Source organism: Streptomyces sp. NPDC001903 (genome assembly GCF_042891345.1).
Classification (GTDB): domain Bacteria; phylum Actinomycetota; class Actinomycetes; order Streptomycetales; family Streptomycetaceae; genus Streptomyces.
On the sequence record NZ_JBIASZ010000003.1, the window covers coordinates 1 to 454,715 of the forward strand.

Consider the following 454,715-nt stretch of genomic DNA (forward strand, 5'->3'; position numbering starts at 1 on the left):
CCGGAACAGCATCCACAACTCGTCCGGCACCAGCCGCTCAACGAGACCCGTCATGCACGGCTCAACGAACGATCACGCCATAAGAAACGACGTCTTAGTCCTCGTCGGCGCCCTCGCGGACCACGACCACCGTGCTCGCCGCGTACTGGACCACCTGCTGGCTCACCGAGCCGAGTAGGGCGCCCTTGAAGCCGCCGTAGCCCCGGGTGCCGACGACCGTCAGGTCCGCCTCCTTGGAGGCGTCCACGAGCACCTGGGCCGGGGAGCCCTGCTCGACCCGGCGGAAGACGGGGACGCCGGGGGAGGTGCCGACGGTCGCGGCCACGGTGTCCGCGAGGCGCTGACGGGCCGTCTCCTCGGCGCCGACCAGCTCCTCCGGGGTGCCGGTGCCCACGGCGAACGGGTTGGTGTTCCACTCCCAGCTCATGACGGCGTGCACGCGGCCGCCGATGGCCTTGGCCTGGGCGACGGCCCAGCGCAGGGCTTCCTTGGAGTGGTTCGAACCGTCGACGCCGACGACGATCAGAGGCTCGATGGTCTCACTCACGGTGGGTTCCTCTCGGTTCGTCCGGATGGTTCGCATCGTTCTGTCTTTCTCCTCTTGTATACACGGATGAGGGGGTTCGACCGCGAACGGCGACGATCGTTGCGGGCGCCGAAGACTTTGGAGGACAGCGCGCGGTGCCGGTGGCTTGCGAAGGTCTGGGTGTCAGCGAGATCGGCACGGCACGGCAAGGTACGGAGGAACGGACGTGGCACAGCGCAAGGGCTGTCTCATCGGCTGCGGGGTGGCGTTGGTGCTCGGCATCGCGGCTGTCGGGGCGCTCGTCTTCGGAGTCGGGAAGGTCGTGGACGCCGCGGGCAAGACCATGCTCGAACCCGGCGTCTACCAGTCCCTGAACGTCGGCGACCCGGAGGACGCGGTCCGCGCCAAGATGCCGTCGGGGGACAGCTTCATCAAGAACGCCCTGAAGGCGGGCGGCCCGGCCGAACCCGAGGGCAGCGTCTGCTCCTGGTACATGTCCGCCGAGGACAGTGGCGGGGAGACGGTGTACCGCTTCTGCTTCAAGGACGGAAAACTCGCCGAAAAGGTCGAGTACCGCATGAAGTAGGGGGAGCGACGGCCGCCCGGAGCCGCGCGAGCGCGGGGGAGAGCCGGACGGTGAGGCGGCCCGCCCGCAGCTCCGTCCCGGCCCGCGCGGCCCGGCTTCCGGGGGCGGTGCTCCGGCTGCCGGGCCACGCGCCGTGTGTCGTGCACCCGGCCGTCCGCGGCCGCGTACGCGACGCGTTTTGGCCGCGTGCCAGGTAAAGCGCATTAGTGCGCGGCCGCTTGTACCGCCGATAAGAAGTCAACGTCCGGCGCCCGACGGGCGTTGTTATGGAATCGATATCACCTTGGAGTCGCTTGCAACTAAAGCGCATTAGCGCTGGTCGCTGCGGTGTTGACCGGGACGCTTTCATCTGCCTGTGCGTCTGCCGTCGCCATTCGGGACCCACCGGTACCCGCCCATCCCGACTTCGGCCGCATTGACGCGATCTGGATTTGGGTTCAGCGTGGGCTGCGCGCTCCGGCAGTGAGGCCGGAACTCCCCCCGAAGGTGGCGACGATGACCCGTTCGAACGCGACCCGTACAGCCGTCGCCACGCTCGTGGCCGGTACCTTCCTCTCGGTCTCCGCCTGCGGAGTCGGCGGCGCCGCGGACGTGCCGGAGGGCAGGAGGACCGGCAAGGTCGCCGGCGAGATCACCTTCCGCACCCTCCAGCTCAAGCCCAAGTTCACGGCCTACGTACAGGGCGTCATCGACGCCTTCGAGGAGAAGTACCCCGAGGCGAAGGTCAGATGGGAGGACGTCCCCGGCGACGGCTACAACGAGAAGCTCGTCGCCGACGCCCAGGCGGGAGCCCTGCCCGACGTGGTCAACCTCTCCACCGACTCCTTCCAGCTCCTCGGCGACCGCGGCCTGCTCGCCGACGTCGCCGGGCTCGACCCCGAGGTCGCCCGGGAGTACGTCCCCGGGGCGTGGGAGCAGTTCAAGCTCCCGGGCAAGGGCGACGGGGTGTACGCCTACCCCTGGTACGTGACCCCGGAGATCCTCACGTACAACAAGGAGCTCTTCGAGAGGTCCGGCCTCGACCCGGCGCAGCCGCCGACCAGCGTCGAGCAGTTCTTCGACTACGCCGACAAGATCGCCGCCGCGTCCGGGGGCCGGTACTCCGCCTTCATGGCCGACCCCAAGGGCCGACTGCCCGGGGACTGGCAGAAGATGGGCGTACCGATCCTGAACGAGACGCAGGATCGTTTCGTCTTCGACACCCCCAAGGCCGTCGAGTGGGTCGGGCGGATGAAGGACCTGTACGCCAAGGGCGCGATGCCCAAGGAGTCCCTCCTCAAGTCCGACGACATCAACCAGCTCTACGGCGGCGGCAAACTCGTCTTCGGTCCCGGCTCCCCGGGCTTCGTCAAGGACATCAAGCAGAACGCCCCGCAGGTCTACGCCGGCACCCGGGTCGCCGGCGCCGTCACCGGCAGGCTCGGCCACATCGGCATCTACGCCCAGTCGCTCGGCATCAAGAAGGACACCAAGCACCTCGACGCGGCCGCCGAGTTCGCCAAGTGGGTCACCAACGGCCCCAACCAGGTGGAGTTCTCGAAGAACGCGACCATCTACCCGTCCAACGCCCGGGGCCTGGCCGATCCGCGCTTCGCCGACCGCGGTGACGGCAAGGACGCCGAGACGGTCGCCCGCGCGGTCGGCGCCGAACAGCTGAAGAGCGCCGCCCTCGACGCCAACACCCCGGTCCAGTGGACCAACCAGGTCGGCGACGCGGTCGTCCGCGAGATGCAGAAGGCGATCCAGGGCGAGCAGGACCCGCAGACGGCCGTACGCAAGGCCCAGGAGGAGGCGAACCAGCTGCTCGCCAAGTCGGCGCGGAAATGACCGCCGACGCCAGACGGCGCCGCAAGGCCCTCGCGGCCATGGAGGCCGAGACCGGGCTGGTCCACCGCCGGTGGTGGACCCCCTACCTCTTCCTCGCCCCCGGCCTGGTGATGGTGGCCCTCTTCAGCCTCTGGCCGTTCGTCAACACCGTCATCCTGTCCCTCACCGACGCCCGGATCCTGCGCGGCGGCACCTTCGTCGGCTTCGACAACTACACCCGGGCCTTCGCCGACCCCGACTTCTGGACCGCCGCGGGCAACAGCGTGCTCTACCTCGTGGTGGTCGTCCCCTGCCTGGTCCTGCTGCCGCTCGCCCTCGCCGTGCTCGTCCAGGCGAAGATCCCCGGCATCGGGTTCTTCCGCTCCGCCTTCTACACCCCGGTGATCGCCTCCGCCGTGGTCGTCGGCCTGATCTGGCAGTGGGTGCTGCGCAGCGACGGGCTCGTCAACACCGTGTTCCTGAGGCTGCGCATCGTGTCGGAGCCGGTCCCGTTCCTGACGGACAGCACCATGCTGCTGGTCTCCGCCATGATCGTGACCGTGTGGAAGGGCCTCGGCTACTACATGGTGTTCTACCTCGCCGCGCTCGGGAACGTGTCCCCCTCGCTCCACGAAGCGGCCGCGCTCGACGGCGCCGGCTCCGTACGCCGCTTCTTCAGCATCACCATCCCCCAGGTGAAGCCGATGATGCTGCTGGTGGGTACCCTGTCGGCCATTTCCGCGCTGCGCGTCTTCACCGAGATCTACATCCTGGGCGGCGAGAGCGGCGGCCCCGGCGGCGGCGCCCGTACGCTGCCCTTCCTCATCCGGCAGGTCGGCCTCGGCTTCTCCGGCGAGACCGGCTACGCCTCCGCCCTCTCGATCCTCCTGTTCCTGCTGACCCTGGTCTTCAGCCTGCTGGGCCGCCGCCTGTCGAAGGGGGACGAGAGTTGACCGCCCTCGCGCCCCGCGGGCGACTCGGGCGCGTCGTCCGGTACGCCACGCTGGTCCTGATGCTCGTCGTGATGCTCGGGCCGATCGTCTGGCAGTTCCTGACCTCGATCCGCGGCCGCACGGAGAACGTGTACGACGGCGTGCTGCCCGCGCGGCCCACCCTCGACAACTACCTGCTCGTCGCCGACTCGTTCCCGCTGCTCCAGTACGTGGGCAACACGCTGATCGTGGCCGCCCTCGCGATCACCTCGAACACGCTGTTCGCGGCGATGGGCGGATACGCGCTCTCCCGGGCCGGGTGGAAGGGCCGCAAGTCCGTCTTCACGGTGCTGGTGGCCACCCTCATGTTCCCCTTCGAGTCGGTGATGATCTCGATGTTCCTGACCGTCCGCGAGATGGGCCTGGTCGACACCCTCATCGGGGTGTGGCTGCCCGGCGCGGTCTCCGTCCTCAACATCATGGTCATGCGCTCGGCCTTCCTCGCCGTGCCCAAGGAGGTGGAGGAGTCCGCCGTCCTGGACGGCGCCGACGAGTGGACCCGGTTCACCCGGCTCTTCCTCCCCGCCGCCAAGGGCGCCCTGGCCGTCGTCTGCATCACCAGCTTCATGGGTGCCTGGGACGATTTCCTCTGGCCGCTCCTGGTCCTCACCAACAGCGACCACTACACCCTCCAGCTCGGCCTGAAGACCCTGGCGGGCGCCACCACCACCAACGACCAGCGGATCATCGCCGCCGGTGCGATGGCGGCGCTCCTGCCGATGATGCTGCTCTTCTTCGCCCTCCAGCGTTTCTTCTTCAAGGGAGTGGGCGAGGGAGCCGTCAAGACCTGAGCCCCGCCGCCGCACGACCTGCCGTCATACGAACCCTCCCTCCCTTGGAGCAGCCGTCATGCACGACGACCGCAGCATCACCGAACACCGCCTGCGCCGGGTCCTCAAGGAGCGCATCAAGCCGGCCGTCCACTCCCGCGCGGTCCCCCTGGCGATCGAGCGCTGGGAGGCACCGGGCGAGCCCGTGCCGGTCGCCGAGGGCCTGGCCGCTCCGTACGGACCCTGCGCGATCGGCGAGACGTGGGGCCCGGCCTGGGGCACCACCTGGTTCAAGGTCACGGGCACCGTCCCGGCCGCGTGGGCGGGCCGTACGGTCGAGGCCGTCCTCGACCTCGGCTTCGACCGGATGATGCCCGGATTCCAGTGCGAGGGACTCGTCCACCGGGCCGACGGCGGCGAGGTCAAGGCGCTGAACCCGTACAACGACTGGGTGCGCGTCGCCGACTCGGCGGCCGGCGGCGAGCAGGTCGAGTGGTACGTGGAGGCCGCCTCGAACCCCGTCCTGGTCGACCACAGCGCGACGTACGAGGGGGACCGGCAGACCAGCGGGGACCAGCCCCTCTACCGGCTCGCCCGGATGGACCTCGCCGTCTTCGAGACCGAGGTCTGGGAGCTCGTACAGGACCTGGAGGTCCTCCACGACCTGATGACGCAGCTCGGCGAGGCCGACGCGCGCCGGTACGAGATCCTGCGCGCGATCGACTCCGCCCTCGACGCGGTGGACCTCGGCGACGTCCCCGGGACGGCCGGCGCCGCCCGCGCGCGCCTGACCGGGGTGCTGGCGGCCCCCGCCCGCGCCTCCGCCCACCGGATCAGCGCGGTCGGCCACGCCCACATCGACTCCGCCTGGCTGTGGCCGCTGCGCGAGACCGTCCGCAAGGTCTCCCGGACCGCGTCCAACGTGGTCGGGCTGATGGACACGCACCCCGAGTTCGTCTTCGCCATGTCGCAGGCCCAGCAGCTGGACTGGATCAAGACCCACCGGCCCGAGCTCTTCGAGCGGATCAAGAAGAAGATCGCGGACGGGCAGTTCGTGCCCGTCGGCGGGATGTGGGTGGAGTCCGACACCAACATGGTGGGCGGCGAGGCGATGGCCCGTCAGTTCCTTTACGGGAAGAAGTTCTTCCTGGACGAGTTCGGCATCGAGACCCACAACGTCTGGCTGCCCGACTCCTTCGGGTACACCGCCGCGATGCCGCAGATCGTGAAGCTCTCCGGCTCGAAGTGGTTCCTCACCCAGAAGATCTGCTGGTCGCAGGTGAACGCGTTCCCCCACCACACCTTCTGGTGGGAGGGCATCGACGGCACCCGCGTCTTCACCCACTTCCCGCCCGTGGACACCTACAACAGCGACCTGGGCGGCGCGCAGTTGGCGCACGCCGCATCCAACTACCGGGAGAAGGGGCGGGGTTCCCGCTCGCTGGTGCCCTTCGGCTGGGGAGACGGCGGCGGCGGTCCCACCCGCGAGCACCTGGCCCGCGCCCGGCGCCAGCGCGACCTCGAAGGCTCCCCGCGCGTGGAGATCGAGCGGCCCGACGCCTTCTTCGAGAAGGCGCACGCCGAGTACGCGGACGCGCCCGTCTGGGCCGGAGAGCTGTACCTGGAGCTGCACCGCGGCACGTACACCTCGCAGGCCAAGACCAAGCAGGGCAACCGGCACAGTGAATCGCTGCTGCGCGAGGCCGAGTTGTGGGCGGCGAGCGCCGCGGTCCGGGTGCCGGGGTACGGGTATCCGTACGAGGACCTGGAGCGGATCTGGAAGACCGTGCTGCTCCACCAGTTCCACGACATCCTCCCCGGATCGTCCATCGCCTGGGTGCACCGCGAGGCGCGCGCGACGTACGCGCGGGTACGGGAGGAACTGCGCGGGATCACGCTGGCCGCCCAGACCGCCCTGGCCGGGGAGGGCGCCGAGGAGCTGGTCTTCAACTGCGCCCCGCACGCCCGGCGGGGCATCCCGGCGGGCGGCGCGGGGCTGCCGCGGGCGGCTGCCGGGCAGCAGCGGGTCACGGTGGAGGAGCGGCACGGCGGCGGACACGTCCTCGCCAACGGGCGGCTGCTGGTGGAGATCGACGGGCGCGGGCTGATCGTGTCGGCGTACGACCTGGAGGCGCGGCGGGAGGCGCTGGCCCCTGGGCAGGCGGCGAACCTGCTCCAGATCCACCCCGACTTCCCGAACATGTGGGACGCGTGGGACATCGACGCGTTCTACCGCAACAGCGTGACCGACCTGGTGGAGCTGGACGGGCTGGAGGTGGCGGAGGCCGGCCCGGACGCGGTGACGGTCCGGGTCTCCCGCTCCTTCGGCCGCTCGGCGGCGGTCCAGTCGATCACGCTGCGGGCGGGGGCCAAGACGGTGGACATGACCACGGAGGTGGACTGGCACGAGACGGAGAAGTTCCTGAAGGCCGCCTTCCCGCTCGACGTGAAGGCCGAACGGTCCGCCTCGGAGACCCAGTTCGGGCACGTGTACCGGGCGACCCACACCAACACCTCGTGGGAGGCGGCCAAGTTCGAGATCTGCGCGCACCGGTGGATCCACGTGGAGGAGCCGGGCTGGGGCACGGCGATCCTCAACGACTCCACGTACGGCCACGACGTGACCCGCGACGTGCGGCCGGACGGGGGCCAGACCACCACGGTCCGCCTCTCGCTCCTGCGGGCCCCGCGCTATCCGGACCCGGAGACCGACCAGGGCGGCCACGTCCTGCGGTTCTCCCTCGCACCGGGCGCGGAGATCGCGGACGCGGTCCGCGAGGGCCACGCGCTGAACCTCCCGGAGCGGGTGGTCCGCGGGGCGGCCCCGGTGGCCCCGCTGCTGGCCGTGGACAACGACGCGGTGGTGGTCGAGGCGGTCAAACTGGCCGAGGACCGCAGCGGCGACGTGATCGTCCGCCTCTACGAGTCCCGCGGCGGCCGCGCCGCGGCCCGCCTGACGGCGGATTTCCGGATCGCCGAGGCGACGGAGACCGACCTCCTGGAACGGCCCCTGCCGGGACCCGCGGTCTCCGCTCCCGCGGCGGACGGCGCGGTCGCCCTCACCCTGCGCCCCTTCCAGATCGTCACGGTCCGGCTTCGTCGGGCCTGACCGGTCGCGGGTGGCGGAATCCGGCCTGCGCGGGCCCGGGCTCCGCCGCCCGGTCCTCCGCGAGGAAGTCCGTCACCGTCCGCGTGAACTCCCCGGGCGCCGCGGCGTGGATCAGGTGGCCGTACGGGAGGGTGATCAGGCGGGCGTCCGGGATGCGGGCGGCGATCTCGTCGAAGGAAGCCGCCGCGAGGTGGCTCGCGGGGCCGCCGTGGATGACGAGGGTGCGGGCGGTGATCCGTCCCAGGGCGGTCAGCCACGCCGGATCCGGGCGGTCCAGCTCCGGCCTGACGGCGAGCACCATCGCCCAGTCGAAGTCCGTCTCCCCCTCGGGCCGTACGGGGGCGGCGGCCGCGCGGGGGAGCGGCGCGGGGGCGTCCTCCAGGACGAGCCGGCCGATCCGGTGCGGCTGCTCCGCCGCGACCAGGTACGCGACCACGCCGCCCAGCGAGTGACCGACCAGGTCGACGCGGCGCAGCCCCAGGGCGTCGAGGAAGCCGAGGACGTCGTCCCGCATCAGCTCCACCGAGTAACGGGCCGGCCGCCCGCTCAGACCGTGCCCGCGCAGGTCGAGGGCGTACACCCGCCGGTCGCGCGCGAGTGCGTCCCGTACGAGGGCCCAGTCCTCGGCGCGCTCGCCCAGTGCGTGCAGCAGCACCACCGGCGGGGCGTCGCCCGAGGTGCCCGCCACTTGGTACGCCAGCCGGAATCCGTCCACGGTCACGGTGAGGTGTTCTGCCATCCGGCCGAGCGTACGCGCCGGCGCACGGGGCGACGTGAACGAGGTCCTGACGGTGGCGTATGTTCCTGGCGGCCCGCCCGCGTCGGCGGGCCTTTTCCTGGCCCTCGACGGCACCCGGGACACGGATCCGTGGGGGCGGCTGCTCGCGATGGCCACCAGCCTGACGCTGCTGGCGACGCTCCCCACGGCCGTGGTGTTCGTCGTCTGGTTCCACCGGGTCCGGGTGAACGCGGGAGTCTTCGCCCCCAGCTCTTCCGCCGGGGCCCGGGCTGGGCGATCGGGATCTGGTTCATCCCCTTCGTGGGCTGGACCTTCCTCGCGTACGGGATCGCCACCGGCGTGTGGGCGGCCGGCGCGCCGAAGTCCTCTCGCGCCGCCGCGCCCCTCTCGGCGGCCCCCGTCACCGCCTGGTCCGTCTCCTTCGGCGCGGCGATGCTCGCCTCGCTGGTCTCCGGCCGGATGGGCGCCGCCGCCGAGACGCAGGCCGGGCTGCCCGCCGCCGAGCTGGTCGCCATGGCCTCCGACCTGCTCTTCGTCGTGGCGGCGGGCTTCGCCGTCGTCTTCGTACGGAAGGTCTCGGCCATGCAGGCGCGGGCGTGAACTCCGCCACTTGGTTATGCACCTAGTTGCACAATCGGGCCCTCCTCGCCTAGAACAGGTTCATCACCCCCGCGCGAGGAGGCGCCCCACATGAGTTCCCAGAGCCGGTACCCGCACCTGCTGAGCCCCCTGGACCTCGGCTTCACCACGCTGCCGAACCGCGTGATCATGGGGTCGATGCACACCGGCCTCGAAGAGCACCAGGGCGGCTTCGAGCGGCTCGCCGCCTTCTACGCCGAGCGCGCCCGAGGCGGCGCCGGCCTGATCGTCACCGGCGGCATCGCCCCGAACGACGCCGGCCGCCCCTTCGAGGGCGGATCCCGCCTCACCACCGAGGACGAGGCCGCCGAGCACCGGGTGATCACCGAGGCCGTGCACGCCGAGGGCGGGAAGATCGCGATGCAGATCCTCCACTTCGGCCGCTACGCCTACCACAAGGACCTGGTCGCCCCCACGGCCCTCCAGGCCCCCATCAGCCCCTTCGTCCCCAACGAGCTCAGCGACATCGAGGTCGAGCGCACCGTCGAGGACTTCGTCCGCGCCGCCCGCCTCGCCAAGCTCGCCGGCTACGACGGCGTCGAGATCATGGGCTCCGAGGGCTACCTGATCAACGAGTTCATCGCCGCCGCCACCAACAAGCGCACCGACCGCTGGGGCGGGGCGTACGAGAACCGCATGCGCTTCCCGCTGGAGATCGTCCGGCGCACCCGCGCGGCCGTGGGCGAGGACTTCATCCTCATCTACCGCCTCTCCATGCTCGACCTGATCCCCGGCGGCTCCACCCTCGACGAGGTCGTCCGCCTCGCCAAGGAGATCGAGGCGGCCGGCGCCACCATCATCAACACCGGCATCGGCTGGCACGAGGCCCGCATCCCCACCATCGCCACCTCCGTCCCGCGCGGCGCCTACACCTGGGTCACCAAGCGGCTGATGGGCGCGGTCTCCGTTCCCCTCGTCACCAGCAACCGCATCAACACCCCCGAGATCGCCGAGGAACTGCTCGCCGACGGCCGCGCCGACCTCGTCTCGCTGGCCCGCCCCTTCCTCGCCGACGCCGACTTCGTCGCCAAGGCCGCGGCCGGCCGCTCCGAGACCATCAACACCTGCATCGGCTGCAACCAGGCCTGCCTCGACCACACCTTCAGCGGCAAGATCACCAGCTGCCTCGTCAACCCGCGGGCCTGCCACGAGACCGAACTCGTCCTCTCGCCCACGCAGTTGAAGAAGCGCGTCGCCGTCGTAGGCGCCGGCCCGGCCGGCCTCGCCTGCGCCGTCTCCGCCGCCGAACGCGGCCACGCCGTCACCCTCTTCGAGGCCTCCGGCCACATCGGCGGACAGCTCGACATCGCCCGCCGCATCCCGGGCAAGGAGGAGTTCGAGGAGACCATCCGCTACTTCGGCACCCAGCTCGCGGCCCGCGCCGTCGACGTCCGGCTCAACACCCGCGCCGACGTCTCGACCCTCGAGGGCTACGACGAGGTCGTCATCGCCACCGGCGTCACCCCCCGCACCCCCGACATCGAGGGCGTCGACCACGCCAACGTCGTCAGCTACCTCGACGTCCTGCGCGACGGCGCCCCGGTCGGCGAGCGCGTGGCCGTCGTCGGCGCCGGCGGCATCGGCTTCGACGTCGCCGAGTTCCTCACCGACAGCGGCGAGGGCGCCTCGCAGGACCCCGAGACGTACTTCCGCCACTGGGGTGTCGACACCGCCTACGCCGGCCCCGGCGGGCTCACCGCCCCCGAGCGGCCCGTGCCCCCGCGCCGGGTCCACCTCCTCCAGCGCAAGACCACCAAGGTCGGCGCAAACCTCGGCACCACCACCGGCTGGATCCACCGCGCGGAGCTCAAGCACCGCGGTGTCGTCTCGGTCGCGGGCGCGACGTACGACCGGATCGACGACGAGGGCCTGCACATCACGGTCGGCGGCGAGCAGCGGCTCGTCCCCGCCGACACGGTGGTGCTCTGCACCGGCCAGGAGCCGCGCCGCGACCTGTACGAGGCCCTGCTCGCGGCGGGCGCCCGGCCGCACCTGATCGGTGGCGCGGATGTGGCCGCCGAGCTGGACGCCAAGCGGGCGATCCGCCAGGGTACGGAACTGGCGGCAACCCTCTGACCGGTCCGGGAGTCACGATGTTCACGTTCGACAGCAGCGACGGCACCACCGTGACCGTGCACACGTGGCTCCCCGGCCCCCGTCCCGGCGACGGATCGGCCGGCCCCGAGCCGCGGGCGATCGTCCTGATCGCCCACGGCATGGGCGAACACGCCCTGCGGTACGCCCCGTTGGCAGGTGAGCTGGCGTCCCGCGGCTACGCCGTCTACGCGCCCGACCACCGGGGCCACGGTCTGACGATGAACGCCGGGCCCGGCGTGCTCGGCGAGAACGGCTGGCAGCTGCTGGTCGACGACCTCGCCGCGCTCTCCGAGACGGTCCGCGGACTGCACCCCGGCATGCCGCTGGTGCTGCTCGGCCACAGCCTCGGCTCCTTCGCCGCGCAGCACTACCTGCTCGACTGGCCCGAGCACGCCGACGCCGTCGCGCTGTACGGCACCACCGCCGTGGACCGGATGTTCCTGCGCGTCGCGGAGGCCGGCGCGGATCCGCTCGCCGCCTTCAACGCGCCGTTCGAGCCCGCCCGTACGCCCGCGGACTGGCTCAGCCGGGACGAGGCGCAGGTCGACGCCTACCTCGCCGATCCACTCTGCGGCTTCGCCATCGACGACCGGGCCATGGGGGAGCTGTACGAGGCCGCCTCGACCAGGTTCCACGATCCGGCCGGCGCCCCGCCCGCCGTCCCGCTGTACGTGGCGGTCGGCTCGGCGGATCCCCTCAACTACGGGCTGGAGCTCAGCGATCTGGTGGTCGAGCGCTACCGCGCGGCCGGCCATCCCGACGTCGAGTACCGCACCTACGAGGACGCCCGCCACGAGCTGTTCAACGAGACGGACCGGGACCGGGTCGTCGCCGACCTGCTCGGCTGGCTGGAACGCGTGGTGGGCTGAAGGGTGTTGTGGCGGCCGGGGCCGGGGCGCCACAATCTGCGGGTGACCTTGACACCCGCAGACGCAGACAAGATCCTCGCCGACAACTTCGCCCCCTGGGTGCTCGCCCTCGGGCTGACCGTCCAGGAGACGGGCGAGCGGCACGCCGTCCTGCGGCTGCCCTGGTCCGAGGCGCTGGCCCGGGACGGCGGCGGCCTGTCCGGCCAGGCCCTGATGGCGGCCGCCGACACCGCGACCGTCATCGCGATCTCCGCGGCGCGCGGGGCGTACGGACCGATGACCACCGTCCAGCAGTCGACCAGCTTCCAGCGGCCGGTGGTCGGTGCGGACGTGCTGATCGGCGTCCGGGTGACCAAGCTCGGCAAGCGCATGGCCTTCGCCGACATCACGATGACCCCCGAGGGCGCCGAGGAGCCGTCCGCGACGGCGTCGACGGTCTACGCCCTCCTGGGCTGAGCCGGGTGCCGGTGCCCCTCGACCAGCCCTCGCTCTGGCGCAACCGCGACTTCAACGTCTTCTGGCTCGGCCAGGCGCTCTCCGTCCTCGGCGGGTCGATCTCGCTGCTCGCCCTGCCCCTGCTGGTCCTCGAAGCCACCGGTTCCGTGGTCCAGATGGGCCTGATCACGGTGATCTCGGGGGTCGGCACCATCGTGACCGGCCTGCTCGCCGGGTACGTGGTGGACCGGACGGACCGGCGCCGCCTGATGATCGCCTGCGATCTCGCACGGGCTCTGCTGATGGGCGCGGTCCCGTTCGTCTGGCTGGTGGCCGGGCCGCGGATCTGGCTGCTGTACCTGGTGACGGCGCTGGTCACCGTCCTGAAGACGCTCTTCGACGTGGCCTACGTGACGGCGGTGCCGAACCTGGTGCCCGCCGAGCACCTGACGGCCGCCAACGGACGGCTGACGGCGGCCTTCGCCTTCGGGACGCTGTGCGGGCCGGCGGCGGCCGGGTTCATCGCCGCCGGGGTCGGCGCGGACTGGGCCCTGGGCGTGGACGGGGCGACCTTCCTGGTCTCGGCCGCGAGCCTGCGGTGGGTGGCCTTCGGGCGGGACGGGGCCGGCGACTCACGGGAGCCTCGGCCGCAGTCCGGGAAGCTGCGCGAGGTGTTCGTCGAGATGTTCGTCGACGGGGTCCGCTTCCTGTGGGCCCACCCCGTGCTCCGCGCGCTGACCGTGCTGCTCACCCTGCTGACCTTCGTCACCATGGGCGCCACCGACCTGCTGGTCTTCCGGATCCAGGAGGAGCTCGGGCACGGCAAGGCCACCGTCGGCCTCGTCATCGCCCTGAGCGGGCTGGGCGTGGTCGGCGCGGCCCTCGCCGCCGCGCCGCTGCGCCGGACGCTGGGCTTCGGCGTCTGCTGGCTGGGCTCGGTCGCACTGATCGGCTGCGCGGTGGTGGTGACCGGCGTGAGCCGGAGCCTGCCGGTGATCGCCGTGGCGGCCGCCGTGTTCATGTTCGGACTGACCCTCGGCGCCGTCTGCTCCCTGACCTTGCGCCAGGAGGTGACCCCGGATGCGCTGCTCGGACGGGTCACCTCCGCCTTCTGGACCGTGCACGGCGCCTCCGGCCCGGTGGGCGCGGCCGTCCTCACCCTGCTGGCCGGCCGGCACGGGGTACCCGCGGTCAGTGTGGGAGCCGGGGTGTTCTGCCTGCTCATCGTCGGGGCGGGGCTGCTGACGCCGCTGCGCGGGAGCCGGATCGGGGCCTCGGCCCCGGACGGGGCCGGGGCGCGGGACGCGCCCGGCAGACCCAGGCGCCCCTCGCGCCGGTGAGCGCGCGCACAGGGTGCCGGTCTGCGATCGTGGATCGTGGATCGTGGGGGAGCGTACGGAGGAGCAGGGATGTCCGGACAGTTCGAGTCGACCGTCGAGATCGACCGGCCCGTCTCAGAGGTCTTCGCCTACCTGGCCGACGGCCGCAACGACCCGCAGTTCAGTCCGAGGGTCCAGGAGATCAGCAAGACGCCCGACGGCCCGACCGGTGTGGGCACGGTCTTCCGCAGCACGGTGAAGGACGCCGGGATGAAGACCGGCCGCGAGTTCCGCATCACCGGGTTCGAGCCGGAGAAGCTGATCCGCTGGACGGAGCAGAGCAAGAACCTGGTCACGGCCGAGGGCGGGTACGACTTCGAAGCCCTCCCCGGCGGGCACACCCGGGTCCGCATCTTCAACACCCTCGAAGGGCACGGACTGGGGAAGCTGCTGGTGGGCCTCGCGCTGAGCGCGGCCCGCAAGGACGCGCCCGACTTCGGCCGCCGGATCAAGGCCGCCGCGGAGGCGGCCTGACCGGCGGCCGAAGCCTGCGGGGTCAGAACCTCCCGTCGCTCAGGACCGGGAAGCGCTGCGGGGACTGCGGGGCGATCTCGGAGCGGCGCTCCTGCACGCCCGGGGCGGTGCGGCAGGTCACGTCCTCGGCGGGCAGCCTGCCCGTCGCCAGGTAGGAGTTGACCGAGGCGTTGGCGCAGGAGTTCGGGTCGGCGAGGTACACGCCGTGGCCCTCACCGCCCAGCGCGAGCACCATCCGCGAGCCCTTCAGCGCCTTGTGCAGGCCCTGGCCGCTGACCAGCGGGGTCTGGGAGTCCCACTCGTTCTGCACGGTCAGCACGTTCGTCTTCGTCTTCATGGCCGTCGGCGGCTCGATCGGCCGCTGCCAGTAGGCGCACGGCTTGATGTTGGACGCGAAGTCCCCGTACAGCGGGTACTTCGCCTTGTCCTTGGCGGCCTCCCGCGCGTACTGCTCCGGGTAGCGGGGCCATTCCGTGTCCCCGCACACCACGGACCAGAAGACGGCCGTGCCGTTGTCCGAGGCCGGCTCGGCGGTCGGCTTCAGCAGCCTGCGCTGGGGCTCGGTCGGCTGGACGGGCTTGCCGTCGGCCGCGTCCTTCAGCAGCTTGACCAGGGGAGCCGCCTGCGAGGGGTAGAAGAACAGGCCCCGCGCGGTGCGGATGTCGTCGCCCGTGAGCTTCGTACCCTCGAACTCGATCGGCTCCTTGTCGGCCCGGGCCACCAGGTCCCAGAAGGTCTTGGAGACCGCGTCCGGGGTGTCGCCGAGCCCGTAGTCGGCCGAGCGCTCGGCCGTCCACTGCGTCCACCGCTTGAAGGCGGGCTCCGCCTCGGTCGCCCACACCTGGATCATGCCCCGCCAGATGCGCTGCGGGTCCACTCCGCTGTCCAGCACGAAGCGGTCGCTGCGGTCCGGGAACATCTGCGTGTACACCGCGCCGAGGTACGTCCCGTAGGAGTAGCCGACGTACGAGATCTTCTTCTCGCCCAGCGCGGCGCGGATCGCGTCCATGTCGCGCGCGGTGTTGCGGGTGGTGACGAACGGCAGGATCGAGCCGGACTTCTCCCGGCACTTGTCCGCGACCGAACGCGCCCAGTCCACGTCCGCCGGGAACGTCTCCTCCTTGTACGGCCGGTCGATGCTCTGCTCGGCGTCGGTCAGCCCGCAGGTGATGGGTGTGGACGCGCCGACGCCGCGGGGGTCGAAACCGATCAGGTCGTACTGGTCGCGCACGTCCTTCGGCATCAACTCGTTCATCATCAGAGGCAGATCGAGCCCCCCGCCGCCCGGGCCGCCCGGGTTGAGCAGCATGGCGCCGTGCCGCTTGGCCGGGTTCTCGCTCTTGATCCGCGATATCGCGAGGTCGATCGTGCGCCCCTGCGGGCGCCGGTAGTCGAGCGGGACCTTGATGGTCGCGCACTCGTACGACGCGGGCTGATCGGCGCTGCAGCGCTGCCACGCCGGCTTCTGCGGGGTGTACTCCGCGGCCGGGGCGGCCGAGGCCTGCGTCGCGGAGAGCAGCGGGATGGTGGTCGCGATGAGACCGGCGGTGGCGAGCATGGGTGCGAGGCGTTTCATGTTCACGAAGAGCCGTTTCCTTCCGTGAATGCGATGGCCTCACCACCCTGTTGTACGGAGGCACCCGGGCGAATCATCCCGAAGGGCCGGTCCGTATGCGTCTCACGAACGAGCTCAAATCCGGACAAGTGGCCGACACGCCACAGGAATTGACGTCACGGCGGATACGGGGCCGGAAGGGTCAGGCCCCGCCGGTGACGCGCTCGATGGCGACCATCGCCGCGTCGTCGCCCAGGCTGCCGCCCGGGGAGTGCGCCAGCAGATCCGCGCACAGGTGGCGCAGCAGCGCGTCGGGGCCGTCCCCCGGCCAGTCGGCGGCCCGCTCCGGCAGCGGGTAGAAGGCGCCCGAGGCATCGCGGGCCTCGATCACGCCGTCCGTGTAGAGCAGGATCACGTCGCCCGGCTCGAAGGAGAAGGTCTGCGGGGCGAAGCCGGTGTCCACGTACCGCGTCAGGCCCAGCGGCGGCGCCGGGTGGTCCACCTCAAGGGGGATGGCCCGTCCTCCTCGCAGCAGCAGCGGTGGCGGGTGTCCGCAGCTGACGAGCCGAAGGGTCATCTCCCGATCGGGGATGTCCAGCACCGCCGCGGTGGTGAACGCCTCGCCGGGTTCGCCGGCCGGCTCGCCCGTGCCGTCCGGGTCCGCGGCCACGGCGGCCTCCAGGTAGGCGACGAGCGCCGGCAGGTCCGCCTCCTGGTGGGCGGCGGCCCGGAAGGCGCCGAGCACCAGGGCGGCGTCCCCGACCGCCTCCAAGCCCTTGCCGCGGACGTCGCCGATGATCAGCCGGGTGCCGTGCGGGGTGCGGGTCGCGGCGTACAGGTCCCCGCCGATCTGGGCCTCGGCCTCCGCGGCCAGGTAGACGGAGGCCAGGAGCAGCGGGCCCATCCGGTCGCGCAGCGGCCGCAGGACCACCTCCTGGGCGGCCTCGGCGACCGAGCGCAGCTGGATCAGCTGTTTCTCGTGGACCTCGCGCAGATGCGCGAAGAGGGTGACGAAGATCGAGATCAGGACCAGCGCGATGATCTGGAAGGTGTGGTTCAGGTCGGTGGCGGTGGTGCGCATCAAGGCCACCGACACCTGGGCCGCGACCGCCACCGCCCCGACGAAGCCCGTCATCCGGGGCCCGGCGAAGGAGGCGGTGAGGGCCGGGGCCGCGACCAGGAACGGACCCAGGTGGACATCGGGCGGCGCCAGGACGTCGACCACCGTGACGGCCGCGATCAGCGCGAAGGGGACCGCCAGCAGGGGCAGGCGCGGTTCGCCGACGTGGCGGTGGCTCGGATGCGGCGGCCGGTGGTCCATGACTCCTGAATACACCGCGCGTATTGTTCGCGCGCACCGGCCGCGCTCCGTCGTACGGCCGTATCGGGGGGCGGCTGCGCTGCCGGTCCGGGGGAGTGGGGGGAGGATGGGAGCACCCCGGGCGCGGGCCCGGGGCGCGGAGACCGAGCGGGCCGATGCACCGCCCCTGCGGCAGCGGACGGGAAGGAGCGGCCGGCATGACCACGGCGGACGCCTCCCCGGCCGAACCGGACCACCCGGGGCCGGGCCACCCGGGCCACCCGGGGCCGGACCACCCGGGCCACCCGGGGCCGGACCACCCGGGCCACCCGCGCCCGGAGCGCCCGGACCCGGAGCGCCCACGCCCGCCCGCCGAGCAGGGCGGCCCGGAGTCCTCCGGCGGCCTCTCCGTCGACCCCGCCACCGGGCCCGGCATCCTGGACGTGCTCGGCGTCGCGGGGGTGGTCCTGGACGCGCAGGGGCGGATCGCGCTGTGGAGCCCGCAGGCCGAGGAGCTGTTCGGCTACACCGCGAGCGACGCGCTCGGCCGGTTCGCGGCGCAGCTGCTCGTCGACGAACAGAACCTGGCCACGGTCCTGTCCCTCTTCGAAGAGGTGATGGCCGGCACGGGCTCCTGGGCCGGGGCGTTCCCGGTACGGCACAAGGACGGCACCACCCGCCTGGCGGAATTCCGCAACATGCGGCTGGAGGACATCGAGGGGCGGCGCTACGCCCTCGGCATCGTCTCGGACCAGGCCACCCTGCGCCGCGTGGAACGCGACCTGGCCCTGTCGATGCGGCTGGTCGCGCAGTCCCCGATCGGTCTGGCCGTCCTGGACACCGAGCTGCGCTACGTCCTCGTCAACCCGGCCCTGGAGCGGATCAACGGGCTGCCCGCCGCCGGGCACATGGGCCGCCACGTCCACGAGGCCCTGCCGCATGTGGACACCGCGTCCATCGAGTCGGCCATGCGCGAGGTCCTGACCACCGGCCGCCCGCAGCTGAACCGGTTCACCACCGGCCGCACGGCCGCGGACCCCGACGAGGACCACGCCTGGTCGCTCTCCCTCTACCGGCTCGAGGACCCGGCCGGGCGGCCGCTCGGGGTCGCCGCCTCCATCGTCGACGTCACCGAACAGCACAAGACCTCGACGGCCGTCTCCCTCGCCCGCCAGCGGCTCGCCCTGATCGCCGACGCCTCCGTACGCATCGGCACCACCCTCGACCTCTGGGTCACCGCGCGCGAGCTCGGGGACATCGCCGTGCCGCAGCTCGCCGACCTCGCCACGGTCGACGTCCTCGACGCCGTCCTGACGGGCGAGCACCCGCCCGGGGCCCCGACGGACGAGACGGTCCAGTTCCGCGCCCTCGCCGTCAAGGCGGCCCGACCGACCCCCGCCACCCTCGCGGCCGACCCGGTCGGCTCGATCGCCCGGTACGACACCACCCGGGTGGTCACCCAGTGCGTACGGGCCGCCCGCCCCGTGCTCGTGGCGGAGGTCACCGAGGCCGAGCTGCCCAGTGTCGCGCGCGATGCCGATGCCGCCTCCCTGCTCGCCGCGGCCGGGCTCCACTCGTACCTGGCGGTGCCGCTGATCGCCCGCGGCGAGGTCATCGGCGCCCTCGGCCTCCAGCGCACCGACAATCCGCTGCCGTTCGACCACGACGACGTCCTGCTCGCCAGCGAACTCGCGGCCCGCGCCGCCGTCTGCATCGACAACGCCCGCTGGTACCAGAACCAGCGGCGCGCCGCCCTCGCCCTGCAGCGCCACCTGCTGCCCCACCACCCCACCCCGACCCCGGGCCTGGAGATCGCCTACCGCTACCAGCCCGCCGAGGCGGCCGGCGAGGTCGGCGGGGACTGGTTCGACGTCATCCCGCTGCCCGACGACAAGACCGCCCTGGTCGTCGGGGACGTCATGGGCAGCGGCATCAACGCCGCCGCGACCATGGGCCAACTGCGCACCGCGGCCCGCACCCTGGCGGAGCTCGACCTCGACCCCGCCACCGTCCTGACCCGGCTCGACCACACCGCCACCGGGCTCGGGCACACCATGGCCACCTGCGTGATCGCCGTCTACGACCCGCACCGGGGCCGCTGCCGCATCGCGACGGCCGGTCACCTGCCGCCCGTACGGACGAGTCCGGGGAAGTCGCCCGAGCTCCTCGACCTGCCGACCGGCGCGCCCCTGGGGGTCGGCGGGGTGCCCTTCGAGGCCACCGCGCTGGATCTGGACGTGGGCGACCAGCTCGTCCTCTACACCGACGGGCTCGTCGAAACCCGCGACGAGGACATCGACATCCGGCTGCAGGCGCTCACGGCCCTGCTCCACGACCCCGCCCGTCCCCTCGAGGAGACCTGCGACCTGCTGCTGGCCGAACTGCGCCAGCCGGAAGGCCGTGACGACGTGGCCCTGCTCGTGGCTCGCACCCGGCCCGTGTCCGAGACGCCCCAGAGCTAGGGCTCGCGAACGGTACCAGCCTTTCGGGGCGTTGCCCGGATGTTTGTCCATTCGTGATGGTCCTTCCAAACAGGCACCACAACTGGCACTAGCGTCCCGTGGCACCCGGGGAGCGCGGGTGCATTGGACACGGGCAACTGCCGGAGCCCGAGCCGGCGCACCCCCTCCCGGTCCACGCAGCAAGGAGGCACAGTGCCGTCTTTCCGTCGGTCGTCCGTCGGCAGCATGTCGGTGGCATCGAGACACGTGATGGCAACCGGCGTCGTCATCGGCGCCCTCGCCTTCACCCTGATCGCGTTGCTGATCCCCGTGCAGAAGTTCGGCGGGGGGAACGCCTCGGCCACCACCACCTTGGCGGCCGACGACGACGGCGCCGGGATCCTGAGCACGGCCTTCGGTCCGCTCACCCCGCAGGACCGGGACTTCGTCCGCAAGGTGCGGCTCGCCGGCCTGTGGGAGCTGCCCGCGGGGCGGCAGGCCATGCAGCGCAGCCAGCGGCCCGCGATCCGCACCGCGGGCATGCACCTCGTCGAAGGCCACACCGAACTGGACCGAAGGGTCCTGGAGGTGGGGCAGGCCCTCGGCATGGAGCTTCCCAGCCAGCCCAGCGCGCAGCAGCAGGGCTGGCTCGACCAGCTGGACAAGGCCCAAGGCCCCCAGTACGAGCAGCTGTTCATCCAGCTGCTGCGCAGGGCGCACGGCAAGGTGTTCCAGCTGGTGGCACAAATCCGCGCGCAGACCCGCAACTCCCAGGTCCGGGCTCTGGCCACGGACGCCAACAGCACCGTCCTGGACCACATCTCGGTCCTCGAGGCCAGCGGGCTGGTCGACTTCGACGGCCTCGCGGACACCCCGCCCGGCACCCCCTCCGGGCCCGCCCCCGCCCCCGCCTCCTCAACCCTTTCCCGACCGAAGAAGTGAAGTGATCGCATGAGCCAAAAGGGCCACAAACGCCGGCTGCGGCCGAAGCACAAGATCCTCGCCGCGATGTCCGCCCTCGTCCTGGGCGGCGGCGGGGTCGTGATCGTCGCCCAGGGCGCCTTCGCGGGGCAGGACTCCCGTACGGCCCCCGTGACCGCCACCATCGACTGCCCGGACGTCGGCGACAAGCTCGAGAACGTCCCCGACCAGGTCCGCGGCGAGGTGGACGCGAACCTCGCGAAGCTCGACACCCAGGTCGCCGACGCCTATCAGCAGCTCTCCTCGGGCCGGGCCAAGGGCAAGGCCCTGCTGGGCGGACTGAAGCAGCAGCGCGACACGACCATCGGCAACCTCTCCGACACGCTCGGGAAGGCGGGCCAGAAGCCCGCCGGACTGCAGGGGCTCAGTGCGTGCGTGATGAAGGAGGCGGCGGCCGCCGACCCGGCGGACGAGCCGGCCCCGGCGAACGCCGCCGACGGCGCGGCGAAGCAGGGCGCGCCCCAGCAACAGCAGCAACAGCAGCAGCAACAACAGCAGCAGGCCAAGGGTGGTCCGGCGCGCAGCGACTTCGTCGCCATCAACACCGTGAAGCCCAACGTGCGCAAGCCCGCGGCCCGCGGCGGCGCCTCCACCGGATCGTTCGCCGTGCAGTGCGGGCGCAACGAGAACGGCCACTTCAACCCCGACAACGTCATCGTCGCGCCCGGTGTGAGCAACGGCGCCCACCACATGCACGACTACGTCGGCAACAAGACCACCGACGCCTTCTCCACCAACAACAGCCTCGCCCAGTCCGGGACCACCTGCACCAACGGCGACCAGTCCACCTACTACTGGCCCGTGCTGCGACTGCGCGACGGCAAGGCGGAGAAGGACGCCAAGGCGCCCGGCGGCGGCCAGGACGCCAACGTCGGCACGATCCTGAAGCCGAAGCAGGTGACCATCGAGTTCAAGGGCAGCCCCGTGAGCAAGGTCGCGGCGATGCCCCGCTTCATGCGGATCATCACCGGCGACGCCAAGGCCCTCACCAACGGCAACGCCAACGCCAACGCGTCGTGGAGCTGCACCGGCTTCGAGAACCGGCAGCTGAAGGACAAGTACCCGGTGTGCCCCAAGGGCAGTGACGTCGTACGGACGTTCAACTTCCAGAGCTGCTGGGACGGCAAGAACATCGACAGCGCCAACCACCGCACCCACGTGGCCTTCGCCGACAACAACGGCAACTGCAAGAAGGGCTTCAAGGCCATCCCGCAGCTGGTCCAGCGGATCGTCTACAGCGTGCCCCCCGGCTCCCGGTTCGCGGTGGACAGCTTCCCCGAGCAGCTCCACAAGCCGGTGACCGACCACGGAGACTTCATCAACGTCATGTCGAACGGCCTGATGGCCGGCGCGGTGCGCTGCATCAACGACGGGCGCGCCTGCCGCTGAGGACTTCGGGGCGACGCCCCCCTCCCACCTCCCCCCGCGTCGCCCCGAGAGCGGTGCCGGTCCGAAGCCGACTTCGGGCCGGCACCGCGTACGCGTTTGTGCCACCGCCCGAAGGGGCCCGCGTCCGGGCCCTGAGACCCATACGAGGAGTGCCATGTCCGGCTCTCGTCACACCACCCCTCCCGAAACCGAAACCCGAGCCGCAACCCGAGCGGAGCCCGAGCCCGAGCCCGAACCCGAGCCCCCTTCGGGTCCCGAGCCCCCGTCCGGTCCCGAGCCCTCGGACGCGGACCTCATCCGGCGGCTCAGGGCGGCCTACGCGGCCGGCGACGGCGGTCCGGCCGTCTGTGAACTTCTCTACCGGCGGCACAGTGCCGCCGCTTTCGCATGTGCGCGCCGTTGTTCCCGGGCCCCGCAGGATGCCGAGGACCTCGTCTCCGAGGCGTTCATCCGCACCCTCCAGGCCGTCCGCTCCGGAGCCGGGCCGCGGGACCACTGGCGCCCGTACCTCCTGTCGGTGGTCCGCCGCACCGCGGTCGAGTGGCGGGACTGCGCCGGCCGGACCGTCCTGACGTCCGACATCGAGGCCTGGTGCCGGCCCGGTCCCGACGGGGACGACCCCCAGCGCAGGCTGCTGGACAGCGAGGACCGCCGGCTCGTCGCCCGCTCCTTCCAGACCCTGCCCGAACGCTGGAAGGCCGTCCTCTGGCACACCCTCGTCGAGGACGACTGCCCGCACCCCGTGCCCCTGCTGCTCGGCATCACACCGAGCGCGGTGACCTCGCTGGCCTTCCGGGCCCGCGAGGGCCTGCGCGAGGCGTACCTGCGGGCCCATCTGGACACGGCCGCCGACGCCCGGTGCCGCCACTACGGCAGCCTGCTCGGGGCGGTGATCCGGCGCCGCGGGAACACGCCGCGCGGCCGCGGTCTCGCCCGGCACCTGGCGGCCTGCCGGTCCTGCTCCCGTGCGTACGCCGAACTGCTGGACCTCAACGCCGCGCTGCGGGCCGGGGCGGCGTCCGCGGTACCCGCGGGGCTCCAGCCGGTGTAGGCCGGCGGATCCGTGCCACCCGCCAGACCCGCGGCACACGGCGGACCCGCGGCACACGGCGGCCCCGGTCCCTCTGCTCCGCGGGGGCGGGAGGGGACCGGGGCCGAATCCGTGTGTACGGGGGGAGGGTTGGGGGTCGGGGGGTTCGAGGGTTCGAGGGGCAGGGGGTGAAAGCAGGGTGGACCGGAGGTCAGAGGCCGTTGACGCGGGCCATGCGCCCGACGCCGCCGAGAGGCCGGAAGTCGGTGGTGGCGACGCGCACCTTGCGGCCGATCCGCGAGTTCTGGCGGCGTACCTGAGCCATCAGACGCCGGCTGCGCAGGGCCATTTCGAGCTCGAACCGGGTCCGCGGATCGCGCAGGCCGGGGCCGAAGAGCTTTTCCAGCTGCCGCATGCGGTAGCGCACGGTCTGGGGGTGGACGCTCAGCGCCTTCGCGGCCTCGGGGGCGCCGCCGCCCTCCAGCCAGGCCAGCAGGGTCACTTCGAGCCGCTCGCTCTGGCGCGGGGTCAGATTGGCCAGCGGGCGCAGCCAGCGTGCGGCCAGCGCGTGCGCCAAGGGCTCGTCCTGGAGCAGCAGGAGGGTGGAGAGGTGGTCGTCGACGAAGAGGGCCCGTGCCTCCAGACCGGGGCGGTTGGGGGTCAGGGACAGCAGTCGCAGGGCCCACCGCAGGGAGGAAGCGGTGTCGCGGGGGGCGACGGGGTGGCCCACCGCGGCGAACCGGCCGCGCAGCAGGGCCTCCAGCGAGGCCCGGGTCTCCGGGTCCGGGCTCGGGACGAGCAGGCAGGGCTGGCCGCCGACCATTCCGGCGAGCCCGTCGTCGAGGGCGGCCGCCAGCTGCTGGGTCTCGCCGGGGGTGGCGAGGGCGATGGCGCGGATCTCGGCCGGGAGCGGCCAGTCGGCCGCGGCGGCCAGTTCGGAGAGGGCAATTTCAGCCATGGGCATGTCACTCGTGAGCGCGGAGAACAGCTCGCGCCTGGCCCGTTCGGAGCGGGTCCCCAGTCCCTCGCGGGGGACGACGGTCAGGGGGGACAACTGCCCTCGCTGGCGGGGGACCCGGATGCCGGCCGGCGGACCGCGGTGTTCCTCATCCTCTTCCTCCTCCTCTTCTTCCTGGTCCGGGTGGTCGTGCTCGGCCGCGTAGTCCTCCTCTTCCTCATCCTCGTCGGGGTGGGCGTGCTCCGCGGCCTTGTTCTTTTGCTGCGGCGCGGGTTCGCGGTACCCGAGGGCGGTGAGCAGGGCCACTTCGAGCCGCTGTCTGACCACCTCCTCGTCGAGCTCGTCGACGAGGGCGGAGAACCCGGGGAGCTCCTCCCTCAGCTCCTCCACCATCCCCGCGGTCAGCGCGGGGAGTTCCCTTCGCAGGACCCGGGTCCATTCGCCTCGGGGACGGGCCCAGATGCGGTTCAGAAGTTCGCACATTGTTACCTCGTTCATGCCGGGGTACGGCCTGCCCCGTGGGAGGGTGACAAGCCTGTCGAGGTCGCCTTCCTCCCCCCTCTGCGCCAGTGCGGACGGGGGAGTCGAGCACCTCGTACACCCTCCAGGAGAGTGCCATCCACTTGCAGTCCCGCGGCTTTGCCTGAGCTTTGCCGTCGGGGAGGTGTGGTGGCGGACAAGGCGTAACTCCTGTTGCCACCGCACCGTTGGAAGGGAATCTTCCGGGGCTGTTCGGTGCGACGATGCCACGCGCGCCAGAACTTGTCACGATTAGATAAATACTGTGGAGGCGTTGCGAAGGTCCACGATGCTTCTGCACTCCGGCCCCCGCTCCCGGCCGGTGGGACCTCATCTCCCGCCCGCCGCGGAGCAGTTCCGTCGACTACCCCGGGCGCCGAGTGCGCGGTGGAGTGCCTCGGGCCTGGGCGTATGGGAGAACTACATGCCCCTGTCCCCAGTCCGTACGCCCCGCCCACACCGGGCCCGCCGCACCAGACGCCATGCCGGCGTGGCCGCGGCCGCGGCCGCAGGCAGGCGGGCCGTCCGGAGGCCGCCCCTGCTGTCCCCCGCCGGCGGCGTGCGTCCCGCCACACTGGTCGTCGCCGCCCTCACGGGTCTGCTCGCCCTGTCCGTGGCGGCCCGGGCGGGCGCCCTGAGCCACCTGTGGGACTTCCTCGACTTCGGGGCGGGCGTCCTGTCCCTCGTCTCGCTCACCTCGGCCGTCCTGTGGGGCCTCGCGGCCACCGACCGTACGGTGCTCACCTCCGGGCACCGGCTCGTCGCCCAGGCGGCGCACCGCGGCCTCGCCGTCGCGGGGCTGGGCTTCCTGCTCCTGCACATCTGGGTCAAGGTCGCCGAGGCGCAGACGGGGATCGCCTCCGCGTTCGTGCCGTTCACGGACCAGGACCAGCCGTTCCTCATAGGCCTCGGCACCCTGGCCGGATACGTATTCGTCTCCACGGCGGTTTCCGGCGCGGTCCGCAGCGCCTTCGCCACCAAGGGCCGCTCCCTGTGGTGGCGGGCCCTGCACTTCGGCGCCTACCCGGCGTGGGGCGCGTCCCTGGTGCACGGGCTCAAGGCCGGCCGCCCCGCCAGCGCCTGGGTGACCGTGGCGTACGCCCTCGGCCTGATCGGGGTCGCGGGCGTGCTCGCGATACGGCTCCGGGCCAGGCTGCGCGCCGCGCCCGTACGCCCGGTGGCCGTGTCGGCGGCCACCCCCCAGGGTGCGCCGCCCCGGCCGAAGAGGCCGCCGCAGCGGTTCGTCCGGCAGCCCGCGGAGTGGGCCGCCGAACGGCTGACGGCGCGGCTGGCCCGGCAGTCGGACCGGCGCTCCGTCGCGCAGCAGCCCGGCCCGGCCGCCGCGCCGGCGGGCACCGCCTTCGTACCCTCGCCCCGGCAGGCCCTGGAGCCCACGACCGAGATCCTGCCGCCGTACGGCACGACCGCGTACGCGCCGTCGTACGGCGCGGACGCCTATGGAGCGGACGCGTACGGCGGCGATGCGTACGGCACCGGCGCGTACGACACCGTGGTCATCCCCAGCGGCATCGGGGCCGCGCCGGGAACGGACCGGTCCGGCGGGTCGTTCGACGGGATGCGGGGCCGTCAGTGACCTCGATCGTCGACCCCGCCCTCGGGTGCGTCGGCCAGCCCAGGCTGCTGGCCGGACTCGATGTGCTGCCGCGGCTCGACCGGGCCAACCACTCCGTGGTGCACGGCCCGCTGCCGCAGTACACCTCGGGCGATCTCGTGGAGCTCGCCGAGGGCATCGACCTGCGGGGCCGCGGGGGAGCGGGATTTCCGTTCGCCCGCAAGCTCAAAGCGGTCATCCGGTCCGCCCGGACCAAGGAGGGGCGGACCGCCGTCGTGGTGAACGGCACCGAGGGGGAGCCGAGCTGCCTCAAGGACGCCGCCATGCTGCTGCACTCCCCGCACCTGGTGCTCGACGGGGCCCTGTTGGCGGCCGACGCCATCGGCGCCGAGGAGGTCGCCATCGGGGTGACCCGCGACGACGTGGAGCTGTCCCTGCGGGCCGCCGTCGCCGAGCGCGGCGTGGCAGGCGGCCGCGTCCGGGTCGGCAGGCTTCCCGAGCGCTTCGTGTCCGGAGAGGGCACCTCCCTCGTGAACGGCCTCAACGGAGGGGCCGCGGTCCCGAACGGGCAGAAGGTCCGGACCAGCGAACGGGGCCTGAGCGGACTGCCGACCCTGCTGTCCAACACCGAGACGTACGCCCAACTCGCCGTCGCGGCCAGGCTCGGGGTGCCGGGCTTCCGCTCGGTCGGCCTGGACACCGAGCCGGGCACCGTCATGCTGACGATCAGCGGTTCGACGGTCGTCGAGGCCCCGCTCGGGACGTCCCTGGCGTACGTCCTGGAACTGTGCGGCTCGTCCCCGGGCCAGGGCGTCCTGGTCGGCGGGTACCACGGCAAATGGCTGACGGCCGCGGCGGCGCGGACCGCCCTGCTCTCCCGGGAGTCGCTTTCCTCGCTCAAGGCCACGCTGGGGGCGGGCGCGGTCCTGCCGCTGCCCGAGGACACCTGTCCGGCCGGCGAAGTGGCCCGCGTGATGCGCTGGATGGCGGACGAGACCGCCGGCCAGTGCGGCCCGTGCGTCAGAGGCCTGCCCTCGCTCGCCGATGCCGTGGACGCTCTGGTGGCCGGGGGCGGCAGGCCCGCCCTGGAGGCGGTCGAGGCGCGGATGCGGGGCGTGCTGCGCCGCGGTGCGTGCAGCCATCCCGACGGCACCTCGGCCTTCATGGCCTCCGCGCTCGCCGTCTTCCCCGACGAGATGCGCGACCACGCCCTGGGCAGCGGATGCGGACGCCGTGTGCTCGGGGCGCTGCCCCTGCCCGAGGACGAGAACCCCGAACGGCTCGTCGTGGACTGGACGCTGTGCAAGGGCCACGGGCTCTGCGTGGACGTGCTGCCCGACGTGGTGCGACTGGACCGGGACGGCTATCCGGCCGAGGCCGTCATGTCGGTCCCCGGAAGGCTGCGTCCGATGGCGCTCCGCGCGGTGCGGCGATGTCCCGCGCTCGCGCTGCGCATTCAGGAATGAGCCTGCGGTAAACGGCTGCCGGAGACGGCAGTTCAAGGGTTAGCGCGATCTGATAAATTCCCGCTCATTCGAATTCGGTGAACCCGTCAGGCCTTATGAATAAGGCAGTAGACGAACCCCCCGGGTTCAACCCGAAGGAGTGATCGTGAACAAGATGCGTCGTATTTCAACAGCCGGATCGGTGGCCGCGGTTCTGCTGCTGGCGGCAGGATGCGGAAGCAGCGACAACGGCGCCGCGCGCAACACGAATTCCGTACAGCCGGCGGGTGCCGGCAAGGCGCTCGGAGGCGCGTACGACACGGGCTACGGAGCGGGCGGCTACGGGGCGGGCGCCGCCGGATCCGGGTCGGGCTCGGACGTCGGATCGGGCTCCGGTTCCGGCAAGGCCGGGTCGGCCGGGCAGCTGTCCGTACGGGACATCGCGAGCGTGGGCAGCGTGGTCACCGACAGCGCCGGCATGGCCCTCTACCGCTTCGACAAGGACACGCCCCAGCCCCCGAAGTCCAACTGCGACGGGGACTGCGCCACGACCTGGCCCGCGGTCCCGGCGGACGACGCCACCGCGGCCGCGGGCATCGACGCCGCCCTCCTCGGCTCGGTCGACCGGACCGACGGCAGCAAGCAGCTGACCCTCGGCGGCTGGCCCGTGTACCGCTACGCGAAGGACACGAAGGCGGGGGAGGCGAAGGGCGAGGGCGTCGGCGGCACCTGGCACGCACTGGCGCCGGACGGCAAGAAGGCCGTCGACAAGAAACAGAAGGCGGGCGGCGATACCGGAACGGGAATGGAAATGGGGGCGGGAATGGGAGGCATGGACATGAAGAAGGGGGCGGAACTTTCCGTCGCCGACAACGAGAAACTCGGCAAGATCCTGGTGGACGGGCAGTGGCGCACGCTCTACCGGTTCGACAAGGACAGCGCCTGGCCCATGAAGTTCGGCTGCCTCGGGGCCTGCCTGGACACCTGGAAGCCCGCCGCGGCGATCGACAAGGCGAAGGCCGAGGGAATTTCCGGCAAGCTGGTCGGATCGGTGAAGCGGCCCGACGGAAGCGAGCAGCTGACGATCGACTGCTGGCCGGTCTACACCTTCACAGGGGACACCGAGCCGGGCCAGGTGAACGGGCACAACAAGCAGGGGCTCTGGTTCGCGGTCACCGCCGAGGGCAAGAAGGTCCCGCCGACCGCGTAGCGCGACCGCCGGCCCCCTCGATCCCGCCCCCGCACCGAACCCTGTGAGGCAGTCAGCCATGCCCCGTTCACCCCGTACCGCCGCCTCCGCCACGGCCGCCGCCGCACTCCTCGCGACGCTGCTGTGCGGCGGCTGCGCCGCCCGGGTGGCGGCCGGTCCGCAGGCTCCGACCGACCCGAGCTCGTCCGCGGCCCCCGCCCCGGCCGCCGCCCGCCCCGCCCCGCTCCAGACGATCGCCGACGCCCTCGGCTGTACGCCCGAGACGACGGTCGACGCGGAGGAGCTGCGCGAAGGGGCGTGCGGCTCGGGCCAGGAGGGCTTCCGGATGGCCACCTTCACCAGCGAGCAGGGCCGGCAGACCTGGCTGACCGAGGCCCAGATGTACGGCGGCACGTACCTCGTCGGCCCCACCTGGGTCATCACGGGGGCCTCCGCCGAGGCCCTTGCCGGCGCCCACACCCGCCTCGGCGGAACGATCGAAACCGTCTCCGGCCACGGCTCCTCCCCCCACGAGATGCCGCACGAGATGCCCCACGACCCCTCGAACGAGCCCACGCACGACGCCTCCGCCCCTGCCTCCCACGCCGGCGGGCACGACTCCCCCAGTCCCGCCGCGTCCTGAGGAGGCGTCCGGCCCGGCCCGCGGTTAAATGCGGTGCCGGGCCGCTGCCGTGTCCCTAGACTCGCTCCCATGCCGCCACGGGACGTGGCGCGCACTTCGTCGACGAGAGGGGAGCCGGGCCGTGTGTCACCGCATCGCCGTCTTCGTTCCCCGGTCCCGGTACGACGTGATCCTGGTGTCTCCGTCTTCCCGATGACGGCTGCGCGGCCGCCATCGGACGCCCGCGACGACTGACACGACCCCCTGCCCGGTGCCTGCTTCCACGCCCGGGGCGGGCCCGGGTACGCCCTCGTGCCCCTCGGCACCTCCTTCGTCCGGGAATCGCGCCGCCCTCTTCTCGACCTTCAGGAAAGACCTCGGGCCATGCGCACCCACCTGCACACCTCGACCACCGTCCGCAATCTCGGCATCCTCGCGCACGTCGACGCCGGGAAGACCACCGTCACCGAGCGGATCCTCTATGCCACCGGGGCCACCCACAAACGCGGCGAGGTCCACAACGGCACGACCGTCACCGACTACGACCCCCAGGAGCGCGACCGCGGCATCACCATCTTCGCCGCCGCCGTCAGCTGCACCTGGGACGACCACCACGTCAACCTGATCGACACACCCGGACACGTCGACTTCTCCGACGAGGTCGAGCGCTCCCTGCGCGTACTCGACGGAGCGGTCGCGGTGTTCGACGCCGTCGCGGGCGTCGAACCGCAGAGCGAGTCGGTGTGGCGACAGGCCGACCGCCACGGCGTGCCGCGCCTCGTGTTCGTCAACAAGATGGACCGCGTGGGCGCCGACCTCGACCGGGCGGTCGCGTCCGTACACGAGCGGCTCCACGTCGTCCCGCTGGTCGTCCAGCTGCCCATCGGGCAGGAGGACGGATTCCGCGGCGCCGTGGACCTCGTGCACATGCGCGCGCTGGTCTGGGGAGACGCTCCTGACTCGTTCACGGCGGGTCCCGTACCCGATGCCCTGTACGAGGAGGCGCGCGGCCGCCGCCGGCTGCTGGAGGAGCGGGTGGCGGAACTCCACCCGGCCGCCCTGGAGGAGTACTGCGCCACCTCGGCGCTCTCCGCCGCCACCCTGACCGCCGCGCTGCGCGACCTGACGCGCAGCGGCGAGGGCGTCGTCGTGCTCTGCGGCTCGGCCTACCGCAACCGCGGTGTCGAACCGCTGCTGGACGCCGTCGTGTCGTACCTCCCCTCCCCGGCGGACATGCCGCCCGTACGGGGAACGCACGGCGCGGCGGTGGAGGAACGGGCCGCGGACCCGGCGGCGCCGTTCGCCGCGCTCGCCTTCAAGGTGAACGCGACGGCGACCGGACGGCTGACCTGCCTGCGGATCTACTCGGGAACGATGAGGAAGGGGGACGCCGTGCTGGACGCGGGCACCGGACGGACCGAGCGGATCGGACGGATCCTGCGCGTCCAGGCCGACCGCCACGCCGAGGTGGACGAGGCCGTGGCCGGGGACATCGTCGCCGTGGTCGGGCTCAAGGGCACCCGCGCCGGCTCCACGCTGTGCGCCCCGCAGGCACCGCTCGTCCTGGAGCCGCCGAAGGCCGCCGCCCCCGTGGTGTCCGTGGCGGTCGAGGCCGGCAGCAGCACCGAGACGGGCCGGCTGTCCGCGGCACTGGCCAGGCTGGTCGAGGAGGACCCGTCGCTGGTGGTGCGGACGGATCCCGAGACGGGCCAGACGGTCCTGTCGGGGATGGGCGAACTGCACCTGGAGGTCGCGGTGGAGAAGATCCGCCGCAGCCACGGGCTGCGGATCGGTGTGGGCCGCCCGCGGGTGGCGTACCGGGAGACCGTCGTGCGCGGGGTGTCGGGGCTGGTGTACCGGCACGTCAAGCAGGACGGAGGCGCGGGGCAGTTCGCCCACGTGGTCATCGACGTCGAGCCCCTGGACGACTCGGCCGGCGGCGGCGACGGCGCGGGCCGCGCCGGCGGCGAGGGCGCGTTCGAGTTCCGGTCGACCGTCGTCGGCGGGCGGGTGCCGCAGGAGTACGCCCGCGCGGTGGAGGCGGGCTGCCGGGACGCGCTCGCCGAGGGCCCCCTCGGCGGCCATCCGGTGACCGGGCTCCGCGTCACCCTGACCGACGGGGCCACGCACTCCAAGGACTCCTCGGAGACGGCCTTCCGGGCGGCGGGCAGGTTCGCGCTGCGCGAGGCCCTGCGCGCCGCCGCGATGGAGGTGCTGGAACCGGTGGCCGAGGTCGTGGTGACCGTGCCCGACGACGCCGTCGGCGGGGTGCTGGGCGATCTGGCCGCCCGGCGCGGACGGGTCTCGGGCTCGGCCGCGCGGGCGGGGACCACGGCGGTCACCGCCACCGTGCCGCTGGCCGAGCTGTTCGGCTACGCGTCCCGGCTGCGCAGCCGCACCCAGGGCCGGGGCACGTTCACCACCCGGCCCGCGGGCTACGCCCCCGTCCCGGTGGCGGCCTACCGGTCGGCCCTGGCCGGTTAGTGCGCGGCGCTCACCCCTTCCTGGAGGAGGCCTCGGCCTCCTCCAGGAACCCTTCGGGGAAGGGCTGTTCGGCCCAGATGGTCTTGCCGCGGGCGTGGTAGCGGGTGCCCCACAGCTGGGCCAGCTGCGCCACCATGAACAGCCCGCGCCCTCCCTCGTCGGTCTCCTCCGCACGCCGTACGTGCGGGGAGGTGCTGCTGCCGTCCGAGACCTCGCAGATCAGCTCGCGGTCGCGGATCATCCGCAGCTGGATCGGCTCGCTGCCGTACCGGATGGCGTTGGTGACCAGTTCGCTGACCACCAGTTCCGTGGTGAACTCCAGCCCCTCCAGGCCCCATACGGCCAGCTGCCGCGTCGCGAGCGTCCGGGCGCGGGCCACGACCTCGGGGTCGGCCGGAAGATCCCATGTGACGTGGTGCTCGGCCGGCAGCTCGTGCAGGCGCACCATCAGCACCGCCACGTCGTTCTGCGGCAGCACCGGGAGCAGCCGGCCGATCACCGCGTCGCAGGCCTGGTCGAGCCCGTGCGGCGGGGTGAGCGCGACGCCCGAGAGCGCCTCCGGGAGCCGTTCGAGGCCGAGGTCCACCTCCCGGTCGGGGGCCGCGACCAGGCCGTGGCTGAACAGGACCAGTACGTCCCCGTCGTTCAGCGTCATCTCCGCGCTCTCGAACGGAGATCCGCCCAGTCCCAGGGGCGGACCGCCGGGCAGGGCCACGATGGCCGGCTCCCCGCCCACCGGGGCCAGTACGGGCGGCGGATGGCCCGCGCACGCCACCGCCAGCTGCCGCGTGATCGGGTCGAAGACGGCGTACGCGCAGGTCGTCCCGGCGGCGCCGCCGGGACGCGGCCCGCTGGCCTCGTCGTCGCCGTGCTCGTCCACGAACCGGTGGATCTGGTCGTCCATGTACGAGAGCAGCTCGTCGGGGGAGAGGTCGAGGTCCGCGAGGGTCCGTACGGCGGTCCGCAGCCGGCCCATCGTCACCGCGGCGTTCAGGCCGTGCCCCTGCGCGTCGCCCACCACGAGCGCCACCCGCGCGCCCGACAGCGGGATCACGTCGTACCAGGCCCCGCCCAGCTCCGCCTGGCCGTGCGCGGGCAGGTAGCGGGTCACCGCCTCCAACGCGCCGAGCACGGGCAGCCGTTGGGGCAGCAGACCGCGCCGCAGGGCCAGGGCGGCCTTCCGCTCGCGCGTGTAGCGGCTCGCGTTGTCGATGCAGACCGCCGCGCGCGCCGAGATCTCCTCGGCCAGCAGGACGTCGTCCGGCTCGAACCCGTGGGCGCGCACGTGGCGTACGAAGACGGCGGCACCGAGCACCGCCCCGCGGGCCGACATCGGCACGAGCAGCCAGGAGTGGACCCCGTACGCACGGACCCGCGCGGCCTGCCCCGGGTCGACCGGGGCGAGCTCCGCGATCAGCTCCTCGCCCGTCAGCAGCAGCGGTTCGCCGCCCGCCATGGCCCGGGTGAACAGGGAGCCCGGTCCGGTGGTGAAAGGGTCGGGATCGCCCGTCGCGACCGCCGCCTTCACCAGGGTCCCGGGCGCGGAGGAAGTCGCCGCGCGCAGCAGGGTCACGCTCTCGCCCACCGTGCCGAGCAGGGGCTCCTCGCCGCCGAAGACCAGGGCGGGCAGGTCGACGTAGGCGTGGTCGGCGAACTCCGGCACGGCCACCTCGACCAGCTCCTGCGCGGTGCGCAGCACGTCCAGCGTGGTGCCGATGCGCGTGCTCGCGTCATTGACCAGGGCCAACCGCTCCCGGGCCCGGGCCCGTTCGGTCACGTCGGCCACGGTGTGGGCGAGGGCGATCAGCTCGCCGGAGCTGCTGCGCAGCGGGAGGATGGTCTCGGACCAGACGTGCTCCCGGTCGGGATCGCCGCGCAGCAGGCCCCGTACCTCGGTCTGGATCAAGGCCTCACCGGTCTCCAGGACATGGCGCTGGCGCGCTTCGAGGGCCGCCATGTCCAGCAGGTCGGGCGGCGCCACCTCGGACATGGTGCGCCCGACGAACTCCTCGTTCGCGAAGCCGGCGCCGCGGCGCAGGGCGTCGTTCTGCGCGATGAAGCGCAGCTGCGTGTCGAAGACGTCGATGAGGAAAGGGGACTCGGTGAACAGCCCCCTGATCAGGGCCTCGCTGAGCTCGCGCCGCCGCGTCGCGTCGATGTCGGTCGCCTGGATCAGCCACTGCCGCTCCCCGGCCGTGGAGGTCATGGGCCGCGCGTGGAGCGCGACCTCCACCGCGCGCCCGCTCCGGTGCCGCAGCACCGCGTGCCCGGGCTCGGAGCGGTCGAGCAGCAGATCGGCCCCGCGCAACCCGTGCACCTCCCGGGCGGCGTACCCGAGCAGCCGCTCCGCCCCCGGCCCCCACCCGATGACCACCCCGCGCGCGTCCAGCAGGGCGTACGTCTCGTCGCCCGGTTCCGCAACCACGCCGGAGGCATCGTGGAACACCGGGTCGTGCATCGCTGCGCCCCACTTCCGGATCCGCGGAAGGACTCTCTGCGTACTGCTCCGATTATCGCTCTGCGTCACCACTTGTGCAGCCTGGGTCGAGCCCCGCTACAGCCGCCCCGCACCCGTCTGAAAGCGGGCCGCCCGGAAGGCCGGGGGACCTGACCCGGCCCCGCGAACCGTTGTAGGCTCCGAGGAACGCCCTTGACCTGCACAACGCGGGCAGGGAGCAGACAAAACAGGAGCTTCCTCGTGCTTCGTACCATGTTCAAGTCCAAGATCCACCGGGCCACGGTCACCCAGGCCGATCTGCACTATGTCGGTTCCGTGACCGTCGACGCCGATCTGCTCGACGCGGCGGACCTGCTGCCCGGAGAGCTCGTCCACATCGTGGACATCACCAACGGCGCCCGGCTGGAGACGTACGTCATCGAGGGCGAGCGCGGTTCCGGGGTCATCGGGATCAACGGCGCCGCCGCACACCTCGTGCACCCCGGAGACCTCGTCATCCTCATCAGTTACGCACAGGTCGAGGACGCCGAGGCACGGGCGCTGAAGCCGCGCGTCGTGCACGTCGACGCGGACAACCGCATCGTCGAACTGGGCGCGGATCCGTCCGCCCCGGTGCCGGGAACGGACCAGGAGCGCAGCCCCCACGCGGTGGCTGTCTGAGGGGAGTCGGGGACCATGTCGCAGACCGAGGCCGGGGCCATCGAGTTCAAGGACGACCGCAAGGCCGGACGGCTGCTCGCCGTCGAGGACGGTGAGGTGGTCGGCCTCATCGCGTACTTCGTACTCGACGCGGCGCCCCACGCCCTCGTGGCGGTGCACACCGTCGTCGAGCCGGGGCACGAGGGGCGGGGCATCGCCGGGGACCTGGTGAAGACGTTCTACGGGATCGCCGCCGCCGAAGCGGTACCGATGGTTCCGCTGTGTCCGTACGCGGCCGCCTGGGCCGGCCGGCACCCCGACCAGGCGCCCGAGGCGCCGGCCGAGGTCGTCGCGGCGGCGAAGGCGCAGCTGGACGCGAGCCCCGACCTCTGGTGACGCCCCTGACCCTGCTGCACACGTCGCCGGTCCACGTGCCGGTCTTCGACGCCCTGCGGGACAGCGACCACCCCGGCGCCGTACTGCGCCACCTCGTGGCTCCGGAGCTGCTGGACCGCGCCCGTACGGAGGGCCCGGACGCGGTGGCTCCGGCCCTGCGGGCCCTGCTGGCCGGCTCCGCCGGACCGGTCCTCGTGACCTGCTCGACCATCGGCGCCGTCGCGGAGTCCCTGGCGCCGGAGCTCGGCGTCCCGGTGCTGCGGGTCGACCGCCCGATGGCCGCGGAGGCCGTCCGCAGGGGCCCGCGCATCGCGGTCCTGGCCACCGTGGAGTCGACGCTGGCCCCGACGGTCGCCCTGCTGGAGGAGGAGGCCGGGCGGGCCGGCCGCCCGGTGTCGATCACCACGCACCTGGTCGCGCGGGCCTGGTCCCGCTTCGAGGCCGGCGACACCGCCGGCTACCTGGACCTGGTGGCCCGGGCGGCCGACGCGCTCACGGAGGCGGACGCCGTGGTCCTGGCCCAGGCCTCGATGGCCGACGCGGCCGCCCTCACCACCACCCCCGCCCCGATCCTGTGCAGCCCGGCCCCCGGCCTCGCGGCGGCCCTGGCCCCCTGACAAGCGCAACGGCCCGCCGGACGTACCGGCGGGCCGTTGTGTTCCATCGGGAATCACCTGGTCGCGAGCGCCTCAGGGGGGAGCGGGAGCTCGTCCTCGAAATCGCAGACGGGCACCGCACGGATGCTGCGGCTCCACAGGCCCCGCAGGACATCGCTCACGGCCGAGACGATCTCCTGCGCGGACGCCCCCGGTACGGCCTCGCATTCGAGCACCGTGGGCCACCGGAGGAATTCCACGGCGGCGGGCGGACCGTCCGCGTACTCGTTGTGGGCGGCGACCACCGACAGCGCGGGGCCGCCGGCGGGAGCGAGCTCCGAGGCCGACGACACGAACGGATACTTCACGTAGACGGTGCAGTATTCGTACGCGCTGACGTCATCACTTGACGTTGATGAACGGTCCATTGTCGAATGCCCCTCCGATCTTGATGATGGAGACGTCGACGTGATCCACGTCGTCTCCGAGGATCTTGGATACCTGATCCCTGATGGGGCTCAACTTCGGCCGGGCGTCGCCGGCCGTGATCTTGCCCGTCTTGATCGCATGGTCCCGGGTGGCCTCGTTCTGGGAGCCGGGATTGGGGTTCTTCCAGCGCGCCGCGATCAACCGGTCGAACGTCTCCGGCGTCACCCGTACCGCGAAGTCGATATCGGATCCGCCGGTGATGTTCCCGGTCACCCGGCTGCCCTGGACGACCACGTTCCCCTCGGTCTTCAGCTGTGACTTGAAGACGCCTTCCACCTCCGAGAACTGGGCCTTGGTCAGTCCCTCGGGCACGCGCATCAGCTGGTTCCAACGGGTGCCCGGGCGAAGGGCGAACATGCCCAGGGAACCGCCGGTCATGCCCGTCATCAGGCCGAACTTGAACATCTCGCTCCGGGCGCGGCACACCCATGGGGAGTCGCCCTCGGGGCAGGGCAGATCGGGGACGCTCTCGGTCGTCGGCGGCGCCTCGTAGGGGGCGCAGCTGCTGGCGGCGGCCCACACGCACACGCCGTTGGGGGCCTCGTACTGGTACTTGCGGGGCCGCGGCATCTCCTTGAGGTAGACGGTGGTCTTCGACTTCAGCGTCTTGTACACCGGAAACTTGGATTCCCAGGTCTCACCCGAGATGAAGTTGGGCGACACGTGGGACTCGATGAAGTCCCACTGCTCGCCGCACCCGTCCGAACAGTCCACGGAGATCATGGACGCGCGGCCCGTGGGGTCCGACGTCGTCGTCGGATTGTTCTCCGCGTAGCTGTATCCGCTGAGCGACTGCCCCTTCTCGAATTCGAGGAGCGGGTCCACGGATATGAAGCGGCCGAGGAGGGGGTCGTATTCACGGGCACCGAGGTGGGTGAGCTTGCTGTCGGCGTCCTTCGTGCCGCCGACGAACCCCTTGTTGCCCGTCCAGCCCCCGGAGGACGCACCCCGGACGGCGCCGAAGACCGTGCTCTTGCGCCGACTCACCGTCTGCGCGGCATCGGCGGTGATCTGGGTGGTTCCGGTGCCGTTGCGGTCGTTGAACTGGAAGACCAGCTTCGACTGGGTCCGGACCGCCACGGCGGTGGTGCCGGGACCGTAGTAGCGCGTACCGACCACGTTCCCCGTCTTGTCCAGGCGCAGCTCGTTGCCGGCCGGCAGGTAGAGCGTGGTGCCCGTGGAATCGCGGCTCACCAGACGCTGGCCCGCCGGGTCGTACAGGTACTCGGAGGTGTTCGCCCCCTCCTTGACCGACTTCAGCCGTCCCTCCTCGTCCCAGGACAGGTCCTGGACGCTGGAGCCGATGGTACGGCTGCGGGTGTTGCCGACCTGGTCGTACGCGAAGGACTCGTCGTGTGCGTCCGTGCCGGTCTGCTTGACGCCCGGCAGCTGGTGCGTCCCCGCCTTGGGGGCCTGGTACGTCCGGACGGTGTCGGCCGCGGGCCCGGAGGCCGTCGTGTGCCGGGTCTCCGTCTTGCGGTTGCCGACGGCGTCGTACGTGTAGCTGGTCCAGTACGCGTCGGATCCGCCGACCACACCGGCCGAGGGAGCGGCGCTGCACTGCGGTGCGGTGCTGGTCCACGCATCGGTGATGCGCCGGAGCGGATCGAGGCGGAAGCACTGGGTGTCGGTGGTCCGGCTCGTGCCCTGCCCGGTGGAGGTGGAGATGGCCGTCACGTTGCCGGCCGGGTCCTGCGTGTAGTGGGTGTCCTCGACGCGCTGCGGGGCCGTCTCCTTGTCGAGGTAGGTGTCCGTCAGCGCCCCGGTGTGTTCGTCGTAGGTGTTCGAGAGGCTCACCGTCTGCCCGAAGGCGCCGTAGGACTCGACGAGGCTCCGGCCGTAGTGGTCGTACGTGACGTCGGAGATGATGGAATCAGTGCCGGCGCCCATGGAGGCCGTCAGCCCGCTGCCGTGGGTGTAGCCCGTCGTGACGGTCTCCTGCGGCAGGCCCCCGATGGCGGGGTGCTTCGTCCACACCGGCTGCCCGGTGTTGGCGTTGTACGAGGTGGTCCACTTGTAGGTGTTGGCCAGCGCGCCCTCGGAGTCGGGAATCGTGACCTGGGTGTTCACGGGCTGGTAGAGCCCGTTGTAGGTGGTGATGGCGGTCTCGTAGGCCTTGCCGCCCACGTAGCGCGTGGACTTGGAGAGCTGGCCCTTGGCGACCGTGTCGTAGACCCAGGCCGACAGCGTCGTGCCGTCCTTCTTCAGCGCGGTGCGCCGGCCCAGCTCGTCGTACTCGGTGCGGAGCGTGATGCCGCGCGCGTCCGTGGTGTCGACGGGACGGTCCGCCACGTCGTACGTGGTGGTCGACGCCCCCTTGTCGGGGTCCTCGACCCGGGTCTGGCGGCCCCGGACGTCGTAGCGGTAGGTCCACTTGGCCCCGGACGGGTCCGTGACGTTGTCGAGCCGGCCCAGCCGGTCGAAAGCGAAGAGCGTCGGCGCCCCGGCCGTCAGATCCTCCTTCGTGTACTCGGTCCGCGCCGTCGTCCGGCCCAGTGCGTCCACCACGGTGCTCACCGCGGTCCCGCCCTTCGGCGGGATGACGGTCGTGGTGTCACCCGTGTAGCTCGTCGACGTGCGCTTGGTCTCGTCGCCGAACTTCCGGGAGATGACGGCGGTGGCACGGCCCGCGCCGTCGTACTCGGTGTCCGTGGAGGCCGGGTACTTGAGCTCCTGGCCCTTGACCAGCACCGGCTCCGGCGCCCCGGTCGCGTAGTAGCCGTTGGACGTACGCCACTGGAGGCCGCGCGTGTCGAAGAAGTTCTCCGACACCAGCCGGCCGGCGAGGTCGGGCGAGGTCTCCTGGGTCTGGCGGGGGCGCAGAAGGCCGTCGTAGAAGGTGTAGCTGGTCCGGTACTCCGACTCGTGGTTGAGGCTCTTGGTCGTGATGACGTTCGGACCGTCGTTGCGGATCAGGTAGTCGAACATGAAGTTCGGGCTGTCGGGGTACGTGACGGCCGAACGCGTCGGCAGCCACACCTTGGTCACCCGGCCGAGCGGGTCGTACGCCGTGGCGGTCACCTTGCCGTTGGCGTCGGTGGCCTGCACCGGCTGGGCGCGAAGGGGTTCCAGCACCGTGGTCACCGCGTGCCCGAGCGAGTTGGTGACCACCGTCTTCGTGGGCACCTCACCGGACGCGGGGGTGAACGCGGTCTGCGTGACCTTGCCCAGGGCGTCGGCCCCGGCGCTCGGCCGGCCGTATTCGTCGTAGCAGAGCTGGTTCTTGGCCGGTCCGCACGTGCTCGGGACCGAGTTGACCGGGCTGTAGCCGACGCCGTCGCCGTTGATCTTCTCCGTCTGCGTCACCAGGCCCTTGGTGGGCGCGGCGCCGAAGGCGGCGTTGTCGTACAGCGTCCTGCTGTCCTCGATCACGTCGGCGGGCCGGTTCACCGGCTCACCGCAGGCGACGGCCACCGTCTCCGAACGCGCGGTCAGACTCAGCAGCCAGTTCGCCGTGTTGCGGGCGTAGGCCGTCGTCGTGCACCGCTCGTCGCCCGTCTTCGACGTGTCACCGGACTCCGAGACCGAGTCCACCATCCCGTACTCGTCGAAGTGCCGTGTCAGCTCGGTCTTGCGGTCTCCTCCGGTGACGCGGGTACGGGTGGCTTCCTTCTCGGTGCCGGTGCGGTAGGCCTCGAGGGCGGGCAGCCCGGCCCGGGCCCGGGTCGCCGTCACGGACGAGCGCCAGGGCGTCGTCGACGTGGCGGTGACCAGTTTCGCGGTGTCGTCCCCGTTGTAGGTGGCCACTTCCCGCTTCATGCCGGCGAACTGCTCCCGGTCGGTGACCGCGACGCCCTCGGAGTCCTTGACCGCCGCGCCGTCGATGCCGCGGAAGTAGCGCGCCTCCGAAAGGGTCTTGGGGTCGTTCGCGGCACCGGTGCGGGTCTGCACCCGTCCGTAGCCGCGGGCGATGGAGTGGACGCGGTCCTCGGGCTTGGTGAACTCGTCGGTGTTCTTGGCCCAGGCGGCCCCGTCCAGGTAGGAGTACGAGGTCACCTTGTCCGGAGTCTCGGCGAGGTTGTCGCCCTCGATCACCCGGGTGGTCACGTACGAGTTGAACCAGTCCTCCTTGGCGGTGGAGCCTTCGAAGGCCCACTTCACCGGGTAGCAACGCGTGGTGTTCGTCGCGTCCGGCTTGGGGAGGGTGGAGGTGGTGCACTCGGGGTCCGAGTAGTCGACTCCGATGGTCCCGCCGGTCTCCGTCGTGATCTGGTAGAGGCGCAGGCGGATGAACGGGGCCAGGCCGTCACCGGTCTTGTCCACCCGGTTGGCCTTCTGGACGCCCGCGAACCTCACCGGCGCGGTGGAGGTCGATCCGCCGACCTTGCCGGTGCGCTGCACGGATTCGAGCCACATGGGGGTCGATATGCCGTCGCCGGCGGCCGGGAAGCCCTGGGTCAGGGTCCAGGTGTCGACGTCCTTGTAGGCGCCGGCGGTCAGCAGCTTCGTCGTGACGGACGTCAGACGCTTGCGGGACCAGAAGGACGGCGAGTGCTGGTCCTTGCACTCGGTGGAGCCGTCCTTGCAGAACATGTCGAACGGCGTGTCCGGCCAGTTCTTGGCGTTCGTCTCGTCGAAGGTGCCGCAATTGCCCAGGCAGCGCTCGGAGACGTCGAACTTGACCTGCCCCATGGCCTTGGCGCTGTAGACGGCGTCGGAGCGCAGGCCGTAGTCGATGTGGTCGAGCCAGCCGCCGCGGATGTACTGCGTGGGCGTGGACTTGGCCGTCTCGGAGACGTTGCGCCCGTAGTTGTTGGTCTCGGCGTTCCAGTAGTACGCCATCGCGTTGCCGCGGACGTCGACGACGTAGTCGAGCTGCCAGCGCCAGGCCTGCTGGCACCAGGCCTTGGCGAAGGAGGCGTTGTAGCAGGGCTCGCCCGCCTGGTTGCCGAAGACCGGGACGGTCCAGGCGGAGTTGGTGGTCGGGGTCGAGGCGTCCTTCCAACCGGGAAGGCGGTTCAGGCCGAAGAAGTACTGGGTGCCGTCGGCCGTGGTGACCTTCCAGTGCTCACCGTCGTTGTCGCCGTTGGTGGCGCCGGTGAGCTTCTCGACTTTCTCGCCCGAGTCCCTGGCCGGGTGCCAGCCCTTGCCCTGCTCGAACACCAGCTCGCTGGTCTTGCCGCCCAGGTTCAGCGTGGCGTTGTCGTTGAACCAGCAGAGGTCGCCGATCTTGGTCGTGTTGGTTCCGCCGGTCTTGTCGTCATTGCACGACTTGTAGCGGCGTTCCACGAAACCGGGCTGCCAGTCCCACCCGTCGCCGATCCAGCCGGGCTGGTTGTTCGACGCGGATGTCTTGCCGTCCACCGCCTGCGAGGAGTAGTCGAGCGACAGCTCGGGCTGCAGGCCGCCGGGTACGGACGGCACGCCCATGGGGTAGGACCAGTTGAAGGCTCCGGTCGATCCGCCCGCGCTCCAGGAGCCCGAGGCTTGGAGGGGCGTGGCCTTGTAGTCGCCGGTCGGGCCGGCGGCGCCGGCGGTCGCGGCGAGGACCATGGCGCCGCCGGATGCCGCGGCCGCGGCGGACATCGCCTTCTGGCCGGACTTGGCTGCGGTGCCCGTGGTGGCGGGGGTGCTGACCCGGGTGGACAGTTTGCCGGTGCGGGTGTCGTTCTTGGTCTGCAGCGGCTTCTGGGTCCGGCACTCCGCGCGTTCGGGAGTGGTCAGGGCGCAGGCCGGGAGTTCCACCAGGTGGAGGCGGGCGGCGTAGTCGCCGCCGTAGGCCTGGCGGAAGGAGTTGTAGTCCACCTCGACCTTGGCCGGGACGGGGTTCGCGATGCCGTCCGAGCGGCCGAGCGAGAGCAGGACGCCGTCGACGCCGGCCTTGCGGGCGGCCGCCTTGTCGGCCACCGCGACCTTGACCCGGCCGGGGTTGGTGACACCGGCGGCCGGGCTGCTCTGCAGCAGGGCGGACTTCGCCAGCCCCGTGTCGGCCGGGGAGACCGTCACCGGCAGTTTGCCGGCGCGGCCGCCCGTGGCCAGGGAAACCTCGGCGGAGCCGGCCGCGGGCCAGCTCGCCTTCGGCTTCTGCTTCTTCCATGCATTGTCGGCCGCCGCGTCCGGGCGCTTGGCGCCCCCAACGGAAGCCTTGCTCACCGGAACTGCCTTCGGCTGGTTCGGCTTTGGCCGTGCCGGATTACTATCCGCGGCCATTGCCGCGCCGGGCAGCACGCCGGCGAGAACTGCGGCGGCCACGGCAGCCGAAAGTCCTCGCATGCGAATTAGTTTCACACCCCACCCCAACATTATCGAACTTATCGGGCGCAGACTAACAGCCTCTTTATCGACCCATCCGGGCGCGCTGTCGGATCACACCTAATTGCCGCTGATCATTGCCAACTGATGCCAACTTGATCTTGTTGCTACAAAACGGGCAAATGTGTCGCGCTCTCCGCGGAAGGCCAGGTCGGAGCATGTGTGGATCGTCACTCGCCCGGTAGGCTCGCGCCGAGTATCAGTCAGGCGTGAAGCGATGTGGAGTGTGCATGGGCGGCAAGAGACCCTTTCGGGGGCTGCGGGATAGGCGGGCCATTTCGGCGGCCGTTTCCCTCGCTCTCGTAGGTGGAATAACTGCTTCCGGATTGTTCGCACTGGGGCCTTCGGTTGCCGTGGCGGCGACTTCGGATCCGGTTGCCGACGGTTCGCTGAGCGAAGAGGATTTCGCTCTGCAGAAGGCGAAGGAGACGGGGCAGCCGTACGAGCTGGTTTCGGCGCGGACCGAATCCTCGGACACCTGGGCGACCCCGGCCGGAACGTGGTCGGTGAAGCGGTACGGAACTCCCGTACGGGTGCTGCGCGGTGGCGTCTGGGTGGCGACCGATCCGACGCTGCAGTTCGCGGCGGACGGGAAGGTCGTCTCGAAGGCGGCCACGGTGTCGGTGTCCTTCTCCGGCGGTGGTACGGGTCCGCTGCTGACGGGTGTGAAGGACGGGCGGACGCTGTCGCTGTCCTGGCCGAAGGCGCTGCCGAAGCCGACGCTGGCGGCGAACGTGGCGACGTACGCGAACGTGCTGCCGGACGTGGACCTCCAGGTGAAGGCCGAGGTCGAGGGCTTCTCGCAGCTGCTCGTGGTGAAGACGGCGGCCGCGGCCGCCAACCCCGAGCTCGCCTCGCTGAAGTTCAAGCTCGACACGGTGGGACTCAACGTGTCCACCGACGCGGCGACGCAGGCCATCACCGCGGTCAACCCGGCGGGGCAGACGGTCTTCACCAGCCCGTCCCCGCTGATGTGGGACTCCACCAAGGCGACGGCCCCCGCCGCCCCCGCCGCCCCGGCCGCCCCGGCCGCGAAGATGCTGCTGCGGTCGGCGGCCGCGATGAGCGCGGCGGGCGCGGCGGGCGCGGGGGAGGCGCCCGCCGACGTGTTCACTCCGCCCGCCGGTGCGCAGGACGCGCACATGCCGGCGACGGTGGCGAACGGCACGCTCGAGATCAAGCCGGACCAGGCGCTGCTGACCGGCGCGCAGACCAAGTACCCCGTCTTCATCGACCCCTCGTGGGCCTGGGGTGCTCGGCAGAACTGGACGCGGGTCTACAAGAAGTACCCGTCCAACTCGTACTGGAACAGCAAGGACGACGTCCGCGTCGGCTACGAGAACGAGACGAACGGGCTCTCCCGGTCCTTCTTCCAGCTGGACACGTCGAACATCAAGGGCACGCAGGTCAACAAGTCGACCCTGCGGGTGCGCAACACCTGGTCCTGGTCCTGTGAGGACCGGCCGGTGGAGCTGTGGCACGTCGGGGCGATCTCGTCGAAGACCACCTGGTACAACCAGCCCGGCAAGATCTCCAAGGTCGCCACGGTCAACGACTCCAAGGGCTGGAGCAGCGACTGCGCGGCCGGCAACCTCGAGTTCGACGCCACCGGTCTGGCGCGAGCGGCCGCGGCCGGCAGCTGGTCCAACGTCACCATCGGCCTCTTCGCCTCCAACGAGTCGGACACCTTCGGCTGGAAGCGTTTCGACCCGAAGACGCTGACGCTGGAGACCGAGTACAACAACCCGCCGGCGACCCCCGCCGCCCTGGGCACCAGCCCGTCCACTTCGTGCACCGACGGCGGTCTCGTCGGTGACACCCACGTCGGGCTGTACGCGACGATCGACGACCCGGACGGCGGCAACCTCCAGGCCGAGTTCCAGATCTTCAAGGCAGGTCAGTCGAACCCGGCCGCGACCCAGTCCATCCCGGCGAACAGGGGCCGGGTGGCCACCTGGAGCGTCCCCGACGCGAGCCTGCCGACCGGCGACTACACGTGGAAGGTCCGCGCCAAGGACCAGGACAACGCGTACTCCGGCTGGTCGGCCACCTGCAAGTTCTCCGTGGACCGCAGCCGGCCCAGCAAGCCGCCGGTGATCAGCTCGGCCCAGTTCCCGGACGGCAAGGACGGCTGGCCCGCCACCACCGGCAAGGCCCGTACCCCGGGCAGCTTCACCTTCGGCGCCAACGGCGTGACCGACGCCAAGGAGATCCTCTACTACACGGACTCCGACCCCGGCCCGCGCGCGGTCGCCCCCGGCGCGGCCGTGACCCTGACGCCCCCCGGCTCCGGTCCCCGCTTCGTCTACGCCTACACGGTCGACAAGGCCGGCAACCGCTCCGACACCGCCACCTACCTCTACTACGCGGCCCGCACCCAGGAACGCGACGGCCCGGGTGACCTGAACGGCGACGGCAACCGCGACATCTGGACCGTCGACACCCAGGGCGCGCTGCTGACGTACGCCGGGCAGGGCAACGGCAAGTTCTCCGCCGCCACCAACGGCGGGCGCAACTTCCAAGGTGCGCAGATCCAGCCCAGCGGCGACTGGGGCACGGACGGGTACAACGACCTCGTCTCGCTCCAGTACAACGAGGCGGAGAAGAAGAACAAGCTGTGGACGTACCCGAACAGCGGGCAGGGTGTGATCGCCAACCGGCCGATCGAGCTGCAGGTCTCCTGCCCCGTCAAGAACCCCGACCTCGGGTGTGACTTCGGTGACGACTGGAGCGGAGACGACCACTGGTACAACGCCGAGCAGATCGTCGCCGCCGGTGACCTCAACGGCGACAACGTCCCCGACCTGCTGGTCAAGCAGGGCAAGCAGCTGTGGGCGTACTACGGCAACCGTGCGCAGAAGACCCTGGACAACGACGGCGGGCCGGTCCTGGTCGGCAACGGCGACTGGGACAAGTTCACCGTCATCGCCCCCGGCGACCTCAACGGCGACGCCATCCCCGACCTGTGGCTGCGTGACAACGCCACGGGCGATCTCTTCCGTACGTACGGGAGCAAGGGCGTCAACGGCCGGCTCGACCCGACCACCTGGGGCAACTCCGCGGGCCGGGTGAAGATCGCCTCCGGACTCACCCAGGTGGCCTACCCGTCCATCGGCTCCGTCGGTGACGTGACCGGCGACAAGCTGCCCGACCTGTGGGTCTCGGACACCAACCGCCAGCTCGCGACGTTCACCGGCACCGGCACCGCCTCGCCCCTGAGCGTCACCGGCATCAGCCAGACCCCCGCCTTCTTCGGCAACCTGAACTCGCCGACGGCCCAGTGGAAGCTGACCGGCCAGAGCGGCAACACGACCCCGAGCGCGGTGGGCGACTATCCCGCGACCACGAGCGGGGTCACCTGGCCCACCGCGACCATCGGCGGCCGCAGCACCCCGTACGCGGCGTTCGGCGGCGGTCAGGCGACCCTCACGACCAACAAGTGGGTGATCGACACCCGCAAGAGCTTCACCATCAGTACGTGGGCCAAGTTCTCCGGCACCGGCGCCCTCGTCCTCAGCCAGGACAACACCCGCAACAGCGCCTTCACCCTCTTCGCCGACCCGGCCACCAAGCAATGGCGCTTCGCCCTGGCCAGGGGCGATGTCGACGGCTGGCAGTACGACTGGTCGGACGCTGGGGTCAACAGTTCGGCCAACTACGCCCCGGACTCCTGGACGCAGCTGACCGCGGTCTACAACGCCGACACCGGCCTGATGAGCCTCTACGTCAACGGCAGCCTGGCCGGGACGGGTCACCACGTGGCTTCCACCAGCCCCGCCCCCAGCGGTTCGCTCGTGTCCGGCCGCTACAAGGTCAACGGCGCTCCCGACTACTTCGGGGGCTTCACCGGCGGTATCAGCAACCTCGCCGTCTACCCGTACGCGGCGCCCCTGACCTCCCCGGGCGCCATGGGCCCGATGTCCTTCTCGGCCAAGTCGAGCCACTGCATGGACAACGACAACGGGCGTACCACGGACGGGAACAAGATCCAGGCCTGGGACTGCAACATGATCAACGGTGGTGAGGCCCAGAAGTTCGAGATCCGGGCCGACGGCACCATCCGCATCGCGGGCAAGTGCATCGACCCCGCCTACGCCGGCACCACCAACGGCACGCTCATCTGGCTCTACCCCTGCAACGGCAGCTACGGCCAGCAGTTCCTGCCCCACGCCGACGGCACGATCTACCACCCCAAGTCGGGCCGCTGCCTGGACGCCAGCAACATGAACACCGGCACGCAGCTCTACCTCTGGGACTGCAACGCCACCAACCCCCAGCGGTGGACCATCCCGACGCTGAGCACCGCCCCGCTGCCCGTGCCCCTGTGGTGACGCGCGGCACCGACTGACTGCACGCGGGTGCCCCGGCACCCCGCTGCACGACCGCCCCGGCGCGCGAAGCGCCGGGGCGGTCACTCGTATGGGCCCCGTCCGCCGGGCGTGGCGGGGCGGATCCGGGGAAGGTGGGGCTCATGGTGCGAAACGTAGAGATGACGGAGCCGCCCGTCCCCGGACCCGGTCCGGTGCCGCCCGGGCCCGGACCGGGTCCCTTCCCGGATCCCGAGCCGATGCCGCAGCCCGTGCCGCCCGTGCCCGCTCCGGTGCCGGAGCCCGATCCGATCCCGCCGCCGCCCGGGCCCGCGCCGATCCCGCAGCCCGGTCCGCTGAGCGGGGAGTCCTAGGGGGTGTCGTCAAAGTCCCTTCTGGCCGGCGGGGTCCGGCACCCCCTAGGCCGTACGGACCTCGGAGCGGTCGCCGCTCCAGAGGGTGTGGAACGAGCCCTCGCGGTCGGTGCGCCGGTAGGTGTGCGCCCCGAAGAAGTCCCGCTGGCCCTGGGTGAGGGCCGCGGGGAGCCGCTCCGCGCGCAGCGCGTCGTAGTACGCGAGGGAGGCGGCGAAGGCGGGCACCGGGATGCCCTGTGACACGGCGGCCACCAGGACGGCCCGCCAGTCCTCCTGGGCCTCGCCGATCTCCTGGGCGAAGCCCGGGTCCGCCAGCAGGCTCGGGAGGTCCGGCTGCGCGTCGTAGGCCGCGCGGATCCGGTCCAGGAACGCCGCCCGGATGATGCAGCCGCCCCGCCACAGCGAGGAGACGGCGCCCGGGTCCACGCCCCAGCCGTACTCCTCGCTGCCCGCCTGGATCTGGTGGAAGCCCTGCGTGTAGGAGACGATCTTCGAGGCGTACAGGGCCTGCTCGACCTGGGCGGCGAAGGCGTCCGCGGCCTCCGCCGACAGCGGCGAGGCCGTCGGGCCCGCGAGCCCCCGGGCGGCCGTACGCAGGTCCGCGTGGCCCGAGACCGCGCGGGCGAAGACCGCCTCCGCGATCCCCGACACCGGCACGCCCAGGTCCAGCGCGATCTGCACGGTCCAGCGGCCGGTGCCCTTCTGCTCGGCCGCGTCGGCCACCACGTCGACGAACGCCTTCCCGGTCTCGGCGTCCGTGTGGGCGAGCACCTCCGCCGTGATCTCGATCAGGTACGAGTCGAGCCGGCCCCGGTTCCACTCCCGGAAGGTCTCCGCGATCCGAGCGGGGGAGTAGCCGGCGACCTCGCGCAGCAGGTGGTAGGCCTCGGCGATGAGCTGCATGTCGGCGTACTCGATGCCGTTGTGCACCATCTTGACGAAGTGTCCGGCGCCGTCGGGGCCGACGTGCGAGACGCACGGCGTACCGTCCTTCGCCTTCGCCGAGATCTTCTCCAGCATCGGGCCGAGCGAGCGGTACGACTCGGCGGAGCCGCCCGGCATGATGCTCGGGCCGAGCAGCGCACCCTCCTCGCCGCCCGAGATGCCCGCGCCCACGAAGTGGATGCCCTGCTCGCGCAGTTCCTTCTCGCGCCGCCGCGTGTCCTCGAAGTGGGCGTTGCCGCCGTCGATGATGACGTCGCCCGGCTCCAGCAGCGGGGCGAACTCGTGGATCACGGCATCGGTCGGCTCACCGGCCTTCACCATGATGATCAGACGGCGCGGCCGCTCCAGGGCGTCCACGAACTCCTTCGCCGACCCGGCGGCGATGAAGGCCCCCTCGTGCCCGAACTCCTCCACCAGGGCGGTGGTCTTCGCGGCCGTGCGGTTGTGGACCGCGACCGTGTAGCCGTTGCGGGCGAAGTTCCGGGCGAGGTTGCTCCCCATCACCGCGAGCCCGGTGACGCCGATCTGGGCGGTGCTGCTCATGCATGCGCTCCTGAGTGCTTCGATGTGCGGGTGGGAGCGACGCTACATGGGCAGAGATGCCACAAGCCGTCCCGCCATGCGAATCAATGTCAACTTCCCCCGTCGTGCGCCCTGTTGCGCCCCTTGTCATGCTCTGATCGCGCCGTTAGGTTGTGCGGTTCCTGATGTCTTCAATGGGGGCTCCCATGGGTGTACGGGGTCGGCACCGCCGGTACCAGCCGAGCAGCATCAACCGCGCCTCGCTCGCCGTCACCGCCGGTGGCGCGGGACTCGCACTCCCTCTGATCGGCGCCGGAACCGCCCACGCCGCCTCGGTGGACACCTGGAACAAGGTCGCGGACTGCGAGTCCACCAACAACTGGCACGTCAACACCGGCAACGGCTACTACGGCGGGCTCCAGTTCAGCCAGAGCACGTGGCGCGCCTTCGGGGGCACCGAGTACGCCGCCCGCGCGGACCTGGCCACCAAGGACCAGCAGATCGCGGTCGCCGAGAAGGTCCTGCGGGGCCAGGGCCCGCAGGCCTGGCCCGTGTGCGGGAAGCAGGCCGGACTCTCGCGCAGCGGCCCCGCGCCCGCCGCCTCCCCGCAGGGCCAGGGCCAGGGCGTGAAGGTCCAGGTCCAGGTCAAGGAGGCGAAGCCCGCCGCCCCGCCGGCCACCACACCCCGCCCGACCGGCACCTCGGTCCTGCCCAACCCGTACGTGGTCGCGCCCGGCGACTCCCTCTCGCAGATCGCCACCCGCCAGCACGTCGAGGGCGGCTGGCAGGCCCTGTACGAGACCAACCGGGCCACCGTGGGCAGCGATCCGAACCTGATCTTCCCCGGCCAGCGGCTCACCCTGCGCGTCACCGCCGCGCCCGCCCCGCCGGCCGCACCGCCCGCGCAGAACCCCGAGAAGCCGCCGCGGACCGCCGAGCCGGTCAAGCCGGTGGAGCCGAACGCGCAGAAGCCGGCGCCGAAGCCCGCCGAGAAGCCGGCCGAGAAGCCCGCCGCCAAACCCGCGGAGAAGCCCGCCGCCGCTCCCGCCTCAGCGCAGCAGCAGCCGGCCCCGAGCGGCTTCGTCGCCCCCGTGGACGCCTCCATCGGCACCGCGTACCACGTGGCCGGGTCGTCCTGGTCCAGCGGCTACCACACGGGAGTCGACTTCCCCGTCGCCACCGGAACCACCGTCAAGGCCGTCGGTCCCGGCTCCGTCGTCTCCGCCGGCTGGGCCGGTGCGTACGGCTACCAGGTCGTCATCCGGCACTCCGACGGCCGGTACTCCCAGTACGCCCACCTCTCGGCCCTCGGGGTCAAGGCCGGGCAGCAGGTCTCCGGCGGGCAGCGGATCGGCCGCTCCGGATCCACCGGCAACACCAGCGGGCCCCACCTCCACTTCGAGATGCGCACGTCCCCCGGCTACGGCTCCGACATCGACCCGCTGAAGTACCTCCGGGGCCGCGGCGTCAGCATCTGACCCCCGTGCGTGCGGCGGCACGACCGCGAGCAGGATCAGGCCGGCCGCCGCCAGTACGGCGCTGGCCAGTGCCGCCGCCGTGCCCGCCGCCCCGAACCGGAAGCCCTCGTCGAAGAGCGAGATGCCGACCGCCGCGGCGACCACCGGGTTGACCACGGTCAGCGTGGCCAGCGGCGCGGCCAGCCCCGCGCCCCGGTAGGCGGCCTGGGAGAGCAGCAGCCCGCCCGCGGCCAGGACGGCGATCGCCGCCAGATCGGGCCACGTGGAGCCGAGCGAGGCCGGGGCGAAGTCCGCGAACCTGAAGTCCTGGGCCACCGACTTCGTGAACACGGAGGCCATGCCGAAGGCGGTGCCGGCCGCGACCGCCAGCAGCACACTGCGCAGCACCGGCCGGTGCGTCCGGTGCGCCGCCAGGACCAGCGCCGCCACCCCGGCCCCGGTGGCGATCAGCAGCAGGCCGCGCTCCCCACCCGCCAGCGGCCGGTCCGCATCCCCGTCCCCGCCCGTGAGCGCCAGCAGCCCCGCCAGCCCCACCGTGGCCAGCACCGCACCGCGCCAGGCCGCCGCACCCGCCCGGCGGTGTACGAAGAGGGCCGCCATCGGCAGCGCGAACACGATGGTCAGCGCGCCGAGCGGCTGGACCAGGCTCAGCGGCCCGTACGCCAGGGCCACCACGTGCAGCAGGGCGCCCAGGCCGTTCAGCGCGACCGCACACCACCAGCCGGCGCGGCGCAGCGGCGCGTACGGGCGGTCGGGGGTGCTCGCCGCGACCTGCTCCTGGACGATCGCGCCGCCCGCGTACGCGACGGCGGACACGAGACAGAGCAGGACCGACAGCGCAAGGGCACTCATGATTTCCACAATGCCCGACCCCAGCGGCCTATTCCTCCCCCTACAGGTGGTCACGAGCGGTACCCCAGGCATACTCCGGAAGGAGTACGGGGCCCGCGGCGGCCCGCCGACCCCTGCCCCACGGTGACGTTCCCGTCGCGGTGCGTGAGGTGTCTGGCGACGGGTTTGGTTCCGGGCGCGTGGGATCCGTACAGTGGCGGTTTTGGGACTTCCGCAGCAGGCGGATGCGGACGAGTGAGCAAGGAACGGCAGCGGCCATGACGGTGACCGAAGACAACCACGTGAGCGCGGACGACCACGCCTACGGGCCGGGCATCGACCCCGAGCGGCTGGCGCTCTGCCTCAGCGTCCTCGAGGAGCTCGACAAGATCGACGTCGACCACCCGGACGCCATCACCGTACGCCGCGCCACCGCCGGCCTCTACCGCACGGTCAAGCAGCGCCGCCGCCAGGAGCGCCGCGCCGCCAAGACCGCCAACGACAAGGCCGTCACCGAGGCGACCGCGACCGGCTCCGCCGAGCGCATCGACGACGAGACCGAGGGCATCCTGCCGTCCTCGGTCACGGAGGCCGGCCGGATCGCCGGGATACTCCAGCGTCCGCGCTCCTGCTACATCTGCAAGACGCGGTACGTCGAGGTCGACTACTTCTACCACCAGCTCTGCCAGCCGTGCGCCGGCCACAACCGCGCCAAGCGCGACGCCCGCGCCGATCTCGCCGGCAAGCGCGCGCTGCTCACCGGCGGCCGGGCCAAGATCGGCATGTACATCGCGCTGCGGCTGCTGCGCGACGGCGCCCACACGACGATCACCACCCGCTTCCCCAAGGACGCCATCCGCCGCTTCAAGGCGATGGACGACTCCGCGGACTGGATGCACCGCCTGGAGGTCGTCGGAATCGACCTGCGCGACCCGGCCCAGTCCGTGGCCCTCGCCGACCAGGTGGCCGCGGCCGGTCCGCTCGACATCCTGATCAACAACGCGACGCAGACCGTGCGCCGCCTGCCCAGCGCCTACGCCGCGCTGGTCGAGGGGGAGAGCGCCCCACTGCCGGCCGGCGAGCTCCCCGCCCACCACGTCATCGGCGCGTTCAACTCCGGCGCGGTCGACGGCCTGGCGGCGCTGCCCGTCGGGGTCAGCGGGCTCGACGCGCAGAAGGTCGCCGACCTCGCGCTGGTCGCGGGCAACGCGAGCATCGAGCGGCACCTCGACGGCACCGCCATCGACGCGGGCGGCCTGCTGCCGGACGTCGTCGAGACCAACACCTGGGTGCAGACCATCGACCAGATCTCCCCGGTGGAGCTGCTGGAAACCCAGCTGTGCAACTACACGTCGCCGTTCATCCTGATCAGCGCGCTCCGGCCGGCGATGGCCGAGGCCGCCCGCAGGGCGTCCAGCGGGCGCGCGTACGTGGTCAACGTCTCCGCGATGGAGGGCGTGTTCAGCCGCGGCTACAAGGGTGCGGGGCACCCGAACACCAACGCCGCCAAGGCCGCGATGAACATGGTGACGCGGACCAGCGGCCAGGAGATGTTCCAGGCCGACCGCATCCTCATGACCTCGGTCGACACCGGCTGGATCACCGACGAGCGCCCGCACTTCGACAAGCTGCGCCTGGCCGAGGAGGGCTTCCACGCTCCGCTCGACCTGGTCGACGGCGCCGCCCGGGTCTACGACCCCGTCGTCCGCGGCGAGGCCGGCGAGGACCTGTACGGCGTCTTCCTCAAGGACTACGCGCCCGCCAACTGGTAGGCGCCCCCTCCGGTCGCCCTCCTCCGGTCGGCCACCTCCGGTCGGCCCGCCGCCTCGGCCCCGTGCCCCGGCCCCCTCGACGGGGGCCGGGGCACGGCCGTCTCAGGGCGTGCGCTCGTACGCCCGCGCCGCCACCAGCTCCAGGACCGGACGCCAGTCCTCCATCACGCCCGCGTCGAGCCCGACGACCTTGCCCGCGTCATCCGCTTGGCGCAATGTCACCGCCGCTTCCGCGTCCGGATCGGCCGCGAAGGCCCGGACCTCCGCCTCGTCCATGAGCCCGCCCTGCGCCCGCAGGGTCAGCGCGCTCTGCGGGGACAGCGCCCGGCCGGGTTCCACGGCCGCCAGGTAGCGCTTGGCCGGCACGTGCAGCCGCACCAGCCGGGCCACCCGCTCGCCGAGCAGCGGACGGATCGCCTCCGCCGCGTGGTCGGCGTGGCCCGCGTCGTCCCCGGGGAAGAGCAGGTGGCCCAGGTCGTGCACGAGGCCAGCGACTTGGAGCTCCTTGTCGAACGGATGCGAACGGCGCAGCAGTGCCGCAGTCTGTAGCCCATGATCGTGCAGATCGACCGGGTCTCCGCTGCGGTCGGGCGTGTCCCACGCCCCGCGGCACGCGAGCAGCAGCTCCATCAGCTCCTCGATGCTGTCGACCCTCGGTACCCCCGGCACTCCGGACCTCGCCGCCACGATCGCTCCCTCCGCTGCCTGTACTCCAGTCGTGCCACCGGCGTCGAGCAGACCACCCGGCGCTGTCACGTCGGCGTACGACTTCCTGAACTCGCGGCGAAATCAAGCCGTCGAGCGGATTTTGCCAATCCATCGAGCGGGGGCGCGCTCATATGTGTACTCTGAGTGGCACAGACCGGCCGTATCCAGGCCACGCTCCACCAAGGCGCCACCGCGTCCGGAAACCCTTTATCCCTTGTGCCCGGCGCGCGGCTCGCCCGCCGGGTTACGCGACACAAAGGAGTGCGCGGTGACAGACACGACGACGAAGTCCGACGAGATGCCGAGGACGTACCAGGCAGGGCGGCTGCGTGCCCACGCCGAAGAACTCGGAAGCCTCGAAGTCTGGGCCCGGTCCGCCCCGATCCGACTGGCCGGCTACGAAGACGACCTGGCGGAGCCCCACATCCTGCCCGGCATCGACTAGCACGTCCGACTCGCAGCGCCCCCGAGCCGACCGGCGACGGGGGCGCGGTGCTGCGCCGGCCGTGCCCGCCCGCCGTCCGCCTGCGCCCGCCGACCGTCTGTGCTCCCGGCAGGGTTCCCGCAGGCCGTACGCCGTCAGCGTCATCGCTGTGGGCGATCAAGCCTTCCGGCAGGGCCCCCGGCCCCGGCAGGCTGGGCCGCATGAAGCTACTCATGCTGGGCGGTACCGAATTCGTCGGACGCGCGATCACCGAAGACGCCCTGGCCCGGGGCTGGGACGTCACCGTCTTCCACCGCGGGAACCACGCGCCGCCGCCGGGCACCTCCGCCCTGCACGGCGACCGCACCGCGCCCGGGGGCCTGGAGGCCCTCACCGCGGGGGAGTGGGACCTCGTCGTCGACACCTGGAGCGGCGCCCCGACCGTCGTACGCGACAGCGCCCGGCTGCTGGCCGGCCGCGCCGGGCGGTACGTCTACATCTCCAGCCGCTCGGTGTACGCCTACCCCGCCCCGGCCGGCCTGGCCGAGGACGGCCCGCTCGTCGAGGGCTCGGCAGACGCCGGGTCCACGGCCTACGCCGAGGACAAGCGCGGCGGTGAGCTCGCCGCGCTCGACGCCTTCGGGGACCGGGCGCTGCTGGTGCGCGCCGGGCTGATCATCGGCCCGTACGAGAACGTCGGCCGGCTGCCCTGGTGGCTGAACCGGACCGCCCGCGGCGGCCCCACCCTGGCCCCCGGCCGGCCCGCGCTCCCGCTCCAGTACATCGACGTGCGCGACCTCGCGCACTGGACCCTCGACGCGGCCGAGGCCGGGCGGGGTGGCCCGTACGACCTGGTCTCCCCGGCCGGGCACGCCACGATGGGCGCACTCCTCGAGGCCTGCGCGGCCGTGACCGGCGGCGGCGCCGAGTTCCACTGGATCGACCAGGAGCGGATCGCGGAGGCCGGGGTGGAGCCCTGGACCGAGCTGCCGATCTGGCTCCCCGAGGGTGAACTGCACGACTACATGTTCGGCGGGGACGTCTCCAAGGCGCTGGCGGCGGGCCTCAAGTGCCGCCCGGTCGAGGAGACCGTGGCCGACACCTGGGCCTGGCTCCAGTCCATCGGCGGCACCGCTCCGCACCGCCCCGACCGCCCGGACAAGGGCATTTCGGCCGAGCGCGAGGCCGCGCTACTCGGGCTCTGACCAGGAGGCCTCGGCGAGGCGGGTCGGCGGGAGGTACTCGCGCAGCAGCGTGCGGTGCCACCACGCGCCCGTCTCGCGCAGCTCCCGCCACGTGGTGAACCGGTAGCGGTACAGCCGCGCCCGTACGTACAGCGGCGGGGCGTCCGGGAAGGGGTTGTGGCGCAGCAGCCGCAGCGTGTCCCGGTCGCCCGCCAGCAACCGCTCCACGAACGGCCCGAACCAGTCCCGCGCATAGTCGGGGGAGAGCGCGGCGAACCACATCAGCCAGTCCAGCCGCAGGTGGTAGGGGGCGAACTGGCGCGGAATCCGGCGCAGGTCACCCGGTTTGCCCTTGAACCCGTACTCCCGCCACTCCCCGTCCTCCCGCGGCATCCGGTCGGCGGTCCCCTCGACCACCACCTCGTCCCGGATCCGGCCCACCGTGCCGAAGGCCCCGTACGTGTTGACCAGGTGCAGGGAGTCGAAGGAGCGGTTCATCACCTGGCGCCGCGAGATCATGTTGAGCACCGGATGCCGGCTCAGCACCAGCACCAGCACGGTCACCGCCCACACCAGGACCGCGAACCACGGCGGCGCCGCGCGCGAGGCGGCGGCCGGCGGGGCCCCGGCGAGCCCCGTGAAGTCGACCGCCGACAGGGCCACCGTGATGGTGATCCAGTTCAGCCAGGCGAAATTGCCCGACAGCACCAGCCACAGCTGCGTCGCCACGATGATCCCGGCCGCGTACGAGGCCACCGGCTGCGGTGTGAACAGCAGCACCGGGACCACCAGTTGGGTCACGTGGTTGGCGGCGCACTCCACCCGGTGCAGCGGCTTCGGCAGCCGGTGGAAGAACCAGCTCAGCGGCCCCGGCATCGGCTGCGTCTCGTGGTGGTAATAGAGGCAGGTCAGCTTGCGCCAGCAGGAGTCCCCGCGCATCTTGATCAGCCCGGCGCCGAACTCCACCCGGAAGACCACCCAGCGCAGCAGCCACAGCACCAGCACCGGTGGTCCCACCCGCGCATTGCCCAGGAAGACCGCGAGGAAGCCCACCTCCAGCAGCAGCGACTCCCAGCCGAAGGAGTACCAGGTCTGCCCGACGTTCACGATCGACAGGTACAGCAGCCACAGCAGCGCCCACATCCCCATGGCCGCGCCCAGCGGGACGACGTCCCCCGCCCCCGCGGCGAGGGCCGCGGCCACCGCCGCCCCCGCCCAGGCGCAGCAGGCGAAGAGCCGGTCCGAGTAGCGCAGTTGGAACAGGCTCGGGGCGCGCCGGAAGGGCACGTACCGCACGTAGCGCGGCACGGGCAGCATGCCGTGCGCCCCGATCAGGGCCCGGAACTGAAGGGCGGCCGCGACGAAGGCGAAGAGGTAGACGCCGGCGAGGGCCCGCTGGAAGACCAGCCGGCCGAGCCAGTAGCCGGGCGCCGTGAACCAGTCCATCCCCTCCAGTATCGGGCGGATCAGGCCCCGGCGGCCAGCTTGCGCACCGTGCGGCCCAGCCATCGGGCGTAGCGCAGCTGCAGGAAGGGGATCACGGGGCCCGCGAGCCGGGTGTACCAGGCGGCCGGGCGGCTGAAGGCGGTCACCTCGAACCACACCGTGCCGTCCGGGTCCCGGACCACCATGAAGGACTCCTCCCCGCACTCCGGGTGGCCGGCCAGCGTCCCGTACGCGAAACCGATGCGCGCGGGCTCGTACGCCGTCCAGATCACCTCGCACGGAGCGCTGATCCGCAGCGGCCCGAAGCCGATCCCGACCACCACCCGGCTGCCCGGGCGGACCGCGCCGTGGCCGGCCCGGACCAGCATGCCCGAGGCCCGGTGGGCGCCGAAGGTGGTGACGGCGGTTCCGGCGGCCTCGAAGGCGGCCTGCCCGTGGCCGACCCGGGTGCGGTGGTGCAGGTGGTGGTATCCGGCGGGCAGCGGCCGCCGCCCCGTCGCACCCCGGTCGGGGTAGTTGACGGTGTCACGGCCGGCGCTGATGAGGCGGGTCATGGCGTGGTCTCCATGGGGTCGAGGGTCAGCCGGCGCCAGGCCAGCAGCGAGCACAGGGCGAAGCCGAGGGCGTTGTCGAGACCATGGGTCGCGGCCATCCAGGTCAAGGTGGGGTGGACGACTCCGGTGGCCTCGCCCAGGGCCCACCACAGGGCGAGCAGCATGGTGGCCACCAGCACCGCGGCGGAGGTCGCCAGCAGCGCCCCGGTGGTGCGGTCGCGGGCGCCGGGGCGGATCTCCCGCCAGGTCAGCAGTGCCACCGCCCACATCCCGCCGGTCAGCACCACCGCTCCCGCGAGCTCCGCCCAGTCGTCGACGAAGTAGCCGAGGAGGACGAGCAGGGTGCCGCCGGGGACGCTGTACGCGGCCCAGCGCGCCAGGGCCGTGCCGCCGGGCGCGGCCGCGGTGGCACGGCAGACCAGCCCGGCGACCAGGGCGGCGGTGAACCCCGCGAAGTGGAAGTGCGGCACGGTCAGCGCCAGGATGTCCAGGTCGAAGCCGAACAGCCGGTACCCCGCGCGCTCGGCGACGAGGGCGGTTCCGGCGACCGACGGCGAGACGAGCGCGGTGAGCACGGCGATCTCGGCCGGCGCGAGGGGGCCGGCTGCGCCGCCCGGTGTCCGCCGCGTCCGCAGCAGCCGTGCCGGGGCCCGGGCCGCGAGGGCCAGGGTGGCCGCGGCGTACAGCGCGGCGAGCACGGTGGCGGTCGCGCCGCGCGGCAGCCAGAGGCAGACGGCCCCGGGGGCGGCGAGCAGCGGCCAGACGCGGGCGGTTCCGCGCAGCCCGGCCGGGTCGATCAGGCGCAGGCCGGCGGGGATCACGTAGAGCATGCCCAGGGTGACGATCAGATGCACCAGTACCGTCACCGTGGATTCCCCTCCGCGCGCGGCCGAACGCTTTGAACGCGTTCAACTCACGGTCGTGACCTTACGAGGTTCCTTGAACATGTTCAAGACGCGATCCGGATTTTGGCCCGGCTCCGCCCCCGCGCCGCGCCCGCCCTGTCGCGCCGCTCCGGTTGCGGCCCTCTCGCGGATGCGGCAGACAGGAGGGAGCAACCGGGGCGAAAGGGAGATTCACGTGCACGTACCGACACCTCGTCAGGCTCCACGCCGTCATACACCGGTCCGCGCCGCCCTCTTCACGCTCCTCGGTCTGCTCGCAGCAGCCTGCGGCGCCCCCGAGGAACCGAAGAGCGCGGCCGGCCCGGAGAGTCAGGAGGTCCTGCTCCAGCCCGTGGGGACGGCCGGCCCCGACCCCTTCACCGGCACCTCGGCCACCGGCGAGTCCGCCCCCGCGCAGCCGCCGCTGCCCAACCCGACCGGCCAGGGCATCCGGACCGTCAACGCGGCCACCCCCGGCCTCTACGCCGGAACCAAGCGGCTCGGCAGCTGTGACGTGGAACAGCAACTCCGGGCCCTCACGGAGGACGAACCCAAGGCCAAGGCCTTCGCCGAGGCCGTCTCCGTCGACAGGGCGAAGCTCCCCGAATTCCTGCGCGGACTGACCCCGGTCGTGCTCCGAGCCGACACCCGGGTCACCAACCACGCCTTCCGCGGCGGCCGCGGGGACGCCTTCCAGTCCGTCCTGCAGGCCGGCACCGCCGTCCTCGTCGACGACCACGGCATGCCCCGGGTCCGCTGCGCCTGCGGAAATCCGCTCCAGGCGCCGCGCGCCCCCAAGGGCTCGCCGGCGCTCAAGGGCGACCAGTGGAGCGGCTACCAGCCCCACCAGGTCATCGTCATCGAACCCACCCCGCACCCGATCAAGAGCCTGGTCATCGTCAACATCGCCGACAACACCTGGCTGGAGCGCAAGACCGGCGACGACGGCGCACAGGACGGCGCCCCGCAGCCGGTCCCCGCGTACGACCCGGCGGACGGCATCCCCGCCGGTCCCGTCACCCCGCCCGCGGCGGCCCCGGCCGAGCCCTGTGCCCCGCCCGAGACGGGCAACGACGCCGGTGCCGGGACGAACAGCCTGGCCAGGACGGCCCCGCCGGCCCCGCCCAAGCCGCCGGCCGGTCCCGGTGCCGCCCCGGCCCCCGAGGCCACGGACTGCGTGCCGGCCCAGAGCGAGCAGGCCGGTCCCGACCAGCAGGCGCGCCCCGACCAGCAGGCGCGACCGGACCGACCCGGCCAGGCCCCGCCGCAGACCCCGCAGAAGCAGCGCCCCGGGCAGCCCCCGGCCGCTCCGCGCTCCGACACGCCCCCGAACCGGCCGGGCGACGCACCCCAGGACGGCTTCGCGGATCCGGGGCTCCCGCCGGAGGCCGACGGCTCGGCGCCGCGCCGTCCCGACCCGGGGGACCCGTTCGCCCAGGGTGACCCCTTCGGCCGGAGCGACGACCCGTTCGGCCGGAGCGACGACCCCTTCGCCCCGCCCGGCCAGGACGCCCCGTACGACCCCTTCGGCGTCCCGGACCAGCAACAACCGCTCGCGAACCCGGCCGGCTCCCTGGAGAGCGCCTGACCGGCCCGTGTGTCATGGTGGATCGGTGCCGACCACCGTATCGCTGCCGGACGACTGGCCCGCACACCCGGACCGGTCGCTCTCGCTGAACCGCATGGGCAGTTTCGACTGGGACCTGGAGACCGGTCTCCTGCACATGGACGCAGCGGCCCTCGAGGTGTACGACATGACGCCCGGGGAATACGACGGCCGGCCCGAATCCCTCGGCCCGCGGGTCCCGCCCGCCGAGGCGACGCGGCTGGACGCGCTCGTCTCCAGCGTCCTCAAGAGCGGTGACGACAGCTACGGCGCGTACTTCCGGATCCGCACCCAGGACGGGCGGCTGCGCTGGACCCACACCCAGGGCCGCGTCATGCGCGGCTCCGACGGCCGCCCGTTCCGGATCATCGGCATCGTCCGCGACGCCACCGAGGAGCTCAGCCACTCGGCGGAGCGCCTCGGCCTCGACGAGGAGCGGCGCCGCCAGACCTCGGTGGTCGAGAGCACCACCGCCGCCCTCGCGCACGCCCGGACCGTACGGGACGTCATCGACGTCATCGGCGACGCACACGGCCTGGAGCGGCTCGGCTCGATGGGCATGGTGATGGGCCTGGTCGAGGCCGGGCGGATCCACCTCGTGGCCGAGGGGCCGGAGGACAGTTTCGTCCCCGGCACCCGGTACACGCGGATCGACGAGCAGTACCCGATGAGCGAGGTCGTCCGCTCGCTGCAGCCGCGGTTCCTCGACACCGCGGAGGAGTTCGCCGAGGGCTACCCGGAGCTCTGGGCGAAGATCTCGTACATGAACATCTCGGCGGCCGCCTACCTGCCGCTGATCGCCCAGGCCCGTCCGATCGGCGCGATCGGACTGCTCTACCAGGACAAGGACGGCTTCACCCAGGACGAGCGGAACCTGCTGATCGCACTGGGCAGCAGCATCGCGCAGAGCCTCCAGCGGGCGATGCTGCTGGAGCAGGAGCACGATCTGGCGGAAGGTCTCCAGCAGGCGATGCTCCCGCGCCGGATCCCGTCGATACCGGGCGCGGAGATCGCCGTACGGTACCGCTCCGCCCGGATGGGCCAGGACATCGGCGGCGACTGGTACGACGTCATCCCGCTGCCCGGCGGCCGGGTCGGTGCCGTCATCGGCGACGTCCAGGGCCACGACACGCATGCGGCGGCGGTCATGGGCCAGCTGCGGATCGTATTGCGCGCGTACGCCGCCGAAGGACACGCGCCGGGCACGGTCATGGCCCGGGCCTCCGTCTTCCTGCACGAGCTGGACACCGACCGCTTCGCGACCTGCACGTACGTCGAGGCGGACCTCTCGACGGGCGTCCTGCAAGTGGTCCGCGCCGGGCACATCGACCCGCTGCTGCGCACCCGGGACGGGGACTGCCGGCGCCTGCCGGTGGAGGGCGGGATGCCGCTGAGCCTGTCGACCGAGTTCGGCCGCCCGGAGTACCCGGTGACCACCGTGGAACTGGATCCGGGGGAAACGCTCGTCCTGTGCACCGACGGCCTCGTGGAACACCCGGGCGCGGACCTCGACGACGGGATCGAGCTGCTGGGCGCGCTGATCCGCAGCGGGCCCGCGGACCTCGCGCGGCTGGCCGACCGGCTCTGCGGGGTGATCGACGAGCGCGGCGGCGACGACGACATGGCGCTGCTCCTGCTGCGCCGCCAGGTGCAGGACGCCCCGCAGGGCGGCGGCCGCCTGCAGCAGCACGTGGCCCCGGGGGACCCGGAAGCCCTGGTCGCGGCCCGCCACATGATCGGCGCGGCGGTGCGCGCGTGGGGCGCGCGGGAACGGGCCGACGAGATGGAACTCGTCGCGGACGAGCTCATCGTGAACGCCCTGATGCACACGGACGGCCCGGCCATCGTGACCCTCCGGGTGCTGACGAGCCCGCAGCGGCGCCTGCGCATCGAGGTCGAGGACCGCTCCAGCGCCCTCCCGCGCCGCCGCGAAGCGGGCGCCTCCGGCGTCTCGGGCCGCGGCCTGATGCTGGTGGACCGGCTGGCGGACGTCTGGGGAGTGGAACCGCGGGGCGGCGGCAAATGCGTCTGGTGCGAGTTCGAGATGTCCTGAGCCCGCGTCCGGGTAGCCGGGGCGGGGCGTGCGGGGGAGGGTGGGGGTATGCCCGAGTTGCCGGAGGTCGAGGCCCTGCGGGAGTTCCTCGACGAGCACCTGGCCGGGCGGGTGGTGGAGCGCGTCCTCCCGCTCGCCGTCAGCGTGCTCAAGACGTACGACCCGCCGCTCGCGGCCCTCGAGGGGCAGCCGGCCGGTGCCACCGCCCGCCACGGGAAGTTCCTGGCGATCCGGATCGGCGAACTCCACCTCGTCACCCATCTGGCCCGGGCCGGCTGGCTCCGCTGGCAGGACGCCCTGCCCGACAAGCCGCCGCGCCCCGGCAAGGGGCCGCTCGCGCTCCGCGTCGCCCTGGAGGGCGGCGGCGGCTTCGACCTCACCGAGGCCGGTACGCAAAAGCGCCTCGCCGTGTACGTCGTGCGCGACCCCCAGGAGGTGCCCGGCATCGCCCGGCTCGGCCCCGACCCGCTCGCCGAGGGGTTCGACCGGGACGCGTTCGCCGCGCTCCTGGCGGGGGAGCGGCGGCAGATCAAGGGGGTGCTGCGCGACCAGGGCGTCATCGCGGGCATCGGCAACGCGTACAGCGACGAGATCCTGCACGCCGCGAAGGTCTCGCCCTTCAAGCTGGCCGCCTCCTTCGACGAGGAGCAGGTCACCCACCTGTACGAGGCCGTCCGGCGGACCCTGCGCGAGGCCGTGCTGCGCGCGCACGGCGTGGCCGCCGGGAACCTGAAGGCCGAGAAGAAGAGCGGGCTGCGGGTACACGGCCGGGACGGCGAGCCGTGCCCGGTGTGCGGGGACACCGTGCGCTCGGTGTCGTTCGCCGACTCCTCCCTCCAGTACTGCCCCACCTGCCAGACGGGCGGCAAGCCGCTCGCCGACCGCAGGCTCTCCCGCCTCCTCAAATGACCTCCGCCTGCGTAGACTCCGGCCCCATGGCCGACCAGCAGCAGCCGCACGCGCGCCCGCAGCCGCCGCCGCCCCGCCGCGAGGTCGTCACGGGGGTGCCCCGGGGCACCCGGCGCCGTCCCCCCGCGCACACCCCGGCCCGCTCCGAGATCTCCGAGCAGACCACCCTGGGCGCCACGTACGTCCGGGCCCTGATGCGCAGCCAGCTCCGGGCCGGACTCGGTGCGCTGGGCGTCCTCGCGCTGCTCGTGGGGACGCTGCCGGTGCTGTTCACGCTGTCGCGTTCGGCGTCGGGGCCGCTGGTCTGGGTGGCGCTCGGACTGGTGGCGTATCCGGTGATGTGGCTGATCGCCCGGTGGTACGTCACCCGGGCGGAGCGCAACGAGGCCGATTTCACCGGCCTGGTGATGGATCCGGCCGAGGCGCCGGGCGTCCACCGACAGTCCGGTTGACCCCGGTCCGCGGCCCGCGGAACCGGCCTCCGCCCGCCGGTCCGCGGCGCCGCGGTCAGAACAGGTGCATCGCCAAGTGGCCCAGCGGCAGGCCGAGCTGCCATGCCGGGGTCCACACCCGCGCGTTCTCGTCCAGCCCCGGCGGGGTCTCGGCCTGCTCGGGCCGGCCCGGGTCCAGGTTGGTGGCGAACAGTTCGGTGCGGTCCAGCCAGCGCCAGGCCGCCCGGGCCAGCTCCAGATCCGGGTCCTCGCCGCTGCCGCGCTCCCTGGCCTCTTCGCCCAGCGCGAGGAACCGGGTGTCCACCCAGTCGCGCCAGGGGTGCCCGTACGCCGTCAGCGACAGCCACTCGTCGAGCTGCGAGACCACCCGGATCCCGGAGAGCTCCCCGGCCGCGTCGGAGAGGTAGATCGTCAGCGCGAGCGTGTCCCGCCCGGCGCGGAACTCCAGGGTACTGACCGGGATCAGCCGGCCCGTGCGCAGCAGTTCGTCGGCGATGTACTCCGCGTAGAGCCATGCCATGGGCACCGCGAGCCCGCCGTCACTGGTGCCGTTCATACCCTCGGGCTGCACCGTTCCACCTTCTCCCGCGCGTCGAGCTTCCCGTCGTCAGCCATGAGCCTTCACCGAGCGACTCGCGGAACGGGGGATGTTTACCCAACTTGAACGCTCTGAGGCCGATTTCGATGCGTTTTGTGTCCGATCCGCGTGCATTCGGTTCGTTCAGGCGCCGAGGCCGTACCCGTATCCCTGGAGGCCCTTCCTCAGGGCGCGCAGGGCGTAGTACGTACGGGACTTGACCGTTCCGGCCGGAATGCCGAGCTCCGCAGCCGCCTCGGCCACCGAGCGGTCCTGGAAGTAGACCTGCATCAGCACCTCGCGGTGTTCCGGCCCGAGCGAGCCCACGGCCCGCCGCACGTCGATCGCCGTGACCGAGCCGGCCACCGCGTCCTCGGGCGCGGGCGCCTGCTCCAGGCCTTCCGGGTCCACCTCCAGCGGGCGGGACAGCCGCGCCCGCCGGGCGTCGATCGCGAGCCGCCGCGCCACCGTGAACAGCCAGGGCCGCATGGAGTCGTGGGCGCTCTCCAGCACCTCGGGGTGCTGCCACGCCCGCACCAGCGTCTCCTGTACGAGGTCCTCGGCGCGCTGCGAGTCCCCGGCCGTGAGCCCGAGCAGGAACCCGAACAGGGCCCGCCCGTGGTCGCGCTGGAGTTCGGCCAGCGCCTCGGGGTCCGTGCGCAGGAGGGTGGGGGAGAGGGGCACGAGTGGCTCCTTCCTGGGTCCGTTCGGCTCCGACGAACCCACCCTCACCTGCGCGGAGCGCCCCGGGAACCGTCCGGTCCCGCCGTTGCGCCCAAGCGCCCGGGTCGTCCGCCGGGCGGCCGCGCCCGGCGGTGAACGGTCGAACGGCGCGGCGAACGGCCACCCGGGTGAGGGCGGGCGCCGCACGGGCTCCCGCGCCGCCGTCGGCCGACTGGTGGCGTCTCCCCCCATGGATTACAGATGGTCAGATAGTCCTACTAATGAGAGCTGGCTCAGATGACCAAGCACGCCCGGCGGGCCCTCGCGCTCCTGTCGGCTGTCCTGCTGGCCGCGCCCGCCGCCGGCTGTTCCTCGGGGAGGGAACCCGCGCCGGCCCGCCTCGGCAACTCCCGCGCCCCGTCCCCGCCCACCGGCTCCGGGGCGAACTCGGCACCGGCCGCGGGCACCGCGAAGGGCTTCACCCTGGTCGCGTCCGGCGACGTACTGCCGCACGACTCGGTCATCAAGCGGGCGGCGGCCGACGCGGACGGCGACGGCCACGACTTCAGGCTGATGTTCTCCCTGGTCAAGCCGGTGGTCTCGGCGGCCGACCTGGCGCTGTGCCACATGGAGACCGTGTACGGGGAGGACGGCGGGCCGTTCACCGGCTATCCGGCCTTCCAGTCCCCGCCGGAGGTGGCCGACGGGCTGGCGGACGCCGGGTACGACGGCTGCTCGACGGCCTCGAACCACACCCTGGACGCCGGGGCCGAGGGGCTCGAGCGCACCCTCGACAAGTTCGACAAGGCCGGGCTGAAGCACGCCGGTTCGGCCCGCACGGCGGCCGAGGCGGCCACCCCCACCCTGTACACGGCGGGCTCCGCGAAGGTCGCCCACCTCGCGTACACCTACGACACGAACGGCTATCCGCTGCCGGAGGGCCGGCCGTGGGCCGTCAACCTGATGGAGAAGGACAAGATCATCGCGGACGCGCGGGCCGCTCGCAAGGCCGGTGCGGACGTGGTCCTGGTCAGCGTGCACTGGGGGACCGAATGGCAGACCGAGCCGGATGAGAAGCAACTGTCGCTCGGCAGGGAGCTGACGGCCTCGCAGAGCGGCGGGCGCCCCGACATCGACATGATCCTCGGCACGCACGCGCACATCCCGCAGGCGTACGAGAAGGTCAACGGGACGTGGGTCGTCTACGGCATGGGCGACCAGGTCGCCGGGGAGATGTTCAACTACTCCGGGGCGCGGGACATGCGCGGCAACTACGGATCGATCGGCCGCTTCACCTTCGCCCCGCCGGCCGCCGCGGGACAGCGCTGGCAGGTCACCAAGGCCGAGTTCATCCCGCAGATGATGGACCTGTCCGCCGGGAAGGTGGTCAACCTGCCCGCCGCCCTCGCCAAGGACCCCGGCGACGAGGAGTACGAGACCGCGCAGGACGCCGTCAGCGAGGCCGTCCTCAGCCGCGGCGCGGCCAAGGACGGCCTGACGATGGCGAAGTAGTCCGCCCGTCCGCCGGCCCGTCCGCCGGCCCGCCCGTCCGCCGGCAGGTCAGCGGCGGCCGCCGCCGGTCACGGGACCACCGTGACCGGCCAGCGGCCCGCCTTGACCAGGCGGACCGCCACGGAGCCGACGATCCGGTGCCCGGCCTGCTCCGAGGCGCCGACCACCACCGCGTCCGCCTTCAGCTCGTCCGCCGCGCTCACCAGGCCCGCGTACGGGTCACCGCGGAAGGTGTGGAACTGCCAGCGCACGTCGTAGACGCCCTTGACCCGCTCCGCCGCCTCCCGGATCTCGGCCACCAGCCCCTGCGCGATCTCCCCGGTGGTGTCGGCCACCGGCGCGCCCAGCGAGGCCCCGGCGGGCATCACCGGCTGGACGTACACCAGCGCCAGCAGCGCGTGCTGGCGCCGGGCCAGCCCCGCCGCGTACGCCGCCGCCCGCAGGGAGGACTCCGAGCCGTCCACTCCGGCGAGGATCACCTTGGGGCCGTCCGTGCCACGTTCGAATCCCGTATTCACGTGCTCAGTCACCCTCCCGAGGTTATGCGCTTCGCCGCGCGCCGCGGCGCGGGCCTCCCTACAGTGCGAACCATGAGTGCCACCGTGGAGGAGACCCGGGGCACCCGGAACCGCTTCCTGAACCGGGTGCCCGACGCGTTCGCGGCGTTCTTCGGAACCCTCGGACTCCTGTGCGCCCTCCTGGCGCTCTCCCCCACGCTGCGGCAGCTGCTGCGGCACGTCGTGCGCTTCCTCGACGAGATCGTGGTGCCGGTCAGCGCCAACCTGGCCTACGCGGTCTTCCTCTTCCTGCTCGCGGCCGCCCTCGGCACCCGCAAGAAGGTCGCCTGGTGGATCGTCGTCACCTATCTGGCCCTGCTCATCCTGGTCGACGTCCTGATCATCGCCGACGAGTACTACTGGATCGGCGGGCCCTCGATGGCCATCGCCGTGGCCGCCCTCGGGATCCTGATCGCCGCCCGCAAGGAGTTCTACGCGGCCTCCCGGCCCGGCGCCTTCTGGCGCGCCATGCTCGTCCTGGGCCTCGGGCTGCTCGTCGCCGTGCTCGTCGGCTGGGGGCTGGTCGCCCTGTTCCCCGGCACCCTGCCCAAGGGGCAGTGGCTGGACTGGGCGGCCCGGCAGGTCTTCGGCGGTCTGGTCTCGCCCCGCCAGTTCGACGGCCACCCGCCCCGCCCGCTGTACTTCTTCCTCGGCCTGTTCGGCGCCCTCGCCCTGCTGAACGCCGCCTCGACCCTGTTCCGCTCGCAGCGGCTGACCGCCGCCCTGCACGGGGACGAGGAGCCCCGTATCCGCGCCCTCCTCGGCGCCTACGGCCGGGGCGACTCCCTCGGCTACTTCGCCACCCGTCGCGACAAGGCCGTCGTGTTCGCCCCCAACGGCAGGGCCGGCGTCACCTACCGCGTGGAGGCCGGCGTCTGCCTGGCCAGCGGCGACCCCGTCGGCGATCCCGCCGCCTGGAGCGCCGCCGTCGACGCCTGGCTCACCGTCGCCCGCCGCCACGGCTGGCAGCCGGCCGTCATGGGCGCCTCCGAGGAGGGGGCCACCGCGTACGCCCGCTCCGGGCTCAGCGCCCTCCAGCTCGGCGACGAGGCCATCCTGCAGGTCGCCCACTTCGATCTCGACGGCCGCGACATGCGCGTCACCCGCCAGGCCGTCAACCGCGTCAAGCGCACCGGAGCCACCACCCTCATCCGCCGCCACTCCGTCCTCAGCGAGGAGGAGATGCAGCGGATCATCGAGCGCGCCGACACCTGGCGCGACACCGAGACCGAGCGCGGGTTCTCCATGGCCCTGGACCGCCTCGGTGATCCCGCCGACGGGGACTGCCTGCTCGTCGAGGCCTTCGACGCACAGGGCGAGCTGATCGCCCTGCTCTCCTTCGTCCCCTGGGGCAAGGACGGCATCTCCCTGGACCTGATGCGCCGCGACCGCGGCGCCCCCAACGGGGTCATGGAGTTCATGGTCGCCGAGCTGTGCGCCGCCGCCCCCGGCCTGGGCGTGCGCCGGATCTCCCTGAACTTCGCCGTCTTCCGCTCCGCCTTCGAGGAGGGCGGCCGGATCGGCGCCGGGCCCGTGCTCAAGCTGTGGCGCAAGCTGCTGCTGTTCTTCTCCCGCTGGTGGCAGCTGGAGGCCCTGTACCGCTCGAACGTGAAGTACGGGCCCGAGTGGTACCCGCGGTTCCTCTGCTACCAGGACGCCGGCTCGCTCGCCCGGGTCAGCCTCGCCTCCGGCATCGCCGAGGGCTTCGTCTCCGTGCCCAGCCTGCGCAAACTGTGGGGCAACGGGCACGCCAAGGGGCTCATCGCCCCCACCAGCACCGAGGGGCTGCCCTCCATCGAATCCCTCGCCCTCGACCTCGTGGGCGAGGAGGCCGGGGCCGCCGCGCGGGCCGAGCGGCTGCCCGACCAGGTCCGCGTCCGCCACGACAAGATGGAGCGGATCCGCGCGGGCGGCACCGACCCGTATCCCGTGGGCATCCGGCAGCGCACCCACACCGCGGCCGAGCTGCGGGCCGCCCTCCCCGGCCACGCGCCGGGCACCCGCCCCGGGCCGGCGCCGGGCGCCCGCTCCGGAGAGCAGGCCACGCTCGCCGGCCGGGTGATGCTCGTACGGGACCTCGGCGGTGTGGTCTTCGCCGTCCTGCGCGACTGGTCCGGGGACATGCAGCTGATGTTCACCCGCGACGAGAGCGGCGCCGTGGTCCTGGACTCCTTCACCTCCCAGGTCGACTTCGGAGACCACGTGGTCGCGAGCGGCGAGATCGGCACCAGCCGCAGCGGCGAGCCCTCGCTCGTGGTCTCCTCCTGGCAGCTCACCGGCAAGTGCCTGCGCCCGCTGCCGGACAAGCGCAAGGGTCTCGCCGACCCCGAGGCGCGCGTGCGGCGCCGCTACCTCGACCTGGTCGCGAGCCCCGAGGCCCGGGACGTGGTGCGGGCCCGCTCCGCGGCCGTGCAGGCGCTGCGCCAGGGGCTGCTGGACCGCGGCTACCTGGAGGTCGAGACCCCGATGCTCCAGCAGATCCACGGCGGGGCCAACGCCCGGCCCTTCCGCACCCACATCAACGCCTACGACCTCGACCTCTACCTGCGCATCGCGCCCGAGCTGTACCTCAAGCGGCTGTGCGTCGGCGGCCTGGAGAAGGTCTTCGAGATGGGCCGCACCTTCCGCAACGAGGGCGTCTCCTACAAGCACAACCCCGAGTTCACGATGCTGGAGGCCTACCAGGCCTTCGCCGACTACGACGTGATGCTCGACCTCACGCGCGAGCTCATCCAGGGCGCCGCCACCGCCGCCTTCGGCTCGCCCGTCGCCCACAAGGCGGGCCCGGACGGCAAACTCGCCGTCCACGACATCTCCGGCGTCTGGCCCGTCAAGACGATGTACGGGGCGATCAGCGAGGCGCTGGGCGAGGAGGTCGACGCCGACACCGAGGAGCAGGTGCTGAGGCGGCTCTGCGACCGGGCGGCCGTCCCGCACACGCCCGAGAACACCCGCGGCGACGTGGTCCTGGAGATGTACGAGCGGCTGGTGGAGGAGAGGACCAAGCTGCCCACCTTCTACAAGGACTTCCCCACCGACGTCTCCCCGCTGACCCGCCAGCACCGCAAGGACCCGCGCCTGGCCGAGCGCTGGGACCTCGTCGCCTTCGGGACCGAGCTGGGCACCGCCTACTCGGAGCTGACCGACCCGGTGGAGCAGCGGCTCCGGCTCACCGCCCAGTCGCTGCTCGCCGCGGGCGGCGATCCGGAGGCGATGGAGCTCGACAACGACTTCCTGGACGCCCTGGAGTACGCGATGCCGCCGACCGGGGGCCTGGGCATCGGCGTCGACCGGCTGGTCATGTTCCTCACGGGCCTCACGATCCGCGAGACGCTGCCGTTCCCGCTGGTGCGGCGCGGCTGATCGGGTGAGGAGAACCGCGCGCGTACGCGCCTCTCGACATCTGCCGGGATGTCGTTGATACGTAGTAATAATGAAAAATGACGAGCCGACAGTAGGGCGACGCGTGCTCCTGCGCACCGCCGTCTTCCTCGGAGTCGCCGCGGCCTCCGGACTGCTCACCGGCGGCGAGACCGGAGCGCCCGGCCAGAACACCGCGGGCGGCGCACCCGGAGCCGGCCTCGGCGCCGCCCCCGGCGGCGGCCCGGCGGCCGGACAGCCCGGACCCGGCGGAGCCGCCGGACCGGGCGGGGTCCGCGCCCTGCGACCGCAGGCGCCCGGGCAGGCGGCGTACCGGCTGAGCCCCATGACCGCCGAGACCCCGCTGCGCCCGCCCGCTGCGCGGCCCGCCGTACGGACCCGGCCCATCCTCGAACTGCCGCCCGACGCGCGCACGGCGAGCGCCATGGTGCTCACCTTCGACGACGGACCCGACCCGCGCTACACGCCCGCCATCCTCGACACCCTCGCCCGGTACGGGGTCCGCGCCATGTTCTTCGTCTGCGGGGAGATGGCCACCGACAACCGGGACCTGCTGCGCCGGATGGCCGCCGAGGGCCACGTCATCGGCAACCACACCTGGACCCACCCGCTCATCCCCACGCTGAGCCGGCCCGCCCTCGCCTCCGAGATCGCCCGGACGAGCGAGGTCGTACAGCAGGCGGTGGGGGAGGCCCCGCAGTGGTTCCGGGCGCCGTACGGGGCGTGGAACCGGGCGGCGTTCGAGATCGGGGCCGAGCTGGGCATGGAGCCGCTCGCCTGGACGGTGGACACCCTGGACTGGAAGGAGCCGGGCACCACCACGATCGTCTCGAACGTCCTCAAGGGCGCGGCGCCCGGCGTGATCGTGCTCAACCACGACGCGGGCGGCGACCGCTCGCAGAGCGTGCAGGCGGTGAGCACGTACCTGCCCCAACTGCTGGCCCGGGGGTACCGGATGACGCTTCCCGCGCTGCCGCCCCGCTGAGGACCTCTTCCTCGGCGGGGCGGGGCGGTGTTCGGGCGGGTCCGCGCGGCGGCGGGCCCGCCTCAGCGGGCCTCCACCATCCGGGCGAAGACGACGACGTTGCCGTCGTAGCCCCGGGCCTTGGAGTAGCCGCCGCCACAGGTGATCACCCGCAGCTCCGCGTGCCCGTTGTCCCCGTACACCCGGGCTCCGGGGAACGTCTCCTTCGAGAAGACCTCCACCCCGTACACCTCGAACACCGCCGTGCGTCCGTCGTACCGCTCCACCTCGATGTGGTTGCCCTTGCGCAGCGAGCCCAGCCCGTAGAAGACCGCCGGGCCGCTCGCGTTGTCCACGTGGCCCACGATCACCGCCGAACCGCGCTGGCCCGGCGAGATGCCGTTGAGGTACCAGCCGGCCAGATTCGGGTCCTGCGGCGGCGGGGCCTCGATCCAGCCCTGCGCGTCCAGTCCGACCGTCATCACCGGCGCGTCCACCTTGATGTTGGGGATGCGGATGCGCTGCACCGACGAGTGCTCCAGCGGTGCCACCCCCGGGCGCGGCTGGGCCTGCTGCATCGGCTGCTCACCCTGCACCGGCGGATTCGCCGGCAGCTGCTCGGCCGGCACCCCGACCGCCGCCGCGGCCGTCGGCTGCGGCGGCCCGTCGCCGATGTCCGCTCCGTTGCGCATCATGGCGAGGCCGCTGAGCATGACCAGTGCGAGCACGCCCCAGGGGGATCGTCTTCTCGGTGGCTGCTCGCTCTCGTCCTCGGTCATGGCTCTCCCTTCCCGACGCGGGGGTCCCGACCCGCGTTCTTGTCCCACCCCTGTACGCCCTTCCTCACGCACGCTAAGGCTGCGTGCGCAAGACGGCGATCGGTGAAGGGCGAACGGGTGGCGGCGCGGCCGTAAGGGGTGCGCCCATCCAGGTATTCGTCACATAAATGCCTGACGGGTCGTGACCTGCGGATCCGTCAGCCGAGCCGCGCGCGCCTCGGCGTGTCGCTCAACCTTGCGGCCCAAAGCCGGAAATGCGCTGGTTGCGAGCCGCCCTGAGGGTTCGTCGTGGGAGGCGTTCTCGTCGATCTTCCCGGGCGACCGCTCCGGGGCGCTTCCCGCTGGAGGTTCCACCATGCGTGTTCTCCGCGCCCTCACCGTGGCCGCGGCGGCCGTCGTCGCCGTCGGGCTCAGTACCCCGTTCGCCGCCGCGAACCCGTCGGACCCACTGGGCGGAGCCCCGTTGGGCGGGTCCCCGTCGGGCCAGGGAGGCAACGGGGGCAACGGCGGCAATGGCGGCAACGGGCCGAGCAATGTCACCGTCAATCCGTACTCCGTGCACCAGGGCTCGACGATGCAGGTCAGCGCGGCCGGCTGCCGCCACGGCGGAACGGTCTGGTCGGCCGGCAACTTTCCCCAGACGAACCTGTCGGCCGGCTCCATCGGGTTCGCCACCGTCCGGATCTTCAACCACGCCTCGCCGGGCAACCACACGCTGTCCGTCAAGTGCCACGACAACAGCCTGGTCGCCACGCACCGGTTCACCATCCTCCGGGGCAACGGCGCACAGGGCGGTATCGGCGGCTCGTTCGGCCCGTCCACCGCCGAGACCGCCATCGGGTCGGGCCTGGTCGGCGCCGCGGCCCTGGGCGCGGGCGTCCACGTGATGCGCCGGCGCCGTCCGCTGCGCGGGCGGGCCTGACGGCCGGGCCTCCCCGGTCGGGCCCTTCGCGGTCCGCAGTGGCCCGGGAACCGCCGGTCGCCCCGAATCCCTGCCGGGATCCGGGGCGACCGGCGGTCGGTGCTCCGGGTGTGGGAGCGGGGTGCGGCGCGTCGCCGTACGGACATCCCCCGGGTGCGCTAGTGGCCGCGGGTGGAGGCGCGGCGGCGCAGGGCGTACGCCGTACCGCCGGCGGCCGCGAGGAAGAGCGCGGCGCCTGCGCCGAGCTCCCGGGGATCCATCCCCGCCACACTGCCGCCCAGACCGCCGCGGACGCCGAGGGAGGCACCCCGGCTGGCCGCGGCGGCGGCCGTCGACGTGGCGGTGGAGCTGGTGGTGGGCTTGGTGGTGCCACCGGTGATGGTGAGGTCCGCCGAGCCGTTCTCCCCGTTGCAGGTGAAGGTGACGGAGTACACGGCTCCGCGCCGGGCGTCGCGGTCCACGGTCACTCGGGCGGTCTGGCCGCGCGCGATGCTCACGGTGTCGAAGACCCCGGAGGAGACGGTGGCGTAGGCGGCGTTGCAGCCGGTGACGGAGAGCACCGTCTGGCCGCCCGGGGCGACCGTCGACGGGGTGATGGCGAAGCCGAACGAGGTGATGGGCTGAGCCTCGGCCGCGGTCGCGGAGGGCGCGCCGAGGGCGCCGAGCGCGAGTACGGCGCTCGTGGCGCCGGCGCTCAGCAGGGCGGTGGCGTTGCTGCGTATCGCACCCATGGTTGATCTCCGGATCCCCGAGGAGCAGCCGCGGAACGGTTTCCGCACGTGGGGGGTCGTGCGCCTCGATGTCCGACACGCTAGGTCCGGGCGCGGTGACCCGCGATCAGGAACGGGCGAATGGGGCATGGGGGTGGGCCGAACCGGGGACGGGAGGCCCGTCCCCGGTTTGCCGGGCGGTCAGTCGCCGAGCGGAAGATGCGGGAACTGCGCGAGGAACGGTTCCGCGGTCGCCGCGATCCCCCGGCCGAACGGGGCGTCGAAGTCCCAGATCAGGAACAGCAGGAACGCGATCAGCGCACTGAACAGGCCCGCCAGCAGCAGTTCCCGGAACGAGCGGCGGATCTGCAGGGTGAAGACCAGGCCCACCGTCACCAGCGCCCCGGCGATCAGCCCGAACCACACCACCCCCGGCATCGTCGCCCCGGCGCTCTGGCCGCGGGCGCTGCGCGCGTCGTCCACCTGTGCGACCTGGTCCACCAGCGGCTGGTACGCCTGCCCCTCGTGGTCCGTCTGGGGTTCGTAGTCCGTGACGTCGCGGCGGATACGTTCCAGCAGCTCACCGCTGCGGTCGGTGAGATCGCCGTGGTCGGCCATCTCCTTCCATTCGGTGTCCACCACGTACGTCACGTACGCGTCGACGTCGGAGCGGATCTTCTTGCGCACGTCCGCCGGGTAGACCTCCGAGCGGACGCTGATCTCGTGCAGGGCCTGCGCCTCCTGGCGCACGTACTCCTGGGCGGCCCCTCGGCCCTCCCAGACACCGGCGATCGCCAGGCCCAGCACGATCGCGTAGATCACGCCGATCATCATCGTCATGTACTCGATGACGTCCGGGGTCTCGTTGGGATCGTCGTCGTCGCCGATCCGCCGGTGGTTGAAGAAGGCGATGGACAGCACCACGGCGCAGGCCGCCGCCATCGCGAGGGTCAGGACGAGCCATTCCGACAAGATGACTCCCAATCGGGTCACAAAGGTGGTGTGCGGGGCGGCGGGTCTAGCGCGGGCGCAGCGCGACGATCGCGAGCACCGCGGGAGCCGCGGTCATCAAGGTGAAGGTCACCGGTGAGATGTGGTGCTCGGGCCGCTTGGCGGCCGCCGCGCGGTAGGCCGGCCTCGCCACCGGCTTCCTGGGGGGCGGGGGCGGCGGTGTCACCACGGGGGTGGGCGCCTTCACTTGGAGCGGGGGCGGCGGCACCGGCTTCGGCGGGGCCGGCACCGGCGGCTTCGGCTTCGCCTGCGGCCGGGGCGGGGGCGGCGGCGTGGGCTTCGGGGCGGGCGGGGGCGGCGGAGTCGGCTTCGGGGGCGGCTTGGGCGTCGGGGACGGCGGTGGCGGCGTCGGGGTGGGCGTCGGCGTCGGGGTGGGCGTCGGCGTCGGCGGGCACGGCGGGGGAGGCGGCGGCGGGCAGTGGTGTCCGCCGTGTCCGTGGTGGCCTCCGTGGCCGTGGCCGTGCCCGTGTCCCGGGCCGTGGTCGCTTCCGCGGCCGTCGCCGTGATGTCCGCCACCTCGGCCGCTCGCGGACGGGCCGCTCGCGGCGGTCGCGACCAGCGCGAGGGCGCTCGCGCCGTCCCCGGCGTCGATCGTCGCGTAGGCGCTGCTATCAGCCACGGCCGGCGTGGCGGACAGGGCCGCCCACAGCAGGACCGGGACCACCAGCAGGCGTCTGGTAGAGGCTCTGTTCACCCGGGGAGCATGGGCTCACGTGCGCCCGCGCACGCGGAGCTCGGCTGCGGTTCGCCTGAACGGGTGGTGCGAAGACCCTAGAGGTTTGAGCCACGGAACGAAGAATTCCGATCACTTGCCTGCGCATTCCCAAAAGCGACTTGTCGGTTTCGGTCATTCGCTGCGGGAGGGGCCGTGGAGGCCTTTGGTGTGTGATGAAGAACGGATCACCAATTTCCGCTTTTACTCGCTCCGTTGGGCAATGATCAGTACATTCGGCTCGGACAGGCGTCCGACCCCGGACGACCGCGCAGGACTACGGCTTGGAGACCGCGATGGAGCGCCCCGCCTGGGCCCCGCCAGGTATCGACATATCGGTGCCGAGCGTGTCCCGCATCTACGACTACTACCTGGGCGGCTCCCACAACTTCGAGGTCGACCGCCAGGCCGCCCGCCGCGCCATGGAGTTCCTGCCGGGCCTGCCCAAGATCATGCAGGCCAACCGGGCCTTCATGCGCCGCGCCGTCCGCTACGCCGTGGCCCGGGGCGTCACCCAGTTCCTCGACATCGGTTCCGGCATCCCGACCTTCGGCAACGTCCACGAGATCGCCCAGGCCGCCAGCCCCGAGGCCCGCGTGGTCTACGTGGACCACGACCCGGTCGCCGTCGCGCACAGCCGGGCCGTCCTCGCCGGCGACGAGCGCACCGGCATCGTCGCCGCCGACCTGCGCAAGCCGCAGGACATCCTCGCCGCCCCCGAGGTCTCGCAGCTGCTCGACTTCGAACGCCCGGTCGCCCTGCTGCTCGTCGCCGTCCTGCACTTCCTGGAGGACTCGGACGACCCGTACGCCGCCGTCGCCGAGCTGCGCGACGCGCTGGCCCCCGGCAGCCTCCTGGTGCTCACGCACGCCTCCTACGAGGGGATCCCGCTCTCCCCGGAGGTCGCGAGCGGGACCGTCGGCGTCTACCGGGACATCCGCAACCCGCTCGTCATGCGCAGCGGCGAGCAGATCGGCCGCTTCTTCGACGGCTTCGAGCTCGTCGAACCGGGGGTCGTGTCCATGCCGCTGTGGCAGCCCGAGGGCACCGAGGACCCGGAGGACGGCGAGACGCCCGAGGATCCCTACGCGTTCTCGGGCTTCGGCGGAGTGGGACGCAAGGCGTGAGATCCACGGCCGCGGTGCCCTCCGGCACACCGACCCCGAAGAACGAGGGGCCCGCGCAGGCGGCGGAGCCCACCGCGCCGCCCACAGGCCCGCCGGCTCCGGCGGGCCTGTGGGCGGGCGCGGGCCCGGCCGCGCTGAGGAGCGGGCTGGAGGACCGGATCGGGCGCTTCGCGACCATCTGGGGACGGGCGATCTTCCCCGTCACCGCGACCTCGCTGACCCGCGTCGAATTCGAACAGCACCTCATACCGCTGGCCCGGACCCTCGCCGAGGCCCTGCACGCCCGGCCCTTCGACGCGGGCGTCGCCCAGCGGGTGGGCGCCGAACTCGTCGCCGTGCACTGCACCGACCCGGAGGCACTGGCCGGCACGCTCGGCGTGGTCGAGTCCTACCTCGTGCTCTACTGCGGCCCCGACGGGGTCGGCGTCGAGGGCACCGAGGAGTACCGCTCCCGCTGCGCCCGGCTCCAGCACGGGATCGCGGCGGGATTCGCCCGCGCGCTGCGCGAACGCACCCTCAAGGAGCAGGAGGCCATCGCCCGCTCCGCGCTGACCGCCAGGATCGACGCCCAGCAGGCCCTGCACGCCAGCGAGGAGCGCTTCAAGGCGGTCTTCGAGGGCGCGGCCGTCGGCATCGGCATCGCCGACCTCGAAGGCAACATCCTCGAGGTCAACGACGCGCTGCTGCAGATGTTCGGCGGGATGAACGGGCACATGCGGGGCCGCAACGTCAGCGAGTGGGGCCACCCGGACGACGCCCCGCACGTCTGGCGGATGTACGGCGAACTCGTGCGCGGCGAGCGCGAGAGCTACCGCGTGGAGAAGCCGTACTACCGCCACGACGGAACCGTGCTCTGGACCAATCTGACGGTGTCGCTGCTGCGCGACGCCGAGGGCGTTCCCCAGTACCAGCTGGCGCTGATGGAGGACACCACCGAACGCCGGCTGCTGAACCTGCGCCTGCGCTACGAGGCCACCCACGACGCGCTGACCGGGCTGCCGAACCGGACGCTGTTCTTCGAACGCCTGGAGAAGGCCCTGAGCGGGGCCGGCGGCAGCCGCTTCGGCCTCTGCTACCTGGACCTCGACGGGTTCAAGGCCGTCAACGACAGCCTCGGCCACTCGGCGGGCGACCGGCTCCTGGTGGAGGTCGCCGACCGGCTGCAGAGCTGTGCGACGGGCCCCGGCGAGGTCGTCGCACGCCTGGGCGGCGACGAGTTCGTGGCGCTGACCACCGGCTCGGACACCGAGGAGAAGGTGACCGAACTCGCCGTGCGCATCCTGTCCGCCCTGTCGGTGCCCATCCGGATCGAGGGCCGCGAGCTGTCGGTCCGCGGCAGCATCGGCATCGTGGAGGGTCCGGCGCGTGAGCGCACCCCGGCGGAGGTGCTGCGCAGCGCGGACATCACCATGTACCGGGCCAAGGCGGCCGGCGGCAACCGCTTCGAGTTCGCCGACGCCGAGGCCGACGCACGCGCCATCACCCGGCACGGCCTGACCAACGCCCTGCCGGCCGCGCTGGAACGCGGCGAGTTCTTCATCGAGTACCAGCCGCTGGTCCACCTGCACGACGGCAGTGTCCACGGCGCCGAGGCCCTCGTCCGCTGGTCGCACCCGCAGTACGGGGTGCTCGGCCCGGACCGCTTCATCCCGCTCGCCGAACGGACCGGGCTGATCGTGCCGCTCGGCCGCTGGGTCCTGGAGGAGGCCGTCCGCCAGGCCCGCAACTGGCAGCGCCAGCACGGCGGCTCGGCCCTGCGGATCAACGTCAACCTCTCGCCGACCCAGCTGCACCACCCCGGCCTGGTCGCCGACACCGTCGCGGTGCTGGAGAACTCCGGGCTCGCCCCGGGCGCCCTGTGCCTGGAGGTCACCGAATCGGCCCTGATCGGCGCCGACGACGAACTCCTGGAACCGCTGCGCCGACTCGCGGCCCTCGGCGTGGACATCGCGCTCGACGACTTCGGCACGGGCTACTCGAACCTGGCGAACCTGCGCCGCCTCCCGGTCAGCGTGCTGAAGCTGGACCGCTCCTTCACCAAGGGGATGCAGCAGCAGCCCGCCAACCCGGTCGACGTCAAAATCGTGGAGGGCATCGTGGCCCTGGCCCACAGCCTCGAACTCGCGGTCACGGTCGAGGGAGTGGAGACCGGGGCCCAGGCCGCCCAGCTGCGCGACCTCGGCTGCGACACCGCCCAGGGCTGGTACTACGCCCGCCCCGGCGCCCCCGACCGCATCCACACCCTCTCGCTGTCGGACGCCGTGCCCACGCCCTCCTGACGCCCGCCCGCCACCGGCCCGGCGGGCCCGGCGGGCCTGGTCAGTCCAAGCCTGCCTCCGTCCCCACACCGGGGGTCCGGACGGCCGCCACGACCCGCTCGTACCGCCGCGCCGTATCGGCCACGACCTCGGCGGCAACCGGCAGCCGCTCCGCCTCGTACACGTCGAGCACCTCCTCCCCGCCCGGCCCGGTGAGGGCGGCGGCCAGGGTCCGGCCCAGGGCGGCCGCGTCGGCGATGCCGGTGTTCATGCCCAGTCCGCCGGCTATGGGGTGGACGTGCGCGGCGTCCCCGGCGAGGAAGACCCGGCCCTCGCGCATCCGGGCGACCACGCGGACGCTGACCCGCCAGGCGGAGAGCCAGGTGGGATCCGCGAGCCGGATCCCCGGTATCCGGGCGTGCCGGTCGAACAGGCGCTGGAAGCTCTCCAACGAGGGCGGCACCGGTTCTCCGTGCTCGTCCTGCTCGGGTGAGGCCTGCAGTTGGAAGGTGTCCGTCCCCGGCATCGGACAGAGCATGATCCCGCTGCCGTCCGAGCTGAACCACTGGTGCCAGAAGTCCCGGCTGAGCCCCGGGGCCCGGACGTCCCCGATGACCATCGCCGGCTCCTCCTGCGAGCTCCCTTCGAAGGGGATGCCGAGGAGCTTGCGGGTGGCGCTGCGCCCGCCGTCGCACCCGGCGAGATAGCGGGCCGCGATGACGGTGCCGTCCGCCAGCTCCGCGCGGACCCCGGACGCGTCCTGGCCGATGCCGATGAGCCGGGCCCCGTACTCGACCGTCACCCCCAGTCCGGCGAGCCGCTCGCGCAGCGCCTCCTCGATCTGCCACTGCCCCAGCAGCAGCCCGCCGCCGGAGACGGGCGTGTCCTTGACGTGCGCTCCGTCGAAGTACTTGCGCAGGACCACCTCCGCCGTGCCGATGGCGGTCAGGGACCCGGCCACGCCGAGCCCTTCGAAGATCTCCACACTGCTCGGACGGAGCCCCTTGCCGCGGGACTCCCGGTGGGGCTCCGAACGCTGGTCGACGACGCGGACGGCGGCTCCCCGCAGGGCGAGGGTGCAGGCCAGGGTCAGCCCCGTGGGGCCGGAGCCCACGATCAGTACGTCAGTCATCGGATGTCCTCTCGGGTCGATCCCTGTCTCGTCGATGTCTCAAGGAAAGCGGCTTCCGCCAGAAAATGCAACCCGGTCAAGAAATTAACCGGGTCATGATCCCGTGCTATCCTGGCGGTATGGAGAAGACGACGGGCCTGCGCGAGAACAAGAAGCTCCGTACGCGTCGCCAGCTGGCGGCCACGGCGCTGGAACTCTTCCTGGAACGGGGCTTCGACGCCGTGTCGGTGGCCGATGTCGCCGCCGCGGCCGAGGTCTCCAAGCCCACCCTGTTCCGGTACTTCCCGAGCAAGGAGGACCTGGTCCTCGACCGGTTCGCCGACCATCAGGACGAGGCGGCGCGCATCGTGCGCGACCGGCCCGCCGGCCAGGCGCCGGTGGCCGCGGTGCGCGCCCACTTCCTGGCGGCCCTCGCCGACCGGGACCCGATCACGGGGCTCTGCGACCACCCCGGCGTGCTCGCGTTCCAGCGGCTGCTCTACTCCACCGCCAGCCTGGAGAGCCGGATGTCCCACTACACCGACCGCGAGGTGGAGCTGCTCGCCGCCGTGCTCGAAGCGGAGTCGGTCCGGCCGCTCGCCGCGCGGCTGGCGGCGATGCACCTGGTGGCGGTCCGCCACGAGCTGGGCCGGGAGAACTACCGCCGCATGGCTGCGGGGCAGAGCGCCGACGAGGCCCATCCGGCCGCCGTGGCCGATGCCGAGCAGGCCTTCGCGATGCTGTCCGACGGGCTCGACAGAGCCCTCCCCGCGGCCGGGGCCTGACGGCCGGGCGGCCCGCCCCGTCGCCCCGCCCCGCCTCGCCCCGTCGCCCCGCCCCGTACGAAGCGCGGCGGGTTCAGCCCAGCAGGACGCGCTTCAGCTCGCGGGCGGCGCGCGGGGGAGCGACGTCCGTGCGGTGCGCCAGCGCGATGGTGCGGCGCAGCGGAGAACCCGCAAGCGGGGTGGCGCGCAGCCCCGGGCCGCCGTGGCCGACGACCATCGCCGGGACCACCGCCACGCCGAGTCCCGCGCGCACGAAGCCCAGTACCGCGTCCATCTCCCCGCCCTCCACCGTGAACACCGGCTCGAAGCCCTCCGCCCGGCACGCGGCCACCGTCAGGTCCCGCAGGTCGTAGCCGTGGCGGAACATCACCATCGGCTCGTCCCGCAGCGCGGACACCGTGAGCGGCCCGCCGCCCGCCGGCGGCGGCAGCTCCGCCGACGAGACCACCACCAGGTCCTCCGTCAGCAGCTCCACCGTGGTGAGCGCCGGAGCCGAGGGCGGCAGCGGCAGTGCGATGAGCGCCAGGTCCAGGGCCCCGCGCGCGAGTTCCCGTACGAGGTCCAGCGAGCCGCTCTCCTCGATCAGCAGCTCGATCCCCGGATGCGCGGCGTGGAAGGCGCGCAGCACGCCGGGCAGCAGACCCGTGCAGACGCTCGGCGTCGCCCCCAGCCGGACCCGCCCCCGCCGCAGCTGCGCGAGTTCCTGAACCTCCAGCCGCGCGGTGTCGGCGTCCGCCAGGATCCGCCGGGCCAGCGGCAGCAGCGCCTCGCCCGCGTCGGTCAGCGCGATGTTCCCCCGCGCCCGGCTGAACAGCTCCGCCCCCAGCTCCCGTTCCAGCGACTTGATCTGCTGTGACAGCGACGGCTGTGCGACGTGCACCCGCTCCGCGGCCCGGCTGAAGTGACGGGTTTCGGCGACGGCCACGAAGTACAGGAGCTGCTGGAACTGCATCGCCCCAGGATACGCCGCCCATAGGCAGTCCCTATTGACATAAGCGCCATCATGTCTTGGACCTCTGAGGACTTTGGTCCTTACCGTCGGTGGCATGGCTCTGGCAACGCGGACGGGCCGACGGCCGTCCACCACGCGCACGCTCTGGGACTCCACCGTCGGCAAGAAGTCCGTCATGGCGGTGTCCGGGCTGATCATGCTCGGATACCTGGTCGTCCACATGCTCGGCAACCTCAAGATCTTCTTCGGGTCGGGCGAGTTCAACGGCTACGCCCACTGGCTGCGCACCCTCGGCTCGCCCTTCCTCCACCACGAGTGGGCCCTGTGGATCGTGCGCGTGGTGCTCCTCGCCGCGGTCGTCGGCCACGCCGTGTCCGCGTACCAGCTCAGCCGCCGGGACATCAAGGCCCGCCCGGTCAAGTACGCCCACAAGCGCCGCCGCGCGAGCTACGCCACCCGCACCATGCGCTGGGGCGGCGTCATCCTCGCCCTGTTCATCGTCTGGCACCTGCTCGACCTCACCACGCTCACCGTCAACGAGCGCGCGTGGGCCGGCCACCCCTATGAGAACGTCCTCGCCACCTTCTCCACCTGGTACGGGAACGCGATCTACATCGTGGCGATGTCAGCCCTCGCCCTGCACGTCCGGCACGGCTTCTGGAGCGCCGCCCAGACCCTCGGCGCGGGCAACGCCCGCCGCGACCGGGCCCTGAAGGTCCTCGCCGACGCCCTCGCCCTCGTCCTCTTCGCGGGCTTCGTCTCCGTCCCCGTCGCCGTCATGACCGGAGTGGTGAGCTGACATGAGCAACGACTACGCCCCCACCGACTACACCCACTACGGCACCGGCGAGCCGATCGCCGACACCAAGGCCCCCGAAGGCCCCATCGCCGAACGCTGGGACCGCCGCCGCTTCGAGGCCAAGCTCGTCAACCCGGCCAACCGCCGCAAACACACCGTCATCGTCGTCGGCACCGGCCTGGCCGGCGGAGCGGCCGGCGCCACCCTCGCCGAGCAGGGCTACCACGTCGTCCAGTTCTGCTTCTCCGACTCCCCGCGCCGGGCCCACTCCATCGCCGCACAGGGCGGCATCAACGCCGCCAAGAACTACCGCAACGACGGCGATTCGGTGCACCGCCTCTTCTACGACACCGTCAAGGGCGGCGATTTCCGCGCCCGCGAGTCCAACGTCCACCGCCTCGCCCAGATATCCGTCGAGATCATCGACCAGTGCGTGGCCCAGGGCGTCCCCTTCGCCCGCGAGTACGGCGGCCTCCTCGACACCCGCTCCTTCGGCGGCGTCCAGGTCTCCCGCACCTTCTACGCCCGCGGCCAGACGGGCCAGCAGCTCCTCCTCGGCGCCTACCAGGCGCTGTCCCGGCAGATCGCCGCCGGCAACGTGGAGATGCACGCCCGCACCGAGATGCTCGACCTGATCACCGTGGACGGCGTGGCCCGCGGCATCGTCGCCCGCGACCTGATCACCGGCAGGATCTCCACCCACTACGCCGACGCCGTCGTCCTCGCCTCCGGCGGGTACGGCAACGTCTTCTACCTCTCCACCAACGCCATGAACTCCAACGCGACCGCCGTCTGGCGGGCGCACCGGCGCGGCGCGTACTTCGCCAACCCGTGCTTCACCCAGATCCACCCCACCTGCATCCCGCGCACCGGCGACCACCAGTCCAAGCTCACCCTGATGAGCGAGTCGCTGCGCAACGACGGCCGCATCTGGGTCCCCAAGGCCCAGGGCGACACCCGCCCCGCCGCCGAGATCCCCGAGGCGGAGCGCGACTACTACCTGGAGCGGATCTACCCCTCCTTCGGCAACCTCGTGCCCCGCGACATCGCCTCCCGCGCGGCCAAGAACGTCTGCGACGAGGGCCGCGGCGTCGGCCCCGGCGGCCAGGGCGTCTACCTCGACTTCGCCGACGCCATCCGCCGCATGGGCCGGGACAAGGTCGCCGAGAAGTACGGGAACCTCTTCGACATGTACGAGCGGATCACCGCGGAGAACCCGTACGAGGTCCCCATGCGGATCTACCCCGCCGTGCACTACACGATGGGCGGCCTGTGGGTCGACTACGACCTCCAGACCACCGTCCCCGGCCTCTTCGCGATCGGCGAGGCCAACTTCTCCGACCACGGGGCCAACCGCCTCGGCGCCTCCGCCCTCATGCAGGGCCTCGGCGACGGCTACTTCGTGCTCCCCTCCACCATCAACGACTACCTGGCCCGCCACCCGCACCGGGACGCCGTCGACGACACCCACCCCGAGGCCGCCGCCGCCGTACGGGAGGTCCGCGACTGCCTCGCCAAGCTGCTCGCCGTCGACGGGGACCGCACCCCGGACTCCTTCCACCGCGAGATCGGCGAGCTGATGTGGGAGTACTGCGGCATGTCCCGCACCGAGGAAGGGCTGCGCAAGGCCCTCGCCCGGATCCCGGAGATCCGCGAGGAGTTCTGGCGGCGGATCAAGGTCCCCGGCAGCGGAGAGGAGTTCAACCAGTCGCTGGAGAAGGCCAACCGCATCGTCGACTACCTGGAGCTCGCCGAGCTGATGTGCCTCGACGCCCTCCACCGCGCCGAGTCCTGCGGCGGCCACTTCCGCGAGGAGTCCCAGACCCCGGACGGCGAGGCCGCCCGCCGCGACGAGGAGTTCGGCTACGCCGCCGCCTGGGAGTACCAGGGCACCGGGGCGGCCCCCGTCCTGCACAAGGAAGACCTCGTCTTCGAGTACGTCCACCCCACCCAGCGGAGCTACGCATGAGGCTCAACCTGCGCGTCTGGCGCCAGCAGAACCCCGACGCCCCCGGCGCCATGGTCACGTACGAGGTCGACGGCATCTCCCGCGACATGTCGTTCCTGGAGATGCTCGACACCCTCAACGAGGACCTCATCCTGCGCGGCGAGGACCCGGTCGCCTTCGACCACGACTGCCGCGAGGGCATCTGCGGCGCGTGCAGCCTCGTCATCAACGGCGACGCCCACGGCCCCGAGCGCACCACCACCTGCCAGCTGCACATGCGGTCCTTCGCCGACGGCGACACCATCGACGTCGAGCCCTGGCGGGCCGCCGCCTTCCCGGTGGTCAAGGACCTCGTCGTGGACCGCGGAGCCTTCGACCGGATCATCCAGGCCGGCGGCTACATCACCGCCCCGACCGGCTCCGCCCCCGAGGCGCACGCCACCGCCGTGCCCAAGGCCGACGCCGACTCCGCCTTCGAGCACGCCGAGTGCATCGGCTGCGGGGCCTGTGTGGCGGCCTGCCCCAACGGCTCGGCGATGCTCTTCACCTCCGCCAAGGTCAACCACCTGAACGTGCTGCCGCAGGGCTCGCCGGAGCGGGAGACCCGCGTCCTCGACATGGTGGCCCGGATGGACGACGAGGGCTTCGGCGGCTGCACCCTCACCGGCGAATGCGCCACGGCCTGCCCCAAGGGCATCCCGCTGCCGTCCATCGCCGCCATGAACCGCGAATGGCTGCGGGCGGTCCGCCGGCACGGAGGAAGCTGAGAAGTGCCTGTGAGACGGGGTTAACGGACCTCAGGCCCTTGCGTGAAAAATGAACGAAGGGAAAGGTGGAGGTGAACGAGGCATCCGCCCCTGCCTGCCGGACGGCACCGCACCCCCTCACGCCGGGTGCCGCCCGCATCCTCGGGTGCCGCACACCGGCGCCGTCTCGCGAGGTCGTATATGCAGGGCCTGTCCCGCCTCCCCCTTCCTCTTCCCGCAGGCCTGCGCCGGATCGTACGGACCCTGCGCCGGCCCGGCGGCGTACCGAAACAGCCGGACGCCGCCCAGCGGGAGCGCACCGGGAGCGGGAGCCGGGTGCCGCCCCCGCCCGGCCGGGCCCGTGAGGACGAGCTGCTGGGGAAAGTGCCGGGCCTGGTCCGCCACCGCGGCCGGCTCTCCCGGGTCCGCGACGACCTGCTGCCCGCCGGAGCCCGGGACGCCAACCTGGACGCGGTCGCCGACGCACTCGAATCGGCCGCCGTCCCCTACGGGCTGGTCCCCGACGGCGAGCTCCGGCACCGGGTGGCCATCGCCCCGGGGGAGCGCGCGGCCGCCCTGAAGGCATGCGCCGCGGCCTTCGCCGGGCTCCCGGTGTACGCCCGGCTCCTCGGCGACGGCGACGGCGGCGGCGGAGCCGGGGACGGCACCGAGGTCCTCGCCGAAACGCTCCCCAAAGCGGTCGCGGCCCAAGAGGGCCCGCCCGCCGACTCCCCGCACCCGAGGATCAAGGGCATCCGGCTCTTCCAGCCGGTCGTGACCTCCGGCCGGACCGTGGCCTACGGCCCCGAAACCGGCTGCGACCTGGAGTTCTGGGAAGCCGCCGAGTCGGGCATCGGCGCGATCGCCGGGCTGCGCGAGACACCGTACGGCTGGTGGGTGCCCACCCTCGAAGCCACGTCCACCACCCGCGTCGGCGACCGCGACCACCCCGTGGTCGACGCCTTCGCAGGCCGCTTCCCCGACGACATCGACTTCCCCGTCGACGCAGTGATCACCTGGGTCGACGCCGCCGACCCCGCCTGGCGCCGCCGGCGGGACCGAGCCGCCGCAGGGGTCGAGGCCGGGCCCGCCCCCGTCGACCACGCCGAGAACCGCTACCGCGACCGCGGGGAGCTGCGCTACTGCCTGCGCTCCATCGCCGCCCACGCGCCCTGGATCCGCCGCGTCTTCATCGTCACCGACGACCAGACCCCGCCCTGGCTGGCCACCGACCACCCCCGGGTCACCGTCGTCGACCACCGTCAGCTGTTCGCCGACCCCGCCGCTCTCCCCGTCTTCAACTCCCACGCCATCGAGAGCCAGCTCCACCGCGTCCCCGGCCTCGCCGAGCACTTCCTCTACTTCAACGACGACATCTTCCTTGGCCGCCCGCAGCGCCCCCAGAACTACTTCCTCTCCTCCGGACTGCCCAAGGTCTTCCACGACCAGCGGGCCGTCGCCCCCAGCGCCCCCGGCGCCGACGACGACGTCTTCACCGCCTCCCAGAAGGCCACCCGCCACGCGGTGGAACAGGCCGCGGGCCGCACCTATCCGCACATCCTGGCCCACACCCCGTACCCGCTCAGCCGCTCCCTCTTCGCCCGCGTCGAGGAGCGGCTGCCCGGCCGGCTGGCCACCGTCAGCCGCTCGGTCTTCCGCAGCGCCGACGACCTCGCCCCCGTCACCCTCGCCTGCCACCTGGCCCTCGCCGACGGCCGTGCCGTGGAGGGCGAACTGCACCACGCCTACGTCAGCACCGGCCGTGCCGAGGAGATCGACCGGCTGCCCGGCCTGGCCGCCGACCGCCGGTCCGACGCGTTCTGCCTCGCCGACGACGACACCGCCCCCGGACTGTCGCCCGAGGAGCAGCAGCGCGCGGTCACCGCCTTCCTGGAGGCGTACTTCCCGGTGCCCTCTCCGTACGAGAGGTGAGGCCGGTACGAGGGCCTGGGCCGATCGGCTGACCCGATCGGCCGACCGGGCGCTCGTGGCGGCCGTACGACGCGCCGCGCCGCCCGGGCGTCCGGCCCGTGGGGGACAGTGGGCCCCATGCCAGAAGCCCCCGCCGGGTCCGGACCGCGCCGCCGCACCCTCCTGGCGGCCGCCGCCCTCGCCCCGCTCGCGCTGGCCGGCTGCTCCGCGCAGGACCCGTCCGGGACCGCCGCCCACGGCCCGGAGTCCGCGCCGAAGGACGCCCTGGTCATGCTGATGCGGCACGCGGAGAAGCCGTACGCCGGGGACTTGGGCGAGGACGAGGACGGCAACGAGGACCCCGGATCCCTCGCCGGGCGCGGCCGGCGCCGGGCCGAGGAACTCCACCGCCTCTTCCCGCCCGCCGGTGGTTCCACGCTGCCGCGCCCTGCCGTCGTCTTCGCGGCCGGCGGCCCGGCCGGCGCCGGGGGCCGGCCCCCCGCCCGCTCCCTTCAGACGGTCCAGCCGCTGACCGCCGCCCTGCGTACACCCCTGCGCTCCGAATTCGGCCTCGGCGCCGAAGAGGCCCTGGCGCGCGCCGTGCTGGCCGCCCCGATGCCCGTGCTCGTCTGCTGGGAGCACACCGGCATCCCCCGCCTGATCCACGCCCTCGGCGCCCACCGGGTCCTCGGCGTGCCCGCCGCCTGGCCCGACCGCCACGACCTGGTGTGGCTCCTCACCCGGCAGCAGGGGAAGTGGAGCTTCCGCGAACTCGCGCAGCACCTCCTCCCGGGCGACGCGTAGGCCGCCCGCCGCCGGGCCGCCCTCACCTCCGCCAGGACTGGCCGGTGTCGTTTCCGCAGGGGTTGAGCACGAGGTAGAGGTTCAGGGCCGGAGGGCCGTTCGTGTCCAGGCACAGGCCGCTCGCCGGGTTGACGAACCGGCCGGCTCCGGCGTCGTACCGCCATTGCTGGCCGCTGTAGTAGCCGCACGGATTGAGCACGGCCATGACGCCGGTCGCCGGGGGGCCGTTCGTGTCCAGGCACAGGCCGCTGGGCGGGTTCGTGAGGTGCAGGCTCGTCTCGTCGTGGCCCCAGATCTGGCCGCTGTAGTTCCCGCACGCGCGGAGCACGACTTCCAGTCCGGGCCGCTGCGGTCCGTTGGTGTCGATGCACAGCCCGCTGTGGGTGTTGGTGAGCGGGCCCGTGGACGCGGGGGGCGAGGACGGGGGCGGGGGTGAGGGGACCGAGGCCGGGGTGGCCGGAGCCGTCGTCCGGGGGCCGGTCTGCCGGGGAGCCGGTCCGGTCGGATCGGGGGCCGTGCGCGGCGCCGAGGCCGTCACGGACGAGGAGGGCGCCGTGCCCCCCGGCCGACCCGCGGGCGCGGTCGTGCCGGAGGCCGACGGCTCCGCGCGACCGGGCAGCACCCCCCAGACGATCGCGGCGGCCGAGAGCAGGAGCACCGCCGCCGCGGCGGCGACCGGCGCGGCGCGCCGTCTCGCCGCGGAGGCCGACGGCGCCCCGGCCGCCGGCATCCGCCACGCGGTGGCGAGCAGCGTGCCGACGGCCTCGGCGTCGGCGACCGTCCCGGGATCCGTGGCACCGGTCAGTCCGGCGAGCAGGTGCCGGGCGGTGGGACGCCGCTCGGGCGCCCTGTCCAGGGCCGGCGCCAGCAGGGTCCTGAGGCGCGCGGGAACACCGTCGAGATCGGGTTCCTCGTGCAGGACCCGGTACAGCAGCGCCTCGGACGGTCCGCTGCCGAACGGGTGGCGCCCGGTGGCGGCGTAGGCGACGGTCAGCGCCCACGCGAACACGTCGGCCGGGGGCCCCGCCTGCCCGCGCGCCTGTTCCGGCGCCATGTAGCCCATGGTCCCGACCACCACACCGGGGCGGGTCAGCGCCGTGGCGTCGGCGGCCTGCGCGATGCCGAAATCGATGACCTTCGGGCCCTGGTTCGACAGCAGCACGTTGCCCGGCTTGAGATCGCGGTGGACGAGGCCGGCCCCGTGGATCGCCACGAGCGCCTCGGCGAGCCCGACGGCGAAGCCGTGCGCCATGTCGCCGCGCAGCGGCCCGTGTTCGCCGACGTGCTCCGCGAGCGTCGGGCCCTGTACGTACTCCATGACGACGAACGGGCTGCTCGCCTCCGTCTCGACCGCCAGTACCCGGGCCGTGCAGGCGCCCTGGACGCGCAGCAGCGCCGCGGCCTCACGCCGGAACCGCGCCCGGAACTCGGAGTCCGAGGCGAACTCCTCGCGCAGCCGCTTGAGGGCGACGAGCCGGCCGTCGGAACCCTGTGCCAGGTAGACGACACCCATGCCGCCCGCGCCCAACCGGCCGACGAGCGTGAAGCCGCCGATCCGCTCCGGGTCCCCCGCCCGCAGCCCACCCAAACCCACTGGCTCCTCCTGAGACGCAGGGTCTTCGCGGACCGCGGGGCCCGAGGCCCCCCCTGGCCCTGGCAGGACCGCCCCCTCGATCCGGCTCAGGCTCAGCATGCCAGTACGCCAACTCACTTGGCAGCGAACCGCGTTGAAACCTACGGCCGGTCCAGGGCCCGCGCGAGGTGGCGCGCCGTGCGGCCCCCGCCCGCGGCGGCGACCTCCGCCGGCGTGCCGGTCGCGACGATCCGGCCGCCGTCCGCACCGCCGCCCGGACCCAGGTCGACCACCCAGTCCGCGCCCGCCACCACCTCCATGTCGTGCTCCACGACCACCACCGAGTGCCCGGCGTCCACCAGCCCGTGCAGCTGCCGCAGCAGCACCCGCACGTCCGCCGGATGCAGCCCGGTCGTCGGCTCGTCCAGCACGTACAGGGTGTGGTCGCGGCGCCGGCGCTGGAGCTCCGTCGCCAGCTTGATCCGCTGCGCCTCGCCGCCCGACAGCTCGGTCGCGGGCTGCCCCAGCCGCAGATAGCCCAGGCCGATGTCCTCCAACGCCCGCAGGCTGCGCGCCGCCGCCGGGACCTGCGCGAAGAAGGCCGCCGCGGACTCCACCGTCAGGCCCAGCACCTCCGCGATGTTCAGCCCCTCGTACCGCACGTCCAGGGTCTCGGTGTTGTACCGGGCTCCGCCGCAGTGCGGGCACGGGGCGTACGTGCTCGGCAGGAACAGCAGCTCCACCGAGACGAACCCCTCGCCCTGGCAGGTCTCACACCGGCCGCCCGGCACGTTGAAGGAGAAGCGGCCCGCCTTCCAGCCGCGCGCCCGCGCCTGCGGAGCCGCCGTGAACAGCTTGCGCACCACGTCGAACAGCCCCGTGTACGTGGCCAGGTTGGACCGCGGGGTCCGGCCGATCGGCTTCTGGTCCACCTCGACCAGCCGCCGCACCGGGAACAGCGGATCCGCGATCCGCTCCCCGACCTCCCGGGCGAGCACCTGGCCCACCAGCGTGGACTTCCCCGAGCCCGACACGCCGGTGACCGCCGTGAACACCCCGAGGGGGAACTCGGCGTCCACGCCGCGCAGATTGTGCCGCTCGACCCCCGTGAGCCGCACCGACCCGCTCGCCGTCCGCACCGGCCGCGGCCCCGGCTCCGACCCGCTCGCCGCGAACAGGTGGCGCGCCGTCGCCGACTCGGCGACCTCGGCCAGCCCCTGCGGCGGCCCGCTGTACAGCACCCGCCCGCCGTGCTCCCCGGCCAGCGGACCCACGTCCACCAGCCAGTCCGCATGCCGCACCACGTCCAGGTGGTGCTCGACCACGAACACCGTGTTCCCCGCCGCCTTCAGCCGGTCCAGTACGCCGAGCAGCGCCTCGGTGTCGGCCGGATGCAGCCCGGCCGACGGCTCGTCCAGTACGTACACCACCCCGAACAGCCCGGACCGCAGCTGCGTCGCCAACCTCAGCCGCTGCAGCTCGCCGGCCGACAGGGTCGGCGCGGTCCGGTCCAGGCTCAGATAGCCGAGCCCGAGCTCCACGACAGGCCCGATCCGGCCCCGCAGGTCCTCGGCGAGCACCCGCGCGGCCTCCCCGTCCGCGGGCGCGGCGGCCGGCGCGGCGGCCAGTACGGCGTCCAGGGCGGTCAGCGGCAGCGCCGCCAGCTCCGCGATCGTACGGCCCGCGAAGGTCACGGCCAGTGCCTCCGGTCGCAGCCGCCGCCCCTCGCACACCGGACACGGGGAATCGGTCAGGAACCGCTCTGCTCGGGCCCGCAGCGTGGCGCTCTTGCTGTCCGAGAAGGTCCGCATCACATAGCGGTGGGCGCTCATGTACGTGCCCTGGTAGGGCCGTTGGATCCGGTCCGCGTCCCGCACCGGATGCACCGTGACCACCGGCTGCTCCTCGGTGAACAGGATCCACTCGCGGTCCTTCGCCGCCAACTCCCGCCAGGGTGCGTCCACGTCGTACCCGAGCGCCTCCAGCACGTCCCGCAGGTTCTTGCCCTGCCAAGCGCCGGGCCAGGCGGCGATCGCGCCCTGACGGATCGACAGCCCCCGGTCCGGGACGAGGAGTTCCTCGCTCGTGCGGTGGATGCTGCCGAGCCCGTGGCAGGAGGGGCAGGCCCCGGCCGCGGTGTTGGGGGAGAAGGCGTCGGAGTCGAGCCGCTCCGCGCCGGGCGGGTAGGTCCCGGCGCGCGAGTACAGCATCCGCAGGGAGTTGGACAGCAGGGTCACCGTCCCGACCGAGGAGCGCGAGCCGGGGGAGGAGCGCCGCTGCTCCAGGGAGACGGCGGGAGGCAGTCCGGTGACGGAGTCCACCTTCGGGGCGCCGATCTGGTGGATGAGGCGGCGCGCGTACGGGGCCACCGACTCGAAGTACCGGCGCTGGGCCTCGGTGTAGAGCGTGCCGAAGGCCAGGGAGCTCTTCCCGGATCCGGAGACCCCCGTGAACACGGTCAGGGCGTCGCGCGGGATGTCCACGTCGACGCCGCGGAGGTTGTGTTCCCGGGCGCCCCTTACCCGTACGAAGGAGTCGTGGTGGGCCTCGGGCGCGGTGGAGTGGTGCATTCGCCCCAGTTTACGGGCCGCGCGCGGTCAGAGCCCGGCCGACCCCGCCGGTCCCGTCAGCCCTGCCAGCCGGGCCAGCCGCTCGAAGGAGTCCAGCAGCGCCGTGCGGTCGTACGTGGACGTGGTGACCAGCAGTTCGTCCGCGCCCGTCTGCTCGGCCACCTCGGCCAGCTGCTTCGCGACCTGCTCCTGCGTGCCGTGGACGTGCCCCGCGAGCCCGCCCTCGTACAGCTCCCGCTCCTTCGGGGTCATGGCCAGTGCCTCGACCTCCTCCGCCGGGCGCAGCGGCGGGAAGCTGCCCCTGGTGCGGGAGTGGGCGAGGGACCAGGCCTCGGGGATCAGGATGCGCCGGGCGGCCTCCGGGGTGTCCGCCACGGCCACCGTCCCCGAGACCACCACGTACGGCTCCGAGCCGGCGGCCGAGGGGCGGAACTCGGCGCGGTAGCGCCGGGCGGCCTGCGCGACCCGCTCCCGGGCCCGCAGGTCGCCCACCACCAGCGGCAGCCCGGCCCGGGCCGCGATCCCCGCGCCCTCGCCGGTCGCCAGCACGTACGCCGGTATCCGCAGCCCCTCCGCGGGGCGGGCGTGCACCTCGGGGTGCGCCCGCTGGGTGCCGTCCAGCCAGCCCAGGAGCTCCGCCAGCTGCTCCTCGAAGCGGTCGGCGTCGCCGGTGTCCCGGCCCAGGGCGCGCCGGATCCCGCCGGTGAAGCCGACCGAGCGGCCGAGCCCCATGTCGATCCGGCCGGGGAAGAGCGACTCCAGCACCCCGAACTGCTCGGCGACCACCAGCGGTTGGTGGTTGGGCAGCATCACCCCGCCCGTGCCGACCCGGATCCGCCGGGTGGCCCCGGCGACGGCCGCGGCCAGGACGGTGGGCGCGGAGCCCGCGACGCCGGGGACGCTGTGGTGTTCGGACACCCAGAAGCGGTGGTAGCCGAGCCGCTCCGCGGCCCGGGCGAGCTCCACGGTGTCGCGCAGGGCCTGCGGGGCCGGGTGCCCCTCACGGGTCCGGGACCGGTCGAGGATGGAGATTCTGCGGATCACACAAGGCTGTAACGCACACGCGCCGAAAGGATTCCCTGCCTAGTCTGACCCGCATGAGTGACAGCAACGACCGTCGGCCGCTGGCCGTCTTCGACATCGACAACACCCTGGCCGACACCGACCACCGCCAGCACTTCCTGGAGGGCCGGCCGCGGGACTGGGACGGCTTCTTCGGCGCGGCCCCGGCCGATCCGCCGCTGGCGCGCGGGGTGGCCCTGGCGGTGGAGCAGGCGGCCGACTGCGAGGTCGTGTACCTGACCGGGCGCCCGGAGCGGTGCCGGGCGGACACGCAGGAGTGGCTGACCCGGCACGGGCTGCCCGAGGGCCGGCTGTGGATGCGCGGGAACCAGGACCGCAGGCCGGCCCGGACCACCAAGCTGGAGGTGCTGCGGCGGATCGCCCGGGGCCGGGAGGTGCGGATGCTGGTGGACGACGACGAGCTCGTCTGCCAGGCGGCGCGCGCCGCGGGCTTCAGGGCGGTCCTGGCGGACTGGGCGGCGGACGCGCCGGAGCTCAAGTCCGCCCAGGAGGGCGAAGGCCGCACCTAGGGGGCGTCTCGCCGATCATGCCGGGCTCGCGGCGGTGGGCACCGCGCCTCGCCGCGTTGTCCTCGGTCGCCGACGTCCCCCAGCTACCGCTGGGAGGTGCCCCCACCGCGTCGCCTCCCTCGTCCGCCTTGCGATCCACGGCGCCCACCGCCGCTCCCTGATCCGGCCCGATCGACAAGACACCCCCTAGGGGGTGGCGTCAAAGTCCCTTCTGGCCGGCGGGGTCTGGCACGCGCGGTGCGGCGGGCCGCGCGCCATCGCGCCCGGCCCGCGCGTCCGTCCGTGGCGGCTGCGGCCCCGCGGTCAGTCCTCGCCGTCGAGGCGGAACCCGAGCTTGAGTCCCACCTGGTAGTGCGCCACCGTGCCGTTCTCGATGTGCCCGCGCACCTGCGTGACCTCGAACCAGTCCAGGTTGCGCAGCGTCTGGCCGGCCCGGGTGATGCCGTTGCGGATGGCCTGATCGATGCCCTCGGGGGAGGTGCCGACGATCTCGGTCACCCGGTAGGTGTGGTTCGACATGGGTTCTCCCGACGGTGGGGGGGCTTTTGCCTCGTTCCACGGTGCCCCAGTAAGTCCGTCTCCGCGAACTTTGTGTGAACAGTCCCGAGTGAAAGGCCCTTGACCCACCCATTGGTCTATGCCAATTTCAAGCCATCTCCGAGACCGGACTCCAGAAGGTGACCTTCGTGAAGATGCGCTTCCTCGCCGTGTGCGCGGCCCTCGCGGCCGCGACAGCCCTCACCGGCTGCAGTCAGCTGGCGGGATCGGCCGGAGGGACGCAGAAGGTGACCCTCTGGCTGATGAAGGGCAGCGCCTCGGAGGACTTCATCGCGAAGTTCACCGCCTCCTTCGAGAAGGAGCACCCCGGCGTCGACCTGGACGTCAAGATCCAGGAGTGGACGGGCATCGGCGACAAGGTCAACGCCGTGCTCGCGGGCAAGAGCGCCGAGAGCGCCGACGTCATCGAGGTCGGCAACACCCAGGTCGCCCAGTACATCGAGACCGGCGGCCTGTCCGAGCTCACTCTCGAGGGCCTGCGCGAATGGGGCAGCAAGGACTGGCTCAAGGGGCTCTCCGACCCGGCGAGCATCGACGGGGCCCAGTACGGCGTCCCCTGGTACGCCGCCAACCGAGTGGTGATCTACAACAAGGACCTCTTCGCGAACGCCGGCGTCAAGACCCCGCCCAAGAACCGCCAGGAGTGGATCCAGGCCACCCAGAAGCTCGACAAGGGCGACCGGCAGGGCATCTACCTGCCCGGCCAGAACTGGTACGTCCTCGCCGGGTTCATCTGGGACGAGGGCGGCGACCTCGCCGTCGAAACCGGCGGGGAGTGGGTCGGCACCCTCGACGACGACAAGGCCCTGGCCGGCATGGAGTTCTACAAGCAGCTCCAAGCCCTCGGCGAGGGTCCCAGGAACGCCGACGAGGAGACGCCCCCGCAGTCCGAGGTCTTCGCCCGCGGGGATGTCGCCCAGATCATCGCCCCGCCCGGCCAGGCCGCCGCCATCGAGGCCGCCAACCCGGCCCTCAAGGGCAAGCTCGGCTTCTTCCCGGTCCCCGGCAAGACCTCCGACAAGCCCGGAGCCGTCTTCACCGGCGGCTCCGACCTGATCATCCCGGAGCGGACGAAGCACCGGCGCCAGGCCGTGGACGTGATCACCGCGCTGGTCAGCGAGACCTGGCAGACCGAACTCGCCCGCACGATGAGCTACGTACCGAACAAGGCCACCCTCGCGCACGTGGTCGACGGCAACGAGGGCGCGGCGAGCATGGCCCCCGGAGCCGCCCAGGGGCGCGCCACCCCGAAGTCCGCCCGCTGGGCCGAGGTCGAGGGGAAGAACCCGATCAAGCCCTACATGACGGCCGTACTCACCGGGCAGGACCCGAAGCAGGCCGCCAAGACGGCCTCTGACATGATCAGCAAGGTCCTCAGCTCCGACCGCTGATCGTGCTTCGGGCGCCTTTCGAGCGCATGCCGAGCCCCCCGCGAGCGCACACCCAGCCCCCGTCGAGCCGTCGTCGAGCCTCCGCCGAGCGGATGCCGAGCCTCCGCCGAGCGGATGCCGAGCCTCCGCCGAGCGGATGCCGAGCCTCCGCCGAGCGGATGCCGAGCCGCGCCGCGCCCGCCGAGTTCAGCGTTCGCACATCCAAGTGCCGCTGAGCGGTCATGTCGAATCCAGCCGGTCACGGAAGAAGTAAAGGAGCCAGGCCACACCACCTGCCGGCCTGGCTCCCGTGCCCGGATCAGGAGCCGCCATGACCATCGCCCCCCTGTCCCCGTCCACCCTTCCCCCCACTGCGACCCCGGCCCTCACCCCCCTCCCCACCACCGCTGCCGTCCCCGCGGCCGCACCCGTCACGGCAGCCGCGGCCCTCCCCGCGACCCCCCACTACACCGTCCGCCTCGCCCGCGACGAGGACGAGGTGCGCGCCGCCCAGCGCCTGCGCCACATGGTCTTCGCCGGCGAGCTCGGCGCCCGCCTCGACGGACCCGAGCCGGGCCTCGACTCCGACGCCTTCGACGCGTACTGCGACCACCTCCTCGTCGTGGAGGAGGAGACCGAGCAGGTCGTCGGCACCTACCGGCTGCTGCCGCCGGAGCGCGCCGCCGTCGCCGGCCGCCTCTACTCGGAGGGCGAGTTCGACCTCTCCGCCCTCGCCCCGATCCGCCCGGACCTCGTCGAGGTCGGCCGCTCCTGCGTCCACCCCGACCACCGCAACGGCGCCGTCATCGCGCTGATCTGGGCCGGCCTCGCCCGCTACATGGACCGCTCCGGCCACAACTGGCTCGCCGGCTGCTGCTCGATACCGCTCGCCGACGGCGGGGTCCTGGCCGCCGCCACCCGCGAGAGCGTCCTGACGCGCAACCTCGCCCCCGAGGAGTACCGGGTCACCCCGCACCTCCCCTGGAACCCCGAGGGCATCACCTTCCCGCCCCGTGTGGAGCTGCCCCCGCTGCTCCGCGGCTACCTGCGCCTGGGCGCATGGGTCTGCGGCGAGCCCGCCCTCGACGCCGAGTTCGGCTGCGCCGACCTGTACGTCCTGCTCTCCCTGCGGCGGACCAACCCGCGCTACCTCAAGCACTTCCTCTCGCTCGTCCCGGCCGCATGAGCGTCTGGCTGCCCACCTCGCCCTGCACCCCCGAGGCCTGCGCCGGCCACGAGGGGGAGCGGGCGAGCCTCGCCCGCGCGGTGCTGCGCCTCACCGCCGCCGTCGCCCTGATCCTCCTCGGGATCCTGGGCCACCAGCCGCTCCGGCTGCTCCCCGCCCGCGCCCGCCACGTCCTGGTGCGGGCGTGGGCGACCGCCCTGGTCCGGTCCTTCGGCATACGGATCACCGTGCACGGGAGCCCCGGGCCGGCCGGCGGACGCCTGGTCGTCGCCAACCACATCTCCTGGCTGGACATCCCGCTCGTCGCCGCCGCCATGCCCTGCCGGATGCTGGCCAAGAGCGACATCGGCAGCTGGCCGGTGCTCGGCCCGCTCTCCCGGCAGAACGGGACCCTGTTCATCGAACGGGAGCGCATCCGCGCCCTCCCCGCCACCGTCGAGACCATCACCCGCGCCCTGCTGGCCGGCGACCGCGTCACCGTCTTCCCCGAGGGCAGCACCTGGTGCGGGCGCGCCCAGGGGCCCTTCCGGCGGGCCGCCTTCCAGTCCGCCCTGGACGCCCGGGTGCCCGTACAGCCCGTGCGGCTCGCGTACCGGCTGCCGGACGGCGGCCTCGCCGCGGCGCCCGCCTTCGTCGGGGACGATCCGCTGACCACCTCCCTGTGGCGGATCGCCCGGGCCCGCGGCGTACGGGCCGAGGTCCGGCTGCTGCCGCGGATCCCGCCGGGCCGGTACGCGGACCGGCGGGAGCTCGCGGCCGCGGCTCAGGCGGCCGTCGCCGCCGAATCCGTGCCCGTCGTGCCCGTCACCTCAGTACCCGCTTCCTCCCTGCTCGCGGGCGTGCCGGCCCAGCCGACCTCACCGTCGGCCACCGACAGGGACAGCGCGAAGCGGCCCTCCGTGTCCGTCCACCACTGAGTCATCTCCAGCCCGGCTTCCGCGAGTTCCTTGCGCACGCCCTCCTGGCGGAACTTCGCGGAGACCTCCGTCAGGATCTCCTCGCCCGCCGCGAACGGCACCACCAGATCCAGTGCCCGGACCTTCACCACCAGCTCGGACCGGGCCCGCAGCCGCATCTCGATCCACTCCTGCTCCCGGTTCCACACCGCCACGTGCTCGAAGTCCTCGGTGCGGAAGTCCGCTCCCAGCTCCCGGTTGACCACGGCCAGTACGTTCTTGTCGAACTCGGCCGTCACCCCCTGCGCGTCGTCGTACGCGGCCACCAGCACGGCCTCGTCCTTCACCAGGTCCGTCCCCATCAGCAGGGCGTCCCCGGGCGACAGCATCGCCCGTACGGAGGCCAGGAACACGGCGCGCTCCGGCGGCAGCAGATTGCCGACCGTGCCGCCGAGGAACACCACCAGCCGGGGCCCGGGCGCGTCCGGCAGCCGCAACGGCTTCGTGAAGTCGGCCACCAGCGCGTGCACCCGCAGCCCCGGGTGCTCCGCCAGCAGCGTCCGCGCCGCCCCCTCCAGGGCGCTCCCGCTCACGTCCACCGGGATGTACGTGTCCAGTGCGGGCATCGCCTCGATCAGGTGCCGGGTCTTCTCCGAGGAGCCGGAACCCAGCTCCACCAGCGTGCGCGCCCCGCTCGCCGAGGCGATCTCCCCGGCCCGCGCCAGCAGGATCTCCCGCTCGGCGCGCGTCGGGTAGTACTCGGGCAACCGGGTGATCTCCTCAAAGAGTTCACTGCCCCGCGCGTCGTAGAACCACTTGGGCGGCAGCACCTTGGGGGACACCGTCAGCCCGTGCAGCACGTCCGCGCGCAGCGCGGTGTCGGCGGAGTGCTCGTCGAGGGTGCGGGTCAACTGGAAGTCGCTCACTGGGAGATCTCCTTCAGCGGTATCAGGTCGACCCGTGTGCCACGGGCGGTCAGCAGGGTCCGGTCGGGTACTTCGCACCAGCGGGAGTCGTCGTCGTACGGCTCCGACGCCACCACCGTGCGCCCGGCCGCCGCGTCGGCCAGGTACCAGAGCGAATCGCCCCAGGCCGTCGCCGCGATGGAGGCGCCGTCGGTCAGCAGCAGGTTGAGCCGGGAGCCGGGCGCGGCCGCCGCGAGCTCCCGCACCGGCTCGGCGAGCGCCGAGCCGAGGTCGTCCCCCCGCTGCAGCCGGTGCAGCACCAGCGCCCACACCAGCGCCGAGTCGGTGCTCGCGGCCAGGGAGAGCAGCTCCGCGGGCGGCAGGGCCGCCGCGAGCGGCGCCGCCGCGTCCGGCCAGTCCCGTACCGCGCCGTTGTGGCTGAACAGCCACGGCCCGGCCGCGAACGGCGCGGCCGCGGCCTCCCCGTCCGCCCCGAACACGGTGGCGTCCCGTACGGCGGCCAGCGCGGCCCGCGTACGGACGACCCGGGCCAGGTCGGCGAAGTTGGGGTCCCCCCAGACGGGCCCGGCCCGCCGGTAGCGCGCGGGGGCCGGGTCGCCCTCGGCGTACCAGCCGACGCCGAAGCCGTCGGCGTTGACCGTGCCGTGGCGCTGCCGGCGCGGCTCCCAGGACTGCCGTACGAGGGAGTGCTCGGGCTCGGTCAGCAGCCGGGCCAGGGGTATCTCGGGCCCCACGAAGGCGATGTGGCGGCACATCAGGCGTCCCTCGCGGTCCGGAAGCCGGAGAAGATCTGCCGGCGCACCGGCAGGTCCCAGTTGCGGAAGGTGCCCCGGCAGGCCACCGGGTCCACGGCGAACGAGCCGCCGCGCAGCACCTTGTGCTCCGGGCCGAAGAACACCTCCGAGTACTCGCGGTACGGGAAGGCCCGGAACCCCGGGTACGGCAGGAAGTCGGAGGAGGTCCACTCCCACACGTCGCCGATCAGCTGGCGCACCCCGAGCGGGGACGCCCCGGCCGGGTAGCTGCCGGCCGGCGCCGGACGCAGATGGCGCTGGCCGAGGTTGGCGCGGGCCGGGGTCGGGTCCTCGTCGCCCCAGGGGTAGCGGGTGGAGCGGCCGGTGGCCGGGTCGTGCCGGGCGGCCTTCTCCCACTCCGCCTCCGTGGGCAGCCGGCGCCCCGCCCAGCGGGCGTACGCGTCCGCCTCGTACCAGCTGACGTGCAGTACGGGCTCGTCGGCGGGCACCGGCTCGGTCACGCCGAAGCGGCGGCGCAGCCACTGGCCGGCCTCGCGGTGCCAGAACAGCGGCGCCTCGATCCCGTGCCGGTGGATCTGGTCCCAGCCCTCCGGGGCCCACCAGCGCTCGTCCCGGTAGCCGCCGTCCGCGATGAACGCCTGGTACGCGGAGTTCGTCACCGGCACCGTGTCGATCCAGAACGCCGCGGTGTCCCGGGTGTGCGCGGGCCGCTCGTTGTCCAGCGACCACGGCTCGGCCGAGGTGCCCATGGTGAACGGACCGCCGGGGACCGGCACTTCGGCGGCCGCGGGCGGCGGGCCCTGCGGGGGCTCCGGGTCGGGGGCCGTGAGCACCGGCTCGCCGTGGCGCAGTTGATGGGTGATCAGCATGGTCTCGTCGTGCTGCTGTTCGTGCTGGGCGATCATCCCGAAGGCGAAGCCGTCGTCCAGCAGCGCCGAGCCCTCCAGCGCGGTGCGCTCCAGCAGGTCGAAGACCCGGCCGCGCACCTCGGCCGTGTAGCGGCGGGCCTCCACCGGCCCCAGCAGGGGCAGCTTCGGCCGGTCGGCGCGGGGATGCCGGAACGCGTCGTAGAGCGGGTCGATCTCGGGGTGGAGGGAGTCGTGGCCGGCGACGTTGCGCAGCAGCCACAGCTCCTCCTGGTTCCCGATGTGGGCCAGGTCCCAGACCAGCGGGGACATCAGCGGAGAGTGCTGGGCGACGAGGTCGCGGTCGCTCACGGCATCGGTGAGCAGGGCCGTACGGGCGCGGGCCGCGGTCAGGGCGGTGAAGGCTCGCTCGCGCAGATCGGAGCGGTCGGCGCGGCCGGCGGGTGTCCGGTGGGTGGAGTCGGCTGAAGGCGATGCGGTCATGAGCGGGCCCCCGTCCCGGTGAGCTGCAGGTATCCGTCATCGGCCGGACATCGGCCGCGCAGGGTGAAGCGTTCGGTGAAGGCGCCGACCACGTCCTGGACGTGCCGGCTCGCGCCGAGCCGCGGCAGCGCCTCGGCGGCGGCCCGGAAGCAGGCGGCCGCGGCCGTGCGCAGCTCCGGATCGGCAAGGCCGTGCCGGGCGGCGGAGCGCCACAGGGGATTGCGCGGCGCGGGCCGCGGCCCGTGGGTGTCGGCCAGTGCCTTCGCCGCCCGGTATGCGCTCTCGGCGGCCTCCGGGTCGTCGAAGAGCGCGTGCACGACGGCCACCGGAACCAGCCAGCCGTCGTCGCCGGGCTGGGCGTCGATCATCCGGAACTCCAGGTGCCCGCGCGGGCGCACCGGCGGGAACAGCGTGGTCAGGTGGTATTCCAGGTCCTCGGCGGTGGGCGGCCGCAGGCCCTCCGGGCCCGGGGCGGCGCCGCTGCCGCCGTCGGTGGCCGCGCCGGCGCGGACCCAGTCGCGGAAGGTCATGCCGTACGGGACCGGCCACGGCCCGTCGCCGGCCGACCGTACGCACATCACCTCGGTGTCCAGCGCGTGCCGGGTCCAGCCGCTGCGCGGTTCGGCGTCCGGCGGCGGGGCCAGCGAGCGCCGGGCGTCGATGTCGTGCCAGATCCCCTGCCGGGAGCACCGCCAGCCGGCGTACGGTCCCTCGTGCGCGGGGGAGTTGGCGAACGCCGCCACGAACACGGCGCCCAGCAGGTGCGCGAGCCGCCAGCGCCGGCCGTGGCCGAGGGGGCCCGGTTCCTCGTACCCGGCGTCCACGCAGACCTGTACGGAGGCGGAGGCGCGCATCATGGCGCGTCCGGCCGGGCCGGTTCGGTCGAAGTAGCTCTCCATCGCGTCGTAGCGCGGGCTGTACAGCATGCGGCGCAGCGGCCGGCGGGGATCGCGGCCGGTGCCGTGCAGGACGAGGCCCTGGGACCGCAGCGCGGCCCGCACGGCGGTGAGATCGGCCTGCAGGCCGTCCACGCAGCCGGAGAGGGAGGGGGCGGGCGCGGAGCTGAGCTCCAGCTGGCCGCCGGGCTCGCTGGTGAGCCGGGAGTGCAGGGGCAGGGCGCGGGCCGCGTCGTGCGCGGCGGTCAGCCGGTCGGGCGGCACTATCCGGCCGGGCCGCTCGGCGTCCAGTACGAGCCATTCGAGCTCGGCGCCGAGGGTGCGGGGCGGGCCCGTCTTGAAACAGATGCCGTGGACCAGGTCCTCGGCCGCGGTTTCACTGAGTGCGGGTGAGCCGTCCTGACGGGCCTGTGGGTCTGGTGGTGCGTACGAGTCCTGTGGCATGGCAGGGTCTCCTGTCCACGGGTGTGACCTGACCATGCCTACCTACCCGTCCTTGTCGGCCCGAAAAGGGGGGGCGCCGGCCACCGCGCGGAAAATCTCTGGCCGCGGGTGGTTCCTGCTGCCGATGATGGTGGCGTGAGCAGCAGATTGCGCGAGATCGCGCGGGAGAACGCGACCATCGTGGCGGCCGGCGGGTACCGGACGCGGTCGGGGCGGCAGGTCTCCCTCGCCGCCGCCCTGGCGGAGTCCAGGGCCGGAACCAGGATATATGGGCCAAACCAGGTCATTCCAGACGAAAGACTGCCCGTCGAGCGGGGTGGGACGGCCGTCGAGGTCACGGGGGAGAGCAGCACGGTCGCGGCCCGCAGGCTCGCCGCGGACGGCCCGGGGCCGGTGTCGGGGGCCTCGGTGGCCGTCCTGAACTTCGCCTCGGCCCGAAATCCCGGGGGCGGGTACGTCCGCGGGGCCAAGGCCCAGGAGGAGGCGCTGTGCCGCGCCTCGGCCCTGTACGAGACCCTGCTGGAGGCCCCGGAGTACTACGAGGTGCACCGCGCGGGACGCAGCACGTTCTACACCGACCGGGTGATTCACTCGCCCGGGGTGCCCGTCTTCCGCGACGACCGGGGCGAGCTGCTGGACACCCCCTTCCGGGCCGGATTCCTGACCTCGCCGGCTCCGAACGCGGGCACCATCCGCCGCCAGGAGCCGGAGCGCGCCGGCGAGATCCCGGCTGCCCTGGCGCGGCGCGCGGAGCGCGTCCTGGAGACGGCGGCGCTGCACGGGTACCCGCGGCTGGTGCTGGGGGCGTGGGGGTGCGGGGTGTTCCGCAACGACCCGGCGGAGGTCGCGGAGGCCTTCCGGGCCCTGCTGGCCGGGCGCTTCGCGGGGGTCTTCGAGCGGGTGGTCTTCGCGGTGCTGGACCGCGATCCGGGCCCGCGGGAGACGTTCGAACGGGCTTTCGCCGGCTTCGGGGGCCTCCCGGGCTCCGCGGCGTAGGGGCCCGCGCCGGGGGCCCCTACGCGACGTGCGCGAGCGGCTAGGGGGCGCCGCGGGGCAGGCGGGACTTTGCGGACACGCCCTACCGCCAGCCGTAGCGCTCGCGGAGCCGGTTCACGACCAGCTGGAACCGACCCCGGTCCAGGGCGCACGCCTCGCGGCGCATGCCCTCCTCGTGCACCCGCAGCACCCGGTCCACGTCCACCCAGGACTCCCGCCCGGCGCCGTCCCAAGGCCCGGTCCCGATCGGCACCCACTCCCGGTCGTTGTCGTGCCGCTTGCTGGACAGCTGTACGGCGAGCAGCGTCCGCCCGCCCGCCTCCCGGGCCACGACCAGCACCGGCCGGTCCTTGCCGCGGCCGTCGTTCTCCTCGTACGGGACCCAGGTCCACACGATCTCGCCGGGGTCCGGATCGCCGTCCTTGTCGGGTGCGTACTCGGTGCGCACCGGCCCGATGGCATGCGGGTCGGCCTCGGTGGTGGCCGTGGCCCCGCCGCGGCCGGGCTGCTCGATGGGGTCGGAGCTGTGGTGGGAAAGTGCCGTCATGCGGCAGAGGCTAGTGGTTCGGGCCGCCGCCGTGGTGCGGGTCAGCCGGTGACGAGGGCCATGACGAGGCCGTCGTAGCCCTTGCTGCCGACGGTCTGGAGGGCGGTCGCGGTCAACCTCGGGTGCTCGGCGATGAGTTCGGTGAACCGGCGGACGCCCTGGACGCGGGGGTCGGTGCTGTCGGGGTCGGCCACGGCGCCGTCGCGGACGACGTTGTCGCCGATGATGACGCTGCCGGGCCGGGTCAGTTCGAGGGCCCACTTCAGGTAGTCCGGGTTGGACGGCTTGTCCGCGTCGATGAAGACGAGGTCGAACGGGGCGAGATCCGTGAGCCCGGGCAGGAGGTCGAGGGCCCGGCCGCGCCGGATGTCGACGACGTCCGCCAGCCCGGCCCGGGCGACGTTCGCGGCGGCGACATCGGCGCACCGCGGGTCGACCTCCAGCGTGACCAGCCGCCCGCCGGCCGGCAGGGCCCGGGCGAGCCAGATGGTGCTGTAACCGCCCAGGGTGCCGATCTCCAGGATGGTGCGCGCACCGCGGATCCGGGCGAGGAGGTGCAGCAGCTTCCCCTGGTTCGGAGCCACCTGGTGCGCGGGCAGCCCGGCGGCCCCGGCATCCGCGTTGGCGGCGACCAGCGCCTCGTCCTCCTCGACGAGCAGTCCGTCGAAGTAGTCCTCGACGGCGGTCCACGTCTGCTGCCCCATGAGCACTCCCGATCCCCTGCGCGAGCTTGTGAGTTCCTAAAGAAAACTTACATGAAGCGCGGATCTTTCAACAGACTGTGAGGCGGTGCGGACATACGGGCGAAAGCGGGCCCGGTGGCGGTTTCCGTGCGGGTGGCCGGTCGTTACGGGGACAGGAAGGGAGGTCCGCCATGCCGGCACAGGGACCCGCGAAGCAGCCCACGACCGAACTCGACACCCGTTACAGCTCCGCCCTCAACCCCCGCCCGGGGGCGGCCGACGTGACCGCCACCGACTGGGCCGAGGCCCGGCGGCAGTTGGACGCCGCCGAGATCTTCTGGGTGTCCACGGTGCGGTCCGACGGCCGACTCCACGTCACTCCCGTGATCGCCGCCTGGCACGACGGGGCGCTGTACTTCTCGACCGGGCCGGGCGAGCAGAAGGCCAAGAACCTCGCCCACGACGGCCACTGCGCGCTGACCACCGGGGGCAACTCCCTCACCGAAGGCCTCGACCTCGTGGTCGAGGGCGCGGCCGAACAGGTCACCGATCCGGCGCTGCTGGAGGAGGTGATCACGGCGTACGAGACGAAGTACGGCGCCCACATCACCTCCCCCGAGGGCACTTTCCACGGCATCGGGGACGCGTTCCGCAAGGGCGGCGCGGTGGTCTTCGCGGTGGCCCCGGCCACCGCCTACGGCTTCGGCCGCGACGAGGGGGTCTACACCCACACCCGCTGGGCCTTCTGAGCGGTACGCCCGGCCGCGTCGCGACCGGGCGCCCTCAGGCCCGGAGCTCGGGCGGAAAGCCGGTCCAGCGCAGCTCTTCGGGAAGGTGCGCCATGTCGTTGGAGAAGAGCACGGAGGCCGGCCGGTCGGGTGGGTACCGGATGACGGTCAGCGCGGCGTTGGCCTGGTTGAGGCCGATCCAGCGCCACTTCGGAGCGTCGAGCGCGGCCCGGACGAGCCACCCGATGAGGAAGTTGTGGGTGATGATCAGCTCGTGGCGGGGCTCGTCGCCGTCGACGGGCCGTGCGAAACGGGCCAGAGCCGCCCGGGCCAGTTCCGGACCGCCCTCGCGCTCCTCGGCCGGGAACCGCGACAGGTGGGCCAGCGTGGCGTCGGCCGAGACCGCCGGCAGTTCCTCCCTGCGCGGCACGTACGGGATGTAGTCCCCGGCCAGCTCCGATTCCTCCAGGGGGACTCCGTCGAGGTGGTCGTGGACCAGCCGTGCGGTCTGGGCCGCTCGGGGAAGCGGGCCGTGGTGGACGGCGGACAGCGGGCTGTGCGCGAGGCGTTCGCCCAGGAGGGCGGCTTGCCGGCGCCCGTTCTCCGTGAGCTCGCTCTCGTCGGCCGAAGCCTCACCGTGCCGGGCGAGGTAGAGGTAGCGGGCTGCTGTTCCCGTCATGGGCGAGTCCTCCGTCAGCGTTTGTGATCTTGCAGACGTGGGGAGGGACGCCGAGTTCGGTCGTGCGGTTTCACGGGGAAGAGCGGGGGCGGACGGGGGGGACGGGGAGGACGGCGGAGGGCGGGGGAGGACGGGGGAGAGCCGTCGCCGGGTCTCGTGGCGACGGCTCTCCGGTAAGGGGGCGGGGGTCAGGGGCAGCTGATGCGCGTGTCGCCCGGGTCGGTGGTGCAGGTGTCGGTGCCGGGGCCGCCGTTGGCGCTGTCGTTGCCGGAGACGGCGTCCGTCGTCGTCAGGCGGTCGTTGCCGTAGTCACCGGTCAGGGTGTCGTTGCCCGGGCCGCCGTTCACGGTGTCGTCGCCGAAGCCGCCGTCGAGGTTGTCGTTGCCGTAGCCGCCGTAGACGGTGTCGTTCCCGTAGCTCGCGCGGATGGTGTCGTTGCCGCCGAGGCCGCAGATCACGTCGGTGGAGTAGCCGCCGGTCAGCGTGTCGGCGCCGGTGGTGCCGATGAGGGTGCAGCCGCGGGCGTTGTTCGCCGAGGTCGTCGCCGTCGCCGTGTTGTCGGAGGTCACGGGATCCGGCTGCGCCGCGCTCGCCGAGGCCGTGTTCGTGACGGTGCCGGTGGCCCGTGGCTCGCCCGTCACCGTGACCGTCGCGCTCGCGCCCGGGGCCAGGGAGCCGAGGGCGCAGCTGGCGCCCGTCGCCGTGGTGGTGCACGTGCCCTGCGAGGCGGCGGCCGATGTGAGGCCCACGCCGGCGCCGGAGAGCGTGTCCGACAGCGTGACGCCGGTCGCGGTGGCGGTGGAGGCCGCGGAGTTGGAGACCGTCACCGTGTACGAGGCGCGGTCGCCGATGCTCACCGTGGCCGTACCGGTCTGCGTCACCGACAGGTTCGCGCTCGGCGGCGGGGGCGGGGGCGTGCCGTCGCCGCCCTGGTAGCGGGCCAGGGCGAAGGCGAAGCCCGCCCCGAAGCCCGCGGCGACGATCTTGCCGTCCGGCTGTACCAGCACCCCGCGGGCCTCGTCCCAGTCGAGGAAGCCCGTGACCACGAACCCGTCCCCGCCGAAGCCGGTGTCCACCGTGCCGTTGGTGTTGAAGCGGGCCAGGCCGAAGTCGTTGGCCTCCTGGCTGTTCGGGTCGTCGGCCTGCCCCGCGATGACGATCTTGCCGTTCGGCTGGAGCGCCATCGCGTTCGCGCCGCCGCCGTCGCCCGGGAAGTGGACCGAGGTGCGCCCACCGGTGCCGAAGCCGCCGTCGGGGCTGCCGTCGGCGTTGTAGCGCAGCAGGGCGACGCCGACACCGCCGGAGCCCGCGGCGACGATCTTGCCGTCCGGCTGCACCGCCACGGCGTTGCCGAACTCGGTGCCGCCGAAGTTCGCGGTCACCATGCCGTCACCGCTGAACGTGGGGTCGAGACTGCCGTTCGGCAGGTAGCGGGCCACGCCGATGTCGAAGTTCGTGTTGCCCACGTACCCGACCGAGACGATCTTGCCGTCCGGCTGGAGGGCCATGCGGCGGGCGATGCCGCCGGCGTCCTGGGGCGAGGCGGGGGTGAAGCCGGCGACGACCGCGCCGTCGCCGCCGAGGCTCGGGTCCAGGTTCCCGGCGGTGTCGAGGCGTACGAGGGCGAAGCCCCCGCCGCCGCCCTTGCCCGCGGCGATGATCTTGCCGTCGGACTGCACCGCCACGTCCGCGCCGTCCGCCGATCCGCCGAACTCCTCGACCCGTACGAGGCCGCCGTCGCCGAAGGCCGCGTCCAGGCTGCCGTCCGTGTTGTAGCGGGCCACGGAGAAGAAGCAGCAGCCGCCGCCCTCCTCCGCGATCACCTCGGTGGTGCCCGCCACGACGATCTTCCCGTCCGAGGGCTGGACCGCCACCGCGTTGGCCGTATGCGCGCCGCCGCCGAAGGCGCTGGTCACCGTGCCGTCTCCGGCGAAGCCGGAGTCGAGGCTGCCGTCGGTGTTGTACCGGGCGAGCGCGAAGCCGCCCTCGCTCAGCCCCACCACGACCAGCTTGCCGTCGGCCTGCCGCGCGATGTCGTGGCCTTCCGCGTATCCGGGGAACTGGGTGACCACCCGGCCGTCGGGCCCGAAGGACGGATCCGGATCGCCGGGAGCGGCCAGCGCGGAGCCGGGCAGCGCCAGTACGAGCGCCAGGCCGAGCGCGGCGGCCAATACGCCGGTCGCCCCGCCGGGCCCGCGGCGGCGCCGCCGCGGCCGTCTCAGGTGTGTGTGGGTCATGGGCGTACGGACCTCCGGGCTCGCGGGGTGCAGGGAGCAGCGCACAGCTTCGTACGGAAGCCCGCCCGCGCCCCGCGAGCCGTGCCGCACCCCTACCCCGCCCGGCCCCGGGAACCACCCCGGCGGGGGAGCGCGCGGGGGTGATCACGGGGTCGGCCGGGTGCGGCCCCGTCCCGGGCCGCGTGCTCAGCCCGCGGCGGCGCCGAACCACTTGGGCAGGTGGCCGAGCAGATCCCGCTGGTCGTCACCGGCCCACGCCACGTGGCCGTCCGGCCGCAGCAGCACCGCGGGCACGTCCAGTTCCTCGCTGACGTCGACGACGTGGTCGACCCGGTCCGCCCAGCCCGCCACCGAGAGCCGGCCGGTCTGGTCGAGCAGCAGGCCGCGGCCGCCGTGCATCAGCTCGTAGAGGCGGCCGCCCTTCAGCGCCAGGTCCCGCATCCGCCGGCCGAGCAGCTCGTAGCCTCCCCGGCCCGCCTCGTGCGCATCGCCCGCTTCGCCCTCGCCGAAGTCGTAGCGGACGGAGATCGCGGTGATCTTCTCGATCAGGTGGCGGTTCACCTCCTCGAAGGCCATCAGTTCCGCCAGCAGCCGGCGCACCGCCTGCGGACCCGGCTCGCTCGACATCAGCTGCATCTGCGCCCGGGTGTTGTCCAGTACGGCGGCTGCCACCGGGTGGCGTTCCGCGTGGTAGCTGTCCAGCAGTCCTTCCGGTGCCCAGCCGGCGATCTCGCCGGCCAGCTTCCAGCCGAGGTTGAACGCGTCCTGGATGCCGAGGTTGAGCCCCTGCCCGCCGGTCGGCGGGTGGATGTGCGCCGCGTCGCCAGCCAGCAGCACACGGTCGACCCGGTAGCGCTCGGCCAGCCGGGTCGCGTCTCCGAAGCGGGACAGCCAGCGCGGCGAATGCGCCCCGAAGTCGGTGCCGGCGAAGGCGCGCAGCTGCTGCTTGAACTCGTCGAGCGTCGGCGGCGTGGCACGGTCCTCGGCCACGCCCTCGGCGGGCGCGATGACGCGGTAGACCCCGTCCCCCAGGGGCATGGCGCCGAACCGCATCTGCGTCTTGCGGACTTCGGCCCCCACGGCGGCGATCGTCTCCGGAGCTTCGGTCAGCTCCATCATGCCCAGCAGCGTCTCGACCCTGGAGGGCTCGCCGGGGAAGTCGACGCCCAGCAGTTTGCGCACCGTACTGCGGCCCCCGTCGCAGCCGACGACGTAGCGGGCGCGCAGCCGTGTGCCGTCGGCCAGCTCGACGTCCACGCCGTCGTCGTCCTGGCTCAGGCCGACCAGCTCGCAGCCGCGCCGGATCTCGACGCCGACCTCGGCGGCGTGCTCGGCCAGCAGCCGCTCGGTGATCTCCTGCGGGATGTGCAGGACGTACGAGTGCGACGTGTCCAGCCGCTCCGGCCAGGAGGTGCCCAGTCCGGCGAAGAAGCCGCCGACCGTGAACTGCCGGCCGAGCGGCAGGAACCGCTCCAGCAGGCCGCGCTGGTCCATCACCTCGATGCTGCGTGCGTGCAGCCCCTGGGCGCGGGACTCGCGGGTCGGCTCCGCCTCCTTGTCCAGCACGAGCACCCGCACGCCGTGCAGCCGCAGTTCGCCGGCCAGCATCAGGCCGGTCGGCCCGCCGCCGACCACGATCACGTCCATCATGAAAACCCCCAGGTACGTCGACAACGGCACATGTACTGCGCGAATCGCTTATTTCGGCAGGTTGTGGCCTCGGCCGACGATTGTGCGGGATGACGGGGGCCTTGCCGCAAGCCCCCCAGTGCGCTATATGTTGAGAGTGGCAAGGAGTGCGTGACTTCCTTGCCTTTCCTTGTGTCCTGCCGGGAACCTTCCGTCGAGCCGTCTCGTTGCTCCGGGGTCCGCTGCTCTGAACCGCGAACCGCAGGAGTGCCGTGCCCGTTCCCGAAACCTCGCCCAGCCCCTCCGTGCCCGCTCTGCCGCCGCCCGCCCTGCCGCCGCTCGCCGCCCAGGCCGAGCGCCTGATGGAGCTCGGGGTGCACGAGCTCGCGGGGATCCCCGCCGATGAGCTGCGCGCGTTCGCCTCCGCGGGGGAGAGCGGCGGCCTGCTCGCCGTCCATCCCGACCGCGTCCCCGCCTCCGCGCTGGCGCCGCTGCTGCGCCGCGACGGCAAGCCCGGCTTCGTCGTCACGGACATGTCCGATGTCGACGGCTTCGCCCCGCTCGACGTCATCGAGCTGCCCGACGCCCCGCTCTACGTCGTCACCGGCCTCGACCGCGGCGACCACATGGCCAACTGGAGCCCGGAGGAGGCACTGCCGGCCCTCACGCGGCAGGAGCGCACTCCGCTGCTGCTCAGCGAGGGCGTGCACTGGGTGCTCCAGCAGCCGGCGGTTCTGGAGCGCAACCGCTGCTTCATGACCATCGGCTCCCGGCTGCGCAAGCCGAACGGCACCCTGGACGCCCGTACCCCGGCGATCTGGATCAGCAACGGCACGGGACGCGACGGCCGCGAGCGGCGCGACGCCCCGAAGGTCGGCTGGTGCTGGTGGGGCAACCGCCACACCTGGCTCGGCTTCGCCTCCGCGGCGGGCCGCACCCGGTGAACCCCGGTGCGGCGGGGCGCTCGCGGTGCTCCGCCGCACCGGCCGCCCGCCCCGGCCCCGAAGCCGTGCCCGGACGGCTCGCGCGCCGGGTCGGCCGACCCCGTGGAGGGCTCCGCCGCGGCGTTGGCTACCGTCGGGGCGACTACCAGACGGGGGAGACACGTACATGGACGAGCGGCTCGAAGCCGAGGGCGAGGTCGCGGTGGCGCGGCTCGCCATGGACGGCGGCGACCTGCGGCACGCGGCGGCGCACCTCGGCAGCGCGCTGACCGCCGCCCCCCAACTCCCCGACGCGTACGAGGCCCTCGCCGAGCTGGCCGTGGCCGCCGGCGGCCACGCCGCCGCGTTGGAGCTGTTCTCCCTGGACGAGCCCCACATCGGCACGGTCGCCTGCGTCGCACAGCTCCACGCCGCCGCCGGCCAATGGGACTCCGCCCTCCCGGCGCTCGCCTCCGTCATCGGCGCGGACCCCGAGCGCCCCTGGGCCGACGTCGCATGGCTGGCCGATCCCGCCCTGCCCGGCCGGGTGCCGCCCGACGCCGTCACACAGGCCATCGCCGTACTCGTGGGCAGCCTGCCCGATCCGCTGCCGCCTCGCCTCCGAGAAGGCGTCGGGCCCTTCTACGCCCTGGTCCGCGCCTGCGTGCGCACCCACCCGGAGCACTCGCTGCTGCACACCATGGGCTCCACACTGGCCCGCCGCTTCGAGGACACCGCCGAGGCCGTCGCATGGGCCGAACACGCCCGCGACCTCGACCCCGGCCACTGGCAGGCCGTCGTCCTCGGCGGCGCACTGCGCGCCGCCGGACGCCCGGACGAGGCCTTGGCCGTCTGGGAGGCGGAGATCGCCCGCGACCCCTCCGACGTGGACCTGTACGTGGACGTGGCCGAGCTCCACCGCACCGTCGGGCGCCCCGCCGAGGGCCTCGCCTGGCTCGACCGCGGCCTCGCCGTGGAACCGCACCACCCCAAGGCCCTGCCCGCGTCCTTCGCCCTGCGCCACGCCGTCGACGGCGGTACGGAGCACCTGCTGGGCCTCTCCGACCATCTGCGCTCCCACCCCGAACACGGCTACGCCGCCGCCCTCCTGGCCGAGCTGTGCGGGGACGCGCCGTGGCTCGGACACGTGCACCCCGCGTCCGAGGCGAGCGTCAACGTGCTGCACCGGATGCTCGCCGACCCCGAGGCCGCCCGCGACCACGAGATCGAGCTGCTCGGCTCCGCCCTGGAGGCCCCCAGCACACGGCTCGCGGTGCGCATGGGCTTCCCGAACTCGAAGATCGACTACCAGGGGGTGGCCGAGCCCGATCCCCGGGTTCCGCAGTACCGGCCCGCCACGCCCCTGTGGCGGTTCGAGGGCCCGGAAGGGCTCGACGCCCGGCCCGCCCTCGACCAGCCCTCCGCCGAGGCGGCGGAACTCGTACGCGACGTCGCCGTGCCGGCCTGGCCGGCGCCGGTCGCCGCGTACGACCACGCCGTGCGGCTCTCCGGCCTGGACCCCGAGGACCTGCTCGCCGTATGCGTACACCCGCCGCTTCCCCGGGAGGACGAGCAGGGGGCGTACCTGCTGGGCCGACAGCCCGAGGTGTGGGTGCGCGCCGTACAGACCTTCGCCTGCCTGGGGTTGGCGCACCACCGCGCGGACGAGCCGTGGGAGGAGTCCCGCCGCAGGGCCCTGCTCCTCGACCTGCTCTTCGGGCCCGAGGACTGGACCAACGAAGCCGCCGGCTTCGCCCTCCTCGCCACGGCCTGGGCGGACCCGGCCGCCCGCGAGGACATCGGGATACGGCTCGTCGAGCGCATGATGGCGGTCGGCAAGGCCTGGCGGGAGCGCGACGCCACGAGCCTGGCCTCGCTGTGCCGCCTCGTGCTCGCCTGCCCCTGGCTGGAGGAGACCTTCCTCGAGGTGGCGCAGACGATGCTCTCGGCGGCAGTGGAGTTCGACGCCCGGACCCCGGACGACGACGAGGAACGCCGCGCCGGCATCACGGCCGAACTGGAGGCGCGGCGATCGGGGGCGGGTGCGCCGCCGGCGCGGGACGCGAAGCCCCGGTCCCTCCTGAACCGGCTCTTCGGCCGCACCCGCTGAGCCGGGGGCCCGACGGCGGGCCCCGGAGCGGTGCGCAGGGCTCCGGGTCAGGCTGGGCGACCGGTCCCGCTCAGCCCCCCGCCGGCCAGTGGGCGCTCCACCCTTCCGCCGCCTCCGCCTGCGCGGCCAGGGAGAGGAGCAGGGGTTCCGAATCGGCCGGGCCCAGGAGCTGGGCCCCCAGGGGGAGGCCCCCGGTGGTGAAGCCCGCGGGGATGTTCACCCCCGGCCAGCCGAGGACGTTCCACGTCCAGGCGTACGGGCAGGCCGCGATCATCGCCCGGTCCGTGGCCATCGCGCCGAGGCCCGCCAAGGCCCCGATCCGCAGCGGGGGAGCGGCCGTCGTCGGGGTCAGGACCACGTCGAAACGGCCGAAGATCTCCCCGACCCGCCGCCGCAGCAGGGCTTCCGCCCTGCGGGACGCCCGCAGCGGCAGGCCGCCCAGGACACGGCCCGTGCGCATCGCCTCGTGGGTGCGCGGATCCAGCAGCCCGGGTTCCGGCACCCGGGACGCCCAGTCCCGTACGCCACCGGTCGCGCGGGGGACGAAGGCCAGGCCTATCCGCCCGTAGCGCGGGTCCTCCGGGACCACCTCGTGGCCCAGCGACTCCAGGCGCCCGGCCAGCCGCTCCACCGCCGAACGGACCTCCGGGTCAAGGGACTTCGGCGTCGCCGTGAAGGCCATCCCGAAGGACAGGGCGATGCGCAGCCGTCTCGGGGTGCGGCCGGCCGCCTCGACCGCCGAGACGGGAGCCGGGCGGTGCCGGTCCCCGGCGTGCGGGCCGCTCGCCGCGTCGAGCAGGAGCGCCGCGTCGGCGACGCTGCGGGCCAGTACGCCGTTGACGGTCAGCCCGTGGAACGATTCCGGCTCCGGCCAGGTGGAGATGCGCCCGCGCTGCGGCTTGACGCCCACCAGATGGGTCCAGGCCGCGGGGATCCGTACGGAACCCGCCCCGTCGGAGCCGAGCGCCGCCGGGACCAGCCCCGCGGCCACGGCGGCCGCCGAGCCGCCGGAGGAACCACCGGGCGTGTAGGCCGGGTTCCACGGATTGCGGGTCTCGCCGAAGGCCGGCCCCTCGGTGAACGGCCACTGCCCCAGCTCCGGCGTCTGGGTCTTGCCGATGACGATCGCGCCGGCCGCGCGCAGCCTGCGTACGGCCTCGCTGTCGGCGGTCTTCGGCGGGAACCGTCCGGCGCAGCCGAACGCGGTCGGCTCCCCGGCCACGTCCATGTCGTCCTTGACGGCGACCGGCACACCCAGCAGCGGGAGCCGCTCACCGGCGGCCAGGCGCCGGTCGGCCGCCTCCGCCTCGGCGAGCGCGGCCTCGGTGCGCACGATCCGGAAGGCGTTGAGCAAGGGCTGCGCGGCGGCCGTCCGCTCCAGCGCCTCCTCCGTCAACCGGCGCGCGGAAACGGCTCCTTCGGCCAGCGCCCGCGCCGTTTCCACCAGCCCGCAGGACACCTGCGAAGCCTTCGTACCTGACGACGTCACCGACATCGGACCTCCCCGTTACCGCTCGGTAGGTCCGAAGGTAACGGGGAGGGCCCGAGGGCGGCTAGAGCGGTTGGACCCAACCCTCCAGCGAGGCCATGAACCCGTCGAAGTCGTCCCGGTGGATGGTGTGTCCGGCGCCGGCCACGGACCGCACCTCGAAGCCGCGCTCCTCCAGCAGTGCGGCCCGCTCCGGGGAGATGAGGAAGCTCGGGTCCGCGAGCTGGACGAGCGAGGGGACCACCGGCGCCGCCGGCAGCAGGTCCGTGCCGAGCAGCGGGGCCAGACCGAGCGCCGTCCCCTCGTCCCACAGGGCCAGGGTCTCCAGCTCGACGTCGACGTCCGCCTCGTCCCAGCGCGGGTTCATCGCCCGGATCCGCTCCTTGGACGCGGACTTGAACTGCGCGAACACCTCCGGGCCCATCCCGTCGGCCGGGCCGGCCAGGTGCCAGGCCGGATCGGAGTACACCGCCCGCTTCGGCTTCAGCCGGTCCACGGCCAGCGAGAGGGTCAGCCCGCCCAGCGAGTGGCCGATCGCGAGGTCGGCGCCGGCCGGCAGGGTCTCGACCACGTCCTGCGCGAACAGCTCCGGGGTGTACTCTCCCCGACCGCTGACGCCGTGACCCCGCAGGTCCACGGCGATGGCGCGGTAGCCGCGCCCGGCGAGCGCGGGACCCACCCGGCGCCAGGTCCGGTGGTCGGCCATCATGCCGTGGATCAGGAGCGCGACGCGGTCGCCCTCGCCCCAGGTGTGGGTGTGCAACTGCACGGTGATGCCTTTCTCGAAGGTCTCGAAGGTCTCGAAGTTCTCGGAGATATCGGAGGGCTTGGAATCTCGGGGACTCGGAGGCTCGCGGAAGTCCTGGGCGGTGCCCGGTGGTTCAGCGCACGCTGCGGATCGGCTTCACGGCCAGCGCGCCCGCCACGGCCAGGGCCGCCGCGGCGATGAACAGCGCGGTGTAGCCGCCGCTCAGCGAGACGATCACCGAGGCGATGAACGGCGCGATGATCTGCGGCCCCGCGTTCGCGATGTTGAGCACGCCCATGTCGCGGGCCGCGTCCTCCGCCTTCGGGAGCACCATCGTCACGAGTGCCGTGTCCACGGCCATGTACGAGCCGAAAGCGAGCCCGTTGACGGCCGCGAAGGCCAGCATCGCCGTCCAGCTGTCCGACACGGCCGGGATCACGAGCGCGACGGCCGACAGCAGGGCGGAGGCGCCGACGAAGAGCTTGCGGCGGTCGAGCCGGTCGGAGAGGTACCCGCCGAGGACCGTCGAGACGACCATCGCGACGCTGGTCAGCGGCATCAGCACCGCCACCGCCTCCTCCGGCTCCATGCCGGCGGGCAGCACGGTGTGGTCCTGGAGGATGTACAGCTGGTACCCGCTGACCGCGAAGTACCCGAGCACGAGCAGCGCCCGGCCGATGAAGGCCCACCGGAAGTCGTGATCGCGCAGGGCGCCGGTGAACGCGGCCAGCTGCTCCCTGACCGGCAGCGGCGCGCGCGCAGGGAGCCGCTCCTCGCGGGTGCAGGCGGTGAACAGGACCGCGGCGACGGCCACCATCGCGCCGAAGACCAGGTATCCGGTGCGGTAGTCCTCCGAGAACGCGGCGCCGACCAGCGCGCCGAGGGTGGAGCCGAAGGGCAGGCCGAGCCCGACGGCCGCGGAGGCCTTGCCGCGGGCGGACACCGGGACCCGGTCGGGGACCACGGAGGTGATGGCGGCCTGGTAGACGTTCATGACGGCCTGGCCGAGGCACCAGGCGATCGTGATCAGCAGGATCGTGTCGGCGCCGCCGAGCAGGAACATCGCCGGTACGGCGGCGATCCCGCCGCCCAGGATCCAGGGATTGCGCCGGCCGCTGCGGTCGGACAGGGCGCCGGCGACCGGGTTGAAGACCGTGGCGAAGATCGCCGAGACCCCTGCGATCAGGCCGAAGTTGGCGACCTTGTCCGCCGGGTCGATGTCCTCGACCTGGAGGGCGAGCAGGACGCCGCCGACGCCGATGTAGAGCGCGTACATCGCGCTGTTCCCGAGGAGCAGCAGGGGGAACAGGCCGCGTCCGGGAGCGCGCGGGGCGCCGGTGGCGGCCGGTGCGCGGGACGGGTCGTCGGGGGTGGCTCCGGTGGTGCCGGTGCCGGAGGAGGAAAGGGCCACGGTGCCCTCCTGGGCGGGTTCTTCGTGCGGATGAGGGTGGTGGTGCTGCTGAGCCGAGGGGTACGGGAGGGGGTGTCGGGAGGTGTGGGGAAGGCGTGCGGGGGCGAGGTGCGGGGAGGGTGCGCGCCGCCCTTCCGTGACGGCGGGGGTGCGTCGGAACACGGCAGGACGGCGGCACGACGGGACACGGTCGGACACGTGCAGCGCGGCCCGGGGAGTGGGATGTGACGCCCGGGTTACACGTGTCAATGAATCGTGTAACCACTGTGTAGCATTCGTTTCCGGCCATCCGCTAGCCCCCGGGTGCAATCGGTCTGGAAAGATGCCACGGCAATGTCACAGTCATCGAAACCGCCGAAGCCGGCCCCGGTGCCGACCAGCGCCGACGTGGCCCGTCTCGCCGGCGTGTCGCGCGCGACCGTCAGCTACGTCCTCAACAACGCGGAAGCCGTACGGATCAGCGAGCCGACGCGCCGCAAGGTCCGCAGGGCCGCCGAGGAGCTCGGGTACGTCCCGCACGCCGCCGCCCGCAGCCTGCGCGCCGGGCACACCCGCATCGTGCTGCTGCCGACCTCGCACGTGCCGATCGGACCGCTCTACAGCGCCTTCCTCAACGACCTCCAGTGGTCGCTGCGCCGCCTCGACTACACCGTGGTCCAGTACGGCAGCCTCGGCCTCAGCGGTGACGAGGCGGCGCGCGCCTGGGCCGAGCTGCGGCCGGTCGCGGTGATCTCGCTCGGCGAGATCACCCTGTCCGCGCACAACGTGGCCACGCTGAAGCGCGCGGGCGCCCGCGCGGTGATAACCATGGGCCCGGTCGGGGTCCCCGGGGCCCACGCCCTGGTCATGGACCAGAGCGAGGTCGGCGCCCGGGCCGCCGCCCACCTCGTCGAGCGGGGCCACCGGCGGATCGGCGTGGTCGTACCGCAGGAGGAGGGGATGGAGCTCTTCTCCACCCCCCGGCTGGAGGGCGCCCGCTCGGTCGCGGGCGCCGGGATCGAACCGCTGCCGATGGCCTACTCGGAGGAGTCGGCGGCCGCGCTGGCCGCCCGCTGGCGCACCCTCGGCCTGGACGCGGTGTTCGCGTACAACGACGAGTACGCGATGCTGCTGATGCGCGCCCTGCTGGACGAGGGGCTGCGGGTCCCGGAGGACGTCGCGGTCATCGGCGCCGACGACCTGCTCATCGGCCGGCTGCTGCGGCCCCGGCTGAGCACGGTGCAGATCGAGCTGCCGACCGGGGACCACCTGGCCGAGCTGGTGGACCGGGCGGTGCGCGAGCCGGGCGAGATCACGCAGCGGCACGACCTGATCTCCGCCGTGGCCATCCGGCGGGAGTCGAGCTGAGCGCGGGCGCGTGAGGGCGGGGCCGTGACTGCGGGCCCCTGACGGCGGGGCTGTGACGGCGGGGCCGTGACGGCGGGTGCGCGCCGGCCTGCCCGAGCCGACGGGCGGAAGGCGACCGACCCCTGGCGGCCGGCTCCCGGCGGCCGCCCGCGGCAGCCGCTGCGGGGCGGCCGGTCCCCGGCCGGAAGCGGGCCGTTGACAGCCGGTGACCTGCGGACGGAGACTGCGGGCGCGCCCCACCGGGCGTGCCCGGCACCGCACCGGGTGCCGACCCCGGCACCACCCCGGCGCCGCCCGTACGGATCCGCCCAGGAGAGCCCCCATGAGCATCCGCACCGCCCGCGACGGACGCAGCGTCCGCGACGTCTACGTCGTCGACGCCGTCCGCACCCCGATCGGCAAGTTCGGCGGAGCCTACGCCGGGGTCCGCCCCGACGACCTCGCCGCGCACGTCGTCCGCGCGCTGGTGGACCGTACGCCCGACCTCGACCCCGCCCGCATCGACGACGTGGTCTTCGGCGACGCCAACGGCGCGGGCGAGGACAACCGGGACGTGGCCCGGATGGCCGTCCTGCTCGCCGGGCTCCCGGTGTCCGTCCCCGGGGTCACGGTCAACCGGCTCTGCGGTTCGGGCCTCGAAGCGGTGATCCAGGCCGCCCGGGCCATCGCGCTGGGCGACGCCTCCGTCGCCATCGCGGGCGGGGTGGAGTCGATGAGCCGCGCCCCCTGGGTGGTGCAGAAGCCCGAGCGGTCCTTCCCGGCCGGCCACCAGCAGATGTGGTCCACCACCCTCGGCTGGCGGATGACCAACCCGCGCATGCCGGCGGAGTGGACGGGCTCGCTCGGCGAGGGCGCCGAGCTCATCGCGGAGAAGCACGGGATCACCCGCGAGGCCCAGGACCTCTTCGCCCTGGAGAGCCACCGCAAGGCCGCGGCCGCCTGGGCCGCCGGGCAGTACGGCGACGAGGTCGTGGCGTACCCGGGTGTGGACCTCGTACGCGACGAATGCATCCGGGAGGGCTCCACGCCCGAGTCGCTGGCCCGTCTGAAGCCCGCCTTCCGTACGGACGGCACGGGTACGGTCACGGCCGCGAACGCCTCCCCGCTCAACGACGGCGCCGCGGCGCTGCTGCTGACCGACGAGGAGGGGCTGGCCGCCACCGGCCGGGAGCCGCTCGCCCGGATCAGCGCCTCCGCGGTCACCGGCATCGAGCCGCAGCTCTTCGGCCTGGGCCCGGTCGACGCGGTGCAGCGCGCGCTCGCCAAGGCGGGCCGGAGCCTGGCCGATCTGACGACGCTGGAGCTCAACGAGGCTTTCGCGGCCCAGGCGCTGGGCTGCGTCGCGGCTTGGCCGGAGCTGGACCCGGCCGTGCTCAACCCGCGCGGCGGCGCCATCGCGATCGGCCACCCGCTCGGCGCCTCCGGGGCCCGCCTCGCCGGTTCGGTGGCGCACCAGCTGGCCGCGGCCGGGTCGGGTACGGGCATGGCGACGCTGTGCATCGGGGTCGGGCAGGGCATCGCGCTCGTCCTGGAGCGCTGAGCCGCCGCTCCGAACTCCCCTTACACGGCGCGGCCGTCGATCATTTCCGGACACGACGGCGTGTCAACTGCCCAATAACTGAACAGATGTGGTGCCTCCGGTCTGGCACGATGGCGCGTGCTGCCGCCCCCCGCCCCGCCCATCCCCACCGGAGGCCCCGCGCCATGCCGCTCCTCGATCCGACGCTCTGGCAGGACGGACCGACCCTCACCGGAGGCGCCGCCCCGGTCGTCGAACCCGCCACCGGCCGCACCCTGGCCACCCTCGCCCTGGCCGCGCCCGCCGATGTGGCCGAGTCCGCCCTGCGGGCCCGGGCGGCCCAGCAGGAATGGGCGCGAGCCGGCCACATGGAGCGGGCCGCCGTCCTGCGCCGCGCCGGGGACCTGTTCGCCGCCCATGCCGAGGAGCTGCGGGACTGGCTGGTGCGGGAGTCCGGCTCCATACCCGGCAAGGCCGACTTCGAGCTGCACGTCGCCGCCCAGGAGTGCTACGAGGCGGCCGCGCTCGCCTCCCGCCCGGCCGGGCAGGTGCTGCCGAGCGAGGCGCCGCGGCTCTCCTTCACCCGCCGGGTCCCGGCCGGGGTGGTGGGCGTGGTGGCCCCGTTCAACGCGCCGCTGATCCTGTCGATCCGCTCGGTCGCCCCGGCCCTCGCCCTCGGCAACGCGGTGCTGCTCAAGCCGGACCGGCGGACCGCCGTGTGCGGCGGCCTCGCGCTCGCCGCGGTCTTCGCGGCCGCCGGACTGCCGGACGGGCTGCTGCACGTGCTGCCCGGCGGCGCGCAGACCGGGGCGGCGGTGGTCGCCGATCCGCTGGTCCCGGTGGTGTCGTTCACCGGGTCCACGGCCGCCGGGAGGCTCGTCGGCGAGCTGGCCGGCCGTCACCTCAAGCGGGCCCACCTCGAGTTGGGCGGGAACTCGGCCCTCGTCGTGCTCAAGGACGCCGATGTCGAGGCCGCCGTCGCGCAGGCCTCCTGGGGCTCCTTCTTCCACCAGGGCCAGATCTGCATGACGGCCGGCCGGCACCTCGTCCACGCCTCGCTGTACGACGAGTACGTCGAGCGGCTCGCCGCGCGGGCCGAGGCGCTGGCGGTGGGGGACCCGTACCGCGAGCGGGTGCACCTGGGGCCGCTGATCGACCGCGGCCAGCTGGAGCGGGTGCACGCCCTGGTCGAGGCGAGCGCGGAGCGGGGGGCCAAGCTCGTCGCCGGCGGCACCCACGAGGGCCTCTGCTACCGGCCGACCGTGCTGGCGGGCGTCGGCGACGACACCCCCGCCTACGCCGAGGAGGTCTTCGGCCCGGTGGCGCCCGTACGGTCCTTCGTGACGGAGGAGGAGGCGGTGGCCCTGGCCTCGGCCGGCCCGTACGGCCTCTCCCTCGGGATCGTGACCCGCGACGCGGCGCGCGGCATGGAACTGGCCGAACGGATCCCGACCGGCATCGCGCACGTCAACGACCAGACCGTGAACGACGAGGCCGTGGCCCCCTTCGGCGGGGTCGGCGCCTCCGGCACCGGTGCCCGGTTCGGCGGTGAGGCGAACCTGGACGCGTTCACGGAGCTGCGCTGGACGACGGTCCGCTCGGCTCCGGCGGGGCACCCTTTCTGAGACGGCAGCCGCGTGCGGGCCGCCGACGCCGTGCGGCGGCCCGCACGCCCGCACGCCGCGGCGGAATGCGCGGGGCGAGCCGATCGTTCAAGGTGCATACAAGGCAATCAGGAGGTCTGGAACCGTGGCTACTGTCGAGCTCACCAAGGAGAACTTCGACCAGACGGTCAGCGAGAACCCGTTCGTGCTGATCGATTTCTGGGCGGGCTGGTGCCGGCCCTGCCTGCAGTTCGCCCCGGTCTACGAGAAGGCCTCCGAGGCCAATCCGGACCTGGTCTTCGCCAAGGTGGACACGGAGGCGCAGCAGGAGCTGGCCGCCGCCTTCCAGATCACCTCGATCCCGACGCTGATGATCGTCCGGGACCAGGTGGCGATCTTCGCGCAGCCCGGCGCGCTGCCGGAGGCCGCGCTGACCGACCTGATCGGCCAGGCGCGGTCGCTCGACATGGAAGAGGTGCGGGCGAAGATCGCCGCGTTGCAGCAGGACGGCCAGGCGGGCACGGCGCAGGCCTGAGCGCCCGCAGGTCTGAGAGCCGAGCCGCAGGCCACGCCGCCGCGCGTCTCCCGCGCGGCGGCCGCGCGTCTCCCGCGTGCCCGGCGGTCCCCACGTAAGGTGACGGGGAACAAGAGCCCCTGGGACCACGGATGGTGACTGTGTCGGAAGCGGTGGAGTACGACGTCGTGGTGATCGGCGGGGGACCGGCCGGCGAGAACATCGTGGACCGGACCCGCGCCGCCGGCCTGAGCACGGCCCTGGTGGAGGCCGAGCTCATCGGCGGCGAGTGCTCGTACTGGGCCTGTGTCCCGAGCAAGGCCCTGCTCCGGCCGGCGCTGGCCCGGGCCGACGCCCGCCGGGTCCCCGGGCTCGAGGGCTCCGTGCAGGGGCCGCTGGACGCGGCTGCCGTGTTCGCGCACCGCGACTACTGGACCTCCCACTGGAAGGACGACGGGCAGGTCGACTGGATCGAGTCGACCGGCGCCCACCTCTACCGGGGCCACGGCCGCCTGTACGGCGTCCGCAAGGTCGCCGTCACCAGCCCCGAGGGCGAGCACCACGTGCTCGCCGCCCGGCACGCCGTCGTCGTCGCCACCGGCACCCGCGCCGTGATCCCGGACGTGCCCGGGCTCGCCGGGGCGCGGCCGTGGACCAGCCGCGAGGCCACCTCCGCCCGGCAGGTGCCGGGCCGGCTGCTGATCGTGGGCGGCTCGGTGGTGGCCGTGGAGATGGCCACGGCCTGGCAGGCCCTCGGCTCCCGGGTCACGGTCCTCGTACGCGGCTCCGGGCTGCTTCCGCGGATGGAGCCCTTCGCCGGTGAGCTGGTCGCCGAGGCGCTGCGCGAGGCCGGCGCGGTCGTCCGGATGGACGTCTCCGTCGAGGCGGTCGTGCGCGACGGATCGACCGGGCCGGTCCAGGTCGTGCTGGAGGGCGGCGAGATCCTGGAGGGCGACGAACTGCTGGTGGCGACCGGCCGCTCGCCGCACACGGAGGACATCGGGCTGGAGACCGTCGGGCTGACGCCCGGCGGCTGGATCCCGGTCGACGACAGCTGCCGCGTCGAGGGCCACGACTGGCTGTACGCCGTCGGCGACGTCAACCACCGCGCGCTGCTGACCCACCAGGGCAAGTACCAGGGCCGGATCGCGGGGGCGGCCATCGCCGCCCGCGCGGCGGGCAGCCCCCCGCTCGACACCGGCCGCTGGGGCGCGCACGCCGCGACCGCCGATACGCAGGCCCTGCCGCAGGCGGTGTTCACCGACCCGGAGGCGGCCGCGGTGGGCCTCACCCTCGCGGAGGCCGAGCGGGCGGGCCACCGGGTCCGCGCGGTCGACTACGACCTCGGGAAGGTCTCGGGCGCCGGCCTGTACGCCGACGGGTACCGGGGCAAGGCCCGCATGGTCGTCGACCTGGACCGGGAGGTGCTCCTCGGGGCCACCTTCGTCGGCCCGGGCGCGGCCGAGCTGGTGCACGCGGCCACGATCGCGGTGGCGGGGGAGGTCCCGATCGCGCGGCTGTGGCACGCGGTTCCGGCGTTCCCGACGATCAGCGAGATCTGGCTCAGGCTGCTGGAGACGTACCGGGGATAGCGGATTCCACCGTGTCGGCCCGGCGGTAGCTGCTGCCGTCCCGGGTCCGGGTCAGCAGGCCCGAGGTGATCAGGTGGCGCCGCAGCGCCGAGCAGTCCTCGTGCACGGTGCGCAGCGCGTCGTTGACCTCGGGCTCCGTGTACGCCCGGCCCTCCTCGAAGAGGGTCTCGGCGAGGTGCGCGAGCAGCTGCGCGCGGCGGGCGGCCTTGCGCGGGACGGCGATGAGCCGCCCGCCGGAGAAGAGGTCGGCGACGCGGCGTTCGTTCTGTGGCATGGCAGCGAGCCTCTCCGACTCCCGCACGTCCGGCAACGGATTTATGCCGTCGACCGGGGCCCGGCGCCAACTCCCGGAAAAGTGACGGTCGTTCATCTTACTGAGTGGTAGACCCGCCAGTACCCTCCCCCGTGACCGCTTCCCGCCCCACGGAGGAGCACGCATGCGACGTCCCACCGCCCGCCTGAGAACCGCCGTCGCCGCCGGGGTGATGGCCCTCGGCGCGGCCCTGCTCTCCCCGCTCGCGTCCGCCGCGGCCGCGGATCCCGCACCGCTGCCCATCGCCGACTACTGCGGCGGCCAGTGCGCGGACATCCTGCCGCCCGGCCAGAACGGCAACGCGACCCTCGCCCAGATCCTGCTGCACAAGGCCTTCGGCACGATGCCCGCCCATGCCTCCGACCAACTGGCGCGCTACGACTCGCTGGTGGCCGGCTACCCCGGGCTCACCGACGCGAAGGTCAACGACTTCTTCAACGACGCGTCCTTCGGCGTCCCCGCCGGCCAGGCCGAGTCGACCGCCAGCCCGCGCGCCGACGTCACGATCACCCGTGACAAGAAGACCGGCGTCCCCCACATCAAGGGCACCACCCGCTACGGGACTTCCTACGGCGCGGGGTTCGCCGCCGCCCAGGACCGGCTCTGGCAGATGGACCTCTTCCGCCACGTCGGCCGGGGCGACCTGACCCCGTTCGCCGGCGGCGTCCTCGCCAACCAGGGGCTGGAGCAGCAGTTCTGGCCGCAGGCCCCGTACACCGAGGCCGACCTCCAGGCCCAGGTGGACCGGATCCGCACCACCGAGGGCGACCGCGGCCGGCTCGCGATGGAGGACGCGCAGGCGTACGTCGACGGGATCAACGCCTACCGCGTCCAGTCCAAGAACGGCCGCTACTTCCCCGGCGAGTACGTGCTGACCGGCCACATCGACTCGATCACCAACGCCGGCGAGATCCAGCCGTTCAAGATCACCGACCTGATCGCCCTCGCCTCCGTCGTCGGCGGGCTGTTCGGCGGCGGAGGCGGCGGCGAGGTGCAGGCCGCGCTCTCCCTGCTCTCCGCGCAGCAGAAGTACGGCCTGGAGGAGGGCACCCGGGTCTGGGAGTCCTTCCGCGAGCGCGACGACCCCGAGGCCGTGCTCACCGTCCACGACGGCACCGGCTTCCCATACGCGCAGAAGCCCGCGAACCCGCAGGGCACCGCGCTCCCGGACCCCGGCTCGGTCACCGCCGAACAGCTCGTGTACGACCGTACGGGCGCGGCGGCCGCGGCCGCCGCCGCGAACCCGCCCAGGCCCGTCAAGCAGAGCATGTCCAACGCCCTGCTCGTCTCGGGGGCGAAGACCGCGAGCGGCCACCCCGTCGCCGTCTTCGGCCCGCAGACCGGCTACCTCGCGCCCCAGCTCCTCATGCTCCAGGAGATCCAGGGACCGGGCATCAGCGCCCGCGGCGCCTCCTTCGCCGGGGTGAGCATGTACGTCCAGCTCGGCCGCGGCCAGGACTACGCCTGGAGCGCCACCTCCGCCGGACAGGACATCACCGACACCTTCGCCGTCGAGCTGTGCGAGCCGGGCGGCGGGACCCCGACCACCGCGAGCGCCTCGTACCTCTACCGCGGGACCTGCACCCCCATGGAGAAGCTGGAGCGCACCAACGCCTGGAAGTCCTCGGTGGCCGACCCGACGCCGAACGGCTCGTACCGGATGCAGGTCTGGCGGACGAACTACGGCATCGTCACCCACCGCGCCACCGTCTCGGGCAAGCCCGTGGCCTACACCGCGCTGCGCTCCACCTACCGCCACGAAGCCGACTCGATCATCGGCTTCCAGATGCTCAACGACCCCTCGTACGTGACGGACGCGCGGACCTTCCAGCAAGCCGCCCAGCACATCGGCTACGCCTTCAACTGGTTCTACGCCGACGCGCGCGAAGCGGCGTACTACAACAGCGGGTTGAACCCGGTCCGGCCGCCCGGGGTCGATGCCGCGCTGCCGATCGCGGCCAGGCAGCAGTACGAGTGGCAGGGCTTCGACCCCGCGGCCAACACCGCCGCCTACACCCCGCCCGCCGAGCACCCGCAGTCCATCGGGCAGGACTACTACATCAGTTGGAACAACAAGCAGGCCAAGGGGTACGGCGCAGCGGGCTTCGGCATGGGCTCCGTGCACCGCGGCGACCTCCTCGACCAGCGGGTCGCACCGCTCGTCGCCGCGGGCGGGGTCACCCGCGCGAAGCTCACCCAGGCCATGGCGGACGCGGCCGTCACCGACCTGCGGGCCGAGAACCTGCTGCCCGAGCTGATCGCGGTGCTGCGCAGCCAGCCGGTGACCGATCCGGCGGTGGCCGCGGCCGTCGACAAGCTGGCGGCGTGGCAGGCGGCGGGGACCGAGCGCAAGGAGACCGCGCAGGGCTCGAAGACGTACGCGCACGCCGACGCAGTCCGGATCATGGACGCCTGGTGGCCGCTGCTGATCGAGGCCGAGTTCAAGCCGGGCCTCGGTGCCCCGCTCTACGACGCCCTGAAGGCCTCGCTCACCGTCGACGAGGCGCCGGGCGCCGGCCACGGGCCCACGGGCTCGCACGCCGGGTCGGCGTTCCAGTACGGCTGGTGGAGCTACGCGGACAAGGACCTGCGTACGGTGCTCGGGCGCCCGGTGGCCGGTCCGCTGGCCAAGGCGTACTGCGGCGGCGGCTCGCTGTCCGCGTGCCGGGACGCGCTGGCGGCCACGCTCAAGCAGGCGGCCGCCGCCACCCCGGCGTCGGTGTACCCGGCCGACGGGACCTGCGCGGCGGGCAACCAGTGGTGCGCGGACTCGATCGTGCAGCGTCCGGTGGGCGGGCTGGCCCACCCGCAGATCAACTGGCAGAACCGGCCGACGTACCAGCAGGTGGTGGAGTTCCCGGCGCACCGCTGAGGATCCGGCCGCCGCAGGCAGGCGCGGGAAGGCCCGCCGGCCCCGGAGCGATCCGGGGCCGGCGGGCCTGTGCCGCCCGTCAGGACGCCGACGAGACCGTCAGGGGCCGACGGTGATCTGCTGCGCCGGGTCGGTCGTGTCGGTGACCTTGTACACGGCGTTGAAGACGGACGAGGTCGCGCTGGTCGGGCAGCCGAACCCGCCGGTGACCGTGACCGGCACGGAGGCGTTGGTGAAGGTCAGGCTCGGCGGGGCGCCGTTCGCCCAGGTCCCGGCGACGTTCGCCGGGGCGGTCGGGGCGGCGGTGACCGTACAGGTGGCCAGACCGGACGTCTGCACGACGAGTCCGCCGACCGGGACGGTCATGGTGGCGGTGATCGGGGAGCCGTTCTGCATCGAGACCGACCAGGCACCGCTGGTGGTGACGGTCGGGGTCACTCCCCAGACGCTGGAGGTACAGGAGCTGTACGTCGGCGGGGAGATCGGCGAGGAGACGGGACCGGAGGCGTTCTGGTTCCCGGGCGCGGCCGGGACCGTGCCGGTGGAGACGGAGACCGTACAAGTCACCGTCACCGAACCGGCCTTGAGGGTGGCCTTGCCGCTGAGGGTGGCCTTGAACGAGTGCCCGGCCGGGGTGACGGTGGTCGATCCGGCCAGCGGCGCGGGCGCGGCGGTGGCGGTGACCGAGGCCACCGACAGCGCTCCGGCGGCGGCCAACCCGAGGGCGAGCGCGGTACGCGTGCGGCTCATGGCTGTGCTCCTTGGGGATCGGGGTGCGCGGTGGTGCCGGTTGGGGTGGTTCCCGTGGGGGTGGGGGACTGCGGCGCGGGAGGGTTCGGCGCGGGAGCGTTCGGCTGCCAGGCGAACATCAGCCCGCCGCCGAGGATCCCGAGCAGGGTGCCGATCAGGAACCCGCCGAGGTTCGACATGACCAGCGCGGCGGTGGCGATGAGCGTGGTGAGGACACCGGCGAGGCCGCGCTGTGCGGGCGAGAACCAGGCGGTGAGGCCGAGCACGATCATGACGATGCCCATCAGGACGGACGGGATGCCCGCTATGCCCTGCTGGAGCATCACCTTCAGCGGTGCGAGCGGCAGGGCGCAGATCTCCGCCCCGGCGAGGACGGCGAAGAACCCTCCCCAGAACGGCCTGCCCCGACGCCACTGCCGCCACCGCCGCCGGAGGCTCAGAAGCATTCCTTCTTGCCCTTGCTGATGTTCATGCTGAGCCCGGAGAGCTTGAAGGTGCCCGCGTTCGTGGCCCAGGCCGTCTGCTGCAGATCGGTGATGCTGACGGTGTCCGCCTGCTGGGCGAACAGGTCCTGCATGCCCACCGCTTCCGCCGGCCCCTTGTCGAGGGTGGAGGCGTCGCGCCCGATCTCGATGTTGCTGAAGACGGCGTCGCCGGAGAGCTGGGTGGCGTCGACGAACAGGTTGCTGGCCTCGACGGGGGCCTTCTTGCCCGCGGTGAGGTTGAGCGAGATGTCGCCGACGACCGGGAGCGTGGTCACGACCGACTGGCAGAGGCTGTGGAGCTTGGCCTCCTTGATGGCGGTGACCGCCACCGGGATGAGCTCCTCGCGGGCGTTGACGTCGATGCTGCCGTACTGGGCGAAGCCCTCGCCCTCCAGGCTCGCCGCCGACACCTTGAACTGCTGGCCCGACACGGCGAAGGAGGCGGCGAGCGCACCCTGCGCGAGGGCGATGCCGAGGCCCGCGGTCACGGCGATGGCGGGGACGGTCAGGACGGCGAAGCGGCGCCAGCGGACGCGGCCGCCTCCCGCGTCTTCGCTGCCGCCGCCTCTGCCGGGCGGGGCGGAGGAATCCGATAAGTTGGGGGAATCTGCCATGAGATCGTCCCTTATTTCGGCTGTGCACCGTTGTTACCGACGAGTTGAATGTAAGAGTGCCAATGGGGGTTGGCAAGGTTGCTCGACCGTGCCTTTTCGGCCGACTCCTACCGGTCGGTCACTGCTTCCGGGAGCGCCTCACGCGTCCTTGCGGAGCAGTTCGGCGACCTCCGCCTCCACCCGCCGGGCCATCGCCCGGGCGAACTCCGAAGCCACGACCTCGCCCGCCACCGGACGCAGCGCGGCCACCGCGTCCGACACGTGATCCAGTTGGGTGGCCGAAAGCCGCTCCAGTCCGTCCGGTCCGATCACATGCCGCCGGAACAGTCCGACGAACCGGTCGGCGAGCGCGGCCGCCTGCGCCTGTACGAAGTCCCCCGCGTCGAGGATCTCCGCGAGCGGCACGCCCTGCCGCACGAGCGTGAGCGTGGCCTCCAGCAGCCGCCGGCTCCGGTGGGTGACCCGGTCGCCCTCGATCCGTACGTACCCCAGCTCCGCCGCCCGCCGGGTGTCCTCGGCCGTCCCCGTCGGGCCGAACAGCTCGCGCAGCTCGGCCAGGGACATGGTGACCGGCTCCTCGTGGACCCAGTCGCGGGTCATCGCCCGTTCCAGACCGAGGAGTTGGGACAGGCCCCCGCCCGCCTCCCAGGCGTGCAGCAACTCGGCGATCCCGTTGACGGTGTACCCGCGCCCGAGCAGATCGCTGATCAGGCGCAGCCGGGTCAGGTGCTCCGCGGAGTACCAGGCGATGCGGCCCTCGCGGCGCGGCGGCGGGAGCAGCCCGCGCTCCTGGTAGTAGCGCAGGTTGCGCACCTTGACGCCGGCCGCGCGGGCCAGGTCCTCCCGGCGGTAGCGCGCGCCGCCGTCGGTGCCGGCGTCCGTACGGCCTCGCGCACTGCCGTCCGTACCGTCGTCTTCTCGTACCTGGCTGCTCACGCGGCCGAGTGTAGGGCGAACGGGGGGAGCTACCGGCGGGTGTACCGGCAGGTCACATGGGGCGCGGCCGCTCTTCCCGCTTGACCGCCCGCAGCACCACGAACTTCGGTTCGCTCGCGGCGACTTCGCTGTTGCCGAACAGGCGGCGCAGGTGGGTGTGGTAGCCCATGTGGCGGTTGGCGACCACCCACAGCTCACCGCCCGGGCGCAGCACCTTGCGCGACTGCGCGAACATGCGCAGCGCCGTCGCGTCCGTCGTCGCCTGGTGGGAGTGGAAGGGCGGGTTGCACAGCACCAGGTCGACCGAGCCCGGGTCCAGCATGGCCACGCCGTCGCCGACCAGGAAGTCGGCCCGCTCGCGCTCGCGCTCGACGTTGGCGCGGAAGGTGGCCTTCGCCGAGGCGACTGCCTGGTACGACTCGTCGGTGAACACGATCTCGGCCTTGGGGTCCGCGACCGCGACCGCCGTGCCGACGATGCCGTTACCGCAGCCCAGGTCCACGACCCGGGCGCCGTTGGTGTTGTTCGGGATGCTCTGGAGGAAGAAGCGGGTGCCGACGTCGAGCCGGTCGGCGCAGAAGATCCCGGCGTGGTTGACGGCGGTCAGGCCGGAGCCCGAGCCCGCGTCCTCGTCCAGCGTGTACGTCACCGGCCACGGGTCGGCGGCGCGCGTCGAGGTGGCGCTCGGCGTGCAGAAGATCAGCCGGGCCTTCTTCTCGGCGAGCGAGGTCTTCGTCGGGCCGAGGATCTTCTCGAAGAGCTTCAGGGTGGAGGTGTGGATCTCCTTGACCATGCCCGTGCCCACGATGACCGTGCCGGCGTGCACGTGCGGCGCCAGCCGGTAGAGCTGGTCCTCCAGCAGCGCCAGGCTCTTGGGCACCCGTACGAGGAGCACGTCGATCCGCTCGGGCGGCGGGTCCTGGGTGGTCAGCAGCCGCACCGTGGACTTGGCGGTGCCGATCCCGGCGCGGTCCAGGTTCGCGGCGGTGCCGGCCCGGGCCAGGTAGGAGTCGGTGATCTGCGTCGGGTGGTACGCGGCCAGCGCGGTCGTCAGCGCGCCCCAGCGGTCCCCGAGGACGGTGATCTGCCCGGCGCCGGCCAGGTCCACCGGGCCGTGATCGCCCGTACCGGACTCGAGGTGGCGCAGCAGGTACTCGTCGGCGGCGTCCCAGGCGCGGAGCTGGTCGCGCGGGTCTTCGGGGAAGCGGGTGAGCTCGTAGGAGCCGAAAGGCGTGGTCAGACGGTTCATCGTGACCCCAGGCTAACCGAGGCGGCGGCCCGGCCCCGCATGCACGGGCCGGGCGGCGCGCTGCCCGGCCCGCCGGGCGCGCACTGCTCGGCCCCTGACCGGCTCACGGTCCGGCTCACCGCTCGACCTCTGACCGGCTCACGGTCCGGCTCCGGTCCGGCTCACGGTCCGGATCAGCGTTCGGGGAACTCGCCCGCCATCGCGGCGGCCATCCGCAGGTGGGGGCGGGCTTCCTCGGCCCGGCCCTGGCGCTCCAGGGTCCGTCCGAGCATCAGCCGCGCGTAGTCCTCCACCGGCCAGCGCTCGAGGATGGCGCGGAGCTCGTGCTCGGCGCGGGAGAGCTGGGCGGAGTGGTAGTAGGCGCGGGCCAGCAGCAGGCGGGGAGCGAGCTGCTCAGGGGCTTCGACCGCCAGCGCGCCCAGGATGGCCGCGGCCGTCGTGTACTCCTTCGCGTCGAAGAAGAGCCGGGCGCGCTCCCAGCGCTCGGCCGCGGTGCCGTGCTCGAAGTACGTCTTCGGCGCGTTCATCGGGATCCCTTCCGCCGTTCGGGTGACGTGTCCGCCTGACCGTCCGCCTCCCCAACACGTGAGGGCGGCCGGACATTCCACCGAACACGGCGCGGGCGGCGGTACTAAGTTGTGAGGCATGAGCAATCTCGATCGTCAGCCCGCTCTCTCCGCCTGCGGCGGCCGTGGCTTCGTCGTGGCGGAACCGGTGCGCGAGCTCCTCAGCCCGCGCACCGTCAAGCTCGGGGAGTCCACCGAGGTCCGCCGACTCCTGCCGAACCTGGGCCGCCGCATGGTGGGCGCCTGGTGCTTCGTCGACCACTACGGCCCGGACGACATCGCGGGCGAGCCCGGCATGCAGGTCGCCCCGCACCCCCACTCCGGGCTCCAGACCGTGAGCTGGCTGCACGACGGCGAGGTGCTGCACCGGGACAGCGTGGGCAGCCTCGAGACGATCCGTCCGCGCGAGCTCGGCCTGATGACCTCCGGCCGCGGGATCAGCCACTCGGAGGAGAGCCCGCGCTCGCACGGCCGCATCCTGCACGGCGCCCAGCTGTGGGTGGCCCTCCCGGAGGACCACCGGAACGTGGAACCCCATTTCCAGCACCACGCGGAGCTCCCGCAGGTGACCGCCCCGGGCCTGACCGCCACGGTCATCCTGGGCACCCTGGACGGCGCGACCTCGCCCGGCACCGCGTACACCCCGATCGTGGGCGCGGACCTGGCACTGGCGGCGGGCACGGAGACCCGCCTCCCCCTGAACCCGGACTTCGAGTACGCGGTGCTGTCGATGTCGGGCGAGGCCCACGTGGACGGCGTCCCGGTCCTCCCCGGCTCGATGCTCTACCTCGGCTGCGGCCGCACCGAACTCCCCATCCGCGCAACCTCGGACGCCGGCCTGATGCTCCTGGGCGGCGAGCCGTTCGAGGAGGAGATCGTGATGTTCTGGAACTGGATCGGCCGGAGCAACGAGGAGATCGTCCAGTTCCGCAAGGACTGGATGGAGGGCACCCGCTACGGCGAAGTGAAGGGCTACGACGGCCCTCCGATCCCCGCTCCGCAGCTCCCGCCGGTGCCCCTGAAAGCACGCGGTCGGGTGCGCTGACCTGCACCTTTATGGAGTAGGTCGATCAGTCGGGATCAGCCGAGGAGAGGCCGCATCCCACGCGGAGATCGTTCCCGCGGGGCGGGCGACGGGAGGCTCCGGAAGGCCCACGCAGTGCCCTCGACGTTTCCCAGGTATGACCAGCTGGGGTCAGCTTTGCCAGGACCAATGCTGACCCAATGCTGACTTTGGTGACAGTTCGTCAGCTCGCTTGATCGTTTCCGGGGGTCGTGAAGGAGTCCTGGGCGGGGGCCTCGGACGCGGTGCGACGGGTTGTACGGAGCGTAGTCGTCAGAGGTTTCGTCGCACGGCCTGGATGCAGCGGCTGCCTGCGGCGTTCGACTGGTCACTCGGGTAGGCCGCTCCGACATTCATGCCGCTGTCGGTGTCTATCGAGTGTGGTCGTCGGCCTCGGATCGCGCATACGAGACGATGCGCGCGTGCAGCATGCCGAGCGCCATGCGAAGGCGGTACGCGCGCCAGTAGGCGCCGGCCCTGTCGTGCCAGACGCATTGCCTGCCCGCCCGCCCGTCCATCCAGGGCGCCGGTATCCCCGACGTCATGCCGGTGGGGCCGGTCAGGTCCGCACGCGGCTGTTGGGTCCATTCGAATGGAGCCAACGACCCCGGACGCTCGTATCAGCGGGCCCCGGTGACGGCGCCTGTCGCGCGGTTCCCGGCGCGATCAGGTAACCAGGAACGGTGGACAAGGACGCGACCGACCCCTTCGTGCATGTCCGGGGCGCCAGTGAGAACAACCTGCGGAACATCGACGTCGACGTTCCGCGGGACGCGATGGTCGCCTTCACCGGCGTCTCCGGCTCGGGCAAGTCCTCGCTCGCGTTCGGCACGCTCTACGCGGAGGCCCAGCGGCGCTATTTCGAGTCCGTGGCACCGTACGCCCGAAGGCTGCTGCAACAGGTCGGTGCACCGCACGTGGAGGAAATCACCGGACTGCCACCTGCCGTGGCCCTGCAGCAGCGGCGCGGGTCGCCCAGCTCGCGCTCGACGGTCGGCACCCTCACCACGCTGTCCAATCTGCTGCGCATGCTGTACTCCCGCGCCGGCACCTATCCCCCCGGGGCGGCACGGCTGGAAGCCGAGTCGTTCTCGCCCAACACCACGGCCGGTGCCTGCCCCGAATGCCACGGACTGGGCGTCGTGCACGACGTCGCCGAGGACCTGCTCGTCCCGGACCCCTCGCTGAGCATCCGCGAGGGGGCGATCGCCGCCTGGCCGGGCGCCTGGCAGGGCGCCAACCTGCGCAGTGTCGTGAACGGCCTGGGGATCGACATCGACCGGCCGTGGCGCAGGCTCAGGAAGAAGGACCGGGACTGGCTGCTGTACACCGACGAGCAGCCCTCCGTGTACGTCGAGCCGGAGGAGGACCGCGTCGACTACGGCTACCAGGGCAAGTTCTGGAGCGCCCGCAAGCACGTCATGCACGTCCTCGCCGACTCCAAGAGCGAGAAGATGCGCGAACGGGCGCTCCGGTTCGTCAGGAGCGTGCCCTGCCCCGAGTGTCACGGCAGCGGACTGCGGCCCGAGGCGCTCGCCGTGACCTTCGCCGGACGTTCCATCGCCGAGATCAACGCGATGCCGCTCACCGAGGTCGTGGCGCTGCTGCGGCCCGTCGCGGGGCGGTCCGAGGCCGACGCCACCACGTCGACCGCCCGGTCCGGGGAGACGACCGAGGTCGCGGTCCGGATCTGCGGCGATCTGGTCGCGCGGATCGACGTCCTGCTCGACCTGGGCCTCGGATATCTCGGCCTCGGGCGCCGCTCGACGACCCTGTCGCCCGGCGAGGCGCAGCGCCTGCGGATCGCCACCCAGCTGCGCTCGGGGCTGTTCGGCGTCGTCTACGTCCTCGACGAACCCTCCGCGGGCCTGCACCCGGCCGACGCGGAACCGCTGCTGGACGTGCTGGAGCGCCTCAAGGCGGCGGGGAACTCGCTGTTCGTCGTGGAGCACGACATGGACGTCGTACGGCGGGCCGACTGGGTGGTCGACATCGGCCCCGGCGCGGGCGAGGGCGGCGGCCGCGTGCTGTACAGCGGCCCCGTCGCCGGTCTCGAGCGGGTCGCGGAGTCGGCCACGAGCCAGTACCTGTTCGGGCGCGCCCAGCCGCTCGACCACCGGCCGCGCACCCCGCAGGGCTGGCTGCACCTGAGGGGCGTCTCCCGCCACAATCTGCACGACGTGTCCGTCGACGTACCGCTGTGCGTACTGACGGCGGTGACGGGCGTGTCCGGTTCCGGAAAGTCGACACTGGTGACGCAGGTGCTCGCAGAGGTCGTCCGCGGCCACCTCGGACTCGTACCCGAGGAGCCCGATGAGGCGCAGCTGATCGTTGACGTCCAGGACGCGTCGGGGGTCGAGTCGTTCGACCGGATGGTCCGGGTCGACCAACGGCCCATCGGCCGGACTCCCCGTTCCAACCTGGCCACGTACACGGGGATGTTCGACGCGGTGCGCAAGCTGTACGCGTCGACGGACGAGGCCAAGGCGCGTGGCTACTCGGCCGGGCGGTTCTCCTTCAACGTGCCCGAAGGACGGTGCGAGACTTGCCAGGGCGAGGGATTCGTCTCGGTGGAACTGCTCTTCCTGCCCGGCACCTACGCACCGTGCCCGACCTGCCGGGGAGCCCGGTACAACGCCGAAACGCTGGAGGTCACCTACCGCGGCAAGAACATCGCGGAGGTGCTGGGGCTCTCCGTCGATGCCGCCGCCACGTTCTTGTCCGCCGTCCCGGCCGCCTTCCGCAGTCTGAAGACGTTGCGCGAGGTGGGACTGGGGTACCTGCGGCTGGGACAGCCCGCGACGGAGCTCAGCGGTGGTGAGGCGCAACGCATCAAGCTGGCCACCGAGCTGCAGCGGGCCCGCCGCGGCCACGCGCTCTACCTGCTCGACGAGCCGACGGCGGGGCTGCACCCCGCGGACGTCGCGCTGCTGCTGCGACAGCTGCACCGGCTCGTCGACGCCGGCAATACGGTCGTCCTCGTCGAGCACGACCTGGACACGATCACCACCGCCGACTGGGTCATCGACCTCGGGCCGGGCGGCGGCGACGCGGGCGGGCGTGTGGTCGCGGCGGGCCCGCCGGCCAAGGTGGCGAAATCCCGCCGGAGCATCACCGCGCCCTACCTCGCGGCCCGGCTCGCGCGCGGGTGATCGATCTGCCGCATCGCGTTCAACGATGCCGTTCTCCTGCTTGTTCGCCCAGCACGATCTTCCACACTCGGGTCGCCACCTGGAGGTTGAGCCGGTCCTCGACGTCCGCGAGGTCGTTGCCGCTGATGCTGCGGATGCGCTGGAGCCGATAGCGCAGCGTGCTGCGGTGGATCGCGAGGGATTCGGCGGTCTCGTCGTAGTTGCCGCCGCAGTCGAAGTACTGGGACAGCGTCTCCACCATGGCCGTGTGGTGCCGGGAGTCGTAGTCGATCAGCTGCCCGAGCCACTCGTGGACGAACGTCTCCAGTTCCCGGTAATCGTTGCCGGGTCCCAGGATGCGGTAGAGGCCCAGCTCGTCGAAGAACGTCGTGCCGTAGTGCTCGCGGGAGTGGCGGCGCACTTCCAGGGCGCGCTGCGCCTCCTGGTAGCGGTGGGGGATGGCGTCCAGGGAGTCGCAAGGGGCGCTCACCCCGATGGTCCCGGACCGTGTCCCGGTCTCCCGGACGAGCGCCTCGTACAGTGCGCAGGCGTGCGGTCTGTCGTCGGCGACCAGGACCACGTGGTCGGAACGCCGGGTCAGCAGCGAGTGCATGCCCACGGCAGAGGCCGCCCGGCCCACGGTCTGCGCGAAGGGCTCGTCCGCGGTCCGGTTCGACCACTGCACCACGACGACGTAGTGGCGGCGGTGCAGGTCGTGTCCGACGGCCTCGGACCGGGCGTAGGCGCTCGCCTCGTCCGTCCCTGCCAGGAGGTCGTCGGCCAGCTCACGGTGCAGCCTCGACTCCACTTCGGCCAGATCGCGCAGGTGCGCCAGCTCCGGGGCGAGCCACACGGCGCCGTCCTGCAGTGCGCGCAGGGTGTGTTTGTCGGCCTCGCCCCGGACGTCTACGAGGGCCAGCACGCCCAGGATCTCGCCGTGCGGGCGGATCAGAGTGACCAGCCGGTCCTTCATCCGCACCGGCCCGGCCCGACTGGCGACGGCGTGCAGCATTTCGTCCTGGCGCACGGGGTCCGGTTCGGGATAGGGGTCGGGGCGATCGGGACCGGTCCAGGACCTCAGCCGCCCGAAGCGGTCCTCGACCAGCGCGGGGAGTCCGGTGAGCCCGTGCAGTGCGCGGGTGATGGCTTCCTCGCCGCCGCCCGAGACGGCGACGTCGGCCATGAGCGCGTGAACAGCCTGCTGGTACCCCAGCTCGGCCACGACGGAGATCAGCCGCCCCTGGAGGGCTGTCCGCTCCTCCCTCAGCCGGTGCAGCTCCAGCGCGTCCTCACGTCGGCGACGGTGTGCGAAGGCGACAGACAGTGCAGCGGCGGTGTGCCGGACGAACGTGGCGAGCAGGAGGCGCTCGGCCTCGGTGGGCCGGGAGCGGGACGTCACCACGAGGTAGCCGTGGAGTCTCTCGGGCCCGCGTAGCCCCAGGGCCCGGCCCCAGGGCCAGCCGGGCACGGTCACAGGGCCGTCCGCCCCGGCCAGCTCCCGCACGCTCCGGTCCACGGCCATCGCATGGACCTGCCCGTTCCGCGGGCTGGGGACCAGGTCGCCGTCCATTTTGAGGTATCCGGCCTCGGCACTGTAGGGCCCAGCGGCGTCTATGTGGTCCATGGCCAGGCTCAGGATCTCGCCTTCGTCCAGGGTGTCGAACAGGGCGCCGGAGAGCACCATCAGCGCGTGGGGGACACGGTCGGCCGGGGTTGGATCGGGTGGGCGGGGCCCACGCCGCGCGGCCATGGGGATTCGCCTGCCGCTGCCCAGTGGAAGGCGGCTCTCCCTGTCGCAGCGGCGGCAGTACAGGTTGTGCGCCCGGCTGCTGGCCATGGGATCACTCCGTTCTCTTCGAGCCTACAGCCGAGCGGCGGTGCTGGTCGGGTCGGCTCATACGAGAGGTTCGGATTCTGCCTCTCGTACTCGTGGGGCGACCGGACCCGTGCTTTTCCGACTTGCCAGGCGCAGGCGTGGAGCCACTGGGCACGCCACCCTGGGGAGTGTTCGAAACCGTCCGCGCACCGGTAGGGAGCGCCGGGCGGTGACCGAGCAGCTCCGCAGGCCGGTTGCCCCGTACAAGACGTACTGGGACGCCGCACGCGCCGTTGACCACCTCTCCGGCCACGGGTTTCCCGTGGCCGGAGTGCCCCGGTGTCCTGCTCGGGTCGCTGTTCGGCCTGGTGAACCGGCTCGACCCCGTCGTCTCCGCCCTGCTCCTCGTCGGGGAGGTCTCCGACGAGGCCGCAGGGCTGATCGGCGGGATGCAGGGCTGATCGGCGGGATGCAGACCACTGGCAGAGGTCCCACCCGTACCCGAACGAACGTGATCCGGACAGTCGGCGCAGGCGCCGTACCGGGAGGAGTTCCTCATGGCCAAGGCAGTGGGCATCGACCTGGGCACCACCAACTCGGTGATCGCCGTGTGGGAGGGCGGAGAGCCGTCCGTCGTGCCCAACAGCGAGGGCAACCGCACGACACCGTCCGTGGTGGGCTTCACCGACACCGGGGAACGTCTGGTGGGCCAGCTGGCCCGGCGCCAGGCGATCCTCAATCCCAAGGGCACCATCTACTCGGCCAAGCGGTTCATCGGCCGGCATTTCGACGAGATCTCCGACGAGGCCAGGGCGGTGGCGTACGACGTCGTCGAGGGCGACGGCGGGGCGGCCCGCTTCAAGGTGCGCGACAAGCTGTACGCGCCCGAGGAGATCAGCGCACAGGTGCTCCGCAAACTCACGGACGACGCCTCCAAGCAGCTCGGGGAGCGGGTCACGGAGGCGGTCATCACGGTGCCCGCCTACTTCAACGACGCCCAGCGCACCGCCACCAAGGACGCAGGCCGGATCGCGGGACTGGAAGTGCTGCGGATCATCAACGAGCCGACGGCGGCCGCCCTCGCGTACGGCGTGGACAAGAAGGAGCACGAGACCGTCCTCGTCTTCGACCTGGGCGGCGGCACCTTCGACGTGAGCATCCTCGACGTCGGCGACGGCGTGGTGGAGGTGCGCTCCACCGCCGGCGACAGCCACCTGGGCGGCGACGACTTCGACCGGCGTCTGGTGGATCACCTCGCGGACGACTTCCAGAAGGAGAACGGCATCGACCTGCGCCAGGACGCGCAGGCGCTGCAACGATTGTTCGAGGCGGCGGAGAAGGCCAAGACCGAGCTGAGTTCGGTGACGCAGACGCAGGTCAGCCTGCCGTTCATCACCGCCGACGCCGCCGGGCCCAAGCACCTCACCGACTCGATCATGCGGTCCACGTTCGAGCAGATCACCGGCGACCTGGTGGAGCGCTGCCTGGGACCGGTCCAGCAGGCCATCGCCGACGCCAAGGTCGGCGAGAGCGACATCGACGAGGTCATCCTCGTCGGCGGATCCACCCGCATCCCCGCTGTCCAGACCCTGGTCCGCCGACTGACCGGCGGCAAGGAACCCAACATGAGCGTCAACCCCGATGAGGTCGTGGCCCTCGGTGCCGCGATCCAGGCAGGGGTGCTCAAGGGTGAGGTCAAGGACGTACTGCTGCTCGACGTGACCCCCTTGTCGCTGGGCGTGGAGACACGCGGCGGAGTGATGACGAAGATCATCGAGCGGAACACCACCATCCCGGTGCGCCGCAGCGAGACTTTCTCCACCGCCGAGGACAACCAGCCGGCCGTCGACGTGGTCGTCCTCCAGGGCGAGCGCGAGCTGGCCGCCGACAACCGGGTGCTGGGCCGGTTCCAGCTCACCGACATCCGGCCGGCGCCGCGGGGCGAAGCACAGATCGAGGTCACCTTCGACATCGACGCCAACGGCATCCTCGAGGTCAAGGCCCGTGACCGGGACACCGGCAAGGAACAGGGCATCACCATCAGCGAGAGCTCCAACCTGGACCGCAGCGAGGTCGAACGCATGGTCCAGGAGGCCGAAAGCAACCAGGGCCAGGACAAGGCACTTCGCGAGGCCGTCGACGCCCGCAACGAACTCGACGCCGTCGCGTACCAGGTCGAGAAGCGTCTCGCCGAACTGGGCGCCGCAGCGCCCGCGCACGAGAAGGCACGCGGCGAGATGCTCGTGTCGGACGCCCGGGCGGCGGTCAAGGAAGAGGCGGGCGTGGAACGTGTGCGCCCCCTGACCTCCGAACTCCAGCAGGTGCTCGCCGGGCTGGCGGCCCACCAGGGCGCGGCCACTACGGGCGGAGGTCCCGCCCAGGACGCCGCCACCGGCGGTCCCACGAGTGGCGGTGGCGGTGACGATGATGTCATCGACGCCGAGTTCGACAAGGGCTGAGGCGCGCCATGCCCACCTACCCCCAGGAACCCGACCGGGCCGCGCCGGATCCGGCCGAACCGGTCCCGGAAGGAGCCGGACCCCCGCCTCGCGGGGACCTGCCCCAACCGGGCCCGTCCCGGCACGGAGCGGCGAACGGCGAACCGGGACCCGATGCCGCCGGCCCCGCGTCCGCCGAGGACGAGTACACGACCGCGATCCAGGAACTGGAGGACCGTTGGCGGCGCGCACTCGCCGACCTCGACAACCTCCGCAAGCGTCACGCCAGGGAACTGGAGCGCGAACGGGCGGTGGAGCGCGCCCGCACGGCGGCCGCGTTCCTGCCCGTCCTCGACAACCTCGAACTCGCCCTGACCCACGCGGGCGCCGATCCGGGCGCGATCGTGGAAGGCATCCTGGCCGTACGCGACCAAGCGGTGAACGTCCTCGAACTGCTCGGCTACCCGCGACACGCGGAGACCGGCGTCCCCTTCGACCCCGCCCGGCACGAGGTGGTCGGCGTCGTCCAGGACCCCGACGCCGCACCGGGCACGGTCGTCCAGGTACTGCGCCCCGGCTACGGGGACGGCGAGCGGCAGCTCAGGCCCGCCGCCGTGACCGTCGCGAAGCGGGAGTGACCGGTCATGGCGCAGGACTACTACGAGGCGCTCGGGGTGTCGCGGTCCGCGAGCCAGGACGAGATCCAGCAGGCATATCGAAAGCTCGCCCGCAGGCACCACCCCGACGTCAACAAGGACCCCGGGGCGGAAGAGCGCTTCAAGGACCTCAACGAGGCATATAGCGTCCTGTCCGATCCCAAGACCCGGGCCCGCTACGACCGCTTCGGCGAGGATTTCCGCAAGATCCCGGAGGACTTCGACGAACGGGCCGCGGCGGGAGCGGGCGGCGGCTTCCGCGGTCGGACGACCGCAGGCGGGGGCGGCCCTCGGGTCCGGTACGCCGGCTTCGGAGACGACTTCGGAGCGGAGGGCATCGACATCGAGGACCTGTTCGGCTCCATGTTCGGAGCCGGAGCCGCCCGAGGGAGCGTCCCCGGAGCGGACCAGGAGGCCGAACTGTCGCTCACCGTCGAGGAGGCGTACCGAGGCGGCCGTCGCACCGTCACGCTCGCCGGTCCCACGGGGCAGCCGCGGCGGTACGAGGTCGACGTGCCGCCGGGCGTCACCGACGGGCAGCGCCTGCGACTGGCGGGCGAGGGAGGCCGGGGCAGTGGTGACGCCGCCGCGGGCGACCTGTACCTGCGCGTGCGTATCCAGCCCCATCCCCGGTTCCGGTTGGACGGCCGCGACGTGCACGTCCAGGTCCCGGTGGCCCACTGGGAGGCGGCCCTGGGTGCGACCGTGCCGGTGCCCACCCCCGGCGGCGGCACGGCCAAGGTCACGGTGCCCGCGGGCTCGTCCAGCGGCCGTCGGCTGCGGCTGCGCGGCGAGGGCATGCCGAACCCGCGCGGCGCGAACGGCGACCTGTACGCCGAACTCCGCATCGTGGTGCCACCCACTCTCGGCGACCGTGAGCGCGAACTGTTCGCGGAGCTCGCCGCCGCCTCCTCGTACGACCCCAGGAGGACGTGATGAACGAACCACCCGCGGGAGCGTCAGGCCCCGGCCGGGCCGGCGCGGGCAACCGTCCGGTACGAACGGGCGCCGACCTCACCGCCTCGACGGCCATCCGGTACGCGCTCGTGCCCGCCCCCAGGCTCTCCCTCGACGCCGTGTCCCGTCGCTCGGGCCTCCACCCCGATCTGATCCGGCGGTTCGTCGCCCTCGGCCTGATCGACGCCGGACGCGACGCCGCGGGACACCTGGTGTTCGACCCCACGGCCCCGGCGGTCCTCGCCCGCATCCAGCGGCTGCGCACCGGACTCTGCCTCAACTACGCATCCATCGGCCTGGTGCTCGATCTGCTCGACCGCATCAGCCTGCTCGAAGCCGCCCTGCGCGGCCGCGGCACGAGGAGTGAAACACCCCCATGGACATGAACCGTCTCACCCAGAAGTCCCAGGAAGCCCTCCAGGAGGCCCAGACCGCGGCCGGCCGCATGGGGCACACCGAGGTCGACGGGGAACACCTGCTGTTCGCACTCCTCGATCAGGAGGACGGTCTGATCCCGCGGTTGCTGGAGCAGGCCGGCAAGGAGCCGAAGGGACTGCGCGAGGCCGTGCGCGAGGAACTCTCCCGCCGCCCGAAGGTCACCGGCCCCGGCGCGGCACCCGGCCAGGTCTTCGTCACCCAGCGCCTCGCCCACCTGCTCGACGCCGCCGAGCGGGAGGCCAAACGCCTCAAGGACGAGTACGTGTCCGTGGAACACCTCCTCCTCGCCCTGGCCGAGGAGAGCTCTTCGACCGCCGCCGGGCGACTGCTCAAACAGGCCGGCATCACCAGGGACTCGTTCCTGAGCGCGCTCACTCAGGTCCGCGGCAACCAGCGCGTCACCTCCGCGAACCCCGAAGTGGCCTACGAGGCCCTGGAGAAGTACGGACGCGACCTCGTCCTCGAGGCTCGGTCCGGTCGGCTGGACCCGGTCATCGGCCGTGACGCGGAGATCCGCCGCGTCACCCAGATCCTCAGCCGCAAGACCAAGAACAACCCCGTCCTCATCGGCGACCCCGGCGTCGGCAAGACCGCCATCGTCGAGGGCCTGGCCCAGCGCATCGTTCGCGGCGACGTCCCCGAGGGCCTGCGCGACAGGACGGTGTTCGCCCTGGACATGGGCTCCCTGGTCGCCGGCGCCAAGTACCGCGGCGAGTTCGAGGAACGCCTGAAGGCCGTACTGTCCGAGGTGAAGGCCGCCGAAGGGCGCATCCTGCTCTTCGTCGACGAACTCCACACCGTCGTCGGCGCAGGCGCCGCCGAAGGAGCCATGGACGCGGGCAACATGCTCAAGCCGATGCTGGCCCGCGGCGAACTCCACATGATCGGCGCCACCACCCTCGACGAGTACCGCAAGCACATCGAGAAGGACGCCGCCCTCGAACGCCGCTTCCAGCAGGTCCTGGTCGAGGAGCCCAGCGTGGAGGACACCATCTCCATCCTGCGCGGACTGCGCGAACGCCTCGAGGTCTTCCACGGCGTCAAGATTCAGGACACCGCGATGGTCTCCGCGGCCACCCTCAGCCACCGTTACATCACCGATCGGTTCCTGCCCGACAAGGCCATCGACCTCGTCGACGAGGCGTGCGCCAGGCTGCGTACCGAGATCGACTCGATGCCCGCCGAACTCGACGAGATCACCCGTCGTGTCACGCGGCTGGAGATCGAGGATGCCGCCCTGTCCAAGGAGACCGACCCCGCCAGCAAAACACGCCTGGAGGAGCTGCGCAGGGAACTGGGCGACCTGCGCGGTGAAGCCGACGCCAAACGCGCCCAGTGGGAGGCCGAACGGCAGGCGATCCGCCGCGTGCAGGAACTGCGCCAGGAACTGGAACAGGTCCGCCACGAGGCCGAGGAGGCCGAACGCGCCTACGACCTCAACCGCGCTGCCGAACTGCGCTACGGCCGCGTCCGCGACCTGGAGCGCCGACTCGCCGCGGAGGAGGAGCAACTGGCCGCCAAACAAGGGCAGAACCGGCTGCTGCGCGAGGTCGTCACCGAGGAGGAGATCGCCGAGATCGTCGCCGCCTGGACCGGCGTCCCCGTCGCCCGCCTCCAGGAGGGCGAACGCGAGAAGCTGCTGCGCCTCGACGAGATCCTGCGCGAGCGCGTCATCGGCCAGGACGAGGCGGTCAAGCTCGTCACCGACGCCATCATCCGTGCCCGCTCCGGCATCCGCGACCCCCGCCGTCCCATCGGCTCGTTCATCTTCCTCGGCCCCACCGGCGTCGGGAAGACCGAGCTGGCCAAGACCCTCGCCCGGACCCTGTTCGACTCCGAGGACAACATGGTCCGCCTCGACATGAGCGAGTACCAGGAGCGGCACACCGTCAGCCGGCTCATGGGCGCACCGCCCGGATACGTCGGCTACGAGGAAGGCGGCCAGCTCACCGAGGCCGTGCGCCGCAAGCCGTACTCGGTCGTCCTGTTCGACGAGGTCGAGAAGGCGCACACCGATGTCTTCAACACGCTGCTCCAGATGCTCGACGACGGTCGCATCACCGACGCGCAGGGCCGCACCGTCGACTTCCGCAACACCGTGATCATCATGACGTCCAACATCGGCTCCGAGCACCTCCTCGACGGCGCCACCGCCGAGGGTGAGATCAAGCCCGACGCCCGCGCCCTGGTGATGGGCGAGCTGCGCGGGCACTTCCGCCCGGAGTTCCTCAACCGCGTCGACGACATCGTGCTGTTCAAGCCGCTCGGTGAGCGGCAGATCGAGCGGATCGTGGAGCTGCAGTTCGACGAGCTGCGGCGGCGGCTCGCCGAGCGCCGCATTACCGTCGAACTCACCGACGCTGCGCGGGTGGTGATCGCCCATCAGGGCTACGACCCGGTGTACGGGGCCCGGCCGCTGCGGCGTTACATCTCCCACGAGGTCGAGACGCTGGTCGGACGCGCCCTCCTGCGCGGCGACGTCCAGGACGGTGCGACGGTGCGCGTCGACGCCGAGCACGGAGAGCTGGTGGTCACCTACGACCAGCAGGAGGACGACCGGGAAGCGAGGGCGGCGTGAACACCACCCGGACGACCACGGTGACCTGCCCGAACTGCGGTCGCGGCAACCGGATTCCCGTGGCTGCCGAGGGACGGCCCCGATGCGGCCACTGCAAGCAGCCCCTGCCCTGGGTCGTCGACGCGGGCGACAGCGACTTCGCCGAGGTCGCCGACAACGCCACGGTGCCCGTCGTCGTCGACCTCTGGGCCACCTGGTGCGGCCCCTGCCGCATGGTCAGCCCAGCCCTCGAACAGGTCGCCCGGGACCTCGCCGGACAGATCAAGCTCGTCAAGGTCGACGTCGACCAGAACCCACGGCTCAGTCGGCGGTTCGAGGTGCAGGCGGTGCCGACCCTGCTCGTCCTGGACCGGGGCGAGACGCTCGCCCGGCAGGCCGGCGCGGCACCCGCGCCCGTCCTGCGCTCCTGGGTCGAGCAGGCGGTGGCGGGCCGGCAGACCGCTGCGGGAGGGTGAAGGCGACGGTGCTGAGGAAGACCATCGCCGGCCGCGGCCGATCAGGCCCACTTCACGGAAGGAAAACCCTCATGGCCACGATTCCCGACCCGCACCTGGCGATGGTTCGCCCAGTGACGCCGCGTACCCCGCAGGGTTGTGAGGAGTGCCTCAGGGAGCAGTCCCCATGGCTCCACCTGCGCCTGTGCCTCACCTGTGGGCACGTCGGCTGCTGCGATTCCTCCCCCCTCAAGCACGCCAGGCGGCATGCGGGGAGCGTCGGTCACCCCGTCGTGCAGTCCTTCGAGCCGGGAGAGGACTGGCGCTGGTGCTTCGTCCACGAGGCGCTGGTCTGATGAGCACGGCCGAGCACGAGAAGGGTGCGGTCCGCGAGACACCGGACCGGTACGGGGCGTTCCCGCGCCTCACGCCGGAGCAGCTCGAGGACCTGAGCGCGCACGGTGAGCGCCGCAGGACCGCCGAGGGCGAGGTGCTGTACCGCGAGGGCGAGCCGTTCCGGGAGTTCCTCGTGATCCTCAGCGGGACCGTCGAAATCCTCAGCGACCAGGGCGGCCCCGACGAGCGCACGGTCGCGGTCCACGGACCCGGCAGGTTCCTGGGCGAACTCGGACTGCTGGAGGGCCAGGCGGCGTTCAACACCGCCGTGGTGCGCGAGGCCGGCGAGATCCTTGCCGTACCGGTGGAGCGGCAACGCGCCCTGGTCGGCAGCGACCCCGTCCTCGGCGACCTGATCCTCCGCGCCTACCTGGGCCGCAGGTACCTGCTCATCGGCCTCGGCGCCGGCTTCCGGATCCTGGGGTCGTGCTACTCACGGGACACGCTGCGGCTGCGCGAGTTCGCCGCCCGCAACCGGCTGCCCCACCGCTGGGTGGATCTGGAGAGGGACAAGGAGGCCGAGGCACTGCTGCGCCGGTTCGCCATCCGTCCCGAGGAGACACCGGTGGTCCTCTGGCAGGGCGAGCGGCTCCTGCGCAATCCGAGCAACGCCGAACTCGCCCGGCTCATCGGGCTGCCCGCCCCCGCCCCCTCGGCCGAGAACGAACGGTGCGAGGTCATGGTGGTCGGTGCGGGCCCCGCAGGACTCGCCGCCGCCGTGTACGGCGCCTCCGACGGCCTCACCACGGTCACCGTCGACGCCGTGGCCACGGGAGGCCAGGCAGCGACCTCGTCCCGCATCGAGAACTACCTCGGCTTCCCGTCCGGCATCTCCGGGGGCGAACTCATCGAGCGTGCGGTGCTCCAGGCGCACAAGTTCGGCGCCCGCCTGATGGTGCCGGCGGAGGTCAGCGCGCTCACCCCGCAGGACGATGAGTACATCGTCACGTTCACAGACGGCTCCCGGGCCCGGGCCGGCGCCGTGGTGCTCGCCTCGGGCGTGCGGTACCGCAGGCTCGAAGTGCCCGGCATCGACCGCCTGGAAGGGATCAGCGTCTACTACGCGGCGACGGTCCACGAGGCCGGCCTCTGCCGCGCCGACCCGGTCGCCGTGGTCGGCGGCGGGAACTCCGCCGGACAAGCGGCGCTGTTCCTCGCCCAGCACGCGTCCGAGGTCCACCTCCTCGTCCGGGGCAGCGACCTCAACGCGGACATGTCGCGCTACCTGGTGGACCAGGTGGAGCAGCACCCCAAGATCGAGGTGCTGCTCCACACCGAAGTACGGGGCGTCGCCGGCAAGGAGAAGCTGGAGTCGCTGACGGTGGAGGACAACGCAAGCCATGAGCGCCGTGAGCTGCAGGCCGCGGCGCTGTTCGTCTTCATCGGCGCCCGGCCCCGCACGGAATGGCTGGGGGGCGTGCTGGCCCTGGACGAGAGGGGCTTCGTCCTCACCGGCGCCGACGCCGGGGCGGTGGCCGATACGAACCGGTGGGCCTCGCTGGGCCGCGATCCGATGCTGCTGGAGACCACCCTGCCCGGGGTCTTCGCCGCCGGCGACGTCAGGAGCGGCTCGGTGAAACGGGTGGCCTCGGCGACCGGTGAAGGCGCCATGGCGATCCGCCTCGTGCACGAGCACCGGGAACGGAAGGGAAACCTGGTCACCGTCGGCCCCGAGGGACGCCGGCCGGAAGCGGGCGGGCCCGTGTCCTCGCGCTGACCCGGCCCCTGACGGACCCGACACATGGCCCCACCCGTAAGGACAGCGTGTCACCACGGCTTCGCCTCCACCCCGGGGCATCCTGTGAACCCTTGCAATCGCGGAGGACAGCCGAGGAGGATGGTCCGGTCGTGCGGGAGTCGTCGCAGGGCGTCACGGTCGTAGCTCTCCTGGCCGATCCGGACGCGCCCACGGACGTCGCGCGGCGCATCGCCCGGATGCTTCCTGACCGGCTCGCTGAAAAGGCGGGCCAGGGGCGTCGGTTCGACGTCAAGGTGGTCAGTGAGCCCTTCACCTCGGGGACCGAGGACCCGCACACCTTGATGCGCCGGATCATGGAGCGCGCAAGTGCGGAGAACTGGGACGTCGTGGTGGCCCTCACCGACCTTCCGCTGCACTCACACGGGCGCAGGATTCTTGTGGATCTGAGTCACGAACACGGCTTGGCGCTGCTGTCCCTTCCTTCCCTGGGGGGCTTGCGGCTGCAGACGAGAGCCCGGCGGGCAGTGGAAGAAGCCGTGCTCGGCTTGGCCGGTCCGCAGTCCACCGGGGCTGAGGGGCTTCCGCGCAGTCAGCCGCTTCCGGGCCCTTTCGCCGGTCGTCTCGCGCCTGTCCACCGGGGCCAGGTCGGTGACGAGGAGGCTGCCGATCTCCGGTACATCGTCAGCGGGCCGCGCGGCTACCTGCGGGTGCTCGTCGGTATGGTCCGCGCGAACCGGCCTTGGCGCTTGGTGTCGGGCCTGTCGAAAGCCCTGGCGGCCGCACTCGCCACGGGAGCCATCGCCACCCTGGACTCCACCACCTGGAGCCTCTCCGGTGCCCTGAGCGCGCCACGCCTCGTGATCGCCATGGTCGGGTCCGTCGGGCTCATGATCGGCTGGCTGATCGTGGACGGGGAGCTGTGGCACCGATCGACGGAGGGATCGCCGGAGGCGAGGCAGAGGGCGCGGCTCTACAACACCTCGACGGTCCTCACCGTCGGTATCGGGGCGCTCGTCTGCTACGTGGGATTGATGGTCATCAACTTGGTGTGGGCGCTGTTCATCCTCAACGACCGGGTGTTCGCTTCCACGACAGGAACCCCGCTGCACGCCACGGAGTACTTGACGTTGTCCTGGTTCGTCGCTTCGGTCGCCACGGTGGCCGGCGCGCTGGGATCGGGCTTGGAGAGCGACGAGGCGATCCGCGCAGCCGCCTACTCCACGCGCGAAGAGCAACGTCGCCACATGCTCCAAGGCGACCACGGTGACCAGCTGATGACCTGAGTCTGAGATGCGTCGCTGGTTGGTGATCGTCAGGGCCCGACGACATCGCCGGTCGATCGGCGGCCCCCGAGGGCCACGAGGACCCCCGCCTCAGGCTCAACATTCTCGGCGGCGTGGCCGGCACGACCCGGTAGCGGGGCCGGGCTAGGCTCCTGCCCGTGACGTGGCTGCGGGCCCTCCGGGAAGTCGTGCGATCCGGGCTCACGATCGAGGAGGCGCGACTTGAGCCCCTGCTCGCGCTGCGCACAGCTGTGGGGGTGGCGCTCGTCATCGGGCCGGCGCTGTGGCTGGCATCCCCGGCGTACGCCGCGTCCGCCGCCCTCGGCGCCTACTCCGCGGGCGCAGCCACGTTCCAGCGCACCTGGCGTCCCCGCAAAGTCATCGCGCTCGGCGCGGGCGTAGGTCTGGCACTCGGCACCTTCCTCGGGTATCTGGCCGCGGGGCGACTCGCGACGTTCCTCCCACTGCTGGCCGTATGGGCCTTTGCCGCAGGGATGGCGTGGGCCGTCGGATCGACCGCCGGGATCGTCGCGGCGACGACGGTCGGCAGCATGCTGGTGACCGTCACCCTGCCCACGAGCATCGGGCGGGCCCTGGAGCACGCCGGGATCATCGCGCTCGGGGGCGTGGCGCAGGCCCTGCTGATCCTGCTGTTCCCGATCCGCCGTTGGGGGGCGCATCGTGACGCGCTCGCCGACGCCCTGGCCGCCGTGGCGGACTACGCCCGCCGGCTGCGGCACGACCCGACCGCCCCGTTCGACGCGGAACCGTTGATGACGGCCCGGGACGCGGCCGCCGTGACGCCGTCGCAGGCCCGCACCCGTCCCTCCGTCCTGCACGGCCCCAGGGGACTCGCCGAGCGCATTCGGCCCGTCGTCGCCGCACTCGCCGACCCGGGTGTCGGCGCCCCGCCGGAGGGACCCGGGCGGGACCGGGCAAGGGAGCTGCTCGACGCGGCCGCCGAGGTCCTGGATGCGGCCGCCCGTTCGATCCGCCGCGGCACTCCCGCCGAGGTGTCGCCCGGAAGCACGGACGCCCTGTGCGTCGACGAGGAGCACGAGGTGCTGGAGGGCCCCGCGCGGCAGGCCGCCGAGCGGCTCGTGGAACTGCTTGGCGAGGCCTTGGAGATCGCCCGGTGCGGCACGCCCGGGAGGACGCCCGCGCCGCCCGTCCCCGAGGACGCCCAGGTCCTGGTGCGCCCGACCATGTTCCGGCTGGTCCCGGTCGTGGTCCGGGCGGTCCGACGTGAGCTCCGCCGGGACTCGCCCGTGTTCCGGCACGCCGTCCGCCTGGCGGCGGTGGCCACGCTCGGCTACCTGATCGCCGCCCGGCTTCCGGTGGGCCACGGCTATTGGGTGCCCATCACTTCGGTGATGGTGATGCGGCCGGACTTCCACCAGACGTACGCGCGGGCGGTGGCCCGTCTCGCCGGGACCCTGGCGGGGGTCGCGCTCGCCACGGGGATGGTGCGGGCCCTGGGCCCGGACGCCCAGGTGTTCGGTCTGCTGGCGGTGGTCTCGGCGGGCCTGTCGTTCATGCTGAACCGTACCGGCTACGCCTACTCCCAGTGCTTCACTGCCGCATACGTCGTCTTCCTGCTCGGCATGGGCGGCCAGGCGTGGGAGCAGACGGTCCCGGAGCGGGTGGTGCTCACCCTGCTCGGCGGGGCCCTCGCGATGCTGGCGTACGTGGTGTTCCCCGCATGGGAGACACCCCGACTGCCGGGCCGGCTTGCGGACTGGCTCGCCGCCGAGGGCCGTTACGCGGCCGCTGTGCTCCGCAGCTACGCCGAACCGACCCGGGAACATCACGCCGACCTGCGCAGGGCACTGCTGGCGAGCAGGGAGGCACGCGCCGCCTGGCAGGAGGCGTACGACCGGGCAAGGCAGGAACCGGTCCGCCCCAGGGGCCTGACGTCACGCGAGGCGGAGGAGGCGCAGGAGGCGATCAAGGGCTTCGACCGGGCGGCGATGCTCATGGAGAGCCACGTCCCGCGGGCCGACAGCCGTCCCGTCCCCGAGGCGGAGCGGCTCGCCGAGGCCCTGGAGGCGGACACTGCGCAGGCGGCGGTCGATGTGCGCGAGCACAGGAATCCGGACTGGGCGCGCGTGGAGGAGGCGCTCCACGCGTGGGAGGGCGCCGCCGCCGGGGACGGGAGCCCGGTAGTGCGGCGCGGGGCGGCAATGCAGAAGCGGGCCTTGGAGGCCCTCGCGACGGCCGTGAGCCGTACACCCCTGGAACGGGACGTCGGCTCCGCTCGCGAAGAGCAACGGGTGCGGGCGGCCGCGGCGACGGAAGGTGACGGATCAGGATCCGCCCACCGGGGTGGGTGACGGCTCCGGCGACGGAGGAGCGCGCCGCGCCTCCTGGAGCGGGAAGTAGTCTCCCGGCCGCGTCGAGCGACGCCACACGTACCCCGCTGTCGCCATCACGAGGATCAGACCTGCCAGGACGAGCAGTTCGACACCCTCGACGTTCCACCGGAAGGACTTCTCCGCCTCGGCCGTCACGATGAGCACCTTGCGGATGCCGGCAACCAGGCCGACGACGAGGAACGGCTCCGCGTCGAGGGTCTGGTTCCTGATGGTCAGGCGGACGGTGTGGAGCAGCTCGGCCACGATGAACAGCACAAGGCTGTTGTCCAGGGCGGACAGAACGACCGCCTCCTCCTCGTACGGCCCCTGGATCGACCTGATGACGTCGTGGACCACCCCGACGGTCAGGATCCCCGCGAGCAGTACGAGGAGCGCCGCGACAATGAGGTGGATGCCGTCCTCGAGGAGCTGCAGGAGGCCCTGTACCCGGCCGCCGCCCTCGGTCTTCGGGAGTTTGGGTCTCACGGTCGGCATCCTAGGGGCGCCCCAGGCCAGCGGGCGCGGCTCGCTGTGCTGCCAAACGGGTGGACGAGGGATTCCTCCCTGGTGGCAGCCTGCGGGGGTGGGACGAGGCGCGACATCAGCGACCGAGTTCTGCCCCGCGGCCGGAGAAGGCAGGGCCGGGGTCGGCCTCGTTCCTCGCGGCGGCCCTGCAGGCCACGGACGTCGTCCCGCGGGTGTGATTGTCGAGGAACACCAGTCCGGCCATGTTGGGGCGCTGCGCCGGCAGGTCCGGGGCGCCACGGCCCAGGTGCCCGGCGAACAGCGTGTGACCCAGGCGGTTCCACGCCAGCACGTCACTACAGCAGAAGGGCCCAGATCTCTATCGGAGATCTGGGCCCTTCTGAGCAGTAGCGGGGACAGGATTTGAACCTGCGACCTCTGGGTTATGAGCCCAGCGAGCTACCGAGCTGCTCCACCCCGCGTCGATGCCTCCACCATACGGCACCCTTGGCCTGGGCTTCTCCGGATTTCCTGGCCGACCTGCTGTCGCAAGCGCTCGCAGCTTGCAGGGGCATTCGTTCTCTGCCGCCTCCGGCGATGGGGGAGTGCGGGCCGCAGCTGCCGGGGAGCGGCGGCCCGCACTGCTGTTTCCGAGGATGTCCTGACGACTGCGAAGCTATGCGGTTCGCGTGGTGCCGCGGGCCTACCGGGTGGCCTTGCTATCAGTCTGAGTCCCGCGGAAGGCATCGGCGCGAGAGGTCAGATGAGGGAGGGCAGGATGCCGCGGGGCCAGTGCCCGAGCCAGAATGCGGCGGCTGAGGGCCGGTCCTGGGCCTCGGTTGAACCGTCGCGCAGCAGGTACTCGGTGGGAGCCACATAGCCTGCGACCGGGGCGAGGCGTATTCGGATGATGCGGATGGGGCGGCCGCTGGCGACGTAGTCGCGGTAGTCCTGGGTGTGCGGGTGGCGGTCGGCGTGGCAGTCGGGGTGGACGGCTCGGCAGACCGCTTGGGCGTCGATGGCACCGAGAATGATGTATCGCACTCCGGGGCCGAGGTTGAGGCAGAGCCTGCGGCGTCCGGTGTGCCTGTCGGCGTACGCGAGCTTGTCCCAGTTGTCGAGGTGCAGCCCGATCAGTCGGCCGTCCTCGTAGATGTCGGTGGTCGTGGTCATGTCGGGCTTGGCGAGGGCTTGACCGAGGTACACCGCGTCCGGGTCGCCCAGTGGGCCGGTGAGGTCTTCGAGCGGGAGTCCTTCCCGAAACGTGGGCCGGACGATCTCCACGAGGGCGCTGTCCAGGGGTCGACGAGGGGCCGTGACCGCCTTGACGTCCGCTTCCCTCATGGGGCGCCACTGCCCGGCGGGGATGATCGCGCCGGGCTCGTATGCGGCCTCGTCGGGGCGGGTGGTCCGGACGGTGGCGACCTCACAGCGGGCGCGGAGGGCGGACGGGGCGCCGTAGGCGATGTGCAGGGGCACGAGGTCCTCCCGGTCAGTCGTCCCCGATGATGATGTCGAGTTCGTGCACCAAGGCCTCGGCAAGGTCGGACTGCTGCCCGGGGTCGATGCGGACCTTGGCGAGGTTCGCGACACCGCGGATGGCCGACAGGTCGTTCTCCCGAAGGTCGGTGTTGCGGTAGCGCCCCGTGCCGAATTCGGTGAGCCGGAGCGTGCAATCGGTGAACACGACGTCGGACAGGTCACAGTCGGTGAACGTGGCCTCTGTGAGGACGCAGCCGATGAAGGCCACGGGGCCGGTGACGCGGACCTTCTCGAAGGTGGCGAAGTCGAGCTTGCAACCTTCGAACAGCACGTCGTCGAGGACCAAACCATCCAGGGAGATGCCCATCAGCTTGCAGTCCCGGAAGTGGACGCGGGTCAGCTTGCTGCCGGTCCAGTGTGCCGAACCGAGCTCGCTGTCGCCGATCTCCACACCGTGGAGGTTGACCTGCTCGAGCTCGACCCGCTTCGCATGGATGCCCGCGATCCGGCCGGTGACCAGCTGGGTCTCCGCGAGGTCGAGCGATCGGAGATCGGCGTCCCCGTACGCGAAGTCCTGGACGGTGCCGCGGGAGCTGTCGAGGCTGTCGACGTTGCTCAGGTAGAGGCCGGGCTCGTCCAGTTCAGGCAGCGTGATCGTGGTGTGCCCGAAGGTTCGGATGGCCATGGTGCTCCTTGTCGTTGGGGCGGGGCGGCCCCGCGCGGCGGCGGGACCGCCCGCTGTCGGCGGGTGCTACTTGTTCTTCCAGTTGTCCCCGGTGGGCCGGTTGTCGAAGGTGGCCGTGGGGTCGTCCCAGGTCGGGCGGTTGTCGAACGTGGCGAGGGCTTGGCGTGCTCGGCTTCCGAGGTGAGCTGGTTCCTCCAAGTGGCGTTGGTCCAGGCGTTCTCCCAGCGGGCGAAGGCGGTTCGCGGCGTGGGCGCCCCCACAGAAGGCGAAGGCGGGGCAGGTGGCGCGGCACGCGTCGACGCCCTGCCAGAACTCAGTGATCCAGGAAATGCGTTCCTCGGCCTCGGCCACGAGGACGTCCAGGCCGTCTTTGAGCACGTTGCCGGTGGTGAAGTCGCCGAACCGGGCGTCGGTGAACCCCGCCAGCTCTGGGGAGAGCATGACCACCCCACCGTCGTGGGCGACGGTGGGCATTGGATCCCAAGGTGCAGAGGTGGGCGTGGGGGCGGTCTCGTGCCTGCCGAGAACGGCACCGGCGAAGTTGACCACGCGCTGGATCTCCCGCAGACGGATCACCGGATTTGCCCGCCAGGCATCCGCGAGGGCGGCCCAGAACTCGGTCGCGCGCACGGGTCGGAATCCTTGGCCCCTCGGTTGACCCCTTCTTCCTCTCTGCGCACGCTGTGATGGAGGACGAAGTCCGGCGTGGCCCCGGCCACGTACGCGTAGGCGTCCCGGGCGACGCCCGTATCGGGGAGGCGGAGCTGCTCGAAGACGGGCAGGGGTGCGTCAGCGGACATGGTGCGCTCCTTCGTTCGGACCGCGCGACTGAAGCGGAGGACGTGCTTTGTCCGTCATGAGGCGAACGTAGGTGTGATCCGGGCGAAGGAGTCAGTGGCATGCATGCCATCCGGCGATAGAATCGTGCCATCGGCATCGGTGTGGGATGTGAGAATGTCAGGCGGAAAGCACCAGGTGGTCGTGGTGGCTCTCGAGAACGTCCTCGCACTCGACATCGGGATACCCGTGCAGGTTTTCGGGAGCTGGCCGGACGGGCCCTACACGCTGACCGTGTGTGCGGAACGCCCCGGGCTCGTCGTGATGCACGGCGGCCCCGTGTTGTCGGTCACCGAGGGCTTGGATGCCCTGGCCACCGCGGACACCGTGATGGTCCCGGGGTACTTGGAACCCGACGCACCATCGGCCGCGGTCAGCGCAGCCCTCGCAGAGGCGGCAGCGCGGGGCAGCCGCATGGTGTCCATCTGCTCGGGCGCGTTTGCCCTCGCCGCCGCCGGCCTGCTCGACGGCCGACGGGCCACCACGCACTGGCAGTACGCAGGAGCACTGGCGAAGCAGTACCCACGGGTGACGGTGCAGCCGGAGGCTCTGTACATCGACGAAGGCCAGGTGCTGACCTCCGGCGGCGTCACCGCCGGCCTCGACCTGTGCCTGCACCTCATCCGTCGCGATCACGGCCCCCGACTGGCGAACCAGCGAGCACGTCTGCTGGTCGCCGCGCCCCACCGTACGGGCGGTCAGGCCCAGTTCATGGACCTGCCGGTGCCCACCGCACCGGATGACAGACCGGCGCCGGTGTACGAGTGGGCCCTGCGCAACCTGCACCAGCCGCTCACCGTCGACCAGTTGGCGCGCCAGGCCGGGATGTCCCGCCGCACGCTCATCCGCCGCTTCCATGCCGACACCGGGCTCCCGCCTATGCGTTGGCTGCTCGACGCAAGGCTCGGCCTCGGACGGGAACTCCTGGAGACGAGCGACCTGACGGTGGAGGCCGTCGCGCGACGCTGCGGCCTGGGCACGCCGGCCAACTTCCGGACCCTGTTCAAAGCCCATGTCGGAGTACCGCCCCGCGTGTACCGCGAGACGTTCAACCCGGCTCCGTTGGGAGAGGCGTGATGCCGGCCGAGCTGGGTCCGGAGCCTGGAGGGCACTGACACCCCGGGCGGTGGCGGCGATCTCACGCCGACGCCCGATCCCCAGGTACGTGGCCAGGGCGAGCTGATTCCGCTGGGCACCTCGGGGCTCGGACCTCGGCGCTCGGCGCTCGGAAAAGGAATGAGAGGCGTCCATTCGTTGTTGGACCGACCGTCTGTGCAGCATGTGATCCATCAGGCAACGCACTTCCTTCTTGACGAAGCGCCGCAGACGAGAAGGCGACGGTCATGCTCAAGATCGGCTGGACCGCCAAGATCGCCTCGTGCGGCGGGTGCGTCATCGTGCACCCGAGTACATCACCCGGACCACGAACGACAGGAGTTCGACATGAGCGAAGCACTCGACCGGAACGCAAGCGTCATCGCGGAGTTCCGTGCGAACGAGGGTCGGGTCGGCGGGGTCTTCGAGGGCGCTCCGCTGGTCCTCGTCCATCACCGCGGCCGCAAGAGCGGGCAGGAGCACGTCAGCCCGATGATGTACCTCCCGCACGACACCGCGCCGGACACCGTCTATGTCTTCGCGTCCAAGGGTGGAGCACCCACCGACCCGGACTGGTACCGCAATCTGACTGCCTCCGGTGAGGGCACCATCGAGCGCGGCACCGCGACCCACCAGGTGACCGTCCGCGAACTGACCGGCGCCGAACGCGACCGCATCTACGCCGAGCAGGCACGGCGTTACCCCGGCTTCGCCGAGTACGAACGCAAGACCGCCGGGATCCGCACCATTCCCGTGCTCGAACTCCGGCAGGTGTAGCCCGCACCCCTTTCGGCTTGGAGGTCGGCGCCGGGGTTGCCGGATTCTCGCCCGGTGACGAGGTGATCGGATTCAACCAGAAGCGGGCCTCCCAGGCCGAGCTGGCCCTGGTCGAGGCCGGTGACCTCACGCGCAAGCCGGAGAAGGTCTCATGGGAGGTGGCCGGCAGCCTGTACGTCGTCGGCGTCACCGCAGTGGGGGCGGTACGCGCCGTCCAGCCCGAGGAGGGCGAGACCGTCGTCATCTCCGGAGCCGCTGGGGGAGTCGGTTCGCTAGCCGCCCAGCTCGCGCGCCGTACCGGGGCCACGGTCATCGGCCTGGCGAGCGAGAGCAACCACGAGTGACTCAAGAGCGACGACGTGATCCCGGTCGCGTACGGCGAGGGCGTCGCGGACCGCATCGGGGCCGCCGCCCCCAGCGGCGTGGACGCCTTCATCGACACGTTTGGCCACGGGTACGTCGAGTTGGCCCTCGCCCTCGGCGTCGCGACCGATCGGATCGACACCGTCGCCGATTTCGCGGCCGCCGAGAAGTACGGGGTGAAGACCGACGGAGGGGTCGCGGCCGGGCCGGGAGCCGGGGTGCTCGCCGAGCTTGCCGGCCTGATCGCCGACGGACACCTCGAGGTGCCGATCGCGAACGTCTACCCGCTGGCGCGGGTCCGCGAGGCCTACACCGAGCTCGAACGCCGCCACACCCACGGCAAGATCGTCCTCAAGCCCTAGGGCGTGTCCGCAAAGTAGCGCCGTGCGCCCGAAGGGCGGTCCCGCGGCGCCCGGTGGCCCGCCCCCGTACCCGCCCTTGGGGCCACCGGCAGCGGTCACCTGTGGGCGTAGCGGCTGCGCATGGCGTCGCTGGCCGCGGGGCCCGCTGCGAAGACGTAGGCGCGGCTGTCGTCGAGCCGGCGGCCGGTCCCGGCGTCGACGACCACGGGTTGTACCTCCTCGCCGCTTTCCGCGTCGACGAGAATCATGCTGCGTTCGTGCGGCTCCAGCCGGGAATTGCCCCACGCGGCCAGGGCGACGATCACCGGGCGCAGGGAGCGCCCGAGATCGGTCAGCACGTACTCGTGGCGGACCGGGTTGGTCTGGTAGGGCCGACGCTCCAGCAACCCGTCCGTCACGAGGGTCTTCAGGCGGGCCGTGAGCATGCTCGAGGAGATGCCCAGGTTTTCCTGGAACTGATCGAAGCGGGTGTAGCCGTCGAAGGCGTCGTGGAGGATCAGCAGCGTCCACCACTCACCGACGTGCTCCACCGTCGTGGACAGCGGGCACTCCCGGTCCTCCAGCCTGATGCGGCTCGCCACGGTGACCATCCCCTCGGTTACTGCTAAAGTCGAAGTTAGTTGCTTCTATTTTAGCAGTAACCGAGTGCCGCGGCGCCCGCGCGCACCGGGGATCGGAAGGCGTCATGACCAGTCCCGTCAACGAATCACTCGAAGGCCGCCGCGCCCTGGTCACCGGCGGCACCAAGGGCACCGGAGCGGCCATCGCCCGACGGCTCGCCGCCGTCGGCGCCGACGTGCTCGTCACCGGCCGCAGCCGCCCCGAGGAGGTCGAGGAAAAGACCTTCATCGCCGCCGACCTCTCGACCGCCGAGGGCATCGACCGGGCGATCGCCGAAGTGGAGGCACGTCTGGGAGGTGTCGACGTCATCGTCCACACCCTCGGCGGCTCCGAGGCGCCGGCCGGTGGGTTCGCGGCGCTCGGCGAGGAGGACTGGGCCAAGGAGCTCAACGTGAACCTGCTGGCCGCGGTCCGCCTGGACCGCGGCCTTCTGCCCGGCATGATCGAGAGTGGCAGGGGCGTGATCGTGCACGTCACCTCGATCCAGCGCCGCATGCCCCTGTGGAACGGCACCCTGGCCTACGCGGCGGCCAAAGCGGCGCTGACCACCTACAGCAAGGGCCTGGCCAACGAGGTCGCCCCGCACGGCGTCCGCGTCAACACCGTCTCGCCGGGCTTCATCCAGACCACCGCCGCAGACAACCTGGTCGCCAGGATCGCCCAGGAGGGCGGCGTCACCCGGGAAGCCGCCCTGAACCGGCTCATGGACTCGCTCGGCGGGATTCCCCTCGGCCGCCCCAACCGACCCGAGGAAGTCGCCGAACTCGTCGCCTTCCTCGTCTCCGACCGCGCCTCGGCCATCGTCGGAGCCGAACACGTCATCGACGGCGGCACCACCCCCACCGTCTGAGCCCCCACAGTCGAGAGGACCGTCATGCCGAGCCATCAGCCCCACGCCATCGCCCCGGGTGACTTGCCCGAGACGATCACCCGCTACCTGCGGGCCCATCGAGACCACGACACCTCGACCGCAGTCGCCGCCTTCACCGGCGACGCCACGGTGACCGACGACGGCAGCACGTATCGGGGCGCCACTGCAATCGAGCAGTGGCTGAACCGATCCGCCACTGAATTCACCTACACCATCGAGCTCATCGATGCGCAGCAGATCGATCCGGCCCACTACGTCGCCACGCATCACCTCGAAGGCGACTTCCCCGGGGGCAGCGTCGATCTGCGCTATCGGTTCAGCCTCCGCGACGATCTGATCGAGCGCCTGGTCATCGAGCCATGATCCGCCTGGGTGTGCTCCTTCTCGACCCCCGCTGCCGGTGGGTTCGGCGGAGCGGCCGTCATGGGCCGGCGGCGTTTCCTTGTGGTGTCGACGGCTGCCGTGGGCACGACCTCGACAGTCGGGCTGACCGTCAACGGGGAGCGGCGGTCCGCGGCGGTGGACAACAGAACCTCGCTCCTCGACCTCCTGCGGGAACACCTGGGGCTGCCCGGTACCAAGAAGGGCTGTGACCAGGGAGCTTGCGGGGCGTGCACGGTCCTGGTGGACGACCGCAGGGTGAACTCCTGCCTCACGTTCGCCGTCATGCACGACGGTGCGCGCGTCACCACGTGCGCCGTGCCGGCCTGCCCGGCCTGGAGGCCACCGGTCAACGCCGACGTGCCCGAACGGGCCGTTCTCCCGGCGGGGTGATCAGTGACGGCTGTTCAGGAAGCCGATCGCGACCGCGCCCCACCAGGCGGCTTGGGACACGGATGCCGTCACGCCGCCACGGATCATCAGCGGGCGGGGGACGGGGCCGCCGGCGGCGGCGGACAGTCGGCGGTGGAGTGCGGATGCCTGGACACCGTTGAGCGAGAGCACCAGGACGAGGCCGAGTTTGACGCACGTCATCGGTGAACCGAGATCGGGGTGGAGGAAGGCGCCGCTGAAGAGCAGGCCGCCGAGGCCGATCCACACGGGTGTGTGCAGGGGGGCGGTGAAGTCGAGGACCTCACGGAGGGTCTTGCGGCCGGTGAGCCACAGGGCGCCGTAGTAGTCGATGGCGAGGACCGCGCCGAAGCCCAGGACCAGGGAGGCGAGGTGTACGAACAGCGCCGCGGTGTGCAGGGTGACGTCGGCGCGCAGGTGCAGCGCGATCCATGTCGTGGCTGCCCACCCGAGGCATACGGCGAGGGACGCCGCCGCGCTCCCGCACCACGCGGGGAGCTGGAGGAGTTCTGCTTCCCGTCCAGGTCTTCGCGGGGTCGCGGCGGCGTCGGCGGCGGACATGGCTGCTCCAGGGATCGTGTGCAAGGCGGGTGTACTCACGCCGGCGAGGAGCGAGCGAAGGTAAGGCTGGCCTAAGTGTCGAGGGTCGTCAAGGTGACCGTCCGCACAGTGGACAGGCTCGCCGCGGCGCCGGCGTCCTCGCGGGCTCGCACCGCGTCCCGCGCGTACGGTGGACGTAGGGCGACGGGTAGCGCCTGTGCGGGCACTGAGGCAGTTGCTGCGGGCGACGGCCCGCCGCGATGCGGTGTTCTGCTCCCGCACAGGAGGGAAGGGACATGCCCGAGTACAGAGTCGGCACCCAGGAGGAATTCGAGGCGGCGCGAGCCGAGCTGCTCGTGGAGGAGAAGGAACTGACCCGGCGCGGTGACGCGCTCGCCCGAAAGCGCAGGGACCTTCCCCGGGTGCGGGTCGAGAAGGAGTACGGGTTCGAGACCGAGGGCGGGACCAAGTCGCTCGCGGACCTCTTCGACGGGCGCTCGCAACTGCTCGTCTACCACTTCATGTTCGGACCGCCGTACAAGGCCGGATGCCCGGTCTGCTCCTCGATCGCGGACACCCTCGACCCCAATGCGGTCCACCTCAAGGCCCGCGACGTGACGCTGGTCTGTTCCTCGCGGGCGCCGGTCGACAGGCTCCTCGCCTACCGGGAGCGGATGGGCTGGAGCTTCGACTGGGTCTCCGCCGGCGGCGGCGACTTCCACCGCGACCTCGGCTTCACGTACACGCAGGAGGAGCTGAGGCCGTTCCTGGAGGGCGGGGTTCCGCCGGCGGTGAGCCAGCTGGCGCAGGCGTGCGGCACGGACGTGCTCGGGTACGTCACCGAGGGCCCCGGCCTGAGCTGTTACGCGCTGTCGGACGGCACCGTCTACCGGACGTACGTCACCACCGCGCGCGGACTCGAGCCCGCCATGGCCTACTACGGCCTCCTCGACCGGACACCGCTGGGCCGCCACGAGGACGGGGAGGAGGCGCACTGGCTGCGCCGCCACGACGAGTACGGGAAGACCTGAGGGTGGCCCGCCGTCATGACCCGGGCGGGTGCCCATGACCCGCAGCGCCCCCGAGGGCGCCGGGCGGCGCCGTCGGCGTAGGCCGATCGGCACCTGGCCGGCCGTCGGCGTCACGGTGGCCGTTCTCGTCGGCGCCAACCTGGCCCTGAACCGCTGGTCGGGCCTGTGGGGCGCCTTGACGGCCGTCGTGGTCAGTGGCCTGCTGCTCGGCGTGCTGCGCCGGGCCGGCGGCACCCTGGCGGACGCGGGGCTGGCGCCGGGCACGCTGGCCCGCGGTACCCGCTGGGCGCTGGCCCTGATCGGCCTGGTCGCCGTCGTCTACCTGGCCGGGGCCCTGCTGCCGGCCACCAGGACGCTGTTCGAGGACCGGCGGTACGCGGCGATGGACGGCGGCGAGGTGATGGTGCGCGTCTTCGTGCTGGTCCCCGTCGGCACGGTCCTGGTGGAGGAGATCGCCTTCCGCGGCGTGCTCTACGGTCTGGTCCGCCGCGACCGCGGGGCGGTGTGGGCGACCGCCGTCTCCAGCCTGCTGTTCGGCCTGTGGCACGTACTGCCCTCGCTGCACCTGGCGACCGCGAAACCGGCCGTGACCGCGGTCTTCGGCGCATCCGGGCTCGGAGCCGCGCTGGCGGTGCTGGGCGCGGTGCTGTTCACGGCGGCGGCGGGCGTCCTGTTCTGCGAACTGCGCCGCCGCAGCGACAGCCTGCTCGCCCCCATGGGCCTGCACTGGGCCGTCAACGCACTCGGCTACCTCGTCGGGTTCCTGCTGCGCTGACCGGTCCGGCGGTCAGGGCGGCGGCGAGACGACGTCCTTCAGCCGGTCCAAGTCCTGCGCGGTGAACCCCTCGGGCCGCATGGTCGCGTTCCAGGCGTCGACGTACGCGGCCTTGTACGTGTGCCCGTGGCCGTCCGGTACGCCCGTGGAGAACGGCAGGTCGGCGGTGACCTGCCAGAAGGTCACGAAGGGGATCCAGACCATCGCGCCGAGCACGTCCGAGCCGGGCCGCTCCCCGATCCAGTCGGGTTCGGAGAGGGCCAGCCGGGGGCTCCACCAGACGATCGGGTCGGAGGGGTGCATGAGGTAGAGGACCCGGGGGCCGTCCCACGGCCGGTCCGTGGGAGGGATCCCGGCGGCCGGGTCGTCGGTGAACCGGACGGTCCGGCCCGCCCGGTAGACGGGCTCGATCTCGGGACTTCCCGCGTCGCGGTGGTCGCTGAACTCCCGGAACAGGGTGTTGAAGTTCGGCGGGCCGGCGAACACGGTGCCGGCGGTGCGGTTGCGCAGGTCGTACTCCCCGCTGAAGGCCGTCTCGCCGCCGAACGAGCCCAGGCTCTCGCCCGCCACGAACAGGCGCGGCCGCTGGTCCTGGGGCAGCTTGGACCACTTGTCGTAGACGGCGTCGAACAGGTCGCGGCCGGCTTCGCGCGCCTTGGACTGGTCGACCAGGTACGACATCCACGACGGCAGGTACGAGTACTGGATCGCCACGCTGGCCGCGTCGCCGTCGGCGAGGTACTCGAACGAGTCCACCGCGGCGGGATCGACCCAGCCGCTGCCCGTGGTGGTCATCACGAGCAGGTTCCGGCGGTGGAAGCCGCCCGCCCGTTCGAGGTCCGCGACGGCCCGCTCCGCCCGGGTCTCCGTGTCGTCGGAGGTCTCCAGCCCGGCGTAGGCCCGGATGGGCTCCTGCGCCGCACGGTGGGTGAACGCGCCGATGGTCTGGGCCGACGGCCCGCTGCCGGTGAACGCCCGGCCCTGATACCCCAGCGAGTCCCACGGCACCAGCGAGCCGGGTCCGCCCGAGCGCAGCATCGACGTGGGCTGGTGCACCCCTTCCGGGGTCTGGGTGTCCCGCAGCGAGAACGTCTCGTTGGCCGCGTTCACGAGACCGCTCAGCAGCAGCCCGGAGAACGCGGCCCAGGCCAGAGCGGCCACCAGGATCCAGCCGACCACCCGCGCCGCCCGCCGGCCGATCCAGCGCCCGAGCAGCCGGGCCGCCCACCGGTACAGGGCCCGGAGCCCGCGTCCGGCCAGGAGCAGGAGGAGGAAGACGAGAGCGGCGACGAAGGGACAGGCGACGGTGGTGAGGACGTTGTGGTCGGTGACCCCCATGAGTCGGCGGATCTCGCGCTGCCAGTACTGGCCGAGCGTGAACGAGACGCCGAAGAGCACGATCGCGCTGACGAGCAGGACCAGCCACGACCTGCGCGAGGGGCGGCGCGCGTCCCGGTCGGCGAAGGCGCGCCACACGTAGGCCGCGACGACGCCCAGCCCGTACCCGATGGCCGCGCTGATGCCGCAGACCAGTCCCTGGAGCACGCCGCCGCGGGGAAGCAGCGACGGCGTGAAGGACAGGCACGCCAGGACGAGGGCGCCCCAGCAGCCGGGCAGCGTCAGACGGAGCCGTCGGCGGTGCTTGCGCGGTGCCGGCTCTTCCGACGGAGGGGCCGGTGGGGGGTCAGCGGGCATCGTGTCCTCCGCCGTCATGGTCCCAAGGCCCCGGTGGTCCTGCCATTCGACGCGGGCGGCGGTGGTCGGCGCTGGTCGGCGCGGTCGCGGTGGGCAGGCCGCGCGGGGTCGGCGCTCGTAGCCTGAGGTGGATGCCCGACTTCCGTCCGGCAGCCGGTGAAGCGGCGGGAGGTGGTCCCATGAGCAGGCGCTGGACCGCGCGGCTGGCCCTGGTGGCGGGCCTGGCGGCGCTCGTGGTGCTGCTGGTGTTCGGCGGCCTCGCGAGCCTCGTGCTGATGGGGCTGGGGTGGCTGGGGCTGGCGCTCACGGGGGCGGGCGTGTGGTGGACGCTCACCCACACCGGCTGGAGCAGGGCGCTGGCCGTGCTGCTGGCGGTCCTCGCACCGCTCGCCGTCCTGCTCCTGTACTCGGCCGCCGGGCTGCTGTGGGTCGTGCTGGTCTCGCTCGCGCTGTGGGCGCTGGCCGTTGCCGCGGGCAGGGCCGCCCTGGCCGACGACGGTGCGCCGGGCATGCCGGAGCACCCGGCGGTCCGGGCCGAGCGGCCCTTCCTGATCATGAATCCGCGCTCGGGCGGCGGAAAGGTCGAGAAGTTCCAACTCGCGGAGCGGGCCCGGGCCCTGGGCGCCGAGGTCTTCGTGCTGGATCCGACCCGGCGGCAGGACGTGGCCGAGCTGGCGCGGCAGGCCGTCGCGGACGGGGCCGACCTGCTCGGCGTCGCGGGCGGTGACGGCACCCAGGCCCTGGTCGCCGCCGTGGCCGTGGAGCACGACATCCCGTTCGTGGTCATCAGCGCCGGCACGCGCAACCACTTCGCCATGGATCTGGGCCTGGACCGACAGGATCCGTCCCGCTGTCTGGACGCGCTCACCGACGGCGTCGAACTGCGCGTCGACCTCGGCTTCATCCACGAGGGAGAACCGGGGGACGTGCGCCCGGGACGCGTCTTCGTCAACAGCGCCTCGTTCGGCGTGTACGCGGAAGTCGTGCAGAGTCCGGCGTACCGCGACGACAAGGCCCGCACCATCCTGGAGATGCTGCCGGCCCTGCTGACCCACGCCGGCGGCGCGCGGCTGGACGTCCGCGCCGACGAGCTGGCCATGGACGGCCCCCAGGCCGTGCTGGTGAGCAACAACCCCTACCAGAGGGGGGATTCGGTCGGACTGGGACGCCGGGAGCGGCTGGACTCCGGCGAGCTGGGGGTCCTCGGCGTCGACGTCGCGAACGCGGCCGAAGCGGCGGAGCTCCTGATGCACGGCGGGCAGGGGCGCGGGCTGACCGCCGTCACCGCCCGCGAGGTCGTCGTCGACGCGGATGCTCCCGTCATCCCGGTCGGGGTCGACGGCGAAGCCCTGACCCTGTCCACTCCGGTGCGCTGCCGCATCGCGTCCGGAGCCCTGCGCGTGCGGGTGCCCCGGAACCGTCCCGGCGTGCCGCGCGCCGCGGCTCCGATGGACTGGCGCCGGGTGCGGCGGCTGGCGCTGACCATGGGACGGGCCGCGACGGGGCACGGCGGCGCCTGAGCGGCGGCTGCCGCCGGCACCCGGTTGCCGTCCCCCGCCCCCCGGCCCCCCGCCCCCCCCCGAAGTCACGTCCACCGCGCTCCGGTGTGCCGCCGGAAGGCCTCGACGGCGGCCTCCACGGTGGGGAAGAAGTGCTCGGGGTCGATGGTCCGGGTGAGCTCGTACCGCTCGATCTTGCGCCGTACGGGGTCCTTGAGCTCGGCGAACACCAGGTGCACGCCCTTCGCGTTCAGCGCCTCGTCGAGCTCCTCCAGGACGTCGGCGGCGGTGGTGTCCACGTCGGTCATGGGCTCCGCCGCGACCACGATCCAGCTCGGCCGCGGATCCGCGCCCGCCATGCGCCTGACCTCGTCCCGGAACGTCCTGGCGTTGGCGAAGAAGAGCGGGGCGTCGAACCGGTAGATCACCAGGCCCGGCAGTTGTTCGGCCTGCGGGTAGGAGCGGATGTCGTGGTAGCCCTCCAGGCCCGGCACCCGCCCGAGCACGGTGTCGTACGGCCACCAGGCGCGCCGGAAGACGTTCAGGACGGACAGGCTCACGGCGATGGCGATCCCGGGCAGCACACCGAGCAGGGCCACGCCGGCGAAGGCCGCGAAGCACAGCAGGAACTCCGTGCGGCGCTGGCGCCACAGCCGTACGGCTCCCGGCAGGTCGGCCAGGGACAGCGACGCGGTGATGACCACGGCGGCCAGCGCCGGCTGGGGGAGGTTGCGGAACAGACCCGGCGCCAGCACGAGCATGAGGACGATGAGCACCGCCCCGACGACCCCGGTGAGCTGGCTCCTGGCCCCCGCGCGCTCCGCCACCGCGGTGCGGGAGCCGCTCGTGCTGACGGGGAAGCCCTGGAAGAGGGCGGCCGCCAGGTTGGCCGCACCGACGCCCGCCATCTCCTGGTTGCCGCGCACCTCCTGCCCGGTGCGGGCCGCGAAGGCGGACGCGTTGGAGATCGTGTCGGCCAGGGACACCAGGGCGATGCCCAGGGCGCCGCCGAGCAGCGGCGCGAGGTCCGCGACCCGCACGTCCGGGATCGTGAACGGCGGGAAGCCCTCGGGCAGTACCCCCACCAGGCCGACACCGTGCTCGCCCAGGTCGAAGGCGGCGGCCGCGGCGATCGCCAGGACCACCATCACGAGCACCGCGGGGACCTTCGGCAAGAAGCGCTGCAGGACCAGGATCAGGGCGATCCCGCCGAGGCCCACCGCGGCGGCTGCGGGCACCGTCGCCCCGTCGGCGATCTTCCGCACGAGGCCGGCGCACTCGCCGACCAGACTGTCCGCCTCGACCTTGAAGCCGAGCAGCTTGGGCAGTTGACCGATCAGGATGGTCAGGGCCAGGCCGTTCATGTAGCCGATCATCGTCGGCTTGGAGACCAGGTCGGCGATGAAGCCGAGCTTGGCCACCGAGGCCAGGATCATGATGGCCGCCACCATGACCGCGAGCATCGACGCCAGCGCGACGGCCCGGCCGGGATCCCCGCCCGCGGCGACCAACGGCAGCACGGTGGCGGCGATCATCGGCCCCAGAGAGGAATCCGGGCCCAGCACCAGGATCCGGGACGGGCCGAACACCGCGTAGCCGAGCAGGCAGAGGATCGAGGTGTACAGGCCGGTGATGGCCGGCAGCCCCGCCAGCTCGGCGTACGCCATGCCCTGCGGCACGAGCAGAGTGGTCAGCACGACACCCGCGACCAGGTCCTTGACCAGCCACTCGCGCCGGTAGGACGCGGCCGCGCGGATCCCGGGGACAGACCGCAGGCGGGAGGGCGCCCCGTGGCGGTCGTGCCGGGTGGTCACGGACGGTCCTTCCTCAGGCGGCCTTCGCCCGGCGGGCCGTGAACTTGCCCAGTTCCCACAGCAGCAGGAGCGCGAGGGCGGCCAGCAGCGCCCAGCCGAACTGCCGCGCGTCGATCTCGGTGGTCCCGAGGATGCGCTGGAAGCCGTCCATCTGGGTCACCAGTACGGAGAGCACGAACTGGGCCAGGGCGACCCAGTTCATCTGCTTGCTGTCGAACGTGGAGGCCGTCAGCACGGATTCCGTCTCGCTGCGGCATTCGAAGGCGGCCACGATCAGGCAGAGCGAGAAGGCCGTGAACGCGATCGACTGGCCCGTCGCGACGCTGTCGTAGCGGGCCCGGCCGAGCTGGATCAGCCCGAGCAGGAGGATGGTGATCGCCAGCCCGCCGAGCCCGACCGTGATCAGCACGGGCCGTGTGAGCACCGACTCCCCGCGCGGACGCGGCCTGCGCCGCATGAGGCCGGCGCTCTCCCGGTCGAAGCCGAGCGCGAAGCCGAACGAGGCGTTGACGACGAAGTGGATCCACAGCACCTGCGGCGGAGTGAAGGGCTCACCGGCGGCGATGTTGAAGACGGTGGCCCCGAGGAAGGTCAGTACGAACGTGACCAGCAGGAGCAGTACGAACCGGATGTACTTGGTGAGGTTGTCGTAGATCGTCCGGCCCTGTTCCACGGCGTAGACGATGGTGGCGAAGTTGTCGTCGGAGAGGATCATGCGGCCGGCGTTCTTCGCCACGTCCGTGCCGCTGCCCATGGCGATGCCGATGTCCGCGGCCTTGATGGCGGGGGCGTCGTTGACACCGTCCCCGGTCATCGCCACGACCTCGCCCTTCTTCTTGAGCGTGTTCGCGAGCAGTACTTTGTGCTCCGGCGCGACCCGCCCCACCACGCCGATCCCCTCGATGCGGGAGAGCTGCTCGTCCTCGCTCATGGCGGCGAAGTCGGCGCCGAGGACGGCCTCGCCGGGGATGCCGATCTGCCGGGCGATCGCCGCCCCGGTGGTGACGTCGTCCCCGGTCACCAGCCGGACCCGGATGTGCGCCGCCTGCGCGTCGGCCACCGCGGCCCTGGCCTCCTCGCGCGGCGGATCGACCATGCCGACGAGGCTGGTCATCCGCAGACCGGTGACGTACGAGAGGAGATCGCCCTCCGGATCGAAGCCGGCCGGATCCAGGTCCCGGGTGGCCGCCGCCATCACCCGGTGCCCCTCGCCGCCCATCCGCTCGCTCGCCGCCTGGGCGCGGGCGAGCAGATCGGCGTCCCAGGGGACGGTCTCGCCCGCCGCGAGCGCGGTCGAGGCCCGCTCCATCACCGCCGGGGCCGCCCCTTTGACGAAGCAGCGCACGACCTGCCGCCCGGAGGCGTCGGCCGCCGAGTGGAAGGTGGCCATCAGCTTGTACTCGGGATCGAACGGCAGGGTGGCGAGCCGGGGAAGGGCGTCCCGGGTGGCGTCGGTGTCCAGGCCGGCCTTGTGCGCGAGCACCAGCAGCGCGCCCTCGGTGGGATCGCCCACGACCTCGCCGCCCACCAGTTTGGCGTCGCTGGCCACCACGTACGGCAGGATCGCGTCCTCGATGCCCGCGGCGGACCCGGCGGCATGGTGGATCTTCCCTTCGAGTCCGTAGCCCGTGCCCGACACGGTGTACCGGCCGGTGGGGCTCAGCACTTCGACGGCGGTCATCTGGTTCATCGTCAGGGTGCCGGTCTTGTCCGAGTTGATGGCCGACGTGAACGCCAGCGTCTCGACCGAGGGCAGCTCCTTCACGATCGCGTGGCGCTTCGCCAGGTTCAGGCTCCCGACGGAGAGGATCGCCTGGGTCACCGTCGGCAGGGCTTCGGGGATGGCGGCGATGGCCAGCGACACGGCGCTGACGAACAGGACGTCCCAGGCCTGGTCCCGCTGGCGCCCCAGCGCGAACATCACGATCATGGTGAGGCCCGCCGCGGCCGTGATCCACAGCGTCAGCCGGTCGAGCTCCTTGGTGAGCGGCGGCACCTCCTTCTCGGTGGCCGACAGCATTCCGGAGATCTTGCCGAGCTCGGTGTCCGCGCCGGTCGCGGTGACGATCATGACACCGCTGCCGTGGGTGACCGGCGTGTTCATGAACGCCGTGTTGGTCTGGTCGCCGGGCGAGAGCCCGCTGCCCGCCAGCGGGCCGGTGTCCTTCGCGGCGGGAACGCTCTCACCGGTGAGCGCCGACTCGTCGATCTGCAGGGCGCTGGCCTCGATGAGACGTCCGTCCGCCGGCACCTGGTCGCCGGCGGAGATGAGCACGACATCGCCGTCGACGAGCTGCTCGGCGGGGATCTCGGCCTCCGTACCGTCCCTGCGCACCCGCGCCGTCGCCTTCATCATCGACTTCAGCGCGTTCATGGCGCTCTCGGCCTTGCCCTCCTGGCGCAGGCCCACGACCGCGTTCAGCAGCGTCAGCACGACGAGCAGGATCGCGGTGGTCCACTCCTGGATGGCCATCGAGACGATCGCCGCGGCCACGAGGACGATCTGCATGTAGCTGCGGTACTGCGCGAGGAACCGGCGCCACGCCGGGGTCCGCTCCTCCTCGGGCAGCGCGTTCGGGCCGTGCGCGGACAGCAGCTCCGCGGCCCGCGCCGCGGACAGACCGGCCGCGGGATCGACGCCGAACGCCGCCACGACCTCCTCGGGGGAGCGCGTGTACCAGCCGTCCCCGGCAGTCCGGGGCCGCTCCGCCGCGGAATCCGACCGTGCCGTCATGGTGGTGCCTCCGATCCGGGGCCGCGGACGTGTCCGGGCCGGTCGCGCTCCGTCCGAGGGGTGCCAGGCCGTCTCTAGCGGCGTTTCCCGCCCGGCTTCCTCCCGTGCCGGGCGGCGTAGGGATCGGCCGGGGCCCCGGCCGGGGCCTCCCGCTCCAGGCTCCGCTTCGTGACGAGGAGGTCCTTGCGTGCCTCCTGCGCCACCTCGGGGTACTGCGGGTCGATCTCCATCAGGGTGTGCGCGAGGACCGCCGCCGCGCAGATCCGGGCGAACCACTTCCGGTCGGCCGGTACGACGTACCAGGGCGCCCAGCGCGTGCTCGTGGCGGACAGCATCTCGGAGAACGCGTACTGGTAGTCGTCCCACCGGCGCCGCTCCCGGACGTCGGCGGCGGAGAACTTCCAGTTCTTCTCCGGCAGGTCGATCCGCTTCAGGAAGCGGGTGCGCTGCTCCTCCTTGGACAGGTTCAGGAAGATCTTCACCACCTTGAACCCGTTGTCCGTGAGGTAGTGCTCCCAGCGGTTGATCTCCCGGTAGCGGCGGTCCCAGATGGCCTCCCCGAGGCTGCCGTCCGGCAGCTTCTGGCGCAGGAGGACCTCGGGGTGGACCCGTACGACGAGGACCTCCTCGTAGTGCGAGCGGTTGAAGATGGCGATCTCGCCGCGCGCGGGCAGCCGCCGGGCGTAACGCCACAGGTAGTCGTGGTCGAGCTCCTCGGCGGACGGCACCTTGAAGCTGCTGACCCGCACGCCCTGGGGGTTGACGCCGCTCATCACGTGCCGGATCGTCCCGTCCTTGCCCCCGGCGTCGAGCGCCTGGAGGCAGAGCACCACGCCGTACGTGTCCTGGGCCGCCAGCCGCTCCTGGTACTCGGCGAGCAGGGACACCCCCGTCGCCAGCAGCTCGGCCCCGTCCCGCTTCTTGATGCCGGCCTTGAAGCGGGGGTCGAAGTCCCGGTCCAGGCGGACCTTCGAGCCCGGCCGTACCCGTAGCGGCTCGATGAACTCCGCGATGCGTTCGGCTCTCTCGTCCGACATCACCCGTCACCCCTTCTCCGGTCCGGGTTCGGTGCGGCAGGCGGCGCCGAGCGCCGTGCGGACCGACGCTCCGCCAGGATCGGGACGCGTCTCTCGTGGTCATTCTGTGCGCGACTCGACAAGATCGCCCTCCAGACGTACGCCGACGGGGGAGGACCGGCCGCCCGGCTCCCTCCTCGCGCGCTACGACGTGGGCGGGGCGGCGGGCGCGGGGGCGGAGCCCGGCGCCGTGCGCGGAGGCGGTTTCCTCGGCAGGAGCACCGCGGCGGCCAGCCCGGCGAGTCCGATCACGGCCAGCGTGATCATCGCGGCGGCGTAGGCGCCGGTGGTGAGGCCGGAGACGAGGATCGTGCCGGCGACTGCCGTCCCGAGGGAGGAACCGAGGTTCGACACGCTGCGGGAGAGGCCCGAGATCTCGCCCTGCCGCTCTTCGGGGAAGCTCGACTGGACGACGTTGACCGAGGGGGTGAGCATCACGCCGAGTCCCAGTCCGATCAGCAGCAGCCCGGGAGTCAGGGCCCAGGGGTTCGGGGAGCCGCCGGCCATCGCGATCAGGAGGACGATGCCGGCGAGGGTGACGGCGAAGCCCGTCACGATGAGGGTCCGCTGGGACCACCGCCTCGCGAGGCGCTCGGCGGCGAGCGAGGACACGAGCAGGCCGAGCGTGGCCGCGGTGAAGATGACGCCGGTCTGCACGGAGTCGTAGCCGCGCACGACCTGGAGATAGGCCGCGATGGTGAACGAGGAGCCCATCAGCAGCAGCCACTGGACGTTCTGCGTGACGAGGCCCAGGTTGGAGGTGCGGTCGCGGAACAGGCTGGTGGACAGCAGGGGTTCCTCGCCCGCCCGCTCCTTGGCCCGTACGGACCGGAAGAACCAGAGCAGCACGAGGGCGCCCAGGACGAGCAGGCCGATCATGAGCCAGACGTTGTTGTCGGCGGCGAGGATGCCCATGACGACGAGGACGAGGCCGGCCGCCGAGAGGACCGCTCCGGTGGTGTCGAAGGAGCGCGTCGGATCGGGCGGCAGCGGGTCCTCCAGGCTCCGGCTCAGCACGATGATCACGACGATGACCAGGGCCTGGAACACGAATGCCGCACGCCAGCTCAGCCACGAGGTGATGAGCCCGCCGATCAGCGGCCCGGCGGCGGCGCCGATGCCGCCCAGCGCCATGATGACCCCGAAGGCGCGGGCCCGCGAGGTCAGGTCCGTGAAGATGAGCGTCGTGAGGATGTAGACGGGTGGGATGAGCAGGGCCGTGCCGATGCCTTCGAGGATCGAGTTCCCGAGGATCAGTACGCCCAGGCCCGGGGCGGCGGCGCTCAGCAGGGCGCCGATTCCGTAGACGACGAGGCCGACCAGGAGGCAGCGCTTGCGGCCGTAGCGGTCGGTCAGCTTGCCGCCGGGGATCATCAGCGCGGCCATGACCAGGAGGAAGATCGTGATGGCGATCTGCACCCCCTGGACGGTGGTGTCCAGGTCCTCGCTGATGTCGTTGATCATCACGTTCATGTTGGACCCGGCGAAGCTGCAGATGAACTGCGCGAGCGCCAGCGGAGCGAGGATGCGTCGCTGCGCGCTGGACGGCCGCTGAGGGGCTCGTGTCTCGGCCACCGGTATCACCTCGATGTGTGCCAGCTCCAGCGTGCGCCGCACCCGGACCCGGTGCATTTCCGGAGCGGGAGGGCGGGGACCTCCCGCTCGGCGGGGTGCGGGAGCGGAATCCGGCCGCCTCGGCTACGGCCTGGCGTGGGTGGAGATGACGCGGAACAGGCGGGGCTGCACGTCGGTGGCGATGACGGCCGCCTCGTCCATGTGGACGCGGGCCTCGGGATTGGCCAGCATGGCGCGGTAGTGCTGCTCCGACTCCCACTGGGCGTAGTTGATCACGCGCTGCCCGTCCTCGCTGGCGTGGAAGTTGGCGCAGATGAAGCCGGGCTGGTGCCTCATCGTCTCTTCGGTGGCCCGGGCCAGCAGGCCGATCAGCTCCTGCTGGCGCTCGGGCGCCACCGTGAAGACGTTGATCAGCGTCGCCACGGGGCGACTCGAGTCGATGCTCGCGGTAACGGTCATGGATCTATCGCTCCCCTTACGATCCGCCGTTGTTCCCTTCCGCGGCGGTCTTTCCCTCGATCGGAGGCGGGGCGGGGTTGAAGCGGACGGGCGCCTGGAAGCGGGCCCTGCGGGCGGCACGGCGGGGCGTGACGACACCACTCGTCACGCCCCGCCCTCCCCCCGCTGCCGGGCACCCTCGGCCCGGGCGGCGGACCGGGACCCCTCAGTCCCGGTCGTACGTGTGGAACCCGCGGCCCGTCTTGCGGCCCAGCAGGCCTGCCTGGACCATCCGCCGCAGGAGCGGCGGCGGGGCGTGGAGGGGTTCCTTGAACTCGTCGTAGAGCGATTGCGCGATGGCGGCGACGGTGTCGAGCCCGATGAGGTCGGCGAGCTTCAGCGGGCCCATGGGGTGGGCGCAGCCGAGCACCATCCCCTCGTCGATGTCCGAGGCGCTGGCATATCCGGACTCGGCCATGCGGATCGCCGACAGCAGGTAGGGCACGAGGAGGGCGTTCACGACGAACCCGGACCGGTCCCGGGAGCGGATCGTGGTCTTGCCGAGCACGTCCCGGACGAAGGACTCCATCGTTTCGACGGTGGCCGTGGTGGTGTGGAGCGAGGAGACGATCTCGACCAGGGGCAGGACCGGTACGGGGTTGAAGAAGTGCAGGCCCAGGACGCGGTCCGCGCGGCCGGTGGCCATGCCGAGGCGCATGATCGGGATGGCGGAGGTGTTGGAGGCGAGGACGGCCTCCTCGTCCTCCACGATCTTGTCGAGGGAGGTGAAGACCCCGGTCTTCACCTCGGCGTCCTCGACGACGGCCTCGATCACCAGCTGCCGGTCGGCGAGGTCCTCGAGCTCCCCGGTGAAGACCGTCCGGGCCAGCGCGTCCTCGGCGGAGACGCGGTCCAGCTTCCCGCGCTGGACGGCGCGTTCGAGGGAGACGGCCAGGCGCTCCCGGGCGGCGCGGGCCGCGGTGGCACCGGCCTCGCAGACGACGGTGTCGAGTCCGGCTCGGGCGCACACCTCGGCGATGCCGGCGCCCATCAGGCCGCCTCCGACGACGCCGATCCGGCGGATTCGCGTACTCACGATCGGGTCTCCGTCCGGCGAACGAGGTGGCGGGTGTAGGCCTCGGGGGTGAAGAAGGCGGGCAGGGCGGGGGTGAGCGCGGTGTTCACGAAGACCTCGCGGGCTTCGGCCGCCAGGGCCTGCGGATCCTCCTCGGCCAGCGCCTCGCACTCGGCGTCGAGCAGGTCGAGCACCGCGGAGCGTTCCACCCTGTCGTGGCGGAGCCACTGCCAGATCTGGACCCGGGCGATCTCGGCGGTGGCCGCGTCCTCCATCAGCCCGTACAGGGCGACCGCCCCGTGTCCGCGCAGCCAGGCGTCGAAGTAGCGCAGCGCGACCGCGACGTTCGAGCGGATCCCCTCCTGCGTGGGCGGCGCCGCGATCCGGCGTACGGACAGCAGATCGGCGGCCGTGACCTCGACGTCCTCGCGGGTCCGGTCGAGCTGGTGGGGGCGCTCGCCCAGGACCTCGTCGAAGACCGCGCGGCAGACGGGCACCAGGCCGGGGTGGGCGACCCAGGAGCCGTCGAAGCCGTCCTCGGCCTCGCGTTCCTTGTCGAGCCGGACCTTGGCGAGGGCGGCAGCGCCTGCCGCCGCGTCCTTGCCCGGGACGTGGGCGGCCATGCCGCCGATGGCGTGGGCGCCGCGCCGGTGGCAGGTGCGGACGAGGAGTTCGGTGTACGCCTGCATGAACGGCGCCGTCATGGTGACCTTGGCGCGGTCCGGGAGCTGGAAGTCCGTGCGGTGGCCGAAGGTCTTGATGAGGCTGAAGAGGTAGTCCCACCGGCCCGCGTTGAGGCCGGCGCTGTGCTCGCGCAGTTCGTGGAGGATCTCCTCCATCTCGAACGCGGCGGTGATCGTCTCGATCAGGACCGTGGCGCGGACCGTGCCGCGGGGGATGCCGAGGAGTTCCTGGGCGAGCAGGAAGACGTCGTTCCAGAGGCGGGCCTCGTACCGGTTCTCCAGCTTGGGGAGGTAGAAGTACGGGCCGTGGCCGGCGTCGATCTGCCGCTGCGCGCAGTGGAAGAAGTAGAGGCCGAAGTCGACCAGCGAGGCGGGGACGGGCCGGCCGTCGATCTCCAGGTGCTCTTCGAGGAGGTGCCAGCCGCGCGGGCGGACCATGATGGTCGCGAGCTGCCCGCCGAGGCGGTACTCCTTGCCCTCCGGGGTGGTGAAGTCGATGCGCCGTTCGATGACGTCGAGCAGGGTGAGCTGGCCCTCGATGACGTTGTCCCAGGTGGGGGAGGTGGCGTCCTCGAAATCGGCCATCCAGACCTTGGCGCCGGAGTTGAGCGCGTTCACGGCCATCCGCCGGTTCGGCGGGCCCGTGATCTCGACCCGCCGGTCGGTGAGCCCCGGTGCCGGGGGCGCCACCCGCCAGTCGGGGTCGGTGCGGACGGCGTGGGTGGCGAGCGGGAAATCGAGCGGGGTGCCGCCGGCGAGGTGGCCCGAGCGGCGCCGTCGCTCCTTGAGGATCTCCAGGCGGCGGTCCGCGAACGCGGCGTCGAGCAGGCCGATGAACTCCAGGGCCCCGGGGGTCAGGATCTCTTCGTGGCGGTCGCCCGGCGTTCCGAGGACCTCGACGCGGCGGGTGGGTGCGTGGGTGGACATGCGGGTCTCCTCCGGGAGAGGGCGGGGCAGGACGGAGGCGGGTCTCCGGCCCTCGGGGATCACGGGACGACGCGGGCCGGGCGGGGTGCCCGGGTGGTGCGTACGCGGGCACCCCGCCCCGAGGCGGCCTAGTGGAACTGCTCCTCCTCGGTGGAGCCGGCGAGCGCGGTCGTGGACGAGGCCGGGTTGACGGCGGTGGAGACCAGGTCGAAGTAGCCGGTGCCGACCTCGCGCTGGTGCCTGACCGCGGTGAAGCCCTGCGCCTGTGCGGCGAATTCGCGCTCCTGGAGGTCCACGTACGCGGTCATGCCGTGCTCGGCGTAGCCGCGGGCGAGGTCGAACATGCCGTGGTTGAGGGAGTGGAAGCCGGCGAGGGTGATGAACTGGAAGCGGTAGCCCATGGCGCCCAGCTCACGCTGGAACTTGGCGATCTGGTCGTCGTCCAGGGCCGCCTTCCAGTTGAAGGAGGGCGAGCAGTTGTAGGCCAGCATGTGGTCCGGGTACCGCGCGTGGATCGCCTCGGCGAACTCGCGGGCCTGCTCCAGGTCCGGGGTGCCGGTCTCCACCCAGATCAGGTCGGCGTACGGGGCGTACGCGAGGCCGCGGGCGATGACCGGGGCCATGCCGCCCCGGACGCGGTGGAAGCCCTCCGCGGTGCGCTCACCGGTGCAGAACTCGGCGTCGCGCTCGTCGACATCGCTGGTCAGCAGGGTGGCCGCGAGCGCGTCGGTACGGGCGATGATCAGCGTCGGGGTGTCCGCGATGTCCGCGGCCAGGCGGGCCGCGTTCAGCGTACGGATGTGCTGCGCGGTGGGGACGAGGACCTTGCCGCCAAGGTGGCCGCACTTCTTCTCGGAGGCGAGCTGGTCCTCGTAGTGGATGCCGGCCGCGCCCGCCGCGATCATCGCCTTGGTGAGTTCGAAGGCGTTCAGCGGACCGCCGAAGCCGGCCTCGGCGTCGGCGACGATCGGGGCGAGCCAGTCCGTCGTGTCGGTGCCGCCCTCGGCGGTGGCGATCTGGTCGGCGCGCAGCAGCGCGTTGTTGATCCGGCGGACCACCTGGGGAACGGAGTTGACCGGGTAGAGGCTCTGGTCCGGGTAGGTGTGACCGGCCTGGTTGGCGTCGGCGGCCACCTGCCAGCCCGAGAGGTAGATCGCCTGGAGCCCGGCCCGGACCTGCTGGACGGCCTGGCCGCCGGTGAGGGCGCCGAGCGCGTGGACGTAGTCCCGCTCGTGGAGCTGTCGCCACAGGCGCTCGGCGCCGCGCCGGGCCAGGGTGTGCTCCTCGCGGACGCTGCCCGACAGGCGGACCACGTCCTCGGCGGAGTACGTCCGCTCGATGCCGGCCCAGCGCGGGTCGCTCGCCCAGCGCTCGGCGAGGTCCGCTGCCGCCGCCGTCGTGTTCGTCGTGTCTGCCATGACCGTCACCGTCTCCATGAGTCGCTTGGGAAAGCCCCCGCACGTCATAGGTGCGAAGTGTTGGCACCAGGTGCCATGAATGAGATCGCGGCCCGCCGTTCCTCGTGTGGAACGAGCTGAGCAATGTTGCCGCACCACGCGGTGGAGCCTGCCGGGATTGCCGATATCAGGGCGTGAATCGGGTCCTGTTGGTTCCATCCGTGCCGCCTGGTCCGGCGGGCCGCAGGACGACTCTCGCAGTGACACCCAGTGCCATCAATCCTGGACGCGTGCTAAGTTCTGCGCATCTTCCCGCGCAGTTTTGCCAAGGATGCGAAGGCCGTCCGATGCGGCTCTGCGCGCAGGCGGCTCCGCAGCACCACGGAGGTTCGGTGAGCAAGACGTACGCGGGCGCGCGGCTGCGCAGGCTGCGCGAGGAACGGCGGATGAGCCAGGCCGATCTGGCCCGGGTGCTCGCGATCTCGCCCAGCTACCTGAACCAGATGGAGCACGACTCCCGCCCGCTCACCGTTCCCGTGCTGCTGCGGCTGACGGAGGCCTTCGGGGTCGATCCGGGCTTCTTCTCGGAGCGGGACACCAGCCGGCTCGTCGCGGACCTGCGCGAGGCGTTGGCCGGGGAGGTCGCCGAGGCCCGGGTCTCCGCCTCCGACCTCGCCGAGCTGGCCTCGCGGATGCCGGCGGTCGCCCGGGTGCTGCTGGACCTCGGCCGGCGGTCCCAGCTGCTGGCCGAGAGCCTGGCCGGGACGCAGGACGGGCGCGACGCGGTACCGGGTGCCGGTGGCGCCGCGGGAGCCGTGCCGCGCTCCCCGCACGAGGAGATCAGGGAGTTCTTCTACCGGCGCCAGAACTACCTCCACGACACCGACTCGGCCGCCGAGGAACTGGCCCGCGCGATCCGGATCCGCCCCGGCGAGGTGGTGCGGGTCCTGTCCGCGCGGCTCGCCGACGCGCACGGGGTGCGGGTGAGCGCCGACTGCGACCGGCTGCACCACTACGACGAACGGGGCCGGACGCTGCACCTGTCCGCCCGGCTGCGGCCGGGGCAGCAGGCCTTCCGGATGGCGACGCAGCTCGCCCTGCTGGAGCACGCCGACGAGCTCGACCGGTGCGCGTCGCAGGACTTCCCGGCCGGGTCCACCGCACACGGCCTGGCCCGGATCGGCATCGCCAACTACTTCGCCGCCGCGCTGATCCTCCCGTACCGCGCCTTCCACAGCGCCGCCGAGGAATTCCGCTACGACATCGAGCGGCTCACCGACCGGTTCGGACTGGGGTACGAGACGGTCTGCCACCGCCTGAGCACCCTCCAACGACCCATGCTGCGCGGGGTTCCGTTCTCCTTCGTGCGCGTGGACCGTGCCGGGAACATGTCCAAACGGCAGTCCGCGACGGGGTTCCACTTCTCCCGGGCGGGCGGCACCTGCCCGCTGTGGAACATCTACGAGGCCTTCGCCGCCCCGGGCCGGATCCACGTCCAGGTCGCCGCCATGCCCGACGGGCAGCGCCACCTGTGGACCGCCCGCGCCGTCACCCGGCACCGCGGCGGCTGGGGGGAACCGGGCAAGACCTTCGCGATCGGGCTGGGCTGCGAGATCCGGCACGCCTCGCGGCTCGTCTACTCCGACGGCCTCGACCTGGACAACACCTCGGCCGACACGCCCATCGGCATGGGCTGCCGGCTGTGCGAACGCCTGGACTGCCCGCAGCGCGCGGTACCGCCGCTGGGGCGTCCGCTCGCCGTCGACGAGAACTCCAGCACGTTCGTCCCGTACCAGGTCGCCGACCGCGCGCAGTGAGCCGCGGCCTCCCCCCTCAGAAGCCCTCCCGGGCCCGGGTCGGACGCCCGGCGGGCGTCCGACCCGGGACTCCTGCGTCAGGAGTTGTCGGCCGTGAGCTCCGCGCGCACGGCACGCGCGGCCGCGACGAGGTTCTCCAACGAGGCTCGGGTCTCGGGCCAGCCGCGGGTCTTCAGCCCGCAGTCCGGGTTGACCCAGAGCCGTTCGGCGGGGATGGCCGCGAGCCCCTTGCGGAGCAGGGCGGCGGCTTCCCCGGTGCTCGGGACGCGCGGGGAGTGGATGTCCCAGACGCCCGGTCCGGCCTCACGCGGGTAGCCGTGCCGGGCCAGTTCGCCGGCGACCTGCATGTGGGAGCGGGCCGCCTCCAGGCTGATGACGTCGGCATCGAGGTCGTCGATGGCCCGGACGATGTCGCCGAACTCCGCGTAGCACATGTGCGTGTGGATCTGGGTGTCCGGCCGGACACCGCTGGTGCTGAGCCGGAAGGACTCGGTGGCCCAGGCGAGGTACTCCGCGTGGTCGGCCGCGCGCAGCGGCAGGGTCTCCCGGAGGGCGGGTTCGTCGACCTGGATGACCGAAGTGCCCGCGGCTTCGAGGTCGTCGACCTCGTCGCGCAGGGCGAGGGCCACCTGGCGGGCGGTGTCCCCGAGGGGCTGGTCGTCCCGTACGAAGGACCAGGCGAGCATCGTGACCGGGCCGGTCAGCATGCCCTTGACGGGCTTGGCCGTCTGTGACCGGGCGTACGTGGTCCAGCGCACGGTCATCGGCTCCGGGCGGGAGACGTCCCCGGCCAGGACCGGGGGCCGGACGTAGCGGGTGCCGTACGACTGGACCCAGCCGTGCCGGGTGGCCAGGTAGCCGGTGAGCCGCTCCGCGAAGTACTGCACCATGTCGTTTCGTTCGGGCTCACCGTGCACCAGGACGTCGATGCCGGTCTTCTCCTGGAAGGCGAGCACCTCGCGGATCTCGTCCTTGATCCGCTCCTCGTAGCCCGCGGCGTCGAGGCGGCCCGCCCGCAGGTCGGCGCGCGCGGTGCGCAGCTCGTCCGTCTGGGGGAAGGAGCCGATGGTCGTCGTCGGCAGCAGGGGCAGCCCGAGGAGGGCGCGCTGGGCCGCGGTCCGCTGCGCGTAGGGCTGCGAGCGCCGCGCGTCGGCATCGGTGATCGCGGCGGTACGGGCGCGCACGGCGGGGTCGTGGGTGATGGCGGAGGCGGCCCGGGAGGCCAGGTCGGCGCGGTTGGCGGCGAGTTCGGCGGCGATGGCGTCGGTTCCCTGGGCGAGTCCGCGGGCCAGGGTGGCGATCTCGGAGGTCTTCTGGCGGGCGAAGGCGAGCCAGCGGCGGATCTGCGGGTCGATGTCGCGTTCGGCGCTCGCGTCGAGCGGGACGTGCAGGAGGGAGCAGGACGCGGCGACGTCCACCCGGGCGGCGAGGCCCAAGAGGGTGGCGAGGGTGGTCAGGGACTTCTGGTGGTCGTTGATCCAGATGTTGCGGCCGTCGACCACTCCGGCGACCAGGCGCTTGCCGGGCAGTCCGCCGACCGCGGCGAGGTCCGCGAGGTTCGCGGCGCCGCCGCCGGTGAAGTCGAGGGCGAGGCCTTCGACGGGCGCCGCGGCCAGCACCGGGAGGGCGTCCCCGAGCCGGTCGAAGTACGAGGCGACGAGCACCTTGGGCCGGTCGGCCGGCGCGCCGAGCTCGCGGTAGGCGCGGGCGGCGGCGTTCAGGTCGGCCGGGGTGCGGTCCTGGACCAGGGCGGGCTCGTCCAGCTGCACCCATTCGGCGCCGGCGGCGCGCAGGTCGGCGAGGACCCGGGCATAGACGGGCAGCAGCCGGTCGAGCAGGGTCAGCGGCTGGAAGTCGGCGGCCACGCCGGGGGCGGGCTTGGCCAGGAGGAGGTAGGTGACGGGGCCGACGAGGACCGGGCGGGCCGGGTGCCCGAGCGCGAGGGCCTCGCGCAGTTCGGCGACCTGCTTCGTGGAATCGGCGGTGAAGACGGTGTCCGGGCCGAGCTCGGGGACCAGGTAGTGGTAGTTCGTGTCGAACCACTTGGTCATTTCGAGCGGGGCGACGTCCTGGGTGCCGCGGGCCATCGCGAAGTAGCCGCCGAGGGCGTCGGCGGCGACCGCCGCGCGGTGCCGCTCGGGGACGGCGCCGACCATGACACTGGTGTCCAGGACGTGGTCGTAGTACGAGAAGTCGCCGGTCGGAACCTCGGTGATGCCGGCGTCGGCCAGCTGCCGCCAGTTCGAACGGCGCAGGCCGGCCGCGGTCTCCCGGAGGGCGTCTGCGCTGACGCGGCCCTTCCAGTAGCCCTCGACGGCCTTCTTCAGTTCGCGGCCCCGGCCCTGGCGGGGGTAGCCGTACACGGTGGCTCGTGCTGCCGCGGCTGCGGGCTTCGCTGTCACGGAACTCTCCTTCGCGAGATGTGTCCTGAACACCCCGGTGGGGGACGCGGACGCGAAGGAACGACAGAGCGCGCGGAGCACGCCGCGGGGGAAACACCGCAGGTGCCGCTCGCCGTGTACGCCGACCCGCCCACGAGGTCACCGGGATTTCCGCACGGGGAATCGTCCGCGTGCGGGCAACGGGCAGGTCTTCGGACTCGCGGGCACGCCGGCCTCTGTCGAGGCGGACACCTACTGGCCGTCGCTTCCCAGGACCGTTGTCCGGTCCCAGTGCGTATGACGGCGGTCGTTCCCGCTCACCGCTGCGGGGCAGTCCCGGATTCCCACCGGGTTCCCTCTTACGACGCATCCCGCCTGGCGGACGGGGCGAACCAGCTGCACCGGCCACCCTAGGGGGCGTGATCGCTCCCCGGCGAGCCGCGTCCGCGATGCGGACGCCCGGAGGATCAGTGCCGGTGCATGGTGTGCAGGGCTTCGAGCAGGACCTTGGGGTCGTGGCCGCCCTTGTGGACCGGCGGGGGCTGCCGGTCCAGGCCGAGCAGTCGCGCCACGGCGGTCCAGGCGGTGCGCACCGAGTACTCGACGGTGAACACCACGTCGTCGGGGACTTCGGCGTACTGGCCGATGAAGGCCAGGTTGGTGGATCCCTCGGGGACGACTTCGGGTCGGTCGCCGGCCTTGCGGACCAGGAACTGGCTGGTGATGTACGGCATCAGGGCCGGCCGTACGACGGACGACTCGAGGATCTGCTCGCTCTGCGCGAGGCGCAGGTGCCCCAGCACCTCGGTCAGCATCTCGCGGCCCGTGCACTCGGCCATCGTCTTGCCCACGTGGTCGCCGGGCGCGTCCGGGAACAGCGCGTAGCCCCACCAGACGTAGGTGTCCTCGGGCTGTTCGTGGAAGTGCGGCTGGTGGTTGAGGACGATGGTGAGGAGCCAGGCCGAGTCCTTGAAGGTGATCAGCCCGCCCTTGCCGGCCTCGCTGCCGGAGAACTCCTCCATGGCCTTGAAGAAGGTCGGGTCCTTGGTGGTTACGGTGAAGGACCCCCAGGTGGAGTCCTTGACGCAGGAGTCGAACACCGAGGGGTCGCCGAGGTGCGGGCGCTTGGCCGCCAGGGCGTGCCACAGGCGCCACGAGGCGTCGGGGCCGGAGGTGTCCGCCACGGCGGCGGTGTCGGTGGATCCGAGGGTCGAGTTCGCGGTCATCGAACCGTTGGTGACGAACACCAGGTCTTCGGCGGCGACGGGGATCCGCTCGGTCCTGCCGTCGCGCGTACAGGTGAGGGAGGTGACGGTGATGCCCTCGCCTTCGGCCAACTCGGCGTCGGTGACCGTGGTGTTCATCGAGAAGGTGACACCTTCGCCCCGCAGCCAGGCCTGGAGCGGGCGCACGATCGAGTCGTACTGGTTGAAGCGGGTGCGGTAGATCCCGGACATGGTGTCGAAGGTCTTGAACAGGTGGACGAACCGGTTGAGGTAGCGCCGGAACTCGATCGCCGAATGCCAGGGCTCGAAGGCGAAGGTCGTGCACCACATGTACCAGAAGTTGGTGGTGAAGAACTCCGGGGCGAAGCAGTCGGAGATGCGCTTGCCGTCGAGGCGCGACTCGGGGGTCGCCACGCACGCGACCAGGTCGAGCCGGTCGCGCTCGGAGAAGCCCATGGAACGGGTGTCGACGCGGCGGCCGGCGCCGTCGACGAGGCGGGCCTTGTCGTTCCAGGCGAAGTCCTCGTGGAAGGCGAAGGTGTCCTCGGTGACCGAGACGTCCGGCGCGTCCAGCGAGGGGATCGAGCGCAGCAGGTCGTAGGTGCACTCGAAGTGCAGCTCGAACATCCGCCCGCCGCGCATGGTGTAGCCGGTCTCCGGATCGCCCGCCGCGTCGAGGCTTCCGCCGGTGCGGTTGCCGGCCTCCAGGACGGTGATGTCCCCGCCCGCGAACCCGCCCTCCCGGATCAGCAGCGCCGCCGCCGACAGGGAAGCGATGCCCGCACCCACGAGATAGGCCTTGGCCACGACGCGTCTCCGCTCGCCGGGGGCCGCGTGTCGGCCCCGGTCGGCCGCGCGATCACCCCCGCCAGCCCACCACCCGCCGCGGGGCGGTCGCAATCCGGGTGCGCCATTGGGGAGGCGCCGGTGGTTCCGCGGCCCGCCGGCCTTCGTCCCGGACGGCGGCGAGGCGGATCCGCGGGTGGCACCGCATCGATCCGGTCACCCTGGTGGGACGTCCGGTGAACCGTGAGTGGCCGCCACCTGGGCAGGAGGTACGGGAGGCGGCGTCACGCCGGTCGATGCGGCGCGCCCTCGCACGGCGTGGGCCTGCGGGCACCCGGCCCGAGCTGGGCGAACTCACCTCGCTTAACCGATATCCGAACGAACTGTCCGTAAATCGACCGCCGATGTGCGGCAAGCCTTCATGTCTGGCAGGCTCGGCCCAAGTTGAGCGCTACATGAAAGCCGTAGCTGGTCAAATCACCTTCGAATCGAAAGAGAGTCTTCTCATGCGTCACCGCTTAGCCACCGTCTCCGCCGCCGCTCTCCTCTGTCTCGCCGGCGCCACGGGTGTGGCGGAGGCGAGCCCCGAGAGCCTGTACGCCCCCTCCGCGATGGTCTTCACCATCACCCAGGGGGACGACGCCGCCACCGGTACGGTCCTGCGGGCGACCACCCTCAGCTGCGCCTACGCCGCCGAGGGCACGCACCCCGCCCCCCGGGCCGCGTGCGACGCCCTCAACGCCACCGGCGGCGAGTTCAACCGCCTGCTGGCCGCGCCGAACCCGGACCGGGCCTGCCCGATGCACTACGACCCCGTCACCGTCACCGCGGACGGCGTGTGGCGCGGGGCCCACGTCGCGTGGAAGCACACCTTCTCCAACGCCTGTGCCATGTCCGCGACCCTGAACGGCAACCCGGTCTACGCGTTCTGACGCCACCGGGTCGTGGCGCCCGTACGCCGGCGCCCGCCGCAGGCGCCGCCGCCCCCGGCCGGACGGGAGGCCCGTTCGCGCAACTGCCGGTCCCGCCGTGCGTGACAGTCCGGTTTCGCCTAGTTTGAGCAACGTTGAGACCCTCACACCAAGGAGTTCACCGTGGCTGACAAGGGAAAGATGGACCAGGCCAAGGGCAAGGCCAAGGAGACCGTCGGCAAGGTCACCGGCAACGACCGGATGAAGGCCGAGGGCAAGATGGACCAGGCCAAGGGCAAGGCGAAGGAAGTCGCGCACGAGACCGAGGAGCGCGCCCGCGGCATCCAGGATTCGCTGCGCGACAAGCGCGACAGGACCTGACACCCGCCAAGACGCGGCCCCGCGGCGCCTACGCGCCGCGGGGCCGCGCCGCGTCCGCGTCCGGCACGCACCGTGTACGGGCGCCGACACAGGGCACACGGGGTGCATGACCGTACCCAAGACAGCCGTTCTCGTCCTGGACAGCGCCGAGCCCGAGCTGCTGGCACAGTTCTACGCCGAACTGCTCGGTGCCACGGCGGGGCCGGCCCCCGGCGACGGGGAACTCCTCCTCGTGGCCGGCCGCACCGGTGTGGTCCTCGGAGTCCGCCGCGACCTCGACCACGTACCGCCGAGCTGGCCGCTCCCGGAGGGCTCCCAGCAGGCCCACGTGTGCATCCTCGTGGACGAGGGGCGCCTCGACGAGGCCGAGCGCGAGGCCGTGACCCTCGGGGCGCGACCGGTGGCCGCGCAGGACGAGGGCGGCCTGCCGGGCAGCCGGACCACCCTGCGGCGCTACGCCGACCCGGCCGGCCACGCGTTCTCCCTCGCCGCGGTCCGAGAGGACCCCGCCCCCTGAACCCGTGCCGGACGGCGATTCCCGCCGGGGTCGGCCCGGCCCGCGTCGGCGGGGTTGGGCGGCGGTGGCCGGGGTAGGCGCCTGCTCGGCAGGACAGGTGCGCAGAAGCGCAGATCCGCAGATCAAGGGAGCGGCGGTGGCCGAGACGGAGCTCGACGCGTTCGCCGACGTCCTGGACGGCCCGGTGTACGTGGTCACGGTGGCGGCCGCCGGCGAGCGGTCCGGCTGCCTCGTCGGCTTCGCCTCCCAGTGCTCGATCCGGCCGCCGCGGTTCGTGGTCTGGCTCTCCAGGCTCAACCACACCTTCCGCGTGGCCCGCGGCGCCTCGCACCTGGCGGTGCACGTACTGGACCGCGGCGAGCGGTCGCTGGCCGAGCTGTTCGGCGGAGAGACGGGCGACGAGGTGGACAAGTTCGCGGGGATCGACTGGCGGCCCGGCGCCGACGGCACTCCACTGCTGACCGGCGCCCGCGCCTGGTTCGTCGGCCGGATCGAGGCACGGGTCGACGGCGGCGACCACGTGGGCTTCGTCCTGGCCCCCACCGAGACCTCCCCACCGGCCTCACCCGCGCCGGCTCTGCTGCGGTACGACGACGTCAAGGAGATCGAGGCCGGCCACCCGGTCTGATTCCCGGCCCGGGCACGGGACCTGACGGCAAAGAGGGCGGATCGCGCCCGCACGGGCGGGCGGTTCGCCGCGGCGTGCGACCCTTCGGACATGGATGTGATCTTTGCCGAGGACGAGAGCGCCGTACGCCGCTGCTGGCCGGTCTTCTCGCAGCTGCGCCCGCACCTGGACGAGGACGGCTTCGCCGAGCGCTGGCGGACGCAGTCCGCGGAGGGCTACCGGATCGTCTACCTGGAGGAGGACGGCGAGGTGTGCGTCGCCGCGGGCTTCCGCGTCATGCACACGATGATCTCGGGCCGCATCCTCTACCTGGACGACCTCGTCGCCGACGAGGCCGTCCGCGGCCGCGGCCTGGGCAGCCGGATGCTCACCGCCCTGAAGTCCATCGCGAAGGACGAGGGGTGCGAGGAGTTCCACCTGGACACGGGCCACCAGCGGCACGCCGCCCACCGGACCTACCTGCGCAACGGCTTCCGCATCGATGCCCACCACGTCTCCATGACCCTGGACTGACCCGGCCCCGACCCTGGACCGACCTGCCACACCCTGCCCGGGCCCTCTGGCCCGGGCACGGGTGCGCCCGTACCCTCTGCCCATGATCGATTCACGTACCCATGTCCGTGTCGCCCGCCCCTCCCTCGACCTGAAGGCCGCCGAGCGGTTCTACGTCGACGGGCTCGGCCTGGAAGTGCAGTGGCGCAGTACCGAGCGCGTGCCCGGTGGCCACGACCTGCTCATGGTCGGCCCGGCCGCGGGCGGTTGGCACTTCGAGCTCACCCACGACCCCGAGAACCCGATCCCGCCCGCCCCCACCGTGGACGACCTCTTCGTCGTCTACCTGGGCGCGGCGCCCGACGAGGAGCTCGTCCGCAGGCTCGTCGAGCACGGCGGCACGCGCGTCGCCTCGCACAACCCCTACTGGGACGAGTACGGAGTCACCGTCGCCGACCCGGACGGCTACCGGCTGGTGCTCTGCTCCCGCACCTGGCCCTGATCCGGCCGCGAGGTTTCCCGGGGACGTGACGTTCTCTTCCCCGGGCCCTCCGGCCATGACCGGTTTTCTATGCACCATGTCTGCATGACGACGAACGACGATGCCACGGCCTGGCAGGGCGGCAGCCTAGACCTGGATGCCTACCTCCGGCGTACCGGCTATGACGGCGAGCTCGTGCCCACCCTCGACGTTCTGCGTGCGCTGACGCGTGCGCACATCACCTCGATCCCCTTCGAGACCGTCGAGATCGTGCTCGGCCGACCGATCTCCCTCGAACTGCAGGACATCCAGGACAAGTTGGTCCACGGACGTCGCGGCGGCTACTGCTACGAGCACACCGTGCTGCTCGCGGCGGTGCTCGAACGCGTCGGCTTCGGAGTGACGGGACTCGCCTCGCGGGTCCGCATCGGCTCCGAGGGGGTGGTCCGTGCGGCCACGCACGCCATGCTGCGCGTGGAGACGGCCGAGACCCCCGAGACCGGCAAGGTGTGGGTGTGCGACCCGGGCTTCGGCCGCAACCCCATCGAGCCCATCGAGCTGGCGGAGGACGCCGAGACCTCCTTCAGCGGCTGGGGCTTCCGGCTGGAGGGTTCGACCACCGAGACGGGCGACCGGCTGTACGCGATGCGGACGCGGGGCGCCGACGGCTGGTACGACCTGCACGCCTTCACCCTCGACCAGCGCTATCCGCAGGACTGGATGGTGGCCAACCACTTCCTGTCCACGCATCCGCGTTCGCCCTTCGCGGGCCGGCTGCTCGTCCAGCAGATGCGCGAGCACGAACACGTCTTCCTCGACGGCAGCGTCCTCACCCGGACCCTGCCCGACGGCACGGCCACCGCGCAGACGTACGCCCCGGAAGAGATCCCGGGCCTGCTGCGGGACCTGTTCGGCATGGAGGTGCCGGAGACGGACCGCGACGAGCTCATCGCCCGTGTGTACGTGGCCCGTCAGGCCGCCGTGATGTACCCGACGACCGTGCAGCCGTCGACGGTGCCCATCCAGCAGCTGCGGGCGCACCGCGCCGGACGCAGGAGGGCGGCGCCGGTCAGGTGAGATCGGAAGCAGAGCCTTCGGTGCCTTCGGCCGTTGAAACTGCACAAGCAACTTGGCAAGGTTGCTTGCGGAGTTCGACGGTGGAGCCATGACCACGCATCCCGGGCCGCAGGCGTCCTCCTCCGCCGTGGCCGCACAGCGGCTCAACGATGCGGTCAAGCGGCTGCGCGCCCGGCTGCGGGCCGAATCGGGGCACGACGCGAGCGGCCTGACCGTCACGCAGCTCGCCGTCCTGGCGAGCGTCGTACGGGAGGGCCCGGTCACCGCGGCCCGGCTCGCTTCGCTGGAGCGCGTCAGCCCGCAGTCCATCGCGCAGAGCCTGGCGGTCCTGAGGGCCGCCGGGCTGGTGCACGGCGAGCCCGATCCGCACGACGGCCGCCGGAAGCTGATGAGCGCGGATCCCGCCGCCACCAAGCTGATCGACAAGCTGCTGTGGGGTCGCGCGGCCTACCTCGCGCGCGCCATCGACCGGCTGGTCCCCCCGGACCGGCTGGCGGAGGTGGAGAGGGCCGTCGAGCTGCTGGAGCGGCTGGCCGCGGCCGACGTGACGACCCCCGGGTGAACGCCGCCGCCCCCGTCCCCGTGCCCGAAACGGGCCGCGGGGGCGGGGGCTCGGGGGCCGGGTCACGGGACCAGGACCACCTTTCCGGAGACCGTGCCCGACTCCGCCAGGCGCATCGCCTCCGCGGCCCGGGCCAGCGGGATCTCCGCGGCCACCTTGGCCGTGATCTCGCCGCGCCGCAGGGCGGTGAACACCTGGGTCAGGTCGGAGCGCAGCCGCGCCCGGAAGCGGTTCTTGGCGTAGGCGCGGCCGGCCCACACGTTGTAGAAGTACGCGCGGCGGCCGTTGGGCAGCGCGTTCCACAGCCACACCCTGCCCAGCAGCTTCAGCACCGGCAGCGAGCCGGAGCCCTGGTCGTCGCGGGTGGCGGCGGTGCCGTACGAGACGAGGGTGCCGCCGGTAGCCAGCAGCCGCCAGGAATCGACGATGCCCTCGCCGCCGACGTGGTCGAAGACCGCGTCCACCCCGTGGGGGGCGAGCGACCGTACCCGTGCGGAGACGTTGCCGGAGCGGTAGTCGAGGGGCGTCACCCCGAGTGCGCGCAGTCCGTCGTGGTGGCGGGTGGAGGCGGTGCCGATCACCTCGGCCCCCGCGGCGAGCGCCAGCTGGACGAGGACCGAGCCGACGCCGCCGTTGGCGCCGTGGACCAGTACGGTCTGGCCGGCGCGCACGCGGGCCTTGCGGTGGAGCATCTGCCAGGCGGTGATGCCGTTCACGACCGCCGTCTCGGCGTCCACCGCGCCGACTCCGTCGGGCACCTCGACCACGTCGGCGGCGTCGAGCGCGACGTGGCTCGCCCACCCTCCGGTCTTCGTCAGGGCCGCCACCCGCCGCCCGAGGAGCTCCGAGCCGACGCCTTCACCCACCGCCTGCACCGTCCCGACCAGGTCGTATCCGGGGACGAAGGGGAACGGGGGCTGGTCGTAGTACCGGCCGCGGCGCATCTGCTGCTCGGCGAAGGAGACTCCCGTCGCCTCCATCGCGATGACCACCTGCCCGGCCGCGGGCGCCGGCACCGGGCCCCGGTGCAGCTCCAGGCCCTCGGGCTCGACCTTGCCCGGCAGGACGATCTCCACGCGCTCGACGGTGTTCACCACGGCCTCCAGAAGGGGTTTGCTGTTTCGGCTTCTCGTGTTCGTTAGAAGCTATAACTAGAATGAGCTGGTGTATCGACGATGTCAAGCGTGCGGTCCATCCGTTCGTGATGGGGATTGCCGATAGTGATAGCTTCTAACTACTTGAGTACGGGCGATGAGAGGTGGCGGGCATGGGCACGACCGGACGTACGGAGACCCCTCGCGAGCGGTACCGGCAGCAGGTCCGCGAGGAGGTCAAGGAGAAGGCCTGGCAGCAGATCGCCGGCTCCGGCGCCTCCGCGCTGTCCCTCAACGCGATCGCCAAGCAGATGGGCATGAGCGGACCGGCGCTGTACCGGTACTTCGCCAACCGCGACGAGCTGATCACCGAGCTCGTCCGGGACGCGTACCGCAGCCTCGCCGACGCCTTCGCCGCCGCCGGCGACGGGGGAGCGGACCGGCCCGGCCTCGCCGCACTGGCGCAGGTGCTGCGCCGCTGGGCCCTGGAGGACCCGCACCGCTACTTCCTCGTCTACGGCACCCCGGTGCCGGGCTACCACGCGCCGCAGGACACCACCGCGATCACCGCCGAGATGATGTCCGTCCTGCTCGACGCCTGCGTGGCCGCCGAACCGGGGGAGGGGGACGGGGACTTCGAGCAGCACCTGGCCGGCCACCGGGAGTGGGCCGGCGGCCACCCCGACGCCCCGCCGTCCGCCCTGCGCCTGGCACTGGCCTTCTGGAGCCGCCTGCACGGCGTGCTCTCCCTCGAACTGGCGGGCCATTTCACGGGCATGGGCCTGGACCCCGCGCGGCTCTACGCGGCCGAGGTCGACAGCCTGACGCGCTGACGGCCTGACGTTCCGACAACCTGACGCGCTGACACCCCGACCACCGGCCGGGTGCGGGCCCGGGGGCCTCGGGCCCTACCCGAGCCGCGCCCGCGTGTCATTCCGGAATGTTCCGGATCCCCCGGTCCCGGGCCGTTGCTACGTTCCCGTACGTCCCGGCTCGACGACCCAGGGGGAGGAACGTCACGTGATTCCCGGTGTTTCGCGACGCGCGTGGGGGCTGGTCCTGGCGGCGGCAGCCGCCGTACTGCCCTCGCTCGTGGCCCCGTCCACGGCGGCCGCCCGGCCCGCCGGCTTCGCCGCCTCGTGCCCGACGTCCGGTTGGATATCCCAGGTCTACAGCCAAGAGCACAACGGCATAGACATCGCGAACGACTACGACACCCCCATCCACGCCGTGGGCGACGGGGAGGTGATCGTCTCGGGGTACGTGTCCGACTACGGCCAGTGGATCCGCATCCTGCACCCCGACGGGACGATTTCCGAGTACGGGCACATGCGGCAGCGGGACGTCGCCGTCGGCGACCACGTCACGGCCGGGCAGCGGATCGCGCTCATGGGCAGCGAGGGCCAGTCCAGCGGCCCCCACCTCCACCTGCGGATCTGGGGCGACCCGAACGCGAGCGTCCGCACCGACCCCATTCCGTACCTCGCGGAACGCGGGGTGGCCATGCCCTGCACCCCGGGCCAGGGCCCCGGCCCCGGACCCGCGCCGGTGGTGCATCCGGTGGAGTCGGGCCGGGTGGTGTCGGCGCGGTCGGCCGACGGCCGGCTGGAGGTGTTCGCGGCGGCCGCCGACGGCGTGCACCACGCCTGGCAGACCGCCGCCAACGGCGACTGGTCCGCCTGGGAAGCCCTGGGCGGCCCCGGCAACGCCGAACTGGCCATCGCTCCCAACGCGGACGGCCGGCTCGAACTGCTCGCCATCAACGGCAACACCTTCCAGCACCGCTACCAGACCGCGCCCTCCGCCGGGTGGTCGGGCTGGGAGGCGTTCGGCGGTGGCGGCCGTGACATCGCCGCCGGTACGAACGCCGACGGGCGGATCGAGGTGTTCGCGTCCGGTCCGGTCGGGATCTTCCACCGGTACCAGACGGCGGCCGGCGGCGGCTGGTCCGAGTGGGAGCCGACCGGCGGCGGGCCGGCGCAGGGCCGGATCGAGATGGAGAAGTCCCCGGACGGCCGGCTGGAGGTGTTCGCGATCAACGGGGACACCTTCCGGCACCAGTACCAGACCGCCGTCAACGGCGGCTGGTCCTCCTGGGAGGAGTTCGGCGGCGGCGGTCGTGATCTCACCGTCGACCACAACGCCGACGGACGGCTGGAGGTCTTCGCCTCCGGCCCGGCGGGCGTCTTCCACAAGTACCAGACCGGTCCCACCGGTTGGTCGGGGTGGGAGCCCTCCGCAGGGCCCGCCGACTCGCAGCTGACCAGCCAACGCACCGCCGACGGCCGGGTCGAGGTCTTCGCCATCAACGACACCGTGGCCATGCAGACCTGGCAGACGGGCCTCAACGCCCCGTACAGCCAGTGGGCCGAGTTCGGCGGCGGCGGGACCGAGATCACCGCGGCCGCCAATGCCGACGGGCGCATCGAGGTCTTCGGCACGAGCGGCGCGGGCGTGTTCCACAAATGGCAGACCGGATTCTCCACCTGGTCCGCGTGGGCGTGGGTGACCAACACCGCCGGTCCCGCCGTCAACTGACCCGGCCCCACCGTCTTGTGCCCGGCACGCCCGAAGGGGGAAGCAGTTGTCCAGAACCCGGCGCTCCTTACCGACCGGAACGACGCCGTCACCGCGCCGCCGCGCAACCCGCCGCGCCGCCCGCCGCCTGGCCGCACCGGCGCTGGCCGTGCTGCTCGGCGCGGCGGGCCCGGTCGCCGGGGCCTCGCCCGCGGCCGCCGCGTCGAGCGACGTGTGCGCGCAGACCGGCTACAACGCGGGCTTCCGGGGCGACGGCCTGGTGACCGCCGTCGCCGTCGCCCTCGCGGAGTCCAGCTGCAACCCGTCGGCGACCAACGTCCAGAACAACACGCCCCCCTCCAGGGACCGCGGTCTGTGGCAGATCAACGACTACTGGCACCCCGAGGTCGATGACGCCTGCGCCTACGATGCCCAGTGCAACGCGAACGCCGCCTTCAAGATCTCCGCCGGGGGTACGAACTGGCAGCCCTGGTCCACGTACAACGCGGGGGTGCACTGGCGGCACATGGACGAGGCCCGGGCCGCGGTCGACCGGCTCGGCCACCACGAACCCGGACCGGGCCCGCTGACCTATCCGGCGGAGTCGGGCCGGGTGGTGTCGGCCCGGTCGGCCGACGGCCGGCTGGAGGTCTTCGCGGCCGGGGCCGACGGCATCCACCACGCCTGGCAGAACACGGTGAACGGCGCGTGGTCCGACTGGGAGGCCCTCGGCGGCCCGGGCGGTGCGGAGCTGGCGATCGGCCCCAACGCCGACGGGCGGCTGGAGCTGTTCGCCATCAACGGCAACACCTTCTCCCACCGCTACCAGCTCCAGCCCTCGGGCGGCTGGTCCGGCTGGGAGTCCTTCGGCGGGGGAGGCAAGGACATCGCGGTCGGCGCGAACGGCGACGGGCGCCTGGAGGTGTTCGCCTCCGGTCCGGTCGGGGTGTTCCACCGGTACCAGACCGCGCCGAGCGGCGGCTGGTCCGGGTGGGAGTCCGCCGGCGGCGGTCCGGCCGACAGCCGGATCGAGATGGAGAAGTCCCTCGACGGGCGCCTGGAGGTCTTCGCCCTGAACGGGGACACCTTCCGGCACCTGTACCAGACGGCCGTCAACGGCGGCTGGTCGGCCTGGGAGGAGTTCGGCGGCGGCGGCCGCGACCTGACCGTTGACCACAACCAGGACGGCCGCCTGGAGGTCCTCGCCTCCGGCCCCGCCGGCGTCTTCCACAAGTACCAGACGAATGCCACCGGTTGGTCGCCGTGGGAGCCCGCCGGGGGACCGGCCGACTCGCAGCTCACCAGCGAACGCGCGCCCGACGGCCGGGTCGAGGTCTTCGCCGTCAACCACAGCGTGGCCCAGCAGGCCTGGCAGACCGCGGTCAACGCCCCGTACGGCCAGTGGGCCGAGTTCGGCGGCGGCGGGACCGAGATCACCGCGGCCGCCAATGCCGACGGGCGCATCGAGGTCTTCGGCACGAGCGGCGCGGGCGTGTTCCACAAATGGCAGACCGGATTCTCCACCTGGTCCGAATGGACGTGGGTCGGCAACTCGGCCGGGCCCGGCATCAGTTGACAGGGCGAGAGGTGGAGTCCGTGCAACCGATCAGCAGGCGGCACCTGTTGCGGGGCGCCGCGGCCGCGGCCGCGGCGGGCGTGCTCGCGCTGCCCGCCCAGGCCGGCGCCGCCACCGCCGCGGACGACCCGCCGCACCGGTGGATCGGCGCCGGGCCCTTCACCCACGTCCACGATCCGTCCGTCCCCGGCCGGCAGCGCTACCTCAACGACCACGCGCTGATCAAGGCGGACGGGCGGTGGCACCTGTTCGCCATCGTCGGCGACAGCGCACGGCCGGGTGAGTCCCCGGACAGCGCGGCCGAGGTCGCGTTCGCCCACGCCTGCGCCCCGGATCCGTACGGGCCGTGGACCGCGCACGCCGACGCGCTGACCGTCGACCGGTCCTACTTCGGCGAGGAGCACCTGTGGGCCCCGTACGTCGTCGAGGCGGGCGGGACGTTCTGGATGTTCTACGCCGCCGGCGGCAGCGGCGGCGCCGCGATCAACCTCGCGACGTCCACCGATCTGTTCACCTGGACCCGTCTCCCGACCGGCCCCCTCTTCCGGGGGATCGCCGCCCGCGATCCGATGGTGCTGCGGATCGCCGACGAGTGGGTGATGTACTACACCGAGCTGTCCGCGCCGCACGGCCGGCACATCGTGGCCGTACGGCGCTCCGCCGACCTGGTGCACTGGAGCGCGCCGCAGACCGCCTTCACCGACGCCGGCACCGACGCGACGCCATCGGTCACCGAATCGCCGTGCGTGGTCGAACGGGACGGCTGGTACCACCTCTTCATCGGACCGCGCGGCGGCTACGAGGGCACCGACGTGTTCGCGTCCAGGGACCCGTTCCGCTTCGGCCAGGACGGCTACGCGGGCCATGTCCCCGGCCACGCCGTCGAGGTGGTCTGCGACGGGCAGGAGTGGTACGCGAGCGCCGCGGGCTGGTTCGGCCGGGGCCTGTACGTGGCGCCCCTGCTGTGGCGGGACGACGCACCGCCGCCCTGGCAGAGCATGGACAACCCGGTCGCCGGACTCGACGCGGCCGGCCGGCTGACCGTGTTCGCGCTCGACGCCGGCGACCGCACCATGCTGCGGCGCGTCCAGCTCGACCCGCAGTCCGACGCGTGGTCGCCGTGGGAGGGCTTCGGCGGACCGGCCGGGGCCGTCCCCACCCTCGGGCGCAACGCCGACGGACGGCTGGAGGTGTTCTCCCTCGCCCCGGGCGGAGTCAACCTGCACCACCGGGTGCAGCGGCCCGACGGCGGCTGGTACGACTGGGAGGAGTTCGGCGGTCCGGCGGGAGCCGCCCCCGCCGTCGCCCGCGGCGGCGACGGACGGCTGGAGGTCTTCGCGCCGGCCCCGGGCGGCAGCTCCCTCGCGCGACGGCGGCAGAGGTCGCCCGGCTCGCCGGCCTGGGACGCGTGGGACGGGCAGTTCGGCGGACCGGTCGGCGCACCCCCGGCCGTCGCCGCCAACGCCGACGGCCGGCTGGAGGTGTTCGCCCTCGCGCCGGGCGGCGCCGCGATCCACCACCGGTGGCAGGAGGCCCCGGGCGGAGCCTGGGCCCCGGCATGGCAGGAGTTCGGCACGGCGGCCGGCGGCGCGCCGCGCGCGGCCCGGGACGGCGCGGGCAGGCTCACCGTCGCCGCCATCGCCCCCACCGGCCTGGCCGCGTTCCACCGGCGCCAGACCGTACCCGGCGGCGGCTGGGGCGACTGGCAGCACCTGTTCGGCTGGTCGGCCGCGGCCCCGCTGCTCGTCCCCGGCGCCGACGGCCGGCTGGAGGCCTTCGCCCTGTCGCCCGGCGGAGCCCCGCTCGGCCACCGCTGGTACGCCGACACCGGCGGGAGCTGGGCTCAGGCGGAGGAGTTCGGCGAGTCCGGAACCCCGCTCGCCGCCGCTCCCACGGCCGCCGCCGACTCCACCGGCCGGATCCACGTCTTCGCCGTCACCGCCGATGGCCGGATCCGCGCCCGCGTCCAAGAGCGGCCCAGCGGCGGCTGGGGACCGTGGAACGCCTTCGGGGAACGCCTGGTCGCGCCGCTCCCGGCGGGCTCGCCCGGGTACTGAGGCCCTGCTCGCGGGCCCCCGGAATTGGCCGGTGAGCCACCCTGCGGCGGGGCTCCCAGCCGGTAACGTTCCCTGTACGACGTCTTGTCGGCACGTCGTACAGGGGGAGTGGTGAGCGGCATAGTCGTCCATCTGCCGCAGGGGAGCGGCGGCGCCGCCGACGGGGATCCGGGCGGCGGTGCGGTGACGTTGCGGCTCGGGCCGGGGGAGGTCGCGCGGTTCGGGCGCGGCTCGTCGACGACCCCGGTCGAACTGCGGCTCGCCGACGAGGCGATCTCCCGGCTGGCCGGGGAGATCCGGGTCACCGACGACCACTGGCAGCTGACCAACCACAGCACCACGCAGACCTATCTCGTGGAGAACCCGGAAGGGGCCGGCGAGTACCTGCGGGTCTCGCCGCGCCGGGCCGGCGCTCCGATCCCGTTCGAATTCTCCCGCGTGGTGCTGCCCACGCGCCGCGGCACCACCGTCTCCTTCCAGGTGTTCGCGCCCGACCACGTGTACCTGGACCCGCCCGGCGCGGGCGGTTCCTGGGCGAGCCGCACCGTCACGGCGTACTCCCTGGACGAGACGGCCACGTACTTCCTCGTGCTCGTCGCCCTCTGCGAACCCTGGCTGCGCGACCGGTCGCCGGTCGCGGTGCCCACCACCCCGCAGGTCGTCGAGCGGCTGCGCGGCCACGCCACCGGCGGCAGGCTGACGGCGCGCGCGGTCAGCTCCCACATCGACTACCTCGCCGACGAGAAACTGCGGATCGGCGCCGCGGCCGGCGCGCCCGAAGCCGGCGCGGCGGGCGGGAGCGGTACCGCGGACCGCCGCAACGGCAAGCGGGACGCGGTCGTCGGGCTCGCCCTGAAGTTCGGCATCGTACGGGAGGAGCACCTCGCGCTGCTCCCCACCAGGACCGAAGCGGGCGCGCGGGGGCGGTAGGCGACGTGATGCGGATGGAGGGTCCGGGTGCCCCGGGCGGTCCGGGCACCTCGTGGGACAGCGGCGGTACGGAACTGCTGCCCGCGGGGCACCGGGTGGGCGACTGGGTGGTCACCGAGCCCATCGGGGCCGGGGGCTGGGCCACGGTGTACGCGGGACGGCGGGCCGGGGCCCGCGGACCGGGGCCGGCTGCGGAGCTCCGCGAGGTCGCCCTCAAGATCATGCCGACCGCCGGACTCGCACCGCGCCAGGCCCGCGGCGTGGCCGAGGCGGCCCGGCGCGAGGTCGAGATCGGGGTACGGGCAGGGCACCCGAGGCTCGTCCGGCTGCTGGACAGCACCGTCCTCAGCGCCCCCGACCACCCGGCGCTGGACGGAGCGATCGTCCTGGTCATGGAGCGGGCCGAGGGAAGCCTGCGCGACCTGCTCGACGCGGGGATCACCGAGGCCGAGGGCGCCCGGCTGATCGCCGGGATCTGCGAAGGACTGGCCCATCTGCACGGCTCCGGCTGGGTGCACGCCGACCTCAAACCCGAGAACGTCCTCATCGGCGCGGACGGTCGCGTCAAGCTCTCGGACTTCGGGCTCGCCGCCGAGCTGACCACCGGTACGCACGGGCACGGGCCGCCGATGGGCACCCTGGACTACCTCCCGCCCGAGCGCTGGCGCGCCCCGCTGGGGGAGCTGGGCGTGGAGATCCGCCCGAGCGCCGACATCTGGGCCCTGGGCATCGTGATCCACGAGGTGTTCGCCTCGGGCGCCCCGCTGTTCTCCGGGGCCACGCCGGTGGCGCGGGGCGCCGCCGTGCAGGAGTACGCGGCGGGGCGCGCGCCCCTGCGCATGGCCCACGGGGTACCGGAGTTCTGGCGTGCGCTCGCCGCCGACTGCCTCGCCCCGACGCATGCCGCGCGCGCCCCGCACACCGCCGAGAGCCTGCTGGAGCGGATCACGGCCCGGCAGGCGGGCCCGGCCGTCCCCCGGAGCCGGACGGGCCGGATCCGGCGGGCGGCGCGGATCGCCCTCCTCGCCCTCGCCGCGTGCGGGGCGGTCGGCTGCGCGATCTGGTCGTACGCCGGTCACGCCGGGCGCGAGGGAGGCCCCGGCTGGCAGGCCGCAAGCACCGAACCACCCCTGCACGTGCGGGTGTTCAACGCCGAGAAGGCCTGCCGGGAGCGCACGGACCGGGATCCGCGGTGCAGTCTGGGCCTGGCGATCGACCCGATGCGGCCGTACACCGCCGGGAACGTCGTGCCGACCCGGGTCTGGCACGACGACGTCCTCGACGCCGACTGCCAACTGCTGCGCGGGGAGGTGGTCATCGACGAGTCGGACACACGGTCCACGCACTGGTTCCGGGTCCGCCTGCCGAGTGCGGACCCGGGAGCGGAGACGAGTGCCGTCGCCTGGCTGCCGGCGGTGCGCACGAAGGACCGCCCGCCGCTCCCCGGATGCCCGGCCCCCACGGCCACGGCCCCCACGGCCACCGCGCCCTCCACGGCCGCCCCGGTGACCCGAAGCCCTTGAGGTGCTGACAACTCCCGGCGACCGGTACAGAATGGGGCGGACCGACGTCGGGGGGCGGTCACATGGGGCAGACAGCGCGGGCATCACAGGCCTCGCGGGCATGGTGGGTGGGCATACCCGTCCTTCTGGCAGGGCTGTTCTTCTGGTGGGCCTCGTACGCCACCACGATCATCGTCTGGGAGGGCCGCAAGCTCCTGTCCTGGCTGGCCGCGCCGCTGCTGCTCATCGCGTTCCTCCTGCTGGTGGGGCTGGCGGTGCGGCTCGTCCGGCGCCGTCGCGGCGGCGGCGCGGGCGGCGGGAGCGCGGGGGTGGTCCTCGGATGGCTGGGCGCCGTCCTCGGGCTGGGCCTCGGGATCTGGTGGCTGGTGTACGGGTCGTACCTCCAGGACCGGGAGTACATGCAGAACGTGCAGATCGTGAGCGCGCCGGTGCCCGAACTGGCGGCCCGCGCGCCCTACGTGGTCGGGAAGGCGCAGGCGGCGCCGCACCTGGGCGACGTCACCGGCGAGATCTCCGACATCACCTACCTGCCCGACTCGGACCGGTTCGCGACCCTCGTCGAGCGGCGCGGCTGGCTCTCCGGGTACGAGGTCGGCCTCGAGCAGGACGTCCCGCTCGGCGGCAACAGCCGCTCCCAGCAGCGCTGTTCGTTCGACATCGACAAGGCCGACGCGCGGATCGGCGGCTGGTTCGGCCACAACCTCGGCCGGAAGATCTCGGCCCTGCAGCGCTGGGTGCGCTTCGACTCCGACGACGCGTACGTGACCTGCAAGGGCGACACCCCGACCGTGGTCGTCCCCCTCAAACGCCAGACCGGGCTCCTGGTGGTGACCGAACGGCCCGCCGGAGTCGCGCTCTACGACGGGCGGACCGGGAAGCTCACCATCACCACCGACACGGCGAAGGTGCCCGGCCCCTCCTATCCGCTCAGTCTCGCGGCCCGGCAGCGGGAGGGGACCGCCGCCGTCGGCAGCTTCAGCGACTGGTGGTTCGAGCGCAGCGGCTGGGACGCGTCCGAGGACGGGGCGAACGCGGGCAACGAGTCGGAGTTCACCCTCAAGTACCGCGACACGAGCGGGCACAGTGCGTACGTCACCCCCCTCACCCCCCAGGGGGAGGCCAGTTCGGTGGTGGCCGTCTCGACCGTACCGACCAGCCACCAGGGCCGCGGGCTCGCCCCGATGACCGTCCACCGGCTCGATCCCACCTGGTCCTCACCGCAGGCGCTCGTCGCGCTGATCAAGGCCGAGTACCGGGACGTCTGCTGCTACAACGACGACCAGGTGTTCGAGGTGGTGCCGACGGGCGGCAGCACGTGGACCGCCACCGTCGGCAGCGCGCAGAACATCCGCTACCGCGTGGAGGGCCGGGGCCAGGTGGGCGGGCGCGAGGCGACCTGCCTGAAGGCCGCCGACGGGGCCCTCATCAAGTGTGCGTACGCGGCGCCCGGATCGCCGGAGGAACAGGAACTCCGGCGCCGGGAACAGGAGAAGCAGAAACAGCAGCAGTCGGGCCAGAGCCCGGGCGGCGCCAAGGACCCCGGCGATCTCTCCGCGTACACCCCGGAGCAGCTCGCCGAGCTCCAAAAGCGCGTGTCCGACGAGGTCGTCCGCCGGCTCAAGGGCGGCGGTTAGCAACGGGGGCGGGACCCGCGCGGTCCCGCCCCCGGCCGGCCGCGGGTCAGGCCGCGGCCGCAGCCGCGAGGACGGGAACATCACCTCCGGCACCGGTGTCGGCAACGGCGTCGGCGTCCGTGAGCAGCTCCATGAGCGAGGTACGGGCGCGGGCCACCCGCGAGCGGACCGTGCCGATCGGGCAGCCGAGCGCAGTCGCGGCCTCGGCGTACGGGAGCCCCAGGACCTGGGTCAGGACGAAGACCTCGCGCCGCTCGGCGGGGATCGTCCCCAGCAGCTCCGTGAGGGCGATCCCCTCCTCGAAGCCGGGCAGGTCGCGCGGCTGCGCCCGTTCGGCGGCGGTCTGCCAGTCGTCCCGGTCCGAGATCCTGGGCCGGGCCGCCTTGTGGCGGAGGCTGTCGATGACGGTGCGCCGGGCGATCGAGAGCAGCCACGTACGGGCGGACGAGCGCCCCTCGAAGCGGTGCAGGCTGCCCAGGGCGCGCAGGAAGGTCTCCTGGGTCAGGTCGTCCGCCGACTGCGGATCGGCGCTGAGGTAGGCCACGTAGCGCCGGACGTCGCGGTGCAGGGCGCGCACGAAGCGGTCCACCGCGTCGGGGTCGCCGTCCCTGGCGGCGAGCGCCAGCAGGGTCGTCGACTCGTCCGGGCCGCCGGTCTGGCGTGCGGGTGCCGTCCGTGCGGCGGTCGGACGGGGAAGCAGGGCAGGGGTCATCGCCTGATGTCCTAACGGGAATCCGGGATCCGGGTCCGGCGCCGCGTGCGCACTGCGGGGCGGGCCGGTGAGCGGTACGGCCTGCCGGACGGCAGGGCCGATGACCGAGGCGCGCGGCGGTGCGGCGGCGCGCCTCGGTGAGCCGGCTGTCAGATGACAGCGGTCCCGGGGGGCGGGCCCCTTGAGGTGATGGCGTGGACGAGCAGGCGCCCGCGCAGCGCCCGGGCCCGGCGGCCCGCGCGTACGCGCGGGCGCGGGCGGTCGGCGGGTGCGGGAATCCGCAGGGTCCACCGCAGCGGTACGAGCAGCAGGCCGGCCAGGGCGCGCAGCACGCGGAAGGCGCCCCGCTCCCCGTGGGCGAGCCAGAGCCCGCAGAGCAGGGCGGCGAGCAGGTGCGCGGCGAGCATGCCGGTCGTTGACGTGGATCCGTCGGCATGCCCGGCCGGCATCCCCATCGGCATGGTCATGCCGCCGCCGGCCATCGCGTGCGCGGCGTGGTGGGCGTGACCGGCCGTACCGGGCGGCGGCCGGTCCGCCGACGGGTGGGCCGCAGCCTGGGCCAGTGAGAACCCGGTGTGCAGGGCGGCCTGGACGGCGACGGTCGCGGAGGTGACGGCCAGGAGGCCGCGTTCGCGATCGGCGAGGGACCAGGCGACCGCTCCGGTGGCGACCGCGGCCACTCCCATCGCCCACCAGGGGACGGTCTTCCCCGACATGAGGACGTGGCCGAGGGATGCGAGCAGCACGCAGACGGCCGCGAACAACGCGGCCCTGAGAGCGCGGCAACATCGACCGGGAGTCATGGCGGGCTCATCGTCGCACCCCTCTCATGACGGCCACAGAGGGGCGCCGGGAATTGGCACGACCGGACAAAACCATATGTGTCGCACGCCACAACAGGGCCTGGGAACCCAGTGGTTCATCGCCACGACTCCTGCCCTGGACCGAAATGGCGGCCACGGAAGGGGAGTCGGTGGTGGGGGAGCGGACGGCGTCGCCGAAGACCGCGGGGACGGCGGCGGAGGGCAGACTGACGGCGCTGCTCACCGGTGCCATGGCCTTCTCGATGCTCCAGCTCTTCCTGCTCGGCGCGTTCGGCCCGCGCCTGGTGGACGAGCTGGGAGTCTCGCCGACCGTCCTCGGCCTGACGACCACCATCGGCTTCGGCACCGCGGCCGTGCTCTCGCCGGTCGGCGGGCGCATGGTGGACCGGACGGGCCCGCGCCGCTCCCTCGTCGTGCTGCTGCTGGTGTCCGCGGCCGCGCTCGCGCTGATCGGCGCCGCGCCCGGCCCGGGCTTCCTCCTCGCCGCGGTGGCGCTGGGCGGACTGCCGCAGGCGCTCGCCAATCCCGCGACCAACAAGGCGATCCTGGCCGCCGTGCCGCCCGCCCGCCGCGGGTCGGTGACCGGGATGAAGCAGTCCGGCGTCCAACTCGGGGCGTTCGCCGCCGGGTTGCCGCTGGCGGCGCTGGCCGGCGGCATCGGCTGGCGCGGGGCCGTGTGGACGGCCGCCGCCGCGGCCGCGCTGGCCGCGCTCTGGGCGCATCGCGCCCTGCCGGCCGACCCGGCGCCGGCCAAGGCGCCGCCCCGCGCCCCGCTCGTCCCGCGCGGCGCCATCGCCTGGCTGGCCGTCTTCTCGCTCTTCCTGGGCTGCGGCATCGCCTCCGTCAACACGTACGTGGCCCTCTTCGGGGCCCAGCGGCTCGGCATGGGTCCGACGGCGGCCGCCGCCCTGGTGGCGGTCCTCGGCGTCGCGGGCATCGGCGGCCGGGTGGGCTGGTCGAAGGCGGCCCGGCCGGGGCGCGCCGAGTGGCTGCCCGGCGGGCTGGCGGCGGGCGCCGTGCCGGCCGCCTGCCTGCTGGCCGCCGCGCTGTACGTGCCGCCGCTGGTCTGGGTCGCGGCCGTCGCCGTGGGGGTGTTCGCCGTCTCCGGCAATGCCGTCTCGATGGTGCTCGTGATGCAGCGGGCCGCCCCGGGTCGGGCCGGTCAGGACTCCGCGCTCGTCGCCGCGGGCTTCTTCGCCGGGTTCGCGGTCGGGCCGCCGCTGTTCGGACTGCTGGCGCAGGCGGGCCGGTACGGGCCGGGCTGGCTGCTGGTCGCCGCCGAGTTCGCCGTGGCCGCCGCCGTCGCGACGACCTGGGCCGTACGGGAGCGGCGGCGCGGCCCGCGTGCGGAGGTCCCGGCGTGACCCCGTTGCGGACACCCCCCGACTGGGCCGGGCGGGCGCTGGCCGACGTACTGGAGCGCGCCGCCCTCACCCGTAACGAGACCGGCGGCCGGTTCCCGCTGTACGCCGACCCGGAGACCGGCCGCTGGACGACCACCGGCCGCGGAGCGTGGACCGGCGGGTTCTGGGCCGGGCTGCTGTGGCTCCGGGCCCGGCACACCGGGGACACGGCCGACCGGGCGGCCGCCGCCGCGTGCACGGCCCGGCTGGCCGACTGGGTCGAGGCCGACACCGCCACGCGCGGCCTGATCCTCTGGTACGGGACGGCGCTCGCCACCGGTGACCCCGGGGCCCGCGAGCTGCGGACCCGGGCGGCAGGCGCCGCACTCGCCGCGCTGGACCCCGGACTCGGCCTGGTGCCCTGGGGTTCGGCCTTCGGCGGCCCCCGGCTGCTGGCCCGCGTGGACGGCGTACCGGGCCTGGTGCCGCTGCTCGCCGGCGCGGGCCCGGAGGGCGAACGGGCCGCCGCCTCCCACCTCCACCGGCATCTGGACCTGTGCCTCGGGGCGGGCGGACGCACCGTACCGGCCTGGGAGTTCGCCCCCGGGACGGGCTGGCGGGCGGCGGCGGAGCCGCCGGCCGGCTGGAGCCGGGGCGGTGCCTGGCTGCTGCTGGCGGTGGCCGACGCCCTGCACCGCCCCGAGGTCGCCCGGAGCGCGCCGCACCGGCTGGAGGCGGCGGCCCGACAGCTCGCCGACGCGTGGACGCGGCCCTGCGCCCCGCTCGTCCCGCCGGCGAACGAGGCGCGGCCGGCCGGGCCGCCGGACACCTCGGCCGCCGCGATCGCGGCCGTCGCCCTGCTGAAGCTCGCCCGGGTGCCGGGCTGCGGGCCCGCCCCGCAGTACGCGTACCGGGCGGCCGCGATCCTGGAGCGCCTGGTCGGCGAACACCTGACCCGGGGCAGGCTGCTGGACGGCTGCTACGACGCCGCGAAGGGCGTCGCGGTGCGGCACGAGCTGGTGTGGGGCGACTTCTTCCTCGCGCTCGCCCTGGCCGCACTGACCGGGCTGGTCGACATCCGGGAAGCCTAGGGGGTGTCCGCGAAGTCCCGCCTGCCCCGAGGCGCCCCCAGGGCCCCTACGCCCGGTCCGTCTCGTACGTGCGCAGCACGCGGCGCGCCACCGAGGTGACGTGGAGCTCGTCCGGGCCGTCGAGGATGCGGGCCGCGCGACCGCTGCGGAACAGCGCCGGCAGCGGGGTGTCGGGGCCGAGTCCGGCCGCGCCGTGGACCTGGATGGCCGCGTCCGCGACCTGCTGGAGCATGCGCGCCGCGGCCACCTTGGCCAGCCCGACCTCCACGTGCGCGTCCAGGCCCGCGGCGATCTTCGCCGCGGCCTCGTGCACCAGCGGGCGGGCGGTGCGCAGCGCGAGCAGCGCCTCGAAGACGTGGCTCTGCACGAGCTGGTGGCCGGCCAGCGGACCGCGCGATCCCGTACGGGAGTTGGCGCGTGCGCACATCAGGTCGAAGGCGCGCTGCGCCTGGCCGAGCCAGCGCAGGCAGCGCAGGGTGCGGCCGAGCCGGAGCCGTTCCGCGGCGACGGCCAGGGCCTGTCCGCGCCGGCCGACGAGGTGGTCGGCGTCCACCGCGACCTGGTCGAAGTCGATCTCCCACTGGCCGCAGGCCCCGAACACGGGCAGTTCGCGCACGACGCGGAAGCCGGGGGAGCCGGTGGGGACCACCAGGAGGGAGAGGCCCTCGCGGTCCCCCGGCTCCCCGTCGGTCCGGGCGAGGACGGTCACCAGATCGGCCCCGGCCGCTCCCGAGACGAACCACTTGCGGCCGCTGACGCGCCAGCTGCCGTCGGGCTGTTCCTCGGCCCGGGTCGCGGTACGCACCGGATCGGTGCCCGGGGTGTCCGGTTCGGTCATGGCGTAGCAGGCGCGCAGCTCCCCGGCGGCCAGCCGCGCGGGGTACGCGTCGCGGATCCGGTGGCTGCCGTGCTTCCACAGCATGGTGGCGTCGAGCAGGGAGGCGGAGCCGAGGGCCGCCGGCCCGTGATCGCTCGCCCCCTCGGCCTCGGCGAGGTGCGCGTACCGCGCGAAGGGGATCCCCTGGCCCCCGAGTTCGGCGGGCAGCGGCAGCGCCCAGAGCCCCTCCTGCCTCGCCTGGGCCTGCAACTCCCGCAAGGCCGCGGCCGCTTGCGGGCCGCCCGCGTCGAGCACGGTCTCGCAGGGCATGACCCGGCTCCGGACGAAGTCCGCGACCCGGTCCCTCAATGCATCTCCGTGGCTCTGCACCACTTTCCTCCAACGTGCCGGGAACCCGTGGGAACGGCAGTCCGACTGCCTTCCCGAGGAACTGGTCGGGTGCGCACCCCCCTTGGTTCCCCGCAACGCGCACATCCGAGAAGAGGAGAGGCATGGCTTCACCAGCCGTCACCCGCACGGTCCGGCCGCTCGAAGGACTGCACCTCACCGCCTCGGGACCACCCGGGCTGACCGGCCTGGCCCGGGAGCACCTCAGGCTCCTCGGCGCGGTCACCGAAGCCGAGGCCGAGGCCGACGCCGCGACCGGAACCGGATCGGGCGAGATGCACGACCCCGCCGAGCCGCGCGACGGCCGCGGGCCGGCCCGCGTCTGCCTGTCCGGCGCCGGTTTCGACCGGCAGGAAGCGGCCGTCCGCTGGTCGGCGCACCCCGCGAGCGGTATGACCGACGAGGCCACCGTCCAGGCGGCCACCGGCATCATGGCCGTGCACGGACGGCGCGACGGCGCACCCCGCGGCCTCGCCGTGGACTACGCGGCCGCCGCCACGGGGGTGCTCGCCGTACAGGGGCTGCTCGCCGCACTGCTGGCCCAGGCCCGGGGCGGCCGTGCGGTCAAGGTGACCACGGGCGCCGACCGGGCCGGGCTGCTGGCGGTGTCCCAGTACCTCGCCGCAGCCGGGGCTGACGAGGGCGAGGCCGCCGAACTGGCCCCGGGCGGCCCCCCGTTCACTTCCGCCGACGGCATCCTCTTCGAGCTGGAGACCCTGGACCCGGGTGCCTGGGCCGCGTTCTGGGGGGTCCTGGAGACCCCCCTCGCGGCCGTACGGGCCGGATGGCGGCCGTTCCAGTTCCGGTACGCCACCGCCTGCGCCCCCTTCCCGGCGGCCCTGCACACCACCGCCCGTACGCACACCTGGCGGCGGATCCAGGCGGCGGCCGCGGACTCCGGCGCCGAGGTCTGCCGCCTGCGGACCCTCGCCGAGCGCGCCGCCGAACACGACGGCGCCGCGCCCTGGTCCCTCACCCCGTACGGATTCGGCCACCGGACCGCCGTCACCCGCACCCCCGTGGCGCCCCTCCCCGTCCGGCCGCTGGCCGGTCTGACCGTGCTCGAAGCGGGCCGCCGCATCCAGGCCCCGCTCGCCGCCCACCTGCTGGGCCTCCTCGGCGCCGACGTCGTCCGGATCGAGCCCCCGGGCGGCGATCCGCTGCGCGGCATGCCGCCCGCCTGCTCGGGCATCTCCGCCCGCTGGCTCGCGCTGAACCGCGGCAAGCGGGCCGTCGAGGTGGACATCAAGTCGGTCGCCGACCGGCGCCGGCTGCGCGAGATGGCCGCGCAGGCCGATGTCTTCCTGCACAACTGGGCCCCCGGCAAAGCGGCCGCGCTGGGCCTCGACTCCACCCACCTGGCCGCCGTGAACCCCGCGCTCGTCTACGCGTACACCGGCGGCTGGGCGGGCCGGATCCCCGGCGCCCCGATGGGCACGGACTTCATGGTCCAGGCCCGCACCGGCGTGGGCGAAGCCGCCCGCCCGCAGGGCGAGCCGCCCGCGCCCTCCCTGATGACCCTGCTCGACGTACTGGGCGGGCTCCTGGGCGCCGAGGCCGTACTGGCGGGGCTGCTCCTGCGGGAGCGCAGCGGCGGAGCGGGCGTCCGCGTGGACTCCTCGCTGCTCGGCGCCGCCGACGTGCTCACCGCCCCCGCCCTGCGCCGGGCGCTGCGCGGGGAGCACCCGCGCCGGCCGGCCGGCTTCCGGAGCCCGCTGCGCACCGCGGACGGCTGGATCGCGCCCACCGACACCTGCGCGCCCGCCACCGCCGCGTACGACCTGCGTGAACTGCCCACCGCGGAGGCCCTGGGGCAGCTGCGCGCCCACGGCCTGTCCGCGACCGCCGTCACCGCCGATCCGGCCGACCTGCACCACGACCCGCGCTTCCCCGGCTCGATCAGCCGGGACGCGCACGGCGCCCCCGCCGTTCCCGACCCCTGGAGCTTCCAATGACCGTCGCACTGCACGACCTGCTGCCCGCCGGACTCCGCCGCGGCTGGGCGGCCGACGGCATCTGCCCCGACCTCGACCTGTACAGCCTGTTCCGGGCCCGGCAGATCGCCGACCTGCACGCCACCGCCGTCATCGACGCCAAGGGCAAGCTCTGCTACACCGCGCTGGACCGCAAGGTGCGATGTCTGGCCGCCGGGCTCCGCGGCCTCGGCATACGGCCCGGCGAGGTGGTCGGCGTCCAGCTCCCCAACGGCCGCGGCGCGGTCATCGCCGATCTGGCGCTGGCCGCCATCGGCGCGGTGGCACTGCCCTTCCCGGTCGGCCGGGGGAGTCTGGAGGCCGAAGTCCTGCTGCGCACGGCGGAGGCCGTCGCGGTCGTCGCGGCCGTCGAACACCGCGGCAGCCACCCTGCCGCCGAGCTGCGGCCCCTGGTCCCGGCCCTGCCGGAGCTGCGCCACGTCATCGCCGCCGGGAGAGCCGGCAGCGCGCCTGAAGGAACGATTCCGCTGACCGGGCTGCTGCGCTCCGACCCGGCCGCGTTCGTGCCCGAGCGCCCCGACCCCGACAGCGCCGCCCGCATCCTCGTCTCCTCCGGCTCGGAGGCGGAGCCGAAGATGGTCGCGTACTCCCACAACGCGCTCGCCGGGGGCCGGGGCAACTTCCTCGCCTCGCTCATGCCCGACGGGACCCCGCCGCGCTGCCTGTTCCTCGTACCGCTCGGGTCGGCGTTCGGGTCCAACGGCACCGCCGTCACGCTCGCCCGGCACGGCGGAACGCTGATCCTGCTCGACCACTTCACCCCGGAGGCCGCCCTCGCCGCCGTGCGCGAGCACCGGCCGACGCACGTCCTGGGCGTCCCCACGATGGTCCGCATGATGCTGGACCGGCTGGAAGGCCCCGGTCCCGGCGCGGGCGAACTGCCCGCACCCACCGCCCTGGTCCTCGGCGGCTCGGCCCTGGACGAGACCACGGCCGAGGACGCCGCACGCGCCTTCGGCTGCCCGGTCGTCAACCTCTACGGCTCGGCCGACGGGGTCAACTGCCACACCGGGCTCGGTGAGGAGGCCCCCGGGGCCGACGCCACCGGGGTGGTGGCGGGCCGCCCCGACCCCCGCGTCGCGGACATCCACATCGCCGACCCCGACACGCACGAGCGGCTCCCGGACGGGGAGATCGGGGAGATCATCGCCCGCGGGCCCATGACCCCGATGTGCTACGTCGCCTCCCCGGAGCTCGACGCCCGCTACCGCACCCCCGAGGGCTGGGTCCGTACGGGAGACCTCGGCCTGATCGACGAGGGCGGGGTGCTGCACCTCGTCGGCCGCCTCAAGGACATCGTCATCCGGGGCGGGGCCAACATCAGCCCCGCCGAGGTCGAGCGCGAACTCGCCTCGCACCCCCGCGTACGGGACGTCGTGTGCGTGGGCGTCCCGGACCAGCTGATGGGCGAGCGGCTGGCGGCCTGCGTCGTACCGCGCGGCCCCGAGGCCCCGACGCTCGCATCGCTGGGCGAGCACCTCACCCGCCGCGGGCTCGAACGGCGCAAGCACCCCGAGCGCCTGCTGGTGCTCGCGGAACTCCCGCTCACCCCGGCCGGCAAGCCCGACCGGGCGGCCCTGCGCGAGCGGCTCACGCGGCCCGCGGCCTCCGCCCCCAGGACGGCCCCCGCGCCTCCGCTGGCCCACGCGGGCTGACGGAACCACCCGGTGCCGTGGCCGCGGACGCGGACGCCGACGCGGACGCGGACGCGGACGCGAAGGGCGGGAGAGCGACCCCGGTCGCTCTCCCGCCCTTCGTGCCGTCAGCGGATCAGGAACCGCCCATGGCCTTCTTCAGTTCGGCCGCCGCGTTGCGGTAGACCGGCAGCAAGTCCAGGTCGGCGCCCGGATAGTTGACGATCTCGATCTGCCGGGCACCCGAGTCGGGCAGGACGGTCCCGGTCGACATGTGGGCATTGTCCAGGACCAGGGCGGGCTTCTTGCCGGAGAGTTCGGCGAGCTGCGCCGGGGTGACCGCTTCGGGGCCGTACGTGCCGACCGGCGCGGCCCCGGCCAGCTTCGCGGACCAGGCGGTGAACACCTGGCTGACGACCGCCGGGCTCTTCCCGCCCGGCCAGGAGCCCTGGACGTCCTTCGAGAGCTTCGCGTACTCGGTGTCGAAGGAGGCCGTCCACCGCGTGGCGGCCTCCTCGGTTCCGAACAGCTTGCCCAGTTTGGCCACTTCGGCCTTGACCTTGTCGGCGTCGTTGTCGAGGTTCACCTCGACCAGTTCGGCCTTCGAGCCCGCCGCCTCCTTGATCTTCGCCGCGTACGGCTCGAAGGGCGCGTAGAGCACGAAGTCGGCCTTGCCGACGGCGGCGAGGTCGGAGGGCTTGGGGTCGTAGTCCGGGGCGTGGTGCACCGACTGGGGCACGATCACCTTGACGTCCTCGGCGCCGGCGGCCTTGGCGAAGGCGCCCTCCCAGGTCGTGGTGACCACGACGACGGGTTTCCCGCCGGGGCGGCCGGACGGGCTGTCTCCGGAAGCGGCCTTGCCGTTGCCGTTGTTGTCCGCGCAGCCGGTGACGAGGGCCGTCAGTGCCGCGCTCAGTGCGAGGAGGGAAGCGAATCGGACGCGGGTGCGCGCCATGTGCTGATGCTCCGTTCGGGGATGAGATGGACCGCGAGGACGAGCGCCCCCGCGGTGAGGACGAGGACCGGCCCGGGCGGCCAGTCGAGCCGAAGGGCGAGGAGGAATCCGGTCAGGTTCACGGCCACCCCGATGCCGACCGCCCACAGGGTGATGGACCGCAGCGAGGTGCCCAGGCGGCGGGCCGCGAGCGCCGGCAGCAGGGTGAGGGCGTCGACGAGCAGCGCCCCGGTGAGCTTGATCGCCCCGGCGACCGCCACCGCGACCAGGACCAGCAGGACGACGGTCAGCGCCTGCACCGGTACCCCGGAACACTGGGCCAGCTCCCGGTCGTACAGCAGCAGGGCCACATCGCGCCGCCGCCACCAGAACAGTCCCGGTACGAGGGCCGCCAGCGCGCCGAGCACCACGAGATCGGAGGTGCCCACGGACAGGATCGAACCCCACAACAGGGCGAACGCACCGGAGGCGTTGACCCCCGACACGGCGAGGACGAGCAGCGCGGCCGCGATGGCCAGGCTCATCAGCAGGCCCATCGCCCCGGACAGCCCGTCCGGGGTGCGGGCGAGGGGAGCCACCCCCGCCCCGGCCACGGCGCAGGCGACGAGCGCGCACAGCATCGGATCGAGCCCGGTCAGCAGCCCGACCGCGATGCCCAGCAGGGCGACGTGCATCATCGCGAAGCGCACCGGCATGATGTCGAGACCGACGATGACCACACCGATCACCGGCAGGCCGATCGCGGCCAGCAGCAGGGCGACGCCCGCCCGCTGCACGGGGACCAACCGGAGCAGTTCGCCGAGGTCGGCGCCCGCGAGGATCACGCGACCTCCCGCAGCCGGCCCGCGGCCATCTCCAGTACGCGGTCACAGCGCTGTGCGAGCGCCCGGTCGTGCGTCACCACGACGAGGGTCACCGGCAGTGCGGCCAGGACGTCGGCGGCCTCCTCCTGACCGCTGAAATCCAGCGCGGCCGTCGGCTCGTCGGCCAGCAGCACCTCGGCCCCCGCCGCCACCGCTCCGATCGCCCGGGCCAGGTACATCCGCTGCAACTGCCCGCCGGACAGCGTGTGCAGCGGCCGTCCGAGCAGCGCGCCGACCCCCAGCTTCCGTGCCGCTTCCGCGGCCTCGGCGGGCGCGCCGCCGCTGGCCAGCAGCTCGTCCCCGAGGAGCGGGAAGCGGCCGGCCGCCGGTTTCTGCGGGATCCAGGCGCAGCAGCGCCGCCGCCAGGCCCATTCGGCGGCCGAGCCGGTGCCGCGGCCGCCGACCAGGATGCTGCCGGACACCTGGCGGTGCAGCCCGAGGACCGCGCGCAGCAGCGTGGTCTTGCCGGAGCCGTTGGTCCCGGTCAGCGCGACGCGCTCGCCCGCCGCGATCTCCAGGTCGACGTCGGCGACCGCCTCGACCCGGCCGTGGCGGCACGCGACCCCCCGCATGCGTACGTCCAGCCCGCCCATCCGTCGCCCTCCCGTCCTCCGGTGCCGGGTGGCTCCCCGCACGCGGAGTTGGTCGGACGCGGGCACGTCCCGGTTCCGGCCGCGGCCGATCCGGTTCGGGGCACGGCCGATCCGGTTCGGGGCACGTCCGATCCGGTTTCGGTCGGGGAGGGGATCCGGTTCAGCTCATGGGGAGGGGGCCGGGGTCGAGGCCGGGGCGGGCGCCGGGTCGTCGCCGCCCTGGTCGAGCCGGAACGGCGGGTACTCGTCCGTCATCAGCGCGGCGTACGCGGCGACGCGCAGCACCCACCGGTGGAGCCCCACGTTCAGCTCGAACAGGCCGCGCGGGTACGTGGAGGTGAAGGCCAGCGCCACCGCGGCGAAGAGGGCCAGCAGCGGGATGAGGCCGCCCCCGCACCATCCGTGGCGCATGCCGCCGGTGAAGAAGGCGATGATCAGGTAGTGCGGGATGGCCAGCAGCCACCACTTCACCAGGACCAGGGGCCGCGACAGGCGCTCGGGGTAGGCGATCTCGAGGCGTGCCGGGTAGCCGGGCTCCGGGCCCAGGCTGAAGGGCGGGTACCGGTCGGTGCCGAGGGCCCCGTACGCGTAGTACGAGACCCGCCACGACCAGCGGAGCACGCCGACGTTGAAGTCGAAGAGGCCGCGCGGGTAGCGCTCGGTGAACAGGATCGCGAAGAAGGCGATCACGCTGACCACGAGGAAGGCGATCCAGAGGAAGAACAGCACGATGTAGTGCGGGATCGCCAGGATCCACTTGACCAGCCAGAGCCAGCGCGACAGCGGGCTGTCGAGGTCGGCGCCCACCCTGACGGAGCGGTACGAAGCATCGTTCGCGGACATGATTGCGTCACCGTCCCGTGTCCGGCGTCGTGAGCCCCCCGGGACCTCCGTGTCTTGCCGTTCCCCACCATCATCCGCGCGGCGCGGGACATGCTCCAGTCGGCGTCCCGGGTGTCCGGATGTGACAGAGAGCCGTCATTGCGGCCATCCTCCCGTCCGGCCAGGATGGACGCATGTCCACGCCCCACCGCGTAGTGATCGCGGTCTTCCCCGAGGTCGACCTGCTCGACGTCACCGGCCCCGCCGAGGTCTTCGCCCTCGCGAGCCGGGAGGCCGGGCGCCGGCTGTACGACGTGCGCCTGGCGGGCCCGGACGGGGGCCAGGTCACCACCTCGTCCGGCGTCCGGCTGGTCACCGACCTCTCCTTCGCCGAGGTCGGCGGCGCCGTGGACACCCTCGTGGTGCCCGGCGCCGTCGAGCTGACGCGGGACGGCCCGGTCGCGCACGTCGACGACGAGGTGGTGCGGTGGGTCGCCGCCACGGCCCCGTACGCCGGGCGCGTGGCCTCGGTGTGCGTCGGCGCCCACCTGCTGGCGGCGGCCGGCCTGCTCGACGGGCGCCGGGCCACCACCCACTGGTCCACGGCCGGCCAGCTCGCGGCCGAGCACCCGCGGGTGGAGGTCGACCCCGACCCGATCTTCGTACGGTCGGGCCGGGTGTGGACCGGGGCCGGGATCAGCGCCTGCATGGACCTGACGCTGGCCCTGGTGGCCGAGGACCACGGCGAGGAGCTGGCGCTCGCCGTCGCCCGGCAGCTGGTCATGTACCTCAAGCGGCAGGGCGGCCAGAGCCAGTTCAGCGTGCCGCTCAGCCGGCCGGCGGCCTCCCGCCGGGACATCGACGCCCTGCGCGTCTACATCACCGAACACCTCGGGGCGGACCTGTCGGCGGCCGCGCTCGCGGCCCGGATGAGCCTGAGCGAGCGCCATTTCGCCCGGACGTTCCGCAAGGAGCTGGGCACCAGCCCCGCCGCCTACGTGGAGGCCGTACGGGTGGAAGCCGCCCGCCGGCTGCTGGAGACCACCGACCAGCCGCTGGAACAGGTCGCCGCGGCGGCCGGCCTGGGCTCGGTGGAGACCCTGCACCGGGCGTTCCGCAAGCAGATCGCCACGACCCCGGCCGCGTACCGCCGCCGCTTCCGCACCGCCCACTGACCACTCACCACCGACCACTGCGACCCACCCACCGCCCGGCGCGACCGCGCGCCGGGGCGCGGCTTCGCCGTGCCCGCTTCCCGACAGAAGGACGATCCGACATGTCTGCATCCACCCCCTCCACCACCCTGCGCGACGTGATCGGCCTGCCCGGCACGCTGCCGCGCCTGGCCGAATCGGCGCTGATCATGGTCGACTTCCAGAACACCTACTGCTCCGGCGTCATGGCCCTGGAGGGCGCCGAGCGGGCCCTGGCGGCGGGCGCCCGGCTGCTGGCCGCGGCCCGCTCCGCCGGCGCGCCGGTCGTGCACATCGTCAACGACGGCGGCGAGGGGACCCCGTACGACATCAGGGCCGAGATCGGCGCGATCAGTGCCGAGGTCGCGCCGCGCGACGGGGAGCCGGTCGTGGTGAAGCAGTTCCCGAACGCCTTCCACGCCACCGAGCTGGAGAAGACCCTGCGCGAGCTGGGCGCCGGACCCGATCTGGTGATCGCCGGTTTCATGACCCACATGTGCGTCACCTTCACCGCCCAGGGAGCCTTCAACCTGGGCTACCGCCCGACCGTCGTGGCCGAGGCCACCGCGACGCGCACGCTCAGGGCGCCCGACGGCACGCCGGTCCCGGCCGCCACCCTCCAGGCGGCGAGCCTCGCCACGATCGCCGACCTCTTCGCCCCGGTGGCGCCCACGGTCGACTCGCTCCCGGTCTGACCGCGACGGGAAGGGCCCCGCGTCAGTGGATGACGCTGAAGCTGCGCCAGGGGAGGCTGACCGGGGCCGTGACGTTCGAGAGCGTGGTGGCGACGTAGATGCCCTCGTTCCCCGCGGGCGTGGTGCAGTCCTCCGTCCGGTACAGCACGACGTCGACGAGGGTGTTGTTCTCCACGTGGGTGGCGCCCTTCGGGAGGGAGATCCTGTGGCATCCGTTCACCGAGGTGTTCGAGTAGCTCAGCTCCACCGGCGAGTCGTGGCCGCGGAACGTCAGCATGCCGACGGTGCTCCGCCCCAGGCCCGAGCAGGCGGTGGCGGTCAGCAGCAGTGCTGCGGCCGCGGTGATGACGCCGATACGCCGGCTGTGGGACATGGCGCGGTCCTCGTCTGTGCGGTGGTGACTGCCTTGCCCACAGCCTGCCCCGGCCGGGCGCGGGCGGCATCCGGTGCTCGGCCGGGCGGATGAACGCGGCCGCGCCGGGAAGGGCTTCGGTCATGACCACCGACCTTCGCATCGGCGTCCTCGGATACGGGCTGCGCGGCAGCCTCGCGCGCACGGCACACCGGCCCGGCCGCGGCGCGGCCGTCACCGCCGTCGCGGATCTCGATCGGCGGGCCCGGGCGGACGCCGCCGCGGCCTTCCCCGGCGCGTACGCCACCCCCGATCCCGGGGCCGTGATCGAGGATCCGGACGTCGACGCCGTCCTCGTCCTGACCCCCGACCACACCCACGCCGACCTGGCCTGCCGCACGCTCCTCGCCCGCAAGCCCGTCTTCGTCGAGAAGCCGCTCGCCATCACCGTCGAGAGCTGCGACGAGATCCTGCGCACCGCCCGTGCGAGCGGCACCCGCCTGTACGTCGGGCACAACATGCGGCACATGCCCGTCGTACGGATGATGCGCGAGCTGATCGCGGCCGGTGCGATCGGCCGGGTCCGGACGGTCTGGGTGCGGCACTTCGTCGGCTACGGCGGCGACTGGTACTTCAAGGACTGGCACGCCGAGCGCCGGCACACCACCGGCCTGCTGCTGCAGAAGGCCGCGCACGACATCGACGTGCTGCACTGGCTGGCCGGCTCCTACACCGACGACGTCCAGGCGATGGGCGACCTGATGGTCTACGGGGACAACCCGCACCGGCGCGCCCCCGGCGAGCCCAAGGGCGACGACTGGTACACGGAGGACGGCCACTGGCCCCCGCACACCCAGCGCGGACTGAACCCCGTCATCGACGTCGAGGACGTCTCACTGCTCAACCTCCGCCTCGCGGGCGGCGTGCTGGCCGCCTACCAGCAGTGCCATTTCACGCCCGACTACTGGCGCAACTACACCGTCATCGGCGACGCCGGCCGCCTGGAGAACTTCGGCGACGGCCCGGGCGCCGAGGTCCGGGTCTGGAACGCGCGGCGCTCCGGGTACCGGGCCGCGCCGGACGCCTCGTACACCGTCCCCGAAGCGGAGGCCGCGGGCGGGCACGGCGGCGCCGACCCGCTGCTGGTCGACGAGTTCCTGCGCTTCGTACGGCACGGGGGCGCGACGGACACCTCGCCGGTCGCCGCCCGGATGGCGGTCGCGGTGGGCTGCATGGCGACGCAGTCGCTGCGCGACGGGGGCACGCCCCGCCGGGTACCGCCGCTCGATCCGGCCCTGGCGGCCTACTTCGACCGGGGCCAGGACACGCCGGGCGAGGGCCGTTGAACGGCCGCCGAGGCGCTGCCGGACCGCTGCCGGGGCGCTGCCGGACCGCCACGCCGGTACCGGCATTTGCCCAAGAGTTCCCCAAGGGCGGGCCCGCCTCCGGCCACCCGGCCCCGCGGGGCCTAGCTTGGGCCCGCATGAGCGTCCTTGCCGAGCAGCACCGGGCCGACGGGACTCCTGGGCGGCGCCGCCTGGTGCGGGGCGCCCTCACCGTGGGCCTGGGCGCCGCACTGGCCGCCGCCGGCGGCCCCACCGGCGGTTCCCGGACCCCCTTGCACGGTCCGAGGCCCGGCACGCCCGAGACGGCGCTGCGCGCGCTGTCGGCCGGCAACGTCCGCTGGCGGACCTTCCACGAGCGGCATCCCGACGCCACCAGGACCGTACGGCAGGCGCTGGTCGGGGGGCAGCACCCGTTCGCCGTGATCCTGGGCTGCGTCGACTCCCGCGTCCCGCCGGAGCTGGTCTTCGACCAGGGGCTCGGGGATCTGATGACCGTACGGTCGGCCGGTGAGGTGCTGGACGCCGCCGTGCTCGGGAGCATCGCGTTCGGGGTCGTGGAGCTGGCCATTCCGCTGGTGGTGGTCCTCGGGCACCAGTCCTGCGGGGCCGTGACCGCGGCCGTCCGCGCGGCCGAGGGGCTGGAGCAGCTGCCCGGACACCTGCGCTACCTGGCGGAGCAGATCCGTCCGGCCGTCGACCGCACGCTGAGCAGGGAAGCCCGCGTGGACGCGGCGGTGACCCAGAACGTCCGGCTCGTCCGCTCGCGTCTCGCCGCGGAGCCCGATCTCGCCGCCCGGATCGCGGCCGGGAAGCTGGCCGTCGTCGGAGCACGGTACGAACTCACCAGCCAGCGCGTGCACCGGATCCGCTGAGCATGTCTCCAGGTCCACATGTGCGCTGTGCTTGGTTGTTTTGCCAGGCATCTGCCAACTGATTTACGTGAGTGACCTTGCAGATGCACTATGGGGGTGGCCACCGCCCGGGCGGCACGGCTCCGACTCCTGCTCACGAGGCGAGGTAGGGACCCATGGATGTACGCAGCTGGGACGGCAGCGCCGTCGACGTCGACCACGGCGCCCTCGGCCCGGGCTGCACGGACCTGCGGCGCCCCGACCCCCGCATCGCGCGGTTCGTCGCCGATGCGCTCGAAGGCGCCCGCACCGTGGTCAACATCGGCGCCGGGGCCGGGTCGTACGAGTCGGCCGCGAAGGCGGTGACCCCGGTCGAGCGTCCCTGTCGATGCGGGCCCGGCGCTCGGCGGCGCTGCCGCGGGCCGTGGACGCCGTCGCGGAGGACCTGCCCTTCGCGGACGGGGAGTTCGACGGGGAGGCCCAGCGCAAGGCCGAGGCCCTGTTCGCGGAGATCGAGGCGCGGGGGCTGGTGGCGCCCGGCGCCGCGGAGCGGGAGGTCAGCGACCGGATCCGGGACCTGGCCAACGAGATGTTCGGGACCACGAAGCACTGGCACAAGCGGATCGTCCGCTCCGGCCCGAACACCCTGCTCCCGTACAAGGAGAACCCGCCGGACCGGGTCATCGGCGAGGACGACATCGCGTTCGCCGACTTCGGACCGATCTTCGAGGAGTACGAGGCGGACTTCGGCCGCACCTTCGTCTTCGGGGCCGACCCGGCCAAGCACCGGCTCAGGGAGGACCTGGCCACGGTGTTCGCGGCGGGCCGCGCCGCGTTCCGCGCCGACCCGCACATCACCGGCAAGCAGCTGTACGCACAGGTGGAGCGGTACGCCGCGGAGGCGGGCTGGACGCTGGGCGGGTGGCACGCCGGGCACCTCGTCGGGGAGTTCCCGCACGAGACGATCGACGGCGCCCGGGCGCAGTCGTACATCACGCCGGACAACGACACCCCGCTGCGCCGGACCGACCGGGCCGGGTGGAGCTGCCACTGGATCCTGGAGATCCATCTGGTCGACGAGGCGAACGGCTTCGGCGGATTCCACGAACAGCTCCTGGATCTCGCCTGAGGCAGCGGCGGACCGGGGGGCCGGCCCACGTCAGGCCGGGTCTGTTCCCTCCGGATCCGGCAGGGGCTGCTCCGACCAGATGACCTTGCCCTCCGGCGTGTAGCGGGCCCCCCAGCGGCGGCTGAGCTGGGCGACCAGGAAGAGGCCGCGGCCCCCCTCGTCCGTGGTCTTCGCGTAGTGCAGCCGCGGGGAGCTGCTGCTGCCGTCGAAGACCTCGCAGGTCAGCACCCGGTCGTGCAGGAGTCGTACGCGGACCGGCTCGGCGCCGTGCCGGATCGCGTTCGTGATGAGCTCGCTCAGCACCAGCTCCGTACCGAAGGTGAGCTCCGACAGGCCCCACTCCTCCAGCTTCTCCATGGCGACGGCCCGCATGGCCCCGACGGCGCTGGGCTCGAACGGGACCTCCCACTCGGCGATCCGGTCCGCCGGCAGCGCCGACGTCCGCGCGACCAGCAGGGCCACGTCGTCGCGGGGGCGCACCGGAAGCAGCTCCGCCAGGACCTCCCGGCAGGTCTCCTCGGGGCTGCGGTCCGCGTGCGCCAGGGCCGAGCGGAGCAGGAGGAGCCCCTCGTCGATGTCGCGGGCCCGGTCCTCGATCAGCCCGTCGGTGTAGAGCACCAGCTGGGTGCCCTCGCTCAGGTCCAGCTCCGCCGACTCGAAGGGGAAGCCGCCGAGCCCCAGCGGCGCCCCCGCGGGCAGCTCCGGGATCTCCACGGTGCCGTCCGGGCGCACCACCGCGGGCGGCATGTGCCCGGCCCGGGCCACCGTGCAGCGCTGGGTCACCGCGTCGTACACGGCGTACAGGCAGGTGGCGCCGATCAGGCCGCCCTCGGCGCCGTCGCCGCCCGCCACGCTCTGGTCGATGTACTGGACGAGGTCGTCGAGGCGGGCGAGGAGCTCGTCGGGAGGCAGGTCCAGGGACGAGAAGTTCAGCACGGCCGTGCGCAGCCGCCCCATGGCCGCGGCGGCGTGCAGGCCGTGCCCGACGACGTCGCCGACGACGAGGGCGACGCGGGCGCCCGGCAGCGGGATCACGTCGAACCAGTCGCCGCCCACCCCGGACTGCGCGGGCAGGTAGTAGTGCGCCACCTCCACGGCGCTCTGCTCGGGCAGGTCGCGCGGCAGCAGGCTGCGCTGGAGGGTCACGGCCAGGGCGTGCTCGCGCGTGTAGCGGCGCGCGTTGTCGATGCTGACCCCGGCGCGGGCGACGAGCTCCTCCGCCACCGTCAGGTCCTCCTCGTCGAAGGGCTCCTTCTCCGAGCGCCAGAAGTTGACCACGCCGAGGGCGGCGCCGCGGGCCTTGAGCGGGGCCGTGATCAGGGAGTGCACTCCGTAGTCGACGATGGCCCGCGCCCGCGGCGGGTCCTGGGCGTGCCAGCCCGGCGCGTCGGCCAGGTTGGTCACGAGCTCGGCGCGGCCGCTGTTGAGTCCGCGCGCCTGCGGGGTGGAGGGCAGGAAGTCGATCAGCCGGCCGCGCGGGTAGAGCGGGACGTCGTCCCGGATGCCGCTGACCCCGGTGCGCCGCAGGTCGGACTTGACGGCGGTGGGCTCGTCGCCGAGGAGAACCGGTTCCGCCAGGTCGACGGTGACGAAGTCCGCGAAGCGCGGTACGGCCACGTCCGCGAGCTCCTGGGCCGTCTGCTCCACGTCCAGGGTGGTGCCGACGCCGACGCCGGCGTCGTACAGCAGCCGGAGCCGTTTGCGGGCCGCCTCGGCCCGGGTGCTGAGCACCTGCATCTCGGTGGTGTCCCGGATGGTGACGGCCGTGCCCTCGGGCCTGCCGCGGGGGCGGGTCGCGCGCTGGTTGACGACCAGCAGCCGGTCCCCGGCCTCGTGCACCTCGTCGGTGGTCTCCCGGCCGGACAGCAGGAGGTCGGCCATCTGCGGGTCGAGGCCCGACAGCTGCCGGATGTGCTGCCCCTCCGCGTCGGGCGGGAGCCTGAGCAGACGTTTCGCCTCGTCGTTGGCGAGGAGGAGCCGGCCGCCGCCGTCGGTGATCAGCACCCCCTCGCGCACGGAGTGCAGCACCGCGTCGTGGTGTTCGTACATGCGGGTCATCTCGAGGGGGCCGAGCCCGCGGGTCTGGCGGCGCAGGCGCCGGCTGATCAGTGCCGCGCCGGCGGTGGCGAGGGCGAGGCCGACCGCGCTGGTGCCGAGGATGAGGGGCAGTTGCCGCTGGAACACGCCGGTGACGTTCTTCACCGTGAGGCCCGCGGACACCAGCGCCACGACCTTGCCGCCGTCCTTGTAGGGGTCGGCGAAGACGGGCACCACGGCCTGGATCTCCTGGCCCAGGGGTCCCTTCACGCTCTCGGTGTACACCTGGCCGGCCAGTGAGGGCGCGATGGTGCCCACGAACTGTTTGCCGATGCGGTCGGGGAGCGGATGGGTGTAGCGGACCCCCTGGTCGTTCATCACGACGATGAAGTCCACCCCGGCGTCCTTGCGCGTCACCTCGGTGAGCGGCTGGAGGATCGCGGAGGGGTCGGGGGTCAGGAGGGCCTGGCGCAGCCCGAGCGAATGGGCGAAGGTCTGCGCGACCGCCACCGAGCGGGTCCGGGCCTCGCGGTCCACGTCGTGGCGGGACTGGAGTACGAGGGCGAGCACCGCACTGGCGGCGAGCAGCACCACGATCGCCACCTGAAGGACGAATACCTGTCGGGCGACGCTGCGCGGGCGCTTTTGGCTCAGTGACCGCACCGACGTCCCCGGCACGGGTTGCAAGGATGGGTCACGAACCATTTGTAGCACTGTCGGTGGTTCGCGGCCGGGAGAGCGGCCACTGCCGCGTCCGGGCGCGCCGTCAGTCGGCCCGGCTCTCCCGCCGGGTCCTGAGCACCTCGTCGACGTCGAATTCGGTGAGGTGGAGGGGCGGGCCGGGTGGCGGGCGGCGCAGGGCCGCGCGGATCTTCTCGTTGATCCCGGTGAGGATGGCCCGCGCCTCGCGCTCCGAGCGGGCGGCGCCGGCGGCCTCCAGGGCGTCCTCGGCCTCCTTGCGCAGCGCGAGTGCGGGCGGCAGGGCGGCGAACCCCTCCCGGTGCATCTTGTCCCTGATCCACCACAGCTCGTCGTACGGGGCGTCGATCGAGGCCAGGGGCTTGCCGAAGCCCGGGAGCCCTTCGAACTCACCGCGCTCGGCGGCCTCCCTGATCTGCCGGTCCACCCAGGATTCGACGCTGACGCCCGGTGGCTTGCGGTCGGTCACGACTGCTCCTCTCGTCCGTGCGCCCAGCCTAGGGGGCGGGGGCCGCGGATTTATCTTGACGTCAAGATTGATTTCGGGCAGGCTACCGCGAGGTATCTCGATATCGAGATACTTTGGCGGGGGATGCGGAGGCCCGGAATGATCTGGCGGCGCGGCGCGGGGAAGCGGACGGACCGGAAGGGCGGGACCGGGCTGCTGGCGCAGTTGCGCCGCCCGCCCGGCGGGCGGGACGCCCGGATCATGCTCTTCGCCCAGCTGCTCGACCGCACCGGGACCGGGGTGTGGGCCGCGGCCTCCGTCCTCTTCTTCACCTTCGTGGCGGGCCTGGACGGGCGGCAGCTGGGCCTGCTGCTGGGCGCCGCCGGCGTGGCGGGCATCGCCGGATCGCCCCTGGCGGGGCACCTCGCCGCCCGCTTCCCGGCGCGCACGCTGCTGATCGGCTGTCACCTGCTGCGCCTCGCCGCGATCTGCGCCCTGCTCGTGTTCACCCGCTTCGAGGTGCTTCTGCTCGTGGTCGCCGTGACCTCCCTCGGCGACCGGGCGGCCAAGATGCTGGAGATGCTCTTCGCCACGCGGGCGGCGGGCGAGCGGCGCGGTACGTACCAGGCGCTGTCGCGCAGCGTGGCGAACGCCGGGTACGCGCTCGGCGCGGGCCTCGCCGCCGTCGGCCTCGCCGTGGGCACGCGCGAGGCGTACCAAGTCCTCATCCTGGGCAACGCGCTGTCGTTCGTCCTGGCCGCGGCGCTGGTGTGGCGGACCCGCGAGCAGCCGCACGGGTCCGGGAGCGGGGCGACGGCCGGGGCGGCGGCGGATGCCGCGGAGGGCGCCGCGAAGGGTGCGGACACCGCGGAGGCGCCCGGGGCCGGGCGGCCGGGCGTGGCGAATCCCTGGCGGGACCGCGGCTACCTCCGGTTCGTCCTCCTGGACATCCCGCTGTGCCTGGACGACTCGATCCTCGGGGTCGGGCTGCCGCTGTGGCTGATCGAACACACCGACGCCCCGCACGCCGTGGTCCCGGCCTTCCTCATCATCAACACCGTGCTCGTCGTGGCCCTGCAGATGACCGTGTCCGCGAGGGTCCGGCGGCCGCGCGAGGCCGCCGGAGCGGCCCGGCTGTACGGGCTGACCCTGCTCGGAAGCTGTGTGCTCCTGGCCCTCACCCCCGAACACGGGGCCTGGGCCGCCTCGATCGCCCTGCTGGCCGCCGCGGTGCTGGCCACGGCCGCGGAGCTGCTGCGCTCGGTGAGCTCCTGGGAGCTGGCCGTCTCCCTCGCGCCCCGGGACGCGAAGGCCTCGTACCTGGGGGTGGCGGGCATGTCCCAGTCCATCCAGAAGTCGGCCGGGCCGATGCTGCTGACCGGCGCGGTGATGGCGGCCGGACCGGCGGGCTGGCTGGTGCTCGGGGCGGCCGTCGCGGGGGTCTCGGTCGTCCAGCGGCGGTTCGCCCTGCGGCGGTTGGAGGCCATGGCGGGAGCGGAGGCCGCGGGCGCCGCGCCGGCCGGATCCCGCAGCGCGACGGGGAGCGATCCCGCACCGGTGTCCTGACGCCCCGCTTTCCCCGCTCACCCCTTCCCCGCCCAGATTCCCCACTCGACGGGACAAGTTCCCCTATCTCTCGGGAACGGCGGAAATCTAGCCTCGCTACTGCCTGTCCGCGACTGGGATCACTGCGTTCGAGGGGGAAGTGTGGCTGTTCGGGAGGTCGGTGTTCTGGCGATCGGTGCCGGTCCGGCGAATTTGGCGCTCGCGGTGGCCATAGAGGAGTCGGGTTCCGCCGAATTGGCGGACGGAACCCTGTTGTTGGAGCAGAGTCCCGACGTCACATGGCAGCGCGATCTGCTGATGCCGTGGGCGCGCAGCCAGGTGTCCTTCCTGAAGGACCTGGTGACGCTGCGGAATCCGTCGAGCAGGTTCACCTTCCTCAACTTCCTGCACGAGCAGGGCCGGTTGGACGAGTTCGTCAACCTGGGCACCTTCCACCCGTTCCGGTGGGAGTTCTCCGACTACCTCCAGTGGGTCGCCGAATCGCTGGAGCGCGTGGAGATCCGCTACGGGGCGCGGGCGGCGCAGGTGGATCCGGTGTGCGGGGCCGACGGCTCGGTGGCCGGCTGGAGCGTACGGCTGACGGACGGGGACGAGATCCGCTGCCGGGACCTCGTCGTCGGCGGCGGCCGCGACCCGCGGGTACCGGAGGTCTTCTCCGGGCTGCCGGCCGACCGGCTGATCCACAGTGCCCAGTACCGGACCCGCATCGGCCGGATCCCCAAGGACGAGCCGGTCCGCGCCGTCGTCGTCGGCGGGGCGCAGAGCGCCGCGGAGATGTTCTACGCGCTGCACGAGAACCTCCCGAACAGCCGCGTGACGATGCTGGTGCGGTCGATCGGACTGCAGACCTACCAGACGAGCAAATTCGTCAATGAATTGTTCTTCCCCTCCTTCGTGGACGATTTCTACGACAGCCCGGCGGAAGTCCGGGCGCAGCTGCTGGACGAAATGCGGTTCACGAATTACGCCGGTCTGGCGCCGCCGTTCCTCGACGAGCTGTACACGATGCTCTACCGGCAGAAGGCCCTCGGCCCCCAGCGGTCCGAGGTGCGCGCGATGACCGAGGTGGTCGGGGCCCGCGTCGAGGACGGGGAAGTGGTCCTGGACCTGCGGGACCGCCTCAGCGGCAAGACCGAGCAGCTGCGCTGCGACCTCGTGCTCCTCGGCACCGGATACGACCCGCGCAAACCCGCCCTCGTCAGGGAACTGGCCGCCCGGTTGGGGATCGAGCAGGTCGAGGTCAGCCGGGCCCACCGGGTGGAACTCGGCGAGTCGGCCTGGGGAGGCGTCTACCTGCAGGGCGTCAACGAGGAGACCCACGGAATCGCCGACTCCCTCATCAGCGTCCTCGCCCACCGCTCCCGCGACATCCTCACCGACCTGCTCGCCCGCCGCGCCGGCGGCACCGAATCCAGGAGCGCCTGATGGAGCGGACACTGGTCATCGCCCCCGGCCCGACCGCCAACGGAGATCTGCACCTCGGCCACCTGGCCGGACCGTTCCTCGCCGCCGACGTCTGCGCGCGGTACGCCCGCGCCGCCGGCCACGACGTGCTGTTCGGCACCGGCGTGCACTTCACGCAGAACTACATCGTGACCACCGCCCGCCGCCTGGGCGTGCCGCCGGAGGAACTGCGCGTGCGGTCGGCCGGACAGGTGGAGGAGACCCTCACGGCCATGGGCATCGTGCCCGACGGGTTCGTCCGGTTCGGCGACCGGTACGTCAAGACGGTCCGGACCTTCTTCGAGCGCCTGCACGGCAGCGGCAAACTCCGGCTGCGGGGCGTCAGGTTCCCGTACGCGCCGCGCACCGGCGAGTTCCTCACCGACGCGTACGTCCGCGGCGGCTGCCCGGTGTGCCTCGCCGACGGGTGCGCCGGGCTCTGCGAGAACTGCGGCCACTGGATCGCCTCGGGCGACCTGATCGAACCGCGCTCCACCCTGCACCCCGAGGACCCGGTCGAACTGCGCGAGCAGCAGGTGCTGGTGCTGCCGCTCGAAGACCACCGCGAGGCGCTCGTCGCGTACTTCGCCCGGCAGAGCGCGACGATGCGACCGCGCCTGGCGCAGATGATCGAGGAGATCCTCGCCCGGCCGCTCCCGGACTACCCCGTGACCCTCCCCATCGGCTGGGGCATCCCCGCCCCCTTCCCCGAGGTCGCCGGCCAGGTGATCTACGCGGACGCCGAGACCATCGCGTGGAGCATGCACTGCAGCGCGCTGGCCGCCGAGCAGCGCGGCGAAGTCCTGGGAGCCGAGGACGAGTTGTGGTTCTCCGAGACCGGCAACAAGGTCGTGTACTTCTTCGGGTCCGACGCCGGCTTCGCCTTCGCCGTCGTCGGGGCGGCCATGCTGGAGGCGCTGGGCGGCTACGTGCTGCCCGAGCACTTCGTCACCAACGAGTTCTACGAGCTCGACCACGACAAGTTCTCCACCAGCCGCGGCCACGTCGTATCGGGCCGGGAACTGGCCGCCGAGGTGCCCCGCGACGTCATCCGCTTCTACCTCGCCGCGACCAGCCCGGACTTCCAGCGCACCAACTTCACCCGCGAGGCACTGGACCGGGTGACCGGCGAACGGCTCGTACGGCCGTGGAACCGGGTCGCCGACAAGGCCGACCGCTGGGCCGGGCAGGGACCGCTGCCGGTGTCCCAGCGGTCCCGGGACGCGGCCGCACGCCTCCTGGAGCGTTTCGCCGCCGCCTACGACATCCGCCGGTTCAACCTGACCGCGGCCGCCTTCACCCTGTCCGAGCAGCTGGCCCGGCTGGACCGGTGGGAGGCGGGACCGGCCGACGCCGGAGACTTCTGCCACGAGGTGGACGTGTTCCTGCGGTGCGCCGCGCCGCTCCTGATCGACCTGGCCGGGCAGGCCCTCCCGGACCGCGCGATCCCCGCCGCGCCCGACGCCGCGGAGTTCACCCCCGTACGGCTGCCGCGCCTGGCGGAGCCGGGACGGTGAGCGCGGCGGCGGTCGTGGTCGTCGGCGCGGGGGTCACCGGGCTGCTGACCGCGGTGGAGTGCGCGCTGGCCGGGCACCGCGTGACGGTGCTGGACAGGGGCCCGATCCCCAACCCGCGCTCCACCTCGTACGACCAGCACCGGGTGATCCGCACGTTCAGCCCGGACGACGCGGACGCGACCCGCCGGATGACCACGGCCCACCGCCGGTGGCGCACACTGGAGGCCCTGCTCGGGACCCGCCTGTTCCGCCCGGTCGCGGTGGTCTCCGCCCGTCCCCGCGAGCGCCTCGCCGCGCTGGCCGCGGCGGCCGCGGAGGCGGGGGTCCGCGTACGGACGGTGGAGCGGCAGGCGCTGCCGCACATGGTCCTCCCGCCGGACACGGCCGGCCTGCTGGACGAGGCCGCCGGGGTGTTGCTCGCGGACCGGGCCCTGGAGGCCGCGGCCCGGTGGCTCGGCGCGCATCCGGCGGTGACCCTGCGGCCGTACTGCGCGGTGACCGAGGTCGACACCGGCTCCGGCACGGTCCGGCCGGCCGGCGGAGAGCGGCTGGGCGCCGACCTCGTCCTCGTCGCGGCGGGCCCGTGGACCCGCGACCTGCTCGGGGGGCGGCCGGTCGTACTGCACCGCCAGACCATGGTCTACCTCCACCCGCCGCCGGACGCCGCGCGGTGGTGGCAGCGGGCGCCCGCGGCCGGGGGGCTCGGCCCGGACGGCCTGGGGTGGGCGGTACCGCCCGGGGACGGCACGCTCCTGAAGATCAGCTCCGACGCGGTCTGCCGCGAGGTGGCCGCCACCGCGGACGGCGGGGCCGAGGACCAGGCCCCCTGGGTCGAGCGGCTGGCCGCGGCGGCGCCGCTGCGGGACCTGGACCGCTACACCGTGGCCGCGGTGAAGACCTGCCACTACGCGGCCGACGCCGGGACCGGAGGCGCGCTGCTCGCCCGCGTCGGTCCCGCCGTCTGGGCGCGGGCCGCGTGCGGCGGCTCCGGATTCGCTTCGGCCCCGCTCGTCGCGGGCCACATCGCCGGCGTCTTGAACGACCCGAAGGACTTGAGCGACGTGAGGGATTTCAGGGAAGGGGCGGCATGACGGACGATGCTCCGGTCCGGGTGGTCGATGCGCTGAAGGCGACACCGACACCGGTCCGCTATCTCCTCGGCGGCGTACTGGTCAACCAACTCGGCGCGTTCGTACAGACGTTCCTCGTGCTGTACCTGACCTTTCGCGGCGCGTCGGTCAGCGCGGCGGGCCTGGCGCTCGTCGCGTACAGCATCGGTTCGATCTTCGGCACGATGCTGGGCGCCGAGATCACCCACCGGTTCGGCCCGCGCGCCACGATCATGACGGCCATGGCGGCCTCGGCCCCGCTGGTGGGCTCGATCTCCTGGCTGAGCGGGCCGGGGACGCTGTGGCCGCTGCTCGTCGTGGTCGCTCTGGCGGGCCTGTTCACCCAGGCGTACCGGCCGGCGGCCGCCGTACTGCTGAGCGACCTGATGCCGGAGCGCTACCAGGTCATGGCGTTCTCGATGATGCGCATCGCGCTGAACATCGGCGCCGCCCTGGCCCCGCTGATCGCCGCGGTCGTCATCCTGGTCGACTGGGACCTGCTGTTCTGGATCGACGGCGGGACCGCGCTGGTCTACGCGCTGCTGGCCTTCGCCCTGCTCCCGAAACAAGGCACGGAGGCGCAAGCCCCGGGACGGGCCGGGAGCGAATCCGCCGAGCCCGAGCCCGACCACGAGCACGAGCACGAGCCCGCGCCCGAGCCGACAGCCGACAGCCGCTCCGCGTACGCCGCGATGCTCCGCGACCGCAGGTACCTGCTCTACCTGGGCGCGATCCTGCTCGGCTCGCTCACCTACGCCCAGGGCCACATCGCCCTGCCGCTGGAGCTGGCGAAGGACGACTACCCGACCAGCTTCTACAGCACCGTGCTCACGGTGTCCTCCGTCGTCCTGATCACCTGCGAGCTGAAGATCACGGCCTACCTGAGCAGGCTGCCCAAGCACGTACGGGTGATCACCGGCCACCTGGTGGAGGCCGCCGGCCTCGCCGTCTACGGACTGTCCTCCCGGTCCGGCGCGTTCACCATCGCCGGCGCCGTCCTGGTCGTCTTCGGGATCATGATCGCCGCCCCGAGCATGTTCGCCCATCCGGCGACGTTCCCCGCGGCGGTCAAGGCCCGCTACATCGGCACCATGCAGGCCGTGGGCGGGGCGGCCTCCGCCCTCGCCCCGCTGTTCGGCGTCTTCCTTTGGACCCGGCTCGGCGGCGGGTTCTGGCTGCTGTGCGGGATCGTGACCGCGGCGGCCGGACTCCTCGCCCTGGCCGGTGTGAGACAGCCGCCCGAACCGGCCCCGGCCAAGGACGCGGGGCCGCGCGCCGAGGGCGAACCCGAAGTCGTCGGAGGTGCGTCATGAGCGGGCGGCAGCGGCCGCGGGCGGCCACCGGACCCGTCCTGATCGTGGGGTTCGTCGGAGTCACGCTCGCCGCGATCGGGGAGTTCCAGCCGGACGACTCGGTGATCTACATCGAGGAGCCCGACGTCGTCCGCAAGCGGCACGTGCACGAGCAACTCGATGGGGTGGCGTTCGTCCGCGGCCTGATCGAGTGGGAGTACCACCTGGCCGGCAAGGCAGACGAGTTCCACAACGCCCACCCCGACCTCGACCCCGTCGCGGTGGTCCCGGCGATCGAGTACGCGACCCCGTTCGCCGCGCGCCTCGCGGAGCGCTACGGCCTGCCCGGCTCCGGTCTCGGGGCCGCGCAGATCCTGCGCGACAAGGCCCTGCTGCGCCAGGTCGGCGCGGCGGCCGGGATCGCGTGCCCGGCCAGCGTACGGGTGAACGGCCCGGCCGACGTACGGGAGTTCCTGCGAGGCCAGGACGGGCCCGTCGTGCTGAAGCCCGCCAACCGGCAGGCCGCCGTGGGAACCCGGGTGATCCACGACCCGGCCGAGGTCGAACGGGCCTGGGCCGACTGCCTCGTCCAAGACGAGGGCGTCTTCGTGCCCGACCGGCCCATGGAAGTGTCCATGCTCGCCGAACGGTACGTCGAAGGGCCGGAGTTCAGCGTCGAGATGCTCGTACGCGACGGACGCCCGCTGTTCGTTAACGTCACCGGCAAGCAGCTCTTCCCCGGGCCCCACCCGGTGGAGATGGCGCACACCGTGCCGGCCGACATACCGCAGGAGCTCGCCCGGGAGCTCGGCGCGCAGACGGAACGCGTGGTCGCGGCCGTCGGCTTCCGCGACGGGATCGTGCACTGCGAGTGGATCGTCTCGGACGGCGTCCCGTACCTGGTGGAATGCGCGGGCCGGCTCGCCGGCGGGGGCATCGTCGACACCATCCAACTGGCCTACCCCGTGGAGCTCATGCGCAGCTACTACGCGGTGCTGAAGGGCGAGGACCCGCCCGCCGAACTGCCCCGGCGGGCCAAGGGCGGAGCCGCCGTGCGGTTCCTGGCCGCCGGCCCGGGCCGGGTCGCGGCCGTGCACGGCGTCGAGCGCGCCCGACAGGTCGACGGCGTGTTCCTGGTCGCGGTCACCGCCGAGCCGGGGGACCGGTTCACGGGGCTGCGCCACTCGTGGGACCGGGCGGGGATCGTCATGGCCACCGCCGACAGCTCTGCCGAGGCACTGCGGCGGGCCGAGGCCGCCGCGGCCTCGGTCCGGATCGACATCGAGGAGGAAGCGTGACGGTGCGGGAGGTCGGGGTACTGGCGATCGGCGCGGGCCCGGCGAATCTGGCGCTCGCGGTGGCCATAGAGGAGTCGGGCTCGCCCGAACTGGCCGACGGGACGCTCCTGTTGGAGCAGAGTCCGGACATCAAATGGCAGCGTGACCTGCTGATGCCGTGGGCGCGCAGCCAGGTGTCCTTCCTGAAGGACCTGGTGACGCTGCGGAACCCGTCGAGCAGGTTCACCTTCCTCAACTTCCTGCACGAGCAGGGAAGGCTGGACGAGTTCATCAACCTGGGCACCTTCCACCCCTACCGGTGGGAGTTCTCCGACTACCTCCAGTGGGTCGCCACCTCGCTGAAGCGGGTGCGGATCCAGTACGGGGCAAGGGCCGCACGCGTCGACCCGGTGCTGTCCGTCGACGGCTCGGTGGCCGGGTGGAACGTACGGCTGACGGACGGGGACGAGATCCGCTGCCGGGACCTCGTCGTCGGCGGCGGCCGCGACCCGCGGGTACCGGAGGTCTTCTCCGGGCTGCCGGCCGACCGGCTGATCCACAGTGCCCAGTACCGGACCCGCATCGGCCGGATCCCCAAGGACGAGCCGGTCCGCGCCGTCGTCGTCGGCGGGGCGCAGAGCGCCGCGGAGATGTTCTACGCGCTGCACGAGAACCTGCCGAACAGCCGCGTGACGATGCTGGTGCGGTCGATCGGACTGCAGAACTACCAGACGAGCAAGTTCGTGAACGAGCTCTTCTTCCCGTCCTTCGTGGACGAGTTCTACGACAGCCCCGCGGAGGTCCGGGCGCAGGTCCTCGACGAGATGCGGCTGACGAACTACGCCGGTCTGGCGCCGCCGTTCCTCGACGAGCTCTACACGATGCTCTACCGGCAGAAGGCCCTCGGCCCCCAGCGGTCCGAGGTGCGCGCCATGACCGAGGTCGTCGGGGCCCGAGTCGAGGACGGGGACGTCGTACTCGACCTGCGGGACCGCCTCAGCGGCAAGACCGAGCAGCTGCGCTGCGACCTCGTGCTCCTCGGCACCGGATACGACCCGCGCAAACCCGCCCTCGTCAGGGAGCTGGCCGCCCGCGTCGGGATCGACGAGGTCGAGGTCAGCAGGGCCCACCGGGTGCGACTGGGGGACTCGGCCCGGGGAGCCGTCTACCTGCAGGGGGTCAACGAGGAGACCCACGGCATCGCCGACTCCCTCATCAGCGTCCTCGCGAACCGCTCGCACGACATCCTCGCCGACCTGCTCGCCCGCCGCGCCGACGGCGAAGCCGGGAGCGCGCGATGACCGCCGACAAGGGGACCCTGCTGGTCATCGGAAGCGGGCTGAAGGTGTACCGCGAGTACCTCGTCGCACCGATCCGCCGCCGCGCCCTCGCGGCCGGCCTGGACATGGTGCTGCTCAACAACCTCAACCCCACCTGGCAGCACGAGTACTTCGACGAGATCATCGTCGCCAACGTCTTCGACTCGGACGCGATGGGCGCGGCGGCCCGCGAGGTCGCCGCACGCCGCCGCATCGTCGGCCTGATGTGCTGGGACGAGCCGCTGGTCCTGGACGCCGGGCTCCTCGCCGCCGAGTTCGGGGTGCCGGGGCTGTCGGCGCCCGGCGTACGCGGCTGCCGCGACAAGGAGCTCACCCGCTCCGAGCTCACCGCCGCGGGCCTCTTCCAGCCCGGGTTCGAGCTGACCACCACCGCCGCGCAGGCCGCGGCGGCGGCCGAACGGATCGGCTACCCCGTCGTGCTCAAGCCGCGGGCGATGGGCGCCAGCATCGGCGTCGTGTTCGCCGCCGACGAGAGCGAGCTGGCCGCGGCGTTCCGGATCGCCCTGGCCGCGAGCGAGGTCGACCCGGGGCCCTACCGGGCGAGCGCCATCGTCGAGGCGTACGCGCCCGGGCCGGAGATCAGCATCGACGGGGCCGTCCACAAGGGGGAGTACCTCCCGCTGTTCGTGGCCCGCAAACACAGCAGCGACCAGCCGTACTTCGAGGAGGTCGGCCACCTCGTCGACGCGGCCGACCCGCTGATGGCGGACCCCGAGCTGATGCGCACCCTCGCCCGGGCGCACCAGGTGCTCGGCATCGAGGACGGCATCACCCACAGCGAGGTCCGGCTGACCGACCGCGGCCCGCTGATCATCGAGGTCAACGGCCGGCTCGGCGGGGACCTGATCCCCTTCCTCGGCCGGACCGCCACCGGGATCGAGCCCGGCGAGGTGCTGTTCGACGTGGCCACCGGGCAGCGCCCGGACACCCGGCCCACCCGGCGGGCCGTCGCCGGCATCCGGTTCGGCTACCCCGAGCGGGACTGCCTGCTGCGCTCGGTCACCGTCCCGGCCGAGGCGCCCGGCCTGGTCCGCGCGGCGCCGATGGCCGAGCCCGGCACCACCCTGCGGCTGCCCCCGGGCGGCTACCTGGCACGCCACTCCTTCGTGGTGTGCCAGGCCGACGACACACGGACCTGCCTGGACCGGCTCGACGCGGCGGCCGCGCTCGTCGAGCTGGACGCGGAGCCGGTCGGACCGCCGGATCCGGACGCGCCGTTCGAGATGCCGGCCGGCCTGCTCGACGTGGACGAATGAGCGGCACACACCACCACCCGAGGGGAACGCATGAGCACGACCCGGAACCCGGGCACCGAAGCACCCACCACCGCGGCGGAGATCCTGGAGCGGGCCAAGGCACTGGCCCCGCGGCTGCGGGAGCGGTCGGCGGAGATCGAGCAGGCCCGGCAACTCCCGGCGGACGTCGTGGACATGCTGCGCGCCACCGGAGTCTTCCGGATGTGCTTCGGGCCCGAATGGGGCGGTCCCGAGCTGACGTCGACGCAGCAGGCCGAGGTCGTGGAGACGCTGGCCTACGGGGACGCCTCGGCCGGCTGGTGCGCGGCGATCGGCGCGATGACCGGCGCGATCAGCAACTTCCTGGACCCCGCCGTGGTCAAGGAGGTGTTCCCGAGTCTGGACATGATCACGGCCGGGCTGATCGCGCCCGCCGGACACGCCGAGCGGGTACCCGGCGGCTTCCGGCTCTCCGGCCGGTGGTCGTTCGGCAGCGGGATCACCCATGCCGACTGGGTGACCTCGGGGGCGTTCATCTACCAGGACGGCAAGCCGTGGGCGAGTCCCGACGGCAGCAACGCGCACGCGTCGCGCCAGTTCCTGGTGCCGGCCCACGAGGTCGGGATCGTCGGCAACTGGGACACCACCGGCCTGTGCGGCAGCGGGAGCAGCGACTACACGATCACCGACGTGTTCGTGCCCGAGGAGCACACGTACACCTTCTACAAGGTACGGGGCCGCACCGACACCCCGATCGCCCAGCCCGACTCCTTCATGCGCAGCCTGTGCGCCGTGCCGCTCGGGGTGGCCCGGGCCGCCTTGGACCACGCCCGGGAGACCGCGCTCACCCGGGTGGACAAGATGACCAACACGCCGTGGGCGGACACCTTCCGGGTACAGGTCACCCTCGCCGAATGCGAGGCGGAGTTCCACGCCGCCCGCAGCGGCGTCCACAGCAGCTCCCAGCGGCACTGGGACGTGCTGGCCGGCGGCGGCACGCTGGACGATCTCACCGCCACCGAGCGGGCGGCCTCCTCGCTCGCCTGGGTGCACGCCTTCCGCACCTCGCGGGCGATCGTGAACCGGCTCTACGACCTGCTCCAGTCCTGGTCGATCAACCGGTCCTCGCCGATGGACCGCTGGATGCGCGACACCGCGACCATGTGCCAGCACGTCGCCGCCTCGGACCTGATCCTCGAGTCCGGCGGCGCCTACCTGCTGGGCCGGCCGCCCAAGTTCCGGATGAGCCTCGGCATCGTCAAGTAGGGCCAAGTGAAAGGCGATCACATGACCATGACCCGCACCCCGGGCGGCGAGGTGCCCGCCACCGCGGCGGAGCTCCTCGCCCGCGCGAAGGAGCTGGCGCCGCAGCTGCGGGAGCGCTCGGCGGAGATCGAAGAGGCGCGGCGGCTGCCGGCCGACGTGGTGGACCTGCTGCGCGACGCCGGGGTGTTCCGGATGGCCTTCGGCCGCGAGCTGGGCGGCCTGGCCCTGACCACCATGGAACAGACCGAGGTCGTCGAGACGCTGGCGCACGGGGACGCCTCCGCGGCCTGGTGCGCGGTGATGGGCGCGAGCGGCGGCATCTTCAGCGCCTTCCTCGACGAGCGGGTGGCCAAGGAGGTCTTCCCGACCCCGGACACGATCATGGCCGGGCTGCTTCAGCCCACGGGTCACGCGGAGCGGGTTCCCGGCGGCTTCCGGCTTTCGGGCCGGTGGTCCTTCGGCAGCGGGATCACCCATTGCGACTGGGTGACCTCGGGTGCGTTCGTCTACGAGGACGGCAGGCCGTACGCGAGCCCGGACGGCAGCAATCCGCACGAGTCGAAGCAGTTCCTGGTGCCCCGGGCCCGGGTGGAGGTCATCGACAACTGGCACACCATGGGGATGCGCGGCACCGGCAGCTGCGACTACACGATGGACGGCGTCTTCGTCCCCGAGGAGCACACCTACAGCTTCGGGAAGGTACGGGGCCGGCCCGGCCCGCTCGCCCAGCCGGACGCGTTCACGCGCAGCATGTGCGGGGTGGCGCTCGGGGTGGCCCGGGCCGCCCTGGACCACGCGCGCGAGATCGCCCGGACCCGGGTCGACCGGATGACCGGGGTGGCCTGGAAGGACCACTTCCGGACCCAGGTCACGCTCGCCGAGTGCGAGGCGGACCTCCTCGCCACCCGGGGCGGGGTGTACGGGAGCCAGCGCCGCCAGTGGGAGGTGCTGGCCGCCGGGGGCACCCTGGACGACCTGACCCCCGAGGAGCGCGCCGCCTCCCCGATCGGCTGGGTGCACGCCTTCCGCACCGCGCGGTCGATCGTCAGCAGGCTCTTCGACCTGCTCCAGACCTGGTCGATCCACCAGTCGTCGCCGATGGACCGCTGGATGCGCGACACCACCACCATGTGCCAGCACGCCACCGCGCAGGACCGCATTCTCCAGTCGGCCGGCGCCTATCTGCTCGGCTCGAAGCCCGAATTCGGCATCTGCCTCGGCATCGTCAAGTAAGGGGAGAAGAAACCGATGGGCAGAGGGCTCGTGTTATTGGTCAATCCCAACAAGGTGCACCCGCCGATCGCGCCCTACGCGCTCGACGTGCTCACCACCTCGTTGGAGGCCGCCGACTTCGACGTCGAGGTGGTCGACCTGACGTTTCACCGGGAGGACTGGAAGTCGTACCTCTGCGAGTACTTCGGGGCGCGCAGCCCGCTGCTGGTGGGCGTCACCATACGCAACACCGACACGGTCTACGCCTTCGAGCAGCGCCCCTTCATCGGGGAGCACAAGGAGATCATCACCGAGATCAGGCGGCTGACCGACGCACCGATCGTCGGCGGCGGCATCGGCTTCTCCTCCATGCCCTTCGCGCTCGTCGACTACTTCGGCATCGATTTCGGCGTCAAGGGCCCCGGCGAGCAGATCATCTGCGACCTCGCCGACGCCCTGGTCACCGGCCGCGACACGGGCACCGTCTCCGGGCTGCTGCGCAACACGGGGGAGGGGGTCACGCGGGTACCGCCGCCGGCGCTGATCCCGGCGCCGCGGCGCGGCGCGCCGCCGCTGCCCGGCGGGCAGTTCGAGGACCGGGTGTGGCAGGTGGACCGGGCCGGGACGTACCGGCGCCGCTCCGGCTCTCCGCACAAGGTGGACAACCTCCTGTACTACCAGCGCGGCGGGCTGGCCGGAATCCTCACCAAGAACGGCTGCACCTACCGCTGTTCGCACTGCGTGGAGCCGGACGCGAAGGGCACCCGGTTCGGCCGGCGCGACATCGCCGCCGTGGTCGACGAGATGCAGTCGCTCGCCGCCCAGGGAATCCTGGACCAGCACACCACCGACAGCGAGTTCAACCTCTCCATCCACCACGCGAAGAACCTGCTGCGCGAGATCGTCCGGCGCAAACACGCCGACCCCGGCAATCCGCTGAACGAGCTGCGGCTGTGGGTCTACTGCCAGCCCTCGCCGTTCGACGAGGAGTTCGCGGAGCTGCTCGCCGCCGCCGGCTGCCGCGGGGTCAACGTCGGCTCCGACCACCTGCGCCAGGACATGCTGCGCGGCTGGAAGGTCACGGAGAAGGGCACCACGTACTACTCCTTCGCCGACACCGAGAACCTGGTCCGGCTGTGCCACGCCCACGGCATGATGACGATGGTCGAGGCGCTGTTCGGCATGCCGGGCGAGACCGCGCAGACCATGCGCGAATGCGTCGAGGCGTTCATGGCGCTGGACGCCACCGTCACCGGTTTCTCGCTGGGGCTGCGCCTCTTCCCGTACACGCCGCTCGGCATCGCGATCGCCGAGCAGTGCGACGGGGTGCGGACGGTGCCCGGACTCCAGTCGAATACGGCCACGGAGCCGATCGTGCTGAAGCCGCTCGCCCGGTGTTCGGGCCCGGTGGAGTACGAGCGGCAGTTCATGTTCGACGCGTCGGGCAACTTCCGCCTCGTCTGCTACTTCTCGCCGGATCTCCAGGAGGACGCCGAAACGGTCAATGATCCGTCCGGGCTGCGGCGCCGGTCCGTGGAACTGCTCTGGGAGCTCGTACACCCCTCCGACCACCACAGGGTCATGCTGCCGACGCTGGCGGGCATGAGCGAACACGACAACAACTACGCGGACAATCCGTTCCTTACCAGTCTCAGCGGACTCGGATACACGGGAGCGTTCTGGGCGCATTGGCGGGACCGGGAGGCAATTCTTCGCCGGGCACAAGAGGTAGGAATGGCAGAGTCCGCCGAAAACTGACGTGGCCGGATGTGAATGTGGTTGCCGACATGGTTATCGCGCCATACGGATATCCCCCCGACCGTTGCGGTAAGACTGGCCCGTGCACCATTCTGGTAACGGCCGGTCGGCCCTGAGCCACCGTATGAGATCGAGTCGGGGGGAAGGTAGAAATGCATCAGACGACAGACATCAAGGGGCTGCTCCGGCCACTCTCGTCACAGGGTGAGGTACGAAGAGACTTCGCCGGCCGGCGGCCCGACGGGGACCTCGCGGTCGTCGCCAGACCCCTCGCCACCGTCACCGTCGTACTCGCCGACGCCCAGCCGGCGATCCGCCACGGCGTGCGTTCCGTACTGGAGCGCTCGGGGGGGATATCGGTGGTCGGCGAGGCCGCCACGGCCGACGAGGTGATGGCGGAGACCTCCCGCTGCCGGCCCGACGTCCTCGTGGTCGACCCGCTCATGGACGAGCGCGCCGGCATGCGGGTCATCTCCGAAGTGCTGAGGTTATGGCCCGAAACGGGCATTCTCGTCTTCAGCTCGGTCGACGACGACCGGGTCATCACCGCGGCGCTCCAGGCCGGTGCGCGCGGCTATCTGTTCAAATTCGCCGACGCGGACCAGATCCTGCGCGGTATCCAGGCCGTCGCCGCCGGCGAGGGAATCGTCGACAAGTCGATCGCCAACCGGCTCGGGGCGCTGATGGGTCCGGCGCCGACCGGGCAGTACGGCTATCCCTTCCCCCAGCTGACCAACCGGGAACGGGACGTCCTGGAACGCATCGCCGCCGGCAAGTCGAATGCGGCCATCGCCCGGGAGCTCGTGCTCGCCTCCAAGACCATCAGCAACCGCGTTTCCGCGATATTCGGAAAACTCGGCGTGGCCGATCGGTCCCAGGCGATCGTGCTCGCCCGGGACGCGGGTCTGGGCCATGGTTGATCCGGCAGATTCCCTTTCGACTGGGGAATAGTTCCCCTGTCGAAAGGGAGCCGCCTGCTCCTAGCCTGATCGGCGTCGCCCGTCGCCGGAACATCGAAACGGACGAATTCGGTATTCCGGCCGCCAAAGACGTCGATCGGAGCGGAAAGTTGACCGACCAGGAACACCCCGACGTGGACATCCGCACAGCGGAGCCGGACCATCTGCTCCGGGAGCACGGCCTGGACCTCAGACTCCTGCACCCGTGGCCCGGTCTGCAGGCCCCCTTCCGAGGCGCCTGGTGCGTCCTGCGCCCCGGCGACGTGTCCGAGGCGCACGCCCACCACGAGCGCGAGATGTTCATCGCCATGGCCGGCCGCGCCGAGGTGGTCTGCAACGGCCGCCGCAGGCAGCTCGCCGCGGGGGACATCGCGCTGATGAAGGGCGGGATCGAGCACCACATCGTCAACGGACACGACGAGGACTTCTCCTACTACGCGATCTGGTGGGGCCGGAGCATGTCGGCCGAGTTCCTCGCGGCCACGGACGAGGCCCCGTGATCGACTACGACGGCCGCAGGTTCCGCAAGCCGCAGGGCGACCCGCGGACCGTCGCCGTCTACCACCAGCAGGGCGACCTGGTCTGGGGAGAGGTGCTCGGCGGCGAGGTGCGCCGCGGCTGGACCGTCGGCACCTGTACCCCCGAAGGCGTCCTCTCCATGGGCTACACCCTCGTGTTCGCCACCGGCGAGGTGGTCTGCGGGCGGACCGTCAACACCCCCGAGCGGGCCGAGGACGGCCGCCTGCGGCTGCGCGAGGTCTGGGAGCGCTACGGACCGCACGCCGCGACCGGGATCTCCTACATCGAGGAGGTGCGGTGAACGGCGCGTCCGAGGCGGACTGGCAGCGGCTGGAGAAGACGGTGGCCGGCCGCGTCCTGCGGCCCGGCGACACCGGCTTCCGGGCCTCCAGCGCGCCGTTCAACACCCGCTTCGCCTCGATCACCCCGCACGGGGTGCTGTCCGTGGCGAACGAGGCCGATGTACGGCACGCCATCGAATGGGCCCGCGACACGGGCGTCGGCCTCGTCGCCCGCGGCGGCGGCCACAGCTACGCCGGCCACAGCGTCGCCACGGGCCTCGTCGTCGACCTCGGCGCGCTGAACGCCGTGTCCGCCGACGGCTCCACCGGGCTCGTCACGGCCGCCGGCGGGGCCCGCATGGCCGAGGTCCACGCCGCGATCCAGCCCCACGAGATGGCGTTCGCACTGGGCAACGGCGCCTCCGTCGGCATCGCCGGCCTCACCCTCGGCGGCGGCTCCTCCTCCACCTCGCGCAAGCTCGGCCTCACCGCGGACGCCCTCGTGCGGACCACCCTCATGACGGCCGACGGACAGGTGCTGACCTGCGACGCCCAGGAGAACCCGGACCTGTACTGGGCCTGCAGGGGCGGCGGAGGCGGGAACTTCGGCATCAACCTCTCCTTCACCTTCCAGGCCGCCGCGGTGCCGGACGTCTCCACCTGCCTGCTGCTGTGGGAGGGGGCCGACGCCCTCGAAGCCTTCGCCGCGGTCCAGGAGGCCGCACGGCACGCACCGGACGAGCTCTCGGTCCGCCTCGGGGTCGCGGCCGCGGGCGGCGCCGACCCCGTCGTATCGACCGTCGGACTGCACCTCGGCCCCGCGAGCGAGCTGCGGGAGCTGCTCGCCCCCGTCCTCGCGGCGACCCGGCCCGTACGCGAGGACATCACCGACCGCACGTTCTGGGAGGCCAAGGACTACCTGCTGCACGAGACCTCGGCCGGGGCCTTCGCCGCCCGCACGGGCTTCGCCGACCGGCCGCTGCCCCCCGAGGCCGTGGCCGCCGCCCTGGCCCACCTCGCCCGCCGGCCCGGCAGCGGCAACCCGGACGGCTGCGGACTGGCCCTCTACACCTGGGGCGGCGCGATCAACCGGGTGGCCCCGGCCGACACCGCCTTCGTCCACCGCACGGCGCAGTTCCTGGTCAGCATGGACACCTCCTGGGTCGAACACGACGGCCCGGCCACCGTGGCGGCGAACCTGCGCTGGCTGGCGGAGCTGGGGGAGGCGCTCGCGCCGTACACGGGCGAGGGCGCGTACCAGAACTTCATCGACCCGGACCGGCCGGACTGGCGCACCGCGTACTACGGCGCCAACTATCCCCGGCTCGTGGAGATCAAGAAACGGGTGGATCCGGACGGCTTCTTCACCTTCGCCCAGGCCATCGGCTCCTGAAGGTCCGCGGGAAGTACGCGATCTCGCCGGCGCGTGTTTTCTCCCCCGGTCCGGGTAGGCGGCCCCCATGAGCGAGGACACCCGCACGCTGCTGTTGGGCGGCGGGACGCAGAAGGCCGTCACCCGGTGCCGGGACTTCACCCGGCGCGCGCTGGCCGACTGGCGGTGGACCGCGGAAACGGACGACGGGCAAGACGACGGGCAGGATCCGTACGGCCCGGCACGGCAGGAGGCCGCCGAAGACGTCCTCCTGCTGGTCTCCGAGATGGTCGGCAACGCCTGCATGCACGCGGGCGGCCCCCGTGAACTGGTGCTGCGCCGCACCCCCGGGCGGCTGCGGATCGAGGTCGGCGACGGGAGCCCCGAGCACCCCCGTCGCCGGCGGACCGCGGGATCCGCCCGCCCCGGCGGCTACGGCCTGCTCGTCCTGGACCGGCTCGCCCGGAACTGGGGCTGCGAGCCCTACGCGGACGGGCAGACCGGCAAGACGGTGTGGGCGGAAGTGGCCGTGCCGCTCACGATCGCGCAGGCTCCTGCGGCTCCTCCGGCGGATCCTCCAGGAGACCCGTCCGCAGGGTGGTCAGCGTCCGGTTGAGCAGCCGCGAGACGTGCATCTGCGACAGTCCCAGCCGTTCGCCGATCTCGGACTGGGTCAGCCCGTCGCCGAAGCGCAGCGAGAGCAGCGTGCGCTCCCGCTCGGGCAGCCCGGCCAGGAGCGGCTTGAGCGACTCCAGGCACTCGATCGTGTCGTACGCCGTCTCCTCCGCGCCGAGCGCGGGCCGGTCGGCGTAGGCGTTGTGTTCACCGTCGTCCTGAGCCGGTGCGTCCAGGGAGCGCGCGGAGTACGCGTGCGCCGCCTTCTGCCCCTCCACGAGCTCCTCCGGCGTGACGTGCAGCCGCCCCGCCAGCTCGGCGTCCGTGGGCTCGCGGCCCAGGTCCTGCTCCAGGGTGTCGTGCGCCTTCGCGGCGTCGATCCGCAGCTCCTGGAGGCGCCGGGGCACCTTGACGGCCCAACTGGTGTCGCGGAAGAACCGCTTGATCTCGCCGACGATGGTCGGCATCGCGAAGGTGGTGAACTCGACGCCGCGCTCCGGGTCGAACCGGTTGATCGCCTTGATCAGACCGATCGTCCCGACCTGGACGATGTCCTCCATCGGCTCGCTCCGGCCGCGGAACCGGCGGGCGGCGTATTTCACCAGGCTGAGGTTGAGCTCGACCAGGGTGTTGCGCACGTACGAGTACGCCGCGCTGCCCTCGTCCAGGCTCCGCAGCCGGTGGAACAGTGCCCCCGACAGCGTCCGGGCCTCGCCGGTGCTCACACTCAGCGTGTCCTGCGGAATGCTTTCGGTGACCTCTGTGTACTGCATACGGGCTCCTCCGACGGGTGGTCGCGCCGCATGCGGGTACGGCACGGCCGTCTCGTGAGCTGTTCTCGGTAGGTATACCCCCTCCCGGCGGGCTGAAGCCGCTCATGTGGGGAAGCGCAGCTCAGAGCCCTGCCTCCGGGGACCGCAGCGACTGGCGGACCGCCCAGACCACCGAGACCAGCGGTACCGCGACCACCGCGCCCAGCACCCCCGCGGCGATGGCTCCCGCGACCACGGACAGCGCCACCACCACCGGATGCAGCCGCACCGCCCAGCTCATCAGCATCGGGTGCAGCACATGCCCCTCGATCTGCCCGATGATCACGATCAGGGCGACCACGAGCGCGGCGATCAGCGGCCCCTTGGCAGCCAGTGCCACCACCACGGCCACCGCGAGGGCGACCGGGGAACCGATCAGCGGGACGAACGCGGCGAAGAACTCCAGCAGCGCGAGCGGCACTGCCAGCGGGACGCCCAGGGCGTAGAGCGCCACCCCCACGAGCACGGCGTTGGTCGCCGCGACCAGCACGATCCCGTGGGTGTACCCGGTGAACGTCCGCCACGCGGCCCGGCCCGCGACCGAGATGCGCTGCTGCGCCCCCTTCGGGAACTGTGAACAGATCCAGCGCCACTGCCGGTCACCCGAGTAGATGAAGAAGACCGAGCAGAACACCGACAGCGCCACCACGGTCAAGGCCTGCACCAGCCGCCCGGCGCCGCTCACGGCGGTGCTGAGCAGGCTCGCCCGATGGCTGGAGAGGTAGTCCCCGATCCGGTCCCGCAGATCGCTCAGCGCGTGCGGGCTCAGCCGCAGCGGCGGGCGCTCCAGCAAGGGCTCCAGCCGGTCCAGCCCCGCCCGGAACTCCGCCACCAACGAGTTCCACTCCGAGGCGATCGTCTCCCCGACGAAGGCGAGCGCGCCCAGCGCGACCACGAAGCTGCCCAGGAGAGCGCAGGCCACGGCCAGGGAGCGGGGGATCCACCGGTCCAGCAGATCGGCCACCGGGCGCAGCAGCGCGGACGCGACGAGGCCGAGGAAGACGGCCACGGCGAGCTCGTGGAACCGCCCCAGCACCATGAACACCGTGTACACGACCGCGCCGACCACCAGCAGCCGCCAGCAGTACGCCGCGGCCGTCCGCAGCAGGGGCGACACGGACGCGTTCGGCCGCTCGAGCGGCCTCCCGCCCGGACGGCGGCCGAGGGCCCGGGCGCGCCGGACGGCCACCCGGGAGCGCGGGGCCCCCGTACGCGCCCCGTCCGGGCGGGGCGCCGGCCGGCCTGCGGATCGCCTGGTCATGTACCGCCTTTGCCGGTCGCCCGATGGGTGCGTTTCCCTGTGAACTGCCACGCTGGAATCGGCAGCCCACGCACCGGGAGCCAGATTCGCCCGAAGGAAGCGCCGAATGCCGCCCGAAGCGCGGGCCGCCGCCCCCGCATGAGGCGGCCCCGGGCCGGGCACACGCAGGGCCCAGGGGACCGCGGGCGGACCGCCGCCGCGGGACCCGGGGCTTCCGAACTCGAGGCAGGAGTCCGACGCGAGATGATCACGGTCGGGGTTGAGGAGGAATACGTCCTGCTGGATCCGGTCACCCATCTGCCCGTGTCCCGGGCGGAGGAGGTGCGGGCAGCGGCCGGGCTCGGGCCGTTCGTGGACGCCGGCGAGGTACAGAACGAGCTGCTCCAGGCCCAGATCGAGGTCGCCACGCCCGTCTGCACCGACCTGGACGAGGTCGCCGGCCACCTGCTGCGGCTGCGGCACGCGGTCGGTTCCGCCGCCGAGGAGCACGGCTGCCTCCTGGCCGCCTCCGCAGCGGCCCCGCTGCGGTCCGCGGTGCCGGTCCCGGTCACCCGCAAGCCCCGCTACCTCCGGATGCAGGAGGAAGCCCGCCGCCTCGTCGACGAGCAGCTGATCAACGGCATGCACGTGCACGTGGCGGTGCCCGACCGGGAGATGGGCGTGGCGGTCCTCAACCGGCTGCGCGTCTGGCTGCCGACCCTGCTGGCCATGTCGGCGAACTCGCCGCTCTGGGACGGGCGCGACACGGGGTTCGCCAGCTGGCGCACGATCATCTTCGGCCGCTGGCCGGTCAGCGGCCCGCCCCCGTGCTTCCGTACGCTCGCCGACTACGAGGAGCGCGCCGACGCGCTCGTGGACGCCGGCCTGATCGCCGACCGGGGCCAGCTCTACTGGCAGGCCAGGCTGTCCGAGCGCTATCCCACCCTGGAGGTGCGCTGCCTCGACGTACAGCTGGACGCCACCGACGCGGTGCTGCTCACCGGGATCGTCCGCGCGCTGGTCAGCACCGCGATCGCCGAGGAGAAGGCGGGAGCCGCGTCGGTCACCTGCTCGCCCGAGCTGCTCCAGGCGGCCATGTGGCACGCGGCCCGGCACGGCCTGGACGGCGTGCTGCTGGACCCGCAGGGCTGCCGGCGCAGCGCCGGCGACGTGCTGTGGATGCTGATGCGGCACATCACGCCCGCCCTGGAGGAGGCCGGGGACGAGCGCGAGGTCGGCTCCCTGCTGCACCGGCTGCTCCGGGAGGGCACGCCCGCGGACCGCCAGCGCCGGGCCCTCGCGGACGGCGGGATGGCGGCCCTCGCCGATCTGATCACCGGACAGGGCGCCGGGAGCGGCCGCTGAGGAGGCCGGTGCGGACAAGCGGCGTTCCGGGCCGACGTGCGGGGCGACGGCCCGGACGGGACGATGGGCTGGACGACGGACGGAGCGTGTGGTGGAGATTTCTACGAGGGAGGTCTTCGGCGCGCCGTGCTGGGTCAGCCTGATGGCCCGCGATCTCCAGGGAACGCAGCAGTTCTACGGCGCGGTCCTCGGCTGGAAGTTCCGGCGCGCCCGGCTGGGCGAGGGCTGGACCGTCGCCGAGCTGGACGGGGTGCCGGTGGCCGGCATCGGCACGCTGACCGCCGACCTGCCGGTCGCCGCGGCCTGGACCCCGTACTTCGCCGTGGACGACGCCGACGAGGTCGCGGACCGCATCCGCGAGCGCAGCGGCACCGTCGCGGTCGGCCCGGTCTCCTTTCCCTCCGGCGGCCGCGGCGCCCTGGTCGCGGACCGGGACGGCGCCGTCTTCGGGATCTGGGCGGGCGGGGTGTCCGCCGACTGGCGGGTCGGCCGGGGACCGGCGCCGGCCTGGCTGGAGCTGCGCACCAGGGACGCCTTCGAGGCGGCGATCTTCTACGGCGAGGTGCTGGAGTGGGCCACGGGCCGCCCCGGGTGCTGCGAGGTCTCGTACGAGGACGACCAGGTCGTCCTGCGCCAGGCGGGCGAGCCCGTCGCCCGCCTCAACGGCGGGATCACCGAGGTCGCGACGCACGCCCCGGAGACCAGGCCCCGCTGGCACGTCTACTTCCGCGTCCCGGACCTCGACGAGGCCATCGAGGCGGCCGCCGGCTCCGGCGGGGCGACGCTGTCGACGATCATGTCGAGCGCCACCGACCGCTGGGTCAACCTCCGCGACCCCGAGGGCGCCATGTTCACGCTCACCACGGCCCGCGCGGAGCCCGGGGCCCTCTGATCGCGCCCCCTCTGCTCACGCCCCGCCGTCGAGCCGGAACGCCTCCGCCGACCTCACCGGATCGCCCACCGCGACCCCGTGCAGGACGTGCGCCAGGACCTCCGCCCCGCGCACGACCCGGGGGCCCGGCCGGTTGAAGTACGCCGGCCCGTCCAGCACCCACACCTCCCCGGCCCGTACCGCCGGCAGCTCCGCCCAGCCCGGCAGCGAGGTCAGCAGCTCCCGCTCCCGTACGGTGCGCTCCGGAGGGAACCCGCAGGGCAGCAGGAGCAGCACGTCCGGGCGGGCGGCCCGGACCGTCTCCCAGTCCATCGGCCGGGTGTGCTCGCCCGGTGCGGCGATCAGCGCCTCGCCGCCGGCGCACGCGATCTGCTCCGGCACCCAGTGCCCGGCCGGCCACAGCGGATCCAGCCACTCGACGGCCACCACCCGCGGCCGCGGCCTGCCCGCGGTCAGGGCCCGTACCGCCTCGAGCCGGGCCGTGAGAGCCGCCCGGCGCTCCGTCGCGGTCTCCCGTACGCCCAGCAGCTCGCCCACGGTGACCAGGCAGTCCAGTACGTCGCCGAGGGTGCGCGGTTCGAGGCTGAGCACGCGCGGCCCGCCGTCCAGCACGCGCACGGCCCGGCTCACCCCCGCGTACGAGACCGCGCAGACGTCGCAGAGGTCCTGGGTCAGGACCACGTCGGGCGCGAGCGCGCCGAGCGCCTCGGTGTCCAGGGTGTAGAGGGAGGACCCGCTGTGCGCGGCCCCGCCGACCGCCTCCGAGATCTCCCGGCTGCTCAGCGCGTCCGAGGAGAACTCGGCGCCGGTCACCACCGGCACCCCGGCCACGGAGCCGGGCGGCCAGTCGCACTCGTGCGTACGGCCCACCAGATCGGCGGCCAACCCGAGCTCGGCCACGATGTCGGTGGCGGCGGGAAGCAGGGAGACGATGCGCATGCCCCGAGCCTAGGGGGCGTCTCGTCGATCAGGCCGGGCCCGCGGGGTCAGACCTGGGCGGCTCCGCCGTCCACGAACAGTTCGATGCCCGTGATGTAGCTGCTCTCCTCCGAGGCGAGGAACAGCGCCGCCGCGGCCACCTCCTCCGGGCGCCCGGTGCGGCCCATCGGGACCCCGGACGTGACCTCCTCCAGGATCGCGGCCGGCGCCCGCGACAGCGCGGGGGTGTCGATCGGGCCCGGGCTGAGCGCGTTCACCCGGATCCCGCGCCCCGCGAGCTCCAGCGCCATGCTGCGCGCCATCGACCGGACGGCCGCCTTCGTGGCGCCGTAGACGCCGAACCGGGTGGACCCCGACGATCCGGCGGTCGAGCCGACGAGGATGACCGAACCCCGCTCCCCGAACAGCGGCAGCGCCCGCTGCACGGTGAAGAAGGTCGCGCGGAAGTTCAGGTCCGAGACGATGTCGAACTGCTCCTCGGTGAACTCGGCGACGCCACCCGCCTTCCCGCCGCCCGCGTTGGTCACCAGGACGTCGATCGCCCTGCCTTCGGCCGCCACCGCCGCGTACAGCCGCTCCAGGTCCGCCGACCGGGTGACATCGCCCGGCACACCGACCGCCCCGCCCCCCAACCCGTCCACCGCGGCGGCGAGTTCGGCCTCACGGCGTCCCGTGACGAACACCCGGGCGCCCTCCCGTACGAACCGGTGCGCCGTCGCCAGTCCGATGCCGGCGGACCCGCCCGTGATCACCGCGACCTTGCCGTCCAGCTGTCCCATGAGCGCAGAGGGTCGGGCAGCGCCCTCGGGAAGTCAAGGCACGGGCGCCGTGCACCCGGCTTGGGCCGGGTGGCCCACCGCGCTGGCGCGGCGCCGCGGGGTGGTGTGCGCTGGCGGGGTGAAGCAGGCGTTCCCCCTGCCCGGCCGTCGGTGGTGGGCGGGGCTCTCCCCGGCCGCGGGCGCCGCCGTCATGGCCGCCGGCATCCTCTCCGTCGGCCTGCACCTGATCGGCTTCGACGGGCTGTCGCTGGCCGCGCTGGTCATCGCCACCGCGCTGTGGCTCGTACTCGCCGCCGATTTCACCGTCCGGCTCGTCGCGGACCGGGGCCGGTTCGCGGCCGAGGCCGACACCCCGGCCGCCCTGACGGCCGTGGCCGCCACGACCGTGCTCGGCACCCGGATCTCCCTGCTGGGGTGGCAGGGCGTCGCCGCCGCGCTGCTGGTGCTGGCGGCCGTGCTCTGGCCCGGACTGCTGATCGCCGTCGTGCGGCACTGGAAGCGGCGGATGCCCGGCGCGGCCTTCCTCGTCTGCGTCGCCACCCAGGGACTCGCCGTCCTGGCGGCGACCCTGGCCGCCGCCGTCCACCGCGACTGGCTCGCCAGGGCGGCGCTGGCCGCCTTCTGCCTCGGACTGCTGCTGTACGCGGTCGCCCTCGTGCGCTTCGACTTCCGCGAGGTGCTGCGGGGCGCGGGCGACCACTGGGTGGCGGGCGGCGCGCTCGCCATCTCGGCCCTCGCGGGATCGAAGCTCACGGCTTCACCGGTATGGACCGGTCCGGCGCACACGGCGCTGCGCATCGCCACGCTGGTGACGCTCGCCCTCTCCCTCGGCTGGTACGCGCTCCTGCTCGCCGCCGAGCTGCGCCAGTGGCGGCCGCACTACGACATCCGGCGCTGGGCGACCGTCTTCCCCCTCGGGATGACGGCCACCGCCTGCCTCTCGGCGGCCGCCCCCACCGGGGTGGGCTGGCTGCGCCCGCTGGGCGAGGTCCTCCTGTGGGTCGCGGTGGGCGCCTGGCTGCTGACCTTCGCGGCGCTCGTCGCCACCCGGTCCGGCGGCCGCTCCCATCTGACGGCTTCGTGACGGAGTCCGCGGCACCTGACGAAGTGCTCCCGGCATCCTGCGCCCGCCCGCTCGGCGCATTGCAGGGTGGCCGCGCGAGCTTTCCCCGTTCCGAACACCAGCCGAGGACGCTCGACGGCCCCCTCCCACGTCGCCAAGGGCCGCCCCGGCTTCCGCGGCAACTCCGCCGGATCTTCCTCGAACACACGACAACACAAGGGATGTGAACCACAGATGGCGAACATACTCATCGCCGGCGGAGGCATCGGCGGACTCGCCGCGGCGCTCGGCCTCGCGGGCCGCGGCCACCGGGTGACCGTTCTGGAGCGCAGGGAGACCTTCACCGAACTCGGCGCGGGCATCCAGCTCGGCCCGAACGCCTTCCACGCGCTCGACCTGCTCGGCGTGGGCGCACAGGTCCGCGACCGGGCGGTCTACATCGACGAACTGCGGCTCATGGACGGCACCACGGACGAGCCGATCGCCTCGATGCCGCTGACCTGCGACTACCGTGCGCGTTTCGGCAATCCGTACGCGGTCGTGCAACGCTCCGACGTGTACGAGCCGCTGCTCGAAGGCTGTCGCAGACACCCGCGGATCGAACTGCGCGGCGGCAGATCGGTGGTGGGGTACGAGCAGCGCGGCCAGGGCTCGGCCGAGGTGACCGCCGTTCTGGCCGACGGCGAGCGGCTCACCGGCGCGGCGCTGATCGGGGCCGACGGCATCCGCTCGGCGGTACGGCGCCAGCTGGTCGGCGACGGGGACCCGCGGGTCTCCGGGCACACTATCTACCGCACGGTGGTCCCCGTGGAGCAGGTGCCCGAAGAGCTGCGGTGGAACACCGTGACCCTGTGGGCGGGCCCCAAGTGGCACTTCGTCCACTATCCGATCGCCGGCGGCGCGTTCTTGAACCTGGCCGCGACCCGGGACGACGGCACACGGGTGGCCGTCGTCGGCCGGCCGGCCGAACGCGCGCACGTGCTGGACACGTTCCCGGAGCTGGGCGAGACGGCGCGGCGGCTGCTGGAGCTCGGCCGGGACTGGAAGTCGTGGGTGCTGTGCGACCGCGATCCGGTCGACGTGTGGACCGACGGGCGCGTGGCCCTGCTCGGCGACGCGGCGCACCCGATGCTCCAGTACGCGGCCCAGGGCGCCTGCCAGGCGTTGGAGGACGCGGTGGTCCTCGCCGATTCGCTGGACTGCTGCGAGGACACCGTCGTCCAGCGGCTGGAGAAGTACAGCGCGGCGCGCCGCGAGCGTACGGCCCGGACCCAGCTGGTCGCCCGCGAGATCGGCCGCCGGCTCTACCACCCGGCGGGCGAACTGGCGCGCGAGCGCAACGCGCTGCTGACCGCCCTCTCGGCCGAGGAGATGTACGACGAGGTCGCCTGGCTCCACGGGGCGGACTTCGTCTGAGGAGGCCGCGCCCGGCACCGGGCGCGCGCGGCAGAGCGGCGGCCCCGGTCCTGGACCGGAGGCCGCCGCGGTGGATTCACCGGAGGTGCGCCGAGGGGTTCAGCGGCGCCCGCGCACCAGCGCCGACACCGCGCCCGCGAGGAGCGATCCGGCGACCGGCGCGAGCAGGTAGACCCACAGCAGGCCGGTCGTACCGGAGACGAGGGCCGGCCCGAACTGCCGCGCGGGGTTCCCGCCACCGCCCGAGAGCGGTCCGAGGAAGACGATGACGGCCGCGACACAGGCGCCCATGACGGGCGGCAGCAGCCGCAACAGCGCCGGGCGGGTCCCGGACCAGGCCACGATCAGCATCATCGCGGCCATGGACCCCGCCTCGGCCAGGAACACGGGTCCGGCGCCCCAGCCGGGCCCGGGGGCCAGCGCGGCGTCGCCGACCGCGGCGGCCGCCTCGCCCCACACCAGCCGCGCCAGCACCACCCCGCACACGGAGCCGGCCAACTGCGCCGCGACGAAGGGCAGCACCGCTCTTCCGGGGAAGACGCGCAGCAGCCACAGTCCGATGCTGACGGCGGGATTGAGATGGCCGGCGGTCTCCCGGCGCATGGAGGGCCCGAGCACGGCGGTGACGACCGCGCCGACCAGCAGCCCCATCACCACCAGTTGGCCGCGCGGGGCCGGCACCAGGTCCGAGAGGGGAGAGCCGGGTCCCGCCATCCAGCGGGCGGCCGTGACCACGGTGAACAGCATGCCGGTGGTGAGCGCGAACTCGTAGCCCGCGGTCACCAGGAGGGAAGGCGGGCGCCCGGGCGCGCGTACGGGAGGGCTTGCGGCCGGGGAATCGGTGTCGAGAGGCGTCGGTGTCACCCCATGGAATGTGCGCCGGCGCACGGGCCGCGGCAATCGGCGGGGGAGCCCTGTGTCAGGTCGGCGGGCCGGACCCCCCCCGCGGCCACGGCCACCTGACGAACTGAACCGGCTCCGGTGGACCGGCACGTGCGACCCCCTCGACACTCTGCGGGAGTCGGCCAAGGTCACCTGGTCACCAGCTCATCCCCTTCATCGAGAGGAACCGATCACCTATGTGCGGCCTTGCCGGATGGGTCAGCTTCGAGCGCGATCTGACGGCGCACTCGGACATCGCGTCGGCCATGACGTGCACCTTGGAGTGCCGCGGCCCGGATGCCGGCGGGCTGTGGACCTCGCCCCGTGCGATCCTCGGCCACCGCCGCCTGGCGATCATCGACCTCGAGGGCGGCCGGCAGCCCATGGCCGCCGTCGAGGACGACGCCGCGCAGCCGGTCATCACGTACACCGGCGAGGTCTACAACTTCCGGGAGCTGCGCGAGGAACTGCGCGGACTCGGCCACGAGTTCCGCACGTCCAGCGACACCGAGGTCGTCCTGCGCTCCTACCTGGAGTGGGGCGCCGGCTTCGCGGAGCGCCTCAACGGCATCTACGCCTTCGCGATCTGGGACCCGCGCACCGAGGAACTGCTCCTCGTCCGCGACCGGATGGGCGTCAAGCCCCTCTACTACTACCCGACCGCCGACGGCGTCCTCTTCGGTTCCGAGCCGAAGGCGATCCTGGCCCACCAGGACGCCGAGGCCGTGGTCGACCCCGAGGGGCTGAAGGAGATCTTCAGCATCGTCAAGACCCCCGGGCACGCGGTCTTCCGCGGCATGCACGAGGTCGTCCCCGCCACGACCGTGCGCTTCACCCGCGAGGGGCGGAGCAGCTCGAAGTACTGGGAGCTCAAGGCCGCGCCGCACACCGACGACCTCGACACGACGATCGCCCACGTTCGCGATCTGCTCGAGGACATCGTGGAGCGCCAGCTCGTCGCGGACGTCACCGTCGGCACGCTGCTCTCCGGAGGCCTCGACTCCAGCGCGGTGACCGCGCTCGCCGCCAAGGCCCTCGCCAAGCAGGGCGTCGAACAGCCGCTGCGCGCCTTCTCCGTGGACTTCACCGGCCACGACAACCGCTTCGAAACCAACATGCAGTGGGCCGACCCGGACACCCCGTTCGCGGTCGAGGTCGCCAAGCGCGTCGGCGCCGAGCACATCATCGTCGAGCTCGACAACGAGGACATCCTCGACCCCGAGGTGCGCAGCACCGTACTGCGCGCCCAGGACCTGCCGGTCTCCACCGGCGACATGGAGTTCTCGCTGCTCATCCTGTGCCGTGCGCTGAAGGAGCGGATGACCGTCGCGCTCTCCGGCGAGGCGGCGGACGAACTCTTCGGCGGCTACACCTGGTTCCACGACAAGGAGGCCGTCGAGCTGGACAGCTTCCCCTGGCACCACCCCTTCGAGAAGCTCGGCGGCATCGGCGCGCTGCGCGACGTCGGCCTGTGGGACCGGCTCGGGCTCACCGAGTACGTGAAGGACCGCTACACCCAGGCCCTGGAGGAGGTGCCCCGGCTGGAGGGCGAGAGCGGCTTCGAGGAGCGGATGCGCGAGCGGACGTACCTCAACCTCACCCGCTGGGAGAACTTCCTGCTGGACCGCAAGGACCGCATGAGCATGGCGGCCAGCCTGGAGGTGCGCGTTCCCTTCACCGACCACCGCCTCGTCGAGTACGTCTACAACACCCCGTGGGCGATGAAGAGCTTCGACGGCCGGGAGAAGAGCCTGCTGCGCGCGGCGATGCGCGGAGTCCTGCCCGACGGGGTGCTCGACCGCAAGAAGAACCCGTACCCCTCCACCCAGGACCGCAAGTACGAGATCGCCCTGCGCGAGAAGGTCGAAGCCATCCTCGTCGAGGGCGCGCCGGTGTTCCGGCTGGTCTCGGAGGCGGACGTCCGCAAGCTGCTCGACCGGCCGGTCGGCTCCTACGCCGTCGGCGGCCCCTGGAGCGCCCGCGCCGTGCTGGAGCGGCTCATCGAGTTCAACACCTGGGTCACCGAGTACGACGTCCGCGTCGAGCTCTGACCGATGTGTGCCCCCACCCAGGAGGATCTGACATGGTGACTGAAACGAACATCCCGACGGTGACCGTATGGTCGGACGTCGGCTGTCCCTGGGCGACCCTCGCCCTGCACACGCTGCGCGCCGCGGCCCGGCGCCGCTCCCTGCCGCTGCTCATCGACCACCTGGCCTTCCCGCTGGAGCTGTTCAACCGGGAGCCCACCCCCAAGTTCATCGTGGACCCGGAGATCATGGCGATCGCCGCCCGCCTGCCCGAGCTCGGCTGGCGGATGTGGGACGGGCCGGCGCACACCTACCCGGTGACGACCCTGCCGGCCCTCGAAGCCATCCAGGCCGCGAAGGACCCCGCGATCGGCGGGCTGCGGGGCAGCGACGAGCTGGACGAGGCACTGCGCCGGGCGTTCTACAACGAGAGCAAGTGCATCAGCGTCCACGCGGTGATCCTCGACCTCGCCGAGCAGTGCGAGCACGTCGACGCGAAGGCGCTGGAGCAGGCGCTGGCCCGGGGCGACGGGCGTGCCGAGGTCTACGCGCAGTGGCGGACCGCCGAAGGGCCGCAGATCCAGGGCAGTCCGCACCTCTTCGCCGAGGGCGGCTACGCCTCGCACAACCCCGGCGCCACGTTCACGTGGACCGGCTCCCCCTACAAGGGCGGCCTCCCGCGGCTGGACGACTACAGCACCGCCTGGGCCGACGAACTGCTCGACGCGATCCACCCGTAGGGCCGCAGGAGGAAGGGCCGGCGGGCCCCGTCGCGGGGCGGTGGCGCGGTGCTCAAGGGGTGCGCCGTTCGGCCGCCCCCAGGGCGCCCGCCAGGGCGATGCAGAGGAGCAGCGCCACCGCCAGGGCCAGGGCCCAGCGGGGTCCGTGGTGGATCGTCAGCAGCCCGCCCGCCAGGGCCCCGCAGAACAGGACCGCCACCGAGACCACCCTGCGTACGGAGGCCCGGGACCACGGGTCGGCGGCCAGGCCCGTCAGCGTCCGGGTGACCACGGTGGTGGTCAGATCGGGCACGCCCAGTCGCAGGACGACGGCGTTCTGCAGGCCCATGCCGAGCGCGAGCAGCGCCACGACCGGCAGCGCCCCCGCCCCGCCCGCCGACAGGGCGAGCGCCCCGGCCACCAGTACGGCCTGCGCCGCCACCAGCGGCCCGAACATCCGCACCGGCTCCCGGCCGCGGCGCAGCCGCCCGGCGGCCGTCGCCCCGGCCAGGAAGGCGCCGAGCGCCAGCAGGGAGGCCGCGGCCGACAGCTGGCGGTCCCCGGCGAGGGCGAAGCCGAGGAAGGCCACATTGCCGGTCATGTTCGCGACGAAGGTGTGGTCGAGCCCGAGGTAGCTCACCGCGTCGACGACCCCGCTCACGAAGGTCAGCCCGACCAGCAGCGCCGGCAGCACCCCGTGCGGCCCGCTCCCGCCCCGCGGCCCCGGCGGGAAGAGCAGCCCGGCCAGCCGTCGCAGGATCCCGCTCCGGGCGGCGCCGGCCGTCACCGCGGCGGACCCGCCGCCCCGGGCCCGGCGGCGCGGGCCAGCAGCGCGAGCTGCACCCGGTTCGCGGCGCCCAGTTCGGCCAGCAGCCGGCCGACCAGGCCCCGCACCGCCTCCTGTGCCGTACCCAGCCGCTCGCCGATCTCCCGGTCCGACATCCCCCGGGCGACCAGGCCCAGTACCTCGGCCTCCCGCGGCGGCAGGGCGTCCAGCCGCGCCCGCGCCTGTCGGCGGCGCTCCGCCGCGGGGGCCGGCGAGGCGTCCAGGACCTGCCGCAGCACCCGCGGGGGCAGCACGGCGTCCCCGTCCCGTACGGTGCGCAGAACGGCGAGGAGTTCCTCGCGCGGGGCGTCCTTGGGGAGGAAGGCGTCCGCGCCGAAGGCCAGGGCCCGCTCCACGTCGGCGTCGAGCCCGAAGCCCGTCATGAGGACGATGTGCGCGGCCGCCTCCGGGGCGTCCGGTCCCGGTGCGCGCAGGGCCAGGGTGGCCTCGACGCCGTTCATCCGCGGCATGCGGAGGTCCAGCAGCAGGACGTCCGGCAGGTGCGTCCGTACGGCATCCACCGCCTCGTGTCCGTCCCCGGCCTCGGCCACCACGTGGAATTCCCCCGTCGACTCGACGGACGTCCGCAGTCCGCTGCGGACGACGGGTTCGTCATCGGCGACGACCACCCGCCCCACATGCCCGAACTCCATGCGCCACCCCGTTCCGAAAGGGACTTTTGGCGCAAACCGTACCCGCCGGACGGGCGGCATCGAATGAACGACCCGGAATCCCGGACGCCTTCCGCCGCGATTGTCAGTGGTCCTCAGTAGGGTCCCCCCATGGCATACACGTTCCAGGTGACCATCGACTCCGCCGACCCGCACCCCCTCGCCGACTGGTGGGCCGAGGCCCTCGGCTGGGAAGTCGAGGCGACCGACGAGGAGTTCATCCGCAGGATGGTCGCCGAGGGCAAGGCCTCCGAGGAGGACACCACCACCCACCGCGGAGCCCTCGTCTGGAAGGTCGGCACGGCCATCCGCCACCCCGAGGGGATCGAGCGCGCACCCCGCGTCCTGTTCCAGCTCGTCCCCGAGCCGAAGACGGTCAAGAACCGGGTCCACCTGGACGTCCGCACCGGCTCCGACGACCCGCGGGAGGTCGTCGAGCGGCTGATCGCCAAGGGCGCCCGGCACCTCCACGACAGCAGCCAGGGCCCCTACACCTGGACCACGCTCGCCGATCCCGAGGGCAATGAGCTCTGCGTCTCGCACTGACGACACCCCCTAGGCTGCGCCTGTGAACGTCATCCTCTTCGGCGGAACCGGAATGATCGGGCGGGGTGTTCTGCGCGAATGCCTGCGCGACGACTCCGTCACGGCCGTCCTCTCCGTCGGCCGCACCCCGCTCGGCGTCTCCCACCCCAAGCTGCGCGAACGCGTCCAGGACGACCCCTGCGACCTCTGGGCCCCGGACCTGGACCTGGCCTCCTTCGACGCCTGCTTCTTCTGCCTCGGCGTGTCCGCCGTCGGCATGAAGGAGCAGGAGTACCGCCGCGTCACCCACGACCTCACCCTCGCCGCGGCCCGCCCGCTCGCCGCCGCCAACCCGCGCCTGACCTTCGCGTACGTCTCCGGCGAGGGCACCGACAGCACCGAGCAGAGCCGCACCATGTGGGCCCGCGTCAAGGGGGAGACCGAGAACGACCTGCTCCAGCTGCCCTTCCAGGCCTACATGTTCCGCCCCGGCCTCGTGCAGCCCGTCCGCGGCATGCCCTCCAAGACCTTCCTCTACCGGGCCGGCTACGCGCTCACCGCGCCGGTCTTCCCGCTGCTGCGCCGCTTCGCGCCCCACCTCGTCACCACCACCGAGGCGCTGGGGCGCGCGATGATCAACGTCGCGAGTCCCGGAGCCGGCGTCCGCACCCGCGTCCTGCGCCCCCGGGACATCAACCGCCTGGCCCAGAGCCCTCCGGACCAGCGATAATTCAGTACCGGGCGCATCCTCCCGCACGTGAGAATGAACCATCTCGAACCGGGAGGAACCCATGGGCCACAACCAGGCCTACCCGACGCTGCACGACCTGCTGCCGCAGCAGGAGCTCGCGGCGGCCATCGACGCCGGACACGTGAGCCGCAAGTCGCACCCCGAACTGCCGCTGTCCATCTACACGTACACGCGGACGGCACAGTACGAGCAGGTGTGGAACCGGGTGACGATGCGCTGCCGCGGACTCGTCGCCGACGACACCACCGGCGCGATCGTCGCCCTGCCGCTGCCGAAGTTCTTCAACGTCGGCGAGCACGAGTCCGGCCGGCCGTACGCACCGGCCCTGCCCGACGAGCCGTTCGAGGTGTACGACAAGGTCGACGGCAGCCTCGCGGTGGTCTTCCACTACGCCGGCCGCTGGCGCGTCGCGTCCAAGGGATCCTTCATCAGCACCCAGGCCACCTGGGGCCAGCGCCACCTCGACGGCCGGGACACCTCGGCCCTCGTCCCCGGTGTGACCTACCTCGCCGAGATCCTGTACCCGCAGAACCGCATCGTCGTCGACTACGGCGACCGCCGGGACCTGGTGCTCCTCGCCGCGTTCGGCCCGGACGCCACCGAGGTCCCGCTCGCCGAGGCCGCCGTCCACTGGCAGGGGATCGGGTCCGTGGTCACGGTGTGGCCGGCCATGCCGCTCGCCGAACTGCTGGCGCTCGCCGAGTCGAACACCCTGCCCGGCGGCGAGAACGCGGCCGGCACCGACGCCGAGGGCTTCGTGCTGCGGTTCGCCTCGGGTGTGCGCGCCAAGGCCAAGCTGTCCGAGTACGTACGCCTGCACAAGCTGGTCACCGGTGTCACCGAGCGGGACGTCTGGCGCAGCCACGGCGTCGAGCGGTTCCCCGGCCTGCCCGCCAAGGAGCTGGCGCAGGGCCTGAACTGCACCGCCGCCGACATCGAGGCCTCGGGCGGCAAGCCGCTCGAAGCGCTGCTGCAGCAGGTGCCCGACGAGTTCGACACCTGGGTGCGCGAGGTGGTCGCCCGCCTCGAGGACGCCGCGGCCGAGCGCGAGCGCGCCATCGACGAGGCGTACGCGCGGCTCGCCCCCCTGGCGGGCGACCGGGGCGCGTTCGCGCGCGCCGTCAAGGCGCTGCCCGACCGCTGGATCCGCCCCGCGATGTTCCTGCGGCTGGACGGCCGGTCCACCGCGCTTGCCGTATGGCGGCAGGTGCGGCCGGAGGCGTCCGACCCCTTCACGACCGATGAGGAGAACTGACCAGTGTCCGAAGACCCCGCACGCCCCGTCGTCCACGTCATGACCGGGTTGCCGGCCTCGGGGAAGACGACGGCCGCGCGCGCCCTGCAGGCCGAGGCCGCGGGCCGGATGCGCCGCGTCAACCTGGACGACCTGCGGGCCATGCTCGACCTGCCCGACCCGCAGCGCGGCCGCTCGTACCGGCACGAGCAGACCGTCCTGGCCGTGCAGGACGCGGCCGTGCGCGCGGCCGTCGAGGGCGGCTTCGACGTGGTCGTCGACAACACGCACCTGACCTCGCACATCCCCAAGCGGCTCAAGGCGGCGGTGGCCGGGCGCGCGACCTTCGTGGTGCACGACTTCACCGATGTGCCGGTCGAGGAGTGCCTGCGCCGCGACGCCGCGCGGGAGCGGCCGGTCGGCGAAGAGGTCATCAGGATATTGAACGACAAGCACATGAGCGCCAAGAAGGGCGGCTGGCGGCTCACCGCGGAGTGGCTGAACGACCAGCCCGTGGTCGAGCCGTACGTGGCCGACCCGGCGCTGCCCTCCGCGGTGATGTGCGACATCGACGGCACGCTCGCGCTCACCGGCGACCGGAGCCCGTACGACTTCTCGCGCTGCGAGATCGACGCGCTCAACGAGCCGGTGCGCTACGCCCTGGACGCCTTCCGGCGCGCCGACGGCGACACCATCGTGCTGCTGTCCGGGCGCGGCGAGGAGCACCGGCCGCAGACGGAGGCGTGGCTGCGCCGGCACGCGGTGCCGTACGACGAGCTGTGGATGCGGCCGCTCGGCGACACGCGCCGGGACGACGTGGTGAAGGCGGAGCTGTTCGACGCGCACGTACGCCACCGCTACGCGGTGCGGGTCTCCCTCGACGACCGGGACCGGGTGGTCGCGGTCTGGCGCCGGATGGGCCTGGCGACCTGGCAGGTCAACTACGGGGACTTCTAGGCGTCGGGCGGTCCCGGGCCCCGCCCATACTGGGGCCATGAGCGTGTTGATCGTGGACGGCGCGAACGTCGTCGGCTCCGTGCCGGACGGCTGGTGGCGGGACCGGCGGGGAGCGGCCGAACGGCTGCGCGACCGCCTCGCGCGACGGGATCCGGCCGCGGGCGGGCGGATCGAGGGCATCGGGGCGGTCGAGGAGATCGTCCTCGTCGTCGAGGGCGCGGCCCGGGGCGTCGAGTCCGTTCCCGGGGTACGGGTGGACCCGGCGCCCGGGAGCGGTGACGACCGGATCGTGGAACTGGCCGCCGCCTACGCGGATCGCGGCTGCGTCGTGGTCACGGCGGACCGGGAACTGCGCGAGCGGGTCCGGGCGTACGGGGCGCGGTGTGTGGGGCCGCGGACCGTACGCCCGCCGGACTGACCGCCCGGTGTGCCGGCCGGAAGGTCAGTCGCACCACTTCACGTGGTCGAGGTTCTTGACGTAGCGGGCGGTGACCCAGGCCTTCTTGCTCTCCTTGCCGTCCTTGCCCTCCATCGCGTCCGCGGCGTCCTCCATGTCCTGGGAGGTCTCCGTGTTCGAGACCCCCGGCTGGGCCACGGGCTCCCGGCCGTCCTTCTCCTTGACGTGGAGGAGGTACCAGATGTCGTTGCCGTCCACCTTCTCGCCGCGCACCTTGCACACGATGGCGACCTTGTGCTCCGGCTTCACGTGCCCCACGGAGTGCGAGCGGCTGGTCGGCTTGGAGCGGAGCTTCAGCGGTCCGTGCGAGACGACCTTGCCGACGGTGTACTTCCGGCCCTCGTACGTGCCGGCCTGGTCGCCGTCCGGTTCGAGGACGACCAGTTCCTGCGAGGGGCCGTCGGCCGTCGGACCCTCGTCCGCGACGGCGGCGCCCGCTCCGACCCCGCCGAGCACCAGGCTTGCGGCGGCGAGGGCGAGGACGGTCCTGGTGGGCTTCCGCATGTGCAGGCTCCTCTGCGAAGACATCCACCCGGCCGCGGTGGGCCGCGGGCCGGGGCGGCGGCCAGTCGGCTGCCACGGTCGACTATGGCGAGGGCCGGTCGGGAAGCCCCGATGACTCACCGCCGCTTAGCCCGAAATGCCCAATAAGCGCCCTTCGGGTCCGAGGTGGGATCATCGGGACATCGCGCGGTCGAGGCACCCGTTCGAGGGACTCCGGTGTCCCGTACATCTGGCTAGCATTTCTGTCATGCAGATCGACAACGGCGTGGCGGCCAGCGCGATTTCGGGCGCGCTGTGGGTCAAGAGCAGTGCCAGCGTGGGCAACGGCAACTGCGTGGAGGTCGCCGCCCTCGCGGGCGGCGGCGTGGCGATGCGGAACTCGCGCTTCCCCGACGGGCCGGCGCTGGTGTTCACGGCCGCCGAGATCGAGGCGTTCCTCCGCGGAGCCAAAGACGCGGAATTCGATCACTTGGCCGGATGACGGCCGGGTACGGGGCCAGAGCGTGAGGGGTGGACCGATGGGCAGCGATCGGGTCCGGGCGGCGGCCGACCGCCTGCTGGGGCGGGAACTGCGCAGGTGCCGTGAGGCCCGGGGCCTCACCCTGCGGCAGGTGGCACCGGTCATCCGCGGCTCGGTGTCGAAGATCAGTCGGCTGGAGCGCGGCGAGAGCCCGCCGAGACCGCGCGACGTACGGGACCTCGCCCGGTACTACGGCGTCGACGCCGAGGAGATGCGCGCGATAGAGCAGCTCCTGGAACACGCGCGGGACCGCGCGTGGTACGAGCAGTTCAGCGATGTCACTCCCGACTTCCTCAGGCGCCTGATCCAGCTGGAGGGCGATGCCGAGGAGATCTGCGTCTACGAGAACCTCGTCGTCCCCGGCATCCTCCAGACCCGCGACTACGCCCGGCACATGGTGCGGGCGGTCCTGCCCGGCGCCGACCACGAGGAGGTCGACCGGGTCGTCGAACTGCGCACCGAGCGGCAGCTGCGGCTCCTGAACGGCCCGCGGCCCCGGGTGACCGCGCTGCTGGAGGAGGGCGTACTGCACCGCCGCTGCGGGAACGGGGCCGTGATGGACGAGCAGCTGACCCACCTGCTGCGGGCCGGGGAGAGCGGCAAGGTGAGCATCCGCGTCCTGCCCATGGCCCGCGCGTACGGTGCCACGCCGCCCTACCCGATCACCCACCTGAGGTTCCGCGACGGGGAGCACGCCGAGCTGGCGTACGTGGAGCACATCAACGGCGCGAACTACGTGACCAGGCCGCGGGCCCTCGACGACTACCGCAACGCCCTGGCCAACCTGCGCACCGCGGCGGCCTCCGAGGACGAGAGCGTCGGCCTGATCCTCGCGGCGCAGCGCCGGTTCAGCGCCGGAGACCTCAGGGTGGGCTGAGAGGCCGGTGCCCGGCGTGACCGCCGGTCGCAGGCGGGCGGCCGATCGTACGCGGGCCGTGCCCGCCCCCGAACGGGCACGGCCGCGCGGCGGGGCCCCGGGGGGCAGGGCCGGTGCCGACTCTGACCGGCCCAAGGGAATCTACGCGGGCCGACCGGCGGGCTCACCCATCCACGGGGTGAAATCCTCCTACCCCCCAAGGGGGTCACCCTGTACAACCAGGGATGTACTCAAGGGGGGTGACGTGCAGTTGTCCGCACATCCGGGGATGGTCCGGCTCCGCGCCGCGCTTCCGGTCGCCGGCGAGATCGTGTATGCCATCGGCTCGCTGTGGATCTCGGCCACCATGCTCCGCAACTGGCCCGACCCCAACGGCTACTGGCGGGACACCGACGCATGGGCCTACGCCCTGCTCGCCGCCGTCTACCTGCCGCTCGTGCTCCGCCGGCGCTTCCCGGTCGCCGTCCTGGTCAGCACGGCCCTCTGCGTAGCCTGCTACTTCACGCTCGGCTACTACCACGTCGTCGCCGTTTGCGGGCTGGCGCTCGCGCTGTACACCGTCGCCTCCCTGCGCGACCGGCGGGTTTCGGCCAGATGTGCGGTCGGAGCCCTGCTCGTCCTGCTCTGGGGGACCAGGCTCGCCGAGCCGGGCATCGGGCCGCTCAGCGTCGGCTTCGTCACCGTCACCACCATCGTCTGCTGGGTGACCGGCGACGGCTCCCGGCGGCTGCGCGAGCTCACCCGGCAACTGCGTCGGGAGCAGGAGGAGAAGGCCCGGCGGGCCGTCATGGAGGAGCGCATCCAGATCGCCCGCGAACTGCACGACGTCATCGCCCACCACGTCTCGGTGATCTCCGTCCAGACCGGCCTCGCCGGGTACGTGTTCTCCTCCGACCCGCCGACCGCCCGCCGGGCCCTGGACACCATCGGGGACAGCGCCCACGAGGCGCTGTCGGAGATGCGGCGGATGCTGGTCGTGCTCCGGGACGACGAGCGCGGGCCCGCGGAGCGGGAGACGCCGGGGGACTCGGGGCTCGGCCGCCTCGACGAACTGGTCAAACGGGTCGCCGAGGCCGGCGTGCCGGTCGACGTGTCCGTCACGGGGAGGGCGTACGCGCTGCCGCCCGGCATCGACCTGTGCGCGTACCGCGTCGTGCAGGAGGCGCTGACCAACGTGATCAAGCACGCCCCGGCGGCGCGCACCACCGTCCGCGTGCACTACGGCGAGGACGAGGTCTGCATACGGGTCAAGGACGACGGAAGCGGACCGGCGCGGGCCCGCAAGGGGATGGGGCTTTCGGCCGCCGCCCCCGGCGGCGCCGGTCAGGGCTTGATCGGCATGCGTGAGCGGGCCACGATCTACCACGGCACGGTGACCGCCGCACCGGTTCCGGAGGGCGGTTTCGAGGTCAGCCTCCGGGTGCCCGTGCCCCGGGCCGCCACCGAGGCCCGGGCACCGAGGAAGTAGGAGGGGCGCCATGCTGCGTGTGCTCGTCGTCGACGACCAGTTCCTGATCCGGTCCGGGCTGACCGCGCTCCTGGGCGCCGCGCCCGGCATCGAGGTCGTCGGCGAGGCCGCGGGCGGCGAGGAGGCCGTCCGGCTCGCCGCCGAGACCCGGCCCGACGTGGTCCTGATGGACATCCGGATGCCGGGCACCGACGGCATCGCCGCCACCGAACGGATCCTCGCCGAGGCCGAGGCGCGCGCCGGGGCCGAGGCCGACGCACGCGCCCGGGGCGGGAACGAGGCCGCAGGCGAGGCCGAGCCCGTCCGCCCCAAGGTGCTCGTGCTCACCACCTTCGACTCCGACGAGTACGTCTTCCGGGCCCTGCGCGTCGGCGCGAGCGGGTTCCTGCTGAAGGACACCCCGCCCGAGCGGCTGCTCGCCGCCATCGCCACCGTCCACGCGGGGGAGATGCTGTTCAGCCCCCGGGCGCTCCGGGGGATCGTCGCCGCGTACGCCGCCCCCGTCGCCCGGGATCCGCACCCCGGGCTGGCTGCCCTGACCCCGCGCGAACGCGAGGTGCTCGGGCTGGTCGGCGCGGGCCTGTCCAACACCGACATCGCCGGGCGGCTCTTCCTCAGCGCCGCCACCGTCAAGACGCACGTGCACCGCTGCATGAGCAAGCTCGGGGTGTCCAGCCGCGCCCAGGCCGTGGTCCTGGCACACGAGTCGGGTCTCGTCGCCCGGCCGGCCTGACGCGTTCTCCGGGAACGGCCGGAACGGGCCCCCTCCGGATGCGCGGGTCCGGGCCCGCCGCCAGAGTGGTTGCCATGGGTATCGAAGATTACAGCGGCGGCCCCGGGGCCCAGCAGACCGGCGTCCTGGTCGTGACGACGAACGACGTTCCCGGGTACCGGGTCGAGCAGGTCATCGGCGAGGTCTTCGGCCTCACCGTCCGCTCCCGCCACCTCGGCAGCCAGATCGGCGCGGGCCTGAAGTCGATGATCGGCGGCGAGCTGAAGGGCCTGACCAAGACCCTGGTGGAGACCCGCAACCAGGCCATGGAGCGGCTCATCGAAGCGACGAAGGCCCGCGGCGGGAACGCGGTCCTGATGATGCGCTTCGACGTGACCGAAGCCGCCGACGTCGGGACCGAGGTGTGCGCGTACGGGACGGCGGTCGTGATCACCCCCGCCACCTCCTGATTCCCCCCGTCCACTTCATCCACCTCCGTAAGTCCAGGACGGGGCTCTGCTTTGTCCATGGGCCTGCGGCGCCGGGGTCCGCAAGCTGACAGGTCAGTGAGCGGACCGCGGGCCTGCGTGCCGTGCGGTCTTCCGCCCAGGAAGCACCGACCCCCGGAGGCCCGATGCGCACCCCCCTCTGGCCGACCGCAGCCGCGGTCGCCGGTCTCCTCGCCACCCTGGTCGTCGCCGTGCCCGCGGCCTCTGCGGCGGACACCGCCGGGGCCGCCGCCACGCCGGTGACGATCAGCTCGCCCGAGCTGTCCGTCACCGTCGACAGCGGTTTCCCCCGGGTCGTCTCCTACACCCGGCGGGCCACCGGGGACGTGCTGAACGGCAACGAGGACGCCCTCTCCGCGATCGTGGTCAACGGCACCGCCTACACCCCCGCCGTGACCTCGACGCCCTCCGCCTCCGCCGTGGACTACGCGCTGTCCTTCTCCGGGGTGACCATCAGGTCCCGGCTCTCGGTGACCGGTTCGGTCGTGGAGTTCAAGGTCACCGCGATCGAGGACACCGCAGCCTTCCGCGTACGCACGCTCGCGATCCCCGACCACACCCTCGTCAGCGTCCGCAGCGACCAGCCCGGAGCGGCGCTGGCCACGGCGAACATGTACACCGCCACCACCGGCACCGGGGACACCTTCACCCCCGTCACCGCGAACACCCCCGTGGACCCCGCCGCGACGACGGTGATGTACGGGCTCGCCAACACCGCGAAGCTGGCCGCCGCCATCGACTCCAACTCCCTCTACGACAACCCCGCCGGCGGCACGGCCCGGGAGAACGGCCGGATCAGCAAGCGGGTCACCGACAAGGGGGCCTACCGCCGCGCCGGACTGTGGAGCGGAGCCTGGCTCCACCGGGCCGCGGGCGCCGCCGACACCGACACCGAGCCGCTCCCGTACGCGCGGGTCGCGATCACCGGGGACCGCAACGGCGACGCCGCCGTCGACTGGCAGGACGCCGCCGTCGCCTACCGCGACATCTGGACCCCGCCCACCGGCTGGCAGCGGACCGCCGACCGGGTCGTGCAGCGCATCCCCTTCAACTTCGCCTCCCAGGCCACCCACCCCTTCGCCGAGACCCTCGACGAGACCAAGCGCGTCAGCCTCGCCACGGACGGCCTCGGCCAGTTCGTCCTCCTCAAGGGGTACGCCTCCGAGGGCCACGACTCCGCGCACATGGACTACAAGAACATCGGCTCCAAGCCGGGCGGCGCGGCCGGCCTGAACGCCCTCACCACCGCCGGACACGCCTACAACGCCGACTTCGGCGTCCACGTCAACGCCACCGAGGAGTACCCGGTCTCCGCCACCTTCGACCCGGCCCACCAGAGCGGGGGACAGGGCTGGGACTGGCTCGACCAGTCGTACTACGTGGACACGCGCAAGGACGGCCAGTCCGGCGAACGACTCAAGCGGCTCCAGGACCTCAAGGCGGCCGCGCCCGGACTCGACTTCCTGTACGTGGACGTCTGGTACGGGGACGGCTACGTGTCCCGCAAGCTCCAGCGCGAGATCGGCAGCCTCGGCTTCCAGCTCGCCACCGAGTTCCCCAACACCCTGACCGAGCAGTCCCTCTGGCACCACTGGGCCGCCGACCTCGACTACGGCGGCAGCGACCTCAAGGGCATCAACTCCACGATCGCCCGCTTCATCGCCAACCACGCGAAGGACGACTGGATCGCCGCGAACCCGCTGCTCGGCGGCGCCGAACTCACCGCGTACGAGGGCTGGCAGGGCAGGAAGGACTACCCCGCCTTCCTGAACACCACCTTCGCCGTCAACCTGCCGACCAAGTACCTCCAGGAATCCCCGATCGTGAAGTGGACCTCCGACACGGTCACGCTCGCGAACGGCACCACCGCCACCACCGCCGGCGGCACCCGGAAGATCACCACTGCCGGGCGCACCGTCCTCAGCGGCGGCAGTTACCTCCTCCCGCGCGACGGGAAGCTCTACCACTGGAACGACCAGGGCGGCCCCACCACCTGGACCCTGCCCGCAGGCTGGTCCGCGCCCAAGCTGTACAAGCTGACCGACACCGGCCGGCAGCCGGCCGGCGACCTCGCCGTCACCGGCGGGCAGGTCACGATCGACGCCACCGCGAAGACCGCGTACGTCGTCACCAACGGCGCCGCACCCGCGCAGGCCGACCCGAAGTGGGGCGAGGGCACCCCCGTCAAGGACCCCTCCTTCTACGCGGGCGACCTGAACGCCTGGACGGTGACCGGGACCGGCGCCGCCGTCACCCGCAACGCCCAGGGCCAGAACGAGCTCACCTTCACCGCCGGAACCGCCCCGGCCGTCTCCCAGCAGCTCACCGGCCTGGCCCCCGGCACCTACGCGGCCTCCGTCTGGGTCTCCACGCCGGCGGGCCGAGCGACCACCCTCACCGTCACCCCGGCCGGCGGCGCCGCCGCGTCCGTGTACGCCGACTCCTCGACGCTGACGAACAACCTGGGCGGCAGCGAGAAGAACGGCACCACGATGCAGCGCATGAAGGTGCTCTTCGACGTGCCGGCCGGCCAGTCCGCGGCCACCCTCAAGCTCTCCGCGGCCGCCGGCTCCGGGACCGTCCGCCTGGACGACGTACGGGTCGTCCGCTCGGCCCGCACCCCGCTCGCCGGCCACTGGTTCACCGAGGACTTCGAGAACGTGGACGCCGGCTGGGGCCCCTTCGCCTTCGGTGGCGCCGGCGGCTCGGCCACCGACCCGCGTACGCACATCGCCCAGCGCAACGCCCCTTACACCCAGGCGGGTTGGAGCGGCAAACTGGTCGACGACGTGATCTCCGGGCGGAACTCGCTCAAATCGCACGAGGAGCGCCAGGGGCTGGTCTACCGCACCCTGCCGCAGACGCTGCGACTGACGCCCGGCCACGCGTACAAGGTCGCCTTCGGTTACGAGAACGGGTTCTCCGGCGACTACCAGTTCATCACCGGCTCCGGCGGCACCGAGACCGCCACCGCGCTGAACCAGGCGAGGACGCCCACCACCTTCACCAGGACCTTCACCGCCGGCACCGACGCCTGGATCGGCATCCGGAAGGTCTCCGCCGAAAGCTCCCACAACGAGGCCGACTTCATCCTCGACGACCTCGCGATCGACGATCTCGGGCCGGTCGGCGGCGGTGAACTGCTCGTACCGCAGGCGCAGATGAGCGTGAAGGCCGTCGACAGCCAGGAGATCGCCGGCGAGAACGGCCGCGCCGCCAACGTCCTGGACGGCGACGCCGCCACCATCTGGCACACGGAGTGGTACGCCGCCACGGCGCCGATGCCGCACGAGATCACCCTGGACCTGGGCGCCTCCTACAACGTCTCGGCGCTGCACTGCCTGCCCCGGCAGGCGCAGAGCAACGGCCGGATCGCCGACTACCAGGTGTTCACCTCCACCGACGGGGTGAACTGGGGAACGGCCGCCGCCACGGGCACCTTCGCGAACACCACCGCCCGGCAGGACGTGGCGTTCCCCGCCCGGACCGCCCGCTACGTCAAACTCAAGGCCACCAGGGAGGTGGCGGGCAACCCCTGGACCTCGGCCGCGGAGCTCAACATCGGCTACCTGCCCTGAGCCTGCGGTATCGACTGCTGCCGGCGGAAGCGGACGGGAGCCATGCCCACCCGACGGCTGAACAGCCTGCTGAAATACGCCGGATCCTCGTACCCGACCCGCCGGGCGATCCCCGCGACCGGCAGGTCGGTCCGGGCCAGCAGCTCCTTCGCCCGGCTGAGCCTGATCCCGAGGAGGTACTCCTTGACCCCCTCCCCGGTGCTGCGCCGTACGGCCCCGCGCAGCTCGGGAAGGGGTATCCCGAGCCGGGCCGCGTGCTCGGCCACCGAGATGGGCAGCAGGGCGTCCCGGGCCAGTGCGTCCATCACCGCGTCCCCGTGCCGGGACACCTCGGCGCGGGCGTAGCGCAGCGCCACGAGCAGCCCGTGCACGGCCGCGGCGGCCTCCACCTCCAGGAGCGGGCCGCCGCGCCGGGCCGCCCGTACGATCCCGTCGACCACGTGCCGTACGCCCTCCGTCCCGCTCAGCGGCACCAGCGGGCGGTCCGGGGTGACGTACCCGAGGTCGGTGTACGCCTCGACGCTGCGGCCCGCGAAGTCCACGAAGCACTCGTCCCAGCCGGTCTCCGGGTCCGGGCCGTAGTGGTGCTCGACGCCCGGCACCAGCCACAGCAGGGCGGGCGCGGTGACCGGCTGCGGCGCACGCCCGGCATGGCTGAACCAGCCGCGGCCCCGGGTGACGACCACCGCGACGTGGTGGTCAAGGGCCCGGGGACCGACCACCGGCAGCAGGCCCTGCTGGACCCCGACGCCGAGGCAGACCAGGCCGAGCCGCCGGTGGTTGGCGGTGGGGGAGAAGTACCGCATCCAACTGCTGTACGGGGGGCTGCTGTACGGGGGCGTCGGCATCTGCGGATTGTGATCCACCGGGCCGGGCGCCCTCAAGGGCGCGCGGGAGACCGGTCCTTGCCGCCCCTCGTCGCGGGGAGCGGAGCCCGGCCGCCAGTCCGGCGACCACCACGACCAGGCCGAGCCAGACCGCCGGGCCCGGCATCCCGCCGCCCGAGAGGGCCCCGGTCGCGGCCGCGGCCAGGGGCGCGACCCCGCTCAGCAGCCCGGCCCGGCCCGCGCCCACGGCGGCCACCGTGCGGTACCAGAGGAGGAAGGCCACGGCGGTGACCATGACGGCGAGGTGGCCGACGGCAGCCCACTGGACCGGGCCGAGGGCGAGCAGAGCGGCCGGGCGCTCGGTGAGCAGTGTCAGTGCCGCCAGCATCACGGCCCCCAGCCACACCGCGTGCAGGGAGACCCCCCACGGCCCGTGGCGCCGCAGTACGGGCACGGCGAGCAGGGTGAACGCGGCCTCGCAGGCCAGTGCGAGCGCGGCCCAGGCCACCCCGGCGGCGTCGGTCCGGCCCGTGCCCTCCACGAGGACGGCCCCGGCGACGACCACGACGGCCGCCGCCAGGATCCGGCGGCTGGGCCGGCGGCCCTCCAGCAGCGGGCCGAGCACCCCGAGCAGGACCGGTACGGAGGCCACCGCGACCGCGATGACGGCCGGTTCGGCATGCGCGACCCCGCGGACGACGGCCACGTTGAACAGTACGAGCCCGGTGGCCGCGATCCCGGCCAGCCACAGCCACTCCCGGCCGCGCGGACGCAGGACGGGCACGCGGGCGGCGCGGGCGAAGGCGAGGAGGAGCAGGGTGGCGGCCGCGTAGCGGACGGTCTGGGTGGCGAACAGCGGGGCGTGGACCAGGGAGCGCGAGACGGTGACGCTGCTGCCGACCAACACCATGCCGAGGGCGCCGGGCGCCAGGGGAGCGAAGGTGTTCACGGGACCCAGCCTCTGCGAGCATTGGATCCATGGACAGGGCCAAAGACCATCACTCCCAGGGGTCCAAAACCACCGGTCGGCGCGCGGGCGGCTCGGACTTCCTCCAGCTGGACCTGCGGGAGGCGCCGCCGGGCAGCCGCACGGAACGTCTGACGGCCCGCATCCGCTCGGCGATCGCCGACGGCACGCTCCCCCTGGGCAGCCGGCTCCCGCCGAGCCGGGTGCTGGCGGCGGAGCTGGGGGTCTCCCGCGGCGTGGTCACCGAGGCCTACCAACGCCTGGCGGACGCCGGCCAGGTCCAGGGCCGCGGCCGCGCGGGCACGACGGTGGCGGCCGCGCCCCTGCCCCCGGCCGCGCCCCTGTTCCCCGCCGTGCCACCGGCGCCCGCGTCGGCCGCCCCGCCCGCCCGCCTCGTACCGGCCCCTTCCGACGAACCGGGCGAGCCGTTCCGCGCGGGGGCCGGCGAGGCGCTCGTCGACGCCCTGCGGTCCGTGCCGTGCCGGATCGACCTCTCGCCGGGGGTGCCCGACCTCACGGCCTTTCCGCGCACGGCCTGGCTGCAGGCCGAGCGGCGCGTCCTCGGTGCCCTGACACCCGGCGACTTCGGCTACGGGAACCCGCAGGGCGCGCCCGCGCTGCGGACGGCGGTCGCCGGCTGGCTCGCCCGCAACCGCGGGATCCGCGCCGACCCCGGCGAGATCGTCATCGTCGCGGGCGTCGCCCAGGCGCTGGCCCTGGTGGCGTACGTCCTGCGCGAGGGCGGCGTACACCGGGTGGCGGTGGAGGACCCCGGCTCGCTCGGGGCCCGGCAGCAGCTGGAGTACGGCCGGCTGGAGACCGTACCGGTACCGGTGGACGAGGGCGGGCTGGACACCGCCGCGCTCCGGGCGAGCGGAGCCCCCGCGGTGCTGCTGACCCCGGCGCACCAGTTCCCCACCGGGGTCGTCCTCGACGGCGAGCGCCGCCGGGAGCTGCTCGGCTGGGCGGCGGACGGGGGACTGGTCGTCGAGGACGACTACGACGCCGAGCACCGCTACGACCGCGCACCCGTCCCCGCGCTGCGCGCCCTGCTGCCCGAGGGCGTCTGCTACGCCGGGAGCGTGTCCAAACTGCTCGCCCCCGCCCTGCGGCTCGGCTGGCTGCTGGTCCCGCCGCGGCTGCGCGACGCCGTGGTGGCCGCGAAGCGCTACGCCGACCTCGGCAATCCGGTCCTCGCGCAGCTGGTGCTGGCCCGGCTGATGGACTCGGGCGAGCTGGAGCGCCACCTGCGCCACGTCCGGCGCCGCCACCGCCGCCGGCGGGACGCCATGCTCCGGGCGATCGCCGCGCACCTGCCGGGCGCCCGGGTCCACGGCGCGGCGGCGGGCCTGCACCTGATGGTCACCTTCGACGGCGCGGCCTTCGAGGACACCGCGCTCGCGGCGCGGGCCCTGGCCCTCGGCGTCAAGGCGCACCCGCTGTCCTGGCACCGCGTCCGGCCGGGCGCACCCGGCCTGGTCCTCGGCTACGCGGCGGGCCCGCCGGGCGAACTGGAAGAGGGCATCGCCCTCCTCGGCCGCGCCCGCTCCCGCCTCCGCTGACCACCCCCTCACCCGGTTCGGGCCGACCCCCTCCGGAGGCGCGGAAGCGGAACTTTATGCTCAGGTGCATGCACCACGCGTCCGTCCCCGACATCACCGTGATCATCGCCGTCTACAACGCGATGCCCTACCTGAACGAGTGCCTCGACTCCGCGCTCGGGCAGAGCCTGGGGGCCGAGCGGCTGGAGGTCATCGCGGTCGACGACGGCTCCACGGACGGCAGCGGCGCCGAACTGGACCGCTACGCCGCCCGGTACCCGCAGGTCCGCGTCGTGCACCAGCCGAACTCCGGAGGCCCGGGCAGCCCCCGCAACCGGGCCCTGGACCTGGCCCGCGGGCGGTACGTCTTCGTCCTCGACGCCGACGACTACCTCGGCCCCGAGGCCCTGGAACGGCTCCTGGACATGGCCGAGGCCCAGGGCAGCGACGTCGTGCTCGCCAAGCAGGTCGGCCTCGGCCGGACGGTCTCGGACAAGGCCCACCGGCACGCCGAGGAGGCCGGCCTGCACACCTCCGAGGTCTACCGCTCGCTGCACTCGGCCAAGCTGATGCGCCGCCAGGTCATCGAGGACGCCCGCCTGCGTTACCCGGAGGACCTCTGGTACGGCGAGGACCAGGTCTTCGTGACCGAGGTGTTCCTGGCCGCCGGGAAGATCTCGGTCGTCGGCGACTACGACTGCTACTTCCTGCGCCGCCGCGAAGACGGCGGGAACATCACCTCCCGCCCGCGGACCGCCGGCGAGACGGTGGCGCACATCGAGCGCGTCATGGCCCTGGTGGCCGACCGGGTGCAGGACCCGGTCGGCCGGCGCCGGATGCTCGGCCGGCACTTCCGCAGCCTGCTGCGCACGGCACTGCGCCCGGCCGTCGAGGCCCGCCACGAGAACCCCACCTTCACCGCGGAGGTGTACGACCGGGCACGGGCGCTGGTGCAGACGTACTGGCGCCCGGACATGGGCGGCGAGCTGCCGACGATCGACTGGATCCGGCTGTACGCGTTCGCCTGCGGCCCGCTGCCGGCCTTCGAGCAGCTGATGGAGTACGACCCGGCCCTGGAGCCGGCGCCGCAGGAGATCGTCGACAACGGCCGCGTGTACCGCTGCTACCCGCTGTTCCGGGACCCCGCGGCGGGCCTGCCGGACGTGCTCTTCGACGTGACCGACAAGCTCAAGACGCAGCACCGGCTCTCGTCGCTGACCTGGCAGGGCGCCGGCCGCGTACGGCTGACCGGCCACGCGTACATCCAGTCCCTCGGGACCGGCCGCATGCAGAGCGAGCTCCTGCTGCGGGCGCGGGAGACGGGCGACGAGCACCTCGTACCCCTCCTGGCCCGTCCCGCCCCGGAACTCACCGAGCAGAACCCGGAACTGATGATGGCCGGCTTCCTGGCGGAGCTCGACCTGGCCACGCTGGACGGCGGCGGGCCGATGGCGCCGGGCACCTGGGACTGCTTCCTGAACGTACGGGCGGACGGGGTCGCGCGCACCGTCCGGCTCGGCCGCCGGCACGCACCCGAGCTGGACCGCACGGCACGCCGGGCCAAGGTCCTGGCCCGCGACCCGGGCGGCGCCACGGAGCTCACGGCCGCGGCCTTCTTCACCACGTACGGGAATCTGAGCTTCGAGGTGGTCCGCAGGATCCCGCTGCCCACAGCCTGAAAAAAATTCTTCGGAACCGGCGGCAACCTCCCGGGGGGTCGCGCGTCGTGCGGGGGTGAAGGGCGGCATTCCGAGCCCTGCACCGACCGTGACCCGACCGTGGAGAACCACTGTGATGAACCTGAAGCGCGTCCCCTCGACCCTCCGCCGGGCAGCCGTCACCGCTGCCGCCGCCGGGGCGGTCCTCGCGCTCGCCGGGCCCGCATTCGCCGCACAGGGGGCCTCGGCCACCCCGTCGCCCGTCCCCAGCACCCCGTCGAGCGCGACGCCCACCCCTTCGCGCAGCGTCCCGCCGACCGCGGTGCCCAGCGCCCAGCCCACTCCCTCGCGCAGCCTTCCGCCGACGGCGGCGCCGAGCGTCCAGCCGTCGGGCGGGCCGAGCGCGGTGCCCTCCGCGGCTCCCTCGCCGGCCGGTGACGAGCTCGCGAAGACCGGATCCTCCGCCACCACCGCCGCCATCGGGGGCGGAGCCGCCGCGCTCATAGCCGCCGGCGCCGGCACCCTGTACGCCGTCCGGCGCCGCGCCAACGGCTAAGACCCCGGGAATCCAGTGCTCCACCTCGCAACACCCGCACCATCCACCCGCCCCCTCACGCTCGGCTTCGGCCGGGCGTGGCGGGGCTCGTGGTCGTGGCGGGCCCTGTGGTCGTCGGTGCTGCGCCGTGAGCGCGCCACCCCGCCGCCCGCCCGGCCGTACGGGCACGGGCACACGTACGGACAGGGGGCCGCGTACGACGGCGAACTGCGCGGCGACGCGCCGCAGCCCACCGTCACCGAGCTCTACCACGCGCACCGGCTGCGCATGGTGCGGCTGGCGGTGCTGCTCGTCGACGACCTGGCCACCGCCGAGGACGTGGTCCAGGACGCCTTCACGGCCCTGTACCGGCGGCACGGGGAGCAGATCAGCGAGGTCGACAACGCGCTGGGCTACCTGCGCACCGCCGTCGTCAACACCTCCCGGTCCGTGCTGCGCCGCCGCCGCACGGCCCGCGCCTGGACCCCGCCCGCGGCGGCGGACGTCCCGTCCGCGGAGGACCACGTCGTCCTCGACGAGGCACACCGCGAGGTCCTGGCCGCACTGGGCCGGCTGACCCCGCGCCGCAGGCAGGTCCTCGTACTGCGCTACTGGGCCGAACTCAGCGAAGCGGAGATAGCGACCACCCTCGGGATCAGCCGGGGCTCGGTGAAGTCGAACGCGAGCCGCGCCCTGGACGCGCTGGAAAAGATTCTGGAGGGACGGATATGACGCACGGCGAACGCCCCGTCGAACGCAGGCTGCGCCAGGCCCTCGACGCCCGCGCGTCCGGGATCACCGTCCGCGAGCTGCGCCCGGCGCAGCCGCCGGGCCTGCATGCCCGGCAGCCCGGCGCGCGGCTGCGGCTGAACCTGCGCCGGTTCGCGCTGCCGCTGGCGGGACTGGCCGCGGCTGCCGCCGCCGTGGCCGGGTACCTCGTACTGGGCCAGGACGCGTCGCCGGCCCGGCCGGTGCCGCCCGCCTCGCCGCCCGAGTTCAGCGGACCCGGGCCGTCTCCGGACTCCCGTACGGGGAGCGGCAGCCCGCGTCCGTCGGTGAGCCCGTCTCCCTTCCCCTCCACGCCCCCCGCGACCCGCTCGGTGCTCGCGCCCGAGCCGACGCCGACCCCTTCGGGTTCGCGTTCCGCGGTACCCCCGTCGCGGTCCCGACCCCCGTCGGCCGTCCCGTCCTCCTCGCCGCTGCCGTCCTCGCCGCCCCCGAGCGCGGGACCGTCCAAGAGCTAGCGGACACGGCCTGGGGGGTGTCCGCCGCACGGCCGGGCCCGGGTCAGGCGCGGGTGTTCTCCACCGCCGCGACCAGCGGGGCGAGTTCGGGGTTGCGGCCGGCCTCGGCCAGCGCCTCGCGCAGCGCGGTGTCGTTGGTCGGCCGGGCGGCGGCCAGCAGGGCCAGGCCCGCCTCGCTCACGTCGGTGTAGATGCCCCGGCGGTCCGTATCGCAGATGTATCGGTTCAGCAGCCCGCGGTCCTCGAGCCGGCTGACCAGCCGGGTGGTCGCGCTCTGGCTCAGCACCACCGAGTCGGCCACCTGGTGCATCCGCAGGTGGCCGCCCGGGCCGCTGTGCTGGCGGCTCAGCACGTCCAGCAGCGAGTACTCGCGCACGCTCAGCCCGTGCCCGGACTGCAGGGCCCGCTCGATGTGCGCCTCGATCCGCCCGTGCAGCAGGGAGAGGGCGCACCAGCCCTGGGCGAGGCCGGTGAGTGCGCTGTCGGTGGCCGTCATGGCTGCTCCCTGCTCCTTCACACCGCTTCCGGCGTTCCCGTACCCCGCGTTCCAGGGGGCTCCTCCAGGATAGGACACTTCCGCAATAGCCCGCGTTTGCAATTATCCAGCGTCTGCAATTAATGTGGACGCACGTAAGCGGCGACGGCAAGTGCCGCGGACTGCACCACCACCTCCCCTTGAAGGGCACCCCCCTCATGCCTCTCGCACTCCTCGCCCTGGCCATCGGGGCCTTCGGGATCGGCACCACCGAATTCGTGATCATGGGCCTGCTCCCCGAGGTCGCCGCCGACTACGGCACCTCGATCCCCACCGCGGGCTTCCTGGTCACCGGATACGCCCTCGGCGTCGTCCTCGGGGCCCCGCTCATGACCGTGCTCGGCACCCGCGTCCCGCGCAAGCGCATGCTGATGCTGCTCATGGGCCTGTTCATCGCGGGCAACGTGCTCTCCGCACTCGCCCCCGCCTTCGGCGTCATGCTCGCCGGGCGCGTCGTCGCCTCCCTCGCCCACGGCGCCTTCTTCGGCATCGGCTCGGTGGTCGCCGCCGGGCTCGTCGCCCCCGAGAAGAAGGCCGGCGCGATCGCCATGATGTTCACCGGCCTGACCGTGGCCAACGTGGTCGGCGTCCCGCTCGGCACCCTCGTCGGCCAGACCCTCGGCTGGCGCGTCACCTTCCTGATCGTCGCCGGCCTCGGCGTCCTCGGCCTGCTCGGCATCGCCAGGCTGGTGCCCGAGCTGCCCCGGCCCGAGGGCGTCCGGATCCGCCACGAGCTGGCCGCCTTCCGCAACGTCCAGGTGCTGCTCGCGATGGCGATGACGGTCCTCGGCTTCGGCGGCGTCTTCGCCGCGATCACCTACATCACGCCGATGATGACCAACGTCGCCGGCTTCGCCGACACCTCCGTCACCTGGCTCCTGGTCCTCTTCGGCCTCGGCATGGTGGCCGGGAACCTCATCGGCGGCCGGTTCGCCGACCGCGCCCTGATGCCGATGCTGTACGTGTCCCTGGGGGCCCTGGCCCTCGTCCTGGCCGTGTTCACCCTCACCGCCCACAACAAGGCCGGCGCCGCCGCCACGATCGTGCTGATCGGCGCGCTGGGCTTCGCGACCGTGCCGCCGCTGCAGAAGCGGGTCCTCGACCAGGCCGCCGGCGCCCCCACCCTGGCCTCCGCCGTCAACATCGGCGCCTTCAACCTCGGCAACGCGCTCGCCGCCTGGCTGGGCGGGCTCGTCATCGCCGCCGGCCTCGGCTGGACCGCCCCGAACTGGGTCGGCGCCGCGCTCGCCGCCTCCGCCCTGGTCCTCGCCCTCGTCTCCGGCGCGCTGGAGCGCCGTACGGCCGCCCGCCCGGCCGCCGGCGGCCGGGTCGTCGCGGCCGGAGCGCAGGCCGGCGCCGCCCCCGTACCGGCCCACCACTGATCCACGCCCCCTCGTACGGCGCGCCCGTACGGCACCCCCCCCCGCACCACGAACCAGGAGAACCCGCATGTCCGCCACCACCACCCCCGCCCGCACCGCCGTCGCCCCGCTGACCACCGAGGACGCCGAGCTGCTCGTCTCCGCGGCCCGTACCGCCGCCGAACGGGCCGGCGTCACGGTCAGCGTCACCGTCCTCGACGCCGGCGGGCACCTGCTGGCCTTCCGCCGCGACGACCGGGCCGTGCTGATCTCCGGCGAGACCAGCACCCGCAAGGCCTTCACCGCCCTCCAGCTCGACGCCCCGACCGCCGACCTCGTCGACGCCGTCCGGCCCGGCGGCCTCTTCCACACCCTGCCCACCGCCCTCGACCGGCCGCTGCTGTTCATCGCGGGCGGGCTGCCGGTCCACCGCGACGGCCGCCTCATCGGAGCCATCGGCGTGGGCGGCGGCGCCCCCGACCAGGACCACGGCTTCGCCGCGGCCGCCCTCGACGCGCTGGTCTGACGCCCCCGGCCCGGGCTCCGGGTCGCGCGCCCCGGTCCCCCGTGCCACGTTGGTACGGGGGACAGGGGTGCATGATGCGAGAGTCCAGGCAGGTCCGGTCCAGGCAGGTCAGGCGGAGCCACGCCATCGCCACGGCGGTGGCGGCCGCGCTGGTCTCCCTCGCCGTGCCCGGTTGTACGGCCGCCTCCGACGAGGCCCGCAGCCCCGGCGGCGCCAGCACCACCGGTTCGGCCGCCCCTGCCGCCACGGCCTCCGCGCAGAGCGCCCCGCCCCCCTCGCCGACCCCTTCGTACGCGCTGTCCACGGCCCCGCGCACCATTCCGGCCGTACGGGAGCACACCCCGGCCCGCGGCCCCGGCTGGAAGCCGGCCGCCGGTGCGCGGGTCGTCGTGCCGCCGGGGAACGCGGCCGCCCTCGCCGACGAGGGCAGGCTGCTCGCCGGCGAACTGCGCATGGGCTTCGCCGAGACCGCCGACCCGCGCCCCGGAGACGTGGAACTGGCCCTCGGCGCCAAGAACTCCGGACCGCCCGAGTCGTACACGCTCACCGTCCAGGGCGGCCGGGTCCGGGTCACCGGCCCGGACGAGGCCGGGGTCTTCTACGGCACGCGCACCCTCAAACAGGCGGTCAAGTCGGCCGGTTCGGCCCCCGAGGGCACCGTGCGCGACGCCCCGGCCAAGCCCCAGCGCGGCCTGAACCTCGACATAGCCCGCAAGAACTTCTCCGTCGGCTGGATCGAGGACCAGTTGCGCCGGATGGCCGACCTCAAGCTCAACCAGCTCGGCCTGCACTTCTCCGACGACCAGGCCTTCCGGATCCAGTCCGACACCCACCCCGAGATCGTCTCCACGCCCCACCTCAGCAAGGCCGAGGTCCGGCGGATCACCGCCCTCGCCGCCCGCCTGCACGTCACGGTCGTCCCCGAGCTCGACTCGCCCGGCCACCTCGGCGCCGTGCTGCGCGCCCACCCCGCCCTCCAACTGCGCGACGTACAGGGCAGGGCCGTGAAGGGCGCCGTGGACATCTCCGATCCGGCCGCGGCCAAGCTCATCGACGAACTGCTCCGCGAATACCTGCCGTTGTTCCCCGGCGCGTTCTGGCACCTGGGCGCCGACGAGTACCAGGCGCTCGTCTACCGCGACCCGCAGGCCTCCTTCCCGCAGCTCGCACAGGCCGCCCGGCAGAAGTACGGGCCCTCGGCGCGCATCCAGGACCTGGCCGAGGGATGGCTGAACGACCGGGCGGACGTGGTGCGTCCGGCGGCCAAGGTGCCCAAGGCGTGGAACGACGGCTTCTTCACCGGAGGCGTGGTCCAGGCGGCCAAGGACATCCAGGTCGAGTACTGGACGGGCAAGGAGATCGGGGCCCGGCCGCCGCTGGAGTACCTGCGGGAGGGCCGCAAGCTGGTCAACCTGAACGACGAGTACCTCTACTACGTGCTGGGCCAGCCGAACCAGTTCACGTACCCCACCGGCAAGCGGATCTACGAGCAGTGGACCCCGCTCGTGCTGCGCGGCACGACCCCGGTGCCCGACCGGTACGCGGCGCAGATACTGGGCGCCCGGCTCGCCGTGTGGTGCGACCTGGCCGGCGCCCAGACCCAGGCCCAGGTCGCCGAGGGGATACGGCTGCCGCTCGCGGCGCTCGCCCAGAAGGTCTGGGACGCCCGCCCGCCGCAGGCCTCCTGGACCGGGTTCAAGGCACTGGCCGACCGGCTCCAGCCGCCGGCCTGATGCCCGCCGGCGGCCGCGGGGCCCGGTAAATTCGCTGGCCCGACCGCCGGCGGCGTTGCTTGGATGCCGGGATGAACAGTGAGCTGCCGGACGGCTTCGAGTTGTCCACCGACCCCGCCCGACTCGACGCCGAGCTGATCCACCGCTGGCTGTCGCAGGACGCGTACTGGGCCCTGGGCCGGAGCCGGGAGAAGCAGGACCGGGCCATCGCGGAGTCCCTGAACTTCGGCGTCTACGACACGGCCTCGGGCGCCCAGCTCGGCTACGCCCGCGTCGTGACGGACCGGGCCACCTTCGCCTGGCTGTGCGACGTCTACATCGACCGCGCCGCACGTGCCAAGGGCCTGGGGACCGGCCTCGTCGCCGCGATCCGCGACCACCTGGCCCCGTACGGGCTGCGCCGGGTGATGCTCGCGACGGCCGACGCGCACGAGGTCTACGCCAAGGTGGGCTTCGAGCCGCTGGCGGCCACGGAGAAGTGGATGCTGTTCGGCGAACAGTAGGCGGGCGGCGGCGCAGCGGCCGCGCTGCGGCCGCGCGTCTACAGCCGCGCGTCGTGCTCCCGCCGCTGCCAGCGGCGCCGGATCCACTGGCCGGCCAGCGGCAGGGCCAGGACCACGGTCAGGGTCCAGGCCGCGGCGAACCCCCAGATCAGCGGGAGCGAGACGGTGACCGCGGCCGCCACCAGCAGGCCCACGGTCAGCGCACCGAGCAGGCAGGCGGCCGCGGCGCGGTGGCGGGGACGGGTGTGCGCGGCGCGCAGGACGCGCTGCAGGGAGCGGTCCGCTTCGAGATCGGCCTCGATGGCCGAGAGGGCGCGGCGCTCGTGGTCGGACAGTCCGGCTCCGTCCATGACGACCTCCATCGGCCGGCGTCGCCGGGCGGCGCGCACCACAGCCTCTGGCCTGCGAATACCCGACCAGGGGCGGCCCAACCCTCGCGGGCCGTCCCCTGGCTGCCGGGGAAGGGTCACCAGATGGAGTTGACCCACTCCGGGTGGTCGATGAACGGGTTCCGGTTGTGCTGGAACTGGTCGTATATGACCTGGTTGCGGCGCTGCTCGAAGGCGTCCGGCGGGTCCTGCTGGTTCCACTGCTTGAGCACGCTGATCCGGCCGATGGCCGGGGCGCTGCCGTTGTCGACCTTGTCGTTGACTTCCAGGTTCGCGAAGCCGTCGCCGCCGTCGTAGCGCACGGCCATGTAGAGCAGCATGCGCGCGACGTCGCCCTTGACCGCGTCGCGCGGCTCGAAGGAGTTGGAGTCGGTGAAGCTGCCGGGGGCCTCGGCGACGGGGCTGCCGCCCATGTCGAAGTCCTTGTTGCCGCGGGTGCTGTTGACCGTGACGTCCTCGGGGCGCAGGTGGTGCAGGTCCGTGCCCGGGCCGGTGGCCGTGCCGAAGTCGCCGTGGCTCTTGGCCCAGACGTGCTCGCGGTTCCAGTCGTTGACGCCGCCGCCGTTGGTGGACTTGGACTGGGAGCGGCCGGAGTAGACGAGGATGACGTTGTTCGGGTTCGCCGGGTCCTGGTCGGTCACCTTCAGCGCGTTCCACACGCCTTCGTAGGTCACCTTGGACTGGGTCTTGATGATGTTGTGGAGCGCGGTCTTCAGCGCGGCTCCGGTCTTGCCCTCGGCGGGCGCGTAGTACGTGTCCACGGAGGCGGTGGCGGTGGCCGCGGTGGCGGCGGCAGCGTCGGCGTGGGGAGCCGCCGTGCGCTGGGAGCCTGCCGACGCGGTGGCCGGAATGAGGGCCAGGGCCGCGACGGCGAGGCCGGCGGCCCAGGGGGCGCGTGGGGAGATCTTCATGGTGTGGGGGATACCTCTTCGCAGGCACCGTCCCCGCCACGGCAATTGGCGGGGCATCAGGTGGCAGAGCCGAGGCTCACATTGTCATGTGCCCAACAGATGAAATCCATGTGTCGGAAGGCCGGATTCTGCCCCCGGCGCCCACTGGGCCGAACGGGTGAGGCCCCCTTGGCAGAACGCTCCGCCGCGGGCACGGTGGCGGAGGTCCCGGCCGGGGCCGTGGACCGTGCACACCCCGAACACCCCTACCGGGAGCAGCCCATGGCAGTGAAGATCCTCATCGTGACCGGCGACGCGGCGGAGTCGCTGGAGGTCCTCTACCCGTACCAGCGCCTGCGCGAGGAGGGGTACGAGGTCCACATCGCGGCGCCGGCGGTCAAGAAACTGCGGTTCGTGGTGCACGACTTCGAGGAGGGGTTCGACACCTACACTGAGAAGCCCGGTTACACCTGGCCCGCCGACCTGGCGTTCGCGGACGTGGCGCCCGAGGAGTACGCGGCCGTGGTGGTCCCGGGCGGCAGGGCGCCGGAGTACCTGCGCAACGACCCCGAGGTGCGGCGGATCCTGGCGGCCTTCACCGGCGCCGACAAGCCGGTCGCCCAGATCTGCCACGGCCCGCTGATCACGGCCGCGAGCGGCGGGCTGGAGGGGCGCCGGGTGACCGCGTACCCGGCGCTGGAGCTCGACATGAAGGCCGCCGGCGCCGCGTACGAGGACTCCGAGGCCGTGGTCGACGGCACCCTGGTCTCGGCCCGCGCCTGGCCCGACCACTCCGCCTGGATGCGGGAGTTCCTGAAGGTGCTGCGCGCCAAGGCCCCGCTGGCCTGACGTGCGCGAGAACCGACGAGGCCCCCGGCTCCGACCGATCGGAGCCGGGGGCCTCGCCGGCGAACGTCAGCTGCCCGTCGTGATCTGCGGGGCGGGCTCGTTCCTGTAGTTGGCGGGGCCGAAGTTCTTCTTCACCGCGGCCTCCCAGGATCCGTCCTGCACCATCTTCTTCAGGGCGGCGTTGATCTTGGTCTGGAGCTCCTTGTTGCCCTTCTTGACGCCGATGCCGTAGTTCTCGTTGCTCAGGCTCAGCCCGACCAGCTTGAACTTGCCGGTGTTGGCCTTCTGGGCGGCGTACCCGGCCAGGATGGAGTTGTCCGTGGTCAGGGCGTCGACGAGGCCGTCCTGGAGGGCGACGACGCACTCCGAGTACCCGTCGAGCTCCAGGAGGCTGGCCTTGGGGGCCAGCTTGTCCTTGACGTTCTGCGCCGAGGTGGAGCCGGTGACCGAGCAGAGCTTCTTGTTGTTGAGGTCCTCGGCCTTGGTGATCGAGGTCTCGTCGGCGCGGACCAGCAGGTCCTGGTGCGCGAGGAAGTACGGGCCGGCGAAGTCGACCTTCTCCTTGCGCTTCTCGTTGATCGAGTAGCTGGCCGCGACGAACTTGACCTCGTTGTACTGGAGCAGCAGCTCGCGGTCGGAACTGTCGACCTTCTTGAACTCGATCTGCTCCGGCTTGTAGCCCAGCTCCTTGGCGATGTACGTCGAGACGTCCACGTCGAAACCGGAGAAGGTCCCGCCCTGCTCGCGCAGCCCGACGCCCGGCTGGTCGAACTTGATGCCGATCTCCAGGTTCCCCTTGGGGCCGCTGTCACCGCCACACCCGGAGGCGGTCAGGGCGAGGCCGACCACTGCGACCAAAGCACCGGCCTTGGGAACCTTCATGCTGCACTCTTTCCTCAGGGGCCGCGGGATGCGCTGCGGGGATCGCCGGCAGCGGGGGGAACCGCGGATTCGTACGAAGGCGTCAAGAAGAGTCGTGACGCGTGTACGAGGAAGCTAGGAAGGCGCCCGGCGCGGTGTCACTGCAATTGAGCAAAACTTGAGGTAACGATCCGGCGTGAGCGGTGTTTCTCCGGCGAATTGTGCAGCGAACCGGATAAAGGGGGCCGAGCGCAGGGCGAATTCAATACGGATCGCAGGAAAAGTGCTGCATCGGTCGAAAAGGCCCAGGTCCGCTTTATCCGCATATTCCACCTGCTCGTTCCCGGGGTCCCGATCGAGGGAAAATCCCTGGGAGACCAGCCCGCAATCGTTCAAACTGGTGATCGAGTTCAAGCCTGCGGATGGGTATGATCTGCCGCAGCAAGGCCGTAGCGCAGAGGTCGTCGCGCCCACGCATCGAGCTGGAGGACGTCGGTTCGAATCCGACCGGTCTTGCGTCTTCTTCATGTTTTTCCCCATGTCGTTGTGGACGCCGGGCACCGGCGAAGGACCGGTGGAGTGGTGATGACACAGCCGACACCCGTACGGTGCCCCGCGATCGAGCACCCCGACCTGCCGATCGCCGACCCGGCCGGGCTCGACCCGCTGCTCGCGCGCCTCGCCGCGGAGCGGGCCGTCGAGGCCGACGAGGCCTTCCCGATCGGAACCCTGCGCGCCGACGGCCGCGTCGACCTGTGCAAGCAGGGCCTCGGACCGGCCGGCGCCGCCCGGGTGGCCGCCGTCGCCGCGGGATCCGCCCACGCCCGCCACCTGCTCCTCGGCACCAACTCCATCGGCGACGAGGGAGCCCGCACCCTCGCCGGCGCCCTCACCGGCGGACACGGACTGCACACCCTCTACCTGGGCTGCAACCGCATCGGCCCCGACGGCGTGGCCGCCCTCGCCGACGCCCTCGCCCAGGACACCGCCGTCAAGGCCCTGTGGCTCAAGCGCAATCCGGTCCTCGAAGAAGGCGCCCGCACCCTCGCCGCCCTGCTGCGCCGCAACCACACGCTGCGCACCCTCGACCTGGTCAACACCGGCATCGGAACCGAGGGCGTACGCCTCCTCCTCGACGCCCTGCGCACCCGCCAGACCCCCCTCGAACGCCTCTTCCTCGGCGGCAACGGCCTGACCGCCGAGGCCGCACCGCTGCTCGCGGCCCTCATCCGGGAGGCCGGGGTGCGCGAGCTGTACCTCCCGGCCAACCACCTCGGCGACGAAGGCACCGCGATCCTGGCAGCCGCGGCGGCCGCCGACCCCGCGCGGCCGGTCCGCCTCGGCCTCGGCGGCAACGGCATCGGCCCCGCCGGCGCCCGGGCCCTCGCCGAGGCCCTCGGCGGGATCGAAGCCCTCGACCTCGGCCGGGCCATGTCCGAGCGCAGCCTCGGCTCCGCCGGCAACGACACCGGCGACGAGGGTGCGCACGCCCTCGCGGCCGCCCTCCCCGGCAGCCCGCTGCGCCGCCTCGAACTGCGCCACACCGGGCTCACCGGGCGCGGCGCGAAGCGCCTGCTCGCCGCGGTGCCCGAGGACTCCCCGCTGGAGTACGTGGGCCTGGGCCCCGGCCTGCCCCGCAAGGTGAAGCGGTCCTTCACCGCCCGGCTGCGGCCCGCCCGGCCCGCCCACCCCGACCTCGGCGCGATCACGAGCGTGTACCGGTGAGCGCGCACCCCCGGCTGCCCGGCGGATTCCGGGCGGAGGACGGCTCGGCCTGGCAGCGGATCCGCCGCCACGCCGTGCCCGGCTGGATGATCGAGCGCGCCACCGCGCACCGGCTGGCCGGCGACTGGCAGGCGGCCTGCGCGGCCGCCGCCGTGGACGTCGCCTTCGACCTGTCCGGACTCGCCGCCCGGTACGGAGCGCCCCTCGCGGAGGCGGTGGAGCAGGACCTGCGCCACCTCGCCCCCGACCTGGTGCGCTGGCACCTGCCCCGGGTCCTGGGCGGCCGTACGACCGTCGAGCCCGACGTGCGCGTGCTGCTCGCCCGCTACGGCACCGGCGCCGACGCGCCGGTGCTCTCCGTGGCCACCGGCCCGATGATCGAGGGGCCGCAGCGGCTGCTGCTGGACTGCGCGCCGGTGGCACCCCTGCCGCTCCAGCGCACCTTCGGCACCCCCTGGCTGCGCCCGGAGGACTGGACCGCGGCCCGCCCGCTCTGGGACGCCCGGCACGCGGCCGCGCTGCGCGAGCGCCTCGGCGGCGGCGAGCGGCTGCCCTTCTTCCGCCCGGACGGCACCGGGCTGCCCGCGGACGAGCTGCCCGCCGGCGATCCCGGCGCGGCCGACCCGGCCGGGCACGCCGAGTGGGTCGCCCTGCTCCAGGTCCGCGGAGACTTCGCCGAGGCGTACGCGGCCGCGGGGATCGAACGGGACCTGACCAAGCCCGCCGAGAACCCGCGGTACGGCAGGACGGCGGACCCCCAAGCCCTCATGGCCACCTCCTCGGCCGACCTGGCGCGGCTGGGAGCGGAGGTGCGCGGTCTCGCCGCGGCCGGCGCGGGCGAACGCTTCAAGATGGGCGACTGGCGCGGCTGCCTGCTGCTCGAACGGGTCGGCTCCGGTCCGGACGACGGGCTGCGGGTCCGGGCGGCCGGCCGGGACGAGCTGAGCGCAGTGCCGCCGCTGCCGCAGTTCGCCTGGAAGCGGCTCCCCGACCTCGAGCTGGTCCGCACCGGCCTGATCACCCCGCGCGAGCTGCACCCGCTGGTCGCCGCCGCGCTGTTCCCGCAGGCCGGCCCCGCCGTCGGTCCGCCCGGCCCCGCCGCGGCGCGTCCCGTACGGGTGCGCTGCCGGGGCGAGTGGCACGAGGTCCGCTCGCAGGGCGGCGTACTGGACCTCCTCCCGCACAGCCGGGAGGAGCAGCAACGCGAGCGCGCCATGCGGGCGTTCGGCGGCCCGATCCAGGGCTGCTTCGCCGTGCAGCAGATCTGGACCACGGGGGAGGGGCGGCTGCCGCGCGCCCTGCGGGAGGAGCGCCGGGAGCTGTTCCTGCGCGTCCAGCACGGGGACACCCCGGGCGTGGTCGCACTGCTCGACGCCGGCACGGACCCCCGGGTCCGCGACGCCCGCGGGTACACGCTGCTGCACGTCATGCACCTGCTCGACCACGAGGTGCTGCTGCCGCGGCTGCTGGCGGCGGGCCTGGACCTGGAGGCCCGGACCAAGACGGGACTCACCCCGCTCCAGCTCGCGGTCCAGTTCGGGGGCTCCGCCGAGCTGGTGCGGGCGTACCTCGCGGCCGGCAGCCGGATCGACGTCCTCGACGAGGCGGACCTGTCGCTGGGCCAGGTGGTCCGGCGCTACAAGCGCACCGATCTCGCCTTCCTGCGCAGCCGGGTGGAGGAGGAGTTCCCCGACATCGGCTCCGAGTGGTTCGACGAGTACATGGAAGAGCGCGAGGCCGACGAGGAGCCCGAAGAAGCATGAGCAACGAGCCGCAGCAGCCCCGCGCCCTGGCGGCCGCCGACGCGCTGGGCGCCCGGCTCCGCGCCACCCGCACCGAGCCCGCGACCAACCCCCAACTCGAAGCACTGGCGCTGGCCGTGACGGCCAATCAGCCCGTCCTGCTGTGGGGCGAGCCGGGCATCGGCAAGTCCGCCGGCATGCAGCAGCTCGCCACCGCCCTCGGTGTCGGGCTGGAGACCGTCATCGCCAGCGTCCACGAGCCCTCCGACTTCGCCGGGCTGCCCATCGTCGGCGACGACCCCGCCACCACCGGCGTGCCCATGGCCCCGCCGGACTGGGCGGTCCGCCTCGCCCGCACCGGCCACGGACTGCTGTTCTTCGACGAGTTGTCCTCCGCGCCGCCCGCCGTGCAGGCGGCCCTGCTGCGCGTGGTCCTGGAACGCCGGATCGGCAGCCTCGTCCTGCCCGAGTCCGTACGGATCGTCGCGGCGGCCAATCCGCCCTCCAGCGCGGCGGACGGCTGGCACCTCAGCCCGCCGCTGGCCAACCGCTTCGTCCACCTCGACTGGACGCACAGCCCGCGCACCGTGGCCCGGGGCCTGGCCGGCACCTGGCCCGAGGTGGCCCTTCCGGCCGTCGACCCCGCACGCGCCTCCGGCGCCGTCGCCCGCGCCCGCGGCGTGATCTCCGGCTTCCTCACCGCCCGTCCGGGCCTGGTCCACCACATGCCGAACGAGGCCGAGGGCCGCGGCCGGGCCTGGCCCTCCCCGCGCACCTGGGAGATGGCGCTGCGGCTGCTGGCCACCGGGTACGCGGCCGGCGCGGGCCGGGAGGCCCTGGCCGCCGCGCTCACCGGGGCCGTCGGGGACGCGGCCGGGATCGAGCTGCTCTCGTACATGGAACACCTGGACCTGCCCGACCCGGACCGGGTGCTCGCCGATCCGGACGCCTTCGCCCTGCCCGAACGCGGCGACCGGCAGCTCGCCTTCCTCATCGCCGTGGTGGCCGCCGTCCAGGGCGAGCTCACCCGGCCGCGCTGGGAGGCCGGCTGGGCGGTCCTCGCCAAGGCGGTCGACGCGGGCGTGCCCGACGTGGCCGCGCGGGCGGCCACCGACCTGGCCGCCATGCGCGACCCGGACTGGCCGGTCCCCGCCGGGATCGACGCGTTCGTCGAACTGCTCCAGCTCTCCGGCGCCCTGCCGGGCGGCGGCTGACGGGCGGGGGAGCGTGCCCATGGACGCCCCGGCGCACGGCGGTCCCGAGGACGGAACCCCCGCCGGGGACCGGCTGGACCGGGCGAAGCTGCTGGCCGCCCGGTACAAGGCCGCCGAGCTCCGGCCGTACCTCGCCTCCGCCCTGTACGCGCTCACCGTGGTCCCTTCGGCCGGGGTCCCGACGATGGGCGTGGACCGGCACTGGCGCTGCTACGTCTCGCCCGCCTTCGTCGAGGCCACGCCGGTGGCGGAACTGGCCGGGGTGTGGATCCACGAGGTGGCCCACCTGCTCCGCGACCACCACGCGCGCGCCGGCCGGCTGCCGGCCGCCGACCAGCGCGACCGGCACCGCGTCAACATCGCGCAGGACTGCGAGATCAACGACGACCTGATCGCCGACGGGCTGGCGCTGCCCGAGGGCCGCATGGAGCCCCGGCTGTTCGGCCTCGCCACCGGCGGGCTCTTCGAGGCGTACCTGCCCGCGATCCCGGCCACCGCGCCGCACGCACCGGACTGCGGCTCGGGAGCGCACGGCACGCCGGTGCCCTGGGAAACGGGCGGGTCCGCGGGCCCCGCCCGGATCGGCCCGGTCGAGGCGGAGGCGCTGCGCCGCCAGACGGCGCAGGCCATGCGCGCCCACCAGAAGGCCCGGGGCCGGCTCCCGGGCGGCTGGCAGCGCTGGGCGCAGGAGCTGCTGGAGCCCACCGTCGACTGGCGCCGCGCGCTGTCCGGGGCGGTACGGGAGGCGGCCGCCTGGGCGGGCGGGGCCGTGGACTACACCTACAGCCGCCCCTCGCGCCGCACCCCGGCGCTCGGCGGCCGCGTGGTGCTGCCCAGCCTGCGCCGGCCGCTGCCCCGGGTCGCGATCGTCGTCGACACCTCGGGGTCGATGGGCGAGGAGGAACTCGCCGCCGCGCTCGGCGAGGTCACCGGCGTGCTGCGGGAGGTGGGGGTCCGCGGCAACCGCGTCTCCGTCCTGGCCTGCGACGCGGACGTGCACGCCGTGTCCCGGGTGACGAGCGCCGACCAGGTGACCCTGGCCGGGGGCGGCGGCACCGACATGCGCGTCGGCATCCGCGCCGCGCTGGCGGCGGCGGACCGGCCGAACATCGTGGTCGTCCTGACCGACGGGTACACGCCGTGGCCGGACGAGACCCCGTCCTGCCGGCTGATCGCCGCACTGATCGGGGCCGACGCGCCGCAGCCGCCGGGCTGGGTGGAGACCGTACGCGTGCCGTCCGGGTCCTGAGCGGCGGACGGTATCCGGCTCAAGTGGCCGGGAACGTACGCTCGTCCGGACCGACCGGGCCGCCGCATGACAGCATGGCCGGGCAACACCCGGCAAGCGGAGGGGGAGTTCGGTGAGCACTTCGACGAGTGGCGTACGCAAGGGCCTGGCCAAGGTGGAGATCGCACTGCGGTGGGATCCGAGCCCCGCGGGCACGCCCGCCCACGACCTGGACATCATCGCGGCGGTCTTCGGCGCCGCGGACCCCCACGGGGAGCCCGTCCACCTCGTGCACTTCGGCAGCCGTTCGCCCGACGGCACCATCACCTTGAACCGCGACAGCCACACCGGCCAGGGCTTCGGCTTCGACGAGGTGATGACCATCGAACTGGACCGGATGGCAACCGCGTTGGGGCGCGTGGTGGTCGGCGTGATCATCCAGGACGCCGGGCAGCCGGGGGCCCGTACGAAGACCTTCGCGGCCATAGGCGGTACGGGGGTCCGGATCCGGGAGGGCTACACCGACCTCGCGGTGAGCGACTTCGCCGGGGTCCCGGCCGCCACGGCGGCCACGATCGCGGAGTTCACGCGGGACGGTTCGGGAGCCTGGTCGCTGGACGCCGGCGTACGGGGCTTCGACGCGGATCCGGAGGAGTTCGCCCGGACCATGGGCGTGCCGCGGTCCTGACGCGGGGCCGTGACGCGGGCCCGAGGTGAGGGCCCGATGCGGCGCTCTGAGGTGAGGGCCCGATGCGAGGGCCCGATGTGAGGCCGCACAGACCGGGCGGTGGTCACTCCCTCGAGTGAGTGACCACCGCCCCGTCCGGGTGGCGCGCTGCCGCCGTCCCCACGAGGCAGCGCGGGCGGGTCGCCGTCCGGTCATCGGGGACGGCGGCCCACCGGTTCAGGGGGCCTCGGACCGGTCCGGGTCCGGGGCGGGTGCGGGTGTGGACGCCAGGCCCAGCGCGGGCAGCAGGGCCGCGTCGACGAACCGGACCAGGTAGTCGGCGTCCGCGTACTGCCCCTCCAGGACCGGCCGGATGCGCATGACGCCCATCAGCTGGGCCGGCAGGAACTCCGTGGCCGGATGGCCCGCCGCGATCTCGCCGCGGGCCACGGCCCGCGCCACCATCGCGTCGAACGCGGCCAGCTCCGGCTCGACCAGCGCCTCGCGCAGCGCCCCCTGCAGCTCCTCGTCGCTGAGCACGGCGTGCCCGAGGGCCTGGGTGAGGCGCGTGTCACGTCCCGAGTTGCCGGCCGCGATCCGGGCCGCCTCGCGCAGGTCGCCGGCGAGCGTGCCGGTGTCCACCGCGGCCAGCGTGCCCTGCCGGTTCGCGCGCAGGGCCGCCGCGACGAGCCGGGGCTTGGTCTTCCACTGGCGGTAGAGGGTCGACTTCCCGCAGCAGGCCCGGGCGGCGACGCCCTCCATGGTCAGCGCTTCGTACCCGTGCTCGCGCAGCTGCTCCAGGACGGCGTCGTAGAACTCCTGCACCCGTTCGGGGGTGATCTTGGAGCGGCGCGCGGCGGGCGGCGTCGACGTCATGGTGAGCGGCTCTCCTCGGGGGCTCCGCAGGTGATGGTTCCTGGGAAAAGTGTACGGGAACGCGAGCGTATCGGTACACCCGCGTATCGATACGCGAATGTATCGATACACTGGCGTGTCGATGTCCGCGTACAGGCGGCGCGCGAGCACAGAGAAAAGGAAGCGGGGGAAATGAGCTCCCACACCACACCCGCCGGGCCGGCCGACGGCCCGGCAGCGAGTCCGAGGCGCCGACTCATACGCGAGCTGCTGCTCGTCGCGGGCCTGTTCGCCGTCTACAAGGCCGGCCGGATGCTCTCGACGGACCGCACCGAAGAGGCGTTCCGCAACGCCGGCCGGATCTGGGATGCCGAGCGCACCCTGCACCTGCCGGGCGAAGGGGCGGTCCAGCGGCTGCTCCTGCACGGGGACGCCCTCGTGCACACGGCGAACACCTACTACGCGGCCGTGCACTTCCCGGCGACCGCGCTCTTCCTGATCTGGCTGTACGTGCGCAGGCCCGGCCACTACCTGTGGGCCCGGCGCGTGCTCGCCGTCCTGACCGGCGCCGCCCTCGCGCTGCACCTCGCCTTCCCGCTCGCGCCGCCGCGGATGCTCGGCGCCGCACACCTCGTGGACACCGCGCAGGTCTACGGACCCTCCGTCTACCGGGCCGCGCCCGCCACCGACACCATGGCCAACCAGTTCGCCGCCATGCCCTCGCTGCACTTCGGGTGGGCGCTGATGCTGGCCCTCGGCATGATCGCGGCCACCCGGTCCCGCCTGCGCGTGCTGTGGCTGCTGCACCCGCTGGTGACGCTGCTCGTGGTCGTCGGCACCGCCAACCACTACTGGCTCGACGCGATCGTGGCCACCGTGCTGCTCGGCGGGGCCCTGCTGGTCGTGCCGCGCCCGCGGGTCCGTGCGGGATCGCTGCCCGTCGTACGGCACCTGCCGCGCCCGCGGCGCGATGCCGCCGCGCCTGCGACCCCGGCGGTTCGGGAGGCCTCGGCCGAGGCCGTGGGGGCCGGCCGGTGAACGCCACTCTGCTCGCCGTCCTGCTCTGCCTCGCCTCTGCCGTCGCGTACGCGGCCGCCGCCGTGGCCCAGGAGCGGCTCGCCCGCGCCGCCGTCGCCCGCAGCGCCGGAGCCCTGCTCGGCAACGGGGCCTGGTGGTGGTCGGCCGGGCTGAACGCCGGCGCCGCGCTGCTGCACGCGGCCGCCCTGCGCTACGGCCCGCTCACCCTGGTCCAGCCGCTCGGCGCGCTCACGCTCGTCGCCGCCGTCCCGCTGGGGGCGCACGGCGCCGGCCGCCGGGTCGCGGCCACGGAATGGCGGGGCACCCTGGCCACCGTCGCCGGGCTCGGGCTGCTGCTGCTCCCGGCCTCCGGACCGGCCCCCGACGACACGCTCACCCTGGCCGAGGCGCTCGCCGTGTCGGGGACCACCCTCGCCGTGATCACGCTGCTGACCGTGCGCCGGGACGTGCGCTCGGGGCTGCGGCACGCGACGGCCTCCGGACTGGCCTCCGCCGTGGCCTCCGCGCTGACCCAGACGGTGGCCGTCGCGGGCGGCCGGGGCGGGGCCCTGCTCAGCGTGCGGGTCGTCGCCGTCGCCCTGCTCGTGGTGGTGTTCGCGGTCGGCGGGATGCTGCTGTCCCAGCGGGCCTACCGGGGCGGGCTCGGGGCGCCGCTCGCGGTGGTGAATCTGGCCAACCCGCTGGCCGCGGCCGCCATCGGCATGATCCTGCTCGGCGAACGCCTCCAGGGCGGCGCGGTGGGGCTGCTGCTCGCCGTGGCCGGGGCGCTCGCGGCGGCGCGCGGGGTGCTGCTGCTGACGCGGACGGCGCCGAGCGCGACGCCCGCCCCGGCCGCCGGCGCCGCGGTGTCCGCACCCGTGACCGCACCTGCGACCCCCGCACCTGCGACCCCCGCACCTGCGACCCCCGCACCGGCGGCGGCCGTGCCGGCCGGCCGCGTGGCGGTCTGAGGCGGCCGAGAACCGTTTCGCCGGTGTTCGCGTCCTCCCTGACGAGAACGCGAACACCGACGTACGAACGAAGCGGAGTGAACGACCATGGGGATCGTCAGCTGGATCGTCCTGGGGCTGCTGGCCGGGATCATAGCCAAGGTCCTGCTGCCCGGCCGCGACCCCGGCGGGCTGATCGGCACCACGTTCATCGGCATCGCCGGAGCCTTCATCGGCGGCTGGCTCTCCGCGAAGTTCCTGGACAAGCCGATCGGTCACGACTTCTACGACCCCGCCACCTGGGGCTCCGCCATCGCGGGCTCGCTGGTCCTGCTCATCGGCTACCGCATCCTCTTCGGCAACTCCCGCGACTGAGCGCCGCCAAGGCCACAGGCCAGGGGGTGTCGTCAAAGTCCCTTCTGGCCGGCGGGGTCTGGCACGCGCGCTCGCCGCGTTGTCGTCGGTCGACGACGCGAGCGTCGCCTCTCTCCTCCGCCTGGCCGGCGGGGTCTGGCACGCGCGCTCGCCGCGTTGTCGTCGGTCGACGACGCGAGCGTCGCCTCTCTCCTCCGCCTTGCGATCGCACGCACCAGACCCCGCCGGCCCCGCCCTCGCGGGCGGACGAAGCTACTTCGACGACACCCCCTAGGGTCGGGCCGCACGGCGCGACGTACGAACCGCGAGGAGCCACCAGTCACATGAGCGTCATCCCCGTCCCCACCAGCGACCTGTACGACGAGTACGGCGAGAGCCTGGCCCTCTGCACCACGCAGTTCCGCCAGTTCGGCGGGCGGCGCCTCTTCGCGGGCCCTGTGCGCACGGTCAGCTGCCACGAGGACAACGCGCTGCTGCGCGAACTGGTCAACACGCCGGGCGAGGGCGCCGTACTCGTCGTGGACGGGGGCGGCTCCCTGCGCACGGCCCTCACCGGCGACCTCATCGCCGGGGCGGCGCAGCGCAACGGCTGGGCGGGCCTGATCATCAACGGCGCGGTCCGCGACAGCGTGGCCCTCGGCGGACTCGACCTCGGCATCAAGGCCCTGGGCACCATCCCGCGCAAGAGCGGCAAGACGGGCGCGGGCACGGTGGACGTACCGGTCACCATCGGCGAAGTGACGTTCCGCCCGGGGGACACGGTCCACGCGGACGACGACGGCACGGTCGTCCTCCCCGCCACCTGACCCGGTCGAGGGACGAGATCCGGCCAGGGGCTGCTCCGGGCCCCTGGTGCCGCGCCCGTGGGGCGGGATTCACTGCGGGCCCATGACACGACACAGGATCACGGGCCTGCTCGGCGCGCTCGCGCTCGCCGCGGGCACCCTGGCCGGCGCCGCGGGACCCGCGGCCGCCGCCGACCCGGCCGCGCGCGAGAGCGGGGCCCACGCCGCCGCCGATCCGGCGGCCGAGCCGCCCGCCGAGTTCGGGAGCGACTGGCACGACCCCCTCACCGCGGCCCCGCCCGTGGCCCGGCCCGCGACCCGGTCCTGCGAGGTGACCGTCGCCGAGGCCCAGTTCCGCGACTACACCCCGTACGTCGGGAACTACGCGCCCCCGGCCGCTTGCGGCGGGACGTGGGCCAAGGTCGTCCTGCGCCTCGACGGCAAGGTCAAGGGCCGCCAGTACGACCGCCTGGGCCACCTCTCCCTCGGCGGCGTCGAAATCCTGCGCACCTCCACCCCCGAGCCCTCGCCCGACGGCATCACCTGGTCCGTCGAGAAGGACGTCACCCGCTACCGCGACACCCTCAGCCGGCCGCAGCCCGTCGAGATGCTGATCGGCAACTTCGTCGACGACACCTACACCGGAGTCATCGACGTCAAGGCCACCCTCACCTTCTACGCCGCCGACCGGGACCGGAACGCCCCCGACCCCGACACCCCCGACCGCGTCCTGCCGCTCACCACCCCCTCGGTCACCACCCCGCGCAACACCGAGCGGCTCCTCGCCGAGGTGTACGCCACCGGCTCCGGCGGCGGCTGCGAGGAGTACTGGTACATGACCACCCCCGACGCCGCCCCGTACTCCTGCAAGGCCGCCGACGGTCCCTACCGCGAGGTGCGGATCTCCGTGGACGGGCGGCTCGCCGGCATCGCCGCCCCCTTCCCGACCGTGTGGACCGGAGGCTGGTCGAACCCCTTCCTCTGGTACGTCACCCCGGCGCCCCGCGCCTTCGACGTCCAGCCGATCGTGTACGACCTCACCCCGTACGCCGCGCTCCTCAACGACGGCCGCCCGCACCGGATCGAGGTCTCCGTCGCCGGAGTCCCGGCCGGGCAGAGCGGCTGGAGCACCCCGACGAACCTGCTCCTGTGGCAGGACGAGGGCCGCACGGTCGTCACCGGCTCCCTCACCCGCCACGAGGAGGGCGAACCGGCCAACTCCAGCCGCTGGACGCCCGCCGCGCCCGGAACACCCGACGCGCGGCACCGCCTCGACACCGAGGGCGGCCACCGGCTCACCGTCGCCGGCCGGCTCGACACCTCCCACGGCCGGGTCACCACCACCGTCACCCGCGCCGTGCGCAACACCTCCGTGCACCGCTGGACGGAGGGGGAGAACCAGGACGCCCTGACCGCGTCCTGGACCGATGAGGAGAGCGTCACCCGCGGCCCCACCACCGTCCGCACCGCGCGCACTTACACGATGGAGGGCGAGACCACCCTCGGCGCCGGGGACCGGCTGCGCACCGTCATCGCGCTCGGCGACCGGGCCGAGACGAGCACCCTGCGCGGCGGCCGCACCGTGGACCGGACCCGGCTCGACGACCGGTACACGGGCGACGCGAGCTACACGGCGAACGTTCCCCGCGACCAGCGGCACGCGGTCGGCACCAGCTCCGAGCACTACCAGCTGTACGGGTCGGCTGCTGGGGGCGGCTGTTACGACCGCACGCTGACCACGGTCCAGGGAACCGTGACGGTGGACCGCCGACGCTGCTGACACTGCCTGCGCCTACGATGTCCGGCCATGGACATGAGTGAGGCCGGCAGACAGCTGGTCGACGGCCGCTTCGAACTGATCGCGCCGCTGGGCGCCGGCGGTATGGGCACGGTGTGGCGCGCCCGCGACATCGCACTGCACCGCGACGTCGCCCTGAAAGAGGTGCGCCCGCCGGACCCGGCGACCGCCGCCGCCCAGCCCGGACTCACCGTCCAGCTGCGCGAACGCGCCATCCGCGAGGCCCGTGCACTCGCCCGGCTGGCGCACCCGCACGTGGTGACGATCCACCACATCGTCGAGCCCGCCGCCGGCACGGACGGACACCCGTGGATCGTGATGGAGCTGGTCAAGGGCGGCTCCCTGCACGACCGGCTGGAGTCGGGGCCGATGCCCGTCGCCGAGGTGCTGCGGCTCGGCCTCGACGTGCTGTCCGCGCTGCGGGCCGCCCACGCCGAAGGGGTGCTCCACCGCGATGTGAAGCCGGCCAACGTGCTGCTGCGCCCCGACGGCTCCGCCGTGCTGACCGACTTCGGCATCGCGGCCCTGCACGACTCGACCGCCCTCACCTCCACCGGCGTGCTCATCGGCTCGCCGGAGTACATCGCCCCGGAGCGGGCCCGCGGCGAGGAGGGCCTGGCGGCCTCCGACCTGTGGTCGCTCGGCATGCTGCTCTACGTGGCCGCGGAGGGAGCCCATCCGCTGCGCCGGGCCAGCACCCTGGCCACCGTCGTCGCCGTGCTCGACGAGCCGATCCCCGCGCCGGTGCGCTCCGGCCCGCTGGGGCCCGTACTGGAACGGCTGCTCGTACGGGACCTGTCCGTCCGGCCCGACGCGGCGCAGCTGGAACAACTGCTCCGGGACGCGAGCAGTGCTCTCGCCGCCGGTGCCGCGCCGGTCGTTTCACCGGCGCCGCAGCCGACGGTCCTGGGCCAGTACGGGCCGCCGACCCCGCAGCAGGGGATCGGCCTCGGCACCGGCGCCGCCCCCGGCCGGAGCCGGCCCACGCAGCCGCAGGTCCCGCAGCCCTACGCGCCGTCGGCGCCGTTCACCCCCGGGGGCGGTTCCCCGTACTCGGTCACCGCGCCCGTCCCGGCGCGCTCCGCCCCGCGCCGCCGCCCGGTGCTGCTGGCCGCCGTCCTCGCACTCGTCCTGGCCGGCGGCGTGTTCGGGCTCGTCAAGTGGATGCCCGGCGGAAAGTCCGGGGGCGGCGGCGAGGCGAAGGGCGGCGCCACCACCGCGAGCACCGCCCCCTCCACCACCCCCGGCCCCAAGCAGAGCCTCCCCAAGTCGGTCGGCAGCCGGGCCGACGCCCCGAAGGGCAGCCTGCTCACCCCCGCCAACGTGCGGACCGCGATCGAGGCCTTCAAGCAGAAGACGGGCACCACCCAGTTCGTGGAGATGAACATCTACGAGGAGTACGTGCTCGCGTCCATCCCCACCGCCCCCGGGGCCAAGACCTACGACCGCTACCAGTACCGCGACGGCGAGGCGAAGCGCACCGGCCCCGGCAGCACCATCAAGGCCGACGAGCCGCTCATCGACATGGCGGGAGTCAACTGGGACGCCCTGCCCGGCCTCCTCGACACGGCCAAGCAGGAACTCGGCGTGACCAACCCGACCTCCCGCTACGTCATCGTCGAACCCTGGCTCCTCGACGGCACCCCGTCCATGCGGCCCTACCTCACCGACGAGTACGGCCAGGGCGGGTACGTCTACGCCGACACCCAGGGCAAGGTGAAGAAGGTCTACCGCTCCTGACATCGTGTATCCGTACGAATGCCGTACGCGCGCCGCACGCACACGCGGCGCGCACGGCGCAGGTACGGCCCTTCACGGTCCGACTCGGGGAGCGACACCACATGCCCAGCTGGCGCACCACCCTCACCGCCGCCGGAATCACCGGCTCCCGGCTGCGCGAGGACTACACGCACGTCGCCCGCCGGGTCCTGCGCCGCGAGCCGGCCCCCTACGTGACGCTGCGCCTGCTCGCCGCGCCGCCGCTGGTGCCCTGGCTGACGGCGGGGGTGGCCTTCATGAACCTCGTCGACGACGTGGCCGAGACCGGCACCCCGCAGGAACGTTCCGCCGGTCTGGCCGCACTCACCGGGCAGGTGGAGACGGCCTTGGAGACCGGCGACAGCCCCGATCCGCTGCTGCGCGCCTACGCCCACGCCGTCGCCACCCGCGGGCTGCCCGCGCACTGGGTCTCCCGGTTCCTGGAAGGCGCCGCCACCGCCGAAGCCGCCTTCGACGGCTTCGACACGGAGGAGGACTTCCAGGCCTACCTCGACGCCTACGCCTGGCCCGGGGTGCTGGTCTTCACCGGCCTCCAGTACCAGGGCGGTCCCGACGGGGAACAGGCCGCCGGATGGCGGCGGTTCGTGGACGCCGCCCAGCGGGTCGACTTCCTCGCCGACCTCGCCGGAGACCTCGCGGACGGCCGGCTCTGCCTGCCGCGCGGCCGCCTCGCCGAGCACTCCGTCACCCGCGCCGACCTCGAACAGGCCCGGGACACCCCGGCCGTACGCGCACTCCTCGCCGGCGAAACCCGGCGCGCCCGCAGCGCCCTCGACGCCACCGAGGGCATCCTCGACCTCGTCGAGCCGGGCCTGCGCCCCGTGATCGCCGCGATGACGGAGCTGATGGGCCACCAGCTGACCGCCGTGGAACGGGCCGGCACCGGGGCCTTGCGCAAGGACGTCGGCTACGGCCTGGCGGCCCCCGTCCGCACCCTGCTGCGCGCCCGCGCCGGGCGCCGAGAGGCTCCACAGGGCGTCCCGCCGATCCGCCGGCCGTGACATTTGTACCGGTGGGCTCCGTACACGCGGATCTGCCGGGGCGCCCGCCCCGGTTCGTAGCGTGGAGGGCATGACGCAGACGACACGCACGGCCGGCACGGCGCGGACCGCGCGACCACCGCACGACGAGCCCGCGATCCGCTTCCGGCACACGGCCAAGTCCTTCGGAGCCGTCCGCGCCGTCGCCGGCATCGACCTCGACGTCCGGCGCGGCGAGACGGTCGCCCTCCTCGGCCGCAACGGCGCCGGCAAGTCCACCGCCATCGGCCTGCTGCTCGGCCTCGACGAGCCCGACGCGGGCACCGTACGGCTCTTCGGCGAGACCCCCGACCGGGCCGTGCGGTCCGGCCGGGTGGGCGCCATGCTCCAGGAGGGGCGCGCCGTACCGCGGATCACCGTGCGCGAGCTCATCGGCTTCGTGGCCCGCACCTACCCCGCCCCCCTGCCCGTCGCCGAGGCGCTGGAGCTCGCCGGGCTCACCGAACTCGCCGGCCGCCGCATCGACCGGCTCTCGGGAGGCCAGGCCCAGCGGGTCCGCTTCGCCGTCGCCCTCGCCGGGAACCCGGACCTCATCGTGCTCGACGAGCCCACCGCCGCCCTCGACGTGGAGGCCCGCCGCGCCTTCTGGGAGTCCATGCGCGGCTACGCCCGGCGCGGCAACACCGTCCTGTTCTCCACGCACTACCTGGAGGAGGCCGACGCCCACGCCGACCGCATCGTGGTCATCGACGCCGGCCGGATCGTCGCCGACGGCACAGGGGAGCAGCTGCGCCGGTCCGCCGGCGGGTCGCTGGTCTCCGTGGACCTGGCCGGGCGCCCCACCGATGGCCTCGGCGAACTGCCCGGGGTGGTCTGCGTGGAGATCCGGGGAGAGCGGGCGCGGCTGCGTACGGAGGACCCGGACGCGACGGTCGTCGCGCTCGCCGGCCTCGGCGCCGTCCGCGGGATCGAGGTCACCGCGCCCTCGCTCGACGACGCCTTCCTCGCGCTCACCGACACCCACACCCACACCCTCTCCGCGGGGAGCGCCCGATGATCACCGCCTACGTCCGCCTGGAGGTCCGCCGGACCCTGCGCGACACCTCCTTCGTCGTCTTCGGCATCGGCATGCCGGTGCTGATGTACCTGCTCTTCACCAACCTCGGCACCGACGCCGACACCGGCGACTGGAAGACGGCCTCCATGGTGGCCATGGCCGCGTACGGGGCCCTGGGCGCGGCCCTGGGGACCGGGACCGGCGTCGCCGAGGACAAGGGGATCGGCTGGCTGCGCCAGCTGCGGGTCACCCCGATGACCCCGCGCCAGGTGGTGGTCGGCCGGGCGCTGACCGGCTCGGTGACCGTGCTGCCCGCCGTCGCCGCCGTGCTCGCCGCCGGTGCGTTCGTCAACGGGGTCCGGCTGGAGGCCTGGGAATGGGCCGCCGTCGCCCTCGTCCTGTGGCTCGGAGCGCTCCCCTTCACCCTGCTCGGCATCGGCAACGGGTACCGGCTCACCGCCCAGACCACCGGAGTGGTCAACGTCGGGTGCAGCCTCGCACTCTCCGTCGTCGGCGGGCTCTGGTTCCCGACCGGGCTGTTCCCGGACTGGCTCCGCTCCCTGTCCGGCTTCACCCCCACGCGCCGCTTCGCCGAGATCGGGCAGTCCCTCGCCGCGGGCGCGGCCCCCGGCCCGGCCGCGGTCGCCGTACTGGCGGTGTGGGCCCTGCTGTTCGGTTCGTACGCGGTGCTCTCGTACCGTCGGTCCGCGAGGACGGTGTGACGCGTGGAGCGGGGAACGGGAATGACGATGCGGGACAGGCGCAGGCACAGGGAGGCGTGGAAGGCCGACTGGGCGGTCCGCAAAGCCGAATGGCGGGCGCAGGAGAAGCGGCGCAAGGACTGCGGTGAGGCCCCCGACTACGGCCGCGGCCCGATGGGCCCGCCCAATGCCTTCACCCTGCTGCCGTGGCTGCTGCTGGGCATGGGCGCCATCTCCAACGTGATCAAGGGGGAGACCCCCAACCCCTGGATCGGCGCCCTCGGCCTGCTGGTCTTCAACTCCCTGTACATCACCCTGGTGTTCCGCGCCTTCGACCGGCGGGCCCGGGAGGCCGCGAGCACCCTGTGGTGCCTGGCCGCCCTCGGCGCGGTCACCTGCGCCCTCGCCCTCGCGTACGGGGGCAACTGGCTGCTGTTCTTCCCGCTGTGGGGCCTGGCCACCGGCGCGGTGGTCCGGGGCCGCAAGCTCGGCCCGGTGATGTTCGTCGTCACCGGCCTCGCCGGGGCGATCGCCGGACTCGACGAGGGCTGGGACACCCTCGGCATCGCCTACGGGACGCTCGTGTCCGGCATGGTCACCGCGGCCATCCTCGCCCTCTCCGAGACGGTCAAGGAACTGCGCGAGACCCGGCAGGAGCTGGCCCGGGCCGCCGTGGACCAGGAGCGGCTGCGCTTCTCCCGGGATCTGCACGACCTGCTCGGCCACACCCTGTCGGTGATCGTCGTGAAGTCGGAGGCCGCCCGCCGGATCGCCCCGCGGGACATGGACGCGGCCCTCGGGCAGATCGCCGACATCGAGTCGGTCGGCCGTCAGGCCCTCACCGAGATCCGGGAGGCCGTCACCGGCTACCGCGAGACCAGCCTCGCCGCCGAGCTCGACCGGGCCCGCGGCGCGCTGACCGCCGCCGGGATCGAGCCCGTCGTACGGCAGTCGGGGCCCCCGCTGCCCCCGCAGGCGGCGGCGCTGCTGGGCTGGGTGGTGCGCGAGGCCGCCACCAACGCCATCCGCCACAGCGGTGCGACCACTTGCGAGATCGAGGTGCGGAGCACGGCGGAACAGGTCCGGCTGGTGATCACCGACAATGGGAGCGGCGTAGGCTCGACCCCGCCGGGCAGCGGACTGACCGGCCTGACGGAACGGCTCGCCGCGGCGGGCGGCACCCTCGTCGGCGGCCCGGCACCGGGCCAGAGGCGGGGGTTCCGGGTCACGGCCGAACTCCCGGTGGAACCGGTCGCGCCGGAGAGCGGGAACGGTCAGGAGAGCGGGAAGGGCCGGGAGAGCCCGGAGGACGGGGAGAGTCGATGATCAAGGTCCTGCTCGCGGAGGACCAGGGCATGATGCGCGGCGCGCTGGCCCTGCTGCTCGGGCTGGAGGAGGACATCGAGGTCGTGGCGCAGGTCGGCGCCGGGGACGAGATCGTGCCCGCCGCGATCGAGGCCCGGCCGGACGTGGCCCTGCTCGACATCGAACTCCCGGGCCGCAGCGGTCTCGACGCGGCCGCCGAGCTGCGCACGCGCTGCCCCGGCTGCCGGGTGCTGATCCTGACCACCTTCGGCCGCCCCGGCTACCTGCGCCGGGCGATGGAGGCGGGCGCCGCCGGATTCCTGGTCAAGGACGGGCCGGTGGAGGAACTGGCCGCCGTGATCCGCCGGGTGCTCGCCGGGGAGACCGTGATCGACCCCGCGCTCGCCGCGGCCGCGCTCAGCGCCGGCCCGAATCCGCTGACGCCGCGCGAGGTCGACGTGCTGGTCGCGTCCGTCGACGGGGCGACCGTGGCCGACATCGCGGCCAGGGTCCACCTGTCGGAGTCGACGGTGCGGAACTACCTGTCGTCCGCCATCGGCAAGACGGGCACCCGCAACCGCATGGAGGCCGCCCGCGCGGCCCGCCGCCAGGGCTGGCTCTAGGGGGTGTCTTGCCGATCAGGGCGGATCAGGGAGCGGGGTCTGGTGCCGTGGATCGCAAGGCGGACGAGGGAGGCGACGCGGAGTGTCGGCGACCGAGGACAACGCGGCGAGGCGCGGCACCAGACCCCGCGAGCCCGGCCTGATCGGCAAGACGCCCCCTAGGCCGTGTCTCGCCGGTCATGCCGGGCTCGGCCCCCGGGCCCCCGGGCCCCCGGGCCCGCCGTGGTGCCTAGTAGGCGCCGTTGACGTTGTCGATCGAGCCGTAGCGGGCCGCCGCGTAGTTGCAGGCGGCCGTGATGTTGGCGACCGGGTCGTACGAGTCCAGGGAGGTGCCGGGCACGTGGTAGGCGCGGAAGGTCGGGTCGATGACCTGGAGCAGGCCCTTGGAGGGAATGCCGGCCGCGGCGTTGGAGTCCCAGTTGTTGATGGCCATCGGGTTGCCCGAGGACTCCCGCATCACGTTGCGGTGAATTCCGTTGTAGCTGCCGGGGATTCCGTGCCGGGCCATGATGTCCAGCGACTGCCGGATCCAGCCGTCGAGGTTGTTCGCGTACGTGGTGGCGGGCTTGGCCGCCGCGGCCGCCTTCACCCCGGTCGCCTTGGCTGCGGCCGCCTTGGCCGCCGCGCCGATGCTCAGCTTGAGCCCGGGCCGGATGATCGAGGGGTTGGACCCGATGGCGCTCCGGTTGGCCTCGTACAGGGCCTGCCAGCCGCCGTTCACCGCGTGCTCGGCCGCGATCTTCGAAAGGGTGTCGCCGACGGTCACGGAATAGGTGAGCGGCGCCGCGGCCTTTTCCACCGCCGGCTTGACGGCGGGCAGCGTGACGGTCTTCGCGGCGGGCGCCGAGGCCGGCTGCGTGACGGCCGCGCCGGCCGTGGTCGCGCTGATCAGCGGCAGGGCGAGGGCGGCGCCGCCGGTGCCGGCCACAGCCAGCTTGCGGGCGATCGGGCGCTGCTTGGGCCGACGGTGCTTACCGAGTCCGGGCATGGCGGAATTCCTCACGTGGGGGTGCGGGGGATCCCTGGCGGCCGCCGGTTTCGGCGGCTGCCCGCTGGGAATGACGTGAAGGTAAGCGAGTCCGCCGGGCGGGAACAAGGCACGAATTCCCCCGGGTGATCGACTTGCCGGTTTCAGGGTCGGAAACGACCTTGGAGGCACCTTCCGGGAATGCCGAAATTCCTTTCCGGGAAAAGGGAACCGTCTGTTCCGGATTAATGATGTTGCTCCTATTCGAGTGACTCACATCACGAGCTCCGGAAGCCTTTCCGGGAAACGGACAAGTCGCCCATACCCTGGCCTGATTCGGGCATCTCGCCCGTTGTTTGCGAACCGCCCACAGGGGGCGCTTCAGGGCATGCCCGCGGCGTGTTCGCAGCGTGTTCGCGGTGGATCAGCGGGGGCTCCGCAGCTCCGCCAGCCGTTCCAGCGCGGCCGACACCGCCGCCCCGCCCGCCGGCAGCAGCGGCAGCCGCACGTCCGGCGTCGGGATCCGGCCCTGCGCGTGCAGCACGCCCTTCACCACCGCCGGATTCGGCTCGGCGAAGAGCGCCGCCGAGAGCCGGGCCAGACCGTGGCCCAGGGCCCGCGCCCACGCTGCGTCCCCGGCCCGCCAGGCCGCCTCCAGCTCCGCGTACCGGGCCGTCGCCAGGTGCGCCGAGGCCAGGATCCCGCCCGCCGCGCCCAGGGCCAGCAGGGGGGACAGGTACAGGTCGTCGCCCGCCAGCACCGCGAACCCCTCCGGCAGGTCGCCGAGCAGCGCCACCGCCTCCTCGCCGACCCCGCCGCCCGCGTACTTCATCCCGGCCACCCCCGGCAGCTCCCCGAGCGCCCGCAGCGCGGCCGTGCCCAGAGGCTGCCCCGTCCGGTACGGGATGTGGTAGACGACCAGCGGTACGGGGCTCACCTCTGCCAGCCGCGCGAAGTGCGCCAGGACCCCCGCCGCCCCGGGCCGTACGAACGGGGGCACGGTCACCAGCGCCGCCCGCACCTGCGGCCACCGCGCCAGCCGGCCGAGCGCCGCCTCGGCGGCCCGGGTGCCGCTCGCCCCGGCCCCCACGGTCAGCACCGCGCCCCGCTCGCGGCAGACCCGGGCGCACACGTCGGTGACGAGGTCGCGCTCCGCCTCCTCGAGGGCGGCCGCCTCGCCGGTCGTGCCGAGGGCGACGATCCCGGTGGCGCCCTCGGCGAGCACCTGCTGGGCGAGAGCCTCCAGGGAGTCGGCGGCGACGTCCCCGGCGCGCGTGAAGGGGGTGACGAGCGGTACGTGAATCCCGTGGAGGGAGAGGTCCTGTGCCATGCCCACGAGCTTCATCCGCCCCGAGCGCCAAATCCAGTTCGCGTTTCTTACCCGAACCGTAAGCTGAGCCGATGCTCGACGTACGACGCCTGCGCCTGCTGCGCGAACTCGCCCGCCGCGGGACCATCGCCGCCGTGGCCGAGGCCCTCGCCTTCAGCCCTTCGGCGGTGTCCCAGCAACTCGCCGTCCTCGAACGCGAGGCGGGGCTGCCGCTGCTCGAACGCACGGGCCGCCGGGTCCGGCTCACTCCGGCCGGTCAGAACCTGGTCCGGCACGCCGAGGCCGTACTGGAGCGGCTGGAACGGGCCGACGCCGATCTCGCCGAGGCGCGCAACGGCCTGGCCGGGGCCCTGCGCGTCGGGGCCTTCCCCACCGCCGTCCGGGCCATCCTCCCGGCCGCGTTGGCGGCCCTGGCCCGGCGTCACCCGGGACTGGAGCCGATGGTCTCGGAGACCGACCCGGCGGCCGTCGCGCACGCGCTGCGCGCCGGGGACCTGGACGTGGCCCTGATCCACGAGTACGACTTCGTCCCCGCGCCGCCGGAGCCGGGACTCGCCACGCGGCCGCTCTACCGGGAGTCGATGTACCTGGCCGCCCCGGCGCAGGCCGCCACGGCGCGGACGGCCCCGGCGTGGACCGTCCCGGCGCAGCCCGCGGCCGGCGCGGCGCCGGCCCTCGGAACCGACCAGGGCGCCGTCCTGCGGGCCCACGCCGACGCCCCGTGGATCACCGCCACCCACGGCACCCTCTGCCACGCCATGGCCCTGCGGGCCTGCCAGGCCGCCGGGTTCACCCCGCGGATCCGCCACCGGGTCGACGAGTTCCCCGCCGTGCTCGCCCTGGTCGCGGCCGGCCAGGGCGTCGCCGTCGTCCCGCAGCTCGGGGTCATCGGCCCCGCCGACCCGGCCGTCTCCCTCACGCGGCTCCTCATGGAGCGCCGGACCAAGATCGCCTTCCGCAGCGGCGCCGGCGCCCATCCGGCCGTGGCCGCCTTCGGAGCGGCACTTCGCGCCGCCGTACCGCCGGAACTCGCCACTCCCACTTCCCCGGAGTGACGCGACTCCCTTCCACCGCCGCGCCCGTGTACGTTCGTTGATCCAGACAGAACCGACCAGAGCGGGGTACGACGTGACGCATCGCGTACGAGGGGTCATCGCCCGGAGCAAGGGCGCACCGGTGGAGACGACGACGATCCTCGTGCCCGACCCGGGACCCGGCGAGGCCCTGGTCAAGGTCCAGGCCTGCGGGGTCTGCCACACCGACCTCCACTACCGTGAGGGCGGCATCAACGACGAGTTCCCCTTCCTCCTCGGCCACGAGGCCGCCGGAATCGTCGAATCCGTCGGCCCCGACGTCACCTCCGTCGCACCCGGCGACTTCGTCGTGCTCAACTGGCGTGCCGTGTGCGGCACCTGCCGGGCCTGCAAGCGCGGCCGTCCCTGGTACTGCTTCAACACGCACAACGCCACCCAGCCCATGACCCTGGAGGACGGCACGCCGCTCTCCCCGGCGCTCGGGATCGGAGCCTTCGCCGAGAAGACCCTGGTCGCGGCCGGCCAGTGCACCAAGGTCGACCCGGCGGCCTCCCCGGCCGCCGCGGGCCTCCTCGGCTGCGGGGTCATGGCCGGCCTCGGCGCCGCCCTGAACACCGGCAACGTCGGACGGGGCGACTCCGTCGCCGTCATCGGCTGCGGAGGAGTGGGCAACGCGGCCGTCGCCGGCGCCCGCCTCGCCGGCGCCGGCCGGATCATCGCCGTCGACCTCGACGACCGGAAGCTGGAGTGGGCGCGGGGCCTGGGGGCCACCCACACGGTGAACGGCCGTACGGAAGACGTGGTCAAGGCCGTCCAGGCGCTCACCGGAGGCAACGGCGCCGACGTGGTCATCGACGCCGTGGGCCGCCCCGAGACCTACCGGCAGGCCTTCTACGCCCGCGACCTGGCGGGAACCGTGGTCCTGGTCGGCGTGCCCACGCCGGAGATGAAGCTCGAACTCCCGCTGCTCGACGTCTTCGGCCGCGGCGGCGCGCTCAAGTCCTCCTGGTACGGGGACTGCCTGCCCGAGCGGGACTTCCCCCTCCTCATCGACCTCTACCTCCAGGGCCGCCTCGACCTCGACGCCTTCGTCTCCGAGACCATCCCCCTGGACGCCGTCGAAGACGCCTTCACGCGCATGCACCGCGGCGAGGTCCTCCGCTCGGTGGTCGAGTTCTAGCGCAACCCGGACCGACCCGGCCCCCGGCCCCGACTGACGCAGGCGCAGGCGCAGGTGGGGGCCGGGGCGCGGGGCGGCCCCGTACTACACTCGGCCGGGCCGCCAGACCCGTGCCCCGGTCGCGATCCGACCGGGGCCGCCGCACACCCAGGGGCCGTTCGTGACCATCGACCGCAGCTACCGCCAGCCCGGTGTCGTCCTCACCGACCACCGCTTCAGCGTCCCGCTCGACCACACGCGCCCGGACGGGGAGCACATCGAGCTGTACGCCCGCGAGGCCGTCGCCACCGGCAAGGATCCCGAGACCCTGCCCTGGCTGCTGTACCTGGAGGGCGGCCCCGGCTTCGGCGCCCGCCGCTTCACCGGCCGGCAGGCCTGGTTGGAGCGGGCCCTCACCGAGTACCGCGTCCTCCTGCTCGACCAGCGCGGCACCGGCCGCTCCACCCCGGCGAACCGGCAGACCCTGCCCCTGCGCGGCGCCCCCGAACAGCAGGCGGAGTACCTCTCCCACTTCCGCGGCGACTCCATCGTGCGCGACGCCGAGGCCATCCGTCCCGGCCTGACCGGCGGCGCCCCCTGGACCGTCCTCGGGCAGAGCTTCGGCGGCTTCTGCACCACCCACTACCTCTCCACCGCCCCCGAGGGGCTGACCGCGGCCCTGATCACCGGTGGCCTGCCCTCCCTGACCGCCACCGCCGACGAGGTGTACGAGGCCGCGTACCCCCGCATGGAGCGCAAGAACCTGGCCCACTACACCCGCTACCCGATGGACGTCGAGCGCGCCCGCCGCATCGCCGCCCACCTCGTCGAGCGCCCGGCCGAACTCCCCGGAGGCCACCGCCTCACCGCAGAGGCCTTCCAGTCCCTGGGCATCCTGCTCGGCACCGGCGACGGCAGCCACCAGCTGCACTACCTGCTGGAGGACGCCTTCGTGCCCACCCCCGCGGGCCCGGCCCTCGCCGACGCCTTCCTGGAGCAGGTACGGGGGCTGCTCTCCTTCGCCGCGCACCCCCTGTACGCCCTGCTCCACGAACCCATCTACGCCCAGGACCCGGCCGCGCCCACCGCCTGGGCCGCCGAACGGGTCCGCGCGGGCCACCCCGGCTTCGACGCCGGGAAGGCCCTCGCGGGCGACGCGCCCCTGCTGTTCACGGGGGAGACCGTCCACCCCTGGCACTTCACCGCCGACCCCGCGCTGGCCCCGCTGCGCGAGACCGCCGAGCTGCTGGCCGCCCGTACCGGCTGGGAGCCGCTGTACGATCCGGCGCGACTCGCCGCCAACGAGGTCCCGGTGGCCGCCGCGATCTACCACGACGACCTGTACGTGGACACCGCGCACTCCCTGGAGACGGCCGCGCGGATCCGGGGCCTGCGCACCTGGGTGACGGACGAGTTCGAACACGACGGCGTCCGCGCCGGCGGCGCCCGTGTCCTGGACCGCCTGCTGGCCCTCGTACGCGACGACGTCTAGGACTCCGCCTCCGCAGCGCGGGGGCGCGCGGGGGGTGCGGCTATCGTGCGGGGCATGACCGAACAACTGGATCAGCCCGCGCCCTTGGAGCCGATGCCCGCCGACTGGCAGCGCGCCCTCGCGGTGGTCGCCCACCCCGACGATCTGGAGTACGGCGGGGCCGGGGCGATCGCCCACTGGACCGACGGCGGCCGCGAGGTCGTCTACCTCCTGGCCACCCGCGGCGAGGCCGGCATCGACACGATCCCGCCCGAGGAGTGCGCCCCGCTGCGCGAGGCCGAGCAGCGCGCGAGCGCCGCGGTCGTCGGGGTCTCGACCGTGGAGTTCCTCGACTACCGCGACGGCATCGTCGAGTACGGCCTGGACCTGCGCCGGGACATCGCGGCGGCCATCCGCCGGCACCGCCCCGAACTGCTCATCACCCTCAACCACCGGGACACCTGGGGCGGGCAGAACGGCGGGGGCAACTGGAACACCCCCGACCACAAGGCCGTCGGCCGGGCCACCCTGGACGCGGCGGCCGACGCCGGCAACCGGTGGATCTTCCCCGAGCTCATCTCCGAACAGGGCCTGGAGCCCTGGGACGGGGTGCGCTGGGTGGCGGTTGCCGGATCCACCACGCCGACGCACGCGGTGGACGCGGGCCCCGGCCTGGAGCGCTCCATCAAGTCGCTGATGGAGCACAAGGCGTACATCGAGGTCCTCACGGACCAGGACCCCGAGGAGTACGTCCGCGGCTTCCTCACCGGTTACGCCCAGCAGGCGGCGCCGCGCTTCGGCGGCCGCCCCGCGGTGACGTTCGAGGTCTTCACGCGCTGAGTCCCGAGCCTCTATTCTGACGGATCGTCAGAGGAGGCTTTCCGTGATCGACACCATCGGCACCGAGGTCGCGGAGGGTGAGGAGCGCATCCGGCTCGAGACCGAGGACGGCATCGCGGTCCTCACCCTCTGCCGCCCGGACCGGCTCAACGGCTGGAGCTGGGAGTCCACCCGCCAGCTGGGCCTGCTCGCGGACCGGATCCGCTTCGATCCGGACGTACGGGTGGTCCTGCTGCGGGCCGAGGGCCGCGCGTTCTGCGCGGGCATCGACGTGAAGGCCCCCGGCGGCGCCATCACGGGCGCGACGGCCGCCGAGCGGACCCGCAACTACTACGAGGGCATCCGCTGGGTCCACGAGCGCTTCGCCGTCCTCTCGCGGCTCCCGCAGCCGGTGGTGGCCGCCGTGCAGGGCTACTGCCTCGGCTTCGGCTTCGAACTGGCCCTGATGGCCGACCTCCGCATCGCCGCCGAGGACGCCGTCTTCGCCCTGCCCGAAGCGCAGCTCGGCGTCGCGGTGGACGCGGGCGGCGACCTGCGGATCGCCCGCGAGGCGGGTGCGGGCTGGGCCAAGTTCCTGGCGCTGACCGGCCGCCAGATCGACGCCGCGACGGCGCACCGCCTGAACCTGGTCCAACTCCTCGTCCCGCCGCGGGAGCTGGACGCCGCGGCGCGCGCGGTGGCGGCGGAGATCGCGGCCAACGCCCCGCTCGCCGTACAGGGCGTCAAAGGTGCGATCGACGCCTACGCGGACGCCGCCCTCGGCCCGGCCCTCGACCGCGTCGCGATGACGGCGGCCCTCACCCTCACCTCCGAGGACTGCCGCGAGGGCTACACCGCCAAGGCGGCCCGCCGCCCGCCGCACTTCACCGGAGGCTGAACACCGGCCGGGTCGAGAACTCCTCGCACATGCCCTCGCCGTCCGGCCCGTACACGAACTCCGCCGTGGACGGGTTGCGCTGGGCGGTGGCCAGCGGCAGCCAGGCGAGCAGCGCGCCGTATCCGCCGCAGACGGCCTCGCCGCCGTCGCCGCCGTGCACCGCGGTCCGGTCACCGCTCAGCTCGGTGGCGTAGCTGTCGTACGCGATGTGCAGCCCGAAGGCGTTCGGTTCGTGCCGCACGCCGCCGCCCCCGTAAGAGGGCTCGTCCAGAGGGCATTCGTTCCCCCATCGGAACAGCGTGCCCGCCCCGGCCCCGCAGGCGTGCTCCCACTCGTCGGCGCTCGGCATCCGCAGCCCGCGCGCCGCGAGTACCTCCGGCATCGCGTCCGCGGGCCCGGTCAGCGCCTCGTCCTCCACGGCCATGAGCACGGTGGCCGGCGTCGCGGTGCGGACCGGGCTGAGCACCTCGGCGAGATACTCCTTCAGGGGGAGCTCGTACCCGTACCCTTCCGCCCGGCTCTCCTCGTAGTCGGCGACCTGTGCGGGCGTCGGCGTCCAGGCGTCCAGGTCGAACCCGAGCCGCACCGGGCCGCCGGGTATGAGGGCGAACTCCCGTCCCGCACGCTCGATGCGGACGCGGTGCAGCGGCCCGCCGAGGTGGTCGACGGTGTCGAGCAGCACCACGCGGCCGCCCGCCTGCGCGGCGGCCTCGTGCGCGATGCGCCCGGCGGCGGCCCGGTCGAGCGAACGCCAGTGGGCGAAGGTCAGATCGGCGAGAGACATGAACGGATCCTCCCACCGGGCACCGACAACCGGCGCTCAGGGGGTGAAGGGGCCGCGGCCCAGCTGCGCGCGGACCGGGACCACCTCCGGGTTGACCAGCGAGCGGCGCTGCCAGTTCGCGCCGTCGACCACCAGCGTGTGCCCCGTGATGAACCGGGCGTACGGGGAGGCCAGGAAGGTGGCCGCCCAGCCGAGTTCGCGCGGGGCGCCGACGCGCAGGGCGGGCTGACGGGTGTCGCGGGCATCGGGAGCGGCCCGCTCCAGGCCGTCGCGGATGTCCTCGGTCATGTCGGCGTGCGGGAACAGGCCGGGGACGAGCCCGTTGACCTGGATGCCGTACGGGCCCCACTCGACGGCGAGCGTCTCCACCAGGTTCTTCACCCCGGCCTTGGCGGCCGCGCTGTGGGCGAAGCCAGGCCCGCCCGTCCAGGCGTACGAGGCGCCGATGTTCACGATGGACCCGGGCGTGGCGGCGCCGAGGTGGCGACGGCCGAACTCGCGGGTCATGAACCAGGTGCCGGTCAGGGTGATGTCGAGGACCGCCCGCCAGGCGCCCGGCGACAGGTCCTCCGCCGGGGAGGGGAAGTTGGCGGCCGCGTTGTTGACCAGGACGTCCGGCAGGCCGGGCCCGGCCTGCGCCGCGTCGAAGACCTCCGCTATCCGCCCCGGGTCCCGGATGTCGCAGACGGCGGCCGTCACCCGGCCCGCGCCGGGAACGGCCGCCAACTCCTCCTGCGCCGCCTTCAGCCGCTCGGCGCGCCGGCCCGCGATCACCAGGTCCGCGCCGAGCCGTGCGAACTCGGCGGCGATGGCCTTGCCCAGCCCGGTGCCGCCGCCGGTCACGAGGACCACCTGCCCGGCGTACGTACCGGCGGGCAGCGCGGCGGCACCGAGCGGAGGCGGTGCGGGGAGCCCGGGCGGGCCGGGCGGGATCTCGTCCGTCATGGGGCATCGATAGCGCGCGGGCGCCGAGATCGCCATGCCCGTGACGGGGTCAACCCTGCGGCGCGTACGCCTGCTTGCTCGCGCAGGTCCACACCACGGCGGTGCCCTTCATCGTCTCCCAGTCGTAGAACGTGCCGCCCACCCGGTCGTCGTCCGAGGCCGCGTACGCCGAGCTGCGCGAGTCCGGGCCGGTGCCGGCGGGGTGGGGGAGGGCCAGCGGGGCTCCCGTGCCCGGCCAGTACGCGGCGTGCAGGAAGTTGGGGTATCCCTCGACGAGGGTGACGGCCGAGCCGACGGCCACGTTCGTGGCCGGGCTGAGCCCGTCGAGGGTCAGGTGGTCGTAGCCCTTGACCCGGCCGGGGTCGTTCGGCAGGGCGTCGTACGGCTTCTTCCAGACGGCCGGCTTGCGCTCCTGCCAGTCGCGGTAGCCGCGGTCCTCGTGGCCGACGACCCTGCCGCGGTCGTCGATGCCGGCCGCGGTCGTCCACACCGACCGGTCGTCCTCGGTCCACACCTGCAGGCTGTACGGCGGGTACCCGCCCCCGGCGGGCCAGACGACCGGGAAGGTCTTGCCCCGCAGCTGGTCGTCCTCCTCGTAGGAGGTCTGCGCCGTGCCGACGATGTCCCCGCGCGCGTTGATCCCGTTCACCGAGACGATCCTGGTGCCCGGGCGGGCGTCCGCGGGCACGGGCAGCTCGCGCACCACCGCGCCGTTCAGCCATTCCTTGGCGACGCCGTCCTCCGTGCCGACGGAACGGCCCGAGTCGTTGACGTCAGTCACCGCGCTCGCCGTGGTTCCGCCGCCGATCAGCCGGACCGCCGCCGCGCCCTTCTGGTACGTGAACCCGTACGGCGTGTCGGGGGCACCGGCCCGCCGGAGGGTGCCGACCATCAGGCCCTTGGCGTTCACCGCGCGGACCTCGCCGGACACGAAGCCCTCGGGCAGCGGGACGGCGTGCACCGCGTGGTCGGCCGTCCAGTACGCGGGCAGTCCGACGCTTTCGCCGGCCACCAGGCCGGCGGCCCCGAAGGCCCGTACGGATCCGTACGCCGGCGAGGGGCCCTGCGCGAGGGCCGGCAGCCGGAGGATGTCCGGCGCGCACGCGGTCCCGGCCGCCGCGGCCGGGGCGGCCGCCGTGATCAGACCGGCCAGAACGACGGCGGCAGCGGCCGCGGACATGCTTCTTCTCATGTGAGTGGTCCCCCCTGGACTCAAGTCATGACGAGTGCACGCCACATGCTGCCTGACCGGGGGCTGAAGTGGCCGGATTGACGCGTGGTGTTTCGGTCCGGCCCGGAATCCGGGTCGCCGACGGTTCCCAGAGTGGCAAGCGACCGCTTAGTATGCCCGCGGAGCGTGGTTCCTCGACGGCGGCTGGAGGCCCCGGATGCAGGCATGGCGAGTACATACCCCCGGCGAACCCCGAGAGGCCATGCGCCTCGAAGAGGTTCCCGAACCGGTGCCCGGCGAGGGCGAGGTGAGGCTCAAAGTGCTCGCGGCGAACGTCAACTTCCCCGACGCGCTGCTCGTCCGGGGCCAGTACCAGATCCGCCCGCCGCTGCCCTTCACCCCCGGCGTCGAGATCTGCGGCGAGACCGAGGACGGCCGCCGCGTCATCGCCAACCCGAGCCTGCCGCACGGCGGCTTCGCCGAGTACGTCACCGCTTCCGCCCGCGCGCTGCTGCCGGCCCCCGAGACCCTCGACGACGCCGAGGCCGCGGCCCTGCACATCGGCTACCAGACCGGCTGGTTCGGCCTGCACCGCCGGGCCCGGCTCCAGGCCGGCGAGACCCTCCTCGTGCACGCCGCCGCCGGCGGGGTCGGCAGCGCCGCCGTCCAGCTCGGCAAGGCAGCCGGCGCCACCGTCATCGGTGTCGTGGGGGGCAAGGCGAAGGCCCGTACCGCCGAGGAACTCGGCTGCGACCTGGTCATCGACCGCACGAGTGAGGACCTGGTCGCCCGCGTCAAGGAGTTCACCGCCGGGCGCGGCGCCGACGTCGTCTACGACCCGGTCGGCGGGGACGCCTACACCGCCTCCGCCAAATGCGTGGCCTTCGAGGGCCGGATCGTCGTCGTCGGCTTCGCGAGCGGCACCATCCCCGCCCCCGCCCTCAACCACGCCCTCGTGAAGAACTACGCCGTCCTCGGCCTGCACTGGGGCCTGTACGCCACCAAGGACCCCGCCGCCATCGCCGCCTGCCACGTCGAGCTCACCCGGCTCGCCGCCGAGGGCACGATCAAGCCGCTGGTCAGCGAGCGCGTACCGCTCGCCGCGGCCGCCGACGCCGTGCAGCGCCTCGCCGACGGGTCCACCACCGGCCGGCTGGTCGTCGTACCGGCCCTGGACGGAGGGGACCCGCGGTGATCACCTCCGAGGAACTGGTGGCGCGCGTACGGGACCTGCTGCTCGCCCACCCGCCCGCCGACACCGACCGCGCCGATTTCCTGCGGGCCCGCTTCGACGCCGGCCTCGCCTGGGTCCACTACCCCGAGGGCCTCGGCGGACTCGCCGCCTCCCGCACCCTCCAGGCGGTCGTCGACGCCGAACTCGAAGCCGCCGGCGCCCCCGACAACGACCCGCGCCGGATCGGCATCGGCCTCGGCATGGCCGCGCCCACGATCCTCGCCTACGGCACCGACGAGCAGAAGCGGCGCTTCCTGCGTCCCCTGTGGGTGGGGGAGGAGGTCTGGTGCCAGCTCTTCAGCGAACCCGGCGCCGGCTCCGACCTCGCCGCGCTCGGCACCCGCGCGGTCCGCGAGAGCGGCACCGGCGACTGGATCGTCGACGGGCAGAAGGTGTGGACCTCCAGCGCCCACACCGCCCGCTGGGCCATCCTGATCGCCCGCACCGACCCGTCCCTGCCCAAGCACCAGGGCATCACCTACTTCCTCTGCGACATGCACGCCCCCGGTGTCGAGGTCCGGCCGCTGCGACAGATCACCGGTGAGGCCGAGTTCAACGAGGTCTTCCTGACCGGCGTCCGCATCCCCGACAGCCACCGGCTCGGCGCCGTCGGCCAGGGCTGGGAGGTCGCCCGCACCACCCTGATGAACGAACGCGTCTCCATCGGCGGCATGCGGATCCCGCGCGAGGGCGGCATGATCGCCCCGGTCGCCGCCGCGTGGCGCGAGCGGCCGGAGCTGCGGACCCACGCACTGCACCAGCGCCTGCTCCAGCTGTGGGTCCAGGCCGAGGTCGCCCGGCTCACCGGCGAGCGGCTGCGCCAGCAGCTCGCCGCCGGGCAGCCCGGCCCCGAGGGATCCGGGATGAAGCTCACCTTCGCCCGCCTCAACCAGGAGATCAGCGGCCTGGAGGTGGAACTCCTCGGCGAGGAGGGCCTGCTGTACGAGGACTGGACGATGCGCCGGCCCGAGCTCGTCGACTTCACCGGCCGCGACGCCGGCTACCGCTACCTGCGCGCCAAGGGCAACAGCATCGAGGGCGGCACCAGCGAAATCCTCCTCAACATCGTCGCCGAACGCGTCCTGGGCCTGCCCGCCGAGCCGCGCGACGACAAGGACCTCGCCTGGAAGGACCTGGCCCGATGAGCACTGCGTTCGACCTGCTGTACTCCGACACGGAGGAGGAGCTCCGGTCCGCCGTACGGGCGCTGCTCGTGGACCGGTGCGCACCGGCGGACGTGCTCGCCCGGGCGGAGACCGGCCGGCCGCACGACCCGGGGCTGTGGCACACGCTCGCGGCGGAGATCGGCACGGCGGGGCTGCTCGTACCGGAGAAGCTCGGCGGGCAGGGCGCGGGCCACCGGGAGGCGGCCGTGGTCCTGGAGGAGCTCGGCCGGGCCGTGGCGCCGGTGCCGTTCCTGACGAGCGCGGTGCTCGGGACGGAGATCCTGCTGGGCTGCGACACGCCGGAGGCCGGCGACCTCCTGCGGGAGCTGGCCGCGGGCCGGCGGGTGTGCGTTCCCGCGCTGCCGCTGACGCAGGCCCCCGGCGCTCCGCTGCCGAGCGCTGTACGGGACGCCGGGGGCGGGGCGCTGACCGGCACCGTCACCTCGGTGGCGGACGCGGTGGCCGCCGACGTCCTGCTGGTCCCGGCCGACACGGGGCTGTATGCGGTCCCGGCGGACGAGGCCTCGCTGACCGCGCTGGTCCCGCTGGACCTGACCCGTCCGCTCGCCACGGTGACGCTGGACGGCGCCGCGGGGACCCTGCTCGCGGACCCGGCGACGGCGCGGGCGGCAGTCGCCGGAGCACTGCTCTCGGGGGCCGGACTGCTGGCCTCCGAGCAGCTCGGGCTCGCGGAGTGGTGCCTGACGGAGACGGTCCGGCACGTGCGCGGGCGCAACCAGTTCAACCGGCCGGTCGGCTCCTTCCAGGCGCTGAAGCACCGGCTGGCGCAGCTGTGGCTGGACGTGGCCTCGGCCCGTGCGGCGGCCCGCGCGGCGGCGGACGCACTGGCCACCGGGGCCCCCGACGCCCCGCTGACGGTGGCGGTCGCACAGGCGTACTGCTCCGTAGTGGCGGTACGGGCGGCGGAGGAATGCGTGCAGCTGCACGGCGGCATCGGGATGACCTGGGAGCACCCGGCGCACCTGTACCTGAAGCGCGCCAAGTCCGACGCCCTCGCCCTGGGCACCGCGGGCCACCACCACACCCTGGTGGCCGACTTCGCCGAACTGCCGTCCCCGTAGCTCCGGGTCCGACACCGGGTACCCGGCCCCGGACCCCCAGGGGTCCGAAAGCGGGTACCCGGTGAACCGGGGAGGGCGGGGCGCCGGAGGCCCGTGCGAGGGCACGGCAGCGGGCGCCCCCCCGGCACGGCATGGCACGGCACGGCCTGGCCGAACGGCCGATGCGCGGCTCCGGGCCGGTGCGGCAGGGTCGACGGGTCGCCCCGGACCCCGCCCGCCCCCAGAAGGAGGCGCCATGCTGCACGCCCTCTACCTCCTCGGCATAGCCGCCTTCGCCGCCTCCGGCGTCCTCGCCGCCCACCGGGCCAACATGGACCCCTTCGGCGGGCTCGTCCTGGCCTTCGCCGCCGCCATCTCCGGCGGGACCCTCCGCGACCTCATCCTCGACCGCCACCCGCTCTACTGGACGCACGACTGGCTCCTGCTCGTCGTCATCGCCTCCGTGGCCGTGGCCACCATGCTCCACCTGCGCCGCCGCACGCTCCCGCAGCGCGCCCTCGTCGTCGTCGACGCCGTCGGCCTGTCCGTCGTCACCGTCATCGGCGCCCGCGCCGCCATCGACGCCCACGTCACGCCCGTCGCCGTGCTCATCCTCGCCGTGCTGACCGGGGTCACCGGCGAAGTCGTCCGCGACGTGCTCTGCGGGGAGTTCCCGCCGCTGCTCCTGCGCGAGGAGGTGTACGCGACCGCCGCGCTCGCCGGGGCCGCCTGCCACCTCGGCCTGTACTGGGCCGGTACCGCGGACACGCTCAACATCGCCGTCTCCGCAGGGCTCGTCTTCACCCTCCGCATGGCCGCCGTCTTCCGCGACCTGCACCTGCCCCGCCTCCAGCGGGCCGCAGGCTGATCCCTATCCTCGCCCGATGACCTCCGTGATCGCCCGGCTCGACGCCGCCCTGCTGGCCGCCCACCGCGACGAACTCGCCGACCTGCTGCTCGCCGTGGTCCGCGGCGGGTCCTCCCTCGGCTTCCTCGCCGACCTCGACCACGGCCGGGCGGCGGCCTGGTGGGACTCCCTTGCTCCCGCCGTCGAGGAGGGCTCCCTCGCCCTGTGGGCATCGCGGAACCGCGAGGGCCGCCTCGACGGCACCGTCAGCTGGTACCGCGAGTCCAAGCCCAACGGCCGCCACCGCGCCGAGCTGCGCAAGCTCATGGTGCACCCCGAGGCGCGCGGCCGCGGCACCGCCCGAGCCCTCCTCGCCGAGGCCGAACTCGCGGCCGCCCGGGCCGGCGTGCTGCTGCTGGTCCTCGACACCGAGACGGGCAGCGGGGCCGAGCGCGTCTACCGCTCCGCCGGCTGGACCGAGGCCGGCACCATCCCCGACTACGCCGCCGATCCGTCCGGCCGGCTGCATCCCACCACCCTCTTCTTCAAGCACCCCGAGCGGCCGAGGTGACCTCGCCCGCCGCGCCGCGTTAGACCCCGTAGCGCGGACCACCGAGCGAGGGAGACCGCATGTACGCCACACCCGCCTCCGCAGCACTCACCCGCCGCACGGCCCTTCGTACGGCCTTCACCGCGGCGGTGCTCGCGGGCACCGCCGCGGCCCTGGCCCCCGTACTGCGCGCGCGCCGCCCCCGGCAGACCCTGACCCCGGCCCCCTTCGCCGAGGAGACGTACCGGGGCCGGCACATCGCCGTCGACTCCGCCGGGGTCCGCATCGACGGCCGCCCCCTGCACGTCATGCGCCGCGCCGACGGCAGCTACCTGAGCGGGATCAACCACTTCCAGTCCTTCGGGACCCCGCTGGAACTGGCCCGCGCCGCCGTCGACGAACTCGGCACCACCCAGCTGGCGTTCGCGGCCCCGCACCACGGCTGAGGAGCCCCGCATGTACACCCGGCAGAACCAGAAGAACCTGACCAGCGCCCAGAAGAAGCGGTTCACGGCGGCCGTGCTGGAGCTCAAGCGCACCGGCGCGTACGACGACCTGGTGCGCACCCACGACAAGTACTTCGTGCCGGACCGGGACAGCAAGCTCCGGGTCGGGCACATGTCCCCGTCCTTCTTCCCCTGGCACCGGCGCTACCTGCTCCAGTTCGAGCGGTTGCTCCAGGCCGTCGACCCGGGGGTCGCGGTCCCGTACTGGGACTGGACCGCGGACAACAGCCCGGTCTCCTCCCTCTGGGCCGAGGACTTCCTCGGCGGCACCGGCCGTGCGAGCGACCGCCGCGTGACGACCGGCCCCTTCGCCCACGAGAAGGGCAACTGGGAGATCACGGTGGGCATCACGGAGGCCCGCTTCCTCACCCGCAACCTCGGCCGGCCGCAGAACCCGATCGCCCTGCCCACCGCGGCCGAGCTGCAGTGGGCGCTCGACGACCCGACGTACGACACCTCGCCCTGGGACTCGACGGCGCAGGGCGGCGGGTTCCGCAACAAGCTGGAAGGCTGGGCGGCGCCGAAGAGCGAGCGCTGGCGCAACCACAACAAGGTCCACCAGTGGATCGGCGGCCACATGACGGGCGGCACGGCCCCCAACGACCCGGCGTTCTGGCTGCACCACGCCTTCGTGGACCTGCTCTGGGACCGCTGGCAGCTGAGGCATCCGGGCTCCGGCTACCTGCCCGCCGCCCCGCTCGAACCGGGCGACCTCCAGCGCGGCCGGGTGATCGCCCTCGACGAGCCGATGCCGCCGTGGGACCTCACCCCGCGCGACATGCTCAGCCACCAGGGCCTCTACCGCTACGAATGACCCGTACGGAGGCCCGTGAGGGCGATCCGCAGGATCGGTCCGGACGCGAGGACGCGAGAAGGGCCCCCGCCGTACGGCGGGGGCCCAGGGTCCTCGATCCGGCCGTCAGCCGCCGTAGCCCTCGGTGTGGTGCTCGCCGCCACCCGACGCGTTGACGCAGGTGTTGCCGAACGCCGGGTTCAGCAGGGCGATCACGTTCACGGTGTTGCCGCAGACGTTGACCGGGACGTGCACCGGAACCTGGACCAGGTTGCCCGAGAGGACACCGGGGGAGCCGACCGCCGCACCGTGCGCTCCGGCATCGGCGACGGCCAGACCGGCACCGGCGGCCAGGGCGCTACCGGCAACAGCGGTGACGGCGACTGCCTTCGCGATACGCGACATCAAGATCTCCTCGTGAGATGTGTGGTGCCACAGGGGTCTGTGGCATTTGACATGGCGTACAACGCGGCGGGAGCCCGGCGGTCACGGCCGCTGGGCCTTAGTGATGAAGGAAAATCGCACGGAGGCGAAGTACGGCTTGATCTGGCCCGCGGCGCCCGGCTCCAGCAAGGCCACCGGCTCGCCCGCGCACCCCGGCTCCCGGTAGAAGATCGCGGTCCCGGAGGTCGAGTTGGTGACGGCCCGGGAGCCGCCTCCCTTCGCCGCCACACAGCCGCGCGGGGCCGTCAGCCCGTGGACCTTGTCGTCCTGGCCGACGTACTGGAAGCCGGACCCGGACCCGGCCGCGGCCTGCGTCGGGCCCGCGGCCGCGAGCAGGAGCAGGAGCGCGGGCGCGAGGGGGAGGACCGGGCCGGCCGCCCGGACGGAGCCGCGGACACCGGGGTGGATACGCATCGATCGCATGCCCGGTCCAACCCGGCCCGCCCCGTGCCGGGTCACGCCTTGTCACCCCTCGCAGGCCTGTGCGACCGTGCCCGGGAGGCGGAACACCCGATTCAGTGGTGCAGTGGTGCGACGGTGCAGGCACCGGGTCGACGGAGGAGAGCGATGAGCGCAGCGGGCGGCAGCGGCCGGCCCCGGGTCAGGACCGGGTACGGCGTCGTCGAGGGCCGCACCGGCCCGGGCGGGACCGCCTCCTTCCGGGGCATCCCGTACGCGGCCCCGCCCGTCGGCGCCCTCCGCTTCGCCGCGCCCGAGCCGCCGGCCGCCTGGGAGGGCGTACGCGACGCCGGAGCCTTCGGGCCCACCGCGCCGAAGGTGCCCTACCCGCCGAAGTTCGCCGAGCTGCTGCCCGACCCGGACGTCCCCGGCGACGACTGCCTGAACCTCAACGTGTGGACCCCGGACCCGGCCCCCGGGGCCGGGCTGCCCGTCATGGTCTGGCTGCACGGCGGGGCGCTCACCCGCGGCTCCTCGGCCGTCCCCGTGTACGACGGCTCCGCCTTCGCCCGCGACGGGGTGGTGCTCGTCTCCGTCAACTACCGCCTGGGCGTCCTCGGCTACGGGCTCTTCCCCGACGCCCCCGCCAACCGCGGGCTGCTCGACCAGATCGCCGCCCTGACCTGGGTCCGGGAGAACATCGAGGCCTTCGGCGGGGACCCCGCACGCGTCACCGTCTTCGGGGAGTCCGCCGGGGCCATCAGCGTCGGTGCCCTGCTCGGCGCCCCGCGCGCCGCCGGGCTCTTCGCACAGGCGGCCCTGCAGAGCGGTGCCCCCGAGGTGCTGCCGCGCGAGAAGGTGCGCGCCATGGTCCGGCGGATGGCCTCCCTGCTGAAGGTCCCCGCGACCGCCGGGGCCTTCGCCGCCACGGCCCTGCCCGACCTGCTCGCCGCCCAGGCCGCCGTGCTGCGCCGCTCCAGCCCGCTCACCGGAGGCCCCGCCTTCGGCCTCGTCGCCGACCCGGACAGCCTCCCCGGGGACCCGCTGGAGGCCGCGACGGCGGCGGACGTACCGCTGCTGCTGGGCTGGACCACCGAGGAGTACCGGCTCTGGCTCGCCCCCATCGGCGCGCTGCCGGTCATGGACCGGCTCGGTCCGCTCACCCTCGCCCTGGCCCGCGCCCGCAGCGGCAAGGACCGGGCCGCCGTACGGGCGCTGCGCGCCGCACTGCCCGGGGCGGGCGCGGCCGAGCTCGCGGGGCAGCTGCTCACCGACCGGCTGCTGCGCGATCCGCTGCGCCGCCTCGCCGGGGCGCGGCGGTCCGCCCCCAGCTTCCTGTACGAGTTCGGCTGGCCCTCCGGCATCCCGGGCCTCGGGGCCTGCCACGCCCTGGAGCTGGGCTTCGTGTTCGACACCCTCGACGTGGCGGAGGCCTCGTGGCTGGCCGGGCCGGACGCGCCGCAGGAGCTGGCCGACCGGATGCACGCGGCCTGGGTGCGCTTCGCCGTGACCGGGGACCCGGGCTGGGCGGCCTGGGACGGCGACGGCCCGCCGATGGCGTTCGGCGGGCCGTGCGAGCGATCCATCGCGGCGGTGGTTACTCCACCGGTCCTTCCATGACCTTGCTGATGAACTGGATCGGGCCCTCGCCCATGTTCGGCACGTAGGTCTTGGCGTTGTGCTGGCCGCCGGGGATGACCCTCAGGCTGGTGTGGATCGGCCCCTTGCCGTACGTCGCGACGAACTTCTGCACATCGGGCAGCGTCTTCTTGTTGTTCTCGTTGTCGCCGACCTGGAAGGCGAGGTAGACGTCCGGCGCGCCCTTCTTGTCGATCATGGCCTTGGCCAGGAGCTCCGGGTTGTTCTCCGCCTTCTCCTTGTCGTGGCCCTTCCACAGAGAGGAGTCGGGCACGATGTCCGGGCCGGAGCAGATGGCGGCCTTGAACTTGTCCGGGTGCTTGAGCACGGCCTTCAGGCTCGCGAAGCCGCCGGTGGAGGAGCCCATGTAGGCCCAGCCGTCACGGGACTTGACGGTGCGGAAGTTCGCCTTCATCAGGTCCGGGACGTCCTCGGTCAGCCAGGTGCCCATCTTGGGCTGGTCGGGGATGTCCGAGCCGTCCCAGTAGATGCCCTTGTCGTCCGGGCCCGGGTTCAGCACGGGCATGGCGAGGATGAACGGCTTGCTCTTGCCCTCGGCGTACCACTTGCTGATGCTGGTCTGGAGCCCCAGGTCGGTGCCCATCCAGTAGTTGTTCGGGTAGCCGGCGCCGCCGGGCAGGGCGATCATGACCGGGAAGCCGCTCTTGGCGAACTTCGGGTCGTTGTACTCCTTGGGCGCCCAGACCCAGACCTTGCCCTTGAAGCCGGACTTCTTGCCGTCCAGGGTGGTGACGGCCACGTGCGTGCCGTCGGCCAGCGTCATCGAGTTCTTGAACTCGGCCTTCGGGCCGGTGGGCATCAGGGCCTTGGAGTTGGCCGCCTGCTTCGCCGCGCCGTCGGAGCCGCCCGCCTGGCCGCCGCCCGCGGCGGCCTGGCCGAAGGAGACGTCCTTGCCCTTGTCGGTGAAGGGGGGTATCTCGAAGTGGTACATCACCCCGGCCGCGATGCCCGCGAGGGCCAGGACGGAGACGCCCGCTATCAGCCAGCGCCGGCCCCGGCGCGGCCGCCGGGGCTCGTACGGGGGCTCCTCCGGCCCGCCGTACGGCGGCTGCGGCGGCCCGTACGGGGGCTCGGGCTGGTACTGGGGTTCGTACTGCTGCGTGTACGAAGCGCCGTAGGGCTGCTGCTGGTACTGCCCTTCCGATCGGTACGGCTGGTGCTGTCCGTCGGGTGAGTACGACATGTGCGGTTGCTCTCCGGCTGGTGCTGCCCCGTCGGGGGATGGCCTTTTCCCCGTCTGGGGGTGGTCTCTTCTGTTCGAAGGATGAGCCTACGTGCTGCCCGGTTCCCGTTTTTCCCAGCTCTTGGGTTGCCGTAGGCCGCGGCGTTGCCGAACACCGACAGGGCCACCGGAGTTCCCGGTCTGTTAGCCGCCTGTCCCTGGCCCATGCACATGCCCGTGGGTATGGTGCCTGCGCGCCGCCACCCGAACCCCCTGCCCGGAGGTATTTTCCGTGTTTGGCATGACCTCGTCACGGTCCGCCCGCAAGACCGCCCTTGCCACCGCCTTCGGCCTCACCGCCGCCGGCACGGCCCTGTGGGCCGGCCTCGGCGCCGCCCAGCCCGCGCACGCGGCCGGCCTGCCGGCCCCCGACCACGTCGTCGTCGTGGTCTTCGAGAACCACGCCTACAACCAGGTCATCGGCAGCTCCAGCGCCCCGTACATCAACTCCCTCAAGAGCGGGGGTGCCAACCTCACGCAGTCGTTCGGCATCACCCACCCCAGCCAGCCCAACTACCTCCAGCTGTTCTCCGGCTCCAACCAGGGCGTCACCGGCGACAGCTGCTACACGCCCGGCTTCAGCTCCGCGCCCAACCTGGCCTCCGAGCTGATTGCCGCGGGCAAGAGCTGGGCCAGCTACAACGAGACCCTCCCCAGCCAGGGCTCCACCACCTGCAGCAGCGGGAAGTACGCCCGCAAGCACAACCCCTGGTTCGCCTTCTCCAACGTGCCCACCAGCACCGCGAAGACGATGACCCAGTTCCCGACGGACTACACCACCCTGCCCAAGGTGTCCTTCGTCGTCCCGAACCTGTGCAGCGACATGCACGACTGCTCCGTCGGCACCGGCGACACCTGGCTCAAGAACAACCTCAAGGCCTACGCGGACTGGGCCAAGACCCACAACAGCCTGCTCGTCGTCACCTTCGACGAGGACAACCGGCTCGCGGGCAACAAGATCCCCACCGTGCTCTACGGCCAGCCCGTCACCCCCGGCAGCACCTCGTCCACCACCTACAACCACTACGACGTGCTGCGCACCCTGGAGGGCCTGGCCGGCCTGACCACCCACGCCGGGAACGCGGCCACCGCCAAGGACATCACGGGGATCTGGGCTTCCTGACCATGTACGTTGCGGACAGCCGCGGTACCCCCGCGCCCGCCGTGACCCCCGAGCCGCAGGCCGTCGCCCCGGGCATCCGCCCGGGGCGGCGCGCCGCGCTCGCCCCCACGGTCCTCGCCCTCGGCACGGTCAGCCTGATCACCGACGTCTCCTCCGAGATGGTCACGGCCGTGCTCCCGCTCTACCTCGTCGCCGGCCTCGGCCTGTCCCCGCTCGGCTTCGGACTGCTCGACGGGATCTACAACGGGATCAGCGCCCTGGTCCGGCTCACCGGGGGCCACCTCGGCGACCGCCTCGGCCGCCACAAGGCCCTCGCCGGCCTCGGCTACGGCCTCTCGGCCGTGTGCAAGCCCCTGCTGCTGCTCGCGCACACCCTCCCCGCCATCGGGGCGGTGCTCGCGCTCGACCGCACCGGCAAGGGCCTGCGCACCGCTCCGCGCGACGCGCTGATCTCCCTGGCCGCCGCCCCCGAGGACCGCGGCCGGGCCTTCGGGGTCCACCGGGCCATGGATACGGCCGGCGCCCTGATCGGGCCGATCCTCGCCTTCCTGATCCTGCGCGGCGCCGCCGACGGCTACGACGCCGTCTTCACGGTCAGCGCCTGCGTCGCCGCCCTCGGCGTGCTCGTGCTGGTCCTGTTCGTCCCCGGCCGGCGCACCGAGCCGTCGCCCGGCGCCGAGCCCGTCTCGCTGCGCGCCGCCTTCGGGCTGCTGGGCCGCCCCGACCTGCGCCGGATCAGCCTGTGCGCCCTGCTGCTCGGGCTGTGCACCGTCAGCGACGCCTTCGTCTTCCTGCTGCTCCAGCGCGCCACCGGGATCGCCGACCGCTGGTTCGCGCTGCTGCCGCTGGGCACCGCCGCCGCGTTCTTCCTGCTCGCGCTGCCGCTGGGCCGGCTCGCCGACCGGATCGGCCGCTGGCGGGTCTTCCTCGGCGGCCACCTCGCGCTGCTCCTCGCGTACGGGCTCCTGCTGACCGGCGGGCACCACCCGACCCTGCCGTACGCCGTGCTCCTCCTGCACGGCGGGTTCTACGCGGCCACCGACGGCGTCCTGATGGCCGCCGCCGCCGGAGCCGTGCCCGAGGAGCACCGCGGCGGCGGCCTCGCCCTCGTCCAGACCGGCCAGGCCCTCGCCCGCTTCGCCGCCTCGCTGGGCTTCGGCGCCGCCTGGACCGTCTGGGGCCCCCGACCGGCCCTCGCGGTCGCCGCGGCGCTGCTGGCCGGCGCGGCCGCCGCCTGCGCCCTGCTGCGGCCCGCGGACGCGACGGACGCCGAGTCCGCCGCCGAGGCGCGGGCCGACTGAGCCCGCTTCGCCGCCCTCGACATCCCCCACGTCCCCGAAAGGTCCCCATGACCCTCCAACGCCGGATCCTGATCCTCGTCTCCGCCGTCGTGCTGCTCGCCGCCGTGGGGGTGCTCGCCGTCGTACGGGCCTCCTCCCGGGCCGACGAGAAGAACCAGACCCAGGCGGGCGGGCCGCGGATCACCAGGGGCGAGGTGACCCTGGCCCCGGACGGGGGCGAGCGGCGGATCGTGTTCCGGAACATGGCGTGGGGTCCGCACCGCGACGAGCTCGCCACCGTCCCCGCCGACGCTCCCCAGGGCCCCCGTACGGCCTCCGGGGTGAGCTGCCTGCGCTTCCACGCCGCGGCCGGCACCGGGATCTGCCTCCGGGCCGACCAGGGCGGGGTCCAGGAGAGCTACCGGGCCGTCGTCCTCGACGCCCACCTCAAGGAGGTCTCCTCGCACCCGCTGGCCGGCATCCCCACCCGCGCCCGGGTCTCGCCCGGCGGCCACCTCGTCGCCTGGACGGTCTTCGTCGGCGGGGACTCGTACGCCGGGACGAACTTCTCCACCCGGACCTCGCTGCTCGACCTGCGCACCGGCGCGTTCCACGCCTCGCTGGAGGACTTCGCCATCCGCAAGGACGGCAAGGCCTACCGCAACGCCGACGTGAACTTCTGGGGCGTGACCTTCGCGGCCGACGAGCGGACCTTCTACGCGACGCTCGCCACCGGCGGCCAGACCCACCTGGTCCGCGGCGACCTCGCCGAACGCACCGTGACCACGCTGCGCGAGAACCTGGAGTGCCCGTCGCTGTCACCCGACGGGACCCGGCTGGTGTTCAAGAAGCGGGTGCCCGGCCTGTCACCGGACGCCCCGTGGCGGCTGTACGCCCTGGACCTGGCCTCGATGCGGGAGACCCCGCTCGCCGAGGAGCGCAGCGTGGACGACCAGGTGGTGTGGACCGACGACAAGACGGTCGTCTACTCCCTGCCCGGAGACTTCGGCGCCGATCTGTACGCCCTGCCGGCGGACGGCAGCGGCGCTCCCGCCCCGCTGATGGCATCGGCCCTCGCCCCGGCCTTCCTCGGCTGACGCCGGGAGGAAGAGCCGGGGCGGAGGGCCGCCGCACCGCTGCGCCGAACGCAGGACCGTTACGCCGGGACCAGCGTCTTGCGGCGCCGCTTGCGCTGGGCGCCCGCCGACAGCTTCAGCTCGATGATCGACCGAACGGCCGGCCACTCCTCGTCGAGGATCGAGTAGAAGGCGGTACTGCGCACGGCGCCGTCGAGCCCCCGCGAATGGGCCCGGCGGACGCCCTCGCAGGTGAACCCGAGCCGCTCCATCGCGGCCCGCGAGCGCCCGTTGCGGGCGTCTGCGCGCAGCGAGATGCGGCGCACGCCCCAGGTCTCGAAGGCATGGCGGAGCATGAGCAGCTTCGCCTCCGTGTTGATGCCCGTCCCCTGGGCGCCCGGGGACAGCCAGGTATTGCCGATCTCGGCGGCATCGGGGATCGCGGTCGCCGGATCACCGAACGGGACACCCGGCACGGCGGGCCACACCAGCGGTCCCTGCCAGTAGTCGAGGTCCAGGAACCGGGTCGAACCGACGACCCGGCCGTCGGTGGCTCTGACCACCGCGAAGGGGAGCGATCGACCCGCCGCCTGATCTGCGAGGGCGCGGTCGATGTACTCGTGGGACGCCTGCACCCCATGGGGTACGGGGGTGAAGGCGTAAGTCGTACGATCCTCGGCCCCGGCCACGGCCAAGGCCTCGGTGTGGTGGGGGGCGAGGGGCTCGAGCCGCACGGTGCGGCCGGCGAGGAGTACGGGTACGGGCACGGAGCCTTCGGTCCTTCTGGGCGGTGGGGTGGTTGCACAGTGTGCGTCCCTGACGTCGCCCCCCGTGCAAAACACGGGTGAAAGGCAACGGGCTGTCAGGTGAACGCGAGTGGCTCAATGTAGCTCCTAAATGTGCTCTCATGAACCCCCAAATTGGCAACGCCGCGGCCATGTTTTTCGATGACTTTGGTCCCCGCTCCGGAGCACCCGTAATCCTGATCCGCGGACATCCGTTCCGGCGCGCCGCACAGGTCCCCCGGACGGCCGCCCCGACCGCCTCCGATCGACGTAAAAACACCCTCTGACCTGCATGGATGCAAGGGGGCCCGGACGCGCCCCGCAGTGGCCGCGCGCACCGCGGCGGCGGCTGTTCGCGGGGCTCCGGCCGGGCCGCCGGAGCATCGAACAGATGGTCGTCGGTGATGTGTCCAACACCTGCCTCAGGGCCCTTCGGGGCAACGGTCGGCGCGCGGGGGTGCCGCGGGGCGCCGCGCTGGCGTGTCGGGACCGTCCGGGAGGGCGGCGAGACCACTGCCTGCGCCCGTGGGACGACCCTCCGCCACGACCCTCCGCCACGACCCTCCGCCCTCTGAAACGGCCCGGCACCGGCGAGCCCGGCGGCCGCGACGGCTCCGGCTTCTCCCGGGGCGCGGCCGGCGACGGCGTCAACCGCGGAACCGCCGCCGAACCCCGCCCGCCCACCGCGATCGGCCCCGTCCTCGCCGCGCCCTCCCACGTGCTCTTCCGCTGGGCGTTCGTGACATCCGCCCCGGCGGCCCCGGGCCGCGGACACGAAAGAGGTAGGGGCACCCGGCCCCCGATCGGGCCGTCCGCCCCCTACCGTCCCTCCAACACACCGTTCGCGTACGGACCTTCGCAGACCGTGACCGCCCCCGCCAGGAAGCCGAGAGACCCCCGCCATGTCCGCATCCCGCATCACCTTCATCGAGGGCCAGGCCGGCCAGGGCGCCGCCCTCGCCCGGATCGCCGACCGCGTCCGAGACCGGCTCGCCTCCCCGCGGTACGCCGCGCTGCGTACCGCCCGGCGCCCCCTGTTCACCGGCATCGGCGCCTCGTACGCCGCCCTCGCCGTCCCCGTGCAGCAGCTGCGCGCGGCCGGGATCGTCACCCAGCGCGTGCTCTCCAGCGAGCTCGAGACCGGCACCGACGGCTTCGACACCGACTGCCTGATCGCCGTCTCCCAGGGCGGCCGCAGCTGCGAGACCATCGCCGCCTTCCGGTGTGCCGCTCCCGGCATCACCAAGACCGCGCTGCTCAACGTCGTACCGTCGCCGCTCGGGGAGCTCGCCGACCTGACCGTGGGCCTCGGCAACGAGCCCGACTCCTCCGCCTCGACCATCGGCTACACGGGGACGGTCGTGGCCCTCGACCTGGTCGCGGGGGCCATCGCGGGCCGCGAGGGGGACCCGTGGGGCGACATCGCCGCGCAGACCGCCGCGGTCCACCGGCAGGCCGCCGCGGTGGTCGCGGGCCTGCGCCGGCGCGGCGCCCGCTGCATCGCCTCCGACGCCGTGGCGGCCGGCGCCTCGCGGGCCTCGGCCGAGGAGGGGGCGCTGCTGCTGCGCGAGGTGGTGCGGATGACCGCGGCCGCCTCCGCCACCCGCAACTATCTGCACGGGGAGATGGAGTCGGCGGGCAACACCCTGCACCTGGTCTTCGGCGACGGCCGCGAGATCGAGCTGGCCCGCTCGCTGGCCGCGGCCGGGCACCTGACGCTGCTGCTGACCACGGCCGCGGCCGTCGTCCCGTCGCAGAGCCTGTCGGTGATCCGGCTCCCCGAGGTCCCGGACGCCGTCCGCGCGGTGCTGGAGGCGGTGGTGCTCCAGGAGCTGGTCGCCCAGCTCAGCGCCGAACGCGGGGTGCCGATCGAGTCGTTCGTCTTCGCCAACGACGACACCAAGCAGGGTGGCCTGGGCAGGGCCGGCTTCCAGGTGGCCGCTTACGCCCCGGCAGCCGACGCCGCAAGGGCCCCGAGCCCCTGATTTCGCCATGGTCGGAACTCAGGGGTGCTGCGGGGAATGCCCCGTCTGCGACGCTGGTTGCCCCGTGACAAGATCGAAAACCAGGGGAGCCCGGCATGACCGAGACCGTCACCCGCATCGAGTACACCCTGCCCGTGAACGACCCCGTGGCCGAGGACCAGGTCCAGCTGAGCCGCGACGACCTGTGGACGGGCCTGGTGGCCAAGGCCGCCGACCCGCGCCCCTACGTACCGGCGATCACCGAGTGCACGGTCCTGTCGGAGAACCCGCAGGGCCTGGTCCGTGAGATAGCCCGCGCCGGGGACCGCTTCCGCGAGGTGGTGGTCTTCGACATCGGCCACCGGGTGAGCTTCCGGCGCGCGGACGAGAAGGAGGTCTGGACCATCGACAACGTCATCGACGTGGACCCGAGCGGCGCCCTCACCCTGACGTTCAGCGGCGAGTTCGCGCGCGAGTTCGCCGCGCCCCGGCTCGCCGCGATGCGCACGTCCATGGCGGAGACGGCGGCCCGCACCCTCGCCGTGATCCGCGAGTCCGCCGCGGCCTGAGCCCCCCTGGGGCCGGCCGCGATCACCTGGGATCATCCGCACATGGACTTGGTACTGCGCCGACTCGCCGCCGTCGGGCCGTTCTTCGCCGTCCCTTACGGGCAGGAACCGCCCGGGGACGGCTTCCGCCCGCTGAGCGAGCTGTACGGGCCCCGGCTGGAGCCGTACGTCGCCGAGGTCGGGCGGCGGATCGGCAGCGGGCCGGGGCGCGTCGCCGCCTCGACCGCGCAGTTCGGCATCGCCTCGCGGCTGTGGTCGATCGGGATCGGCTGCGCCGCGCTGGGCGGGCGGGTGCCGGACCTGAGTGCCGACCGGGTGTGGTGGCGGCTGCCCGGGGCGGGGTCGCCGGAGCTGTGGCTGCCCGAGCCCGGCCGGGGCGACCTGCCCGCCGGGGCGCTCGGGGAGACCGTCCTCAACAATCTCGCGGGCCTGGACGCGCGGCTGCGGGAGCGGTACGGGGTCTCGCCCAAGGTGCTGCGCGGCAACGCCGCGTCGGGCCTGGTCGGAGCGGTGCGCGTGCTGATGGACCGGGTCCCGGGCGCCCCGGCGGTCGCCCTGGCCGCGGAGCTGCTGGCCGAGGACGGGCCGCTCGGCGCGGCCGGCACCTTCATCCACGAAGAGGGCCTCGGGGTGGCCTTCGTCCGCCGCAGCTGCTGCCTCTACTACCGGGTTCCCGGCGGCGGCCTCTGCGGGGACTGCGTACTGCGCACCAGGTAGCCCGGCAGGGCCGTTCGGAGCAGCCGAGGGTGTGGCGGTCCGCCGGTCCGCCGGGAGCCTCCTACGGTCCCTGGCATGACGCACGCTCGCACACCCCGGCCGCAGCCTTCGCCCCCCTCGCAGACCCCGTCGGGGCTGTCCCGGCGCGCCGCCCTGACCGGGCTCGCCGCGGGCGCCGGAGTCCTCGCGGCCGGCGCCGCCGCCGGGTGCGCGGCCGCCACGCCCCGCGCGGCGGCCGCGGCGGCCCCCGATCCCGCGCCGGGGGCCATGAAGCTGTTCGGCGACCCCGGCTACAACTTCGCCGGGCTCCTCGCGCTCGGTGCGGCCGGCATGCGTGCTTCCGAGGTCGGTGAGGTGCTCACCGCCGTCAACGCGATCAACACGGCGGGCCTGTCCGCACAGACCTTCACCGACACCTTCCGGTCCTGGGGCGACCGGCTCGCCGCGCCCCCCGCCGCGGGGCGGCACGGTGGTGAAACCCCCTCGCAGACCCGCCGGTTCCGCTCGCTGCGCGCCGCCCAGTACTACGCGCAGGCCCTGTTCTACGTCCTGGGAACCCGCAGCCCCGAGGACGAGAAGGCCCTCTACCTGGCCGGCCGCGCCTCCTGGGACACCTTCACCCGGCTCTGCTCCCCGGCCGCGGTCCGCGCGCAGGTCCCGTACGGGAAGACCCGTCTGCCGCTCTGGTTCTTCCGGCCCGAGGGCCCGGAGGAGCCCCGCCCGACCGTCATCCTGACCAACGGCAGCGACGGGCAGAACGTCGACATGTGGACCTACGGCGTCGCGGCCGCCCTCGGCCGCGGCTGGAACGCCCTCGTCTACGACGGCCCGGGCCAGGGCCGGCTGCTGTTCGTCGAGGAGATCCCCTTCACCACCCGGTGGGAGCAGGTCGTCGCTCCGCTCGTGGACTGGCTGGACGCCCGCAAGGACGTCGACAGCGCCCGGATCGCGATCACCGGCCTGAGCATGGGCGGCAACCTGGTCGCCCGCGCCGCGGCCTTCGAGCACCGGCTCGCGGCCGTGGCCTGCCTGCCCGGAGTGCTCAGCCCGTGGCTCGGATTCGACAAGGAGCTCCGCGACATCGTCACCGCCGACAAGGCGGAGACCAACCGGGTGTGGAACGAGGAGGTCGTGCCGGAACTCACCCCGGAGCTCGCCACCACCGTCAAGAAGCGCTTCGAGATCTTCTCGCCGGAGGCCCTGCGCGAGGCGCGGGCCGGCCGGGTGTTCAAAGACCTCTGGACCCCCGCCCAGCTCGCGATCGGGCTCGACATCACCAAGCTCGTACCGCGGATCAAGGCGCCGACGCTGGTCCTGGACTACGACTTCGAGCAGTTCTACCCCGGCCAGCCCCGGCAGATGTACGACCTGCTCCGCTCGAAGCGCGCGTACGTGAAAATGACGGAGGCCACCGGGGCGCAGTTGCACTGCTCCCCGATGGCCCCGCAGCAGCACTGCGACGTCGTCTTCGACTGGCTCGCCGACGTCCTGCGGGGTTAGTCCCGCAGCGCTATCGCGGCGGCACTAGAACGTGAGGTTCCAGGCGTCGATCTTGCCGGTGTCCGCGTTGGCGTTGTCGTTCACGCGCAGCTTCCACAGGCCGTTGGCGACCTCGGAGGAGGCGTTGACGGTGAAGGTCTGGACGATGTTGTCCGTACCGCCGCCGGCCCGGTTGCTCAGGGTGTAGACGGTGCCGTCCGGGGCGACCAGGTCGACCTTGAGGTCACCGATGTAGGTGTGCTTGATGTCCACGCCCACCTTGAGGGTGGCCGGCGCGTTGCCGGTCACCCCGCTGACGGTGATCGGGCTCTCCACGGTCGCGTTGTCGTTGATCGCGAAGTCGCCGAGGTTCTCGAAGTACTTGCCGGGCGGCGGGGTGGACCCGACCGCCTTCAGCGCGTCGACCTGGCCCTCGCCGAAGAACGAGTTGTTGGCCGCGGTGCCGGTGCAGCGGCTGTCCGACGGGCAGGCGATGTCGTTGGCCTGCGTGGCCAGCTTGTCGCGCAGCTGCGCCGGGGTGATGCCCGGGTTGGTGCTGGCGAGCAGCGCCGCGACGCCCACCACGTGCGGGGTGGCCATCGAGGTACCGCTCTTGGTGCCGTACTTGCCGCCCGGCACGGTGGAGTAGACGTCGCTGCCCGGGGCCGCGACGTCGATGACGCCGGAGCCGAAGTTGGAGAACGAGGCCTTCGAGGTGCCGGAGCCGTTCGCCGCGACCGTGACCACGCCCGGGAGCTCGGTCGGGATGTCGAGGCAGGCGTTGGTGATGGTGCGGGTGACCGGCGTCGAGTCGTTCGGGCTCGCGGAGTCGGTCGTCTTGTGGGCGAGGTCGTAGTTCTCGTTGCCCGCCGCGGCGACCTGGAGGGAGCCCTTGCCCTCGGCGTACTCCTGGGCGCGCTTGACGCCCTCGATGATGGCGGCCTGGTCGATGTTGTCCGGGCAGTTGAACTGCCACGGGTCCGTGTAGTAGCTGTTGTTGGTGACCTTGAAGCCGTGGTCACCGGCCCACACGAAACCGCAGATGGTGTTCTCGGCGAAGAAGAACGAGTTGCCCGGCTCGGCGACGCGGACCGCGGAGATCTTCACGCCCGGGGCCACGCCGACGACGCCCTTGCCGTTCTTGGCGGCCGCGATGGTGCCCGCGACGTGCGTGCCGTGGCTGTCCACGTCCCGCCAGGCGCCCGTACGGGTGTCCGGCTTGCCATAGGCGCAGGAGACGGAGTCGGCCGCGTTGAAGTTCGGCGCCAGGTCCTGGTGCTGGTCGTCCACACCGGTGTCCAGGATGCCGACCTTGACGGAGGCGGAGCCGGTGGTGACGGCCCAGGCCTGGTCCGCCTTGATCTGGCTCATGTCGGCGCGGACGGGCTCGCCCGCCGGGGTCGTCGACTGGGCCGGGTTGGCGGGCAGCGCCGGGTTGTAGGCGTCGGCCGGGACGTCCGAGGTACGGGTGGCGCCGACCTGCTGGACCCCGCTGACCCCGCGCATCGTCGCGGCGAAGCCGGCCGAGGCGGAGTGGGCGACGATCACGCCGATGGAGTCGAAGTTGGAGAAGACGGTGCCGCCGTTGGCGGCGATGGCGGTACGGACCGCCGTGCTGTCACCGGGGGCGGTGATCACGAGGTAGGCGCGGGTGCCGGCAACCCAGGTCGCACTCTGGGAGGTCGGCGCCGCGGCGGCCTTGCCGGCGGCCTTGGCGGGAGCGGACGGGATGCTCTGGCCGGAAGGGGACACCGGGGCGGTGCCGGCGAGCGCGGCGGGGGCCCCGAAGGCGAGTGCGGCGCCGAGCGTGGCGGCCAGCACGAGAGTACGTCGAGGTCGGCTGGATATGTGGGGTATCAATGCGTCCTCCGAAGACGGCCCGGAGGTGCTCATGACACCTACCGGGCCGTACGAAACGAGTGGTGGACGCAAGATGTCAGACGCGTGCCCCGGTATGGAAGTACCTTTTACCGCACGACACTTAACAGCCCCGTGGCCGAAAATCGACCACGGGGCCGCGTGAGGGCGGTGTGAAGGGGGTGTGAGGGCCGACCGGCCCGGGCACCGTGGGGGCGAGCCCGGCCCGGTCGGCCCGTGACGGGCGTTCCGGTCAGACCGGTACGCCGTCCTTGGCGCCGGCCGGCGAGGGGGCGGGCACGGTGGGGGGCTCCGCGCCGTGGCCGTCGTCGATCAGCGTGGTCTCGTCGAACTCCAGGCGTCCCGCGAGGACTTCGGTGGCCCGCTCGCGGTCGAACTCCTTGGTCCAGGTGCCGATGAGCACCGTCGCCACCGCGTTGCCCGCGAAGTTCGTCAGCGCCCGGGCCTCGCTCATGAACCGGTCGATGCCCACGATCAGCCCGACGCCGTCGACGAGCTCCGGGCGGTGCGACTGGAGTCCTCCGGCCAGCGTCGCGAGCCCCGCGCCCGTGACGCCGGCCGCGCCCTTCGAGGCCACGATCATGAACAGCAGCAGCGAGATCTGCTCGCCGATGGCCAGCGGCTTGCCCATGGCCTCCGCGATGAACAGCGAGGACATCGTCAGGTAGATCGCGGTGCCGTCCAGGTTGAAGGAGTAACCCGTCGGCACCGTGATGCCGACCACCGGCTTCGAGACGCCGAGGTGCTCCATCTTCGCGATCAGCCGGGGCAGCGCCGACTCCGAGGAGGAGGTGGAGAGGATCAGCAGGAACTCGCGGCCCAGATAGCGCAGCAGCGAGAACACGTTGAGTCCGGTGCACACCCGCAGCAGGGTGCCGAGCACCACGAACACGAACAGCAGGCAGGTCGTGTAGAAACCGATCATGATGACGGCCAGTGACTTCAGCGCGTCCATGCCGGTCGCCCCGACCACCGCCGCGATCGCGCCGAACGCGCCCACCGGGGCCGCCCACATGATCATCGCCAGCACCCGGAAGACCAGCTTCTGCACGTGCCCGATCCCGCGCAGCAGCGGCTCGCCCGCCGTGCCCATCGCCTGGAGCGCGAACCCGCACAGCAGCGCCACGAGCAGGGTCTGGAGCACCTGACCGCCGGTGAAGGCGGAGACCAGGGTGGTCGGGATGATCCCGAGCAGGAACTCGGGGGTGCTCTGCGCCCCGCCCGCCTTGGCCTGCGCCTCGCCGGCGTGCTTGACGGCCTCGGTCAGGTGCAGTCCGCTGCCCGGCTCCAGCAGGTTCCCGACGAGGAGCCCGATGGCCAGCGCCACCGTGGACATGATCATGAAGTAGCCGAGCGCGAGGCCGCCCACGGCGCCGACCTTCGCGGCCTTGCGCACCGACCCGATGCCCAGCACGATCGTGCAGAAGATCACGGGCGAGATCATCATCTTGATGAGGTTCACGAAGCCGGTGCCCAGCGGCTTGAGCTCCACGGCCGTGCCGGGTGCGGCGAAGCCGACGGCGATGCCGAGGAGCACCGCGGCGATCACCGCGATGTACAGGTAGTGGGTCTTGTCGCGTCTGCCGGCCACGGCTCGCCTCCTGGTGGTGAATACGTCCCGGGAGGACCATGGCCCGGGGCTGTGACCCCGGTCACCCTTGCGTTCATTGAGTTCACGGCCCGGTGCACACTGAGCGCCATGTTCCGTTTTCCCCGGCCCCCGCGCAGCCTCGCCGGCCAGCTGTTCGCCATGCAGGTGCTGCTGGTCGCCGTGGTCGTGGCCGGCTGCGCGGTCTTCGCGTACGCCACCGCCCGCGGGCAGGCCGAGGAGGCCGCCCGGCGCCAGGCGGGGGCGGTGGCCCGCGCGGTCGCCGACTCCCCGTCCGTGCGCGAGGCCGTACGCGGGGCCGCGGCCGGCCGCGACCCCTCGGCCGCGCTCCAGCCCTACGCCGAGCGGGTCCGGGTGGACTCAGGGGTGGACTTCGTGACGATCATGGCCCCGGACGGGCGGCGCTGGACGCACCCCGACCCCCACCGCATCGGCGAGCCCTTCCTCGGGAACACCGCCCCCGCCCTGCGCGGCGAGACCTTCAGCGAGACCTACACCGGCACCCTCGGGCCCTCCATCCGAGTCGTCACCCCGCTCATGGACGACGGCCGGGTCACCGGCATGGTCAGCGCCGGCATCACCGTCCGCGCGATCAGCGCCCGGCTCGCCGAGCAGCTCACCGCCCTCGCCTGGGTCGCGGCCGGCGCGCTCGCCCTCGGCGGAGCCGGCACCTACGTCGTCAACGCCCGGCTGCGCCGGCACACCCACGGGATGAACGCGGCCGAGCTCAGCCGGATGTACGACTACCACCAGGCGGCCCTGCACGGGGTCCGCGAGGGCCTGCTCATGCTCGACGGCCAGCGCCGGATCACCCTCATCAACGACGCCGGACGCGAACTGCTCGGCCTGCGGGGAGAAGTCCGGGGCACCGGCGCCGCCGACCTCGGACTGCCCGCCCCGCTCACCGGCGCCCTGCTCGCCGACCGGCCCCGCGTGGACGAGGTGCACCTGACCGCGGACCGGGTGCTCGTCCTCAACAGCTCGCCCGTCGCGGGCGGCGGCCGCCGCGGCACCGTGGTCACCCTCCGCGACCACACCGAACTCCAGTCGCTCACCGGCGAGCTGGATCAGGAGCGCGGATTCACCGAGGCGCTGCGCTCCCAGGCCCACGAGGCCGCCAACCGGCTGCACACCGTGGTCTCCCTCATCGAACTCGGGCGCGCCGACGAGGCGGTGGAGTTCGCCACCGCCGAACTGGAGCTGGCCCAGGCCCTCACCGACGAGGTGGTCACCGGCGTCGGAGAGCCCGTGCTGGTGGCGCTGCTGCTGGGCAAGGCCGCCCAGGCGCACGAGCGCGGAGTCGAGCTGTTCGTCACCCCCGACAGCCGGGCCGTCGACGCCGGCACCAAAAACCTCCCGGCCCGGGACCTCGTCACCGTGCTCGGCAACCTCCTCGACAACGCCGTCGACGCCCTCACCGGCGTCCCCGGTGCCCGGATCGCGGTCACCGTCCGCCCCGAGCAGGACGCACTGCTGCTCCGCGTCGCCGACAACGGACCCGGGCTGCCCACCGGCTCCGCCGCCGACGTGTTCCTGCGCGGCTGGTCGGGCAAGGGAGAAGGGCGCGGCCTCGGCCTCTCCCTGGTCCGGCAGGTGGCCCACCGGCACGGCGGCAGCGCGGTGGCCGCCGAAGGCCCCGGCGGGGGAGCCGAGTTCACCGTACGACTGCCCATGCGAAGGGAGCCGACGCCATGAGCGACGCACACGGGACGGCCGGGCCGTCCGCGGTCCGGGTGCTGGTGGTCGAGGACGACCCCGTCGCCGCCGACGCGCACGCCCTCTACGTCGGCCGGGTGCCCGGTTTCACCGCCGTCGGCGCCGTCCACTCGCTCGCCGAGGCCACCCGAGTCCTGGAGCGGACCCGGGTGGACCTGCTGCTGCTCGACCTCACCCTGCCCGACGGGCACGGGCTGCGCTTCGCCCGCCGGCTGCGGGCCTCGGGCCACCCGGTGGACGTGATCGTCGTGACCTCGGCGCGGGACCTGGCCGTGGTCCGCGAGAGCGTCTCGCTCGGGGTGGTCCAGTACGTACTGAAGCCGTTCGCCTTCCCGACGCTGCGCGAACGGCTGCTGCGCTACGCCGAGTTCCGCGCCACGGCGGGTGAGGCGGCGGGCCAGGACGATGTGGACCGGGCGCTCGCCGCGCTGCGCGCACCCGGCCCCGCCGAGCTCCCCAAAGGGCTCAGCGCGCCGACCCTGGACCGGGTCGGCGCGCTGCTGCGGGCGGCGCCCGAGGGGCTGACCGCGGCGGGGGCGGCCGAGGCCGCCGGGATTTCCCGGATCACGGCCCGCCGCTACCTGGAACACCTGGTGGACACCGGGCGGGCGGACCGCACCCCCCGCTACGGGCAGGTCGGCCGCCCCGAACTGCACTACCGCTGGCTGGCCGCGGCGGCCGGGACCGGTTCGGTGTCGAAGGTGTAGAACTTCCGGTGGTCCAGCAGGTCGGCCGGGGTCACGTCGTTCCAGGGCCGCATGGTGTCGTGCAGGTCGACGACGTTCAGGGTGCCGGCGGCCGGCAGGTACGTCGACTTCGGGTTGCGGGCCTGCCACTCGGCCCACAGCTTGTCGATGAAGGCGTGGTGCATCCAGAACACCGGGTCGTTGGGGGAGACCCCGGTGGCCATCTGGCCGCCGACCCACACGTGCACCCGGTTGTGCAGGTTGGCGCCGCGCCAGCCCTCCAGGTGGTTGCGGAAGCCGTTCGAGGAGCTGTTCCAGGGGGCCATGTCGTACACCGGCATGGCGAGGACGGCGTCCACCTCGGCCTTGGTCGGCAGTTCGGCCACGCCCTCGCCCAGCGCGCGGCGCAGGTAGGCGCGCCCGTCCACCCGCACGTTCACGTTGAACTTCCCGGTGGCGTACGCGAACGGCCCGTCCATGACCTGGCCGTCGCGGGCCCGGCCGGTGCCGCCGAGGAAGTCGGCGGCCCAGAGCGAGGAGCGGGAGGTGCGGTCCGCGGTCCAGTCCCAGTAGGGGAGCGAAACCTTCGGATCCACTTTCTGCAGCGCGGCCTCGAACTCCAGCAGGAAGCGGCGGTGCCAGGGCAGGAAGGAGGGGGAGCGGTGGCCCACCCGGTCGCCCGAGTCGGTGTCGCTCATGATGAACCCGTTGTGGGTGGTCACGAAGCGGTCGTACGCGCCGGTGCGCTTGAGTTCCAGCAGCGCGTTGGTGAAGGCGCGCTTCTCCTCGGCGGTCAGGGCGGCCTGGTTCTTGCGGACGGTCATGCCGTGCCTCCCATGGGCGCGAAGGGGGCGAGGACGGCGCCCTGGAGCTCGCGCACGGCGGCGCGGGCGAGCGAGACCGGATCGGCGAAGGTCTCGTAGTGGTTGACCACGCTGATCCAGGTGCCGTCGGCGTTGCGCATGACGTGCAGTTCGCGGCCGTCTATCCGGACGGTGGGCAGGCCGTCGTGGCCGCCCCCGTGATGGCCGCCGTGGTGGCCGCCCCCGGTCGCGGCCGGGGTGATCTGGATGCGGCGGCCCTGGTACACCTCGTCGACCGCGCCGCTGGGTATGGAGGCGCGGGAGTCGGCGGCGGCTGCGTGCGCGGTGGCGCCGGCTATGCCGAGGGCGGAGAGTGCGCCGGCTGCGGTGCCCAAGGCCTGCCGGCGGGTGATCTTGTTCATGGGCCGAAGAACTATCAGGACGGTGCGGCCTGTTGACCGGTATCCGGACATCGGCGGATAAGTTGCCCATAGAACCAGTTGGTCGATCTTCCCGTCCGAGCAGGCTCCGGCGGCCCGGACGGGAAGATCTTCGAGTCAGACTCTACTCGACAGTAATTTCTCCGGTTGCGCGCGCCCCCTATGCAGGGCATCACACCGCGGAGTCGGCCGGAAGCTCTCGGTTGCAGTGCCCGGTTAGCGCAATTTGTAACGAGTGGGCACTTATAGTCCGGATATGGCTCTTCATGAGACGAAAGACGTACGCGGCATCGACGCCGACTCGGACGTGTTCACGTCCGCCCTGAGCGGCCGGATCCTCCCCAAGTACCGGATGCCCGACGACCACTCGCCCACCGAGGTGGTCTACGAGCTGCTCAGCAACGAGCTCCTCCTCGACGGCAACGCGGCCCAGAACCTGGCCACCTTCTGCACCACCTGGTCCGACGACGGCGTGCACCGCCTGATGAACCAGTGCCTCGACAAGAACATGATCGACAAGGACGAGTACCCGCAGACGGCCGAGATCGAGGCCCGCTGCGTCAACATCCTGGCCGACCTGTGGAACGCTCCGGTCGGCGGCGCGGCCACCGGCTGCTCCACCACCGGATCCAGCGAGGCCGCCATGCTCGGCGGCCTCGCCCTCAAATTCCGCTGGCGTGCCCGCCGCCAGGCCCAGGGCCTCCCCGCCGACCGGCCCAACCTCGTGTGCGGGCCGGTCCAGATCTGCTGGGAGAAGTTCGCCCGCTACTTCGACGTCGAACTGCGCCAGATCCCGGTCGAGGCCGACGCCACGGGCCTGCGGCCCCATCAGCTCGCCGAGTACGTCGACGAGAACACCATCGGGGTCGTCGCCATCCTCGGCGTCACGTACACCTGCGACTACGAGCCCGTCGCCGAGATCGCCGCCGAACTCGACCGGATCCAGGCCGAGCACGGCTGGGACATCCCGATCCACGTGGACGGGGCCAGCGGCGGCTTCGTCGCCCCCTTCCTCCACGCCGACGTGGTGTGGGACTTCCGGCTCCCGCGCGTCGCCTCCGTCAACACCTCCGGGCACAAGTACGGGCTGGCGCCGCTCGGCGTCGGCTGGATCGTGTGGCGCACCGCCGACCTCCTGCCGAAGGAGCTCGTCTTCGACGTGAACTACCTCGGCGGCGACATGCCGACCTTCGCCCTCAACTTCTCCCGCCCGGGCGGCGAGGTCATCGCCCAGTACTACCTGTTCCTCAGGCTCGGCCGCGCCGGCTACCGGCGCGTCCACGAGGCCTGCGTCGCCACCGCCCAGTACCTGGCCGGGGAGGTCGCCGCCATGGGCCCGTTCACCCTGCTCTACGACGGCCTCGGCGGCCTGCCCGCCGTCTCCTACCGGCTCACCGACCAGGCCGCGGCCGGGTTCAGCCTCTACGACCTCTCCGACCGGCTGCGGATGCGCGGCTGGCAGGTGCCCTCGTACCCGCTGCCGGCCGACCGCGACGACACCGTCATCCAGCGCGTGCTGATCCGGCACGGGGTGACCCGCGACCAGATCGCCCTGCTCGTCACGGACCTCCGCAACGCGATCGACCACCTCACGGCGACGCCCCCGCCGACCCCGGCGACCGCACCCCACTCGGGCTTCCACCACTGAACGGCCTCGCCCCCACCGGTTCATGCCGCGCCCGGCCCTTCGCGGGATGACTCGCGCACGGCTGGGCATGGGTGCACTGAACGCACGCGCGAGCCCATGGGGCGCGGGCAGGGCAGGGGCAGGGGAGGGGCGGGAACGTGAGCCAGATGGTCCACTCGACGGAACGGATCAGGGCTTCGGCCGCGCAGTTGACGGCGTGGGGCGGTCGGCGTGTCGGATCGACCCTGCGCCTGGAAGGTCCCTGCCCCGCCTGCGGCCACACGGCCACGGCGGTGGTTCGGCTCACCGACACCGCATTCGAGGCAGGAAGCGCCGATGCGGGCGGGCCGTCGGTCCTCACGGTCGCCCTCAGGAACCAGGCGCTGCCGCCGGAGGGTTTCCGCGGCCCCGCGCGCCCTCGGAGAGCTGGTCGTCCAGCAGGGCCAGCAGAGTCGCGCAGAGGGCGCTGACGTCTCTGCCGGGTGTCGAGGGAGGCACCTGCGCCGACGCGAACATCGGCAGCGAGGGGAAGGTCAGCATCGGCTCGCCGTCCGGGGCGAGGAGGACATGCGAAGGGTCGATGGGCCCGTAGGTGGTGCCGCGGTTGTGCGCGACGGTGAGCGCGTCGGCGAGCTTCGCGCCGATGTCGATCACCTCGGCCACTCCCAGCGCGGCCGATGGGAGAAGTGCCGCGGGCCCGATGTCCTGTACCAGGTAGGGACGCCGGTCCGCGGTCAGCCCGGCAGCGAGCAGTTCGGCAACCCGGGAGTGGACCGCTGCCTGCCGCGCCCGTCCCACTTCCTGCGCGAAGTGCTCCGCCGCGGCATTCGTGTCAAGGACCCGACGGTGGACGCGCACGAGGCAGTTGCGTGAAGACTCCTGGTCGCGGAGACAGAAGTGCACCGCGGAGCCGTGCATCGCCACCGACTCGAACGTCAACGTGGCGGAGCCGGCCACGGCCTCCTCGGCTATCCCGCAGATCTCCCGCAGATCGACGGCGAACCACGGAAGCTGTGCCGCCTCAGGGGGCGCGGGTCCTTCCGGCACGTGCTGCTCCGCCCACTGCGCCAACGGTGCGGAGTCCGGGCGGTGTTCGACGGCAGCCCGGACCAGTTCCCGTAACCAGCCGTGATCTTCGGCATTCTGGATGACCTTGAACACCAGATCGTCATGGTTGTCCGTCTCGCCGGCGACGGAGCCGAGCCTCCGGCTCAGCCGGAAGTAGAACAGCTTCTCGAGTTCGTTCTTCGAGGTGTAGGCGTCCAGGAGCAGCTGATACAGCTGTACGCGCTCCCCGTGACTCAGCGACCAGGCGACGACCAGACACCCCCTGTTCCAGGCTCCCGTCACCACCATAGCCGCAGAGCGCGGGATGCCCACCGCCTTGCAGGTCGGATCAGGCGGACGTCGACCAGCGCATGCCGAGCGCGTCCAGGGAGGCGACGCGGTCCGGGGCGAGGCCCGACGCGCGCGAGCGCTGATTGGCGATCCACACCCCCAGGCGCACCTCCTGGCCGCCGAGCCGCTCCACGTGGGTGCGCGGGACCCGCAGATGGCGCTCGCGGGTGTGGAACTGGCGGGCCGCGGCCAGGTGTTCCGCCCACTTCTCGGCTTGCGTGCGCCGCGGCCGAGGGCGCTCGGCCGGGCCCGCCGCCGTCACCCCGAGCGTGTGCTCCAGCAGCCAGCGCTGCGCCCAGGTCAGCTGCTCCCAGGCCAGCCGCTGGCTGCGCACCCACCGGCCCAGGTCCTCGCCCTGGACGATCACCTCGTCGGGGGCGAGCGGCAGCCGGCCGCCCGCGTCGAGGTGGACGCGGGTCAGGTGGAAGGCGCGCTGCCAGGAGATCTCCCAGGCCGGGCACCAGGACGCGTCGATGGCCTCCAGGGCCTCCCGGCGCTCCTCCGGCAGGGCGCCGGGCCCCTCGCGCCGGGCGGCGGCACGCTGGTTCTTGACCCACACCCCGACCGGCGCGCCGCGCCAGGTGGCCTCCGCCGGCGGCAGCAGGTGGCCGTGCTCCGCCGCCCAGCCGCGGGCCGCCGCGAGCCCCTCCTCGTACGCCACGTCGAAGTGGCTCCACACCATGCCGAGCGCGTCGAGCTGCGCGACCCGCTCCCGGCCGAGGGCGCCCCGGCGGCGGGTGCGCCGCGCGTCCGCGATCCACTGGCCGAGCGGGAACCGGGCCAGCCCGGGCGGCCAGCCCTCGGCAGCGGGCTCCGCGGCGGCCCGGGGGTGCGTGTGCGCCCCGGCCGGGACCTTGAACGCGAACGGAACCCGCAGGTCCCCGGCCCGGGACGCGTAGATCCGGGCGGCCTCGATTCCGCGCCGCCAGTTCTCGCGCTCCGGGTGCAGCACCCGCAGCCGGATGAACGCCGCCAGCAGCGCCGGATCCCTCGGCGTGGAGAAGCTCAGCAGGGCCTGCGCCCCCGTCCGCATCCCGGCCCCGGCCACCGCCTCGCCGAGGGACTGCGCCCGCGGCCGGCTCGGGGCCTGCGGCTCGGCGAGCGATTCGACCAGCCGGGTGTCGTGCGCCCGCAGCGCCTCCAGCAGCCGCGCGAGGTCCCCGTAAGCGCGCGAGGTCAGCATCGACTCGGCCGTCTCGCCCGGCCCCAGCAGCACGGGCACCACCAGCGAGGCGACCTTCCCCTCGCCGGGGCGGATGCGCAGCGCGCGCCCGACGGCCTGGACCAGGTCCGGCATGGAACCGCGTACGTCGGCCCAGAAGACGGAATCGCACTCCTTGGTGTCCACGCCCTCCCCCAGCACCCGGACACTGCCGAGGAAGGCCTTGTCGGCCACCCCGTCCGCCGCGAAATCCGCCAGCACCCGCCGCCGGTGCGCCGCCGTGTGCTGCCCGCACAGCCAGTCCGCCCACACCGTACGGGGGTAGCCGGGCCCGGATTCCCCGCTCCCGGCCCGCAGCCGCTGCGCCACCGCCGGCAGCCCGGCCGCGAACGCCTCGGCCTCCCGGGTCAGGTGGTGGAAGACGAGGGTCCGCCCGAACCCCTGGTCGGCGGCCGCCTTCACCAGCGCCGCCTGCAGGGCCGCCAGCCGCGACCCGCGCACGGCGTCGGAGCGCGCGTCCGCGCCCAGCAGCACGGCCGCCTGGAACCCCGGATCGCTGACGTCCACGCACACCACCCGGTAGGGGGCGCAGATGCCGCGGTCGACGGCCTCCGCCAGGGTCAGCGTGTGGCAGCGCGCGCCGAAGGGCCCGTCGGGATCGTCCTCCATCGACGCGACGAGCTCGCCCCGCCCGGAGCCGCCCTCCCCGTCCTCCTCCGCGCCGTCCTGCCAGACCCGGGGCGTGGCCGTCATGTACAGCCGGCGCAGGGAGGGGATGCGGGTGTTGTCGTGCACCACGCCCCAGGGCTTCCCGATCCGCCCGGACGTACGGTGCGCCTCGTCGACCACGATCAGGTCCCAGCCGGGCAGGCCGGCGAGATGGGCCTGCTCGATCGTGCCCAGGCCCAGTGAGGCGTACGTGGCGTAGACCGTCACCCGGTCCGCCGACGGGCCGGCCCGGCGGGCCAGTTCGGCCGGGTCGGTCGTGGCCGGCATGCCCGCGTCCGCGGGCCGCAGGGAGCACACCGCGAGGGCGCGGCCGGTCCGCCCGCCCTCGCGCCAGGCCGCCGCCGTCTGTACGAGGAGGTCCAGCGAGGGTACGAGGACCAGCACCCGGGCGGCCCGCAGCTCCTCGGCCGAGCGCACGGCGACCAGGGACTTGCCGGAGCCGGTGGCCATGATCACCTGGGTGCGCAGCCCGGCCCCGGGCACCCGGCCGCCGGCGGGCAGTTCGAGTGCGCGGAGCACCGCGTCGACCGCCTCGCGCTGGTGCGGACGGAGCTCTTTCCTCGCCATGCGCCCTGCTCCGTCCGTTCGCCCGCCCGCTGTCCGCTCTGATCAGCCTTTTCGGCCCCAGACTCCATCCTGCACGAGGTTTGAAGCATGCGGGGCCCGCGGCGCGGGCGGGGCGTCCGGATCACATCTTGGCGCCGAAGTTCTGCGTCCACCACGGGCCGCCCGGGCCCTGGTGGATGCCGACGCCGATGTCCTTGAAGGAGCAGTTGAGGATGTTGGCGCGGTGGCCCGGGCTCTTCATCCACGAGTCCATGACCGAGGCCGCGGTCTGCTGGCCCCGGGCGATGTTCTCCCCGTACGTGGACCAGCGGTACCCGGCGGCCGTCGTCCGCTTGCCCGGGTCGGCGCCGTCGGGGTTGGTGTGGTCGAAGAAGTCCCGGGCCGCCATGTCGTCGGAGTGCCCCTGGGCGGCGGACTGCAGCTTCGGGTCCTCCTTCAGGGGGCCGCAGCCCGCCGCCGCGCGCTCGGAGTTCACGAGCGCGATGACCTGTCCGGCGACCCCGGTCGGGGCGGGTCCCGGAGCGGGCGCCGACGGGCGCGGAGCCGGCGCCGTGGACTTGGTCGGGGTGGCGCTCGGTGTCGGGCTCGCGGCGGACGGGCTCGGTGAGGCGGAGGCCGAGGCGGAGGGGGACGGCGAGGCCGAAGCGGAGGGCGAGGCCGAGTCCGAGGGGGACACGGAGGCGTCGGGGGCGGACAGCGCGGACAGCGGGGCGGCGGGTGCGGCGCCGGTGTCCTTGTCGTCGGAGCCGGGGAAACCGCCGAGGTACGCGAGCCCGCCGCCCGCGACGCACGCGGCGAGCACCGCGCCGCCGACAGCGCGCCGGCGGCTCTGGCGGCGCTTGCGCAGGGCGCTGCGGCCGCCGCCGGGGGTGGCGTCCGGTGTGCCGCCCTGGGCCGAGACCGTTGGGGTGAGCTGCGTCGCGGCGTCGGAGGCGTCCGCTCCGGCGAAGCCGGGGCCGTCGAAGGCCGAGCCGTCGAAGGCCGGGCTTTCGAAGCCCTCGCCGCCGTCGGGGGAGTACGCCTGACCGCCCGAGCCCGCGCCGTCGTCGTAGGCGTAGGCAGCGTCGGCCGGGGCGAAGTCCGCGCCCGCCGGGACGTAGCCGGCGGCCGCGGCCGACCGTATGCCCGCCAGCAGCGCCATCGAGACCGGAACCAGGGCCAGGCCCGCCAGCAGCCCCTCCGCCGGGAGCAGTCCGCTCCACAGCCCCGCGCACCGCAGGCACTCACGCGCGTGCCGGGCTATTCGCTTGCGCCACAGCGTCGACGGCACCCCGTCCCAGGCCCCCGTCACCGCGCGCAGCCCCTCGCACGGCGGCTGCGCGCCCAGCGCCCGCTCCACCACCCGGGCCGACTCCAGCTGCGCCTTCATCCGCTGCACCCGCACCGCCGTGTGCTGCGGGGACAGTTCGAGGGCCGCGGCCACCTCCGCGCGCGTCAGCTCGCCGGCGCATTCCAGCCACCACAGCGACAGCAGCGCCCGGTCGTCGGTCTCCAGCCAACGGGTGGCGCGGGCCGTCTCCCGCTGCTGGCCTTCGAGCTGGAGCCGCAGCACCGTCAGGTCCACGAAGTCGGCGCCCGGATCGGCCAGTTCCCAGGCGGCTTCGAGCCCGCTCTCGCCGGGGGCGCTGTGCCGCGCCTGCCAGTGCGCCCGCACCCGGTTCATGGCGATCGCGACCAGCCAGGAACGGAAACTCTCGTCCGACCGCAGGGTGCCCAGCCCGTCGAGCGCCCGCAGCATGGTGTCCTGCACCACGTCGTCCACGTCGACGGAGCCGTTCAGAGCGCGCCCGACGATGTTGTAGACGAGCGGCAGGTAGGTGCCGACCAGCTCGTCCTGCGCGCGGGAATCGCCCGCGCGGGCGGCTGCCACCAGCGCTGCCGTGTGCTGTGTAGTCATGTGAGGTTCCCTGTCCGTACCGGCGGTCGATGATGCCCGATACCTGGGAGACCGTCGAACAGGGCCCGGATAACGGTTATCCGGAAGAAGAACCCGAAGAAATTTCTTCCGGAGGCTGCGCGGGGGCGCCGCGCCACTGTTTCACAGCAGCGGAGCGAGCGCCTCCGTGGCCCTGCGCAGGGCCGGGGCGTACGTCTCGATCTCCTCGCGCGAGACCAGCAAGGTGACCGTGGTGACGCTGACCCCGCCGATCGGGCGGCCCTGCGGGCCGAGGACGGCGGCGCCGATGCACCGGATCGTCGGCTCGTTCTCCTCGTCGTCCACGGCGAAGCCCCGGGTCCGGACCTCCTCCAGCTCCGCCAGCAGGGCCTCCGGGCTGGTCAGCGTCCTCGGTGTGCGGGGCGCCAGTCCCGCACTCGCGATCAGCGCCCGCACCTCCTCCTCGGGCAGCTGCGCCAGGATGCTCTTGCCGATCGCGGTGCTGTGCAGCGGCATCCGCATCCCGACGCGGGAGGCCGTCCGGAACGGCTGGTCGCTCTCCAGCTTCCGGATGTAGGTGAGCGTCTCCCCGCTGTGCAGGGCCAGGTGGACCGTCTGGCCGACCGCCTCGCGGAGCTCGCCGAGGATTCGCCCGATGCTGTGCGGCTCGCCGCCGCTGACCAGGGCGGACAGCGCGCGCAGCCGGGCCCCGACCCCGTGGCGCGATCCGCTTTCCGAGCGTACGAATCCCTGCTCGGTCAGCGAGGTGAGGATCCGGAACGCGCTCGACTTCGGCACGGCCGCGGCCGCCGCCACATCGGTGAGCCGGTGCGGCCCGCCCGGCGCGGCCACGGCCTCCAGGATCCGCATCGACTTCTCCAGCGCGGTGCCGGCCGCCGAGGTCCGGCCGCCGCGCGCGGGGCCGGCGGCCGCGTCCATCGTGGGCCCGTCGTCGGGCATGCGCTCTCCCAGGGCAGGGCGGGTGGGGGTATGGTCTGCGAAAGTGGTTCCGCTACACGGTACTGCGTTCCACTACGTGGAACAAGTGGGGCGTGGGAGAGCGGAACAGATGGAGAGGGAGGGATCCTTTGTCCTGCCACCCGTACGACGCGATGGCGGCGCAGCGCCTGCTGCCGGTCCTGCGCGATACCGATGCCGCAGAAGCCGTCCGCCGGACCGCCGCCCTGCTGGCCGCCGGCTGCCGGGTGGTCGAGCTGACCACCTCCACCCCCGGCTGGGCCGAGGCCGTCGCGCGGACCGCCCCGCTCGCCGACGCGCACGGCCGGTCCGCCCTGATCGGCGTCGGCACCGTCACCGACGCCGGTCAGGCCGAGACCGCCCTCGACGCGGGCGCGGCCTTCCTGATCTCCCCCTACCCGGCCCCCGAGGTCCGGGCGGTCGCCGACCGGCGCGGGGCCGTCTTCGTCGAAGGCGGGTTCACCCCCGGCGAGATCGCCTCCGCCATCCGGTCCGCGGGCGCCGCGAAGGTGTTTCCGGCGCACGTCGGCGGCCCGCGGTTCATCCGCTCCCTCACGGCGGTACTGCCCGGGGGGCTGTTCATACCGACCGGCGGCATCCGGCCCGCCGAGGTCGGGGAATGGCTCGCCGCCGGGGCGGCCGCCGTCGGCATCGGCAGCGGCCTGCCCGACGATCCGGGCGAGCTGGCCGCCGTCTTCGCGGCGCTGGCCCGGCCCTGCTGCACCGGCTGCGCAGCGGCGGGGCGCTGAGGATGCCGCCCGCACCCCGTACCGGCCGCGACGCCGGTCACGACCCCGGCCGCGGCCCCGGCCGCGGCCCCGGCCGCGACCCCGGCCGCGACCCCGGCCGCGGCCCCGGCCGCGACACCGGCTATGACGTCCTCGTCCTCGGCGAGGTCCTCGTCGAGGTCCACGCCGACACCGCCCTGCGGGAGGCCGCCGACGGCACCCCGGCCCGCATCTCCTACTCCGGCGACGCCCTCAACGCGGCGGCCGCGGCCGCCGCCGCCGGGGCCCGGACCGCCCTGCTCGCCGTCGTCGGCGACGACGAGCTCAGCGTCCCGCTGCTGCGCCGCGCGGCCGCTCTCGGCGTGGACGTCTCCCACGTACGCCGCGCCCGGCGCCCCAACGGCGCCTACCTGCTCGCCTCCGACACCGAGGGCGACCGGGCCTTCGTCTACTGGCGCACCCACAGCGCCGGTTCCACCCTCTCCACCCGGCACGTCGAGTCCTGGCGGTCCCTGCTGACCGGCACGAAGGCCCTCGTCACCAGCGGGATCACGGGCGCGCTGTCCCCGAGCAGCCGCGAGGCGGTGGTGGCCGCCGCCGAGACCGTGCGCGGGGCGGGCGGGCACGTCTCGTACGATCCCAACTACCGCCCCCGCCTGACCGGTCGGGCCGAGGCGCGCGAGCTGCTGGCCCGTATCGCCCCGCTGACCGGGCTGCTCAAGACCTCCTGCCCGGCCGACGCCGAGGCCCTGGTCGGCACCGCCGATCCGCGCGCCGCGGCCGCCCGCTACCGGGCCCTGGGCGCCCGTACCGTCGTGGTCACGGCGGGCGCCGACCGGCTGCTGCTCGACGACGGCACGCGGGCCGAGTACCACCCCGTGCCCCTCAACCCCCGTCCGGTGGACGCGACCGGCGCCGGGGACTGCTTCACCGGCACCGCCACGGCGCGGCTGGCCCTGGGCGACGGCCTGGCCGACGCCGTCGCGTACGGCATGGCGGCGGCCTCCCTCTCGGTCTCCGGCCGGGGCGGCACGGGCCGTGTCCCCGCGTTCCCCGAAACGGCAGCCCTGGCGGCCGCCCACCGCGCCCGTGAGAACACCCCCTAGGCGGCCTCGAGGAGTGCCATCTCCTCCGGGGACAGCCGCAGCGCTCCGGCGGCGATGTTCTCGACGAGGTGGCCGGGGTTGCCGGTACCGGGGATGGCGAGCACGTGCGGGCCGCGGTTCAGGGTCCAGGCGAGCCGCACCTGCGCCGCCGACACGCCGTGCGCCTCGGCGACGGCCCGCACCTGCTCGGTCTCCTGCGCGACCACCACCCCGGCCTCCTTGCCCGCGCCGGCGATCGCGAAGAACGGCACGAAGGCGATGCCCTCCTGCCCGCAGGCGTCGAGGAAGGCGTGGTCCTCGGCCGGGGAGCCGATCCCGTACGGGTTCTGCACGCAGACGACGGGGGCGATGGCCCGGGCCTCGGCCAGGTGGTCGGGCCGTACGTTGGACAGGCCGAGGTGGCGGACGAGCCCGGCCGCGCGCAGCTCGGCCAGCGCACCGAAGTGCTCGGCGATCGACCCCGTGGTCTCCCGGCGCGGAATCCGCAGGTTCACCACGTCCAAGTGGTCGCGGCCCAGCTGGCGCAGGTTCTCCTCCACCTGCCCGCGCAACTGCTCGGGCGTGGCCCACCACCACTGGCCGGCGAAGTCGCGGCCCGGTCCGACCTTCGTGGTGATGACCAGGTCGTCGCCGTAGGGGGCCAGCGCGCGGTTGATCAGCTCGTTGGCCGAGCGCGTGGGGGAGAAGTAGAAGGAGGCGGTGTCGATGTGGTTCACGCCGCGTTCGACGGCCAGGCGCAGTACGGAGACCATCCGCTCGCGGTCGGTGGGGGAGCCGTCGGCCAGGTGCGTCAGGCGCATGGCGCCGAAACCGACCCGGCGGACGGCGAGGTCGCCGAGCCGCCAGGTGCCGGATGCTGCCACGGTGATCGTTTCGGAAGTCATGGGGTGAGGCTAAGCCGTGTCTTTCGGATCATGCCGGGCCCGCGGCGTCTGGCACCGCGCCTCGCGGCGTTCTCGTCGGTCGCCGACACACCACGTCGGCTTCCTCCTCGGCCTTGCGATGCACAGCGCCAGACACCGCGGGCTGACCCGGCCTGATCCGAAAGACACGGCCTAGCGGGGTCCGCGGCCGCCCCTCGGGGAGGAGTCCCCCAGTCCGCGCCCCTGCCGCCGTGACTCCACGGCGGCAGGGGCGCACGTGGTGGGACACCGCCGGGCCGGGTCGGTTTCCGCGGCCCGGCGGCGCCGGTCTGGTGGGTCCCGGGGCCGGTGGCCCGGCCGTCAGCGGCCGCGCAGGCCCCGGTCGACGGCCGTCATCAGCTCGCCGTCGGCGGTGTCCCCGTCCAGGGACCAGAACATCGCGCCGCCCAGGCCGTTCTCGCGGACGTACTCCGTCTTGGCCCGCAGCACCTGCGGGTCGTCGTACGTCCACAGCGTGCTGCCGTCGAAGAGCCAGGCGTGGCCGCCCCGGCGGTCGCGGTGGAGCTGGTAGGTGCCCGAATCGGCGAGCTTCTTCAGCGCCTTGTAGTCCTCGTATCCGGCCGCCCAGGTCGCGGGCGCCGGGCCGGTCGCCGGCCGGCCCATCCCGTCCCCGCCGCCGCTGACTCCCGTCCAGCCCTGCCCGTAGAACGGCATGCCCATCACCAGCTTGCCGGCCGGCGCCCCGCGGTGGCGCCAGGCCTCCACCGTGCCGGCCGCGCTGAAGTCCCCGCGGGCGCGAAGCGCGGACTGCTGGGCGGTGGTCGGCTCGCCGGAGACGTGGAAGTCGTATCCCTGGAGGTTCACGAAGTCGAGGTCGCGCATGATGCGGCGGACGTCGAAGCCCGCGTCGATCTTGGCGGGGGCGGTCGGGACGAACGCCGTCAGCTCGTACTTCTCCTTCCGCTGCCGGCTTCGTGCGTACGCGTCGAGCTGTGTGCGGAACTCCTTCACCAGGGCCGCGAAGTTCTGCTTGTCCTCGGGGCGGTACGTGGTGTCCGTGTCACCGGCCGAGCCCGGCCACTCCCAGTCGAGGTCGATCCCGTCGAAGAGGCCGGCCGCCGCGCCCGCGCCGCCGCGGGCGCCGTCCTGCGGCAGGTTGCCCTTGATGTAGAGGTCGATGCAGGACTGGACGAGGGCCTTGCGGGAGGCGGGCGTGAGCGCGGCGTCCGAGAAGTGCGTGGACCAGCTCCAACCGCCCAGCGAGAGGAGGACCTTGAGGCCCGGGTGCTTGGCCTTGAGCTCGCGCAGCTGGTTGAAGTTCCCGGCGAGCGGCTGCTCCGCGCTGTCGGCGACCCCGTCGACGGAGTTCGCGGCGTCGAGCGGGCGCACGTAGTCGGCCCAGGCGTCGGCCTCGCCCGGCACGTTGCCGGTGAAGCACTTGCCCTCCGCGTTGATGTTGCCGAAGGCGTAGTTGACATGGGTGAGCTTTCCGGCGGTGCCGCTCGCTTCGAGGTCCTGGACCTGGAAGTCCCGTCCGTAGACGCCCCATTGGGTGAAGTACCCGACCCGCTTGTAGGAGCGGTCGTGCCCGCCGTCGGCCTGCGCGGCGGCGGCGGGTGCGAGAGCGGTGAGCAGGGCGAGGGAACAGGCGGCGACGGCCAGCCTGCCGGGCATGCTGCGGCGCATGGGCTTCCTTTGCGGAGGCGGGAGCGGTGCGGGACGCGTGCGCGGTGCATGCCGGAAACTATTGGTCTGGACCAGATGGGGTCAAGGGGGCGTTCCAAACTCGGGCCGACCGGGTTGTCCGACGGGACGCTCGGTGCCGAGGCCGTCGGCGGGGCCGCCGGGAGCGGGATCGTCACGCCGGAGCCGCCCGGGCCTCGTAGCCTGGGACCCGACCCACGGAAGGAGGCCGCCGCCCGTGCCGACCCCGTCTGCCGCTCCGCCCTTGATCCTCGATGCCGGCGATCCGCTCGCCGCCGCCGTCACGGCCGCGATCGAGGGCGGTGACGTACCCGGGCTGCGGCGGCTGCTGGAGGCGCACCCCGGGCTCGCGGTCGGCCGCATCGTCAAACGGTGTGCGGGCGCCGGCGAGCGCAGCCTGCTGCACATCGCCACGGACTGGCCCGGCCACCGGCCGCGGACCGCGCGGGTCATCCGTACGCTGGTCGCCGCCGGGGCCGACCCGGCGGCCCGGTTCGTCGGGGCCCACGCGGAGACCCCGCTGCATTGGGCGGCCAGCAACGACGACGTGGAGGCCGTCGACGCCCTCGTCGCCGCCGGAGCCGACATCGAGGCGCCGGGCGCGGTCATCGGCGGCGGCACCCCGCTCGCCGACGCGTGCGGCTTCGGCCAGTGGCGGGCCGCCCACCGCCTCCTCGAACTCGGCGCCCGCCCCGACCTCCACGAGGCCGCCGCCCTCGGACTGCTCGACCGCGTCACGGAGTTCCTCGCCGCCGGCCCCCCGCCCGCGGACGAACGCACCGGCGCCTTCTGGTCCGCCTGCCACGGAGGTCAACTCTCCACCGCCCGGTACCTCCTGTCCGATCGAGTGGACGTCGACTGGATCGGATACGGTGACGCGACCCCGCTGGATGCCGCCCTGACCAGCGGGAACGAGGCCCTGATCGAGTGGCTCCGGACCAACGGCGCCCACACGCGGGCCGAACTCCCACCCGCTTGACCCGCTAATCCATTTGGATCCCGGCGGCGCTCCATGTCAGAGTTTCCCTCACCGAAGGGGTGTAGCTCAGCTGGTCAGAGCGCTGGTCTCCAAAACCAGATGCCGCAGGTTCGAATCCTGCCGCCCCTGCAAGCAGTACGCGGCGTCGGGCCCGTCCCCTCCACGGGGGCGGGCCCGACGGCGTTTCGAGGCCGTCTGGCAGACTGGGGCGAACCACCCCAGGCGGTGCAGGACAGGAAACCGGTGCGAATCCGGTGCGGTCCCGCCACTGTGACCGGTGCCCGCTCGGGGACCGGGAGTCAGACACTGACGCACCGCCTCTTCACGTCGACCAGGGGACGAGGATCCCCCGGAGAGGCTTCGCCATGCCGCGTTCCCGCGCCGTTCTGCGCGCACTCGTGCCGATCGCGCTCCTGATATCCCTGGCCGCCTGCGGCGGTCCGCCCCCGGCGGAGGGCGGGGCCGCGGACGCGGCCGGTGCGCCGGGGTTCCCGTACACCGTCACCAACTGCGGTGTCAGCAGCACCTACCAGGCCCCGCCGCGGCGGGCTGTCACCATGAACCAGCACGCCACCGAGATCCTGCTGGCCCTCGGGCTCCAGGACCGGATGGCCGCGACGGCCTACCTCGACGACGCGGTGCTGCCCGCCTACCGGCCCGCCTACGACAAGATCAAGGTGCTGGCCAAGGAGTACCCCTCCAAGGAGGTCCTCCTCGGCGCCGACCCGGACTTCGTCTACGGCGGCTACGCGAGCGCCTTCGACAAGGCGCAGGGCCGCGACCGGGAGGGACTCGCCAAGGCCGGCATCAACTCCCGGCTGAGCGTGGAGTACTGCAGCACCGGCCCCGTAGGCATCGAACAGCTGAAGACCGAGATCACCGAGGTCGCGCGCACCTTCGGCGTACCCGAGCGCGGCGCGCGCCTCATCGAGGACGAGCAGCGCCGGATCGACGCCGTCACCGCCCGGGTCAAGGACAAGGCCAGGCCGGCCGTCTTCGTCTACGACTCGGGCGAGGGCACCGCCTTCACCTCCGGAGGAGGCGGCATCGGCAACGAGATCGTCTCGCTGGCGGGCGGGACGAACAGCTTCGCCGACCTCAAGGACACCTTCGGCGACGTGTCGTGGGAGAAGGTCATCGAGCGGCGGCCCGAGGTCGTCCTCATCTACGACTACGGCGGCACCACCGTCGAAGCCAAGAAGCAGCGCCTGTTGAACGATCCGGCACTGGCCGAGGTTCCCGCGATCAAGAACAAGCGGTTCGTGGTGCTGCCCCTGTCCTCGGCCGTCCTCGGCGTCCGCGTCGCCGACGCCGTCGAGTCCCTGGGCCGCCAGCTCCACCCCGACACCGCGTGAGCCGCCCCCGCATGCCGCTCGTCCTCGGCCTGCTCGCGGTGGCGCTCCTCGCCTCCGCCGTCGCGGGCCTGGCCCTGGGGCCGGTACGGATCGCCCCCGGCCGGGTCCTGGACATCGTGCTCGGCGGCCCCGGGCAGCGCACCGGGGCGTTCGCCTCCATCGTGTGGGACGTGCGGATGCCGCGGCTGCTGCTCGGCGCGGTCGTGGGAGCCGGGCTCGCCGTGGCGGGCACCGTCCTGCAGGCCCTCGTACGCAACCAGCTCGCCGATCCGTTCCTGCTGGGGGCCTCCTCCGGGGCCTCGCTGGGCGCCGTCCTCGTCATCGTGCTCGGCGCGGGAGCCGCGGCCACGGGGGGCGCCCTCGGCGCGATCGGCGCTCTGGGCGTGCCGGCCGCCGCGTTCGCGGGGTCGATGGGCGCGCTCGTCGCCGTCTACGCCATGGCCCGGCGCGGCGGCACCATGACCACGGGGCGGCTGATCCTCGCCGGGGTCGCCGTCCAGTACATCCTCTCCGCGCTCACCAGCCTGGTGCTGGTGCTCGCCGCGCACCCCGACCAGATCCGGTCCGTCCTGTTCTGGACCCTGGGCGGCCTGGGCGGCGCCCGCTGGGGTGAACTCGCCCTGCCCGGCGCCGCGCTGCTCGTCGGCACCGCCCTGCTGACCGCGCTCGCCCGGCCGCTCGACCTGCTCCTCGCGGGGGAGGAGGGCGCGAGGACCCTCGGCCTGGACACCGGGCGCTTCCGCGCGGCGGTCTTCGTCCTCACCTCCCTCGTCATCGGTGTGCTCGTCGCCTACAGCGGCGCCATCGGCTTCGTCGGGCTGATGGTCCCGCACGCCGCCCGGATGGTCGTCGGCGCCGGGCACCGGGCGCTGCTGCCCGTGGCCGCGCTGGGCGGGGCCGTGTTCCTGACCCTGGCCGACCTGGTCGCCCGTACGGCCGCGGCACCCGAGGAGATACCGGTCGGCGTGGTCACCGCACTCGTCGGAGGGCCCTTCTTCCTGTGGATGCTGCGCCGCTCCACCCGGGTCGAGGGGGTGGCGGGATGAGCGGGCCGCAGCCGGTGGACCTCGCCGTCGAGGCCGTGCGCTACGCGACCGACGGGCACACGCTGCTCCACGGAGTCGACCTCACCGCCCGGCCCGGCGAGACGGTCGGCGTGGTCGGCCCCAACGGCAGCGGCAAGACCACGCTGCTGCGCTGCGTCTACGGGACCCTGCGGCCCACCGCCGGCCGGGTGCTGCTGGACGGCGCGGACGCGGCGCGGCTGGGCGCCAAGGAGCGGGCCCGGCGGGTGGCGGTCGTCCCCCAGGAAGCGGCGGGGACCTTCGGGCTGACCGTCCGCGAGGTGGTCGCGATGGGGCGCAGCCCGCACAAGCGGTTCTGGGAGCAGGACGGCCCGGAGGACGACCGGCGCGTCGCCGAGGCCCTGGAGACCGTCGGTGCGGGCGGGTTCGCGGGCCGGCGCCACGACGAACTCTCCGGCGGGGAGCGCCAGCGCGCCCTGGTGGCCCGCGCCCTCGTCCAGGAGCCGGGCCTCCTGGCCCTCGACGAGCCGACGAACCACCTGGACATCCGCTACCAGCTGGAGGTCCTCGCCCTGGTCCGCGCGCTGCCCGCCACCGCGCTGCTCGTCCTGCACGACCTCAACCTGGCGGCCTCGTACTGCGACCGCCTGTACGTGCTGGCGGGCGGCCGGGTGGCGGCCTCGGGGACACCCTCGCAGGTGCTGACCGAGGACCTGCTGGCCGAGGTGTACGGGGTCCGCACCCGGATCGGCCTCCATCCGGCCACCGGCGCGCCGAACATCGTCTACCTCCCGCTCGACGGGAAGTGAGCGGGAGGCGGACGCATCCGAAAGACCCGGCCTAGCCGGCGCTGGGCTCCTGGTAGCCGTACGGGCGGGTGATGATCTCCATCCCGTGGCCCGAGGGGTCCAGGAAGTAGACGCCGCGGCCGCCGTCGTTGTGGTTGATCTCCCCGGGCCGCTTCATGTGGGGGTCGGCGAAGTACGGGATCCCGCCCGCCCGGATCCTCCCGAACGACACGTCGAATTCCTCCTCGGACACGAGGAACGCGTAGTGCTGGACGGTGAGGGACTCGGCCGGGACGGTCGCGAAGTCGAGGGTGACGCCGTTGGCGGTGTCGACGGGGACGAAGGGGCCCCACTCGGTCCCGACCTCAAGGCCGAGGACGTCCGCCAGGAATGCGGCGGCTTCCCGGTTGTTCCGGGAAGGGACGATCGTGTGGTTCAGCTGTACTGACATGAGTGAATGCCTCCGCAAGGCACATCACGGGCACCTCCATGCCTCACCCGGTCGGTGACCGACACGCGATGCCGTGATCACGATCCTAACCCCCGTACACCGCCTTGACATTGTCCTGCGCGGGGTGTGCGCGCCCGGCCGGGCCCGCGGCGAACGCCCGCAGCACGTTCTCCGTCACCCGGGTGGTCAGTGCGCCGGCCTTCGCGTCGAGGCCGTGGTTGGCACCGCTGCGGCCGTCGCCCGTGGCGTCCAGGGCTTCCACCCACCGCATGGTCCCGGTCGCGAAGACGCCCGCGCCGCTGGGAACCGTGTAGTACGCCGTGTCCTGGTGGCTGGGCCGGCCCTCGCACACCACGGGGGAGTGGGCCAGTATCTCGATCGGCCGGGGCGTCGGGAACCCGGTGTCGACCTTGTCGTACTCCACCCCCACCAGGTGGGGGAAGTGGTCGCCGGCCTTCACGCCGGTGCCCTCGAACAGCCAGTGGCCGGGGTGGGTCACCACGTACGGGGCGTCCACCGGGTAGCCGTCGTAGATCACGCCGAGCAGCGAGCTCTCCGGATCGGCACCGGGCGCCGAGCGGAAGTCGACGGTGGCCGGCTGGCCGCGCTTGAACCCGGGGTCCTGGTCGTAGGCGGACTTGTAGCAGACCACCGTACGGTCCGGCCCGAGGTCGGAGGGCTCCAGCCGGATCCGGCGGAAGCAGCAGTTCGCGCCGAGGACCGCGATGTTGGTCCCGGCATCCCGGGCGGCGGTGAAGTGGGCCCGCTGCTCGGGCGACCAGTACTCGTCGTGGCCGAGGGAGAGGACCGCCGCGGCCCCTTCCAGCAGCCGCTTCTCCCGCGCGACATCGGTGGTCGTCGCGTAGGCCAGGGGTATGCCGAGCCGCTCGGCGAGGGCGAGCAGCGGGGCCTCGTACACGAGGAACAGGCCGGCGCCGTCGTCGTACTCGTACGGCCGGTCGAAGGTGACGCAGAGGGAGCGCGAGGCGTAGCCGCCGCTGGGGCCGTCGTAGCTGCCGTAGCCGCCCCAGCGGTTGTACGCCTGCCAGGTCGCCACCGCGTTCACCACGACCGTACGGCCGGCGCCCGCCGCCGAGCGGACGGTGACCGGGACGAAGCGCTGGCCCTCGCCGCCCTGTGCGTCGAGCCGCAGCAGGTAGCACCCCTCAGGCCAGTCCTTGGTCTCGACGGTGGTCGTACGGGGCCACCGGGCACGGACCATGCGGGTCGCGGAATCCACCGTGTGCTCGGGCTGGCGCACGCCGGGCAGCGCCTCGGACCGCCACACCAGTCGGGCCCGGGCGCCGCCGTACCAGCCCATCCGGTAGGCGGAGACGGTGAAGCGGGGCGCGGTGGTGGACACGTGCAGGCCGAAGGACTCGCCGGACAGGACGCTGACCTTGTCGGCGAAGCCCTCGATGGCCCGGGCCGCCCCGGCCTTGGTCACACGCCAATCGGCATGCCCCGGCTTGGCGTTCTCGGCCCTGACGTCGAAACCGGCCGGCCCGCCCTTGCCCGCCGTCGCGCCGGGCGTCGCGCCCTTGCCGTCGCCCTTCGCCGCCGCCCCGCCGGTGGTGCCGTTCCCGCAGCCGGCAACGGCGCCGAGCCCGGCGGCGGTGGCCGCTCCCGTCGCGATCGCGAGAAACCGCCGCCTGCCCGCGCCCGCGTCCTCGCCGGTCCCGTCCCCGGCCATGTACTCCTGATCCATGGAGGGCACGCTATGTCACGCTTGACGCCTCACCCCAGCCGGACCACCACCTGCTGGCCGGCGCCCGCCGCCGCGGTGAGGTTCCCGAAATCGAGCCGCAGCCGTGCGCCCGTGGCCTCCGCGACCAGGCTCGGCGGGCGGGAGATCACCGCGGCGACGGGGCGGTTCCACACCACGCTCAGCGAGGCCAGGGCCCGGGCCGGGTCCGCGACGCAGAGCGCGGCCGTGCCGTCCGGCCTCTCCCGCACCGTCACCGAACAAGGTGCTCCCGCCTCCAGCGGACCGGCCGATCCGGCCTGCCAGAAGTTGACCCCGGTGAAGCCCAGCGAGGGCACCCGGACCCCTTGGGCCGTATCCGAGTTGGCGAGTACGGACAGCCATCCGGAGGCGGCTCTCGCGGCGGTCTGGGCCACCGTCGCCCCCGGCAGCACCTGGTGCACGTACCCCGCTCCCGCCGGGTCGTTGCCGTGGTCGTACCAGAGGGTGAGGTAGCGCCGGGTCAGAGCCGTGGTGGAGCCGCCCCGGTTGATATCGCTCCACCGGCCGGTACGCGCCTCCCGCAGGGCCCTGAACGAGCCCGAACCCGACATCACGTACCCGCCGAAGCCCGCCAGATGGGCCCAGCCGGGGGCGGGGAAGGCCGCCGACCAGCCGAGGGCGGCCGGCTGGACCGTGCCCCCGACGGTGAGGGCATGGGTCCCCGAGGCGCCCAGGTTGCGGTTGTCGACCACCGTCTCGACCGCGTTTCCGTCCGAGCAGCGGATACCGGCCCCCAGACAGACGATCGTGTCGTCCAGGAAGAACCAGGACGTGCGGGCGGTGAGCGTGCTGCCCAGGCCCCGCAGGTGCTGACCCAGGGAGGCGAACTCCCCGTCGGTCGTCCCGCCCACCCAGGCCGCGTCGGGCCGTGACGCCCCCCAGTCGCCGCCCGCCCCGTCGGCGAGCACCTTCCGCGACACCGTCGTCCCCGGCAGCCGGTACGGGTCCACCGTGGGCCAGAAGGCGTCCGAATACTGGCCGTTGCCGTAGCCGGCCCCCCACCAGGAGAGCATCCCGCTGCCGGTGTGCCAGCCGCGCAGGTTCTCCCCGTTGCCCGTCTCGTAGTGGGCGATCCGCTTCGAGGCCATGGACAGCGAGGCCGCCCAGCCGGGCCGCCGGTGCGTGGCCCGGTCCATGGACGCGAACAGCCGGTGCCCGACCGGCTCGGGCAGTGCCGTGACCGACGCGTCGGCCTCGACCCGCGCCAGGCGGGCCAGCGAGGACAGGGCCAGGGACGGGTCCGCGAGGGGGCGGCTGTAGTAGTCCCGGGCCATCCAGCCCTTCACCAGCCCCCGCCAGCGCACCCGCTCGGCCGCGCTCGCGCCCTCCGAGAGCAGCAGGATCGCGGCGAGCACCGCATGCCCCCGGGCGTGGTCGTCCTGCTGGACCTGCCGCGGATCGGTGACCATCAGACCCCGGCTCACCGCCCGCCCCGACACGGAGTCCATGATCAGCCCGTTGAACAGGAAGGGCGCCCAAGCCCGTTCCACCGCGTCGAGGGCGATCTGCGCCCCGGGGTCCGTGACCTCCCACGCGGTGCCCTTCAGCAGCGCGAACAGCATCCCCAGTCCGCCGAGCAGCACCGCCCCGTACGTCCCCGTGTACGGCACCCAGGTGTGCTGCACGAACGACCCGTCCCGGTACAGCCCGTCGCCCGTGGTGACGTACGGGAACACCGGAGCGAGCGCGTCCCGCGCCAGGGCGATCTTCGCCGAGTCCCCGCCGACCACCCCGCGCAGCGCCAGCACCCGGCACAGGTCCACCCGGTTCGCCCCCGTACTGGTCCCGGAGTACGAGCCGACGACCGAGTCCGGGACGAAGTGGTCGACGGCCGCGCAGAAGTCGGCCACCCGAGCGGCCGGCAGCTCCGCGTACAGCAGCACGCACAGGTCCAGCAGGGCCTGCGGGGCGCCGATCTGCCAGCAGTACCAGTTCCCGTACCGCGCCCGGCCGGCGTGGTAGACGTCCGCGTGCAGGTGGTCCAGCCCGGTCAGCAGGGCCGAACGCAGCCCGGCGTCCCCGGTGACCCCGGTCCCGGGCCGGACGTAGGCCTCGGCCATCGTCCGCAGCCGGTAGTAGCTCTGCATCATCATCTCGGGGTCGCCGGCGTACCCCAGGTCGGGCCAGAGAGAGCCGGCCGCCGGAGCCATGGCGGAGCGCCACCCGCCGGCCAGGGCGCCGAGATCGGCGAGTCTCGAACGGAACGGCTCGGCCGCGGCGGGGATGTCACCGCCCAGGAAGAGCCCGCGCCACACCGCCCGCATGGCGTCGTGGACCCCGTCCGCCGGCGCGGCCCCCGCCCGCGCGGCGCCCGCCCCCAGCAGGAGCGCACCCCCGCCCGCGACGGAGAGGAAGGCGCGCCGACTCCACACGTCTGTCATCGCATGCTCCTTGTCCGATCCCGACCGGCCACGCCGGCCCCTCGCTTGCCCCACTCGGAATGCACCGGGCCGCGTGTTCCGGGCACGGCTCACGCCACGTGCTCGCGGTAGCGGTCGATCACCTCCCGCAGCACCTCGGAACCGTCGCGCGCCCACAGCCCCGGATGGAAGATCTCCACCTCCACCGGGCCCCGGTAGCCGGCCGCGTCGGCCAGCTCCCTGAACGCCCGCAGATCGATACAGCCGTCGCCCAACTGCCCCCGCCCCAGCAGCACCCCGGCCGGCAGCGGGGTCACCCAGTCGGCCACCTGGACCGACACGATCCGCCCGCCCGAACCCGCCCGGCGCAGATCGGCCGGCAGCCGCTCGTCCCACCACAGGTGATAGGAGTCGGCGACCACTCCCACCTGCTGCGCCGGGAACTGCTCGGCGATGTCCAGGGCCTGGCCGAGCGTGGAGACCACACAGCGGTCTGACGCGAACATCGGATGCAGGGGCTCGATCCCCAGCCGTATCCCGTGCGCGGCGGCCCACGGGGCGAGCTCTCCGAGGATGTCGGCGATCCGCCGCCGCGCCCCCGCCAGGTCCCGGTCGCCGTCGGGCAGTCCCCCCGAAACCAGGACCAGCACCTCGGCGCCCAGCTCGGCGGCCTCCTCGACGGCCCGGCGGTTGTCCGCGAGGGCCGCGGCCCGCCCCACGGGATCGGCGGCGGTGAAGAACCCGCCGCGACACAGCGAACTGACCCGCAGCCCGGCCCCGGCGACCAGCTTCGCCGTCTCGCGCAGCCCGAACTCCCGCACCGGATCCCGCCACAGTCCGACCGCGCCCACCCCGGCCGCGAGGCACCCGTCGACCAGCTCGGGCATCGACCACTGGCGGACGGTCTCCTGGTTCAGGCTGAACCGGGCCGGGGCCGGCCCCCGGCTCACGACTCCACCCCGTACACCGCGAGGAGCCGGCGCATCCGCGCCTCGGCGAGCCCCGGATCGGGGAACAGGCCCAGCAGGTCCGCCTGTTCGTACGCGGTCGCCAGATGGGGGAGCGGCCGGGCCGACTGGAGCCCGCCCAGCATCGTGAAGTGATCCTGGTACCCCGCCAGCCAGGCCAGCAGCACCACCCCCGTCTTGTAGTAGCGGGTCGGCGGGGCGAACAGGTGCCGTGACAGGGCCACCGTCGGATCCAGCAACGCGTGGAAACCGGCGGTGTCGTCCCGGTCCAGGGCCGTCCCGGCCCTGGCGGCCAGCGGGGCGATCGGGTCGAAGACGCCCAGCAGCGCGTCGCTTCCCGGCTCCGCGGCCCCTTCCCCGGCGATCAGCTCGGGATAGTGGTAGTCATCGCCCGTGTAGCAGCGCACGCCCGGCGGGAGTCTGCGCCGGATGTCCCTCTCCCGCTCCGCGTCCAGCAGCGAGACCTTGACCCCGTCCACCTTCTCCGGTTGGTCGGCGACGACCTTCAGGAACACCTCGGTGGCCGCGTCGAGATCGGCGTGCCCCCAGTAGCCGGCCAGCTCCGGATCGAACATCGGACCCAGCCAGTGCAGTACGACCGGCCGGGCGCTCTGCCGCAGCAGCCTCCCGTACACCGCCAGATAGTCCTCCGGTCCGCGCGCCGCGGCCGCCAGAGCCCGGGAGGCCATCAGCACGGCCCCCGCCCCGCAGTCCTCGACGTGCGCGAGCTGTTCCTCGTACGCGGCGGTGATAGCCGTCAGCGCGTGCCCGGCGCCCGGGGCGAGCTGGTCGGTGCCCGCGCCGCAGAGGATCCGGCCGCCCACCGCTCTGGCCTCGGCGGCCGACCGGCGGATCAGCTCCGCCGCGGCCGGCCAGTCCAGACCCATCCCGCGCTGGGCCGTGTCCATGGCCTCCGCGACCCCCAGGCCCTGCGCCCACAGCCGGTGCCGGAAGGCCAGCGTCGCCTCCCAGTCCACCGCCGGGCCCGGCCGGGATGCCGGACCGCCGGCGCAGGCGGCGAGCGGATCCGCCACCACATGCGCAGCGGCATAGAACCTGCGGCTGCGCGCCGGACCGCAGACCAGCGGCGCGAGCGGATCGGTGGCGGGCCGGTACAGGCGGTGTCCGCCGTCCGCCTCCGGGAGCCGGATGCTCACAGGACCACCTCCGGCACCGGCAGCCGCCGGCCCTCCGCGGAGGAGCGCAGCCCCAGCTCGGCGAGCTGCACTCCGCGCGCGCCGGCCAGCAGGTCCCACTGCCAGGGCTCGTCGAGCACGACATGGCGCAGGAACAGTTCCCACTGGGCTTTGAAGCCGTTGTCGAACGGGGCGTTGTCCGGGACCTCCTGCCACTGGGCGCGGAAGGCCTCCGACTGCGGCAGATCGGGATTCCACACGGGCTTGGGCGTCGCCCCCCGGTGCTGGATGCGGCAGCCGCGCAGCCCGGCGACCGCCGACCCGTGTGTCCCGTCCACCTGGAACTCCACCAGCTCGTCGCGGTGGATCCGTACCGCCCAGGAGGAGTTGATCTGTGCGACGGCGCCGCCCTCCAGCTCGAAGACCCCGTACGCCGCGTCGTCCGCCGTCGCCTCGTACGGCTTTCCCTCCTCGTCCCAGCGGCGGCCGATGTGCGTACGGGCCAGGGCCTGTACCGTGCGGACCCGGCCGAACAGCTCGTGCAGCAGGTACTCCCAGTGCGGGAACATGTCGGCGACGATGCCCCCGCCGTCCTGCGCCCGGTAGTTCCAGGACGGCCGCTGGGCCGGCTGCCAGTCACCCTCGAACACCCAGTACCCGAACTCCCCGCGCACCGACAGGATCTCGCCGAAGAAGCCGCCATCGATCAGCCGCTTCAGCTTGAGCAGTCCCGGGAGGAACAGCTTGTCCTGGACCACCCCGTGCTTGACCCCGGCCTCCGCGGCCAGGCGGGCCAGCTCCAGCGAGGAAGCGAAGCTCAGAGCCGTCGGCTTCTCGCAGTACACGTGCTTGCCCGCCGCCACGGCCTGCCGGACCGCGGCCTCGCGGGCGCCGGTGACCTGCGCGTCGAAGTAGATCTCCACCTCGGGGTCGGCCAGCACGGCGGGAAGATCCGTGCTGATGTGCTCCAGCCCGTGCTCCTCGGCGATGGCCCGCAAGGCGGGCTCCCGGCGTCCGACCAGCACCGGCTCGGGCCACAGCACCCGGCCGTCGCCCAGGTCCAGCCCGCCCTGCTCGCGCAGGGCGAGCAGCGAGCGGACCAGATGCTGGCGGTATCCCATCCGCCCGGTCACGCCGTTCATGGCGATCTTGATCGTCCTGCGCTCCACGGTGTCCCCTCCTTCAGGCTCGTCGTCCGAGGAAAGCGCGATAGAAAGCGCTTTCACTTCCGTCAGGCTAGGACGGAGAACGAGCGCTGCGCAACACTCGTTCGAGTGATGGAAAGCGCTTTCTCTTTGGGGGAGTATGGAGATCCACACCCGGATGAGACGATGAGCCGGGACGAGCAGGAGGGGTGAAGGATGGCGGTGACTCTCGCCGAGGTCGCGGCGCACGCGGGCGTGTCGCCCGCGACCGTCTCGCGCGTGCTCAACGGCGGATATCCGGTGGCCGGCGGCACCCGGACCCGCGTGGAACAGGCCGTGGAAGAGCTCGGCTACGTGGCCAACGGCCCCGCCCGCGCCCTCGCGGCCGCCACCTCCGACCTGGTCGGCGTGCTCGTCCACGACGTGGCGGACAGCTTCTTCGGCATCCTCGCCGGATCCCTGCAGAGCGCCCTCGCCCCGGCCGGCCGCAGCGATCCGCGCCGCCTCGCCGTCGTCTGCAACACCGAGGGTGCCCCCGAAGCCGAACTCGCCTACCTCACCCTGCTGGAGGGCCAGCGCGCCGGCGGGGTCGTCCTGACCGGCGGCGCCGTCGAGGAGCCCGGGCACACCGCAGCCCTCGCCGCCCGCGTCACCCGGATGGCGGATGCCGGCGCCCCCGTCGTCCTGTGCGGGCGGCCCCCGCTGCCCGTGCCCCCCGCGCTGCCCGTCGCCACGGTCATGTTCGACGACCGGGGCGGGGCCTTCCGCCTCGCCGAGCACCTGCTGTCGCTCGGCCACCGGCGCATCGCGTACGTGGCCGGCCCGCCGGGGCTGAGCACCACCCGGGAACGGCTCGGCGGCCACCGCGCGGCGCTGCGACACCACGATCCCGCCCTGCCCGAGGCCTGCGACCCGCTCACCGTGCACGCCGGGTTCGAGCGCTCCGCCGGTTACGACGCCACCCGTGAGCTGCTGCGCCGCGGAGCACCCTTCACCGCCGTCGCCGCGGCCAACGACACCGTGGCCACCGGAGTGGCCGCGGCCCTGCGCGAAGCCGGTCTGCGCATCCCCGAGGACGTCTCCGTCGCCGGGTTCGACGACCTCCCGGTCTGTGTGGACACCGCCCCCGCCCTCACCACCGTCCGCGTACCGCTGCGCGAGGCCGGCATACTCGCCGCCCAGCTCGTCACCGGCCGCAAGCCGCCGCCCCCGGGCGGCATCACCACCCTGCCCACCGAACTCATCGTCCGCGGCTCCACCGCCCCGCCCCCGCCCGAGGGGAACCGGCCGTGAGGTACGCCTTCTCCACGCTCGGCCTGCCCGGCGCCACGCTCGAGCGGAGCGCCGCCCTCGCCGCCGGCCACGGCTACGAGGGCCTCGAACTGCGCGCCCACCCCGAGGAGCCCCTGCACTCCGGCAGCCCGCCGGCGGACCGGGCGGCGGCCCTGCGCGCCCTCACCGCCGCCGGGGTCGCGGTCCTCGGCGTCGCGGGCTATGCCCGGGTGGCCGCCGCGGGTGCGGACGAGCCGGTCCTCGCCGAACTGCACGGCCTGGTCCGGCTGGCCGCAGACCTCGAAGCCCCGTACGTCCGGGTGTTCCCGGGCGGCGCCGGGCAGCCGGGGGCCGCGGCCGACGCCCACGCCGTCCGCCGGCTGGCCGCCGCCGCACCGTTCGCCGAGCGGCACGGGGTCCGGATCCTGCTCGAGACGCACGACTCGCACCGGACCGGAGCGGACGCCGCGCGGGTGCTGGACCGGGTCGGGCAGGGCGGCGCGGGCGCGCTGTGGGACGTACTGCACACCTGGCTCGGGGGCGAGGAGCCGGCGCGGTCACGGCGGGCGCTGGGCCCGCATCTGGGCTACGTACAGGTGAAGGACGTGGCGTCGGCGCAGGAGCTCACCCCGCTCTCGCTCGGCGCCGGGGTACTGCCGCTCGCCGAGGCGGTGGCCGTCGTACCGCAGGACGGCTGGCTCTGCTGGGAGTACGAGAAGCGCTGGTATCCCGGCGCCGCCGAGCTGCCGGGTCAGCTCGCGCGGGGCCGGGAGTACCTGGAGCGGCTGGCGGCCGGGGGAGCGGGCGCGGGGGCTCAGGCCGAGTAGGCGAGCCGGCCCCGGTCCACGGCGTAGCGGAAGTCCAGCCCCAGGGCGTACCGCTCCAGCTCCTCGACCGCCGTCGCCGCGAGCCGGTCCAGCTCCCCGCCCAGCGATCCCGCCACATGCGGGGTGAGCAGCACGTTCGGGAGGTTGTACAGCGGGGAGCCGGCCGGCAGCACCTCGGGCTCGGTGTGGTCGAGCACGGCGTGCAGCCGCCCCGCGACCAGCTCCTCGGTCAGCGCCGCGGTGTCGACGAGGGAGCCCCGCGCGGTGTTGACCAGCGTGGCGCCGTCCGGCATCAGGGCCAGCCGCGCCGCGTCCAGCAGATGACGGGTCTGCGCGAGCGCGGGGGCGTGCAGGCTCACCACGTCGCTGCGGCGCAGCAGTTCGTCGAGCGCGCAGGACTCACCGCCCAGCGCGGCGAGCTCGCCGGGGTCGGCGTACGGATCGTGGACGAGGACGCGCAGGTCGAAGGGGCGCAGCAGCTCCATCACGCGCCGGCCGATGAGAGAGGCGCCGACGATGCCGACCGTGCGGTGGTAGTTGCCGACGGCCGGGTAGCGGCGCAGCAGGTCGATCGGGCCGCGCGCCGCCCGGTAGGCGTGGGCGGCTTCCAGGACCCGTTTGTTGGCGAACAGGATCGCGGCGAGCGTGTACTCGGCGACCGGCACGGCATTGGCGGCGGCCGCGCTGGAGACCAGCAGCCCGCGTTCCCAGCAGGCCTCCGTGACATGGTGTTTGACACTGCCGGCGGCATGCACGACGGCGCGCAGCCGCGGCATCCGCTCCAAGGCCTCGGCGTCGAGCGGCGGGCAGCCCCAGCCGGTCAACAGCACCTCGGCGTCGGCGAGACGGCGGCGGAGCTCGGGCTCCTCGTGCTCGAAGCCGGTCAGCAGCAGGTCGGTGTCCACATCGGCGACCCGGACCAGCTCGGGCAGCATGCGGCCGCTGAGGACGGCGGCCCGGGTACCGGGGCTCATGGCGAGGACGGTGGCGGGGCGGCGCCGGGCGCCGGGCCCGGCGGGGAAGAGGCGGTGGGTCACTTGACGGCTCCTGCGGTGAGACCCGAGCGCCAGAACCGCTGCAGGCCGAGGAAGGCCAGCACGAGCGGGACGACGGCGACGAGTGAACCGGTGATCACCAGGGGATAGAGCTCGGGCTGCTGGTAGACGCTGCGGTTCCACATGAACAGGCCCAGACTGACGGGGTAGAGCCGCTCGTCGTTGAGCATGGTCAGCGCGCCGTAGAAGTTGTTCCAGATCGCCGTGAAGGTGAACAGGAAGATGGTCACAAACCCCGGCCACAGCATCGGGAACGACACGTGCGCGAAGAGCCGCAGTTCACCTGCGCCGTCGACGCGGGCGGCGGCCAGCACCTCGTCGGGGACGTAGCCCTCGGCGAACACCCGCGCCAGGTAGACGCCGAAGGGGTTGACCAGGGCGGGCACCAGGTACGCCGCGTACGTGTTCACGGCGCCGGCCGCCGAGGCCATCAGGTACAGCGGCAGCTGGAGCACGGTGGCGGGGACGAGGACCCCGGCGAGGACGACGCCGAAGAGCTTCTCCTTGTGCCGGAACCCGTACGCGTGGAAGGCGTAGCCGCAGGCCACGCTGATGAGGGCGGAGAGGGTGGAGCCGACGACGGTGTAGAGGAGGCTGTTGGCGAGCCAGCGGCCGAAGATGCCGTCGTCGTACGCGAAGAGCTCGCCGAGGTTCGTGACGAGGCTGAAGTCGCCCAAGGCGTAGGGATCGGTGGCGAAGAGGTCGCGGCGGTTCTTGGTGGCGGCCAGGACCAGCCAGGCGAGGGGCATCAGGGTGTACGCCGCGACGAGCAGGAGGGCGGCGTTGACGGCGGTACGGGAGAGGAGGCCGCTGCCGCGCGCGCGGCCGGCCCGGGCCGCGGGCGGGGCGGCGTGGGCGGGTGTCGGGGCCGGGGCAGGACCCCGGGCAGGGCCCGGGGCCGGGCCCGATGCCCGGGCGGCGGCGAGTGAGGCGGTCATGCGGACCTCCAGCGGTTGCCGAGCTTGGTGACGACGTACGAGGCGGCCGCGGCGACCAGGGCCAAGAGCAGCGCGCCGGCGGCCGCCAGCCCGTAGTCGTGGCCCTTGAAGGCGGCGCTGAAGATGTACATGGTCGGGGACCAGGACTCGCCCATCTCGGTGGCCCGGAGCTGGAGCAACTGCGGGGCGTCGAAGAGCTGGACGGCGCCGACGCAGGTGAACAGGACGGTCAGCACGAGGGTGGGCCGGATGCTCGGCACCTTGACCTGGAAGGCGGTCCGGAGCGCTCCGGCGCCGTCCATGGTGGCGGCCTCCAGGGTCTCGCGCGGGATGGCCTGGAGCCCGGCGAAGAAGATGATCATGTTGTAGCCCATCCACTGCCAGGCCGAGATGTTGACCACGGACAGCAGGGCCTCGTCGCGGCCGAAGAAGTTCCAGGAGAGCCCGGCCGAGTCGAGCACGTCGAGGACGGGGCTGAGGCCCGGTGTGTAGAGGTAGAGCCAGACCATCGCGGCGATCAGGCCGGGGACTGCGTGGGGCAGGTAGAAGGCGATCTGGAAGAACCGCCGGGCGCGGGCGAGGGCGGAGTCCAGCAGCAGGGCGAGGACCAGCGCGCCGCCGACCATGACGGGGATGTACAGCAGGCAGTAGAGCGCGACGTGGCGGAACGAGGCGAGGAAGAGGGGATCGGCCAGGGCCTCGGCGTAGTTCCCGATTCCGCTGAAGACCCGCCGGGTCCCGCCGAATCCGAGGCCGGACTGCTCCTCGCGGAAGAGGCTGAGCCAGGCGGCGTACCCGATGGGGGCGACGGTCACGAGCGCGAAGAGGAGGAAGAAGGGCGCCATGAACCCGGCGGCAGCGGCGCCGGTCCCTCCGGTGGTGCGGCGGGGGCCGGGCGGTGGCTGCGCCGAGCGGGATGCGTCTGCCGAGCGGGATGCGTCTGCCGGTCGGGGCGCCCCGACCGGGCCGGCGCCCGCGCCGCCGTCGGCGCCGGTGCCCGGGCCGACGCCCTCGACACGCGCGGCGCCCTCGACACGCGCGGCGCCCGCGGCCCGCGCGGTCGCATCCGGGGTCTCGGGCCGGGTCCCGGGGGCGGCGGGCATCAGCCGGCCAGGCCCAGGCCGCGGTCCTTGACGGCCTTCTCGGCGGCCGACTGCCCCTCGCTCAGGGCCTTGACCAGGTCCGGCCCGGCGGCGTTCTGCGCCGCGTTGACCTGGAGGTGGACCGGGCCCCAGGTCCAGCCCGGAACGATGGTCGCCGCGGCCGCGCCGGCCAGGCCGTACGGGTCCTGCCCCTCGAAGTACGCCGTGTCGAACAGCTTCGCCGCCTCGGCCCGCATCTCGGCATTGGCCGGCAGGGCGCTGCTCGGCGACTTCAGCGAGCTGAGCCGCGCCTTGATCGCCTCCGGGTCGGTGGTCACCCACTTGATGAACTCCGCCGCCGCCTTGGTCTGCTTGCTGCCCTTCGGCACGATGTACGAGGTGCCGCCGTACATGCCGGTGGCGGGCTTGCCGTCCCAGGTCGGCAGCGGGGCTATGCCCCACTTGCCCTTGAGGTCGGGGTAGTTCGCGAGGAAGGTGCCCGCCGTCCAGGCCGCGCCGATGACGGTGGCGACCTGTCCGGACGAACGTTCCTTCGCCTCGCCCTCACCCCACAGCGGGGTCTTGGAGGCCACTCCGGAGGCCATCAGGCCGTTCCAGTACTCCGCCACCTTCCTCGAGGCGGGGTCGTCGATCGCGACCTTCCACTTCTCGCCCTCGGTCCCGTACCAGCGGGCGCCCGCCTGCCAGGAGAGGCCGGCCAGCACCGCCGGGTCACCGCCGCCGAGGTTCGTGATCCGCACCGCCGGGTCGGCCTGGTGGATCTTCTCCGCGGCCGCCTTGTACTCGTCCCACGTCTTCGGCACGGCCACCCCGTGCTTCTCGAAGATGTCCTTGCGGTAGAAGAGTTCGAGCGGAGTGACGTCGAAGGGCACGGCCCATGTCTTGCCGCCCAGCTTCACCAGCGACTGGACCGCCTCCGGGAACTTCTCCGAGACGAGCTTCCCGGAAGTCCCGCTCAGGTCCTCCAGATTGCCGCCGCTCGCGAACTCCGGGAGCGCCGCGTAGTCCATCGTCGCGATGTCCGGCGCGTTGCCGCCCTTGACCGCGTTGGCCAGCTTCGCCGCCCCGTCCGGCCCGCCCGGCACCGCCGAGAACTGCACCCGGATGTTCGGGTGCGTCGCGTTGAAGGCATCGGCCGTCTGCTGCGCGCCCGCGGACGAGGACCAGTAGGTGACGGTGACCGGCTGCTCAGGGGAGCCGCCGGCCGCCCCGGCCCCGCCCGGCTCCGCCTCCCCGCCGCACGCGGTGGCGAGCAGGGCCAGGGAGGCGACCGAGGCGGTCAGGACGAGTCGGGGCATGCGGGAGGAACGGAGGCTGCGCGACATGGAGTGGCTCCTACGGACGACCGCTGACGGCGGCGGATGGGAGAACGCGGCCCATCTTTTGTGCGAACGGGCACACCGTCAAGAGCGAATGCGCAACTCGATCGAAATGATCAGATCGGCGAGTCCTTTTCCGTTCCACTTGAACGGATCGTCAACCGCGGGAGCAGCTCCACGTGCTGCCGCGGGCCCTCCTCCCCACCCGTGCCGGCCCCCGTCGCCGTCAGCCGGTCCAGCAGCAACCCCGCCGCCCGCGCCCCCACCTCGCGCTTGGCCGGCGCCACCGCCGAGAGCGGTACGTCGGCCAGCTCCGCCACCTCGTCGTCGTACGTGATCACCGCGAGGTCCTCCGGCACCCGCACCCCGCGCGCCTGGAGCCTGGGGATCAGCATGATCGCGTCCGTATCGCTGTGGATCAGGGCGGCGCTCACCCCGCCCGTCGTCACCGCCTCGCACAGGTAGTCCAGCGTCCGCGCGAACAGGTCCGCGTCCGAGAGCGGGCCCGGCCCGGCCGCCGGCCACGGCGGCGCCGGCTCCAGGCCGAGCGCGGCCACCGCCGCCTCGTACCCGGCCCGCAGCCGCGGCGTCGTCGGCGTCGCACGGCTGGCCAGCGCGATCCGCCGGTGCCCCCGCTCGACCAGGTGCTGCACCGCGGCCGCCGCGCCGTGCGCGTGGTCGGAGGCGACCCGGTCCAGCGCCGCCGCCGGATGCCCGGGCGGGGCCCAGCGTTCCACCAGCACCGTCGGAACCGGCAGCTCCGTGGTCCACGCCCCCTCGCCGGGGCCGGGCGCACCGGCGTCCCAGTTCGGGGTGAGCAGCAGTCCGTCCGCCCCGGTGGACAGCAGCCGGTCCGCCTGCGTCCGGTCCTCGCCCGGCAGGTACCGGGTCAGGCCCACGGTCAGCCGGGCGCCGCGCGCCTCGACCACCTCGCGTGCGCCGCGCACGACGTCGGCGTAGTAGTACTCCGTGGTCGGCACCACCATCCCGACCACCAGCCCCTCGGCATCCGCCGAGGCCGACGCCCGGCCGCCGGCCGGGGCCGGCGAGACCTCCGCCGCCGCTGCCGGGGCCCGCGCCGCCCGGTCTCCGCCCGGCCGCCCGGTCTCCACGCGGCTGATCACCCCGTGCATCCGGTGGATCTCGCCCCGGGCCGCCATCGCCTCGATGTCGCGCCGCAGGGTGACGGGCGAGACGCCCAGCTCCACCGCCAGGTCCGCCACGCGCACGCTGCCCCGGGCCCGGACGAGCGCGAGCACCTGCGCCTGCCGCTGGTCCACATGTGGTCTCAAGGTTCCCTACCCCCTGCGGTCTTCCGACGGCATCCCTGTCCGCGCCGTGTCCCCGCCATCATAGAGAACCGGACCGATCGTTTCGATCGTTTCCGATCAACCGGTCATTGACGGCGTGGACACCACGTTCATATATTCGGCGGAGTCCCGCACCTCACGGCATCACGACCTCTCTCGGGAGTCAGCGCATGCTCACGTACGACCAGGACGGATTCCGGCGCGCAGGGCGCCCCCACCGCATCGTCTCGGGGGCCCTGCACTACTTCCGGGTCCATCCGGACCTGTGGGAGGACAGGCTGCGGCGGCTGCGCGCCCTCGGCGCCAACACGGTCGACACGTACGTCCCGTGGAACTTCCACGAGAGCGCCCCGGGCAAGGCCGACTTCACCGGCCCGCGCGACCTCGGCCGCTTCCTGCGCACCGCCCAGGACCTCGGTCTCGACGCCGTCGTCCGCCCCGGCCCGTACATCTGCGCCGAATGGGACTTCGGCGGCCTGCCCGCCCGGCTCCTCGCCGTCGACGGCCTGCACCTGCGCTGCTCGGACCCGCGCTTCGAGGCCGAGGCCGACGGCTGGTTCGACCTCGTGGCCCCCGAGCTGCTGCCCCTGCTCGCGAGCCGCGGGGGTCCGGTCGTCGCCGTCCAGATCGAGAACGAGTACGGCTCGTACGGCAATGACACCCGCTACCGGGCCCACGTGGAGCAGGCCCTGGTCGAACGCGGCGTGGACTGCCTCCTGTTCACCGCCGACGGGCCCGAGGACGCCATGCTCCAGGGCGGCATGCTCCCCGGCCGGCTCGCCACCGCCACCTTCGGGGCGCAGCCCGCCGAACGCCTCGCCCACCTGCGCCGCTACCAGCGGTCCGGCCCGCTCGCCGCGATGGAGTTCTGGATCGGCTGGTTCGACCACTGGGGCGAGGACCACCACGTCCGCGCCGTCGAGGACGCGGCCCGGTCCCTCGACGAACTCCTCGCCACCGGCGCCTCCGTCAACCTCTACATGGCCCACGGCGGCACCAACTTCGGTTTCTGGGCCGGCGCCAACCACACCGGCTCCCGCCCCGGCGACCCCGGCTACCAGCCCACCGTCACCAGCTACGACTACGACGCCCCCATCGGCGAGGCCGGCGAACTCACCCCCAAGTTCCACGCGTTCCGCGAGGTCATCGGCAGGTACGTGCCGCTGCCCGACGGCCCGCTGCCCGAGCCGCCGCCCCGCATCACCCCGGCCCTCGCCGTCCCCGCCGGCACGGCCCCGCTCCTGGACCACCTCGACCTGCTCGGCGGGGAGCCCGTACTGCGCCCGGCGCCCGAGCCCATGGAGAAGCTGGGCCAGTCCCACGGGCTGATCCACTACCGCACCGCCATCACCGGGCCGCGCCCCGCGATGCCCGTCCGCATCGACGGACTCGGCGACCGCGCGTACGTGTTCGCCGACGGCGAGCCCCTCGGCATCCTCGACCGCAACCGGCCCGACGAGGGCCTCGATCTGGCGGTCGGCGAGGCCGGGGTGGTCCTCGACGTCCTCGTCCGGGCCCAGGGCCGGGTCAACTACGGCCCGCTCCTCGACGACCGCAAGGGCATCTGGCGCGGTGTCCGGCACGGCCACCAGCAGCTGTTCGAGTGGGAGATCCGGCCGCTCCCGCTCACCGACCTCACCCTCACCGGTCTCACCGCAGTCACCGGCCCCGACCGGCCATCGGCGAGCGGGCAAACCCCGGCGGACGCGGGCCGCCCGGCCTTCCACCGCTTCACCCACGCCCTCGCGGGCGCCCCCGCCGACGGATTCCTCGACGTCTCCGGCTGGGGCACCGGCCTCGTCTGGCTGAACGGATTCCTCCTCGGCCACTACGACACCCCCCGCGGCCCGCAGCGCACCCTCTACGCCCCCGCGCCCCTCTGGCGGACCGGCCGGAACGAGATCCTCCTCCTCGAACTGGAGCGCCCCGGCGCCGATCTGCCCCTGCGCGACCGCCCCGACCTCGGCCGCCCCACGGTCGTCACCCTCGAGTGAAGCCGCGCACCGCCGCCGAACCGGCGTACCCCGCACACGCGCCCGACCTTCCCCTGAGAGAAGCTCTTCCCGTGAAGCGAACGAGCACCCGCCTGGCCGACGGCCGCGAGATCCTGTACTACGACGCCGACGACGGGGCGGCCCGCGCCGTCCCCGACACCCGTCCCCTCGACGCCTCCGCGACCTCCTCAGAGGTCCGCCGCGACCCGCTGCTCGGCGACGCCGTCGTCATCGCCTCCCACCGCCAGGGCCGCACCTACCACCCGCCCGCCGACGCCTGTCCGCTGTGCCCCTCCACCGACGGGCGCGCGAGCGAGATCCCGGCCCCCGACTACGACGTGGTCGTCTTCGAGAACCGCTTCCCCTCCCTCGCCGGCGACACCGGCCGCTGCGAGGTCATCTGCTTCACCCCCGACCACCGGACCTCCTTCGCCGAGCTCGACGAGGAACGCGCCGCGCTCGTCCTGGCCGCCTGGACCGACCGCACCGCCGAACTCTCCGCCCGCACCGGGGTCCGGCAGGTCTACTGCTTCGAGAACCGCGGCACCGAGATCGGCGTGACCCTCGCACACCCGCACGGGCAGATCTACGCCTTCCCCTTCATCACCCCGCGCACCACCCGCATGCTCGCCACCGTCGCCGCCCACCGCGCCCGCACCGGCCGCAACCTCTTCGAGGAAGTGCTCGCCGCCGAACGCGCCGAGGGCACCCGGGTCGTCCTCGAAGGGGAGCACTGGACCGCCTTCGTCCCGTACGCGGCGCGCTGGCCGTACGAGGTCCACCTCTACCCGCACCGCCGCACCGCCGACCTGACGACCCTCGACGACGCCGCCCGCGCCGAATTCCCGCGCGTCTACCTGGAGCTGCTGCGCCGCTTCGACCGGCTGTTCGGGACGCCCGCGCCCACCCCGTACATCTCCGCCTGGCACCAGGCGCCGATCTCCGGCGGCGACGAGGGTCAGGACCAGGGCCGGGCCCGGGCCGACTTCGCCCTCCACCTGGAGCTCTTCACGGTCCGCCGCACCGCGGACAAGCTCAAGTACCTGGCGGGCACCGAATCCGGGATGGAGGCCTACATGAACGACGTCCGGCCCGAGGACGCGGCCGCGCGGCTGCGGGAGGTGGCGAGCCGATGAGCACGGCCGCGGACGGATTCCACCGGCTGTACGGGGCCGCGCCCGAGGGGGTCTGGGCGGCTCCGGGCCGGGTCAACCTGATCGGCGAACACACCGACTACAACGACGGCTTCGCCCTGCCCTTCGCCCTCCCGCACCGGACCGAGGCGGCCGCCGCCCGCCGCCCCGACCGGATGCTGCGGCTCCACTCCGCCGGCTTTCCCACGGGCGTGGTCACCCTCCCACTCGACGCCCTCGACCCGGCCCGACCGCCCGAGGGCCCGGAGAGCTGGGCCGCCTACCCCGCCGGAGCCGCGTGGGCGCTGCTCGACGCGGGCCTGCCCATCGGCGGCGCCGACCTGTACATCCGCTCCGATGTACCCACCGGAGCCGGACTGTCCTCCTCCGCCGCCCTGGAGGTGGCCACCGCCCTCGCCCTCACCGACCTGTACGGGATCCCGCTCACCCGGCCCGAACTGGCCGCACTGGCCCGCCGAGCCGAGAACGCGTACGTCGGCGTGCCCTGCGGGGTGATGGACCAGACGGCCTCGGCCTGCGCCACCGAGGGCCACGCCCTCCACCTCGACACCCGCTCCCTCGAACAGCGCCACATCCCCTTCGACTGCGCGGCGGCCGGGATGCGCCTCCTGGTCATCGACACCCGCGTCAAACACGCCCTCGGCGACGGGGCGTACGCCGAGCGCCTCGCCTCCTGCCACGGCGCGGCCGCCGCGCTCGGGCTGCCCGCCCTGCGCGACCTCCCCTACGAGGACCTGGAGCCGGCGCTGGCCCGCCTCGGGGATCCGGTCCGGCGCCGACGCGTCCGGCACGTCGTCACCGAGAACGAACGGGTCGTACGGGTGGTGGAACTGCTGCGCGCCGGACGGCTGCGCGAGACGGGCCCGCTGCTCACCGAGGGCCACGCCTCGCTGCGCGAGGACTACGAGGTCTCCTGCCCGGAGCTCGACCTGGCCGTGGCCACCGCCAACGCCGCGGGTGCGTACGGGGCCCGGATGACCGGCGGCGGATTCGGCGGCTCGGCCCTGGCCCTGATCGACGCCGACGCCGAGGCCGACGTGACCCGGGCGGTCACGGAGGCCTTCGGCGCGGCCGGGTTCACACCGCCGCGCGTGAGGGCGGCGGCCCCGGCCGCCGGGGCCGGGCGCATCCTCTGAGCAGGGCGGGGGACCCCGAACCCGAACCCGACCCTGACCCCACCGCCCCCGCCGCCTGCGCCCCCGCCCCCGACCCCGCCGCCCGTGCGGTGGACGGGGACCGGGGCATCCGCAAGACTCTCGCCGATCCCTTCTGACGTTCGGAGGAACGAAACGCATGCGCTACATCCCGCTGGGCAGTTCAGGTCTCCGGGTCTCCGCCGTCGGGCTCGGCTGCAACAACTTCGGCGGCCGCCTCGACGCGCAGGCCACCCGCGCCGTCGTCGACGCCGCCCTCGACGCGGGGATCACGCTCCTCGACACGGCCGACATCTACGGCGGACGCGGCGGCTCCGAGCGCCACCTCGGGCAGGCCCTCAAGGGCCGCCGCGACCAGGTCGTCCTCGCCACCAAGTTCGGCTATGCGGGCATGTCCATGGAGTACGGACCCGCCGCCGGATCCCTCGGCGGCCGCGCCTACGTCCGGCGGGCCGTCGAGGAGTCCCTGCGCCGCCTGGACACCGACCACATCGACCTCTACCAGCTGCACAGCCCCGATCCGGCGACCCCCGTCGCCGAGACCCTGGCCGCGCTCACCGAGCTCGTCGCCGAGGGCAAGATCCGCTACATCGGCCACTCCAACTTCAGCGGCTGGCAGCTGGCCGAAGCCGCCCATGTCGCCCGCGAGACCGGTGCGGTGCCCTTCGTGTCGGCGCAGAACGAGTGGTCGCTGCTCCAGCGGGCCGCGGAGCAGGAGCTCGTTCCGGCGGCCGTCCACTACGGGCTCGGGGTGCTCCCGTACTTCCCGCTCGCCAACGGCCTGCTGACCGGCAAGATCCGCCGGGGCGCCGCCGTACCGGCCGGCTCCCGGCTGGAGGGCCGCGACGGCTACGTCACCGAGGAGCGGCTCGACACCGTCGAGGCGCTGGCCGCCGTCGCCGACAAGTACGGCCGCAGCCTCCTCGAACTCGCCATCGGCTGGCTCTCCGCGCAGCCCGGCTGCTCCTCCGTCATCGCCGGCGCCACCTCGCCCGAGCAGGTGCGGGCCAACGCGGCGGTCGCCGACCGCCCGCTGGAGCCCGAACTGCTCGTGGAGATCGACGCGATCGCGGTGGCGTGACCCAGGCCGTGACCCAAGCCGTGAGCCCGCCGTGACCCACGCCGTGAGCCCGCCGTGAGCCGGCCGTGAGCCCGCCGTGAGCCCGCCGTGAGCCGGGCTCAGCCGGGCTCAGGCGGGCGCGCCCGTCAGGACCTCGACCTTGCCGGTGTCCAGCGAGTAGTACGCGCCGACGACGGCGAGGGCGCCCTTCTTCACGAGGGGCCCCAGGTCGGAGTTGGCCCGCAGGTCGGCCGCGGTCACGGTGATCTGGTGGTGGGTCATGGTGTCGACGGGGTCGGCGCCCGGGTTCCCGGCCGTCAGTTCGTAGGCCGGCACCATCGCCTTCGCGAGCGCCTCCAGGTTGCCGGGCAGCGGCTTGCCCGCCTTCAGCGACGTGTACGCCGCCTCGACGGCCCCGCACCGCTGGTGGCCGAGCACGACCACCAGCGGGGTCCCGCCCGTCATGGGCCCGTACTCGACGGAGCCGGTCACCACCGGGCCGACCGCCTGCCCGCCCGTGCGCAGGACGTACAGGTCTCCGAGCCCCGTGTCGAAGATCAGCTCGGGCGCCACCCGGGAGTCGATGCACGAGAGGACCACCCCGAACGGGTCCTGCGCCTCGGCGACCAGCTCGCGCCGCTCCGGATCGCGGTCGGGGTGGTCGAGGTTGCCGCTCACCCAGCGCTTGTTGCCCTCCATCAGGCGGGCGTACGCGGCCTGCGGGGTGGCCGGCCGCGGCTGCGGGGCCGCGGTCGCCACCTTCGGGAGCGAAGGGGACGAGCACCCCGAGAGGGCGACGGCGGCGGCCGCGAGGCCTCCGGTCAGCACGGCCCTGCGGGCCGGAAGTCCTGCAGTGCGCATCGGTCGTACCCCTCGGTGCCGCGCGGCCGCGTCCATACGTCGTGACGACCGCGATTGTTCAGGGCCCCGCGGGCGACCGGGCGGCAGGCGCACGTGCCCGCCGCCCCGATTGCCACAGACGGCCCACGCCCGCGGCCCACCTCAGGAGACGATGTCCTTGCGGGAGAAACCGCGGAACGCGAGGGCGAACAGCACCAGCGCGTACGACACCGACACCGCCGTCCCCTTGATCATCCCGCCCCACTCCAGTTGCGGCTGCAGCGCGTCCGCCCACGCGAACTGCCAGTGCGCGGGCAGGAACTCCCGCCAGGAGCCGAGCGCCGTCACCGCGTCCAGCACGTTGCCGACGATCGTCAGGCCGACCGCCCCGCCCACCGCGCCCAGCGGCGCGTCCGTCCGTGTCGACAGCCAGAACGCCAGCCCGGCCGTGACCAGCTGCGACACGAAGACGAAGGCCACCACCAGCGCGAGGCGCGGCACGCTCTCCGCGGCCGACAGCGAGCCGCCCGTCGGCAGTTTCAGCGGACCCCAGCCGTACGCGGCCGTGCCCGCCGCCAGCGCCACCGCCGGCAGCAGCACCATCGCCGCGAGGCTGAAGCCCAGCGCCACCACCAGCTTGCTCCACAGCAGCCGGGTCCTCGGCACCGGCGAGGCCAGCAGGTAGCGCAGCGAGGACCAGCTCGCCTCCGAGGCCACGGTGTCCCCGCAGAACAGCGCCACGGGCACCACCAGCAGGAAGCCGGCCGACACGAACAGACACGTGGCCGCGAAGTTCGCCCCGGAGGCCGTCGCCGTGTCGATGAGCGTGATCCGGCCGTCCCGGCCGCCCCCGCCGTCCTGCCCGCCGCCCACCGCGAACGCGATGATCATGATGAACGGCAGTGCGGCCAGCACCCCGCCCATCACCAGCGTGCGCCGCCGGCGCCACTGCCGCAGCGCCTCCACGCGCAGCGGCAGCGTACGGCTCGCCCGGTAGCCGTGGGCCACCTCGGTCAGCGTGCTCATGCCGCACCTCCGATCAGCGTGAGGAACGCGTCCTCGAGCCGGCGGTGCGGACCCACCGCGCTCACCGGCACCTCCAGCGCCACCAGCTCGGCGATCAGCCCGGAGGCCGTCGCGCCCTCCAGCCGTACGAGCAGCCCGTCATCGGCGGCCGTCACCGCACCCACTCCCTCCAGCGCGGCCACCTTCGCCACGGTCCCTTCGTCCACCGGCCCGGCCAGCGTCACCAGCAGCGTGTCCCCGCCGCCCGTGATCTCCGCGACCTCGCCCGCCCGTACCAGCCGACCGCGGTCCATGACCACCAGGTGCGTGCAGGACTGCTCCACCTCCGACAGCAGGTGGCTGGAGACGATGACCGTCCGCCCGCCCGCCGCGTACCGGATCATCACGTCCCGCATCTCCCGGATCTGCGGCGGGTCCAGACCGTTCGTCGGTTCGTCGAGGATCAGCAGGTCCGGCATCCCGAGCATGGCCTGCGCGATCGCGAGGCGCTGCCGCATGCCCTGCGAGTACGTGCGCACCGCACGCTCCAGCGCGTCGCCGAGCCCGGCGATCTCCAGGGCCTCCGCCAGGTGCGCGTCCTCGGCCGGACGCCCGGTGGCCTGCCAGTACAGCTCCAGGTTGGCCCGCCCCGTCAGGTGCGGCAGGAAGCCGGCCCCTTCGACGAACGCCCCGACCCGCGACAGCACGGGTGCCCCGGCCCGGATCGCGTGCCCGAACACCCGGATCTCCCCGGCGTCCGGCGAGATCAGCCCCATCAGCATCCGCAGCGTCGTGGTCTTGCCGGCGCCGTTGGGCCCGAGCAGACCCAGCACCTGCCCCTTCTCCACCCGGAAGGACAGGTCCCGCACCGCGTAGCGGTCCTGTACGCCCCGGTACCGCTTCGTCAGCCCCGTGATTTCCAGTGGTACGTCGGCCGGCGCGGGCTCGGGCTGCGCTGCCGGGCCCCGCGCCCCCGCACCCTCCCGACCGGTCCTCCGCACCCCCAGCAGGGCCGCGGCCAGCAGCGCGGCAGCCAGCGGCAGTCCCCAGACCCACGCGGGCAGCCCCGCCGAGGCCGTGCGCACCCCGTCGGCCACCGGGACGGCCAGGCCGCCCCGCACCGAGACCGTGTACGTGGCCGGCGCGGCCGGGGAGGCGTAGCCGAGGTCGGTGGCGGCGACGACCAGCCGCAGCCGGTGCCCGGCCTCCACCAGGTGGTCGACGGCCGGAAGCCGCAGCTCCACCGCGGCCCCCTGCTGCGCGTTCTCCACCCGTACCGGGGCCACCAGCTGACTCGGCAGCACCTGCTGCCGCCCGTCGGGCCCGACGTCGTACACCTTGCCGAACAGGACGGCCGAACCGTCGGCAGCCGTCGACCTCACGTTCAGGGTGACGGTCGGGGTCCCGGTGACCCGTACCCCCTCGGCCAGCGGCTCCGACTCGAACCGGGCGTTCTGCCCGGGGAAGTCCAGCGACAGCCCGGCCCCGACGGCGGCGAGCTGCCCGCCGATCCCGGGCAGCGAGGACAGTGCGGGCGGGGCGCCGCCCGCCGGATTGACGAAGCTCTGCTCCCGCCCGCTCAGGGCGAACGCGCGGGGAGCGGAGGCGAGCCCCGGATAGCGCTCGCCGCTCGCGCCGCGCAACTGCACCGCACCGTCGGTGGAATCGATGCCACCGGAGCGCGAGACGCGGAAGGCCGGGCCGGTGTCCGCGCCCCGGTCCTCCTTGAGGTAGCGGTCGAACCAGGCGGTCACCCGGTCCTCGACCCGCCCCGCCTCGCGCATGCCGCCGTCGTGCCCGCCGGCCGCCCAGTCCACCGCGACGGGCGCCCCGTTCGCCGCGATCGCCTTCGCCATCGCGTCGGCCTGGTCCAGCGGGAACAGGGAGTCCTCCTGACCCTGCACGATCAGGGTCGGCACCTTGATCCGGTCCCCGACCGCCGACGGACTGCGCGCCTCCAGCAGCGCGCGGGCCTCGGCATCGGGCTTCCCGGCCACCGCGACCCGCTCGTACATCGCACACAGCTCGGGCTGGAACCGCCCGCAGGCGGTGGCGGTGGCGGTGCCCGCGCCGGAAGGGCCGGAGGCGGGGGCGGCCGCGGTCCCCGGGATGCCCTCGGGCCGCATCCCGTCGGCGGAACCGGTGGTGAAGAACAGGCCCGCCCACAGCTTCTTGAACACGCCCTGCGGGAAGAGGGAGTCCGCGAGGTTCCAGTACGTGATCTGCGGGGCGATCGCGTCGACCCGCCGGTCGTAGCCGGCGGCGAGCAGCGAGACGGCCCCGCCGTACGAGGCCCCCGCGACGCCGACGCGCGGATCGCCGTCCCCGTCGAGCCGCACCTCGGGCTGCCGGGCGAGCCAGTCCACGAGCCGGGACACGTCCTTGACCTCGTGTTCGGGATCGTTCAGCCCGATCTGGCCGCCGGAGCGGCCGAAGCCGCGCGCCGACCAGGTCAGGACGGCGTACCCGTCCCGGGCCAGCCGCTCGGCCTGCGCGCGGACGTCGTCCTTGCTGCCGCCGAACCCGTGCCCGAGGAGCACGGCGGGCCGCTTCTGCCCGCCACCGGCCGTGAAGTACGAGGTGTCGATCGCCGCGCCGTCCATCTCCACCATGCGGTCCTGGCGGTGTACGGAGGGCGCCTCGCCGGACGCGGCGGCGGTCCAGGTGCCCGCCCCCGCGACGACGGCGAGCGCGGCGGCCCCCGCGAGCAGGCGGGCGCGGCGGCGCCGTGGCAGCCGGAGCTTCGGCAGTCGGGGCTTCATACCGAAACCCTAGACGCCGCCCTCCCGGCCCCTGAGCGCCCCCGGGCGGAACCTTCCACCTCCTGGAGGAGTACCCGGGCGGCCCGGCATACCGCACCTGCGGTACCCGGACCCGACCTGCGGACCACGCCGGGCGGCGGGAGGATGACGGCATGCTGCTCGCCGAGGTCGCGCGCGTGTCCCGGGAGGTCGCCGAGACCTCCGCCCGCTCCCGCAAGACGGCCCTGCTCGCGGAGGTGTTCGCCGGCGCGCCCCGGGAGGAGGCCGCTCTGGTGGTCTCGTACCTCTCCGGGCGCCTCCCGCAGGGCCGGCCGGGCATCGGCTGGCGCGCGCTCGCCGCCGAGGTCGAACCCGCCGCCGAGCCCACCCTGACCGTCAGCGCCGTCGACGCGGCGGTGACCGCCTTCGCCGCGGTCGCCGGGGCCGGCGCGCAGGCCGAGCGCCGCCGGATCCTCGACGCCCTGCTCGGCGCGGCCACGGAGCCCGAGCAGCGGTTCCTGCGCAGCCTGCTCTCCGGCGAGGTCCGCCAGGGCGCCCTCGACGCGGTCGCCCTGGAAGGGGTCGCCGCGGCCGCCGGGGTGCCCGCCGCCGAACTGCGCCGCGCCGCGATGCTCGACGGCTCGCTGCCCCGCGTGGCCGCGGCGGTGCTGGCCGACGGGGCGGCGGCGCTGCGCGGGGTCACCCTGCGCGTCGGGCGGCCCGTACAGCCGATGCTGGCCAACACCGCCACGTCGGTGGCCGCGGCCCTGGCCGCGCTCGGGCCCTGCGCGGTGGAGGAGAAGCTCGACGGGATCAGGGTGCAGGTGCACCGCGACGGGGACGAGGTCCGGGTGTACACGCGCTCCCTGGACGACATCACCGGCCGGCTGCCGGAGGTGGCGGAGCTGGCGCGGGCGCTGGCGGGGGAGCGGTTCATCCTCGACGGCGAGGTGATCGGTCAGGCTCCGGACGGCCGCCCGGTGCCCTTCCAGGAGGTGGCGAGCCGGGTCGGATCACGGGTCGACGTCGAGGCCGCCCGGCGGACGCTGCCGGTCGTCCCGTACTTCTTCGACGTGCTGGCCGTGGCGGACGAGGTGCTCCTCGACCTCCCGGTGCGGGAGCGGTACGCGGCGCTCGCCGCGCTCGTGCCGCGGGACTCCCGGGTCCGCCGGCTCGCCGTCGAGGACCCGCGGGAGCAGGCGGCGGCCGCCGAGGAGTTCTGGGCCGAGACCCTCCGGCGCGGTCACGAGGGGGTGATGGTCAAGGGCCTGGACTCCGTCTACGCGGCCGGGCGGCGCGGCAAGCACTGGCTGAAGGTGAAACCGGTGCACACCCTCGACCTGGTGGTGCTCGCCGTCGAACGGGGCCACGGCCGGCGCACCGGACTGCTGTCGAACCTGCACCTCGGGGCGCGGGCCGCCGACGGCACGTACGCGATGCTCGGCAAGACCTTCAAGGGGCTCACCGACGAGATGCTGCGCTGGCAGACCGACCGGCTGCGGGAGCTGGCGGTCGACGACGACGGGTACACCGTGCGGGTGCGGCCCGAACTGGTCGTGGAGATCGCGTACGACGGGCTCCAGCGCTCCCCGCGCTATCCGGCCGGGGTCGCGCTGCGCTTCGCGCGGGTGCTGCGGTACCGCCCGGACAAGCGTGCGGACGAGGCGGACACGGTGGAGACGGTACTCGGCGGAGGATGACGAGGGGAGGGCGGGCGAGGGGAGGACGGGAGAGGGCGGGTCCGCTGGGGTTTTTGCCTCAGAGGCAAGGGAAATTGCCAGGGAGGCAGGATTCTGGCTCAATCGGGGCATGACATCCGGTCCTGCCCCCGGCCCCGAAGGTCCCGGCGAACCGCTCGGCCCCGACCTCGGAGCCGACCTCGGCCCCGACCTCGGAGCCGCTGACGACGAGATGCCCTCCGTGGCACCGCAGCTGCGCGACCTGCGCCGCCGCGCCGGGCTCACCCTGGAGGCCGCCGCCGCGCGGGCCCGCCTCTCGCCCGCACACCTGTCCCGGCTGGAGACCGGGCGGCGCCAGCCCTCGCTGCCCCTGCTGCTCGGACTCGCCCGCACCTACGGTACGACGGTCTCGGAACTGCTCGGCGAGACCCCCGCCGTCGCCGATCCCATCGTACGGGCCGGCGGTCCGGGCGCCCGCGAGGCCGACGGGTGGACGTACTGGCAGGCCGGCGGCTCCGGCCGCGGGATGCAGGCGCTGCGCGTGCACGTGCCCCACGGGCGCAGCCAGGGCGAGCTGGTCCGCGTACATCCCGGCGAGGAGTGGCTGTACGTCCTGAAGGGACGGCTGCGGCTGCACCTGGCCGAGGCCGAGTACCTGCTGGAGCCGGGGGACAGCGCGCACTTCGACTCCCTCACCCCGCACCGGATCGGCGCGGCCACCCAGGGCGGCGCCGACCTGCTGTTCGTCCACACCCTGCTGCAGAGCAGCCTCGCCGGGCTCTGCCTCGGCGGCGGCGGTGCCTCCGGCGCGCCCGCACACCACCGTTGACCCCTCCCATCCCAGGAGTCCCCTCATGAAGCTCCAGTCCAAGTTCCCGCGCGGCCTGCTGATTCGGCTGGTCGCCTACTTGTTCGTCGGCCACCTCTTCGCCTTCTTCGTCTACCTCCTCTTCGTCCTCGGCGGCCAGAACCAGTAGCGAAGGACCGGGCCCGCGGCTCTGGAAACGTGCAGGTCCTGTCGCTACCCTCCGCGCATGATTTCCACGGTTGTCTGGGGTACCGGCAACGTCGGCCGTTTGGCCATCCGTGCCGTAGAGGCCCATCCGGCGCTGAAACTGGCCGCCGTCATCGTCCACCATCCCGAGAAAATCGGCCGCGACGCGGGCCGGCTCGGCGAACTCGACCACGACACCGGGGTCCTGGCCACCGACGACATCGAAGCGGTGCTCGCCGCCCGGCCGCAGGCCGTCGTCTACGCGGCCTCCGGCGACACCCGCCCCGACGACGCGCTCGCCGACATCACCCGGGCCATCCGCTCCGGCGCGGTCGTCGTGAGCCCCGCCCTCTACCCGCTGTACGACCACCGCAACGCCCCGCCCGAGTTCCGCGATCCGGTGGCCGCCGCCGTGGCGGAGGGCGGCGGCTCGCTGTTCGCCTCCGGCGTCGACCCCGGCTGGGGCAACGACGTGCTCCCGCTCCTGCTCAGCGGAGTCGGCGGCACCATCGACGCCATCCGCTGCCAGGAGATATTCGACTACTCCACCTACGACCAGCCGGACTCGGTCCGCCACCTCGTCGGCATGGGCCAGCCCATGGACTTCGAGCCGATGATGCTCATGCCGTCCGTCCCCACCATGGTCTGGGGCGGGCAGATCCGCATGATGGCCCGGGCGCTCGGCGTCGAACTCGACGAGATCCGCGAGACCGTGGACCGCCGGGCCCTCGACACCACCGTCACCACCCGCACCATGGGCGAGTTCGCGGCCGGCACCCAGGGCGCCATCCGCTTCGAGGTGCAGGGCATCGTCGAGGGCGAACCCCGCCTGGTCATCGAGCACGTCACCCGCATCCACGCCTCCTGCGCCCCCGACTGGCCGTCCCCGCCCGACGGCGGCGACGGCGCCCACCGCGTCATCATCGAGGGCCGCCCGCACATCGAGGTCACCGTCGAGGCCACCGACGAGGGCGAGAACCGCTCGGCGGGCGGCAACGCCACCGCCGTCGGACGCCTCGTCGGCGCCATCGACTGGCTGGTGGAGGCCGAACCGGGCCTCTACGACGCCCTCGACGTCCCCCTGCGGCCCGCCATCGGCAAGCTCGGAAGGAAGAAGCCATGAGGATCGACATACCCGAGGGCCAGCACCCGATCGAGTACGTGTGGGGCGACATGGTCCCCGGGATCGGGATGGCGGCGGCGAACTTCTCGCTGTCGGTGTACGCCCACACCACCCTGGGACTGCGCGAGTTCGAGGCCGCACGGCTGCGCGTCGCCCAGATCAACGGATGCGTGTTCTGCCTCGACTGGCGGACCGAGCGGGACGGGGAGAAGGTCGAGGAGGAGTTCTCCGACGCCGTCACCGACTGGCGCACCACGGACCGGTTCGACGAACGGACCCGGCTGGCCGCGGAGTACGCGGAGCGCTACACGCTCGACCACCACAACCTCGACGAGGAGTTCTGGGAGCGGATGACCGCGCGGTACAGCCAGCTCGAGATCGTGGAGCTGACGATGAGCATCGGGTCCTGGCTGGCCTTCGGCCGGCTCAACCACGTGCTCGGCCTCGACAGCGTGTGCGTACTGCCGGGGCACTGACGCGGGCTGCGAGGGCAACGGGTCCGGGGCCGGTCGGCACCTCCGACGGCCCCGGGTCTGCGTGCGGACCGCCTACAGGTCGGTGGCGATGATCTTCTCGATGTTGCGCTCGGCGAGCGCGGTGATGGTGACGAACGGGTTGACGCTGGTGTTGCCGGGGATCAGCGCGCCGTCGATCACGTACAGGCCGGTGTAGCCGTGCAGGCGACCGTAGTTGTCGGTGGCCTTGTTCAGTACGGCGCCGCCGAGCGGGTGGTAGGTGAGGTGGTCGCCCCAGATCTTGTTGGTGCCGAACAGGTCCGTCCGGTAGATCGTCCCCTCCTTCGAGTTGATCTTGTCGAAGATGGTCTTGGCCATGTCGATGGACGGCTGCTTCCACGCCGTCTGCCAGTTCAGCTCCACGTTGCCCGAGGCGGCGTTGTAGGTGAACTGGGCGCGGTTGGGGTTCTTGGTGATCGACAGGTAGAAGGAGGCGTACGTCTCGATCCCCGTCGGCAGCGGTGCCACCTCGGCGAACGCCCCGCCCGCGTCCCAGTTGTCGATGCCGCCGCAGGGGATGGACGCCTGGACCTTGCCGGTGGGGTCCCACAGGTGGTTCGCCCGCCCGCACATGACGTTGCCGTTGTCGCCCCACCCCTTGCCGATCTCGCCGTTCAGGGCGGGCAGCGCGCCGGTGGCCTTGAGCTTCACGAGCAGCTTGCTGGTGCCGACGCTGCCGGCCGCGAAGAACACCTTGTCGGCGACGACGGTCTTGGTGGCGGTGGTGGCGCCGGTGGTGTTGATCTGGTCGATGACGACGGTGTAGCCGCCGCCCGACGCGGGGGAGACGGAAGTGACCTTGTGCAGCGCGGAGATGGTGACCCTGCCGGTGGCCTTCGCCTGGGCGAGGTAGGTCTTCTGCAGGGACTTCTTGCCGTAATTGTTGCCGTAGAGGATCTCCCCGGCCACCGCGGACTTGGGGGCGGTGCCGGCGGCCTCCTGCTTCATGTAGTCCCAGTCGTACACGTCCGGGACGAAGACGAACGGGAAGCCGGAGCGCTGGGCGTGCTTGCGGCCGACGCGGGCGAACTGGTAGCAGTCGACGGTGTCGAACCAGGCCGGGTCGACGAGGCCGACCCCGAGTCCGGCGTTGGCCCGCGGGTAGTAGGTGCCGTACATCTCCTCGGCGTCCACCGACGGGAGGATGGCGCCGAAGTTCGAGCGCTTCGGGGTGACCGCCATACCGCCGTTGACCAGCGAGCCGCCGCCGACTCCGCGGCCCTGGTAGACGATGATGCCGCCCATCTCCTCGGCGTCCAGGATCCCGGTGTAGCGGGGGATGTCCTTGTCGATGGGGAAGCCGAGGAAGTTGCTCAGGGGCTGCTTGGTCCTGGTCCGCAGCCAGTAGGAGCGCTGGTCGGGCGTGGTCGTGTTGCAGAAGATCTTGCCGTCGGGGCCCGGGGTGTCCCAGGCCATGCCCATCTCGATCATGTGGACGTCGACGCCGGCCTGGGCGAGCCGCAGGGCCGCGACGGAGCCCCCGTAGCCGGTGCCGATCACCAGGGCCGGCACGTGCGCGCCGTCGTCGATGGGGCCGGCGGCCGCCGCCGACGCGGCGGCGGTCCGCGCGTGGGCGGGGGTGATCTGACCGGTGAGGGCCGCGGCCCCCAGAATAGAACCAGTTCTAGCTATGAATCCACGACGTGAGATTCCATTGGAGCCGGATTTGTGCAGGCCTTTGTCACTCATGTGACGTTCCTCACTCTCGGCGGAATGGGAACGAGTTCTACTGCCGGTCGCATGGGAAGTCACTACATACGTCTAGGTAACTTTCGGCCTGTCACGTCACAGGGGTGCCCGGCCGGGGACGCCGGACCCACCCCAGGACCAGCAGGGAGGCGACCGCCGCGAAGGCGCACCAGGTGGAGGCGAATTCCAGCCGCCACAGCGCTGAGCAGGCCAATGCCCCGGCGCCGAGCACCGCGCCGAGGAGGCGCAGCCGCCGGTCCCCGGACAGCAGCAGGGCTCCCAGCGTGGCGAACAGGTAGCCCGCGAGGAGGAGCGGCATCCACGGAACATTCACGCCGTAGCCGAGGGTGTGGCCCCGGATCTCGGCGACGGCCGGCCGGGTCGCGAGGCAGTACGAGAGCACCGCGGCGGTGGCCACGCCGACGGCCGCGGGCGCCCACAGGCGGCGCCGGTCCACCGCGGCGGCCGCCAGCAGGACCCCGAGCGGCACCCAGGCCGGCAGCGCCGGCAGGGCGATCGCCACCCAGGCCGTGGTGGCCGGCCCGCAGCCGCCGCCCGCGCGCCAGACGGCGGCCTCCACCAGCTGGTGGGCGCCCAGCAGCAACGGCAGTGCGGCGATCGGCAGATCGCGGGCCCGCCGTAGGCGTGCCACGCACACGACGCCGAGGGCGGTGATGGCCGCACCCGCCGTCAGGTCTGCCGTGGCGTTCCAGCACATGGCGCGCCGCCGGTCAGGGCTTCGCCGTCCTCGGGGGTTCGAGCGGCGGAGCGGTGGTCGCGCAGAAGGTGTGGCACTCCGGGTGGCACCCCGCCCCCGGTACGGGCTTGCGCACGGTGGTCCAGGCCACGACGGCGCCCACCACCAGCAGCCCCGCGCACCACAGCATGGCCCGCCCGAACGCGGCGTCGAACTCGGATGCCGAGCGGTAGGCGTCCGGTCCCATGCCGGCCAGCAGCGGCAGCGCCGCCACCGCCAGCAGCCCGGCCGCCCGCGCGGCCGCGTTGTTGATGCCGCTGGCCAGGCCCGCCCGGCCGGGGTCCACCGAGGACAGCACGGTCGCCGTCAGCGGAGCCACCAGGGCCACCATGCCCATGCCCATCACGATCAGCGCCGGCAGCACGTCCCGTACGTACGAGGCGTCCGGCCCCACCCGCAGCATCAGCAGCAGCGCCGCCGCGCACAGCAGCGGCCCCACCGTGAGCGGGATCCGCGGACCGATCTTCTCCCCGAGCGCCCCCGACCGGGCCGACAGCAGCAGCATCAGTGCGGTCGTCGGCAGCAGCGCCGCCCCCGCGCCCAGGGCCGAGTAGCCGGAGACCACCTGGAGCTGGAGCACGAAGAGGAAGAAGAACCCGCTGAAGGCCGCGTACACGAACAGCGTGACCACGTTGACGGCCGTGAACTGGCGGGAGGCGAAGATGTCGGGCGGCAGCATCGGATCGGCCCGGTGCCGCTCGACGTACACGAACACGGCGGACAGCAGCACGCCCGCGACGGCCGAGGCGATCACCAGCGGGGACCCGGACCGGGCCTCGATCAGCGCGTACGTCACCAGGGCGAGTGCGGCGGCCCCCAGGGCGGCGCCGAGCACGTCGAACCGCCCGTGCGCCTGCGGATCGCGCGATTCCGGTACGTGCCGCAGGGCGATCGGCACACACACCGCGGCCACCGGCACGTTCAGCAGGAACACCCAGCGCCAGCCGGGCCCGTCCACCAGCCAGCCGCCGAGGAACGGCCCCACGGCCGCGCCCACCCCGCCGAACCCCGACCACAGCCCGACGGCCCGGGCCCGGTCCTCGGCGGCGATCGAGCCCTGGATCAGCGCGAGGGAGCCGGGGGTCAGCAGGGCGCCGCCGGCGCCCTGAAGGGCTCGCGCGGCGATCAGGACCCCGGCGTTCGGCGCGATCCCGCACAGCAGCGAGGCGCCCGCGAACCACACCACCCCGAGGACGAAGATCCGGCGCCGCCCGAAGCGGTCGCCGAGCGCTCCGCCGACGAGGATCAGTCCGGCCAGCGTGAGCATGTAGGCGTTGGCGGTCCACTGGAGCACGGCCATGTCGGCGTCGAGGTCCACCCCGATGGTGGGGAGGGCGACGTTGACGACGGTCGAGTCGAGCAGGGCCATGGTCGACCCGAGCACGGTGGTCAGTACGATCCACCGGCCCCGGGCGGAGGCGAGCGGCACACCGGGCCCGGCCGGAACGCGTTCTTCCGTGCCCGGCGCTGGATCGGTCATGTCTTCAGGCTGGCCCGCCGGGGCCGCGATGGCCACCCCAGGCGCGCAGCGTACGGCTCATTAGGCCCTCTTGTAATGTCCATGACCCTTCCTTCACCATGACCGCGCACGTCGCGCACGCCCTTCCCGCACAACCTGCACACGGCGTCCGAGGAGGACCACACGTGGCCCAACGCAACAGGCGACGATCATTACGCGCGGCGCTCGCCGCTCTCACCGCGGCCCTGCTCCTGCCCGTAGGAGCGGGCGTGGCGGCGGCCGCGCCGGAACCCGGCCCCACCCCCGCGGCGGCCGAGCGCAAGATCGAGCCGAAACTCCGCACCCAGCTCGAGGACGCCGGCAAGGCCGTCTTCTGGGTGTATCTGAACAGCGCCGCCGACCTCACGGCGGCGGGGCGGCAGAAGACCCGTGCCGCCAAAGCTGAAACGGTTCTGCACGCCAAACAGGAGCACGCCGCGCGCAGCCAGGCCGAGGTGATCAAGGCCCTCGACGGCGCCAAGGCCGAATACACCTCCTACTGGATCGTGAACGCCGTGCGCGTCGTCGGCAGCCAGAAACTCGCCGGCACCCTCGCCCAGCGCCCCGAGGTCTCCCGGATCGACGCCGACGACAAGGTCACCCTCCCCAAGCCCGCCGAGGGCAAACGGGAGAAGGCCGCCGCCGACGCCGTCGAGTGGAACATCGACCGCATCAAGGCCCCGCAGGTCTGGGACCAGCTCGGCGTGCGCGGCGAGGGCATCGTCGTCGCCAACATCGACAGCGGCGTCGACTACACGCACCCGGCCGTGAACGGCCAGTACCGCGGCAAGAACGCGGACGGGTCCTACGACCACAACTACAACTGGTTCGATCCGGCCGGCGTCTGCCCCACCGCGGCCCCCTGCGACAACAACGACCACGGCACCCACACCATGGGCACCATGGTCGGCGACGACGGCGGCGCCAACAAGATCGGCGTGGCCCCCGGGGCCAAGTGGATCGCCGCCAAGGGCTGCGAGACCAACTCCTGCTCCGAGGCCTCCCTCCTCGCCGCCGGCCAGTGGATCGTCGCCCCGACCGACCTCGGCGGCCACAACCCGCGCCCCGACCTCGCCCCGCACGTCGTCAACAACTCCTGGGGCAGCGCGACGCACGACGACTGGTACCAGCAGATCGTCGACGCCTGGCGCGCCGCCGGCATCTTCCCCGCCTTCTCCAACGGCAACTCCGGCCCCGGCTGCGCCACCAGCGGCTCGCCCGGTGACTACGCGAGCTCCTACAGCTCCGGCGCCTTCGACATCAACGGCGCCATCGCGTCGTTCTCCTCGCGCGGCGCGGGCCCCGGCGGCATCGTCAAGCCGAACATCGCGGCCCCCGGCGTGAACGTGCGCTCCTCCGTCCCCGGCGGCGGGTACGAGGCCTTCTCCGGCACCTCCATGGCCTCGCCGCACACCGCGGCCACCGTGGCCCTGCTCTGGTCGGCCGCCCCCGCCCTCGAAGGCGACGTCGCGCAGACCGAGCAGCTGCTGAACGGCACCGCCCAGGACACCGACAACGGCCAGTGCGGCGGCAACGCCGCCGACAACAACGTGTTCGGCGAGGGCAAGCTCGACGCCCTCGCCGCCGTCTCGGGCGCCCCGCGCGGCGCCATCGGCGCCGTCTCCGGCACCGTCCGCTCGGCCGGCGCGCCGGTCGCCGGAGCCAAGGTCACCGCCACCGGCCCGATCGGCCGTACGACGACCACCGCGGCCGACGGCACCTACACCTTCCGCTCCCTGTCCGTCGGCGACTACACGCTGACGGTCTCCAAATTCGGCTACGGCCAGCAGACCTCGACGGCGACGGTGACCGAGAACGCCACGGCCACCGGCGACTTCACCCTCACCCAGGCCCCCTCCGGCAAGCTCACCGGCACCGTCACCTCGGCCGCCGGACCCGCCGCGGGCGCCACCGTCACCGTCACGGACACCCCGGTGACCGCGACCGCCGACGAGCAGGGCCGCTTCGAGGTCACCCTGCCGCACGGCACGTACGAGGTACGGGCCGCGCACTCCTCCCGCTGCGTCACCGGCGGCAGCGCCCAGACCACCGTCGCGGGCGACACGACGCTCGCGCTCACGCTGCCCGAGCGCACCGACACCTACGGCTACGCCTGCTCCACCCCGGGCGGCCGCCCGTACGCGGCCGGCGACCGGCAGCTCGCGCTGACCGGCGACAACACCACCGAGCGCGTCGACCTCCCCTTCCCGGTCCCGATGTACGGCAAGACGTACGGCCAGGCCTGGATCGGGACCAACGGCACGGTCAGCTTCGGCGGCAACAACACCGGTGACATCAACGGGGACCTCCCGAGCACGGCCACGCCCAACGCGGCGCTGTACCCGTTCTGGGACGACCTGGTCGTCGGCGCGGCCGGCAGCGGCTCGGGCGTCTTCACCGGCGTCACCGGAACCGCCCCGCACCGGACGTACGTGATCGAGTGGCGCGAGGTGTCCCACTGGTCCGCCCAGACCGACAAGTTCTCCTTCTCGGCGGCCATCAGCGAGGACGGCACCGTCGTCTACACGTACAAGGGGACGGGCGGCACCGGCATCAAGGGCGGCTCCACGGCCACGGTCGGCGTGGAGAACGCCACGGGCACCGACGCCTTCAAGTACTCCTTCAACCAGGCCGGCATCACCGACGGGCTGGCCATCGCCTTCAGGACGACCAAGAGCGGCGTGGTCGCGGGCCGGATCCTCGACGCGAACGACGGCAAGGGTGTCGCGGGAGCCACGGTGACCGTCGGCTTCGGCGCCGAAGCCGTCACGGCCACCACCGCGGCGGACGGCGGCTACCTCCTGCAGGCCGGCGCCGGCAAGAACTCCTACACGATCCTGGCCGACTGGTACACGGGGGTGACCAACGCCTTCACCGTGGAACAGGGCGGAGTCACCGCCGTCAACCAGTCCCTGTCGACGGCGCGGGTCACCGCGTCCCAGCCCTCCCTGGAGCTCGCCCTCCCGGCCGGCCAGAAGCGCACCCGCACCCTTGAACTGAGCAACACGGGCACCCTCGACTCGCGGTTCACCGTGGCCGAGGACGCGGCCTGGCTGACGGCCACCCCCGACTCCGGGAACCTGGTGATCGGGGGCAAGGCCACCGTGAACCTGGCCGTCGACACCACGGGCCTGGCCGCCGGCTCCGTCCTCACGGCGAACCTGCGGATCAGCTCGGTGAGCGGCCGCAGCCCGGTCCTCACCGTCCCGGTCAAGGTCGTGGTCCCGCGCTACCAGGTGGCCCTGGACGCGGGCTCCGACTCCGGGGCCACGGACACGCTCGGGGACAGCTGGTCCCCGGACCGCAAGTACACGGCCGGCTCGTACGGCTACCAGGGCAGCTCCTCGACGCACTCCACCGGGCGAACGATCGCGGGTACGGCCGAGCAGAAGCTGTTCCGCAACGCCCGTGAGGGCATGTACGAGTACCGCTTCGACAACGTCCCGAACGGCACGTACACCGTGGAGCTCGGTTTCGCGGAGCTGTCGTCGACGAAGCCGAACAAGCGGGTCTTCGACGTGATGGCCGAGGGCACGCAGGTGCTGCCCTCGCTGGACATCGCGCTGGAGGCGGGCACGTACACGGCCCTGACCCGGACCTACACGGTCACGGTCACGGACGGCGTGCTCAACGTCCGCTTCGTCGCGCACGGGGGGTACGGCAAGCCGCTGCTGAACTCCCTGCGGGTGACGGACCGCCCCGACAAGAGCTGACGGGCACCGGCGGATGACGGGGGCGGGGCGCCGCAGGGCGCTCCGCCCCTCGCGCGTCCACTCCTAGGGGGTGTCCGCAAAGTCCCGCCTGCCCCGCGGCGCCCGGCACGTGCTCTCGGCGCACCGGGCGAAATCCCGAGTACGCCCAGTACACCGGCTTCCGCCCGGCACACCGAGAGCACGCACCGGACGCCGCGGGAGCGCCCTGCGGGCGCACGGCGCTACTTTGCGGACACCCCCTAGGGGGTGTCGAGGCGGGGCGGCGCGCACCGCGGGTCCTCGGGGCCCTGCGGGCCGTCAGCAGCGGTCCATGCCGGAGAGCTTGAAGACCGTCGTGACGGTCTGCCGGTCCATGAGGCGCGAGAGCCGCCGCACCGGGGCCGAGCCTTCCGTCAGGGTGCCGAGGGACAGGCTCACGCCGACGCCCTGGTGGAACAGGTGCCACAGCGCGGGGTTCGCCGCGAAGACCCTCGGGTCGACCTCCAGCCGGTTGCCGTCGAGGTCCTCCAGGACCAGGCGCTGCGCGACGCCGTCGTGCCAGGCGACCGAGACGAGCCGGTCGGTGCGGACCCGGCGGCGGCGCAGCAGCCCCCGGGTCATGAGCGTGCCCGGGGTGGCGCGGACCCGGGTGGGCCAGAGGACGGCGAGCAGCGTCAGGCCGAGGGCCGTCCAGAGCAGGACGCGCTGCCATTGGGTGCAGCCGGCCGCCGCGTCGACGGCGAGGAGCAGTCCCGGGAACAGCACGGCGATGCCGGCTGCGGCCCGGGCGTCCCCCGCCCAGTTGCGGTCCTCCACGAGATTCGGTCCGGGCATGCGTTCCATGGAACGGCCGCGGGCGGGCATCGGCCCGCTTCACTGACGCCCTCCTGACAGCGCGGGCGCGAACCCTGACGTCCTGCTGACGCGCACGAACGGAAACCGTATGCAACGCATCAAAAGGCCGTTGCCGTCCGATACGCCGGCCGGCCGCGCGGGCACTGTGGAGGTGGCGGAGCACCGCCCCCACCAGGAGAATCGGAGACGGGATCCATGGACGCTGAGAACGTGGTCGGGCTGGTCATCGCCCTCGCTCTGCTCGGCTATCTCATCACGGCCCTGATCAAGCCCGAGAAGTTCTGACCCTGACCCGGAGGGCGTCTGACCCGGAGGGTTCCGGCCCGGAGGGTTCCGGCCCGTAGGGTTCCGGCCCGGAGGGCATCTGGCCCGGAGCGGCTCCGACGAGGTCCGACGCCACCGGGACCGGCGTGTCCGGACGGGAGGCAGCACATGTCCGGGTATCGACTCCACGACGGCCTCGCCCTGATCGCGGCCCTCGCGGCCCCCTTCCTCGTGGCGCTCGCCCTCGTGCCCTTCCGTACGGGTCTCTCGTCGGCGAACGCCGCCCTGGTCATGGTCGTCGCCGTGGTCGCCGTCGCCGCGCTCGGCACCCGCGCGGCCGGGGCCCTCGCGGCGCTGTCGGCCGCCTCATGGTTCGACTTCTTCCTGACCCGGCCGTACGGTCGCTTCACGATCACCGGCGGTGACGACGTCCAGACGGCCGCCCTCCTCCTGATCGTCGGCCTGATCGTCTCCCAGCTGGCCGTCCGCGCCCGCCGCCTCCAGGGCGCCGTGACCGCCGACGCCTCGCACCTGTCCCGGCTGGAGGGCACGGCCCGGCTCGCGGAGGGCGGCGACTGCCCCGAGGCCGTCGTCGAGCACGTGCGCCACGAGCTCATCGGCCTGCTGAACCTGCGCGACTGCCGCTTCGAGTACGGATCCCTCATCGGGCACCTCCCCCGGATGGAGCACGACGGCACCCCGTGGCTCGGCCACGGCACCGGGGAGACCGAGGCCACCTACTGGCCCGACCGGTGGCCGGAGGGCGAGACCGAGCTGCGCGCCGTCGGAGGCGGGCACTACTACGGCCGCTTCGTCCTCGACCCGGTCCCGGGACCGCTGCCCTCGGAGCAGGCCCGGCGCGTCGCCGTCGCCCTCGCCGCACAGGCGGGCGCCGCCCTGGACACGGCCGGCCTGGCCCGCTGAGGGCCGCGTCCGGGGCTCTTGAGCCCCTGCCGCACCGTGCGGCCGACCCCCCGGGACGTTTCCGCGTCAGGGCGGCATCAAGAGATCCGGCCTGCCCGTATGGAGCCCGTCAAAAGGTCTTAACGCGGGCCTGAGCTCGCGGTTTGCTCTAGATCGGCCGTCTGGCCGAAAACCATTTCATCACTTCATCCAGGAGCTCACGATGGCCGATCTGGCCTTCGTCGTCACCGCGGTCGCGACCTTCGCACTGGTGGCTCTCATCGCCCGAGGGGTGGCCAAGCTGTGACCGCCGAGAACATCGTCGGCCTGCTCGTGGCCGTCTCCCTGCTGGGCTACCTCGTCCTCGCCCTCGTGTACCCGGAGAGGTTCTGAGCACCGATATGAGCCCCGTAACCGCTGGTGTGCTGCAGCTGCTCGCGCTCGTCGCCGCGCTCGCCCTCGCATACCGTCCGCTCGGCGACTACATGGCCCGCGTCTACTCCTCCGAGAAGCACTCCCGCCCGGAGAAGTGGATCTACAAGGCCATCGGCGCCAATCCCTCGGCCGAGATGCGCTGGCCCGCCTACCTGCGCGGCGTCCTGGCCTTCTCCGCAGTGAGCGTCCTCTTCCTCTACGCCCTGCAGCGCCTGCAGGGCAGCCTGCCCGGCTCGCTCGGCTTCCAGTCGATCGACCCCGACCAGGCGTTCAACACCGCCGCGTCCTTCGTGGCGAACACCAACTGGCAGTCGTACGCGGGCGAGCAGGCCATGGGCCACGTCGTGCAGACCGGCGGCCTCGCGGTGCAGAACTTCGTCTCGGCCGCGGTCGGCATGGCCGTCGCCGTGGCCCTCGTACGGGGCTTCGCCCGCTCGCGCACCGGCGAACTGGGCAACTTCTGGTCCGACCTGGTGCGCGGCACCGTCCGGATCCTGCTGCCGATCTCCGTGATCGGCGCGCTGGTCCTGGTCGCGTGCGGTGTCATCCAGAACTTCGCCGGGATCCACGAGGTCGGCCAATTCTTGAATCAGCACGGCACGAGCGGCTCGCAGCAGTGGAACGGCGGGGCGGTGGCCTCGCAGGAGGTCATCAAGGAGCTGGGAACGAACGGCGGCGGCTACTTCAACGCCAACTCGGCCCACCCCTTCGAGAACCCGACCCCCTTCTCGAACCTCTTCGAGATCTTCCTGATCCTGGTCATCCCGTTCGCGCTGACCCGCACCTTCGGCCGCATGGTCGGCAGCCTTCGCCAGGGGTACGCGCTCCTGGCGACGATGGCGACGATCTGGCTCGGTTTCACCGCGCTGATGATGTGGACCGAATTCGCCCACCACGGCCCGGCCTTCGAGGTCGCCGGCGGGGCGATGGAGGGCAAGGAGACCCGCTTCGGCATCGGCGCCTCCGCGATCTTCTCGGTCGCCACCACGCTGACCTCGACCGGTGCGGTCAACTCCTTCCACTCCTCCTTCACCGGCCTCGGCGGCGGCATCCAGCTGCTGGGCATGCAGCTCGGCGAGATCGCGCCCGGCGGCGTCGGTTCCGGTCTCTACGGCATGCTGATCATGGCGATCATCGCGGTGTTCATCGCGGGTCTGATGGTCGGGCGGACGCCGGAGTACCTGGGCAAGAAGATCGGCACCCGCCAGATCAAGCTGGCCGCCTGCTACATCCTCATCACCCCGGCGCTGGTGCTCTGCTTCACCGCCGCCGCCATGGCGCTGCCGACCCCGGGCAACTCGATGGCCAACCCCGGGGCGCACGGCTTCTCCGAGATCCTGTACGCCTACACCTCCGGCGCCAACAACAACGGCTCCGCGTTCGCGGGCCTGAACGCCGATACGCAGTGGTTCAACAGCACCATCGGCATCGCGATGCTGCTCGGCCGCTTCCTGCCGATCGTCTTCGTCCTCGCGCTGGCCGGCTCGCTCGCCGAACAGCAGCCCGTACCGGAGACGGCGGGCACCCTGCGCACCGACAAGCCGCTCTACGCGGGCCTGCTCGTCGGCACGATCCTCATCATCACCGGTCTGACCTATTTCCCCGCCCTCGCGCTGGGTCCGCTCGCTGAAGGGCTCGCCTCATGAGCACCATCACCCCCACCCGTGCTCCGCACGAAGACCTGCCCACCGGGCACAAGCCCCCGGCGGGGCGCGTCGGCGGCGGTCTGTTCGATCCCAAGGCGCTGCTCAAGTCCTTCCCCGACGCGGTGAAGAAGCTCGACCCGCGCGTCATGATCAAGTCGCCGGTCATGTTCGTGGTCCTCGTGGGGTCGGTGGTCACCACCGTCCTCGCCATCAAGGACCCGACCGACTGGTTCGGCTGGGCGATCACCGCCTGGCTGTGGCTGACCACCATCTTCGCCAACCTGGCGGAGGCCGTGGCGGAGGGCCGCGGCAAGGCCCAGGCCGACACCCTGCGCAAGGCGAAGACGGACACCGTCGCCCGCCGTCTGACCGGCTCCGGCGAGGAGCAGGTCCCGGGTACGGAGCTGCGCATCGGCGACCTGGTGGTCTGCGAGGCCGGCGACATCATCCCCGGCGACGGTGACGTCGTCGAAGGCGTCGCTTCGGTCGACGAGTCCGCGATCACGGGTGAATCGGCGCCGGTGATCCGCGAGTCGGGCGGTGACCGCAGTGCGGTGACCGGCGGGACGAAGGTCCTCTCGGACCGGATCGTCGTCAAGATCACGACGAAGCCCGGCGAGACCTTCATCGACCGCATGATCGCCCTCGTCGAAGGCGCGGCCCGGCAGAAGACGCCGAACGAGATCGCCCTCAACATCCTGCTGGCGTCCCTCACCATCGTCTTCCTCCTCGCCGTGGTCACCCTGCAGCCGTTCGCGATCTACGCGGACGCCAAGCAGTCGATGATCGTGCTGACCGCGCTCCTGGTCTGCCTGATCCCGACCACCATCGGGGCGCTGCTCTCGGCCATCGGCATCGCCGGCATGGACCGGCTGGTCCAGCGCAACGTCCTGGCCATGTCGGGTCGTGCGGTCGAGGCCGCCGGCGACGTGTCGACCCTGCTGCTCGACAAGACGGGCACGATCACCCTCGGCAACCGCCAGGCCGCCGCGTTCGTACCCGTCAAGGGCACGACGGAGGCCGAACTGGCCGACGCCGCCCAGCTGTCCTCGCTGGCCGACGAGACCCCCGAGGGCCGTTCGATCGTGGTCCTCGCGAAGGAGAAGTACGGGCTGCGCGAGCGCCACCAGGGCGAGCTCGCCCAGGCCGAGTGGATCGCCTTCACCGCACAGACCCGCATGTCGGGTGTGGACGTCGACGGCCGGAAGACCCGCAAGGGCGCTGCCGGTTCGGTCATCACCTGGGTCGAGGAGCGGGGCGGCCACGTCGCCGACGACGCCGACCTCCTCGCGAGCCGCATCTCCGAGGCGGGCGGCACCCCGCTCCTCGTGGCGGTCGAGGACGAGAAGGGTGCCCGGATCCTCGGTGTCATCCACCTCAAGGACGTCGTCAAGGAGGGCATGCGCGAGCGGTTCGACGAGCTGCGCCGCATGGGCATCAAGACGATCATGATCACGGGTGACAACCCGCTGACCGCGAAGGCCATCGCCGAGGAGGCCGGCGTCGACGACTTCCTCGCCGAGGCCACCCCCGAGGACAAGATGGCCCTCATCAAGCGGGAGCAGGCGGGCGGCAAGCTGGTCGCGATGACCGGCGACGGCACCAACGACGCCCCGGCCCTCGCCCAGGCCGATGTCGGCGTGGCGATGAACACGGGCACCTCGGCCGCCAAGGAGGCCGGGAACATGGTGGACCTGGACTCCAACCCCACCAAGCTCATCGAGATCGTCGAGATCGGCAAGCAGCTCCTCATCACGCGCGGCGCGCTCACCACGTTCTCCATCGCCAACGACGTCGCGAAGTACTTCGCGATCATCCCGGCCATGTTCGCCGTGGTCTACCCGGGCCTGGACAAGCTCAACGTCATGGGCCTGCACTCGCCGAACTCGGCGATCCTGTCCGCGGTCATCTTCAACGCGCTGATCATCATCGCCCTGGTCCCGCTCGCCCTGAAGGGCGTGCAGTACAAGCCGACCAGCGCCGACAAGATGCTCCGCCGCAATCTGGGGATCTACGGACTCGGCGGCCTGATCGCCCCGTTCATCGGCATCAAGCTCATCGACATGCTCATCACCCTCATCCCCGGAATCGGCTGATCCCATGAACAACTCTGTAGGCAACACGGCACGGTTGCTCGGGGCGGGCCTGCGGGCCCTGCTGGTCCTCACGATCGTCTGCGGCGTGCTCTACCCGCTCGCCGTCACCGGCATCGCCCAGGTCGCCTTCGGCGACAAGGCCAACGGTTCCGAGATCAAGGACGAGAGCGGCCGGGTCGTCGGCTCCTCCCTCATCGGCCAGACCTACAACCTGCCCAAGCAGAACCCCGACGACCCGGAAGAGGCCGCCAAGCCGGACCTGAAGTGGTTCCAGCCGCGCCCCTCCAACGGCCTCGGCTCCAACAGCATCAACACCCGGTACTCGCTGATCCTCTCCGGCGCCACCAACAAGGCGGGCGACAACCCGGACCTGGTCAAGCTGGTCACCGACGCCAAGGACGCGGTGATCGCGGACAACTCGACGGCGACGTACAAGGTCAGGCCCTCGGACGTGCCGGCCGACGCCGTCACCTCCTCCGGCTCCGGCCTCGACCCGAACATCTCCCCGGAGTACGCGGACATCCAGGTCCACCGGGTCGCGGAGCGGAACGGCCTCGACGTCAAGCAGGTGGAGAAGCTCGTCGAGGACAACACCACCGGCCGCACCCTCGGCTTCATGGGCGAGCCGCGCGTCAACGTCCTGGAGCTGAACACCGCGCTCAAGGCGCTGACCAAGAGCTGATGGCCGTCCTGCCCGCACGGACGGGAATCCGGTGGGGCGCGGAGGCTCCGCGCCCCACCGGTTCCTTGTCCGCCCGCAACGAAGAAAGGCTGTAGGCCCCATGACCCGGGTGCTCGTGGTGGAGGACGATCCGCAGCTCGTACGCGCCTTGAAGATCAATCTACAAGCGCGCAAGTTCGAGGTGGCCGAGGCAGGTGACGGCCGCGCCGCCATCCGGCTCGCCGCCGACCGCACACCGGACGTCATCCTCCTGGACCTCGGCCTGCCCGACATGGACGGCGTCGACGTGATCAGGAGCGTCCGCGGCTGGAGCCGGGTACCGATCCTCGTCCTGTCCGCGCGCCACACCTCCGAGGAGAAGATCCGCGCCTTGGACGCCGGGGCGGACGACTACGTGACCAAGCCCTTCAGCATGGACGAGCTGCTGGCCCGGCTGCGGGCCGCCACCCGGCGGCAGGAGGACCCCGCCTCCCCGGCCGGGCCCTCCGGGATCACGACCGACGAGTTCACCGTCGATCTCGCGGCCCGGAAGGTGGTGCGCGGGGAACGCACGGTCCGTCTCACGCCGACCGAATGGCACCTGCTGGAGCTGCTGATCGCCCACCCCGGCCATCTCGTCTCCCAGCGCAGGCTGCTGCTGGAGGTGTGGGGGCCGACGTACGCGGAGCACACCAACTACCTGCGCGTGTACATGGCGCAGTTGCGGCGCAAACTCGAAGCGGACCCCTCGCACCCCCGGTACCTGATCACCGAGCCGGGCATGGGCTACCGCTTCGAACCCTGACGGACACGGCACATCGAGTGGAACGAGAAGTCGGCACCAGATGAGACGCGGAAAGCTCCGGATCTACCTCGGCTCGGCACCGGGCGTCGGCAAGACGTACGCCATGCTGTCCGAGGCACACCGCAGGATCGAGCGCGGCACCGACTGCGTCGTCGGCTTCGTCGAGCACCACGGCCGGCCGCGTACGGAGGTGATGCTGCACGGCCTGGAGATGACCCCGCGACGGGAACTCGCCTACCGTGACAGCACGTTCACTGAGATGGACGTGGCCGCCCTGCTGGCGCGCCGGCCGGCGGTCGCGCTCGTGGACGAGCTCGCGCACACCAACGTCCCCGGCTCGCGCAACGCCAAGCGCTGGCAGGACGTCGAGGAGCTGCTGCGGGCGGGGATCGACGTCGTCACCACGGTCAACATCCAGCACCTGGAGTCCCTGGGCGACGTGGTGGAGTCCATCACCGGCGTGCGGCAGCGCGAGACCGTGCCCGACGAGGTGGTGCGGCGCGCGGACCAGATCGAGCTCGTCGACATGTCCCCGCAGGCGCTGCGCCGGCGGATGGCCCACGGCAACGTCTACCAGCCCGACCGCGTCGACGCCGCGCTGTCGAACTACTTCCGGCCCGGAAACCTCACCGCGCTGCGCGAGCTGGCGCTGCTGTGGGTCGCCGACCGGGTGGACGAGTACCTCCAGCAGTACCGGGGCGAGCACGACATCCGCTCGACCTGGCAGGCGCGCGAGCGCATCGTCGTGGGCCTCACCGGCGGGCCGGAGGGGCGCACGCTGATCCGGCGCGCCGCCCGGCTCGCGGAGAAGGGCGCGGGCGGCGAGGTGCTCGCCGTCTACATCGCGGCCGGCGACGGACTGTCCTCGGCCTCCCCCAGGGAACTGGCCGCGCAGCGCACGCTGGTCGAGGACCTCGGCGGGACCTTCCACCACGTCATAGGAGACGACGTGGCGCACGCCCTGCTGGAGTTCGCGCGCGGCGTCAACGCCACGCAGATCGTCCTCGGCGTCAGCCGCCGGCGGCCCTGGCAGTACGCGTTCGGCCCGGGGGTCAGCGCCACGGTGGCGGTGGAGTCGGGCCCCGACCTCGACGTGCACCTGGTCACGCACGACGCCGCGGCCCGGGGGCGGCGCAGCCTGCCGGCCGCGCGCGGCGCCAGGCTGGGCCGCTCGCGCCTCATCTGGGGCTGGCTGACCGGCCTCGTCGGCCCGGCGCTGCTGACGCTGCTGCTGCACGAGGTCGTGCCCGAGCTCGGGCTCGCGAACGACATGCTGCTCTTCCTCACGTTCACCGTGGCGGCCGCGCTGCTCGGCGGGCTGCTCCCGGCCCTCGCCTCGGCCGCGTTCGGCTCCCTGCTGCTGAACTACTTCTTCACGCCGCCGCTCTACCGGCTCACGATCTCCGACCCGCGCAACATCGTCGCGATCTCGATCTTCGTCGGTGTGGCCGTGTCCGTGGCCTCCGTGGTGGACCTGGCCGCGCGCCGCACCCACCAGGCGGCCCGACTGCGCGCCGAGTCCGAGATCCTGTCCTTCCTCGCCGGGAGCATCCTGCGCGGCGAGGACTCGCTCGAGGCCCTGCTGGAGCGGTTGCGCGAGACGTTCTCGATGCGGTCGGTGGCCCTGCTGGAGCGCGCCGGCGAGGTCGAGCCGTGGACCACGGCCGCCTTCGTCGGCACCGATCCGGTCGGCCGCCCCGAGGACGCGGACGTGGACATGCCGATCGGGGAGAACATGGCGCTGGCCCTGTCCGGGCGCGTCCTGCCGGCCGAGGACCGCCGCGTGCTCGGCGCGTTCGCCGCGCAGGCGGCCGTCGTACTCGACCGCCAGCGCCTGGTCGACGAAGCGGGCAGGGCCCGTGAACTCGCCGAGGGCAACCGGATCCGTACCGCCCTGCTGGCGGCCGTCAGCCACGATCTGCGCACCCCGCTCGCCGGGATCAAGGCGTCCGTCACCTCGCTCCGCTCCGACGACGTCGAATGGTCCGAGGAGGACCGGGGCGAGCTGCTGGAGGGGATCGAGGAGGGCGCCGACCGGCTCGCCGCGCTGATCGGCAATCTGCTCGACATGTCCCGCCTGAACACGGGTTCCGTCGTTCCGCTGATCCGGGAGACCGACCTCGACGAGGTCGTTCCGATGGCGCTGGGCGGCGTACCCGACGACAGTGTCGAGCTGGACATCCCCGAGACCCTGCCCATGGTCGCCGTCGACCGCGGACTGCTCGAGCGGGTCGTGGCCAACGTCGTCGAGAACGCCGTCAAGTACAGCCCGCACGGCCGGCCCGTCCACGTGTCCGCCAGTTCGCTGCTCGACCGGGTCGAGCTGCGGGTCGTGGACCGCGGGCCGGGTGTGCCCGACGAGGCCAAGGACCGGATCTTCGAGCCGTTCCAGCGGCACGGGGACGCCCCGCGCGGCGCCGGGGTCGGCCTCGGGCTCGCGGTCGCCCGCGGTTTCACGGAGGCGATCGGCGGAACGCTGACCGCCGAGGACACCCCGGGCGGCGGGCTCACCATGGTGCTCACCCTGCCGACGGCCGGGGACACCCCGAGGGCCGCGGCGGAACTGCCGGCTTCGGCGGTCACGTAGACGTCCGTACGGCGGGGACGGACCACGCGGGCCGTCCGGCCGCAGCACCCCCCACGGGGCTGCGGGCCGGACGGCCCTCGTGTCGTGCGACGGCGCGGAACGGGAGCACGGTCCGTCGCTTTCCGGCCCCCACGGTCCGGTCCGGCCGGCGTCGTCCCGGCAGTGTCAGGTCACCGCCGATCGGCCGCCGCCCGGTCGCCCGCGCACCCGTACCGCGCTGCCGTCGCGAGATCATCCTGCGCGCCCGTCCCCCCGTCACCGACACGCCTTGACGCACCCCTTCCGCCCAACCCCCCACCCTTGACGCCCTCCTGACGCCCCCTGCGGGTGAGGCTAACCTGCGCCCATGGATCTGGATTCCGAACTGGACGCGCTGGCACGCCAGGACGACCTCCCCGTCGACCTGGTACGGCGCCTGCTCCACCAGCCGGCGGCCCGGCGCACGGTGGCGCTGCTGCGCCGGGACCTCACCGGGGAGCTGATCGAGGAGATCATCGCGCTCGGCTCCGCGCGCTCCCTCGCCGCCAACACCTCCGTACCCGCGGAGGTCAGGGCCCGGCTGGCCCGGCACCCGGAAGCGTCGGTCCGATGCGCGGTCGCCGCGAGCGTCCGGGACCAGCCACCGGGACTCCTGGTCCGCCTGGCGGACGACCCCGATCCCTCCGTACGGTCCTTCCTCGCGATGAACGACCACCTGCCGCCGGAGCTGCTGGCCCGCCTGGCCGCCGACCCGGAGCCCGGCGTGCGGTCGTCCGTCGTCCAGCACTGCCGGGATGTCCCGGACTCCGTGTGCCGGGCCCTGCTCACGGATGTCGATCCCGGCGTCCGCGACGCGGCGCTCCACGCGTACTCCCCGCCGCCGGACCTGCTCCCCGGCCTGCTGGCCGATCCGGCGACCCGTGCCGCCGCCGTCCCGTACGCGGCTGCGACCCCGGAACTCGCCGCCGATGCGGATCCGCACGTACGCGAGGCGGCCGCCGCGTTGCCGGATCTTCCCACCACGCTGCGCGACCTGTTGGCACAGGATCCGGAGCTCTTCGTCCGTGCCGCCGTCGCGGACCGCCCCGACACTCCGCCGGCTCTGCGCGAGCGGCTCGAGGGCACGCTGGAGGCCGATGGCCCCATCGCCGAATGGTTCCTGTCGAACCGCCGCAGCCCCCACACGTGTCCCCCGCCGCTCCCCACTCCGCCACCGCTCACCCGGGCGCAGGCCGAGGCCCTGCTGGTGCGGGCCGGGTTGTAGGGGTCAGCGGCGGCGGGAGGAGAGGACGCAGAATTCGTTGTTCTCGGGGTCGGTCAGGACGACCCATGTGGCGTCCTCGCCCTGGCCCACGTCGGCGGGGCGGGCGCCGTGGGCGAGGAGGCGGGCGACCTCCGCCGCCTGGTCGTCCGGGCGGAAGTCCAGGTGCAGGCGGTTCTGCGACCGCTTCGGCTCCGGCACCGGTACGAAGAGCAGGCCCGGCAGCCGGTCCGGCTCGGGGCGGATCTCGTACTCCTCCGGGGAGTCGTTCACGACCACCCACCCCAGCGCCCGCGCCCACCAACGGCCCAGCGCGACCGGGTCCCGGGCGTCCACGACGGTCTGCTCCCACTCCAGCGGCATGCGCCGAGCCTATGCCCGGCGCGGCCGGATGCGGGCTGCGAGTACGGCGACGTCGTCCTCGGCGTGGCGGGCGTCCAGGGCCGCCACCACCGCGTCCACCATCTCCTCCACCGTCTCCCCCACCGGCAGCCGCAGCCCCGCCAGCCGGGCCAGCGAGACGTCGATGTCCTCGCCGCGCCGCTCGACCAGCCCGTCGGTGAACATCAGCAGGGTCTCCTCGCCGGTGATCCGCCGGGTCACACCCTCGTAGCCGCCCACCCCGGTGCCCAGCGGCGGGCCCACCGGCACGTCGACCAGGACCGCGGTGCTGTCCGCCCCGAAGATCGCGGGCGGCAGATGGCCCGCGCTGGCGAAGTCCGCGACCCCGCGCGCGGGGTCGACCCGTACGAGCAGACAGGTTGCGGGCCGCCTGGCCGGATCCTCGGCCACCAGAGCGTCCAGCTGACGCAGCACGCGGTGCGGGGCCAGGTCCGTCGAGGCCACGTCGCGCAGCGTGGAGCGGTAGGCGTTCATGTCGACGGCGGCATCGAGGCCATGCCCCATCACGTCCCCGACCACCAGCAGCGTGCGGCCGAAGTGCAGCCGGACCGTCTCGAACCAGTCCCCGCCGACCAGGGATCGGGAGCCGACCGGCAGGTAGCGGCTGGCCATCTCCAGATTGGGGTGCGGCCGGCCCGGCTCCGACACCAGCGCCCGCTGCAGGTGCAGCGCCGTGTCCTCGGTGGCGGCCAGCTCCCTGGCGTGGCCCAGGTGCACCGCGGCCAGCCGGGCCGTGAAGTGGACCGTCGCCGCCTCGTGGTCGCTGAAGCCGCCGTGGGCCCGTACGGCCAGCACCGCGCCGAGGACGCGGTCGCGGGCCAGCAGCGGAACCGACACGAGGTGGACCCGGCTGCCGCCGGAGACCGCCGCCCACTCGGAGAGCGGGTGCCCTCCGTCGATGGCGCGCACGGACGGCGACCCGTCGCTCCGCGCGGTCAGCAGCCCGACGGCACCGGCCACCGCGACCCGGTTCAGCACGCCGTCCTCGGTCCGCAGGTCCACCGCCACGGCGTCGCACAGGTTGCGGAACAGGAATCCGGCCAGCTCCTCGCACGTGGCGTTCTCGTCGAGCCGCGTCCCGATCTGCTCGGCCGCGGCTTCCATCGCGCGCAGTCGCGCGCGCAGCGCCTCGTACTCCCCCGGTGGCCCGGCGGACCTCCCGTCATGCTCCGACAAGACACCTCCCCGGCCCCTGGCAGCCGAAGAGGCCATTCCACCAGCCCCGCACGCCGCCCGCACGCACGCCGCGCGCCGCGCGGCCACGTCCCGGCGGATCACCTCGTCCGCCCCGCCGCCCAGTAGAGTCAGCCGACTCGACGATCACGGGGGAATCCATGCCCAAGCCCAAGTCCATATCCATGTCGACGCTGCGGGGCACCGCGGTACTCGCCGCGGTCCTGGCGGCGTTCAGCGTCTCCTGCGGGACGAGCCCGAAGGAGAGCGCGCCGCCCGCCGCCTCGTCCTCCGCACCCGCGGCGACCCCGGGCACGGCGGGCTCCGCGGCGCCCCCGGCGTCCGCCACGCCCGGCGCTTCCGCGCCCGCGTCGCCCGCGGCCGCGACCGGTACGCCTTCGCCGCAGGGATCCGAGCCGGTGAGCCTGGTCCGGGACGCCTTCGCCGGGCTCCAGGCCACGCTGGGCGAATCCTGCACCCCGGGCAACTGCGCCTACTTCCTCGGCCGGGTCTACGACGAACTGCACCGCATGGACGCGGCGATGAAGGCCGACGCGAAGGGCCCCGGCCACTTCCCCGAGCCGATCGCCCTGATCAAGAAGCTCGACGCGGAGCTCGCCGGGGACCGGTCCTTCGAGAACCTGAAGAAGCACCAGACCACGCTGATCGGCACCCGGGACAAGATCAACACCTGGATGCAGGGCCACCCCGACGACTACCGCTGACGCGTGACGTCCGACGCATGACGCAGGACGCCTTGCGCAATTGACGTTCGGCGGGTGGGGTGGGCCGGAGCCGGGCTCCGTACGGGAGAGCCCCCCGGGGTGCACCTGGGCGGCCCACAGCAGTGCGGCCCTCGGCCGGCTCCTGCGGATGGGACTGCGTAACGGCCGGCTCCAGCCGGCTCCAGCCGGCTCCAGCCGGGTCCGGTCGCAGCCGAGCGACAGCGGCCGTCTACCCGTCGGCGAGCTGTGCCACCCAGCCGTACGGGAGCTCCGCGCCGTCGAGCGTCACCGCCTCGACGGTGCGCGTCCGGGGGTCGATGTCGGCCTGTACCCCCTCGCCCGCGTACCGCGGATAGCCGGAGGCCCCGAATTCACCGGTGGCCTCGACGACGGCGGTGCGCAGCACGCCGCGCCGGGCGGAATCACCGGGCTCGGCCAGCCCGGGACGCACGACGACGGTGTAGCTGGCGGGGTGGGACGCGGGGGTGGATTCCATGCGTCCCAGGCTAGCCACCGACCGGCCGCCGGGCCGGTATCCCGGCCCCGTGGCCCACCCGCGTCCTGCGGGCCCCGCAGCGAGCCCGGCCTGATCGGCGAGACGCCCCCTAGTGGCGGGGGTCCACCTGGCGCAGCTCGGCCAGGAGTTCGCTCTGGCCCGCCAGCAGTTCGGTCAGGATGCGGCGGGCCGCGCGCAGCAGCTCGGCCACGTCGCCCCCGGCCAGGGCGTAGGTGACGGTCCCTCCGTCGCGCGTGGAGACGACGATGCCGGAGCGGCGCAGGACCGCCAGTTGCTGGGACAGGTTGGACGGCTCGATGTCGATCTCGGCGAGCAGCTCGCGGACGGGCCTCGGACCGTTCTGCAGGAGCTCCAGAACACGGATCCTGACGGGGTGTCCGAGCATGCGGAAGAACTCGGCTTTCGCCTGGTACAGGGGTACCTGCATGCTCACGAACGCTCCCGCCTCCATTTGGACCCGTACTCGCGGCCCCATCATTCCGTCCTCCTGGCCCACGCACGCCCCTGCTTGACCAATTTCGGATGTGCCGGATTGAAGATTTCTTCAATTCATGGGCGTGCGTGGGCCCGAGGGAGTGGACACTCCCTAGATCTCCAAAGCGGATTCGATGCGCTTGAGCTGGTGTCGGGCCATGGCCAGATTGGAGTTCGACTTGTTCAGCACGACGTACAGGAACAGCCCGCTGGTGCCCCGTCCCCGGAGCAGCCGGATCAGGTGGTACTGGTTCCCGAGGGTGATGAGAAGGTCTTCGATCTCGTCGTCCAGACCGAGCATTTCCATGGTGCGGACCTTGGCCCGGATCACATCGGTGTTCCCCGCCGCGGCGACGGCCAGGTCGAGGTCCTTCCCGCCACCGAGCGTACCCAGTGCCATTCCGCTGCCGTAGTCGACCAGGGCCACCCCCAGGGTGCCCTCGATCGAGGTCATCGTCTCCTTCAACGAGACTTCCACATTCGCCATCGGCGCCCGCTCCCTCATCTCCGCGTTCACGGCCCGGCGCCCCTGCTTCCGCGGGGACGCCTGACCTCTCGTGAGACCGACGCTACTGAGCGTGCGCGAGAACGTAGGGAGAACGGGAGATTTGACGGAAAACCTCCCGTCCTCCGTCTAAGATCCGCCCGGCACGCGCGCGATCGCGCCGGCCTCCAGTGCCACGTACAGGGCGCCGTCGGGGCCGAGGGCCAGGCCGTGGGGCTCGCTCCCCGGCGGGTCGAGCGGGTACGAGTCGACCCGGCCCGCCGGGGTGATGCGGCCGATCCGGCCCGAGCCCCACTCGGTGAACCAGAGGCATCCGTCCGGGCCGGAGGTGATCGCGTGGGGGCGGCAGGCCGCGTCGGCGAGCGGGAACTCGGTGATCTCGCCGAGGAGCGTGATCCGGCCGATCCGGCCGGCCCCGATCTCGGTGAACCACAGCGCCCCGTCGGCGCCCGCGCAGATCCCCACGGGTGCGGCCCGCTCCGTGGGCAGCGGATGGAGGGTGACATCGCCGTTCGTGGTGATCCGCCCCACCGCGTTCGCCTGGTTGAGGGTGAACCAGAGCGCGCCGTCCGCCCCCGCCGTGATCATGGAGGCGAACCCGTCGGCCACGGGCAGCGGGAACTGTGCGACCTCGCCGTCCGTGGTGATCCGGCCGATCCGGTCGGCGTGGAGCTGGGTGAACCAGAGCGCGCCGTCGGGGCCCGCCGCGATGCCGTACGGGCCGGCGCCGGGGTCCGGGAGGGCGTACGAGCAGGCCTCGCCACCGGTGGTGATGCGGCCGATCCGGTGGTCCCGGGTGCGGGTGAACCAGAGGGCGCCGTCCGACCCGGCGGCGATCAGGGACGGGCCGCAGGAGGACGAGTCCAGTGCGTACGAGGCCAGTTGCCCGTCAGGGGTCAGGCGGGCGACGGCGCCCGCGTGGACCAGGGTGCACCACAGGGCGCCGTCGGGGCCGGCGGTGAGCGCGTACGGGCCCGAGGCCGGATCCGGCACGGGGAACGCCTCGGGCGCGCCGAGCCCTGCGGACTCGGGGGAGGTCGGAGCGGGTAAGGACACGGGTGCCTCTTTCCGGACGGCGGCGGGACGTGAACGACCGTACCCGCGAAGGCGGCGAGGGCGGCGGGGCGCCTTCCGGCATCAGACATCCGACATCCGGACCGGAGCGCCGGAGCGGCGGTCGCCCGGCCCGTCGGGCGACGGCGCACCGGCCGGACCGCGACGGCCGTCCTCCACCCGGGCGGGTGGGACGTGCCGCCGCGGACCGGCCCGGACTAGGGGGTGTCCGCAAAGTCCCGCCTGCCCCGCGGCGCCCCGCGGGCGCACGGCGCTACTTTGCGGACACCCCCTAGCGCCTGCGGTCCACGACCGCCAGCAGCTTCCCGCTGGTCGCCGTGCGGTCCAGCCCGGCTCCGTCCACCGCCTCGACCGTGAAGTCGAGCAGCTGCTCCGCCACCGCCGACCGCACCTCCGGGTACGCGGCCAGGAAGGCCTCCCGCGCACGCTCCGGATCCGGGGCGTGCGCGCTCTCCAGCCGTACGGTGAGGCCCTCGCGGGCCGCCCCGGCCGTCAGGACGGCCTGGAGCTCGCCCCGGTACCCCAGCCGCTCCCCCGCGATGGCCACGAAGCGGCGGTAGTTGAGGAAGTACGTCGCCACCCGCATCACCTCGCCCAGCCGGCCCAGCAGTTCGAAGCGCGGGGCGTGGCTGCCGCAGGGGCAGCGCCCCGGCAGCGCGCGACCGAGGTCGCCGATCACGTACCGGTCGAGGTGCTGGCCGCGCCGGGCCCGGGTGGTGAAGACGAGCCTGCCCGTCTCCCCCGGTGCCACGGGCCGGTCCTCGGCGACGTCGACGATCTCCAGGGTGTGCAGGTCGGCGTGGAGGTGGTGGACGCTGCCGCCGCTCTGCGTGCACTGGTAGCCGAGCGGACCGAGGTCGGTGCTGCCGTAGGTGACGGAGTGGACGACCTCGATGCCGAACGTCTCGGCCAGCGTCCTGCGCTGCTCCTCGGTGAAGTGCTCGCCGCCGTAGTAGATCTTGCGCAGGCCGCCGTACGAGCGCAGCAGGTCCGCCTCCTCGTGCAGGAGCTGCCACAGGTACGACGGCATGCCGAAGAGCGTGTCCACCTCGTACGCGACGATCATCTCGGCCGTGGCCCGGTGGTCGGTTCCGGCGGCCATCGGCATCTGGACGCCGCCGAGCCGCTCCAGGATGGAGAAGAAGCTGATGAACCCGCCGTACATGCCGCCGCAGTAGAAGAGGTTGGCCGTACGGTCGCGGGCCGGGTCGTAGCCGGCGGCGAGCAGGCCGCGGGCGGCGGCGTGCATCTGCGTGTCGTAGTCCTCGTACGTGAACAGCGACAGGGCCGGCGCACCGGTACTGCCCCCGCTGCGGAAGTACAGCTCGGCGTCGCTCCGGTCCACCCCGCGGTTGAGGTCCTGGACGGCCGCCTTGTCCAGCAGCGGCCCCGTGGGCGGCGGGAAGACGGCCGGACGGGCGAGGTCGTCGAGGCAGGCGGTGGCGGCGAAGCGCGCGTCGGCCTGGACGGCGACGCGACGGCTGTAGCGCTGGAGGGCGTAGACCCCGTCGTGCGGTTCGCCGGCGTAGCCGGCCGTCATGGCCCCGACGGGGGTGACGCGGGTGGCGCCCGCGGCCAGCACCAGGGCGGAGAGCTCGGCGATGTCGGTGCGGCTGCCCGCGATGCCGGCCGTCTGGAGGTAGCGGCGCATGGGCCGCAGGGTGGCGATGAGGTCCTTGCGGGGCAGTGGCTTGACCCAGACGCTGCGGTGCAGCGGCGAGGCGGTGAGGGCGGCGCGGGTGTCGGCCATGACGCGCCAGGTGCCGTCGGGGGCGGCCAGGACACGGGTGAGGCCGAGGTGCTCCTCGAGGCGGGCGAGGTGCTCGGTCGTGGTCAGTTCGGCGTATTCGGCCGGGTCGAGGTCGCGACCCGCGGCGGGCGCCGGCTGCGCGGCCAGGGCGGCGCCGAGGCGCTCGGCGAAGGCGTGCAGGACCTCGGTGTTCCCGGCATCGGTGTCGAGGTAGACGACCTGGGGGCTGGAACAGGCCTGCTGCTCGAAGAGGCAGACGTCCTGGGCCAGGGCGGTCGGCGTCGCCTCGTCGGCCCAGGCGTCCCGGGTGACGTAGGCGAAGGAGATCTTGTGTCCCCACTCCACCAGGCGGCAGCCGGCCGGGACATGGGCGGCGACGCCCTCGACGGCGCTCTCGCCGCCCCAGACCGCGACGGCGTCGGCGGGCGCGCACATCAGGCGCAGCCACTCCTGGCGGGAGGAGGGGAAGCGGAGCACGATGATGCGCTCGGCGAGCGCGCCCGTCGGGTCCTGCGCGGCGAGTTCGGCGAGCAGGTGCTGGGCGAGGAGCGTGTCGGCGCTGCTGGTCTTGAGGACGTTGACGTTCCCGGCGAGGAGTCCCTCGATCAGGCTGAGCGGGGCGACGGTGGCGGCGTTGCCCGGGGCTATGTGGGCGACCAGGCCGACCGGTGCCCAGGCCTCGTAGACGGTCTCCTTGGCGTCGGGGCGCTTCAGCCGCTGGGGGGCGGTGCCTCCCAGCTCGCGGCGGAGCTTGCGGGTGAGGGCGGGACGGCCGAGGAACTCGGCGAGTTCGGCGAGGAGTTCCTCCCGCTCCGCGGCACCGTCCCCGGGCAGGTGCGGGGCCAGCCGCTCCCGTACGCGGTGGCCGGGGTCGCGCAGGGCGCGGGACAGCGCGTCGCACGCGGCCAGCACCGTCTCGGTGTCCAGCGGCGCGGCGAGCGCGGACTCGACGGCGGCGGGCAGGGTGGCCAGCCGGCGCTCGGCCTCCTCGTCACCGATGAAGGCGCCCTGCCAGTAGTGGTGGTCGAGGTTGATGGTGTCGGTCACGACATTCCCTTCATCAGTTCGGCGGCGGCCACGGCGCAGCTGCGGTTGCGGCTGACCCCGGCGCGGCCGTGGATCGTGAACCACGGGGTGTCCAGCTCGCAGCCGCACTCCTCGCCCGGGTGGAGCGAGGCGAGGTCGCCCATGAGCACGCTCTGCGCCGGTACGGAGGTGATGTACGGGGACACCAGGTGCAGGTAGCCGCGCTCGCCGTACGGAAGCGGTTCGAGGGTGCGGGTGGAGCGGATGAAGACGCGGGACCAGACGGGCGCGTGGAGGTTGTGGTGCGTGCACTCGATGTACGGGATGCAGTGCTCGACCGAGCCGAAGGTGTCCCGGATCCGCTCCGAGGGGACGCCCAGCTGCTCCGTGACGCGGGCGTACAGCTCGTGTTTGCCGATCTGCCGGTCGGTGTGGCCCTTCCAGCCGCCGCCGAGGATGATCAGCGAGCCCGCGGGCAGCTCCAGCGGCGGGAGGCCCATGGCCCGCATCCGCTCCAGCGTGAACCAGAGGAAGGCCGGGAAGCCGAGGATGCGGACGGGTACGTCTTCCTCGGCGAAGCGGCGCAGCGCGGCGACGCAGCCGAAGGGGTCGAACTCGTGGCCGTTGCCGGTGCCCCGCAGGGCGTACTCGACCTGCCGGGCCGGGGCGAAGTCGCACAGGTAGTTGTCGGTGAACGAGGTGCCCAGGTTGAGGTCGCGGGCGGGCTCGTAGCTGTAGAGCAGGTAGTTGACCGGCTGGTCGGGGGTGATCCAGCCGTTGTGGTCGAAGATGCGGGCGACCATGCGCTGGGCGGAGCGGATGGTCCACTCGTCGAAGAACATCTGCGACTTCTGTCCGGTGGTGCCGGAGGAGGTCAGGTGGAGGTGGACCTCGTCCTCGGGTATGGACAGGACCTCGTGGCGCTTGAAGAAGTTCGCGTGCACCAACGGCGCCCGGTAGGGGGTGTCCGGCCGCGCGCCGTCGTCGTACAGGCTGCGGAAGAACGGGGAGCGGTCGCGGTGCCAGGCGTTGATCTCCGCCATGGCGGCGGTGAACAGCTCGTCCTCGGCGGGGCCGCAGGCGTAGGGATCGGTCAGGTCGCACAGCTGCTGCACCCGGCCGAGGGCGGCGGCGTCCGGGACGTCGACGGGGGCGAGATGGGGTGTGGAGGGGGTGGTGGACGGGGTCACGGAAGGGGCCGTGGAAGGGGTCATGGAGCAACCTCACGTACGGGCAGATGCGTCGACGCCCAGGCCGACACATAGGAATCGAGGAAGGGCCGCAGCGGCGGGTCGACGACCAGCCCGCGGAAATCGATGTGCTCGGCGGTCCGGGACATCACCACGTAGTCGTGGAAGCCGTCCCCGTCCCGCCGCATGGCCGGATACAGCGCCCCGGCGATGAAGCCCTGGGCGGCGAAGGCGGAGAGGGCCGCGTGGTGTTCCAGCGGTACGAGCGCCTCCACGTAGCCCGCGCCGGCGCGGGTCAGGGTCCGGGTGACCGGCTCCAGCCAGCCGGCGGCGGCCGCCGGGTCGGGGTGGGCGGTGACCAGGGCGCAGTAGCCGCCGGTGCGGTTGAGGTAGGCGTACACCTCGAACCCGCCGTCGTCGGGGGTGAGCAGGATGTTGGGGGTGTGCAGCGGGTAGAACCAGCGGCCGGTGTCGGGGAAGTGCTCCCGGAAGCGGCGGCGGACGAAGGCCGGCGCCTCGATCATCTCCAGCCGGCGGGGGGCGGGCCCGGCGGGCACCGGCAGCGGCGGGGTCGGCCGGACCTCCGCGTAGCTGATGCCGAGGCCGTCCTCGGCGGTCCGCAGCAGCGGCAGCAGGGAGGCGGGCACTTCGGCCACGGGTACCCGGCGGTCCAGCACCCCCGGCGAGTGACGCGCGTAGAGTGCGAGGCTTTCGCGGCTGCTGAGATCCACGGCGTTGGGCAGGATGCCGAGCGGGCGGAATCCGTTGCGGGCCACGACGCGCTGGGGTCCGGCGCTGACCGTGCGGACGGTGGCGTACACCGAGTCGAGCTTCCCGGCGTCGAGGGTGCCCGCGCACACGGCCTCGGTCAGCTGCCCGGCGAGCCCGGATCCGCGCTGGTCGGGGTGGACGGCGAGGCCTTCGAGCCGGCCGATGCGGCTGCCGGGTTCGCCGTGGACCGCGGCCGAGCCGGCGAGGGCGCCGGTGCGGGGGCAGCGGGCGACGAGCCAGAGGGTGTGCGGGTCCTGGATCAGCCGGGACATCTCGGCGGGGTCGGTGCCGAGGGCGGTGGGGTAGTGCGGGCCGTAGACGGCGTAGTAGAGCTGGCGGAGATCGGCGATGTCGGCCGGGGTGGCCTGCTCGATCGCGGCGGTCATCGCATGCCTCCTGCGGGGGTGGGCTCGGGGGCGGGGGCCGGGGCGGGTGCGCCGGCCGGACGGGCGTGGCCGGGCAGCAGGGCCAGGGCGAGGGCGGCGGGCACGAGTCCGGCCGCCTGGATCAGGCACAGGGTCTGCGCGCCGAGGTGGTCTCCGAGGAATCCGAAGAGCAGCGAGGCGACCGGGAAGGTCGCGCCGAGGACGGCCTGCATGACGGCGAAGAACGCGGGCTTGTCGGCGGCCGGGACCAGCCGCTGGAACAGGGCCACGAAGCGGACCCCGATCACCCCGACGCACCAGCCGGTCAGCAGCAGGGAGCCGGCGATGGCCGGCCGTGCGGCGATCAGGCCGGGGACGGCGAGGGCGGCGGCCATCGTGCCCAGGCACGCGGTGCCGACCACGGCGGGCCGGCCGGGCACCCGGGCGCCGGTGAAGGAGCCGACGAGCGTGCCCACTCCGAGGGAGGCCTCCAGGAGGGCGACGGTGCCGCCGTCGCCGTGCAGTACGGAGGCGGTGTACAGCGGCATGACGACGAAGACGGCCGTGGTGAAGAGGTTGGCCGCGGTGAAGCAGAGCAGGATGCCGCGGACGTACGGCATGGAGCCCAGCAGCTGACGCAGGGTCCGGCGCGGCGCCTCCCGCGCACCGACGGCGTCGGGGTCGGCGTCGGCGGGGTCGTCTGAGGCGGCGTCTGCGGCGGGCCGGTCCGCGGTCCGGAACCGTACGGTCGCGATGAGCAGGGCGGCCGCGGCGTAGGCGGCGGCGCAGCCGACGGCGAGGCCGGCCACCCCGGCGGCGTCCACGACGACGGCGCCGAGCAGGGCTCCGCCGAGGCTCGCCAGCGACTGGGTGGACAGTTCGAAGCCGGTGGCGGCCTCGATGTCCTCGTCGTCGACGAGCTCGGGCACGGAGGTGGTCAGGCAGGGGTCGAAGAAGGCCTGGCAGGTCGCCAGGGCGAGGGCGGCGGCGTAGGCCGCGGCGACCGGGAGGTCGCTCGCGCAGGCCCAGACGGCCAGCGCCGCGGCGGCCGCTCCCGCTCCCCCGGCGGCGCCGCGCAGCAGCGAGCGGTGGGCGAAGCGGGCGATGGCACGGGCGACGAGCGGGGCCAGGACCACGGCGGGCAGCGTGCTGACGGCCATGAACAGGCCGGCCGCGAAGCCGCCGTCGCCGGATGCGGCCTCGCTGATGAGCCACCAGGAGATGCCCACCTGGAACATCCGCACGCCGGCCTGGGTGAGGACCTGGCCGAGCCATACGGTGCCGAAGGCGCGGTTGCGCAGGACGAGGGGCAGGCGGCGGGCGGACACGGTCGGCGCCGTCATGCCGTCGGCCTCTCGTCGAGGACGCGGACCAGCTTGCCGGTGCGGGAGTTGACGACCAGGTCGCGGTGGCGGGCCCACTCCACGCGCAGCGGGTGCACGAACCCGGTGGCGACGCTGTCCGGATAGAGGGGCCGGGCGGTGTTCAGCCCGGTCACGACCTCCTCGGCGAGGGCCTCCAGGGCGGCCGGGTCCTGGCCGGGGGCGCTGGCCAGGCGCAGTACGAGGCCGTCGCGGCCCTCCCAGCGGCGTACGACGAGCTGCATGCCGGTGGCCCGGCAGGCGGTGTCGGCCTCGGCGACGGCGTTCGTGACGTCCTGCCAGTACAGCGAGACGGGGCCGACCCTGACCCCTTCCTCGGCGCGGCCGAGGATGCGGAAGGCGCCGCCCTCGGTGTCGGTCCACTCCGCGCGGTCGCCCGCGGGGTAGCGGATGACGGGCATGAGGCGGCGGTAGAGCTGGGTGACGACGACCCGTCCGGGGCGGCCCGGCTCGCGGACGGGTTCGCCGGTCGTCTCGTCGAGGATCTCGACGAGGGTCTGCGGGGCGAACGGGCGGTGCGTACGGGTGTCTTCGCCCGCGCCGGCCGCCGGTCGCCCGAGGAGGCCGCCGTCGACGCTGGCGTAGCCGAGCGAACGGGGTGTGGCGCGGGGGAAGGCGGCGGCGAGGAGGCGGCGCTGGTCCTCGAAGAGGGCTTCCCCGCCGAAGAACAGGAATTCCACGCCGGGCAGTTGGCGGCCGGCGCAGATCAGGTGGTCGGCGAGGCGGCACAGGGTGGTCGGCGTGCCGGCGAGGACGTCGGCGGCGAAGTCCTCGATCGTGGCGAGCGTCGAGTCGAGCGGTGCGCCGCCGCCGATGGGCAGGCGGACGTTGGCGACGGGGGCGTGCGCGAGGGAGTCCAGGATGAACAGGAAGCTGGCGTAGAGCTCACCGGCGTAGAAGAGGTCGGCGACCCGGTGCCCGGGCCGCAGGCCCGCGTCGACCATGCCGGAGCCGAAGGTGGTGACGAACTCCCGCCATTCCTCGCGGGTGTAGCAGGAGAACCGCGGCGTGCCCGTGGTGCCGCCCGTCTTGAACACGACCGCCTCCCCGAGGGGAGCGGTCAGGACGCGGTTGTCGCGCAGGGTGTTGGCGGCCCAGAAGGCGTCCTGGTCCACGACGGGCACGTCCGTGACCCGGCTCACGTCCGGCGGCAGGTCCGCGTAGAGCTCTGCATAGAAAGGGGAACGGTCGCGGGCGAAACGCACGAGGTCTGAAAACTGCTGGACGGGCATGCTGCCTTTACCTCGAAAGATGAAGATGAAAGTTGGAATAGGCGGAGGACAGGCGGCGCGCACGTCGGGGAGTGGTGGAACTCACACCACTCTCATCCGTTGATCAGTCAACAATGCGTACGTTGCGCACAGTTGGCGAGCGCGGCGGCGACCTGATGTCTGTTCACATGATGAGACAAGAGGAACGGACCGCCAAATCGATCGGTGGCAGCACCATGGAGTTCCGGCCCGCGGGGCCGAAACCGCTCAGCCCGGGGTTTCCCTATCGGCGGGGATTCGGCCCGCCCTTGCGAATGCGCCGGACCGGCCATAATGAACGGAAAGACATCTCCACCGAACAGGACGAAGACCTCGTGGGAACAACACCCCTGCCTCCGGGCCAGCGCCTCGCCAAGGGCTGGCCCGTCTCCCACTACGGCCCTGTCCCGAAGTTCCGTCCCGAGCGCTGGTCCCTCCAGGTCTTCGGCGCCACCGCCACGGGCGACAAGTACGCCTGGTCGTTCGAGGAGCTCTCGGCGCTGCCCTGCGTCACCATCGAGACCGACCTGCACTGCGCCTCGGGCACGACCTCCACGGACCACGAGTTCTTCGGAGTCCCCGCCCGGGCGATCCTGGAGCTCGCTCCGCCGGCCCCGCAGGTCACGCACGTCATGGCCTGGGCGGAGTACGGGTACAGCGCCAACCTGCGCCTCGGCGACTTCGACTCCGGGCGGACCGTCCTGGCCACCCACCACGACGGCGAGCCGCTCACCGTGGAACACGGGTTCCCGCTGCGCCTGGTCGTCCCGCACCTCTACGGCTACAAGGGGCCGAAGTGGCTGCGCGCGATCGAGTACATGACGGCCGACCGGCGCGGCTTCTGGGAGGAGCGCGGGTACCACAACATCGCCGACCCCTGGACGGAGCAACGCCACTCCTACCAGGAGGAATAGGCGGGCCGGCCAGGCGCTGCGCCCCGGCGCGGCGTCATGCGTGTCCCCGCCGCCCGGCAAATCGTTTGCCCGGGCATGACGACGACGCGCTCCACGCTCACCACCACGGCGCGACACCGGGCCGCTGCGGATGACGGCGGCCGCCCCCTGTACGTCCCCGCTCCCCGGCAGCCGGCCCATGCGGCCGCGTCCGCCCCGCTGTTCGAGCAGCTGGCCCGGGAGTGGGCGGCGCGGGGGGCGACCGTGCCGGGACGGCCGGATCCCGCCTGGCGGCGGCTGGTCTCCTGGGAGCACTTCGAACGGGAGACCGCGGCGACCGTCCGCGACCTGCACCTGCGCGGCCCGGAACCCCTGCCGGTGCCCGCGCCCGCCTCCCCCGCGAACCCGCCCCGGTGGATGCGGGCCTGAGCCCGCGGCCGGCGGCCGGGGCGCTCACCGACCGGCGCGGATCCGGCCCGCCACCAGGCGGATGGCGGCGATCGTCAGGTCCGGGTCGTGCAGCTGCACGTAGTGGTCGCTGCCGGTGGCCAGGAGGTGCGGGGTCTGCACCCCCAGCTCCACCAGGGCCTGCTGGACCGCGGGCCAGGCGCGCTCCAGTGGTTCGAGGAGGTCCTTCGGGCTCCCGGCCGGGACTGCGAAGGGCTCCGTCTTGCTGAGTACGGCCATCGGTACCTTCGGCAGCGGCTTCGCCGCCCGCACCGCGCCGACCGCGCCGTCGACGTCGGCCTTCTCGAAGCCCGGGTCGGCGTCGAAGGGCGTACCGGGGTGGTTGAGCAGCCTCAGGTACGCGGGCCACCGGGCGCCGAAGTAGGGCCGCATGTTGGTCCCGAACGCGTCGACGAAGACGAGGCCGGCCGTCTTGTCCGGATGCCGCTGGGCGTACAGCCGGGTGATCATTCCGCCGAAGGAGTGGCCGACCAGCAGGTACGGTCCGGGCACGCGCCCCGCCGTCAGCACCCGGTCGAGGTCGTCGGCCATCGCGGCGAGGGAGCGCGTGCCGGTCAGCGGCGTGCTGCGGGTGGTGAGCGCCGGCGGGTTCGCGTAGCGGATGGTCCCGGGCCGGTCGTACGTGCACACCCGCGCGAAGGCCGCGACGCCCGGGAAGACCGCCGGTGACCCGGGGACGGGCGGGCGGGTTCGGGTGAGGTTCCAGGTGTCGGACGAATCGTGCAGCCCGGACTCCAGGACGACCGTGGGGCTCCCGCTCCCCCGGCAGCTCAGCCAGATCTTCCGGCCGCCGCCCACGTCCACCCGGCGGGAGGAGTCCTGGCGGGCGAAGTCCCGGGGGGAGCGGCTCGGGCCGGTGGCGGAGACGGCCGGGGCGCCCCGGAGGGGCGGGGGGCCGCCGCACCCGGGCAGAGCGGCCAGTGCCGTCGCCACCAGGGCGGTGGTCAGGAGCGGAACCCGCTGTCGCACCGGCACCGTCCGCCTCCGCCCGCCCGTCCCGCACCGCTCCGTCGGTCCGATCATCCGGTACGAGCGGGCCGGGCCACGGGAGCGCCGCACGGGCCGGCCCCGCTCAGCTCTTCCCCGTACGCCGGCCGCCGCCCAGGCCGAGGCCGAGACCCACCAGGACCGCCGCCGCGACCACGATCACCGCGTCGATCACCAGGACCGTGCGGACCCCTCCGAACAGCGAGGCCTGCGTGGTGGCGAGGACACCGAGCAGCGGGATCCCGATCGTCAGGCCCACCTGCTGCGTGGTGGTGACCAGGCCGGTCGCCAGCCCCTGCTCCGCGTCCGGCACACCGCTCGTCACGGTCAGCCCGTACGAGATGATCGCGCCGAGGTGGAACATGCTGGCCACCGACACGGCGACGGTCGCCACCAGTGCGCCCGAGTCCGCGCCCACGGCGAGCAGCGCGGCGGTGAACAGCCCCTGGCCGAGCAGGGAGCCGGTCAGCGTGCGGCGGGCGCCGAAGCGGCCGATGACCTTCGGTGCGAAGGAGCCGGCGAAGGCGGAGGCGACGCCCTGGACGCCGAAGACCAGACCGGTCCGGAAGGAGGACAGCCCCAGCGTCTCCTGCAGGTACAGGGTCAGGACGAAGACGACCGTCGACATCATCGAGAAGGTCACGAGACCGGCGACGTTGCCCCAGGCGATCGTGCGCCGCTTCAGCATCGGCAGCGAGACCAGCGGGGCCGGGCTCTTCGTCTCCACCACGGCGAAGGCGGCGAGCAGGGCCAGGCCGGCGAGCAGGGTGCCCCACACGTCCACGCCGCCGAAGCCGCGCTGGGCCGCCGTGGACAGGGAGTAGATCAGCGCGAGCAGACCGCCGGTGACGGTGACGGCGCCGGGTACGTCCAGGCGCGGCCGGTCGGGAGTGCGCGACTCGGGCAGCAGCCCGGGGGCGAGGGCGAGCACGAGCACGGCGGTGACCGAGAGCAGCCCCATCGTCGAGCGCCAGCCCAGCGTGTCGGTCATGACGCCGCCCAGGACCATGCCGATGGTGAAGCCGAGGGAGAGCAGGGTGCCGGAGATGCCCACGGCCTTGTCGCGCAGCGGGCCCTCGGGGAACGTCGTGGTCAGCAGGGACATGCCGGTCGGCACGATGACCGCCGCGCCGAGGCCCTGGAGGGCGCGCCCGGCCAGGAAGGACGCCGGGTCCCAGGCCAGGGTGGCCAGCAGCGAGGCGGCGCCGAAGAGGGTGAGGCCGAGCAGGAACAGCTTCTTCCTGCCGTACAGATCGGCGATCCGGCCGAAGAGGAGCAGGAAGCCGCCGGAGGGGAGCGCGAAGGCGGTGACCGCCCACTGGAGGGCCGACTGGCTCAGGCCCAGGTCCTTGCCGAGCACCGGCAGGGCCACGTTCAGCACGGAGAAGTCGAGCGCCACCATGAACTGGGCGGCGCAGAGGACGAAGAGGACCAGCTTGGCCCGGCCGCTGAGCCGTGCGGGGGTCCCCGGGTCCGCCGCCCTTGCCGTGGTCTTCGCCGCTGTCGCCGCTGTCGCCGCTGTCGTTGTCGTCGTTGTGGTTGTCGTCGTTGTCTGGGAATCGATCGCCATGGCCACACCCTCGCGGCCCGGGAATGCCCGTGGAGAGTGGGAACTTATCCTGTTGGTGGCACCACCAGGCAGCCGACAGGGGGAGTGAGTGGCTACACCGATCGACAAGCACCGCCGTTCCGAGCTGCGCGAGTTCCTGATGAGCAGACGGGCGCGGGTGACCCCCACCGAGGCGGGCCTGCCCGACGGCGGGGCCCGGCGCCGCACCCCGGGGCTGCGCCGCGAGGAGGTCGCCGTGCTCGCGGGGGTCGGGGTGTCGTGGTACCAGTGGCTGGAACAGGGGCGCGACATCACGGTGTCCCCGCACGTCCTCGACTCGGTGGGACGGGTCCTCAAGATGTCCAGCGCCGAGCGCCGGCACCTGTACGTACTGGCGGGGCTCAACCCGCCGGCGCTCGAAGTGGCGCCCGCCGACCGGGACATGTGCCAGGGGCTGAAGCGGCTGATCGACGCCTGGATGCCGTTCCCCGCGCACATCATGGACGTGTACTGGAACACCGTGCTCTACAACGACGCGGCCGCGCTGGTGCTCGGCATGCGCCCCGAGATCGTGCAGAACTGCCTCATCGCGTTCTTCACCGACCCCATCTACAAGGCCCGTTCCCGGCACTGGGAGGAGAACGCCTGCAACGTGGTCGCCCAGTACCGGGCCGCGAGCTCGGAGTGGCCCGAGGACGAGGGGTTCCGGGCGGTCATCGAGGAGGCCCGGGAGCTCAGCCCCGAGTTCGCCGTGCTGTGGGACCAGCGCGACATCCGGCCCGGCGGCCAGATGCGCAAGGAGATCGAGCACCCGGTCGTGGGGACCCTGTTCGTGGAGTCGACGCAGCTGCGCGTACCGGCCCGGCCCGACCTCTCGATCGTGCTGCACACCCCGCTCCCGGCCACCGACACGGCGGAGAAGCTGGAGTGGCTGACCTCGGCGGAGGGGCGCCGGGGAACCATGTACCCGATCGCCGGCTGACGCCGTACGGGCCGGCCGCAACGTCCGGGCCGGCCGGGCGACGCCCCCCGTACGCGGTGCCGGGACGGCCGTGCGGCCGTCCCGGCACCGCGGCGGCCGGCGGCTACCGCTCCTCGGACACCGCGCGCGCGAGCTCCTCCTCCACCGCGCGCAGCTCTTCCTGCCGGTCCATGAGGATCAACAGCTCCCGGTGGTTGGTCAGTGCGGTGACGAGGAGATCGTCCCAGCCCGGTTCCAGCGCGCACATGCGCCGCGCGGCGTCGACGGATTCGGCGCGCAGGGCCAGCGCGATCTCCGGCTGGTGGGCGAACTCGTAACGGCTGTACTTCCACAGTGCGGCGGACAGCAGGGGCAGGTAGGCCAGCGGGCTCACCCGGGCCAGGACGCGGTAGGCCGCGACCCGCTCACGGACCGGCGGCTTCGCCGATCCGAGGAGGGCGACCCGGGCTCGCAGGACTGCGTCGTGATTGATGTTCGCCGAGTGATTCATGACGGTGATTCTCAAAGCCGCACAGGGGCCCGAACAAGGGCAAACGGCTGTGCCTTCGGTCCTACGAAAACCGCCTCTGACCTGTCATGATTGGTACGTCTTCACCCCTGCGCCCCCGGACGGCCCGCGGCCTCCGCGACGGGATGCCGCCCCTCACCCCTCCCCCGCTCTCCGCCGTCGTGCTCTTTTTCGCGAGCGTGCGAGCCACTCAGAGGATCACCCAATCACAAATGGGACAGATCACCTCAAAAACCCTCTCAGGCGGTACCCCTTGAGTGCCCAAAACGGCGTGGGGTTAGCATGTGAGCGCCGCCTAGCTCGAAAGATAAACCTGTGACTGTCAATGACGACTCGTTCACCAACTGGAAGAACCGCGAGGAGATCGCGGAGTCGATGATCCCGATCATCGGGAAGCTGCACCGCGAGCAGGACGTGACGATCCTGCTGCACAGCCGCTCCTTGGTGAACAAGTCGGTGGTCAGCATCCTGAAGACCCACCGATTCGCCCGTCAGATAGCCGGCGAGGAGCTCTCCGTCACGGAGACCCTGCCGTTCCTGCAGGCGCTCACCACCCTGGACCTGGGCCCCTCCCAGATCGACATCGGCATGCTCGCCGCCACCTACAAGGCCGACGACCGCGGCCTGTCCGTGGAGCGCTTCACCGCCGAGGCCGTCGCCGGGGCCACCGGCGCCAACAAGATCGAGCGCGGCGAGGGCCGCGACGTCGTCCTGTACGGCTTCGGCCGCATCGGCCGCCTCGTCGCCCGCCTGCTGATCGAGAAGGCCGGCTCCGGCAACGGGCTGCGCCTGCGCGCCGTCGTCGTCCGCGGGGGCGGCGAGGCCGACCTGGTCAAGCGCGCCTCCCTGCTGCGCCGGGACTCCATCCACGGCCAGTTCCAGGGCACGATCACGGTCGACGAGGCGAGCAGCACGATCATCGCCAACGGCAACGCGATCAAGGTGATCTACGCCAACGACCCGAGCGAGGTCGACTACACGGCGTACGGCATCAAGGACGCCATCCTCATCGACAACACCGGCAAGTGGCGCGACCGCGAGGGCCTCTCCAAGCACCTGCGCCCCGGTATCGACAAGGTCGTCCTGACCGCTCCGGGCAAGGGCGACGTCCCGAACATCGTGCACGGCGTCAACCACGACACGATCAAGCCGGACGAGCAGATCCTGTCCTGCGCCTCCTGCACCACGAACGCGATCGTCCCCCCGCTCAAGGCCATGGACGACGAGTACGGCGTGCTGCGCGGCCACGTGGAGACCGTCCACTCGTTCACGAACGACCAGAACCTGCTGGACAACTACCACAAGGCCGACCGCCGCGGCCGCTCCGCGCCGCTGAACATGGTCATCACCGAGACCGGTGCCGCCTCGGCCGTCGCCAAGGCGCTCCCGGACCTCAAGGCCCCGATCACCGGCAGCTCGATCCGCGTCCCCGTCCCGGACGTCTCGATCGCGATCCTGAGCCTGCGCCTGGGCCGCGAGACGACCCGCGAGGAGGTCCTCGACCACCTCCGCGACGTCTCGCTGAACTCCCCGCTGAAGCGCCAGATCGACTTCACCACCGCGCCCGACGCCGTGTCGATGGACTTCGTCGGCTCGCGCCACTCCTCGATCGTCGACGCCGGCGCCACCAAGGTCGACGGCGACAACGCGATCCTGTACCTCTGGTACGACAACGAGTTCGGCTACTCCTGCCAGGTCATCCGGGTCGTCCAGCACGTCTCCGGCGTCGAGTACCCGACGTACCCGTCCCCGGCGGTCTGATCTCCTCGCACCCGCCGCACCCACGGCCCGTCCCACCGCCCGCTCCCGGGCGGCGGGGCGGGCCGCGTGCGTTGCCGGGGCGGGCGCGCTGCACCGAAACCCAGGTGTGCGGTGGACTGTTGTGCTGTTACGTTCCTCGTGTGCCGAAGTTGAATCAGATCATCGCAGTGGAGAAGGGCGTCAAGTCCAAGTCTCTCCAGGAACTCACCCAAGCCCATCAGGACGTCCAGAAGCCCGCGTTGCTCGCCGGCATCTCGCGGACGTACCAGCCCAAGGACGAGGAGGGCGAGCAGCTGCCGCCCGAGTCCACGCGGGTGCAGATCAAGGCGGAGGACGTGCTGCGCGCGACGGCGGGGACGCTGACGCGACTGTTCGACGTGACGGCGACGAAGGACTGGGCGAACCGCACGGCGGCCGCGGACGTCGTCGTCGACGGAACGGTCCTGCTGCCCCAAGTGCCGGTCCCGTACCTGCTGTTCCTCGAGAAGCAGCTCACCGACCTGCACACGTTCGTACGCAAGCTCCCGGTGCTGGACGCGTCCGAGGCCTGGAACCTCGACCCGTCCACGGACGCGTGGAAGACCGACCCGGTCCGCACGATCCGCACCAAGAAGGTGCCCCGCAACCACGTGAAGGCCGAGGCCACGGAGAAGCACCCGGCGCAGGTCGAGGTGTACTACGAGGACGTGCCGGTCGGTTACTGGACGACCGTGAAGTTCTCCGGCGCGCTGCCCGCCCGCCGGGTCAACGAGCTCCTCGACCGGGTCGAAAGGCTCCAGCAGGCGGTCAAGTTCGCCCGCGAGGAGGCCAACGGCACCGAGGTCACCGACCAGCGCGTCGGGGACGCGGTGTTCGGCTACCTGTTCCGGTAGCCTCAAGATCGCCCCTTGTGCGAGCGAGGGGGTGCGCGCACAGCGCGCAAAGCTGAAACTGATGTTGAAGCTGACCAAGGGGTGTCAGTTGGGGGTTCGAATCCCTCCCCCGGCACACGTGCCGGGGTGGCCCAAGCCGGAAGAGGCGGCCCCGTGAAACTCAGATTCTCGCTCCAGTCTCAGCATTCGCCGCCGAACGCCGGATCGACCGAGCGCGGACGATCATCGACGGATGGGGGTTCAAGTCCCCTCTGCGCCTCTCTCGTGGCGCGGTAGTTCAAAGGCAGAACACGTCGATCTCAGAATGATCCGCGACTCTTAAACGCCGCCGGTGTGCGCAAATGGGTGGCAAGCTGGAGCCCGGGAGCTGGATATGCTCCCGGGCTCCGTCACGTTCCGGCGGGTGGGTAGCGGGCGTTACGCGTAGGGGTCGAAGGGGATCGGGGGCTTCGAGGCGTTCAGGGCGTCGTTGAAGCGGCTGTCGGAGATCTTGATCGTGGCCGAGCCGAAATCGGCGTTCATGAGCTTGTCGCGCAGGCCCGCCGGGTAGCCGTTCCAACCGACCAGGCGCGGGTAGAACCAGTTGCCGGTGTGGTTCTCGGCGGGCTCGTCGTTGCCGTTGGCCAGGCGGTAGAAGTGCGTCGAGACGCCGTCCTTGTGGTAGACGACCTTGGCGTGGGTCCCGTCGAAGCGGACCTGCGAGCGCGGGTACCACTTCCAGCCGCTGTGCTGCGAAGTCGACACGTACTGGACCGTGTTGTCCTTGATCCAGACCACCACGTGCTCGAAGTCGTGCCGGTGCCCGATGGCCGCGGGGCCGAGCGTGGCCTGGTCCTTCTCGAAGTAGCCCGCGTACATGACGGCGCACCAGCCGTTGTTGCACTTCGCGCGGGAGTACGTGTTGGAGTTCTGCAGCTGTACGAGGTCCCGGCAGTGGCCGTTCACCGCTCCGCCCGGCTTGAGACCGGGATTGAGCACGCCGCTGCCGCTGATGGCGGCGGTGGCGTAGCAGCCGTCCCCGTCGTAGTCGAAGGCGGGCGAGAAGGTCTGTTCGAGGCCGTCCGCGTTCTGCGGCAGGGCCGGTATCACGTCCGCGACGGCGACGGCCGGAAGGGCCATCACGAGTGCCGCGGCCCCGAGCCCCGCGGTGGTCGCGGTCCGGCGCAGTCCCGCCCACCGCCGCCCCGGGCGGGCGGGCTCGGTCGCGGCCCCTTCGTTCATCGTCCTCGTCCGTGACAGCAGGCTGCGCACATCATCTCCTGACCTGTACATGTCGATCCGGGCATCGAGGGGAACGCTAGCGGGGCAGCGTTCAAGTCCGGGTCGAGTCAGGCGAATTCCAGATGTACGTCCCTCCCCCTCAGCCGCCGGTGCGCTCCAGCATCGAGCGCCGCCAGCGCTCCGTCTCGGCGATCTGGTTGAACGTGAACAGGTGCAGACCGGCCACCGCCGCCTCGGGCGCGCCGAGCGCGGGGGCGGCGCGGCGCAGCAGCCGCTGCGGGGAGTAGCCGCCGGGCGCCGCGAAGCGCAGGAACCACGAGGGGTGCCGGGTCAGGAACTTGGCCGACTCCCCCACGCCGATCTTCGTCGCCATGGACAGCAGCTTCGCGCGCTCGACGGGACCGGCTATCCCGACGTGCAGGGGCAGCACGATCTGCCGGCTCCGTACCCGCCCGACCCACTGCCGCAGGGTCGCCGGGTCGAAGCAGAGGTTGCTGACGATGTACGTCGCGTGCGGCTGCTTGTCCGACATCGCCCGCACGGTCACCTCGTCGGAGATGAGGGGATGGCTCTCCGGGTACCCGGTGATGCCGACGTGCGCGAAGGGGCTGCCCAGCTCGCCGAGCCCGCGCAGCACGGGCAGGGCCGCGTCGTACACCCCGGCCGGCGGGTCGGCGTCGCCCGCCGGTACGAAGACGTCCTCGATGCCCGCGGCCACCAGCCGGTCCACGATGTCCGCGAGGTGGTCGGCGTCGACGATCTGCCGCGCCGGCAGGTGCGGGACGACCCGGTAGCCGTGCCCCGCGAGGCGGGTGGCGAGGTCCAGGGTCGGACCGATGCCCTTGGCGGGGGAGGCGGTCACGGTGACCGGCACGTCGGCCGGGACGTGCGCCAGGACCTTGTCCTCGGTGGCCTTCGCCGGCAGGACCTCGTAGCGGACCCTGCGCAGGAGCTCCGCGAGGCCGCCCCCGATGACCGGGGCCTGCGCGGGGCGTTCGGGATACGGCGTGGGCCGGGCGGACATGCCGCTCCTCCTGGGGTGGCGGGTGGTGCCGCACGGGCGGCTTCTCGGCCACCATCATGCCGGGTGCGGAAATATCACCGTTCGCCGCCTCCGGAAAGGCCGCAGGCTTGGCCCATGGAACACGTCGCCGCACTGACCGCGGAGCTCCTCGAAACGGACCGTACGGCGGGGGCGCGCCGCGCCGCCCCGGCGGCCCTGCGCGCCGTGGCGTCCGCCGGGGCCCGCGCGGCCGGGCGGCCCGCGCTCATGGAGCTCTTGCAGGTCGCCGCCTGGATCCTCTTCGACGCCGAGCAGCACGGGATCTCGCGGCGGCTCAGCCGCCGCGCGCTCGCCCTGGCCCGCACCCTCCCCGAGGAGGCCCGCTCGCTCGAGCTGCTCGTCCTGTCCGTGCTGGCCCTGCAGGAAGAGCACCTCGGGCGGCCCGCCGAGTCGCTGCGCATCTCCTCGTCCGTCCTGGCCGGCCGGGACCTCCCGGCGCGGGTGGCGGCCATCTTCCACGTACGGGAAGCACGCGCCCGCGCCCGGCTCCGGCAGGACCGCCGGGCGCTGCGCTCCCTGGCCACGGCCCGGGAACTCCTCGCGGACGGGCCTTGCGACCGCGATCCGTCCTGGAGCTGGTGGTTCGACCGGCCGGAACTCGACGGTCACCACGGGCTCGCCCTCGCCGACCTCGGGGACCTGGACGGGGCCGCGGCCCTGCTCCACGAGGCGACGGCGGCGGGTGACGCGCCCGCCTACCGGTCGCTCTTCTCCACCGAGCTGGCCTCCGTGCTCGCCCGGGCCGGCGCCTGGCGCGAGACGGACGCCCTGCTGTCCGGCCTGGTCGACTCCGTCCCGGACATCGGCTCCGTCCGCGCCCTGAACGCCCTGGCGCGCACGGCCCGCACCCTCGGGCACGGCCCCCGCGTCCCCCGCGCCCTGCGCGATACGAGCGGGCACCTCGCCGCGGCCCTCCACAAGGAGGCCGGCCCCCCTGCGCACCCCGCCTTCCGGGCGGTCCGGCGGCCGTGAGAGGGTCGCCCATGCCTCCGCGACGGGGCCGTGCGCGAGGAGGGCAGTGTGACCGGCATCGGCCGAGCAACCGGCAGTACGTCCACCGGACGCGTCCTGGTGGCGGACGACGACGCCGCCATCCGCCGCTCCCTGGAGCGCGGGCTGCGGCTGAGCGGCTTCACCGTACTGCTCGCCGAGGACGGCCCCGGCGCACTCGCCCTGCTCGCCGACCGGGCCCCGGACGTCCTCGTACTGGACGTGTCGATGCCCGGCCTGACCGGCACGGAGGTCTGCCGCGTCCTGCGCTCCCGCGGAGACGAGACTCCCGTCCTGATGCTGTCGGCCCTCGACGAGGTCGCGGACCGGATCGCCGGACTGCAGGCCGGGGCCGACGACTACCTTGTCAAGCCCTTCGCCCTGGAGGAGCTGGTCCTGCGCCTGCACGCCCTCCTGCGCCGCCGGCCGGCCCCCGACCCCGCCTCCGACGTCCTGCGCGCGGGCCCCCTCGTGATCGACGAGGCCCGCCGCCAGGTGCACCACGAGGAGGCCGAACTCCACCTGACGCGGCGCGAGTTCGAGCTCCTCCTCCAGCTGGTGCGCAACGCCGGGATCGTCCTCACCCGGGACCAGCTGCTGGACCGGGTGTGGGGCTACGACTTCGAGGTCCGCAGCGACGCCGTCGACACCTTCGTCAGCTATCTGCGCCGCAAGCTGGAGGAGGGCGGGCGCCCGCGCCTGATCCACACCGTCCGGGGCGTCGGGTTCGTCCTGCGCGTCCCCGGGGCCCGGGAGGGCGGGTCGTGAAACTCGCCACCCGCATCGCCCTGTCGGTGACGGTGGTGGTGCCCCTGCTGGTGCTCGCCGCGGGCCTGCTGGTGCTCGGACTGGTCAGCCGCGATCTGCACCAGCAGCAGGACACCCGGCTCCAGGACCGGGCCTCGGCCGTCCTCCCGGACGTCAAGACGCTGCTCACGGCCGACCGCAACGGGAAGCCGAAGGTGGAGCAGAACCAGCACCGCAAGGTGCTCGGCGACGTGCTCGACGCCGGCATCCGCGTCCGTACCGCGGACGGATCCGTCGTCCTCCAGGGCGGACCGCAGCCCGCCGACCCGGTGCGGCTGCCCGAGCAGACCCCGGACGGTCCGGTCACCATCCGGGCCAAGGGCCGCGCCTGGCGGGTGCTGACCGTCCCGGTGGCAGGTTCCGCACCGGGCACGCTGTGGCTGTTCACCCCGGTCTCGGCCGCCGACCCGCAGGTCGTCGCCGTACGCCGCCGGGTCCTGCTGGTGGCCCTGCTGGCGGCGCCGGTCTCCGGGCTGCTCGCGTACGCGCTGGCCGGACGCGCCACCGCCTCCGTCCGCAGGCTGAGCCGCCGGGCCGCCGCCCTCGACCCGGGCGCGGGCGCGGCCGCCTTCGCCAGCGCACCCGCGAACATCGCCGAGGTGGACGAACTCTCCTCCGCCATCGGCCAGTTGCTGGCCCGCTACGAGGAGCAGGCCGCCCGCACGGCGCAGGCCCTGGACACCGCCCGCTCCTTCTCCTCCGCCGCCTCGCACGAGCTGCGCACCCCGCTGATGAGCATGCGGACCGACCTGGACGTGCTGGCCGCCCACCCCGACCTCTCCCCCGCCGAACGGACCGAGATCGTACGGGACCTCCAGCGCGACCACGCCCGGCTGCTGGACCTGCTGACGGCCCTGCGGATGCTCGCCCGGGGCGATCTGGTGGAGGTGTCCGCCTTCGCTTCGCTGGACCTGTCCGAGCTGGTGGACACCGTGGTCGCGGAGAGCGCCCGCCGCCATCCCGAGGCGCGTCTCGACGTGGAACTCCCGTCAGATCTACGGGTGTTCGGGTGGGACGCCGGGCTGACCATCCTGCTGGCGAACCTGCTGGGCAACGCGGTGGTGCACGGCCGGCTGCCGGAGGAACCGGCCAGGATCGCGGTACGGCTGCGCGCGGAGGGCGGGTACGCGGTGCTCACCGTGGACGACGCGGGGCCCGGCATCCCGCCCGGCGAACGGGAGGCCGTCTTCCGGCGCTTCCACCACCGCCCCGGCAGCCCCGGCTCCGGGCTCGGGCTGACGCTGGTGGCCCAGCAGGCCGCACTGCACCGGGGATCCGTCGCCATCGGGACGCCGCCCCGCGGCACGGGCACCCGCTTCGAGGTGCGCCTGCCGCTGTCCGCGGCGGACGCCCCGACCCTGCGGCTGCCGAAGCGGCGCGACTGGATCTCCCGGGGCGACTGAGGGCGCCGGCCGGCCGCCCCCGCGGACTCACAAAGTTTCCACAAAGACGCCCCCTACCGTCCTGATCGGCCGGCCGCCCGTGAGCCGGCCCGTTCGCACCGAAGGGGAAACAGCCATGCTCCCGAACCGTAGGACCGCCGCCGCCGCGATCGGCGCCCTCGCGCTGGCCGGCGCCCTGATCTCCGCCGCCCCCGCGCAGGCCGACTCGGCAAGCCCGGCCCCCACCGCGCCGAAGACGGCCAAGTCCGCGCCGAAGGGCGACGGCGCGAAGGCGATCTGCAGGCGCCTGCCCAAGACGGAGACCCGCGTGAGCGCCGCCATCACCCGGCTCAAGGGCGATCCCGCCGTCCTCGGCTCCGTCGCGCGGCTGGAGCAGCGCGTCGCCAAGGCCCAGGCCGCCGGGCACACCGAGGTGCAGGCCTACCTGAACGACCGGCTCACCTTCCGCAAGAACCTGCTGCCCACCCTGCAGAAGCGCCAGGACGACCTGAAGGCCGTCAGCACCTGGTGCGCGTCGGAGGAGTCCAAGTGACCCGGGCGGCCGTGCCCCGCCGCGCCGCCGCGGCGCTCGCCACCCTGGCGACCGCAACGGTTCTGCTGCTCACGGGCTGCACGCCCGGCGCGAGCGCCGAGCCCGGCGGCGCCCGGTCCGTGAGCGGCTCCGACGAGGCCACGGTCAAGGACATGCAGCAGAAGCTGGACGACGCGGAGAGCGCGGCCGCCCAGGCCGATTCGGACGCCACGCAGAACAACTGACCCACCCGCCCCGCGCACACCCGGCCCGCCCCCTCCACGGGGGCGGGCCGGATCCGTTTTCAGGCCCCCGGCCCGGACCCGTCCCGGTGCAGGGCGCGCAGCCCCTGGAGCAGGAGCCCGAGGCCGAACTCGAACTGGGCCGTGAAATCGGTGCTGGTCAGTACCGGCAGGGCCGCGGTGAGGTGCGGCAGGCCCGCCCCCGCCACCGCCTCCCGGAGCCGCTCGGGGTCCGCGGGCCCCTGGTCTGCACCCTGGAGGGCGGCCTGCTCCTCCAGGGTGTGGCCGACGGTGTAGTGGACGACGGTCAGCGCGGTGCGCGCGGCCTCCTGCGGGCCGAAACCCGCCTCCCTCAGGACCCCGATGAGGGTCTCGGCGAAGCCGAGGGTGTTCGCGCCGGTCGAGTGCGTTCCGGCGTAGACCCGTGCCCCGTCGCGATGGGCGAGGAGCGCGGTACGCAGGCGACGGGCCAGCGCGGTCAGGCGTCCGCTCCAGTCGGGGTCCCGCGGCGGGGTGGAGCAGTCCGCCAGCATCCGTTCGGCCATCGCGGTGAGCAGGTCCTGCTTGGTGGCGAAGTGCCGGTAGAGCGCGCCCGCCTGGACTCCGACCGCGTCGGCCAGCCGCCGCATGGTGAGCGCGTCGAGTCCGGATGCGTCCAGCAGCACCAGGGCGGCCTCGACGGTACGGGCCTGGTCCAGCCGCGGGGGCCTGCCCCGGGCCGGCGGGCGGGCGGCGTCGGCGGCGGGCGGGGTTGACGGTGAGCTCATGCACCCCACTATAGTGAACATCGTTCACGTGAACGATGTTCACTAAATAGGGGAGATCCCGGGAAGAGGCAGCCGATGGACACCGATGTGATCGTCGTGGGCGCCGGGCCGACCGGCCTGATGCTCGCCTGCGAGCTCGCACTGGCCGGCGTACGGACGCGGATCGTGGAGCGGCGGGAGGCTCCGCAGCCCGATTCGCGGGCGCTGACCCTGCACCCGCGCAGCGTCGAGCTGATGGACCAGCGCGGGCTGGCCGACCGGTTCCTCGCCCTCGGCCGGACCGTTCCCGGCTGGCACTTCGCCGGCCTCGACACCCCGCTGGACTTCGCAGCCCTGGACAGCCGCCACGGGTACACCCTGTTCCTGGCCCAGGCCCGTACGGAGGCCCTGCTGGAGGAGCGGGCGCGTGAGCTCGGCGTGGAGATCCACCGCGGGCGCGAGACCACCGGGCTGCGCCAGGACCCGGACGGCGTGGAGGTCGACGTACGCGGTCGCGGCGGGGTCGAGACCCTACGCGCCTCGTACGCGGCCGGCTGCGACGGCGGGCGCAGCATCGTGCGGAAGGAGGCAGGCATCGCCTTCCCGGGAACGGACGTGACGCTGACCGGCGTCCTCGGCGACTTCGAGGTGGCCGACCCCCGAAGCCTCGGGCTGCTCCGGGCCGCGGGCGCACTGGCCGTCCCGCTGGAGGGCGGCCTGACCCGGTTCGTCCTCATCGACCCGGAGCGGATGCGGACGCCGGCCGGCGAGCCCGTCACCATGGAGGAGTTCCGCGAGTCCCTGATCCGGATCTGCGGGAGCGACTGCGGGGTGGACCGGCCCCGCTGGCTGTCCCGGTTCGGCAACGCCACCCGGCTCGCCGAACGCTACCGGTCCGGCCGCGTACTGCTCGCCGGGGACGCGGCGCACCTCCACTTCCCCGCGGCCGGCCAGGGGCTCAACACCGGGCTCCAGGACGCGATGAACCTCGGCTGGAAGCTGGCCGCCGAGATCCGCGGGTGGGCGCCGCCCGGGCTGCTCGACACCTACCACGGGGAGCGGCACCCGGTGGGGGCGTCGGTCACCGAGAACACCGAGGTGCAGACCCTGCTGGCGGAGCTGACGCTCGTCCCCTCGTACCGGCGGCCCGCCACCGCCCTGCGCAGGCTGTTCGACGAACTGCTCGGCATCGAGGAGGTCAACCGCCGCCTCGCCGGGCGGGTCTCGGCGCTCGGCGTCGGCTATCCGGCCACCGCCCCCGGCGCCGATCCGCTGGTGGGCGCGCGGATGCCGGACATCGAGCTGAGCATCGCCGGCTCCGCCGCTTCGCGGGTGTACGAGCTGCTCCACGAGGGCCGCTTCGTCCTGCTGAACCTCGCGCAGGAGCAGGGCTTCGACGCCGGGGAGGGGCGGGCCGACCGGGTCACGGCGGTCACCTCCCGGGCCACCGGCCACGCCGGCCTCGAGGGGGTGGCCGAGGTCCTCGTCCGTCCCGACGGGCACATCGCCTGGGCCACCCGGACCGCCCTCGCCGCGGCCCGCCGCGCCGAGCGGTACGAGGCGCTCGCCGCCTGGACCGGCAAGCCCTGAAGGAGGTCGAGGGAGGTCAGGCCCGCTTGCCTTCCAGGAACCGGCGCAGCCGGGTCCACGGCCAGGCGTTGATGACGTCGTCCTTCGTCAGCCAGCCGCGCTGCGCGGTCCCCACCCCGTAGCGCAGGTACGGCAGGTGCGTGGTGGCGTGCGCGTCCGAGTCCACCGCGAACTTCACCCCGTGGCGTTTCGCCCGCAGGACGTCCTCGTCGCCCAGGTCCAGCCGCTCCGGATGCGCGTTGATCTCCAGGGCGGTGCCGGTCCGCGCGCAGGCTTCGAAGACGGCGTCGAAATCGGCGTCCACGCCCGGCCGCCGGCCGATCCGCCGGGTGGTGGGGTGCCCGATGACGGAGACGTACGGGTTCTCGCAGGCCCGGATGAAGCGCCGGGTCATGGCGGCCCGGCTCTGGCCGAAGTGGGAGTGCACGGAGGCCACGCACAGGTCGAAGCCGGCGAGGAACTCCCCGGGCCAGTCGACGCCGCCGTCCGGGCCGATGTTGAGTTCGGTCCCGTGCAGCAGCCGCATTCCGCGCACCGTGCGGTCGAGCGCCCGCAACTGCTCGCGCTGGGCCAGGATCTTCTCCTCGGTCATGCGCTGCATGGCGAGGTCCGGAGCGTGGTCGGTGACCGCGTAGTAGGCGTAGCCGCGCGCCGCGGCGGTGGCCACCATGTCCTCCAGGGAGGCGAGGCCGTCGGTGAGATCGGTGTGGGTGTGCAGGTCGCCCCGGATGTCGTCCTCCGTCACCAGGGCGGGCAGTTCGCCCCGCAGCCCTGCCGCGACCTCTCCGCGGTCCTCGCGCAGCGTCGGCGGGATCCAGGGCAGGCCGAGCCGGGCGTAGACCTCCTCCTCCGTCTCCGAGGCGAGGCTCTTGCCGCTCTCCGCGTCGAAGAGCCCGTACTCGGAGAGCTTGAGCCCTTGGCGCACGGCCAGGGCGCGGGTGCGGATGTTGTGCGCCTTGGATCCCGTGAAGTACTGCAGTCCGGCTCCCGAGGAGGCGGGCGGCAGGACGCGCAGGTCGACCTGGAGGCCGGCGGCGGTGCGGACGGAGGTCTTCTTCGCGCCGTGCGCGATGACGTCGGCCACGAGCGGGAGCTCGGCGAGGGCCGTCATGAAGGGCGCGGACTCCTCGGCCGCGACCAGGATGTCGACGTCGCCGATGGTCTCGCGCATCCGGCGCAGCGAGCCCGCGTACGTGCACCGTACGCACCCGGGGATCCGCTCCATCTCGGCGACGATCTGCTCGGCGATGTCCATCGCGGCGCCGAGCAGGATCCGGCCGTCGGCGTTCCGGAGCACGGAGATGCCGTGCAGGATGTTCTGCTCGGTCTGCTCGCCGAAGCCCTTCAGGTCGCGCAGCCGCTCCTCGCGGATGGCCTCCTCCAGCTGTTCGACGGAGGAGACGCCCAGCTCCTCGTACAGGACGAGGGCCTTGCGGGGTCCGAGCCCGGGGATCTCGGTCAGTGCCCGCACCCCGGCCGGGACGGCGGCCCGGCGCGCCTCGATGTCCGGGACGTGCCCGGTGGCCAGGTACTCGACGACCTTCTCGGCGATCGACCTGCCCACGTTCGGGATCTCGCGCAGTCCCTTGACGTCCAGCCGGGCGACATCGCCCGGGTGGCCGCCGATGGCGCGGGCGGCCTTCTCGTACGCGCGCGCCTTGAAGGAGTCGCCGCCGCTGATCGAGATCAGGTCGGCGTACTCCTGCAGCAGTGCCGCGACCTTCTCGTTGGCCCTGGCCATGCCTCCAGGGTGCCTCGCGCACCGGGGCCCGGCTCGGCGTACGGGGGCCGGGCCCGGGCGCCGCCCGGGGAGAGAAGTTGAGGATTGTTCACTTTCCATTGACAGGGCGGGCGCCGCGGGCCAACAGTGTGCCGTCAGCGCCCTCGCCCGCCTCGACCGAAGTGAGCCCGTATGACTGCGTCCGTACCCGCGTTCCCCGCCGATTTCCTCTGGGGCGTCTCCGCCTCGGCGTTCCAGATCGAGGGCTCGCCCACCGCCGACGGCCGGGGCCCCTCCTCCTGGGACGCCTTCACCAAGGAGCCCGGGCGCATCAAGGACGGCTCGCACGCCGACGTGGCCACCGACCACTACCGCCGCTACCGCGAGGACGTGGCCCTGATGGCCGGACTCGGCGTGGGCGCCTACCGGTTCTCGGTGTCCTGGTCCCGGGTCCTGCCGGAGGGCGGCGGGGAGGTCAACCGCAAGGGGCTGGACTTCTACGACCGCCTGGTCGACGCTCTGTGCACGGCCGGCATCGCCCCGGTGCCGACCCTGTTCCACTGGGACACCCCGCTCGCCCTGGAGGAGAAGGGCGGCTGGCTCAGCCGGGACACCGCCGAGCGGTTCGCGGAGTACGCCTCGGTGGTCGCGCAGCGGCTCGCCGACCGCGTCCCGATGTGGATCACCATCAACGAGCCCGCCGAGGTGACCCTCCTGGGGTACGGCATCGGGGAGCACGCCCCCGGCAAGGGGCTCGTCTTCGACGCCCTGCCCGCGGCGCACCACCAGTTGCTGGCCCACGGCCTGGGCGTCCAGGCCCTGCGGGCCGCGGGCGCCCGGCGGATCGGCATCGCCGCCTCGCACAGCCCGGTGTGGCCGGCGAGCCGGAGCGCGGAGGACCGCGGCGCGGCCGAGCTGTACGACCTGCTCACGAACCGGCTCTTCGCCGACCCGATCCTGACCGGCGCCTATCCGGACGAGGGCCTGGCCTCGCTGCTGCCCGGACCGGTGGCCGATGACCTGAAGGCGATCTCGGCCCCGCTGGACTGGTACGGCATCAACTACTACAACCCGATGCTCGTCGGCGCCCCGCAACCGACGGCCGCCCCAGGCGAGTTCGGCGGCATCGAGATACCCGCGGACCTCCCGTTCTCGCTCCGGCAGGTCGAGGGGTACGAACACACCGACTTCGGCTGGCCGGTGGTCCCGGACGGGCTGCGCGAACTGCTCGTCTCCCTGCGCGAGCGCTACGGCGACCGGCTGCCGCCGCTGTACATCACCGAGAACGGCTGTTCGTACGCGGACGCCCCCGATCCCGCCACCGGGCGGATCGCCGACGCCCGCCGGATCTCGTACCATGCGGGCCATTTGGCCGCCCTGCACCGGGCGATGGCGCAGGGGGTCGACGTCCGCGGCTACTTCATCTGGTCGATCCTCGACAACTTCGAGTGGGCGGAGGGGTACCGGCAGCGGTTCGGGCTGGTCCACGTGGACTACGGGACGCTGGAGCGGACCCCAAAGGATTCGTACGCCTGGTACCGCGACGTGATCAAGGGCGGCAGATGACCGTCGGGGGGACGGCCGCGAAGGCCGTCGGTCCCGCCGATCCCGCGGGCCCGGTCGGCGGGCGGTGGGTGGGCGCGCTCTCCCTCGCCAACCTCGGGGTCTGGGTCGGCTGGTTCGGCCCGCTCCAACTGCTCCTGGCCCGCCAGGCGCAGCAGCTCGCCCCGGATCACAAGGCGGCCACGCTGGCCCTGGTGACGGGGGTGGGGGCGGCCGTGTCGATGGTCGCGAACCCGGTCTTCGGGGCCCTGTCGGACCGTACGACGGCTTTGGTGGGCCGGCGGATCCCCTGGGTGGTGGCGGGGGTCCTGGGCGGGGCGGCCGGGCTGCTCGTCCTCGCGCGGGCCTCGAGCGTCGCCGTGGTGATCGCGGGCTGGTGCCTGGTCCAACTGGCCCTCAACGCGGCCTTCGCCGCGCTGACCGCCGCCGTGCCCGACCAGGTCCCGCCGCGTCAGCGCGGGCTGGTCGGCGGCTGGCTAGGGGTCTCGCAGGTCGGCGGCATCCTGGCCGGCACGGCGCTGGCCACGGCCGCGGGCGGCATCGGCGCCGGGTACCTCGCGTGCGCGGCGTTCTCGGTGCTCGCGGCCGTCCCGTACGTGGTGATGCGGCGCGACACCCGGCTGCGGCCCGACGCCCGGCCCGCGTTCCGGTGGCGGACCTTCCTCACGGGCTTCTGGATCGACCCGCGCCGCCATCCCGACTTCGGCTGGGCCTGGTTGACGCGCTTCCTGATGAACCTGTCGTACTCCGTCAGCACCATGTACCTGCTGTACTACCTGACCGACGCCGTGCACTACGAGGACGACGCCGACACCGGCGTCCTGGTCCTGACGGCGCTCAACGCGCTCACCCTGCTGGCCACGGTGGTGGTCGCCGGCGTCCGCTCGGACCGCACGGGCCGCCGGAAGGTCTACGTGATCGGGTCGGGACTGGTCATCACGGTGGCCACCCTGCTGCTCGCCGTCTGGCAGACCTGGACCGGGGCGGTCGTCGCCTCGCTGGTCCTCGGGGTCGGCTTCGGCGTCTACACGTCGGTGGACTTCGCCCTGCTGACGGACGTGCTGCCGACGGCGCAGGACCGGGGCCGGGACCTCGGCGTCATCAACATCGCCAACGCGCTGCCGCAGGTGCTGGCTCCGGTGATCGCCGCGCCGGTGGTCACCCACTTCGGCGGGTACACGGCGCTGTACGCGCTCGCGGGCGCCCTGGCGCTGGCGGGATCGGTGCTGGTCCGGCGTATCCGCGGGGTCCCGTAGGCCCTGGAGGGGTGGCGGGACGCGCCGTGGGACCAAGCGTGCCCGCGATGCCGCCGGACGGACCGGTGACACCGCGGGCACGGTGGATCAGGAGTTGACGCAGACGTTGCCGGCGGCCGGGTTCAGCAGGCCGATGAGGTTGATGCTGTTGCCGCAGGCGTTGAGCTGGAGGTGGATCGGGATCTGGACCACGTTGCCCGAGAGGATGCCCGGCGAGCCGATGGCGTAGCCCTCGGCCCCGGCGTCGGCGGAGGCGCTGCCGATGCCGCCCAGCGTCGCACCGACGACCAGAGCGGCTCCGGCGACCAGGGTGCGGATCTTCATGTGGGTCTCCCATCGCAATGAGTGATGTGCGTGGGCCATCCCATACCAGTCCGGCCCGAACCCGTCCGATTCACCCGGTCGTGGGCCCCGTCCGCGGGGCGCCGCCGCCGTTCGCACGACGCTCCCGCGGGCTTCCGGAAATGCGTGGAAGGTGAATTTTTCCGGAAAGGGCAATCTCCCGAGCCCTCTGGAGCGTATGCCCCTGTGGAAGCCTCTCCGATGAGACAGCTCATGGAGGAAAACTCATGGCGATCTTCACTCACCTCGTTCCCGCGAAGCACCGCCGCCGCGGAAAGAGGGACATGACCTCGGGACATAACGACACCACCGGGAGGCGCCGCCACCGTCGCCGTCACTGCACCAACAACAACGGCCACCACGGCCACCATGGGAACAACTGGTAAGCACCATGGGACGGGTCGCGCGGCATGCCCTGCGGCGGCTGTTGTCGGTGGCGGAAGACCCCGACGCGGTCGTCGCCGCCGCGCCGCCCGTCACACCGCGCGAGGCGTTCCGCCGGTTCTGGCCCTACACCCGGGGCGGCAGGCGCTGGTTCGTCCCGATCCTGCTCTTCAGCGTGATCGGCCCGCTGCTCGACGCGGCCGAGATCTGGCTCTTCAAGGTCGTGGTGGACGAGGTCCTCGTTCCCCGCGATCTGCGCCCGTTCCTGTGGATCGCCCTCGCCTACCTGGGGCTGGTCCTCGCCTCGGGCGTTCTCGCGTTCGCCGACGACGTGCTGTCCACGTGGGTCGGCGAGCGCTTTCTGCTGGCCCTGCGGTCGGACGTCTACCGGCACGTCCAGGGGCTCTCCCTCGGGTTCTTCGAGCGGCGGCGGCTGGGTGACGTACTGTCACGCATCACCGGCGACGTCGACGCGATCGAGACGTTCCTCCTCTCCGGTGTGGCCAACGCCCTCTACTACGTGGTCCAGTTGGGCGTCTTCCTCGGCCTCCTCTTCTACCTGAGCTGGGACCTGACCCTGCTCGCGCTCGTGATCGTGCCGCTCTTCTGGGGCGCGGCGCGGCGCTTCTCCCGCCTGATCAAGGCCGCCTCGCGCGAACGCCGGCGGCGCAGCGGCTCGATCAGCGCGATAGCCGAGGAGTCCCTCGGCAACATCGCGCTCGTGCAGGCCTACAACCGGCAGGGGACGGAGGAGGGCCGCTTCGAGCGCGAGAGCGTGGGCCGCTTCCGCGCCGCGATGGTCTCGGCCCGCATCCGCTCCGTGTACGGCCCGATCGTCGAGGTCATCGAACTGACCGGCGCGCTGGCCGTGATGGGCCTCGGTACGTGGAAGCTGGCGCAGGGGCAGCTCACCCTGGGCGGCCTGCTCGTCTTCGTCGCCCTGCTGGGCCGGCTCTACAGCCCGATCCGCGACCTGTCCCAGCTCACGACCACCTTCTACGCGGCGTCCGCGTCGGCCGAGCGGATCATCGAGCTGCTCGACCAGCACCCCCAGGTCGCCGAGGTCGAAGCCGCCCGTGCCCGGAGGATCGGGCGCGCCCGGGGCAATGTCGAGTTCCGCGGCGTCTCGTTCCGCTATCCGGGCACGGCGCGATGGGCCCTGCACCAGGTGTCGTTCAGCGTGCGGCCCGGTACGACGCTGGCGCTGGTCGGGGCGAGCGGCGCCGGCAAGTCCACGGTCGGGAAGCTGCAACTGCGCTTCTACGACCCGGACGAGGGGGCGGTCCTGCTCGACGGCAGCGATCTGCGGGAGCTGCGCCTGTCCGAACTGCGGGAGAACGTCGCGGTGGTGCTGCAGGAGACGCTCGTCTTCCACGGCACGGTACGGGAGAACATCGCGTACGGGCGGCCCGGCGCGACGGAGGCGGACGTCGTCGCGGCGGCCCGCGCGGCCGACGCCGACGGGTTCATCCGGCTCCTCCCCGAGGGCTACGACACCGTCGTCGGCCAGCGGGGCCGGACGCTGTCGGGCGGCCAGGCCCAGCGCCTGGCGATCGCCCGCGCGATGGTCAGGGACGCACCCGTACTGCTCCTGGACGAACCGACCACCGGCCTGGACTCCGAGTCGGCCCGCCGGATCATGGAGCCGCTGCGCCGGCTGATGGCCGGGCGGACCACGGTCGTGATCTCGCACAACCTGCTGACCGTCCGCGACGCCACGACCACGGTGGTGCTGGACGGGGGCCGGGTCGTGGAGTGCGGCACGCACGAGGAACTGCTCGTACGGGGCGGGGCCTACGCCCGTCTGCACCGGACGAACGGCGGCGTGCCCGGCGCCGGTCCCGATTCCGCCTCCCCGCTGAAGGTCCTGTCATGAGCCTCGCGACCACCGCTCGCGCCGCGGGCCCGCCCCTCGCGCCGGGGGCGAGGCCCGCGCCCGGGTACGAGCTCCTGGCACACCTGGCCCGGACCGGCTGGCTCGACCTCTACGACGCCTGGAGCGAGGAGCGGGACTGCCGGTGCGTCGTGAAGGTGCTGCGCCCCGACCGCCGCGGGGAGGCGCGGCTGGCCGAACGGCTGGTCCGCGAGGGCCGCTGGCTGCGGCGCTTCACGCATCCGCACCTGGTCCGGGCGTACGAGACCTTCGAGTCCCCCGAGCCGCTCGTCGTGCTCGAAACGCTGGCGGGCGAGACGCTGTCCCACCTCATCGACCGGCTGCCCCGGCGGGCGGCCGCCGAAGACGTGGCCGTCCTGGGCGGGCAGTTGTGCTCCGCGGCGCACTACCTGCACGGTCAGGGCCTGCTGCACCTGGACCTGAAGCCGGCCAACGTCGTGGTGGAGTGCGGTCGCGCGAAGGTGCTCGACCTCAGCGTCGCCCACGCGCCCGGCATCGCCCCCGCGGGCGTGGGCACGTTCGGCTACATGTCCCCGGAACAGGCGCGCGGCGGAGCCCTGTCGGCGGCGGCCGACGTCTGGGGCATCGGCATCACCTTGTACGAACTCGCCACGGGGGACGTCCCGTTCGACATCGGCGAGACCGCGGACGGGACCCTCGACGGGACTCTCTCCGGGCCCGCGGACACCGGAACCGCGGACTGGTACCCGCAGCTCGAAGAGCCGGCCCCGCCCGTCTCCGGGCGCCGCCGCCTGCCCGCGGCCCTGGCGGCCGCCATCGACGGCTGCCTGCGCGCCGATCCGGCGGACAGGCCGTCGGTTCCCGAGCTGTCCGCCGCGCTCGACGCGACCCTGCGCCGGCGGCGCCGCGACACCCCCTGAGGCGGGTGACGGGAACCGGCCAGAGCGAGGGAAGAGCGTCTGGTGGGGCGTGACTCCTGCTGTGTAATGTCACATAGCATGATGTTCTTACGGCGCACCGCCTCGCTCGCGGTCCTTCTCGCCACCGTCCTCCCCCTGACCGCCACCGCGCCCGCACACGCGGACGAAGCCTCCGCCGCCTCCGCCTGCCGTACGAGGCCCTCCGCGCCCCTCGACGCCGAGCAGGCCCGGCTCGCGGACGCGCGGACCACCGCACTCGTCGAGCGCGCCGGGTTCGGTGACTTCGTACGGCGCTTCCCCGCCGCCCTGTGCACCGTCCGCGACCCCGCCGAGGCCGGGCGGCTGCTCGACGGCTGGGGCGAGGCGCTCTGGCAGTCCGCCGTGCGCCGCGCCCAGGGGCAGCGGCCCGGCGGCGACCTCCCGGCCGGGGACGACCGCCCGCTGTACTGGACCCGACTGGCCATGACCACCGCGCTCGCCCGCTGGGAGCCGGGATTCGCCGTGGACCGCGCCGCGCTGCGCACCCGCTTCGAGGACGCCTCCCGCGGTCTCGCCGACAACGCCTTCCAGACCCCGGCGGGCGTACGGCGCGTCTTCATCAGCGGCTTCGACCCCTTCGGGCTCGACGCCGAGCTGCGCCGCGCCAACCCCTCCGGTTCCGCCGCCCTCCAGCTCAACGGGCGCCGCGTCACCCTCGCCGACGGCAGCCGCGCCGAGATCCGGGCCGTCGTCCTGCCCGTGCGGTACGCCGACTTCGACGCCGGCATCGTGGAGCGGGCCTTCGCCCCGCGCCTGGCGGGCGGCCCCGGCGCGGCGGACGTCATCACCACGATCAGCCAGGGCTACCCCGGCATCTTCACCCTGGAGGCCTGGGCGGGCCGCTCCCGGTCTGCGGATCCGTACCCCGACAACACCGGCTCCCTCTCCGGCGGCACCCGCGAGCACCCGGTGACCGCTCCCGGTCTCGGTCCGGGGGCGGAGTTCATCCGGACCACGCTCCCGACCGAGGCCGCGACCGGCTCCGTGCAGAACCCGTACCCGGTGCTGCTGAACACGGCCGTCACCGAGATCCCGGCGGGGGCCACCGAGCCGGTGGACCGCGAGGACGGCCCGACGCCCGGTTCGCGGGCGGTGGAGGGCGGCGGGGGCGGCTACCTGTCCAACGAGGTGGCCTACCGCTCCAACCGCCTGCGCGGCGAACTCGCCCCGCAGCTGCCCGGCGGCCACCTGCACACCCCGGTCCTCACCGGCCTCCCGGCGGACCCGAGCCTGCTCACCGGCCCCGAGTTCGAGCGGAACGAGACCGCGATCACCACGGAGGTCCGCACCATCCTGGAACACACCGCCACCCGCCCCTGAACCCTGCCTACAGGGAGCCGAGTTCACTGCTCAGATCCGTCAGGCCGAGCGAGCCGAGCGAGAGCGCGGCCATGTGCCAGCGCTTGAGGTCGAAGTCCGGGCCCTGCTTGGCCCGGGCCCGCTCCCGCCCCTCCAGCCAGGCCCGTTCGCCCAGCTTGTACGAGATCGACTGGGCGGGCCGGCCCAGATAGCGGACGACCTCGCTGTCGAGGTAGGCGGCGGGGCGGCTGGAGTAGCGGCCGAGGAACTCCCGCGCCAGCGCGGGAGTCCACCGCTCCCCCGGCCGGAACGGCGAGTGCGCCGGGATGGCCAGCCGCAGGTGCATGCCGATGTCGATCACCACGCGGACGGCCCGCATCATCTGGGCGTCGAGGTGGCCCAGCCGGTGCGCGGGGTCGGTGAGGAAACCCAGCTCGTCCATGAGGCGTTCGGCGTACAGCGCCCAGCCCTCCGTGGTGGCGCTGACCTTGGCGACCTTCGTCTGGTAGCGGGAGAGGCCGGCCGCGACGAACGTCCAGTGGCCCAGCTGGAGATGGTGCCCGGGAAAGCCCTCGTGGTACCAGGTGGAGACGAGGTTGTGGGTGGGGAACCGGGTCCGGCCCAGCGTGGGCAGCCAGGTCCGGCCCGGGCGGGTGAAGTCCAGGGACGGCTGCGAGTAGTACGGGGCCGCGGCGCCACCGGGCGGCGCGATGCGGGACTCGACGCGCCGTACCGGCTCGGCGATGTCGAAGTGCCGCCCGTCCAGGGCCGCCACGGCCTCGTCCATCAGGCGCTGGAGCCAGACCCTGGTCTCCTCCACTCCGTGGACGCTCTCGCCGTGGTCGCCCAGCCAGGCCAGCACGACCCAGGGGTCCTGCCCGCCGGGCAGGACGCGCTGCGCCTCGGCGCGCATCTCGGGGAGCAGCCGGTGGAACTCCTCCCAGCCGTAGGCGTACGCCTCGTCGAGGTCGAGGTCCGCGCCGGTGTAATGGCGGGCGAAGCGGCCGTAGCGCTCGCGCCCGACGGCGTCCTCCGCCCCGGCGCCGGTGGCCTGCGCCTCGTAGGCGCGCCGGAACCACTCCCCGAGCTCCGCGAACGCCTCCGTAGCCACCCGCGCCGCCGCCTCGACCTCGGCGCGCAGCCGCGGCGGAGCGCCGGTGGCCAGGGGGCCGAAGCCGCCGCCGCCGGAAACCCCGGAGCCCTCGGAGCCCTTGGAGCCCTTGGAGCCCCCGGAGCCCTCGGAGCCCAGCCATTCCTCCAGTTGGGCCACGTTGGCCCGTACCTGGCGCGGCGCCGCGGCCAGTCCGCGTCCCACGCCCTCGGCGAGCGAAGCCCGGTAGCCGCCCAGGCAGTCGGGCACGGCTCGCAGCCGCTGCGCGATCGCCGCCCAGTCCTCGGGCGTACGGGCCGGCATCACCGAGAAGACCTTGCGGATCCGGTGCAGCGGCGAGGAGATGTTGTTCACCGCCCGCAGGTGCTCTCCCGCTTCGTACTGGGCGAGTTCCGCGTCGAGCCGCTCGCGCAGCAGTCGCGCGCACCGCCGCTCGACGTCGGCGTCGGCGTCGGCTCCGGCTCCGACTCCGGCTCCGGCATCGGTTTCGCGGCCGGCCAGCCGCACGAGCGTCTCGCGCGCGAGCTCCGCCTCGGCGGCGGCCCCGTCGGGCGAGAAGTCCGGCAGTCTGCCGGCGCCGACGGAGGTGCCGAGGTACGTACCGGTGATCGGGTCGAGTCCGAGGAGGGCGTCGACGTACGCGTCGGAGATCTGGCGGGGCAGCTCGCGCTGGGGCCTCAACATGCCCGGACCCCTGCCCAGCCCCTCCCCCGGACAAGCCCGGGGCCCGTGTCTTTGGCCGGTATCCGAGCGCCCTGCCGCCCGCCCGCTCACGCTCCGGCGGCAGGGCGGTCACGCCCCGACGTGCGCCCGGGGCCACGGGTACGCACGATGGATGGCGGGACCGACGTGTCACGCAGACCCGGGTCCCGCACCCGAGAGAGAGGCGGCGCGATGAGCAGCACGCCGAGTGGAACGACTGGAAGCGGCACGCCGACCGGCACCGGCAGCGCCTGGGCCGCGGGCGGCACGATGTTCGCGGGCGTCCTGATGATCGTCAGCGGCATCTTCGCCGTCATCGAGGGCATCGCCGCCCTCGCCAACGACGAGGTGTACACGCACATCGGCGACTACACGTTCAAGTTCGACCTCACGGCCTGGGGCTGGATCCATCTCATCGTGGGCATCCTGGTCCTGGTCGCCGGCGCGGCGATCCTCAAGGGCTCGGAGGCCGGCCGCATCGCCGGTATCGCCCTGACCTGCCTGTACGTGATCGTGCACTTCCTGTGGCTGCCGTACCAGCCACTCTGGTCGATCGTCGCCATCCTCGTCGGCGTGTTCGTCATCTGGGCCCTGTGCACCGACACGTCCCGGCCGGCGCGGCACTGACGGTCCGCCGGCAGCCGCGCCGACTGCCGCCGGACACCGCCGGATACCCTCGTGCCGGTACGCCTACGTCACCGGCACGAGGAGCAGGGACAGCATGACGATTCACCGGCCGGGCCGGCCCGAAGACCTGCCCGCGGCGGAACTGCTCTGGGCCCGGTGGGCGTTGGTCGCCGTTCTGGAGGCGACCACCGCGGCGGAGAGCCGCGGCATCCACCGCACCGGCCACTGGATCGCCGGTTCGGCGCTCCGTCTGGACGACTGCGGCTGTACGTGGTGGGCCCTGGCCCGGATGGGCCCGGGCCGCTTCGTGCTGTACGGAGAGGACGAGTCGAGCGGGGTCAAGTGGCACGAGCCCGCCGTCGACATGCTGGCGCAGGGCCCGGACTGGCTGCCGTACGAGAAGCTGCGCGACCTGCTCGAAGGCTGGGAGCTGGGCTGCGTCTACTGGTACGAGAACGGCACGTGGGCCCGCGCCCCCTACCCGGAGGACCTCGGGGACGACGGTCTGGACTGCGGTATGAGCCGCTTCACGGACCGGCGGGAGGTCCTCGACCTGCTGGCCGGGCACGGCCCGGCCGCGAAGGAGCTCCTGGAGGCCGCCGAGGAGTACCGGCTGGCGCCGCGGGCGCTGGACTCCCTGGTGGCGGGCACCGGCAACGACGGCCGGGACGAGGACTGGGACCTGCCCGCCATGCACCGCGCGCTGGCCCTGACCGGCCTCGCGGGGGAGCCCGTCACCACGTAGTGCACGGGCTCCCGAAGTGTTCTAGCGTCGTATGAGATGCCCGCGTGGAGGTGAGGACGTGGAGGTGAGCAGGGTGGCAACTCCGACTCCGGCCCAGTTCCGGGCCGTCCACGGCGACATGGGGCGGTGGCAGGCCGTCGACTTCGAGGTGTACGAGCACCTCGTCGAGAACCAGTACGTCGTCCGCCCGCTCCCCCGGCCGGAAGCCGGCGACCGCCTGCCGCCCCGCCGCACTCCGGCCCCGGCGGCCCGCCCCGCATCGCCGCAGGACAAGGCCTAGGCGGTGTCCCCGGGACACGGGGACACCCCCTAGGGGGTGTCCGCAAAGTAGCGCCGTGCGCCCGAAGGGCGGTCTCGCGGCGTTCGGTGCGTGCTCTCGGTGTGCCGGGCGGGAGCCCGTGTACTGGACGTACTCGGGATTTCGCCCGGTGCGCCGAGAGCGCGTGCCGGGCGCCGCGGGGCAGGCGGGACTTTGCGGACACCCCCTAGGGGTGGAGCATCTCCGTCATGGGCGACTGCGGCGGGATCAGGCCCGGCAGCAGCCAGGGCTGGAAGAGGCTCAGTACCGCGAGTACGAGGAAGACGGCCCCGACGACCTGGGAGAAGACGGGGCCCAGCCGCCAGAGCTTCTCCACGAAGATCACAACGGCCACCGCGGCCATCGCCAGGACGTTCATGACGCCCAGCGGGACGAGCACGACCATCAGCCCCCAGCAGCAGCCCACGCAGTACGCCCCGTGGTGCGCCCCGACCCGCAGATCGCGGGCCCGGGGCCGGAAGCCCGCGTAGCGCACGAGCTGGCCCATCGGGCTCCGGCAGTGCCGCAGGCAGAGGTCCTTCCACGGGCCGAACTGGTACAGCCCGGCGACCAGGAAGGCCCCTGCGCCGATCCAGCGCCCGGCGCCCGGGTGCTCGTCCACCAGGGCCCCGGTCCCGGCGAGGAGCCCGTAGGCGATCAGGCCGAAGGCCGTCCAGGACAGCAGGTACCCCCCGGCGAACTGGGCGGTACGAGACACCCGCACGACTCCCGTGGGCGACTGGCGCCCGATGGCCCGCGCCCAGGTGAGGGCCACCGGGGCCACCGACGGGAACATCATGGCGATCATCATGACCAGCCACAGCAGCAGGAACAGCGGGACGCCCATGCCCATGGTTCCCGGCTCGACCCCCATGTCACGGGCCTGGTCGACCACCAGCACCCAGGCGAGGAGGGCGATCGACGCCATCACCGACCAGGCGAACGCGAGCTGCCGGGCCGGCAGCAGATTCGCCGGACGCAGAGGGGGTGACAGGGCCTTCCGGTCGAGGCGCACACCTCCAGCACATCACGGCGGACCCGCGCGTGCGCGCGGGAACGCGTGTACGTGGAAAGCACCTCCTCCGGGCGACCCCTGCGGTGGGACAATCGGGGTGGACACCCGTACGACCCGGGCGTGGGCCGGCGATGGTTCCCGGGGGCTGCGCCGTCCTCCCGAGACCGACGTCCCGGCACGGTCACGAGGAGGCAGGGACATGTCCGAGACGACGGCGACCGTTCCCCGGTGGCACGCGGCGGGCGACTGGTTCGACACCTGCAAGTGCAACGTGCCCTGCCCCTGCTCGTTCGCACAGCTGCCCACCCACGGCGATTGCGACGGCATCCTGGCCTGGCACATCCGCGAGGGCCGTTACGGCGACGTACGGCTGGACGGCCTGAACGTGCTGATGGTGGCCTCGTTCGTCGGCAACATCTGGGCCGAGCACTCGGACACGTACGCCGCGGTCTTCGTCGACGAGCGCGCCGACGGCCCCCAGCGCGAGGCGCTTGCGATGATCTTCGGTGGGCAGGCGGGCAGCTGGCCTGCCCAGATGGTCACCATGATGGGCGCCGAGATGCGCGGCATGGAGTTCGCCCCCATCGAGGTCGAGGTCGCCGACGACCTCGCGAGCTGGCGGGCGGTGGTGCCGGGCCGGGTCGAGGCGAGCGCGGTCGCGCTCACCGGACCCACGACCCCGGAGGGTGCGCGCGTCCAGTCGACCAACCTGCCGGGTGCGGAGACCGGACCGGGCCAGGTCGCGACCTGGGGCCGTTCGACGGTGGACCGCGCCGATGCCCACGGCTTCCTCTGGAGTCGCGAAGGCCGGTCCAGCAAGCACATCACCTTCGACTGGACCGGGCCCGACTAGGACGACGTCACGGGGCGGGCGTGGGGAACGGCTCCGTCTCCGCCGCGGCGCGGGCCTTCTCGGCTCGGGCCTTCTCGGCTCGGCGCCGCAGCGCGTCCTCGTCCGTGTCCGCGTCGTACGTGACCAGCTTGGGCAGCGCCACGGCGAGGGCCCCCACCGCCGCCACGCACATCAGGCCGCCGCTCCAGAACGCCGACCGCGTGCCCGTCCAGCCGGCGACCGTGCCCGCGCGGACCTGGCCCAGCTGCGGGCCCACGCTGTACGAGAGCACCTCGATGCCCGCCAGCCGCCCGCGCAGTTCCTCGGGAATGGTCTGGTTCCAGATCGTCGCCCGGCCCAGGCCGCTCAGCATGTCACCGGCTCCCGCGACCGCCAGGCACGCCAGCACCACCCAAATGTCGGTGAACCAGCCGGTCGCCGCGATCGCCACGCCCCAGACCGCGGCCCCGCACACCACGAACAGGCCGTGCCGCCGCACCCGGGAGGTCCAGCCGCTGGTCATCCCGAGGACCAGGGAGCCCACGGCACCCGCCGAGTACATGAGGCCCAGTGCCCACACCGCGTCGAGTTCGTCCGCCAGGAAGGGGAAGATCGTGTTCGGGAAGGCGAAGAACATGGCCGCCAGGTCCACCGCGTACGTGCCCAGCAGCACCGGCCGGCTCCACGCGTAGCGCGCGCCCTCGGCGATCCCGTGCAGCGAGGGCCGCTCCGCGTCGGGCGAGGGCGGCGCCGGGGCCAGCCGGGTGCACAGGATCACGGACAGCACGAAGCCGCCGAGGGTGATGCCGTAGGCGGCCGGGTAGCCGGCGTAGGCGACGACCAGGCCGGCCAGCGCCGGTCCGGCGATCGCGCCGATCTGGTAGCGCAGCGCGTTGAGCGCGGCGGCCGCGGTCATCTGCTCGTGCGGCACGATCCGCGCCATCATCGAGTCCAGGGCCGGGCGCTGCAGACCGGCCAGCGCCGAGACGCCGGCCGCGACCACGTACAGGGGCCACAGCAGCGGGTTCGGCAGCAGGGAGTTCACGAGCAGGACGAGGGCGAGCACCCCGAGCCCCGCCTCGCTCAGCATGATCATCCGCCGCCGGTCGATCGCGTCGGCCAGGGCCCCGCCGTAGAGGCCGAAGACGACGAGCGGGACGAGTTCCACCGCACCCATCGCACCGACCGCGAGCGGCGAGTCCGTCAGGTGCTTGATCTGCAGCGGGAGGGCGATCATCGCCATGAAGGACGTGAAGAACGTGACGGCGCCCTGGAAGAAGAGCAGCCGGAAGTCGCGGCTGGACCGCCACGGGGACAGGTCGGGAAGCAAACTGGACAAACGGGTGGTACTCACAACGGGTCATCGTGAGGGAACCGCCCGCGCCCGGGCAACGCATTTTCGCCGCCGGGCACGGGCACGGGCGCGCGGGCCGCTCAGCCCGCTTCGCCTCCCAGGTGCCGCCACAGGAAGGTGTACGCGAGCGCGTGGTTGACGGCGGCCTGTTCGTTGTCGCTGGCTCCGCCGTGGCCGCCGCCGGTGTTCTCGTGGAAGAGCACCCGGTGCCCCAGTTCCCGCAGCCGGGCGGCCGCCTTGCGGGCGTGGCCGGGGTGGACGCGGTCGTCGCGGGTGGAGGTCATCAGCAGCAGGGGCGGGTACGGCCGGTCCGCCTCGAGGTTGTGGTACGGGGAGAGGGCTTCGAGGTGGGGCCGGTCGGCCTCGCTGTCGGGATCCCCGTACTCGGCGACCCAGGAGGCACCGGCGAGCAGGCGGTGGTAGCGGAGCATGTCCAGGAGCGGCACCTTCGCGACGACCGCGCCGAACAGCTCCGGGTGACGCACCAGCATGGCGCCCATCAGCAGGCCGCCGTTGCTGGCTCCGGTGATGCCGAGCCGGTCGGGGGTGGTGATGCCGCGGGCGGTGAGGTCGGCCGCGACGGCGGCGAAGTCCTCGAAAGCCCGTACCCGGTTCGCGCCGAGGGCGGCCTGGTGCCAGGCGGGGCCGTACTCGGAGCCGCCCCGGATGTTGGCGACCGCGTACGTACCCCCGCGGGCGAGCCAGGCGCGGCCGGTCAGCGGGCTGTAGCCGGGGGTCTGCTGGTCCCGGAAGCCGCCGTACCCGTACAGGAGCGCGGGCCCGGGCCCGTCCTGGCCGGCGGGGCCGACGACGAAGTACGGGACCCGCGTGCCGTCCGCGGAGGTCGCGAAGAACTGCCGGACCGACAGCCCGCGGGCGTCGAAGCGGGCGGGGGCCTGCTTGAGGGGCTCGGAGCCGGCGCCGATGTGCCCGTACGCGAGCGTGGAGGGCTGCAGGAAGCCGTCGACGTTGAGGAAGTACTCGTCGCTGACGTCCGGGTCGGTGTCGGTGACGGTCGCCGAGGACAGCGCCGGCACGTCCGCGAGCGGCCGGCGGCTCCAGCCGTCCGGGCCCGGGGTGAGGACCTCGATGCGGGTGGCGACGTCGGCCAGCGTCTCCAGGATCAGGTGGTGGCGGGTCCAGCTGTGCCCGGCCAGCGCGGTGCGCTCGTCGGGCGCGAACAGCACGTGCGCGGTGCGGTCCCCGGCCAGGAAGGCGTCGAAGTCGAAGGCGAGGAGCGAGCCGGCCGGGTGGCCGAGCCAGGGGGTCTTCGGGGTGACGATCAGCCACTGGCGGTGCGCGTACTTCCCGGCGTCGTCCGGGACCTCGATCTTCACGAGCCGGTCGCCGTCGGCGAGCAGGTACAGCTCGTCGTGGAAGAAGTCGGTGTGGCGGGAGACGAAGTCGCGCTCGTGGCCGGGGGTCGGGTCGTGCCAGCCGGCGGCGGACACGTCTCCCGGCTCGGCCTCGAAGACGACCGCGGCCTCCGTCACGGGGGTGCCCCGGCGCCAGCGCCGGACCGTGCGGGGATAGCCGGAGGCGGTCAGCGAACCCGGTCCGGAGTCGGTGCCGAGGAAGACGGTGTCCTCGTCGATCCAGCCGATCCGGGTCTTCGCCTCCTCGACCCGGAAGCCGCCGTCCCCGGCGGGGACGAAGGCCAGGTCGTCGAGGTCGAACTCGCGGACCACGACGGCGTCGGAGCCGTCCCGGGAGAGCTGGACCAGGGCGCGGCGGTGGTCGGGGTGGCGCACCCGGGCGCCGGCCCACACCCACTCCTCGCCCTCCCGCGCGGCGAGGGCGTCGATGTCGAGGAGCACCTCCCAGGCCGGGTCGTCCTTGCGGTACTGCTCCGGCGTCGTCCGCCGCCACACGCCCTTCGGGCGTTCCGCGTCCCGCCAGAAGTTGTAGAGGTGCGCGCCGCGGCGGGCGGTGTACGGGATGCGGTCGGCGTCGTCGAGGACCTCGCGCAGTTCGTCGCGCAGCACCTCGAAGCGCGGGTCGGCGGCGAGCGCGGCGGCGGTCTCGGCGTTCCGCTCCGCCACCCAGGCCAGCGCGCTCTCGCCCTCGACGTCTTCCAGCCACAGGAAAGGATCTTCAGCAGTCACCCCACGATTGTGCAGCCCCGCCGGGCGCCCCGGCGCCGCATCGGTGGAGCAGGTGCGGCTCCGGGCCGCCCGGATCGGGCGGTGGAGGTCAGGCCGACAGCGGCCGGTCGTGGGCGCCGACGGGCGCGGGCAGGGCCGTGGAGCCGGTGAGGTAGCGGTCCACGGCGGCGGCCGTCGCCCGGCCCTCCGCGATGGCCCACACCACGAGGGACTGGCCGCGCCCGGCGTCGCCCGCCACGAAGACCCCGTCGGGCCCGTGGCGGGGGGCCCGCCGCTCCACGCGACGGCCCCAGGCCGGCGGCACGCCCGCCGCGGGGGCCTCGGCCCAGGGCGGCGCCTTGGCGGCCCCGGGACGGCCCGCCGGTGCGGAGGAGGATCCGCGCCCGTCGGACCCGCCGGGGGCGTCGGAGGCGCCGAGGGCCGCGTAGCCCGCGTCCCGGGCGAAGTTGCCCCGCTCGTCCCGGGTGAGCCCGAGCTGTTCGCCGAGCCGGCAGGCCCGCTCCGGGCCGGAGAATCCGAGCGCCAGCAGGACCAGCTCCGCCTCGATGACCCGCTCGGTGCCCGGCCTGGGCGTGCGCCCCACGGCCTCGACCGCCGTCAGGTGCAGGGCCCTGACCCGGCCGTCCGCATCGCCCTCGAAGTGCACGGTCGCGCTGGAGAAGAGGCGGGGGTCGGTGCCGTGGCGCCCGCGCGCCTCCTCGTGGGCGTGGGAGATCCGGTACACCTGCGGGTGCACCAGCGGCCACGGCTCCCCTTCGGGCCGCTCGGGGCCCGGCTCCGGGCGGATGTCGAGCTGGACCACCGACAGCGCGCCCTGCCGCAGGGCGGTGCCCAGGCAGTCCGAGCCCGTGTCCCCGCCGCCGACGATCACCACGTGCCGGCCCTCGGCGGTGAGGGCGGGCGCCGCGAAGTCGCCCTCACCGACCCGGTTGGCGCAGGTCAGGTACTCCATGGCCTGGTGTATGCCGTGCAGTTCGCGGCCCGGCGCGGCCAGTTCCCGGCGCTCCTCGGCCCCGACGGCCACGACGACGGCGTCATGGCGGCGGCGCAGTTCGGCCGCGTCCACGCGGCCGCCGATGTCGGCGTCCGTACGGAACACCGTGCCCTCCGCCCGCATCTGGGCGATCCGCAGCTCCAGGTGGGTCTTCTCCATCTTGAAGGCGGGGATGCCGTAGCGGAGCAGGCCGCCGATGCGGTCGGCCCGCTCGTAGACGACGACGGTGTGCCCGGCCCGGGTCAGCTGCTGGGCCGTGGCGAGCCCGGCCGGACCGGAGCCGATGACGGCGACGGTCTGCCCGCTGAGTCGGCCGGGCGGCACGGGCGGGGCGTACCCGAGCGCCCAGGCCTGGTCGGCGATGGTCTGCTCGACGTTCTTGATGGTCACCGGGTCGGCGTTGATCGCCAGTACGCAGGAGTCCTCGCACGGGGCCGGGCAGAGCCGGCCGGTGAACTCGGGGAAGTTGTTGGTGGCGTGCAGCCGCTCGGCCGCGGACCGCCAGTCGCCGTGCGCGGCGTAGGCGTTCCACTCGGGGATGAGGTTGCCGAGCGGGCAGCCGCCGTGGCAGAAGGGGACCCCGCAGTCCATGCAGCGGTTCGCCTGCTCGGACACCAGGGGCAGCAGCGTCTGCCCGGCGTGCACTTCGCGCCAGTCGCCGAGCCGCTGGTCCGCGGGGCGCGACGGGACGGGGTTCCGGGGGGTCCGGAGGAAGCCGTACGGGTCGGTCATACGCCGCCTCCCTGGTCACAGGCGGATACGGCGGTCAGACCAGGTTACGCCGGGTCCGGGGCTCCCGTATCGGCCAGGAAGGCGGCGGTGGCCCCGGTGAACCGCTCGGGGTCGTCGAGCCACGGGGCGTGGCCGGCTCCGGGCTGGACGAGGAGCCGGGCGTGCGGGAACAGAGCGGCGTACGCGACGGCGGCCGGCCGCGGCAGCGATACGTCGCACTCGCCCGCGAGGACGAGCACGGGGGCGTCGAGCCCCGCGAGTGCCTTGCGGGTGGTGTCGGGGTCGAAGGCGCCTTCGCCGGCGTAGGCGGCCGTGGCCTCGGCGTTCTTCTGGGGCTCGTCGGCGGCGTCGTAGGCGCGGGCCGCGTCGTCCCAGCGGCCGTGGAGGAAGGGGGCGATCGCCTGCCGGCTGTCGGCGGTGCCCCGGCCCGCGACGACGGCTTCCAGGGCGGCGTACGCGGCCGGGTACCAGGGCTCGCCCCGGCGCAGCCGGGCGGTCTCGAGCCGGGATTCGCCGGTGATCGTGATGCCGACGGCCATGACGCTCGGGGTGAGCAGCAGGAGCTTGCCGACGCGCTCCGGGTGGCGGCCGGCGTACAGGGCGGCCAGGTTCGCGCCGGCCGAGTGCGCGAGCAGGTCGATCCGGCCGAGGCCGAGGTGCGCGCGCAGGGCCTCGACGTCCTCGACCTGCCGGTCGCAGCGGTAGGAGCCGGTGTCGGCGGGCGCCTCCGAGCGGCCGGTGCCGCGCAGATCGAGCATGATCAGCTGCCGGTGGGCGCCGAGCCCGCCCAGTTCGCCGAGGTAGACGGAGTCACGCATCGGCCCCCCGGGCAGGCAGACGAGCGGCGGCCCGTCCCCGCCGAGGACGCGGTAGGCGAGCGTGGTCCCGTCGGGAGCGGCGAAAGTAGGCATGGCGCAGACCCTGCCAGCGGCTTCGGCTCCGGGCAACCGCGTTTCCCCGGGCTCCCGGACGCCGGGGCGGTCCTCCCCCGGTGCGGGGCGGTCAGCAGCGTGCGCGGGTCGCCGCGACCAGGGTGCGGGCCTCGGCGACGGTGGCGGTCAGCTCCTCGGCGGTGGTGCCGGGTGCTCCCAGCAGGCGGCGGACGCGGCGGCCGAAGCCGGCGGGGGCGCCGGGCAGCGTCTCGGCGACGGCCAGGGCGCCCTTCTCGTTGAGGCACCAGCGGCGGTCCGCGGCGAACAGTGCCTGCACCAGCACGCCCACCGCCCGGGACAGGCACAGTGACACGTACAGGGCGTCGGCCCGGGCGGCGCCCTTCGCCGCGCCCTCGACCAGGAACTCCGCCTCCCAGGCCGCCGCGGTCAGTGCCTCCCGCAGCGGCTCGGGGTAGTCGGCGGTCCGCCGCCGCAGGTCCGCCAGCTCGCCCGTCGGATCGGCGAGCACCTGCCCGAGCGCCACCTCGCCCGCGTAGCAGGGCGACCAGAACCCGAGCGGGTGCCCCGCCTGTACGCCTACCTCGTACCGGCCCTCGCGGCACTGCTCCCACACCTGTCCGACCCGGTCCAGATCCCGCAGGATCCAGTCCACGGCGGTCCCCTCGACGCGCAGCCACGCACCGCCGTTGACCCAGGGGCCCCACTCGCCGGGTGCGGCCACGTCCACGCCGGGCCCGGCCAGCGCGCGCAGCGCCTCGAGATCGGGGGCGCCGCGGTAGTAGACGCCGAGGTCCCAGTCCGAGCCGGGCCGGTGCTCCCCGCGGGCCCGGCTGCCGCCGAGCATCACGCCCACCACACCGGGTACCCGGGCCAGGCGCTCCGCCATGTCCTTGATGATCGTTTCCACGGCGCGAGTCTCGCACCGCCCGCCCGCGCCCGGCCAGCGGATTCCGGCCGGTCCGCCCTACGCGCCCGCGTCCACCCCGCCGCCGGCGGTACCCGCGTCGCCGGCGGCGTCCAGTGCGGCGGTCAAGTAGCGCCGTACGACGTCCAGTTCACCGGGGGTGAAGTCTTCGGCGGCCTCGACCAGGCCGCCGATCAGCGGGCCGAAGAAGGACCAGCCCAGCTCGACGGCCTTCGGCTCCACCACGAGCAGGATCCGGCGCCGGTCCCGCTCGTCGCGGCTGCGGCGGACCAGGCCCAGCCGCTCCAGCCGGTCGAGGAGCCCGGTGGTGCCCGCCGAGTTGAGCCGCAGGGCCTCGCCGAGCCGCCCCGGGGTGACCGCCTCCCCCGCCCGGTCGGCGTCGAGCAGCCGGATCAGGGCTCGCAGATCGGTCGGATGCAGGCCGTTGCGCGCCGCGAACTCGGCGCCGCGCAGATGGAGTTCCACCGTGACGGCGCGCAGGAGGTGGACCAGCCGCATCGCGGGGGTTTCGTCATCGCTCACTCGACTATTCTCTCGCCGAACGAGATAATCGGTCAACGAGACGATATCCGGAGGCTGCCGTGCCCGCGTCCACACCCGCATCCGCATCCGCATCCGCATCGCGAGAGTTCTTCGCCGCCTACGAGGCGCTGCTCACGCGCTGGCCGGCCGGCACCGCCGAGATCGACGTCCTGACCCCGTACGGGACGACCCGCGTCCACGCGTACGGGCCGGCCGGGGCGCCCGCGGTGCTGCTCCTGCACGGCGGCGGCTCCACCGGCGCCGTCTGGTTCGCCAACGCCGCGGCGCTCGGCGCGCACCACCGGGTACTCGCCGTCGACATACTCGGCGACGCCGGCCGCAGCGTCCGCACGGGCGTCCCGCTGCGCACCACCGCCGACCTGATGGGGTGGCTGGACGCGCTCCTCGACGGGCTCGGCGTCCGGCGGGCCGCACTGCTGGGGCATTCGTACGGTGCATGGATCGCCCTGACGTACGCCCTGCACGCGGCCGAGCGGGTCGACCGGCTGGTGCTCCTCGACCCGACCCGGTGCTTCGCGGGCTTCCGCCCCGGGTTCCTGCTGCGCTCACTGCCCGTGCTGGTGCGCCCGAGGACGGCCCGCGCACTCGCGCACCTCGACCGGGAGACGGCGGGCACGGACACCGACCCGGACTGGAAGCGGCTGTTCGCGCTGGCGGCCTCGGACTTCCCGCACCGGAAGCTGATCGTCGGCCGCCGCCCGGACGCCAGGGCGCTGAAGGCCCCGCTGCTCGTCCTGCTCGCGGGCCGCAGCGGCGCCCACGATCCGGAGGAGGTCGCGGCCCGCGCCCGCGAGGCCGTACCGCACGCCCGGATCCGGACGCTCCCGCGGCTCACCCACTACGCGCTGCCCACGGCGGCGTCCGCTGAGACGAACCGCCTGGTCGGCGCGTTCCTCGGGGCCGACCCGGCAGATCCGGCAGATCCGGCCGGCCCGACCCACCGGGAAGGTCAGTCCAGGTCGAGGTGGTAGGCCCCGGCGGCGGCGTCGGCGAACAGCGTGAACTGGACGCGATGCCCCGGCTCGCCGTCGTGGTCGCCCTCGCCGTCGCAGTCGACGTCCACCTCGACGGGCTCGGCGTCCACGAGGACGTACTCCCCGTAGCCCTCGAAGTCCCCGGGGCCGTCCGCGACACCGATGTGGATCGGGGTCTCGTCGGGCAGCCCTGCCAGCACCTCGCGGAGCCGTCCAGCGGTCCACACCTGCGGATTGTGATCGAACATGTCAGCCATGCGGCGACATTAGAGGGCGAAGGGTGCACCACGGCCACGGCGCGCCGGTCGGTTTCGCGCATCCGCGACGACCGTCACCCGGAGTGCGTCCGAAGGCGGCACAGGTGCGCGTGGAGCACCTCCTGCGCCTCGGAAGGGGCGAGGTGGCCGATGAGGACCTGCGCGGTGAGCCCGTCCGCGAGGGCGAGGAGGGTGCGGGCCTCACGGTGCGCGTCGAGGGGCTCCGCGCGTCCGTCGCCCGGCCCCGCCTCCGCGATGAGCTGCGCGAACGACTCCTGCAGGGCCGCGTAGTTCGCCCGCAGCGCGGCGGCCAGCGACTCGCTGACCGCGGCCTGCGCGACGAAGGCCAGCCAGACCCTGGCCTCGGCCCGGTGCTCCTCCCTCAACAGCGCGACCTCGGTGGCCGCGTACCCCAGGGCGGTGCCGGCCGACTGGGCCGGGCTCCTGACCAGCCGGGCCCGGACGCGCTCGCCGATGCGCTCGCCCACGTACCCGAGGGCGAAGACGAGCATCTCCTCCTTGGTGCGGAAGCAGCGCTGCACGGCGCCCATCGAGACCTGCGCGCGGGCGGCGACGTCGCGCAGGGTCACGCCTTCGAGCCCGCGCTCGTCGGCCAGTCGGCAGACGGACTCGGCGATGAGGCGGCGCCGGCCCTCGTGATCCACCTGCTTGGGCATGCCCGATCCCCTCCCACTCTTATTCGATGCAACTGCATCGGTTCTCAGGTTACTGTTCCGATGCAAGTGCATCGGAACGTGGAGGGAGAGGTTCGCACGATGATGGATCCCTTGTGGAAGATGTCGGCCGCCGCGCAGGCGGAGGCCGTGCGCCGGGCCGACGTGTCGGCCGCGGAGCTGGTCGAGAACCACCTGGAGCGCATCGCCGAGGTCAACCCGCAGGTGAACGCGGTCACTCAGGTGATGGCGGAGCGCGCCCGTGCGGCCGCGGCGCGCACCGACCGGCTGCGGGCCGGGGGCGGGGCGCTGGGGCCGCTGGCGGGCGTGCCGTTCACCGTGAAGGAGACCACCGCCGTCGAAGGGGTGCCGACCACCTTCGGCACCCCGCGCTTCCGCGATCTGGTGGCACCGGCCGATGCGCTCCCGGTGGCCCGGCTGCGCGCGGCGGGAGCCGTGCCGATCGGGCACGCGAACGTACCCACCCTGGTCCTGGCCGGGATGCACACCCGCAGCGAGCTGTTCGGCGACACCGTCAACCCGTGGGACCGCGGCCGGACCCCGGGCGGCAGCAGCGGGGGCGACGCGGTGGCCGTCGCGACGGGCATGGCGGCGCTGGGACTGGGCAACGACTCGGGCGGATCGGTGCGCATCCCGGCCCAGTTCTGCGGGGTGGCGGGGCTGAAGCCGTCCACGGGCCGGTTCCCGGCGGACCTCCGCGTCCTCGGCCCGGACGACCCGGGCCCGGCGTCCCAGATGCTCGTCACCGACGGGCCGTTGGCGCGGTCGGTGGGCGACCTCCGGCTGGCGTACGAGGTGCTCGCCGGGACCGATCCGCGCGATCCGCGGGCCGTGCCGGCGCCGCTCCACGGAGAACCGCTGCCGCCGGCGGCCCTGAAGGTCGCCGTGGTGGCGGACCCGGGCGGACAGGGCGTCCACCCCTCGGTGCGCGCGGCCGTGGCGGCCGCGGCCGGCGCGCTGCGGGACGCCGGGTACGACGTACGCGAGGTGGCGGACGTACCGCGCATGGCCGAGGCCCTCGACGCGTACGGCCGGATCACCGTGACCGAGTTCGCCCCGAGCTGGCCCGTGGTGCGCACGCTGCTCGGCGCGGGCGGCGACCGGTACATCGCGATGGCCATGGAGCGCACCCCGCCCGCGAGCGCGGCCGAACTCGTCGCACTGACGGGCAGTTGGCTGGGCATCCGCCGCTCATGGGCCGAATTCCTGGACGAGTACCCGCTGTTGCTCGGCCCCGTGTTCACCGAGCCGCCGGTGGAGCCGGGGCTGGAATCGCGTGACGTGCCGGGCCGGGAGCGCGTCGCGGCGGGCATGCGCCTGTGCACCGTGACCAGCTTCGTGGGCGTCCCGGCCGTGGCCGTGCCGACGGGTCTGGCCGACGGCCTCCCGTGCGGGGTGCAGATCGTCGGACGCGCGTTCCGGGAGGACCTGTGCCTGGACGCCGCCCAGGCGATCGAGAACCGCCTCGGCGTCCTCACCCCGCTGGACCCCCGCGGGTGACGCCTCCCCCGCCGCCGGGCGCGCGTCAGCCGTTCAGGGACTTCATCAGCTCCGGGGCGTAGCGGTCGCCCGAGACCACTCCGTGCGGGGCCACCGCGTCGATGGCGGCCAGCTCGGCGTCCGTGATCGTCACCGCGGTGGCGGCGATGTTCTCCTCCAGGTACCGGCGGCGCTTGGTGCCCGGGATCGGCACGGCGCCCTGGCGCAGGGTCCAGGCCAGGGCCAGCTGCGAGGGGGTGACGCCCTTCTCCGCGGCGAGGCGGCGGACCTGGTCGACCACGGCCAGGTTGCGGTCGAAGTTCTCGCCCTGGAAGCGGGGGTCCGTACGGCGGAAGTCGTCCGCCGCGAAGTCGTCCGGGGTGGTGATCGCGCCGGACAGGAAGCCCCGGCCGAGCGGCGAGTACGCGACGAGCCCGATGCCGAGCTCGCGCAGGGTGTCGAGGACGCCGTCGTACTCGATGCCGCGCTCGAAGAGGCTGTACTCGGTCTGCACGGCGGCGAGCGGGTGCACGGCGTGGGCGCGGGCGATCGTGGCGGGCGCGGCCTCGCACAGGCCGATGTGGCGGACCTTGCCGGCGGCGACGAGCTCGGCCAGGGCGCCGACGCTCTCCTCGATCGGGACGTTCGGGTCGACGCGGTGCAGGTAGTACAGGTCGATGTGGTCCGTGCCGAGGTGGCGCAGGGAGCGGTCGGCCGAGCGGCGGATGTACTCGGGGGTCGCGTTGTGGCCGCGGAAGGCGCCCTCGTCGGTGAACTCCACACCCGTCTTGGTGGCGACGACGGCGGCGTCCCGGCGGCCGGCGAGGGCCTTGCCGAGGAGCTGCTCGTTGAGGAAGGGGCCGTACCCCTCGGCGGTGTCGAGCAGGGTGACGCCGAGCTCCAGGGCGCGGTCGATGGTGGCGAGGGACTCGGTCTCGTCGGTGGCTCCGTAGTGGGCGCTCATGCCCATCAGGCCGAGGCCTTCGGCGCCGACCTCAAGGCCCTGACCACCCAGTGCGCGGATCTCCATGGCGTGTGCTCCTCCGTAAGTAACTAACTGGATAGTTCGACTATGCACTCGGCTCGCGTCGCATGTCAATAACCAGATAGTTACTTGCTAGGCTGCGGGCATGGCACGGGATTCCAGCGCGACCAAGGCACGCCTGCTCGACGCGGCGTTCTCCGAGTTCGCCGCGTACGGCATCGCCGGCGCGCGCGTCGACCGCATCGCCGAGGCCGCGCAGGCGAACAAGCGGCTCATCTACGTCTACTACGGCAACAAGGAACAGCTCTTCGACGCCGTGCTCCAGCGGGCGCTGGAGACGGGTGCGGAGTCGGTCCCCTTC

Annotated in this window: 397 protein-coding genes, 2 tRNA genes, 3 pseudogenes and 2 riboswitches (1 of these 404 running past the window's edge); of the genes and pseudogenes, 242 read left to right on the plus strand and 160 right to left on the minus strand. The window is 73.1% G+C overall.

The genetic code is table 11. The annotated features are described in order from the left end of the window. Window positions 1–94 precede the first annotated feature (94 nt). The gene (locus tag ACFYZS_RS06795; protein ID WP_389007574.1) at window positions 95–547 is read right to left on the minus strand and encodes a universal stress protein; all 453 of its coding nucleotides are present in this window, start codon (window positions 545–547) and stop codon (window positions 95–97) included. 205 nt (window positions 548–752) lie between these two features. Here ACFYZS_RS06795 and ACFYZS_RS06800 point away from each other — a divergent pair, with 205 nt between their 5' ends. From ACFYZS_RS06800 to ACFYZS_RS06820, 5 genes are all read left to right on the plus strand, one after another. Beyond that, window positions 753–1,112, plus strand: coding sequence for a hypothetical protein (locus ACFYZS_RS06800; protein ID WP_389007576.1), 360 nt, complete (start codon window positions 753–755; stop codon window positions 1,110–1,112). A 495-nt stretch (window positions 1,113–1,607) separates the two neighbouring features. Next, complete coding sequence (locus ACFYZS_RS06805; RefSeq protein ID WP_389007577.1) at window positions 1,608–2,939, plus strand: ABC transporter substrate-binding protein; 1,332 nt, start codon at window positions 1,608–1,610, stop codon at window positions 2,937–2,939. Next, complete coding sequence (locus ACFYZS_RS06810; protein ID WP_389007579.1) at window positions 2,936–3,871, plus strand: carbohydrate ABC transporter permease; 936 nt, start codon at window positions 2,936–2,938, stop codon at window positions 3,869–3,871. The genes ACFYZS_RS06805 and ACFYZS_RS06810 overlap by 4 nt, the downstream gene beginning before the upstream one ends. After that, entirely contained in the window at window positions 3,868–4,701 is an 834-nt protein-coding gene (locus ACFYZS_RS06815; RefSeq protein ID WP_389007581.1) for a carbohydrate ABC transporter permease, read from the plus strand. Before ACFYZS_RS06810 ends, ACFYZS_RS06815 begins: the two co-directional genes overlap by 4 nt. A 58-nt stretch (window positions 4,702–4,759) precedes the next feature. After that, window positions 4,760–7,789, plus strand: coding sequence for an alpha-mannosidase (locus tag ACFYZS_RS06820; protein ID WP_389007582.1), 3,030 nt, complete (start codon window positions 4,760–4,762; stop codon window positions 7,787–7,789). Here ACFYZS_RS06820 and ACFYZS_RS06825 read toward each other — a convergent pair. Beyond that, window positions 7,764–8,528, minus strand: coding sequence for an alpha/beta fold hydrolase (locus ACFYZS_RS06825; RefSeq protein ID WP_389007584.1), 765 nt, complete (start codon window positions 8,526–8,528; stop codon window positions 7,764–7,766). The genes ACFYZS_RS06820 and ACFYZS_RS06825 overlap by 26 nt on opposite strands. Window positions 8,529–8,657: 129 nt before the next feature. Between ACFYZS_RS06825 and ACFYZS_RS06830 the strand changes: the two genes are divergently transcribed. From ACFYZS_RS06830 to ACFYZS_RS06855, 6 genes are all read left to right on the plus strand, one after another. Further along, window positions 8,658–9,128, plus strand: a complete 471-nt coding sequence (locus ACFYZS_RS06830) for a DUF4328 domain-containing protein (protein ID WP_389007586.1) — start codon at window positions 8,658–8,660, stop codon at window positions 9,126–9,128. A gap of 90 nt (window positions 9,129–9,218) precedes the next feature. After that, window positions 9,219–11,243: an FAD-dependent oxidoreductase gene (locus ACFYZS_RS06835; protein WP_389007588.1), complete on the plus strand. Its 2,025-nt coding sequence runs from the start codon at window positions 9,219–9,221 to the stop codon at window positions 11,241–11,243. A 17-nt stretch (window positions 11,244–11,260) separates the two neighbouring features. Continuing rightward, window positions 11,261–12,133, plus strand: coding sequence for an alpha/beta fold hydrolase (locus ACFYZS_RS06840; protein WP_389007590.1), 873 nt, complete (start codon window positions 11,261–11,263; stop codon window positions 12,131–12,133). A gap of 42 nt (window positions 12,134–12,175) precedes the next feature. Beyond that, window positions 12,176–12,589, plus strand: coding sequence for a PaaI family thioesterase (locus ACFYZS_RS06845; protein ID WP_030161150.1), 414 nt, complete (start codon window positions 12,176–12,178; stop codon window positions 12,587–12,589). A gap of 5 nt (window positions 12,590–12,594) precedes the next feature. After that, a complete protein-coding gene (locus ACFYZS_RS06850; protein ID WP_389007592.1) occupies window positions 12,595–13,908 on the plus strand; it encodes an MFS transporter in 1,314 nt (437 codons plus the stop codon). A 69-nt stretch (window positions 13,909–13,977) separates the two neighbouring features. Next, a complete protein-coding gene (locus tag ACFYZS_RS06855) occupies window positions 13,978–14,421 on the plus strand; it encodes an SRPBCC family protein (RefSeq protein ID WP_389007593.1) in 444 nt (147 codons plus the stop codon). A 22-nt stretch (window positions 14,422–14,443) separates the two neighbouring features. Here ACFYZS_RS06855 and ACFYZS_RS06860 read toward each other — a convergent pair whose 3' ends face one another. Together ACFYZS_RS06860 and ACFYZS_RS06865 are read right to left on the minus strand one after the other, a co-directional pair. Next, entirely contained in the window at window positions 14,444–15,997 is a 1,554-nt protein-coding gene (locus ACFYZS_RS06860; protein WP_389008776.1) for an alpha/beta hydrolase, read from the minus strand. 181 nt (window positions 15,998–16,178) lie between these two features. Next, window positions 16,179–17,297 carry a PP2C family protein-serine/threonine phosphatase gene (locus tag ACFYZS_RS06865; RefSeq protein ID WP_389007595.1) on the minus strand — a complete coding sequence of 373 codons (1,119 nt, stop codon included), beginning with the start codon at window positions 17,295–17,297 and terminating at the stop codon, window positions 16,179–16,181. A 197-nt stretch (window positions 17,298–17,494) separates the two neighbouring features. On the opposite strand from ACFYZS_RS06865, the gene ACFYZS_RS06870 reads away from it, so the two are divergent. The 4 genes from ACFYZS_RS06870 to ACFYZS_RS06885 all read left to right on the plus strand — a co-directional run bounded on the left by ACFYZS_RS06870 (window position 17,495) and on the right by ACFYZS_RS06885 (window position 23,138). Next, window positions 17,495–19,738, plus strand: a complete 2,244-nt coding sequence (locus tag ACFYZS_RS06870) for a SpoIIE family protein phosphatase (protein WP_389007596.1) — start codon at window positions 17,495–17,497, stop codon at window positions 19,736–19,738. Window positions 19,739–19,987: 249 nt separating this feature from the next. After that, window positions 19,988–20,659 carry a DUF4142 domain-containing protein gene (locus tag ACFYZS_RS06875; RefSeq protein WP_389007598.1) on the plus strand — a complete coding sequence of 224 codons (672 nt, stop codon included), beginning with the start codon at window positions 19,988–19,990 and terminating at the stop codon, window positions 20,657–20,659. Window positions 20,660–20,668: 9 nt separating this feature from the next. Then, window positions 20,669–22,087 carry a DUF1996 domain-containing protein gene (locus tag ACFYZS_RS06880; RefSeq protein WP_389007600.1) on the plus strand — a complete coding sequence of 473 codons (1,419 nt, stop codon included), beginning with the start codon at window positions 20,669–20,671 and terminating at the stop codon, window positions 22,085–22,087. 154 nt (window positions 22,088–22,241) lie between these two features. Further along, window positions 22,242–23,138 (plus strand): RNA polymerase sigma factor, encoded by an 897-nt coding sequence (locus ACFYZS_RS06885; RefSeq protein ID WP_389007601.1) that lies wholly within the window; start codon window positions 22,242–22,244, stop codon window positions 23,136–23,138. A gap of 190 nt (window positions 23,139–23,328) precedes the next feature. On the opposite strand, the gene ACFYZS_RS06890 is transcribed toward ACFYZS_RS06885, so the two are convergent. After that, complete coding sequence (locus ACFYZS_RS06890; RefSeq protein ID WP_389007603.1) at window positions 23,329–24,558, minus strand: PucR family transcriptional regulator; 1,230 nt, start codon at window positions 24,556–24,558, stop codon at window positions 23,329–23,331. Window positions 24,559–25,018: 460 nt separating this feature from the next. Here ACFYZS_RS06890 and ACFYZS_RS06895 point away from each other — a divergent pair, with 460 nt between their 5' ends. The 5 genes from ACFYZS_RS06895 (at window position 25,019) to fusA (ending at window position 31,907) form a co-directional block, all read left to right on the plus strand. Further along, window positions 25,019–26,188: a hypothetical protein gene (locus ACFYZS_RS06895; RefSeq protein WP_389007605.1), complete on the plus strand. Its 1,170-nt coding sequence runs from the start codon at window positions 25,019–25,021 to the stop codon at window positions 26,186–26,188. Then, a complete protein-coding gene (locus tag ACFYZS_RS06900; RefSeq protein WP_389007607.1) occupies window positions 26,185–27,633 on the plus strand; it encodes an NADH-ubiquinone oxidoreductase-F iron-sulfur binding region domain-containing protein in 1,449 nt (482 codons plus the stop codon). Before ACFYZS_RS06895 ends, ACFYZS_RS06900 begins: the two co-directional genes overlap by 4 nt. A gap of 154 nt (window positions 27,634–27,787) precedes the next feature. After that, the gene (locus ACFYZS_RS06905) at window positions 27,788–28,822 is read left to right on the plus strand and encodes an SCO0930 family lipoprotein (RefSeq protein ID WP_389008779.1); all 1,035 of its coding nucleotides are present in this window, start codon (window positions 27,788–27,790) and stop codon (window positions 28,820–28,822) included. 58 nt (window positions 28,823–28,880) lie between these two features. Next, window positions 28,881–29,444 (plus strand): hypothetical protein, encoded by a 564-nt coding sequence (locus tag ACFYZS_RS06910; protein WP_389007609.1) that lies wholly within the window; start codon window positions 28,881–28,883, stop codon window positions 29,442–29,444. 363 nt (window positions 29,445–29,807) lie between these two features. Further along, the gene (gene fusA / locus ACFYZS_RS06915) at window positions 29,808–31,907 is read left to right on the plus strand and encodes an elongation factor G (protein ID WP_389007610.1); all 2,100 of its coding nucleotides are present in this window, start codon (window positions 29,808–29,810) and stop codon (window positions 31,905–31,907) included. 10 nt (window positions 31,908–31,917) lie between these two features. Here the strand turns inward: fusA and ACFYZS_RS06920 are convergent, their stop codons facing one another. Beyond that, a complete protein-coding gene (locus tag ACFYZS_RS06920; protein WP_389007612.1) occupies window positions 31,918–34,365 on the minus strand; it encodes a SpoIIE family protein phosphatase in 2,448 nt (815 codons plus the stop codon). A gap of 240 nt (window positions 34,366–34,605) precedes the next feature. Between ACFYZS_RS06920 and panD the strand changes: the two genes are divergently transcribed. Genes panD through ACFYZS_RS06935 form a run of 3 tightly spaced genes read left to right on the plus strand, consistent with a single transcriptional unit; the run spans window position 34,606 to window position 36,017 of the window. Continuing rightward, window positions 34,606–35,025, plus strand: coding sequence for an aspartate 1-decarboxylase (panD, locus tag ACFYZS_RS06925; RefSeq protein ID WP_327279746.1), 420 nt, complete (start codon window positions 34,606–34,608; stop codon window positions 35,023–35,025). 15 nt (window positions 35,026–35,040) lie between these two features. Beyond that, window positions 35,041–35,400, plus strand: a complete 360-nt coding sequence (locus ACFYZS_RS06930) for a GNAT family N-acetyltransferase (protein WP_389007614.1) — start codon at window positions 35,041–35,043, stop codon at window positions 35,398–35,400. After that, entirely contained in the window at window positions 35,394–36,017 is a 624-nt protein-coding gene (locus ACFYZS_RS06935) for an aspartate/glutamate racemase family protein (RefSeq protein WP_389008782.1), read from the plus strand. The genes ACFYZS_RS06930 and ACFYZS_RS06935 overlap by 7 nt, the downstream gene beginning before the upstream one ends. Before the next feature lie 53 nt (window positions 36,018–36,070). Here ACFYZS_RS06935 and ACFYZS_RS06940 read toward each other — a convergent pair whose 3' ends face one another. Continuing rightward, window positions 36,071–36,349 carry a hypothetical protein gene (locus ACFYZS_RS06940; protein ID WP_389007616.1) on the minus strand — a complete coding sequence of 93 codons (279 nt, stop codon included), beginning with the start codon at window positions 36,347–36,349 and terminating at the stop codon, window positions 36,071–36,073. Window positions 36,350–36,398: 49 nt separating this feature from the next. After that, complete coding sequence (locus ACFYZS_RS06945; RefSeq protein ID WP_389007618.1) at window positions 36,399–42,578, minus strand: RHS repeat-associated core domain-containing protein; 6,180 nt, start codon at window positions 42,576–42,578, stop codon at window positions 36,399–36,401. A gap of 512 nt (window positions 42,579–43,090) precedes the next feature. On the opposite strand from ACFYZS_RS06945, the gene ACFYZS_RS06950 reads away from it, so the two are divergent. Together ACFYZS_RS06950 and ACFYZS_RS06955 are read left to right on the plus strand one after the other, a co-directional pair. Continuing rightward, on the plus strand, window positions 43,091–47,068 hold the full coding sequence (locus ACFYZS_RS06950; protein WP_389007620.1) for a ricin-type beta-trefoil lectin domain protein: 3,978 nt from the start codon (window positions 43,091–43,093) through the stop codon (window positions 47,066–47,068). A 140-nt stretch (window positions 47,069–47,208) separates the two neighbouring features. Next, window positions 47,209–47,418, plus strand: a complete 210-nt coding sequence (locus ACFYZS_RS06955; protein ID WP_229335377.1) for a hypothetical protein — start codon at window positions 47,209–47,211, stop codon at window positions 47,416–47,418. A gap of 45 nt (window positions 47,419–47,463) precedes the next feature. Here ACFYZS_RS06955 and gndA read toward each other — a convergent pair whose 3' ends face one another. Next, on the minus strand, window positions 47,464–48,906 hold the full coding sequence (gene gndA, locus ACFYZS_RS06960; protein WP_389007622.1) for an NADP-dependent phosphogluconate dehydrogenase: 1,443 nt from the start codon (window positions 48,904–48,906) through the stop codon (window positions 47,464–47,466). 185 nt (window positions 48,907–49,091) lie between these two features. Here gndA and ACFYZS_RS06965 point away from each other — a divergent pair, with 185 nt between their 5' ends. Further along, window positions 49,092–50,363: a transglycosylase family protein gene (locus ACFYZS_RS06965; protein ID WP_389007624.1), complete on the plus strand. Its 1,272-nt coding sequence runs from the start codon at window positions 49,092–49,094 to the stop codon at window positions 50,361–50,363. 51 nt (window positions 50,364–50,414) lie between these two features. Here ACFYZS_RS06965 and ACFYZS_RS06970 read toward each other — a convergent pair. Further along, window positions 50,415–51,287 (minus strand): annotated as a pseudogene (locus tag ACFYZS_RS06970) (DMT family transporter); the annotation flags it as partial. 185 nt (window positions 51,288–51,472) lie between these two features. On the opposite strand from ACFYZS_RS06970, the gene ACFYZS_RS06975 reads away from it, so the two are divergent. Then, window positions 51,473–52,966, plus strand: coding sequence for an SDR family NAD(P)-dependent oxidoreductase (locus ACFYZS_RS06975; RefSeq protein ID WP_389007626.1), 1,494 nt, complete (start codon window positions 51,473–51,475; stop codon window positions 52,964–52,966). 102 nt (window positions 52,967–53,068) lie between these two features. Here ACFYZS_RS06975 and ACFYZS_RS06980 read toward each other — a convergent pair whose 3' ends face one another. Beyond that, on the minus strand, window positions 53,069–53,596 hold the full coding sequence (locus ACFYZS_RS06980; RefSeq protein ID WP_030162705.1) for an HD domain-containing protein: 528 nt from the start codon (window positions 53,594–53,596) through the stop codon (window positions 53,069–53,071). A 346-nt stretch (window positions 53,597–53,942) separates the two neighbouring features. Here ACFYZS_RS06980 and ACFYZS_RS06985 point away from each other — a divergent pair, with 346 nt between their 5' ends. Next, complete coding sequence (locus tag ACFYZS_RS06985) at window positions 53,943–54,119, plus strand: hypothetical protein (RefSeq protein ID WP_389007628.1); 177 nt, start codon at window positions 53,943–53,945, stop codon at window positions 54,117–54,119. A 200-nt stretch (window positions 54,120–54,319) separates the two neighbouring features. Continuing rightward, a complete protein-coding gene (locus ACFYZS_RS06990; RefSeq protein WP_389007630.1) occupies window positions 54,320–55,303 on the plus strand; it encodes an NAD-dependent epimerase/dehydratase family protein in 984 nt (327 codons plus the stop codon). Here the strand turns inward: ACFYZS_RS06990 and ACFYZS_RS06995 are convergent. From ACFYZS_RS06995 to ACFYZS_RS07005, 3 genes are read right to left on the minus strand one after another with little or no spacing between them, the layout of a single operon-like run. Next, the gene (locus ACFYZS_RS06995) at window positions 55,289–56,728 is read right to left on the minus strand and encodes a lipase maturation factor family protein (protein ID WP_389007632.1); all 1,440 of its coding nucleotides are present in this window, start codon (window positions 56,726–56,728) and stop codon (window positions 55,289–55,291) included. The genes ACFYZS_RS06990 and ACFYZS_RS06995 overlap by 15 nt on opposite strands. Window positions 56,729–56,748: 20 nt before the next feature. Continuing rightward, a complete protein-coding gene (locus ACFYZS_RS07000) occupies window positions 56,749–57,282 on the minus strand; it encodes a DUF1990 family protein (RefSeq protein WP_389007634.1) in 534 nt (177 codons plus the stop codon). After that, a complete protein-coding gene (locus ACFYZS_RS07005) occupies window positions 57,279–58,148 on the minus strand; it encodes a YndJ family protein (protein WP_389007636.1) in 870 nt (289 codons plus the stop codon). The genes ACFYZS_RS07000 and ACFYZS_RS07005 overlap by 4 nt, the downstream gene beginning before the upstream one ends. Window positions 58,149–58,362: 214 nt before the next feature. Here ACFYZS_RS07005 and ACFYZS_RS07010 point away from each other — a divergent pair, with 214 nt between their 5' ends. The 4 genes from ACFYZS_RS07010 to ACFYZS_RS07025 are packed head-to-tail and all read left to right on the plus strand — an operon-like array spanning window position 58,363 to window position 63,186. Next, a complete protein-coding gene (locus ACFYZS_RS07010) occupies window positions 58,363–59,754 on the plus strand; it encodes a DUF6777 domain-containing protein (RefSeq protein WP_389007637.1) in 1,392 nt (463 codons plus the stop codon). Between the two features lie 7 nt (window positions 59,755–59,761). Beyond that, complete coding sequence (locus ACFYZS_RS07015) at window positions 59,762–61,825, plus strand: SpoIIE family protein phosphatase (RefSeq protein WP_389007639.1); 2,064 nt, start codon at window positions 59,762–59,764, stop codon at window positions 61,823–61,825. A 48-nt stretch (window positions 61,826–61,873) separates the two neighbouring features. Continuing rightward, a complete protein-coding gene (locus ACFYZS_RS07020) occupies window positions 61,874–62,734 on the plus strand; it encodes an Fpg/Nei family DNA glycosylase (RefSeq protein WP_389007641.1) in 861 nt (286 codons plus the stop codon). 26 nt (window positions 62,735–62,760) lie between these two features. Further along, on the plus strand, window positions 62,761–63,186 hold the full coding sequence (locus tag ACFYZS_RS07025; protein ID WP_389007643.1) for a hypothetical protein: 426 nt from the start codon (window positions 62,761–62,763) through the stop codon (window positions 63,184–63,186). Between the two features lie 55 nt (window positions 63,187–63,241). Here the strand turns inward: ACFYZS_RS07025 and ACFYZS_RS07030 are convergent, their stop codons facing one another. Together ACFYZS_RS07030 and ACFYZS_RS07035 are read right to left on the minus strand one after the other, a co-directional pair. Continuing rightward, window positions 63,242–63,742 (minus strand): hypothetical protein, encoded by a 501-nt coding sequence (locus ACFYZS_RS07030; protein ID WP_389007645.1) that lies wholly within the window; start codon window positions 63,740–63,742, stop codon window positions 63,242–63,244. A 165-nt stretch (window positions 63,743–63,907) separates the two neighbouring features. Further along, on the minus strand, window positions 63,908–64,447 hold the full coding sequence (locus ACFYZS_RS07035; protein WP_389007647.1) for a sigma-70 family RNA polymerase sigma factor: 540 nt from the start codon (window positions 64,445–64,447) through the stop codon (window positions 63,908–63,910). A gap of 276 nt (window positions 64,448–64,723) precedes the next feature. Between ACFYZS_RS07035 and ACFYZS_RS07040 the strand changes: the two genes are divergently transcribed. Beyond that, on the plus strand, window positions 64,724–65,938 hold the full coding sequence (locus tag ACFYZS_RS07040; RefSeq protein WP_389007649.1) for a CapA family protein: 1,215 nt from the start codon (window positions 64,724–64,726) through the stop codon (window positions 65,936–65,938). A gap of 68 nt (window positions 65,939–66,006) precedes the next feature. Here the strand turns inward: ACFYZS_RS07040 and ACFYZS_RS07045 are convergent, their stop codons facing one another. After that, on the minus strand, window positions 66,007–66,468 hold the full coding sequence (locus ACFYZS_RS07045; RefSeq protein WP_389007651.1) for a universal stress protein: 462 nt from the start codon (window positions 66,466–66,468) through the stop codon (window positions 66,007–66,009). A gap of 60 nt (window positions 66,469–66,528) precedes the next feature. Here ACFYZS_RS07045 and lysX point away from each other — a divergent pair, with 60 nt between their 5' ends. Both lysX and ACFYZS_RS07055 read left to right on the plus strand, forming a co-directional pair. Further along, window positions 66,529–69,858, plus strand: coding sequence for a bifunctional lysylphosphatidylglycerol synthetase/lysine--tRNA ligase LysX (gene lysX / locus ACFYZS_RS07050; RefSeq protein WP_389007653.1), 3,330 nt, complete (start codon window positions 66,529–66,531; stop codon window positions 69,856–69,858). A 70-nt stretch (window positions 69,859–69,928) separates the two neighbouring features. Next, window positions 69,929–70,861, plus strand: coding sequence for a polysaccharide deacetylase family protein (locus tag ACFYZS_RS07055; RefSeq protein WP_389007655.1), 933 nt, complete (start codon window positions 69,929–69,931; stop codon window positions 70,859–70,861). Window positions 70,862–70,923: 62 nt separating this feature from the next. On the opposite strand, the gene ACFYZS_RS07060 is transcribed toward ACFYZS_RS07055, so the two are convergent. Next, on the minus strand, window positions 70,924–71,619 hold the full coding sequence (locus ACFYZS_RS07060) for a class F sortase (protein ID WP_389007656.1): 696 nt from the start codon (window positions 71,617–71,619) through the stop codon (window positions 70,924–70,926). 355 nt (window positions 71,620–71,974) lie between these two features. Here ACFYZS_RS07060 and ACFYZS_RS07065 point away from each other — a divergent pair, with 355 nt between their 5' ends. Further along, window positions 71,975–72,541, plus strand: coding sequence for a hypothetical protein (locus ACFYZS_RS07065; protein WP_389007658.1), 567 nt, complete (start codon window positions 71,975–71,977; stop codon window positions 72,539–72,541). Window positions 72,542–72,699: 158 nt separating this feature from the next. On the opposite strand, the gene ACFYZS_RS07070 is transcribed toward ACFYZS_RS07065, so the two are convergent. From ACFYZS_RS07070 to ACFYZS_RS07080, 3 genes are all read right to left on the minus strand, one after another. Next, window positions 72,700–73,272 carry a hypothetical protein gene (locus tag ACFYZS_RS07070; RefSeq protein WP_389007659.1) on the minus strand — a complete coding sequence of 191 codons (573 nt, stop codon included), beginning with the start codon at window positions 73,270–73,272 and terminating at the stop codon, window positions 72,700–72,702. 180 nt (window positions 73,273–73,452) lie between these two features. Beyond that, complete coding sequence (locus tag ACFYZS_RS07075) at window positions 73,453–74,223, minus strand: hypothetical protein (protein WP_389007661.1); 771 nt, start codon at window positions 74,221–74,223, stop codon at window positions 73,453–73,455. 46 nt (window positions 74,224–74,269) lie between these two features. Next, the gene (locus ACFYZS_RS07080) at window positions 74,270–74,956 is read right to left on the minus strand and encodes a hypothetical protein (RefSeq protein WP_389007662.1); all 687 of its coding nucleotides are present in this window, start codon (window positions 74,954–74,956) and stop codon (window positions 74,270–74,272) included. Between the two features lie 314 nt (window positions 74,957–75,270). On the opposite strand from ACFYZS_RS07080, the gene ACFYZS_RS07085 reads away from it, so the two are divergent. Together ACFYZS_RS07085 and ACFYZS_RS07090 are read left to right on the plus strand one after the other, a co-directional pair. Further along, window positions 75,271–76,101, plus strand: coding sequence for an SAM-dependent methyltransferase (locus ACFYZS_RS07085; protein ID WP_389008785.1), 831 nt, complete (start codon window positions 75,271–75,273; stop codon window positions 76,099–76,101). Window positions 76,102–76,208: 107 nt separating this feature from the next. Further along, entirely contained in the window at window positions 76,209–78,380 is a 2,172-nt protein-coding gene (locus ACFYZS_RS07090; RefSeq protein ID WP_389008788.1) for a putative bifunctional diguanylate cyclase/phosphodiesterase, read from the plus strand. 40 nt (window positions 78,381–78,420) lie between these two features. Here ACFYZS_RS07090 and ACFYZS_RS07095 read toward each other — a convergent pair whose 3' ends face one another. Beyond that, complete coding sequence (locus ACFYZS_RS07095) at window positions 78,421–79,491, minus strand: FAD-dependent monooxygenase (RefSeq protein WP_389007663.1); 1,071 nt, start codon at window positions 79,489–79,491, stop codon at window positions 78,421–78,423. Between the two features lie 119 nt (window positions 79,492–79,610). Between ACFYZS_RS07095 and ACFYZS_RS07100 the strand changes: the two genes are divergently transcribed. After that, a complete protein-coding gene (locus ACFYZS_RS07100; RefSeq protein ID WP_389007665.1) occupies window positions 79,611–80,255 on the plus strand; it encodes a TetR family transcriptional regulator in 645 nt (214 codons plus the stop codon). 73 nt (window positions 80,256–80,328) lie between these two features. Here the strand turns inward: ACFYZS_RS07100 and ACFYZS_RS07105 are convergent, their stop codons facing one another. Beyond that, complete coding sequence (locus tag ACFYZS_RS07105; protein WP_389007667.1) at window positions 80,329–81,207, minus strand: LysR family transcriptional regulator; 879 nt, start codon at window positions 81,205–81,207, stop codon at window positions 80,329–80,331. A gap of 94 nt (window positions 81,208–81,301) precedes the next feature. On the opposite strand from ACFYZS_RS07105, the gene ACFYZS_RS07110 reads away from it, so the two are divergent. The 5 genes from ACFYZS_RS07110 (at window position 81,302) to ACFYZS_RS07130 (ending at window position 87,415) form a co-directional block, all read left to right on the plus strand. Further along, window positions 81,302–82,006 carry a succinate dehydrogenase gene (locus ACFYZS_RS07110; RefSeq protein ID WP_389007668.1) on the plus strand — a complete coding sequence of 235 codons (705 nt, stop codon included), beginning with the start codon at window positions 81,302–81,304 and terminating at the stop codon, window positions 82,004–82,006. 1 nt (window position 82,007) lies between these two features. Continuing rightward, the gene (locus tag ACFYZS_RS07115; RefSeq protein ID WP_389007670.1) at window positions 82,008–83,975 is read left to right on the plus strand and encodes a fumarate reductase/succinate dehydrogenase flavoprotein subunit; all 1,968 of its coding nucleotides are present in this window, start codon (window positions 82,008–82,010) and stop codon (window positions 83,973–83,975) included. Then, window positions 83,972–84,721, plus strand: a complete 750-nt coding sequence (locus tag ACFYZS_RS07120; RefSeq protein WP_389007672.1) for a succinate dehydrogenase/fumarate reductase iron-sulfur subunit — start codon at window positions 83,972–83,974, stop codon at window positions 84,719–84,721. The genes ACFYZS_RS07115 and ACFYZS_RS07120 overlap by 4 nt, the downstream gene beginning before the upstream one ends. Window positions 84,722–84,901: 180 nt before the next feature. Then, the gene (locus ACFYZS_RS07125; RefSeq protein ID WP_389007674.1) at window positions 84,902–86,632 is read left to right on the plus strand and encodes a Stealth CR1 domain-containing protein; all 1,731 of its coding nucleotides are present in this window, start codon (window positions 84,902–84,904) and stop codon (window positions 86,630–86,632) included. 117 nt (window positions 86,633–86,749) lie between these two features. Then, entirely contained in the window at window positions 86,750–87,415 is a 666-nt protein-coding gene (locus ACFYZS_RS07130; protein WP_389007676.1) for a hypothetical protein, read from the plus strand. A 22-nt stretch (window positions 87,416–87,437) separates the two neighbouring features. On the opposite strand, the gene ACFYZS_RS07135 is transcribed toward ACFYZS_RS07130, so the two are convergent. The 3 genes from ACFYZS_RS07135 to ACFYZS_RS07145 form a co-directional block, all read right to left on the minus strand. Continuing rightward, window positions 87,438–89,009, minus strand: a complete 1,572-nt coding sequence (locus tag ACFYZS_RS07135) for a serine/threonine protein kinase (RefSeq protein WP_389007678.1) — start codon at window positions 89,007–89,009, stop codon at window positions 87,438–87,440. 140 nt (window positions 89,010–89,149) lie between these two features. Next, on the minus strand, window positions 89,150–91,558 hold the full coding sequence (locus tag ACFYZS_RS07140) for an ABC transporter (protein WP_389007680.1): 2,409 nt from the start codon (window positions 91,556–91,558) through the stop codon (window positions 89,150–89,152). 27 nt (window positions 91,559–91,585) lie between these two features. Continuing rightward, the gene (locus ACFYZS_RS07145; protein WP_389007681.1) at window positions 91,586–92,602 is read right to left on the minus strand and encodes an LLM class flavin-dependent oxidoreductase; all 1,017 of its coding nucleotides are present in this window, start codon (window positions 92,600–92,602) and stop codon (window positions 91,586–91,588) included. Window positions 92,603–92,637: 35 nt separating this feature from the next. Here ACFYZS_RS07145 and ACFYZS_RS07150 point away from each other — a divergent pair, with 35 nt between their 5' ends. Then, window positions 92,638–93,150: an HAD family acid phosphatase gene (locus tag ACFYZS_RS07150; RefSeq protein WP_389008791.1), complete on the plus strand. Its 513-nt coding sequence runs from the start codon at window positions 92,638–92,640 to the stop codon at window positions 93,148–93,150. A 303-nt stretch (window positions 93,151–93,453) separates the two neighbouring features. Here ACFYZS_RS07150 and ACFYZS_RS07155 read toward each other — a convergent pair whose 3' ends face one another. Continuing rightward, entirely contained in the window at window positions 93,454–93,669 is a 216-nt protein-coding gene (locus ACFYZS_RS07155; protein WP_389007683.1) for a dodecin, read from the minus strand. A 167-nt stretch (window positions 93,670–93,836) separates the two neighbouring features. On the opposite strand from ACFYZS_RS07155, the gene ACFYZS_RS07160 reads away from it, so the two are divergent. The 3 genes and pseudogenes from ACFYZS_RS07160 to ACFYZS_RS07170 form a co-directional block, all read left to right on the plus strand. Then, window positions 93,837–95,099 (plus strand): extracellular solute-binding protein, encoded by a 1,263-nt coding sequence (locus ACFYZS_RS07160; RefSeq protein WP_389007684.1) that lies wholly within the window; start codon window positions 93,837–93,839, stop codon window positions 95,097–95,099. A gap of 310 nt (window positions 95,100–95,409) precedes the next feature. Then, the gene (locus ACFYZS_RS07165) at window positions 95,410–96,264 is read left to right on the plus strand and encodes a GNAT family N-acetyltransferase (protein WP_389007686.1); all 855 of its coding nucleotides are present in this window, start codon (window positions 95,410–95,412) and stop codon (window positions 96,262–96,264) included. After that, window positions 96,261–96,788: pseudogene (locus tag ACFYZS_RS07170) on the plus strand (lysophospholipid acyltransferase family protein); the annotation flags it as partial. The gene ACFYZS_RS07165 and the pseudogene ACFYZS_RS07170, both read left to right, overlap by 4 nt. A gap of 239 nt (window positions 96,789–97,027) precedes the next feature. On the opposite strand, the gene egtD reads toward ACFYZS_RS07170, so the two are convergent. The 4 genes from egtD to egtA are packed head-to-tail and all read right to left on the minus strand — an operon-like array spanning window position 97,028 to window position 101,530. Then, window positions 97,028–98,086, minus strand: coding sequence for an L-histidine N(alpha)-methyltransferase (gene egtD / locus ACFYZS_RS07175; protein ID WP_389007688.1), 1,059 nt, complete (start codon window positions 98,084–98,086; stop codon window positions 97,028–97,030). Then, window positions 98,083–98,841 carry an ergothioneine biosynthesis protein EgtC gene (gene egtC, locus ACFYZS_RS07180; RefSeq protein WP_389007690.1) on the minus strand — a complete coding sequence of 253 codons (759 nt, stop codon included), beginning with the start codon at window positions 98,839–98,841 and terminating at the stop codon, window positions 98,083–98,085. Before egtC ends, egtD begins: the two co-directional genes overlap by 4 nt. Further along, the gene (gene egtB, locus ACFYZS_RS07185) at window positions 98,841–100,190 is read right to left on the minus strand and encodes an ergothioneine biosynthesis protein EgtB (RefSeq protein ID WP_389007692.1); all 1,350 of its coding nucleotides are present in this window, start codon (window positions 100,188–100,190) and stop codon (window positions 98,841–98,843) included. Before egtB ends, egtC begins: the two co-directional genes overlap by 1 nt. Then, on the minus strand, window positions 100,187–101,530 hold the full coding sequence (egtA, locus tag ACFYZS_RS07190; RefSeq protein WP_389007694.1) for an ergothioneine biosynthesis glutamate--cysteine ligase EgtA: 1,344 nt from the start codon (window positions 101,528–101,530) through the stop codon (window positions 100,187–100,189). The genes egtB and egtA overlap by 4 nt, the downstream gene beginning before the upstream one ends. A 135-nt stretch (window positions 101,531–101,665) precedes the next feature. Here egtA and ACFYZS_RS07195 point away from each other — a divergent pair, with 135 nt between their 5' ends. Then, window positions 101,666–102,526, plus strand: a complete 861-nt coding sequence (locus ACFYZS_RS07195) for a TIGR02452 family protein (RefSeq protein WP_389007696.1) — start codon at window positions 101,666–101,668, stop codon at window positions 102,524–102,526. A gap of 82 nt (window positions 102,527–102,608) precedes the next feature. Here the strand turns inward: ACFYZS_RS07195 and ACFYZS_RS07200 are convergent, their stop codons facing one another. Both ACFYZS_RS07200 and ACFYZS_RS07205 read right to left on the minus strand, forming a co-directional pair. Continuing rightward, window positions 102,609–103,073: a type II toxin-antitoxin system PemK/MazF family toxin gene (locus ACFYZS_RS07200; protein WP_389007698.1), complete on the minus strand. Its 465-nt coding sequence runs from the start codon at window positions 103,071–103,073 to the stop codon at window positions 102,609–102,611. A 41-nt stretch (window positions 103,074–103,114) separates the two neighbouring features. Further along, window positions 103,115–103,777, minus strand: coding sequence for an O-methyltransferase (locus ACFYZS_RS07205; protein ID WP_389007700.1), 663 nt, complete (start codon window positions 103,775–103,777; stop codon window positions 103,115–103,117). A 170-nt stretch (window positions 103,778–103,947) separates the two neighbouring features. Between ACFYZS_RS07205 and ACFYZS_RS07210 the strand changes: the two genes are divergently transcribed. After that, complete coding sequence (locus ACFYZS_RS07210; RefSeq protein ID WP_389007702.1) at window positions 103,948–104,505, plus strand: pyridoxamine 5'-phosphate oxidase family protein; 558 nt, start codon at window positions 103,948–103,950, stop codon at window positions 104,503–104,505. A 34-nt stretch (window positions 104,506–104,539) separates the two neighbouring features. Here the strand turns inward: ACFYZS_RS07210 and ACFYZS_RS07215 are convergent, their stop codons facing one another. The 3 genes from ACFYZS_RS07215 to rox form a co-directional block, all read right to left on the minus strand. Then, on the minus strand, window positions 104,540–105,163 hold the full coding sequence (locus ACFYZS_RS07215) for a histidine phosphatase family protein (RefSeq protein WP_389007703.1): 624 nt from the start codon (window positions 105,161–105,163) through the stop codon (window positions 104,540–104,542). 188 nt (window positions 105,164–105,351) lie between these two features. Beyond that, the gene (locus ACFYZS_RS07220) at window positions 105,352–107,400 is read right to left on the minus strand and encodes a calcium-binding protein (RefSeq protein ID WP_389007705.1); all 2,049 of its coding nucleotides are present in this window, start codon (window positions 107,398–107,400) and stop codon (window positions 105,352–105,354) included. A gap of 186 nt (window positions 107,401–107,586) precedes the next feature. Continuing rightward, complete coding sequence (gene rox / locus ACFYZS_RS07225) at window positions 107,587–109,050, minus strand: rifampin monooxygenase (protein ID WP_389007707.1); 1,464 nt, start codon at window positions 109,048–109,050, stop codon at window positions 107,587–107,589. Between the two features lie 284 nt (window positions 109,051–109,334). Here rox and ACFYZS_RS07230 point away from each other — a divergent pair, with 284 nt between their 5' ends. Together ACFYZS_RS07230 and ACFYZS_RS07235 are read left to right on the plus strand one after the other, a co-directional pair. Beyond that, on the plus strand, window positions 109,335–109,973 hold the full coding sequence (locus ACFYZS_RS07230) for a DUF5701 family protein (RefSeq protein ID WP_389008794.1): 639 nt from the start codon (window positions 109,335–109,337) through the stop codon (window positions 109,971–109,973). A 166-nt stretch (window positions 109,974–110,139) separates the two neighbouring features. Next, window positions 110,140–112,062: a tetratricopeptide repeat protein gene (locus ACFYZS_RS07235; RefSeq protein ID WP_389007709.1), complete on the plus strand. Its 1,923-nt coding sequence runs from the start codon at window positions 110,140–110,142 to the stop codon at window positions 112,060–112,062. 70 nt (window positions 112,063–112,132) lie between these two features. Here ACFYZS_RS07235 and ACFYZS_RS07240 read toward each other — a convergent pair whose 3' ends face one another. The 3 genes from ACFYZS_RS07240 to ACFYZS_RS07250 form a co-directional block, all read right to left on the minus strand. Then, on the minus strand, window positions 112,133–113,557 hold the full coding sequence (locus tag ACFYZS_RS07240; protein ID WP_389007711.1) for an amidase: 1,425 nt from the start codon (window positions 113,555–113,557) through the stop codon (window positions 112,133–112,135). Between the two features lie 58 nt (window positions 113,558–113,615). Continuing rightward, window positions 113,616–114,320: an alpha/beta fold hydrolase gene (locus ACFYZS_RS07245; RefSeq protein WP_389007713.1), complete on the minus strand. Its 705-nt coding sequence runs from the start codon at window positions 114,318–114,320 to the stop codon at window positions 113,616–113,618. Window positions 114,321–114,432: 112 nt separating this feature from the next. Beyond that, complete coding sequence (locus ACFYZS_RS07250) at window positions 114,433–115,710, minus strand: MFS transporter (RefSeq protein ID WP_389007715.1); 1,278 nt, start codon at window positions 115,708–115,710, stop codon at window positions 114,433–114,435. 333 nt (window positions 115,711–116,043) lie between these two features. On the opposite strand from ACFYZS_RS07250, the gene ACFYZS_RS07255 reads away from it, so the two are divergent. From ACFYZS_RS07255 to ACFYZS_RS07275, 5 genes are all read left to right on the plus strand, one after another. Then, the gene (locus ACFYZS_RS07255; protein WP_389007717.1) at window positions 116,044–117,057 is read left to right on the plus strand and encodes a LacI family DNA-binding transcriptional regulator; all 1,014 of its coding nucleotides are present in this window, start codon (window positions 116,044–116,046) and stop codon (window positions 117,055–117,057) included. A gap of 322 nt (window positions 117,058–117,379) precedes the next feature. Next, window positions 117,380–118,597, plus strand: a complete 1,218-nt coding sequence (locus ACFYZS_RS07260) for a thiolase family protein (RefSeq protein WP_389007719.1) — start codon at window positions 117,380–117,382, stop codon at window positions 118,595–118,597. A gap of 164 nt (window positions 118,598–118,761) precedes the next feature. Further along, window positions 118,762–120,201: an aldehyde dehydrogenase family protein gene (locus tag ACFYZS_RS07265; RefSeq protein WP_389007721.1), complete on the plus strand. Its 1,440-nt coding sequence runs from the start codon at window positions 118,762–118,764 to the stop codon at window positions 120,199–120,201. A gap of 124 nt (window positions 120,202–120,325) precedes the next feature. After that, on the plus strand, window positions 120,326–120,715 hold the full coding sequence (locus ACFYZS_RS07270; protein WP_389007723.1) for a thioredoxin family protein: 390 nt from the start codon (window positions 120,326–120,328) through the stop codon (window positions 120,713–120,715). A gap of 131 nt (window positions 120,716–120,846) precedes the next feature. Then, a complete protein-coding gene (locus tag ACFYZS_RS07275; protein WP_389007725.1) occupies window positions 120,847–122,286 on the plus strand; it encodes a dihydrolipoyl dehydrogenase family protein in 1,440 nt (479 codons plus the stop codon). Here the strand turns inward: ACFYZS_RS07275 and ACFYZS_RS07280 are convergent. After that, entirely contained in the window at window positions 122,258–122,560 is a 303-nt protein-coding gene (locus tag ACFYZS_RS07280; protein WP_389007727.1) for a DUF2087 domain-containing protein, read from the minus strand. The two genes, ACFYZS_RS07275 and ACFYZS_RS07280, sit on opposite strands and share 29 nt — an antisense overlap. Window positions 122,561–122,723: 163 nt before the next feature. Here ACFYZS_RS07280 and ACFYZS_RS07285 point away from each other — a divergent pair, with 163 nt between their 5' ends. Beyond that, on the plus strand, window positions 122,724–125,471 hold the full coding sequence (locus ACFYZS_RS07285) for a penicillin acylase family protein (RefSeq protein ID WP_389007729.1): 2,748 nt from the start codon (window positions 122,724–122,726) through the stop codon (window positions 125,469–125,471). A 99-nt stretch (window positions 125,472–125,570) separates the two neighbouring features. On the opposite strand, the gene ACFYZS_RS07290 is transcribed toward ACFYZS_RS07285, so the two are convergent. The 6 genes from ACFYZS_RS07290 to ACFYZS_RS07315 form a co-directional block, all read right to left on the minus strand. Then, window positions 125,571–126,221, minus strand: a complete 651-nt coding sequence (locus tag ACFYZS_RS07290; protein ID WP_327134439.1) for a hypothetical protein — start codon at window positions 126,219–126,221, stop codon at window positions 125,571–125,573. Next, a complete protein-coding gene (locus ACFYZS_RS07295) occupies window positions 126,218–126,667 on the minus strand; it encodes a DUF6114 domain-containing protein (protein ID WP_389007731.1) in 450 nt (149 codons plus the stop codon). The genes ACFYZS_RS07290 and ACFYZS_RS07295 overlap by 4 nt, the downstream gene beginning before the upstream one ends. Beyond that, window positions 126,658–127,320, minus strand: a complete 663-nt coding sequence (locus ACFYZS_RS07300) for a DUF6230 family protein (protein ID WP_389007733.1) — start codon at window positions 127,318–127,320, stop codon at window positions 126,658–126,660. Before ACFYZS_RS07300 ends, ACFYZS_RS07295 begins: the two co-directional genes overlap by 10 nt. Window positions 127,321–127,458: 138 nt before the next feature. Further along, a complete protein-coding gene (locus tag ACFYZS_RS07305; protein ID WP_389007735.1) occupies window positions 127,459–128,256 on the minus strand; it encodes a MerR family transcriptional regulator in 798 nt (265 codons plus the stop codon). A gap of 52 nt (window positions 128,257–128,308) precedes the next feature. Next, window positions 128,309–129,496 (minus strand): methyltransferase, encoded by a 1,188-nt coding sequence (locus ACFYZS_RS07310; RefSeq protein ID WP_389008797.1) that lies wholly within the window; start codon window positions 129,494–129,496, stop codon window positions 128,309–128,311. Between the two features lie 182 nt (window positions 129,497–129,678). Further along, window positions 129,679–130,032, minus strand: coding sequence for a tetratricopeptide repeat protein (locus tag ACFYZS_RS07315; RefSeq protein WP_389007737.1), 354 nt, complete (start codon window positions 130,030–130,032; stop codon window positions 129,679–129,681). Window positions 130,033–130,150: 118 nt separating this feature from the next. On the opposite strand from ACFYZS_RS07315, the gene ACFYZS_RS07320 reads away from it, so the two are divergent. Then, on the plus strand, window positions 130,151–131,116 hold the full coding sequence (locus tag ACFYZS_RS07320; RefSeq protein WP_389007738.1) for a pirin family protein: 966 nt from the start codon (window positions 130,151–130,153) through the stop codon (window positions 131,114–131,116). Window positions 131,117–131,817: 701 nt separating this feature from the next. Next, a complete protein-coding gene (uvrA, locus tag ACFYZS_RS07325; protein ID WP_389007740.1) occupies window positions 131,818–134,286 on the plus strand; it encodes an excinuclease ABC subunit UvrA in 2,469 nt (822 codons plus the stop codon). Window positions 134,287–134,305: 19 nt separating this feature from the next. Here uvrA and ACFYZS_RS07330 read toward each other — a convergent pair whose 3' ends face one another. After that, window positions 134,306–136,102, minus strand: coding sequence for a PucR family transcriptional regulator (locus ACFYZS_RS07330; protein ID WP_389007742.1), 1,797 nt, complete (start codon window positions 136,100–136,102; stop codon window positions 134,306–134,308). Between the two features lie 272 nt (window positions 136,103–136,374). On the opposite strand from ACFYZS_RS07330, the gene ACFYZS_RS07335 reads away from it, so the two are divergent. From ACFYZS_RS07335 to ACFYZS_RS07385, 11 genes are all read left to right on the plus strand, one after another. Then, complete coding sequence (locus ACFYZS_RS07335; RefSeq protein ID WP_389007744.1) at window positions 136,375–136,542, plus strand: hypothetical protein; 168 nt, start codon at window positions 136,375–136,377, stop codon at window positions 136,540–136,542. 96 nt (window positions 136,543–136,638) lie between these two features. Beyond that, on the plus strand, window positions 136,639–138,540 hold the full coding sequence (gene dnaK / locus ACFYZS_RS07340; protein ID WP_389007746.1) for a molecular chaperone DnaK: 1,902 nt from the start codon (window positions 136,639–136,641) through the stop codon (window positions 138,538–138,540). Window positions 138,541–138,548: 8 nt separating this feature from the next. After that, window positions 138,549–139,157: a nucleotide exchange factor GrpE gene (locus tag ACFYZS_RS07345; RefSeq protein ID WP_266494792.1), complete on the plus strand. Its 609-nt coding sequence runs from the start codon at window positions 138,549–138,551 to the stop codon at window positions 139,155–139,157. 6 nt (window positions 139,158–139,163) lie between these two features. Continuing rightward, window positions 139,164–140,111 carry a DnaJ C-terminal domain-containing protein gene (locus tag ACFYZS_RS07350; RefSeq protein ID WP_389007748.1) on the plus strand — a complete coding sequence of 316 codons (948 nt, stop codon included), beginning with the start codon at window positions 139,164–139,166 and terminating at the stop codon, window positions 140,109–140,111. Next, on the plus strand, window positions 140,111–140,518 hold the full coding sequence (locus ACFYZS_RS07355) for a chaperone modulator CbpM (RefSeq protein WP_375970994.1): 408 nt from the start codon (window positions 140,111–140,113) through the stop codon (window positions 140,516–140,518). Before ACFYZS_RS07350 ends, ACFYZS_RS07355 begins: the two co-directional genes overlap by 1 nt. Continuing rightward, window positions 140,509–143,148 (plus strand): ATP-dependent chaperone ClpB, encoded by a 2,640-nt coding sequence (clpB, locus tag ACFYZS_RS07360; protein ID WP_081521730.1) that lies wholly within the window; start codon window positions 140,509–140,511, stop codon window positions 143,146–143,148. The genes ACFYZS_RS07355 and clpB overlap by 10 nt, the downstream gene beginning before the upstream one ends. Next, on the plus strand, window positions 143,145–143,603 hold the full coding sequence (gene trxA / locus ACFYZS_RS07365; RefSeq protein ID WP_389007751.1) for a thioredoxin: 459 nt from the start codon (window positions 143,145–143,147) through the stop codon (window positions 143,601–143,603). Before clpB ends, trxA begins: the two co-directional genes overlap by 4 nt. A 71-nt stretch (window positions 143,604–143,674) precedes the next feature. Next, window positions 143,675–143,938: a UBP-type zinc finger domain-containing protein gene (locus tag ACFYZS_RS07370; protein ID WP_031147460.1), complete on the plus strand. Its 264-nt coding sequence runs from the start codon at window positions 143,675–143,677 to the stop codon at window positions 143,936–143,938. Then, the gene (locus tag ACFYZS_RS07375; RefSeq protein ID WP_375971003.1) at window positions 143,938–145,695 is read left to right on the plus strand and encodes an FAD-dependent oxidoreductase; all 1,758 of its coding nucleotides are present in this window, start codon (window positions 143,938–143,940) and stop codon (window positions 145,693–145,695) included. Before ACFYZS_RS07370 ends, ACFYZS_RS07375 begins: the two co-directional genes overlap by 1 nt. A gap of 131 nt (window positions 145,696–145,826) precedes the next feature. After that, on the plus strand, window positions 145,827–146,960 hold the full coding sequence (locus ACFYZS_RS07380) for a hypothetical protein (RefSeq protein ID WP_375971006.1): 1,134 nt from the start codon (window positions 145,827–145,829) through the stop codon (window positions 146,958–146,960). Window positions 146,961–147,118: 158 nt separating this feature from the next. After that, the gene (locus tag ACFYZS_RS07385; protein WP_389007753.1) at window positions 147,119–149,293 is read left to right on the plus strand and encodes an FUSC family protein; all 2,175 of its coding nucleotides are present in this window, start codon (window positions 147,119–147,121) and stop codon (window positions 149,291–149,293) included. On the opposite strand, the gene ACFYZS_RS07390 is transcribed toward ACFYZS_RS07385, so the two are convergent. From ACFYZS_RS07390 to amcA, 6 genes are all read right to left on the minus strand, one after another. Further along, on the minus strand, window positions 149,267–149,809 hold the full coding sequence (locus ACFYZS_RS07390; protein WP_388477038.1) for a phosphate-starvation-inducible PsiE family protein: 543 nt from the start codon (window positions 149,807–149,809) through the stop codon (window positions 149,267–149,269). The two genes, ACFYZS_RS07385 and ACFYZS_RS07390, sit on opposite strands and share 27 nt — an antisense overlap. Before the next feature lie 106 nt (window positions 149,810–149,915). Next, window positions 149,916–150,131, minus strand: coding sequence for a hypothetical protein (locus ACFYZS_RS07395; protein ID WP_389007755.1), 216 nt, complete (start codon window positions 150,129–150,131; stop codon window positions 149,916–149,918). Window positions 150,132–150,187: 56 nt separating this feature from the next. Then, window positions 150,188–150,261, minus strand: a tRNA-Met gene (locus ACFYZS_RS07400). A 277-nt stretch (window positions 150,262–150,538) separates the two neighbouring features. Beyond that, the gene (locus ACFYZS_RS07405) at window positions 150,539–151,258 is read right to left on the minus strand and encodes a hypothetical protein (protein ID WP_389007757.1); all 720 of its coding nucleotides are present in this window, start codon (window positions 151,256–151,258) and stop codon (window positions 150,539–150,541) included. A gap of 13 nt (window positions 151,259–151,271) precedes the next feature. Further along, a complete protein-coding gene (locus ACFYZS_RS07410; RefSeq protein WP_389007759.1) occupies window positions 151,272–151,946 on the minus strand; it encodes a pentapeptide repeat-containing protein in 675 nt (224 codons plus the stop codon). Window positions 151,947–152,012: 66 nt separating this feature from the next. Next, window positions 152,013–152,576 (minus strand): multiple cyclophane-containing RiPP AmcA, encoded by a 564-nt coding sequence (gene amcA, locus ACFYZS_RS07415; protein ID WP_389007761.1) that lies wholly within the window; start codon window positions 152,574–152,576, stop codon window positions 152,013–152,015. 324 nt (window positions 152,577–152,900) lie between these two features. Between amcA and ACFYZS_RS07420 the strand changes: the two genes are divergently transcribed. From ACFYZS_RS07420 to ACFYZS_RS07435, 4 genes are all read left to right on the plus strand, one after another. Continuing rightward, complete coding sequence (locus ACFYZS_RS07420; protein WP_389007763.1) at window positions 152,901–153,860, plus strand: GlxA family transcriptional regulator; 960 nt, start codon at window positions 152,901–152,903, stop codon at window positions 153,858–153,860. Between the two features lie 366 nt (window positions 153,861–154,226). Continuing rightward, a complete protein-coding gene (locus tag ACFYZS_RS07425; RefSeq protein ID WP_389007765.1) occupies window positions 154,227–154,655 on the plus strand; it encodes a nitroreductase family deazaflavin-dependent oxidoreductase in 429 nt (142 codons plus the stop codon). 62 nt (window positions 154,656–154,717) lie between these two features. Further along, complete coding sequence (locus ACFYZS_RS07430; protein WP_389007767.1) at window positions 154,718–154,999, plus strand: hypothetical protein; 282 nt, start codon at window positions 154,718–154,720, stop codon at window positions 154,997–154,999. 15 nt (window positions 155,000–155,014) lie between these two features. Next, the gene (locus ACFYZS_RS07435) at window positions 155,015–155,380 is read left to right on the plus strand and encodes a zinc-binding dehydrogenase (RefSeq protein ID WP_389007768.1); all 366 of its coding nucleotides are present in this window, start codon (window positions 155,015–155,017) and stop codon (window positions 155,378–155,380) included. A gap of 95 nt (window positions 155,381–155,475) precedes the next feature. Here ACFYZS_RS07435 and ACFYZS_RS07440 read toward each other — a convergent pair whose 3' ends face one another. After that, entirely contained in the window at window positions 155,476–155,970 is a 495-nt protein-coding gene (locus ACFYZS_RS07440; protein WP_389007770.1) for a winged helix-turn-helix transcriptional regulator, read from the minus strand. Window positions 155,971–156,065: 95 nt separating this feature from the next. Between ACFYZS_RS07440 and ACFYZS_RS07445 the strand changes: the two genes are divergently transcribed. Genes ACFYZS_RS07445 through ACFYZS_RS07455 form a run of 3 tightly spaced genes read left to right on the plus strand, consistent with a single transcriptional unit; the run spans window position 156,066 to window position 157,646 of the window. Next, window positions 156,066–156,851 (plus strand): SDR family oxidoreductase, encoded by a 786-nt coding sequence (locus ACFYZS_RS07445; protein ID WP_389007772.1) that lies wholly within the window; start codon window positions 156,066–156,068, stop codon window positions 156,849–156,851. A 24-nt stretch (window positions 156,852–156,875) separates the two neighbouring features. Next, window positions 156,876–157,235: a nuclear transport factor 2 family protein gene (locus ACFYZS_RS07450; RefSeq protein WP_389007774.1), complete on the plus strand. Its 360-nt coding sequence runs from the start codon at window positions 156,876–156,878 to the stop codon at window positions 157,233–157,235. 60 nt (window positions 157,236–157,295) lie between these two features. After that, window positions 157,296–157,646 carry a 2Fe-2S iron-sulfur cluster-binding protein gene (locus ACFYZS_RS07455; protein WP_389007776.1) on the plus strand — a complete coding sequence of 117 codons (351 nt, stop codon included), beginning with the start codon at window positions 157,296–157,298 and terminating at the stop codon, window positions 157,644–157,646. Here the strand turns inward: ACFYZS_RS07455 and ACFYZS_RS07460 are convergent, their stop codons facing one another. Next, window positions 157,647–158,225, minus strand: a complete 579-nt coding sequence (locus tag ACFYZS_RS07460) for a hypothetical protein (RefSeq protein WP_389007778.1) — start codon at window positions 158,223–158,225, stop codon at window positions 157,647–157,649. 275 nt (window positions 158,226–158,500) lie between these two features. On the opposite strand from ACFYZS_RS07460, the gene ACFYZS_RS07465 reads away from it, so the two are divergent. Together ACFYZS_RS07465 and ACFYZS_RS07470 are read left to right on the plus strand one after the other, a co-directional pair. Next, a complete protein-coding gene (locus ACFYZS_RS07465; protein ID WP_389007779.1) occupies window positions 158,501–159,235 on the plus strand; it encodes a DUF899 domain-containing protein in 735 nt (244 codons plus the stop codon). A 34-nt stretch (window positions 159,236–159,269) separates the two neighbouring features. Next, a complete protein-coding gene (locus ACFYZS_RS07470; RefSeq protein WP_389007781.1) occupies window positions 159,270–160,010 on the plus strand; it encodes a CPBP family intramembrane glutamic endopeptidase in 741 nt (246 codons plus the stop codon). Between the two features lie 12 nt (window positions 160,011–160,022). Here ACFYZS_RS07470 and ACFYZS_RS07475 read toward each other — a convergent pair whose 3' ends face one another. Continuing rightward, window positions 160,023–161,705 carry an alpha/beta hydrolase gene (locus ACFYZS_RS07475; RefSeq protein ID WP_389007782.1) on the minus strand — a complete coding sequence of 561 codons (1,683 nt, stop codon included), beginning with the start codon at window positions 161,703–161,705 and terminating at the stop codon, window positions 160,023–160,025. 179 nt (window positions 161,706–161,884) lie between these two features. Between ACFYZS_RS07475 and ACFYZS_RS07480 the strand changes: the two genes are divergently transcribed. Further along, a complete protein-coding gene (locus ACFYZS_RS07480; protein WP_389007784.1) occupies window positions 161,885–163,225 on the plus strand; it encodes a diacylglycerol/lipid kinase family protein in 1,341 nt (446 codons plus the stop codon). Between the two features lie 65 nt (window positions 163,226–163,290). Here the strand turns inward: ACFYZS_RS07480 and ACFYZS_RS07485 are convergent, their stop codons facing one another. The 8 genes from ACFYZS_RS07485 to aceA form a co-directional block, all read right to left on the minus strand. Then, window positions 163,291–165,018: a SulP family inorganic anion transporter gene (locus tag ACFYZS_RS07485; RefSeq protein WP_389007785.1), complete on the minus strand. Its 1,728-nt coding sequence runs from the start codon at window positions 165,016–165,018 to the stop codon at window positions 163,291–163,293. Window positions 165,019–165,031: 13 nt separating this feature from the next. Further along, complete coding sequence (locus ACFYZS_RS07490) at window positions 165,032–167,752, minus strand: cation-translocating P-type ATPase (RefSeq protein ID WP_389007787.1); 2,721 nt, start codon at window positions 167,750–167,752, stop codon at window positions 165,032–165,034. A 74-nt stretch (window positions 167,753–167,826) separates the two neighbouring features. Next, entirely contained in the window at window positions 167,827–168,789 is a 963-nt protein-coding gene (locus tag ACFYZS_RS07495; RefSeq protein WP_389007789.1) for a polyphosphate kinase 2 family protein, read from the minus strand. 183 nt (window positions 168,790–168,972) lie between these two features. Beyond that, window positions 168,973–170,403 (minus strand): MFS transporter, encoded by a 1,431-nt coding sequence (locus ACFYZS_RS07500; protein ID WP_389007791.1) that lies wholly within the window; start codon window positions 170,401–170,403, stop codon window positions 168,973–168,975. 123 nt (window positions 170,404–170,526) lie between these two features. Next, a complete protein-coding gene (locus tag ACFYZS_RS07505; RefSeq protein WP_389007793.1) occupies window positions 170,527–170,862 on the minus strand; it encodes an antibiotic biosynthesis monooxygenase family protein in 336 nt (111 codons plus the stop codon). A 205-nt stretch (window positions 170,863–171,067) separates the two neighbouring features. Further along, complete coding sequence (locus tag ACFYZS_RS07510; protein ID WP_389007795.1) at window positions 171,068–171,937, minus strand: 3-hydroxybutyryl-CoA dehydrogenase; 870 nt, start codon at window positions 171,935–171,937, stop codon at window positions 171,068–171,070. After that, on the minus strand, window positions 171,934–173,526 hold the full coding sequence (gene aceB / locus ACFYZS_RS07515; RefSeq protein WP_389007797.1) for a malate synthase A: 1,593 nt from the start codon (window positions 173,524–173,526) through the stop codon (window positions 171,934–171,936). Before aceB ends, ACFYZS_RS07510 begins: the two co-directional genes overlap by 4 nt. A gap of 128 nt (window positions 173,527–173,654) precedes the next feature. Further along, window positions 173,655–174,944 (minus strand): isocitrate lyase, encoded by a 1,290-nt coding sequence (aceA, locus tag ACFYZS_RS07520; protein WP_389007799.1) that lies wholly within the window; start codon window positions 174,942–174,944, stop codon window positions 173,655–173,657. A 371-nt stretch (window positions 174,945–175,315) separates the two neighbouring features. Here aceA and ACFYZS_RS07525 point away from each other — a divergent pair, with 371 nt between their 5' ends. Further along, entirely contained in the window at window positions 175,316–176,740 is a 1,425-nt protein-coding gene (locus ACFYZS_RS07525) for a short-chain fatty acyl-CoA regulator family protein (RefSeq protein WP_389007801.1), read from the plus strand. A 77-nt stretch (window positions 176,741–176,817) separates the two neighbouring features. Here ACFYZS_RS07525 and metE read toward each other — a convergent pair whose 3' ends face one another. Together metE and ACFYZS_RS07535 are read right to left on the minus strand one after the other, a co-directional pair. Continuing rightward, window positions 176,818–179,142, minus strand: coding sequence for a 5-methyltetrahydropteroyltriglutamate--homocysteine S-methyltransferase (metE, locus tag ACFYZS_RS07530; RefSeq protein ID WP_389007803.1), 2,325 nt, complete (start codon window positions 179,140–179,142; stop codon window positions 176,818–176,820). A 185-nt stretch (window positions 179,143–179,327) separates the two neighbouring features. After that, window positions 179,328–179,483: riboswitch (cobalamin riboswitch) on the minus strand. A gap of 105 nt (window positions 179,484–179,588) precedes the next feature. After that, window positions 179,589–181,154 (minus strand): oleate hydratase, encoded by a 1,566-nt coding sequence (locus tag ACFYZS_RS07535; RefSeq protein ID WP_389007805.1) that lies wholly within the window; start codon window positions 181,152–181,154, stop codon window positions 179,589–179,591. Between the two features lie 485 nt (window positions 181,155–181,639). Here ACFYZS_RS07535 and ACFYZS_RS07540 point away from each other — a divergent pair, with 485 nt between their 5' ends. From ACFYZS_RS07540 to ACFYZS_RS07575, 8 genes are all read left to right on the plus strand, one after another. Further along, complete coding sequence (locus ACFYZS_RS07540) at window positions 181,640–182,065, plus strand: subtilase-type protease inhibitor (RefSeq protein ID WP_389007807.1); 426 nt, start codon at window positions 181,640–181,642, stop codon at window positions 182,063–182,065. A gap of 162 nt (window positions 182,066–182,227) precedes the next feature. Continuing rightward, window positions 182,228–182,425: a CsbD family protein gene (locus ACFYZS_RS07545; protein ID WP_389007809.1), complete on the plus strand. Its 198-nt coding sequence runs from the start codon at window positions 182,228–182,230 to the stop codon at window positions 182,423–182,425. 106 nt (window positions 182,426–182,531) lie between these two features. Further along, complete coding sequence (locus ACFYZS_RS07550; protein WP_389007811.1) at window positions 182,532–182,942, plus strand: VOC family protein; 411 nt, start codon at window positions 182,532–182,534, stop codon at window positions 182,940–182,942. 97 nt (window positions 182,943–183,039) lie between these two features. Then, window positions 183,040–183,570 carry a flavin reductase family protein gene (locus tag ACFYZS_RS07555; protein ID WP_389007813.1) on the plus strand — a complete coding sequence of 177 codons (531 nt, stop codon included), beginning with the start codon at window positions 183,040–183,042 and terminating at the stop codon, window positions 183,568–183,570. Window positions 183,571–183,660: 90 nt separating this feature from the next. Then, on the plus strand, window positions 183,661–184,083 hold the full coding sequence (locus ACFYZS_RS07560; protein ID WP_389007815.1) for a GNAT family N-acetyltransferase: 423 nt from the start codon (window positions 183,661–183,663) through the stop codon (window positions 184,081–184,083). A gap of 82 nt (window positions 184,084–184,165) precedes the next feature. Further along, window positions 184,166–184,564 (plus strand): VOC family protein, encoded by a 399-nt coding sequence (locus tag ACFYZS_RS07565; RefSeq protein WP_389007817.1) that lies wholly within the window; start codon window positions 184,166–184,168, stop codon window positions 184,562–184,564. 84 nt (window positions 184,565–184,648) lie between these two features. After that, entirely contained in the window at window positions 184,649–185,620 is a 972-nt protein-coding gene (locus ACFYZS_RS07570; RefSeq protein ID WP_389007819.1) for an arylamine N-acetyltransferase, read from the plus strand. Window positions 185,621–185,708: 88 nt separating this feature from the next. Beyond that, window positions 185,709–186,182 (plus strand): MarR family winged helix-turn-helix transcriptional regulator, encoded by a 474-nt coding sequence (locus tag ACFYZS_RS07575; RefSeq protein ID WP_389007821.1) that lies wholly within the window; start codon window positions 185,709–185,711, stop codon window positions 186,180–186,182. Between the two features lie 62 nt (window positions 186,183–186,244). Here the strand turns inward: ACFYZS_RS07575 and ACFYZS_RS07580 are convergent, their stop codons facing one another. After that, window positions 186,245–187,276 (minus strand): medium chain dehydrogenase/reductase family protein, encoded by a 1,032-nt coding sequence (locus ACFYZS_RS07580; protein WP_389007822.1) that lies wholly within the window; start codon window positions 187,274–187,276, stop codon window positions 186,245–186,247. 173 nt (window positions 187,277–187,449) lie between these two features. Between ACFYZS_RS07580 and ACFYZS_RS07585 the strand changes: the two genes are divergently transcribed. The 7 genes from ACFYZS_RS07585 to ACFYZS_RS07615 all read left to right on the plus strand — a co-directional run bounded on the left by ACFYZS_RS07585 (window position 187,450) and on the right by ACFYZS_RS07615 (window position 197,513). Then, on the plus strand, window positions 187,450–188,109 hold the full coding sequence (locus ACFYZS_RS07585; RefSeq protein ID WP_389007824.1) for a TetR/AcrR family transcriptional regulator: 660 nt from the start codon (window positions 187,450–187,452) through the stop codon (window positions 188,107–188,109). Between the two features lie 187 nt (window positions 188,110–188,296). Next, complete coding sequence (locus ACFYZS_RS07590) at window positions 188,297–189,814, plus strand: peptidoglycan DD-metalloendopeptidase family protein (protein ID WP_389007826.1); 1,518 nt, start codon at window positions 188,297–188,299, stop codon at window positions 189,812–189,814. A 46-nt stretch (window positions 189,815–189,860) separates the two neighbouring features. After that, window positions 189,861–191,369 (plus strand): hypothetical protein, encoded by a 1,509-nt coding sequence (locus ACFYZS_RS07595; protein ID WP_389007828.1) that lies wholly within the window; start codon window positions 189,861–189,863, stop codon window positions 191,367–191,369. A gap of 20 nt (window positions 191,370–191,389) precedes the next feature. After that, window positions 191,390–193,426 (plus strand): family 43 glycosylhydrolase, encoded by a 2,037-nt coding sequence (locus tag ACFYZS_RS07600; RefSeq protein WP_389007829.1) that lies wholly within the window; start codon window positions 191,390–191,392, stop codon window positions 193,424–193,426. Between the two features lie 111 nt (window positions 193,427–193,537). Then, a complete protein-coding gene (locus ACFYZS_RS07605) occupies window positions 193,538–194,356 on the plus strand; it encodes a serine/threonine protein kinase (RefSeq protein WP_389007831.1) in 819 nt (272 codons plus the stop codon). A gap of 14 nt (window positions 194,357–194,370) precedes the next feature. Beyond that, entirely contained in the window at window positions 194,371–195,879 is a 1,509-nt protein-coding gene (locus ACFYZS_RS07610) for a serine/threonine-protein kinase (RefSeq protein ID WP_389008799.1), read from the plus strand. Between the two features lie 62 nt (window positions 195,880–195,941). Beyond that, on the plus strand, window positions 195,942–197,513 hold the full coding sequence (locus ACFYZS_RS07615) for a hypothetical protein (RefSeq protein WP_389007833.1): 1,572 nt from the start codon (window positions 195,942–195,944) through the stop codon (window positions 197,511–197,513). A 46-nt stretch (window positions 197,514–197,559) separates the two neighbouring features. On the opposite strand, the gene ACFYZS_RS07620 is transcribed toward ACFYZS_RS07615, so the two are convergent. Further along, a complete protein-coding gene (locus tag ACFYZS_RS07620; RefSeq protein WP_389007835.1) occupies window positions 197,560–198,225 on the minus strand; it encodes a sigma-70 family RNA polymerase sigma factor in 666 nt (221 codons plus the stop codon). A gap of 149 nt (window positions 198,226–198,374) precedes the next feature. Then, window positions 198,375–199,028 (minus strand): hypothetical protein, encoded by a 654-nt coding sequence (locus ACFYZS_RS07625; protein WP_389007837.1) that lies wholly within the window; start codon window positions 199,026–199,028, stop codon window positions 198,375–198,377. Between the two features lie 146 nt (window positions 199,029–199,174). Here ACFYZS_RS07625 and ACFYZS_RS07630 point away from each other — a divergent pair, with 146 nt between their 5' ends. Together ACFYZS_RS07630 and ACFYZS_RS07635 are read left to right on the plus strand one after the other, a co-directional pair. After that, on the plus strand, window positions 199,175–200,413 hold the full coding sequence (locus ACFYZS_RS07630; RefSeq protein WP_389007839.1) for an MFS transporter: 1,239 nt from the start codon (window positions 199,175–199,177) through the stop codon (window positions 200,411–200,413). Next, complete coding sequence (locus ACFYZS_RS07635) at window positions 200,410–201,483, plus strand: sugar ABC transporter permease (RefSeq protein ID WP_389007841.1); 1,074 nt, start codon at window positions 200,410–200,412, stop codon at window positions 201,481–201,483. Before ACFYZS_RS07630 ends, ACFYZS_RS07635 begins: the two co-directional genes overlap by 4 nt. A 46-nt stretch (window positions 201,484–201,529) precedes the next feature. Here the strand turns inward: ACFYZS_RS07635 and ACFYZS_RS07640 are convergent, their stop codons facing one another. Beyond that, complete coding sequence (locus ACFYZS_RS07640) at window positions 201,530–202,630, minus strand: acyl-CoA dehydrogenase family protein (protein WP_389007843.1); 1,101 nt, start codon at window positions 202,628–202,630, stop codon at window positions 201,530–201,532. A 182-nt stretch (window positions 202,631–202,812) separates the two neighbouring features. On the opposite strand from ACFYZS_RS07640, the gene ACFYZS_RS07645 reads away from it, so the two are divergent. Continuing rightward, window positions 202,813–204,663: a CoA transferase gene (locus ACFYZS_RS07645; protein WP_389007845.1), complete on the plus strand. Its 1,851-nt coding sequence runs from the start codon at window positions 202,813–202,815 to the stop codon at window positions 204,661–204,663. Continuing rightward, the gene (locus tag ACFYZS_RS07650) at window positions 204,660–206,357 is read left to right on the plus strand and encodes a class I adenylate-forming enzyme family protein (protein ID WP_389007846.1); all 1,698 of its coding nucleotides are present in this window, start codon (window positions 204,660–204,662) and stop codon (window positions 206,355–206,357) included. Before ACFYZS_RS07645 ends, ACFYZS_RS07650 begins: the two co-directional genes overlap by 4 nt. Before the next feature lie 115 nt (window positions 206,358–206,472). Here ACFYZS_RS07650 and ACFYZS_RS07655 read toward each other — a convergent pair whose 3' ends face one another. The 4 genes from ACFYZS_RS07655 to ACFYZS_RS07670 form a co-directional block, all read right to left on the minus strand. Then, a complete protein-coding gene (locus ACFYZS_RS07655; protein WP_389007848.1) occupies window positions 206,473–207,291 on the minus strand; it encodes an ABC transporter substrate-binding protein in 819 nt (272 codons plus the stop codon). After that, complete coding sequence (locus tag ACFYZS_RS07660; RefSeq protein ID WP_389007850.1) at window positions 207,249–208,115, minus strand: metal ABC transporter permease; 867 nt, start codon at window positions 208,113–208,115, stop codon at window positions 207,249–207,251. Before ACFYZS_RS07660 ends, ACFYZS_RS07655 begins: the two co-directional genes overlap by 43 nt. Then, window positions 208,112–208,747 carry a metal ABC transporter ATP-binding protein gene (locus tag ACFYZS_RS07665; RefSeq protein ID WP_389007852.1) on the minus strand — a complete coding sequence of 212 codons (636 nt, stop codon included), beginning with the start codon at window positions 208,745–208,747 and terminating at the stop codon, window positions 208,112–208,114. The genes ACFYZS_RS07660 and ACFYZS_RS07665 overlap by 4 nt, the downstream gene beginning before the upstream one ends. Window positions 208,748–208,912: 165 nt before the next feature. Next, a complete protein-coding gene (locus ACFYZS_RS07670; RefSeq protein ID WP_389007854.1) occupies window positions 208,913–209,590 on the minus strand; it encodes a DUF4389 domain-containing protein in 678 nt (225 codons plus the stop codon). Window positions 209,591–209,763: 173 nt separating this feature from the next. On the opposite strand from ACFYZS_RS07670, the gene ACFYZS_RS07675 reads away from it, so the two are divergent. Both ACFYZS_RS07675 and ACFYZS_RS07680 read left to right on the plus strand, forming a co-directional pair. Continuing rightward, complete coding sequence (locus ACFYZS_RS07675; protein WP_389007856.1) at window positions 209,764–210,744, plus strand: GlxA family transcriptional regulator; 981 nt, start codon at window positions 209,764–209,766, stop codon at window positions 210,742–210,744. Between the two features lie 101 nt (window positions 210,745–210,845). Continuing rightward, window positions 210,846–211,457: an isochorismatase family protein gene (locus ACFYZS_RS07680; RefSeq protein ID WP_389007858.1), complete on the plus strand. Its 612-nt coding sequence runs from the start codon at window positions 210,846–210,848 to the stop codon at window positions 211,455–211,457. 22 nt (window positions 211,458–211,479) lie between these two features. Here the strand turns inward: ACFYZS_RS07680 and ACFYZS_RS07685 are convergent, their stop codons facing one another. Then, window positions 211,480–211,830 (minus strand): hypothetical protein, encoded by a 351-nt coding sequence (locus ACFYZS_RS07685; protein WP_389007860.1) that lies wholly within the window; start codon window positions 211,828–211,830, stop codon window positions 211,480–211,482. A gap of 122 nt (window positions 211,831–211,952) precedes the next feature. On the opposite strand from ACFYZS_RS07685, the gene ACFYZS_RS07690 reads away from it, so the two are divergent. The 3 genes from ACFYZS_RS07690 to ACFYZS_RS07700 all read left to right on the plus strand — a co-directional run bounded on the left by ACFYZS_RS07690 (window position 211,953) and on the right by ACFYZS_RS07700 (window position 215,135). Continuing rightward, complete coding sequence (locus ACFYZS_RS07690; RefSeq protein WP_389007862.1) at window positions 211,953–213,155, plus strand: Gfo/Idh/MocA family protein; 1,203 nt, start codon at window positions 211,953–211,955, stop codon at window positions 213,153–213,155. Between the two features lie 137 nt (window positions 213,156–213,292). Next, window positions 213,293–214,027 (plus strand): carbonic anhydrase, encoded by a 735-nt coding sequence (locus ACFYZS_RS07695; RefSeq protein ID WP_389007864.1) that lies wholly within the window; start codon window positions 213,293–213,295, stop codon window positions 214,025–214,027. Between the two features lie 367 nt (window positions 214,028–214,394). Continuing rightward, window positions 214,395–215,135: a M24 family metallopeptidase gene (locus ACFYZS_RS07700; protein WP_389007866.1), complete on the plus strand. Its 741-nt coding sequence runs from the start codon at window positions 214,395–214,397 to the stop codon at window positions 215,133–215,135. Between the two features lie 30 nt (window positions 215,136–215,165). Here ACFYZS_RS07700 and ACFYZS_RS07705 read toward each other — a convergent pair whose 3' ends face one another. Then, window positions 215,166–217,877 carry a SpoIIE family protein phosphatase gene (locus ACFYZS_RS07705; protein ID WP_389007868.1) on the minus strand — a complete coding sequence of 904 codons (2,712 nt, stop codon included), beginning with the start codon at window positions 217,875–217,877 and terminating at the stop codon, window positions 215,166–215,168. 61 nt (window positions 217,878–217,938) lie between these two features. After that, window positions 217,939–218,340: a DUF1992 domain-containing protein gene (locus ACFYZS_RS07710; protein WP_389007869.1), complete on the minus strand. Its 402-nt coding sequence runs from the start codon at window positions 218,338–218,340 to the stop codon at window positions 217,939–217,941. 138 nt (window positions 218,341–218,478) lie between these two features. Here ACFYZS_RS07710 and ACFYZS_RS07715 point away from each other — a divergent pair, with 138 nt between their 5' ends. The 16 genes from ACFYZS_RS07715 (at window position 218,479) to ACFYZS_RS07790 (ending at window position 237,081) form a co-directional block, all read left to right on the plus strand. Further along, window positions 218,479–219,885, plus strand: a complete 1,407-nt coding sequence (locus ACFYZS_RS07715; protein WP_389007871.1) for an MFS transporter — start codon at window positions 218,479–218,481, stop codon at window positions 219,883–219,885. A gap of 141 nt (window positions 219,886–220,026) precedes the next feature. After that, window positions 220,027–221,310, plus strand: a complete 1,284-nt coding sequence (locus ACFYZS_RS07720; RefSeq protein WP_389007873.1) for a lysine N(6)-hydroxylase/L-ornithine N(5)-oxygenase family protein — start codon at window positions 220,027–220,029, stop codon at window positions 221,308–221,310. Further along, on the plus strand, window positions 221,310–222,845 hold the full coding sequence (locus ACFYZS_RS07725) for a class I tRNA ligase family protein (protein ID WP_389007875.1): 1,536 nt from the start codon (window positions 221,310–221,312) through the stop codon (window positions 222,843–222,845). The genes ACFYZS_RS07720 and ACFYZS_RS07725 overlap by 1 nt, the downstream gene beginning before the upstream one ends. Next, window positions 222,842–223,936 carry an NAD(P)/FAD-dependent oxidoreductase gene (locus ACFYZS_RS07730; protein WP_389007876.1) on the plus strand — a complete coding sequence of 365 codons (1,095 nt, stop codon included), beginning with the start codon at window positions 222,842–222,844 and terminating at the stop codon, window positions 223,934–223,936. Before ACFYZS_RS07725 ends, ACFYZS_RS07730 begins: the two co-directional genes overlap by 4 nt. Beyond that, window positions 223,933–225,267 carry an MFS transporter gene (locus ACFYZS_RS07735; protein WP_389007878.1) on the plus strand — a complete coding sequence of 445 codons (1,335 nt, stop codon included), beginning with the start codon at window positions 223,933–223,935 and terminating at the stop codon, window positions 225,265–225,267. Before ACFYZS_RS07730 ends, ACFYZS_RS07735 begins: the two co-directional genes overlap by 4 nt. Then, window positions 225,264–226,544: an ATP-grasp domain-containing protein gene (locus tag ACFYZS_RS07740; protein WP_389007880.1), complete on the plus strand. Its 1,281-nt coding sequence runs from the start codon at window positions 225,264–225,266 to the stop codon at window positions 226,542–226,544. Before ACFYZS_RS07735 ends, ACFYZS_RS07740 begins: the two co-directional genes overlap by 4 nt. Then, complete coding sequence (locus ACFYZS_RS07745; protein WP_389007882.1) at window positions 226,541–227,824, plus strand: lysine N(6)-hydroxylase/L-ornithine N(5)-oxygenase family protein; 1,284 nt, start codon at window positions 226,541–226,543, stop codon at window positions 227,822–227,824. The genes ACFYZS_RS07740 and ACFYZS_RS07745 overlap by 4 nt, the downstream gene beginning before the upstream one ends. Next, a complete protein-coding gene (locus ACFYZS_RS07750) occupies window positions 227,821–229,119 on the plus strand; it encodes an ATP-grasp domain-containing protein (RefSeq protein ID WP_389007884.1) in 1,299 nt (432 codons plus the stop codon). The genes ACFYZS_RS07745 and ACFYZS_RS07750 overlap by 4 nt, the downstream gene beginning before the upstream one ends. Window positions 229,120–229,149: 30 nt before the next feature. After that, window positions 229,150–230,364 (plus strand): acyl-CoA dehydrogenase family protein, encoded by a 1,215-nt coding sequence (locus ACFYZS_RS07755; protein ID WP_389007886.1) that lies wholly within the window; start codon window positions 229,150–229,152, stop codon window positions 230,362–230,364. A gap of 21 nt (window positions 230,365–230,385) precedes the next feature. Then, a complete protein-coding gene (locus ACFYZS_RS07760) occupies window positions 230,386–231,597 on the plus strand; it encodes an acyl-CoA dehydrogenase family protein (protein ID WP_389007889.1) in 1,212 nt (403 codons plus the stop codon). Window positions 231,598–231,627: 30 nt separating this feature from the next. Next, window positions 231,628–233,334: a tryptophan 2-C-methyltransferase gene (tsrT, locus tag ACFYZS_RS07765; RefSeq protein WP_389007891.1), complete on the plus strand. Its 1,707-nt coding sequence runs from the start codon at window positions 231,628–231,630 to the stop codon at window positions 233,332–233,334. Window positions 233,335–233,486: 152 nt separating this feature from the next. After that, window positions 233,487–234,254: a response regulator gene (locus ACFYZS_RS07770; RefSeq protein WP_389007893.1), complete on the plus strand. Its 768-nt coding sequence runs from the start codon at window positions 233,487–233,489 to the stop codon at window positions 234,252–234,254. A gap of 149 nt (window positions 234,255–234,403) precedes the next feature. Next, window positions 234,404–234,793 (plus strand): cupin domain-containing protein, encoded by a 390-nt coding sequence (locus ACFYZS_RS07775; RefSeq protein WP_389007895.1) that lies wholly within the window; start codon window positions 234,404–234,406, stop codon window positions 234,791–234,793. Further along, window positions 234,790–235,113 carry a hypothetical protein gene (locus tag ACFYZS_RS07780; protein ID WP_389007896.1) on the plus strand — a complete coding sequence of 108 codons (324 nt, stop codon included), beginning with the start codon at window positions 234,790–234,792 and terminating at the stop codon, window positions 235,111–235,113. The genes ACFYZS_RS07775 and ACFYZS_RS07780 overlap by 4 nt, the downstream gene beginning before the upstream one ends. Beyond that, window positions 235,110–236,486, plus strand: a complete 1,377-nt coding sequence (locus tag ACFYZS_RS07785; protein WP_389007898.1) for an FAD-binding oxidoreductase — start codon at window positions 235,110–235,112, stop codon at window positions 236,484–236,486. The genes ACFYZS_RS07780 and ACFYZS_RS07785 overlap by 4 nt, the downstream gene beginning before the upstream one ends. A gap of 67 nt (window positions 236,487–236,553) precedes the next feature. Next, a complete protein-coding gene (locus tag ACFYZS_RS07790; RefSeq protein ID WP_389007900.1) occupies window positions 236,554–237,081 on the plus strand; it encodes an ATP-binding protein in 528 nt (175 codons plus the stop codon). Here ACFYZS_RS07790 and ACFYZS_RS07795 read toward each other — a convergent pair. Both ACFYZS_RS07795 and ACFYZS_RS07800 read right to left on the minus strand, forming a co-directional pair. Continuing rightward, on the minus strand, window positions 237,002–237,853 hold the full coding sequence (locus ACFYZS_RS07795) for a SigB/SigF/SigG family RNA polymerase sigma factor (RefSeq protein WP_389007901.1): 852 nt from the start codon (window positions 237,851–237,853) through the stop codon (window positions 237,002–237,004). The genes ACFYZS_RS07790 and ACFYZS_RS07795 overlap by 80 nt on opposite strands. Window positions 237,854–237,974: 121 nt before the next feature. After that, window positions 237,975–239,153, minus strand: coding sequence for an AI-2E family transporter (locus tag ACFYZS_RS07800; RefSeq protein ID WP_389007903.1), 1,179 nt, complete (start codon window positions 239,151–239,153; stop codon window positions 237,975–237,977). A gap of 243 nt (window positions 239,154–239,396) precedes the next feature. Between ACFYZS_RS07800 and ACFYZS_RS07805 the strand changes: the two genes are divergently transcribed. Both ACFYZS_RS07805 and ACFYZS_RS07810 read left to right on the plus strand, forming a co-directional pair. Next, on the plus strand, window positions 239,397–240,497 hold the full coding sequence (locus tag ACFYZS_RS07805; protein ID WP_389007905.1) for a glutamate--cysteine ligase: 1,101 nt from the start codon (window positions 239,397–239,399) through the stop codon (window positions 240,495–240,497). 142 nt (window positions 240,498–240,639) lie between these two features. Next, entirely contained in the window at window positions 240,640–241,389 is a 750-nt protein-coding gene (locus tag ACFYZS_RS07810; protein ID WP_389008803.1) for a VOC family protein, read from the plus strand. A 15-nt stretch (window positions 241,390–241,404) separates the two neighbouring features. Here the strand turns inward: ACFYZS_RS07810 and ACFYZS_RS07815 are convergent, their stop codons facing one another. Next, on the minus strand, window positions 241,405–242,328 hold the full coding sequence (locus ACFYZS_RS07815; protein ID WP_389007907.1) for a cobalamin-binding protein: 924 nt from the start codon (window positions 242,326–242,328) through the stop codon (window positions 241,405–241,407). Window positions 242,329–242,375: 47 nt separating this feature from the next. Continuing rightward, complete coding sequence (locus ACFYZS_RS07820) at window positions 242,376–243,107, minus strand: SDR family NAD(P)-dependent oxidoreductase (protein ID WP_389007908.1); 732 nt, start codon at window positions 243,105–243,107, stop codon at window positions 242,376–242,378. A 118-nt stretch (window positions 243,108–243,225) separates the two neighbouring features. Between ACFYZS_RS07820 and ACFYZS_RS07825 the strand changes: the two genes are divergently transcribed. Continuing rightward, window positions 243,226–244,191, plus strand: coding sequence for a tellurite resistance/C4-dicarboxylate transporter family protein (locus tag ACFYZS_RS07825; RefSeq protein WP_389007910.1), 966 nt, complete (start codon window positions 243,226–243,228; stop codon window positions 244,189–244,191). Window positions 244,192–244,404: 213 nt separating this feature from the next. Beyond that, a complete protein-coding gene (locus tag ACFYZS_RS07830) occupies window positions 244,405–245,586 on the plus strand; it encodes a 3-hydroxybenzoate 6-monooxygenase (protein ID WP_389007912.1) in 1,182 nt (393 codons plus the stop codon). Window positions 245,587–245,685: 99 nt separating this feature from the next. Here the strand turns inward: ACFYZS_RS07830 and ACFYZS_RS07835 are convergent, their stop codons facing one another. Further along, entirely contained in the window at window positions 245,686–246,450 is a 765-nt protein-coding gene (locus ACFYZS_RS07835; RefSeq protein WP_389007914.1) for an MIP/aquaporin family protein, read from the minus strand. Window positions 246,451–246,665: 215 nt separating this feature from the next. Between ACFYZS_RS07835 and asnB the strand changes: the two genes are divergently transcribed. Next, window positions 246,666–248,519, plus strand: coding sequence for an asparagine synthase (glutamine-hydrolyzing) (gene asnB / locus ACFYZS_RS07840; protein WP_389007916.1), 1,854 nt, complete (start codon window positions 246,666–246,668; stop codon window positions 248,517–248,519). A gap of 32 nt (window positions 248,520–248,551) precedes the next feature. Further along, complete coding sequence (locus tag ACFYZS_RS07845) at window positions 248,552–249,238, plus strand: DsbA family protein (RefSeq protein WP_389007918.1); 687 nt, start codon at window positions 248,552–248,554, stop codon at window positions 249,236–249,238. A 52-nt stretch (window positions 249,239–249,290) separates the two neighbouring features. On the opposite strand, the gene ACFYZS_RS07850 is transcribed toward ACFYZS_RS07845, so the two are convergent. Together ACFYZS_RS07850 and ACFYZS_RS07855 are read right to left on the minus strand one after the other, a co-directional pair. Next, complete coding sequence (locus ACFYZS_RS07850; protein ID WP_389007920.1) at window positions 249,291–250,004, minus strand: YoaK family protein; 714 nt, start codon at window positions 250,002–250,004, stop codon at window positions 249,291–249,293. Further along, window positions 250,001–250,696 carry a response regulator gene (locus ACFYZS_RS07855; protein WP_389007922.1) on the minus strand — a complete coding sequence of 232 codons (696 nt, stop codon included), beginning with the start codon at window positions 250,694–250,696 and terminating at the stop codon, window positions 250,001–250,003. Before ACFYZS_RS07855 ends, ACFYZS_RS07850 begins: the two co-directional genes overlap by 4 nt. Window positions 250,697–250,825: 129 nt before the next feature. Here ACFYZS_RS07855 and ACFYZS_RS07860 point away from each other — a divergent pair, with 129 nt between their 5' ends. From ACFYZS_RS07860 to ACFYZS_RS07880, 5 genes are all read left to right on the plus strand, one after another. Then, complete coding sequence (locus ACFYZS_RS07860) at window positions 250,826–251,260, plus strand: VOC family protein (protein WP_389007924.1); 435 nt, start codon at window positions 250,826–250,828, stop codon at window positions 251,258–251,260. A gap of 22 nt (window positions 251,261–251,282) precedes the next feature. Continuing rightward, window positions 251,283–251,969, plus strand: a complete 687-nt coding sequence (locus ACFYZS_RS07865) for an epimerase (protein ID WP_389007926.1) — start codon at window positions 251,283–251,285, stop codon at window positions 251,967–251,969. A gap of 61 nt (window positions 251,970–252,030) precedes the next feature. Next, window positions 252,031–253,245 carry an RNA ligase gene (locus tag ACFYZS_RS07870; protein WP_389007928.1) on the plus strand — a complete coding sequence of 405 codons (1,215 nt, stop codon included), beginning with the start codon at window positions 252,031–252,033 and terminating at the stop codon, window positions 253,243–253,245. Window positions 253,246–253,248: 3 nt separating this feature from the next. Continuing rightward, window positions 253,249–254,181, plus strand: coding sequence for an AAA family ATPase (locus ACFYZS_RS07875; RefSeq protein ID WP_389007929.1), 933 nt, complete (start codon window positions 253,249–253,251; stop codon window positions 254,179–254,181). Window positions 254,182–254,218: 37 nt separating this feature from the next. After that, window positions 254,219–254,599, plus strand: coding sequence for an NTP pyrophosphohydrolase (locus ACFYZS_RS07880; protein WP_389007931.1), 381 nt, complete (start codon window positions 254,219–254,221; stop codon window positions 254,597–254,599). A gap of 24 nt (window positions 254,600–254,623) precedes the next feature. Here ACFYZS_RS07880 and ACFYZS_RS07885 read toward each other — a convergent pair whose 3' ends face one another. After that, a complete protein-coding gene (locus ACFYZS_RS07885; protein WP_389007933.1) occupies window positions 254,624–255,142 on the minus strand; it encodes a hypothetical protein in 519 nt (172 codons plus the stop codon). Window positions 255,143–255,389: 247 nt separating this feature from the next. Here ACFYZS_RS07885 and ACFYZS_RS07890 point away from each other — a divergent pair, with 247 nt between their 5' ends. The 6 genes from ACFYZS_RS07890 (at window position 255,390) to ACFYZS_RS07915 (ending at window position 262,806) form a co-directional block, all read left to right on the plus strand. After that, a complete protein-coding gene (locus ACFYZS_RS07890; RefSeq protein ID WP_389007935.1) occupies window positions 255,390–255,623 on the plus strand; it encodes a DUF397 domain-containing protein in 234 nt (77 codons plus the stop codon). Between the two features lie 37 nt (window positions 255,624–255,660). Then, window positions 255,661–256,539 (plus strand): helix-turn-helix domain-containing protein, encoded by an 879-nt coding sequence (locus tag ACFYZS_RS07895; RefSeq protein WP_389007937.1) that lies wholly within the window; start codon window positions 255,661–255,663, stop codon window positions 256,537–256,539. 244 nt (window positions 256,540–256,783) lie between these two features. Then, the gene (locus tag ACFYZS_RS07900; protein ID WP_389007939.1) at window positions 256,784–258,007 is read left to right on the plus strand and encodes a sensor histidine kinase; all 1,224 of its coding nucleotides are present in this window, start codon (window positions 256,784–256,786) and stop codon (window positions 258,005–258,007) included. A gap of 10 nt (window positions 258,008–258,017) precedes the next feature. Then, window positions 258,018–258,740 carry a response regulator gene (locus ACFYZS_RS07905; protein WP_389007941.1) on the plus strand — a complete coding sequence of 241 codons (723 nt, stop codon included), beginning with the start codon at window positions 258,018–258,020 and terminating at the stop codon, window positions 258,738–258,740. Between the two features lie 74 nt (window positions 258,741–258,814). Then, window positions 258,815–259,189, plus strand: a complete 375-nt coding sequence (locus tag ACFYZS_RS07910; protein WP_389007943.1) for a YbjQ family protein — start codon at window positions 258,815–258,817, stop codon at window positions 259,187–259,189. Between the two features lie 164 nt (window positions 259,190–259,353). Continuing rightward, window positions 259,354–262,806, plus strand: a complete 3,453-nt coding sequence (locus ACFYZS_RS07915) for an endo-alpha-N-acetylgalactosaminidase family protein (protein ID WP_389007945.1) — start codon at window positions 259,354–259,356, stop codon at window positions 262,804–262,806. Here the strand turns inward: ACFYZS_RS07915 and ACFYZS_RS07920 are convergent. After that, on the minus strand, window positions 262,794–263,612 hold the full coding sequence (locus ACFYZS_RS07920; RefSeq protein WP_389007947.1) for a helix-turn-helix domain-containing protein: 819 nt from the start codon (window positions 263,610–263,612) through the stop codon (window positions 262,794–262,796). The genes ACFYZS_RS07915 and ACFYZS_RS07920 overlap by 13 nt on opposite strands. After that, window positions 263,506–264,582: an EamA family transporter gene (locus ACFYZS_RS07925; protein ID WP_389007949.1), complete on the minus strand. Its 1,077-nt coding sequence runs from the start codon at window positions 264,580–264,582 to the stop codon at window positions 263,506–263,508. Before ACFYZS_RS07925 ends, ACFYZS_RS07920 begins: the two co-directional genes overlap by 107 nt. A gap of 29 nt (window positions 264,583–264,611) precedes the next feature. On the opposite strand from ACFYZS_RS07925, the gene ACFYZS_RS07930 reads away from it, so the two are divergent. The 5 genes from ACFYZS_RS07930 (at window position 264,612) to ACFYZS_RS07950 (ending at window position 269,578) form a co-directional block, all read left to right on the plus strand. Beyond that, the gene (locus ACFYZS_RS07930) at window positions 264,612–266,162 is read left to right on the plus strand and encodes a PLP-dependent aminotransferase family protein (RefSeq protein WP_389007950.1); all 1,551 of its coding nucleotides are present in this window, start codon (window positions 264,612–264,614) and stop codon (window positions 266,160–266,162) included. Between the two features lie 68 nt (window positions 266,163–266,230). Then, a complete protein-coding gene (locus ACFYZS_RS07935; RefSeq protein WP_389007952.1) occupies window positions 266,231–267,820 on the plus strand; it encodes a glycosyltransferase family 2 protein in 1,590 nt (529 codons plus the stop codon). A 115-nt stretch (window positions 267,821–267,935) separates the two neighbouring features. Continuing rightward, complete coding sequence (locus ACFYZS_RS07940; protein ID WP_389007954.1) at window positions 267,936–268,355, plus strand: LAETG motif-containing sortase-dependent surface protein; 420 nt, start codon at window positions 267,936–267,938, stop codon at window positions 268,353–268,355. Between the two features lie 105 nt (window positions 268,356–268,460). Continuing rightward, complete coding sequence (locus ACFYZS_RS07945; protein WP_389008806.1) at window positions 268,461–269,066, plus strand: RNA polymerase sigma factor; 606 nt, start codon at window positions 268,461–268,463, stop codon at window positions 269,064–269,066. Further along, on the plus strand, window positions 269,063–269,578 hold the full coding sequence (locus tag ACFYZS_RS07950) for a hypothetical protein (protein ID WP_389007955.1): 516 nt from the start codon (window positions 269,063–269,065) through the stop codon (window positions 269,576–269,578). Before ACFYZS_RS07945 ends, ACFYZS_RS07950 begins: the two co-directional genes overlap by 4 nt. 43 nt (window positions 269,579–269,621) lie before the next feature. On the opposite strand, the gene ACFYZS_RS07955 is transcribed toward ACFYZS_RS07950, so the two are convergent. After that, complete coding sequence (locus tag ACFYZS_RS07955; protein WP_389007956.1) at window positions 269,622–270,074, minus strand: MarR family winged helix-turn-helix transcriptional regulator; 453 nt, start codon at window positions 270,072–270,074, stop codon at window positions 269,622–269,624. Window positions 270,075–270,271: 197 nt separating this feature from the next. On the opposite strand from ACFYZS_RS07955, the gene ACFYZS_RS07960 reads away from it, so the two are divergent. From ACFYZS_RS07960 to ACFYZS_RS07975, 4 genes are all read left to right on the plus strand, one after another. Then, complete coding sequence (locus ACFYZS_RS07960) at window positions 270,272–271,495, plus strand: MFS transporter (protein ID WP_389007958.1); 1,224 nt, start codon at window positions 270,272–270,274, stop codon at window positions 271,493–271,495. Between the two features lie 67 nt (window positions 271,496–271,562). Then, window positions 271,563–272,000: a heme-binding protein gene (locus ACFYZS_RS07965; RefSeq protein WP_389007961.1), complete on the plus strand. Its 438-nt coding sequence runs from the start codon at window positions 271,563–271,565 to the stop codon at window positions 271,998–272,000. Window positions 272,001–272,071: 71 nt separating this feature from the next. Then, window positions 272,072–273,733 (plus strand): glycoside hydrolase family 20 protein, encoded by a 1,662-nt coding sequence (locus ACFYZS_RS07970; protein WP_389007964.1) that lies wholly within the window; start codon window positions 272,072–272,074, stop codon window positions 273,731–273,733. 71 nt (window positions 273,734–273,804) lie between these two features. After that, window positions 273,805–274,236, plus strand: a complete 432-nt coding sequence (locus tag ACFYZS_RS07975) for a GNAT family N-acetyltransferase (RefSeq protein ID WP_389007967.1) — start codon at window positions 273,805–273,807, stop codon at window positions 274,234–274,236. Between the two features lie 38 nt (window positions 274,237–274,274). On the opposite strand, the gene ACFYZS_RS07980 is transcribed toward ACFYZS_RS07975, so the two are convergent. Together ACFYZS_RS07980 and ACFYZS_RS07985 are read right to left on the minus strand one after the other, a co-directional pair. Continuing rightward, on the minus strand, window positions 274,275–274,586 hold the full coding sequence (locus tag ACFYZS_RS07980) for a DUF3040 domain-containing protein (RefSeq protein WP_389007970.1): 312 nt from the start codon (window positions 274,584–274,586) through the stop codon (window positions 274,275–274,277). 116 nt (window positions 274,587–274,702) lie between these two features. After that, a complete protein-coding gene (locus tag ACFYZS_RS07985) occupies window positions 274,703–275,536 on the minus strand; it encodes an endonuclease I family protein (RefSeq protein ID WP_389007973.1) in 834 nt (277 codons plus the stop codon). Window positions 275,537–275,797: 261 nt separating this feature from the next. Here ACFYZS_RS07985 and ACFYZS_RS07990 point away from each other — a divergent pair, with 261 nt between their 5' ends. Continuing rightward, a complete protein-coding gene (locus ACFYZS_RS07990) occupies window positions 275,798–276,364 on the plus strand; it encodes a DJ-1/PfpI family protein (protein WP_389008808.1) in 567 nt (188 codons plus the stop codon). Between the two features lie 66 nt (window positions 276,365–276,430). Here the strand turns inward: ACFYZS_RS07990 and ACFYZS_RS07995 are convergent, their stop codons facing one another. Continuing rightward, on the minus strand, window positions 276,431–277,246 hold the full coding sequence (locus tag ACFYZS_RS07995) for a glutamate ABC transporter substrate-binding protein (RefSeq protein WP_389007976.1): 816 nt from the start codon (window positions 277,244–277,246) through the stop codon (window positions 276,431–276,433). A 114-nt stretch (window positions 277,247–277,360) separates the two neighbouring features. Further along, on the minus strand, window positions 277,361–277,639 hold the full coding sequence (locus ACFYZS_RS08000) for a hypothetical protein (RefSeq protein WP_389007979.1): 279 nt from the start codon (window positions 277,637–277,639) through the stop codon (window positions 277,361–277,363). 29 nt (window positions 277,640–277,668) lie between these two features. Between ACFYZS_RS08000 and ACFYZS_RS08005 the strand changes: the two are divergent. The 6 genes and pseudogenes from ACFYZS_RS08005 (at window position 277,669) to ACFYZS_RS08030 (ending at window position 283,822) form a co-directional block, all read left to right on the plus strand. After that, window positions 277,669–277,741 (plus strand): annotated as a pseudogene (locus tag ACFYZS_RS08005). A gap of 69 nt (window positions 277,742–277,810) precedes the next feature. Then, window positions 277,811–278,950, plus strand: coding sequence for a gala protein (locus ACFYZS_RS08010; RefSeq protein ID WP_389007982.1), 1,140 nt, complete (start codon window positions 277,811–277,813; stop codon window positions 278,948–278,950). Next, window positions 278,947–280,713, plus strand: coding sequence for an ankyrin repeat domain-containing protein (locus ACFYZS_RS08015; protein WP_389007985.1), 1,767 nt, complete (start codon window positions 278,947–278,949; stop codon window positions 280,711–280,713). The genes ACFYZS_RS08010 and ACFYZS_RS08015 overlap by 4 nt, the downstream gene beginning before the upstream one ends. Further along, the gene (locus tag ACFYZS_RS08020) at window positions 280,710–281,906 is read left to right on the plus strand and encodes an AAA family ATPase (protein ID WP_389007988.1); all 1,197 of its coding nucleotides are present in this window, start codon (window positions 280,710–280,712) and stop codon (window positions 281,904–281,906) included. The genes ACFYZS_RS08015 and ACFYZS_RS08020 overlap by 4 nt, the downstream gene beginning before the upstream one ends. 19 nt (window positions 281,907–281,925) lie before the next feature. Then, complete coding sequence (locus tag ACFYZS_RS08025) at window positions 281,926–283,155, plus strand: VWA-like domain-containing protein (RefSeq protein ID WP_389007991.1); 1,230 nt, start codon at window positions 281,926–281,928, stop codon at window positions 283,153–283,155. Between the two features lie 112 nt (window positions 283,156–283,267). Continuing rightward, window positions 283,268–283,822 carry a TerD family protein gene (locus ACFYZS_RS08030; protein WP_389007994.1) on the plus strand — a complete coding sequence of 185 codons (555 nt, stop codon included), beginning with the start codon at window positions 283,268–283,270 and terminating at the stop codon, window positions 283,820–283,822. 216 nt (window positions 283,823–284,038) lie between these two features. On the opposite strand, the gene ACFYZS_RS08035 is transcribed toward ACFYZS_RS08030, so the two are convergent. Further along, entirely contained in the window at window positions 284,039–284,677 is a 639-nt protein-coding gene (locus ACFYZS_RS08035; protein ID WP_389007997.1) for a TetR/AcrR family transcriptional regulator, read from the minus strand. A 171-nt stretch (window positions 284,678–284,848) separates the two neighbouring features. Here ACFYZS_RS08035 and ACFYZS_RS08040 point away from each other — a divergent pair, with 171 nt between their 5' ends. The 11 genes from ACFYZS_RS08040 (at window position 284,849) to ACFYZS_RS08090 (ending at window position 296,026) form a co-directional block, all read left to right on the plus strand. Continuing rightward, entirely contained in the window at window positions 284,849–285,694 is an 846-nt protein-coding gene (locus ACFYZS_RS08040; protein ID WP_389008000.1) for a phosphatase PAP2 family protein, read from the plus strand. Continuing rightward, window positions 285,691–286,644 (plus strand): hypothetical protein, encoded by a 954-nt coding sequence (locus ACFYZS_RS08045; protein WP_389008003.1) that lies wholly within the window; start codon window positions 285,691–285,693, stop codon window positions 286,642–286,644. The genes ACFYZS_RS08040 and ACFYZS_RS08045 overlap by 4 nt, the downstream gene beginning before the upstream one ends. A gap of 87 nt (window positions 286,645–286,731) precedes the next feature. Next, window positions 286,732–286,998: a GlsB/YeaQ/YmgE family stress response membrane protein gene (locus ACFYZS_RS08050; protein WP_048478695.1), complete on the plus strand. Its 267-nt coding sequence runs from the start codon at window positions 286,732–286,734 to the stop codon at window positions 286,996–286,998. A 323-nt stretch (window positions 286,999–287,321) separates the two neighbouring features. Next, a complete protein-coding gene (gene rraA, locus ACFYZS_RS08055; protein ID WP_389008006.1) occupies window positions 287,322–287,804 on the plus strand; it encodes a ribonuclease E activity regulator RraA in 483 nt (160 codons plus the stop codon). An 82-nt stretch (window positions 287,805–287,886) separates the two neighbouring features. Beyond that, the gene (locus ACFYZS_RS08060) at window positions 287,887–289,563 is read left to right on the plus strand and encodes a peptide-N4-asparagine amidase (protein WP_389008009.1); all 1,677 of its coding nucleotides are present in this window, start codon (window positions 287,887–287,889) and stop codon (window positions 289,561–289,563) included. Window positions 289,564–289,590: 27 nt separating this feature from the next. Beyond that, the gene (locus tag ACFYZS_RS08065) at window positions 289,591–291,321 is read left to right on the plus strand and encodes a serine/threonine-protein kinase (RefSeq protein ID WP_389008011.1); all 1,731 of its coding nucleotides are present in this window, start codon (window positions 289,591–289,593) and stop codon (window positions 291,319–291,321) included. A 101-nt stretch (window positions 291,322–291,422) separates the two neighbouring features. Then, on the plus strand, window positions 291,423–292,361 hold the full coding sequence (locus tag ACFYZS_RS08070; protein WP_389008014.1) for a phytoene/squalene synthase family protein: 939 nt from the start codon (window positions 291,423–291,425) through the stop codon (window positions 292,359–292,361). A gap of 70 nt (window positions 292,362–292,431) precedes the next feature. Continuing rightward, window positions 292,432–293,397 (plus strand): ATP-binding cassette domain-containing protein, encoded by a 966-nt coding sequence (locus tag ACFYZS_RS08075; protein ID WP_389008017.1) that lies wholly within the window; start codon window positions 292,432–292,434, stop codon window positions 293,395–293,397. Beyond that, window positions 293,397–294,119 carry an ABC transporter permease gene (locus ACFYZS_RS08080; protein ID WP_389008811.1) on the plus strand — a complete coding sequence of 241 codons (723 nt, stop codon included), beginning with the start codon at window positions 293,397–293,399 and terminating at the stop codon, window positions 294,117–294,119. Before ACFYZS_RS08075 ends, ACFYZS_RS08080 begins: the two co-directional genes overlap by 1 nt. 27 nt (window positions 294,120–294,146) lie before the next feature. After that, a complete protein-coding gene (locus tag ACFYZS_RS08085; RefSeq protein WP_389008814.1) occupies window positions 294,147–295,424 on the plus strand; it encodes a sensor histidine kinase in 1,278 nt (425 codons plus the stop codon). Then, on the plus strand, window positions 295,421–296,026 hold the full coding sequence (locus tag ACFYZS_RS08090; protein ID WP_389008020.1) for a DNA-binding response regulator: 606 nt from the start codon (window positions 295,421–295,423) through the stop codon (window positions 296,024–296,026). The genes ACFYZS_RS08085 and ACFYZS_RS08090 overlap by 4 nt, the downstream gene beginning before the upstream one ends. 229 nt (window positions 296,027–296,255) lie before the next feature. Here ACFYZS_RS08090 and ACFYZS_RS08095 read toward each other — a convergent pair whose 3' ends face one another. Next, the gene (locus ACFYZS_RS08095) at window positions 296,256–297,014 is read right to left on the minus strand and encodes a transglycosylase SLT domain-containing protein (RefSeq protein WP_389008023.1); all 759 of its coding nucleotides are present in this window, start codon (window positions 297,012–297,014) and stop codon (window positions 296,256–296,258) included. Between the two features lie 403 nt (window positions 297,015–297,417). After that, window positions 297,418–298,323, minus strand: coding sequence for a dihydrodipicolinate synthase family protein (locus ACFYZS_RS08100; RefSeq protein WP_389008025.1), 906 nt, complete (start codon window positions 298,321–298,323; stop codon window positions 297,418–297,420). Window positions 298,324–298,394: 71 nt separating this feature from the next. Between ACFYZS_RS08100 and ACFYZS_RS08105 the strand changes: the two genes are divergently transcribed. From ACFYZS_RS08105 to ACFYZS_RS08125, 5 genes are all read left to right on the plus strand, one after another. Next, window positions 298,395–299,378 carry a LysR family transcriptional regulator gene (locus ACFYZS_RS08105; RefSeq protein WP_389008028.1) on the plus strand — a complete coding sequence of 328 codons (984 nt, stop codon included), beginning with the start codon at window positions 298,395–298,397 and terminating at the stop codon, window positions 299,376–299,378. 73 nt (window positions 299,379–299,451) lie between these two features. Continuing rightward, window positions 299,452–300,537, plus strand: a complete 1,086-nt coding sequence (locus tag ACFYZS_RS08110) for an S-(hydroxymethyl)mycothiol dehydrogenase (protein ID WP_389008030.1) — start codon at window positions 299,452–299,454, stop codon at window positions 300,535–300,537. A gap of 166 nt (window positions 300,538–300,703) precedes the next feature. Next, the gene (locus tag ACFYZS_RS08115; protein ID WP_389008817.1) at window positions 300,704–302,008 is read left to right on the plus strand and encodes an alpha/beta fold hydrolase; all 1,305 of its coding nucleotides are present in this window, start codon (window positions 300,704–300,706) and stop codon (window positions 302,006–302,008) included. A gap of 54 nt (window positions 302,009–302,062) precedes the next feature. Then, complete coding sequence (locus ACFYZS_RS08120) at window positions 302,063–302,827, plus strand: PIG-L deacetylase family protein (protein WP_389008033.1); 765 nt, start codon at window positions 302,063–302,065, stop codon at window positions 302,825–302,827. Between the two features lie 43 nt (window positions 302,828–302,870). Next, a complete protein-coding gene (locus ACFYZS_RS08125) occupies window positions 302,871–303,704 on the plus strand; it encodes an enoyl-CoA hydratase/isomerase family protein (protein ID WP_389008036.1) in 834 nt (277 codons plus the stop codon). Here ACFYZS_RS08125 and ACFYZS_RS08130 read toward each other — a convergent pair. The 3 genes from ACFYZS_RS08130 to ACFYZS_RS08140 are packed head-to-tail and all read right to left on the minus strand — an operon-like array spanning window position 303,691 to window position 306,613. Continuing rightward, window positions 303,691–304,488 carry a hypothetical protein gene (locus tag ACFYZS_RS08130; protein ID WP_389008038.1) on the minus strand — a complete coding sequence of 266 codons (798 nt, stop codon included), beginning with the start codon at window positions 304,486–304,488 and terminating at the stop codon, window positions 303,691–303,693. The genes ACFYZS_RS08125 and ACFYZS_RS08130 overlap by 14 nt on opposite strands. Before the next feature lie 36 nt (window positions 304,489–304,524). After that, entirely contained in the window at window positions 304,525–305,433 is a 909-nt protein-coding gene (locus tag ACFYZS_RS08135; RefSeq protein ID WP_389008041.1) for an SDR family oxidoreductase, read from the minus strand. A 49-nt stretch (window positions 305,434–305,482) separates the two neighbouring features. Beyond that, complete coding sequence (locus ACFYZS_RS08140; protein WP_389008043.1) at window positions 305,483–306,613, minus strand: hypothetical protein; 1,131 nt, start codon at window positions 306,611–306,613, stop codon at window positions 305,483–305,485. A 208-nt stretch (window positions 306,614–306,821) separates the two neighbouring features. Here ACFYZS_RS08140 and ACFYZS_RS08145 point away from each other — a divergent pair, with 208 nt between their 5' ends. From ACFYZS_RS08145 to ACFYZS_RS08175, 7 genes are all read left to right on the plus strand, one after another. Next, on the plus strand, window positions 306,822–307,799 hold the full coding sequence (locus tag ACFYZS_RS08145; protein WP_389008046.1) for an NADPH:quinone oxidoreductase family protein: 978 nt from the start codon (window positions 306,822–306,824) through the stop codon (window positions 307,797–307,799). After that, the gene (locus ACFYZS_RS08150; RefSeq protein ID WP_389008049.1) at window positions 307,796–308,983 is read left to right on the plus strand and encodes an acyl-CoA dehydrogenase family protein; all 1,188 of its coding nucleotides are present in this window, start codon (window positions 307,796–307,798) and stop codon (window positions 308,981–308,983) included. The genes ACFYZS_RS08145 and ACFYZS_RS08150 overlap by 4 nt, the downstream gene beginning before the upstream one ends. Then, window positions 308,980–310,086: an acyl-CoA dehydrogenase family protein gene (locus ACFYZS_RS08155; RefSeq protein ID WP_389008052.1), complete on the plus strand. Its 1,107-nt coding sequence runs from the start codon at window positions 308,980–308,982 to the stop codon at window positions 310,084–310,086. Before ACFYZS_RS08150 ends, ACFYZS_RS08155 begins: the two co-directional genes overlap by 4 nt. Before the next feature lie 235 nt (window positions 310,087–310,321). Continuing rightward, on the plus strand, window positions 310,322–310,933 hold the full coding sequence (locus tag ACFYZS_RS08160; protein WP_389008055.1) for a trimeric intracellular cation channel family protein: 612 nt from the start codon (window positions 310,322–310,324) through the stop codon (window positions 310,931–310,933). 16 nt (window positions 310,934–310,949) lie between these two features. Further along, window positions 310,950–311,483 (plus strand): GNAT family N-acetyltransferase, encoded by a 534-nt coding sequence (locus ACFYZS_RS08165; protein ID WP_389008057.1) that lies wholly within the window; start codon window positions 310,950–310,952, stop codon window positions 311,481–311,483. Window positions 311,484–311,542: 59 nt separating this feature from the next. Then, window positions 311,543–311,908: a tyrosinase family oxidase copper chaperone gene (locus tag ACFYZS_RS08170; RefSeq protein ID WP_389008060.1), complete on the plus strand. Its 366-nt coding sequence runs from the start codon at window positions 311,543–311,545 to the stop codon at window positions 311,906–311,908. Between the two features lie 10 nt (window positions 311,909–311,918). Beyond that, window positions 311,919–312,782 carry a tyrosinase family protein gene (locus ACFYZS_RS08175; RefSeq protein ID WP_389008063.1) on the plus strand — a complete coding sequence of 288 codons (864 nt, stop codon included), beginning with the start codon at window positions 311,919–311,921 and terminating at the stop codon, window positions 312,780–312,782. 105 nt (window positions 312,783–312,887) lie between these two features. Here ACFYZS_RS08175 and ACFYZS_RS08180 read toward each other — a convergent pair whose 3' ends face one another. Then, window positions 312,888–313,166, minus strand: a complete 279-nt coding sequence (locus ACFYZS_RS08180) for a chaplin (protein ID WP_030868780.1) — start codon at window positions 313,164–313,166, stop codon at window positions 312,888–312,890. 81 nt (window positions 313,167–313,247) lie between these two features. Beyond that, window positions 313,248–313,628: a hypothetical protein gene (locus ACFYZS_RS08185; RefSeq protein ID WP_389008066.1), complete on the minus strand. Its 381-nt coding sequence runs from the start codon at window positions 313,626–313,628 to the stop codon at window positions 313,248–313,250. Between the two features lie 144 nt (window positions 313,629–313,772). Here ACFYZS_RS08185 and ACFYZS_RS08190 point away from each other — a divergent pair, with 144 nt between their 5' ends. After that, window positions 313,773–315,224: a carboxylesterase/lipase family protein gene (locus ACFYZS_RS08190; protein ID WP_389008069.1), complete on the plus strand. Its 1,452-nt coding sequence runs from the start codon at window positions 313,773–313,775 to the stop codon at window positions 315,222–315,224. On the opposite strand, the gene ACFYZS_RS08195 is transcribed toward ACFYZS_RS08190, so the two are convergent. Next, the gene (locus tag ACFYZS_RS08195) at window positions 315,202–316,446 is read right to left on the minus strand and encodes an alpha/beta hydrolase (protein ID WP_389008071.1); all 1,245 of its coding nucleotides are present in this window, start codon (window positions 316,444–316,446) and stop codon (window positions 315,202–315,204) included. The genes ACFYZS_RS08190 and ACFYZS_RS08195 overlap by 23 nt on opposite strands. Window positions 316,447–316,726: 280 nt before the next feature. Between ACFYZS_RS08195 and ACFYZS_RS08200 the strand changes: the two genes are divergently transcribed. The 3 genes from ACFYZS_RS08200 to ACFYZS_RS08210 are packed head-to-tail and all read left to right on the plus strand — an operon-like array spanning window position 316,727 to window position 319,985. Then, complete coding sequence (locus tag ACFYZS_RS08200) at window positions 316,727–317,608, plus strand: alkaline phosphatase family protein (protein ID WP_389008074.1); 882 nt, start codon at window positions 316,727–316,729, stop codon at window positions 317,606–317,608. A 2-nt stretch (window positions 317,609–317,610) separates the two neighbouring features. Next, window positions 317,611–318,909 (plus strand): MFS transporter, encoded by a 1,299-nt coding sequence (locus ACFYZS_RS08205; RefSeq protein WP_389008077.1) that lies wholly within the window; start codon window positions 317,611–317,613, stop codon window positions 318,907–318,909. A gap of 47 nt (window positions 318,910–318,956) precedes the next feature. Next, window positions 318,957–319,985, plus strand: coding sequence for a TolB family protein (locus ACFYZS_RS08210; RefSeq protein ID WP_389008080.1), 1,029 nt, complete (start codon window positions 318,957–318,959; stop codon window positions 319,983–319,985). Between the two features lie 59 nt (window positions 319,986–320,044). Here ACFYZS_RS08210 and ACFYZS_RS08215 read toward each other — a convergent pair whose 3' ends face one another. Continuing rightward, entirely contained in the window at window positions 320,045–320,731 is a 687-nt protein-coding gene (locus ACFYZS_RS08215; RefSeq protein WP_389008083.1) for a GNAT family N-acetyltransferase, read from the minus strand. 920 nt (window positions 320,732–321,651) lie between these two features. On the opposite strand from ACFYZS_RS08215, the gene ACFYZS_RS08220 reads away from it, so the two are divergent. From ACFYZS_RS08220 to ACFYZS_RS08235, 4 genes are all read left to right on the plus strand, one after another. Then, complete coding sequence (locus tag ACFYZS_RS08220; protein ID WP_389008086.1) at window positions 321,652–322,734, plus strand: SIS domain-containing protein; 1,083 nt, start codon at window positions 321,652–321,654, stop codon at window positions 322,732–322,734. Window positions 322,735–322,829: 95 nt separating this feature from the next. Continuing rightward, a complete protein-coding gene (locus tag ACFYZS_RS08225) occupies window positions 322,830–323,282 on the plus strand; it encodes an SRPBCC family protein (protein WP_389008089.1) in 453 nt (150 codons plus the stop codon). Between the two features lie 42 nt (window positions 323,283–323,324). Next, window positions 323,325–323,999, plus strand: a complete 675-nt coding sequence (locus ACFYZS_RS08230) for a (2Fe-2S)-binding protein (protein ID WP_389008092.1) — start codon at window positions 323,325–323,327, stop codon at window positions 323,997–323,999. Window positions 324,000–324,074: 75 nt separating this feature from the next. Next, on the plus strand, window positions 324,075–325,499 hold the full coding sequence (locus ACFYZS_RS08235) for an alpha/beta hydrolase family protein (RefSeq protein WP_389008095.1): 1,425 nt from the start codon (window positions 324,075–324,077) through the stop codon (window positions 325,497–325,499). A 24-nt stretch (window positions 325,500–325,523) separates the two neighbouring features. On the opposite strand, the gene ACFYZS_RS08240 is transcribed toward ACFYZS_RS08235, so the two are convergent. Both ACFYZS_RS08240 and ACFYZS_RS08245 read right to left on the minus strand, forming a co-directional pair. Beyond that, complete coding sequence (locus ACFYZS_RS08240) at window positions 325,524–327,299, minus strand: S8 family serine peptidase (protein WP_389008097.1); 1,776 nt, start codon at window positions 327,297–327,299, stop codon at window positions 325,524–325,526. 289 nt (window positions 327,300–327,588) lie between these two features. After that, window positions 327,589–328,947 (minus strand): cation:dicarboxylate symporter family transporter, encoded by a 1,359-nt coding sequence (locus tag ACFYZS_RS08245; RefSeq protein ID WP_389008100.1) that lies wholly within the window; start codon window positions 328,945–328,947, stop codon window positions 327,589–327,591. A 108-nt stretch (window positions 328,948–329,055) separates the two neighbouring features. Here ACFYZS_RS08245 and ACFYZS_RS08250 point away from each other — a divergent pair, with 108 nt between their 5' ends. Beyond that, a complete protein-coding gene (locus ACFYZS_RS08250) occupies window positions 329,056–330,660 on the plus strand; it encodes an ATP-binding protein (RefSeq protein ID WP_389008103.1) in 1,605 nt (534 codons plus the stop codon). After that, entirely contained in the window at window positions 330,657–331,388 is a 732-nt protein-coding gene (locus ACFYZS_RS08255) for a response regulator (protein ID WP_389008106.1), read from the plus strand. Before ACFYZS_RS08250 ends, ACFYZS_RS08255 begins: the two co-directional genes overlap by 4 nt. Here ACFYZS_RS08255 and ACFYZS_RS08260 read toward each other — a convergent pair. Next, a complete protein-coding gene (locus ACFYZS_RS08260) occupies window positions 331,337–332,191 on the minus strand; it encodes a tyrosinase family protein (RefSeq protein ID WP_389008109.1) in 855 nt (284 codons plus the stop codon). The genes ACFYZS_RS08255 and ACFYZS_RS08260 overlap by 52 nt on opposite strands. Continuing rightward, the gene (locus ACFYZS_RS08265; protein WP_389008112.1) at window positions 332,188–332,592 is read right to left on the minus strand and encodes a tyrosinase family oxidase copper chaperone; all 405 of its coding nucleotides are present in this window, start codon (window positions 332,590–332,592) and stop codon (window positions 332,188–332,190) included. Before ACFYZS_RS08265 ends, ACFYZS_RS08260 begins: the two co-directional genes overlap by 4 nt. A 274-nt stretch (window positions 332,593–332,866) precedes the next feature. Here ACFYZS_RS08265 and ACFYZS_RS08270 point away from each other — a divergent pair, with 274 nt between their 5' ends. Continuing rightward, on the plus strand, window positions 332,867–334,258 hold the full coding sequence (locus ACFYZS_RS08270; protein WP_389008115.1) for a glutamate decarboxylase: 1,392 nt from the start codon (window positions 332,867–332,869) through the stop codon (window positions 334,256–334,258). Window positions 334,259–334,606: 348 nt separating this feature from the next. On the opposite strand, the gene ACFYZS_RS08275 is transcribed toward ACFYZS_RS08270, so the two are convergent. The 4 genes from ACFYZS_RS08275 to ACFYZS_RS08290 all read right to left on the minus strand — a co-directional run bounded on the left by ACFYZS_RS08275 (window position 334,607) and on the right by ACFYZS_RS08290 (window position 340,929). Next, entirely contained in the window at window positions 334,607–335,617 is a 1,011-nt protein-coding gene (locus ACFYZS_RS08275; RefSeq protein WP_389008118.1) for an effector-associated domain EAD1-containing protein, read from the minus strand. A 16-nt stretch (window positions 335,618–335,633) separates the two neighbouring features. Further along, window positions 335,634–338,093, minus strand: a complete 2,460-nt coding sequence (locus ACFYZS_RS08280) for a Helicase associated domain protein (RefSeq protein WP_389008120.1) — start codon at window positions 338,091–338,093, stop codon at window positions 335,634–335,636. Between the two features lie 121 nt (window positions 338,094–338,214). After that, a complete protein-coding gene (locus ACFYZS_RS08285) occupies window positions 338,215–339,990 on the minus strand; it encodes a sigma-70 family RNA polymerase sigma factor (RefSeq protein WP_389008123.1) in 1,776 nt (591 codons plus the stop codon). Window positions 339,991–340,131: 141 nt separating this feature from the next. Beyond that, window positions 340,132–340,929, minus strand: a complete 798-nt coding sequence (locus ACFYZS_RS08290) for an IclR family transcriptional regulator (RefSeq protein WP_389008126.1) — start codon at window positions 340,927–340,929, stop codon at window positions 340,132–340,134. A 128-nt stretch (window positions 340,930–341,057) separates the two neighbouring features. Between ACFYZS_RS08290 and ACFYZS_RS08295 the strand changes: the two genes are divergently transcribed. Continuing rightward, window positions 341,058–341,696, plus strand: coding sequence for a bifunctional 4-hydroxy-2-oxoglutarate aldolase/2-dehydro-3-deoxy-phosphogluconate aldolase (locus tag ACFYZS_RS08295; RefSeq protein ID WP_389008129.1), 639 nt, complete (start codon window positions 341,058–341,060; stop codon window positions 341,694–341,696). Window positions 341,697–341,698: 2 nt separating this feature from the next. Further along, window positions 341,699–342,781, plus strand: coding sequence for a PfkB family carbohydrate kinase (locus ACFYZS_RS08300; RefSeq protein ID WP_389008131.1), 1,083 nt, complete (start codon window positions 341,699–341,701; stop codon window positions 342,779–342,781). Here ACFYZS_RS08300 and ACFYZS_RS08305 read toward each other — a convergent pair. Beyond that, window positions 342,778–343,665 carry an aldo/keto reductase gene (locus ACFYZS_RS08305; protein ID WP_389008133.1) on the minus strand — a complete coding sequence of 296 codons (888 nt, stop codon included), beginning with the start codon at window positions 343,663–343,665 and terminating at the stop codon, window positions 342,778–342,780. The genes ACFYZS_RS08300 and ACFYZS_RS08305 overlap by 4 nt on opposite strands. A gap of 339 nt (window positions 343,666–344,004) precedes the next feature. Continuing rightward, the gene (locus ACFYZS_RS08310; RefSeq protein WP_389008135.1) at window positions 344,005–345,330 is read right to left on the minus strand and encodes a glycoside hydrolase family 18 protein; all 1,326 of its coding nucleotides are present in this window, start codon (window positions 345,328–345,330) and stop codon (window positions 344,005–344,007) included. 235 nt (window positions 345,331–345,565) lie between these two features. Between ACFYZS_RS08310 and ACFYZS_RS08315 the strand changes: the two genes are divergently transcribed. From ACFYZS_RS08315 to ACFYZS_RS08335, 5 genes are all read left to right on the plus strand, one after another. Beyond that, complete coding sequence (locus ACFYZS_RS08315) at window positions 345,566–346,327, plus strand: ankyrin repeat domain-containing protein (protein WP_389008137.1); 762 nt, start codon at window positions 345,566–345,568, stop codon at window positions 346,325–346,327. 55 nt (window positions 346,328–346,382) lie between these two features. Next, window positions 346,383–346,456: transfer RNA gene (locus tag ACFYZS_RS08320), tRNA-Trp, on the plus strand. Window positions 346,457–346,559: 103 nt separating this feature from the next. Beyond that, window positions 346,560–346,636, plus strand: a riboswitch (cobalamin riboswitch). Between the two features lie 56 nt (window positions 346,637–346,692). Then, window positions 346,693–347,682, plus strand: coding sequence for an ABC transporter substrate-binding protein (locus ACFYZS_RS08325; protein ID WP_389008139.1), 990 nt, complete (start codon window positions 346,693–346,695; stop codon window positions 347,680–347,682). Between the two features lie 11 nt (window positions 347,683–347,693). Further along, window positions 347,694–348,728, plus strand: coding sequence for a FecCD family ABC transporter permease (locus tag ACFYZS_RS08330; RefSeq protein ID WP_389008819.1), 1,035 nt, complete (start codon window positions 347,694–347,696; stop codon window positions 348,726–348,728). Next, entirely contained in the window at window positions 348,725–349,516 is a 792-nt protein-coding gene (locus ACFYZS_RS08335; RefSeq protein ID WP_389008141.1) for an ABC transporter ATP-binding protein, read from the plus strand. The genes ACFYZS_RS08330 and ACFYZS_RS08335 overlap by 4 nt, the downstream gene beginning before the upstream one ends. Window positions 349,517–349,547: 31 nt before the next feature. Here ACFYZS_RS08335 and ACFYZS_RS08340 read toward each other — a convergent pair whose 3' ends face one another. The 6 genes from ACFYZS_RS08340 to ACFYZS_RS08365 form a co-directional block, all read right to left on the minus strand. Beyond that, window positions 349,548–349,946 carry a VOC family protein gene (locus tag ACFYZS_RS08340; RefSeq protein WP_389008143.1) on the minus strand — a complete coding sequence of 133 codons (399 nt, stop codon included), beginning with the start codon at window positions 349,944–349,946 and terminating at the stop codon, window positions 349,548–349,550. An 85-nt stretch (window positions 349,947–350,031) separates the two neighbouring features. Continuing rightward, window positions 350,032–351,654 carry a N,N-dimethylformamidase beta subunit family domain-containing protein gene (locus ACFYZS_RS08345; RefSeq protein WP_389008145.1) on the minus strand — a complete coding sequence of 541 codons (1,623 nt, stop codon included), beginning with the start codon at window positions 351,652–351,654 and terminating at the stop codon, window positions 350,032–350,034. Between the two features lie 29 nt (window positions 351,655–351,683). Beyond that, window positions 351,684–354,074 (minus strand): polysaccharide lyase 8 family protein, encoded by a 2,391-nt coding sequence (locus ACFYZS_RS08350; protein ID WP_389008147.1) that lies wholly within the window; start codon window positions 354,072–354,074, stop codon window positions 351,684–351,686. Between the two features lie 89 nt (window positions 354,075–354,163). After that, complete coding sequence (locus ACFYZS_RS08355) at window positions 354,164–355,003, minus strand: sugar phosphate isomerase/epimerase family protein (protein ID WP_389008149.1); 840 nt, start codon at window positions 355,001–355,003, stop codon at window positions 354,164–354,166. Next, window positions 355,000–356,178, minus strand: coding sequence for a dihydrodipicolinate synthase family protein (locus tag ACFYZS_RS08360; protein ID WP_389008151.1), 1,179 nt, complete (start codon window positions 356,176–356,178; stop codon window positions 355,000–355,002). The genes ACFYZS_RS08355 and ACFYZS_RS08360 overlap by 4 nt, the downstream gene beginning before the upstream one ends. Further along, window positions 356,175–357,299 (minus strand): Gfo/Idh/MocA family protein, encoded by a 1,125-nt coding sequence (locus ACFYZS_RS08365; RefSeq protein ID WP_389008822.1) that lies wholly within the window; start codon window positions 357,297–357,299, stop codon window positions 356,175–356,177. Before ACFYZS_RS08365 ends, ACFYZS_RS08360 begins: the two co-directional genes overlap by 4 nt. A gap of 219 nt (window positions 357,300–357,518) precedes the next feature. Between ACFYZS_RS08365 and ACFYZS_RS08370 the strand changes: the two genes are divergently transcribed. Further along, window positions 357,519–358,595 carry a LacI family DNA-binding transcriptional regulator gene (locus ACFYZS_RS08370; protein WP_389008153.1) on the plus strand — a complete coding sequence of 359 codons (1,077 nt, stop codon included), beginning with the start codon at window positions 357,519–357,521 and terminating at the stop codon, window positions 358,593–358,595. Further along, window positions 358,592–359,401: a sugar phosphate isomerase/epimerase family protein gene (locus ACFYZS_RS08375; RefSeq protein WP_389008155.1), complete on the plus strand. Its 810-nt coding sequence runs from the start codon at window positions 358,592–358,594 to the stop codon at window positions 359,399–359,401. The genes ACFYZS_RS08370 and ACFYZS_RS08375 overlap by 4 nt, the downstream gene beginning before the upstream one ends. Here the strand turns inward: ACFYZS_RS08375 and ACFYZS_RS08380 are convergent. The 5 genes from ACFYZS_RS08380 to ACFYZS_RS08400 form a co-directional block, all read right to left on the minus strand. Further along, a complete protein-coding gene (locus tag ACFYZS_RS08380) occupies window positions 359,389–360,438 on the minus strand; it encodes a hydroxyacid dehydrogenase (protein ID WP_389008157.1) in 1,050 nt (349 codons plus the stop codon). The genes ACFYZS_RS08375 and ACFYZS_RS08380 overlap by 13 nt on opposite strands. Then, on the minus strand, window positions 360,435–361,394 hold the full coding sequence (locus ACFYZS_RS08385; RefSeq protein ID WP_389008160.1) for a carbohydrate ABC transporter permease: 960 nt from the start codon (window positions 361,392–361,394) through the stop codon (window positions 360,435–360,437). Before ACFYZS_RS08385 ends, ACFYZS_RS08380 begins: the two co-directional genes overlap by 4 nt. Next, entirely contained in the window at window positions 361,391–362,239 is an 849-nt protein-coding gene (locus tag ACFYZS_RS08390) for a carbohydrate ABC transporter permease (protein WP_389008163.1), read from the minus strand. The genes ACFYZS_RS08385 and ACFYZS_RS08390 overlap by 4 nt, the downstream gene beginning before the upstream one ends. 257 nt (window positions 362,240–362,496) lie before the next feature. Then, complete coding sequence (locus ACFYZS_RS08395; RefSeq protein ID WP_389008166.1) at window positions 362,497–363,822, minus strand: ABC transporter substrate-binding protein; 1,326 nt, start codon at window positions 363,820–363,822, stop codon at window positions 362,497–362,499. Between the two features lie 110 nt (window positions 363,823–363,932). Beyond that, complete coding sequence (locus tag ACFYZS_RS08400) at window positions 363,933–365,108, minus strand: substrate-binding domain-containing protein (protein ID WP_389008169.1); 1,176 nt, start codon at window positions 365,106–365,108, stop codon at window positions 363,933–363,935. Window positions 365,109–365,296: 188 nt separating this feature from the next. Here ACFYZS_RS08400 and ACFYZS_RS08405 point away from each other — a divergent pair, with 188 nt between their 5' ends. From ACFYZS_RS08405 to ACFYZS_RS08420, 4 genes are all read left to right on the plus strand, one after another. After that, window positions 365,297–367,120, plus strand: coding sequence for a beta-galactosidase family protein (locus ACFYZS_RS08405; protein WP_389008172.1), 1,824 nt, complete (start codon window positions 365,297–365,299; stop codon window positions 367,118–367,120). Between the two features lie 71 nt (window positions 367,121–367,191). After that, window positions 367,192–368,256, plus strand: a complete 1,065-nt coding sequence (galT, locus tag ACFYZS_RS08410; RefSeq protein ID WP_389008175.1) for a galactose-1-phosphate uridylyltransferase — start codon at window positions 367,192–367,194, stop codon at window positions 368,254–368,256. Then, window positions 368,253–369,410 carry a galactokinase gene (galK, locus tag ACFYZS_RS08415; RefSeq protein ID WP_389008178.1) on the plus strand — a complete coding sequence of 386 codons (1,158 nt, stop codon included), beginning with the start codon at window positions 368,253–368,255 and terminating at the stop codon, window positions 369,408–369,410. Before galT ends, galK begins: the two co-directional genes overlap by 4 nt. A gap of 157 nt (window positions 369,411–369,567) precedes the next feature. Then, window positions 369,568–370,509: an aldo/keto reductase gene (locus tag ACFYZS_RS08420; RefSeq protein ID WP_389008181.1), complete on the plus strand. Its 942-nt coding sequence runs from the start codon at window positions 369,568–369,570 to the stop codon at window positions 370,507–370,509. Between the two features lie 108 nt (window positions 370,510–370,617). Here the strand turns inward: ACFYZS_RS08420 and ACFYZS_RS08425 are convergent, their stop codons facing one another. The 3 genes from ACFYZS_RS08425 to ACFYZS_RS08435 all read right to left on the minus strand — a co-directional run bounded on the left by ACFYZS_RS08425 (window position 370,618) and on the right by ACFYZS_RS08435 (window position 375,095). Further along, window positions 370,618–371,349, minus strand: a complete 732-nt coding sequence (locus ACFYZS_RS08425; protein ID WP_389008184.1) for a carbonic anhydrase — start codon at window positions 371,347–371,349, stop codon at window positions 370,618–370,620. Between the two features lie 141 nt (window positions 371,350–371,490). Then, a complete protein-coding gene (locus ACFYZS_RS08430) occupies window positions 371,491–372,354 on the minus strand; it encodes an ABC transporter permease (protein WP_389008187.1) in 864 nt (287 codons plus the stop codon). After that, on the minus strand, window positions 372,351–375,095 hold the full coding sequence (locus tag ACFYZS_RS08435) for a CocE/NonD family hydrolase (RefSeq protein WP_389008190.1): 2,745 nt from the start codon (window positions 375,093–375,095) through the stop codon (window positions 372,351–372,353). Before ACFYZS_RS08435 ends, ACFYZS_RS08430 begins: the two co-directional genes overlap by 4 nt. A 152-nt stretch (window positions 375,096–375,247) precedes the next feature. Between ACFYZS_RS08435 and ACFYZS_RS08440 the strand changes: the two genes are divergently transcribed. From ACFYZS_RS08440 to ACFYZS_RS08460, 5 genes are all read left to right on the plus strand, one after another. Further along, entirely contained in the window at window positions 375,248–376,774 is a 1,527-nt protein-coding gene (locus tag ACFYZS_RS08440; protein WP_389008193.1) for an ATP-dependent DNA ligase, read from the plus strand. 211 nt (window positions 376,775–376,985) lie between these two features. Further along, a complete protein-coding gene (locus tag ACFYZS_RS08445; protein ID WP_389008825.1) occupies window positions 376,986–377,582 on the plus strand; it encodes a helix-turn-helix domain-containing protein in 597 nt (198 codons plus the stop codon). Between the two features lie 25 nt (window positions 377,583–377,607). Next, window positions 377,608–377,730 carry a DUF6126 family protein gene (locus ACFYZS_RS08450; protein ID WP_037846875.1) on the plus strand — a complete coding sequence of 41 codons (123 nt, stop codon included), beginning with the start codon at window positions 377,608–377,610 and terminating at the stop codon, window positions 377,728–377,730. A 57-nt stretch (window positions 377,731–377,787) separates the two neighbouring features. Then, window positions 377,788–378,870: a dihydrodipicolinate reductase gene (locus ACFYZS_RS08455; RefSeq protein WP_389008197.1), complete on the plus strand. Its 1,083-nt coding sequence runs from the start codon at window positions 377,788–377,790 to the stop codon at window positions 378,868–378,870. After that, window positions 378,867–379,346: a carboxymuconolactone decarboxylase family protein gene (locus ACFYZS_RS08460; RefSeq protein WP_030154022.1), complete on the plus strand. Its 480-nt coding sequence runs from the start codon at window positions 378,867–378,869 to the stop codon at window positions 379,344–379,346. The genes ACFYZS_RS08455 and ACFYZS_RS08460 overlap by 4 nt, the downstream gene beginning before the upstream one ends. 72 nt (window positions 379,347–379,418) lie before the next feature. Here the strand turns inward: ACFYZS_RS08460 and ACFYZS_RS08465 are convergent, their stop codons facing one another. From ACFYZS_RS08465 to ACFYZS_RS08475, 3 genes are all read right to left on the minus strand, one after another. Next, window positions 379,419–381,074: a GMC oxidoreductase gene (locus ACFYZS_RS08465; RefSeq protein WP_389008201.1), complete on the minus strand. Its 1,656-nt coding sequence runs from the start codon at window positions 381,072–381,074 to the stop codon at window positions 379,419–379,421. Window positions 381,075–381,165: 91 nt separating this feature from the next. Then, window positions 381,166–381,792: a DUF6629 family protein gene (locus ACFYZS_RS08470; RefSeq protein WP_389008204.1), complete on the minus strand. Its 627-nt coding sequence runs from the start codon at window positions 381,790–381,792 to the stop codon at window positions 381,166–381,168. Between the two features lie 13 nt (window positions 381,793–381,805). Further along, window positions 381,806–383,311, minus strand: coding sequence for an MFS transporter (locus ACFYZS_RS08475; RefSeq protein ID WP_389008207.1), 1,506 nt, complete (start codon window positions 383,309–383,311; stop codon window positions 381,806–381,808). 164 nt (window positions 383,312–383,475) lie between these two features. Here ACFYZS_RS08475 and ACFYZS_RS08480 point away from each other — a divergent pair, with 164 nt between their 5' ends. Then, complete coding sequence (locus ACFYZS_RS08480) at window positions 383,476–387,042, plus strand: S8 family serine peptidase (RefSeq protein WP_389008210.1); 3,567 nt, start codon at window positions 383,476–383,478, stop codon at window positions 387,040–387,042. A 297-nt stretch (window positions 387,043–387,339) separates the two neighbouring features. Here ACFYZS_RS08480 and ACFYZS_RS08485 read toward each other — a convergent pair whose 3' ends face one another. Further along, on the minus strand, window positions 387,340–387,855 hold the full coding sequence (locus tag ACFYZS_RS08485) for a hypothetical protein (RefSeq protein WP_389008212.1): 516 nt from the start codon (window positions 387,853–387,855) through the stop codon (window positions 387,340–387,342). 216 nt (window positions 387,856–388,071) lie between these two features. On the opposite strand from ACFYZS_RS08485, the gene kdpF (ACFYZS_RS08490) reads away from it, so the two are divergent. From kdpF (ACFYZS_RS08490) to ACFYZS_RS08530, 9 genes are all read left to right on the plus strand, one after another. Continuing rightward, complete coding sequence (gene kdpF, locus ACFYZS_RS08490; protein ID WP_389008215.1) at window positions 388,072–388,161, plus strand: K(+)-transporting ATPase subunit F; 90 nt, start codon at window positions 388,072–388,074, stop codon at window positions 388,159–388,161. Window positions 388,162–388,308: 147 nt separating this feature from the next. Further along, window positions 388,309–389,064, plus strand: coding sequence for a DUF4118 domain-containing protein (locus ACFYZS_RS08495; RefSeq protein ID WP_389008218.1), 756 nt, complete (start codon window positions 388,309–388,311; stop codon window positions 389,062–389,064). Between the two features lie 282 nt (window positions 389,065–389,346). Then, window positions 389,347–389,436: a K(+)-transporting ATPase subunit F gene (gene kdpF, locus ACFYZS_RS08500; protein ID WP_037836701.1), complete on the plus strand. Its 90-nt coding sequence runs from the start codon at window positions 389,347–389,349 to the stop codon at window positions 389,434–389,436. Between the two features lie 8 nt (window positions 389,437–389,444). Continuing rightward, entirely contained in the window at window positions 389,445–391,124 is a 1,680-nt protein-coding gene (gene kdpA / locus ACFYZS_RS08505) for a potassium-transporting ATPase subunit KdpA (RefSeq protein WP_389008222.1), read from the plus strand. Beyond that, the gene (gene kdpB, locus ACFYZS_RS08510; RefSeq protein WP_389008224.1) at window positions 391,121–393,220 is read left to right on the plus strand and encodes a potassium-transporting ATPase subunit KdpB; all 2,100 of its coding nucleotides are present in this window, start codon (window positions 391,121–391,123) and stop codon (window positions 393,218–393,220) included. The genes kdpA and kdpB overlap by 4 nt, the downstream gene beginning before the upstream one ends. 4 nt (window positions 393,221–393,224) lie before the next feature. After that, on the plus strand, window positions 393,225–393,902 hold the full coding sequence (locus tag ACFYZS_RS08515) for a potassium-transporting ATPase subunit C (RefSeq protein ID WP_389008227.1): 678 nt from the start codon (window positions 393,225–393,227) through the stop codon (window positions 393,900–393,902). A 100-nt stretch (window positions 393,903–394,002) separates the two neighbouring features. Continuing rightward, complete coding sequence (locus tag ACFYZS_RS08520) at window positions 394,003–394,686, plus strand: response regulator (protein WP_389008230.1); 684 nt, start codon at window positions 394,003–394,005, stop codon at window positions 394,684–394,686. 40 nt (window positions 394,687–394,726) lie between these two features. Continuing rightward, entirely contained in the window at window positions 394,727–397,273 is a 2,547-nt protein-coding gene (locus tag ACFYZS_RS08525) for an ATP-binding protein (RefSeq protein WP_389008233.1), read from the plus strand. 346 nt (window positions 397,274–397,619) lie between these two features. After that, on the plus strand, window positions 397,620–398,516 hold the full coding sequence (locus ACFYZS_RS08530; protein ID WP_389008235.1) for a hypothetical protein: 897 nt from the start codon (window positions 397,620–397,622) through the stop codon (window positions 398,514–398,516). 3 nt (window positions 398,517–398,519) lie between these two features. Here ACFYZS_RS08530 and ACFYZS_RS08535 read toward each other — a convergent pair whose 3' ends face one another. Both ACFYZS_RS08535 and ACFYZS_RS08540 read right to left on the minus strand, forming a co-directional pair. Beyond that, a complete protein-coding gene (locus tag ACFYZS_RS08535; RefSeq protein ID WP_389008238.1) occupies window positions 398,520–398,876 on the minus strand; it encodes a VOC family protein in 357 nt (118 codons plus the stop codon). A gap of 9 nt (window positions 398,877–398,885) precedes the next feature. Continuing rightward, complete coding sequence (locus ACFYZS_RS08540; protein WP_389008241.1) at window positions 398,886–400,091, minus strand: PP2C family protein-serine/threonine phosphatase; 1,206 nt, start codon at window positions 400,089–400,091, stop codon at window positions 398,886–398,888. Window positions 400,092–400,249: 158 nt separating this feature from the next. Between ACFYZS_RS08540 and ACFYZS_RS08545 the strand changes: the two genes are divergently transcribed. After that, window positions 400,250–400,813, plus strand: coding sequence for a hypothetical protein (locus tag ACFYZS_RS08545; protein ID WP_389008244.1), 564 nt, complete (start codon window positions 400,250–400,252; stop codon window positions 400,811–400,813). 229 nt (window positions 400,814–401,042) lie between these two features. Here ACFYZS_RS08545 and ACFYZS_RS08550 read toward each other — a convergent pair whose 3' ends face one another. From ACFYZS_RS08550 to ACFYZS_RS08590, 9 genes are all read right to left on the minus strand, one after another. Beyond that, window positions 401,043–401,309, minus strand: coding sequence for a hypothetical protein (locus ACFYZS_RS08550; protein WP_389008247.1), 267 nt, complete (start codon window positions 401,307–401,309; stop codon window positions 401,043–401,045). A 109-nt stretch (window positions 401,310–401,418) separates the two neighbouring features. Further along, a complete protein-coding gene (locus ACFYZS_RS08555) occupies window positions 401,419–401,757 on the minus strand; it encodes a helix-turn-helix transcriptional regulator (RefSeq protein ID WP_030861048.1) in 339 nt (112 codons plus the stop codon). A gap of 159 nt (window positions 401,758–401,916) precedes the next feature. After that, complete coding sequence (locus tag ACFYZS_RS08560) at window positions 401,917–402,291, minus strand: hypothetical protein (RefSeq protein WP_389008250.1); 375 nt, start codon at window positions 402,289–402,291, stop codon at window positions 401,917–401,919. A gap of 147 nt (window positions 402,292–402,438) precedes the next feature. Then, window positions 402,439–403,365, minus strand: a complete 927-nt coding sequence (locus tag ACFYZS_RS08565) for a virginiamycin B lyase (protein ID WP_389008253.1) — start codon at window positions 403,363–403,365, stop codon at window positions 402,439–402,441. A 289-nt stretch (window positions 403,366–403,654) separates the two neighbouring features. Then, the gene (locus tag ACFYZS_RS08570) at window positions 403,655–406,180 is read right to left on the minus strand and encodes an aldehyde dehydrogenase family protein (RefSeq protein WP_389008256.1); all 2,526 of its coding nucleotides are present in this window, start codon (window positions 406,178–406,180) and stop codon (window positions 403,655–403,657) included. Then, complete coding sequence (locus ACFYZS_RS08575) at window positions 406,177–407,373, minus strand: acyl-protein synthase (RefSeq protein WP_389008259.1); 1,197 nt, start codon at window positions 407,371–407,373, stop codon at window positions 406,177–406,179. Before ACFYZS_RS08575 ends, ACFYZS_RS08570 begins: the two co-directional genes overlap by 4 nt. Continuing rightward, on the minus strand, window positions 407,370–408,506 hold the full coding sequence (locus ACFYZS_RS08580) for a GNAT family N-acetyltransferase (protein ID WP_389008262.1): 1,137 nt from the start codon (window positions 408,504–408,506) through the stop codon (window positions 407,370–407,372). The genes ACFYZS_RS08575 and ACFYZS_RS08580 overlap by 4 nt, the downstream gene beginning before the upstream one ends. After that, window positions 408,503–409,828: an MFS transporter gene (locus ACFYZS_RS08585; RefSeq protein WP_389008265.1), complete on the minus strand. Its 1,326-nt coding sequence runs from the start codon at window positions 409,826–409,828 to the stop codon at window positions 408,503–408,505. The genes ACFYZS_RS08580 and ACFYZS_RS08585 overlap by 4 nt, the downstream gene beginning before the upstream one ends. Next, window positions 409,825–411,099 (minus strand): phenylacetate--CoA ligase family protein, encoded by a 1,275-nt coding sequence (locus tag ACFYZS_RS08590; protein WP_389008267.1) that lies wholly within the window; start codon window positions 411,097–411,099, stop codon window positions 409,825–409,827. Before ACFYZS_RS08590 ends, ACFYZS_RS08585 begins: the two co-directional genes overlap by 4 nt. Before the next feature lie 293 nt (window positions 411,100–411,392). Here ACFYZS_RS08590 and ACFYZS_RS08595 point away from each other — a divergent pair, with 293 nt between their 5' ends. Together ACFYZS_RS08595 and ACFYZS_RS08600 are read left to right on the plus strand one after the other, a co-directional pair. Next, window positions 411,393–412,031 (plus strand): molybdopterin-dependent oxidoreductase, encoded by a 639-nt coding sequence (locus ACFYZS_RS08595; RefSeq protein WP_389008828.1) that lies wholly within the window; start codon window positions 411,393–411,395, stop codon window positions 412,029–412,031. Window positions 412,032–412,106: 75 nt separating this feature from the next. Next, a complete protein-coding gene (locus ACFYZS_RS08600; protein ID WP_389008270.1) occupies window positions 412,107–412,439 on the plus strand; it encodes a hypothetical protein in 333 nt (110 codons plus the stop codon). A gap of 24 nt (window positions 412,440–412,463) precedes the next feature. Here the strand turns inward: ACFYZS_RS08600 and ACFYZS_RS08605 are convergent, their stop codons facing one another. Together ACFYZS_RS08605 and ACFYZS_RS08610 are read right to left on the minus strand one after the other, a co-directional pair. After that, window positions 412,464–413,453: an alpha/beta fold hydrolase gene (locus tag ACFYZS_RS08605; RefSeq protein ID WP_389008273.1), complete on the minus strand. Its 990-nt coding sequence runs from the start codon at window positions 413,451–413,453 to the stop codon at window positions 412,464–412,466. A gap of 97 nt (window positions 413,454–413,550) precedes the next feature. After that, window positions 413,551–415,035: an MFS transporter gene (locus tag ACFYZS_RS08610; RefSeq protein WP_389008276.1), complete on the minus strand. Its 1,485-nt coding sequence runs from the start codon at window positions 415,033–415,035 to the stop codon at window positions 413,551–413,553. Between the two features lie 139 nt (window positions 415,036–415,174). Between ACFYZS_RS08610 and ACFYZS_RS08615 the strand changes: the two genes are divergently transcribed. Continuing rightward, window positions 415,175–415,996 (plus strand): helix-turn-helix transcriptional regulator, encoded by an 822-nt coding sequence (locus ACFYZS_RS08615; RefSeq protein WP_389008831.1) that lies wholly within the window; start codon window positions 415,175–415,177, stop codon window positions 415,994–415,996. A 103-nt stretch (window positions 415,997–416,099) separates the two neighbouring features. Here the strand turns inward: ACFYZS_RS08615 and ACFYZS_RS08620 are convergent, their stop codons facing one another. Beyond that, complete coding sequence (locus ACFYZS_RS08620; RefSeq protein ID WP_389008279.1) at window positions 416,100–416,486, minus strand: hypothetical protein; 387 nt, start codon at window positions 416,484–416,486, stop codon at window positions 416,100–416,102. Between the two features lie 333 nt (window positions 416,487–416,819). Here ACFYZS_RS08620 and ACFYZS_RS08625 point away from each other — a divergent pair, with 333 nt between their 5' ends. Then, a complete protein-coding gene (locus tag ACFYZS_RS08625) occupies window positions 416,820–418,265 on the plus strand; it encodes a glyceraldehyde-3-phosphate dehydrogenase (RefSeq protein WP_389008282.1) in 1,446 nt (481 codons plus the stop codon). Window positions 418,266–418,405: 140 nt separating this feature from the next. Continuing rightward, window positions 418,406–419,137, plus strand: a complete 732-nt coding sequence (locus ACFYZS_RS08630) for a hypothetical protein (RefSeq protein WP_030861024.1) — start codon at window positions 418,406–418,408, stop codon at window positions 419,135–419,137. Between the two features lie 417 nt (window positions 419,138–419,554). Here ACFYZS_RS08630 and ACFYZS_RS08635 read toward each other — a convergent pair whose 3' ends face one another. Both ACFYZS_RS08635 and ACFYZS_RS08640 read right to left on the minus strand, forming a co-directional pair. Next, window positions 419,555–420,358 (minus strand): NPP1 family protein, encoded by an 804-nt coding sequence (locus tag ACFYZS_RS08635; RefSeq protein WP_389008285.1) that lies wholly within the window; start codon window positions 420,356–420,358, stop codon window positions 419,555–419,557. Window positions 420,359–420,497: 139 nt separating this feature from the next. Further along, window positions 420,498–421,382 carry a 5,10-methylenetetrahydrofolate reductase gene (locus tag ACFYZS_RS08640; protein ID WP_389008288.1) on the minus strand — a complete coding sequence of 295 codons (885 nt, stop codon included), beginning with the start codon at window positions 421,380–421,382 and terminating at the stop codon, window positions 420,498–420,500. Window positions 421,383–421,496: 114 nt separating this feature from the next. Between ACFYZS_RS08640 and ACFYZS_RS08645 the strand changes: the two genes are divergently transcribed. The 5 genes from ACFYZS_RS08645 to ACFYZS_RS08665 all read left to right on the plus strand — a co-directional run bounded on the left by ACFYZS_RS08645 (window position 421,497) and on the right by ACFYZS_RS08665 (window position 425,377). Continuing rightward, on the plus strand, window positions 421,497–422,393 hold the full coding sequence (locus ACFYZS_RS08645) for a DNA-binding protein (protein ID WP_389008291.1): 897 nt from the start codon (window positions 421,497–421,499) through the stop codon (window positions 422,391–422,393). A gap of 48 nt (window positions 422,394–422,441) precedes the next feature. Further along, the gene (locus ACFYZS_RS08650) at window positions 422,442–423,179 is read left to right on the plus strand and encodes a response regulator transcription factor (RefSeq protein ID WP_389008294.1); all 738 of its coding nucleotides are present in this window, start codon (window positions 422,442–422,444) and stop codon (window positions 423,177–423,179) included. Continuing rightward, a complete protein-coding gene (locus ACFYZS_RS08655) occupies window positions 423,176–424,621 on the plus strand; it encodes a sensor histidine kinase (RefSeq protein ID WP_389008297.1) in 1,446 nt (481 codons plus the stop codon). The genes ACFYZS_RS08650 and ACFYZS_RS08655 overlap by 4 nt, the downstream gene beginning before the upstream one ends. A gap of 115 nt (window positions 424,622–424,736) precedes the next feature. Then, window positions 424,737–425,153: a hypothetical protein gene (locus tag ACFYZS_RS08660; RefSeq protein ID WP_389008300.1), complete on the plus strand. Its 417-nt coding sequence runs from the start codon at window positions 424,737–424,739 to the stop codon at window positions 425,151–425,153. After that, on the plus strand, window positions 425,150–425,377 hold the full coding sequence (locus ACFYZS_RS08665) for a hypothetical protein (RefSeq protein ID WP_389008303.1): 228 nt from the start codon (window positions 425,150–425,152) through the stop codon (window positions 425,375–425,377). The genes ACFYZS_RS08660 and ACFYZS_RS08665 overlap by 4 nt, the downstream gene beginning before the upstream one ends. Before the next feature lie 59 nt (window positions 425,378–425,436). On the opposite strand, the gene ACFYZS_RS08670 is transcribed toward ACFYZS_RS08665, so the two are convergent. Further along, complete coding sequence (locus tag ACFYZS_RS08670; RefSeq protein WP_389008305.1) at window positions 425,437–426,141, minus strand: TetR/AcrR family transcriptional regulator; 705 nt, start codon at window positions 426,139–426,141, stop codon at window positions 425,437–425,439. Between the two features lie 75 nt (window positions 426,142–426,216). Between ACFYZS_RS08670 and ACFYZS_RS08675 the strand changes: the two genes are divergently transcribed. Next, window positions 426,217–427,710: a monooxygenase gene (locus ACFYZS_RS08675; RefSeq protein WP_389008308.1), complete on the plus strand. Its 1,494-nt coding sequence runs from the start codon at window positions 426,217–426,219 to the stop codon at window positions 427,708–427,710. Window positions 427,711–427,726: 16 nt separating this feature from the next. Here ACFYZS_RS08675 and polX read toward each other — a convergent pair whose 3' ends face one another. Next, window positions 427,727–429,451 (minus strand): DNA polymerase/3'-5' exonuclease PolX, encoded by a 1,725-nt coding sequence (gene polX, locus ACFYZS_RS08680; protein ID WP_389008311.1) that lies wholly within the window; start codon window positions 429,449–429,451, stop codon window positions 427,727–427,729. 171 nt (window positions 429,452–429,622) lie between these two features. Between polX and ACFYZS_RS08685 the strand changes: the two genes are divergently transcribed. Together ACFYZS_RS08685 and ACFYZS_RS08690 are read left to right on the plus strand one after the other, a co-directional pair. Continuing rightward, entirely contained in the window at window positions 429,623–430,996 is a 1,374-nt protein-coding gene (locus ACFYZS_RS08685; RefSeq protein WP_389008316.1) for a GH1 family beta-glucosidase, read from the plus strand. Beyond that, window positions 430,993–432,249, plus strand: a complete 1,257-nt coding sequence (locus ACFYZS_RS08690) for an MFS transporter (protein ID WP_389008319.1) — start codon at window positions 430,993–430,995, stop codon at window positions 432,247–432,249. Before ACFYZS_RS08685 ends, ACFYZS_RS08690 begins: the two co-directional genes overlap by 4 nt. Before the next feature lie 87 nt (window positions 432,250–432,336). Here the strand turns inward: ACFYZS_RS08690 and ACFYZS_RS08695 are convergent, their stop codons facing one another. After that, window positions 432,337–432,573 (minus strand): chaplin, encoded by a 237-nt coding sequence (locus ACFYZS_RS08695; RefSeq protein WP_389008322.1) that lies wholly within the window; start codon window positions 432,571–432,573, stop codon window positions 432,337–432,339. 409 nt (window positions 432,574–432,982) lie between these two features. On the opposite strand from ACFYZS_RS08695, the gene ACFYZS_RS08700 reads away from it, so the two are divergent. The 3 genes from ACFYZS_RS08700 (at window position 432,983) to ACFYZS_RS08710 (ending at window position 437,109) form a co-directional block, all read left to right on the plus strand. After that, window positions 432,983–434,851, plus strand: a complete 1,869-nt coding sequence (locus ACFYZS_RS08700; protein WP_389008326.1) for an ABC transporter ATP-binding protein — start codon at window positions 432,983–432,985, stop codon at window positions 434,849–434,851. Beyond that, window positions 434,848–435,750 carry a serine/threonine-protein kinase gene (locus ACFYZS_RS08705; protein WP_389008329.1) on the plus strand — a complete coding sequence of 301 codons (903 nt, stop codon included), beginning with the start codon at window positions 434,848–434,850 and terminating at the stop codon, window positions 435,748–435,750. The genes ACFYZS_RS08700 and ACFYZS_RS08705 overlap by 4 nt, the downstream gene beginning before the upstream one ends. Before the next feature lie 78 nt (window positions 435,751–435,828). Next, a complete protein-coding gene (locus ACFYZS_RS08710) occupies window positions 435,829–437,109 on the plus strand; it encodes a pyroglutamyl peptidase (protein WP_389008332.1) in 1,281 nt (426 codons plus the stop codon). A gap of 7 nt (window positions 437,110–437,116) precedes the next feature. Here ACFYZS_RS08710 and ACFYZS_RS08715 read toward each other — a convergent pair whose 3' ends face one another. After that, entirely contained in the window at window positions 437,117–438,883 is a 1,767-nt protein-coding gene (locus tag ACFYZS_RS08715; RefSeq protein ID WP_389008335.1) for a DUF885 domain-containing protein, read from the minus strand. Between the two features lie 210 nt (window positions 438,884–439,093). On the opposite strand from ACFYZS_RS08715, the gene ACFYZS_RS08720 reads away from it, so the two are divergent. The 3 genes from ACFYZS_RS08720 (at window position 439,094) to ACFYZS_RS08730 (ending at window position 440,553) form a co-directional block, all read left to right on the plus strand. Continuing rightward, the gene (locus tag ACFYZS_RS08720; protein WP_389008338.1) at window positions 439,094–439,528 is read left to right on the plus strand and encodes a hypothetical protein; all 435 of its coding nucleotides are present in this window, start codon (window positions 439,094–439,096) and stop codon (window positions 439,526–439,528) included. Between the two features lie 94 nt (window positions 439,529–439,622). Continuing rightward, window positions 439,623–440,273 (plus strand): hypothetical protein, encoded by a 651-nt coding sequence (locus ACFYZS_RS08725; protein ID WP_389008340.1) that lies wholly within the window; start codon window positions 439,623–439,625, stop codon window positions 440,271–440,273. Between the two features lie 73 nt (window positions 440,274–440,346). Then, window positions 440,347–440,553: a hypothetical protein gene (locus ACFYZS_RS08730; protein WP_389008343.1), complete on the plus strand. Its 207-nt coding sequence runs from the start codon at window positions 440,347–440,349 to the stop codon at window positions 440,551–440,553. A 205-nt stretch (window positions 440,554–440,758) separates the two neighbouring features. On the opposite strand, the gene ACFYZS_RS08735 is transcribed toward ACFYZS_RS08730, so the two are convergent. Then, window positions 440,759–441,586 (minus strand): DUF2182 domain-containing protein, encoded by an 828-nt coding sequence (locus ACFYZS_RS08735; RefSeq protein ID WP_389008345.1) that lies wholly within the window; start codon window positions 441,584–441,586, stop codon window positions 440,759–440,761. 199 nt (window positions 441,587–441,785) lie between these two features. On the opposite strand from ACFYZS_RS08735, the gene ACFYZS_RS08740 reads away from it, so the two are divergent. Then, window positions 441,786–442,439 (plus strand): DUF1326 domain-containing protein, encoded by a 654-nt coding sequence (locus tag ACFYZS_RS08740; protein WP_389008348.1) that lies wholly within the window; start codon window positions 441,786–441,788, stop codon window positions 442,437–442,439. A gap of 7 nt (window positions 442,440–442,446) precedes the next feature. Here ACFYZS_RS08740 and ACFYZS_RS08745 read toward each other — a convergent pair whose 3' ends face one another. The 6 genes from ACFYZS_RS08745 to ACFYZS_RS08770 form a co-directional block, all read right to left on the minus strand. Continuing rightward, on the minus strand, window positions 442,447–443,757 hold the full coding sequence (locus ACFYZS_RS08745; protein WP_389008351.1) for an MFS transporter: 1,311 nt from the start codon (window positions 443,755–443,757) through the stop codon (window positions 442,447–442,449). Between the two features lie 95 nt (window positions 443,758–443,852). Beyond that, a complete protein-coding gene (locus ACFYZS_RS08750) occupies window positions 443,853–445,877 on the minus strand; it encodes a prolyl oligopeptidase family protein (protein WP_389008354.1) in 2,025 nt (674 codons plus the stop codon). An 88-nt stretch (window positions 445,878–445,965) separates the two neighbouring features. Beyond that, window positions 445,966–447,603, minus strand: coding sequence for a glutamate synthase subunit beta (locus ACFYZS_RS08755; RefSeq protein WP_389008357.1), 1,638 nt, complete (start codon window positions 447,601–447,603; stop codon window positions 445,966–445,968). 44 nt (window positions 447,604–447,647) lie between these two features. Then, complete coding sequence (locus ACFYZS_RS08760) at window positions 447,648–448,514, minus strand: alpha/beta fold hydrolase (RefSeq protein ID WP_389008360.1); 867 nt, start codon at window positions 448,512–448,514, stop codon at window positions 447,648–447,650. Between the two features lie 91 nt (window positions 448,515–448,605). Continuing rightward, window positions 448,606–449,382, minus strand: a complete 777-nt coding sequence (locus ACFYZS_RS08765; protein ID WP_389008833.1) for a nucleotidyltransferase domain-containing protein — start codon at window positions 449,380–449,382, stop codon at window positions 448,606–448,608. 78 nt (window positions 449,383–449,460) lie between these two features. Continuing rightward, entirely contained in the window at window positions 449,461–449,919 is a 459-nt protein-coding gene (locus ACFYZS_RS08770) for a MarR family transcriptional regulator (protein WP_389008835.1), read from the minus strand. Between the two features lie 83 nt (window positions 449,920–450,002). On the opposite strand from ACFYZS_RS08770, the gene ACFYZS_RS08775 reads away from it, so the two are divergent. Continuing rightward, window positions 450,003–450,935: an alpha/beta fold hydrolase gene (locus ACFYZS_RS08775; RefSeq protein ID WP_389008363.1), complete on the plus strand. Its 933-nt coding sequence runs from the start codon at window positions 450,003–450,005 to the stop codon at window positions 450,933–450,935. Here the strand turns inward: ACFYZS_RS08775 and ACFYZS_RS08780 are convergent. After that, window positions 450,914–451,195 carry a DUF6225 family protein gene (locus ACFYZS_RS08780; RefSeq protein ID WP_389008366.1) on the minus strand — a complete coding sequence of 94 codons (282 nt, stop codon included), beginning with the start codon at window positions 451,193–451,195 and terminating at the stop codon, window positions 450,914–450,916. The genes ACFYZS_RS08775 and ACFYZS_RS08780 overlap by 22 nt on opposite strands. 74 nt (window positions 451,196–451,269) lie before the next feature. Continuing rightward, a complete protein-coding gene (locus tag ACFYZS_RS08785; protein ID WP_389008369.1) occupies window positions 451,270–451,872 on the minus strand; it encodes a TetR/AcrR family transcriptional regulator in 603 nt (200 codons plus the stop codon). 99 nt (window positions 451,873–451,971) lie between these two features. On the opposite strand from ACFYZS_RS08785, the gene ACFYZS_RS08790 reads away from it, so the two are divergent. Continuing rightward, on the plus strand, window positions 451,972–453,390 hold the full coding sequence (locus ACFYZS_RS08790) for an amidase (protein ID WP_389008372.1): 1,419 nt from the start codon (window positions 451,972–451,974) through the stop codon (window positions 453,388–453,390). Between the two features lie 25 nt (window positions 453,391–453,415). Here ACFYZS_RS08790 and ACFYZS_RS08795 read toward each other — a convergent pair whose 3' ends face one another. Further along, entirely contained in the window at window positions 453,416–454,399 is a 984-nt protein-coding gene (locus ACFYZS_RS08795) for an aldo/keto reductase (protein WP_389008375.1), read from the minus strand. A gap of 100 nt (window positions 454,400–454,499) precedes the next feature. On the opposite strand from ACFYZS_RS08795, the gene ACFYZS_RS08800 reads away from it, so the two are divergent. Continuing rightward, window positions 454,500–454,715: the 5' end (the start) of a TetR family transcriptional regulator gene (locus ACFYZS_RS08800; RefSeq protein ID WP_389008378.1), read on the plus strand. It continues 372 nt past the right edge of the window; 216 of the gene's 588 nt are visible here — the first part of the coding sequence; the start codon lies at window positions 454,500–454,502; its stop codon lies off the right edge, out of view.

Bases quoted from the DNA above. Each gene is read 5' to 3' on its own strand.
- ACFYZS_RS06805 (WP_389007577.1), top strand. From the start codon at position 1,608: ATGACCCGTTCGAACGCGACCCGTACAGCCGTCGCCACGCTCGTGGCC.
- ACFYZS_RS06810 (WP_389007579.1), top strand. From the start codon at position 2,936: ATGACCGCCGACGCCAGACGGCGCCGCAAGGCCCTCGCGGCCATGGAG.
- ACFYZS_RS06820 (WP_389007582.1), top strand. From the start codon at position 4,760: ATGCACGACGACCGCAGCATCACCGAACACCGCCTGCGCCGGGTCCTC.
- ACFYZS_RS06825 (WP_389007584.1), bottom strand. From the start codon at position 8,528: ATGGCAGAACACCTCACCGTGACCGTGGACGGATTCCGGCTGGCGTAC.
- ACFYZS_RS06835 (WP_389007588.1), top strand. From the start codon at position 9,219: ATGAGTTCCCAGAGCCGGTACCCGCACCTGCTGAGCCCCCTGGACCTC.
- ACFYZS_RS06840 (WP_389007590.1), top strand. From the start codon at position 11,261: ATGTTCACGTTCGACAGCAGCGACGGCACCACCGTGACCGTGCACACG.
- ACFYZS_RS06855 (WP_389007593.1), top strand. From the start codon at position 13,978: ATGTCCGGACAGTTCGAGTCGACCGTCGAGATCGACCGGCCCGTCTCA.
- ACFYZS_RS06860 (WP_389008776.1), bottom strand. From the start codon at position 15,997: ATGAAACGCCTCGCACCCATGCTCGCCACCGCCGGTCTCATCGCGACC.
- ACFYZS_RS06865 (WP_389007595.1), bottom strand. From the start codon at position 17,297: ATGGACCACCGGCCGCCGCATCCGAGCCACCGCCACGTCGGCGAACCG.
- ACFYZS_RS06870 (WP_389007596.1), top strand. From the start codon at position 17,495: ATGACCACGGCGGACGCCTCCCCGGCCGAACCGGACCACCCGGGGCCG.
- ACFYZS_RS06875 (WP_389007598.1), top strand. From the start codon at position 19,988: ATGGCAACCGGCGTCGTCATCGGCGCCCTCGCCTTCACCCTGATCGCG.
- ACFYZS_RS06880 (WP_389007600.1), top strand. From the start codon at position 20,669: ATGAGCCAAAAGGGCCACAAACGCCGGCTGCGGCCGAAGCACAAGATC.
- ACFYZS_RS06885 (WP_389007601.1), top strand. From the start codon at position 22,242: ATGTCCGGCTCTCGTCACACCACCCCTCCCGAAACCGAAACCCGAGCC.
- ACFYZS_RS06890 (WP_389007603.1), bottom strand. From the start codon at position 24,558: ATGTGCGAACTTCTGAACCGCATCTGGGCCCGTCCCCGAGGCGAATGG.
- ACFYZS_RS06895 (WP_389007605.1), top strand. From the start codon at position 25,019: ATGCCCCTGTCCCCAGTCCGTACGCCCCGCCCACACCGGGCCCGCCGC.
- ACFYZS_RS06905 (WP_389008779.1), top strand. From the start codon at position 27,788: ATGCGTCGTATTTCAACAGCCGGATCGGTGGCCGCGGTTCTGCTGCTG.
- ACFYZS_RS06910 (WP_389007609.1), top strand. From the start codon at position 28,881: ATGCCCCGTTCACCCCGTACCGCCGCCTCCGCCACGGCCGCCGCCGCA.
- fusA (WP_389007610.1), top strand. From the start codon at position 29,808: ATGCGCACCCACCTGCACACCTCGACCACCGTCCGCAATCTCGGCATC.
- ACFYZS_RS06920 (WP_389007612.1), bottom strand. From the start codon at position 34,365: ATGCACGACCCGGTGTTCCACGATGCCTCCGGCGTGGTTGCGGAACCG.
- ACFYZS_RS06930 (WP_389007614.1), top strand. From the start codon at position 35,041: ATGTCGCAGACCGAGGCCGGGGCCATCGAGTTCAAGGACGACCGCAAG.
- ACFYZS_RS06955 (WP_229335377.1), top strand. From the start codon at position 47,209: ATGGTGCGAAACGTAGAGATGACGGAGCCGCCCGTCCCCGGACCCGGT.
- gndA (WP_389007622.1), bottom strand. From the start codon at position 48,906: ATGAGCAGCACCGCCCAGATCGGCGTCACCGGGCTCGCGGTGATGGGG.
- ACFYZS_RS06965 (WP_389007624.1), top strand. From the start codon at position 49,092: ATGGGTGTACGGGGTCGGCACCGCCGGTACCAGCCGAGCAGCATCAAC.
- ACFYZS_RS06975 (WP_389007626.1), top strand. From the start codon at position 51,473: ATGACGGTGACCGAAGACAACCACGTGAGCGCGGACGACCACGCCTAC.
- ACFYZS_RS06980 (WP_030162705.1), bottom strand. From the start codon at position 53,596: ATGGAGCTGCTGCTCGCGTGCCGCGGGGCGTGGGACACGCCCGACCGC.
- ACFYZS_RS06990 (WP_389007630.1), top strand. From the start codon at position 54,320: ATGAAGCTACTCATGCTGGGCGGTACCGAATTCGTCGGACGCGCGATC.
- ACFYZS_RS06995 (WP_389007632.1), bottom strand. From the start codon at position 56,728: ATGGACTGGTTCACGGCGCCCGGCTACTGGCTCGGCCGGCTGGTCTTC.
- ACFYZS_RS07000 (WP_389007634.1), bottom strand. From the start codon at position 57,282: ATGACCCGCCTCATCAGCGCCGGCCGTGACACCGTCAACTACCCCGAC.
- ACFYZS_RS07020 (WP_389007641.1), top strand. From the start codon at position 61,874: ATGCCCGAGTTGCCGGAGGTCGAGGCCCTGCGGGAGTTCCTCGACGAG.
- ACFYZS_RS07025 (WP_389007643.1), top strand. From the start codon at position 62,761: ATGGCCGACCAGCAGCAGCCGCACGCGCGCCCGCAGCCGCCGCCGCCC.
- ACFYZS_RS07030 (WP_389007645.1), bottom strand. From the start codon at position 63,742: ATGAACGGCACCAGTGACGGCGGGCTCGCGGTGCCCATGGCATGGCTC.
- ACFYZS_RS07040 (WP_389007649.1), top strand. From the start codon at position 64,724: ATGACCAAGCACGCCCGGCGGGCCCTCGCGCTCCTGTCGGCTGTCCTG.
- lysX (WP_389007653.1), top strand. From the start codon at position 66,529: ATGAGTGCCACCGTGGAGGAGACCCGGGGCACCCGGAACCGCTTCCTG.
- ACFYZS_RS07055 (WP_389007655.1), top strand. From the start codon at position 69,929: ATGAAAAATGACGAGCCGACAGTAGGGCGACGCGTGCTCCTGCGCACC.
- ACFYZS_RS07060 (WP_389007656.1), bottom strand. From the start codon at position 71,619: ATGACCGAGGACGAGAGCGAGCAGCCACCGAGAAGACGATCCCCCTGG.
- ACFYZS_RS07065 (WP_389007658.1), top strand. From the start codon at position 71,975: ATGCGTGTTCTCCGCGCCCTCACCGTGGCCGCGGCGGCCGTCGTCGCC.
- ACFYZS_RS07070 (WP_389007659.1), bottom strand. From the start codon at position 73,272: ATGGGTGCGATACGCAGCAACGCCACCGCCCTGCTGAGCGCCGGCGCC.
- ACFYZS_RS07085 (WP_389008785.1), top strand. From the start codon at position 75,271: ATGGAGCGCCCCGCCTGGGCCCCGCCAGGTATCGACATATCGGTGCCG.
- ACFYZS_RS07095 (WP_389007663.1), bottom strand. From the start codon at position 79,491: ATGACTGACGTACTGATCGTGGGCTCCGGCCCCACGGGGCTGACCCTG.
- ACFYZS_RS07100 (WP_389007665.1), top strand. From the start codon at position 79,611: ATGGAGAAGACGACGGGCCTGCGCGAGAACAAGAAGCTCCGTACGCGT.
- ACFYZS_RS07105 (WP_389007667.1), bottom strand. From the start codon at position 81,207: ATGCAGTTCCAGCAGCTCCTGTACTTCGTGGCCGTCGCCGAAACCCGT.
- ACFYZS_RS07110 (WP_389007668.1), top strand. From the start codon at position 81,302: ATGGCTCTGGCAACGCGGACGGGCCGACGGCCGTCCACCACGCGCACG.
- ACFYZS_RS07115 (WP_389007670.1), top strand. From the start codon at position 82,008: ATGAGCAACGACTACGCCCCCACCGACTACACCCACTACGGCACCGGC.
- ACFYZS_RS07120 (WP_389007672.1), top strand. From the start codon at position 83,972: ATGAGGCTCAACCTGCGCGTCTGGCGCCAGCAGAACCCCGACGCCCCC.
- ACFYZS_RS07125 (WP_389007674.1), top strand. From the start codon at position 84,902: ATGCAGGGCCTGTCCCGCCTCCCCCTTCCTCTTCCCGCAGGCCTGCGC.
- ACFYZS_RS07130 (WP_389007676.1), top strand. From the start codon at position 86,750: ATGCCAGAAGCCCCCGCCGGGTCCGGACCGCGCCGCCGCACCCTCCTG.
- ACFYZS_RS07140 (WP_389007680.1), bottom strand. From the start codon at position 91,558: ATGCACCACTCCACCGCGCCCGAGGCCCACCACGACTCCTTCGTACGG.
- ACFYZS_RS07155 (WP_389007683.1), bottom strand. From the start codon at position 93,669: ATGTCGAACCACACCTACCGGGTGACCGAGATCGTCGGCACCTCCCCC.
- ACFYZS_RS07165 (WP_389007686.1), top strand. From the start codon at position 95,410: ATGACCATCGCCCCCCTGTCCCCGTCCACCCTTCCCCCCACTGCGACC.
- egtC (WP_389007690.1), bottom strand. From the start codon at position 98,841: ATGTGCCGCCACATCGCCTTCGTGGGGCCCGAGATACCCCTGGCCCGG.
- egtB (WP_389007692.1), bottom strand. From the start codon at position 100,190: ATGACCGCATCGCCTTCAGCCGACTCCACCCACCGGACACCCGCCGGC.
- egtA (WP_389007694.1), bottom strand. From the start codon at position 101,530: ATGCCACAGGACTCGTACGCACCACCAGACCCACAGGCCCGTCAGGAC.
- ACFYZS_RS07200 (WP_389007698.1), bottom strand. From the start codon at position 103,073: ATGACGGCACTTTCCCACCACAGCTCCGACCCCATCGAGCAGCCCGGC.
- ACFYZS_RS07205 (WP_389007700.1), bottom strand. From the start codon at position 103,777: ATGGGGCAGCAGACGTGGACCGCCGTCGAGGACTACTTCGACGGACTG.
- ACFYZS_RS07210 (WP_389007702.1), top strand. From the start codon at position 103,948: ATGCCGGCACAGGGACCCGCGAAGCAGCCCACGACCGAACTCGACACC.
- ACFYZS_RS07215 (WP_389007703.1), bottom strand. From the start codon at position 105,163: ATGACGGGAACAGCAGCCCGCTACCTCTACCTCGCCCGGCACGGTGAG.
- ACFYZS_RS07220 (WP_389007705.1), bottom strand. From the start codon at position 107,400: ATGACCCACACACACCTGAGACGGCCGCGGCGGCGCCGCCGCGGGCCC.
- rox (WP_389007707.1), bottom strand. From the start codon at position 109,050: ATGATGGACGTGATCGTGGTCGGCGGCGGGCCGACCGGCCTGATGCTG.
- ACFYZS_RS07235 (WP_389007709.1), top strand. From the start codon at position 110,140: ATGGACGAGCGGCTCGAAGCCGAGGGCGAGGTCGCGGTGGCGCGGCTC.
- ACFYZS_RS07240 (WP_389007711.1), bottom strand. From the start codon at position 113,557: ATGTCGGTGACGTCGTCAGGTACGAAGGCTTCGCAGGTGTCCTGCGGG.
- ACFYZS_RS07255 (WP_389007717.1), top strand. From the start codon at position 116,044: ATGTCACAGTCATCGAAACCGCCGAAGCCGGCCCCGGTGCCGACCAGC.
- ACFYZS_RS07260 (WP_389007719.1), top strand. From the start codon at position 117,380: ATGAGCATCCGCACCGCCCGCGACGGACGCAGCGTCCGCGACGTCTAC.
- ACFYZS_RS07265 (WP_389007721.1), top strand. From the start codon at position 118,762: ATGCCGCTCCTCGATCCGACGCTCTGGCAGGACGGACCGACCCTCACC.
- ACFYZS_RS07275 (WP_389007725.1), top strand. From the start codon at position 120,847: ATGGTGACTGTGTCGGAAGCGGTGGAGTACGACGTCGTGGTGATCGGC.
- ACFYZS_RS07280 (WP_389007727.1), bottom strand. From the start codon at position 122,560: ATGCCACAGAACGAACGCCGCGTCGCCGACCTCTTCTCCGGCGGGCGG.
- ACFYZS_RS07285 (WP_389007729.1), top strand. From the start codon at position 122,724: ATGCGACGTCCCACCGCCCGCCTGAGAACCGCCGTCGCCGCCGGGGTG.
- ACFYZS_RS07290 (WP_327134439.1), bottom strand. From the start codon at position 126,221: ATGAGCCGCACGCGTACCGCGCTCGCCCTCGGGTTGGCCGCCGCCGGA.
- ACFYZS_RS07295 (WP_389007731.1), bottom strand. From the start codon at position 126,667: ATGCTTCTGAGCCTCCGGCGGCGGTGGCGGCAGTGGCGTCGGGGCAGG.
- ACFYZS_RS07300 (WP_389007733.1), bottom strand. From the start codon at position 127,320: ATGGCAGATTCCCCCAACTTATCGGATTCCTCCGCCCCGCCCGGCAGA.
- ACFYZS_RS07315 (WP_389007737.1), bottom strand. From the start codon at position 130,032: ATGAACGCGCCGAAGACGTACTTCGAGCACGGCACCGCGGCCGAGCGC.
- ACFYZS_RS07320 (WP_389007738.1), top strand. From the start codon at position 130,151: ATGAGCAATCTCGATCGTCAGCCCGCTCTCTCCGCCTGCGGCGGCCGT.
- ACFYZS_RS07330 (WP_389007742.1), bottom strand. From the start codon at position 136,102: ATGGCCAGCAGCCGGGCGCACAACCTGTACTGCCGCCGCTGCGACAGG.
- dnaK (WP_389007746.1), top strand. From the start codon at position 136,639: ATGGCCAAGGCAGTGGGCATCGACCTGGGCACCACCAACTCGGTGATC.
- ACFYZS_RS07345 (WP_266494792.1), top strand. From the start codon at position 138,549: ATGCCCACCTACCCCCAGGAACCCGACCGGGCCGCGCCGGATCCGGCC.
- ACFYZS_RS07350 (WP_389007748.1), top strand. From the start codon at position 139,164: ATGGCGCAGGACTACTACGAGGCGCTCGGGGTGTCGCGGTCCGCGAGC.
- ACFYZS_RS07355 (WP_375970994.1), top strand. From the start codon at position 140,111: ATGAACGAACCACCCGCGGGAGCGTCAGGCCCCGGCCGGGCCGGCGCG.
- clpB (WP_081521730.1), top strand. From the start codon at position 140,509: ATGGACATGAACCGTCTCACCCAGAAGTCCCAGGAAGCCCTCCAGGAG.
- ACFYZS_RS07370 (WP_031147460.1), top strand. From the start codon at position 143,675: ATGGCCACGATTCCCGACCCGCACCTGGCGATGGTTCGCCCAGTGACG.
- ACFYZS_RS07375 (WP_375971003.1), top strand. From the start codon at position 143,938: ATGAGCACGGCCGAGCACGAGAAGGGTGCGGTCCGCGAGACACCGGAC.
- ACFYZS_RS07390 (WP_388477038.1), bottom strand. From the start codon at position 149,809: ATGCCGACCGTGAGACCCAAACTCCCGAAGACCGAGGGCGGCGGCCGG.
- ACFYZS_RS07410 (WP_389007759.1), bottom strand. From the start codon at position 151,946: ATGGCCATCCGAACCTTCGGGCACACCACGATCACGCTGCCTGAACTG.
- ACFYZS_RS07420 (WP_389007763.1), top strand. From the start codon at position 152,901: ATGTCAGGCGGAAAGCACCAGGTGGTCGTGGTGGCTCTCGAGAACGTC.
- ACFYZS_RS07425 (WP_389007765.1), top strand. From the start codon at position 154,227: ATGAGCGAAGCACTCGACCGGAACGCAAGCGTCATCGCGGAGTTCCGT.
- ACFYZS_RS07440 (WP_389007770.1), bottom strand. From the start codon at position 155,970: ATGGTCACCGTGGCGAGCCGCATCAGGCTGGAGGACCGGGAGTGCCCG.
- ACFYZS_RS07445 (WP_389007772.1), top strand. From the start codon at position 156,066: ATGACCAGTCCCGTCAACGAATCACTCGAAGGCCGCCGCGCCCTGGTC.
- ACFYZS_RS07450 (WP_389007774.1), top strand. From the start codon at position 156,876: ATGCCGAGCCATCAGCCCCACGCCATCGCCCCGGGTGACTTGCCCGAG.
- ACFYZS_RS07455 (WP_389007776.1), top strand. From the start codon at position 157,296: ATGGGCCGGCGGCGTTTCCTTGTGGTGTCGACGGCTGCCGTGGGCACG.
- ACFYZS_RS07460 (WP_389007778.1), bottom strand. From the start codon at position 158,225: ATGTCCGCCGCCGACGCCGCCGCGACCCCGCGAAGACCTGGACGGGAA.
- ACFYZS_RS07465 (WP_389007779.1), top strand. From the start codon at position 158,501: ATGCCCGAGTACAGAGTCGGCACCCAGGAGGAATTCGAGGCGGCGCGA.
- ACFYZS_RS07470 (WP_389007781.1), top strand. From the start codon at position 159,270: ATGACCCGCAGCGCCCCCGAGGGCGCCGGGCGGCGCCGTCGGCGTAGG.
- ACFYZS_RS07475 (WP_389007782.1), bottom strand. From the start codon at position 161,705: ATGCCCGCTGACCCCCCACCGGCCCCTCCGTCGGAAGAGCCGGCACCG.
- ACFYZS_RS07480 (WP_389007784.1), top strand. From the start codon at position 161,885: ATGAGCAGGCGCTGGACCGCGCGGCTGGCCCTGGTGGCGGGCCTGGCG.
- ACFYZS_RS07490 (WP_389007787.1), bottom strand. From the start codon at position 167,752: ATGACGGCACGGTCGGATTCCGCGGCGGAGCGGCCCCGGACTGCCGGG.
- ACFYZS_RS07495 (WP_389007789.1), bottom strand. From the start codon at position 168,789: ATGTCGGACGAGAGAGCCGAACGCATCGCGGAGTTCATCGAGCCGCTA.
- ACFYZS_RS07505 (WP_389007793.1), bottom strand. From the start codon at position 170,862: ATGACCGTTACCGCGAGCATCGACTCGAGTCGCCCCGTGGCGACGCTG.
- aceB (WP_389007797.1), bottom strand. From the start codon at position 173,526: ATGTCCACCCACGCACCCACCCGCCGCGTCGAGGTCCTCGGAACGCCG.
- aceA (WP_389007799.1), bottom strand. From the start codon at position 174,944: ATGGCAGACACGACGAACACGACGGCGGCGGCAGCGGACCTCGCCGAG.
- ACFYZS_RS07540 (WP_389007807.1), top strand. From the start codon at position 181,640: ATGCGTCACCGCTTAGCCACCGTCTCCGCCGCCGCTCTCCTCTGTCTC.
- ACFYZS_RS07550 (WP_389007811.1), top strand. From the start codon at position 182,532: ATGACCGTACCCAAGACAGCCGTTCTCGTCCTGGACAGCGCCGAGCCC.
- ACFYZS_RS07560 (WP_389007815.1), top strand. From the start codon at position 183,661: ATGGATGTGATCTTTGCCGAGGACGAGAGCGCCGTACGCCGCTGCTGG.
- ACFYZS_RS07565 (WP_389007817.1), top strand. From the start codon at position 184,166: ATGATCGATTCACGTACCCATGTCCGTGTCGCCCGCCCCTCCCTCGAC.
- ACFYZS_RS07570 (WP_389007819.1), top strand. From the start codon at position 184,649: ATGACGACGAACGACGATGCCACGGCCTGGCAGGGCGGCAGCCTAGAC.
- ACFYZS_RS07575 (WP_389007821.1), top strand. From the start codon at position 185,709: ATGACCACGCATCCCGGGCCGCAGGCGTCCTCCTCCGCCGTGGCCGCA.
- ACFYZS_RS07585 (WP_389007824.1), top strand. From the start codon at position 187,450: ATGGGCACGACCGGACGTACGGAGACCCCTCGCGAGCGGTACCGGCAG.
- ACFYZS_RS07610 (WP_389008799.1), top strand. From the start codon at position 194,371: ATGGAGGGTCCGGGTGCCCCGGGCGGTCCGGGCACCTCGTGGGACAGC.
- ACFYZS_RS07615 (WP_389007833.1), top strand. From the start codon at position 195,942: ATGGGGCAGACAGCGCGGGCATCACAGGCCTCGCGGGCATGGTGGGTG.
- ACFYZS_RS07620 (WP_389007835.1), bottom strand. From the start codon at position 198,225: ATGACCCCTGCCCTGCTTCCCCGTCCGACCGCCGCACGGACGGCACCC.
- ACFYZS_RS07625 (WP_389007837.1), bottom strand. From the start codon at position 199,028: ATGACTCCCGGTCGATGTTGCCGCGCTCTCAGGGCCGCGTTGTTCGCG.
- ACFYZS_RS07630 (WP_389007839.1), top strand. From the start codon at position 199,175: ATGGCGGCCACGGAAGGGGAGTCGGTGGTGGGGGAGCGGACGGCGTCG.
- ACFYZS_RS07640 (WP_389007843.1), bottom strand. From the start codon at position 202,630: ATGCCCTGCGAGACCGTGCTCGACGCGGGCGGCCCGCAAGCGGCCGCG.
- ACFYZS_RS07645 (WP_389007845.1), top strand. From the start codon at position 202,813: ATGGCTTCACCAGCCGTCACCCGCACGGTCCGGCCGCTCGAAGGACTG.
- ACFYZS_RS07650 (WP_389007846.1), top strand. From the start codon at position 204,660: ATGACCGTCGCACTGCACGACCTGCTGCCCGCCGGACTCCGCCGCGGC.
- ACFYZS_RS07655 (WP_389007848.1), bottom strand. From the start codon at position 207,291: ATGGCGCGCACCCGCGTCCGATTCGCTTCCCTCCTCGCACTGAGCGCG.
- ACFYZS_RS07665 (WP_389007852.1), bottom strand. From the start codon at position 208,747: ATGGGCGGGCTGGACGTACGCATGCGGGGGGTCGCGTGCCGCCACGGC.
- ACFYZS_RS07670 (WP_389007854.1), bottom strand. From the start codon at position 209,590: ATGTCCGCGAACGATGCTTCGTACCGCTCCGTCAGGGTGGGCGCCGAC.
- ACFYZS_RS07675 (WP_389007856.1), top strand. From the start codon at position 209,764: ATGTCCACGCCCCACCGCGTAGTGATCGCGGTCTTCCCCGAGGTCGAC.
- ACFYZS_RS07680 (WP_389007858.1), top strand. From the start codon at position 210,846: ATGTCTGCATCCACCCCCTCCACCACCCTGCGCGACGTGATCGGCCTG.
- ACFYZS_RS07685 (WP_389007860.1), bottom strand. From the start codon at position 211,830: ATGTCCCACAGCCGGCGTATCGGCGTCATCACCGCGGCCGCAGCACTG.
- ACFYZS_RS07690 (WP_389007862.1), top strand. From the start codon at position 211,953: ATGACCACCGACCTTCGCATCGGCGTCCTCGGATACGGGCTGCGCGGC.
- ACFYZS_RS07695 (WP_389007864.1), top strand. From the start codon at position 213,293: ATGAGCGTCCTTGCCGAGCAGCACCGGGCCGACGGGACTCCTGGGCGG.
- ACFYZS_RS07700 (WP_389007866.1), top strand. From the start codon at position 214,395: ATGCGGGCCCGGCGCTCGGCGGCGCTGCCGCGGGCCGTGGACGCCGTC.
- ACFYZS_RS07705 (WP_389007868.1), bottom strand. From the start codon at position 217,877: ATGGTTCGTGACCCATCCTTGCAACCCGTGCCGGGGACGTCGGTGCGG.
- ACFYZS_RS07715 (WP_389007871.1), top strand. From the start codon at position 218,479: ATGATCTGGCGGCGCGGCGCGGGGAAGCGGACGGACCGGAAGGGCGGG.
- ACFYZS_RS07725 (WP_389007875.1), top strand. From the start codon at position 221,310: ATGGAGCGGACACTGGTCATCGCCCCCGGCCCGACCGCCAACGGAGAT.
- ACFYZS_RS07735 (WP_389007878.1), top strand. From the start codon at position 223,933: ATGACGGACGATGCTCCGGTCCGGGTGGTCGATGCGCTGAAGGCGACA.
- ACFYZS_RS07740 (WP_389007880.1), top strand. From the start codon at position 225,264: ATGAGCGGGCGGCAGCGGCCGCGGGCGGCCACCGGACCCGTCCTGATC.
- ACFYZS_RS07750 (WP_389007884.1), top strand. From the start codon at position 227,821: ATGACCGCCGACAAGGGGACCCTGCTGGTCATCGGAAGCGGGCTGAAG.
- ACFYZS_RS07755 (WP_389007886.1), top strand. From the start codon at position 229,150: ATGAGCACGACCCGGAACCCGGGCACCGAAGCACCCACCACCGCGGCG.
- ACFYZS_RS07760 (WP_389007889.1), top strand. From the start codon at position 230,386: ATGACCATGACCCGCACCCCGGGCGGCGAGGTGCCCGCCACCGCGGCG.
- ACFYZS_RS07770 (WP_389007893.1), top strand. From the start codon at position 233,487: ATGCATCAGACGACAGACATCAAGGGGCTGCTCCGGCCACTCTCGTCA.
- ACFYZS_RS07790 (WP_389007900.1), top strand. From the start codon at position 236,554: ATGAGCGAGGACACCCGCACGCTGCTGTTGGGCGGCGGGACGCAGAAG.
- ACFYZS_RS07795 (WP_389007901.1), bottom strand. From the start codon at position 237,853: ATGCAGTACACAGAGGTCACCGAAAGCATTCCGCAGGACACGCTGAGT.
- ACFYZS_RS07800 (WP_389007903.1), bottom strand. From the start codon at position 239,153: ATGACCAGGCGATCCGCAGGCCGGCCGGCGCCCCGCCCGGACGGGGCG.
- ACFYZS_RS07805 (WP_389007905.1), top strand. From the start codon at position 239,397: ATGATCACGGTCGGGGTTGAGGAGGAATACGTCCTGCTGGATCCGGTC.
- ACFYZS_RS07810 (WP_389008803.1), top strand. From the start codon at position 240,640: ATGGCCCGCGATCTCCAGGGAACGCAGCAGTTCTACGGCGCGGTCCTC.
- ACFYZS_RS07815 (WP_389007907.1), bottom strand. From the start codon at position 242,328: ATGCGCATCGTCTCCCTGCTTCCCGCCGCCACCGACATCGTGGCCGAG.
- ACFYZS_RS07820 (WP_389007908.1), bottom strand. From the start codon at position 243,107: ATGGGACAGCTGGACGGCAAGGTCGCGGTGATCACGGGCGGGTCCGCC.
- ACFYZS_RS07830 (WP_389007912.1), top strand. From the start codon at position 244,405: ATGGCGAACATACTCATCGCCGGCGGAGGCATCGGCGGACTCGCCGCG.
- asnB (WP_389007916.1), top strand. From the start codon at position 246,666: ATGTGCGGCCTTGCCGGATGGGTCAGCTTCGAGCGCGATCTGACGGCG.
- ACFYZS_RS07845 (WP_389007918.1), top strand. From the start codon at position 248,552: ATGGTGACTGAAACGAACATCCCGACGGTGACCGTATGGTCGGACGTC.
- ACFYZS_RS07855 (WP_389007922.1), bottom strand. From the start codon at position 250,696: ATGGAGTTCGGGCATGTGGGGCGGGTGGTCGTCGCCGATGACGAACCC.
- ACFYZS_RS07860 (WP_389007924.1), top strand. From the start codon at position 250,826: ATGGCATACACGTTCCAGGTGACCATCGACTCCGCCGACCCGCACCCC.
- ACFYZS_RS07870 (WP_389007928.1), top strand. From the start codon at position 252,031: ATGGGCCACAACCAGGCCTACCCGACGCTGCACGACCTGCTGCCGCAG.
- ACFYZS_RS07880 (WP_389007931.1), top strand. From the start codon at position 254,219: ATGAGCGTGTTGATCGTGGACGGCGCGAACGTCGTCGGCTCCGTGCCG.
- ACFYZS_RS07885 (WP_389007933.1), bottom strand. From the start codon at position 255,142: ATGCGGAAGCCCACCAGGACCGTCCTCGCCCTCGCCGCCGCAAGCCTG.
- ACFYZS_RS07890 (WP_389007935.1), top strand. From the start codon at position 255,390: ATGCAGATCGACAACGGCGTGGCGGCCAGCGCGATTTCGGGCGCGCTG.
- ACFYZS_RS07895 (WP_389007937.1), top strand. From the start codon at position 255,661: ATGGGCAGCGATCGGGTCCGGGCGGCGGCCGACCGCCTGCTGGGGCGG.
- ACFYZS_RS07905 (WP_389007941.1), top strand. From the start codon at position 258,018: ATGCTGCGTGTGCTCGTCGTCGACGACCAGTTCCTGATCCGGTCCGGG.
- ACFYZS_RS07910 (WP_389007943.1), top strand. From the start codon at position 258,815: ATGGGTATCGAAGATTACAGCGGCGGCCCCGGGGCCCAGCAGACCGGC.
- ACFYZS_RS07915 (WP_389007945.1), top strand. From the start codon at position 259,354: ATGCGCACCCCCCTCTGGCCGACCGCAGCCGCGGTCGCCGGTCTCCTC.
- ACFYZS_RS07920 (WP_389007947.1), bottom strand. From the start codon at position 263,612: ATGCGGTACTTCTCCCCCACCGCCAACCACCGGCGGCTCGGCCTGGTC.
- ACFYZS_RS07930 (WP_389007950.1), top strand. From the start codon at position 264,612: ATGGACAGGGCCAAAGACCATCACTCCCAGGGGTCCAAAACCACCGGT.
- ACFYZS_RS07935 (WP_389007952.1), top strand. From the start codon at position 266,231: ATGCACCACGCGTCCGTCCCCGACATCACCGTGATCATCGCCGTCTAC.
- ACFYZS_RS07940 (WP_389007954.1), top strand. From the start codon at position 267,936: ATGAACCTGAAGCGCGTCCCCTCGACCCTCCGCCGGGCAGCCGTCACC.
- ACFYZS_RS07950 (WP_389007955.1), top strand. From the start codon at position 269,063: ATGACGCACGGCGAACGCCCCGTCGAACGCAGGCTGCGCCAGGCCCTC.
- ACFYZS_RS07955 (WP_389007956.1), bottom strand. From the start codon at position 270,074: ATGACGGCCACCGACAGCGCACTCACCGGCCTCGCCCAGGGCTGGTGC.
- ACFYZS_RS07960 (WP_389007958.1), top strand. From the start codon at position 270,272: ATGCCTCTCGCACTCCTCGCCCTGGCCATCGGGGCCTTCGGGATCGGC.
- ACFYZS_RS07965 (WP_389007961.1), top strand. From the start codon at position 271,563: ATGTCCGCCACCACCACCCCCGCCCGCACCGCCGTCGCCCCGCTGACC.
- ACFYZS_RS07970 (WP_389007964.1), top strand. From the start codon at position 272,072: ATGATGCGAGAGTCCAGGCAGGTCCGGTCCAGGCAGGTCAGGCGGAGC.
- ACFYZS_RS07975 (WP_389007967.1), top strand. From the start codon at position 273,805: ATGAACAGTGAGCTGCCGGACGGCTTCGAGTTGTCCACCGACCCCGCC.
- ACFYZS_RS07980 (WP_389007970.1), bottom strand. From the start codon at position 274,586: ATGGACGGAGCCGGACTGTCCGACCACGAGCGCCGCGCCCTCTCGGCC.
- ACFYZS_RS07985 (WP_389007973.1), bottom strand. From the start codon at position 275,536: ATGAAGATCTCCCCACGCGCCCCCTGGGCCGCCGGCCTCGCCGTCGCG.
- ACFYZS_RS07990 (WP_389008808.1), top strand. From the start codon at position 275,798: ATGGCAGTGAAGATCCTCATCGTGACCGGCGACGCGGCGGAGTCGCTG.
- ACFYZS_RS07995 (WP_389007976.1), bottom strand. From the start codon at position 277,246: ATGAAGGTTCCCAAGGCCGGTGCTTTGGTCGCAGTGGTCGGCCTCGCC.
- ACFYZS_RS08010 (WP_389007982.1), top strand. From the start codon at position 277,811: ATGACACAGCCGACACCCGTACGGTGCCCCGCGATCGAGCACCCCGAC.
- ACFYZS_RS08020 (WP_389007988.1), top strand. From the start codon at position 280,710: ATGAGCAACGAGCCGCAGCAGCCCCGCGCCCTGGCGGCCGCCGACGCG.
- ACFYZS_RS08025 (WP_389007991.1), top strand. From the start codon at position 281,926: ATGGACGCCCCGGCGCACGGCGGTCCCGAGGACGGAACCCCCGCCGGG.
- ACFYZS_RS08035 (WP_389007997.1), bottom strand. From the start codon at position 284,677: ATGACGTCGACGCCGCCCGCCGCGCGCCGCTCCAAGATCACCCCCGAA.
- ACFYZS_RS08040 (WP_389008000.1), top strand. From the start codon at position 284,849: ATGAGCTCCCACACCACACCCGCCGGGCCGGCCGACGGCCCGGCAGCG.
- ACFYZS_RS08050 (WP_048478695.1), top strand. From the start codon at position 286,732: ATGGGGATCGTCAGCTGGATCGTCCTGGGGCTGCTGGCCGGGATCATA.
- rraA (WP_389008006.1), top strand. From the start codon at position 287,322: ATGAGCGTCATCCCCGTCCCCACCAGCGACCTGTACGACGAGTACGGC.
- ACFYZS_RS08060 (WP_389008009.1), top strand. From the start codon at position 287,887: ATGACACGACACAGGATCACGGGCCTGCTCGGCGCGCTCGCGCTCGCC.
- ACFYZS_RS08065 (WP_389008011.1), top strand. From the start codon at position 289,591: ATGGACATGAGTGAGGCCGGCAGACAGCTGGTCGACGGCCGCTTCGAA.
- ACFYZS_RS08070 (WP_389008014.1), top strand. From the start codon at position 291,423: ATGCCCAGCTGGCGCACCACCCTCACCGCCGCCGGAATCACCGGCTCC.
- ACFYZS_RS08075 (WP_389008017.1), top strand. From the start codon at position 292,432: ATGACGCAGACGACACGCACGGCCGGCACGGCGCGGACCGCGCGACCA.
- ACFYZS_RS08085 (WP_389008814.1), top strand. From the start codon at position 294,147: ATGCGGGACAGGCGCAGGCACAGGGAGGCGTGGAAGGCCGACTGGGCG.
- ACFYZS_RS08090 (WP_389008020.1), top strand. From the start codon at position 295,421: ATGATCAAGGTCCTGCTCGCGGAGGACCAGGGCATGATGCGCGGCGCG.
- ACFYZS_RS08095 (WP_389008023.1), bottom strand. From the start codon at position 297,014: ATGCCCGGACTCGGTAAGCACCGTCGGCCCAAGCAGCGCCCGATCGCC.
- ACFYZS_RS08100 (WP_389008025.1), bottom strand. From the start codon at position 298,323: ATGGCACAGGACCTCTCCCTCCACGGGATTCACGTACCGCTCGTCACC.
- ACFYZS_RS08105 (WP_389008028.1), top strand. From the start codon at position 298,395: ATGCTCGACGTACGACGCCTGCGCCTGCTGCGCGAACTCGCCCGCCGC.
- ACFYZS_RS08120 (WP_389008033.1), top strand. From the start codon at position 302,063: ATGACCGAACAACTGGATCAGCCCGCGCCCTTGGAGCCGATGCCCGCC.
- ACFYZS_RS08130 (WP_389008038.1), bottom strand. From the start codon at position 304,488: ATGTCTCTCGCCGATCTGACCTTCGCCCACTGGCGTTCGCTCGACCGG.
- ACFYZS_RS08135 (WP_389008041.1), bottom strand. From the start codon at position 305,433: ATGACGGACGAGATCCCGCCCGGCCCGCCCGGGCTCCCCGCACCGCCT.
- ACFYZS_RS08140 (WP_389008043.1), bottom strand. From the start codon at position 306,613: ATGTCCGCGGCCGCTGCCGCCGTCGTTCTGGCCGGTCTGATCACGGCG.
- ACFYZS_RS08145 (WP_389008046.1), top strand. From the start codon at position 306,822: ATGCAGGCATGGCGAGTACATACCCCCGGCGAACCCCGAGAGGCCATG.
- ACFYZS_RS08155 (WP_389008052.1), top strand. From the start codon at position 308,980: ATGAGCACTGCGTTCGACCTGCTGTACTCCGACACGGAGGAGGAGCTC.
- ACFYZS_RS08160 (WP_389008055.1), top strand. From the start codon at position 310,322: ATGCTGCACGCCCTCTACCTCCTCGGCATAGCCGCCTTCGCCGCCTCC.
- ACFYZS_RS08165 (WP_389008057.1), top strand. From the start codon at position 310,950: ATGACCTCCGTGATCGCCCGGCTCGACGCCGCCCTGCTGGCCGCCCAC.
- ACFYZS_RS08170 (WP_389008060.1), top strand. From the start codon at position 311,543: ATGTACGCCACACCCGCCTCCGCAGCACTCACCCGCCGCACGGCCCTT.
- ACFYZS_RS08175 (WP_389008063.1), top strand. From the start codon at position 311,919: ATGTACACCCGGCAGAACCAGAAGAACCTGACCAGCGCCCAGAAGAAG.
- ACFYZS_RS08180 (WP_030868780.1), bottom strand. From the start codon at position 313,166: ATGTCGCGTATCGCGAAGGCAGTCGCCGTCACCGCTGTTGCCGGTAGC.
- ACFYZS_RS08185 (WP_389008066.1), bottom strand. From the start codon at position 313,628: ATGCGATCGATGCGTATCCACCCCGGTGTCCGCGGCTCCGTCCGGGCG.
- ACFYZS_RS08190 (WP_389008069.1), top strand. From the start codon at position 313,773: ATGAGCGCAGCGGGCGGCAGCGGCCGGCCCCGGGTCAGGACCGGGTAC.
- ACFYZS_RS08195 (WP_389008071.1), bottom strand. From the start codon at position 316,446: ATGTCGTACTCACCCGACGGACAGCACCAGCCGTACCGATCGGAAGGG.
- ACFYZS_RS08200 (WP_389008074.1), top strand. From the start codon at position 316,727: ATGACCTCGTCACGGTCCGCCCGCAAGACCGCCCTTGCCACCGCCTTC.
- ACFYZS_RS08205 (WP_389008077.1), top strand. From the start codon at position 317,611: ATGTACGTTGCGGACAGCCGCGGTACCCCCGCGCCCGCCGTGACCCCC.
- ACFYZS_RS08210 (WP_389008080.1), top strand. From the start codon at position 318,957: ATGACCCTCCAACGCCGGATCCTGATCCTCGTCTCCGCCGTCGTGCTG.
- ACFYZS_RS08220 (WP_389008086.1), top strand. From the start codon at position 321,652: ATGTCCGCATCCCGCATCACCTTCATCGAGGGCCAGGCCGGCCAGGGC.
- ACFYZS_RS08225 (WP_389008089.1), top strand. From the start codon at position 322,830: ATGACCGAGACCGTCACCCGCATCGAGTACACCCTGCCCGTGAACGAC.
- ACFYZS_RS08230 (WP_389008092.1), top strand. From the start codon at position 323,325: ATGGACTTGGTACTGCGCCGACTCGCCGCCGTCGGGCCGTTCTTCGCC.
- ACFYZS_RS08235 (WP_389008095.1), top strand. From the start codon at position 324,075: ATGACGCACGCTCGCACACCCCGGCCGCAGCCTTCGCCCCCCTCGCAG.
- ACFYZS_RS08250 (WP_389008103.1), top strand. From the start codon at position 329,056: ATGTTCCGTTTTCCCCGGCCCCCGCGCAGCCTCGCCGGCCAGCTGTTC.
- ACFYZS_RS08255 (WP_389008106.1), top strand. From the start codon at position 330,657: ATGAGCGACGCACACGGGACGGCCGGGCCGTCCGCGGTCCGGGTGCTG.
- ACFYZS_RS08260 (WP_389008109.1), bottom strand. From the start codon at position 332,191: ATGACCGTCCGCAAGAACCAGGCCGCCCTGACCGCCGAGGAGAAGCGC.
- ACFYZS_RS08265 (WP_389008112.1), bottom strand. From the start codon at position 332,592: ATGAACAAGATCACCCGCCGGCAGGCCTTGGGCACCGCAGCCGGCGCA.
- ACFYZS_RS08270 (WP_389008115.1), top strand. From the start codon at position 332,867: ATGGCTCTTCATGAGACGAAAGACGTACGCGGCATCGACGCCGACTCG.
- ACFYZS_RS08280 (WP_389008120.1), bottom strand. From the start codon at position 338,093: ATGGCGAGGAAAGAGCTCCGTCCGCACCAGCGCGAGGCGGTCGACGCG.
- ACFYZS_RS08285 (WP_389008123.1), bottom strand. From the start codon at position 339,990: ATGACTACACAGCACACGGCAGCGCTGGTGGCAGCCGCCCGCGCGGGC.
- ACFYZS_RS08290 (WP_389008126.1), bottom strand. From the start codon at position 340,929: ATGCCCGACGACGGGCCCACGATGGACGCGGCCGCCGGCCCCGCGCGC.
- ACFYZS_RS08300 (WP_389008131.1), top strand. From the start codon at position 341,699: ATGCCGCCCGCACCCCGTACCGGCCGCGACGCCGGTCACGACCCCGGC.
- ACFYZS_RS08305 (WP_389008133.1), bottom strand. From the start codon at position 343,665: ATGACTTCCGAAACGATCACCGTGGCAGCATCCGGCACCTGGCGGCTC.
- ACFYZS_RS08310 (WP_389008135.1), bottom strand. From the start codon at position 345,330: ATGCGCCGCAGCATGCCCGGCAGGCTGGCCGTCGCCGCCTGTTCCCTC.
- ACFYZS_RS08325 (WP_389008139.1), top strand. From the start codon at position 346,693: ATGCCGCGTTCCCGCGCCGTTCTGCGCGCACTCGTGCCGATCGCGCTC.
- ACFYZS_RS08330 (WP_389008819.1), top strand. From the start codon at position 347,694: ATGCCGCTCGTCCTCGGCCTGCTCGCGGTGGCGCTCCTCGCCTCCGCC.
- ACFYZS_RS08335 (WP_389008141.1), top strand. From the start codon at position 348,725: ATGAGCGGGCCGCAGCCGGTGGACCTCGCCGTCGAGGCCGTGCGCTAC.
- ACFYZS_RS08340 (WP_389008143.1), bottom strand. From the start codon at position 349,946: ATGTCAGTACAGCTGAACCACACGATCGTCCCTTCCCGGAACAACCGG.
- ACFYZS_RS08345 (WP_389008145.1), bottom strand. From the start codon at position 351,654: ATGGATCAGGAGTACATGGCCGGGGACGGGACCGGCGAGGACGCGGGC.
- ACFYZS_RS08350 (WP_389008147.1), bottom strand. From the start codon at position 354,074: ATGACAGACGTGTGGAGTCGGCGCGCCTTCCTCTCCGTCGCGGGCGGG.
- ACFYZS_RS08365 (WP_389008822.1), bottom strand. From the start codon at position 357,299: ATGAACGGCGTGACCGGGCGGATGGGATACCGCCAGCATCTGGTCCGC.
- ACFYZS_RS08370 (WP_389008153.1), top strand. From the start codon at position 357,519: ATGGCGGTGACTCTCGCCGAGGTCGCGGCGCACGCGGGCGTGTCGCCC.
- ACFYZS_RS08385 (WP_389008160.1), bottom strand. From the start codon at position 361,394: ATGACCGCCTCACTCGCCGCCGCCCGGGCATCGGGCCCGGCCCCGGGC.
- ACFYZS_RS08390 (WP_389008163.1), bottom strand. From the start codon at position 362,239: ATGGCGCCCTTCTTCCTCCTCTTCGCGCTCGTGACCGTCGCCCCCATC.
- ACFYZS_RS08395 (WP_389008166.1), bottom strand. From the start codon at position 363,822: ATGTCGCGCAGCCTCCGTTCCTCCCGCATGCCCCGACTCGTCCTGACC.
- ACFYZS_RS08405 (WP_389008172.1), top strand. From the start codon at position 365,297: ATGCTCACGTACGACCAGGACGGATTCCGGCGCGCAGGGCGCCCCCAC.
- galK (WP_389008178.1), top strand. From the start codon at position 368,253: ATGAGCACGGCCGCGGACGGATTCCACCGGCTGTACGGGGCCGCGCCC.
- ACFYZS_RS08420 (WP_389008181.1), top strand. From the start codon at position 369,568: ATGCGCTACATCCCGCTGGGCAGTTCAGGTCTCCGGGTCTCCGCCGTC.
- ACFYZS_RS08425 (WP_389008184.1), bottom strand. From the start codon at position 371,349: ATGCGCACTGCAGGACTTCCGGCCCGCAGGGCCGTGCTGACCGGAGGC.
- ACFYZS_RS08430 (WP_389008187.1), bottom strand. From the start codon at position 372,354: ATGAGCACGCTGACCGAGGTGGCCCACGGCTACCGGGCGAGCCGTACG.
- ACFYZS_RS08435 (WP_389008190.1), bottom strand. From the start codon at position 375,095: ATGAAGCCCCGACTGCCGAAGCTCCGGCTGCCACGGCGCCGCCGCGCC.
- ACFYZS_RS08440 (WP_389008193.1), top strand. From the start codon at position 375,248: ATGCTGCTCGCCGAGGTCGCGCGCGTGTCCCGGGAGGTCGCCGAGACC.
- ACFYZS_RS08445 (WP_389008825.1), top strand. From the start codon at position 376,986: ATGCCCTCCGTGGCACCGCAGCTGCGCGACCTGCGCCGCCGCGCCGGG.
- ACFYZS_RS08450 (WP_037846875.1), top strand. From the start codon at position 377,608: ATGAAGCTCCAGTCCAAGTTCCCGCGCGGCCTGCTGATTCGGCTGGTC.
- ACFYZS_RS08455 (WP_389008197.1), top strand. From the start codon at position 377,788: ATGATTTCCACGGTTGTCTGGGGTACCGGCAACGTCGGCCGTTTGGCC.
- ACFYZS_RS08460 (WP_030154022.1), top strand. From the start codon at position 378,867: ATGAGGATCGACATACCCGAGGGCCAGCACCCGATCGAGTACGTGTGG.
- ACFYZS_RS08465 (WP_389008201.1), bottom strand. From the start codon at position 381,074: ATGAGTGACAAAGGCCTGCACAAATCCGGCTCCAATGGAATCTCACGT.
- ACFYZS_RS08470 (WP_389008204.1), bottom strand. From the start codon at position 381,792: ATGTGCTGGAACGCCACGGCAGACCTGACGGCGGGTGCGGCCATCACC.
- ACFYZS_RS08475 (WP_389008207.1), bottom strand. From the start codon at position 383,311: ATGACCGATCCAGCGCCGGGCACGGAAGAACGCGTTCCGGCCGGGCCC.
- ACFYZS_RS08485 (WP_389008212.1), bottom strand. From the start codon at position 387,855: ATGCCCGGACCGAATCTCGTGGAGGACCGCAACTGGGCGGGGGACGCC.
- kdpF (WP_389008215.1), top strand. From the start codon at position 388,072: ATGGACGCTGAGAACGTGGTCGGGCTGGTCATCGCCCTCGCTCTGCTC.
- ACFYZS_RS08495 (WP_389008218.1), top strand. From the start codon at position 388,309: ATGTCCGGGTATCGACTCCACGACGGCCTCGCCCTGATCGCGGCCCTC.
- kdpA (WP_389008222.1), top strand. From the start codon at position 389,445: ATGAGCCCCGTAACCGCTGGTGTGCTGCAGCTGCTCGCGCTCGTCGCC.
- kdpB (WP_389008224.1), top strand. From the start codon at position 391,121: ATGAGCACCATCACCCCCACCCGTGCTCCGCACGAAGACCTGCCCACC.
- ACFYZS_RS08515 (WP_389008227.1), top strand. From the start codon at position 393,225: ATGAACAACTCTGTAGGCAACACGGCACGGTTGCTCGGGGCGGGCCTG.
- ACFYZS_RS08520 (WP_389008230.1), top strand. From the start codon at position 394,003: ATGACCCGGGTGCTCGTGGTGGAGGACGATCCGCAGCTCGTACGCGCC.
- ACFYZS_RS08525 (WP_389008233.1), top strand. From the start codon at position 394,727: ATGAGACGCGGAAAGCTCCGGATCTACCTCGGCTCGGCACCGGGCGTC.
- ACFYZS_RS08530 (WP_389008235.1), top strand. From the start codon at position 397,620: ATGGATCTGGATTCCGAACTGGACGCGCTGGCACGCCAGGACGACCTC.
- ACFYZS_RS08535 (WP_389008238.1), bottom strand. From the start codon at position 398,876: ATGCCGCTGGAGTGGGAGCAGACCGTCGTGGACGCCCGGGACCCGGTC.
- ACFYZS_RS08545 (WP_389008244.1), top strand. From the start codon at position 400,250: ATGCCCAAGCCCAAGTCCATATCCATGTCGACGCTGCGGGGCACCGCG.
- ACFYZS_RS08550 (WP_389008247.1), bottom strand. From the start codon at position 401,309: ATGGAATCCACCCCCGCGTCCCACCCCGCCAGCTACACCGTCGTCGTG.
- ACFYZS_RS08555 (WP_030861048.1), bottom strand. From the start codon at position 401,757: ATGCAGGTACCCCTGTACCAGGCGAAAGCCGAGTTCTTCCGCATGCTC.
- ACFYZS_RS08560 (WP_389008250.1), bottom strand. From the start codon at position 402,291: ATGGCGAATGTGGAAGTCTCGTTGAAGGAGACGATGACCTCGATCGAG.
- ACFYZS_RS08575 (WP_389008259.1), bottom strand. From the start codon at position 407,373: ATGACCCCTTCCACGGCCCCTTCCGTGACCCCGTCCACCACCCCCTCC.
- ACFYZS_RS08580 (WP_389008262.1), bottom strand. From the start codon at position 408,506: ATGACCGCCGCGATCGAGCAGGCCACCCCGGCCGACATCGCCGATCTC.
- ACFYZS_RS08585 (WP_389008265.1), bottom strand. From the start codon at position 409,828: ATGACGGCGCCGACCGTGTCCGCCCGCCGCCTGCCCCTCGTCCTGCGC.
- ACFYZS_RS08590 (WP_389008267.1), bottom strand. From the start codon at position 411,099: ATGCCCGTCCAGCAGTTTTCAGACCTCGTGCGTTTCGCCCGCGACCGT.
- ACFYZS_RS08595 (WP_389008828.1), top strand. From the start codon at position 411,393: ATGCGCCGGACCGGCCATAATGAACGGAAAGACATCTCCACCGAACAG.
- ACFYZS_RS08600 (WP_389008270.1), top strand. From the start codon at position 412,107: ATGACGACGACGCGCTCCACGCTCACCACCACGGCGCGACACCGGGCC.
- ACFYZS_RS08610 (WP_389008276.1), bottom strand. From the start codon at position 415,035: ATGGCGATCGATTCCCAGACAACGACGACAACCACAACGACGACAACG.
- ACFYZS_RS08615 (WP_389008831.1), top strand. From the start codon at position 415,175: ATGAGCAGACGGGCGCGGGTGACCCCCACCGAGGCGGGCCTGCCCGAC.
- ACFYZS_RS08620 (WP_389008279.1), bottom strand. From the start codon at position 416,486: ATGAATCACTCGGCGAACATCAATCACGACGCAGTCCTGCGAGCCCGG.
- ACFYZS_RS08635 (WP_389008285.1), bottom strand. From the start codon at position 420,358: ATGAACGAAGGGGCCGCGACCGAGCCCGCCCGCCCGGGGCGGCGGTGG.
- ACFYZS_RS08640 (WP_389008288.1), bottom strand. From the start codon at position 421,382: ATGTCCGCCCGGCCCACGCCGTATCCCGAACGCCCCGCGCAGGCCCCG.
- ACFYZS_RS08645 (WP_389008291.1), top strand. From the start codon at position 421,497: ATGGAACACGTCGCCGCACTGACCGCGGAGCTCCTCGAAACGGACCGT.
- ACFYZS_RS08660 (WP_389008300.1), top strand. From the start codon at position 424,737: ATGCTCCCGAACCGTAGGACCGCCGCCGCCGCGATCGGCGCCCTCGCG.
- ACFYZS_RS08670 (WP_389008305.1), bottom strand. From the start codon at position 426,141: ATGAGCTCACCGTCAACCCCGCCCGCCGCCGACGCCGCCCGCCCGCCG.
- ACFYZS_RS08675 (WP_389008308.1), top strand. From the start codon at position 426,217: ATGGACACCGATGTGATCGTCGTGGGCGCCGGGCCGACCGGCCTGATG.
- polX (WP_389008311.1), bottom strand. From the start codon at position 429,451: ATGGCCAGGGCCAACGAGAAGGTCGCGGCACTGCTGCAGGAGTACGCC.
- ACFYZS_RS08685 (WP_389008316.1), top strand. From the start codon at position 429,623: ATGACTGCGTCCGTACCCGCGTTCCCCGCCGATTTCCTCTGGGGCGTC.
- ACFYZS_RS08690 (WP_389008319.1), top strand. From the start codon at position 430,993: ATGACCGTCGGGGGGACGGCCGCGAAGGCCGTCGGTCCCGCCGATCCC.
- ACFYZS_RS08695 (WP_389008322.1), bottom strand. From the start codon at position 432,573: ATGAAGATCCGCACCCTGGTCGCCGGAGCCGCTCTGGTCGTCGGTGCG.
- ACFYZS_RS08700 (WP_389008326.1), top strand. From the start codon at position 432,983: ATGGGACGGGTCGCGCGGCATGCCCTGCGGCGGCTGTTGTCGGTGGCG.
- ACFYZS_RS08705 (WP_389008329.1), top strand. From the start codon at position 434,848: ATGAGCCTCGCGACCACCGCTCGCGCCGCGGGCCCGCCCCTCGCGCCG.
- ACFYZS_RS08710 (WP_389008332.1), top strand. From the start codon at position 435,829: ATGATGTTCTTACGGCGCACCGCCTCGCTCGCGGTCCTTCTCGCCACC.
- ACFYZS_RS08715 (WP_389008335.1), bottom strand. From the start codon at position 438,883: ATGTTGAGGCCCCAGCGCGAGCTGCCCCGCCAGATCTCCGACGCGTAC.
- ACFYZS_RS08720 (WP_389008338.1), top strand. From the start codon at position 439,094: ATGAGCAGCACGCCGAGTGGAACGACTGGAAGCGGCACGCCGACCGGC.
- ACFYZS_RS08725 (WP_389008340.1), top strand. From the start codon at position 439,623: ATGACGATTCACCGGCCGGGCCGGCCCGAAGACCTGCCCGCGGCGGAA.
- ACFYZS_RS08740 (WP_389008348.1), top strand. From the start codon at position 441,786: ATGTCCGAGACGACGGCGACCGTTCCCCGGTGGCACGCGGCGGGCGAC.
- ACFYZS_RS08755 (WP_389008357.1), bottom strand. From the start codon at position 447,603: ATGACCGACCCGTACGGCTTCCTCCGGACCCCCCGGAACCCCGTCCCG.
- ACFYZS_RS08760 (WP_389008360.1), bottom strand. From the start codon at position 448,514: ATGCCTACTTTCGCCGCTCCCGACGGGACCACGCTCGCCTACCGCGTC.
- ACFYZS_RS08765 (WP_389008833.1), bottom strand. From the start codon at position 449,382: ATGGCGGAGCGCCTGGCCCGGGTACCCGGTGTGGTGGGCGTGATGCTC.
- ACFYZS_RS08770 (WP_389008835.1), bottom strand. From the start codon at position 449,919: ATGCGGCTGGTCCACCTCCTGCGCGCCGTCACGGTGGAACTCCATCTG.
- ACFYZS_RS08780 (WP_389008366.1), bottom strand. From the start codon at position 451,195: ATGGCTGACATGTTCGATCACAATCCGCAGGTGTGGACCGCTGGACGG.
- ACFYZS_RS08785 (WP_389008369.1), bottom strand. From the start codon at position 451,872: ATGCCCAAGCAGGTGGATCACGAGGGCCGGCGCCGCCTCATCGCCGAG.
- ACFYZS_RS08790 (WP_389008372.1), top strand. From the start codon at position 451,972: ATGATGGATCCCTTGTGGAAGATGTCGGCCGCCGCGCAGGCGGAGGCC.
- ACFYZS_RS08795 (WP_389008375.1), bottom strand. From the start codon at position 454,399: ATGGAGATCCGCGCACTGGGTGGTCAGGGCCTTGAGGTCGGCGCCGAA.